The organism is Aeromonas sp. 97A (assembly GCF_051919185.1).
Lineage (GTDB): Bacteria > Pseudomonadota > Gammaproteobacteria > Enterobacterales > Aeromonadaceae > Aeromonas > Aeromonas veronii.
In genome coordinates this window covers 1-461,373 of record NZ_JBQBFF010000001.1, presented here as the reverse complement: position 1 = coordinate 461,373, position 461,373 = coordinate 1, and the positions used below count along the sequence as shown (strand labels likewise).

Annotated in this window: 395 protein-coding genes, 15 tRNA genes, 1 other RNA gene, 26 pseudogenes and 1 riboswitch (1 of these 438 only partly in view); of the genes and pseudogenes, 195 read left to right on the top strand and 242 right to left on the bottom strand. The window is 56.8% G+C overall.

Annotated features, from left to right (window positions below):
• Together ACTG27_RS02185 and folE are read right to left on the bottom strand one after the other, a co-directional pair.
• Nucleotides 1–1,399: the 5' portion of a methyl-accepting chemotaxis protein gene (locus ACTG27_RS02185; RefSeq protein WP_111901674.1), read on the bottom strand. It extends 257 nt beyond the left edge of the window; the window shows 1,399 of its 1,656 coding nt (coding positions 1–1,399); the start codon lies at nucleotides 1,397–1,399; its stop codon lies beyond the left edge, outside the window.
• A 411-nt stretch (nucleotides 1,400–1,810) separates the two neighbouring features.
• Nucleotides 1,811–2,467, bottom strand: a complete 657-nt coding sequence (gene folE, locus ACTG27_RS02180; protein WP_439979003.1) for a GTP cyclohydrolase I FolE — start codon at nucleotides 2,465–2,467, stop codon at nucleotides 1,811–1,813.
• Between the two features lie 308 nt (nucleotides 2,468–2,775).
• Here folE and moeA point away from each other — a divergent pair, with 308 nt between their 5' ends.
• Both moeA and moeB read left to right on the top strand, forming a co-directional pair.
• A complete protein-coding gene (gene moeA / locus ACTG27_RS02175; protein ID WP_439980480.1) occupies nucleotides 2,776–4,002 on the top strand; it encodes a molybdopterin molybdotransferase MoeA in 1,227 nt (408 codons plus the stop codon).
• Nucleotides 3,999–4,754, top strand: coding sequence for a molybdopterin-synthase adenylyltransferase MoeB (gene moeB, locus ACTG27_RS02170; RefSeq protein WP_439979002.1), 756 nt, complete (start codon nucleotides 3,999–4,001; stop codon nucleotides 4,752–4,754). The genes moeA and moeB overlap by 4 nt, the downstream gene beginning before the upstream one ends.
• Before the next feature lie 72 nt (nucleotides 4,755–4,826).
• Here the strand turns inward: moeB and ACTG27_RS02165 are convergent, their stop codons facing one another.
• From ACTG27_RS02165 to moaA, 18 genes are all read right to left on the bottom strand, one after another.
• On the bottom strand, nucleotides 4,827–5,585 hold the full coding sequence (locus ACTG27_RS02165; protein WP_233267145.1) for a hypothetical protein: 759 nt from the start codon (nucleotides 5,583–5,585) through the stop codon (nucleotides 4,827–4,829).
• Nucleotides 5,578–6,621 carry a plasmid segregation protein ParM domain-containing protein gene (gene parM, locus ACTG27_RS02160; RefSeq protein ID WP_103252105.1) on the bottom strand — a complete coding sequence of 348 codons (1,044 nt, stop codon included), beginning with the start codon at nucleotides 6,619–6,621 and terminating at the stop codon, nucleotides 5,578–5,580. The genes ACTG27_RS02165 and parM overlap by 8 nt, the downstream gene beginning before the upstream one ends.
• 105 nt (nucleotides 6,622–6,726) lie before the next feature.
• Entirely contained in the window at nucleotides 6,727–7,503 is a 777-nt protein-coding gene (locus ACTG27_RS02155; RefSeq protein WP_439979001.1) for an alpha/beta fold hydrolase, read from the bottom strand.
• Between the two features lie 91 nt (nucleotides 7,504–7,594).
• Nucleotides 7,595–8,695 (bottom strand): molybdenum ABC transporter ATP-binding protein, encoded by a 1,101-nt coding sequence (modC, locus tag ACTG27_RS02150; RefSeq protein ID WP_439979000.1) that lies wholly within the window; start codon nucleotides 8,693–8,695, stop codon nucleotides 7,595–7,597.
• Nucleotides 8,692–9,372 carry a molybdate ABC transporter permease subunit gene (modB, locus tag ACTG27_RS02145; protein ID WP_439978998.1) on the bottom strand — a complete coding sequence of 227 codons (681 nt, stop codon included), beginning with the start codon at nucleotides 9,370–9,372 and terminating at the stop codon, nucleotides 8,692–8,694. Before modB ends, modC begins: the two co-directional genes overlap by 4 nt.
• A gap of 111 nt (nucleotides 9,373–9,483) precedes the next feature.
• The gene (modA, locus tag ACTG27_RS02140) at nucleotides 9,484–10,212 is read right to left on the bottom strand and encodes a molybdate ABC transporter substrate-binding protein (RefSeq protein ID WP_421255011.1); all 729 of its coding nucleotides are present in this window, start codon (nucleotides 10,210–10,212) and stop codon (nucleotides 9,484–9,486) included.
• An 87-nt stretch (nucleotides 10,213–10,299) separates the two neighbouring features.
• Nucleotides 10,300–10,773, bottom strand: a complete 474-nt coding sequence (moaE, locus tag ACTG27_RS02135) for a molybdopterin synthase catalytic subunit MoaE (protein ID WP_064340972.1) — start codon at nucleotides 10,771–10,773, stop codon at nucleotides 10,300–10,302.
• 2 nt (nucleotides 10,774–10,775) lie between these two features.
• Entirely contained in the window at nucleotides 10,776–11,021 is a 246-nt protein-coding gene (moaD, locus tag ACTG27_RS02130) for a molybdopterin synthase sulfur carrier subunit (protein ID WP_040065190.1), read from the bottom strand.
• Between the two features lie 2 nt (nucleotides 11,022–11,023).
• Nucleotides 11,024–11,542: a cyclic pyranopterin monophosphate synthase MoaC gene (moaC, locus tag ACTG27_RS02125; protein ID WP_439978997.1), complete on the bottom strand. Its 519-nt coding sequence runs from the start codon at nucleotides 11,540–11,542 to the stop codon at nucleotides 11,024–11,026.
• 9 nt (nucleotides 11,543–11,551) lie between these two features.
• Complete coding sequence (gene moaB / locus ACTG27_RS02120; protein ID WP_429061404.1) at nucleotides 11,552–12,058, bottom strand: molybdenum cofactor biosynthesis protein B; 507 nt, start codon at nucleotides 12,056–12,058, stop codon at nucleotides 11,552–11,554.
• Nucleotides 12,059–12,300: 242 nt separating this feature from the next.
• Nucleotides 12,301–12,891, bottom strand: coding sequence for a cytochrome c3 family protein (locus ACTG27_RS02115; protein WP_005353459.1), 591 nt, complete (start codon nucleotides 12,889–12,891; stop codon nucleotides 12,301–12,303).
• 11 nt (nucleotides 12,892–12,902) lie between these two features.
• Entirely contained in the window at nucleotides 12,903–13,358 is a 456-nt protein-coding gene (locus tag ACTG27_RS02110) for a nitrate reductase cytochrome c-type subunit (protein WP_005334452.1), read from the bottom strand.
• Nucleotides 13,358–14,233 carry a quinol dehydrogenase ferredoxin subunit NapH gene (gene napH / locus ACTG27_RS02105; protein ID WP_439978996.1) on the bottom strand — a complete coding sequence of 292 codons (876 nt, stop codon included), beginning with the start codon at nucleotides 14,231–14,233 and terminating at the stop codon, nucleotides 13,358–13,360. The genes ACTG27_RS02110 and napH overlap by 1 nt, the downstream gene beginning before the upstream one ends.
• The gene (gene napG / locus ACTG27_RS02100; protein ID WP_439978995.1) at nucleotides 14,230–14,967 is read right to left on the bottom strand and encodes a ferredoxin-type protein NapG; all 738 of its coding nucleotides are present in this window, start codon (nucleotides 14,965–14,967) and stop codon (nucleotides 14,230–14,232) included. The genes napH and napG overlap by 4 nt, the downstream gene beginning before the upstream one ends.
• Nucleotides 14,968–14,983: 16 nt before the next feature.
• Entirely contained in the window at nucleotides 14,984–17,473 is a 2,490-nt protein-coding gene (gene napA, locus ACTG27_RS02095) for a nitrate reductase catalytic subunit NapA (protein ID WP_439978994.1), read from the bottom strand.
• A gap of 101 nt (nucleotides 17,474–17,574) precedes the next feature.
• Nucleotides 17,575–17,829 carry a chaperone NapD gene (locus tag ACTG27_RS02090; protein WP_031227438.1) on the bottom strand — a complete coding sequence of 85 codons (255 nt, stop codon included), beginning with the start codon at nucleotides 17,827–17,829 and terminating at the stop codon, nucleotides 17,575–17,577.
• A 29-nt stretch (nucleotides 17,830–17,858) separates the two neighbouring features.
• Nucleotides 17,859–18,401, bottom strand: coding sequence for a ferredoxin-type protein NapF (gene napF / locus ACTG27_RS02085; protein ID WP_439978993.1), 543 nt, complete (start codon nucleotides 18,399–18,401; stop codon nucleotides 17,859–17,861).
• A 240-nt stretch (nucleotides 18,402–18,641) separates the two neighbouring features.
• On the bottom strand, nucleotides 18,642–19,637 hold the full coding sequence (gene moaA, locus ACTG27_RS02080) for a GTP 3',8-cyclase MoaA (RefSeq protein ID WP_158109458.1): 996 nt from the start codon (nucleotides 19,635–19,637) through the stop codon (nucleotides 18,642–18,644).
• A riboswitch (molybdenum cofactor riboswitch) is annotated at nucleotides 19,625–19,765 on the bottom strand. Its footprint overlaps the gene before it by 13 nt.
• Nucleotides 19,766–19,843: 78 nt before the next feature.
• Here moaA and narQ point away from each other — a divergent pair.
• The 3 genes from narQ to ACTG27_RS02065 all read left to right on the top strand — a co-directional run bounded on the left by narQ (nucleotide 19,844) and on the right by ACTG27_RS02065 (nucleotide 22,873).
• Nucleotides 19,844–21,556, top strand: coding sequence for a nitrate/nitrite two-component system sensor histidine kinase NarQ (narQ, locus tag ACTG27_RS02075; protein WP_439978991.1), 1,713 nt, complete (start codon nucleotides 19,844–19,846; stop codon nucleotides 21,554–21,556).
• A complete protein-coding gene (gene narL / locus ACTG27_RS02070; protein WP_005334471.1) occupies nucleotides 21,556–22,194 on the top strand; it encodes a two-component system response regulator NarL in 639 nt (212 codons plus the stop codon). Before narQ ends, narL begins: the two co-directional genes overlap by 1 nt.
• 103 nt (nucleotides 22,195–22,297) lie before the next feature.
• Entirely contained in the window at nucleotides 22,298–22,873 is a 576-nt protein-coding gene (locus ACTG27_RS02065; protein WP_005334473.1) for an LON peptidase substrate-binding domain-containing protein, read from the top strand.
• A 248-nt stretch (nucleotides 22,874–23,121) separates the two neighbouring features.
• Here ACTG27_RS02065 and ACTG27_RS02060 read toward each other — a convergent pair whose 3' ends face one another.
• Both ACTG27_RS02060 and ACTG27_RS02055 read right to left on the bottom strand, forming a co-directional pair.
• Nucleotides 23,122–25,218 carry a hybrid sensor histidine kinase/response regulator gene (locus ACTG27_RS02060; protein WP_245131249.1) on the bottom strand — a complete coding sequence of 699 codons (2,097 nt, stop codon included), beginning with the start codon at nucleotides 25,216–25,218 and terminating at the stop codon, nucleotides 23,122–23,124.
• Nucleotides 25,219–25,249: 31 nt separating this feature from the next.
• On the bottom strand, nucleotides 25,250–26,434 hold the full coding sequence (locus ACTG27_RS02055; RefSeq protein ID WP_323894847.1) for an FIST signal transduction protein: 1,185 nt from the start codon (nucleotides 26,432–26,434) through the stop codon (nucleotides 25,250–25,252).
• A gap of 113 nt (nucleotides 26,435–26,547) precedes the next feature.
• Between ACTG27_RS02055 and ACTG27_RS02050 the strand changes: the two genes are divergently transcribed.
• Nucleotides 26,548–27,462 carry a gluconeogenesis factor YvcK family protein gene (locus ACTG27_RS02050; RefSeq protein WP_005334480.1) on the top strand — a complete coding sequence of 305 codons (915 nt, stop codon included), beginning with the start codon at nucleotides 26,548–26,550 and terminating at the stop codon, nucleotides 27,460–27,462.
• A gap of 39 nt (nucleotides 27,463–27,501) precedes the next feature.
• Here ACTG27_RS02050 and ACTG27_RS02045 read toward each other — a convergent pair whose 3' ends face one another.
• The 3 genes from ACTG27_RS02045 to lpcA all read right to left on the bottom strand — a co-directional run bounded on the left by ACTG27_RS02045 (nucleotide 27,502) and on the right by lpcA (nucleotide 29,681).
• Nucleotides 27,502–27,837 carry an Hpt domain-containing protein gene (locus tag ACTG27_RS02045; protein WP_005353511.1) on the bottom strand — a complete coding sequence of 112 codons (336 nt, stop codon included), beginning with the start codon at nucleotides 27,835–27,837 and terminating at the stop codon, nucleotides 27,502–27,504.
• Nucleotides 27,838–28,128: 291 nt separating this feature from the next.
• Nucleotides 28,129–28,938 (bottom strand): class II glutamine amidotransferase, encoded by an 810-nt coding sequence (locus ACTG27_RS02040; protein WP_019446544.1) that lies wholly within the window; start codon nucleotides 28,936–28,938, stop codon nucleotides 28,129–28,131.
• 164 nt (nucleotides 28,939–29,102) lie between these two features.
• Nucleotides 29,103–29,681, bottom strand: a complete 579-nt coding sequence (gene lpcA / locus ACTG27_RS02035) for a D-sedoheptulose 7-phosphate isomerase (protein WP_005334485.1) — start codon at nucleotides 29,679–29,681, stop codon at nucleotides 29,103–29,105.
• Nucleotides 29,682–29,936: 255 nt separating this feature from the next.
• On the opposite strand from lpcA, the gene fadE reads away from it, so the two are divergent.
• Together fadE and ACTG27_RS02025 are read left to right on the top strand one after the other, a co-directional pair.
• On the top strand, nucleotides 29,937–32,393 hold the full coding sequence (gene fadE / locus ACTG27_RS02030; protein WP_439978990.1) for an acyl-CoA dehydrogenase FadE: 2,457 nt from the start codon (nucleotides 29,937–29,939) through the stop codon (nucleotides 32,391–32,393).
• Between the two features lie 181 nt (nucleotides 32,394–32,574).
• On the top strand, nucleotides 32,575–33,849 hold the full coding sequence (locus ACTG27_RS02025; RefSeq protein ID WP_439978989.1) for an amidohydrolase: 1,275 nt from the start codon (nucleotides 32,575–32,577) through the stop codon (nucleotides 33,847–33,849).
• A gap of 81 nt (nucleotides 33,850–33,930) precedes the next feature.
• Here the strand turns inward: ACTG27_RS02025 and ACTG27_RS02020 are convergent, their stop codons facing one another.
• Together ACTG27_RS02020 and ACTG27_RS02015 are read right to left on the bottom strand one after the other, a co-directional pair.
• Nucleotides 33,931–34,278: an RnfH family protein gene (locus tag ACTG27_RS02020; RefSeq protein WP_019446547.1), complete on the bottom strand. Its 348-nt coding sequence runs from the start codon at nucleotides 34,276–34,278 to the stop codon at nucleotides 33,931–33,933.
• A complete protein-coding gene (locus tag ACTG27_RS02015) occupies nucleotides 34,271–34,705 on the bottom strand; it encodes an SRPBCC family protein (protein WP_005334496.1) in 435 nt (144 codons plus the stop codon). Before ACTG27_RS02015 ends, ACTG27_RS02020 begins: the two co-directional genes overlap by 8 nt.
• Before the next feature lie 169 nt (nucleotides 34,706–34,874).
• On the opposite strand from ACTG27_RS02015, the gene smpB reads away from it, so the two are divergent.
• The 3 genes from smpB to ACTG27_RS02000 all read left to right on the top strand — a co-directional run bounded on the left by smpB (nucleotide 34,875) and on the right by ACTG27_RS02000 (nucleotide 37,292).
• Nucleotides 34,875–35,363: an SsrA-binding protein SmpB gene (gene smpB, locus ACTG27_RS02010; protein WP_005334498.1), complete on the top strand. Its 489-nt coding sequence runs from the start codon at nucleotides 34,875–34,877 to the stop codon at nucleotides 35,361–35,363.
• 166 nt (nucleotides 35,364–35,529) lie between these two features.
• Nucleotides 35,530–35,889: a transfer-messenger RNA gene (gene ssrA / locus ACTG27_RS02005) on the top strand.
• Nucleotides 35,890–36,053: 164 nt separating this feature from the next.
• Entirely contained in the window at nucleotides 36,054–37,292 is a 1,239-nt protein-coding gene (locus tag ACTG27_RS02000; RefSeq protein ID WP_010673972.1) for an integrase domain-containing protein, read from the top strand.
• A 62-nt stretch (nucleotides 37,293–37,354) separates the two neighbouring features.
• On the opposite strand, the gene ACTG27_RS01995 is transcribed toward ACTG27_RS02000, so the two are convergent.
• From ACTG27_RS01995 to ACTG27_RS01975, 5 genes are all read right to left on the bottom strand, one after another.
• Entirely contained in the window at nucleotides 37,355–37,759 is a 405-nt protein-coding gene (locus ACTG27_RS01995) for an H-NS family histone-like protein (RefSeq protein ID WP_010673971.1), read from the bottom strand.
• A 345-nt stretch (nucleotides 37,760–38,104) separates the two neighbouring features.
• Entirely contained in the window at nucleotides 38,105–38,452 is a 348-nt protein-coding gene (locus tag ACTG27_RS01990; RefSeq protein WP_439978988.1) for an H-NS family histone-like protein, read from the bottom strand.
• Nucleotides 38,403–39,089 (bottom strand): inovirus Gp2 family protein, encoded by a 687-nt coding sequence (locus ACTG27_RS01985; protein WP_111896691.1) that lies wholly within the window; start codon nucleotides 39,087–39,089, stop codon nucleotides 38,403–38,405. Before ACTG27_RS01985 ends, ACTG27_RS01990 begins: the two co-directional genes overlap by 50 nt.
• 446 nt (nucleotides 39,090–39,535) lie before the next feature.
• Nucleotides 39,536–41,119, bottom strand: coding sequence for a YfjI family protein (locus tag ACTG27_RS01980; RefSeq protein WP_439978987.1), 1,584 nt, complete (start codon nucleotides 41,117–41,119; stop codon nucleotides 39,536–39,538).
• Nucleotides 41,097–41,315: a helix-turn-helix transcriptional regulator gene (locus ACTG27_RS01975; protein WP_231557000.1), complete on the bottom strand. Its 219-nt coding sequence runs from the start codon at nucleotides 41,313–41,315 to the stop codon at nucleotides 41,097–41,099. Before ACTG27_RS01975 ends, ACTG27_RS01980 begins: the two co-directional genes overlap by 23 nt.
• A gap of 130 nt (nucleotides 41,316–41,445) precedes the next feature.
• Between ACTG27_RS01975 and ACTG27_RS01970 the strand changes: the two genes are divergently transcribed.
• The 4 genes from ACTG27_RS01970 to ACTG27_RS01955 all read left to right on the top strand — a co-directional run bounded on the left by ACTG27_RS01970 (nucleotide 41,446) and on the right by ACTG27_RS01955 (nucleotide 47,006).
• Complete coding sequence (locus ACTG27_RS01970) at nucleotides 41,446–43,476, top strand: hypothetical protein (protein ID WP_439978986.1); 2,031 nt, start codon at nucleotides 41,446–41,448, stop codon at nucleotides 43,474–43,476.
• A 543-nt stretch (nucleotides 43,477–44,019) separates the two neighbouring features.
• Complete coding sequence (locus tag ACTG27_RS01965) at nucleotides 44,020–44,973, top strand: DUF932 domain-containing protein (protein ID WP_029303612.1); 954 nt, start codon at nucleotides 44,020–44,022, stop codon at nucleotides 44,971–44,973.
• A gap of 96 nt (nucleotides 44,974–45,069) precedes the next feature.
• Nucleotides 45,070–46,071 (top strand): YqaJ viral recombinase family nuclease, encoded by a 1,002-nt coding sequence (locus ACTG27_RS01960; protein WP_042048593.1) that lies wholly within the window; start codon nucleotides 45,070–45,072, stop codon nucleotides 46,069–46,071.
• Nucleotides 46,068–47,006, top strand: coding sequence for a recombination directionality factor (locus ACTG27_RS01955; protein ID WP_268453324.1), 939 nt, complete (start codon nucleotides 46,068–46,070; stop codon nucleotides 47,004–47,006). The genes ACTG27_RS01960 and ACTG27_RS01955 overlap by 4 nt, the downstream gene beginning before the upstream one ends.
• A 1-nt stretch (nucleotide 47,007) precedes the next feature.
• Here ACTG27_RS01955 and ACTG27_RS01950 read toward each other — a convergent pair whose 3' ends face one another.
• Entirely contained in the window at nucleotides 47,008–47,355 is a 348-nt protein-coding gene (locus ACTG27_RS01950; protein WP_029303609.1) for a helix-turn-helix domain-containing protein, read from the bottom strand.
• 482 nt (nucleotides 47,356–47,837) lie between these two features.
• On the opposite strand from ACTG27_RS01950, the gene ACTG27_RS01945 reads away from it, so the two are divergent.
• The 17 genes from ACTG27_RS01945 to ACTG27_RS01865 all read left to right on the top strand — a co-directional run bounded on the left by ACTG27_RS01945 (nucleotide 47,838) and on the right by ACTG27_RS01865 (nucleotide 57,525).
• A complete protein-coding gene (locus ACTG27_RS01945; protein ID WP_200164040.1) occupies nucleotides 47,838–48,029 on the top strand; it encodes a hypothetical protein in 192 nt (63 codons plus the stop codon).
• Nucleotides 48,030–48,125: 96 nt separating this feature from the next.
• Entirely contained in the window at nucleotides 48,126–48,758 is a 633-nt protein-coding gene (locus ACTG27_RS01940; protein WP_439978985.1) for a hypothetical protein, read from the top strand.
• A gap of 84 nt (nucleotides 48,759–48,842) precedes the next feature.
• On the top strand, nucleotides 48,843–49,403 hold the full coding sequence (locus ACTG27_RS01935) for a lecithin retinol acyltransferase family protein (protein ID WP_439978984.1): 561 nt from the start codon (nucleotides 48,843–48,845) through the stop codon (nucleotides 49,401–49,403).
• A gap of 37 nt (nucleotides 49,404–49,440) precedes the next feature.
• Nucleotides 49,441–49,866 (top strand): DUF2787 domain-containing protein, encoded by a 426-nt coding sequence (locus ACTG27_RS01930; protein WP_270672182.1) that lies wholly within the window; start codon nucleotides 49,441–49,443, stop codon nucleotides 49,864–49,866.
• A gap of 9 nt (nucleotides 49,867–49,875) precedes the next feature.
• Nucleotides 49,876–50,304: a hypothetical protein gene (locus ACTG27_RS01925; RefSeq protein WP_421265568.1), complete on the top strand. Its 429-nt coding sequence runs from the start codon at nucleotides 49,876–49,878 to the stop codon at nucleotides 50,302–50,304.
• Entirely contained in the window at nucleotides 50,279–50,587 is a 309-nt protein-coding gene (locus tag ACTG27_RS01920; RefSeq protein WP_021137990.1) for a hypothetical protein, read from the top strand. Before ACTG27_RS01925 ends, ACTG27_RS01920 begins: the two co-directional genes overlap by 26 nt.
• A 90-nt stretch (nucleotides 50,588–50,677) precedes the next feature.
• Nucleotides 50,678–51,175, top strand: a complete 498-nt coding sequence (gene radC / locus ACTG27_RS01915) for a RadC family protein (RefSeq protein WP_021137991.1) — start codon at nucleotides 50,678–50,680, stop codon at nucleotides 51,173–51,175.
• On the top strand, nucleotides 51,172–51,363 hold the full coding sequence (locus ACTG27_RS01910) for a hypothetical protein (protein ID WP_439978983.1): 192 nt from the start codon (nucleotides 51,172–51,174) through the stop codon (nucleotides 51,361–51,363). Before radC ends, ACTG27_RS01910 begins: the two co-directional genes overlap by 4 nt.
• A gap of 24 nt (nucleotides 51,364–51,387) precedes the next feature.
• Complete coding sequence (locus tag ACTG27_RS01905) at nucleotides 51,388–51,726, top strand: hypothetical protein (protein ID WP_238138594.1); 339 nt, start codon at nucleotides 51,388–51,390, stop codon at nucleotides 51,724–51,726.
• 167 nt (nucleotides 51,727–51,893) lie between these two features.
• A complete protein-coding gene (locus ACTG27_RS01900; RefSeq protein ID WP_021137994.1) occupies nucleotides 51,894–52,403 on the top strand; it encodes a hypothetical protein in 510 nt (169 codons plus the stop codon).
• Nucleotides 52,400–52,615: a hypothetical protein gene (locus ACTG27_RS01895; protein WP_439978982.1), complete on the top strand. Its 216-nt coding sequence runs from the start codon at nucleotides 52,400–52,402 to the stop codon at nucleotides 52,613–52,615. The genes ACTG27_RS01900 and ACTG27_RS01895 overlap by 4 nt, the downstream gene beginning before the upstream one ends.
• Nucleotides 52,612–52,974, top strand: a complete 363-nt coding sequence (locus ACTG27_RS01890) for a hypothetical protein (RefSeq protein ID WP_021137996.1) — start codon at nucleotides 52,612–52,614, stop codon at nucleotides 52,972–52,974. Before ACTG27_RS01895 ends, ACTG27_RS01890 begins: the two co-directional genes overlap by 4 nt.
• A gap of 78 nt (nucleotides 52,975–53,052) precedes the next feature.
• Complete coding sequence (locus tag ACTG27_RS01885) at nucleotides 53,053–53,595, top strand: hypothetical protein (protein WP_439978981.1); 543 nt, start codon at nucleotides 53,053–53,055, stop codon at nucleotides 53,593–53,595.
• A gap of 1 nt (nucleotide 53,596) precedes the next feature.
• On the top strand, nucleotides 53,597–53,953 hold the full coding sequence (locus ACTG27_RS01880; protein WP_043850493.1) for a hypothetical protein: 357 nt from the start codon (nucleotides 53,597–53,599) through the stop codon (nucleotides 53,951–53,953).
• 83 nt (nucleotides 53,954–54,036) lie between these two features.
• Nucleotides 54,037–54,351 (top strand): hypothetical protein, encoded by a 315-nt coding sequence (locus tag ACTG27_RS01875; RefSeq protein ID WP_043850492.1) that lies wholly within the window; start codon nucleotides 54,037–54,039, stop codon nucleotides 54,349–54,351.
• Between the two features lie 2 nt (nucleotides 54,352–54,353).
• On the top strand, nucleotides 54,354–54,758 hold the full coding sequence (locus ACTG27_RS01870; protein WP_254231640.1) for a type IV toxin-antitoxin system YeeU family antitoxin: 405 nt from the start codon (nucleotides 54,354–54,356) through the stop codon (nucleotides 54,756–54,758).
• Nucleotides 54,759–55,941: 1,183 nt separating this feature from the next.
• Nucleotides 55,942–57,525 (top strand): DNA cytosine methyltransferase, encoded by a 1,584-nt coding sequence (locus ACTG27_RS01865; protein WP_074042606.1) that lies wholly within the window; start codon nucleotides 55,942–55,944, stop codon nucleotides 57,523–57,525.
• 123 nt (nucleotides 57,526–57,648) lie between these two features.
• Here ACTG27_RS01865 and mzaE read toward each other — a convergent pair whose 3' ends face one another.
• Genes mzaE through ACTG27_RS01840 form a run of 5 tightly spaced genes read right to left on the bottom strand, consistent with a single transcriptional unit; the run spans nucleotide 57,649 to nucleotide 67,346 of the window.
• A complete protein-coding gene (mzaE, locus tag ACTG27_RS01860) occupies nucleotides 57,649–59,448 on the bottom strand; it encodes an MZA anti-phage system associated AIPR family protein MzaE (RefSeq protein WP_042054101.1) in 1,800 nt (599 codons plus the stop codon).
• Entirely contained in the window at nucleotides 59,449–60,450 is a 1,002-nt protein-coding gene (mzaD, locus tag ACTG27_RS01855; protein ID WP_254231641.1) for an MZA anti-phage system associated PD-(D/E)XK motif protein MzaD, read from the bottom strand.
• Nucleotides 60,434–63,280 (bottom strand): MZA anti-phage system associated Z1 domain-containing protein MzaC, encoded by a 2,847-nt coding sequence (gene mzaC / locus ACTG27_RS01850; RefSeq protein ID WP_254231642.1) that lies wholly within the window; start codon nucleotides 63,278–63,280, stop codon nucleotides 60,434–60,436. The genes mzaD and mzaC overlap by 17 nt, the downstream gene beginning before the upstream one ends.
• A gap of 14 nt (nucleotides 63,281–63,294) precedes the next feature.
• Nucleotides 63,295–64,740 carry an MZA anti-phage system associated ATPase MzaB gene (gene mzaB, locus ACTG27_RS01845; RefSeq protein ID WP_439978980.1) on the bottom strand — a complete coding sequence of 482 codons (1,446 nt, stop codon included), beginning with the start codon at nucleotides 64,738–64,740 and terminating at the stop codon, nucleotides 63,295–63,297.
• Between the two features lie 47 nt (nucleotides 64,741–64,787).
• Nucleotides 64,788–67,346 (bottom strand): sigma-70 family RNA polymerase sigma factor, encoded by a 2,559-nt coding sequence (locus ACTG27_RS01840; protein ID WP_268426832.1) that lies wholly within the window; start codon nucleotides 67,344–67,346, stop codon nucleotides 64,788–64,790.
• Nucleotides 67,347–67,963: 617 nt separating this feature from the next.
• Between ACTG27_RS01840 and umuD the strand changes: the two genes are divergently transcribed.
• The 8 genes from umuD (at nucleotide 67,964) to ACTG27_RS01800 (ending at nucleotide 84,111) form a co-directional block, all read left to right on the top strand.
• A complete protein-coding gene (umuD, locus tag ACTG27_RS01835; protein WP_025201139.1) occupies nucleotides 67,964–68,407 on the top strand; it encodes a translesion error-prone DNA polymerase V autoproteolytic subunit in 444 nt (147 codons plus the stop codon).
• A complete protein-coding gene (gene umuC, locus ACTG27_RS01830; protein ID WP_319883292.1) occupies nucleotides 68,388–69,647 on the top strand; it encodes a translesion error-prone DNA polymerase V subunit UmuC in 1,260 nt (419 codons plus the stop codon). The genes umuD and umuC overlap by 20 nt, the downstream gene beginning before the upstream one ends.
• 616 nt (nucleotides 69,648–70,263) lie before the next feature.
• Nucleotides 70,264–74,508, top strand: a complete 4,245-nt coding sequence (locus tag ACTG27_RS01825; protein ID WP_439978979.1) for an ATP-binding protein — start codon at nucleotides 70,264–70,266, stop codon at nucleotides 74,506–74,508.
• Nucleotides 74,501–75,712, top strand: a complete 1,212-nt coding sequence (locus ACTG27_RS01820) for an EAL domain-containing response regulator (RefSeq protein ID WP_005353540.1) — start codon at nucleotides 74,501–74,503, stop codon at nucleotides 75,710–75,712. Before ACTG27_RS01825 ends, ACTG27_RS01820 begins: the two co-directional genes overlap by 8 nt.
• A gap of 530 nt (nucleotides 75,713–76,242) precedes the next feature.
• The gene (fdhF, locus tag ACTG27_RS01815; protein WP_439978978.1) at nucleotides 76,243–80,427 is read left to right on the top strand and encodes a formate dehydrogenase subunit alpha; all 4,185 of its coding nucleotides are present in this window, start codon (nucleotides 76,243–76,245) and stop codon (nucleotides 80,425–80,427) included.
• A gap of 55 nt (nucleotides 80,428–80,482) precedes the next feature.
• Nucleotides 80,483–81,645 (top strand): IS3 family transposase gene (locus tag ACTG27_RS01810; protein ID WP_439978977.1). Its coding sequence is split into 2 segments (ribosomal slippage): nucleotides 80,483–80,738 and nucleotides 80,738–81,645, totalling 1,164 coding nucleotides; the frame shifts between segments, so codons are not numbered across the junction.
• A gap of 589 nt (nucleotides 81,646–82,234) precedes the next feature.
• Nucleotides 82,235–83,590, top strand: coding sequence for a tyrosine-type recombinase/integrase (locus ACTG27_RS01805; protein WP_080768666.1), 1,356 nt, complete (start codon nucleotides 82,235–82,237; stop codon nucleotides 83,588–83,590).
• Nucleotides 83,591–83,658: 68 nt separating this feature from the next.
• Nucleotides 83,659–84,111, top strand: coding sequence for an antitoxin Xre/MbcA/ParS toxin-binding domain-containing protein (locus tag ACTG27_RS01800; RefSeq protein WP_082034781.1), 453 nt, complete (start codon nucleotides 83,659–83,661; stop codon nucleotides 84,109–84,111).
• Between the two features lie 130 nt (nucleotides 84,112–84,241).
• Here ACTG27_RS01800 and ACTG27_RS01795 read toward each other — a convergent pair whose 3' ends face one another.
• Entirely contained in the window at nucleotides 84,242–85,372 is a 1,131-nt protein-coding gene (locus ACTG27_RS01795; RefSeq protein ID WP_421207940.1) for a hypothetical protein, read from the bottom strand.
• Between the two features lie 186 nt (nucleotides 85,373–85,558).
• Here ACTG27_RS01795 and ACTG27_RS01790 point away from each other — a divergent pair.
• The 4 genes and pseudogenes from ACTG27_RS01790 to ACTG27_RS01775 all read left to right on the top strand — a co-directional run.
• A pseudogene (locus tag ACTG27_RS01790) lies at nucleotides 85,559–86,104 on the top strand (transposase); the annotation flags it as partial.
• Nucleotides 86,105–86,462: 358 nt separating this feature from the next.
• The gene (locus tag ACTG27_RS01785) at nucleotides 86,463–88,319 is read left to right on the top strand and encodes a metallophosphoesterase family protein (RefSeq protein WP_100654370.1); all 1,857 of its coding nucleotides are present in this window, start codon (nucleotides 86,463–86,465) and stop codon (nucleotides 88,317–88,319) included.
• Between the two features lie 737 nt (nucleotides 88,320–89,056).
• Nucleotides 89,057–90,097: an IS481 family transposase gene (locus ACTG27_RS01780; protein WP_439978976.1), complete on the top strand. Its 1,041-nt coding sequence runs from the start codon at nucleotides 89,057–89,059 to the stop codon at nucleotides 90,095–90,097.
• Between the two features lie 245 nt (nucleotides 90,098–90,342).
• A complete protein-coding gene (locus ACTG27_RS01775; protein ID WP_100654373.1) occupies nucleotides 90,343–92,220 on the top strand; it encodes a methyl-accepting chemotaxis protein in 1,878 nt (625 codons plus the stop codon).
• 637 nt (nucleotides 92,221–92,857) lie between these two features.
• Here the strand turns inward: ACTG27_RS01775 and ACTG27_RS01770 are convergent.
• Nucleotides 92,858–93,250: pseudogene (locus tag ACTG27_RS01770) on the bottom strand (transposase); the annotation flags it as partial.
• 218 nt (nucleotides 93,251–93,468) lie between these two features.
• A pseudogene (locus tag ACTG27_RS01765) lies at nucleotides 93,469–94,056 on the bottom strand (IS5-like element IS5B family transposase); the annotation flags it as partial.
• 220 nt (nucleotides 94,057–94,276) lie between these two features.
• Here ACTG27_RS01765 and ACTG27_RS01760 point away from each other — a divergent pair.
• Nucleotides 94,277–94,939, top strand: a complete 663-nt coding sequence (locus tag ACTG27_RS01760) for a response regulator (protein ID WP_144716203.1) — start codon at nucleotides 94,277–94,279, stop codon at nucleotides 94,937–94,939.
• Nucleotides 94,940–95,054: 115 nt separating this feature from the next.
• Here ACTG27_RS01760 and ACTG27_RS01755 read toward each other — a convergent pair whose 3' ends face one another.
• From ACTG27_RS01755 to ACTG27_RS01745, 3 genes are all read right to left on the bottom strand, one after another.
• Nucleotides 95,055–96,014, bottom strand: coding sequence for a sensor domain-containing diguanylate cyclase (locus ACTG27_RS01755; protein ID WP_080602637.1), 960 nt, complete (start codon nucleotides 96,012–96,014; stop codon nucleotides 95,055–95,057).
• 336 nt (nucleotides 96,015–96,350) lie between these two features.
• Complete coding sequence (locus ACTG27_RS01750) at nucleotides 96,351–97,016, bottom strand: hypothetical protein (protein WP_439978975.1); 666 nt, start codon at nucleotides 97,014–97,016, stop codon at nucleotides 96,351–96,353.
• A 360-nt stretch (nucleotides 97,017–97,376) separates the two neighbouring features.
• Nucleotides 97,377–98,333 carry a sensor domain-containing diguanylate cyclase gene (locus ACTG27_RS01745; RefSeq protein ID WP_151286328.1) on the bottom strand — a complete coding sequence of 319 codons (957 nt, stop codon included), beginning with the start codon at nucleotides 98,331–98,333 and terminating at the stop codon, nucleotides 97,377–97,379.
• Nucleotides 98,334–98,598: 265 nt separating this feature from the next.
• Between ACTG27_RS01745 and ACTG27_RS01740 the strand changes: the two are divergent.
• Nucleotides 98,599–99,451 (top strand): annotated as a pseudogene (locus tag ACTG27_RS01740) (IS5 family transposase).
• Nucleotides 99,452–100,306: 855 nt separating this feature from the next.
• Here the strand turns inward: ACTG27_RS01740 and ACTG27_RS01735 are convergent.
• The 4 genes and pseudogenes from ACTG27_RS01735 to ACTG27_RS01720 all read right to left on the bottom strand — a co-directional run.
• Complete coding sequence (locus tag ACTG27_RS01735; protein WP_247824038.1) at nucleotides 100,307–101,287, bottom strand: IS5-like element IS5 family transposase; 981 nt, start codon at nucleotides 101,285–101,287, stop codon at nucleotides 100,307–100,309.
• A gap of 45 nt (nucleotides 101,288–101,332) precedes the next feature.
• Nucleotides 101,333–101,551: a dihydrodipicolinate synthase family protein gene (locus ACTG27_RS01730; RefSeq protein ID WP_235634715.1), complete on the bottom strand. Its 219-nt coding sequence runs from the start codon at nucleotides 101,549–101,551 to the stop codon at nucleotides 101,333–101,335.
• Nucleotides 101,552–101,646: 95 nt separating this feature from the next.
• Entirely contained in the window at nucleotides 101,647–102,336 is a 690-nt protein-coding gene (locus ACTG27_RS01725; protein ID WP_100652441.1) for a B3/B4 domain-containing protein, read from the bottom strand.
• A 435-nt stretch (nucleotides 102,337–102,771) separates the two neighbouring features.
• Nucleotides 102,772–103,489 (bottom strand): annotated as a pseudogene (locus ACTG27_RS01720) (transposase); the annotation flags it as partial.
• A 561-nt stretch (nucleotides 103,490–104,050) separates the two neighbouring features.
• On the opposite strand from ACTG27_RS01720, the gene ACTG27_RS01715 reads away from it, so the two are divergent.
• On the top strand, nucleotides 104,051–106,057 hold the full coding sequence (locus ACTG27_RS01715) for an EAL domain-containing protein (protein WP_247824045.1): 2,007 nt from the start codon (nucleotides 104,051–104,053) through the stop codon (nucleotides 106,055–106,057).
• 272 nt (nucleotides 106,058–106,329) lie between these two features.
• Entirely contained in the window at nucleotides 106,330–107,745 is a 1,416-nt protein-coding gene (locus ACTG27_RS01710) for a GGDEF domain-containing protein (protein WP_186301952.1), read from the top strand.
• Nucleotides 107,746–108,344: 599 nt separating this feature from the next.
• Here the strand turns inward: ACTG27_RS01710 and ACTG27_RS01705 are convergent.
• The 4 genes from ACTG27_RS01705 to ACTG27_RS01690 all read right to left on the bottom strand — a co-directional run bounded on the left by ACTG27_RS01705 (nucleotide 108,345) and on the right by ACTG27_RS01690 (nucleotide 114,332).
• Nucleotides 108,345–109,775 carry a glycoside hydrolase family 32 protein gene (locus ACTG27_RS01705; protein ID WP_201952314.1) on the bottom strand — a complete coding sequence of 477 codons (1,431 nt, stop codon included), beginning with the start codon at nucleotides 109,773–109,775 and terminating at the stop codon, nucleotides 108,345–108,347.
• Nucleotides 109,772–111,049 carry an MFS transporter gene (locus ACTG27_RS01700; RefSeq protein WP_201952317.1) on the bottom strand — a complete coding sequence of 426 codons (1,278 nt, stop codon included), beginning with the start codon at nucleotides 111,047–111,049 and terminating at the stop codon, nucleotides 109,772–109,774. The genes ACTG27_RS01705 and ACTG27_RS01700 overlap by 4 nt, the downstream gene beginning before the upstream one ends.
• A gap of 54 nt (nucleotides 111,050–111,103) precedes the next feature.
• Nucleotides 111,104–113,230, bottom strand: coding sequence for an alpha-galactosidase (locus ACTG27_RS01695; protein WP_201952320.1), 2,127 nt, complete (start codon nucleotides 113,228–113,230; stop codon nucleotides 111,104–111,106).
• Between the two features lie 91 nt (nucleotides 113,231–113,321).
• Nucleotides 113,322–114,332 carry a substrate-binding domain-containing protein gene (locus tag ACTG27_RS01690; protein ID WP_201952323.1) on the bottom strand — a complete coding sequence of 337 codons (1,011 nt, stop codon included), beginning with the start codon at nucleotides 114,330–114,332 and terminating at the stop codon, nucleotides 113,322–113,324.
• A 717-nt stretch (nucleotides 114,333–115,049) separates the two neighbouring features.
• Here ACTG27_RS01690 and ACTG27_RS01685 point away from each other — a divergent pair.
• The 4 genes from ACTG27_RS01685 to ACTG27_RS01670 all read left to right on the top strand — a co-directional run bounded on the left by ACTG27_RS01685 (nucleotide 115,050) and on the right by ACTG27_RS01670 (nucleotide 122,858).
• The gene (locus ACTG27_RS01685) at nucleotides 115,050–116,186 is read left to right on the top strand and encodes a Fic family protein (RefSeq protein WP_421210195.1); all 1,137 of its coding nucleotides are present in this window, start codon (nucleotides 115,050–115,052) and stop codon (nucleotides 116,184–116,186) included.
• Nucleotides 116,187–116,625: 439 nt separating this feature from the next.
• Nucleotides 116,626–119,382: a TerB N-terminal domain-containing protein gene (locus tag ACTG27_RS01680; RefSeq protein ID WP_421210193.1), complete on the top strand. Its 2,757-nt coding sequence runs from the start codon at nucleotides 116,626–116,628 to the stop codon at nucleotides 119,380–119,382.
• Nucleotides 119,375–120,670, top strand: a complete 1,296-nt coding sequence (locus ACTG27_RS01675) for an ATP-binding protein (protein ID WP_439978974.1) — start codon at nucleotides 119,375–119,377, stop codon at nucleotides 120,668–120,670. The genes ACTG27_RS01680 and ACTG27_RS01675 overlap by 8 nt, the downstream gene beginning before the upstream one ends.
• Nucleotides 120,642–122,858 carry a DEAD/DEAH box helicase gene (locus tag ACTG27_RS01670; RefSeq protein ID WP_247824043.1) on the top strand — a complete coding sequence of 739 codons (2,217 nt, stop codon included), beginning with the start codon at nucleotides 120,642–120,644 and terminating at the stop codon, nucleotides 122,856–122,858. Before ACTG27_RS01675 ends, ACTG27_RS01670 begins: the two co-directional genes overlap by 29 nt.
• Before the next feature lie 547 nt (nucleotides 122,859–123,405).
• On the opposite strand, the gene ACTG27_RS01665 is transcribed toward ACTG27_RS01670, so the two are convergent.
• Together ACTG27_RS01665 and vapB are read right to left on the bottom strand one after the other, a co-directional pair.
• Nucleotides 123,406–124,764 carry a VapE domain-containing protein gene (locus tag ACTG27_RS01665; RefSeq protein ID WP_439978973.1) on the bottom strand — a complete coding sequence of 453 codons (1,359 nt, stop codon included), beginning with the start codon at nucleotides 124,762–124,764 and terminating at the stop codon, nucleotides 123,406–123,408.
• 811 nt (nucleotides 124,765–125,575) lie between these two features.
• On the bottom strand, nucleotides 125,576–125,803 hold the full coding sequence (vapB, locus tag ACTG27_RS01660; RefSeq protein ID WP_098968699.1) for a type II toxin-antitoxin system VapB family antitoxin: 228 nt from the start codon (nucleotides 125,801–125,803) through the stop codon (nucleotides 125,576–125,578).
• Between the two features lie 298 nt (nucleotides 125,804–126,101).
• Between vapB and ACTG27_RS01655 the strand changes: the two are divergent.
• From ACTG27_RS01655 to ACTG27_RS01645, 3 genes and pseudogenes are all read left to right on the top strand, one after another.
• Nucleotides 126,102–127,251: pseudogene (locus ACTG27_RS01655) on the top strand (IS3 family transposase).
• Complete coding sequence (locus tag ACTG27_RS01650) at nucleotides 127,244–127,459, top strand: winged helix-turn-helix transcriptional regulator (protein ID WP_345774167.1); 216 nt, start codon at nucleotides 127,244–127,246, stop codon at nucleotides 127,457–127,459. Before ACTG27_RS01655 ends, ACTG27_RS01650 begins: the two are co-directional and overlap by 8 nt.
• Nucleotides 127,460–127,688: 229 nt before the next feature.
• Nucleotides 127,689–128,579, top strand: coding sequence for an MBL fold metallo-hydrolase (locus ACTG27_RS01645; protein WP_139730147.1), 891 nt, complete (start codon nucleotides 127,689–127,691; stop codon nucleotides 128,577–128,579).
• A 208-nt stretch (nucleotides 128,580–128,787) separates the two neighbouring features.
• Here ACTG27_RS01645 and ACTG27_RS01640 read toward each other — a convergent pair.
• The 5 genes and pseudogenes from ACTG27_RS01640 to ACTG27_RS01620 all read right to left on the bottom strand — a co-directional run.
• Nucleotides 128,788–128,963 (bottom strand): annotated as a pseudogene (locus ACTG27_RS01640) (IS5/IS1182 family transposase); the annotation flags it as partial.
• A 151-nt stretch (nucleotides 128,964–129,114) separates the two neighbouring features.
• The gene (locus ACTG27_RS01635) at nucleotides 129,115–129,825 is read right to left on the bottom strand and encodes a hypothetical protein (protein WP_421210189.1); all 711 of its coding nucleotides are present in this window, start codon (nucleotides 129,823–129,825) and stop codon (nucleotides 129,115–129,117) included.
• A 22-nt stretch (nucleotides 129,826–129,847) separates the two neighbouring features.
• Entirely contained in the window at nucleotides 129,848–131,113 is a 1,266-nt protein-coding gene (locus ACTG27_RS01630; protein WP_421210187.1) for a relaxase/mobilization nuclease domain-containing protein, read from the bottom strand.
• Between the two features lie 939 nt (nucleotides 131,114–132,052).
• Entirely contained in the window at nucleotides 132,053–132,352 is a 300-nt protein-coding gene (locus ACTG27_RS01625) for a hypothetical protein (RefSeq protein WP_266134029.1), read from the bottom strand.
• Between the two features lie 141 nt (nucleotides 132,353–132,493).
• Nucleotides 132,494–132,901, bottom strand: a complete 408-nt coding sequence (locus tag ACTG27_RS01620) for an H-NS family histone-like protein (protein ID WP_042655815.1) — start codon at nucleotides 132,899–132,901, stop codon at nucleotides 132,494–132,496.
• Between the two features lie 892 nt (nucleotides 132,902–133,793).
• Here ACTG27_RS01620 and ACTG27_RS01615 point away from each other — a divergent pair.
• The gene (locus ACTG27_RS01615; RefSeq protein ID WP_201902237.1) at nucleotides 133,794–134,069 is read left to right on the top strand and encodes a transcriptional regulator; all 276 of its coding nucleotides are present in this window, start codon (nucleotides 133,794–133,796) and stop codon (nucleotides 134,067–134,069) included.
• Between the two features lie 2,612 nt (nucleotides 134,070–136,681).
• Here ACTG27_RS01615 and ACTG27_RS01610 read toward each other — a convergent pair.
• On the bottom strand, nucleotides 136,682–136,906 hold the full coding sequence (locus ACTG27_RS01610; protein ID WP_042082421.1) for an AlpA family transcriptional regulator: 225 nt from the start codon (nucleotides 136,904–136,906) through the stop codon (nucleotides 136,682–136,684).
• Between the two features lie 455 nt (nucleotides 136,907–137,361).
• Here ACTG27_RS01610 and ACTG27_RS01605 point away from each other — a divergent pair.
• Nucleotides 137,362–137,833: pseudogene (locus ACTG27_RS01605) on the top strand (IS5 family transposase); the annotation flags it as partial.
• A gap of 513 nt (nucleotides 137,834–138,346) precedes the next feature.
• Here the strand turns inward: ACTG27_RS01605 and ACTG27_RS01600 are convergent.
• Nucleotides 138,347–138,422 (bottom strand) — tRNA-Thr (locus tag ACTG27_RS01600).
• Between the two features lie 89 nt (nucleotides 138,423–138,511).
• Nucleotides 138,512–139,252 carry a phosphatase gene (locus ACTG27_RS01595; protein ID WP_439978972.1) on the bottom strand — a complete coding sequence of 247 codons (741 nt, stop codon included), beginning with the start codon at nucleotides 139,250–139,252 and terminating at the stop codon, nucleotides 138,512–138,514.
• Between the two features lie 468 nt (nucleotides 139,253–139,720).
• Between ACTG27_RS01595 and ACTG27_RS01590 the strand changes: the two genes are divergently transcribed.
• From ACTG27_RS01590 to ruvC, 5 genes are all read left to right on the top strand, one after another.
• Nucleotides 139,721–140,374, top strand: coding sequence for a TetR/AcrR family transcriptional regulator (locus tag ACTG27_RS01590; RefSeq protein WP_005334507.1), 654 nt, complete (start codon nucleotides 139,721–139,723; stop codon nucleotides 140,372–140,374).
• A gap of 48 nt (nucleotides 140,375–140,422) precedes the next feature.
• Complete coding sequence (locus tag ACTG27_RS01585; protein ID WP_439978971.1) at nucleotides 140,423–142,762, top strand: acyl-CoA dehydrogenase; 2,340 nt, start codon at nucleotides 140,423–140,425, stop codon at nucleotides 142,760–142,762.
• Nucleotides 142,763–142,929: 167 nt separating this feature from the next.
• Entirely contained in the window at nucleotides 142,930–145,992 is a 3,063-nt protein-coding gene (locus ACTG27_RS01580) for an efflux RND transporter permease subunit (protein ID WP_439978970.1), read from the top strand.
• Between the two features lie 15 nt (nucleotides 145,993–146,007).
• The gene (locus ACTG27_RS01575; protein ID WP_150998739.1) at nucleotides 146,008–147,057 is read left to right on the top strand and encodes an efflux RND transporter periplasmic adaptor subunit; all 1,050 of its coding nucleotides are present in this window, start codon (nucleotides 146,008–146,010) and stop codon (nucleotides 147,055–147,057) included.
• Between the two features lie 115 nt (nucleotides 147,058–147,172).
• Nucleotides 147,173–147,694: a crossover junction endodeoxyribonuclease RuvC gene (gene ruvC, locus ACTG27_RS01570; protein WP_005334512.1), complete on the top strand. Its 522-nt coding sequence runs from the start codon at nucleotides 147,173–147,175 to the stop codon at nucleotides 147,692–147,694.
• Nucleotides 147,695–147,843: 149 nt separating this feature from the next.
• Here ruvC and ascL read toward each other — a convergent pair whose 3' ends face one another.
• From ascL to aopN, 28 genes and pseudogenes are all read right to left on the bottom strand, one after another.
• Nucleotides 147,844–148,509, bottom strand: coding sequence for a SctL family type III secretion system stator protein AscL (gene ascL / locus ACTG27_RS01565; RefSeq protein WP_005334514.1), 666 nt, complete (start codon nucleotides 148,507–148,509; stop codon nucleotides 147,844–147,846).
• On the bottom strand, nucleotides 148,488–149,114 hold the full coding sequence (locus tag ACTG27_RS01560; protein ID WP_021229959.1) for a SctK family type III secretion system sorting platform protein: 627 nt from the start codon (nucleotides 149,112–149,114) through the stop codon (nucleotides 148,488–148,490). The genes ascL and ACTG27_RS01560 overlap by 22 nt, the downstream gene beginning before the upstream one ends.
• A pseudogene (ascJ, locus tag ACTG27_RS01555) lies at nucleotides 149,111–149,850 on the bottom strand (SctJ family type III secretion inner membrane ring lipoprotein AscJ). Before ascJ ends, ACTG27_RS01560 begins: the two are co-directional and overlap by 4 nt.
• 6 nt (nucleotides 149,851–149,856) lie before the next feature.
• Entirely contained in the window at nucleotides 149,857–150,195 is a 339-nt protein-coding gene (gene ascI / locus ACTG27_RS01550) for a SctI family type III secretion system inner rod subunit AscI (RefSeq protein WP_005320806.1), read from the bottom strand.
• The gene (locus tag ACTG27_RS01545; RefSeq protein ID WP_042054084.1) at nucleotides 150,195–150,749 is read right to left on the bottom strand and encodes a YopR family T3SS polymerization control protein; all 555 of its coding nucleotides are present in this window, start codon (nucleotides 150,747–150,749) and stop codon (nucleotides 150,195–150,197) included. The genes ascI and ACTG27_RS01545 overlap by 1 nt, the downstream gene beginning before the upstream one ends.
• Entirely contained in the window at nucleotides 150,746–151,099 is a 354-nt protein-coding gene (locus ACTG27_RS01540; RefSeq protein WP_368150370.1) for a YscG family type III secretion system chaperone, read from the bottom strand. Before ACTG27_RS01540 ends, ACTG27_RS01545 begins: the two co-directional genes overlap by 4 nt.
• Nucleotides 151,099–151,356, bottom strand: coding sequence for a type III secretion system needle filament subunit SctF (gene sctF, locus ACTG27_RS01535; RefSeq protein ID WP_075114906.1), 258 nt, complete (start codon nucleotides 151,354–151,356; stop codon nucleotides 151,099–151,101). Before sctF ends, ACTG27_RS01540 begins: the two co-directional genes overlap by 1 nt.
• Nucleotides 151,349–151,561 (bottom strand): EscE/YscE/SsaE family type III secretion system needle protein co-chaperone, encoded by a 213-nt coding sequence (locus ACTG27_RS01530; RefSeq protein WP_005334536.1) that lies wholly within the window; start codon nucleotides 151,559–151,561, stop codon nucleotides 151,349–151,351. Before ACTG27_RS01530 ends, sctF begins: the two co-directional genes overlap by 8 nt.
• Nucleotides 151,524–152,828, bottom strand: coding sequence for a SctD family type III secretion system inner membrane ring subunit AscD (gene ascD, locus ACTG27_RS01525; RefSeq protein WP_439978969.1), 1,305 nt, complete (start codon nucleotides 152,826–152,828; stop codon nucleotides 151,524–151,526). The genes ACTG27_RS01530 and ascD overlap by 38 nt, the downstream gene beginning before the upstream one ends.
• Nucleotides 152,825–154,678 carry a SctC family type III secretion system outer membrane ring subunit AscC gene (ascC, locus tag ACTG27_RS01520; protein WP_368150367.1) on the bottom strand — a complete coding sequence of 618 codons (1,854 nt, stop codon included), beginning with the start codon at nucleotides 154,676–154,678 and terminating at the stop codon, nucleotides 152,825–152,827. The genes ascD and ascC overlap by 4 nt, the downstream gene beginning before the upstream one ends.
• Nucleotides 154,651–155,076, bottom strand: coding sequence for a YscB family type III secretion system chaperone AscB (gene ascB, locus ACTG27_RS01515; RefSeq protein ID WP_017411838.1), 426 nt, complete (start codon nucleotides 155,074–155,076; stop codon nucleotides 154,651–154,653). The genes ascC and ascB overlap by 28 nt, the downstream gene beginning before the upstream one ends.
• A gap of 15 nt (nucleotides 155,077–155,091) precedes the next feature.
• Nucleotides 155,092–155,907: a type III secretion system negative regulator ExsD gene (gene exsD / locus ACTG27_RS01510; RefSeq protein WP_005334544.1), complete on the bottom strand. Its 816-nt coding sequence runs from the start codon at nucleotides 155,905–155,907 to the stop codon at nucleotides 155,092–155,094.
• Between the two features lie 119 nt (nucleotides 155,908–156,026).
• Nucleotides 156,027–156,842 (bottom strand): helix-turn-helix transcriptional regulator, encoded by an 816-nt coding sequence (locus ACTG27_RS01505; protein ID WP_019446814.1) that lies wholly within the window; start codon nucleotides 156,840–156,842, stop codon nucleotides 156,027–156,029.
• A 344-nt stretch (nucleotides 156,843–157,186) separates the two neighbouring features.
• A pseudogene (locus ACTG27_RS01500) lies at nucleotides 157,187–157,587 on the bottom strand (YscW family type III secretion system pilotin).
• A complete protein-coding gene (locus tag ACTG27_RS01495) occupies nucleotides 157,584–157,817 on the bottom strand; it encodes a T3SS regulon translocated regulator ExsE family protein (RefSeq protein WP_439978968.1) in 234 nt (77 codons plus the stop codon). Before ACTG27_RS01495 ends, ACTG27_RS01500 begins: the two are co-directional and overlap by 4 nt.
• A gap of 2 nt (nucleotides 157,818–157,819) precedes the next feature.
• Nucleotides 157,820–158,263 (bottom strand): type III secretion system chaperone, encoded by a 444-nt coding sequence (locus ACTG27_RS01490; protein ID WP_323914856.1) that lies wholly within the window; start codon nucleotides 158,261–158,263, stop codon nucleotides 157,820–157,822.
• Between the two features lie 134 nt (nucleotides 158,264–158,397).
• Nucleotides 158,398–159,294: a type III secretion system translocon subunit AopD gene (gene aopD, locus ACTG27_RS01485; RefSeq protein ID WP_106842693.1), complete on the bottom strand. Its 897-nt coding sequence runs from the start codon at nucleotides 159,292–159,294 to the stop codon at nucleotides 158,398–158,400.
• Between the two features lie 12 nt (nucleotides 159,295–159,306).
• A complete protein-coding gene (gene aopB / locus ACTG27_RS01480) occupies nucleotides 159,307–160,479 on the bottom strand; it encodes a type III secretion system translocon subunit AopB (protein WP_439978967.1) in 1,173 nt (390 codons plus the stop codon).
• Nucleotides 160,460–160,963 carry a SycD/LcrH family type III secretion system chaperone AcrH gene (gene acrH, locus ACTG27_RS01475; protein ID WP_017411833.1) on the bottom strand — a complete coding sequence of 168 codons (504 nt, stop codon included), beginning with the start codon at nucleotides 160,961–160,963 and terminating at the stop codon, nucleotides 160,460–160,462. Before acrH ends, aopB begins: the two co-directional genes overlap by 20 nt.
• A gap of 9 nt (nucleotides 160,964–160,972) precedes the next feature.
• A pseudogene (locus ACTG27_RS01470) lies at nucleotides 160,973–162,057 on the bottom strand (virulence-associated V antigen).
• A gap of 9 nt (nucleotides 162,058–162,066) precedes the next feature.
• A complete protein-coding gene (gene acrG / locus ACTG27_RS01465) occupies nucleotides 162,067–162,351 on the bottom strand; it encodes an LcrG family type III secretion system chaperone AcrG (protein WP_005334559.1) in 285 nt (94 codons plus the stop codon).
• A gap of 39 nt (nucleotides 162,352–162,390) precedes the next feature.
• A complete protein-coding gene (locus ACTG27_RS01460) occupies nucleotides 162,391–162,846 on the bottom strand; it encodes an LcrR family type III secretion system chaperone (protein ID WP_439978966.1) in 456 nt (151 codons plus the stop codon).
• Nucleotides 162,843–165,008, bottom strand: coding sequence for a SctV family type III secretion system export apparatus subunit AscV (gene ascV / locus ACTG27_RS01455; RefSeq protein WP_439978965.1), 2,166 nt, complete (start codon nucleotides 165,006–165,008; stop codon nucleotides 162,843–162,845). The genes ACTG27_RS01460 and ascV overlap by 4 nt, the downstream gene beginning before the upstream one ends.
• Nucleotides 164,941–165,291 carry a type III secretion system chaperone AscY gene (gene ascY, locus ACTG27_RS01450; RefSeq protein ID WP_153227498.1) on the bottom strand — a complete coding sequence of 117 codons (351 nt, stop codon included), beginning with the start codon at nucleotides 165,289–165,291 and terminating at the stop codon, nucleotides 164,941–164,943. The genes ascV and ascY overlap by 68 nt, the downstream gene beginning before the upstream one ends.
• Nucleotides 165,288–165,653, bottom strand: coding sequence for a type III secretion system protein AscX (gene ascX / locus ACTG27_RS01445; protein WP_005320766.1), 366 nt, complete (start codon nucleotides 165,651–165,653; stop codon nucleotides 165,288–165,290). The genes ascY and ascX overlap by 4 nt, the downstream gene beginning before the upstream one ends.
• On the bottom strand, nucleotides 165,650–166,021 hold the full coding sequence (gene acr2 / locus ACTG27_RS01440; protein WP_041216725.1) for a SycN family type III secretion system chaperone Acr2: 372 nt from the start codon (nucleotides 166,019–166,021) through the stop codon (nucleotides 165,650–165,652). The genes ascX and acr2 overlap by 4 nt, the downstream gene beginning before the upstream one ends.
• On the bottom strand, nucleotides 166,018–166,299 hold the full coding sequence (gene acr1 / locus ACTG27_RS01435) for a type III secretion system gatekeeper subunit Acr1 (protein WP_043821015.1): 282 nt from the start codon (nucleotides 166,297–166,299) through the stop codon (nucleotides 166,018–166,020). The genes acr2 and acr1 overlap by 4 nt, the downstream gene beginning before the upstream one ends.
• Complete coding sequence (gene aopN, locus ACTG27_RS01430; RefSeq protein WP_439978964.1) at nucleotides 166,280–167,158, bottom strand: SctW family type III secretion system gatekeeper subunit AopN; 879 nt, start codon at nucleotides 167,156–167,158, stop codon at nucleotides 166,280–166,282. Before aopN ends, acr1 begins: the two co-directional genes overlap by 20 nt.
• A 189-nt stretch (nucleotides 167,159–167,347) precedes the next feature.
• Between aopN and ascN the strand changes: the two genes are divergently transcribed.
• The 27 genes and pseudogenes from ascN to ACTG27_RS01295 all read left to right on the top strand — a co-directional run bounded on the left by ascN (nucleotide 167,348) and on the right by ACTG27_RS01295 (nucleotide 192,295).
• The gene (ascN, locus tag ACTG27_RS01425; RefSeq protein WP_005320755.1) at nucleotides 167,348–168,670 is read left to right on the top strand and encodes a SctN family type III secretion system ATPase AscN; all 1,323 of its coding nucleotides are present in this window, start codon (nucleotides 167,348–167,350) and stop codon (nucleotides 168,668–168,670) included.
• Complete coding sequence (gene ascO, locus ACTG27_RS01420; RefSeq protein WP_193860062.1) at nucleotides 168,667–169,128, top strand: type III secretion system central stalk protein AscO; 462 nt, start codon at nucleotides 168,667–168,669, stop codon at nucleotides 169,126–169,128. The genes ascN and ascO overlap by 4 nt, the downstream gene beginning before the upstream one ends.
• Nucleotides 169,129–169,533: 405 nt before the next feature.
• A complete protein-coding gene (locus ACTG27_RS01415; protein WP_439980479.1) occupies nucleotides 169,534–170,688 on the top strand; it encodes a type III secretion system needle length determinant in 1,155 nt (384 codons plus the stop codon).
• Nucleotides 170,685–171,610 (top strand): annotated as a pseudogene (sctQ, locus tag ACTG27_RS01410) (type III secretion system cytoplasmic ring protein SctQ). The gene ACTG27_RS01415 and the pseudogene sctQ overlap by 4 nt, the downstream one beginning before the upstream one ends.
• A pseudogene (ascR, locus tag ACTG27_RS01405) lies at nucleotides 171,607–172,259 on the top strand (SctR family type III secretion system export apparatus subunit AscR). The pseudogenes sctQ and ascR overlap by 4 nt, the downstream one beginning before the upstream one ends.
• A 1-nt stretch (nucleotide 172,260) precedes the next feature.
• Nucleotides 172,261–172,527 carry a SctS family type III secretion system export apparatus subunit AscS gene (ascS, locus tag ACTG27_RS01400; RefSeq protein ID WP_005334586.1) on the top strand — a complete coding sequence of 89 codons (267 nt, stop codon included), beginning with the start codon at nucleotides 172,261–172,263 and terminating at the stop codon, nucleotides 172,525–172,527.
• Complete coding sequence (gene ascT / locus ACTG27_RS01395; RefSeq protein WP_150997512.1) at nucleotides 172,524–173,312, top strand: SctT family type III secretion system export apparatus subunit AscT; 789 nt, start codon at nucleotides 172,524–172,526, stop codon at nucleotides 173,310–173,312. The genes ascS and ascT overlap by 4 nt, the downstream gene beginning before the upstream one ends.
• Nucleotides 173,309–174,367, top strand: a complete 1,059-nt coding sequence (gene ascU, locus ACTG27_RS01390; protein WP_439978963.1) for a SctU family type III secretion system export apparatus subunit AscU — start codon at nucleotides 173,309–173,311, stop codon at nucleotides 174,365–174,367. Before ascT ends, ascU begins: the two co-directional genes overlap by 4 nt.
• 137 nt (nucleotides 174,368–174,504) lie before the next feature.
• Nucleotides 174,505–175,455: a hypothetical protein gene (locus ACTG27_RS01385; RefSeq protein WP_058055773.1), complete on the top strand. Its 951-nt coding sequence runs from the start codon at nucleotides 174,505–174,507 to the stop codon at nucleotides 175,453–175,455.
• Nucleotides 175,455–175,889: a hypothetical protein gene (locus ACTG27_RS01380; protein ID WP_439978962.1), complete on the top strand. Its 435-nt coding sequence runs from the start codon at nucleotides 175,455–175,457 to the stop codon at nucleotides 175,887–175,889. The genes ACTG27_RS01385 and ACTG27_RS01380 overlap by 1 nt, the downstream gene beginning before the upstream one ends.
• A 92-nt stretch (nucleotides 175,890–175,981) precedes the next feature.
• Nucleotides 175,982–176,131 (top strand): annotated as a pseudogene (locus tag ACTG27_RS01375) (substrate-binding domain-containing protein); the annotation flags it as partial.
• Nucleotides 176,132–176,253: 122 nt separating this feature from the next.
• A pseudogene (locus ACTG27_RS01370) lies at nucleotides 176,254–176,516 on the top strand (hypothetical protein).
• Between the two features lie 430 nt (nucleotides 176,517–176,946).
• Complete coding sequence (locus ACTG27_RS01365; RefSeq protein ID WP_439978961.1) at nucleotides 176,947–177,549, top strand: sugar isomerase domain-containing protein; 603 nt, start codon at nucleotides 176,947–176,949, stop codon at nucleotides 177,547–177,549.
• Between the two features lie 55 nt (nucleotides 177,550–177,604).
• On the top strand, nucleotides 177,605–178,300 hold the full coding sequence (locus ACTG27_RS01360) for a hypothetical protein (RefSeq protein WP_227274080.1): 696 nt from the start codon (nucleotides 177,605–177,607) through the stop codon (nucleotides 178,298–178,300).
• Nucleotides 178,301–178,457: 157 nt separating this feature from the next.
• Nucleotides 178,458–178,973, top strand: a complete 516-nt coding sequence (locus ACTG27_RS01355; protein WP_439978960.1) for an AAA family ATPase — start codon at nucleotides 178,458–178,460, stop codon at nucleotides 178,971–178,973.
• Nucleotides 178,974–178,984: 11 nt separating this feature from the next.
• Nucleotides 178,985–179,761, top strand: coding sequence for a phosphotransferase (locus ACTG27_RS01350; protein WP_439978959.1), 777 nt, complete (start codon nucleotides 178,985–178,987; stop codon nucleotides 179,759–179,761).
• A 535-nt stretch (nucleotides 179,762–180,296) separates the two neighbouring features.
• The gene (locus ACTG27_RS01345) at nucleotides 180,297–182,204 is read left to right on the top strand and encodes a PTS fructose transporter subunit IIABC (protein ID WP_439978958.1); all 1,908 of its coding nucleotides are present in this window, start codon (nucleotides 180,297–180,299) and stop codon (nucleotides 182,202–182,204) included.
• 579 nt (nucleotides 182,205–182,783) lie between these two features.
• Nucleotides 182,784–184,190: a hexose-6-phosphate:phosphate antiporter gene (gene uhpT / locus ACTG27_RS01340; protein ID WP_005334609.1), complete on the top strand. Its 1,407-nt coding sequence runs from the start codon at nucleotides 182,784–182,786 to the stop codon at nucleotides 184,188–184,190.
• A gap of 218 nt (nucleotides 184,191–184,408) precedes the next feature.
• Entirely contained in the window at nucleotides 184,409–184,714 is a 306-nt protein-coding gene (locus tag ACTG27_RS01335; protein WP_040095930.1) for a PTS fructose transporter subunit IIB, read from the top strand.
• Complete coding sequence (locus ACTG27_RS01330) at nucleotides 184,714–185,481, top strand: PTS sugar transporter subunit IIA (protein ID WP_439978957.1); 768 nt, start codon at nucleotides 184,714–184,716, stop codon at nucleotides 185,479–185,481. Before ACTG27_RS01335 ends, ACTG27_RS01330 begins: the two co-directional genes overlap by 1 nt.
• Nucleotides 185,482–185,585: 104 nt before the next feature.
• Nucleotides 185,586–186,509: a 23S rRNA pseudouridine(2457) synthase RluE gene (gene rluE / locus ACTG27_RS01325; protein ID WP_439978956.1), complete on the top strand. Its 924-nt coding sequence runs from the start codon at nucleotides 185,586–185,588 to the stop codon at nucleotides 186,507–186,509.
• On the top strand, nucleotides 186,509–187,000 hold the full coding sequence (locus ACTG27_RS01320) for an NUDIX hydrolase (RefSeq protein WP_439978955.1): 492 nt from the start codon (nucleotides 186,509–186,511) through the stop codon (nucleotides 186,998–187,000). Before rluE ends, ACTG27_RS01320 begins: the two co-directional genes overlap by 1 nt.
• 157 nt (nucleotides 187,001–187,157) lie before the next feature.
• Entirely contained in the window at nucleotides 187,158–188,264 is a 1,107-nt protein-coding gene (mnmA, locus tag ACTG27_RS01315) for a tRNA 2-thiouridine(34) synthase MnmA (protein ID WP_258721816.1), read from the top strand.
• A gap of 23 nt (nucleotides 188,265–188,287) precedes the next feature.
• Nucleotides 188,288–188,902, top strand: coding sequence for a high frequency lysogenization protein HflD (gene hflD / locus ACTG27_RS01310; protein WP_005334622.1), 615 nt, complete (start codon nucleotides 188,288–188,290; stop codon nucleotides 188,900–188,902).
• Nucleotides 188,903–189,031: 129 nt separating this feature from the next.
• On the top strand, nucleotides 189,032–190,402 hold the full coding sequence (gene purB / locus ACTG27_RS01305) for an adenylosuccinate lyase (RefSeq protein ID WP_439978954.1): 1,371 nt from the start codon (nucleotides 189,032–189,034) through the stop codon (nucleotides 190,400–190,402).
• A 165-nt stretch (nucleotides 190,403–190,567) separates the two neighbouring features.
• Nucleotides 190,568–191,698, top strand: a complete 1,131-nt coding sequence (locus tag ACTG27_RS01300; RefSeq protein ID WP_439978953.1) for a ribosomal protein uL16 3-hydroxylase — start codon at nucleotides 190,568–190,570, stop codon at nucleotides 191,696–191,698.
• 183 nt (nucleotides 191,699–191,881) lie between these two features.
• The gene (locus tag ACTG27_RS01295; RefSeq protein ID WP_439978952.1) at nucleotides 191,882–192,295 is read left to right on the top strand and encodes a hypothetical protein; all 414 of its coding nucleotides are present in this window, start codon (nucleotides 191,882–191,884) and stop codon (nucleotides 192,293–192,295) included.
• 109 nt (nucleotides 192,296–192,404) lie between these two features.
• Here the strand turns inward: ACTG27_RS01295 and ACTG27_RS01290 are convergent, their stop codons facing one another.
• From ACTG27_RS01290 to ACTG27_RS01250, 9 genes and pseudogenes are all read right to left on the bottom strand, one after another.
• A complete protein-coding gene (locus ACTG27_RS01290; RefSeq protein WP_005344037.1) occupies nucleotides 192,405–192,944 on the bottom strand; it encodes a GNAT family N-acetyltransferase in 540 nt (179 codons plus the stop codon).
• 6 nt (nucleotides 192,945–192,950) lie between these two features.
• Nucleotides 192,951–194,590: pseudogene (locus ACTG27_RS01285) on the bottom strand (GNAT family N-acetyltransferase).
• Complete coding sequence (locus ACTG27_RS01280; RefSeq protein ID WP_439978951.1) at nucleotides 194,590–195,204, bottom strand: glutathione S-transferase family protein; 615 nt, start codon at nucleotides 195,202–195,204, stop codon at nucleotides 194,590–194,592. Before ACTG27_RS01280 ends, ACTG27_RS01285 begins: the two are co-directional and overlap by 1 nt.
• Nucleotides 195,205–195,240: 36 nt before the next feature.
• On the bottom strand, nucleotides 195,241–195,879 hold the full coding sequence (pdxH, locus tag ACTG27_RS01275) for a pyridoxamine 5'-phosphate oxidase (RefSeq protein WP_139734964.1): 639 nt from the start codon (nucleotides 195,877–195,879) through the stop codon (nucleotides 195,241–195,243).
• A 176-nt stretch (nucleotides 195,880–196,055) separates the two neighbouring features.
• Complete coding sequence (locus ACTG27_RS01270; RefSeq protein WP_439978950.1) at nucleotides 196,056–198,245, bottom strand: reprolysin-like metallopeptidase; 2,190 nt, start codon at nucleotides 198,243–198,245, stop codon at nucleotides 196,056–196,058.
• 305 nt (nucleotides 198,246–198,550) lie between these two features.
• The gene (locus ACTG27_RS01265; RefSeq protein WP_159144118.1) at nucleotides 198,551–198,889 is read right to left on the bottom strand and encodes a hypothetical protein; all 339 of its coding nucleotides are present in this window, start codon (nucleotides 198,887–198,889) and stop codon (nucleotides 198,551–198,553) included.
• Entirely contained in the window at nucleotides 198,868–200,832 is a 1,965-nt protein-coding gene (locus tag ACTG27_RS01260) for a reprolysin-like metallopeptidase (RefSeq protein ID WP_439978949.1), read from the bottom strand. Before ACTG27_RS01260 ends, ACTG27_RS01265 begins: the two co-directional genes overlap by 22 nt.
• Nucleotides 200,833–201,084: 252 nt before the next feature.
• Complete coding sequence (locus ACTG27_RS01255; RefSeq protein WP_110302507.1) at nucleotides 201,085–201,414, bottom strand: hypothetical protein; 330 nt, start codon at nucleotides 201,412–201,414, stop codon at nucleotides 201,085–201,087.
• Nucleotides 201,411–203,386, bottom strand: a pseudogene (locus ACTG27_RS01250) (reprolysin-like metallopeptidase). Before ACTG27_RS01250 ends, ACTG27_RS01255 begins: the two are co-directional and overlap by 4 nt.
• A gap of 215 nt (nucleotides 203,387–203,601) precedes the next feature.
• Between ACTG27_RS01250 and ACTG27_RS01245 the strand changes: the two are divergent.
• Complete coding sequence (locus tag ACTG27_RS01245; RefSeq protein WP_047434271.1) at nucleotides 203,602–204,813, top strand: RsmB/NOP family class I SAM-dependent RNA methyltransferase; 1,212 nt, start codon at nucleotides 203,602–203,604, stop codon at nucleotides 204,811–204,813.
• A gap of 82 nt (nucleotides 204,814–204,895) precedes the next feature.
• Here ACTG27_RS01245 and ACTG27_RS01240 read toward each other — a convergent pair whose 3' ends face one another.
• The 6 genes from ACTG27_RS01240 to ACTG27_RS01215 all read right to left on the bottom strand — a co-directional run bounded on the left by ACTG27_RS01240 (nucleotide 204,896) and on the right by ACTG27_RS01215 (nucleotide 212,149).
• Nucleotides 204,896–205,279: a RidA family protein gene (locus tag ACTG27_RS01240; RefSeq protein WP_005353645.1), complete on the bottom strand. Its 384-nt coding sequence runs from the start codon at nucleotides 205,277–205,279 to the stop codon at nucleotides 204,896–204,898.
• A 69-nt stretch (nucleotides 205,280–205,348) separates the two neighbouring features.
• Nucleotides 205,349–207,643: a formate C-acetyltransferase gene (gene pflB / locus ACTG27_RS01235; protein ID WP_439978947.1), complete on the bottom strand. Its 2,295-nt coding sequence runs from the start codon at nucleotides 207,641–207,643 to the stop codon at nucleotides 205,349–205,351.
• A gap of 44 nt (nucleotides 207,644–207,687) precedes the next feature.
• The gene (tdcD, locus tag ACTG27_RS01230; protein ID WP_439978946.1) at nucleotides 207,688–208,968 is read right to left on the bottom strand and encodes a propionate kinase; all 1,281 of its coding nucleotides are present in this window, start codon (nucleotides 208,966–208,968) and stop codon (nucleotides 207,688–207,690) included.
• 130 nt (nucleotides 208,969–209,098) lie between these two features.
• Nucleotides 209,099–210,430, bottom strand: coding sequence for a threonine/serine transporter TdcC (gene tdcC / locus ACTG27_RS01225; RefSeq protein WP_019444738.1), 1,332 nt, complete (start codon nucleotides 210,428–210,430; stop codon nucleotides 209,099–209,101).
• 11 nt (nucleotides 210,431–210,441) lie between these two features.
• Nucleotides 210,442–211,341, bottom strand: coding sequence for a bifunctional threonine ammonia-lyase/L-serine ammonia-lyase TdcB (gene tdcB / locus ACTG27_RS01220; RefSeq protein ID WP_439980478.1), 900 nt, complete (start codon nucleotides 211,339–211,341; stop codon nucleotides 210,442–210,444).
• Nucleotides 211,342–211,804: 463 nt separating this feature from the next.
• Nucleotides 211,805–212,149, bottom strand: a complete 345-nt coding sequence (locus tag ACTG27_RS01215) for a Grx4 family monothiol glutaredoxin (protein WP_005353650.1) — start codon at nucleotides 212,147–212,149, stop codon at nucleotides 211,805–211,807.
• A 288-nt stretch (nucleotides 212,150–212,437) separates the two neighbouring features.
• On the opposite strand from ACTG27_RS01215, the gene sodB reads away from it, so the two are divergent.
• A complete protein-coding gene (sodB, locus tag ACTG27_RS01210) occupies nucleotides 212,438–213,022 on the top strand; it encodes a superoxide dismutase [Fe] (protein ID WP_069555634.1) in 585 nt (194 codons plus the stop codon).
• Between the two features lie 112 nt (nucleotides 213,023–213,134).
• Here the strand turns inward: sodB and ACTG27_RS01205 are convergent, their stop codons facing one another.
• The 39 genes and pseudogenes from ACTG27_RS01205 to fliE form a co-directional block, all read right to left on the bottom strand.
• Complete coding sequence (locus tag ACTG27_RS01205; RefSeq protein ID WP_439978945.1) at nucleotides 213,135–213,947, bottom strand: MlaA family lipoprotein; 813 nt, start codon at nucleotides 213,945–213,947, stop codon at nucleotides 213,135–213,137.
• 85 nt (nucleotides 213,948–214,032) lie between these two features.
• Complete coding sequence (gene ccmI / locus ACTG27_RS01200; RefSeq protein ID WP_019444735.1) at nucleotides 214,033–215,301, bottom strand: c-type cytochrome biogenesis protein CcmI; 1,269 nt, start codon at nucleotides 215,299–215,301, stop codon at nucleotides 214,033–214,035.
• Nucleotides 215,298–215,777, bottom strand: a complete 480-nt coding sequence (locus ACTG27_RS01195) for a cytochrome c-type biogenesis protein (protein WP_017788562.1) — start codon at nucleotides 215,775–215,777, stop codon at nucleotides 215,298–215,300. The genes ccmI and ACTG27_RS01195 overlap by 4 nt, the downstream gene beginning before the upstream one ends.
• Before the next feature lie 11 nt (nucleotides 215,778–215,788).
• Nucleotides 215,789–216,319, bottom strand: a complete 531-nt coding sequence (locus tag ACTG27_RS01190) for a DsbE family thiol:disulfide interchange protein (RefSeq protein WP_005334683.1) — start codon at nucleotides 216,317–216,319, stop codon at nucleotides 215,789–215,791.
• On the bottom strand, nucleotides 216,316–218,271 hold the full coding sequence (locus tag ACTG27_RS01185) for a heme lyase CcmF/NrfE family subunit (protein ID WP_439978944.1): 1,956 nt from the start codon (nucleotides 218,269–218,271) through the stop codon (nucleotides 216,316–216,318). Before ACTG27_RS01185 ends, ACTG27_RS01190 begins: the two co-directional genes overlap by 4 nt.
• Nucleotides 218,272–218,353: 82 nt before the next feature.
• Nucleotides 218,354–218,845, bottom strand: coding sequence for a cytochrome c maturation protein CcmE (gene ccmE, locus ACTG27_RS01180; protein WP_005334685.1), 492 nt, complete (start codon nucleotides 218,843–218,845; stop codon nucleotides 218,354–218,356).
• The gene (ccmD, locus tag ACTG27_RS01175; protein WP_120415658.1) at nucleotides 218,842–219,048 is read right to left on the bottom strand and encodes a heme exporter protein CcmD; all 207 of its coding nucleotides are present in this window, start codon (nucleotides 219,046–219,048) and stop codon (nucleotides 218,842–218,844) included. The genes ccmE and ccmD overlap by 4 nt, the downstream gene beginning before the upstream one ends.
• Nucleotides 219,049–219,050: 2 nt before the next feature.
• Complete coding sequence (locus tag ACTG27_RS01170; protein ID WP_005334687.1) at nucleotides 219,051–219,791, bottom strand: heme ABC transporter permease; 741 nt, start codon at nucleotides 219,789–219,791, stop codon at nucleotides 219,051–219,053.
• 170 nt (nucleotides 219,792–219,961) lie between these two features.
• A complete protein-coding gene (ccmB, locus tag ACTG27_RS01165; protein ID WP_005334688.1) occupies nucleotides 219,962–220,630 on the bottom strand; it encodes a heme exporter protein CcmB in 669 nt (222 codons plus the stop codon).
• A gap of 4 nt (nucleotides 220,631–220,634) precedes the next feature.
• Nucleotides 220,635–221,279, bottom strand: coding sequence for a cytochrome c biogenesis heme-transporting ATPase CcmA (ccmA, locus tag ACTG27_RS01160; protein ID WP_120415657.1), 645 nt, complete (start codon nucleotides 221,277–221,279; stop codon nucleotides 220,635–220,637).
• Nucleotides 221,280–221,477: 198 nt separating this feature from the next.
• Complete coding sequence (locus tag ACTG27_RS01155; RefSeq protein WP_005334692.1) at nucleotides 221,478–221,855, bottom strand: DUF2802 domain-containing protein; 378 nt, start codon at nucleotides 221,853–221,855, stop codon at nucleotides 221,478–221,480.
• Nucleotides 221,856–221,883: 28 nt separating this feature from the next.
• Nucleotides 221,884–222,372 carry a chemotaxis protein CheW gene (locus ACTG27_RS01150; protein ID WP_005298836.1) on the bottom strand — a complete coding sequence of 163 codons (489 nt, stop codon included), beginning with the start codon at nucleotides 222,370–222,372 and terminating at the stop codon, nucleotides 221,884–221,886.
• A gap of 69 nt (nucleotides 222,373–222,441) precedes the next feature.
• Nucleotides 222,442–223,314 carry a chemotaxis protein CheW gene (locus tag ACTG27_RS01145; protein WP_429117825.1) on the bottom strand — a complete coding sequence of 291 codons (873 nt, stop codon included), beginning with the start codon at nucleotides 223,312–223,314 and terminating at the stop codon, nucleotides 222,442–222,444.
• On the bottom strand, nucleotides 223,311–224,105 hold the full coding sequence (locus tag ACTG27_RS01140) for a ParA family protein (protein WP_005353663.1): 795 nt from the start codon (nucleotides 224,103–224,105) through the stop codon (nucleotides 223,311–223,313). Before ACTG27_RS01140 ends, ACTG27_RS01145 begins: the two co-directional genes overlap by 4 nt.
• A 4-nt stretch (nucleotides 224,106–224,109) precedes the next feature.
• On the bottom strand, nucleotides 224,110–225,030 hold the full coding sequence (locus ACTG27_RS01135) for a flagellar motor protein MotB (RefSeq protein WP_439978943.1): 921 nt from the start codon (nucleotides 225,028–225,030) through the stop codon (nucleotides 224,110–224,112).
• Nucleotides 225,031–225,032: 2 nt separating this feature from the next.
• A complete protein-coding gene (locus tag ACTG27_RS01130) occupies nucleotides 225,033–225,770 on the bottom strand; it encodes a flagellar motor protein (RefSeq protein ID WP_005343988.1) in 738 nt (245 codons plus the stop codon).
• 2 nt (nucleotides 225,771–225,772) lie between these two features.
• Nucleotides 225,773–226,888 (bottom strand): protein-glutamate methylesterase/protein-glutamine glutaminase, encoded by a 1,116-nt coding sequence (locus tag ACTG27_RS01125; RefSeq protein WP_120415655.1) that lies wholly within the window; start codon nucleotides 226,886–226,888, stop codon nucleotides 225,773–225,775.
• 32 nt (nucleotides 226,889–226,920) lie between these two features.
• Nucleotides 226,921–229,167 (bottom strand): chemotaxis protein CheA, encoded by a 2,247-nt coding sequence (locus tag ACTG27_RS01120; RefSeq protein ID WP_439978942.1) that lies wholly within the window; start codon nucleotides 229,165–229,167, stop codon nucleotides 226,921–226,923.
• Nucleotides 229,168–229,178: 11 nt separating this feature from the next.
• Nucleotides 229,179–229,918 (bottom strand): annotated as a pseudogene (locus ACTG27_RS01115) (protein phosphatase CheZ).
• 12 nt (nucleotides 229,919–229,930) lie between these two features.
• Nucleotides 229,931–230,302 (bottom strand): chemotaxis response regulator CheY, encoded by a 372-nt coding sequence (gene cheY / locus ACTG27_RS01110; protein ID WP_005334709.1) that lies wholly within the window; start codon nucleotides 230,300–230,302, stop codon nucleotides 229,931–229,933.
• 123 nt (nucleotides 230,303–230,425) lie between these two features.
• Entirely contained in the window at nucleotides 230,426–231,145 is a 720-nt protein-coding gene (locus ACTG27_RS01105) for an RNA polymerase sigma factor FliA (protein WP_279488196.1), read from the bottom strand.
• Nucleotides 231,138–232,013, bottom strand: coding sequence for a MinD/ParA family protein (locus ACTG27_RS01100; RefSeq protein WP_013723550.1), 876 nt, complete (start codon nucleotides 232,011–232,013; stop codon nucleotides 231,138–231,140). Before ACTG27_RS01100 ends, ACTG27_RS01105 begins: the two co-directional genes overlap by 8 nt.
• A gap of 1 nt (nucleotide 232,014) precedes the next feature.
• The gene (gene flhF, locus ACTG27_RS01095) at nucleotides 232,015–233,439 is read right to left on the bottom strand and encodes a flagellar biosynthesis protein FlhF (protein ID WP_120415652.1); all 1,425 of its coding nucleotides are present in this window, start codon (nucleotides 233,437–233,439) and stop codon (nucleotides 232,015–232,017) included.
• Nucleotides 233,440–233,455: 16 nt separating this feature from the next.
• The gene (gene flhA / locus ACTG27_RS01090; protein WP_005353675.1) at nucleotides 233,456–235,558 is read right to left on the bottom strand and encodes a flagellar biosynthesis protein FlhA; all 2,103 of its coding nucleotides are present in this window, start codon (nucleotides 235,556–235,558) and stop codon (nucleotides 233,456–233,458) included.
• A gap of 107 nt (nucleotides 235,559–235,665) precedes the next feature.
• Nucleotides 235,666–236,796, bottom strand: a complete 1,131-nt coding sequence (flhB, locus tag ACTG27_RS01085; protein WP_100653280.1) for a flagellar biosynthesis protein FlhB — start codon at nucleotides 236,794–236,796, stop codon at nucleotides 235,666–235,668.
• On the bottom strand, nucleotides 236,789–237,586 hold the full coding sequence (fliR, locus tag ACTG27_RS01080; RefSeq protein WP_005353677.1) for a flagellar biosynthetic protein FliR: 798 nt from the start codon (nucleotides 237,584–237,586) through the stop codon (nucleotides 236,789–236,791). The genes flhB and fliR overlap by 8 nt, the downstream gene beginning before the upstream one ends.
• The gene (gene fliQ / locus ACTG27_RS01075; protein WP_040065332.1) at nucleotides 237,583–237,852 is read right to left on the bottom strand and encodes a flagellar biosynthesis protein FliQ; all 270 of its coding nucleotides are present in this window, start codon (nucleotides 237,850–237,852) and stop codon (nucleotides 237,583–237,585) included. Before fliQ ends, fliR begins: the two co-directional genes overlap by 4 nt.
• 25 nt (nucleotides 237,853–237,877) lie before the next feature.
• Nucleotides 237,878–238,651, bottom strand: a complete 774-nt coding sequence (fliP, locus tag ACTG27_RS01070) for a flagellar type III secretion system pore protein FliP (RefSeq protein WP_005334729.1) — start codon at nucleotides 238,649–238,651, stop codon at nucleotides 237,878–237,880.
• On the bottom strand, nucleotides 238,638–239,018 hold the full coding sequence (fliO, locus tag ACTG27_RS01065; RefSeq protein ID WP_005353678.1) for a flagellar biosynthetic protein FliO: 381 nt from the start codon (nucleotides 239,016–239,018) through the stop codon (nucleotides 238,638–238,640). The genes fliP and fliO overlap by 14 nt, the downstream gene beginning before the upstream one ends.
• A pseudogene (gene fliN / locus ACTG27_RS01060) lies at nucleotides 239,015–239,406 on the bottom strand (flagellar motor switch protein FliN). Before fliN ends, fliO begins: the two are co-directional and overlap by 4 nt.
• Nucleotides 239,407–239,455: 49 nt before the next feature.
• Entirely contained in the window at nucleotides 239,456–240,526 is a 1,071-nt protein-coding gene (fliM, locus tag ACTG27_RS01055) for a flagellar motor switch protein FliM (protein WP_005334736.1), read from the bottom strand.
• Between the two features lie 7 nt (nucleotides 240,527–240,533).
• Complete coding sequence (gene fliL / locus ACTG27_RS01050; RefSeq protein WP_043822474.1) at nucleotides 240,534–241,049, bottom strand: flagellar basal body-associated protein FliL; 516 nt, start codon at nucleotides 241,047–241,049, stop codon at nucleotides 240,534–240,536.
• 57 nt (nucleotides 241,050–241,106) lie between these two features.
• Nucleotides 241,107–243,029 (bottom strand): flagellar hook-length control protein FliK, encoded by a 1,923-nt coding sequence (locus tag ACTG27_RS01045; RefSeq protein WP_439978940.1) that lies wholly within the window; start codon nucleotides 243,027–243,029, stop codon nucleotides 241,107–241,109.
• Between the two features lie 67 nt (nucleotides 243,030–243,096).
• Nucleotides 243,097–243,537: a flagellar export protein FliJ gene (gene fliJ / locus ACTG27_RS01040; RefSeq protein ID WP_005334746.1), complete on the bottom strand. Its 441-nt coding sequence runs from the start codon at nucleotides 243,535–243,537 to the stop codon at nucleotides 243,097–243,099.
• A 27-nt stretch (nucleotides 243,538–243,564) separates the two neighbouring features.
• Nucleotides 243,565–244,896: a flagellar protein export ATPase FliI gene (gene fliI, locus ACTG27_RS01035; protein WP_421268679.1), complete on the bottom strand. Its 1,332-nt coding sequence runs from the start codon at nucleotides 244,894–244,896 to the stop codon at nucleotides 243,565–243,567.
• Between the two features lie 52 nt (nucleotides 244,897–244,948).
• Nucleotides 244,949–245,773 (bottom strand): flagellar assembly protein FliH, encoded by an 825-nt coding sequence (gene fliH, locus ACTG27_RS01030; RefSeq protein WP_439978939.1) that lies wholly within the window; start codon nucleotides 245,771–245,773, stop codon nucleotides 244,949–244,951.
• 68 nt (nucleotides 245,774–245,841) lie between these two features.
• On the bottom strand, nucleotides 245,842–246,903 hold the full coding sequence (gene fliG, locus ACTG27_RS01025; RefSeq protein ID WP_005334749.1) for a flagellar motor switch protein FliG: 1,062 nt from the start codon (nucleotides 246,901–246,903) through the stop codon (nucleotides 245,842–245,844).
• The gene (gene fliF, locus ACTG27_RS01020) at nucleotides 246,896–248,605 is read right to left on the bottom strand and encodes a flagellar basal-body MS-ring/collar protein FliF (RefSeq protein WP_439978937.1); all 1,710 of its coding nucleotides are present in this window, start codon (nucleotides 248,603–248,605) and stop codon (nucleotides 246,896–246,898) included. The genes fliG and fliF overlap by 8 nt, the downstream gene beginning before the upstream one ends.
• Nucleotides 248,606–248,667: 62 nt before the next feature.
• Complete coding sequence (gene fliE, locus ACTG27_RS01015) at nucleotides 248,668–248,985, bottom strand: flagellar hook-basal body complex protein FliE (RefSeq protein ID WP_005353687.1); 318 nt, start codon at nucleotides 248,983–248,985, stop codon at nucleotides 248,668–248,670.
• Between the two features lie 154 nt (nucleotides 248,986–249,139).
• Between fliE and ACTG27_RS01010 the strand changes: the two genes are divergently transcribed.
• Nucleotides 249,140–250,051, top strand: coding sequence for an AraC family transcriptional regulator (locus tag ACTG27_RS01010; RefSeq protein ID WP_439978935.1), 912 nt, complete (start codon nucleotides 249,140–249,142; stop codon nucleotides 250,049–250,051).
• Between the two features lie 66 nt (nucleotides 250,052–250,117).
• The gene (locus ACTG27_RS01005; RefSeq protein ID WP_439978934.1) at nucleotides 250,118–251,869 is read left to right on the top strand and encodes an amidohydrolase; all 1,752 of its coding nucleotides are present in this window, start codon (nucleotides 250,118–250,120) and stop codon (nucleotides 251,867–251,869) included.
• A gap of 91 nt (nucleotides 251,870–251,960) precedes the next feature.
• Here ACTG27_RS01005 and befA read toward each other — a convergent pair whose 3' ends face one another.
• From befA to ACTG27_RS00990, 3 genes are all read right to left on the bottom strand, one after another.
• Complete coding sequence (gene befA, locus ACTG27_RS01000) at nucleotides 251,961–252,746, bottom strand: beta cell expansion factor BefA (RefSeq protein WP_439978933.1); 786 nt, start codon at nucleotides 252,744–252,746, stop codon at nucleotides 251,961–251,963.
• 213 nt (nucleotides 252,747–252,959) lie between these two features.
• Complete coding sequence (gene pyk / locus ACTG27_RS00995; protein ID WP_005362071.1) at nucleotides 252,960–254,399, bottom strand: pyruvate kinase; 1,440 nt, start codon at nucleotides 254,397–254,399, stop codon at nucleotides 252,960–252,962.
• Between the two features lie 163 nt (nucleotides 254,400–254,562).
• A complete protein-coding gene (locus tag ACTG27_RS00990) occupies nucleotides 254,563–255,417 on the bottom strand; it encodes a MurR/RpiR family transcriptional regulator (RefSeq protein WP_005334759.1) in 855 nt (284 codons plus the stop codon).
• A 346-nt stretch (nucleotides 255,418–255,763) separates the two neighbouring features.
• On the opposite strand from ACTG27_RS00990, the pseudogene glk reads away from it, so the two are divergent.
• Nucleotides 255,764–256,735 (top strand): annotated as a pseudogene (gene glk, locus ACTG27_RS00985) (glucokinase); the annotation flags it as partial.
• Between the two features lie 205 nt (nucleotides 256,736–256,940).
• Here the strand turns inward: glk and ACTG27_RS00980 are convergent.
• Nucleotides 256,941–257,441, bottom strand: coding sequence for an SRPBCC family protein (locus ACTG27_RS00980; protein WP_005334766.1), 501 nt, complete (start codon nucleotides 257,439–257,441; stop codon nucleotides 256,941–256,943).
• Between the two features lie 160 nt (nucleotides 257,442–257,601).
• Between ACTG27_RS00980 and ACTG27_RS00975 the strand changes: the two genes are divergently transcribed.
• The gene (locus ACTG27_RS00975; RefSeq protein ID WP_040065353.1) at nucleotides 257,602–258,021 is read left to right on the top strand and encodes a GNAT family N-acetyltransferase; all 420 of its coding nucleotides are present in this window, start codon (nucleotides 257,602–257,604) and stop codon (nucleotides 258,019–258,021) included.
• Here the strand turns inward: ACTG27_RS00975 and ACTG27_RS00970 are convergent.
• The 5 genes from ACTG27_RS00970 to ACTG27_RS00950 form a co-directional block, all read right to left on the bottom strand.
• Nucleotides 258,011–258,529, bottom strand: a complete 519-nt coding sequence (locus ACTG27_RS00970; RefSeq protein WP_005353702.1) for a hypothetical protein — start codon at nucleotides 258,527–258,529, stop codon at nucleotides 258,011–258,013. The genes ACTG27_RS00975 and ACTG27_RS00970 overlap by 11 nt on opposite strands.
• A gap of 10 nt (nucleotides 258,530–258,539) precedes the next feature.
• Nucleotides 258,540–259,331 (bottom strand): winged helix-turn-helix domain-containing protein, encoded by a 792-nt coding sequence (locus ACTG27_RS00965; RefSeq protein ID WP_227095032.1) that lies wholly within the window; start codon nucleotides 259,329–259,331, stop codon nucleotides 258,540–258,542.
• 376 nt (nucleotides 259,332–259,707) lie between these two features.
• The gene (locus ACTG27_RS00960; RefSeq protein WP_076491401.1) at nucleotides 259,708–261,234 is read right to left on the bottom strand and encodes a methyl-accepting chemotaxis protein; all 1,527 of its coding nucleotides are present in this window, start codon (nucleotides 261,232–261,234) and stop codon (nucleotides 259,708–259,710) included.
• Nucleotides 261,235–261,298: 64 nt separating this feature from the next.
• Entirely contained in the window at nucleotides 261,299–262,030 is a 732-nt protein-coding gene (locus ACTG27_RS00955; RefSeq protein WP_005334783.1) for a substrate-binding periplasmic protein, read from the bottom strand.
• 551 nt (nucleotides 262,031–262,581) lie between these two features.
• Nucleotides 262,582–263,820: a uracil-xanthine permease family protein gene (locus ACTG27_RS00950; RefSeq protein ID WP_005334784.1), complete on the bottom strand. Its 1,239-nt coding sequence runs from the start codon at nucleotides 263,818–263,820 to the stop codon at nucleotides 262,582–262,584.
• A 306-nt stretch (nucleotides 263,821–264,126) separates the two neighbouring features.
• On the opposite strand from ACTG27_RS00950, the gene ACTG27_RS00945 reads away from it, so the two are divergent.
• Together ACTG27_RS00945 and ACTG27_RS00940 are read left to right on the top strand one after the other, a co-directional pair.
• Nucleotides 264,127–265,464 carry a hypothetical protein gene (locus ACTG27_RS00945; protein WP_439978932.1) on the top strand — a complete coding sequence of 446 codons (1,338 nt, stop codon included), beginning with the start codon at nucleotides 264,127–264,129 and terminating at the stop codon, nucleotides 265,462–265,464.
• Nucleotides 265,461–265,802, top strand: a complete 342-nt coding sequence (locus ACTG27_RS00940) for an RT0821/Lpp0805 family surface protein (protein ID WP_040065365.1) — start codon at nucleotides 265,461–265,463, stop codon at nucleotides 265,800–265,802. The genes ACTG27_RS00945 and ACTG27_RS00940 overlap by 4 nt, the downstream gene beginning before the upstream one ends.
• Nucleotides 265,803–265,889: 87 nt before the next feature.
• On the opposite strand, the gene ACTG27_RS00935 is transcribed toward ACTG27_RS00940, so the two are convergent.
• A complete protein-coding gene (locus ACTG27_RS00935) occupies nucleotides 265,890–267,605 on the bottom strand; it encodes an NAD-dependent malic enzyme (protein ID WP_439978930.1) in 1,716 nt (571 codons plus the stop codon).
• Between the two features lie 274 nt (nucleotides 267,606–267,879).
• Between ACTG27_RS00935 and ACTG27_RS00930 the strand changes: the two genes are divergently transcribed.
• Entirely contained in the window at nucleotides 267,880–268,644 is a 765-nt protein-coding gene (locus ACTG27_RS00930) for a substrate-binding periplasmic protein (protein WP_439978929.1), read from the top strand.
• An 87-nt stretch (nucleotides 268,645–268,731) separates the two neighbouring features.
• Here the strand turns inward: ACTG27_RS00930 and ACTG27_RS00925 are convergent, their stop codons facing one another.
• The 10 genes from ACTG27_RS00925 to ACTG27_RS00880 all read right to left on the bottom strand — a co-directional run bounded on the left by ACTG27_RS00925 (nucleotide 268,732) and on the right by ACTG27_RS00880 (nucleotide 279,905).
• On the bottom strand, nucleotides 268,732–269,142 hold the full coding sequence (locus ACTG27_RS00925; RefSeq protein ID WP_013723543.1) for a hypothetical protein: 411 nt from the start codon (nucleotides 269,140–269,142) through the stop codon (nucleotides 268,732–268,734).
• A gap of 159 nt (nucleotides 269,143–269,301) precedes the next feature.
• On the bottom strand, nucleotides 269,302–270,273 hold the full coding sequence (locus ACTG27_RS00920; RefSeq protein WP_005334792.1) for a formate dehydrogenase subunit gamma: 972 nt from the start codon (nucleotides 270,271–270,273) through the stop codon (nucleotides 269,302–269,304).
• Nucleotides 270,270–270,896, bottom strand: a complete 627-nt coding sequence (gene fdh3B / locus ACTG27_RS00915; RefSeq protein WP_005334799.1) for a formate dehydrogenase FDH3 subunit beta — start codon at nucleotides 270,894–270,896, stop codon at nucleotides 270,270–270,272. The genes ACTG27_RS00920 and fdh3B overlap by 4 nt, the downstream gene beginning before the upstream one ends.
• Before the next feature lie 4 nt (nucleotides 270,897–270,900).
• Nucleotides 270,901–273,777 carry a formate dehydrogenase subunit alpha gene (locus ACTG27_RS00910; protein WP_439978928.1) on the bottom strand — a complete coding sequence of 959 codons (2,877 nt, stop codon included), beginning with the start codon at nucleotides 273,775–273,777 and terminating at the stop codon, nucleotides 270,901–270,903.
• A 35-nt stretch (nucleotides 273,778–273,812) separates the two neighbouring features.
• Nucleotides 273,813–274,016, bottom strand: a complete 204-nt coding sequence (locus ACTG27_RS00905) for a transcriptional initiation protein Tat (RefSeq protein ID WP_005303194.1) — start codon at nucleotides 274,014–274,016, stop codon at nucleotides 273,813–273,815.
• A gap of 117 nt (nucleotides 274,017–274,133) precedes the next feature.
• On the bottom strand, nucleotides 274,134–274,751 hold the full coding sequence (locus tag ACTG27_RS00900) for a TorD/DmsD family molecular chaperone (protein WP_346212376.1): 618 nt from the start codon (nucleotides 274,749–274,751) through the stop codon (nucleotides 274,134–274,136).
• A 9-nt stretch (nucleotides 274,752–274,760) separates the two neighbouring features.
• Nucleotides 274,761–276,527: a 4Fe-4S dicluster domain-containing protein gene (locus ACTG27_RS00895; protein WP_439978926.1), complete on the bottom strand. Its 1,767-nt coding sequence runs from the start codon at nucleotides 276,525–276,527 to the stop codon at nucleotides 274,761–274,763.
• A gap of 103 nt (nucleotides 276,528–276,630) precedes the next feature.
• Nucleotides 276,631–277,230 carry a DUF3306 domain-containing protein gene (locus ACTG27_RS00890; protein WP_439978925.1) on the bottom strand — a complete coding sequence of 200 codons (600 nt, stop codon included), beginning with the start codon at nucleotides 277,228–277,230 and terminating at the stop codon, nucleotides 276,631–276,633.
• Nucleotides 277,223–277,801 carry a DUF3305 domain-containing protein gene (locus ACTG27_RS00885; protein WP_439978923.1) on the bottom strand — a complete coding sequence of 193 codons (579 nt, stop codon included), beginning with the start codon at nucleotides 277,799–277,801 and terminating at the stop codon, nucleotides 277,223–277,225. Before ACTG27_RS00885 ends, ACTG27_RS00890 begins: the two co-directional genes overlap by 8 nt.
• Nucleotides 277,802–278,180: 379 nt before the next feature.
• Complete coding sequence (locus ACTG27_RS00880) at nucleotides 278,181–279,905, bottom strand: hypothetical protein (RefSeq protein WP_439978922.1); 1,725 nt, start codon at nucleotides 279,903–279,905, stop codon at nucleotides 278,181–278,183.
• A gap of 184 nt (nucleotides 279,906–280,089) precedes the next feature.
• On the opposite strand from ACTG27_RS00880, the gene ACTG27_RS00875 reads away from it, so the two are divergent.
• Both ACTG27_RS00875 and ACTG27_RS00870 read left to right on the top strand, forming a co-directional pair.
• Entirely contained in the window at nucleotides 280,090–280,947 is an 858-nt protein-coding gene (locus ACTG27_RS00875) for a formate dehydrogenase accessory sulfurtransferase FdhD (protein WP_439978921.1), read from the top strand.
• 89 nt (nucleotides 280,948–281,036) lie between these two features.
• Nucleotides 281,037–281,903, top strand: coding sequence for a helix-turn-helix transcriptional regulator (locus tag ACTG27_RS00870; RefSeq protein ID WP_199415422.1), 867 nt, complete (start codon nucleotides 281,037–281,039; stop codon nucleotides 281,901–281,903).
• A 395-nt stretch (nucleotides 281,904–282,298) separates the two neighbouring features.
• On the opposite strand, the gene ACTG27_RS00865 is transcribed toward ACTG27_RS00870, so the two are convergent.
• Both ACTG27_RS00865 and ACTG27_RS00860 read right to left on the bottom strand, forming a co-directional pair.
• Nucleotides 282,299–284,413, bottom strand: a complete 2,115-nt coding sequence (locus tag ACTG27_RS00865; RefSeq protein ID WP_439978920.1) for a sensor histidine kinase — start codon at nucleotides 284,411–284,413, stop codon at nucleotides 282,299–282,301.
• Nucleotides 284,414–284,438: 25 nt separating this feature from the next.
• Nucleotides 284,439–285,794 carry a sigma-54-dependent transcriptional regulator gene (locus ACTG27_RS00860; RefSeq protein ID WP_019446240.1) on the bottom strand — a complete coding sequence of 452 codons (1,356 nt, stop codon included), beginning with the start codon at nucleotides 285,792–285,794 and terminating at the stop codon, nucleotides 284,439–284,441.
• Nucleotides 285,795–286,048: 254 nt separating this feature from the next.
• Here ACTG27_RS00860 and ACTG27_RS00855 point away from each other — a divergent pair, with 254 nt between their 5' ends.
• From ACTG27_RS00855 to ACTG27_RS00830, 6 genes are all read left to right on the top strand, one after another.
• The gene (locus ACTG27_RS00855; protein ID WP_164536320.1) at nucleotides 286,049–286,891 is read left to right on the top strand and encodes a substrate-binding domain-containing protein; all 843 of its coding nucleotides are present in this window, start codon (nucleotides 286,049–286,051) and stop codon (nucleotides 286,889–286,891) included.
• Nucleotides 286,892–286,955: 64 nt separating this feature from the next.
• Nucleotides 286,956–287,657 (top strand): ABC transporter permease, encoded by a 702-nt coding sequence (locus ACTG27_RS00850; protein ID WP_139708743.1) that lies wholly within the window; start codon nucleotides 286,956–286,958, stop codon nucleotides 287,655–287,657.
• A gap of 34 nt (nucleotides 287,658–287,691) precedes the next feature.
• Nucleotides 287,692–288,387: an energy-coupling factor ABC transporter ATP-binding protein gene (locus tag ACTG27_RS00845; RefSeq protein ID WP_439978919.1), complete on the top strand. Its 696-nt coding sequence runs from the start codon at nucleotides 287,692–287,694 to the stop codon at nucleotides 288,385–288,387.
• Nucleotides 288,359–289,003 (top strand): molybdenum cofactor guanylyltransferase MobA, encoded by a 645-nt coding sequence (mobA, locus tag ACTG27_RS00840; RefSeq protein ID WP_330125034.1) that lies wholly within the window; start codon nucleotides 288,359–288,361, stop codon nucleotides 289,001–289,003. Before ACTG27_RS00845 ends, mobA begins: the two co-directional genes overlap by 29 nt.
• A complete protein-coding gene (locus ACTG27_RS00835; RefSeq protein WP_421266635.1) occupies nucleotides 289,000–290,778 on the top strand; it encodes a bifunctional molybdopterin-guanine dinucleotide biosynthesis adaptor protein MobB/molybdopterin molybdotransferase MoeA in 1,779 nt (592 codons plus the stop codon). Before mobA ends, ACTG27_RS00835 begins: the two co-directional genes overlap by 4 nt.
• Before the next feature lie 62 nt (nucleotides 290,779–290,840).
• Nucleotides 290,841–291,899 (top strand): FUSC family protein, encoded by a 1,059-nt coding sequence (locus tag ACTG27_RS00830; protein WP_043822423.1) that lies wholly within the window; start codon nucleotides 290,841–290,843, stop codon nucleotides 291,897–291,899.
• A 77-nt stretch (nucleotides 291,900–291,976) separates the two neighbouring features.
• On the opposite strand, the gene ACTG27_RS00825 is transcribed toward ACTG27_RS00830, so the two are convergent.
• From ACTG27_RS00825 to ACTG27_RS00785, 9 genes are all read right to left on the bottom strand, one after another.
• Complete coding sequence (locus tag ACTG27_RS00825) at nucleotides 291,977–293,350, bottom strand: HD-GYP domain-containing protein (RefSeq protein ID WP_058055706.1); 1,374 nt, start codon at nucleotides 293,348–293,350, stop codon at nucleotides 291,977–291,979.
• An 87-nt stretch (nucleotides 293,351–293,437) separates the two neighbouring features.
• Nucleotides 293,438–293,992 (bottom strand): DUF3332 domain-containing protein, encoded by a 555-nt coding sequence (locus ACTG27_RS00820; RefSeq protein WP_005334841.1) that lies wholly within the window; start codon nucleotides 293,990–293,992, stop codon nucleotides 293,438–293,440.
• A gap of 161 nt (nucleotides 293,993–294,153) precedes the next feature.
• Nucleotides 294,154–295,449 carry a methyl-accepting chemotaxis protein gene (locus ACTG27_RS00815; protein WP_159157370.1) on the bottom strand — a complete coding sequence of 432 codons (1,296 nt, stop codon included), beginning with the start codon at nucleotides 295,447–295,449 and terminating at the stop codon, nucleotides 294,154–294,156.
• A gap of 179 nt (nucleotides 295,450–295,628) precedes the next feature.
• Nucleotides 295,629–296,111 carry a GNAT family N-acetyltransferase gene (locus ACTG27_RS00810; RefSeq protein WP_335874762.1) on the bottom strand — a complete coding sequence of 161 codons (483 nt, stop codon included), beginning with the start codon at nucleotides 296,109–296,111 and terminating at the stop codon, nucleotides 295,629–295,631.
• Between the two features lie 98 nt (nucleotides 296,112–296,209).
• A complete protein-coding gene (locus ACTG27_RS00805; RefSeq protein WP_335874763.1) occupies nucleotides 296,210–296,653 on the bottom strand; it encodes a DoxX family protein in 444 nt (147 codons plus the stop codon).
• The gene (locus ACTG27_RS00800; RefSeq protein WP_368150245.1) at nucleotides 296,650–297,402 is read right to left on the bottom strand and encodes an HvfC/BufC family peptide modification chaperone; all 753 of its coding nucleotides are present in this window, start codon (nucleotides 297,400–297,402) and stop codon (nucleotides 296,650–296,652) included. The genes ACTG27_RS00805 and ACTG27_RS00800 overlap by 4 nt, the downstream gene beginning before the upstream one ends.
• Entirely contained in the window at nucleotides 297,395–298,243 is an 849-nt protein-coding gene (gene bufB, locus ACTG27_RS00795) for an MNIO family bufferin maturase (RefSeq protein ID WP_368150243.1), read from the bottom strand. Before bufB ends, ACTG27_RS00800 begins: the two co-directional genes overlap by 8 nt.
• Before the next feature lie 72 nt (nucleotides 298,244–298,315).
• The gene (locus ACTG27_RS00790) at nucleotides 298,316–298,579 is read right to left on the bottom strand and encodes a BufA1 family periplasmic bufferin-type metallophore (protein ID WP_005334862.1); all 264 of its coding nucleotides are present in this window, start codon (nucleotides 298,577–298,579) and stop codon (nucleotides 298,316–298,318) included.
• Between the two features lie 437 nt (nucleotides 298,580–299,016).
• Complete coding sequence (locus ACTG27_RS00785) at nucleotides 299,017–299,217, bottom strand: YbfA family protein (protein WP_005334863.1); 201 nt, start codon at nucleotides 299,215–299,217, stop codon at nucleotides 299,017–299,019.
• Nucleotides 299,218–299,430: 213 nt separating this feature from the next.
• Here ACTG27_RS00785 and ACTG27_RS00780 point away from each other — a divergent pair, with 213 nt between their 5' ends.
• Entirely contained in the window at nucleotides 299,431–299,724 is a 294-nt protein-coding gene (locus tag ACTG27_RS00780) for a hypothetical protein (RefSeq protein ID WP_005347702.1), read from the top strand.
• 59 nt (nucleotides 299,725–299,783) lie between these two features.
• Here ACTG27_RS00780 and ACTG27_RS00775 read toward each other — a convergent pair.
• Together ACTG27_RS00775 and ACTG27_RS00770 are read right to left on the bottom strand one after the other, a co-directional pair.
• Nucleotides 299,784–299,857: transfer RNA gene (locus tag ACTG27_RS00775), tRNA-Cys, on the bottom strand.
• Nucleotides 299,858–299,914: 57 nt separating this feature from the next.
• Nucleotides 299,915–299,990, bottom strand: a tRNA-Gly gene (locus tag ACTG27_RS00770).
• A 249-nt stretch (nucleotides 299,991–300,239) separates the two neighbouring features.
• Here ACTG27_RS00770 and ACTG27_RS00765 point away from each other — a divergent pair.
• The 11 genes from ACTG27_RS00765 to ACTG27_RS00715 all read left to right on the top strand — a co-directional run bounded on the left by ACTG27_RS00765 (nucleotide 300,240) and on the right by ACTG27_RS00715 (nucleotide 316,574).
• Nucleotides 300,240–303,677 (top strand): ATP-binding protein, encoded by a 3,438-nt coding sequence (locus ACTG27_RS00765; RefSeq protein ID WP_439978918.1) that lies wholly within the window; start codon nucleotides 300,240–300,242, stop codon nucleotides 303,675–303,677.
• A 415-nt stretch (nucleotides 303,678–304,092) separates the two neighbouring features.
• The gene (locus tag ACTG27_RS00760; protein ID WP_005353816.1) at nucleotides 304,093–305,778 is read left to right on the top strand and encodes an ABC transporter substrate-binding protein; all 1,686 of its coding nucleotides are present in this window, start codon (nucleotides 304,093–304,095) and stop codon (nucleotides 305,776–305,778) included.
• Nucleotides 305,779–305,896: 118 nt separating this feature from the next.
• Nucleotides 305,897–306,880, top strand: a complete 984-nt coding sequence (locus tag ACTG27_RS00755) for an ABC transporter permease (RefSeq protein WP_005353818.1) — start codon at nucleotides 305,897–305,899, stop codon at nucleotides 306,878–306,880.
• Nucleotide 306,881: 1 nt separating this feature from the next.
• A complete protein-coding gene (locus ACTG27_RS00750; protein ID WP_005347708.1) occupies nucleotides 306,882–307,802 on the top strand; it encodes an ABC transporter permease in 921 nt (306 codons plus the stop codon).
• Complete coding sequence (locus ACTG27_RS00745; RefSeq protein ID WP_005334876.1) at nucleotides 307,799–308,818, top strand: ABC transporter ATP-binding protein; 1,020 nt, start codon at nucleotides 307,799–307,801, stop codon at nucleotides 308,816–308,818. The genes ACTG27_RS00750 and ACTG27_RS00745 overlap by 4 nt, the downstream gene beginning before the upstream one ends.
• An 11-nt stretch (nucleotides 308,819–308,829) precedes the next feature.
• A complete protein-coding gene (locus ACTG27_RS00740; RefSeq protein WP_005353824.1) occupies nucleotides 308,830–309,822 on the top strand; it encodes an ABC transporter ATP-binding protein in 993 nt (330 codons plus the stop codon).
• A 114-nt stretch (nucleotides 309,823–309,936) separates the two neighbouring features.
• Nucleotides 309,937–311,670, top strand: a complete 1,734-nt coding sequence (locus ACTG27_RS00735) for a glycoside hydrolase family 9 protein (RefSeq protein ID WP_439978917.1) — start codon at nucleotides 309,937–309,939, stop codon at nucleotides 311,668–311,670.
• Entirely contained in the window at nucleotides 311,663–312,535 is an 873-nt protein-coding gene (locus ACTG27_RS00730; RefSeq protein WP_439978916.1) for a BadF/BadG/BcrA/BcrD ATPase family protein, read from the top strand. Before ACTG27_RS00735 ends, ACTG27_RS00730 begins: the two co-directional genes overlap by 8 nt.
• On the top strand, nucleotides 312,520–314,385 hold the full coding sequence (locus tag ACTG27_RS00725) for a beta-N-acetylhexosaminidase (protein ID WP_439978915.1): 1,866 nt from the start codon (nucleotides 312,520–312,522) through the stop codon (nucleotides 314,383–314,385). The genes ACTG27_RS00730 and ACTG27_RS00725 overlap by 16 nt, the downstream gene beginning before the upstream one ends.
• 212 nt (nucleotides 314,386–314,597) lie before the next feature.
• Nucleotides 314,598–316,151, top strand: a complete 1,554-nt coding sequence (locus ACTG27_RS00720; RefSeq protein WP_439978914.1) for a methyl-accepting chemotaxis protein — start codon at nucleotides 314,598–314,600, stop codon at nucleotides 316,149–316,151.
• Nucleotides 316,152–316,217: 66 nt separating this feature from the next.
• Entirely contained in the window at nucleotides 316,218–316,574 is a 357-nt protein-coding gene (locus ACTG27_RS00715) for an MGMT family protein (RefSeq protein WP_335848996.1), read from the top strand.
• A 16-nt stretch (nucleotides 316,575–316,590) separates the two neighbouring features.
• Here ACTG27_RS00715 and ACTG27_RS00710 read toward each other — a convergent pair whose 3' ends face one another.
• Nucleotides 316,591–316,755: a hypothetical protein gene (locus tag ACTG27_RS00710; RefSeq protein ID WP_005334891.1), complete on the bottom strand. Its 165-nt coding sequence runs from the start codon at nucleotides 316,753–316,755 to the stop codon at nucleotides 316,591–316,593.
• A 14-nt stretch (nucleotides 316,756–316,769) separates the two neighbouring features.
• Nucleotides 316,770–319,484, bottom strand: a complete 2,715-nt coding sequence (gene topA / locus ACTG27_RS00705; RefSeq protein WP_439978912.1) for a type I DNA topoisomerase — start codon at nucleotides 319,482–319,484, stop codon at nucleotides 316,770–316,772.
• Nucleotides 319,485–319,839: 355 nt separating this feature from the next.
• On the opposite strand from topA, the gene astB reads away from it, so the two are divergent.
• The 5 genes from astB (at nucleotide 319,840) to ACTG27_RS00680 (ending at nucleotide 322,189) form a co-directional block, all read left to right on the top strand.
• On the top strand, nucleotides 319,840–321,177 hold the full coding sequence (gene astB, locus ACTG27_RS00700; RefSeq protein WP_439978910.1) for an N-succinylarginine dihydrolase: 1,338 nt from the start codon (nucleotides 319,840–319,842) through the stop codon (nucleotides 321,175–321,177).
• A gap of 241 nt (nucleotides 321,178–321,418) precedes the next feature.
• Nucleotides 321,419–321,503: transfer RNA gene (locus ACTG27_RS00695), tRNA-Tyr, on the top strand.
• Between the two features lie 39 nt (nucleotides 321,504–321,542).
• A tRNA-Tyr gene (locus tag ACTG27_RS00690) sits at nucleotides 321,543–321,627 on the top strand.
• Between the two features lie 44 nt (nucleotides 321,628–321,671).
• A tRNA-Tyr gene (locus ACTG27_RS00685) sits at nucleotides 321,672–321,756 on the top strand.
• A 142-nt stretch (nucleotides 321,757–321,898) separates the two neighbouring features.
• On the top strand, nucleotides 321,899–322,189 hold the full coding sequence (locus tag ACTG27_RS00680; protein WP_005353834.1) for a hypothetical protein: 291 nt from the start codon (nucleotides 321,899–321,901) through the stop codon (nucleotides 322,187–322,189).
• Here ACTG27_RS00680 and ACTG27_RS00675 read toward each other — a convergent pair.
• Nucleotides 322,163–325,407: pseudogene (locus ACTG27_RS00675) on the bottom strand (ATP-binding protein). The gene ACTG27_RS00680 and the pseudogene ACTG27_RS00675 overlap by 27 nt on opposite strands.
• A gap of 317 nt (nucleotides 325,408–325,724) precedes the next feature.
• On the opposite strand from ACTG27_RS00675, the gene ACTG27_RS00670 reads away from it, so the two are divergent.
• Nucleotides 325,725–326,363 (top strand): response regulator, encoded by a 639-nt coding sequence (locus ACTG27_RS00670; protein WP_439978909.1) that lies wholly within the window; start codon nucleotides 325,725–325,727, stop codon nucleotides 326,361–326,363.
• Here the strand turns inward: ACTG27_RS00670 and ACTG27_RS00665 are convergent.
• From ACTG27_RS00665 to ACTG27_RS00650, 4 genes are all read right to left on the bottom strand, one after another.
• On the bottom strand, nucleotides 326,360–327,577 hold the full coding sequence (locus ACTG27_RS00665; RefSeq protein ID WP_439978908.1) for a hypothetical protein: 1,218 nt from the start codon (nucleotides 327,575–327,577) through the stop codon (nucleotides 326,360–326,362). The genes ACTG27_RS00670 and ACTG27_RS00665 overlap by 4 nt on opposite strands.
• A complete protein-coding gene (locus tag ACTG27_RS00660; RefSeq protein WP_439978907.1) occupies nucleotides 327,547–329,955 on the bottom strand; it encodes a TcfC E-set like domain-containing protein in 2,409 nt (802 codons plus the stop codon). Before ACTG27_RS00660 ends, ACTG27_RS00665 begins: the two co-directional genes overlap by 31 nt.
• 64 nt (nucleotides 329,956–330,019) lie before the next feature.
• A complete protein-coding gene (locus tag ACTG27_RS00655) occupies nucleotides 330,020–330,517 on the bottom strand; it encodes a CS1 type fimbrial major subunit (RefSeq protein ID WP_439978906.1) in 498 nt (165 codons plus the stop codon).
• 46 nt (nucleotides 330,518–330,563) lie between these two features.
• Nucleotides 330,564–331,268, bottom strand: a complete 705-nt coding sequence (locus ACTG27_RS00650) for a hypothetical protein (protein ID WP_439978905.1) — start codon at nucleotides 331,266–331,268, stop codon at nucleotides 330,564–330,566.
• Between the two features lie 275 nt (nucleotides 331,269–331,543).
• Between ACTG27_RS00650 and ACTG27_RS00645 the strand changes: the two genes are divergently transcribed.
• From ACTG27_RS00645 to ACTG27_RS00635, 3 genes are all read left to right on the top strand, one after another.
• Nucleotides 331,544–332,281, top strand: coding sequence for an EAL domain-containing protein (locus ACTG27_RS00645; protein ID WP_439978904.1), 738 nt, complete (start codon nucleotides 331,544–331,546; stop codon nucleotides 332,279–332,281).
• Nucleotides 332,282–332,537: 256 nt separating this feature from the next.
• On the top strand, nucleotides 332,538–333,899 hold the full coding sequence (gene trhP, locus ACTG27_RS00640; protein ID WP_005353849.1) for a prephenate-dependent tRNA uridine(34) hydroxylase TrhP: 1,362 nt from the start codon (nucleotides 332,538–332,540) through the stop codon (nucleotides 333,897–333,899).
• Nucleotide 333,900: 1 nt separating this feature from the next.
• The gene (locus ACTG27_RS00635) at nucleotides 333,901–334,149 is read left to right on the top strand and encodes a YfhL family 4Fe-4S dicluster ferredoxin (RefSeq protein ID WP_005334896.1); all 249 of its coding nucleotides are present in this window, start codon (nucleotides 333,901–333,903) and stop codon (nucleotides 334,147–334,149) included.
• Between the two features lie 75 nt (nucleotides 334,150–334,224).
• Here the strand turns inward: ACTG27_RS00635 and ACTG27_RS00630 are convergent, their stop codons facing one another.
• Nucleotides 334,225–334,617 (bottom strand): DUF1090 domain-containing protein, encoded by a 393-nt coding sequence (locus ACTG27_RS00630; protein WP_005334898.1) that lies wholly within the window; start codon nucleotides 334,615–334,617, stop codon nucleotides 334,225–334,227.
• A 158-nt stretch (nucleotides 334,618–334,775) separates the two neighbouring features.
• On the opposite strand from ACTG27_RS00630, the gene ACTG27_RS00625 reads away from it, so the two are divergent.
• Both ACTG27_RS00625 and ACTG27_RS00620 read left to right on the top strand, forming a co-directional pair.
• Nucleotides 334,776–335,129, top strand: coding sequence for a DsrE/DsrF/TusD sulfur relay family protein (locus ACTG27_RS00625; RefSeq protein WP_005334901.1), 354 nt, complete (start codon nucleotides 334,776–334,778; stop codon nucleotides 335,127–335,129).
• 174 nt (nucleotides 335,130–335,303) lie between these two features.
• A complete protein-coding gene (locus ACTG27_RS00620) occupies nucleotides 335,304–336,386 on the top strand; it encodes a diguanylate cyclase domain-containing protein (RefSeq protein WP_159144170.1) in 1,083 nt (360 codons plus the stop codon).
• Between the two features lie 34 nt (nucleotides 336,387–336,420).
• Here ACTG27_RS00620 and ACTG27_RS00615 read toward each other — a convergent pair whose 3' ends face one another.
• Entirely contained in the window at nucleotides 336,421–337,644 is a 1,224-nt protein-coding gene (locus ACTG27_RS00615; RefSeq protein ID WP_439978903.1) for an MFS transporter, read from the bottom strand.
• A 180-nt stretch (nucleotides 337,645–337,824) separates the two neighbouring features.
• Nucleotides 337,825–338,832: a protease SohB gene (gene sohB, locus ACTG27_RS00610; RefSeq protein ID WP_439978901.1), complete on the bottom strand. Its 1,008-nt coding sequence runs from the start codon at nucleotides 338,830–338,832 to the stop codon at nucleotides 337,825–337,827.
• A gap of 222 nt (nucleotides 338,833–339,054) precedes the next feature.
• Here sohB and ACTG27_RS00605 point away from each other — a divergent pair, with 222 nt between their 5' ends.
• Nucleotides 339,055–339,810, top strand: a complete 756-nt coding sequence (locus ACTG27_RS00605) for a YciK family oxidoreductase (protein ID WP_005334909.1) — start codon at nucleotides 339,055–339,057, stop codon at nucleotides 339,808–339,810.
• A gap of 127 nt (nucleotides 339,811–339,937) precedes the next feature.
• Nucleotides 339,938–340,852, top strand: coding sequence for a LysR family transcriptional regulator (locus tag ACTG27_RS00600; RefSeq protein WP_439978900.1), 915 nt, complete (start codon nucleotides 339,938–339,940; stop codon nucleotides 340,850–340,852).
• Nucleotides 340,853–340,866: 14 nt separating this feature from the next.
• Here the strand turns inward: ACTG27_RS00600 and ACTG27_RS00595 are convergent, their stop codons facing one another.
• Complete coding sequence (locus tag ACTG27_RS00595; RefSeq protein WP_439978899.1) at nucleotides 340,867–342,039, bottom strand: MFS transporter; 1,173 nt, start codon at nucleotides 342,037–342,039, stop codon at nucleotides 340,867–340,869.
• Between the two features lie 182 nt (nucleotides 342,040–342,221).
• Here ACTG27_RS00595 and ACTG27_RS00590 point away from each other — a divergent pair, with 182 nt between their 5' ends.
• Both ACTG27_RS00590 and ACTG27_RS00585 read left to right on the top strand, forming a co-directional pair.
• The gene (locus ACTG27_RS00590; protein ID WP_439978898.1) at nucleotides 342,222–343,364 is read left to right on the top strand and encodes a MalY/PatB family protein; all 1,143 of its coding nucleotides are present in this window, start codon (nucleotides 342,222–342,224) and stop codon (nucleotides 343,362–343,364) included.
• A gap of 81 nt (nucleotides 343,365–343,445) precedes the next feature.
• Nucleotides 343,446–344,858 carry a TAXI family TRAP transporter solute-binding subunit gene (locus ACTG27_RS00585; RefSeq protein WP_439978897.1) on the top strand — a complete coding sequence of 471 codons (1,413 nt, stop codon included), beginning with the start codon at nucleotides 343,446–343,448 and terminating at the stop codon, nucleotides 344,856–344,858.
• A 124-nt stretch (nucleotides 344,859–344,982) separates the two neighbouring features.
• On the opposite strand, the gene ACTG27_RS00580 is transcribed toward ACTG27_RS00585, so the two are convergent.
• Complete coding sequence (locus tag ACTG27_RS00580; protein WP_439978896.1) at nucleotides 344,983–345,897, bottom strand: LysR family transcriptional regulator; 915 nt, start codon at nucleotides 345,895–345,897, stop codon at nucleotides 344,983–344,985.
• A 170-nt stretch (nucleotides 345,898–346,067) separates the two neighbouring features.
• Between ACTG27_RS00580 and ACTG27_RS00575 the strand changes: the two genes are divergently transcribed.
• The 4 genes from ACTG27_RS00575 (at nucleotide 346,068) to ygjK (ending at nucleotide 351,545) form a co-directional block, all read left to right on the top strand.
• Nucleotides 346,068–347,324, top strand: coding sequence for an adenylosuccinate synthetase (locus ACTG27_RS00575; RefSeq protein WP_005347796.1), 1,257 nt, complete (start codon nucleotides 346,068–346,070; stop codon nucleotides 347,322–347,324).
• A gap of 196 nt (nucleotides 347,325–347,520) precedes the next feature.
• Nucleotides 347,521–348,057 carry a YbhB/YbcL family Raf kinase inhibitor-like protein gene (locus ACTG27_RS00570; RefSeq protein ID WP_005347798.1) on the top strand — a complete coding sequence of 179 codons (537 nt, stop codon included), beginning with the start codon at nucleotides 347,521–347,523 and terminating at the stop codon, nucleotides 348,055–348,057.
• A gap of 11 nt (nucleotides 348,058–348,068) precedes the next feature.
• The gene (locus ACTG27_RS00565) at nucleotides 348,069–348,869 is read left to right on the top strand and encodes a helix-turn-helix transcriptional regulator (protein ID WP_439978895.1); all 801 of its coding nucleotides are present in this window, start codon (nucleotides 348,069–348,071) and stop codon (nucleotides 348,867–348,869) included.
• 195 nt (nucleotides 348,870–349,064) lie between these two features.
• On the top strand, nucleotides 349,065–351,545 hold the full coding sequence (ygjK, locus tag ACTG27_RS00560; protein WP_439978894.1) for an alpha-glucosidase: 2,481 nt from the start codon (nucleotides 349,065–349,067) through the stop codon (nucleotides 351,543–351,545).
• 100 nt (nucleotides 351,546–351,645) lie between these two features.
• On the opposite strand, the gene ACTG27_RS00555 is transcribed toward ygjK, so the two are convergent.
• From ACTG27_RS00555 to ACTG27_RS00545, 3 genes are all read right to left on the bottom strand, one after another.
• Complete coding sequence (locus ACTG27_RS00555) at nucleotides 351,646–352,197, bottom strand: hemerythrin domain-containing protein (protein ID WP_005362195.1); 552 nt, start codon at nucleotides 352,195–352,197, stop codon at nucleotides 351,646–351,648.
• A gap of 70 nt (nucleotides 352,198–352,267) precedes the next feature.
• Nucleotides 352,268–352,945, bottom strand: a complete 678-nt coding sequence (ung, locus tag ACTG27_RS00550; RefSeq protein ID WP_005353881.1) for a uracil-DNA glycosylase — start codon at nucleotides 352,943–352,945, stop codon at nucleotides 352,268–352,270.
• A gap of 69 nt (nucleotides 352,946–353,014) precedes the next feature.
• Nucleotides 353,015–353,755, bottom strand: coding sequence for a substrate-binding periplasmic protein (locus tag ACTG27_RS00545; RefSeq protein ID WP_439978893.1), 741 nt, complete (start codon nucleotides 353,753–353,755; stop codon nucleotides 353,015–353,017).
• A gap of 368 nt (nucleotides 353,756–354,123) precedes the next feature.
• On the opposite strand from ACTG27_RS00545, the gene grcA reads away from it, so the two are divergent.
• On the top strand, nucleotides 354,124–354,504 hold the full coding sequence (gene grcA / locus ACTG27_RS00540; RefSeq protein WP_439978892.1) for an autonomous glycyl radical cofactor GrcA: 381 nt from the start codon (nucleotides 354,124–354,126) through the stop codon (nucleotides 354,502–354,504).
• Nucleotides 354,505–354,620: 116 nt separating this feature from the next.
• On the opposite strand, the gene ACTG27_RS00535 is transcribed toward grcA, so the two are convergent.
• The 7 genes from ACTG27_RS00535 to hemA form a co-directional block, all read right to left on the bottom strand.
• Nucleotides 354,621–355,901: a dicarboxylate/amino acid:cation symporter gene (locus ACTG27_RS00535; protein ID WP_236293442.1), complete on the bottom strand. Its 1,281-nt coding sequence runs from the start codon at nucleotides 355,899–355,901 to the stop codon at nucleotides 354,621–354,623.
• 301 nt (nucleotides 355,902–356,202) lie between these two features.
• Nucleotides 356,203–357,057: a 3-deoxy-8-phosphooctulonate synthase gene (kdsA, locus tag ACTG27_RS00530; RefSeq protein WP_005334937.1), complete on the bottom strand. Its 855-nt coding sequence runs from the start codon at nucleotides 357,055–357,057 to the stop codon at nucleotides 356,203–356,205.
• Between the two features lie 96 nt (nucleotides 357,058–357,153).
• A complete protein-coding gene (locus ACTG27_RS00525) occupies nucleotides 357,154–357,954 on the bottom strand; it encodes a SirB1 family protein (protein WP_005362204.1) in 801 nt (266 codons plus the stop codon).
• 12 nt (nucleotides 357,955–357,966) lie between these two features.
• Nucleotides 357,967–358,350, bottom strand: coding sequence for a SirB2 family protein (locus tag ACTG27_RS00520; protein WP_439978891.1), 384 nt, complete (start codon nucleotides 358,348–358,350; stop codon nucleotides 357,967–357,969).
• Nucleotides 358,351–358,406: 56 nt separating this feature from the next.
• Nucleotides 358,407–359,258 (bottom strand): peptide chain release factor N(5)-glutamine methyltransferase, encoded by an 852-nt coding sequence (gene prmC / locus ACTG27_RS00515; protein WP_439978889.1) that lies wholly within the window; start codon nucleotides 359,256–359,258, stop codon nucleotides 358,407–358,409.
• Between the two features lie 61 nt (nucleotides 359,259–359,319).
• The gene (prfA, locus tag ACTG27_RS00510) at nucleotides 359,320–360,408 is read right to left on the bottom strand and encodes a peptide chain release factor 1 (RefSeq protein WP_005353897.1); all 1,089 of its coding nucleotides are present in this window, start codon (nucleotides 360,406–360,408) and stop codon (nucleotides 359,320–359,322) included.
• A gap of 51 nt (nucleotides 360,409–360,459) precedes the next feature.
• On the bottom strand, nucleotides 360,460–361,719 hold the full coding sequence (hemA, locus tag ACTG27_RS00505) for a glutamyl-tRNA reductase (RefSeq protein WP_439978888.1): 1,260 nt from the start codon (nucleotides 361,717–361,719) through the stop codon (nucleotides 360,460–360,462).
• A gap of 126 nt (nucleotides 361,720–361,845) precedes the next feature.
• Here hemA and lolB point away from each other — a divergent pair, with 126 nt between their 5' ends.
• From lolB to ACTG27_RS00430, 15 genes and pseudogenes are all read left to right on the top strand, one after another.
• Nucleotides 361,846–362,424, top strand: a complete 579-nt coding sequence (gene lolB, locus ACTG27_RS00500) for a lipoprotein insertase outer membrane protein LolB (RefSeq protein ID WP_439978887.1) — start codon at nucleotides 361,846–361,848, stop codon at nucleotides 362,422–362,424.
• Nucleotides 362,424–363,294, top strand: a pseudogene (gene ispE, locus ACTG27_RS00495) (4-(cytidine 5'-diphospho)-2-C-methyl-D-erythritol kinase). Before lolB ends, ispE begins: the two are co-directional and overlap by 1 nt.
• Nucleotides 363,274–363,345: transfer RNA gene (locus ACTG27_RS00490), tRNA-Gln, on the top strand. Before ispE ends, ACTG27_RS00490 begins: the two are co-directional and overlap by 21 nt.
• 199 nt (nucleotides 363,346–363,544) lie before the next feature.
• Nucleotides 363,545–364,492, top strand: coding sequence for a ribose-phosphate pyrophosphokinase (locus ACTG27_RS00485; protein WP_005343846.1), 948 nt, complete (start codon nucleotides 363,545–363,547; stop codon nucleotides 364,490–364,492).
• Between the two features lie 116 nt (nucleotides 364,493–364,608).
• Entirely contained in the window at nucleotides 364,609–366,603 is a 1,995-nt protein-coding gene (locus ACTG27_RS00480; RefSeq protein WP_439978886.1) for a bifunctional metallophosphatase/5'-nucleotidase, read from the top strand.
• A gap of 218 nt (nucleotides 366,604–366,821) precedes the next feature.
• Nucleotides 366,822–367,418 (top strand): aminoacyl-tRNA hydrolase, encoded by a 597-nt coding sequence (pth, locus tag ACTG27_RS00475; protein WP_058059203.1) that lies wholly within the window; start codon nucleotides 366,822–366,824, stop codon nucleotides 367,416–367,418.
• A gap of 116 nt (nucleotides 367,419–367,534) precedes the next feature.
• Complete coding sequence (gene ychF / locus ACTG27_RS00470) at nucleotides 367,535–368,626, top strand: redox-regulated ATPase YchF (RefSeq protein ID WP_005334961.1); 1,092 nt, start codon at nucleotides 367,535–367,537, stop codon at nucleotides 368,624–368,626.
• A gap of 234 nt (nucleotides 368,627–368,860) precedes the next feature.
• A tRNA-Met gene (locus ACTG27_RS00465) sits at nucleotides 368,861–368,937 on the top strand.
• 8 nt (nucleotides 368,938–368,945) lie between these two features.
• Nucleotides 368,946–369,020 (top strand) — tRNA-Gln (locus ACTG27_RS00460).
• Nucleotides 369,021–369,066: 46 nt separating this feature from the next.
• A tRNA-Gln gene (locus ACTG27_RS00455) sits at nucleotides 369,067–369,141 on the top strand.
• 41 nt (nucleotides 369,142–369,182) lie between these two features.
• A tRNA-Gln gene (locus ACTG27_RS00450) sits at nucleotides 369,183–369,257 on the top strand.
• 39 nt (nucleotides 369,258–369,296) lie between these two features.
• Nucleotides 369,297–369,373, top strand: a tRNA-Met gene (locus ACTG27_RS00445).
• Nucleotides 369,374–369,383: 10 nt separating this feature from the next.
• Nucleotides 369,384–369,458: transfer RNA gene (locus ACTG27_RS00440), tRNA-Gln, on the top strand.
• Nucleotides 369,459–369,497: 39 nt separating this feature from the next.
• A tRNA-Met gene (locus ACTG27_RS00435) sits at nucleotides 369,498–369,574 on the top strand.
• Between the two features lie 8 nt (nucleotides 369,575–369,582).
• Nucleotides 369,583–369,666, top strand: a tRNA-Leu gene (locus ACTG27_RS00430).
• Between the two features lie 218 nt (nucleotides 369,667–369,884).
• Here ACTG27_RS00430 and ACTG27_RS00425 read toward each other — a convergent pair.
• Entirely contained in the window at nucleotides 369,885–371,717 is a 1,833-nt protein-coding gene (locus tag ACTG27_RS00425; protein ID WP_439978885.1) for an SLC13 family permease, read from the bottom strand.
• Nucleotides 371,718–371,980: 263 nt separating this feature from the next.
• Here ACTG27_RS00425 and pnuC point away from each other — a divergent pair, with 263 nt between their 5' ends.
• From pnuC to nifJ, 7 genes are all read left to right on the top strand, one after another.
• The gene (gene pnuC / locus ACTG27_RS00420) at nucleotides 371,981–372,697 is read left to right on the top strand and encodes a nicotinamide riboside transporter PnuC (protein ID WP_123172548.1); all 717 of its coding nucleotides are present in this window, start codon (nucleotides 371,981–371,983) and stop codon (nucleotides 372,695–372,697) included.
• Nucleotides 372,698–372,702: 5 nt separating this feature from the next.
• Nucleotides 372,703–373,428: a nucleoside phosphorylase gene (locus ACTG27_RS00415; RefSeq protein WP_439978884.1), complete on the top strand. Its 726-nt coding sequence runs from the start codon at nucleotides 372,703–372,705 to the stop codon at nucleotides 373,426–373,428.
• A gap of 105 nt (nucleotides 373,429–373,533) precedes the next feature.
• The gene (locus ACTG27_RS00410; RefSeq protein ID WP_439978883.1) at nucleotides 373,534–374,205 is read left to right on the top strand and encodes a Crp/Fnr family transcriptional regulator; all 672 of its coding nucleotides are present in this window, start codon (nucleotides 373,534–373,536) and stop codon (nucleotides 374,203–374,205) included.
• A 42-nt stretch (nucleotides 374,206–374,247) separates the two neighbouring features.
• Nucleotides 374,248–374,571, top strand: coding sequence for a N(4)-acetylcytidine aminohydrolase (yqfB, locus tag ACTG27_RS00405; protein ID WP_439978882.1), 324 nt, complete (start codon nucleotides 374,248–374,250; stop codon nucleotides 374,569–374,571).
• A 67-nt stretch (nucleotides 374,572–374,638) separates the two neighbouring features.
• On the top strand, nucleotides 374,639–375,040 hold the full coding sequence (locus ACTG27_RS00400) for a DUF1622 domain-containing protein (protein WP_204482795.1): 402 nt from the start codon (nucleotides 374,639–374,641) through the stop codon (nucleotides 375,038–375,040).
• Between the two features lie 200 nt (nucleotides 375,041–375,240).
• Nucleotides 375,241–376,881: an alpha-glucosidase gene (locus ACTG27_RS00395; RefSeq protein WP_439978880.1), complete on the top strand. Its 1,641-nt coding sequence runs from the start codon at nucleotides 375,241–375,243 to the stop codon at nucleotides 376,879–376,881.
• Between the two features lie 228 nt (nucleotides 376,882–377,109).
• Nucleotides 377,110–380,655 carry a pyruvate:ferredoxin (flavodoxin) oxidoreductase gene (gene nifJ / locus ACTG27_RS00390; RefSeq protein WP_439978878.1) on the top strand — a complete coding sequence of 1,182 codons (3,546 nt, stop codon included), beginning with the start codon at nucleotides 377,110–377,112 and terminating at the stop codon, nucleotides 380,653–380,655.
• Nucleotides 380,656–380,767: 112 nt separating this feature from the next.
• On the opposite strand, the gene ACTG27_RS00385 is transcribed toward nifJ, so the two are convergent.
• Complete coding sequence (locus ACTG27_RS00385; protein ID WP_439978876.1) at nucleotides 380,768–382,144, bottom strand: MDR family MFS transporter; 1,377 nt, start codon at nucleotides 382,142–382,144, stop codon at nucleotides 380,768–380,770.
• 173 nt (nucleotides 382,145–382,317) lie between these two features.
• On the opposite strand from ACTG27_RS00385, the gene ACTG27_RS00380 reads away from it, so the two are divergent.
• Entirely contained in the window at nucleotides 382,318–382,920 is a 603-nt protein-coding gene (locus tag ACTG27_RS00380) for an HAD family hydrolase (protein WP_421286746.1), read from the top strand.
• An 85-nt stretch (nucleotides 382,921–383,005) separates the two neighbouring features.
• Here the strand turns inward: ACTG27_RS00380 and ACTG27_RS00375 are convergent, their stop codons facing one another.
• The 19 genes and pseudogenes from ACTG27_RS00375 to tapM form a co-directional block, all read right to left on the bottom strand.
• The gene (locus ACTG27_RS00375) at nucleotides 383,006–383,266 is read right to left on the bottom strand and encodes a hypothetical protein (protein ID WP_106842795.1); all 261 of its coding nucleotides are present in this window, start codon (nucleotides 383,264–383,266) and stop codon (nucleotides 383,006–383,008) included.
• Nucleotides 383,267–383,500: 234 nt separating this feature from the next.
• Complete coding sequence (locus tag ACTG27_RS00370) at nucleotides 383,501–384,298, bottom strand: DUF1338 domain-containing protein (protein ID WP_021229798.1); 798 nt, start codon at nucleotides 384,296–384,298, stop codon at nucleotides 383,501–383,503.
• A gap of 56 nt (nucleotides 384,299–384,354) precedes the next feature.
• Nucleotides 384,355–385,827 (bottom strand): succinylglutamate-semialdehyde dehydrogenase, encoded by a 1,473-nt coding sequence (astD, locus tag ACTG27_RS00365; protein ID WP_439978874.1) that lies wholly within the window; start codon nucleotides 385,825–385,827, stop codon nucleotides 384,355–384,357.
• 72 nt (nucleotides 385,828–385,899) lie between these two features.
• Nucleotides 385,900–386,917, bottom strand: a pseudogene (astA, locus tag ACTG27_RS00360) (arginine N-succinyltransferase).
• Nucleotides 386,918–386,993: 76 nt separating this feature from the next.
• Nucleotides 386,994–388,211, bottom strand: coding sequence for an aspartate aminotransferase family protein (locus ACTG27_RS00355; RefSeq protein WP_439978873.1), 1,218 nt, complete (start codon nucleotides 388,209–388,211; stop codon nucleotides 386,994–386,996).
• A gap of 276 nt (nucleotides 388,212–388,487) precedes the next feature.
• Nucleotides 388,488–389,069 (bottom strand): aminodeoxychorismate synthase component II, encoded by a 582-nt coding sequence (locus tag ACTG27_RS00350; RefSeq protein WP_236396661.1) that lies wholly within the window; start codon nucleotides 389,067–389,069, stop codon nucleotides 388,488–388,490.
• Nucleotides 389,070–389,090: 21 nt separating this feature from the next.
• Nucleotides 389,091–389,306 carry a hypothetical protein gene (locus tag ACTG27_RS00345; RefSeq protein ID WP_005334997.1) on the bottom strand — a complete coding sequence of 72 codons (216 nt, stop codon included), beginning with the start codon at nucleotides 389,304–389,306 and terminating at the stop codon, nucleotides 389,091–389,093.
• 118 nt (nucleotides 389,307–389,424) lie between these two features.
• Nucleotides 389,425–390,429, bottom strand: coding sequence for a tryptophan--tRNA ligase (gene trpS / locus ACTG27_RS00340; protein WP_005362251.1), 1,005 nt, complete (start codon nucleotides 390,427–390,429; stop codon nucleotides 389,425–389,427).
• A gap of 42 nt (nucleotides 390,430–390,471) precedes the next feature.
• Nucleotides 390,472–391,140 carry a phosphoglycolate phosphatase gene (locus ACTG27_RS00335; RefSeq protein WP_421336296.1) on the bottom strand — a complete coding sequence of 223 codons (669 nt, stop codon included), beginning with the start codon at nucleotides 391,138–391,140 and terminating at the stop codon, nucleotides 390,472–390,474.
• Entirely contained in the window at nucleotides 391,127–391,801 is a 675-nt protein-coding gene (gene rpe / locus ACTG27_RS00330; protein WP_005335006.1) for a ribulose-phosphate 3-epimerase, read from the bottom strand. Before rpe ends, ACTG27_RS00335 begins: the two co-directional genes overlap by 14 nt.
• Nucleotides 391,802–391,991: 190 nt before the next feature.
• Nucleotides 391,992–392,864 (bottom strand): Dam family site-specific DNA-(adenine-N6)-methyltransferase, encoded by an 873-nt coding sequence (locus tag ACTG27_RS00325; RefSeq protein WP_439978872.1) that lies wholly within the window; start codon nucleotides 392,862–392,864, stop codon nucleotides 391,992–391,994.
• Nucleotides 392,865–392,934: 70 nt separating this feature from the next.
• Nucleotides 392,935–394,515: an SPOR domain-containing protein gene (locus ACTG27_RS00320; RefSeq protein WP_439978871.1), complete on the bottom strand. Its 1,581-nt coding sequence runs from the start codon at nucleotides 394,513–394,515 to the stop codon at nucleotides 392,935–392,937.
• The gene (gene aroB / locus ACTG27_RS00315) at nucleotides 394,505–395,587 is read right to left on the bottom strand and encodes a 3-dehydroquinate synthase (protein WP_439978870.1); all 1,083 of its coding nucleotides are present in this window, start codon (nucleotides 395,585–395,587) and stop codon (nucleotides 394,505–394,507) included. The genes ACTG27_RS00320 and aroB overlap by 11 nt, the downstream gene beginning before the upstream one ends.
• 14 nt (nucleotides 395,588–395,601) lie before the next feature.
• Nucleotides 395,602–396,120 (bottom strand): shikimate kinase AroK, encoded by a 519-nt coding sequence (gene aroK / locus ACTG27_RS00310; RefSeq protein WP_005335014.1) that lies wholly within the window; start codon nucleotides 396,118–396,120, stop codon nucleotides 395,602–395,604.
• A gap of 191 nt (nucleotides 396,121–396,311) precedes the next feature.
• On the bottom strand, nucleotides 396,312–398,537 hold the full coding sequence (gene pilQ / locus ACTG27_RS00305) for a type IV pilus secretin PilQ (protein ID WP_368152243.1): 2,226 nt from the start codon (nucleotides 398,535–398,537) through the stop codon (nucleotides 396,312–396,314).
• 16 nt (nucleotides 398,538–398,553) lie between these two features.
• On the bottom strand, nucleotides 398,554–399,087 hold the full coding sequence (locus ACTG27_RS00300; RefSeq protein ID WP_005335020.1) for a pilus assembly protein PilP: 534 nt from the start codon (nucleotides 399,085–399,087) through the stop codon (nucleotides 398,554–398,556).
• Entirely contained in the window at nucleotides 399,084–399,683 is a 600-nt protein-coding gene (gene tapO / locus ACTG27_RS00295) for a PilO family type IV pilus biogenesis protein TapO (RefSeq protein ID WP_019446350.1), read from the bottom strand. Before tapO ends, ACTG27_RS00300 begins: the two co-directional genes overlap by 4 nt.
• Nucleotides 399,680–400,257 (bottom strand): annotated as a pseudogene (gene tapN, locus ACTG27_RS00290) (PilN family type IV pilus biogenesis protein TapN). The gene tapO and the pseudogene tapN overlap by 4 nt, the downstream one beginning before the upstream one ends.
• Entirely contained in the window at nucleotides 400,245–401,306 is a 1,062-nt protein-coding gene (gene tapM, locus ACTG27_RS00285) for a PilM family type IVa pilus assembly protein TapM (RefSeq protein WP_005335023.1), read from the bottom strand. The pseudogene tapN and the gene tapM overlap by 13 nt, the downstream one beginning before the upstream one ends.
• A gap of 300 nt (nucleotides 401,307–401,606) precedes the next feature.
• Here tapM and ACTG27_RS00280 point away from each other — a divergent pair, with 300 nt between their 5' ends.
• Nucleotides 401,607–404,078, top strand: coding sequence for a penicillin-binding protein 1A (locus ACTG27_RS00280; RefSeq protein WP_042054572.1), 2,472 nt, complete (start codon nucleotides 401,607–401,609; stop codon nucleotides 404,076–404,078).
• Between the two features lie 49 nt (nucleotides 404,079–404,127).
• Here ACTG27_RS00280 and oxyR read toward each other — a convergent pair whose 3' ends face one another.
• From oxyR to ACTG27_RS00260, 4 genes are all read right to left on the bottom strand, one after another.
• On the bottom strand, nucleotides 404,128–405,027 hold the full coding sequence (oxyR, locus tag ACTG27_RS00275; RefSeq protein WP_021229787.1) for a DNA-binding transcriptional regulator OxyR: 900 nt from the start codon (nucleotides 405,025–405,027) through the stop codon (nucleotides 404,128–404,130).
• Between the two features lie 156 nt (nucleotides 405,028–405,183).
• Nucleotides 405,184–406,824 (bottom strand): methyl-accepting chemotaxis protein, encoded by a 1,641-nt coding sequence (locus tag ACTG27_RS00270; protein ID WP_158109828.1) that lies wholly within the window; start codon nucleotides 406,822–406,824, stop codon nucleotides 405,184–405,186.
• Between the two features lie 172 nt (nucleotides 406,825–406,996).
• On the bottom strand, nucleotides 406,997–407,641 hold the full coding sequence (locus ACTG27_RS00265) for a DsbA family protein (protein ID WP_439978868.1): 645 nt from the start codon (nucleotides 407,639–407,641) through the stop codon (nucleotides 406,997–406,999).
• 75 nt (nucleotides 407,642–407,716) lie between these two features.
• A complete protein-coding gene (locus ACTG27_RS00260; protein ID WP_026035063.1) occupies nucleotides 407,717–408,577 on the bottom strand; it encodes a Vmh family MBL fold metallo-hydrolase in 861 nt (286 codons plus the stop codon).
• A gap of 126 nt (nucleotides 408,578–408,703) precedes the next feature.
• On the opposite strand from ACTG27_RS00260, the gene ACTG27_RS00255 reads away from it, so the two are divergent.
• Entirely contained in the window at nucleotides 408,704–409,603 is a 900-nt protein-coding gene (locus ACTG27_RS00255; RefSeq protein WP_439978866.1) for a LysR family transcriptional regulator, read from the top strand.
• A gap of 65 nt (nucleotides 409,604–409,668) precedes the next feature.
• Here ACTG27_RS00255 and ACTG27_RS00250 read toward each other — a convergent pair whose 3' ends face one another.
• Nucleotides 409,669–410,448: a BPSS1780 family membrane protein gene (locus ACTG27_RS00250; RefSeq protein ID WP_439978865.1), complete on the bottom strand. Its 780-nt coding sequence runs from the start codon at nucleotides 410,446–410,448 to the stop codon at nucleotides 409,669–409,671.
• 303 nt (nucleotides 410,449–410,751) lie between these two features.
• Here ACTG27_RS00250 and ACTG27_RS00245 point away from each other — a divergent pair, with 303 nt between their 5' ends.
• Nucleotides 410,752–411,573 (top strand): peptidoglycan DD-metalloendopeptidase family protein, encoded by an 822-nt coding sequence (locus ACTG27_RS00245; RefSeq protein ID WP_439978864.1) that lies wholly within the window; start codon nucleotides 410,752–410,754, stop codon nucleotides 411,571–411,573.
• Between the two features lie 88 nt (nucleotides 411,574–411,661).
• On the opposite strand, the gene ACTG27_RS00240 is transcribed toward ACTG27_RS00245, so the two are convergent.
• Nucleotides 411,662–412,999, bottom strand: coding sequence for an MATE family efflux transporter (locus tag ACTG27_RS00240; protein ID WP_439978863.1), 1,338 nt, complete (start codon nucleotides 412,997–412,999; stop codon nucleotides 411,662–411,664).
• Nucleotides 413,000–413,154: 155 nt separating this feature from the next.
• On the opposite strand from ACTG27_RS00240, the gene mscM reads away from it, so the two are divergent.
• From mscM to ACTG27_RS00190, 10 genes are all read left to right on the top strand, one after another.
• A complete protein-coding gene (gene mscM / locus ACTG27_RS00235; protein WP_439978862.1) occupies nucleotides 413,155–416,436 on the top strand; it encodes a miniconductance mechanosensitive channel MscM in 3,282 nt (1,093 codons plus the stop codon).
• A 23-nt stretch (nucleotides 416,437–416,459) separates the two neighbouring features.
• Nucleotides 416,460–417,143 carry a glycerophosphodiester phosphodiesterase gene (locus ACTG27_RS00230; protein WP_439978861.1) on the top strand — a complete coding sequence of 228 codons (684 nt, stop codon included), beginning with the start codon at nucleotides 416,460–416,462 and terminating at the stop codon, nucleotides 417,141–417,143.
• Nucleotides 417,144–417,298: 155 nt separating this feature from the next.
• A complete protein-coding gene (locus ACTG27_RS00225; RefSeq protein WP_021229777.1) occupies nucleotides 417,299–419,176 on the top strand; it encodes a methyl-accepting chemotaxis protein in 1,878 nt (625 codons plus the stop codon).
• Between the two features lie 509 nt (nucleotides 419,177–419,685).
• On the top strand, nucleotides 419,686–421,470 hold the full coding sequence (gene frdA / locus ACTG27_RS00220) for a fumarate reductase (quinol) flavoprotein subunit (protein ID WP_005335056.1): 1,785 nt from the start codon (nucleotides 419,686–419,688) through the stop codon (nucleotides 421,468–421,470).
• Nucleotides 421,463–422,197, top strand: coding sequence for a succinate dehydrogenase/fumarate reductase iron-sulfur subunit (locus tag ACTG27_RS00215; RefSeq protein WP_005335057.1), 735 nt, complete (start codon nucleotides 421,463–421,465; stop codon nucleotides 422,195–422,197). Before frdA ends, ACTG27_RS00215 begins: the two co-directional genes overlap by 8 nt.
• Before the next feature lie 16 nt (nucleotides 422,198–422,213).
• Nucleotides 422,214–422,612, top strand: coding sequence for a hypothetical protein (locus ACTG27_RS00210; RefSeq protein WP_005335058.1), 399 nt, complete (start codon nucleotides 422,214–422,216; stop codon nucleotides 422,610–422,612).
• A 10-nt stretch (nucleotides 422,613–422,622) separates the two neighbouring features.
• Nucleotides 422,623–422,979: a fumarate reductase subunit FrdD gene (gene frdD / locus ACTG27_RS00205; protein WP_005335059.1), complete on the top strand. Its 357-nt coding sequence runs from the start codon at nucleotides 422,623–422,625 to the stop codon at nucleotides 422,977–422,979.
• A gap of 251 nt (nucleotides 422,980–423,230) precedes the next feature.
• Complete coding sequence (locus ACTG27_RS00200) at nucleotides 423,231–423,959, top strand: nucleoside recognition domain-containing protein (protein ID WP_439978860.1); 729 nt, start codon at nucleotides 423,231–423,233, stop codon at nucleotides 423,957–423,959.
• Nucleotides 423,956–424,423 (top strand): YjiG family protein, encoded by a 468-nt coding sequence (locus tag ACTG27_RS00195; protein WP_005335063.1) that lies wholly within the window; start codon nucleotides 423,956–423,958, stop codon nucleotides 424,421–424,423. The genes ACTG27_RS00200 and ACTG27_RS00195 overlap by 4 nt, the downstream gene beginning before the upstream one ends.
• Nucleotides 424,424–424,448: 25 nt before the next feature.
• Nucleotides 424,449–425,573: a M20 family metallopeptidase gene (locus ACTG27_RS00190; protein WP_439978859.1), complete on the top strand. Its 1,125-nt coding sequence runs from the start codon at nucleotides 424,449–424,451 to the stop codon at nucleotides 425,571–425,573.
• A gap of 88 nt (nucleotides 425,574–425,661) precedes the next feature.
• Here ACTG27_RS00190 and ACTG27_RS00185 read toward each other — a convergent pair whose 3' ends face one another.
• From ACTG27_RS00185 to ACTG27_RS00175, 3 genes are all read right to left on the bottom strand, one after another.
• The gene (locus ACTG27_RS00185) at nucleotides 425,662–426,429 is read right to left on the bottom strand and encodes a substrate-binding periplasmic protein (RefSeq protein ID WP_439978858.1); all 768 of its coding nucleotides are present in this window, start codon (nucleotides 426,427–426,429) and stop codon (nucleotides 425,662–425,664) included.
• 72 nt (nucleotides 426,430–426,501) lie between these two features.
• A complete protein-coding gene (locus tag ACTG27_RS00180; protein ID WP_149152360.1) occupies nucleotides 426,502–427,728 on the bottom strand; it encodes a winged helix-turn-helix domain-containing protein in 1,227 nt (408 codons plus the stop codon).
• Between the two features lie 106 nt (nucleotides 427,729–427,834).
• Nucleotides 427,835–428,428, bottom strand: coding sequence for a TetR/AcrR family transcriptional regulator (locus tag ACTG27_RS00175; RefSeq protein ID WP_439978857.1), 594 nt, complete (start codon nucleotides 428,426–428,428; stop codon nucleotides 427,835–427,837).
• Nucleotides 428,429–428,535: 107 nt separating this feature from the next.
• On the opposite strand from ACTG27_RS00175, the pseudogene ACTG27_RS00170 reads away from it, so the two are divergent.
• A pseudogene (locus tag ACTG27_RS00170) lies at nucleotides 428,536–429,459 on the top strand (ABC transporter six-transmembrane domain-containing protein).
• Nucleotides 429,460–429,487: 28 nt separating this feature from the next.
• The gene (locus tag ACTG27_RS00165) at nucleotides 429,488–430,876 is read left to right on the top strand and encodes an NAD(P)/FAD-dependent oxidoreductase (protein WP_439978856.1); all 1,389 of its coding nucleotides are present in this window, start codon (nucleotides 429,488–429,490) and stop codon (nucleotides 430,874–430,876) included.
• Between the two features lie 39 nt (nucleotides 430,877–430,915).
• On the opposite strand, the gene ACTG27_RS00160 is transcribed toward ACTG27_RS00165, so the two are convergent.
• Entirely contained in the window at nucleotides 430,916–431,563 is a 648-nt protein-coding gene (locus ACTG27_RS00160; RefSeq protein ID WP_236302778.1) for a class I SAM-dependent methyltransferase, read from the bottom strand.
• A gap of 144 nt (nucleotides 431,564–431,707) precedes the next feature.
• On the opposite strand from ACTG27_RS00160, the gene ACTG27_RS00155 reads away from it, so the two are divergent.
• From ACTG27_RS00155 to ACTG27_RS00125, 7 genes are all read left to right on the top strand, one after another.
• Complete coding sequence (locus tag ACTG27_RS00155; RefSeq protein WP_236289695.1) at nucleotides 431,708–432,382, top strand: thermostable hemolysin; 675 nt, start codon at nucleotides 431,708–431,710, stop codon at nucleotides 432,380–432,382.
• Nucleotides 432,379–433,845 carry an AMP-dependent synthetase/ligase gene (locus ACTG27_RS00150; RefSeq protein ID WP_279488259.1) on the top strand — a complete coding sequence of 489 codons (1,467 nt, stop codon included), beginning with the start codon at nucleotides 432,379–432,381 and terminating at the stop codon, nucleotides 433,843–433,845. Before ACTG27_RS00155 ends, ACTG27_RS00150 begins: the two co-directional genes overlap by 4 nt.
• Entirely contained in the window at nucleotides 433,842–434,495 is a 654-nt protein-coding gene (locus tag ACTG27_RS00145; RefSeq protein ID WP_021229767.1) for a TenA family transcriptional regulator, read from the top strand. The genes ACTG27_RS00150 and ACTG27_RS00145 overlap by 4 nt, the downstream gene beginning before the upstream one ends.
• A 34-nt stretch (nucleotides 434,496–434,529) precedes the next feature.
• Entirely contained in the window at nucleotides 434,530–435,399 is an 870-nt protein-coding gene (locus ACTG27_RS00140) for an SDR family oxidoreductase (RefSeq protein WP_213386604.1), read from the top strand.
• Between the two features lies 1 nt (nucleotide 435,400).
• The gene (locus tag ACTG27_RS00135; RefSeq protein ID WP_005362314.1) at nucleotides 435,401–436,033 is read left to right on the top strand and encodes a tetratricopeptide repeat protein; all 633 of its coding nucleotides are present in this window, start codon (nucleotides 435,401–435,403) and stop codon (nucleotides 436,031–436,033) included.
• 130 nt (nucleotides 436,034–436,163) lie between these two features.
• Nucleotides 436,164–436,850, top strand: coding sequence for a response regulator (locus ACTG27_RS00130; RefSeq protein ID WP_005335091.1), 687 nt, complete (start codon nucleotides 436,164–436,166; stop codon nucleotides 436,848–436,850).
• Nucleotides 436,847–438,289 carry an ATP-binding protein gene (locus tag ACTG27_RS00125; RefSeq protein WP_439978855.1) on the top strand — a complete coding sequence of 481 codons (1,443 nt, stop codon included), beginning with the start codon at nucleotides 436,847–436,849 and terminating at the stop codon, nucleotides 438,287–438,289. Before ACTG27_RS00130 ends, ACTG27_RS00125 begins: the two co-directional genes overlap by 4 nt.
• Nucleotides 438,290–438,383: 94 nt before the next feature.
• Here ACTG27_RS00125 and ACTG27_RS00120 read toward each other — a convergent pair whose 3' ends face one another.
• The 3 genes from ACTG27_RS00120 to rloA3 all read right to left on the bottom strand — a co-directional run bounded on the left by ACTG27_RS00120 (nucleotide 438,384) and on the right by rloA3 (nucleotide 440,819).
• Nucleotides 438,384–439,676, bottom strand: a complete 1,293-nt coding sequence (locus tag ACTG27_RS00120; protein WP_439978854.1) for a phospholipase — start codon at nucleotides 439,674–439,676, stop codon at nucleotides 438,384–438,386.
• A 33-nt stretch (nucleotides 439,677–439,709) separates the two neighbouring features.
• On the bottom strand, nucleotides 439,710–440,186 hold the full coding sequence (locus ACTG27_RS00115) for a CesT family type III secretion system chaperone (protein ID WP_439978853.1): 477 nt from the start codon (nucleotides 440,184–440,186) through the stop codon (nucleotides 439,710–439,712).
• Nucleotides 440,187–440,324: 138 nt separating this feature from the next.
• The gene (gene rloA3, locus ACTG27_RS00110; protein WP_193860164.1) at nucleotides 440,325–440,819 is read right to left on the bottom strand and encodes a retropepsin-like aspartic peptidase RloA3; all 495 of its coding nucleotides are present in this window, start codon (nucleotides 440,817–440,819) and stop codon (nucleotides 440,325–440,327) included.
• Between the two features lie 381 nt (nucleotides 440,820–441,200).
• Between rloA3 and ACTG27_RS00105 the strand changes: the two genes are divergently transcribed.
• From ACTG27_RS00105 to ACTG27_RS00085, 5 genes are all read left to right on the top strand, one after another.
• Nucleotides 441,201–442,244 carry a GMP reductase gene (locus ACTG27_RS00105; protein ID WP_042078931.1) on the top strand — a complete coding sequence of 348 codons (1,044 nt, stop codon included), beginning with the start codon at nucleotides 441,201–441,203 and terminating at the stop codon, nucleotides 442,242–442,244.
• Nucleotides 442,245–442,340: 96 nt separating this feature from the next.
• Nucleotides 442,341–443,549, top strand: a complete 1,209-nt coding sequence (gene earP / locus ACTG27_RS00100; RefSeq protein WP_439978852.1) for an elongation factor P maturation arginine rhamnosyltransferase EarP — start codon at nucleotides 442,341–442,343, stop codon at nucleotides 443,547–443,549.
• 45 nt (nucleotides 443,550–443,594) lie between these two features.
• A complete protein-coding gene (efp, locus tag ACTG27_RS00095) occupies nucleotides 443,595–444,161 on the top strand; it encodes an elongation factor P (protein WP_005335100.1) in 567 nt (188 codons plus the stop codon).
• A gap of 134 nt (nucleotides 444,162–444,295) precedes the next feature.
• Entirely contained in the window at nucleotides 444,296–445,060 is a 765-nt protein-coding gene (locus ACTG27_RS00090) for a DUF3530 family protein (protein ID WP_005335102.1), read from the top strand.
• 143 nt (nucleotides 445,061–445,203) lie between these two features.
• Nucleotides 445,204–446,160, top strand: a complete 957-nt coding sequence (locus tag ACTG27_RS00085; RefSeq protein ID WP_204477615.1) for a D-2-hydroxyacid dehydrogenase — start codon at nucleotides 445,204–445,206, stop codon at nucleotides 446,158–446,160.
• Between the two features lie 96 nt (nucleotides 446,161–446,256).
• On the opposite strand, the gene ACTG27_RS00080 is transcribed toward ACTG27_RS00085, so the two are convergent.
• Together ACTG27_RS00080 and ACTG27_RS00075 are read right to left on the bottom strand one after the other, a co-directional pair.
• Nucleotides 446,257–446,739, bottom strand: a complete 483-nt coding sequence (locus ACTG27_RS00080; RefSeq protein ID WP_021229759.1) for a YMGG-like glycine zipper-containing protein — start codon at nucleotides 446,737–446,739, stop codon at nucleotides 446,257–446,259.
• A 247-nt stretch (nucleotides 446,740–446,986) separates the two neighbouring features.
• On the bottom strand, nucleotides 446,987–448,537 hold the full coding sequence (locus tag ACTG27_RS00075) for a diguanylate cyclase domain-containing protein (RefSeq protein WP_439978850.1): 1,551 nt from the start codon (nucleotides 448,535–448,537) through the stop codon (nucleotides 446,987–446,989).
• A 248-nt stretch (nucleotides 448,538–448,785) separates the two neighbouring features.
• On the opposite strand from ACTG27_RS00075, the gene ACTG27_RS00070 reads away from it, so the two are divergent.
• Nucleotides 448,786–449,388, top strand: coding sequence for a nitroreductase family protein (locus ACTG27_RS00070; protein ID WP_439978849.1), 603 nt, complete (start codon nucleotides 448,786–448,788; stop codon nucleotides 449,386–449,388).
• 112 nt (nucleotides 449,389–449,500) lie between these two features.
• Here ACTG27_RS00070 and ACTG27_RS00065 read toward each other — a convergent pair whose 3' ends face one another.
• The gene (locus ACTG27_RS00065; RefSeq protein WP_439980476.1) at nucleotides 449,501–450,151 is read right to left on the bottom strand and encodes an HAD-IA family hydrolase; all 651 of its coding nucleotides are present in this window, start codon (nucleotides 450,149–450,151) and stop codon (nucleotides 449,501–449,503) included.
• Between the two features lie 20 nt (nucleotides 450,152–450,171).
• A complete protein-coding gene (locus tag ACTG27_RS00060) occupies nucleotides 450,172–450,417 on the bottom strand; it encodes a hypothetical protein (protein ID WP_439978848.1) in 246 nt (81 codons plus the stop codon).
• 116 nt (nucleotides 450,418–450,533) lie between these two features.
• Here ACTG27_RS00060 and ACTG27_RS00055 point away from each other — a divergent pair, with 116 nt between their 5' ends.
• Nucleotides 450,534–451,442: a LysR family transcriptional regulator gene (locus ACTG27_RS00055; protein ID WP_231720133.1), complete on the top strand. Its 909-nt coding sequence runs from the start codon at nucleotides 450,534–450,536 to the stop codon at nucleotides 451,440–451,442.
• Between the two features lie 95 nt (nucleotides 451,443–451,537).
• On the opposite strand, the gene ACTG27_RS00050 is transcribed toward ACTG27_RS00055, so the two are convergent.
• The 4 genes from ACTG27_RS00050 to ACTG27_RS00035 all read right to left on the bottom strand — a co-directional run bounded on the left by ACTG27_RS00050 (nucleotide 451,538) and on the right by ACTG27_RS00035 (nucleotide 455,244).
• Nucleotides 451,538–452,476: a diguanylate cyclase gene (locus tag ACTG27_RS00050; RefSeq protein ID WP_439978847.1), complete on the bottom strand. Its 939-nt coding sequence runs from the start codon at nucleotides 452,474–452,476 to the stop codon at nucleotides 451,538–451,540.
• Nucleotides 452,477–452,675: 199 nt separating this feature from the next.
• The gene (locus tag ACTG27_RS00045; RefSeq protein ID WP_439980475.1) at nucleotides 452,676–453,332 is read right to left on the bottom strand and encodes an excalibur calcium-binding domain-containing protein; all 657 of its coding nucleotides are present in this window, start codon (nucleotides 453,330–453,332) and stop codon (nucleotides 452,676–452,678) included.
• Nucleotides 453,333–453,464: 132 nt separating this feature from the next.
• Nucleotides 453,465–454,031 (bottom strand): cysteine hydrolase family protein, encoded by a 567-nt coding sequence (locus ACTG27_RS00040; RefSeq protein WP_342291437.1) that lies wholly within the window; start codon nucleotides 454,029–454,031, stop codon nucleotides 453,465–453,467.
• A 49-nt stretch (nucleotides 454,032–454,080) separates the two neighbouring features.
• A complete protein-coding gene (locus tag ACTG27_RS00035) occupies nucleotides 454,081–455,244 on the bottom strand; it encodes an FAD-dependent oxidoreductase (RefSeq protein ID WP_159157473.1) in 1,164 nt (387 codons plus the stop codon).
• Nucleotides 455,245–455,509: 265 nt separating this feature from the next.
• Here ACTG27_RS00035 and miaB point away from each other — a divergent pair, with 265 nt between their 5' ends.
• The 5 genes from miaB to lnt all read left to right on the top strand — a co-directional run bounded on the left by miaB (nucleotide 455,510) and on the right by lnt (nucleotide 461,181).
• Nucleotides 455,510–456,943, top strand: coding sequence for a tRNA (N6-isopentenyl adenosine(37)-C2)-methylthiotransferase MiaB (gene miaB / locus ACTG27_RS00030; RefSeq protein ID WP_005335132.1), 1,434 nt, complete (start codon nucleotides 455,510–455,512; stop codon nucleotides 456,941–456,943).
• A gap of 54 nt (nucleotides 456,944–456,997) precedes the next feature.
• Nucleotides 456,998–458,047, top strand: coding sequence for a PhoH family protein (locus tag ACTG27_RS00025; protein ID WP_005362369.1), 1,050 nt, complete (start codon nucleotides 456,998–457,000; stop codon nucleotides 458,045–458,047).
• The gene (ybeY, locus tag ACTG27_RS00020) at nucleotides 458,044–458,508 is read left to right on the top strand and encodes an rRNA maturation RNase YbeY (protein WP_123172506.1); all 465 of its coding nucleotides are present in this window, start codon (nucleotides 458,044–458,046) and stop codon (nucleotides 458,506–458,508) included. Before ACTG27_RS00025 ends, ybeY begins: the two co-directional genes overlap by 4 nt.
• Nucleotides 458,509–458,603: 95 nt before the next feature.
• Nucleotides 458,604–459,488 (top strand): CNNM family magnesium/cobalt transport protein CorC, encoded by an 885-nt coding sequence (gene corC / locus ACTG27_RS00015; RefSeq protein WP_005354092.1) that lies wholly within the window; start codon nucleotides 458,604–458,606, stop codon nucleotides 459,486–459,488.
• Between the two features lie 148 nt (nucleotides 459,489–459,636).
• On the top strand, nucleotides 459,637–461,181 hold the full coding sequence (lnt, locus tag ACTG27_RS00010; RefSeq protein WP_439978846.1) for an apolipoprotein N-acyltransferase: 1,545 nt from the start codon (nucleotides 459,637–459,639) through the stop codon (nucleotides 461,179–461,181).
• A 65-nt stretch (nucleotides 461,182–461,246) separates the two neighbouring features.
• Here lnt and ACTG27_RS00005 read toward each other — a convergent pair.
• A pseudogene (locus ACTG27_RS00005) lies at nucleotides 461,247–461,373 on the bottom strand (NADH:ubiquinone reductase (Na(+)-transporting) subunit E); the annotation flags it as partial.

The following is a 461,373-nucleotide window of genomic DNA, read 5'->3' as shown; positions in this document are numbered from 1 at the left end:
CGACGCTCTCCTGCATCTGGTGACGACTCAGCTGCATGGCGTTGCCCGCCTCGGCGGCGCGGCTCTGCAAGAGCTCTATCATCTTGCTGATCTCGGCGGTGGAGTCCTGGGTACGCTGGGCCAATGAACGCACTTCATCCGCAACGACCGCAAAACCACGACCCTGCTCACCGGCACGGGCCGCTTCGATGGCTGCGTTAAGGGCCAGCAGGTTGGTCTGACCGGCGATATCGCGGATCACATCCAGCACCACGCTGATGTTGGCGCTGTCGGCCTCCAGCTGCTGCACCACTGTGCCTGCCTGTTCAATCTTGACCGACACCTCTTCGATGCTGGCAATGGAGCTGCGTACCACTTCGCTGCCGGCAGCGGAGGTGCGGGAGGCATCCTTGGCGGCGCTCATGGCATCCGTGGTGTTGCGGGCCACTTCGTTGACGGTGGACTGCATCTCGTTCATGGCTGTCGCCACCTGGGAGACTTCGTTCTGCTGGATGGCCATGCCGCTGGCAGACTGGCTGGAGATGGCGCTCACCTCCTCCACTGCGCTGCTGAGTTGGCTCACGGAGCCGGCGATCTCGCTCACCAGATCGGAGAGGGAGCCCTGCATCCGGTTGATGGCGGAGCCCAGCTGACCCAGTTCATCACGGTTGAAGCGGCTGTCACGGATCCACTGCTGCAGTTCGCCCTGACCCAGATCGCCATTGGCAATACGCTGGGCCTGACGGGCCAGCATGATCAGCGGGTCGCGGATCTGGCGGGTCAGTACCACGGAGAGCACCACCACAAGAAGCAGACCGAGCACCAGTGCGATGGTGACGCTCAGGTTGGCGGATTGATAAGAGTCGACAATGTCGCTGCGGGATTCAGACGCATAACCATGGTTAATCTGGATAAGGGAGGCCACTGACTTGCTCAGCGCGGTGTAAAGGGGAACTCCCTCCTCAAGGAAGATGCGTTGGGCTTCGGCAAGCTGATCGCTGTCTTGCAGCTGTTTGACTCGCTGGTGCAGGGCGACGTAACGATCCCAGTCAGATTTCACCGTATCGAAGGTACGGCGCTCCGCCACATCCTCAGGCCAGATCGTCTTGTCATGGGCAATCAGCTGCTGCGCGATCGAGTTAAGCTGTTGACTGGCAATATTCCGATATTCAGCCCTTTTCAGCGGCTCGGCAGCCACCACGAAATAACCCAGCTCATAACGACGCAACTCACCGAGAGAATCCCCGATCGCGCTGGTGCGATTGACCGCTGGCAAGATGCTGTCGGTAAACCGGATGGCAACATCATTCATGTTGCCAAACTGGACAAGGGAAAAACCGCCGATAAAGGCGACCATCAAACCGAGCACGGCAAAGCCGGCGGTGAGTTTTTTGCCTATGGTCATGGAACTGGTATTCATGGGATATCCTGGTGGTCGTTAAATTCGTAGCACTCGTCCGGTTCACGCCCTCCTGGCATGAACTATCTGGCCACCTGTTCAGTGGCGCACCATCCAACCTTGATGAATATCTCTGAATTCCATGAGCGGCAGCGAGAGCCGTGAGGGGGCGCTAGAGTAACCGGATTGTGACGGTTCGGAAAGAGTCTGCCCGGTTACTTTTTGTAAGGTGAAAACGAGGGGTTTTTCGTGTTCGATTAAATATACCGCTCAGATGAATAAATCGGAAAAATGCATAACGTTTGCATAAGGCAAGCCGCGCGGGTCAAACCGTTGCAGGCCGCCACTCTCATCCGGGACCAATGAAAAACGCCAGCAATGGCTGCTGGCGTCTCGTTTATTCAGCGTGGCGGTTACAAAACAACCGCCATCTTATCCGCGCAGGCCACCGAGAAACTCGACCCGGGTATCGGGCTGGGTCTTGAACACCCCGCCGAGGGAGGTGGTGGTGGTATAGGAAGTGGAGTCCATCACGCCGCGTGCCTTGACGCAGTAGTGGGTCGCCTTGATGCTGATAGCCACATCCTTGGTACCGAGCAGGGTCTGCAGCGCCAGCAGGATCTGCTGGGTCAGCCGCTCCTGCACCTGGGGACGGCGGGCAAAGAACTGCACGATTCGGTTGATCTTCGACAGGCCAATTACCTTGCCACGAGGGATATAGGCCACATGGGCCATGCCGTCGATGGTGACGAAGTGGTGTTCGCAGGTGCTGGTGAGGCTGATGTCCCGCACCATGATCATCTCGTCCACCTGCATCTTGTTCTCGATCACCGTCACCTTGGGGAAGGTGGAATAGTCGAGGCCGGAGAAGATCTCGTTGACGTACATCTTGGCGATGCGATGCGGCGTCTCGGCCAGACTATCATCGGCCAGATCCAGCCCCAGCGTCTCCATGATGGAGCGCATATGGCCTTCGATCTTCTCCCGCTTCTCCTGGCTGTTCAGCTCGTTGGTGACCAGGGGGGTTTCCAGTCCCTGGGCTTCGAGGGCAGCCCTGACCAGCAAGGCTTCCGGACTTAAGGTTGTCATTATCTTCTCTCCCACGCTCAGGGACTGTGAGGGCCGCTCAAGGAGCAACCCCTTATGTTATGGCGGCGTACAGGGCCGACGGTATCGCTGTAATGGTCGCCACTCGGGATGTAACGGCCATCTGTTATGGCGGCATAGTAAACGGCCATTGCCGCCAAGATTCAAGTCAACTTGTGCGTCACCTCATACTTTATGGCCATCTACCCCCGTTTCTGCGCCGATTACCCCGAGAATCCTTGAGATAACCTGCCCATCCCCGGGGATTTTTGTGATAATCCCGCCTTCAATCATAGAAAGAGGTCATGACGATGGGATTTGATACCAGCGGACTACTCCCCTTAAGCGATGCCCTGCAAGGGATGCTGGAACAACTCGCCTGCTGCTGCGACAGCGAGCAGCAGCCCCTGCCAGAGGCCCTTGGCCGGGTTCTTGCCAGCGACATCGCCTCTCCCCTCGCCGTGCCCCCCTTCGACAACTCCGCCATGGACGGTTACGCCGTGCGCCTTTCGGATCTCACTGCTGGCACCCCGCTCATCATGGCGGGCAAAGCGTTTGCCGGTCAGCCCTATCAGGGCGAGTGGCCCGCCGGCCACTGCGTGCGGATCATGACCGGCGCCCCGGTTCCCGCAGGCACCGATGCGGTGGTGATGCAGGAAGAAACGCAGGCCGACGGCGATCGGATCACTTTTCTTACGCAACCCGAACCGGGCCAGAATATCCGCCGCGCCGGCAGCGATATCGGCAAGGGCGCCTGCGTGCTACCAGCCGGTACTCGCCTCACCCCAAGAGAGATGCCACTGCTGGCCTCCCTCGGCGTGGCAACCGTCGCGGTGCGCCGCCCGCTGAAAGTGGCCATCTTCAGCACTGGCGATGAGCTCAAGCCGGTCGGCACCCCGCTGGCCCACGGCGATATCTATGACTCCAACCGCTACGGCGTGCGGGCCATGCTGGCGCGCATGGGCTGCGACTGCCTCGACCTTGGCATCATCCCCGACGATCCGGCCCAGCTACGCGCTGCCTTTATCCGCGCCGACGAAGAGGCCGATGTACTCATCACCACCGGCGGCGTCTCGGTGGGGGAAGCGGATTTCACCAAACAGCTGCTGGACGAGCTCGGCGAGATTGGCTTCTGGAAGCTGGCCATCAAGCCGGGCAAGCCGTTTGCCTTCGGTCGTCTGCCCCGCGCCTGGTTCTTCGGCCTGCCGGGCAACCCCGTCTCCGCCATGGTCACCTTCGACCAGCTGGTGCAACCGGCGCTGGCCAAGCTGGCGGGCCAGCACTTCGAGCGCCCGCTCCAGCTGCAAGCCATTGCGGCCGAGCCACTCAAAAAGAGCCCCGGCCGACTCGACTTCCAGCGCGGCATCCTGAGTCAAGGGCCAAACGGCCTCGAGGTGCGCAGCACTGGCTCGCAGGACTCCGCCGTGTTCAGCTCACTGTCGCGAGCCAACTGCTACATCGTTCTTGAACGGGAACGGGGCCGCGTCGCCGCGGGCGAGACGGTGACCGTGGAGCCATTCGGGGGATTGCTGCTGTGAGCGAGATCCTGAGCGACGCCGAACTGCTGCGCTACAACCGCCAGATCATCCTCAAATCCTTCGACTTCGAGGGACAGGAGGCGCTCAAGCAGGCCCGTGTGCTGGTGATCGGCGCCGGTGGCCTTGGTTGCGCCGCCAGCCAGTATCTGGCGGTGGCCGGGGTTGGCCAGCTCACCCTGGTCGATTTCGACAAGGTGGAGCTCTCCAATCTGCAGCGTCAGGTGCTACACAACGATGAGCGCATCGGTCACTACAAAGTAGACTCTGCCGCCCAGTCGCTGCGCGCGCTCAATCCCTGGCTTGAGGTACAGACCCACGCTGCCGTGGCCGATGAAGCGCTGCTCGATACCCTGCTGCCCCGACATCAGCTGGTCTTGGATTGCACCGACAATCTGGCCATTCGCAACCTGCTGAATCAAAAAGCTCGCCAGCACAGGGTACCGCTGGTCAGTGGCGCCGCCATCCGGCTGGAGGGACAGCTATGCAGCTTCACCTGGCAGGAAGATGAACCCTGCTACGCCTGCCTCAGCGCCCTGTTTGGCGAGCAGGCCCTCACCTGCGTCGAGGCGGGCGTGCTCGCCCCCGTGGTGGGGCTGGTGGGCAGCCTGCAAGCACTGGAAGCTATCAAACTCTTGGCAGGCATGGGCAAAAGCTACAGCGGCCGCCTGCTGATGATCGACGGCCTGAGCGGCACTTTCCGCGAGATGAAGCTGCCCAAGCGCCCCGACTGCCCCGTCTGCTCCCATCCTTGACGCAAACGGGATCAAAAAAGCCGAACCCTGTGGTTCGGCTTTTGTATTCCGATTTAGTAACGGTATCGGGGATCAGAAGATCCCCTTGGCTTTGACCTTTTTCATACTGGCCACCTGACTCGAGAGATCCTCGATCAAAGGCTCTGCCTCCGTGCCAACCGCACTCTGTCGAGCGGGGGCACTGGCCAGTCGCTGGATCAATCTGTGCTGCTCGCGGATCAGCCGGGATTGCTCTTCCAGTTGGCGAGAGAGCAGCTGGATACTGCTGGCAAGGGGAGCCAGATCCTGCTCGGCCCCTGCTGATGGCAGCTTGCCAGCGATGGCTTCGGCCAGTTGGTCATGATCCAGCGCGGCAGGCAGTCCCTGTTTGAGTTCATCCCACATCTCGGCGGGTTGCTGCTCGCCAAGCCGGCTGACAATCTCGTCCACCAGGGATGTGGTATCACTCTGCCCCAACTGAGGTGCGAGCCTGGCCACAATCTCGTCAATCATCACATCTGCGGCAGGCTGCGCCTCGCCAGCGACCTCACCCAGATTGAAACCACAGCTGGCAAAGGCATGACGCAGGGTCGTCATGCTCACCTGCTCCGGCCCCAGCGCATTGGCAATCGCTTTGCAGAGGTTGGGCGCCAGCACGTACATGAACATGCCCGAGAGGTAGATATCCTTGTGGAAACGGCTCTTGGAGAAATCAAACTCCTCGGTGCCCTCCTGGATCTTTCGCGCCCGTTGATACCAGTTCTGCAATACCCCGACCGCATAGCGATCAGACTCCAGCGCACCCGGATCCATGTAAATGGAGAAGGTCATGCGCTTGAGTTGACTACTCATCGTCAACCTCGGCCATCACAGGCGCTTCGCGATAAACTTCATCCTCTTCCGTGGTGTAGAGGCAGATTTCACGAGCCAGCGCGGACTGAGCATCGTCCAGCAGCTCGACACGGTCACCCAGGGTAGGATAGGCCGCCTTGATCGCGTCATAAATCAGAGATGCGCCGCCACCGACCAGATAGACACGATTCGGGTTCTTGGCAAACTTCTTCGCTTCATGTGCAACCTGAGTGCCCAGCTCGTCGATCTTGTTTTGCATCTTCTCGAGGATCTTGGGGATCTGGCTCTCATCGTTGACCACATCGCGTACAAAGCTCATGTCGTGACGACGCTTGATAAATTCGTTGGCCACCAGATAGCTGGAATCGCTGTCTGCTGCGGCTAGCGCCTTGCGGGTAGCATCGGTCACCATGGAGACACCGATCTCGTTGTTACCGTAGACATCGGAGACATCATCAAACTCACCGACGATGATCCCCATATCCAGAGTGGTGCCGCCACAGTCGATCACCAGAGTCTTGGTGAACTCGTTGCAGCCTGAACCAATCAGACGGGAGAGCGCAGCAGGCAGACTCTCCGGCATCACTTCGACACTGACGATATTGAACAGCTCGCCCTTGTTAAGGGTGATCGGGCGCATCAGGTTGCGGCGTTTCTTCTCGATCTTCTCTTCGTTACGCTGGCAATCGTCCGGGTTGTAAAACTCGGTGATGGGCAGGGTTACGGTGATGGCGACATCGCACGGCGTTACACCTGTCTGCAAAAGGGCATGATGCACGGAGAGCAGGTTGAGATCGTCATACTGGTACTCCACATGGGTGGTGGCCAGAGACTTGTCGGAGGTCGCGTCGTAGGTGTATTTGGTGTTGCCTATCTCGTAGTTGTAGATCTTTTTGTCTTTACGCAATGCGGCGCTCTTCCAATCCTTGCGAAAGGAGTTGGGAGAGATGATGGTCTTGAGCACCTTGTTCTCAATCCAGCTCACCTTGACGTTGGTCGAGCCATCATCGATGGCCATTTTCATTACTTCAGACATGAGGAAACACCTGTTAATAGATCAGAAATGGGTCCGATTGCCTTGCCTTATGCCTTTGGCAAGGCGATCGAACCAATACATACACGGGGTAAAAGGGCGACAAGTTTAATGGGTTTCTAAAATCCGGTGAAGCAAATGATTAAATCCGGAAGGATCTTCCGCGGGCCAGGCGTGGTGGCCATTGGGGGTGTGGATGGTGGCGTTGGGAAGGGCGGCAAACTGCTCTACCCGTTTCGCCAGCGGCAGGTAGTCGTGACTGGAGGAAATGATGGCCACCGGCTGCCAGATAGCGCCGAGCCGGGCCCGTACCGACCAGCCGGGTAACGCCTCCAGCAGCGCCTTGTAGGTTTTCTTTTTATTGCGCACGAAACGCAGCCGGAAGGTGTGGCGCACCTGTGCCAGATCCGGGCCCGGGAAGAGCTCGCGTCCCAGCCACCAGGCGAGCGGACGCATGCCAAACCAGCGCAGCCACTTGAGGCGCTGGGCGTAACGCTCCTGCTCTTTGGGTGTTTCCAGCAGAAACTCGCTAAAACCGTTGACCAGCACCAGCCCCTGCACCTTGTGGGGCAGTTGCAGCGCCAGCTCCAGCGCGACCATGGCCCCCAGCGACAATCCCACGACCCAGGCGGGTTCTGGCTGTGCATCGAGCCAGTTCACCACATCGGCTGCCAGGGTCGCCACATCGAACGGCCCCTCCTGCATGCTCTGGCCGTGGCCGCGCAAGTCCAGCGCCACCACCCGGTAGTGTTCGGAAAACCGTTCGATCTGCGCCTGCCAGTCGAGGCTGGAGGAGCCCAGCCCGTGCAGCAGCAACAGCAAGGGGCCCTCCCCCGCGCTGCGCAGGGCAAGACCGTTGAATTTCATCACCTGATTGCTGCGCATCAGTGTATTGCCTCTCGACTCATCACCTGAACCATCTCTCGTTGTTATATTGCCCGTGGCCATCCTGCCACGTTATCAGCACGGCGCCCAATCAGCCTTCGCTGACCAGACTCACCGCCTTGATGTAAGCGTAGATCTGCTGCTCCGGCGCCAGCGCCAGCCGCCTGGCGGAGCGGCTGGTGATCCGGGCCAGCAGTATCTGCTCACCCAGCGCCAACTGCAACAGGGTCTGGCCGGGACGTACCTCGCGCACCGCCAGCAGACGGGTGACGAGACAGTTGGAGAGACTGGAGTGCTCGATGGGGGCGGTAGCGATCACCACATCGCGCCCCGCCACCTTGATCTGCAAGGGGCCGCTCTCGTCCGGAACATGGGTCATGGTGACCCGCAGCTGCTGCTCACCGAGTTGCAGGGTCGCCATCTGCTCGCCGTCATCATAGTGGGCCAAGGTGGCATTCAGCATCACCCCGGCATCGTCACGGCTGGCGAGCGAGAGATCGGTGCGGGCGAAAATCTCGCTCGGCCTACCTTGCGCCTCCACCCTGCCACCTTCCAGCAACACCAGCTGATCGCAGAGCAGGCTCACCTCCTCCATGGCGTGGCTGACGAAGATCATCGGGATACCGCTCTCCTGCTGCAAGCCCTTGAGCACATGGGCCTGATGGATGCGGCTGCGCCGATCAAGTGCCGAAAAAGGCTCATCGAGCAACAGCAGATCAGGCTCGGCCAGCAGCGCCCGCCCCAGCGCTACCCGCTGGCGTTGACCGCCAGAGAGGGCATGGGCAGGCTGCCCCAGCAGATCGGCAAAACCGAGTCGCGCCGCCAGCGCCTCGGGCTGCCAGCGCCCTCGCCCCTTGCGGGCCGCCAGTTGCAGATTGCCGAGCACCGTCAGATGGGGGAAGAGGCGCGAGTCCTGAAACACCAGCCCGATCCGGCGCGCTTCGGGCAGCAGAGCTGCGCACTCCCGCTCGCGCCACCATAAGCGATCCCCGTTTTGGCGATCGAGCCCGGCGATGATGCGCAGCAGTGTGCTCTTGCCGCAGCCGGAGGGGCCGAACAGGCCGAGGATCCCACCCAGTTCGAGGGCCAGTGCGCAATCGAGGGTAAAGGGGCCAAACTCACGCCGGGCATGGAGGTTCAGGGCATGGCGGGGCGGCACGTTCACTGGCGGAATAGTAGCTGGCTGGTTCATCCGAACACTCTCCGCTGTCTGCGCTGCAACACGCCATAGACCAGCACCAGCATCACCAGCGAGAAGGCCATCAGGCCGCCCGCCAGATAGTGGGCTTGTCGGTAATCCATCGCCTCCACATGATCAAACAGGGCGATGGAGAGCACCTGGGTTTCACCGGGGATATTGCCGCCAATCATCAGCACCACACCGAACTCCCCCAGGGTGTGGGCAAAGCCGAGGGCCGCCGCCATCACGAAGCTGGGCAGGGTCATCGGCAAGATGATGTGGAAGAAGCGCTCCAGCGGGCCAAGCCCCAGGGTCGCAGCAGCTTCCAGCTCCTTGTTGCCCATGTTGACGAAGGCGGAGGTGAGCGGCTGCACCACGAAGGGAAGCGAGTAGAGGATGGAGGCGAGCAGCAGGCCAGTAAAGCTGAACGCCAGCGGCGCCCCGAAGGTGTCGCGCCACCAGGCACCCAATCCGTAGGAGGGGGAAAAGGCCAGCAGCAGATAGAAACCGAGCACAGTTGGCGGCAGCACCAGCGGCAACGCCACCAGGGCTTCTACCAAGGGTCTGAGCCGGTGCTGGCTGCGCGACAGCCACCAGGCCAGCGGCGGTGCCAGCAACAGCAAAATCGCTGTGGTGCAGGCCGCAAGCTTCAGGGTGAGCCAGACCGCCAGCAGGTCCCCTTCACTCATTGCCGACCTCCCGGTTGATAAATGCCCCCAACAGCATGGTATCCATCCTTATTGCAAAGAGTGGCCGACCCGAAGGCCGACCACTCAGGGTATCGCATCAGGCCCATCCACTTATTGGGGCAGGGCATAACCTGCAGCCTTGATCTGCGCCTGACCCGGCCCCTTGAGCCAGGCCACCAGCGCCTCGACCGCGGCGCCTTTCTTCAATACCAGCCCCTGCTGCTCGATGGGGGGATAGAAGCTCGCAGGCACTGCCCAGGCTTCACCAGTCTTGCCCGCCTCAACCAGATTGGCCCAGGCGACAAAGCCCAGCTCGGCATTGCCGGTGTCGACAAATTGCCAGGTCTGGCCGATGTTGGCGCCGGTAAGCAACCGGTACTGCTTGGGATCGATTTTGAGATGGGTGAGGGTCGCCATGGCGGCAGCACCATAGGGGGCGGTACGGGCATTGGCGATGGCGAGGTTGCCTTTCCATCTGCGCAGGGTCGCCTCGTCAGGGGCCGGCCCCCCTTTCTTCCACAGCCCCAGCTGGCCGATGGCGTAGGTGAAGCGATCGCTCCCCTTGCCCTCTTTTTCCAGCTTCTCGGGGGTCGCCGCATCGGCGGAGAGGAAGAGATCGAACGGCGCGCCGTGACTGATCTGGGTGTAGAGCACTCCGGTGGCGGCAGACGAGATGGCCAGGGTGTGGCCGGTCTTGGCGGTAAACTCCTTGCCAATACGCTCTATGGTGCCCTTGAAGTTGGCAGCCACAGCCACCTTCACTTCATCAGCCTGCACGGCACCGGTATGCAAGGTGGCGGCGCAGACGCCGGCGATGACAACAGATAACAGCGGTTTCATTCCCTTTCTCCTGATGGGGCCCGCACATCCGCGCCCCTTGGCGGGGCCGTGGTTCCAGTTGAACCTGCGCCCCTCGTGATGAACAGGTCAGGCTTGCCAGCGGGCAGCGGCGGCGTTGTCGCTCTCCTTGGCCTCGACCCAGCGTTGCACACCCTCGGCGGTCAGCTCTTTTTTCCAGAACGGCGCCCGGGTTTTCAAGAAATCCATGATGAAGTGGCAGGCATCAAAGGCTGCGTCGCGGTGGGCACTGCTCACCGCCACCAGCACGATTTGATCGCCAAGCCACAGCTCGCCGATACGATGAATGAGGGTACACTCCTGCAGCGGCCAGCGGCGGCGGGCCTCCTGCACGATATCGGCCAGCGCCTTCTCGGTCATACCGGGGTAGTGCTCGAGGGCCAGCCCCTTCACCTCCTCCCCCTGATTGAAGTCGCGCACCTTGCCAACAAAAGTGACGATGGCGCCACTGTCGGGGCGGGTGGCGAGGCGGGCATATTCGTCCGCCAGCGAGAAATCCTCCCGCTGGACCAGAATGCGATCGGTCATGGTTGCCTCGCTCATCCTTAACCTCCGGTCACCGGTGGGAAGAAGGCCACCTCATCGCCATCGTTGATGGGGGTATCGAGGGGCACCAGGGTCTGGTTGACCGCCACCAGCAGCTTGCCAGCTTCCAGCGCCAGCGCCCACTTGTCGCCGCGTTCACAGAGCGCCGAGCGCAGTTGTTCGGCAGTGGCGTAGTCGCACGGCAGGCTCAGCTCATCGCAGGCCACCAGCTCTCTTACTTGCGCAAAAAACAGTACCTTGATCATGCTTACTCCCCGCTATTTGACCCCAGCTGAAAATGGCCGGACTTGCCGCCCTTTTTCTCTACCAGCCGCACCTGTTCGATCACCATGTCCTTTTGTACCGCCTTGCACATGTCGTAGATGGTCAGCGCCGCTACCGACGCGGCGGTCAGTGCCTCCATCTCCACCCCGGTCTTGCCGGAGAGTTTGCAGAGGGTGCGGATATGCACCTTTTGCTGCTCGGGCAGCGGCACTATCTCGACCTCAACCTTGGTCAATGCCAGCGGATGACAGAGCGGGATAAGATCGGAGGTCTTCTTGGCGGCCATGATACCGGCGATGCGGGCGGTGGCGAACACGTCCCCCTTGTGGTGCTGGCCGCTCAGGATCAGCGCCAGGGTCTCGGGGGCCATGGCAACAAACGCTTCGGCACGGGCTTCGCGCTCGGTCACCTGCTTGTCGGTCACATCCACCATATGGGCTTCGCCGCTCTGGTTCAGATGCGTCAGGTTGGGCTGGGTCTGCTTGGGATCGGTCTGGTTCATCACTTGCTCTCAGAGGTGGGAGACAAAGTTGCACGGCTTGGTGCGGGCATCGAGCTGATCGCGGATCAGTTGCTCCCAACCCAGCTGACAGGCGCCGGTGGAGCCGGGCAGACAGCAGATCAGGGTGCGATTGGCGAGTCCCGCCAGTGCACGGCTCTGCATGGCGGAGCCTTTAATCTCGGCAAAAGAGAGCTGACGGAACATCTCGCCAAAACCCTGTACGGTGCGCTCGAACAGCACACCGACCGCTTCCGGTACCCGGTTCTGTTCATTGAAGCCGGTACCGCCGTTGATCAGCACCACCTGCACCCCTTCATCGGCGATCCACTCGCTCACCTGGGCTCGAATGCGAAACAGGTTGTCCGGGCAGAGCGCCCGATCGGCCAGCTGATGGCCCGCGTCAGCAAGGGCCGAGACCAGATAGTCACCCGAGCTGTCATCGGCGGCAGTGCGACTGTCGGAGACCGTCAGCACGGCGATCTTGAGGGGAATAAATGCGTTGTGTTTCTGTCCCATCGGGCAGCTCCTTGTGGCTATGGGCCGTCAACGAGGCAGGAAGAGAAGGGGTATGAGAGGCCAGCTGTCAGAGCACAAAAACGGACGCAGACAGGGGTGACCAACTTGCTCAAGCGTGTGACGGCGGGCTGATTCTATCAAAGGTTTCACGAGATATGGGATTTAAAAGACACACAAATCTGATGCTTGTCCCATATATGAACAAAACGCAGGCCGGGTAAACCCGGCCTGTCGTCGCAGGATCAGAATCCTTTCACCCCGGTCATGTCGGGCAGCTGGTGAGCTATCCCCTTGTGACAGTCGATGCAGGTACTTTCACCACTGGCCAGATTGGTAGAGTGCATCTTGGCGGCACGCTGCCCCTGCAGGGAGAAGTCCATGTACTCGAAGTTGTGGCAGTTGCGGCACTCGCGCGAATCGGTCTCTTTCATCCGCTGCCACTCCCGCTCCGCCATCTCGCGTCGGTGCGACTCGAACTTCTCGCGGGTATCCACCTTGCCGGTGATCATGCCCCACAGCTCCTTGGAAGCCTGCACCTTGCGGATGATCTTGTAGGTCCACTCGTGCGGTACGTGGCAATCCGGGCAGCTGGCCCGCACGCCGGAGCGGTTGGCGTAGTGGATGGTATCGCGATACTCCTCGAACACGTTGTCCTTCATCTCGTGACAGCTGGTGCAGAAGGCCTCGGTGTTGGATGCTTCCATGGCGGTGTTGAAGCCCCCCCAGAAAATCACGCCACCGAAGAAGCCCATCAGCAGGATGACCCAGAGAGCCGCCTTCGATGGTGACTTGAAGGTGGTCCACAGACGCTGGATAAAGCCGGGTAATTTCATCTATGGATTCCTCAGTTCAGCGCTTCAACCGGTTTAAAGGTATTTTCCACCAGCGGCTTGGCATCCGCTTGCGGTACATGGCACTGCAGGCAGAAGTAGCGACGCGGCGACACTTCACCCAGGGTCAGGCCGTCGCGGGTCTCGAAGTGAGTCGGACTGATCTTGGGGGCCTTCATGGCACTGGCATTCTTGAAGCTGTGGCAAGCCAGGCACTTGTTGACCTTGGTATCCACCTCGTAGTTACGAATGTCGTGGGGGATCAGCGGCGGCTGATGCATGTACTGGCGATCGTAGGGCGCGCCATCCTTGCGGAAGTTTTTCAGGGGTGCGGCGGTGGCATCAGTCACCAGATCGGTGGCGCCACGCTCGGACTTGAGGCCACCGGTACTGTTGGTGATCTCGGGGGCCGCTGCCATCAAGGATCCCGCCATCAGGCAGGCCAGCATTGCTCCAATCAGCTTTTTCATTATTTGTTCTCCGACGTTTTTTCTGCCTTGACGGCAAAACCTACAGTGATTTCAAAAACTTGTTCCGCGCAGACATCGATGCAGCGGCCACAGTTGGTACACTCCTGAGCCGCAATCAAGGGCCCGTGACCGCGCTTGGCACCGTGAACAGGCCCGCGCAGGATGGGACGCTCCGGGCAGACCGCATAACAATCCATGCAGTTGTTGCACCGCTCGCGCCCCTTGGCAGAAATCTTGATAAACCCGACCCGGTTGACCAGGGCATAGAAGGTCCCCACCGGACAGAGATGACCGCACCAGCCCCGCTCAACCACGAAAAGATCGAACAGGAACAGCGCCACCAGCAGGGCCCAACCCGCGCCCATGCCAAACAGCAGACCGCGCATGGCGAGCGACACCGGATTGACCAGCTCCCACGCCATCACCCCGACCACCGCAGGCACCACCAGCGCCATGGCCAGCAGCCAGTAGCGGGTCGTACGGCTGAACTGGCCGTTGCCCTTGAGGCCAAGGCGCCCCCTGAGCCAGGCTGCGGCATCCGTGATGAGGTTGACCGGACAGACCCAGGAGCAGAACACCCGCCCCCCGACCAGCCAGTAACCGGCCAGCACAATGGCAGCACCCAGCCAGAGGGTGGTGATGGGCCAGTGGCCCGCCGCCAGCGACTGCAACAGCGTGAGGGGATCGGTCAGCGGCACCGTCTCCAGCAACAGCGAGCTGGAGAGGTTGCCCTTGAGGATCCAGATGCCCGCCAGCGGCCCCAGCAAAAACAGCCCGAGCACGCTGAACTGACTCAGCCGACGCAGCAGCAGGAAACGGTGGGAACGCCACCACCCCAGCTTGATGCGAGCCTCTTCCCCCGGATAACGACTCATAACCCCTCCGGTTTGCGGGTGGGCAGGGTGAGCCTGTCGCCGATGAGCGACTTGTTCCCCGCCTTGGCCTTCTCTTCCCAGCCGAGCCTGTAGTGATGACCCAGCTCACCTTTGGCAAGCTGGCGTGGCACCACCTTGATGGCCGCTTCCTCCAGCACGCAGGCATGCTCACACTTGCCACAGCCGGTACAGATATCGCTGTGTACCGTGGGCAGGAACATGGCGTGCTTGCCGGTACGCTGGTTATGCTGCAGCTCAAGAGTGATCGCCTTGTCAATCAACGGGCAGACCCGATAACAGACATCGCAGCGCAGCCCCAGATAGTTGAGACAGTTCTCGTGATCGATGAGCACTGCCACCCCCATCCGGGCCTGATCGATGTCGGTCATCTGCTGATCCAGCGCCCCGCTCGGACAGGCCACCACGCAAGGGATGTCATCACACATCTCGCAGGGCACGGCACGCGCCTTGAAATAAGGGGTACCAGTGGTCACAGGGTCAAACAACCGGGCGAGCTTGAGGGTGTCGTAGGGGCAGGCCTCAACGCAGAGCCCGCAACGCACGCAGGCGCTGAGGAACTCTGTTTCATCGAGGGCGGCGGGCGGACGCAGCGCTTGGGCAGGCACAGCTTGCGCCTGCTGGCGGGCCACGCCACCGAGCCCCACGCCAAGCAGGCCCACACCGCAGGCCCCCTTGGCCATGTCGGCCAGAAACTGGCGACGACTACGACTCATCTCGTACTCCCCCGCCTTAAGCCTTCATCACCTTGACGGCGCACTTCTTGTAATCGGTCTCTTTCGAGAGCGGATCTGTGGCGTCCAGGGTCAGCTTGTTGACCAGCTGGCTCGCATCAAAGAAGGGCATGAAGACCAGTCCTTTCGGCGGACGGTTGCGACCACGGGTCTCGACACGGGTCTTCACCTCGCCACGGCGGGAGGAGACGATCACCTCTTCACCACGGCGCACGCCGCGAGCCTTGGCATCGTCCGGGTGCATGAAGAGCACCGCATCCGGGAAGGCGCGATAAAGCTCGGGCACCCGACGGGTCATGGTGCCGGTGTGCCAGTGTTCCAGCACGCGACCGGTAGAGAGCCACAGGTCGTACTCTTTATCGGGCGACTCAGCGGCGGGCTCAAACGGCAGGGCGAATATGACCGCCTTGCCATCTGGCTTGCCATAAAAACGCACCCCCTCACCCGCTTTCACATAGGGGTCGAACCCTTCACGGTAGCGCCACAGGGTCTCTTTGCCATCTACCACCGGCCAGCGCAGACCGCGCGCTTCGTGGTACTGATCGAACGGCGCCAGATCGTGGCCGTGACCGCGACCGAAGGTGGCGTACTCTTCGAACAACCCTTTCTGGACGTAGAACCCGAAGTGCTCGGCCTCGTCGTTCAGCAGACCTTTGCTCTGCTCTTTCGGGAACTGGTTGACCTGACCGTTGGCATAGAGCACGTCGAACAGGGTTTTGCCCTTCACTTCCGGCATCTTGGCAATCAGCTCTGCCGGCCACACTTCCTCAACCTTGAAGCGCTTGGAGAACTCCATCAGCTGCCACAGGTCGGACTTGGCCCCTTCCGGCGCTTTCACCTGCTGGTGCCAGAACTGGGTACGGCGCTCGGCGTTGCCGTAGGCTCCCTCTTTCTCCACCCACATGGCGGTGGGCAGGATGAGGTCAGCGGCCTGGGCGGTAACAGTCGGGTACGGGTCAGAGACCACAATGAAGTTGCGCGGGTCGCGATAGCCAGGCAGACGATCGGTATTCATGTTGGGACCGGCCTGCATGTTGTTGTTGCACATCACCCAGTAGGCATTGAGCTTGCCATCTTTGAGCATGCGATCCTGCAGCACGGCGTGGTAACCCACCTGCTCCGGAATGGTGCCTTCCGGCAGCTTCCAGATCTGCTCGGCGATGGCGCGATGCTTGGGATCGGTCACCACCATGTCGGCTGGCAGACGGTGGGCAAAGGTGCCCACTTCCCGCGCGGTACCGCACGCAGAAGGCTGGCCAGTCAGGGAGAAGGGGCCAGAGCCCGGCTCGGAGATCTTGCCGGTGAGCAGGTGGATGTTGTAGCAGAGGTTGTTGGCCCAGACACCGCGAGTATGCTGGTTGAAACCCATGGTCCAGTAAGAGACCACCTTCTTGCTCGGATCGGCATAGAGCTTGGCCAGTTTTTCCAGCTTCTCTTTGGAGACGCCGGAGAGCTTGGAGACAGACTCCACATCGTAGTCGGCCACAAACTTGGCAAACTCTTCGAAGGTCATCGGAGTGGCATCGCCGCTGTCCGGGTTCTTCGCTTTCTGCTGCAGCGGATCGGTCGGGCGCAGGCCGTAACCGATATCGGTGACCCCCTTCTTGAACACTGTGTGCTTGTTGACGAAGTCCCAGTTCACCTTGTCGTTCTGGATGATGTAGTTGGCGACATAGTTGAGGATCGCCAGATCGGTCTGCGGGGTAAACACCATGCCGTTGTCCGCCAGCTCGAAGCTGCGGTGCTCGAAAGTGGAGAGCACGTGCACCTGCACATCCGGGTTGGAGAGACGACGATCGGACATCCGCGACCAGAGGATGGGGTGCATCTCGGCCATGTTGGATCCCCACAGCACGAACGCATCGGCCTGTTCGATATCGTCGTAACAGCCCATCGGTTCGTCCATGCCGAAGGTACGCATAAAGCCGACGACCGCGGAGGCCATGCAGTGACGGGCATTGGGGTCGATGTTGTTGGAGCGGAAACCGGCCTTCATCAGCTTGGCGGCGGCGTAACCTTCCCAGACGGTCCACTGGCCGGAGCCGAACATGCCGACAGCGGTCGGCCCCTTCTCTTTCAGGGTCGCCTTGAACTTCTCGGCCATGATGTCGAACGCCTGATCCCAGCTGATGGGGGCGAAGTCGCCATCCTTGTCGAACTGGCCGTTCTTCATCCGCAGCATCGGCTGGGTCAGGCGATCCTGGCCGTACATGATCTTGGAGAGGAAGTAACCCTTGATGCAGTTGAGGCCACGGTTGACCGGTGCATCGGGGTCGCCCTGAGTCGCTACAACCCGACCATCCTGAGAGCCCACCAGCACGGAGCAGCCGGTACCGCAGAAGCGGCAGGGAGCCTTATCCCAATGGATGGCAGTCTTGTCGGTACTGGTGATGAGATTGGCTGCCAGCGTGGGGGCACTGACACCGGCCACGGCAGCGGCAGCTGCCACCGCGTTGGCCTTCATAAAGTCGCGTCGACTCAGCTTCATGGCATATCCTCACATTGCTTATCGCGTAATAGTTGTCGAATCTGTCGAACGGGAGCCAGCCATCAGCGGCGGAGGGCACGCCCGGCATCCCATCACTCTTTTCAGTGACCGCCCAGTTCATCGAACTGGTGGTAAATCAGGGCGGCAGAGAGCACGCCCGGCATCGCCTGTATCGCATCAATGGCCGCCATGATCGGCCGCTGGCTCGGACCTTCCAGGGTCACGACCAGCTTGCCCTCGTCACTGACGGCGTGGATCTCGGCCCCTTCAAGGGCGCCAATCTGCTCGGCGAGCTGATGGCGCAATGGGGGCTGGGTCAGCACCACCAGACTCGATACATGGAACTCCTGATCCATTGTGGATTCTGTGTCACACGGCTTCTGACTCATTCTGACTCCTGCTTGAGGGTGGGCTGGCTCGCACCACCGGATGGGGCGGCTCGCCCGTCGACTTTGATGCTGCCAACCGGACAATCCTGCACACAGGCGCCGCAGCCATTACAGCGATCCGGCTCGACCGTCGGGGTAGGCACACGCCCCAGCACCGGAATAAAACGAATGGCATTGGGCTCACAGCTGTCCTGACAGCGCTGGCAGAACACCTGACCATTGGCCAGACAGTTGGCTTCGATATGGGCCTTGTAGTGCCAGGGAGACTCGCTGGTCGGGCGAAACAGCGGCACCTTGCAGACCGTGACGCACCCGGTGCAGAAGGTGCACTCGCCACGCTGGAAATCGACCACCGGAAAACCGCCCTCGCCATTCACCAGGATCTGCTCCGGACAGGCGGCCAGACAGTCCCCGCAGCGGGTACAGTCGGCGACAAATGCCGACCAGTTGACTGACCAGGGCAACTGCACCGGCGGTTCGGCGGTTCTCAGCCGCCCCCGGAACAGGCCGCGGCGGGCAAGATCGATCTCATCCGGCATGTTGACTCCTGTTCTGGTGAAGAAGGGGACAGTGCGAGTCCATGATTGGCATTCTTGATACCAATTATAAGAGTGGGTGTATATTGCGGCCCTGACAAGGTAAGGGATATACCACCAGGGAGATAAACAGGGGGGATTCTTGCGCCAGATCAAAGCCTTGCAGCGCAATAAAAATGGAGGTATCGGTTAAAATACCTCCATGTGAGGATTGCTATTTAATCGTTGGCGATTTTTTTGCGGTTATCCGCCGATCGAGGCGAGATGAGGGGTGATGCCGGCATTGCCCTCATGGAGACGATGGGTGGCACTCTTGCCCGCCAGTGCCGCGCGAATGCGCTGTTGCAGCTCATCAGATTGCCCATCTGCGCCGAGCAGATCCCGCAGGTCGATGCCGTTGTCGCCAAACAGGCACAGATGCAGCTTCCCCAGCGAGGAGACCCGCAGCCGGTTGCAACCGGCACAGAAATCCTTGCTGTAGGGCATGATGAGCCCCACTCCACCCTGCGATTCCGGATGCATGAATACCTGCGCCGGACCGTCATCCGTGCCCCGCAACTGCTGCACCCAGCCACTCTCCAGCAAGCGCTGTTTGATCTGCTCCCCGCTGACATGGTGGTCACGAAACAGGGTATCCATCTCGCCGGTCTGCATCAGCTCGATAAAGCGCAGCTCGATGGGCTTGTGCCTGATCCAGCCCAGAAAGGCATCGAGCTGGTAGTCGTTGAGCCCCTTGAGCAGCACAGCATTGATCTTCACCGATTTGAAACCGGCGGCCAGTGCAGCTTCGATCCCCTCCATCACCTCGGCCAGCTTGTTCTCACCGGTGATCTGATGAAACTGGCGCGGGTCGAGACTGTCGACACTGACATTCAGCGCATTGAGTCCGGCATCAAACCACTCCTGAGCCCGCTCCTTGAGGCGATAGCCGTTGGTGGTCATGGCGACTTTCTCGATGCCCGGGGTGGTGGCAATCACCTTGACGATCTCGGTGAAATCGCGGCGCAGGGAGGGCTCGCCCCCCGTGATGCGCACCTTGCGGGTACCCATGGCGGCAAAACCGCTGACCACGCGGCGGATCTCGTCAATGGAGAGAAAGGGTTGACGCCCCGCTTTGTGACCTTCGGGGGGGCGATAACCGTCAGGCAGGCAATAGGTGCAACGGAAATTGCACACATCGGTCACTGACAGACGCAAATAGTAAAAACGACGGGAAAAACCATCTTCAAGTGGCAACATAAACACCTTTCCAAATACGGGAGGCCAGGGCATTTCTTTCCTGACCCTTACAGCTCGAACGTCGGCTGACGGCTGGTTTCCCCCTATCGCTAGGACTTAGGCAAAACCGCTCGGAGTTCATCTAGTTTTTCGATGCTAACACAAGTTGGAGTACACTCCCACGCATCTTGCGGGGTCCTTATCACTATTCAGAGGTGCGCATCAGTATGGGAAAACGGTTCAGGGTCCATTCGGTCAGCAGTGCCATCGGGCGCGCCATGGTGTTGATCCTCTTCATGGCCAGCCTGATCGCGTTGGTCGCCATGGTCACCCTCTTCTACTCGGTACCCGATGCCAAGGCGATCAACCTCTCCGGTTCGCTGCGGATGCAGGCCTACCGGATGGCCTACGAAATCGAGCGGGGCGACAGCGTGCTGGGGCGCCTCTCCCAGTTTGAAGAGACCCTGCACGCCGAAGAGCTGCAGGAGACCCAGCGCTGGATCACTCCTGCCTCCCTGCGTCGCACCTATGGCGAGGTGCTCGGCCAGTGGCAGATGATGCGCCAGCACATCGAGGATCGCACCCCCAGACGGTACACCGATAACACCGAGCAGTTTGTGGCGGCCATCGACAATTTCGTCAATCAGATGCAGTACCACGTGGAATTCAAGGTGCGGATGCTGGCACTGGCGGAGGGGCTCGGCCTGCTGGCCATCATCACCATCGCCTGGTTCACGGTGCGCTTCACCCGTCAGCAGGTGGTCGCCCCCCTCAACCAGCTGGTCTACTGCGCCCGCCAGATCCAGCGGCAGGATTTCGATCTTAAGCTGCCCGCCCACGGCGAAAACGAGCTGGGGGAACTGTCACGCGCCTTCGTCACCATGGCCGACGAGCTGGGCAAGCTCTATCGGGAGCTGGAAAACAAGGTGGAAGAGAAAACTGCCAAGCTGCAACAGGCCAACGACACCCTCTCGTTTCTCTACTCGACCGCCCAGAAGCTGCACGCCGCCCCGCTCAGTACCCGTACCCTCATCAAACTGCTGGACCGCGCCGCCGCCCACCAGCATATCGACCATATCCGGCTGACCCGCTTCGAGCACAATGCCATGCCGGTCTACATCTCGGGGCGCACCGGCTGGCCCGGCGATCTCGATGCGGTCGCCAGCTTTTATCTGCAGATGGATGAGCAGGAGTTCGGCCGCCTCGACATCATCAGCCAACACCCCATCGATGAGCGGTTGATTAAAAACTTCACCATGCTGCTGGCTCAGGTGCTGCACAAAGACCAGACCCTGCTGCAACAGCAGCGACTGCTGTTGATGGAGGAGCGGGCGGTGATCGCCCGCGAGCTGCACGACTCGCTGGCGCAGGCCCTCTCTTATCTCAAGATCCAGTCCACCCTGCTCAAGCGCTCTTACGCCAAGGGGCTGCATGACAAGGCGCAGGAGGCGATGCAGCAGATCGACGAGGGGCTTAGCAATGCCTATACCCAGTTGCGCGAACTGCTCGGTACCTTCCGTCTCACCATTGGCGATGCCAATCTGGGGGAAGCGATCCGCGTCATGCTTGATCAACTGCAACCTCAGACCCAGGCCGAAATCCGGTTCCATTACGGACTGGCCGACAACGACCTGGAGGCGGGCCAGCATATCCACATTTTGCAGTTGATCCGTGAGGCAGTGCTCAATGCCATCAAACATGCCAACGCGCAAGTGATTGATGTTAGCTGTGAGACCCTCGCCAGTGGTAACATTGAGGTTCAGATTTCAGATGACGGTGTCGGGATCGGACTCGCCAGCTCGGCGATCAACCATTACGGGTTGAGCATCATGAACGAGCGCGCCAGCAAACTGCACGGTCTGCTGACCATCAACGAGCAGCAACCACAAGGCACCTGCGTGCATCTGACCTTTCCCACCAGTCTAGCGAGAGACGCCTGATGGACGAGATGAAATACACAGTTCTGGTCGTAGATGACCATCCCCTCATGCGCAAAGGGATTGTGCAGTTGCTGGCTCTGGAAGAGAACATGGAGGTGACCGGTGAAGCCTCCAACGGCACAGATGCCGTGGCATTGGCCAAAGAGTCCGAGCCGGATCTGATCCTGCTCGACCTCAACATGAAGGGGCTCTCCGGCCTCGATACCCTCAAGGCGCTGCGGGCCGAAGAGATCACCTCCCGGGTGGTGATCCTCACCGTCTCCGATGCCCGTCAGGATGTGGTGGCTTTGCTCAAGGCCGGTGCCGACGGCTACCTGCTCAAGGATACCGAGCCTGATCTGCTGCTGGCCCAGCTGGCCGACGTGATGACCGGCAAGCAGATCCTGAGCGAGCCGCTGCGCCCCTATCTCGAAAACATCTACGAGCTGGATCACCTGCAGCAGAAGCTGGAAAGCTTAACGCGTCGCGAAATGCAAATCCTGCGCGAAATTGCAAAAGGCCTCTCCAACAAACAGGTCGCCTCGGTGCTCCATATCTCCGAGGGAACGGTCAAGGTTCACGTGAAGAGCCTGCTGAAGAAACTCGAGGCGCAAAGCCGCGTGGAAGCGGCTGTCATGTATCTGGAGCAGCGCAACTAAGCGCCCTCAACCGCCCGAAAAGCCACCCTCCGGTGGCTTTTTTCATTCTCTGGCACAGTCGCTGCATTGTCATATTCAGCAACTACTCAATGGAGGATGGAACATGAAACTACAACCTTTGGCACTGTTCCCCTTGCCTTCACACATACTGCCGGGCGGCAAGCTTCCTCTGCGTCTGTTCGAGCCACGCCACCTGCAGATGCTCAAGGAGTCATTCATCAACGATCAAGGCTTTGGCATCGTGATGGAAGAGTCGACCACCTCGGGACAATCCGGCCGCATTCTGCCGGTGGGCACCCGGGTCAAGGTGACCGACTTCTACACCCTCAATGATGGCCTGCTGGGGGTGACGGTGCTGGGACTGGAGCGCTTCTGTATCCACGAGATGGAAACAGACGAGATGGGCCTGCGCCGGGCCAAGGTGGAGATGCTGCCCAACTGGCCGAGCACCCACTCAGATTTCAACGACAAGCTGCTGGTCAATCGCCTGCGGGAAGTATTCGAGCAGTATCCGGAGCTTGATGAGCTCTATCCGGACAAGCGCTTTGAAGATGCCGCCTGGCTCTGCCAACGCTGGCTCGAGATATTGCCGATGCCGATTTATGAAAAGCAGATGCTGATTGCCAAACAAAACAGCGAAGCAGCCCGTAAATTCCTGCATCGCCTGATTTCACAATGACAAAAACAGCGTTGCAAAATGCAATTATTCCAACAATGAAAATGTGAAATTCGCATTTTGCGAGTGAGTAGGAACGCAGAACGCCATAACAAGAGAGAGCCGCTGCGCTAAACGGCCAAAATTGAACACAAAAGAGTCTGAAAAAGTTGGCACAGATTTTTCATATAGATTGATACAACCCGATTTATCCCGTGCTCTCTTCAGTATTTGCTGAAGAACTGGTCAACCCACAAAGTTGACCATTTTTTTTATCCGCGCGTCGGCAACCGCTGACCAAAGTGACGCTGCAAACACTCTCTCAGCCGTGACAAGGTGATGGGCTTGGCGAGAAAGTCATCCATCCCCTGCGCCAGACAGCACGCCTTGTCCTCCGCCATCGCATTGGCCGTCAGGGCGACGATTGGCATGGTGCATCCCAACTCCCGCAACCGGCGAGTAGCTTCCAGTCCGTCCATCAGGGGCATCCGCATATCCATCAGGATCAGATCCGGGAGCTGCTCATCCACCTGCGCCAGCGCCTCCAGACCATTGGCAGCCAACCGTACCTTGCCCACCAGTTTTTGCAGCATCAGCGACACCACCAACTGGTTCACCGGGCTGTCCTCCACCACCAGCACATCCAGTGGCAACAGTGCCGAAGCCCCCTCCTCCCGCTGCGGCTGGCTATGGCAAGGCAACGCCATGCCAGGCAGTTCGAACCAGAAACAGCTTCCCTTGCCCGGCTCGCTCTTCAGGTGGATCTCTCCCCCCATAAGCGTCACCAGACGCTTGCTGATGGCAAGACCGAGGCCGGTACCGGAAAAACGCCGGGTGGCCGAGTTGTCGACCTGGGAGAAGGGTTCAAACAGCAGCGCCTGATCCGCATCAGCGATACCGATCCCGGTGTCGGAGACCGAGATCAGCAGCTTCTCATCCTGCCAACCCAGGTGCAGTGTTACCTGCCCCTGCTCGGTAAATTTGAGGGCGTTGTCCAGCAGATTGCCCATCACCTGTGACAAACGCATCGGATCCCCCTGCAACTCCCGGGGGACCGACTCATCGACCCGATAAACCAGCGCGATCCCCTTGGCTGTCGCGCGAGCTTGCAGCGGCTCGACCAGAGATTGGCAAAGCTGGACGGGTTGCAGGGTCTCGCAGTGAAACACCAAGGTTTGCGACTCGATTTTCGAAAAATCGAGCACGTCGTCGATGATGGTTTGCAGCAATCTGGCCGAGTGGGTGGCATGGCGCAGCAGGCTCTGTTGCTCCGGCGCCAGCTCGGCATGCTGCACCAGATCGAGCATCCCCAACACCGCATTCATGGGCGAACGGATCTCGTGGGTCATCATGGCCAGAAACTGGGACTTGGCACGGTTGGCCGCTTCGGCCTCATCCCGTGCCCGCGCCAGCTCCTCTTCCCTACGGATCTGGTTGCTGATATCCCGGGCAGTGCCGCGATAACCAATAAACAGGCCATCATGGTCAAAGCAGGGCTCGGCGCTCACCTCCATCCAGCAGGGGCCGTGTTGCAGCGCAACCTGCATCCGCACCCCTCGCACCGGCTGGCGCAGCTCCAAAAGCTGCAGGTATTTCTGGGCATCGCAGCTCTGCTTGTTGCAGACGTAGTCATAGAGGGTCGGCCGGGTCGCCTGCGGGGTCATCTCATCCAGATAACCCGGCTCTGAGGCATAACTGAGGCGATGCTCGGCATCTGTCTCCCAAAACCAGTCCGAAGCCATGGCGGCGAAGCTGCGAAAACGGCGTTCGCTGGCCTGCAGCGCCTCGGTTTTTACCGCGACCTGCTCCTGCAAGCGGGCCCGATAGGTGATGTTGACCAGCGCCTGGGCGATAAGCGGACGGCAACGCTCCATGGCGGCCTTGCTGGTGAGATCGAAGGTGCCCGCCCGAGCGTGGCGGCAGATGAGGGTGGCGGTAAAACCGGGGGCCTGCAGCCCGGTCAGCATCACGCTGGCCCAGCCCGGCTCACTCGCCAGCGGCGCAAGCTCAGGGAGCTGGGCTGGATCGTAAATCACCAGGGTTTCACCCGAGATGGCGCGGGCAAATGCCGGGGTCATGCGCCAACTGCGGGCTGATAGCATCGGCTCGGTACTGAGGTGGGTACTCCCCTGCTCCCCTTCCCAGGCCACTACATCCGCGTGATCAAAGCCGATAAAGGGTTTGAGCACCTGGATAAGGCTCTCCAGCACCTGCTCCAGCGTCTTGGCATCGGCGAGGGTGGCAACGCCCCCCAGCAGAGTCTGAGACTCGTGACGATACTTGGCCTCGCGCTCGCGGCAACGCATAAGGTCGACCAGCGTGGTCTGCAATTTGTCGCCGAGGGCTTCCAGTTCACTGTTGCCAATCATCTTGTTGCCTGCTCTGTTATGTTCTGCCGACTCAACGGGTCAGGAAAATCACGCTCGATACCATCAGGTTGCCGTGGGCCAGCTCGCCGTTGGGCAGCCGCCCCTGCTCGCCGAATGTAAAGGGGGTGATAAAGGGGATCTTGCCGAGGCGAGCCTGGCTCTGCTCGACAAATTGGCACAACATATCACCTAGCGCCAAACGACAACCAGCACAAAAGATGATGAGCGCGCCGATAGGCTGCAATTCCACGTCGACCCCATACCCTGGCTCGACGCGCATGGCATTGAGGCTGCGCTGCAACAACCCTTCCTGACTGCTGTACATCAACAGCAGACGCTCCCCTTGCACCACATCGGTAAAGAGCCGCAGCCCGCCCTGTTCGGTCACAGCTTCAGGATGAGAAAGTTTGTAGTAAGGAATACCATCCAGCGCTCCCACCTGACGGGCCAGCGGGGTGAGCGTGGTCTCCCGCAAAATCGCCCCCACCGGCCAGGGCTGCACGCGCCCGCACCAGCGGGCATAGACCTCGGCGGCAGGCTGGTGATCGATGGTGAGTACCTCCCGCCCGTTGCAGGCGGTGATCTCGCCGCTGAATTCGGCAGGCACATAACCGGAGTGAAACTGAAAGGCCAGCTGACAATCGGGATAGAGCACCGCCAGACCGATGCCATCCTGAGCCACCGCCTCATCCCAGCAGAGCTGCCAGTCACCGCTGACGCTGCTATCAGCCGCGGATCCACCGACCACCGGCACCGAGGCACCGAGTTCGGCCTCGATACCGGCCAGCAGCCCCTCTTCCTTGCCGGGACTGGCATGAAACAGGATCAGCTGGGGCAGCTCGCCCGGCCGACCACAGTCGCTCATGGCTCGGCGCAGCAACTGCCGCACATCCACCCCATCACCGCTGGCACCGGCTACCCCGAATGCCCCTTTCTCATCGTACAGAGCAGCAACGGCCAGCCCATATCCGTCTCGGGCGTGGTGTCCCATCTCGGTCATGACACCACCGCAAGAGCTGCACCCAAGCAGGCGGGTCGTCGGGAACTGGCGTTTGAGCGCGTCGCGCAGTATCGCCCCCTCATGGGCTTGGGTAAAATAGAGTAACAGCAGGGAGGGGGCCTGATCGGCATGGTGGCGCAGCTGCGCGCAGATATCTTGGGCCGCCAGCGATGAATTCTGGGCGAGGGAGTGAACGGTCAGAAATTTCAACACCATCTCCTTGTTTTATCGAATGGCAGCCTCAAGCAAAAATCATACCTTTATCAAACAATTATCTCGCTTCGCTTGCTAACATAGCGGTCAACTGAGACCAATGACAGGACGCCCATATGTGGCAAAAAAACATCAATGACTTCGATCGGGTCGTTGCCATCGGTGGTGGCCACGGCATGGGACGAGTGCTTTCGTCCCTCTCGTTTCTCGGTCAACGGCTCACCGGCATCGTCACCACCACAGATGATGGCGGCTCGACCGGACGCCTGCGCAAGAGTCAGGAGTGCATCGCCTGGGGCGATCTGCGCAACTGCCTGAACCAGCTGGTGACTGATCCCAGTATCGGCAGCCTGTTGTTCGAATACCGCTTCGCCGGCAAAGGCGAGCTGGCGGGTCACAACCTTGGCAACCTGATGCTGCTGGCGCTCGATAATCTCTGTGTCCGTCCTCTTGATGCTATCAAGCTGATCAGTGACATGCTCAAAATCGAGTCACAATTGCTACCCATGTCTGAATTTCCCACCGATCTCTGCGCCCATATGGAGTGTGGCACCCAGATCCTGGGAGAGGTATCCATCGATCAACTGGCAACACCGCCCCTCTCCCTCGGCCTGATGCCGGAGGTGCAAGCGACCCGGGAAGCGGTGCTGGCACTGCAGCAGGCGGACATGATCATTCTGGGGCCGGGCAGTTTCCTCACCTCCATCATGCCGCCATTGCTGCTGGCCGAGATCGCCCAGGCCATCAACGAGAGCAGCGCCATGCTGGTTTTCGTCTGCAATCTGGTGGCGGAAAACGGCCCTGCCAGTCAGCTGGATCTGATGAGTCAATGTCGCTGGCTGGAATCCCGGGTCGGTCAGGGTCGGCTGGATGCCATCCTGGCCCCACAAGGCGCGGGTGATGCGGGGGACTGGCAAGGGCGAGTGATCGAAGCCGAGCTGGGCGAGCTTGAGCTGCCCCATCGGCACGATCGGTTGAAGCTGAAACTGGCGCTGGACCGGATCATCCAGCAACTGCTCAACCAGCGTTAGGCTACGGTCACGGCGCCCCGGCATCCCTGCATGGCGCCGTTACTGATAATCGGCAAGAAACGCGAGCACCTGGGGCAAGGAGGCCTCCAGCAGTTGCAATTGGCGCTCTGCCTCGGCCACATCGGCCTGCTTGCTGGCCATCTCCAGCGCCATCACCTGCTGATAGCTCGGCATGGCGCCATAGCTGCCACAGGATGATTTCATGCTGTGCGCCACCCGAGCCAGCGCCTCCCACTCCCCCTGCTCATAGAGGGGTCTGAGCTGACTCAGCTGCTCGCCCACCTCTTCAATAAAGACTGCGATGACAACGGGCAGCATATCCGGACCGATATCCTCTGCCAGCTGCTGCAACACCTTGCGATCCACCCACTCCATGCGAGGCTCCTCCAGAACGGTATTCAAACAGACCATACTATAGATAGTTTTCGATGTCGTGGCTCACGACCAGGCAGTGATGAAGCACCCGATTGGATGGCTCAGGGAATAAAGTGGCAAAAAATGTGATCAGTATCGAAATAGCGATGCTCAAACGCCCCTAAAGACAACAACTTGATTGCCACAAATTAACAATTGATCAACACTCAATGCCGTCAGAGTGATGATGCTCAGCAACACCTCTCATCCCTTTTGCCTTTTATGGCTGCTGCGAAGAACCAGGGTAGGTATCTACCCTGGTATTTTTTTATCTTGCTCAAGCGCGACCTGGTTGGTCGCCACCCGCTCCCCCATGCGAAACAGATTGAATTCACCGGGCGCCATTTTGACCCAATTCTCATTGCCGGTCAGCGGACGGGTGGTGATCAGGGTCACCACATCGTTGGGGGTGGTCTCGCTTTGAAAGTCGATCACCACCTCCTCATCCAGCAGGCTCGCCTCGCCAAAGGGCGCACAGCGGGTCAGCCAGTGCAGGTTGTTGCTGCAGTAGCTCATCACATACTCCCCGTCCGAGAGCAGCATGTTGAACACTCCGAACGCTCTGAGCTCGTCACACAGGGTAGCGAGATAGCGAAACATGGCGGGAAAGTTGGCCGGACGCTTGGGATATTTTTGCTCCAGCCGATCGAGCAGCCAGCAGAAGGCGTGTTCGCTGTCGGTATCCCCCACCGGCCGGTGGCGGCCGGTGGGCAGCTTCTTGTAGCCGGTCAGCTGACCGTTGTGGGCGAAGGTCCAGTAACGACCCCACAGCTCACGGGTAAAGGGGTGAGTATTTTCCAGTGACACGCAGCCACGGTTGGCCTGCCGAATGTGGCTGACCACGGCGCAGCTCTTGATGGGCAGCGCCTGTACCAGTCTGGCGATGGGAGATTGGGCGCTGGGCTCGGGATCCTTGAAGGTGCGAAAGCCCTTCCCCTCGTAGAAGGTGATCCCCCAGCCATCCTTGTGGGGCCCGGTCTTGCCGCCGCGCAGCATCAACCCGGTAAAGCTGAAGCAGATATCGGTCGGCACATTGGCACTCATGCCGAGCAGTTCGCACATATCCGGCAGACTCCTTTCATGATTTGGCTTGTGTCATGTTCGACCAGCACGCTGGTTCGACAGACAACAGGGGAAGGCGCTATCCCTTCCCCTGTGACTGGCAACAACCGGCAGATGGCGAACCATGCTACCGGCGCAGCCCTTATCTGGTAGTTATGGCCTGATTACTTGGCCATCTCTTTTTCGACCAGCTGGATCAGGATGTGGATCACCTTGATGTGCACTTCCTGAATACGGTCGGCATAGCCAAAGTGCGGAACCCGGATCTCGACATCCGCCAGACCCGCCATCTTGCCGCCATCCTTGCCGGTCAGGGCGATCACTTTCATCCCTTTGGCGCGGGCTGCCTCGATGGCTTTCAGGATATTGCCGGAGTTGCCGCTGGTGGAGATACCAAGCAGCACGTCGCCACGGCGGCCGACCGCTTCTACGTAGCGGGAGAAGACATAGTCATAGCCAAAGTCGTTGGAGACGCAGGAGAGGTGGCTCGGATCGGAGATGGCGATACCGGCATAACCCGGGCGGTTCTCGCGGTAACGACCGGTCAGCTCTTCGGCGAAGTGCATGGCGTCACAGTGGGAGCCACCGTTGCCACAAGAGAGCACCTTGCCCTCTTCTTTGAAAGAGTCAGCCAGCAGTTTGGCGGCCGCTTCGATGTTTTTCAGGTTCTGCTCATCAGCCAGGAAGGCCTGCAGCACGCTGGCAGCTTCGGTCAGTTCATTGCGGATCAATTCTTGGTACATGATGTCTCTTCCACTGTTTTTAGTGTGCGTGTAGATCGCGGCTATTCTCGCACAAGCGAATCGCACAGTCGCCCCCTGCGAGCCACAGCGCTGGCGGCGCGTGAGCGTTATGGGGATCACAGAGAGAAGGTAATGAAGATGTAAACAGCTTGATAACTTTGTGCGTATGAATTACAACAGGGGCCATATCCAACAGGTCAGACCTCTGGATGAGTTACACCACGTTGGCACATTTATACACGCAAGGAGCAAGCAATGACGACGACCCTCACTCTGCTCGGGGTGATCCTGGTTATCGGAGCCCTGGCCTATCGCCGGGCATCCCTGTTCATCTCCACCCTGGTCACCGGCGCAGCCCTGGTGCTTGGCGCCCTCTATGGTCATGTGCCCTTGCTGGTATGGGCGCTGTTCGCTGTGATCGCCATCCCGCTCAATCTGGTGGAATTTCGCCGCAATCAAATAACCAAGCCGCTGTTCAAGATCTACAAATCGATCATGCCGGAGATGTCCCGCACCGAGAAAGAGGCGATTGAAGCGGGCACCACCTGGTGGGAAGCAGATCTGTTCGCGGGCAACCCGGACTGGAAAAAGCTGCACGCCATCCCGGTCAGCACCCTCTCTGCCGAAGAGCAGGCCTTTATGGATGGCCCGGTCGAGGAAGTGTGCCGCATGGTGAGCGACTGGGAAGTGACCCACGAGCGCGCGGACCTCTCCCCCGAGGTGTGGCAATACCTGAAGGACAACAAGTTCTTCGCCATGATCATCAAGAAGAAATATGGCGGTCTGGAGTTCTCGGCCTACGCCCAGTCCTGTGTCCTGCAAAAGCTGTGCGGTGCCAGCGCCGTGCTCGCCTCCACCGTCGGCGTGCCCAACTCACTGGGCCCGGGCGAACTGCTGCAGCACTATGGCACTGACGAGCAGAAGGATTACTACCTGCCCCGCCTGGCGGTGGGTAAAGAGATCCCCTGCTTCGCCCTGACCAGCCCGGAGGCGGGCTCTGACGCCGGTTCCATCCCCGACTTCGGTATCGTCTGCAAGGGCGAATGGGAAGGAAAAGAGGTGCTCGGTATGCGCCTCACCTGGAACAAGCGCTACATCACCCTCGCCCCTATCGCCACCGTCTTGGGTCTCGCCTTCAAACTGCGTGATCCGGAACACCTGCTGGGTGAAGAGGAAGAGCTCGGCATCACCTGCGCGCTGATCCCGACTCACATCAAGGGTGTCGGCATCGGCCGTCGCCACTTCCCGCTCAACGTGCCGTTCCAGAACGGCCCGACCCAGGGCAAGGATGTGTTCGTCCCGCTCGATTTCATCATCGGTGGCCCGGCCATGGCCGGTCAGGGCTGGCGCATGCTGGTCGAGTGTCTGTCGGTCGGTCGCGGCATAACCTTGCCCTCCAACAGCACTGGCGGCGTCAAGATGCTGGCCCTGGCGAGCGGTGCCTACAGCCGCATCCGTCGCCAGTTCAAGCTGCCCATCGGCAAGATGGAAGGGATTGAAGAGCCGCTGGCCCGCATCGGCGGCAACGCCTACATCATGGGCGCCGCAGCCAACCTGACCGTGACCGGTATCGACCTTGGCGAGAAGCCCTCGGTCATCTCCGCCATCGTCAAATACCACCTCACCGACCGGGCCCAGAAGTGCATCATCGATGCCATGGATATCCACGGCGGCAAAGCCATCTGCATGGGCCCCAACAACTATCTGGCCCGTGGCTATCAGGGTGCCCCCATCGCCGTTACGGTAGAAGGGGCCAACATCCTGACCCGCAGCATGATCATCTACGGTCAGGGCGCCATCCGTTGCCACCCGTATGTACTGCCGGAGATGCTGGCCGCCAGCCACCCCGACAAGGAGCAGGCGCTGAAGGATTTCGACAAGGCGGTATTCAGCCACGTCGGCTTTGCCATCAGCAACCTGGTACGCAGCTTCTGGCTCGGTATCACCGGCGCCCGCTTTGCCGCGGCCCCTTACAAGGATCAGACCAAGGGCTACTACCAGCAGCTCTCCCGCCTCTCGGCCAACCTGGCGTTCCTGTCAGACATGGCGATGGGCACCCTGGGTGGCGAGCTCAAGCGCAAGGAGCGGGTCTCCGCCCGTCTTGGCGACGTGCTGAGCCAGCTCTATCTGGCCTCAAGCGCCCTCAAGCGCTATCAGGATGAGGGACGCCAGCAGGCCGACCTGCCACTGCTGCACTGGGCACTGCAAGATGCCATGTTCAAGGCACAAGAGGCGATCGACGAGCTACTGCGCAACTTCCCGAACCGCTGGATTGGTCTTGCCCTGCGCGCCGTGGTGCTGCCGCTGGGTCGTGACCTGAACCGTCCGTGCGACAAGCTGGACCAACAGGTTGCCCATCTGCTGCAAACCCCGAGCGAGACCCGCAGCCGCCTGGCCAAGGGGCAATACCTGACTCGCGAAGAGGGCAACCCCTTCGGTCTGCTGGAGCAGGCCCTCGACGACGTACTGGCCGCCGAGCCACTGTTCGAGAAAGTCTGCAAGAGCGATGGCATCAAGCGCCCCTTCATGGCACTGGACAAGGTGGCCGACATGGGTCTGGCCGCTGGCGTACTGACCCAGAGCGAAGCCGAGCTGCTGCGCCGCGCCGAAGTAAGTCGCCTGCGCACCATCAACGTCGATGATTTTGACCCCATCGATCTGGTGGCCAACAAGAAACTGTTTGAAGCCTCCGCTTACCATCACGCGGCCTGATAACCAGCTATCGACAACGCCTCCCTTGTGGAGGCGTTTTATTATCGGCAATCATCCCCATTCACGACCCCCTATTGCCCCAACTTGCACGCATAGCTCCCCCGACCAGCTGCTACCCCCGTGTGGTCAGCCGGGAAAAAAGGCACAATAGCCGACAAATCGAATCACCAAGGAAGCCAAGATGACCCTTGAGCACCTGATCCTGTGGCGCCGCGACCTGCACCGCCTGCCGGAAGCCGCCTGGAAAGAGTTTCGCACCACCAGCCTGATTGCCCACCACCTGAGCGAGCTCGGTTATCGCATTGTGCTTGGCGACAAACTGCTGGCCAGCAATCTGATGATGGGCCGTGATGTGGATGTGGCGGCCGAGAAGGCCCGTGCCCGCCGTCAGGGAGCCCATCCCGACTGGCTGGAGCGGATCGGTGATGTCACTGGCCTGATGGGAGAGCTGGATACCAGCCGTCCCGGTCCGACCCTGGCCTTTCGCTTCGATATCGACGCGGTGGAGGTGGAAGAGTCCGATGCTGAACAACACCAACCGCAGCAGGAGGGTTTTGCCTCCCACAACAAGGGGTGGATGCACGCCTGCGCCCACGATGGCCACACCGCCATCGGCATGGGGCTGGCCAGCAGCCTGATGGCGATGAAGGAGCAGCTGTGCGGTCGTATCAAGCTCTTCTTCCAGCCCGCCGAAGAGGGGTGCCGCGGTGGCAAGGCGCTGGCGGCCGGTGGCGCACTCGATGACGTGGATGCCCTGCTTTCGCTCCATATCGGTATTCACGCTGGCAGCGGCGAGCTGGTGATCAACCCCACCGAGTTTCTCTGCTCCACCAAGTTCGACGTCCACTTTATGGGCACCGCCGCCCACGCGGGACTCGAACCCAATGCCGGCAGCAATGCGCTGGCAGCCGCCTGCATGGCCACCACCGCCATGCTCGGCATTCCCCGCCACCGCGACGGCATGACCCGCATCAACGTCGGCCAGCTTCACGCCGGCAGCGGCCGCAACGTCATCCCCGATCATGCCGAGCTGCGCGGTGAGACCCGCGGCGCCGACAGCGCGCTCAACGACTACATGTTCAGTCAGGTACAGCGCATCGTCGAAGGGACTGCCCTCGCCCACGGTGTCACCTATCGCATCATCAAGCAGGGTGAGGCCATTGCCCTCGACAACAGCCCGGCCCTGCAAGCCGAACTGGCGGCGCTGGCCCGCAAGCAGGGGCTCGCCACTATCCAGACTCGCCGCTTTGGCGCCAGCGAAGATGCCGGTTTTCTGATGGAGCGGGTGCAAAAGCAGGGGGGCGAAGCGGCTTACCTCATCCTGGGGGCCGATCTGGCGGCGCCGCACCATCACAACGAATTCGATTTCGATGAGCGGGTTATGCAAAGCGGGGTCGAGCTGCTGGCCGCCTGGGCACGCGCACGGCTGGGTGTGGTAGAAGCAACCCTCTCTTGATATCCCCTCGGCCAGCTCACCGGCTAACGGGATCAAAAAAAGGCGCCTCGGCGCCTTTTTTCTGCAAGAAAAATCTGAGCGCTACTCGCGGTGCTTGCGATGCACATCGGGGCGACCACCGGTCACGCTATCGGCTCTCCCCTCCTCTTTGGCCTTCTCGGCCCGCTTTTTGCGCATCTCGCGGGGATCGGCGATGAGCGGGCGGTAGATCTCGATACGATCGCCGTCGTGCAGCGGCTCGCTCCCTTTCACCGGGCGGCTGTAGATACCGAACTTGTTGACCGCCAGATCGATCTCGGGGTGTTTTTGTACGATGCCGGACTGCTCGATGGCCGCCTGCACGCAGGTCTCGGGCGCCACCCGCAGGGCAATCACCGTCTGCTGCTGCGGCAAGGCATAGACAACCTCGATATTGAGCTGGTCAGACACCGTAGACCTCCTTCGCCCGGTTGGAGAAGGCGGAGACCATGGAGCTCACCAGATCGCGGAATACCTGACCAAAGGCCACCTCGATGAGCTTGGAGGTAAACTCGAAATCGAGATCAAACTCCACCTTGCAGGCGTCGACATCGAGCGGGGTAAAGGTCCACCAGCCCGCCAGCTTGCGGAACGGGCCATCCACCAGCTCCATCCTGATCTGACGGTTCACATCCAGCTGATTGCGGGTAGTAAAGGTCTTGGCAATCCCCGCCTTGGCCACATCGACCGACGCCATCATGTAGTCATCGCCAGCCTCGTGGACACGGCTGCCGACACAGCCGGGCAAAAACTGCGGATAGGCATCCACATCGTTAACCAACTTGAACATCTGTTCTGCACTGAACATCACCAGGGCACTGCGCGTAATTCGGGGCATGGTTTTTCCTCATCCAATCGGCGCGATTTTATCACCATGTTGGGGGTTGTGGAGGTAAAACCTCAGCCAAACCGCTCAGAAAGCCACCACTTGACCTGCTGCGCGTTTTACAGCCGCCCCTGCCTACGTATAATACGAGCCTCCTAGTCATTGCCGGAAATCGCCCGTCATGAGCAAAAAAAACAGTAAAAACAAAGCCGGGTCCAGCACCATTGCACTCAACAGAACCGCGCGCCACGAATACTTCATCGAAGAGAAGATCGAAGCGGGTCTGTCCCTGCAAGGGTGGGAAGTCAAATCCCTGCGGGCGGGCAAGGCCAACATCAGCGAAGCCTATGTCATCTTTCGCGATGGCGAGGCCTATCTGTTCGGCTCCAGCTTCCTGCCACTGCAAGCGGCCTCCAGCCATGTGGTATGTGACCCGACCCGCACCCGCAAACTGCTGCTGAGCCGTCGTGAACTCGACAAGCTCGAAAGCCTGATCGCCCGTCAGGGCTACACCATAGTTCCCCTCGCCCTCTACTGGAAACAGTGCTGGGTCAAGGTCGAGATCGGCCTGGTGAAGGGCAAGAAAGAGCACGACAAGCGCGAAGATACCAAAGCCCGCGAATGGGATCGGGAAAAAGCCCGCATCATGAAGAACAAGCATCGCGGCTAACCTGCGACTGGCAGGATCAGGACGCCAGTTCACCTTCCCCCGGCGCAGCTGGCTCTTCAGGCTCAGCTGCGTACAATAAATCGGCAAACAGACTGGCTGACAGAAGGAATGGGTATCAACGCCTTGCTATGACAGCATTTTTGCGTACAATCGCAATTAACAACTTGGGGCTGATTCTGGATTCGACAAGATTCACGAAACCCAAGGTGCATGCCGAGGTGCGGTAGGCCTCGTTAATAAACCGCAAAAAAATAGTCGCAAACGACGAAAACTACGCACTAGCAGCTTAATAACCTGCATAGAGCCCTTCTACCCTAGCTTGCCTGTGTCCTAGGGAATCGGAAGGTCATCCTTCACAGGATCGTGTGGAAGTCCTGCTCGGGGCGGAAGCATTAAAACCAATCGAGCTAGTCAATTCGTGGCGTGTCTCTCCGCAGCGGGTTGGCGAATGTAAAGAGTGACTAAGCATGTAGTGCCAAGGATGTAGTAATTTTGGACGGGGGTTCAAATCCCCCCAGCTCCACCAAATACCGGTCCAACAGTGACCAACGAAGTCCAAGAAACCCGCATAGCATAAGGCTTTGCGGGTTTTTTGTTGTCTTATGCTGTCCAATGGGGTGCGTTGCCATCCAGCCCTTTTAGGCATATCGTTAGGCATATCGTTTTGTATGCCTTCCGGAGCGTATGCCTATGCCTCGTATCACCCGTCCCTTATCCCCAACCGAGATCAAAGCAGCCAAGCCCAAAGAGAAGGAATACACCCTCTGCGACGGGGCTGGTCTGGAGCTCGTCATCAAGCCCAATGGCTCCAAGTTGTGGCGCCTGCGTTACTACCGCCCCCTAACTAAACAGAGAAACATGATCAGCTTTGGCTCCTGGCCGGAGATGTCGTTGGCTGAAGCGAGAGAGAAACGCTCCGAAGCCAAAACGTTGCTGCAACAAAACATCGATCCCCAACACCATCGTGATGAGCAGGCATCCGCTGCGTTATCACAGAGCGAGCACACCTTTGAAGCCGTCGCCAAGCGCTGGTTTGATGTTAAGCGCCCTTCCGTCACCCCGGCATATGCCGAGGATCTCTGGCGTTCTCTCGAAATGTACCTGTTCCCCGAGATAGGCACAGTGCCCGTTATGGAAATAAAGGCACAGCGAGCCATCAAGATCATCGAGCCCATCGCTGCTGCTGGAAAACTCGAAACCGTGCGTCGCCTCACGCAACGGGTGAACGAGATCATGACCTTTGCTGTTAACTCTGGTCTGATCGACGCCAACCCTTGCTCGGGGATCAGCAAGGTGTTTCAGCGGCCAGCCAAACAGCACATGCCCAGCATTAACCCCAACCAGTTACCAGAACTGATGAACAGGCTATCGAAGGCCAGCATCAATTTGCAGACCCGCTGCCTCATCGAATGGAGCCTGCATACCTTGGCTCGCCCCAGCGAGGCGGCCGGAGCAAGGTGGGCAGAGATCGATATGGAAAAGAAACTCTGGCGGATCCCACCAGAGAGAATGAAGAAGCGCAGAGGTCATGACGTGCCCTTGACGCCGCAGACACTTGCCTACCTGGACCTCATGCGACCGATCAGCGGCCATCGTGAATTTATCTTCCCTGGTATCCGTAATCCTAAAACGCACACCAACGAGCAAACAGCCAATGCGGCCTTGAAAAGAATGGGATATGAAGGGACCTTGGTCGCTCACGGCCTGCGAGCCTTGGGCAGCACCACCCTGAACGAGAGAGGATTTGATCGAGACGTTATAGAAGCTGCCTTGGCGCACTCTGACAAAGATGAAGTCCGTAGCGCATACAACCGCACGGATTATCTGGAACGTCGCCGAGAAATGATGGTCTGGTGGTCAGAATATATCGATGCAGCATCCAGAGTCGGTTCAGCACTGACGTGGTTGCCATCGTCAAATGTCAGCTGAGCTAAGTTTCAATAACTCAACAACGCAATAGAAAAAGGACTGGTTAGCCAGTCCTTTTGACATCAAATCAGGAATTCTTCCAACTGCCTGCCTTGCTCCAGCATGGCGGCCAACGCTTTAGGAGTGCGTCCCTGGCCGGTCCAGGTGCGCTCTTCACCATTTGCCATATAACGATACTTCGGCGGACGCGGAGCACGTTTCGTGCCATCACGTTGAGCTTTCCCGGCTGGAACGCCCTGTACGAGCTCAGTAGGGTCAATGCCAGCATCAGCCAGCATTGCTTGGAATTCGGCCAGCTTGGCCAAACGCTCGGCATCGGCTGCGCGGGTCTTTTCTATCTCAGCAACCCGCTCGTTATAAATCGAGGAGAACTTCTCATTCGCTTCTTGCAACTGTTCAAAGGAGAGCTCACGCAATGCAGCCCGCAAGCTACGAATATTCAGCAACACTTTCAGAAATTCAGTCATGATTAAGATCTCTCAATAAGGGGCACACCGTCAGCCACATGGATAGCTACTGACTCTGGTGATATAGGTCTTTCAATCTGGATCGTTCTGGTGACTGGTCTGAATAGTGAACAGCACGATTCAGGTAGTAATAACAGTGTTGAATTTTACGCTATTACACCTCATCGATGCAAATGCCATTAATTATCGTTTTAGCATTCTGTCGTCATCAGTGTCCATTTGAATTTGTTGTATTTATACGCAACACATAAAAACGAGGGGATTGGTCCCCTCGCTGTGCTTAACAGACTAGTCATCTCCGTAAATGCTACTAGAACGTTCATACAGAAGCAGCTGTTGTTTATACTACCCAAGTTTCCGGTTTCGCTTAGACGAGCTTACAGGGCATCTGGTGAACGCTAACAGCTCTTCAGGATTAATACGCTCTAAAGCGAGCAATTCTTTAATGTCAGCGATCACCTGCTGCCGCTCATGTGCTCTTACCCTCGCAGCCTCCTCTTCCTCAATGCGCTCCAGCGCTATCGCCTCGATTTCAGCATTCAGTGCTAACAAATCCTCCGATGACAATCCCTTTAATGCCGACCGTAACGATCGGGTATCTGTAAACACACTTGATGCAAGCTTCATTTGCCACCCTAATAAATCAATGCTCAGCCCGAAGTAGTTGGCTAGTACCAAAGTTGCGGTAGCCATCACCGCCGCTCTTCGTATTCTTTTTACTCAGGTACGCCATACGAAACAAAAATGCTTCGAAGTTGTCATCTAGCTCTCGGGCTGACTGGCGATCAAACCGGTACTGCGGATTATCAGGAAAATTCACTAACGTCGCGTTATCAGGATAAGGGAGGCTCAGGGCGCTGCACCACGCCTTCTGGATCCTGGTTCCCATATTGTTAGCGTCATAGTCCCGATAGTCTCCCAGAAAGGCATAGACGTCTTTGTTAAAGAGCAGCATCAGGTGGTAATGGGGTGATGCCGAGGTATCCTGCTCACGGCACCAGATAAAGGCCGGTAGAGACGGAGTACCACGTCGTTTCTGACGATAGTGGTCCGCACGTAGTTGGCTTTTCAGGGACTCCATAAAGCGAGTAATCACTGACGGGTCAGCCCGCTGTAGGCAGGTCAGCGTGTCAGCATCATCTTCAGGTGACTCAACAGCAAAGCGCAGGTCTACCCGCAGCGCATAAACACGGGGATACCTGGCAAGGGTATCGGAAACAACATCCAGACTACGTCTCAAATAGGTGCAATTCATGGGGCCGTAACTATCTGTGTATAATCTAGTAAGTGCTTTCATCTTCAATACTGAATTTTTTAAGTGATTCAACATAGGAGTCCCTACCTTGGTGAATAGACACGGAGGTATAGTTATTGAATTAAATAAATAGATATATTTTTTGCTTAAGTAAATACACCATGCTCTGGATGCTATCCATAGTGGTACATGCTTAGAGGCATGTAGTCTTCACGCTACCCCATCGTTAGATTGCATAGCGTATATGCATCGTTAGTAGTGTGCATGGCTATAGATGTATATAAGAGTGTATGTATTACTATATGTATTGCTATATATAATACATATACCGCATCATGGCCTATCTAAATAAGCCCATACACTACTCAATCAAATGAACATATATACTAAAATATAGACATAGGGTTCCTAATTCAGATGCAGTTATGATACCGCCCTATATAACAACACTCTTAAGTTACTTAAGCGGAGTACTGCAATCAGTTAATACTGAACCTTAATGTATGGGTATGGTGCAACCATTAGTGTCGGAGCTTATTTCTCATGTCAATCAACGGTCTCTCAAAAAGTTCAACTGATGGTATTCCTGAATGGCGTCTTCCTTGATATTCGACTAGCTCGCTAACATAAATTCTATCACGGGTGCGGACTAAAGAGCGCCTAACAAGCCTAGGGTATTTCTTCCAAGATAAAGAAATATAGATTGACTGTTTCTTTTTAAAGCAAATGATATCTCCTCGAGCAATAAGAACTTCTATTGCATCTTCTAGCTTATTCGAATTACGAATACAATGTGGGCCACTTCGTCTAATGTCACCTTTCAAAAACAGCTCATTATTCCAGTTATGAATAATCCACTCCAGTAGCTTATTAACATGTGTCTCGTCCACGAACTCCCTAGCCTCGGGCAATCTAAATATTATCAATGCTTGATGTAAGTATATTTCAGCTAGTTCAATAGCAGTCTGCATAGTTTCATGAGTCACAAGCGTGGCTCTGTAGTTTATGTTTTTAAACACATGAAGTGCCGCCGCAATTCTTGACGCCTGCTCCATAAACTTTGAACCAAAATCTTTATAGTGCTCCAAATATTCCCCACGCCTCATTGCGTATTCAATGTCATTAAACTTGTCATTCCAAATTTTCTTAGCACTTTCTGTTAAATTCAGGCAATGACGCTCCTGGCCTTGTGCTCTCATCTCGAGCCCTTCTTGCAGTAATGCATCAATCCTTGAGCTAAATCTACCTAATTTAATTTTATCATCTAGTGATGCGCTATCATCCCTATCTTCTTGACGATAGCCAATCTCTGACTCAGGCTCACACAGTAGAATTCGAGCGTCTAATCCAGAGCTTCTCATCGCATCACCATTACTATCTCTGAATGTTCTATATATATCAGGCTGGATTTGCATGCTCAAAGTCAAACGAGCACCTTCAATATGAACTTCAGGGGCATTGGCTCTGTCAACACGTATAGTTTGACCTGACCATAGTGAGTTAAACAATGCATTATCTTTCATCAAGTCACTCGACAGTAGTGTCCCAGCTTCATCGGACACCAGAGCTAATGACGTATTCTTCTCAGCTAACATCGACTTCAGTTTTGCGACTGTTATATCCTCAGCTAAAATCCTCTTAACTACCGGAGCTATAGGCATATTTGAATGGTGAGTGTGCCATGCCTCTATTATAATGGGCTGCTCATCACCTTTTTTATGCATCTCATCTAATTCCTTCCTTAACACTTTTTTCTTTATATTCCACAATTCCAGTTCGATCTGATATTTCTGCTGTGCAGCATCTACCTGCTCAGCTAAGCATTTTTCAAATTCACGAACTGGTTTCATCAGTAGCTTATCGACCGTGCTTTTTCTCTCGCCAGAAGCAGCTAGAATTAGAGTGTAAAGTGATGCCGGTATTTTCATCTCACTTTTTGGGCTAATATCTACCAACTGCTGCGATGCGATAGCCATTACAGACAACATTTGAGTCAAGATCATAAATCTCGGGGCCTTTGTTTTATAGGCGACGACATCCAGTGTATCCCAAAGGGACTGATCTAACCGCTCAATGACAGCTTCAATGGCTCTGTGTTGATTCATTTTTGACCTCCATTGTTTGACTACTTTGTGACCTGGTTGCGATCCATTGATTGACCTCGCTCTGACGCCAGCCGATCGCTGACTTGCCAAGTTTTATCGCCTTGGGAAAGCTGGGATCATGCCGGGAAGACCTGGCGTTCAGCTTGTCGTAAATAGTTGATCTAGATAGACTAATTAGCTTGGAAAGCTCAGCCATCCTGATGATGGGGTCTATTGTCTCTAGTGTCATGTGAAATCCCTCTAACGTCTAATTGAATGAGCTCGCATTATGGCGGGCCTCTGGGGTAAGGTCAGGGGGGAAAAACTACGATCCCAACGGGTAAATCATGACAACACACTTCTTTATGATTTTTTTCGACGCTATAGCAAAGGCCCTTGGGTTTAGTAGCCCGGTCCGCCCAACCAAGAAGACCGGCGAAAGTTTGCGCCGTGAACGTCCATCAAATTCTGAAAAATATGATTTACAAAAAACACTGAAAAAAATAACAAAACGCCTACACGATGGTAGCAATTTGCCACCTACCATTCTATTAAACCATATGGATATATTAGAACGTTTATGCAATAAAATGATCCGGAAAAACATTATTGTTAAAGGGTCAATTGATGACATAGACGAAATTTATATTAAAAATGCACTAATTCCATTGATATGTGCTGATTTCTATATTTTTAAGGATAAAGCTACTGAAGAGTCTATCTACTATCATCTTGACAAAATTCTGAGACTGGAACACTTGGTAATAACAGATGGGATAAAAGGGAGTTTCAATAAGCTAACAGCAAAAAAATACTTGCGTAAATATATTAATAGCTCCTTTACTTCAAAACTTTGTGAACATAAACAAATTGACCGTGAAATGGCAGAGTTTTTTATTCAAAAATTATTGGATTTTTTAAATGAACTAAACAATGAGGACAATCAAACCTCTAAAACATTAAATAAAAAGATAAAAGATTGTAATTTACAACTCTCTGAGAATAACTTTGATAGTTCTATCTTTAACATGAATTCAATAGCTGCTGCTTACACTGCCGTTATAATTCTGCAAGATATAGATAATAAAACTGGCATGTTCGGTCATTTTTACAACACCTACAGCAAACTCACTCTCAGTACCTGCTCCATACTGAACCACTTAACATACACCTTAAAATCCGCTCTTGAATATGATTACAATACAATTTATGAAGTAGAGGGGATATCACTCGGATTGCCGCCACCGTTGCGAGTGGATGAGAAGAGGATAAAGTTACTGGAGAATGTCATTGATTGTATTACGTTACTTTTTGGAACGCCTACAATAAACCTCCATAATGAAGAAGTTGATTTAAACCAATTAAATTCGCAGTTGGATTTACTATCACAAATGGTATTTCCTCCACATGTATCTTATTTTTGCCACCTGAAAAATGATAATGGATACATTAAGGTTGAGTACAACCAAAGCGCAACTCCGGACAAAACAAACTATATTGTGTTTGATGTCAATCACTTCTCTACAATTGTAGAACTGGCAAATGACATTGACAATGAATATTATAGTTATTTTTATCAGCATGCACCTTTACTGCTGATACTCAATTACATCAAAGAAGATTCACCAGAAGAAGCTCTAGACATAATAGACAGCTTAAGTGAAGTGGAATTATTTAAGTATGGGTCAAATAAATACGCATTGGGTGTACTTGCAATAGGATTAAATCACAACCAAAGAAGAGCAACTGTAAAAAACATATCATTACTACCACAACTTAATGACACCTTAAATTATCAGGGGGATATGCTCATTCCTGTATTCACACCTAATCATTTAAACTCCTGGCTTTCTAAAAACACGTATTATAAATATTCTATGTTTTTTAGTGTGAATGAATACAGCAAGTACAATCTGTACATAGCACGAGCTATCTATAGTTATAATTTTACCATCGCGCGACATACTACCCCGCCTCACAATCAACGTACATGTGCTTTAGAGCAGAGTGTTCGGACCGTGAATATTCATAAGGTCAATTATGATTCCAAGTTAATTTGTCACGATTCACTTGAACGTCTTAATTTTATATGCGGTAAAATTTTGATTGGGCTAGATAAGATCAATTTCGATGATAGCGACCCTGTAAGCTTTGCAAATGATTTAGTTAGAAACAAAATAGTAACTAGAGCGGAATTAAATGATAACCTAATCCACTGTCTTAAAGGAACGACTCTCGCGATCTGCCTCCTAGACTATAGAAGTATCGTAGCGTATTTATCTGTTCCTGGTGACAATGTTAAAAACATTATCAGGTTGGGTGAAAAATCCAACATCGTTGGATTATTGTTTATGGCATATGAGGCCACTTTTGCCTAAGGAAGGTGCGAATAAGTCACCAAACATAAAAATGCGCCCTTGTAAGCATTTGAATTTAATAAACTAAATTTTTCAGTTTCGTTGTGGAGGGTGCTTATTCGCACCCTCCCTAACAAAACTAGACTGCGAAGAATGCTTTGAATATGTGGTTACTTTATTGTTTTGGTCGGTGCAAGTTACCCTAGCGTAGGTTAGTACACGGGCGATATAATAGCGCACTACCTACTTCTACTCTGGTGAATGGTTACTTCTTAGCCCCTTGTCATCAAGATTCCTGCACCCCATCAAGCATGCCCCTCCAGATACTTTCAGATACGAATATCAAAAATATCTGGAATATCAAAAATATCAGCTGCAAATGAACCCCAAAACATTACTGGCGGCCGTCTGGCATTTTCATATAGCACCGTCTGATTTTATGGTGCTGTGCTGTCACCTTGCATTCCGATTACCTTCAATCAAATAAATTTCAGATATATATTCTCTCTATGAACCTACCTCTGGAGCTGCTTTGCCAGCCCCTTTTTCATTGGAGATTGATATATGGCTCATCTCATCGATACCATGGCCTACACTGGCCAAACACCCTGGCACGGCCTCGGAAATATCTTACCCCCACGACAATCCTTGGAGATCTGGCTTAAAGCTGCCGGAATGGACTGGACCATCGAGCAGAGCAATGTGATGTTTAACGTTGCTACCGATGCCTTGCATATTCGCCCCTATAAAGACAGCAAGGTGCTTTACCGATCCGACACGCTCGAACCCCTGTCGGTCGTCTCCCAACGCTATAACGTGGTACAGCCCCATGAGGTGCTGCACTTCTATCAGGATTTAGTGGAAATCGGCGGCTTTGAATTAGAAACCGCTGGCTCACTTAAGGGCGGCCGTAAATTGTGGGCGCTGGCCCGTACCGGCCAAGACTTGAAACTCAAAGGCAATGACTTGGTGAAGTCCTATCTGCTGCTGGCAACCAGCTGCGACGGCACGCTCTGCACCACGGCGCAATTTACCTCATTGCGAGTGGTCTGTAATAACACCCTGCAGATGGCGTTGCGTAATAGCACTGGGGCAGTCAAAGTCTCTCACTCGACGACATTTGACCCGGCTATTGTCAAAGAGGAATTAGGGTTGGGACTTGCTCATTGGGATGAATTCAAAACCCAGACCAAAGCATTGGCTGCCCGTCCTGTTGCCCCAGAAGAGGCGCTACGTTTCTTTAGCGTCCTGCTGGACCAGCCATTGGATGCCGACAATCAAATTATCCTCACCCGACCAGTCCAACAGCTCCACGAGCTATATCAAGGCGCCGGTATGGGCTCGGAGTTGGCCAGCTCCCAGAATACCGCCTGGGGGCTGGTCAATGCGGTGACGGAATATGTGGACCATCATCGCCGTGCCCGAAGTCAGGACTATCGCCTGGACTCTGCCTGGTTTGGTCAGGGTGCTCAGCTAAAGTCTCAGGCCCTCAATCAGGCCCTTACTCTGCTGCAGTAATCCCCGCTCTACCGATTTATTTCATTTACCCGTCATAGACCCCTACCCAGCCATCAGGCCGGGCGGGGACGTTTATGCCGCTGACAAGGAGTAATGATGAAAGCAAAAGCCAAATACGGTCAGGCTATTCGCTTAGCCTCCACCACCGACCTCTCTCGCAAGCAGTGGTTGGCGATCCGCAAGCTTGGGCTAGGTTCATCCGATGCCGCCGTTGCGGTGGGCCTCTCACCCTATAAATGCCCGCTGTCACTGTGGCTGGAAAAGACCGGGCGTAAGGAGCCGGAAGATATCTCCCACAAAGAAGCTGTGCTGTGGGGTATCGAGCTCGAACCGGTGTTGGCGCAGGTCTACGCCAAGCGCACCGGTTATCGGGTGCGCCGGGTCAATGCGGTACTACAGCACCCCGAGCACCTGTTTATGCTCGCCAATCTCGACCGGGAGGTGGTGGGCCACCCCGACGGCCCCGGCATCCTCGAAATCAAGACTGCCAGCTATCACAGTGCCCCCCAATGGGAGGAGGGCGTACCGGTCGCCTACCAGTGTCAGGTACTCCATCAGCTCGCCGTCACCGGTCATGCCTGGGCGGAAGTGGCGGTACTGATCGGGGGTCAAGATTTTCGGATTTACCGCATCGAGCGCGACGAGGAGAAGATCCGGGATCTCACCGAGCGTGAGGCGCAGTTCTGGCAGCAAGTCACTAGCAACCAGCAGCCCGAGCCCGATGGCTCGGAGGATGCAGGATCGGCGCTAGCCTGGCTATTTCCCCGTGATGATGGCGAGACGGTGGACTTGTCAGATTCGCCCGAGTTCAACCAGCTGTTCGGGGAGTTGCTGCATCTGCGCGAGCACAAGGAGGAAGTGGAGCTACGTGAATCGCAGATCAAGCAGCGGCTACAGGCCACGCTGGGTGAGGCCACGGCGGGACTCTTCGCCGACGGCAAGATCACCTGGAAACGCAGCAAGGATCGGCTGACCCCCGATCTGGACCGGCTCGGTCAGGATCATCCCGATTTGCTCAGCCACTACGTCAAACCGGTGCCCGGCTCACGCCGTTTCACCATTCAAGCAGTTCACGCTGTCAGGAGACACACACCATGATCAAAGGACTGGCGATTACCCCGCCCGTGATTGGGCGGATCTGTATTGGCAAGCTGGTACAGAAAGAGGGGAAATGGGTACCGGAGAAGGACGACAGTTTCACCCTCACCACCCAGGTACAGCAGAAAGGGGGATGGTTGCTCCATCCCTTGCATCAACAGTTCGCTCAAGGGCATGAGCAGGCCAAGATCCGCGCCATTCCGGTACGGGTGCTGTTCAATGACAGCGATCTGAACCTGCGGGCAGAGTACAGCGCCTTTGACCGCCAAACCGGACGGCCGCTCTGTGTCGGCAATGGAGAGGTGGCAAAACGGGTGGGGGCGCAAGGGATGGAGGAAGTCAGTTGCCCCGGTCCGGAGCGCTGCCCTTATGGCCAGCAGCAGGGCTGCAAGCTGTACGGACGACTGAACCTGTTTGTGGAGGGACAGGGGGATGAACTCGGCAGCTTTATCTTTCGCACCACCGGCTATAACTCGGTACGGACCCTGGCGGCACGGCTCAAGTACTTTGAGGCGGTGAGTGGTGGCCTGACTCGCTACCTGCCGCTGACCTTACGGCTGCGGGCCAAGAGCACCACCCAGTCCTACCGTACCCCGGTCTACTACGTGGATTTGACCCTGCGCGATGAACTGACCCTGACTGAGGCAGTCTGTCAGGCACGGCAGGAAGCGTTGCTGGATGATGAGGCTGGGCTGACGATTAGCGAGATGGAAGCCGTGGCGCGGGCGCTACTGCGCAATGGTCAGTTCGAGGAAGTGGATGAAGAGGTGCCAATGCTGCTGGAAGAGTTTTACCCCCAGGTGGAGGAAGGGGAGCATTCGACTGCCGAACCAGCACCGCAAACAGTGGCCCAGCCACGGGGAACGCGAGCACGGGCATCCCCGTTAACCAACAAGCTAGGCAAGGACGCCACACCGGCACCCGGTACACCCTAACTCAGGATTTGGCCAGGCGCTCGACCAACCGCTCAAATGTCTCCAGCAGCAATGCCCGGTCGTCGCTGTCCAGCCGGGCGAGTTTCTGCCCCAAGACGATACCCTGCTCAGTTGGGCGCGGGCTGGTTTCGCGCAAGAAATCGGCCAGCTCGCACCCAAACAGCTGAGCCAGTTCAGCCAGCCGGGCAATGGTCGGCACCACGATACCGCGCTCCATCCGAGAGACGGCTTCCATCCCGATCTTTAGGTGCTCTGCCACCTGTTCCTGGGTCAGTCCCGCCTGCTGGCGCTGCCGCCCAATCGCCTTACCCACGCTTTTAGCCAGCAACTCAACTTTGATGTTCGTCATAAGTCCTCCAATCAACCCATATGGTTGAATGGAGACCCATTGACATGAAGGACCTGTAGGGTTGAATATCAACCTATTAGATCTTTTTCATTGAAATACATGGACCTGAATTGAATGGAGCTCTCCCTACGATCTAACACCTGACTCTCCCACGATGGCTTTGGTCATCTGCCAGCACGCCTGCTGACAACACGTTTATCACGCTCAACCAACCGACCATCTCGTCGGATAGGTTCCTATTGCCAAAAATCATGAAATGGAGAACAAACATGTTAATCCCACTGCTATGGATCGGACTTGCTCTACTGCTAGGTATTGTTGCCTCTGGCAACGGGCGCTCATTCTGGGGTTGGTTCATGCTCGGACTGCTTATCGACCCAATTTTGGCTGGATTATTTTACTGGTTGATTTGCAAAGACTGACATAGCGTTCACCTGATGCACATGCTTATGCGTCAAGGATTAATAATTAAGGTTGACAATATGGGTCTTTTTAAAACACTCACAACAATAAATGGCAATAGCTTAGGTGGTCTTATTATCAAGCTCATTTATAAAGTACCTAAGATGAGCGACGAGGCGATTATTGATATTGTTACAGGTAGAAAATGGGCTCCTGAATTCATCAAGATTTTAGCTGCCAAAGAAGGCGCGAAGCGTTCTCTGAAGATATAACATCACAGGGTATCGTCATGATGCCCTTTCTTTTTATGGCCCCGACCAATGGGATTCAAAAATATGCAAATAATACGAATGCTACGAGTGGCAACGATGGTAGCTCTGCTAAGTTGCTCGGGCACAACCTTTGCTGCCGATGATGCACTACAGATTGAATCGAAAATCCCCACCACCCTCAGCGGAACACTCGGCTATGCCAGTCTGCAATATTGGATAGAAGTGCCAGGCAAAGGGAATGTGGAATTACTCACCGATGCCGACGATGAGGGAGGGCTTATCGAGCTCGTAGGGAAACAGGTATCGCTCAACGGCGCCATGGTGACCTACTCAAACGGGAGTGTCTATTTCGAACCCAAATTCTCGGCCCCAACCTCACCTGGACTATCCATCAGCCAGCAAGACGACGGCACCATCGAGGTAGCCAATGGCGAGCAGGTACTGTTGAGCACTGACATGTACCATTCCATTACCATCAAACATGAGCAACCACTGGCTCAGGGAAAAGCCGTGTTACTCGAACTCAACACCGGGGGAGTCGCCTGCCCAGTACTCTATCAGCTGGCCGTCATCCGTTCGAATGCACTTCCCCTGCTCACTCCCACCTTCGGCACCTGTAGCGACCTTGGCAAGCTGAAGCATGACACCAACGGCTTCACGTTGGCCCTGCCAGGCAACCCTGCCGAAACCTGGGCCTGGGATTCCCGTACCCTGACGTTGCACAAATAGCGTCGTCACTTTTCCACACTGATAACAGGGCACCCACAAGGTGCCCTGTTTCGTTTTTATGCCTGACCACAAGGAGTTAACTTCATGTCTCGATTCACCCCAGGCGATCATCTGGTGACCGCTCGCCTCGGTTATACCCACCACGGCCTCTATGTCGGGGACGACCTCGTTATCCACTACCAGGGGCCTAATCTCGGCCTACCCGGTGAAATCGTGATGACCTCTCTGGATGCGTTTTCCGATGGTAAGCCGGTCTGGTGCAAATTTTGCCCTGTCAGGCGGTATGACCGAACAGCGAGCCTCAAACGTGCCCGCACACGGCTGGGCGAGCATCGATACGATGTGTTGTTCAGTAACTGTGAACACTTCGTGATGTGGTGCATCCACGGTATCCACCACTCGACACAGGTTAGTCAGGTAGCAACGGCGGTGGCGAAAGCGGCCCTTCGTACTCCACAGACTACTATCATTCCCCCAGCTATGACTGTGTTGAGCCGCGAGCGCACCACGTCTGATTACATAACGCTCGCCACCTCTGCTATCACCCTGACCACCCTCGCGACATCGCCAAGCTGGGTCCCCCTGGCAACCGGCGCATTAGCCCTTCACGCAGTCAGCCGCCTCTGGTCCTGGCTCACCGACTGAGCCACTGCCTACCCTCGCACAACAAGGAGCACAACCTATGACTATTCCCTTCTACCGGGACGGCTTTGCCCTGCCCGTCACCCCCGCCCTGCTGGCTCTGCTCAGTCAGGAAGCCGAACGAACCGATCTCGATCTGGGGCGCTGCACCCAGCTGACCTTCAACTTCCGTAACCCCGGTTACAGCGCCGAGCAAGGCGGCATACATCCGGTCGAGATACGCTTGGTGCGCGGTCTTGACGACTGGCTGTTCGATTACGTCACCGACTTCAGCTACCAGGGGCTCGGCCATGATGCCGAGCTCTGCAAGGAGATCGACTTCAACTTCCTCGATGGGGAACACACCATGTTGGGCTGGGGACCGCTGCGGCTGGCCGAAGCGCGGGAATTGTTCGATATCTGGCAAAGCAACTTCATTGCCTACTGCCGGTTGGAATGCTTCAGCGTCACGGTCGCAGGAGATTAGGAGGTCACGATGACCCAAGAATTAGCTCTCTCCCACTACTCACGCCAGTGGCTGGGACGAGTCGCCACCAGCGCCAAGCTAACCCCCACTCGCAGTGGTCAGCGTTGGCTGCTGCACCTGACACCGAATAGCCCACCAGCCCGCACAGTCACCTTGCAAGTGCGTTGGTCTGGCGTGCAGTGGCAACTGCTCTCCCTCACCAATGCCGAGGACTGGCACACCATGAGCCAGCCCGTGGATGAAATCTGTGTGGACCCTAAGCGTCGCTGTTTCTGGCGCAGCCAGGCAGGACCCGTCCCACTCTCTGAGCAGCCCCGCGTGCTGGGAAGCTTTATGAGTGACCTGCAGCGTGCCTGCATCCATCACGGCTATCGTGTGGAGAGTGGCCCCTTACCCCAAGAGGAGGCACAAGATGCCAAAACAACCGGTAGCCGTTGAACTTGAAGCCATCAATCGTAATGGCGAGACGCAAGTGGTTCGGGGCAGCGCCCTGCCCGTGCACGGCTACGGCGTTTACTTGCGAGCGGTAGAAGCCAGTGGATTGGCGCTGGCTACCTGGATAGCTGACTACGACACTATCGGCCAAGCCTATGAGCTGGCGGAACGGCTGAGCGTTGCGCTCGCTATCCCGCTCACCCTGCAGGTCCCCGGATTGCTGATGCCGGTGAAGCGTGCCCCTACAGCCGGAGCAGGAGCAGAAGCCGCCACCAAGACCAACTGAACTACCCTCAAAGTGAACCAACAACCGCTCTACCTTTAACCCCGACATGCTTCATGCGTGCCGGGGTTTTGTTTATTTGGAGAACCCTACATGCGTTACCACAAACTGAAAGCTGGGGAATGCCCCGGCACCTATGTCGTCACCGAACCAGTGACCGAGCAAGACCTGCTGCGCATCGCCAACCAGATTGCCCGCAAACGCCTGGCCAAAGGCACCGCTATCACCAGTACCACTGAGGCCGCCGAACGGTTACAAACCTTGCTGCAGGACCGGGAGCACGAAGTGTTTGGTGCACTGTTCCTCGACTCCCAACATCGTGTACTGGCCTTTGAGGAGCTATTTCGCGGCACTCTCGACAGTGCCAGCATCTACCCACGGGAAGTGGTCAAGCGGGCCTTGCTACTCAACTGCGGGGCCATCATCGCCGTCCACAATCACCCCAGCGGTGACCCGGAACCCAGTCAATCTGACCGGGTCTTTACCCAAGCCCTCAAAGAGGCCTTGGCGCTGGTGGATGTGCGACTGCTCGACCATCTGGTAGTTGGCGCTGAGGGCATGGTATCCCTGGCCGAAAGAGGTCAGCTATGAGCCTTACTCCAGACAAAACCCACCTCACCGCCCTCGATATCATCCTCGAATTGCGTTGCTGGCTTGCTGACAACGTCGAGATGCAGGCCGAGTCCGCCATCGTGGCTCACCTGCCGAGCGGCTACCAACTCACCCAGAGCGATTGTGTCGAGGCCATCGATGCGCTGCTGCATCATCTGCGCCGTTAGCCAATCCAAGAAGGGGCACGCACCATGCGATTACCCAATCCCTATGCCCTTGAGGAAACCCTGGGCAAGCTACGCCATGGCCTGACAACCGCCTGCAACGAGGATGCGCTGACGTTGCTGGAAAAGGCCGTCACCAAGGCCCGTGACGACGAGGGTTATGCCAAGCAGTTTGAAGAGACCTTGCTGCGGGGATCCACCATCGAGATCCGCGAGTGCCTCAGTTGTTTTGGCGACTACTTCGAATGCTCCAGCGACACACCGCCCTATTACCCGCACCACGACGCCGTCAACGGCATTGATTGTGCGCTCTACGCCATCCTGTTCGATGCGGCTTACCAAGACGCAGCGCGGGCACAGCAATAACATGCATGACGATCGCCGAATAACATGCATACCGATCACATTTCCACCAGATAACCTGGGTCATCAAACCAGGATCATCAGGTCCAACACCATGATCCGGATATCCCGACACAACCCCCAAGGCCACCTCACCAAGGTGGCCTTGTTCATTTCAAGGATTCATCCACATGTCTGCTTTTATGATCGACCGCAAGGATTACCTGGCCTTTGCCGTGCAGTTGCACCGCTTTTGCAACGCACCCATGCCACCTCATTACACCCTTGAGTTGCTGCGCACCCTCTGGTGGAACCCGCCAGTAGATACGACCAGTACCTGGACGTGGCGAATAGACAGGCTGGTACGGTTGATGATGCTCGCCAACCACCGTGCAGTCTGGCGTCGCTATCAGCTGGGGCGTCAGCAGGAGCGTAAGGAGTCACGCCAACATGCCTCTACCAAGCTAAGTCCATTTAAACCTGCCCACCATTACCACCAGACACCACTCACCGATACCGAGCTGGTGGCTCTGTACAAATTCACCTGCTGCGCCCTGTACCAATCGAGCGAATGGACCGGGAGCCCAGAGCAGGCACCTCGGTTGGTAAAGGTAATACAGCAGTTGCAGCAGGCCATGGCGCAAGACGTGCTGACCCGCCTGTCACTGTGGGAGCAAGCCCCCTGGGGGGAGATGCGATGAATCTCTCCACCACCCTGACCATGACGAGTTCACAGTCGGACAGCACAGCCGTGCTAGCCCAACGTATCGCCGAGGACATGGCACACCTGCATCACCGTCTGCGTGATGGGGCCAGTGATGAACTGGGCATCAGCATCAGTTACCTGGTCGAAAAATTTGCGGTGTTGGCAGCGGCTTACCGTGCACCTGCAGAAATGGAGAAACATCCATGATTGAGTTCAATGACAGCTTTAGCCAGGCCGCCGTGGCAGAGGCCATGTGTGCCCATCCGGGACTCGCCAAGCTCATCAGTCAGCAGTTGATGCTGCCTAGCTTTGCCTATGCCCACGATGTGGAGGGACGGCGTATTGGCGGCCCGCTGGTTGCACCCAACCCGGTACTGCACAAGACCACGCTCTTTGTCAGCCCACGAGATATGCGTGAACACCTGCCACGAGAGATTCACTTCGCCCGCTTTCGCTGCGCCTGTAATGCAGCGGGTCAGCCGGTCGGTGAGTGGCAACGGGTGATTGTTGGAGCCTACGTCAACCACGGCAGTAACGACACGCCGGATTGGAGTAGTCATACCTGAGTCACGGCCACCAGTACAAACAAGACCTCATGCAGCCCCTCACACCGAGGGGCTGTTTGGATTTTAAGGACCCCACCCATGCACGACCTGAGTGATTACAAAACCCTGACCGCTCGGCAGATAACCACAGCCATCGGTCAGCTCAACCACAGCACCGCGCCGAAGATAATGACCCACCTGGGATTGCGGGCCAGGCAGCCGCAACCGCTCGGTAATGGCCGCAGCAGAACCAAAGCCCTCAAGCTGCTGCGCAGAGTCAAGAAGGCTCACCAAGCAGGGAGTATCCCGTTCGAGCTCACTGTGACGGGTTGCCGCATCGACCGGGGTAGCTATCAGGCTGACCGCTACTACTACGACCTGACGCTACTGGCTCAAGGTTGGCAGCAATACGATACCGAGGAAGACGCCTGGTACTTCGGTATCTGGATTAATACCGAGAAGCTGGAGACTTTTACCTATGCCGAGGGAGATACCAGCCATGTGATTGCGCCGAACGTTGAGGCGTTTCGCGCTGAATTGGCGCGGCTCTACCAGTACCACCCGCAAGCCCCGGCGTTTATCAGCATCGACACAGAGGCTGGCATTGTGACCCACCATTTTGAAGCCAAACCGGAGGTGTGAAATGGCTAAGAACATCACCATCAAGGTGCCCGGCAAACATCCGCGAACCGGTGAGATCACCACCTTTGAGCTAAAGGGCCAACGCATCGATATCGGCATCGGCGGGCAGGCCGTGCCTTTCCTTATTCACGGGAGGGGCATCGGCACCTCGCTTACCCACATTCCGAGTGGCTACCGCATTGCACTGCTCGGTGGCTGGCTCACCGCTCGTTACGCAATACCTGAAAATAAGCCCAGCAGAACGGCATGCGCCCAGATGGCCATAGACCGGCTGGTGGCTCAATACGGCTCGCTGCACCTGCTGGACCGGCTGAATGGCAAACTGGTTATCAATGAGATGGCTGACTGCGCTCGTTGACGCCAACCGTCTCGCTCATCCACACACAGCATAAAGGGCCAGCCTTCACAGGCTGGCCCTTTGCAACACTGGAATCATCGAACATGACCCGTCTAATCATCGGGCTCGAAGTGCATCGCTATGCCCCCGAGCTCAATAAACTGCATCTGCGTAACCGGCAGACGTTATCCGCTCCCGGCATCACCACCATCAAAGAGGCCAAAGCCCGTCTATTTGGCCGCTGGCAGCCTGGGCATCAGGTAACCATCACCGTGAGCCATCCCGATTACGTCAATCTCTCCCGGCTCTACCGGGGGCGACTGGCCAGTCTGACAGAACTCCCGGAGCATCTGAACAGACTGCGCCAGCGCCACAATGTGCCCGGCACAATCATCCACACCCAATTGAGGTATCGCTAATCATGACCACGACAACCATCCACACCCAGGACCAACAACCCGCAGCGCCAGACCACCCCACCCGGATTTTTGCGCAGTGGGGTTTGCCCCATAACGTGACGCCGCGCTTTGGTGCTCGTCTGATACAGAGTCGCTACCGGCTCGATATTCTATCCGATCGGGCCAGTCTGATAGGTGAATGGAGTGAGGCGCAGATAGCCAAGCTCGACCTGGCTTTCCCGGAGATCATCAAAGCTCTGGAAGCCAAGCTGCTGACCGGCGAACTGGATGCCCAACGTCAGCACTGCATCACTATCCAGCACAGCTGCTTTACCTGCGAAGCCGATACCCTTGGCAGTCACGGCTATGTCTACATCGCGATTTATCACGCAATAAGTGCGGACATCACGCACTGCGCCAAGGCGTGATCGCATTCCCACTGGTGGCCACATTAACACCGTGGTTATGATTCACTTCTGACTCACCCAACTAAGAGAACTGCTGATCACCTATTACCACATGCCTCTGACTAACTACGCCAAGAAAACTCTGACAGCTTGAACACAACCAACTAACCCAGCGTTTTCCCCTTCACTAAATACCTCTCCAACCCTGCCGCACCCCACGCGGTGGGGCGATGGCGTATGGAGCACCATCATGTTGCATCACAAACTGATCGCCGGGGAGCACCCCGGCACCTATCTCCTCACCGCTCTGGTTAACGAAGATGAGCTGTTGACGATCGCCAGCCAGACTGATCTCCAGACATAGGCAAAGAGTACGGTTATTATCGATGAATATTTGTTACAGTAGGAATTGTAAGTGCGATAGAGGTCATAACCCTTCTTCGCCTTCATTACGGATTAAACATATTAAAGTATAAGTCAACATCAAAGGGATATAAAATGGGCAACACTAATAAAATTGACATGCTAAACCAAAAATTTCCTATGGTCGGTTTATCTGCTGATTGGATATTCCAGACATGGTTAATAAATGGAAGTATAAACAATGGGACCGTTATCTTTGAAAATGAGGACAGAGAATGCTATGAAGTTATTGATTTCTATTATAAAAACGAAGACCGCCATGAAAGCATATTATATTCAGGGGGGTTAACAGATGTTATAAATTATTCCATCCACATCCTAAAAATTTCTTTCTAAAAACAACATGTTTTTTCATACAGATGGAATTTTCAAAGATATTATAAATGTGTAACCATTACAATAAACTCACAATAAATTCCAAGTTGCTATCAATCTTCCAAATTAATCGTGCGAAAACATGGCGAAAGCAACGATGTAAAGCCCCCAATATACATCAAGCTGGGCGAATACCTACCAGCTTAGCTCAGATAGATAATTTAACACTCGGTAGTAAGCAAGTCATAGCGATGTTGTACCAAGAAAGCCTTCATAAGGTCATGGCACCGACGCCATGTATCATAAGGAACCGATTGAACAGCCTTCTCCGGCATACATCCGATGCTACCAGCCCCCGCCATGAGCCTTACACAAGGCTTTTTATCGACAAGAGCCACGCTTTGGCTTCCCGTTCACGCATCTTCCTGGTATCTTTGTTAGCTGATCAAAAACACAGTATTAGACCATGAACACCGTTTTATCACCGATCCCAATTATCGATTTATTTGCTGGTCCAGGAGGACTAGGCGAAGGATTCTCTTCACTTAACGAAGGTTCTTCCTTCCAGATTATGGTCTCTGCAGAGAAGGATCCTGTTGCTCACCAGACTCTAAGACTCAGGGCTTACTATCGATTACTCAAAAGCAATTTTCCTGATGGACTATCAGATTACTATCAGTTTTGCAATGGGAAATCACCTAATCCTTTCACTGAGAGAACCTATGAGTATTGGGAGCGAGCAAATCATGAAGCGATGTGTATTGCTATCGGTAGTGATAAGGGGAATGCAGCCCTTGACTCTGCAATTACAACTGCATTAGGCAATAAGGATTTACCATGGGTTCTTATTGGCGGACCTCCATGTCAAGCATATTCTCTTGCTGGGCGCTCGAGAAATAAAGGTAACTCTAACTATATACCCGAAGATGATTCTAGGCACTTCCTATACTTGGAGTATTTAAGAATCATAAAAAATAATAAACCAGATATTTTTGTCATGGAGAACGTGAAGGGTATTCTTTCATCAAAAATAAATGGCGGTTTAATTTTTCATCAAATTCTAAGAGATCTTGCAAATCCTAGCATGGCATTGGATAAAAAAGATAATGGCTTACGATATAATATCGTATCTCTTGTCAATGATGAAATATTCATGGATGGTGATGATCCACAAAAAATAGATGCAACTAATTTCATTATTCGCTCCGAAGACTATGGAATACCTCAGGCTCGTCATAGAGTAATTCTACTCGGTATCAGAGACGATCGTTTCAGCCATAATTTACCTAAGCTAAACAAAGAGAGTCGGATTACAGTTAATAATGCTATTGGTAATCTGCCTCCATTACGCAGTAAATTAAGTCGAGAAGAGGACTCTGCTGCTGCATGGGAACAAAAAATCCGAGAAGGATTAAAACTGCTTGCAAACAATGCAATTAAAGAGTCCAAACTCACTTCAGAGCTGATAGATAATATTCGTAAAACAGCTGATTTTCTTCAGAACGTTGATACAGGCTCTCTCCAATATCCAAGAGAGAAAAATGAAGGTACCACTGGTATTAGTGAACTTGACAAATGGTTCAATGATGACCGACTTAAAGTTTGGCTGAACCACGAAACCAGAGGTCATAGAATTGATGATTTGATTCGATACGGATTTGCTGCATGTTTTGCTAAAATAGAAGGAAGATCGCCAAAGGGGCACAAAGAATTTTGTCTTGACTCCTTAGCTCCAGCGCACAAGAATTGGGAAAGTGGGCATTTTTCGGATCGGTTCCGAGTTCAACTTTCTAATGCACCTTCTACAACAATTACAAGTCATATATCTAAAGATGGGCATTACTTCATTCATCCTGATCCGACACAGTGTCGCAGCCTCACAGTAAGAGAAGCTGCTCGTTTGCAAACCTTTCCTGATAATTATTTTTTCCAGGGTGGACGAACTCAGCAATATCATCAAGTGGGTAATGCAGTGCCGCCCCTATTAGCAAACAAAATAGCTCGTTTGGTGTTAGACATTTTGCAAAAATCTTCTACTTATAGAAGCTGATATCTTAGATGTCTTATCTGTGTCAGAAGTATATAAGAAACCATAACACTATGGCTTGGTAAGCCCAAGCCATAGTGTAAGGATTAATACGATAAATTTAATTAACCTATGCGATGTTAAATATTAGGAGCAATTTAATTCTGGAATATCTACTCTTGGCTGAGAAAATGGACGAGAGAACATAATCTCCCTACATTCAGGCCGCTTCGCCCACTCTGAAATCATTCGCCCGTTTGCAGTCGCATGAAGCTGTGCATTCACCTCGTCTGACCATATTTCAATCTGCTCGAGAAGTTGCGGCGATACAGTCTGGGTGGACCAAATACGCTCCAGACTCAGACGCTCACCAAGCTTCAGGGACACAAGAGAGACTGTATATGCAATCACGTTCGCTTGGAATGCTGCAAAGCGTGGGCGTATTCTACGCTGCGCTTCCTTGAATAAAATGACTTGAGCAATGATGCTCTTATACTCAGCAACATCAGTCAGCCCCCTAGCCTCGCCAGCTGCATTAATAATATCCATGAACGCTTTGAAGTTCTTTTGGCCTCCTAGACTCACCAAGTCTGGTCGCTGCATCCAAGCACTTTGATATTTTGCAAGATCCGTTTTAGTAATCTTGCGAGTTGATGGTATACCTTCCTGTATACGCTTGATACCAGCTGGTGTTTTACCTTCACGTTCAAGCATCACTTTGTAGCTGCCTGTGGCCCGCTCGTAGAACCACCGACTAACGCCATCAGGGCAATATGTAGCCATAGCAAGTTTTTCGAGCTCTACGTGATAAGGCATATTTGCAGACAAATCAGACAGTTGAACTTTATTCTGACTATTGGCATAGCGTGATATATCTGAAATCAGACGTTCTTCCTGCTCTGAACCTACATTTTTCAACACGATGATTTTAGCGGGAACTCTGACCTGAGAGAGATTAATATCTGGAAATTTTTTCTTCGTGAAGAACATCGATGCTGTCGTCTGACCACCATTCACGATCTGCATGCCTTTAAGCCCGAAAATACCGAGGCTGCCATCCTCGGTACGTCCCAAGCTGGCCTCATCAGCAATAATGACAACCCCATTGTTGTAGGCCATAAACCGTTCAGGCTGCTTGCGTAAAGTCTCTGCAATCCCTTTATTGACCCCGCCAACTTGGCTCAGAAACGAACGGACATTGGCTTCAAGAATACGTGCACCATATTTTTCATACAAAAATCGTAGGGCTTCACCGGGAATAGCTGTCATTGCATAATCATATTCCCCCATCTGGTCCGGAACCCAGATACAGGGCAGAGGGCCGCCAGATATATCTTGGAAATTGACAATGAGTTCATCTCGTGGACGCCCCTCCTGCCAGTGATTAAACAAACGCTGGATATCCATAACTTCAAGCTTTACAACCTTACCGGATATTGTACGCGGTTGATATGTACGAACTTTTGCACGCCTGTCGGTCAAAACAAAGACTCGGATCTGCTCAAGGTCAGGATAAACCTGCTTAATTGTGAGCACTAGAGCATATGCCGGATGGGACTCGTCCATTTCCTTGGCTAGTTTGCCCTCCACACACATCGAAAGAAAGCGCAGGCATTGTTCGGCTGCTTTCTGTGCTTCGGCATTAGGAATGTCGACAATTTCATCTAGGCCTTCGTAGTCGCTCACATACAGATCTAGCTGTTCATTGTCTTCAGAAACAGCGAAACCACTCAACCTCACATTTCCTGAACCTAATCCACTTCCAACTCTGGCATCGTATGCACACACTTCAGGATCAAAAGTCATCCCGATATCGGCCATATGTCTTGTAACGATCTCAGTAAAAAGTAGCTCCGGGAATGCTGCTTCTCCGCCCTCAATCCCTCTTTCGACAGTTTCATCACGAACCTGTTGTTGCGTTTGACGCAAAAAATCAACCAATTCCATTCAATTCATCCCAATCATTTCAATTGCTGCGTCAGCTAGGCACTCTTTAGCATCAATCGCATCCAGCTCTATCTCATACTTTGCACGGACCACACCAACCGGAACATTCCCGCCAGTAAGCCTCGGAAAAGTTTCATCGATAAGCATGTAACGTGTACTCACTTCGACAAACTGTCTTGTATACAAATCGGCGTGCGCATCGAGGTACCCCGCATGCAGTAAGGCAAAACCGAAAACAACTGCTGTGGCCTCATCCATCTGCTCTTTTAACGATGCAATACGAACAGGTAGAGAAACCCCTGACGGATCAACTGAAAATCGGCAAGCACAAAGAAACAGAGGTTTGCGAACACTGTCATCTAACTGCTCAAGCGACAGAATAGAGGCGGAAAATCCGTCTTTTGCCAATGTGCTTTTGACTTCAATAGCCCCATGTCCAAGCTGAAAATCTTGCAAGCCATCCATCGGGCCAGTCCAGCCTTCCACAACACTTTCAGCCGAGCAGCCTGCAGCTAGCAATGTGGACATGCACTGTAATTCACCAACTAGACCCAACTCCGCTTCGGGGCCGAGCATGGTAGCTCCTTTCTTCATGAAGCTCATCCACGCACGCAAACGCTTCATGAATATATTCAATAGTTGGCGCCCATCTAGAATTGAGCTACCCAACAAAACTGCAACAAGATCTGTCACGACCGTAGCAAACAGATCAAGGTTTCCTCCTGGCTGGCGTACCAATGCCAACCACTCTTCATTATTATTCCCTAGCTTAATTTTTTTGAACGTGAATCCAGTGGCCGCAGGTAGTCCATGTAATGAACCAATATATCCATTGCCAAACCGGACTAACAAACCTTCCTCATTCCCAGGAAAACAACGACCAGCTCGCAAAGTACACACACCTTCCGGCACAAGCAAAATCGTTCTCCATACGTCCTCGTTCGACACACCTGATAACGCGCGCCATGTCCCGAGGATGTCTTCCTTACTCAGCAGATCCAAATTCTTGCTCCCAGAAAATATGTCCGACCTTGTAGTCGACCTTTATCCCACTGTTGTTGCTGGGAAAACTGATCCCGAATGCCACGACAGGCTCATGACCCTCAGGTAAACCTGCATCCACTGGATTCAGCAAATAAATCAGCAATAATCCCGTTTCTGGGGAGGCAGGAATTCTCTCTGCACCGAATCCACGTATCTTTCTCAGGGCTGGCCCATTTGGAGTCACAGGTTCCTTCTTGCCATCCGGTCTGGCGGGGTCGGCATGCCAGAGTCTTTTCGTTTCATCGAGCGCAGCAAGCCAAGCAACTTCGTCAAGATCCAGCGCCTCATCTCGCGGAGACAGCAGTCGACCAATTGAGTAGCGACCGGCGGCCTGCTGTCGATTAGCCCGTTGGGTTAGCGGTACAACAAGGTCTTCGATCTGCCAAGCGCCCTTGTCAATGCTTCCGCCAACTACAGCCACGTTCCAGTTCAGCAGATAACCATCAAGCGCCATTGAGTCGATGAACTCACACAGCATCTGGCTGTTCACCTTGTACGCGCTAGGGTGAGTTGTATAACCGGCAAGAAACGACGTCACCTCAGCATGGGATACATTTGACCAATACGCTCCGGTCCAGCGATCGCGTCCATCCCCACGTTTCCTCTCCGGTATGGTTGAAGGCTTTCCGATCACAGAAACAAAACTATGGAACGAATCGAAGTTTGCACGAACAATCGCAGACTCTTTGTGCATTGACACTGTTTCGACCACATGCCCACTAAAGGAAAGTCGCAATGTCTTGGCGGATCGCATTTTCAAGGGAGAAGTCACCATCAGTACAGGATGCGATACGACCTTGAGACCGTAATCACGTGGTGTCCCACCACTGGCAACCATCATGTCGAATTCTTCACGCAGCTCTTCTGAGGCATCGGCAATATGCTCAAACCACTCGACCAGATCCGCTGTCGTATAGAGACGGCAAAGATCAAGGTAACCAGGCCGATAACCAAACCACCTTCCCATTTGCATCAAAGTGTCATACATTTTTGATGCACGCAGGAAATAGCTTACACATAGCCCCTCCAAGGTGAGCCCCCGCGCGAGCTTATCACCACCAATAGCAATAACCTTGAGCCCCTTGCCAGAATCAGCGTAATCCAGTGCATCCTTGGCCGTACCATTGATCATCCGCACAGAAAGTTCCGAAACAATATCCGGTATTTGCTCAACAACTTGTTCCCACGAAAAATCGTACCGGCTGACCATATCAGGTATTTGTGCATGCAATTCGGTGGAAACAGGCAAGAAGTCCTTATGCCAGAGTTCGGCAAGGCGCCCCAAAAATCCTTCATGTCCTATTTGTCGCTCTACTCGTTGCAACTGCTGTCGAATATACTGATCTACTACAGCATGTACCGCCGCCTGAGTCTGATTAAATCTTGTTACGTGAATAAGCATTGAGCTATGGGAATCTCCCTGTCCCCGCAGTTTTCTCAATGCACACGTAAGTACAAATGAATCTATCGCCTTTACCAATGACTCGGGCATACCAAATTCATTGTCGATCTTGGGATTGTGTCCATTCTTGTGAGATATCGGCATCCAGCCGGCCTTGCCATCGTCAGAACAGTGGTCATCAACCTTGCGTACAAGAGGCAATGCATCCGCACGAGTTCCACCGTTGTTGATACCAAACAGGCGAGTTGGCCCGACGTAACTGGATGGTGCGCCGAGATTGACAATGAATGCGGCCGGAAAGAGATCTGGCCCTTCTTTCGGGGTGGCATTTCGCTCATGAATGAAAATGTTCGCAAACGGCGTAGCTGTATAGCCAACATAGGCCTTACGCTGAAAAGCGTGCAATATCTTACGAATAAGTCCATTAATGGCTTTAGGCTGATGCTCCTCGTCAGGCAGTCCATTCTCGCCAAAAATTTGTTCACCCGTATCAACAGAAGCATTGTCTGCCTCATCATCGATGACCAGCAAGGGAAGATGTGTCACGATCTTGCGACCGGACTCTGCCTCGACGGTGTTGGCTACATGATTGACGATCCACTTGTGCAGACGTTCAAGGACTTTCTTATTCTTCTTGACAACAAACAACCACGGTCGCTCTTCCGGAGAAATCCCGAGATTCTTCGCGGCGGCCATGCTGAAGTCGCCTTTTTCGGAACGTGTTGTTGCGTAGTGCGGGCGAATCGCAGGATCCCGGTCAATCAGACCGACACCGATCGGCCGGGGTTCGTTACTGGAAGAGTGTGTCTCATATCCCAGAAACCCCTCATCAAGACGCATCTGAGTTTGAGAGCGCAAATTGTTGTGCATTCCAGCCAGAACAATGATGACCTTGTAACCAGCATCGGCCGCCTTGCAGATTAACCCGGTATAGTTGCCCGTTTTTCCTGATTGCACATGACCGACTACGAGACCTCGGCGATCCCAAGCACCTTCGCGGCAAGGGTCCTCCAGCATTGACAACACCTGATCGGATGTTTCATCCAGATTGGCAACCGCATTTGCTGATAGTCGTGTCTCCTGCATTTCACGATAACGCTGCCAGTAACGCCATTCCTTCTTACGTTGTGCGGTCAGCCAAGCAACGTGATCCGACTCATCACCGAGCATGCCCCCCGTCCCAACCCATTCGCTATGGCGGCGGATCAGCTCGTTAATAACGGACTCACGATCCAGATCTTCAGTCCAACGAGGATTCAGCGCGAGCACGAGGTTTATTTTTTCAGAGATCAAACTGTGAGGAATAGACTGAGCATCCTCTGCCAGCAGCAATTCCTGAACGATTTTGACCACACTGATCTTGTTTGCTTCACCTATTAAAGACACACGGCATTCCTTGTTTATAGCTGTTCAGGCAAGCTGGCAACTAGCTCTGGATATTGATTGAACGGCTCGCTTTTCGATAGCCGTTCGCGCGCCATGCTCGAGGACATACCTTTCACGCCTACCATATTTCGATAAAGCACCTCGAGCACCGATTTCACTTCTGCGGGTGGCTCCCCGGCAAAGCCGGTGCACGGAGCCTCTTTATTCTCGGCGGTGTCCAGCCAGATTCGCTGGACTGGAACTGTTTCTTCCAAGACGCGCAGCATGGCCTTTATCTGAGGCAGCAAAACACCGGCATCATCCAATACCGAACGGACCACCGGATGGTCCGTATCAATCCGGTAACGCATACCGCCAGCAAAGTGCTCTGCTTTCCAAGATTGTGCAACCTCACCCCCCCCAGGCATTTTCGGTGCGACTCCGCGATGCACGAATGCTTTGCGGGCTCTGGAACGTGTATCTTCGGCATATCCAATCAACCAGCTTCGCAATGCAACGGGGGGCCTAGCCGTAGACTTGCGAATATCGATTTTCCAGTCGGCATCAGCTGTGTTAGGAATATCAAGGCGAATACGCGCCAGACGGTGGGCCTCGTCTTTTGTCCACGATCGCCCTTGGCCAAGCCCCAGCCAGCTGCCTGCAACCAGAAGACGCTCATTGCGATAGACATAGAACCCTTGCTGCGCCGTCCAGCCGTCAGGTCCTTCTGCAGTCTCGAACTCGGACGGTGATAACTTATCCTTATGCGGTAACACATTGCATTGCAGCTTGACTGCTGCATTTCCTGGCGGTGATACGGAAGGTGATTGCCATGGTTTGCCAGGATGCCCCACAAGGAACGGGTCCCATGGTTTCACCGGCTGACCATTGATACGCAACAACAAACGTCGGGGATGCTCCAGATAACGATGAAAAACCATGCCAAGGTGCCGGTCTACCGCATCGATCAGATCCAGAAACTCTTGCTCTCCAACTCCTTTAGTCACAATGCGATCCATCGCCTCCCACAGAACGAGAGTCCCCCGCCCAGCGTCCTTGAGAGGAGCCAAATATCCTTCTGAACCTTCAGCTGGACCTTCAAGCAAGTACCAACCATCATTCTTTCCAGCGGCAAGCACATCTAGATCCCAGCGCAGGCATTGCAAACCATCCGGCCCACAAGCAGCCACGGTCAGGCAACGGCACTGTGAAAACGAAGCAGTCTTCAAGCCGAGGCCGAAACGCCCTAGGTCATCTGCACTGCGCTCATCGAGAGGGCTCCTCTCCCCAAGCCGCATTGCTTTGTCGATTTCAGCTGCGCTCATACCGCGGCCATCGTCCTGAATTTCAATCCGGCTCTGCTCATTGTTCCAAACAAAGCGCAAGTCAACTGTTGCGGCACCAGCTGCAATGCTGTTATCGATGATGTCTGCCAGCGCGGTCGCAGTGTTGTAACCTAACCCGCGCAAGGCTTCGATCATTGCGGCTGCACGAGGTGGGGCATGTCGCATATTCTGTACTTTCATATTCATCGGCCTTCATCAATATCATCATGCAGATCGTTTTCATCCCAAAACATAGCCAGCACCATACGTCGATTCGGATGGCGCAGTTTGCGCAGGGCCTTGGCTTCGATCTGGCGAATCCGTTCCCGTGTGACATCGAACATTATGCCGACCTGTTCCAGGGTGAAGTCATCCCCTAACCCTATGCCAAAGCGATATTTGATAATCTGATGTTCACGCTCTGACAACTCGGATAGAGCAGCTCTGATTGCATTCGCTAGTTCGTCATTTTCTACACAATGGAAACCATCAGACTCGTTCCCAGCGAGTAATTCCGGACTGTCAATTTCATCAAAGCCACTAAGGAAAATTACTTCACGATCGGCAACTTGTTTTACCTTGCAAACTTCATTGACGCTCATATCGAGCGACACAGCTAACTCGCTATCGCTTACACCACCAAGGGATTTTCCCTCCAGCTCACGAATACCGCGTTGCACTTTGTTGATTTTTTCCACTAAATGAACCGGCACCCGCACCAAACGAAGCTGATCAGCAATGCAGCGGGTAATGGCCTGACGAATCCACCAAGTAGCATAAGTAGAAAATTTAAAGCCAAGTTGAACTTCAAATTTCTCGGCAGCTTTCATCAGGCCGATATTGCCCTCTTGGATCAGGTCTTCTAGGTATATGCCGCTATTGCTATATTTGCTGGCAATGCTCATGACCAGTCGCAGATTGGCATTAACTAGGTCATGGCGGGCTTTCTCGAAAATCCGAATATGCTCTAACGCCAGCTCAGGCTGGAGCTCCGGATCAAACAGATGCAATTTCTTGATCAAACCGGCCAGTAACGATGCGGAAGGGCGAGGGATCATTTCATCGGTCTTACCAGAAATGTCTCCAGCACGTAAAATATTCACATAATCTTCAAAGCTTCCGGAAAAACGACCTTCTTCATCAGTTATCTCGATCTGCTCCAGATCTACGGCTTCATCCTCATCTAGCTCATCAACACTAACCTCTTGTTGCGGCTGCACATCCTCAAAACAGTCCACCCAAGCGCTATCGGGCAAGGCAGCCAGATACCGTGCAAGAGCCTTGATGGCGGAGTCCATACGGGTCCCAAGCAATATTTCCCCATCTTTGGAAATCAAGCCGACTGCACGTGCATCCTGCGAATACGTTCTCAGAGTGCTTGAATTGAATGTATGCACCTCTGACAATGATTCACTTAGGTACGCCTCCAACCTCTCGAATGCCTCATCCAGCAGAACCGCAAGCTCCTCATTCACCACACCTTCCGCTGTGAAACTCTCCTGATTGGCTTCTTCAACCTTGATACCATAATCTTCAAGTATCTGAAGAGTAGCGGGAAGTAATGCATCAGCAGCAGGGCCCGCATCAAGCTGGCAAGCCTCAGCGACCTTGTCAAAAGTGACCCACCCACGTTGAAAACCCTCGACAAAGAGTGCTCTCAGAAACTCCTGCTCCTCGGAGCCCCGGATGACTGCAGGTTTCACCTCTGGCAGCTCAAGCTCCACATCCTCCCAAGATTCGTCAGTATTCAAAGCACGGTGTCTGGATATACGACGATGGGTTTGCGTCACGGAAATCAGAAGGGACACATCTGATTTTGGCGTTACCACTTCCTCCTCTGCCTTCCAGCCAGAATCATCATCTTCATGTAAATGAGCTGAGTCATTTTCCTCCTCCAGCTCAGTAACAGGAACATCTGAAAAAGGAAGGTGCAAAAGAACAAAATCATGTGGCCCGGCTTGTGCAATATCATCAAACTGCGCACTTGTATCTGCATCAACCCATGCAGAATCTTCCGAAGGGGGGAAATCAATTAGACCATCAGATGCTTCATTCCAACTGGAATTAACTCTCTGTTGTTCTATACCAATCACATCTGGCTGGCTCAGTAATACATCCGGAACGATCGGCGTAACCCCCTTACCAGGATTATCTGATAAGGCAATCCACTGACAGGAATCACCTTCTATATCTTCATCCCCTGAATCTCCATAATCAGATGGACCTGTATCCGCTGAAGAAACACCAGAACTTCCGGCAGAAAATACATCTTGGTGAGTCTGAGATACGGCTTGGACGGCCATGAAATAACCCAAAGATGTGGACTCTGCAGCTCTTTCATCCCCTAGAACTACAGCTTTATCATCCCCTAGAACTACAGCTTTATCATCACCAACTATTTCATGCAGATGAATGTCTTCAGGCGTCACTACAACTTCAAATAACGAAGAACCAGCTGGTTCATCTTGAGCGCGATGCAGCATGCATCCGAGCACGTCATAACCCATCTCCGCAGCTATGCTAGATGCTGTTTTACCTTCATTGCTAACCAGTGCTGGATTGGCCCCCGCATCAAGCAACAGCTCGCACAACTCTTGGCTTCCTTTTTCCGCAGCGAGCATCAACGGTGTCCTCCCCCGATCATCTCTAGCATCAAGCATGGAGCGGTTACGTATCTGTAGTTCCACTGCAGCCTTGGCACCGGATTTGATTGCAAAACGCAACATCGCACTGATTCTGGGGGGTGATTGATTTTCAAGCATGATAAAGCTACTCGGCGGGAGTGAATCTAGTAGCCAGCACCGAACTAACTACTTCATGTTGGGCATCTGATTGCCTATGACCGACTGTCACTCTGAACTATGTGCTGGTCTGATATACAGTCTGTGGGATCGTGCATCGGTAAAAGCTAAGTCCAATTGCAACATGGTTACAGCCTATTTTATTTATCAAAGCCCATGATAACAGACTCAATGTGAACACGTTCTGTTTACCTAGCCTTTTTCTCACGATTTGGTCTGTGATGAATGTGCCTAAAAGGCCTTTTGTGATCTGAAATGTCGGTCACAAATGCAATAATTTAATCAAAAATTCGATTAGAGGTCATTGATTTAGAACATTATTTCTAACACTACTGACAGAAAAGTTAATTTGTAGGTCAGTGCGATGCTTAGTGCCATGAACCACTAACAAACGAATGTCGACGTTGCTTCTCAAATCGATGTAGCTTGAATGGAACTAACTAACAACGTGGCATCTGCATTACTGATTCTTTTGTTATCTATTGGCACTATGGTACGCCATCACTGGCATGCGGGACTTGCGCTGGTTCAAAGGTGGTGCGCTATAATGACTGTATATAAATACAGGTGCTGTTGCCATGAAGCTGTTAACCCCAGACCCATCACCCGCCGAGGTGACCATCCCGTTGTTCTTGCACCGCGCCTCTTGTGGCTTTCCCAGCCCTGCCAGCGACTATCTGGAAGGGAAGTTGGACCTCAACACCCACTGCGTGTCGCACCCTGCTGCAACCTTCTATCTGCGTGCCGAGGGGGAGAGCATGACCGGGGTCGGCATCTTTCCCGGTGACTTGCTGGTAGTCGATAAGAGCCTGACCCCGCGCCATGGTGATGTGGTAATTGCACTGCTTGACGGCGGCTTCACGGTAAAGACCTTGCAGCTCAAGCCGAGGTTGCGGCTGCTGCCAGCCAATCCGGCGTTCGCGCCTATCGACCCTTGCATGAGCCTCTCCCTGGAGCTGTTCGGAGTGGTCACCCATGTGATCGGCAATCTGAGGCAGCGTGATGGCCATAGCGCTCGTTGATGTAAACAACTTCTACGCCAGCTGTGAGCGGCTGTTTCGCCCTGAGCTACGTGGCCGCCCGATCGTGGTGCTCTCCAACAACGATGGATGCGTGGTGTCGCGTAGCCCCGAAGCCAAGGCGATGGGCATCAAGATGGCCGGGCCCTACTTCAAGATCCGCGAGCAGTTCGAGGCGCATGGCGGTGTGGCGTTCAGCTCCAACTACGCGCTCTATGGAGATATGTCTGGCAGGGTGATGAGCACGTTGGAGACAATGGCCCCCGAGCTGGAGGTCTACTCCATCGATGAAGCATTCCTGTCACTGTCGGAGTCGTTTGCCGGGGACCTGACGGCCTATGGGCAACAGATCGGGCAGCGAGTGTGGCAGTGGACCGGCCTCACGGTAGGGGTTGGGATCGGCCCCACCAAGACCCTCGCCAAGCTGGCCAACTATGCAGCCAAGAAGTGGCCTGCCACGGGCGGCGTCGTGGACTTGCGTGACGAGCTGCGCCGTGCCCGGCTGATGGCTATCACCCCGGTGGACGAGGTGTGGGGCATAGGACGGCGCTTGGGGGCCAAGTTGGTGGCACAAGGCATCAACACCGTTGCTGACCTGGTGGCTAGCGACGCCAAAGGGTTACGCGCTCAATACGGCGTGGTGGTCGAGCGGATCGTACAGGAGCTGCGTGGCCTGCCTTGCGCAGAGCTGACCGTTGAACCGGCGGCGAAGCAGCAGATCCTCTCGAGCCGTTCCTTTGGTGAGCGCGTGACCGACCGTGGAGAAATGGCCCAAGCGTTGTCGGGCTTTATGGCTCGCGCAGCCGAGAAGCTGCGGGCCGAGGGAATGTGTTGCCAGCGGGTGCACCTGTTCGTGCGAACCAGCCCCTTTGATGAACGAGCCCCTTACTACAGTGAGCAGGCTGGCGTCCGGCTGGTCTGCCCTAGCGATGATACCCGGTTGCTGCTGCAGCAAGTGAACGTGCTGCTACCGCAGATTTGGCGCGACGGTTACCGTTATCAGAAGGGGGGCGTCATGCTGAGTGAGTTCACCCCCAAGGGGCAACAACAGGCAGATCTCTTTGCCCCGTCCTCCGCTCAATCAGATGCGCTGATGGCAGTGATGGACCAGATCAAAGCCAAGGGATTGGGGCGCGTAGGCTTTGCCAGCCAGGGCACTGGGTCGCCTGAGTGGATGATGCGACAAGAGCACCTGAGCCCCTGTTACACCACCCGCTGGGAGGACCTGCCGGTGGCGAGGTAAAAGCCACAGAAGGTTGAAACAGTCTATTCAAAGCTCGCTGGACAGGTAAATTTTGGACGGGAAATTTTTTTCCAAACGAGGAACTGATACAACAGAGAGCGCCAACTTTCGCAAGAGTCAGTTACCTTTTGAGAAAGGTGAGAGTTAAAATTTCCTCCACGGCCAATTAACCACATATGACCATTCCAGCCCAGATAACACTATGTTATTGCAGAAGTTCTGATGTTAGGCATACGGTTAGGCATACATTAATTTTCTGAATTGGCGATTTTAATTTAAGATCAATTAGTTAGTCATTAGGTTCAACATCCCCCAGCCCACCAAACGTTTGGAAAGGGCCACCTCGCAAGAGGTGGCCCTTTTTATTTGTCCATGTCCATGTTGTTTACCGATATCAAACTGGTTGGATTTTTTCCAATATCCCCCTTGAACTGGCCTTTGGCAAAAAAATCAGGCGCATCACCGCGCAGGCTTTATCATCAGGTTGCCATCCCGGTACTAGCCGGACTCACAACCGCACATCGGCATGTCATGACCCAATATTGAGTAAATTGATGTTGGCCGCTGCATTTTAATGCACTTACAATATGCGCCCAATTCTGTTGGATTCCTTCTGATGCTCCGCCAATGTGATCGTCTATTCCTGTTTCTCCTGCTACTGCTCTGGGGCGTGGCGGCGCACGCCATTACCAGTCTGAATGAAGACGAGTTTGATCTGTCTGAGCGCGCCTGGCTGTCATCACACCAGGAGCTGGTCATCGGCATGCCGATGATGGGTGACCCTCCATACAGCTATAAGGATGCAGATCAACGCTTTACCGGCCCAGTCCCCGACATTGCGCAGCAGATTGCCAGAACGCTCGGGTTGACCCTGCGCTACAAGGTTTACCCCTCCTACGTGGATGCGCTAACCGGGCTTGACTACGGCGAAATCGACATGCTGGTGAACGACCAGCCAAGCGAACAGTGGCGATCCAATATTCTCTCCCTCCCGTTTTTGCTCTCCATACCGCGCGGCGTGCTGCTCAACAATGGCAAAACGAAGTTGTCACGACAGGATGCTCATGGCTTGCACTGGATCTGTGTCACGGGAGTCAATGCTTGCAGTGAATTGAAAAAACTGGGATTTCCCCGTGTGACCGAGGTAGAGAGTCGCAGCGAAGCAGCGTTTATGCTCAAAAAGCGCATGGCTGACGCCTATCTTGCTGACATGCCGTCACTGGTGATGGTGAAAGATCAGCACTCCAAGGCTGGCTTCACCATTGCCACCCCGGAATGGGTAAGCGGCACGTCTCTCTCCATCAATATGCACAAGAGCGACCCGGCACTGGTCAGCCTGGTGAGCAAGGCATTCAACGAGATACCGGTTGAAGATCGTCGTCATATGCTGGCAGCTACCACGACTAGCCAACATGCGGACTCAGGAGCGGTGAAGTCTGTGCAGTTTACCCCTGAGGAGCAGGAGTGGCTCAACCAGCATCCTGAGCTGACTTACGGCGTCTCTCCGGACTGGACCTCCATGAGCGAATTCAATTACCGGGGCAGGCTGGTCGGTTATGTGGCAGACCTGATGGCGCTGATGCAGCAAGTCTCCGGGCTGAAGTTCTCTCTGGTTCGCACCAATAGCTGGGGTGAAACCCAGAATATGCTGAAGCTGCGGCAGATCGATTTTATTCCGGCCATCTCCCCCAACCACGACCGCGGCCAGTTTGCGCTGTTCACCCCCGGCTATCTGTTTGTCGATCGGGTCGTTATTGCCCCCAAACGCAGTGCCGATATCACCGATCTCTCACTGCTGCGAGGGAAACGGGTCGGCATGGTGCATGGCTCGCTGGATAAAGATCTACTGACCCACATCGGCGCCCATCCGGTAGAGGTCAACAATGACAACCGCTTGCTGGAGCTGCTGGACACGGGCGATGCCGACTACGTGATGGTCACCCTGCCATCCATCAACAAGCGGGTGAGCGAACGCTATCAGGTGGTCTATGCCGGCAAAGACTTGCGCCTGCCGGTCGCCATGGCCACGCGCAAAGATCCCATGCTGCAGCGGATCCTTACCAAGGTGCTCTATTCGATACCGCCGGAGGAGCTCAATAAAGTGGAGAGACGCTGGCTCTCCATGAGCGTGCAGACCGGCATCAATAACGAAACAGTGCTGTTCTGGTTCGTAATGAGCGGCGCAACTGCCACCCTGCTGTTTACCCTGTTCTGGGCCTGGAACCGTACCCTGAAACGGGAGATCGTGCAGCGACAACGGGCCGAGAAGACGCTCAATGAACAGTTGGTGTTCATCCAGACCCTGCTCGACTCCCTGCCCAATATGGTGGCGCTGCGGGATCGCGATCATCGCCTGACCCTCAGCAACCGGGCATACCGCGAGCTGTTTGTCGGTGATGGGGAAGAAGGTGATCGCTGGGGCTATATGACCGAGGACGAGCGGCAACAGATGTTGCGCGAGGAGCGTGCGGTCTGGGAAACCGGCGAGATCTTCCAAGGATCGGGTTATACCCAGCGCGAGGGGGATGTTCCCCTTCACGTGGTCTACGTCAAGTTGCCCTATCGCGCAGCAGACGGCGCGATTCAGGGGGTGCTGACGGTATTGACCGATGTCAGTGCCCTCAAGGCCGCCGAAAACAAGGTGCGAGAAGTGGAGGGCAGGCTGCGGGACATCACCGACAGCATGCCGGGTCTGGTTTATCAATATCTCTGGCAAGGGGCCGGCAAGGGGAAATTCCTCTATCTGTCCCAAGGGGCCAGCGACATTCTCGGGATGACCCACCAAGAGTTGATGGCAGCCGAGTCTGGCGGCATGATCCTCGGCTTGAACGATGAGGCTCTGGCAACCTTTATCGATAAGGTGGCCAAACATGCGCAAACCCTTGAGCCGCTCGATATGGAGGTGCTGGTGCCCTCTGTTCAGGGGAAGCGCTATATCCAGATCCGCGGCAACTTTGTGGCGCAACAGGGCCATGATCGCCTGCTCAACGGCGTGGTGCAGGACATCACCGCCATCAAGCAACAGGAGCATGAGCTGCGCGAGGCGCGTGCCGCGGCCGAGCAGGCGATGCAGGCTCGCAGCCGTTTTCTGGCCACCATGAGCCATGAGCTGAGAACCCCCATCTCGGGCATGCACGGCATGCTGGAGCTGCTGCGCATGAGCGAGCTCAATGATGACCAGCGCTATCTGCTGCGCAATGTGGAGAGCTCGGCCAACCACCTGCTCTATCTGGTCAACGATATCCTCGACTTTTCCAAAATCGAGGCGGGTCAGCTGCACCTAAATCCCCAATCCTGCCGTCTGCAACCTGTGGTGTGCGATGTGATCCGCGGCCATGCCGCACTGGCCTACAGCAAGGGGCTGAAGGTCACGCTCCAGTGGGAGGATCAACTCCCCGACCTGGCCGATATCGATCCGGTCAGAGTGGGCCAGGTGGTCTCCAATCTGCTCAACAATGCGGTGAAGTTCACCGAGCAGGGCGCCATTTCGATCCAGGCCAGCTGTCACGACCAGCAGCTGGTTATCGCGGTGACGGATACCGGCATCGGCATCGCCGAAGAGAAGCAAACGCTGCTCTTTACCCCGTTCGAGCAGGTGGAATCCGATATCAATCGCCGCTTTGGTGGCACAGGTCTGGGGCTGGCCATCTGTGATCAGCTGGTGAAGAAGATGGGCGGCACCCTGACGGTCAAGAGCCAGCTCGGTGAAGGGGCCTGTTTCCGCTTCAGCATCCCGCTGCTCAATGGCCTGTGGGAGCCACCCGCACTGGCGGGCAGCGAATGGTGGTGGCTGGGTAGCGATGCCGCCTTGCAGGCCACCATGGTGCGGCTCGGCGCCCGGTTGAGCCCCCTCGATATCCACCAGCTCACCGCCGATCTCGACGGCCTGCTGTTGGCAGAAGAGGCCGCGCTGGAGTCCAGCATGGGGAGCGATTGGCACACCTTGCTGCAGTCCGGCACTCTCAAGGGGGTCATCCTCTCCCCCCGCGAAGCGTTGCGGGGGCGCATGGGCTCGGAGAACTGGTGGCGCCTCGGCCAATCCCCCCTCTATCCGGATCTGTTGCTCGAAAGCTGCCGCGAACTGATCACCGGGCGAGCCGTGACCCCCCATGCCGCCAGCATCGAAAAACTGGGCGGGCGGGTGCTGGTCGCCGATGATCATCTGGTCAATCGCGCCCTGCTGACCCGTCAACTGGCGATTCTGGGAGTGGAGTGCGAGGTAGTGGAAGATGGCAAGAAGGCGTTGCGCGCCTGGCAAACCCGGAATTTCGCCCTGCTGATCACCGACTGCCACATGCCACACATGGATGGCTACACCCTGACCCGCCGCCTGCGGGAACAAGGGGAGCAGGCCCCCATCATCGGCGTCACCGCCGATACCTCGGAGGAGGCGGCAGCCAATATGACGGCAGCCGGCATGAACGGCATGCTGTGCAAACCCTATTCGCTGGAGTCACTGCGCCAGATGCTGCTGCGGTGGTTGCCCGCGACTACGATCACAGAGAGAGTGCCCGCACGACAGGCCATCAATCTCGACATGATCGGTCGCTGGCAAGATCTGTTTGGCGATGAAGGGATTGCCAAAAGCATGGCAAGGGAGTATCTGGCCTCCAACCGGAAAGATTGCCACGCTATGATGAGCGCGCTCTCCTCCGATGATAGCCAGGAGCTGGTGGAGATCGCCCACCGCATCAAAGGGGCAGCCAGAATGGTCGGGGAGCTCTCCCTGGCCGAGCAGGCGGCGCAACTGGAATCGGCGGCCCGCCTCAAACAGTTGAGCGAGCTCGCGCTGCTGACACAGAGAGTGGAAGAACAGATGAACAATATTGAACGTGAAATGGGATTGTGGCTCGATGAGTAGAACGGCAGACGAGTTGGTCATCATGGTGGTCGAGGATCACGGGTTTCAACGCAAGACCCTGATGCACCAGATCCGGGCGCTCGGTTATCAGCAACTGCTGGAGGCCGCAGACGGCATCGAAGCCCTGGCGCTGTGCCAGAGCCACACTGTCGACATCCTGTTCTGCGATCTGCGGATGCCCGGCATGGATGGCATGGCGCTGCTACGCCGCCTCTCGCTGGGTGGCTTTCGGGGCGGCATCATCCTCTCCAGCGCGCTGGAAGATGACGTGGTGGAGGCCGTGCTGCGCATGAGCGCGGCCTATGGCCTCCATGTGCTGGGTCGCATCGAAAAACCCTCCAGCCCGCAGCGGCTGCGCCAGCTGATTGACTCCTGGGCACCCAAGTCGGCCCCCTCGGGCAAGGACGATGGCCTCGTCCTGTCGGTGGACGAGCTCAAACGCGCCCTCGACAACGACCAGCTGTTGCCCTGGTATCAACCCAAGGTCGGCTTTGCATCCGGCCAGTGGGTGGGGATGGAGGCGCTGGCCCGCTGGCAGCATCCGGAATATGGGCTGATCTCCCCCGGCATGTTTATCCCGCTGGCGGAAAACAACGGCCTTATCGACCAGCTGACCGATGTCATCATCAACAAGTCGCTGCAGGATTGCCATCTGTGGGGCCAGACCGGTCTCTCCCTCAATCTGTCGATGAACCTCTCCACCACCTCGCTGATTGAGGGAGACCTCTGCCACTTCCTGATCAACCAGTGCCAGCGCTGGGGCGTCAATCCCGAGCTGATCACCCTGGAGGTGACCGAAAGCTCGTTTGTCGAGGATATCGGCAAGGCACTGGAGGTGCTGACCCGGCTGCGGATGCACGGCTTTGGCCTCTCCATCGATGACTTCGGTACCGGCTACTCCTCGATGCAGCAGCTGGCGCTGCTGCCGTTTACCGAGCTCAAACTTGATCGATCTTTTGTCGATCGCTGCTATGCCGACCCCTCCCGTCTGGCCATCATCGAATCGAGCATCGAGCTGGCACGCAAGCTGGGGCTGAAATCAGTCGCCGAAGGGGTGGAAGATGTGCAGACCTGGCAACTGCTGGCCAAGCTGGGGTGCGATATCTGTCAGGGCTTCTTCACCGCCCGCCCTATGCCCCGCAGCGAACTGCAGCACTGGCACCAGATCTGGCAAGCCCGACTGCCGACCCTGATATCCGGCTGATCTCCTGCGACCAACCCTTCGGGCCAACAACGCGCCGATCGGCAACGTGAATGGCCGCCTTGGAAAAGGTGGCCATTTTCTTTGTGTCGGGCTCGCCACTCACGCATGCCCGCCCCCTATCCACCAACCTTTTATCCAACCGAGTGCCCCCCTTTGCTCTGCATGCGCCGCATGCCTTCATCAGAGCCACCATTTATGCAAAATAAGTTGCATCACAAATGATGCTACTGGCGGATCACGCCTACCGTGAGCGAGAGCGGCCTCTCTTCTGCTAGATGCATAAACTGACAATAAGACAATGAATCTCCTGCTGTAACAGGAATGGTTCTCAACGATGCGCCGTGCCGATGAGGTAGACAAGACAACCTGAAATCGTTTTCCCTTTTGAACAATAAGCTGTCTAAAATCAAATAAAGTTGTAAATAATCTTTGTTATGGTGAGCGTATAGCAAGCGACCTCCCTGTCGCTTCCCCTGCTGGCTCCGCCAGATGCAGCATTTTCTGCGCCTTGAAAGCGAGTTTATGACGCCATGATCACCATCACCCTCGATGGGGCTCAGTTGACGGTTGACCCGACCAGAACCCTGCTCCAGATAGCAAAACAGCACCAGATCGATATCCCCTCCCTGTGCAGTGACAACACCAGCGCTCCCAAAACGCCGTGCGATCTCTGCGTGGTCGAGATTGCCGGGCTCGGCATCCGGCGCGCCTGCGAGACGCGCCCCGAGGCAGTGATGATGGTCACGACGCAAAGCGATGCCCTGCGCGCGCACCGCCAGCAGGCGCTCGGCCGCATCCTCGCAGATCACTACGCCGATTGCGAAGCACCCTGCCAGCGCGCCTGTCCGGCCGGGGTGGACATTCAATCCTATCTGCACCACATCGCCATGGGGGAGCACGAGGCGGCGATGGCCGTCATCAAGCAGACCCTGCCGATGCCCCTCTCCATTGGCCGGGTCTGCCCCGCTTTTTGTGAAGCGGAGTGCCGCCGTGCGCTGGTGGATGAGCCGCTGGCAATTCGTCAGCTCAAGCGCCATGCCGCCGATCTCGATCTGGCCGTGGTTGCCCCCTATCAACCGGCAAAGAAGCCTGCCAAGGGCAAGCGGGTGGCCATTATCGGCAGCGGCCCGGGCGGTCTCACCTGCGGTTATTATCTGGGTTACGAGGGGTTTGAGGTCGATCTGTTCGAGGCGATGCCCGAAGCGGGTGGCTGGCTGCGCTACGGCATCCCTGAATACCGGCTACCCAAGGCGATCCTCGATCAGGAGATCGACCTGATGTGCCAAAGCGGCATGCGGATCCACCCCCAGCAGCGACTGGGCCACCAGATCACCCTCTCGGCGCTGTGCCGCGACTATGATGCCGTCTGTCTGGCGGTTGGCGCTTCCAAGGCGGTGCCGATGGATTACCCGGGCAGCACCCTGGCCGGCTGTTATCTCGGGGTCGATTACCTCAAGGATCGGATGCTGGCCAAGCGGCTCACCACCGGCAAGAGGGTGGCGGTGATCGGGGGTGGTAATACCGCTATCGATTGCGCCCGCACGGCGGTCAGGCTGGGGGGTGACACCACCCTTATCTATCGCCGCACCCGCGCCGAGATGCCCGCCGAAGCGTACGAGATCGACGAGGCGGAGCACGAAGGGGTGCGCTTCATGATGCTCACCAATCCGGTGGAGAATCTGGCCGATGAGGGTGGTCGCGTCTGTCAGGTGCGTCTCGAGAAGATGGCCCTCGGCGAGCCGGACGCCTCCGGTCGCCGCCGCCCGGAGCCCACCGGTGAGTTCTTCCTTGAAGAGTTTGATACCGTGATTGCGGCAGTGTCGCAGCAGCCGGACCTCAGCTTTATGGAAGGGGAGCCCCTCCCCCTCCCCTTCACCCGCTGGCAGACGCTGGAGTCCCACCCCGAGACCATGCACAGCGGCCACGGCAACCTGTTCGCCATCGGCGATCTGCGCCGCGGGCCCGCCACCGCCATCGAGGCGGTCGCCGATGGCCGCAAGGCGGCGCTGGCCATCGATCAGTTCCTCCACGGTGACATGATCGACCCGGTGCGGCCCTTCAACGCCTGCAAGGCTCCCACACTCAAGCAGGTCGATCCCGCCCAGTTTGCTCACCTGAAAAAAGTCGCCCGCACCATCATGCCCCATCTGGCAGAGCAGGATCGCGAGGGCAGCTTTGCCGAGGTGGAACGCGGTTTGAGTGATGCCGATGCCCGCAGCGAAGCCAGCCGCTGCCTCGAGTGCGGCTGTCAGGCCAACACTGATTGCGCGCTACGCGACTACGCCACCGAATACAAAGTCGAGCAGAGCGCTCTCGATACCAGTCAATGCCAGAAGTTTGCAGTAGATAGCAGCAGCGAATTTATCGTCTTTGATGCCAACCGCTGCATCGGCTGCGGCCAGTGCGTGCAGACCTGTGGTGAGCAAGCGGTGCAGGGGGTGCTGCGCTTTGCCAAAAACAACGATGGTACCCTCTCGAACCGACCGCAGTTCGACACGGGACTCTCGATGGGCGACTCCCACTGCGTGCAGTGCGGCGCCTGCGTACAGGTCTGCCCCACCGGCGCCCTGGTGGATGCCCGCGACAAGTCACAGGGGCGCACCGAACTGCTCACGCCGGTCAATACCATCTGCACCTACTGCGGGGTCGGCTGCGGTGTCACCCTCTACGTCGATGAGGCGCGCAACCGCATCCGCTATGTGGAGGGGAATCGCAACTCGCCGGTCAATCTGGGGCTGCTCTGCGTCAAGGGGCGCTTCGGCTTTGACTTTATTCAGAGCGAGGAGCGCCTCACCACGCCGCTTGTCCGCAAGGATGGCGAGCTGGTGCCCGCCAGCTGGCAGGAGGCCATCGCCCTGGTCGCCGAGCGTTTCACCGCCCTGCGCCAGCGCTATGGCAGCGATGCACTGGCGGGTTTCTCGTCGGCCAAAACCACCAACGAAGAGAACTACCTGTTTCAGAAGTTCATGCGCCGGGAGCTGGGCACCAACAACGTGGATCACTGCGCGCGGCTCTGCCACGCCTCCACCGTCACCGGGCTGGAGGCGTCGCTCGGCAGCGGCGCCATGACCAACGACATCCCGAGCATTGATCACTCGGATCTCATCTTCATCATCGGCTCCGACACCTCGGCGGCCCACCCCATCATCGGCTCCCATATCAAGCGAGCCGTCACCATGAGCAAGGCGCGGCTGGTAGTGGCCGATCCCAAGCGGATCGAGATGGCGGACCATGCCAGCCTCTATCTGGCTCACCGACCCGGCACCGACGTGATGCTGCTCAACGGCCTGATGCAGCAGATCATCCAGAACAACTGGCACGACAAGGCCTATATCGCCGCACGAGTAGAAGGGTTCGAAGCGCTGCAAGCGGAGGTGCTCTCCCCCGCTTATGCACCGGACAAGGTGGCCCTTGTCACCGGCGTACCGGCCGAGCAGGTGATCGAGCTCGCGCGCCTCATCGGCACCGCCGAACGCACCGCCATCTACTACTCGATGGGGATCACCCAGCACACCACCGGCCACGACAACGTGCGCGCCATCGCCAACCTGCAACTGCTGTGCGGCAACATCGGCATTGAGGGGGGTGGCATCAACCCGCTGCGGGGCCAATCCAACGTGCAGGGCGCCTGTGACATGGGGGCGCTGCCCAACTGCCTGCCCGGCTATCAGAAGGTGGCCAACCCCGAGGTGCATGCCCGCTTCGTGGCAGCCTGGCAGCAGCCAGACTTGCCGCGCACGCCCGGGCTTACCCTCACCGAGACCATCGATGCCGCCTGCGCGGGCAGCATCAAGGGGCTCTATGTAATGGGGGAAAACCCGGTGCTGAGCGATCCGGATCAGCATCACGTCATCGAGGGGCTCAAGCAGCTGGAGTTTCTGGTGGTGCAGGATATCTTCCTCTCGGAAACCGCCCAGCTGGCCGATGTGGTGCTCCCCTCCTGCTCCTTTGCCGAGAAGAGCGGCCACTTCACCAACACCGAGCGGCGGGTGCAGCGCATCACCCCCGCCCTCAAGGCACCGGGCGACGCGCGGGAGGACTGGTGGATCATCCAGCAGATCGCCAACGCCATGGGGGGCGACTGGCACTATCAAAACCCGCAGGAGATCACCGCCGAGATCTGCCAAGTCACCCCGCAATACGCCGGCATCCAGTGGGACAAGGTTGGAGCACAAGGGCTGCAGTGGCCCTGCAACGATGCGGCGCCCGAAGGCACTCGCCTGCTCCACGCCAAGCAGTTCACCCGTGGCAAGGGGGAGATGGTCGCGACCCCGTTCCGCTATGCCGCCGAACTGCCCGACGAGACCTATCCCATCGTGCTCACTACCGGCCGCCTGCTGGAGCAGTTCCACACCGGCACCATGACCCGCAAGACCAAGGGGCTCGACAAGCTGGCTGGCCCGCGGGTGATGATGAGCGTGGTGGATGCGCAGCGGTTGGGGATCAGCAACAGCGAGCAGGTAAAAGTCACCAGTCGCCGCGGCCATATAGAACTGCCCGCCTTCGTGACCAAACGGATGCAACCTGGCGTGGTCTTTATCCCGTTCCACTTTGCCGAAGCCCCGGCCAACCGGCTCACCATCAATGCCACCGACCCCCACGCCAAAATCCCCGAGTTCAAGGTAGCTGCGGTGCGCATCGACAAGCTGGAATCCTCATCGCAAGCTGGAGAGCTATCCATGCAGAAGGAGCCAGCCAAGCCTGTAGTGGTCTAATCATCCCGGACACCATTTTAGGTGGTACAGTCGCCACCATGACCTGAGGTGTTCAATGACAAGATTACGTCGCTCATTTACTGCCGAATTCAAACTCGAAGCCGCATCCCTGGTGCTCGACCAGGGATATTCTGTCCCCGAAGCCAGTCGTTCACTGGATATCGGTGAAACCATACTTCGCCGCTGGGTTCGGCAACTGCAATCCGAACGCAGTGGCACTACCCCAATCAGCAAAGCACTGACTCTGGAGCAGCAAAAAATTCAGGAACTGGAAGCCCGCATCAACCGGCTCGAACGTGAGAAGGACATTCTAAAAAAGGCTACTGCTCTCTTGATGACGGACGAGTTCACACGTACGCGCTGATAGACCGATTAAGGGAGCAAGCCCCCATCACTTTGGTCTGCTGCGCCTTCGATGTTCCCACCTCCTGTTTTTACGATTATCTGGCTCGCAGGCGGACGATTAACCGTGAACGTATGCAACAGCGCTCTGAGTTGCGCCGTTTGTTCAAAGCGAGCCGGAACTCAACGGGCAGCCGCGCCTTGATGTCGATGATGCGGGAGTTGGGGTATCAGATTGGTCGATTCAAAGTACGTAACCTGATGAAGGAAGCCGGTCTGGTATCCAAGCAACCGGGCGCTCATCGCTATCAGGTGGCACAGTCTGAACGACCGGACATACCCAATCTGCTGGCCCGCGAATTTGATGTCCAGCAACCCAATCAGGTGTGGTGTGGCGATATCACCTACGTCTGGGCCGGTGGTCGCTGGCATTACCTGGCAGCGGTGCTTGACCTGCACACTCGGCGGGTCGTGGGCTGGGCGATGTCTGATAAACCTGATGCAGAATTGGCAATCAAAGCCCTGGAGATGGCCTATCAGCAGCGGGGTTGCCCATCTGGTGTGCTATTTCACTCTGACCAGGGCAGCCAATATGGCAGTAGGGCATTTCGGCAACGAGTGTGGCGCTATCGCATGACCCAGAGCATGAGTCGGCGTGGCAACTGCTGGGATAACGCCCCGATGGAACGGTTGTTCAGAAGCCTGAAGTCAGAGTGGCTCCCTGCTATGGGATATATGAGCTTGCGGGAAGCAAAGCGGGATATCAGTTATTACCTGATGGATTACTACAACTGGCGGCGTCCACATCAACACAATGACGGGATACCGCCAGCAAAAGCCGAAGAACGGCCTAACCAAGTGTCCGGATTTAGTTGACCACTACAAAGAGAGGGAAACATCATTAATACGTGGACACCTGACTGGATCGATGTCCAATGTAATCCATCCGGGTAGTATGTCAGCTAACACCTAATGGCCTACCAGAACAAAGAAATAAACGAAAAAACCCAACCTAATCAACAGGTTGGAATTAGCATATGGCGGAGAGATAGCCCCATCCATGACTAGTAGCCGCTCAGGCGGTCACCAAGTTTACTCAAAAACACCTATCCCTTTTCTCCTCCCATCGAGAAGCCAAAAAAGAGTTGGATGGACAGTGGTACAAGTCTATCACATGCTAAATGTGGTACCCCACGTGGTACCCCAATCCAAAATGCACAAATAGCCAGCTTCACTGAGAAGCTAACCATTTGTTTTATATGGTGCCGATAAGGGGAATCGAACTCCTGACCTTCGCATTACGAATTATAACACCCATCGTCTAAACACATCCAAGAAAGTCTTAACAATAAACCATATCACACTGATTTATAACACAATTTAAATAATGATCGTCCGTGTTTGTCCAAAGAGATACTCACATATACAATGACAATAAAGTACGCCGACAAGTACGCGAGACGCCATGATAAAAACTGACCGAGAATGTAGAGCCTTAGTACCTGAAGAAGGAAAACAACGGATTGTCAAGGCAGTCTATAGTGGAGGAAACAAGGGCTTATGTCTTGAAGCTAGAGCTGGAGCACAAACCAAAAGCTGGCTCTATAGATATTACATAGCTCAAAAGCAAACGAAGATGACTCTTGGGAACTATCCTGCAATGAGTCTGGCACTGGCCCGAGAAACCCATGCTCGAATGGTTGTATTCGTTAAACAAGGCATTGATCCCCGAGAGGCAGTGTTAAGTTCCAAGCAAAAAAATGAACAAATGCCTACATTGAACGAATTTTTCGAGCAATGGATTCAACATAAAGCCAATGCCAAACGTAGTAATCGGAAGTATATGGAAATCGGTGCAAGAACTGTCTCTGACTATCGAAGCATCTACAAAACGCATCTAGCGAATGCTCTAGGTAAACTCCGAGTATGTGACATATCAATGGCTGTATTGCATCAACATTATCAAAAGCTCCAAAAAGGGAGCTTGGAGGGCTTACGTAAATCAATGGGGTTGATGAATCAAATGATGGATGAATCAGTCAGAAAACAACTTATTGATTCAAATCCGACATTAGCTCTAAAACCAAAAATTTATAATGCTACCCCTAACGACCCAAGGCAACGATCTTTATCTACTATTGAATTGGCTAGATTGTGGAAAACAATAGATGAAAACTCGGTAAAATGGAGAGAACACAGTACCAATGGTAAAAATAAAACCACTTCAATGACCATGTCTACGAGTGTAGCCAATGCTATTAAAATAATTATTCTCACTGCTGTTCGCAGAGGAGAGGTTGCTTCTATGGAGTGGTCACACCTAAATGATGAGGAATGGCTCATTCCGGATACTAAAAATAAAATTCCACACGTAGTAACTCTATGTCCGCTAGCAAAACAAATCATTTCTGAGCAAAGAAAAATCACATCAAAGACATGTAAATTTGTTTTCGAATCATGTGTCAGACCTGAATTCCCGATAACTGGTGATGCAATAACTCGCGCACTTAGCAGACTACAAGAAGCAAAGATGATAGATATTGAACACTTCACATTACATGACCTCAGACGTAGCGTTTCAAATGGTTGTGGGCGTGAACTTAATGCAACGCCTTTTGAAGTAGAACACCTACTTAATCACACAATCAGTGATAGATTATCTAGAATTTATCAAGGTGAGTCTATGCGTGACAAAGACAAGCTTAAAAAGTTATTCTTGGGTTGGGGGAATTTCGTTAGCCAGTACATTGCAAATAATCCTGAACATATGGACCAAGATATCAGACATGATAACGTCATTAAAATTAACTTCCGTAAATGATGAGGTTCAGACACTACACTAACATGTAGACCTACCATCAGTTATCATCAAACAAATCGGAGAGCACCATGAGAGTCGATTTAGCTCATGACTTGAAGCCTAGATTAGCTATAACTGACTCACTAATTGAGAACCTTAATATTCCACATCATCCATTGATGGTTCATTTATGGATAGTTTCTGGCGTAAAACCAGAAACTATCCCTCAGCTCGCTAAAATGGTTATGACAGATGTTGGCACGATATGCCACCTCACCGGCATTAGCAAGAATACTATTTCACGTAAACTCAGAACAAATACACCTCTGACTATTCAACAAGGTTCTAGGGTTTATGGTGTTATATTGGCTCTGGATGCGGCTCGCTCCCTAAATGAAAATGATAATACCAAATCCATAGCATGGCTACATCAACCAGCTAAGGGACTTGGCGGGAAAATGCCAGCTGAACTGTTGAGTACATCAGTAGGAGTTCAAGCAGTGGTAGACTTAGTAGGACGAATTGAACATGGTGTCTACTAATATAAGACAACACATCTGGCTGCCATAATTTTAGTTTTTCCTCGCGTAGCGAGAAAAGATCCAGATTTATTATAATTAAAGGGGGGGTGTCCCCCCTTGCATTCCGTAAAAACATCTATAAAAATCATTGTTACTCATTATGAGTATACTCTTCAAAAAAAATGTCATCTTCTAAATATTGAGCATACAACTTATATGCTAACTGTTGAGCCATATTGGATATACTTGTATCCACGTCGGGGGGAGTCAATGCAGGAAGAATTTTACCTGGTAATGAGAAAGTATAACTTTCATCGCCACTGTGCATATCATAACTTGTAGTTGTATCTGTCGACGTCATTAAATCAAACCCTAACTCTTTAGCAAGAAATATCCATACCCAACACCGGAATGAGTCTTCCTTATCATAATCACTAACCAGCTTATATATTGCGTCAACAGAACCATTGATTGCACTAACAATCCACCAATAATAAGCATTCACCACCATGCCACGAGTTTCACATTCTATTGCAATAGATTCACTACGTTTACTGCCGCCCATATAGCCAATGTATAAAGAGGAATCAAGTCCATGTGATGCCAACTCGAACACAGCATCCATATCAAATGACATTGCAGCTTTTTTCAAGTGATGATACCAATAAATGTATCGTTCTTTATCTGTGTCAACTAATGCATTAATATCAGCACTATTAAAGCCACTGGCTATTCTGTACAATTTTTGATGAAGTTCAAAATCGGTAAATGACGAGGCATTTCGGTCTGCAAATGCACTTAGCTGGACCAACCCCTGGTGTACTAATGGCGAGTTAAATTCATTCTGTTTAAACATATTCATTAATTCCCCAGCATAATGGTCTGAGGAGCTAAAGCGGCTCGCAGTAGTCGAATTAGGAGGAAGTTGATTACTCTTAATATAAAGCTGAGTAATGTAATCGTCGTTTAGGCGATTCCTAAAAATCTCTTTTACGCGTAGGCTTATAATACCCGCCTGCACTAACGAAGTGGCCAACTTCTGAGCAACAAGCTCAGGAATACTAATACCCAGAATAATAGCTCTAGCCTCAATTGCACTTACATCCAACGCAACCTGCCATTTCGTATTACTGAGCAGAATCGCATCAGCTTGCAATGACGCGTAAGTACTGTAGCCATAGGCCGCAGCAATCATCTCGTAGATATGACTACGTTTGAGGGAGATGCCTAGTACATCTTTGAGCTCAAGCTGGGTTGTGTGGACGAACGCTTTGATGGTCATGATCCAATCTCCTAGTCCTACCCCGGGGTATACATCGCACGTTTAATCCATCCAAGGTGAGGATTTGAGGTTGAGATCATGTGGCTTGAGAGTAGTAACCATTTTGACTCGTGCGAAAGTCTGGCTGGTCAGCCGAGACAAATCATATCCGAATTGACAGAACAGTCCAAGAGAATCATGGACTACGGGCGTAGCCAGTTCTACACCGATCAGATCATCGTCACTTTCCTGATTGTTAAGGGGATTTTCAACCTCACTATGCGGGCTACTCAGGGACTATACGACTCCATGTTAGAGCTGATGAATGTGCCACTGCTCACAACGGGTATAGCTATGTCAGCAGGTTAGCACGCACGGTGACGGTGACTTATCGACAACCCGCATTACCGTCTTGGTTATCGACTCAACCGGGTTGAAGGTGTTTGCTGAAGGCGAGTAGAAGATCAGAAAACATGGTGGCGAGTCTGGCGCAAGTTGCATCTGGCAGTAGAGCCGGTGACCCACGATATCGTGACGGCGGAAGTCTCGTTGGAAAATGTCCATGATGCCGAGGTGTTGCCCACCTTGCTCAACCCTCTGCGGCGGCGCAAGCTGGGGCGTATCAAACACCTAATGCACTCCGCTAAAGCTTACCATGAGACAACTCCTTGCAACCCCAGCAGGGGCAATCAACAGGCGGATAGTAAGAAACCACGAACAGGCGGAGCAGTTTCAGTCCTGACACTGGAGGGGGCTCGGAAGAATTGCCGCTGTGCTGGTTGAAGCGATCCTCCAACTCAGTAATACGGCCTGGCAGCTTATTTATGAACTCGTCGGTCTGCTCGAGGGCCAGAGAGTTAACTGCCTGTGTCGGATGCTTTATGGTCATGCCAGAAAGCAATACGGGAGGGACCATCTGCAAGCAGAATACGCCGCCTTCCCAATATTGTTACTTTTTCCATCGTCGCTAATTACAAAGCTGACTGTGAGCTGAATGTAACTCATATTTATCGGCAGTTATAAACACGCTACTCCACTGTGTAATAAAAACTTAAGATTGCAGTCTTATTCTCGCACTCACCAAACCAAAATTAATCATCAATGAGTAATTATGTTGCATTTTAAAAAACTAGCATTGAGTGTTGTAGTTAGCTCCATTTTATTAGCAGGCTGTAATGACAATCACAGTCAAACTGACCAATATATTGACAGCGAAAATGTTCAAACATTAAAGATTTCGATTGTTACCGATACACATCTATATGATGGTAGTATGGGGGATGATATTAATGGCGAGATGTTTCAAGCCGCTATTAGTAGCGACCGCAAGGCGTTTTTGCAAAGTCAAGAATTACTTGATCATGCAATTCAAGAAATGATTAAAAACGGTACCAACGTTATTTTAGTACCAGGTGATTTGACCAAGGATGGGGAACGAATTAACCATAAAAAAGTACGTACAAGCTTGCAGCGTGCTAGAGAACAAGGAATCAAAGTCTATGTGGTGCCGGGTAACCACGATATGAATAACCCCTATGGTTATAAAGAATCCCTGACCCAAACCCTGACCGCCAAAGGAGCTGTCTATCTGGAAGGAAATGAGCAGAATGTTGTCCCTGGCAGCATGGCGCCGCATATGACTAACACCACTGGCGAACCTATGTTTATGGAGAACTGGGATAATTTCTACCAAGATTTTGGTTTTAATGAAGCCATTGCCCGAGACCCTAACTCTTTCTCCTTTGTTGCCGAACCAACAGAGGGCGTGCGAATCCTCGCAATAGACTCCATTACCTCCTCCATCAAAGATGTGCAACAGCACTGGCAAGCTAATAGTCCGGATTATAGTAAAACTGGCGGATCTCTGCTGACGCCTGAGCGTTTGAGCACTCTGGAGTGGATTAAACAGCAGGCACAGGAAGCCAAAGATCAAGGAAAGATATTGCTGGCAATGAACCATGCTGGTGTTATTGAACATTTCCCTAGCAAGAGTGCTTTAATCCCTGGTTATGTCATCGATGGTGAAAAAACCTCATTTCATGATAGTATCGATGTACCCACCTATATAGAAGAATTTACCAACACATACACTGGTAAGAAGAGCAAAACCCTCTATACCAGCACCAGTGAGTATATATCAAAAATCTTGGCGCAAGCAGGTGTGAACATTGTGTTTACTGGTCACTTCCACGCTAATGATATTACCAAACGTCAATATGAGGATGGTAGTTGGATCTATGATATTCAAACAGGTGCCTCAGTGAGCTATCCCGCACCTTATCGCTCGGTATTGGTCGATATTAAAAACAAATTGATAACCACAGATGTTGACAACACAACGGTTATGGAATCAGTTCCTGATGCAAATTTAGTTGGTTTGGTCGATGGTTTGAGCCAAAATATTTTCGCGGCACTCGGTGTTGATATTGATGGACCATTGCTGGAGATCCTTGACAATTCACTAACAAAAAAACCTGTGGCCAAAACCATGCTGGATGTCTATAAGCGTGAGAATTGCCAAAAATTTATCTGTCAAGATTCGGAATGGCAACCCCTGTTTGAAGCAGATGTGTTAGCTGATTCAGGGCTTACCTGGAATGAGCTGTATAAGACAACCCTCAGCCAGTTGATCGGTGCGGTGCTCAAAGCCCATTACCATGGTGATGAAGAGAACTCAGAACAAATCGATGATAAAATGCGCTTTGTTTTAAACTGGGCTCGTGAATATGGCCAAAAACATAATGTTAGCAAACAGGAATTGGCAGACGAAGTCACCAAACTTAAGACTTTGACGCTTTCCCAAGAGTGGGACCCTAGCAAGGATCTCAGCAACCTCCTTGGCGATAAAATGCTGGCGCCAATTTATGGCCTACTAGGTACCGTCGGTGAAGGGATTATCTATGATCCGGTACCAGACCTGAATATCCAGATTGACATGACAAACGGCCAATTTGAAAACCTAAAATAATTAGGCCTATCGTACCAGCCGAACCGCTCCCCCTTATGGTGAGCGGTTTTTTTATTAACTGTGGCCATCAAACACAATGCATAAGTGTAATACTCATTATTAATCTGCTATTTGGACACAACACTGATGTCCATACTACCTATTTATGCCGAACTACTCTTCCTACTATTTGTCTTGGGAAGGTGCGAATAAGTACCCTATGTGCCAAAACTAAAAAGTTTAGCCATTTAATATCAATAATTTAGAATGGTGTGTTTTTGTTGTGCCAAGTGACTTGTTAGCACCTTCCCTAGATGTACCACATAGTTAGCTCAGTGAGAACTACAGACTTGAACAAAAATCCGCATGTATCAAATAAATTCGCTAAAGCTATAACCATATATCATACAGCATTATATATTTTTGCAATGATTATTATTGGGTCGACCTCTGGTTGAACTGATTATTACATTTAGATAATGTTACTCCATTGAAACATTGGTGATTACTTTACAAATTCCAACAACCTAAAAACAGGTTACACAATAACTTACTATATATAATTTCAGTCAATGAATGGTTGGTTGGTTGGTTGGTTGGTATAGGCAACCTATTGAACTTTGATAATTCAAAATTTTTTAAATACAGTCTGTATGGAGATGGTATTCACCTGACAGTTGCCCACAAAAGGGAGTGGTCATACGGCTTCAAACCGGATAACAAAACGGTACCCCTACCGTGTTATCTGGAGTCACCATATGACCACCAACGAGAAAGTAGCACGTCATAAACTCAGCCTGCTAGAGCTCGCCAAAGAGCTCAATAACGTCAGAAAAGCCTGCAAGCTCATCGGCTACAGCCGCCAGCAGTTCTACGAGATTCGCCGTAACTACCAGACCTATGGCGCCGAGGGCTTGCTCGACAAACTCCCCGGCTGTAAAGGCGCTCATCCCAACCGGGTCGCTCCCGAGATTGAGCAAGCCATCCTCGATTACTCTCTCACCAGACCAACCCATGGCCCGCTGCGGGCCGCGCAAGAACTGGCTCTGCAAGGCATCAACGTCAGTGCGGGCGGTGTGCGTGGCGTGTGGCAACGTCACGACTTGCTCTCCAAGCATGACCGCTTGTTGCGCCTCGAGAAAACCCATAGGGAACAGACGATTGAGCTCAATGACGAGCAGATCCGCCTGCTCGAGCGCTTCAGCCCCGAGTTTCGCGAACGCCAAATTGAGGTTCACTACACCGGGGAACTGGTGGCGGTCGACACCTTCTTCGTCGGCGCACTCAAAGGGGTTGGCAAGGTGTATCTGCAAACCGTGCTGGACTGCTACAGCCGCCACGCCTGGGGACGGCTCTACACCAGCAAGCTGCCGGTGACCTCGGTTCATGTGCTCAACGAAACGGTCCTGCCGTTCTTCGAAGCCCATGAGGCTCGGGTCTATACCATCTTGTCGAACAACGGGCGCGAGTTCTGTGGGCGCCCTGACCATCATCCCTACGAGCTGTTCCTGCAACTGGAGGGGATTGAGCACCGGACCACCAAGGTACGCAGACCGCAGAGCAACGGCTTTATCGAGCGGCTACATCGTACCCTGCTGGATGAACACTTCCGTATCAAGGGGAGGACAACCTGGTATGAGTCGGTAGAGCAGATGCAGACAGACCTGGATAGCTACCTGGAGCACTACAACATCCAGCGGCCACATCAGGGCAGGATGATGGAAGGACAGACTCCCTACAGCATGTTCAAAAAGGGTCTGAAATTGATACCGAAGGAAGTGCGCACTAAAGTAGCGTAAACAAGACACCGGTTTGAGGCCGGTGTCAGGTGATAACTAGATCTGTACAGCTCCGCTCAGTTCACTTGTCGCCTGACAGGGGATCTCCTGTTGGGACTTGCCCATCTGACTCTCTAGGTTGGTTGAGTCAGAGGATCAGCTCCCCGGATTCGCTGAAAATTTCGGATTTAGTCAATAACCCACTAAAATTCCACAATAATTAAATTTTTTCCTACACTCAGACTAACGCTCACAGGGATGTCACTATGAACTTATCCATTAAAAACAAGCTGGTCTTGGCTATCGGGATCATCATCCTGGTGATCACCGGCCTGCAAGTCTGGTACAACACCTCACAACTGCGCACTGAAACCCAGAGACTGGTCTGGAGCATCATTGACGAAAGCTCCATGGCCAACGTCAAGGGTATCTCCAACTGGGTCGATGCCCGCATCAGCATGGTCAGTACCACCAAGGAAGCATTCACCAAAGAAGATGAACCCATCAGCCATCTGGCCCAAGCCATGAATGCCGGTGGCTTTGAGGGGGTCTATGCCGGTACTGCTGACGGCAAGATGCTCGAGAGTACCCCCTCCGGCCTGCCAGCCGATTATGACCCCCGTCAACGCACCTGGTACAAGGATGCAGTTGCCGCCGGTAAACTGGTCATCACTGCGCCCTACGCCGATGTCTCTAACGGCAGTTTGATCGTCACCATCGCCGAGCCATTCCAGCGTGGCAACACCCAGGGGGTTATCGCCGGAGATGTCTCTATCAGCGCCCTTATCTCGGATATTCTGACGGTCACTACCGAGGGGACTTACGCCATTCTGGTCGACAGCAACGGCACCATCATCGCCCACCCCGATGCCTCCCTGAGTCTGAAACCCGCCACAACGCTAGCCCCCGAGTTGACCGCGTCTTACATCAATCAGATCGCTCATGACGGTACGATCAACGAGCTGGTGATCAGCGGTAAGAAAGAGGTCTTTGACTTTAACGCGATCCCCAACACCAATTGGTATTACGGCATGATGGTGGATGACGAAACCGCTTACCAGTCGGTACGCCGCATGGTCACCTCCTCACTTATTCAGGGACTTATCACCATATTGATCGTGGCTGGCTTCTCCTATGTCGCCATCAACAGCTCGCTAGCGCCTCTGAAAACCCTGGGCGAGGCAATTGCCGATCTCTCCCGTGGCAACGGCGATTTGACCCGCCGCCTCAAGATCGAGCGTGAAGATGAGGTGAGCGCGGTTGCCAAACACGTCAATACCTTCATTGAGCGGCTCCATGCTATGGTGCAGGACATTTCCAACTCCTCCGGCCAACTCAACCAGCAGGCCAAGTCCTCCCACAGCATGGCGGAGAAGGCCAATGAGGGGCTGGCTCGCCAGCAAAACGAGATCACTCAGATCGCCACTGCGGTCCATGAGATGTCGGCAACTGCGGTCGATGTTGCCAGCAACGCCGAGCAAACTGCCGAAGCGGCCCGCAGCTCCTCCAGCAGTTGCGAGCATGGCAAACAGGTGATCGCCCGCAACCAGCGCTCCATCACCGATCTGGCCACCCAGGTGGAACAGGCCTCCAACATCATTCAGGAACTGGAGAAAAACGCTCAGGAGATCAACACCATCCTCTCCACCATTCAGGGCATCGCCGAGCAGACCAACCTGCTGGCGCTCAACGCTGCCATTGAAGCGGCGCGTGCCGGTGAACAGGGCCGTGGCTTTGCGGTAGTGGCCGACGAGGTGCGCGTTTTGTCACAGCGTACCCACAGCTCGACTGTCGAGATCCGCAGCATGATCGAAACCCTGCAACGCAATACCCAGGGAGCGGTCAGCACCATGCACGAAGGCCAGCAGCTGGCCCAGAACAGCGTGGATGACGCCAACAACGCCACCCATGCGCTGGAGCAGATCACCACCTCGATCAACCAGATCTCCGACATGGCGACCCAGATCTCCAGCGCAGCCGAAGAGCAACGAGCCGTCACCGACGAGGTAAGCCGCAACATTCAGGCGGTCAAAGATGTCTCGGACGAACTGGCGTTGGATGCAGACAGTTCACGTCATCTCTCTGAACAACTTAAAAATATTTCGGATGAACTGAGTAATCAGGTCGGTATGTTCCGCATTTGAGTATGAGTAAAGGGGGCGTATATGCCAAATGCCACTCAGTTAAGGCTCCAGAGGCCGCTCCCCTGATGTGTAAAAATCCGAAACCTTTTGATTTGGTTTCGGATTTTTTATGCTTATCGACTAAGGAAGAGGCGAACAAGTTGATTGCTCCTTCATCATAATCAGCCTACTCACGTTTATAATTTCATTACTCCATTCGCACCGTCCTAAAAACATCCGATTACATCTCTATCTTGTTGATATGAAACTGATATATCCATAGCTTACATTAAGTAACGTTAAAAACGTTTGCCATAGTTCTTACATGTGATTGAATATTCGCCGCTCAATTTTTGAGCATGCAAAGGTTATGGATATTAGAATGGATAGTGCAATGTTGTTGCCTGCGGAAAATGCGGGTCATACGAGCCCACCTCGTATGACCCTTTTATTATCTCGTCTGCAATTTGGGGCGAAGATGAATGTTTTGATGGGACTTATGTTGTTGTTAAGGAAGGTGCGAATAAGCGGGGAAATTCTTCTCGGCTGACGCAGTCATTTCATTTCTTCATGTTTGAGCCGATTTTTTCTCCCGTAAATGCCTTGAATCAGCCTATTTAGACCGTTTCTTCGCCATTTAAGGCGTTATTCCCAGTTTTTAGTGAGATCTCTCCCACTGACGTATCATTTGGTCCGCCCGAAACAGGTTGGCCAGCGTGAATAACATCGCCAGTTGGTTATCGTTTTTCAGCAACCCCTTGTATCTGGCTTTCACGAAGCCGAACTGTCGCTTGATGATGCGAAATGGGTGCTCCACCTTGGCCCGGATGCTGGCTTTCATGTATTCGATGTTGATGGCCGTTTTGTTCTTGCGTGGATGCTGTTTCAAGGTTCTTACCTTGCCGGGGCGCTCGGCGATCAGCCAGTCCACATCCACCTCGGCCAGCTCCTTGCGCTGTGGCGCCCCTTGGTAGCCGGCATCGGCTGAGACAAATTGCTCCTCTCCATGCAGCAGATTACCCAGCTGATTGAGGTCATGCTCGTTGGCCGCTTAGAGATCCCCTCATTTTTTAGAATGATAGCGGCACGTTGATCGAAGATATAAACATCTGCTCATTGCTGAAAAAGCCAAACCACGCTACAGACCGCATAAAACCTGATTTCCTTTCTTTTTACGCTTCACTGTATTTGCCGGTCAAAAAGAAGAGGGCATTCTTGGAGTCCGCGCCACGCCTAGCTCATATGAGGGGATGATTAAGCGTTGGCCGCGGTGGTGACTAGGCTGTGGGTCAGGCCACTCTTGGCATCGACACCAATGTGGGCCTTCATGCCAAAGTGTCACTGATTGCCTTTCTTGGTCTGATGCATCTCCGGATCGCGTTGCTGCTCTTTGTTCTTGGTCGAGCTGGGTGCCTCAATGATGGTGGCATCGACCAAGGTGCCTTGAGTCATCATGACGCCTGCTTCGGCCAGACAGCGATTGATGGTCTTGAACAATTGGCGGGCCAGTTGATGCTGCTCCAGCAGGTGGCGGAAATTCATGATGGTGGTGCGGTCCGGCAAGGCGCTATCCAGGGATAACCGGGCAAACAGACGCATGGAGGCGATTTCGTACAGAGCATCTTCCATCGCGCCATCGCTCAGGTTGTACCAATGCTGCATGCAGTGAATGCGTAGCATGGTTTCCAGCGGATAAGGTCGCCGGCCATTACCAGCCTTGGGGTAAAACGGCTCGATGACTTCCACCATGTTTTGCCATGGCAGAATCTGCTCCATGCGGGACAAGAAAATCTCTTTTCTGGTCTGACGGCGCTTACTGCTGAATTCACTGTCGGCGAAGGTGAGCTGATGACTCATGATGAACCCTTTTTCATGGCTCCAGATGACAAACATGATCTCATATCAGGGACTTGTTCGCACCTTCCCTAGCCAAACGACTGGGGTTAAAATGATAAAGATACATAGCTATGGGCCATTATAGAGTTGCATCCTGCATATTGGTTAACGTGTTGATTTATAGTGTTTTTTATGCACGTATGGTGTAATGTGACGCTAGCATGGTATTGAGAATGTAGTTATGGATAACAAAGTTTCAATCGAAGAAATGCAAGCATTAAAAGTATTGCTTGTAGATGACCACGCTATATTGCGGGCAGGAGTCAAAGCTACACTCTCAACAGATCACCTTATGAAGGTGATTGCAGAGGCTGGCAATGGTAAAGAAGGATTAGATCTGGCAGTAGAATATGAACCAGATTTAATATTGCTTGACCTTCAAATGCCAGTGCTTAATGGATTAGAAACGCTGAAGAGAATCAGAGCAAAGAAAATAAAAAGCAAGGTCGTTATCTTCACCGAGTCAGATTTGGAAATTGATGTTGTAGAAGCGTTTAGGTTCGGAGCCAATGGATATCTTTCAAAAAATATTGAACCGCTTGATTTAATTGGCTTCATTAAGAGCATATGTGCTGATACATCAATTGAAAGTCCTCAGTCAAACAATAAAGTAATGTCAATCTCATTATCAGATAGTAATGTTGGCATTATTGAATCATTAAGCCATAGAGAAATTGATGTAGTAAAACTTCTTGCTGAAGGTCACTCAAACAAAGTCATTTCAAAATTATTATATATATCTCATGGGACGGTAAAAATACATGTGAGAAACATTCTAAGAAAACTAAAATTAAAGTCTAGAGTTGCTGTTACTGTATGGGCACATAACCGAACTATTAAGTAACTATAATTTAAAAATGTACATAAATAAAAATTAACTTGATATTTTTATTGTTGCAGATTATTGCCATACTAGTTAACGACTCTCTTAAATCATATGCCCATAGGGTGCATATGATTTATAAATTCTGCTTGCAACGATACATGGCCTCATCCGCCAAACGGAGTAACAAGTTTAGATCTGGTGGTGTAGTTGCATCATATTCCACATAGCCTATAGAACAAGAAAGGTTATATACCTTACCGCTATGCTTATTGAACTCATCAAAGATCTGATTTATTCGATTATTGATTGATTCAATATAGTTAATGTTTGTTTCTGGGAGTAAAACCACGTATTCATCACCACCTAATCGAGCACAGATATCAGCATTTCTAAAAATCAAGTTGATCAAGCTGGCGGCTTGGCACAATGCATCATCTCCAACATCATGACCAAATCGATCGTTTATAGATTTGAAATGATTCAAATCTATAAACAATAATGAAAGGCCCCTTTTCGTTCTGTATGCATGTTGCAAGTACCTCTCAGCCAGAAGAATAAAACCTCGCCTGTTGGTTATCCCCGTCAACTCATCTATTGTCGCCATTTGAACTGCACGTAACTCGCTTTCAACTGTTAATGCCAAGTCGGTAAATAAAGCTCTATCCTTTTCTCCAAAAGCCCTAGCCTTACGGTCTATAAGGCACAACGAACCGATATGCAATCCATCAGTTATTACTAATGAATGACCAGCATAGAATCGGATGTATGGCTCCCCTTGAACCATTGGATTATTATAATAAAGAGGATCTTTGGTTGCATCCTCAATAACAAGCATGCGTTCTTTGAGAAATCCATTTTTACAAAAAGAGATATTAGGAAGAGGTTCATGGATGTTTAGGCCATAACAAGGCTTGGCCCACTCGTGTTCATTGTCTTCGAATGAGATCAGGGCAATAGGCACATCAAACATGTTGCGAGCCATTCTTGTTATACGAATGAAACGTTCCTCTGTTGGGGAGTCAAGCACTTGGAGACGGCGCAATGCATCTAAGCGAAGAAAGTGGGGATCACTGGTTTCAGAGAACGGTTGCATCCTTGCGGCCTTTTACGTTGTGTCCGAAGCGATGCTATTATGACACTCATTTGGATATAACTAAATAGAATGCTGGATTACGGATGACAGATTTTTAGCGCGGGTATGCGAAAATACACACATTTGGTTTTCTAATGAGACCATCACTAAGGGGGCAATCGAAACTCATTCGTGTTGTTCTATGAAGGCGAGGATATCATCGAGCACCCCAGACGCTTGTAAAGCACCATGGCACGAACTGGATTTTAAATTAATCATAATAGCAAAACTGCTCTTGCAGTTGTTCTACTCTACCCTCGGTTTTCATTTTTTTTAGCATTAAGGCCAAATCTTTCGCTAGCCTTGAGTGTTTTTTATTAAGATACGCATAGCCTGCCAAGGTATCACAATTCCTGCGGAATATATTTTATTATACTCGGTCGATTCCGCAAGCAATGCTTGCTTGCTCCTATCAAATACCAGAGTCTGCTCCACAAATACATCAACGCGTCCTTTTATCAGTTTTTTCAATCCCTGCTCAGTTGTGTTTACCTCTGTCGGCAGGGGGGAGGTAATAAGCTTGGAAAGTGCGTCTTCGGCGCGTTTTGAGCCTCGCCTGAATTCAACTCTTAATCCTTCCTTATCTAGGCTATGCCAAGAATTATATTTTGATTTATTGTCATACACATAAGCTTCAATAGTCACGTTGAAATGTGATTCATTCACTCTGATCAAGTTGGTTGTTTGCTGTTGGTATTCAAATGCCCGATGAATTTCACCATCAACACTGCCATTCTCCGCGAGGATCGGTGCTCTTCCACCAGGAACGCCCTGATATAGAAATTTATATCCCAATCTAGAAAATGCCTCGCTATAAATATTATATAACCAGCACCCATACTTTGAATGATAAGTGTCCGCTGAACTAACTAGAACAATTTTGGTATCAACAGCAATAGCGCATGAAGAAAGTGTCGCAAGGAAAATTAACAATATGTTTCTTATGTTGTATTGTGAAAACATACATACCCCACATTGACACATCCCACTTTTAATATAGCTCACGTTAAAAAATTCGCCATGCTAAATGAAATTAAAATACTGTTGGTGACATTTCTCACGAGATATGGGCTCGCGCCACTTAAATAGTGTTTCTTCCAAAATGGTTTGCTCTGCTGAAAGCTAATGTATAGGAATTCGAGTAGCAAGCCATCAATGCATATTCATAGACAAGTAATTAAAATTATACACAGACACTGAATAAAATAAACAAGATCCCCATGATTAGGGTATCTTGTTTCATACGGTCAATTACTTCTTTACCAGTATAAAAATGATTTCTCTAAGAAATGCTCAGATAGTTGTATTTTTGGCGACAGCTATTTATCGTTTCACTTTGCATGAATACATCTCTTCATCTGCGTGCCGCAGTAGTTGATCTAAATTAGGCGGCATACTAGCATCGTAAATCACAATTCCTAAGGAGCATGACAACTGGTATGGCTTACCACTATGACTATTGAAGTCATCTATTGCATGATTCAGCCGCTCTTTAATTCTCTGACAATGTTCACTACCAGTGCCAGGTAAAAGGACAACGAATTCATCCCCACCAAGGCGAGCGAATATATCAGCATCGCGGAATACTCGGCATAACAACTCGGCCATATGTCGCAACGCGTCATCGCCAATGTCATGACCAAACTTATCGTTAATTAGTTTGAAGTGATTTAGATCTAAAAAAAGTAAGGCCGCTGTGTGTTTTACACGAAATGCATATTTCAAACTTTTTTCGGCGAGCAGCATGAATCCTCTACGGTTAGTTATCCCCGTCAATTCATCTATGGTTGCTCTCTGAACGGCTTGTAACTCACTCTCAACCATGGATGCCAAATCAGCTAACAGCGCTTGGTCTCGTGGGCTAAAACCCCTGGGTTTAGAGTCTATGATGCACAATGTACCCAGCTTCAAACCGTTCCCAACTTCTAGTGGATGGCCTGCATAGAAGCGAATGTGTGGTTCCCCCGTGACTAAGGGGTTGTCAGAAAATCGTGGATCTTGGGCCGCATCTTCAACTACAAACAGTTCTTCACCGAGAATTGCATGACCACAAAAAGAAATGTCTCGCGGTGTCTCCAATACCGGCAACCCACAACATGACTTGAACCACTGTCTGTTTTCATCCACCAATGAAACCAATGCGATGGGCACATCAAACATGTTGCGAGCCATCCTGGTAATCCGGTCAAAACGCTCCTCTGCGGGGCTATCAAGTATCGCTAAACGGCGCAATGCGTCTAAGCGAAGCCGTTCGTTATCCGGTACTACAGGGCTTTGCATCAACATCTCCTTGTTGTGTGGGCACTGTACGCTGCCAACATATACTGTGCATCTGTAGATCTGATGTACTGACAGTATATTACAGTAGGTAGACCTATGATTTCGAGCCATCTCATCTTTGATGACAGGAGCAGTGTTTGCACTCTTGGTAGCGTGGTTGTCGCTCGCTCGACAAACAAGAGCTCGCCTAGAATCCCCCTAGGCTGTGTTCTTAAAGTGATGAAGATATAATCTCACATCTTCTCAACAGCTTAAGATCCATTCCGTGTCCCGCCGTTATCAGCTGACTGATGCACAATGGGGGCTTATCGAGCCCTGTTTCCTTCTCGAAGCCTGATCGGGCGCCCTACCCGTGAAACGCGCCAAGTGCTCGATGGCATTCTCTGGATACTCCACACCGGAGCTCCTTGGCGAGACCTTCCAGAACGTTTCGGACCATGGAATTCGGTCTACAACACCTTCCGGCGTTGGCAGGATGCAGGCCGGATTGATGCCATTCTGGAAGCGCTGCAACTCAAGCTCAATGAAGAAGGGCTCATCGATTTCGACCTGTGGTGCCTGGACGGCTCCAATGTCAGAGCATCCAAAGATGCTGCCGGTGCACGTAAAAAAACACCTCAATGAATCAAGCCCTTGGCCGTTCGCGGGGAGGTTTCGGCAGCAAAATTCACTTGGTCACGGACGGTCATGGCTTACCACTGAGCTTCTGCCTGTCACCGGGGCAATCAGCAGAAATCAGCTATGCAACAAGCGCGTTGGCCATGGCGAGGATACCAACGTCATCAGGTCGCTACCGAACACGGCCAGCGCATCTTGCCGCAGACAAGGCCTATAGCAGCAAAGCCTTTCGAGCCGAGCTACGGCGGAGAAGGATAAAAGCGGTCATTCCGCAACGCAGCGACCAGCAACGGCGCCATAAGGGGCGTCCATTGGTACTGGACAAGGTGCATTACCGCAGGCGCAATGTCGTGGAGCGGTGCTTCGGTTGGTTGAAGAAGTTTCGCCGGTTTTCAACGAGATATGAAAAGCTAGCCAAGAGTTTTGCAGCCTTTATCAAACTGGCATTCTGCCTTCGCTACTTGCGCGAGTTATGTGTGGACAGAAAACCAGCATTTTGAGAACACAGCCTAGTTTTATTCGACCATCCTAGCAAAAAGCCATTCCGCAGTTAACTTGTTTGTCATTAATGAACTAACCTCATATCATCAAGTCTCCCAGTTTTTGCATCTGGATGTTTCACGATGGTCAGAGTCATTTTTCAAGCCAAGGTACATACCTCCGTTGATTCAGGCGGGTGGGTCGAAGTCCCACATTTATGCTTGCAACACTGCGTTATAGAGGACTTTAAGGCTCACCCTCGCTGGAGAAGATCCATCTCATCTTTAGAGCTGGATGAGATTCTCGAACAGCACACCACTAGGTTGTTTGGGGAGGCCAGGCGATTAGATCTGAACACTGTGCCTGAAGGTGTCTCTGTAGATGTGTTCGGGGCTTTGGCTATTGTTACTATAAATTTGATGCAGTGTGACACATACCATTGAAAATATAATATATTCAGACACTTATGGCTTTAAAGCTCAGGCCATCGTCTTCATCGTAGACAAACCTTAACGTTCAGATTGTATGAACGGTAGTAAGTAGTTATCGAGCAAGTCGTCCTGAGGGGGCTCGTTCAGGTTCGAGGAGGGTGATCACAATGATGGGCTCATTTAAAGCTTTCTGGTATGGTTAGCCCATCAGATTTTTTCAGACAGGATGTCGGTGTAATGAGTGATAAAACCCAGTGGAAAACATAGTCATTGATTTCCCGCATGCGTCTTGGGTTAGGGAAGGTGCGAATAAGCGGGGAAATTCTTCTCGGCTGACGCAGTCATTTCATTTCTTCATGTTTGAGCCGATTTTTTCTCCCGTAAATGCCTTGAATCAGCCTATTTAGACCGTTTCTTCGCCATTTAAGGCGTTATTCCCAGTTTTTAGTGAGATCTCTCCCACTGACGTATCATTTGGTCCGCCCGAAACAGGTTGGCCAGCGTGAATGACATCGCCAGTTGGTTATCGTTTTTCAGCAACCCCTTGTATCTGGCTTTCACGAAGCCGAACTGTCGCTTGATGATGCGAAATGGGTGCTCCACCTTGGCCCGGATGCTGGCTTTCATGTATTCGATGTTGATGGCCGTTTTGTTCTTGCGTGGATGCTGTTTCAAGGTTCTTACCTTGCCGGGGCGCTCGGCGATCAGCCAGTCCACATCCACCTCGGCCAGCTCCTTGCGCTGTGGCGCCCCTTGGTAGCCGGCATCGGCTGAGACAAATTGCTCCTCTCCATGCAGCAGATTACCCAGCTGATTGAGGTCATGCTCGTTGGCCGCGGTGGTGACTAGGCTGTGGGTCATGCCACTCTTGGCATCGACACCAATGTGGGCCTTCATGCCAAAGTGCCACTGATTGCCTTTCTTGGTCTGATGCATCTCCGGATCGCGTTGCTGCTCTTTGTTCTTGGTCGAGCTGGGTGCCTCAATGATGGTGGCATCGACCAAGGTGCCTTGGGTCATCATGACGCCTGCTTCGGCCAGCCAGCGATTGATGGTCTTGAACAATTGGCGGGCCAGTTGATGCTGCTCCAGCAGGTGGCGGAAATTCATGATGGTGGTGCGGTCCGGCAAGGCGCTATCTAGGGATAACCGGGCAAACAGACGCATGGAGGCGATTTCGTACAGAGCATCTTCCATCGCGCCATCGCTCAGGTTGTACCAATGCTGCATGCAGTGAATGCGTAGCATGGTTTCCAGCGGATAAGGTCGCCGGCCATTACCAGCCTTGGGGTAAAACGGCTCGATGACTTCCACCATGTTTTGCCATGGTAGAATCTGCTCCATGCGGGACAAGAAAATCTCTTTTCTGGTCTGACGGCGCTTACTGCTGAATTCACTGTCGGCGAAGGTGAGCTGATGACTCATGATGAACCCTGTTCCATGGCTCCAGATGACAAACATGATCTCATATCAGGGACTTGTTCGCACCTTCCCATGATTGACAGCAAGTGACGCCGCTTTGGCCCTTTCCTCACGGCTTAGGTAGATATAGCTTCCTGTAGAACCCAGTGCGCCAATCGAGTCAACATTGGCTAGAGCTAATCGCTCTATCAGGTGGATATAGGCCCTTTCATCGATGCCGTGATGGTTGACGGGCGTCAGGGGAAAAGCACTTAGTCCTGAAAACATCTCTTGTGTTCCCTAGCCATGAAATTAATCAAAATTCAACCTTCTCTTTGGCAGAAGAAGGTTGAGATATAGAGAAACGCGATAAATAAACTTATTTATTCTTTATCTTCAACGTATGTAAATACAATTTGCGCTTCTGGCATCATTTTCTTGAGACCAGAAATAAGGTCATCACTAGCAGCCTGTAGGGCCTCACGCGGCATTTCTGGCAGACTTTCTAAAATGAACCACATCTTTTTTGCATGCTCATCCAGTCGAGTTCTTACACCTTGACGCCAATTCCATCTACGGCAGGTTACTCCTGCTTCATCTCTCCAAATGACTTCCCCTTTCTCTGGTGGTTCATTTGCTGGCTGGCCTGATTTGACTGTATCAAATGCTTCTGTACCTTCAGCAATTGTTAGGTGTGGTATCCCAACATATGCTTCGTAGTTTTCACCACCGACAGGAATTGCATATTTAATGCTGATGGCATTATAGAGATCAACGATAGGATCTGCACTTGTGATCCCACCATCCTTTAGGACTCTATTACGTAAAGCCTCGGCAGAGCATGGCGTTCTCTTCGGTTTTGCACCAAACGTCTTAAATACCTCTCCCCATGCAGCAAGGTGTGCTTCGGCCCAAGTAGGATTATCCTCATGCACACACTTATATGAGTCTAAAAGTGCCTGAGTCGCTACATCAGAATCAATTATTTCTGACGCCAAGACCGTAATACTTATAGCGCGAAATCCAGGGGCAATCTCAAATATCTTTGGACTAATCAAAGGTGCAACTGGCATGCAATGCCTCCATCTATCATATCTTCATCAATCCTCTCATATTATTCTCATCCTAGCATTACTAAAATCAATAAGATTTGAGTAAATCACTTCCAATTCATTGATTTTTTCTGTAATGAAATTTTGAATGCTCAATCTATTATCTACAGGATTGCAGAGAGGTTTACGTTTTTGAATAGTCAGTATATTGCATAAACTTATCCATAAGCTCAAATTATTAAAACTAAGCCATCATTAGCTAAACTGATTGCGCTTGGTGGTCAATTGGATAGCATGGACTGAAACGTGTATGGATACGGTATTCACCTGACAGTTGCCCACCAAAGGGAGTCGTCATACGACTTCACACCGGATAATAAAACCATACCCTTACCGTGTTATCTGGAATCAGCGCATGACCACCAATAAGAAAGTTGTGCGTCAGCTACAGCTCGCTGAGCACCAACGTCGATTGCTCTCCTTGGCGGCAACACGTCCCTTATGTGCCCGCAGGGTCAATGGTGCAGCCGGTATTCTTTCCAGCAGCAGTCCATGATCGCGTATGACGCGATATACCCGTTTGGCGTTTACCAGAGGCTGTCGTGTTGCCTCTGACTGACGCCGTAACAGCGCCCAGACTCGACGATAGCCATAGGAGTGAAGCTCAGCCATCGCCTCCATGATCCGGCCAAGTAAGGCAGCATCATCATGCAGGCGATGATGACGACCATCTTGCCAACCTGGTTTTCGATGAACACGAACGGATAGCTGAGCACGCGATACATTAAGGGCTTGGCTCACACCACTTAATCGTCGTCCCCCGGCAACAAGGGCGCATGCGCAATCCATTTTTTGCTCGGCCATACTCCACGGCTTCTTTGAGGATCTCGTTCTCCATGGTCTTCTTCCCGAGCAGACGCTGGAGCACTCGGACCTGCTTGATGGCAGCAGCCAACTCGGAGGCAGGAACAACATCCTCACCGGCGGTGATCGCCGTGAGCGACCATTCTTGGAATTGTTTGCGCCATTTGAAAAGCTGGTTGGCGTTGACGTCGTGCAAGCGAGCGACATGAGAGACGGTCATCCCAGGCTCAAAGGTCTGCTGCACGATAGCGATTTTCTCTTGCGGAGTCCGGCGTCGACGGCGCTCTGCCCCTGTTAATACTTCGACCATCTTCTCGTTGTGACTAGTACTGCACATAGTTTCAAGACTACCTCTTAAGTTAAGAGGGGCGAAGTGTCTGGATCTTTAAGGGGCCAATCTAGTAACCAAGACCTCAGTTTGAGGCTGGTCTCAGGTGATAAGTAGATCTGTACAGTCTGTAAACCCCCATTCATACAGTCGGTGTTCAGCATTTCCTATGTATACTTTCCGACCACTCATACTCAATTAAACACAAAAAACAAGAGAGATGTACAGAATTGAACAATAAAATGCATACAACTAATAACTCATCTTATATTAAGACAGTACTTCATACAGTCCTATTTATTATTATAATGTCCATGATTGGCATGACTTCAGGTTGAACTTATTATTATATTTCAACCAGACACAACAATGAATCAATAGTAGTTACCGTAAATATAGCCATGTCTATTAATGTCAGGGGTAAATGACTTATACACTGCATAATGGAAAGTCAAAAGTTATAACAACCCAATCTTGTTAAAAAGCCACATCGACTCTCACCTGATTAAATACATTATAAAACAATTCAATGCAGAGGTTAAATTGTTTATTAAGAACAGTTTAAAAGAAAATAGAGATAAGCTTCAGCATGCTTTTAGCTCATATATATATGACATTTCAGCAATTGCACTACTTCTATTACCATTAACACTTACAAACTCATTGTGTGTTTTGCTTGGGCAGGGCTTTGCTCACGCAAATTATGCTACTATATCAGATCTACTAATTCAACTTTCACACACTTTAATTAATTTTTATCCTCTTGCACTGTGTGTGTTAACTAGTTACTATTTATCTCACAAAACATCTATAAATAGTGGTACTTTTATTGTATACGCAATAATACTATTCTATAGTTTATCTCATGCAAACAACTTATACTCCCCTGTTTTTCACCTCCCAAATAACACTATATTGGCTTTAGTAAGCCCGATTTTAACCTTAATCTACTGCAAGAAGGTTACATTACGAGATCTTGTTCCACATTCACTCGATTTCCCCTTAGCCATCTCTTTGCATGTTGCTCGGTTTTCTTGTTTTGCAATTCTAGTACTTGGTCTATCTACACTTAGTAAGTATATATTTAATTTATCTGTTGAGAACTTCGGCGAATATAGACTTAATCCATTAACTTGGTCAGGCGGACTTCTATATCAGACCATATTAGGCTTGTTAGGTTCAATTGGTATTAATGGGCATAACTTCCTACTTCCAATAAAACAAATGCTTTATCAAGCTACAGAACATAACCTTGCTGATGCACATGCTGGAATAGTGCCTGTAAATATTGTTAGCCAAGGGTTCTACGATGCATTCCTCTCCATGGGGGGGTCTGGCAACAGCATTTGTTTACTATTCTGCATTCTATTATTTTCACAGAACCGTAATCATACAATGCTAGCTCTGGCAGCTTTGCCAATGGTTGTATTTAATATAAATGAAGTCTTATTGTTTGGGCTACCTATAATTTTCAACCCACTACTCATAATACCATTTATTTTTGTACCATTAATTAGTTTTGGCATTGCTTATTTTGCTATATCTATTGGCCTTGTAAACCCAATAATTACAACTATAGATTGGATGACACCACCATTGTTGAGTGGGTATATAGCGATGGGTAATAGTATCGATGGTTCGCTATTGCAATTATTTATAATAACAATTGGCATATATATATATAAACCATTTTATATTTCGTTTGCAGGCACGGGTATAAATGAACGGAATGATGGCTGTGATATCAAACGGATCACTCTTGGTCATCTGCTAGCAGAGATTAGGTCCTCCGCACGTAACAATCAAGAGCGAGCAAAAGCACAAATACGAGTTGAAGGTATGGTAAAAAAAGGAAAATTCTTAATGTACTACCAATGCCAAGAGTCCAGCTCAAACTCACCGTTAAGTGTAGAGGCTCTCATTCGTTATCTTGATGAGTCAGGAGAACTCTGTGGTCCGAGTTTTATATCTGATTTTCAACAATTAGATGCTATGCCAATGCTCGATTATATTGTTATTGACCTAGTATTAGCTGACATGCAGAAAATGCCATTAAATAGATTAGAACGTGTCGCGCTTAACATTTCCGCTTCCACATTTAGCCAACGTAATTTTGTTTGCTACTTAACATCTCGTATAGAATTTTTTGAGGTTGACCCGAATAAAATTGAGATTGAGATTACTGAAGAAACTTTACTTGATAACACGGTAGAATTATCTAATACCATTAAGAAGTTACAGTCGCTTGGGATTAATGTTGCCATGGATGATTTTGGGGCTGGATTCGCGTCTTTCCCACACTTAATGAAATACCCATTTGATAAAGTAAAGCTTGACCGTTCATTATTGAAAGATTGCTCTACATATAAAGGTCAGCAGTTATATAAACTACTAGTTCAGATAGGGAATCTGGCCAAATGCCAAGTGCTCGCAGAAGGAGTAGAAACCGAATGGGAGAAAGACTTTGTTATTTCTTGCGGAGTTAAAAGAATTCAGGGATATCAAATTTCCCGCCCAGAACCACTAGCAAAATTTTTGGATAGAATATAATGCCGCTATTTTTTTAAAAAATAACTTTTGTCTTTTTAAGATAAAAACATATCAAACACGTAGAAATAGTGGCGCACCTTATTCCAAGAATAATGGTATACAAAGCGCAGGAAATTTTATCGCTATCGTTAGCGGAATATCATTTATCTTTGTTCATCTAATTGAACGTAGGAGGGGTAAACAAAGTGAGAGCATCTCAATCTAGATTAAATTATTTATTCTTCAAAGCGTTGTCACTTATAATACTGCTAACTTTAATGCTGACTACTTACATGGCTATAGTTAATTACAAGCATGTTGTTAGATTGCACTTGGTTAATTACAATCACCTGTTAACCGTTCTTGAAAAATCGTATTTAAAAAAGATTTTCAATACCAACAAGATTCAACTGGAAGTTCTGTCTGCACATTTAGATCTAGATGCTTTAAGAAGTGGAGAATCTGCTATTAATCAATACTGGCCAATTGTACATCGTATTAAAATGCCAAATCAGCACGCTATCCATTATTACGATCTAAATTCAAATACAATTGAAAGTTATCCACTACAAACAACTATAGGTTACTTTAAGCCTCAGCATCGACCATGGGCTGACCTCCTTAATAAGAGTACTGATGAACCATCTTGGGTTGGTATATATGAAAAAGTAGATAACAGCTCAGTATTGATTTTTGGAAAGAAAGTTATTGATTCCACTGGTACAACAGTTGGTTTATTATTAGTTGATGCCCCTTTAGAATCACTACATCAAACTCTTAGTTATTCCCTCGGAGAGCTTAATGCATCTTTATATTTAGAACATAAACCATCACAAAACTTAATTTCAATTGTAAACCCTAACTTGCTAGATGCAAATACAAATTTATCACCAAAAAATTATTTTTCTTTGGCAAAGACTTGGAATGGCTATTTAATTTTACATGAATTACCCGGGTCAGAATGGCAATTGGGGCTATATTTACCACCTAGTCATTTTACAGACATACTAAAATCAGAAATGAGTAAAGTACTTTTCCCAACAACTGCTATTGCGCTGTTGGCTGGGTTTGGAATCATGCTATTAATTCGTATATTCAAACATGAACAAACATTGATATCAGATAGAATTCAGCAGATTGACAACAATGAAATTGAAAGAGTATCGAATGATAAAAAACTTTACTCTTGGTTTGTTGGAAAAAATCTAGATGAGATAGAGGCTCTTGAGAAAAAGTATCATATTCATCAAAAAGAACTTCGATTAGATCCTCTTACAGGTGTGTTCAATCGTAGAGCATTCAACCAAGACCTAGAAGCGATTGATATGTCTTCATCAGATTATACACTCATACTTATAGATCTTGATGACTTTAAAAAAATAAACGACAACTATGGCCATCAACTTGGTGATCTAGTTTTATGCAGAGTAGTTGATACTTTAGTATCAGTTCTTGGTCTAGAAAATGTGTACAGAATTGGAGGTGATGAGTTTGCAGCAATCCTAATGGTTGATTCAGAGATAGTTCCTAAACTTTTAGATCGGCTTCAGAAGCAGGTATGTAAACTAAAATGGCGAGAAAAAAACTGTACCGTTACGCTTAGTATTGGTGTAACGAAAGGCCAACGTAATTACATAGAGGCAATATCACTTGCTGATGCAGCCCTATATCGTAGCAAGGAAAAAGGCCGTAATTGTTGGAGTTACTAATATAATCCCCCGGAAAACTGGGGGACATATAATAAAATATATCTCGTATCTTGAGATGCTGGAGGTTGTACACTAGAAAATCACGCTTTAGCGATTCTCGAGCCATAACCATCGTCAAAGGTGAGTCAGCTCACCAACCTAGGCTAGGGAGGGTGAGAACAAGTACCCTCCACAACAAAACTGAAAATTTTAGTCGATTTAATTCAAATGCTTACAATGGCGTATTTTTGTACTTGGTGACTTATTCGCACCTTCCCTAATAAAAAATGCTTGATAGATAAATGGAAAACATGCACCACAGTCAGTGGTGCAACCTATAAGACATAGTTGACCTGTACAGAACTATCATTCTGTCCTTGCTCCACGAGAATGAGATGATGGGCCATTGTTTACATTTTAGGTTTAAGGAATGAGCCATATCTATATGTTTAAAAACAGTCACTCTCTACGGCACAAATCAGTAACCCACTGCTGCACCTGAATATTTCTCTCGATTTTGATATAAATCTGCTCACGACATTTATATTTGGCTCATCAAACTAACTATTTCAGCATTATTGAACCAAATATACTGCCGCTTTTAGCAGCAGTACCATTTTTCAAGCCAACGTCCACAGAGAGCCGCCCATCAATACAGTTTCTCCATGCGCTGAATACAGCGACAACTGGCGCTTTCCTGGCTGCGGGTAAATACGACTGGACAAGGTCGCATCCCCATCGTTAACAAATACCTCCACAGACGAGAGATCCAGGAAAACACGAAGTGTCAGATGAACCCCATCAGGCAGAGCAATGCTGCGATAACCATCCAGTCCCTCATCCGGGTAATAACGCCAGAGTACCAACCGTCCAGCTTGGTTATCTACATAGAGCCGGAGCCCTTCCCCCAAACGGATTCCATAGTGTTCTGCTTGACTGTCGCCGGTATGCCAAGTCAGTTCAAGCTCTACAGCATTCGCATCTTCAGTGAGCAAATGTGTACCGCTAAGCTTCTCAAATAGTAGCGGCTGGCGGGCTTTACGAAGAGACTGAACTTCTTTGACAGGACGCTGGCACAAACGCCCATTGCGTTCATAAAGCTCTCTCGGTAGTGTCAAACAGCCCGCCCACGCTTCGCGCTTGGTAGGCATTGGGGACTCCCACATGTTCATCCAAGCCATTATGATTCGTCTGCCGTCATCAGCGACAAAAGATTGCGGAGCATAAAAATCATGCCCGTGGTCAAGTTCTTCGAATTCACCGGTTACGGCAAATGCAGTTCCAGGTTGCCAGTGACCAGGCAACACACCACTCTGAAAACGGTTGCGAAATCGGAATTTTTCCTCTTTCATCCCCTGTGGAGAGAACATTAGCCAGTGGTGGTCGCCACAGTGGAAGAAGTCCGGGCATTCCCACATATAGCTTGACCCAGAGGCCGAGTGCGCTAGTACCCGTTCCAGATGCCAGTCCCGCAGTGACGTACCGCGATATAGAAGTACCTGACCGGTATCAGAAGCATCTCGTGCGCCAATAACCATCCACCAAAATCCATTCTCCCGCCAGACCTTCGGATCACGAAAATGCATGATTCCTTCCGGTGGGGTCAGCACACATCCCTGTTTTTCAAAATTAATTCCGTCACGACTAGTAGCTAAACACTGCACCTCACGGATAAGACTGTCATCCCCTCGCTCTTCCAGACAGACATGGCCAGTGTAGACCAGCGACAACTCTCCATTATCGTCCACAGCACAACCAGAGAAACACCCATCTCTGTCATATTCTTCACTTGGAGCCAGTGCAATCTGTTCGTGTTGCCAGTGCAGCATATCTTTACTGGTGGCATGTCCCCAGTGCATAGATCCTTGATGCTCGCTTGCAGGGTGGTGCTGATAAAACGCATGATAGCGTCCACCAAAATATATAAGCCCGTTCGGGTCATTCATCCACCCGGCTGGAGGAGCCAAATGAAATGATGGATACCAAGTAACACCGCGATGACTAAGGAGTGAATCAAGTGCAGAGTGTGCAGTCGCAATACGTTGTTTCATACGCGGACCTCCTTAAGTTCTATTGTAGGTTCTGTTGAAGAAGTTACCGATTTGCGGGAATTACTCAGGGTGAATATAGATATGACGGTAACAGCCAAGACGATTCCACCCAGTACCAGATAGGTGCTCTGGAATCCAATACTGTCATACAGGTGACCTGCAAAGATTGAGAGGAATATCGCTGCCAATTGTTTTGAGAATTGAAAGCCGATCAGATAAATAGATGCTGATAGCCGGATATCAAAAACACCTGAGATATACTTGAACGCGCCGACCAATAGGAATGGCACTTCTAGAGCATGTAGCATTTTCAGGATAACTACTTCAGTTGCTGTAGTAGCAAAGGCCGACCCAGTGATGCGGATAGCCATAATCAGTCCAGCAACAATCAACGTGTTTTTAGCACCGATGCGGTTAATCACCCAAGGAGAACAGAACATAATGATGGCATTGCAAATCTCGCCAGCCGTAGTGGCAAAACCAAATGCTCTAATCCCCTCCTCTGGTGTATCAAAAAAGGATCGGAAGAATGTAGCAAACTGCTGGTCAAAAACGTCATAAACGCAGGCAACTCCAATCATGTAGAGCATAAACATCCACATCTGACGCATACGAAATAAACTAAATACCATTTTTCCGGAAATCACGGGGGAGTTCGCGCCCAACGCATTCATGACCATCGCCGTCTGACTGGTTCCTGGACGCGCCAACGCCAATAAAAGAACCAGCAATAACGCGCAGCCTGAACCCATCCAGAACACCAGGGATGGATCAATGTTGAAGAGTAGTCCTGCCGTGGTGGCACAGAGAGCCCATCCTAGACAACCGAACATCCTAGCCTTACCGTATTCAAACCCGCTGCTGCGGCTGACACGTTCAATATACGCCTCAATGGCACCGGCCCCAGCTGAAAAAACAAAGCCGATATATAATCCACCACTCAGAGCTCCAGCCCAGATGCTAAACCGCAAGAGCGGAGCAAACACGTACAGAAAGAAAGGGGCGAACAGTACCAGAAGCAGGCTAATGAGCCACATCAGATGTTTTTTTAGGCCAAGACGATCTGAGATAATCCCCAGCAGAGGCTGGAAACTAATTGCAAACAATGACAAGCATGAAAAAACAATTCCGGTATCTGTTTTACTTAATCCAACAACGTCAGACAACCAAACAGGTAGAAATGGAAAACAGGTTGCCATAATGAAAAAGTAGAGAAAAAAGAACAGGCCGAAAATCCAGAAATCCTTTTTCTTATGAGTACTAGGCGCATTCATTATTTTTATCCTCTCGGGATAGAATAGAAAGGGCCGAGACCGGCCCAGGTCTTATTATGCCAAACGCTCAAGAGCTATTAGCATGGCGCTTTCCGGATCCAGTATGGGAAGCTGAATACCAGCCAGTGCTAGCCATTCTCCGCAGACCTCGGTGTTCTGGCACATCCATTCTGGCAACCTACGCATGGTATGCCCCCCCTCACCAACCAGTTGAAGATCGGGATGATCAACAACGTGGAGGCGATAACGGGCCTGCGCTTCCAACCCCGGGATACGCAGGGTTCCCGGTAAGGTGTTATCAGGCATCGCGAGCTGACTCACGAGAAAAAGCGCCTGCGTTTGATCTGAGCTCACGACGCCTTGAACCTGAGTTGCAACGTCTGGCATATCAACCCGCCACAACGTGCCGGTGTGAATAAGCTGACGCCATTTTTTGTAGAGCGCAGCATATCGACAGTAACCAGCAGATTCGTCTTCACTTGCTGTCACCGGGTCCAGCTCTAGGCCCATATGCCCAAAAAGAGCCGTCAAGCCGCGAAAAGCAATGCTGTGTTGCCGGAAGGTGGCATGGCAACGATGGCTACCAATGTGTGCTCCCATAACCTCCGGAGGGAAGAAGTAACTCATCCCACGCTGTATGGTGCATCTCTCTAAGGCATCATTGTTATCAGAAGCCCAAAAACGATGTGTGCGAGCAAGCACCTCAAAGTCGATACGCCCGCCACCAGAAGCACAGGATTCAAACTCAACTCGAGGGAAACGTTTTCTCAAAAGCTCCAATAGCCGGTAAAACTGTCTGGTCTGTGAGTCCACCGCTGCACGACCTTCATGCCCCGCTTGGACAAGTTCACGGTTCATGTCCCACTTCACATAGTCAACAGGGTGTTCGCCCAGTAGCCATAAAAAACGTTCATAAATGTATGTAAAAGCTTCGGGAATATTCAGGTTGAGAACGTACTGGTGTCTTCCGGTTGGTTGTGTATAGCCCGGCATTGATAGCACCCAATCGGGATGCAGGCGAAAGAGGTCAGAGTCTGGATTGATCATTTCGGGTTCTAGCCAAATTCCAAACTCCATGCCAAGAGATTTCACATGATTAATCACTGGCATTAGCCCATCTGGATATTTCTGTTCATCTAGATACCAGTCACCTAGGGCTGCATGATCATCATTGCGCCCTTTGAACCAGCCATCGTCGATAATGAATCGCTCGACACCAAGTGCTGCTGCGCGCTCAGCCATCTGCGCGATGTAGTCAGGGTTGTGGTCAAAATAAATACCTTCCCAAGTGTTGAGGTGCACCAGACGAGGTTTCTGATCAGGGAAGTGAATGATTTCATCACGCAAAAAACGGTGATATTGCTGGCTCATGCCGTTGAGACCATCAGGGGAATGGCAGGCGTACAACCAAGGGGTATACAGGGTTTCATCCTGCTTAAGTGCTTTCTCTCCAGGCATCCATAAGGCTTCCGCCTGAAGGTAACGTCGCCCGTCAGTTTTGACCTCACATTTCATGCGATGGTTTCCGCTCCAGCCCAGATGTGCAGCCCACACCTCACCTTGCTGTTCAGAAAAGCCAGGAGTACCTGCAATCAGCGCTGGAAAATGCTCATGGGACGTTCTGCCCCGGCGGTTTTCTAAGACAAAACCATCATGTGTTAGTCGGACCCGGTGCGGTTGAAACTCGCGTGTCCAGCGTCCATGAAAGGCCATCACTTCTCCCGCTCGCTCAGCCACAGGTAAAGTGATCGCGAAACGATTAACCTGCCAATCCCCTTCACGGAGGTTCGTTAGGGCATGCCGCATTTTCAGTACGCCTGAAGATGTCAGTATCAACTCACTCACCATCCGTAGGCCCGCCACCGAATCCTCACTCGTCAGAGTGAGTACTTCTCCGATCTGCTCGACTCTGACGGTTCTGAACACTGGCGATGCATCGAGACCATTTCGGTGTCCCTCCAGCCCTGGAGAGCCAAAAAGTCCTAGTCCGTTCTCAGCCATTAAGGTCAACGGCGTGTCTATATCTAGACGACCATTCGCAACCGGTCTTTCGAGGCTAATACAGTCATCTGGATTAAAGTGTTGCAGAGCGGATCCCCACCAAACTATCTCGGCATAAGGGTGAGTTTTAATAATCAGGTTTGAGTGGGGGCTGCTCAGCCTGCGGTACGTCGGTTCCATAAGACATCTCCGTTTTCGAGTATGTCCTACTGTTGATCCGAAACGTTTCGGCCATCAACCAAAACGTTTCGGATGTGTGATCTGGTTAAAACTAAGACGAAGGGGGAAGGGCTGTTTTACCCGGATTAAAATCCGGCTGCCAGAGCACTTGCAGCGTTTCCGGAGAAACATCTGTGATGAGTTTACGTATCATGTCAGCAACCTGACGGCCGACACGCTCTCTTGTTGACTGAAGAACGGCTGCCACATCCAATTCTATGATACTGTCCTGTGGCAAACCGTCGTAGACAACTAGAGAGACTGCATGCTCTCCATATAGATGGTCAGAAAGCAACAGCGATATGGCTGCACCGTCACCACTCAAGTCGCTATCGGTAATAATGGCGGTAGGGGGAAGTGGAAGTGACATTAGCTCGTTCACAGCTTGGTAACCAGCGCGTCGTGTAGGGGTAATTAAACGTAGCCAAGTCTCAGGCAAGCTATGTAGACTTAGGGCATCTCGCCAACCTTGGCGTCGAGCCATGACATAGGCCCGGGAACTATCCTCACTAAGTAATGCAATTCGCTGATGCCCAAGTGCAATGAGATGCTGCGTGGCATGCCACGTGCCCGCATGGTTATCAAAGTCAAACCAAGCACAGGGAAGACCGGACAACACTTTTCCGAGAGCCAGAAACGGTATGCCAGCCTCAAGAAGGTGTATCAGGCGCGGATCGTTGTCCAACGTGTGAGCCACAATCAGAGCATCAACCCGGCGGCTTTTGACCAAACGCATATAGCTGTGACTGTCAGCCCCCTCATCATCAGCTATCAGCAGTAAGTCGATATCATGCTTGGCCAGTTCACGGCTTATACAACTGACCATATCCATGAACACACTGCTGTTAAATGGTACGGCATGTTCAGGAAACACAAAGCCAACCGCATCAATTTTCCCAGTTTTAAGTCGTCTTGCTTGGGTGTTTGGACGGTAACCCCGACGTTGTGCCTCCATCTCCACACGCATACGGGTCTCTGCCGAGACATCAGAAAACCCACCAAGCGCTCGGCTGACAGTGGTGACAGAAATTCCGAGTTCGGCAGCAATAGCCTTAAGTGACATATCTTCTCCTGCTGTTAACTAATCGCTCTTGGCTGTGTTCTCAGATGTTCGTTCTTGTCACGCCAGTTTCCGTGGGTAGTGAAGACAGAAAGCTAGCTTGGTAAAGGCTGGAAAAACTCTCACCTATAATTCATATCTAATTGAAAATCCGAGAAACTTCATTAGCAATTCGAGATACCACTCTACCATATTGCACCGATGTTAGCGGAGTTTACCGGTATCAGTGGAGGTATCCCTGAATCGCCCCCAGTACTTTAAAAACCTCACAGCCTTGAATGAGGCAACTATTGGTGATGTATGATCTGCCAGCCTTATCCGGAAACAATCAGAATCGAAGCGATTAAACAAGTCATAGAGTACGTGTGGTCGGTGACTACCGTTGCACGATAAACCGGGGTATCCAACCACAGCCTGCATGCATGCATGGATCAAGCAGTAGGCTGTCCCTGCTGAATAACTGCACGAAGAGTAAGTCTTTACAAGCCGAGATCCGATGCCATAAACCAGTCACCGCAGAGGTAACTGTTTTACGGAATTGGTCAAGCAATCCTGGCCTATCAATAGGTTCCCAGCCAGTTGTCAATCAGCGCTGTGAGTTGTGGAATGAGCCGAATGAGGGCTATTATCGGTTCATACCGTGAGCCGAATAAGGTGTCAATTCGGCTCATTTTTGGCATTGCACTGCTTGCCCGCGACACATAATCAACGAGGTTATCGATGACAGTAGACTGGATCTGGCAACACGAGGACTGGCCACATTTTTGCTGGCAAGATAAGCAGTTACTGCCAAGGCTACGTCTGGCACACCGCAATCTGGGACTACTCCAGGGCCTTCATTTATCAGCTCACAGCACAACACTGGCGCATCAGACACATGCCCTAGATACGCTGCTGGCCAATATCGTCGCGTCCTCAGCTATCGAGAATCAGCAACTGAACGCGCAGTCGTTACGTGCATCTCTGGCATGTCGCCTCGGGATAGTGGAGCAGTCACACTACCCTACCTCAGTTAGATCCGAGGGGCTGGCCGCCATGATTGTGGATGCAATTAGCAGCGATGAGCAGTTGACGCTTGAACGCCTGCTGCAATGGCATCGCTGGCTTTTTCCCGCAGATGACCGGAGATCGCATCAGATACGCGTTGGCCAGCTGCGTGGTGATGAGCCGATGCAGGTGATATCCGGAGCACGTGATCGACTCATCGTGCATTTCGAAGCCCCACCACGTGAGGGACTAGGGCAGGCATTGGCCACTTTCATCGACTGGTTCAATACCAGTTTCGATGATCCCTGCCTAGATCCATTACTGCGAGCCGCCATCTGTCAGCTCTGGTTTGTCACGTTACATCCGTTTGATGACGGTAACGGACGGATTAGCCGAGCCCTCACCGATCTTGCACTCTCTCAGGCCGACAACCAGAGCATCAGTCTGTATGCAATTTCGACAGTGATTTTTGAGCGTCGAGCTGATTACTATCGCGCTCTGGAGCAGACCCAGAGAGGTGGTCTGGATATCACCCCTTGGCTGGTTTGGTTTTTGGACACACTCAACGTCACGCTGGAACAGGCACAACAATCATGCACCCAAACTCTGGCCCGGCAACGTTTCTGGCAGCAACACGCTAATGACCAATTGTGCCCTGAACAGGTAATGATCCTGAACTATTTGATAGGCAGTGATGATGATCGCTGTTTGCAGAGCATTAGTGCCAGTCAGTATCAAATTATTGCTCAGGTGAGCAAATCTACAGCCACGCGCCATCTTACTGATCTACTGGAAAAAAACTGCCTAGAAAAAGAGCCTGGTGGAGGCAGAAACACACGATATCGGCTCAAATTGACACCTGAAAAGTAAGCCAATTTATAATATGAGGTGGGTGATTACTGGATTTGCCCCATAGAGCCAGACACTTGCACCTTGTCCATGAATGCTAACTTGTAGGGGGGGAGTGCCGATCGGATTCTCGCCTTCTCAGTTAGTTCCATCCCGAAGCATCGATTTGGGCAAGAACGCCCCGCATCTTTATTCATCACACCGAAAGAGCAAGCAGAGTTCGCTCTATTTTGCAAGATCACTCGAGCACATGATGAAAATACTTCTCATTTTGCTGTTCAAGCTATCCTAAGGGTCCCGTAAGAAATCACTAATCTATCCTCACAGAGTGAACATCTTCAGGTGATAGAACCTTTACTCGTGTATACGTGAACTTTATCATTAGGCACATCACACTTTAAGGTAGCTATTTAATTTAGTGATTTTACTTAGCTGAAGCATTACTGTTTGGAGAGAATAAATGGCAAGGAAAAGGCGGACATCAAAGAAACTTGGAGATTTTTATCTAATTATACTTGCCATCGTCATCTTTATTACTATCAAGATAATTGAAGCTATTAAAGCGGTTCCTTGGCAATTTTGGGTGGGTGCATTCTGCGTTTTATTTCTTTTTTTCACATACCGTTACAAAAAAACCACCGACAAACCAGAAAAACCAACAGTTACAGCCACACCTCATCCAACTAAGCACACTTCACCAGTGCATCGAGAGCCGCCGAGGGCAGCTTTCACGCCATCACATGCCCCCAGTCATTCGAAAGCTATAGCCAACGCGGATACAAAGATGCAACCAGAGGCGTTACCACACCAACAACCGAATCCAAACACTGAAGATCTGATCAAGGTATCGGCCTCTGACCTCATGATTTCTGGAGTATCAACCCCTTTTGAGCCCACGACCTTGGATGCAAACTCTTTTGCCAAGACAAAGCCAGATCCAGCTATTGATGCGCCACCAGCCTCCCTTGATTTTGATGACGATGTTTTTACTGTTTTGTCCCTGACAGATAACGATACGGAACTACCCGCGCCCGAGTTCAGCATATCTTTTTCATTCGGAGAACGCAGCCCATCCGTTGTGCCTTCTGAGCAAAACGTACTCTTCACCTCTTCTGAGCTAATGCCTGCGGGGCCCTGCATGGTTGGCCGCTGGATGTCCCCAGGTGAAGAGATCACTCTTGCTGGTCTCAAAATTAGCGGCGGTATGTTTTATGTCGGCAACACCAGGCTGGATGGAGGCCTCTTTGAAGAGCCATCACTTATCGATCCACAAGCCCTTGTTACCATCAAAGATGCGCCCTCAGATCTTCCTCTGCATGGATATTATCCGAGCTATAAAAATCTCACTGCCGACGCCAAGAAAAGATATTTGCAATGGATTGCGAATGGGCGCAAAGACCCCGACGTCGCAATTGGGTTTGTTTTCATCTTTTTCTATGGCCTTGAGCGCCGGTATTTTATTGATGCCAAAAGAGACGAGCTAGCCAAAAGAGAGATGCCATTTATTCTTGCCGAAATAGCCAGATTGGTGACCATCTATTCGGCGCACCCCTCTTTCACAAGATATGCCACCAATTTTCTCGAATATGGGATGGCGAAGAACATCAGCAAGGAATATTACCTTTTCCCCGCACAAGAGGCCGATCCGCTCAGCTACCACGTCCCTATTTCGCTGAAAATCTGCCTCGGGCAACTGGTTAGAGACGGCAAGCCGGTTCCTGCCGATTGGGCTTTGCTCTGGGCGACCTGTACCCCGACAATTTCCTTACGGACCCCCGCGCAGCGCTGCTTTGATATCTTCAAGGCTATGTTCATCGACACCTATAAACGGGAGTATGGCGATGGCATCAAACTGAAAGAGCTCAAATCCCGTGTCGAGGTTTCCTATGCGCCGTCTTCTTATGCCGTCAGCCAATTCATTGAGCGCTGCGTCACCAATCTATCTGATGTCTCCTTCTCGCAGCCATACATCAGAAAGCTGAGTAAGGTTGTTGACCTTTGCACCTCCTTGCTTGAGCCATATAGCCGGTATCTAGGGAGAAATGTTGGGGCAGAAAACACCTTGGAAGCTTTGCTTCATCTGCCATATCAGTATTGGCCAACAGCCATGAAACAAACGTTCGTGACGCTGGCAGAGGTTGTTGGTGTTGATGCCATGCTCCTGCCTTGGTCTGACCTTGCAGCGCGTATCAACATCAACAGCACGGGAGGCCTCAATAAAGCGCAGTATGAAGGTTTGGCTAACATCTTGGCTCACCACCATATGAGCATCGAGCCTCACCCAGAGGGAAGCAATAAGCGCCCGAAGGGAGACGAGCCTGTTGTCATCTATCCGATAAATCCGCAAGAGACGCTGAACAAAAATCAGAGCAGTGTGGATACTGTGTCCGCATTTGTAGATCTGGCCTGTGTTGTCCTGAATACCGACGAAGATAAATCGGAAGTCACGATCGCTTTCCTCAAGGAGCAGATCGGTTCAATGAACTTCCTGACCCACTCTCAATCAGTTCGACTGATCGCAAAAGCGCTACTGGGCACTCAGGCACCTCCTACCCTGTCGATCGTAAAGAAAGCCATCGATGCCTTGGATGGTGAACAAAAGGCATTAGTCGGCAAGCTGCTCGTCGCCTTTGTGAAAGCTGACAACTCGATCACCCCAGCCAAAGTGAAGGTACTGGAGCAGCTGTATAAGCTGATCTCTTTGGATGTGAAACAGGTCTACTCAGACCTCCATTCAAATGAGGCCAGGATCGTATCAACGAGCAAATCTGGCAGCGTGACCAAGGCTACTGGCAGTGCCTCCAGTTTGGATATGGCTCGGGTGGCACAGCTCAAACAGGAGACCTCTCAAGTCACTGCAATGCTTGCATCCGTGTTTACAGAGAATGATGGTGAACATGATGATATCTACCAGCCACAACAGGCCAAGACAGAAGCGTCATCAGATCAAGCGGACGAGCCGACAACCCTTGGGGACACTCGTTCTCTATTTGGCCTTGATGATGACCTAAGCCAATTCCTCAGGGCTCTGCTTGCCCGTCCGGAATGGGCTCGTGATGATTTGTCTGCACTTGCCAACACCATGGGCCTGATGCTCGATGGTGCACTTGAACAAATTAATGAAGCCATGCTCGATCACTTTGATGAAATGCTGATCGAGGGTGATGACACCATTGAATTGAACACTGACCTTCTGGAGCAAATTCCTCATGAGTAAAATCAGGCCAAAAGAGCGTGACGCCGTCATCCAATCCTTAAGAGCGGGTGTCGTGCCCAAGGTGGGTCAGCATCTCATCCAAGTTGGCCGCAAAAACGAAATTGACGCCTTCATGACAGACATCAATCGCGTTGCCGATACAGGTTCATCATTCAGGATCGTTGTCGGGGAGTATGGTGCCGGTAAAACCTTCCTTCTCAACCTTGTGCGAGCAATCGCGCTTGAGAAGCAGCTTGTTACCGTTCACGCCGATCTCAATCCCGATCGCCGACTGCATGCCAGCGGCGGCCAAGCGCGTTCCCTCTATTCTGAGCTCGCCAAGAATATGTCCACCCGCACGAAACCTGATGGCGGTGCACTTGCGGGTGTAGTGGAGAAGTTCATCGCTCAGGCGAAAAATGAAGCCAAGGCGAATGGCTCACAACCTGAAGCGGTCATCCGGAAGAAGCTGGAAGATCTAGCCGAGATGGTCAATGGCTATGACTTTGCCGAGGTGATCGCCGCCTACTGCAAAGGGTTCCAAGATGGAAATGACCAGCTGAAGCATGACGCCATCAGATGGCTTCGGGGCGAATTCTCAACCAAGACCGATGCCCGCATAGCGCTGGGTGTCCGGACCATCGTTGATGATGCCACCATGTATGATCAGCTCAAGCTGATGGCCCGTTTCGTTCAGCTGGCAGGCTATTCAGGCTTGCTGGTATGCCTTGATGAGATGGTGAACCTCTATAAGCTTGCCAACTCCCAGGCTCGCAACTCCAACTACGAACAAATCCTGCGGATCCTCAATGACTCCTTGCAAGGGACGTCGGTCGGGCTCGGGTTCATCCTTGGCGGCACTCCCGAGTTTTTGATGGACACCCGACGCGGCCTCTTCAGCTATTCAGCCCTGCAATCCCGTTTGGCCGAGAACAGCTTTGCTCAGGATGGGCTGGTGGATTACTCAGGGCCAGTACTGCGCCTCTCAAGCCTGACCCCTGAGGATTTCTACGTTCTCCTTGAGAAGTTGCGGCATGTCTATGCCTGTGGTGATGAAACCCGTTACACATTGCCAGACGAAGCGTTACCGGCATTTATGGCCCATTGTGAGAGCCGGTTGGGGGAAAGCTATTTCAGAACCCCCAGAACGACGATCACCGCCTTTGTGAACCTGCTGGCCGTCCTAGAGCAGAACCCTGATGCAAACTGGAAAGAGCTCATTGGCTTTACTGACATCAAATCTGATCAGGGAGCGGAGTTAGAATTGGCAGTGGAGCCCGATGATGAATTCACCTCGTTCCAGCTCTGACTCCCGACATTTTGAACGGCTGGATGAGCGGATCCGGCGCTGGGTGTGGCAAAAGGGGTGGACCTCTCTTCGTGATGCGCAAGAGCGGGCGATACCGGCATTATTGGGGGCAGATACAGACGTGATCATCGCTGCTGCCACTGCTGCGGGTAAAACTGAAGCTGCCTTCTTGCCGATATTCACGGTGCTACTGAACAGCCCCGAGCCCGCTACGGTTCTATACATCAGTCCTCTCAAAGCGCTGATCAATGATCAATGGGGACGGCTCAACGAGCTCTGTGACTCGTTGGAGATCCCTGTTACTGGCTGGCATGGTGATATCGCCTACAGCAAGAAGCAGAAGTTCTTGAAGAGTCCCAATGGGGTGTTGTTGATCACCCCTGAATCCCTGGAGGCCCTCTTTGTGAATCGGGGGTCATCCATCCCTGGGATGATGGCCAACATCAAGTACATCGTGATTGATGAGCTGCATGCCTTCATCGGCTTTGAGCGAGGAAAACAGATCCAATCCCTGATGCATCGTGTTGAGCTGGCCATCGGTCGTCAGGTCCCCCGCGTTGGGCTCTCTGCTACTCTCGGGGATATGTCGCTCGCGGCAAAATTCTTGCGCCCTTCCCTACCTGATAGCGTCCAGCTCATCGAGTCAAAGGATGGTGGCCAGGAGCTAAAGGTCCTCATCAAAGGCTATCTCGAAGGTAAAACGGAACCAGACGAAGAACGAGATGAAGACGACCCAACATCTCCCTATGTAGCCATCAGTAACGACTTGTATCGTGTACTCCGCGGGTCAAACAACCTGGTATTTCCCAACTCCAGATCGAACGTTGAAAAGTACACAGACCGTTTACGTCGCCTTTGCGAACAAGATAAGGTCCCAAACCAGTTCTGGGCACACCACGGCAGTTTGTCGAAAACATATCGTGAAGAAACGGAACAGGCTTTGAAGTCGGGTGATGTGCCAGCGACAGCGATTTGCACCAGTACGTTGGAGCTCGGGATCGACATTGGCTCCGTTAAAAGTATTTGCCAAATCGGTCGACCACCTGCGGTGTCTTCATTGCGGCAACGTCTTGGTAGGTCCGGACGCCGTAAGGGAGAGTCCGCAATCCTTCGCGGCTACATCATCGAGCGCGAACTCTCCCCCAATACAAGTATCTCAGATTCACTACGTGAGGACCTGATCCAAACTATCGCCATGGTCAGGCTACTGATCGGTGGTTGGTTTGAGCCTCCCCTTGCTGGTGGCTTGCACGCCTCAACTCTAGTTCAACAGATCCTTTCTGTTATCAGTGAGCGCGGCGGCATCATGGCCAGAGACCTTTGGCATAGTCTGCTCTCCCCTGGTGCGCCTTTTGAAGGATTCACACCTGATGACTTTATTGGGCTTCTCAAGCAGATGGGCCGCTTGAAATTGATACAACAGGACTCATCAGGTTTGCTGCTGCACGGTGAAGTAGGCGAAAAACTCGTTAACAATCACGAATTCTACGCATCATTTGTCAGTGATGAGGAATACCGGCTGATCTGCGCCTCTACTCAGGTTGGGTTGATCCCGATAAGCAGGCCTCTGATTACAGGCCAGAAGATCATTTTTGCCGGTCGCCGCTGGCAAGTTCTCGAAGTGAATGAAGAAAAGAAATTTATACTTGTGGCCCCCTCAAAAGGAGGGACTCCTCCTGTCTTCGATAACTGCTTGGCCACTGTTCACGAAATAGTCAGGGTTGAAATGCGCAATGTGCTTGCTGGTGGCTTTGATGTTCCATTTCTTGATACCAGAGCAAAAGAGCTACTGTCCGAAGCAAGAGAAAACTTTAAACGCTTTGACCTTGACTCGACTACATTGATTGAATTGGGCGATAATTCCGTACAGCTGTTCCCGTGGTCCAGTGATATTGCACATGATGCGTTTGTTCTGTTGATGCAAAAAAATGATATTGATGCTGTTAATGAAGGCATTTACATCTTAATTAATTGCAGCAAAGAAAAAATGCTGAATGTTATAGTCAGCATTAAAGACTCACATGTACTATCGACAGACCTACTGGACGGAGTCCGAAACTTAAATCGAGAAAAGTGGGATTGGGCACTTCCTGATAGAATTTTGCGTAAGTCATTCTCCTCACTTAGGTTGGATCTGGAAGGTGCATTAGGAATATGTAAGAAGGTCATACTCATGCATGGAAAATAATTTTTCTACTAAACTGGCTAAATAGCTATTCCGAATAGTAGATCACTGTACTCGTACCGCTTCTACAGGTGACATGGAGCACACATCGTCGATGAGCCTTGTCACTTCAGGTGTTGCATGTTAACCAGAATATGCCAGCGGTGTGACTGTGGATCGTTTGCCGTTGAATAACGGCAATTAAAAATAATTGGTTAATCATTGTTTAAGCCACCTAATCAACCTAAACCCCACATTCGTAGGTTTATTTTCGCTAATGGTTAGATGGTTAATTAGGTTCGCTATAAAGCGATAAGTATATTGACAGCGTTGAATTATACTCATCCATACCTCACAATATTATTTTCATTGAAATTACTTAACCACCTAACCATAACTATCACTCAATCAGTAATAATGTGGCTTACGGATGGTTAGCAACATCATAATGCTCACTTAACCAGAATATAATACATTAACCATTAGTCGCATCTTTTGATAAAAACACCCGACTCAGTGGCGGGTGTTTTTTTACTTTATTACTTTATTACTTTATTACTTTATTACTTTATTACTTTATTACTTTATCTATCCTATTTGTTCCAATCACTGGCAAACAGTATAGAGTTTGATTAGATCGGCCTTTTTTGCTCTTTATTTTCCCCTCGCTCGCAAGCATCCTGAGTGCCTTACCACAAGATGTTGCCATATTGACCTTCTCTCCATGTAGCTTGCACAATTCACTCGCAACAACCCATTTAGTATCATTATATTCCCCTGACAGATAATTATGGCAAATAATATCGTACCAAGCCCCCTTATCAGTGTGAGCATCGTTTATAGACGCAGCTTGAATGACTGTCGTTTCATCCAGATACCAAGAGCCCCCATCATCATATTTTGCCTTTACCTCCAACCAAAACTGACGTAATTTCTCGGGTTCGGTGTGACGCACTCGCCCCTCATCCCAACTCCAACCAAGAATTTCATTAAGAACATCCATATTTGCTGGTGACGCCAACTCGATCACCGCAAACCGCGAACTCCCAGTAGCATCTTTCAGGAAACCAGTGCCGTTAACCGTGCCAATAAAACTAGTTTGACGCCGCTTAACAGTGAAATTACGCCCATACGGCACTCGAAAACGGTCATGATCTCTCGTTAAAAACGCTTTCAGGCTGCCAGCCTCATGCCTGGTGGTACTCTCAAGTTCGGCCAATTCTACCACCCACGCGGAAACTGCGCGTCTCACATCATCAGGCACATCGGGATTGATGGAGCAATCCAGTGTTGACCCAGGTACCACAGTGGCAATATGGCGTATCCATGCAGATTTTTTGAATGATTGGCCACCCGCGAGGACCGGAACCAATTTTGATATCCAATTGGGTTCATATAATGCAGCAACACATCCAATCAACCATGGATTTATTACCTGAGCGGCATAACCTGGGTTGACCGCACCTAGGGTGGCTATCACCTTATCCACTCGTAATTGACCATCCCACGGCATCCCGTCCTCCAGCCAACTACGTACAGGATGATAACTATGCTGTTCACAAATCGCTGTCAAATGATCATCAATTGCCCTGTCTGACAGATGTGCATGCTGGCAGGCATCAACCAGCGCAGATCGCTGACCTGCATCAGAGAGACCTAGGCGCTGATTATCAGAATTAGCGACCTCTGGTTCAGCCGTCATCTGGTTGAAACGCGGGATCCAGTTTTTGTGTAAAATAATAGCATGCAGATTACGGCTAGTCCTCATCGGTCGGCTATTTGGCAAAAGGTCCGGCAACGTCAATTGCTTGCTGTTGTCCATGACTTTCGCGAAAACTACATTTTTTTCCTGCTGCTCATTATTTTTCTGATCTTGCTGGTCGTACGTCAAGAGTTCACACCCAAATATTTTTTCATTGCTTTGCTTCATTGTTATTATCCTCGGCCTTATAGGCCTGATTTTTATATATACTATGCATTACCACTTGGATTTCATTTTAATTATAACCAAAATTAGCCTGTTATAAATCACGCGTGAAATATCAAAAGATGCTTTACCTTTAGTTTATTCCAATGAGACCAGACATGCTTAAACTGTGCTTCGTGTACAATGTCACTTGTAACGACCATATGAGTATAGTGCACAGGAATTCAGAGATAACATTTCAACAAAACCAGTAGATTACGTTATATCTACATAGGCCAACCAGTCTATGTGCCGATGAAGATATGACTATTTCCATCAAAGATCAATAGGACGAAAAAAAATAAATTGACATTTTGTGCAATTTATTTATTAAGCCTAATGATTGCACCTAGAATTACAACAAATATATATAAACACTAATTCCTAGTGACGAAGCATGGCTATTTAAACTACCAGGTTATCGATAAATTTCCGAACGTCGCAGTAGTTATGGCCGCACAGCTAGAGCAGTTCTCGGCATGTCGCATACTGTCCAAAATTGCAGCGGCTGAAACCACTACAGAGGAGAGACCAATCGCCAGCATTGTAGATACAGAACTGGATCACATGCACCACGACCAGTGGTGCAACCTAGAAAAAATGGCTACTGAGCTATCCTGCCTGGGGGGCGAGTACCGACAGATCTATGAACAATCCTCGCTACGCGAGAATGATAGCCATAGCTATTCACCTTTTCAGGTGAGAGGGATACGCTTTATCTATATATATAAAAACAATCCCTCTCAGCTATGCAACTCAGTTACACTGCTGGACCTCAGAGTTTCTCTCGCTCCTGGGCAGTTGGCTGCTCACGTTCGGCCATGACGTCGGCGCTCATACCAGGCTCATCAAACCACCTATCCCAGGACTCACCTACAGGTGTGATTATGCGAGTACGACCAACCACTACGATCTCAACATGCGTGACCTCATCTGGCAGGGCCACGGCCTCGGGCAGGTAAACCCCCTGGCCACGACCACACTTAAAAACTGTTGATTCCATCACGCGTCCTATGAAGCCAGATACCATGTGAACCGAACATAGCTAATGGGCCCGGTATGTCAACTGACACCGGATGCACACGTTATGCAATACGGCTACACTGTATATAAAAACAGTAACCAGTGAGCCACCATGTTCGCCATCCCACATCCAACCCCGGACGCTCTAGAGCTGCCGCTTTTTCTGTCCCCTGTGATTTGCGGCTTTCCTAAATTACTGATCCCAATAGTGCTACTGAATCGCCCCCAGTTCCCTAGACACCTCACAGCCTTAAAATGAGGCAACTATTGGAGGTGTTATGACCCGTCAGCGTTATCCAGAAACATTCAAAATCGAAGCCGTTAAACAAATCACCGAGCGCGGACGGCCGGTGGTTGACGTTGCACGAGCCCTCGGGGTATCCGGCCACAGTCTGTATGCCTGGCTCAAGCAGTACGGTAAGCCTGCTGACCAGCAGCTCGAAGAGTCTGCTTTGCAAGCCGAGATACGCCGCCTGAAAGCCGAACTGCGCCAGGTCACCGAGGAGCTCAATATCCTAAAGGAGGCCGCGTACTTTGCCAGCGAGTCAAGGAAAGGTACGCATTCATAACCTCCCGACTCGACCGCTACAGCGTCGTTACCCTGTGCCAGACCCTGGGGGTTCACCGAAGTGGCTTTTACGCGTGGCTGAAACAGCCCACATCGCCACGCCATCAGGAGGACGAACGACTGACCGGATTGGTCAAGCAATCCTGGCTGGAAAGTGGTGCTGTCTACGGTTATCGCAAAATCCATCGCGACCTTCGTGACGCAGGGGAAGCCTGCGGCAAGCACCGTATGGCCAAATTAATGAGGCGGGAAGGGCTGCGTTCGCAAACGGGCTATCAACGCCGCAAGGGGCATTATGGAGGAGGCAAAAGCCCACAGGTTGCCCCAAACACGCTGGCACGTCAGTTTAAGATGCCAGCTCCCAACATATCCTGGGTGACTGACATTACCTACATCCGCACTCAAGAAGGGTGGTTGTACCTGGCGGTGGTGCTCGACCTGTTCTCTCGCCAGACGTCGGTTGGGCGATGAAGTCACGCATGACGGCAGACTTGGCGGTTGATGCGTTATTGATGGCCGTCTGGCGACGCAAGCCCAAGCAGCCGGTAATGGTGCATTCGGATCAGAGCAGCCAGTTTACCGGTGGTGAATGGCAGGACTTTCTGAAGACCCACAACCTGAGTTGCAGCATGAGCCGACGTGGCAACTGTCACGACAACGCGGTCGCCGAGAGCTTCTTCCAGTTGCTCAAACGGGAGCGGATCAAGCGCAGGATTTACGCGACAAGAGACGAAGCCCGCAGCGATGTGTTTGATTATATCGAGATATTTTACAACCCAATCAGGCGCCATGGTTCCAATGATGGGCTGTCGCCGGTAGAGTTTGAAAGGCAGTTTATTTTTCAGCAACAAAGTGTCTAGAAAACCAGGGGCGATTCAAACGCACCGACTCAAAAGGTTCGAGCTGCATGGCATCGTCACACGCACAGCGTATGCTGAGACACCTCCAAGGGTCGTGTATGAACTAACACCGCTTGGTGAGGGCCTGCGAGTTCTTGAGGCAATGGGTAAGTGGGGGTACTCTTTGCCGGATGATGCCACGTCAAATGAGTCACCATTACAATGGTGACGGACATGGAATTCGTTGCAAGTCCTGAATGCTCTTTTTGAGCCCTCCACCGAAATCTCTCACGACGACACAAGCGATGAGCATTAAGAGCCGCTAAGTAAAGTGCTAATTAAGCCAGTGGTTGAACATCGATGGCCCAATCCTATCGAAAGTTGTCATTTAGGCCACTTTTTAGCGCATGGAGATTGAGCAAAAATCACCTCCTCGAAACATCAACAGGACCAATCACATGAAATTCAACGCACTTCCTTTGGTACTCTCTATCGCTTTTGGTGCAGTCACCGCCCCGGCGTTTGCAGGAGAAAGCAACACTCAGGCTTCCACTTCAACTCATAAAGTTGAAATGCAACAGGTTCGTAATGCGACAGTGAAAATCACTTACGCAGGCACTACCTTCTTGATCGATCCTATGCTGGCTAAAAAGGGCGCTTACCCTGGGTTTGAAGGTACCTATCGCAGCAACCTCCGCAATCCGCTTGTGGAGTTACCTGAGTCGGCAGAGAACATCATCTCAGGAGTGGATGCGGTCATCGTTACTCATACCCACCTTGACCACTGGGACGATGCAGCACAAAGAGCATTGCCTAAAAACATTCCGCTGTTTGCGCAGCATGAGGCTGATGCACAGCTGATCCGCGCTCAGGGTTTCAAGAACGTTCGCGTACTGACTGACGAAGCTGAATTTGGTGGCGTTCAAATTTCCAAGACTGGTGGTCAACATGGCACAGACAAAATGTATGCCGATCCCGTTCCCGCAAAACTGCTTGGTGAAGCCATGGGCGTCATTTTTCAAGCGAAAGGCTATAAGACCCTCTATTTGGCCGGTGACACCATCTGGCGTAAAGAGGTAGACCAGGCCATTGAGACATATGACCCTGAAGTCATCGTGCTCAATGCCGGAAAAGCAAAAATGACTGGGTACGAAGGCGCAATCATCATGGGTGAGGAAGACGTGCTTCGCGCATCACTGGCTGCGAAGAATGCAAAAATTGTTGCGGTGCACATGGACGCAGTTAATCACATGTCCTTGACCCGTGATGAACTACGGGCCTACGTCAAGAAGCATGGTATCGAGAGCCGCGTTGATATCCCGGAAGACGGAGTGTCACTGGCGTTCTGATGTCAATTACATAAAGCGGCATGAAACGGCTTTTGATGTTCAGCAAAGGCATCGTTGCTCGGTTAAGGGGTGGGTTATTGAATAACCCACCCTGCAAGTCTCTGTCAGTTAGGGCTAATCTGTGTCCGCAATACATGTTGCTGTGCTCGCCTTCAAGGAGGTGAGGCCGTTGCTTCCCAAATCTGCCGTCCCCAGCCCCAAATGGTCGCTACATTTGGGGCTTTCCGACAGGCAGACCAAGGCTGTTCAGTTTGTTTATCGCGCTCTCATACGCCATCATTTCCCCTACCTGATCGCTGTATTTCCGCAGACTGATTGCCCCGCCATCAACTGCTTGAACCGACACATTGCTGTCTCTGCCAGCGAGCGATGTTGATAACCCGATCATCTATAATATAATGAGAACGGGCCATACATTTTACCAGTGAAATGAAAACACGACAAACCAATGCCAATAAATACCTAGCAAGATTAGATATAACCCCATATCTATCGTGATTTCATTACCGCAGGTAAAAGCCAGGATCAGCCTCTATCAACACGTTTTGCTGGTAACTCGATTTTTCAGAGCCTTATTTATCTGCGACAATATTGTTGCTCTATGATTAAGTGGAAGCATTTTTTCAAAAATGCTTTGTTTATAACCAGAAGCCGCTGTAATCAAGTAAAAACAATCTTTTTCCCCCAAGAAAAGAGAAAACCATTCATTCTTTGTGAAAGGATTTATTTTATGAATTTTAATTAGCGCATTAAAAATATCCTTAAACACGTCAGACAAACGACCTTTCTTTCTCAACTCAATAATATTTTCATATAACGAGTTGTTAGACTCAACAGATTGTATGGGTGACGACAGTGGGATTTGATTGATGATTACACCAATAAATTCACCAACCCTGCAATCTGGAATATACCCATAATGATCTCGATACTTATCATCGTCGCTCTTATTACGTTTGATAACAGGACACCCGCCAATTAGTCCTTTTTTCTGATTTTCCATGTAAGCATACTGGACCAGTCGTTGCTGCTCCTGGACCCAAAGCTTTGCATTTTTTGCGTCAGCCTCGGTTAACTCTTTTATAAGGGAAAAATCAGAATTCATATCAACTGTACCTAGGTGAACATTTACAGCCCTATACCTACGAACACATTTACCTGAACTGAGCTCCAGCTCTTCCAGTACACTCACGGTTTTGCTAAATGATACTGTTCTAAGATTTGCATTCAACCTCATGTTAGCCATGTCACACCTCTCATTATTATTGTTATTTTATGTTTTTTTCTTTGGTTTGTTCGTGTGATATGGGATCCCCATACCAATCAGCAATCCATTCATTGTTAGTAAAAATTTCATTTTTTAGTTTGTCTCTGTCTAAGAAAAACATGTTTGGCTTATCAATAGTATCTTTTTCTGAGTTGATATCCTGGACATATCCATCAGGAATCAATGCGTTTGATCCTACATGAACGCTCTCCAGCCCTTTCCTAAAAATTGTAGCCAAAACGCCTTCCAACAGTGCTCGTGCATTTGATATAAAACTATCCGATGGTTCTTCGATTGATAGCAAAACAAAATCCAATCTTAGAAGCCGGAAAAAGAATGACGATGTACCATATGTTTTTTTATCCACAAATGACTGCACTGTTCTTTTAATCTTGGCATATTGTTTTTTAGTACAACGAATCAATGCAGTAAACGGTATCACTCTAAGAACGCTTAATTCATTTAATTCATTTGAAACACCCAAGTTCAGACTGTAATCATCTCGTCTAGGTGAATATTCAATACCTTGCTCGATCAGCTTAAACCAAGTAGCCCGTGACTTTTTAACTTTCGTCCCTGATATCCATCGCTGACCATCTATACTGTAACAGATCCCCTGTGGCTCACGATTATCAACTCTCCACGGCTTGACCATTACATTATGCTCACGCAACCCAGTGACAAATTCAGTCATGTTGTTCGGCTGTTTTTTAAAAACCACGTCCATTGCATCCCTGATAATACAAGCGGGATCATGCATAGCATGAAAGCTCCCTCTACCACGGCCATTTTTAATATTTACTATGCTATACTCATGACCGAAATTTTTTTCAGGGCTTTTACAGATCGACAATCCCAATTCCATTTCAATTTTTCGAGCAGCGTCAACTCCACGAGCGTAGTCATTACTATCATCAACTAAGGTTCTGTCTAGTTTTACTCTACATGCCACAACATGTACATGTAGAGACCTTGTATCGCGGTGTATAACAGATGTCCATCGAGTATCGCTACCATATCCCAATTCACTCATTAGCAGCCTAGCTGCAACTAGACATTGATATGGCGTTAATGATTCATCGGGGCTCAATGATAGTGAATAATGTGCACATAGTTGGTTTCCTGTGCCTGCATACAATGATGCCTGCATATTCAACTCCATGAGTAGTGGCCCGATGTCATAATCAGAGACCTCACCTCTTTCATTCAATGTAATATTTGGTCTATTAATTACACCACCACCGAGATGATAAACCTGTGATGGCATGGATTTTCGTTTCCTACCAATATGTATAGCTCGGTAAATATAAGACAGTCTGTACTGGAAGTTTTGGCCGAACCTGTGTTTTTCAAAATTCATTTCAACTTTACTCCAATCAGAGCTTTTTCAATTCCTATAAACAGAGAATTTATAGATGAGAAAGCCTGCATCACTGGAGAGTTATCACTACTGTCAGTAATAAATTTATAAACGTCACTACCGACCTCAGCTTGTCTAATCAACAAAATGATTTGATTTAAATTCGATGATATATTGTATACCCCCTCAGCAATCTCACACGATCATCATATGAAAAATCTGGTGAGATATTACTGTCTGGTTCCCGGAGAGCCAAAAACCGAATCAGGCTAGACTTTTTGGGAATACCATAGGTTTTACTATGCTTAGTTAAAACACGTTGCTCAGCTGCATTAAATGAGATTCGGAGCATTAAACTGCGTTTTTCATCAGCTGATTTTTTGGGTCTACCAGACCGTGGTTTTCTGTTCAATTGCGTGCACCTTTATAATAATTATTAGTAGTGTTATGCGTTTTATTTTTCAAACCAACCTATTTAATAGACATTAAAACATAGCTGGTTTAGCGTTTTTTCAAAAAATATACAATAAATTTATACGAAGTCACATTCAGAAGTGAGCTAAATTATTCGGTGATATTTAATGCTCACTCTAATTATAGTATTGCAAACACTAAATATAATATCAACAATTTTTTGAGCTAAATTATTAATTTAACGACTAACGTTATCTATGGCATTGGCGAAAGTTAATATTTAAAATATGAAATTAACTAGACTTACATGGTGAATTTAATTTTCTTCCGTGAAATTAAAACTATGACATTGGCTGATTAAAGTCATATAAAAAGGCATGCTCTCATCCTATGACAGACATACCTTTTCTAGATCTGGTCGAATCAATGATGTCATATAAGCTCAAGGCTATGAGATAAAATCTTCCCAAATGCTTGATCGTCAACATAATCCGCATGATCATTTATACGCATATTTTTTATCTGACTCAGCACAGTAAAAAAGCACTCCTCACATAGATGTACCTCATATGCCGTACCATCATGTTTCGAACCATAACCCCATTTTGCAGTCAGGGCTCCAAACTGAGGATTATACAAATTTGGGTTCATATTTGGAGTTGTGCTTTTATGGCATACGTCACACTGAATATCAGCTATAACCTCAACCTCTTTTGTGGTCATTATTTTCATAGAACACTCGCTATACATGTAGAGTAATGGACAGATAGCATGAACAAAAATGTCTCATGCCACCCTAAACAAAATTTATTATAGTCGAATGAATAAAAAAAGCAGCCTTACGGCTGCTTTCAATACCACTATAATTGTGGATTAGATCAGATAATCCTCTAAGGACTTTCCGCTAGCAACGCCCTCAGCGATGGCTTTCGGCATACGGCCCTGACCAGTCCAGGTTTTTTCCTGGCCATCTTCGTGATACTTGTACTTTGCGGGACGCGGCGCACGCTTGGCCTTTTCCTTTCCTTCAGCTTTCGACGGAGCTGCACTGCCAACCAGTTCGCTGGGGTCAATCCCTGCGTTTTTCAGCATCTCGCTGAATTCCTCGAGCTTACGCAGACGCTCGGCATTTTCCTCCTGATATCGGAGCTCAGCAGCCTCACGCTCTGTAAACACCTCATCAAATTTGGCCTGAATCTCGACCAACTGTTCGAATGGTAGTTCACGCAGAGCAGCCCGGAGACTACGAATATTCAACAGTGTTTTGATAAAATCGTTCATGGATATCACGCCTAAAAAGTTATTTGTTTATTGCCTAGCATTATCACCTAGCTGTAGTTTGGTGCCAATATTTATCATCAAAATAATTGATCTTTATATAGCCACTTAGGGAAGCTATGAGTAACCGCGCAACGTCGATCTGACTTGAGCTAAGACCCCACAGGTTCCATTAGTTACTGCTAGACTGGTTTATTCATACTGACAGCAGAGATCTTGTGATGACTCAACTCATTCTACTAATCGTTGCCCTCAGTACTCATGGGAGATCCCATGAGATTGCATATGAGGTTTGTGATACATTTATTGAGGATGCTGTTCGGTATTCAGAAATGGACACTATGCATCTGACAGCACTGCGCTCACAGGTTATGGCTGCAAAAGATCTAGCTTTTTTTGAAAGGTTGTTTTCGACGACATCAGACAAATTGCTCCGAGCCTATTCTGCCCATAGCATCGAACAGGCTCGTGAAATGGCTTTTCGCGATACACGGCAGTGGGAGCTGTTGTTGCTAGATATCGGCATCAAGATGCATGGACGACCCGCTAGCGAGTTGTGGAGCACGTATTATCTGGCTTGCCGAGAGACACTGTTGTAATACCATCACTATCTAAGATGCCCCCTCGCTCGGGGCGGTTGTAGCTCTACAATCGCAGACCCACACCATCAAGCAGCGAATTATCGGTTTTATGCATAGCCCACAACTACTGGTACAGCTGCTGGCGGCATAGCCGCAGCAAACACAAAAAAGCTCCATTGGAGCCCGTGCATAGACACCTCAGCCCACACAGGTGATACTGATCATATTCATATTGCTCGGAACTTAGCCACTTACGTTCAGCGCAAAATGACTTTGTCAGGACCCAGTCCATCGAGTGCTCTTTTGAGGTAGCCATGGCACGCACGCTTGACGAAATATTGACCACAGAAATGCCCGACGTTGTCACTCAGGCCAGGGAAAAAGCAGAGCAAATGCGACTGGAGATTCATCTCACCCAACTGCGTGAAATGCTGACCCAGGCTGGCACCGAACCCATGATTTGCGATCAAACACCATCAGTACAGGACGTTACACTGATGGATCTTAAACGCTGGGTCGAGGCTGCTGGGGGAAAACTACAGCTCAATGTTGAAATGCCAAACGGATCTCAGATCTCGTTTACCGTTTAACTAGAAATCCATCTCTGCACACCGTAGCAATTGTCAGCTGACAACAGAGAGATCTGTACCTCGGTGATCGCAGGGGCACACATCATCGGTATCGTGAAATGAAACCCTGGCTGCTGACGGCGGGATGAGCTGCACCTCAGCGCCTGTTGGTTATCCGATTATCGGTATCGTGGAATGGATCTCTGACTGCTGACTGACCGCAATTGTCAGCTGACAACGGGATGATCTGCTCATTAGTGCCCGCAGGCATTCGCGTTATCAGTATCGTGAAATGGAACCCTGACTGCTGACCGACAGCGATTGTCAGCTGACAACGGGATGATCTGCTCATTAGTGCCCGCAGGCATTCGCGTTATCAGTATCGTGAAATGGAACCCTGGCTGCTGACCGACAGCGATTGTCAGCTGACAACGGACTGTTCTGCGCATCAAAACTCACTGGCAACCGGATTATCGGTATCGTGAAATGGAACCCTGACTGCTGACCGACAGCGATTGTCAGCTGACAACGGGATGATCTGCACCTCATTGCTCAATGGTGAATGGATTATCGGTATCGTGAAATGGAACCCTTGCGGCTGGCTGGCTGGCTGGCTGGCTGGCAGCGATTGTCAGCTGACAACGGACTGTTCTGCACATCAAAACTCACTGGCGAGCAAATTATAGGTATCGTGAAATGAAACCCTGGCTGCTGACTGACAGTGATTGTCAGCTGACAACGGGATGATCTGCTCATTAGTGCCCGCAGGCATTCGCGTTATCAGTATCGTGAAATGGAACCCTGACTGCTGACCGACAGCGATTGTCAGCTGACAACGGGATGATCTACACCTCGGAGCCCGCTGGCATCCGCATTATCGGTATCGTGAAATGGAACTCTGCCTGTCCAATGATGGCGATTGTCAGCTGACAACGGATTAACTGTGCCTCAGTGGCCGCAGGCCCTCACATTATCGGTATCGTGAAATGGAACTCCGCCTATCCAGCGATGGCGATTGTCAGCTGACAACGGGGTGATCTGCGCCTCAGGGCCCGCTGGCAACCACATTATCAGTATCGTGAAATGGAACTCCGCCCATCTAGTGATGGCGATTGTCAGCTGACAACGGGGTGATCTGCGTCTCAGAACCCGCTGGCAACCACATTATCGGTATCGTGAAATGGAACTCCGCTCATCCAGTGGCAGCGATTGTCAGCTGACAACGGGGTGATCTGCGTCTCAGAGCCCGCTGGCAACCACATTATCGGTATCGTGAAATGGAACTCCGCTCATCCAGTGGCAGCGATTGTCAGCTGACAACGGACCAATCTTCGCCTGAGTACCCGAGGGCAGAACAGCTACAGGTATCGTGAAATGGAACTCAGCCACTGGCAAACAACGATTGTCGGCTGACAACGGAGTGATCTGCACCTGAGTACCCGCTGACCTGAACAGCTACAGGTATCGTGAAATGGAACTCAGCCATTGGCAAACATCGATTGTCAGCTGACAACGGAGTGATCTGCACCTGAGTACCCGCTGACCTGAACAACTACAGGTATCGTAAAATGGAACTCAGCCCCTGGCAAACATCGATTGTCAGCTGACAACGGAGTGATCTGCACCTGAGTACCCGCTGGCCTGAACAACTACAGGTATCGTGAAATGGAACTCAGCCCTTGGCAAACATCGATTGTCAGCTGACAACGGAGTGATCTGCACCTGAGTACCCGCTGACCTGAACAACTACAGGTATCGTGAAATGAAACTCAGCCCCTGGCAAACATCGATTGTCAGCTGACAACGGAGTGATCTGCACCTGAGTACCCGCTGGCCTGAACAACTACAGGTATCGTGAAATGGAACTCAGCCCTTGGCAAACATCGATTGTCAGCTGACAACGGAGTGATCTGCACCTGAGTACCCGCTGACCTGAACAACTACAGGTATCGTGAAATGAAACTCAGCCCCTGGCAAACATCGATTGTCGGCTGACAACGGAGTGATCTGCACCTGAGTACCCGCTGACCTGAACAACTACAGGTATCGTGAAATGAAACTCAGCCCCTGGCAAACATCGATTGTCGGCTGACAACGGAGTGATCTGCACCTGAGTACCCGCTGACCTGAACAACTACAGGTATCGTGAAATGGAATTTTGACACTGGCAAACATCGATTGTCGGCTGACAACGGAGTGATCTGCACCTGAGTACCCGCTGACCTGAACAACTACAGGTATCGTGAAATGGAATTTTGACACTGGTAAACAGCGATTGTCGGCTGACAACGGGGTGATCTGCGCCTGAGTACCCGCTGACCTGAACAACTACAGGTATCGTGAAATGGAACTCAGCCCCTGCCAAACATCGATTGTCGGCTGACAACGGAGTGATCTGCACCTGAGTACCCGCTGACCTGAACAACTACAGGTATCGTGAAATGGAATTTTGACACTGGTAAACAGCGATTGTCGGCTGACAACGGGGTGATCTGCGCCTAAGTACCCACAGTGAATGGACTATCAGTATCGTGATAAAGGTAAACGGTTGCATCTCAAAGAAAACCACAAGCCATTTGACGTGTGGTTTATTTTTCACTCTATCAAGGTATAGATAAACATTATTGCTGGAGTTAATCTGTATACCTATTAGCATTACAACGATTTCTAATTGCAATTTTATTTCTAATCCAAGAGTCAATTTCTGCCTCTACAAATGCAACGGAGCGAGGCCCCAAACTTACCTGTTGTGGAAACAATCCGTGACTTATTAAGCTATAAACTGTAGACCTGGACATGCCTGTTTTTTTTACTACTTCAGTCATCTTGATCAAACGAATATCTTGCTCGTATACCATATACCCCTCACATTCTAGTTTGAGAAGGATTAAATCACATATATAAAAATACACAAGAAAAACTTAGAGAGAAAACGAAATAAGCCATTGACTCTATTAGACTTTATAAATAACCACATAGAAATGACAGACAATTATTATGTCTTATAAATAATTAGAGCTATTTTATAAGCGATTATAAATAACCATCCTTATGTTGGTGTACTGAACATAGCTGAACTTGCAATAGAGTAGCCTTGTTTTCAACAGCTCTGTATAAAACTTCGCCAACAAAAACCCAATCAAAACTCGTTATCATGCCTTTCTTACTTACAGAGGCGTTGTTGCCCAAATCTATACAGCTTGAATGTAACTACCTGAGGATTTGGCGTTCTGATCACCACCATCCTCTTCAAGTCTGCATTATGGGTACGTCGCCTCACTCCATCGCCAACTGACCTAAATACAACAAATCTTTGATTAATAGTGGCTAACTCACCTTCTGGATTGATGCCGAAGCCATGAGCAATTGGTTTCGCTACGACCTTCATGTACGGCGGGACCGCAGCCCGCTTTACACTGACCAGACCATCAGTACCTCCCTGATGCTCAAGGGAATTTTCAACCTCACTCTGCGGGCTACTCAGGAACTACTCGACTCCCTGTTCGAGTTGATAAATGTGCCGTCGTGCTCACCGGACTATAGCTGTGTCAGCAAGCGTGCACGCACAGTAACAGTGGCCTATCGACAGCCCCCAAAGGGACGCATTACCGACCTAGTGTTCGACTCGACTGGCCTCAAGATATTTGGAGATGGTGAGTGGAAGGTCAAAAACACGGCGGCAAGTGCGGTGCAAGTTGCATCTGGCAGTAGACCCGGCCACTCACGATATCGTGGCGGTGGAAGTGTCATTGGAAAATGTCCATGATGCCGAAGCTCAACCCACTGGCAGAGACGGCGATGAATCGGTTCAAGCAGTTGATGAAGGGCAAAATCAATCTGCGACATACAACGCTCAGGTAGAGGACATGACGGTGTTGTGAGCGCTATAAACAAACTGAATAGTCTTGGCTAGCCGGTCACAAACCAAAGTGTAACTGCTACTTGGGGAAGGGAAATCTGCGTTTTCTGATTGATCTGCCCCCCCCTGAGCAACTGTATCAATCAGCAAATACCACTATTGATGAGTGGTAGCGAGCCATCATCGTTGCTATGACCATGAAGCCAGCAACACTAAATGGTGCAACTAACTATTCACGGCTCCAGCATCTACACAGAAGGTAACCGGGTTGATGTATTGAAATTGGGAGAACAGGTGGATGACCTTACACATAAGGCGCGTATGACAAGAGTAAGAAACGACCCATTCTATACTCTTCACAACAAGTACGCCAACAAGTACGCCGACGATAAACTCACACTAAAATCGTTAACGAAAAAACCTAACACTTTGTTTTATATGGTGCCGATAAGGGGAATCGAACTCCTGACCTTCGCATTACGAATGCGCTACTCTACCAACTGAGCTATACCGGCTTGTTGCTCTCCACATTCATAAAAAATGACCGGCAAGTCAATTGAGCCAGCTCGATTTTATGAGTTGGCTCATGGTGTTAGAGCCCGATTTACAGATCGACAAACTCGGGGATATGGGCACGGCCGCGGCTCTCGAGGAAATCGAGCAGGGCGCGGGGGGAGCGCACCAGGATCCGCTCTTGCGGGAAGCCCGCTTCGGTCACCAGACGGTGGCAATGGTCAAAATCGCCAAGAGTAAATGCCACGTGGGAATCGGAGCCGAAGGTAAGATAGGCCCCCAGATCTCGCGCGGCTTCCACGATGGCACGGCAGTTGCCTTCGCTCCCCGGACGGGAATGAATGAAGGAGGAGTTGTTGATCTCCAGCGCTACCCGATAGTCAGCGGCCGCCTTGACCACCGCCTGAATATCGATTGGAAATGCGGGGTTGCCAGGGTGGCTGATCATGTCGACCCGGCCGCTCTTGATGGCGTTGATCATCGCCTGGGTGTGAGTGGCCTGATCGCAGGGAGGGAATACCTGCTCATGAAAGCCCGCCATGACCATGTCGAGGCGCGACTCATAGCGCTCGGGAAAATCGATCTCCCCCTCCAGGTTTTTGATGTTGGCCTCGATACCCCGCAGGATCCCTACCCCATCCACCACTCTTGGCAATATCGGCAAGTTGGCAAAGTGCCAGACATGAGGAGCATCGGCCATCTCGGGGCCATGATCCGTGGTGGCGAACAGCTTGATCCCCTTGGCCCTGGCTATCGGCAAATAGTCGTGGATGGTGCTGTAGGCATGGGTGCTGGCAATGGTGTGAGTGTGGGTATCGACCGGGTACTTCATCTTCTCTCCCCTCATATTTTGAAAGGGCAGCATAGCAAAGAGCGGCAGCTTGGGCCACGCTGGCACTTGCCACACTTTGTCACAAAATACCGCGAAGCTGACATAGTCTGAGGGGCTCTGGCTGGCATACTGCCCCCGTCGATACATGCCTGAACTCGCATCGACAGTTTGCTGTCAGGATGACGCGAACTCACTTTCCCCACCGTCGCGCCCTGCGGCGGTTTTTTTTGCCTGCAAACCGCAAACCGGTAACAGACGCGCAAAAAAAGGCCCAACTAGCATGGTGCAGGTTGGGCGAGACTTAATGTTTAATTGCAGTGGCATAGATATAGAGTCCTGCTTTTTGACTAAGTTCCGCCCACTTTGCTTTTTTCATCGAAAAACATTCCGCTAACACTCATTCACATTCTCTTGACACTTCACGTTATGAAACGTACTTTTTAAACATTCGTTTAAGTGAGGTGTCCAGTGAGTAAAATCGATACCAAAAACCGTATTCTCGACGCCGCTGAAGTGCTGTTTGCCGAGCGGGGATTCGCCGATACCTCTTTGCGTCTGATCACCAGTGAAGCCGACGTCAATCTGGCGTCGGTGAACTATCACTTTGGCTCCAAGAAGGAGCTGATCCAGGCGGTGCTCGACCGCTATCTGAGCCTGTTTATGCCCGATCTGGATGCCCGCCTGCGGGTACTGATGGAGCAGGAGCAGCTGACCCTGCTGCAACTGTTTGAAAGTTTTGTCGAGCCGCTGATGAAGCTCTCGGCAGTACGGGCCAATGGCCCGGCCATCTTCATGCAGCTGCTGGGGCGCGGCTATATCGACAGCCAGGGCCACCTGCGCCGCTTTATCACCGCCCACTACGGCCCCATTTTGCAGCGGATCACCCAGGCCATCTCCAAGGCCAATCCGGCCCTGTCGCCAGCGGATCTCTTCTGGCGCCTGCACTTCACTCTGGGCACCGTCGTATTCACCATGGCCTCTGCCGATGCGCTGCGCGACATCGCCCTGGCCGACTTTGGCCAGCAGCTCGATGTGGAAGGGCTGGTGCGCAACGTTATTCCTTATCTGGCGTCCGGAGTCGGGGCGCCCGTGGAGTCGACCAGGCTCTCCCTGGCCGTGTAACAACCAACAATAAATCAACGGAAACAGTGAAATAGAAGGAACTTCGGTATGATCACATTGCTTGTCCTGCTGGTGCTGGCGATAGCCGTTGTGCTCGGCGTACCCTCCATCCGTAAAAAGGTGGTAACCCGTCCGGTGTTCGGCATCTTCAAAAAGATACTGCCGCCCTTGTCAGCTACCGAGCGGGAGGCCATGGAAGCCGGCTCCGTCTGGTGGGATGGCGAGTTGTTTCGCGGCAACCCGGACTGGAAAAAACTGCACGGCTACGGCAAGGCCGAGCTGACTGCAGAGGAGCAGGCCTTCATCGACAACCAGGTCGAAACCCTGCTCGCCATGGTCGACGACTTCAAGATCGTCAACGAAACCAAAGATCTGCCGGAGCCGGTGTGGGACTATCTGAAGAAGGAAGGCTTCTTCTCCCTGATCATCCCGAAATCCTACGGCGGCCGCGAATTTTCGGCGATCGCCAACTCCACCATCGTCACCCGCATTGCCACCAAGAGCCTGAGCGTGGCGGTCACCGTCATGGTGCCGAACTCCCTTGGCCCGGGCGAGCTGCTGATGCACTACGGCACCCAGGCCCAGAAAGATTTCTGGCTGCCGGGTCTGGCCAATGGCAAAGAGGTGCCCTGCTTCGCCCTGACCGGGCCGGAAGCGGGCTCCGATGCAGGCGCCATTCCTGACAAGGGGATCGTCTGCAAAGGGATGCACAAGGGTGAAGAGGTGCTGGGTATTCGCCTCAACTGGAACAAGCGCTACATCACCCTGGCCCCCCGTGCCACAGTGCTGGGCTTGGCGTTCAAACTCTATGACCCGGAACAACTGCTGGGTGACAAGGAAGAGCTCGGCATCACCTGCGCGCTCATCCCGACCAGCCACCCGGGCGTGCGCGTAGGCGATCGCCACTACCCCATGGGTCTGGCGTTCCTGAACGGCCCGACTTTCGGCAAGGATGTGTTCATTCCGCTCGACTGGATCATCGGCGGCCCGGATTACGCCGGTCGCGGCTGGCGCATGCTGGTGGAGTGCCTCTCCGCCGGTCGCGGCATCTCGCTGCCTGCTCTGGGCACCGCTTGCGGTCACATGGCGAGCCGCACCGTGGGCGCCTACTCCTACGTGCGCAAGCAGTTCGGCATGTCCATCGGCAAGTTTGAAGGGGTGCAGGAAGCGCTGGCCCGTATCGGCGGCCTCACCTATCAGCTGGAAGGGGCTCGTCGCATGACCGCAGGTTCCCTGGACTTGGGTCAGGCTCCAGCCATCGTCACTGCGATTTCCAAGTACCACATGACCGAGATGGCGCGCCAGATCATGGATGACTCCATGGACATCCACGCCGGTCGCGCCATCCAGCTGGGCCCGAAAAACTACACCGGCTACGCCTACATGGGTATTCCGGTCGCCATCACGGTGGAAGGGGCCAACATCCTGACCCGCAACCTGATGATCTTCGGGCAGGGTGCCACCCGCTGCCACCCGTACGTCTTTGCCGAGCTGGAAGCGGCGGCCGATACCGACGTGGAACGCGGTCTCGAGAAGTTTGACGCCCTGCTGATGAAGCACATCGCCTTCGGCGCCGGCAACTTCTTCGGTTCCCTGTTCCAGGGGCTGACTCTGGGTCAGTTCAACAGCGCACCGGTAGCTGGCGAAACCGCTCGCTACTACAAGCAGCTCTCCCGCATGAGTAAAGGGCTGGCCCTGTGCGCCGACGTCTCCATGCTGATGCTGGGTGGCGATCTCAAGCGCAAGGAGATGATCTCCGCCCGCCTGGGTGACGTGCTGAGCCACCTCTACCTGGCCTCCGCCACCCTCAAACACTACGAGGATCAGGGCCGTATGGTCTCCGATCTGCCGTTCGTGCAGTACGCGGTGGAGCGCAACCTCTACCTGATTGGCAAGGCGTTCGAGGGCTTTTTCCAGAACTTCCCGAACAAGGTGGTGGGTGCCGTACTCAAGCGTGTGGTATTCCCGTTCGGCGTCGGTTACAAGATGCCGGCAGACGATCGCTGCCACGCCATCTGTCTGGCCATGATGAAGCCGGGCGAATTCCGCGACCGTCTGACCGCCCTCTGCTACGTGGGCAAAGACGAGTCGGATCCGGTCGGCCTGATGGAGCGTGCCTTCCAGGCCATGGTCGCTGTGCAGCCCTACGAGAAGAAGCTGGTGCAGGCCCAGAAAGAGGGCAAACTGCCCCGCAAACTGGCGCTGCCGGAGCTGGTTGCCGCCGCGCTGGCCGGTTCCATCCTGAGCAAGGACGAAGCGGACAAGCTGCTGGCCGCCGATGCCCTGCGCTACGAAGCGATTCAGGTAGACAACTTCGCCCCGGGCGAGCTGGAAGGCTTCTCCCAGCAAGCAAACAAGCAGCCAAACAAGGTCGAGCACGCCGCCTGATCCCTTGGCAAACCAGTACCAAACCGGCCCTCGTGGCCGGTTTTTTTGTTTGTTAACCATGCATTTACAAGCCGGGAGAATTCCAGTTAAATGCTTGAGTCCCTGTTGCAGGGGCTTTGGAAGCAAGGCCAGCGGAATGGCCGATAACAACAACTCAGGAAGAGTGAATGAACCTCGCCAAAACGGCGATCGAGCGCCCCATCTGGGTGGCGGTCTCGATCGTGCTGATTTTCCTGCTGGGCCTGCTCAGCATCCGGGGACTGCCGATCCAGCTGTTCCCCGACATCGACCGTCCACACCTCAACATCTCGGTGAGCTGGCGTTCAGCCTCGCCCCAGGAGATGGAGTCGGAGATCACCGACCCCATCGAGCAGGAGATGCAGGGGGTGCAGGGGCTCAAGAGCCTTGTCAGCAACAGCTATCCCGGCTTTACCGAAATCGACATGGAGTTTGCCCTCGGCACCGACATGCAACGGGCCCAACTCGATGTGATTTCGCGATTGAACCGGGTCTCGGGATTGCCGGACAAGATCGGCGGCCCCTACGTCAACAACTACAGCAGCAACGATACCCTCACCTTCTTCTTCATCCAGCAGCTGCCCGGTGCCAAAGGGGTGATCGATGATCATCAGGCGTTGATCGAGGCGCGGGTCAAACCCGAGTTGGAGCGCATCGAAGGGGTCTCGACAGTCGCAGTCGAGGGGATCAACGAGCGCCAGATCCAGATCCGCTTCGACCCCTATCGCGCCGCCGAGCTGGGGGTGGAGATCCCGATACTGGCCAGCCGCGCCACCACCGGCTGGGACGTGTCGGCCGGTACCCTCGACATCGGTCGCTGGGAGTACAAGCTGCGCTTCGCCGGTCGTTACGACGTCGAGACGCTGGGGGACAAGGTGGTGGACTGGCGCAATGGCCTGCCCATCTATCTGCGGGATGTGGCGGAAGTAAGGGTGGCCAGGGAAGAGAACCCGGTGCTGCGGATCCAGAACGGCAATACCGCCATCGCCGCCCAGATCTTCAAGGAGAGCGGTGCCAATGCCCTGGCCTCCCTTGAGGCGATCAAGGCCCGGGTGAACGAGCTCAACCGCGAGGTGCTGGAGCCGGTCGGGCTGCACATGGAGCAGTCGTTCGATGCCTCCCTCTACATCAATCGTGCCGTCAGCATGGTCACCGCCAACCTGGGGCTCGGGGTGCTGCTCTCCTGCGCCATCCTCTGGCTCTTCCTGCGCCAGCTCAAGGCGACCCTGATGATTGCCCTCGCCATCCCCATCAGCATCATGCTCACCTTCTGCCTGCTCAAGGTGATGGATCGCACCCTCAACATCATCTCGCTGGCGGGCATCGCCTTTGCCGTCGGCATGGTGCTCGACGCCGCCATCGTGGTGCTGGAGAGCATCTACCGGCGCCACGAGCGGGGAGATTTGAGCAAGGCGGAGGCGGCGCTCGAAGGCACCCGTCAGGTGTGGACGGCGCTGGTCGCCTCCACCCTCACCACGGTTGCCATCTTCCTGCCGGTGTTGCTGCTCAACGATGTGGAGGGTCAGCTGTTTGCCGATCTGGCGCTGACCATCGCCTGCGCCGTGACAGTCTCCATGCTGGTCGCCGTCACCGTGCTGCCTGCGGTGGCTGCGCGCTGGATGGGACATGAAACGCTGACCGATCCCTATGAGTCGCTGTGGCAGCGCACCACTCGTCATGTGATCCGCTGGACCTCGACCTCACGCCAGCGCTGGACGGTCATCACCCTGATGATGAGCCTGCCGGCCCTGGCCACCTGGGCGCTGCTGCCCAAGATGGACTATCTGCCGGACGTGAAACGGGACGCAGTGGATGTCTGGATGAACTTCACCCCCGGGGTCAACCTCAAGGCTCAGCGCGAAGAGGTGATCGATACTCTGATCGCCCGCCTCGCCCCCTACATGGAGGGGGAGAAAGAGCCTGCCCTCAAGAACTACTACATCTTGCGCTACCCGGGGGGCGCCCAGATTGGCGTGCGCCCCAAGGACGAGACCCGCATCAAGGAGCTGGAGAGCCTGTTGATGAAACAGCTGCTGGTGGGTATTCCCGACACCCGGGTGTTCGGCGGTCAGGGGTCGCTGTTTGGCGGCTTTGACAGCGAGAACGGCGTCTCCCTGCTGCTGCAGGGAGGCAACCTGCCCGAGCTCTATCAGGCGGCCCGAGCCAGCATGGGGATCCTCAGCAAGGACCTGCCGGGAGCACAAATCCGGCCCGAGCCGAGTCTCGACTTCACCGCCCCCGAGCTCAAACTGGTGCCGCAAGATCGGCGTCTCGCCGAAGTGGGTTGGGATCGCACGCCCCTGCCCACCATCATCCAGACCTTTGGCGACGGCTTGCGGGTCGGCGAGTATTTCGATGGCGAGGATCGGCTCGACATCATGCTGATGGGGCAGAGCTCCGCCAATCCGGACGAACTGAAGGCAGTGCCGCTGGCCACCCCCTCCGGGCGCATCGTCCCCCTTGGCGAGCTGCTGCGGGTGGAGCACGACATGGGCCCGGCCAGTATCTTCCGGGCCGATGGGCGGCGCAGCATCATCCTGCAGATAGCGCCCCCGGCGGGCATGACCATGGAGCAGGTGATCGACACCCTGAAAAACCGCAGTTTTGCCGCCATCCGCCCCCTGCTGCCCGCCGGTGGCGAGCTGCGCATTGCCGGCAACGCCGACAGCCTGCAACAGGCGCTCGACAATCTGGGGACCATCTTCCTGTTTGCCGTGGTGATCCTGCTGGTGCTGCTGTGGGGAGTGTTTGCCTCCATCAAGGATGCCCTGCTGGTGCTGCTCACCCTGCCCCTTGCCTCGGTTGGCGGCGTGCTGGCGCTGCAACTGAGCGGGCTGCTGGTGCCGCTGCCGATGGATCTGCTCACCATCATCGGCTTTGTCATCCTGCTGGGACTGGTGGTCAACAACGCCATCCTGCTGGTGCATCAGACCCGCACCGCCGAGCGGGACGGCATGAGCCGCCAGCTGGCGGTGGCCGATGCCCTGCAAAGCCGGATGCGTCCCATCGCCATGACCAGCCTTACCAGCATCTTCGGCATGCTGCCGTTGATGCTGAGCCCGAGCGAAGGGAGCGAAATTTACCGCGGGCTCGCCACCGTCATTGTCGGCGGCATGAGCTGCAGCACCCTGTTTACCCTGATCCTGTTGCCTGCCTTCCTGCGTCTCGGGGAGCAGGTGGCGATCCCACAACCCCTGCGCCAGCGGGCCTGAGCAAGGAGCTCATCGATGACACATATGATTACCCGAATGTTGGCTGGCGCGGTGCTGATTGCAGGCAGTGCGCTACCGGTATTGGCCGATCAGGGCAAGATGGTGACCCTGGCGGATGTGACCCAAGGGGATGCGGCCGCCAATATCTGGGTCAGCGGCACGGTGGCGAGTCGCCAGCAGGCGGCACTCAGCGCCGAAGTGAGCGGCCGAGTGGAGTGGATCGCCGAATTTGGCAGCCGGGTCAAAAAAGGGGATGAGCTGCTGCGCCTCGACAGCGCGGCACTGCGCCTCTCGCTGGAGCAAGCTCGCGCCGAGCAGGCGAAATGGCAGAGCAACTTGCGCTTCGCCCGCGCCGAATCCCAACGGATCACCCGACTGCACCAGCAAAAGAGCGCCTCCCAGAGCCAGTACGACAAGGCCAGCTACGATGTGGAGCAGGCCGCGCTGGCCGAGCGACTGGCCGCCATACAGGTAAACCAGATTGAAGAGCAGCTGCGCCGCAGCCACATCTATGCCCCGTTCGACGGGGTGGTGAACAACCACTTCATCCAGCCCGGCGAGCATGTGGACGCGGGCGAGCAGGCGCTGGAGCTGGTCAACCCGGATCAGCCGGATATCCGCCTGCAGGCCCCCATCCTCTGGGCCCAACAGCTGGCGCCGCAAACCCGGCTGCGGGTGGAGGGGGAGCAGCTGAGCGGTCACGGCGTCTATTACCAGCGAGCCGCCAGCGCCGATCCCAAGTCGCGCCTCATCGAGCTGCGCCTCAAACCGGAAGCGGGCACCTTCATCATCGGCTCGCCGGTACGGGTTGCCCTGCCACTGGGGGATCAGCAGAGCATGCTGCTGCCCCGGGATGCTCTGGTGCTCGGCACCGATGGCAGCGTGGTCTATCAAGTGGCGCAGAGCGGCAAGGCGCTCAAGGTGAATCGGGTGCCGGTCACCGTGCTGTTTGGCGACAGCCAGCAGGTGGCGGTGAGCGGCGCCCTCAAGCAGGGGGATAGGGTGGTGGTGCGCGGCGCGGGCAGCCTGCAGGATGGCGACACCATAGCGCTGTTCAAGGGCTAACCACGCCCGACGCAGGCTGTCCAATCTTTGCCCGCTTAACCCGGGACATACAGCCAAACGTGCCACAGTTTGCTATCTTGGCGGCCATCACTCGCGTTTAGAGCAATCAACACCCATGAGCATTATTTTGGGCATCGATCCGGGTTCGCGGATCACCGGATACGGGGTTATCCGGGTCGTGGGCGGCAAGGCCGAATACTTGGGCTCTGGCTGCATCCGCACCGATTGCGGCGAGCTGCCGGAGCGCCTCAAGCAGGTCTATGACGGGGTATGCGAGATCATCACCCAGTTCAAACCCACCGAGTTTGCCATCGAGCGGGTCTTTATGGCCCGCAACGCCGACTCGGCCCTGAAACTGGGACAGGCCCGGGGCAGCGCCATCGTCGCCGCAGTCAACGCCTATCTGCCGGTGAGCGAATACTCCGCCACCCAGATCAAGCAGGCGGTGGTCGGCACCGGCGGCGCCGCCAAGGAGCAGGTGCAGCATATGGTGACCCATCTGCTGAAACTCTCCGCCACCCCGCAAGCGGATGCAGCAGATGCCCTTGGCGTCGCGCTCTGCCATCTGCACACCCGCCAGAGCCTGATCAAGATGGCCGGCCGTGCCAGCAGCTCGGTACGTGGCCGCTATCGCTGAGCCCTTGTGTCGTCCACGACTCATCTCAGTATCGCTAAATAAAAAAACCGCCCCGAATCTCCGGGGCGGTTTTGTTTTGGGCAGGTAACAACCGGCGGGACTTGTCAGATGAATGTTCTCTCACGTAGCCGGCCATATATTCAGCCACCTTATTCAACCGCGGTATTCGCCCCGGCGAGTCGGGCCTGCTGTTCACCACGCTTTTCCAACTCCGAGCTCATGGCGAAGGAGAGCGCCTCCAGCTGGCCATCGAGGCTGGCATCGATGATCCCCACCTCGGTCTCGAGGATGCAGCCCCCCTGATCGAGGCGGGCATCGGCGGAGATCTCGAGATAGCCGATTTCGGGGAAATCCTTGTGTACCCGGGCGATCTGGTCGCGCACCGCCTGCACCTGCTCGGGGTGAACCCGTATCGTCACCTGCTTCTGGTTGCTCACCAGCGAGAGCGCCTCCCGCACCACCTTGAGGGTGAGCGCCACCTGATCGTAATCGTGCAGGATCTTGCGCACCGCCTGCAGCACCACCTCGCTCATCTGCTGCTCCACGGTGCGATAGTACCCCTGACACTGCAACTGGGTCTGGTGGATCAGCACCGCCTGTTCGCGCCGGGCCTCGTCAATCCCGGCTTGCCAGCCAAGGCTTTTCTGCTCTTCATAGACGGCGCGGGCCTCGGCCACAATATCGGCTGCCTGGGCGCGGGCGGCCTCTACCAGCTCCTGCGCGCTCAGGTAGGAGAGGTAATCCTGGCTACGCAGGATGCGTTGGCTTGGCGCCAGTTGCAGATGGTTACTCTTTATTTCAACAAATGGCAGCATTGGGGGGTTACCTGTTTGGCAATCTTGAGACAAAGCGCCCGAGCCAGTGGCCGCTGATCAGCCGCCAAAGGCCATGATGGCCCGGGTGGCGTAGGGGGAAGTCGCAGGGTGAGACGGCGAGCCCAGTCGGGGTAGCCTTCCCCGGCCGCCGCCAACCAGAACTGCAAACCAGCCTCTTCCAGCAACCCCTCATCGAGCTTAGCGGGCAGAGGCTGCTGCCAGCCAGCGGGCCAGGGGCCGATCAACAAGTCGAGCTGGGAGAGTACGGCTCTGTGCCCCTCCTCCCCCAGCAGGGCGATGATCTGGCGCAGCGTTGGTGCCAGCAAGCAGTGGCGGATCGCCTCACCGTGCAGCACGGCCCCCAGACGGCGCAACAACAACACCAGCTCGCTTTGGGGAAAGAGTGCCAATCCCCCCAGAGGCGCGGGCATCTCGTAGCCAATCCCCAGCGTCAGCGCTTCGAGCAGAGCGCCGTTACTGGCTGGCAGCGTCCGCCACTCTGGCAAGAGTTCCGGCACCTGCGCCCAGGATGAGGGCAGGTGCGCCTCATGGAGGTAACTGGCCGGGCAAAAGCGCAGCTGATAGGGGGTCAAACCGACCGTCATCCGCGACTCCGGCTCCGGTGCCACATGTATTGCGCCAGGTTGCTGGTCACCACCAGCGCCAGCAACAGGGCAATCAAGCCGCCCAGCCGCCACTTTGAACCTTCGCTCACTTCAATGGAGAAGAGCGAGGTATTACGCGGCATCAGCGGGCTCTGGCGCACATCCGCCGAGGGTACCAGCACCACGCTGATCCGGTCGTAGGCGAGCCCCTCGATACTGTTGTTGACCAACTGCTTGATCTGCGGGATGTAAGTATCGAGCTGGATATCCGCCGCATGCTTGATAAAGACCGAGGCCGAGGCGGGAGAGGGTTTCTTGCTGATCCCCTCATTGCCTTCCGGCAGCACAACATGGACGCGAGCCACCAGCACGCCGTCTATTTCCGACAGGGTATTGGAGATCTCCTGCGCCTTGGCATAGGTGAGGCGAGCCCGCTCCTCGGTGGGCGAGGAGATGAGGCCATCCTTGGGAAACACATCCTGCAGAGTGGAGAAGCTCTCTTTGGATAGCCCTTGCGTTTGAGGGTCTCGATGGCCTGCGCCACGTCAGACTCCTCCACCAGCAGCTTGATGCGGCCATCCTTGTCCGGCTGCTTGTCCGAGGCGATCCCCTCGGTTTGCAGCAACGCCAGCATTTCGTTGCCCTCTTTCTGAGTGACCCCGGTATAGAGCTCCACTTTGCAGCCGCTGAGCAGCAGCGAGGCGCCAAGCACCCCCATCAGCATCGATCTCTTCACACTACCTCACTGGGTCTTCAACAGGGTTTCTACGTTCTGGCTCATCTTGCCCACTGTCTTGGCAATCAGCTCCTCCTGCATGGTGATCCGCATCAGCGACCACTGCATCTGCATCAGGCTGTTGGGATCATCCCCCGGGGTCGCCAGCTCGGCTTGCAGGCTCTGTTTGGCCTCGACAAACTGCTGTTTCAACTCCCCCAGCTCCCCCAGAAGAGAGCTCCCCATCCCCTGGGATGTGCTCCCCATCGCCTGTTCAAAACTGGCGACATGGGGCGAGGAGAGATCCACCGCTTTCAACTCATCCAGGCTGGTGACCACCGCCTGGGCAGACTGTGCAATTTCCATCACGCCTCCAGATCAAGTTTGTGCGAATTGCGCATCAGATTGTCGACCATGCCGTTGAGCGGGATCAGGGTCATCAGCTCGCGCCGGGCCAGTGCATCGAGAAACACATGTTCCGCGGGCACTGCGCCCTGCCCGTCCCTGAGCTCGCTCAACAAGTTCAGCAACACCTTCTCCCGCCGCGACGCCAGAGGATCAAACTCCCGCATGGTTGCTCGCAACTCCGGCAGATCGATGGCATCCACCACCGGCGACTGGCGCTCGCCAAAACGCGCGATCAGCTTGTCGGTAACAGGGCCAAACAGCTGCTTGCCAATCTCCGGCGCCGGTTTGTCGCCCTGTTGGTAGATCTGCCAGAGCAGTTCACGTTTGGCGGCTGGTGTTACACCGGCCAGCAACCCCTCAAGGGGAGCCCCCTGTTGCCAGCGTTCGAACAGATCCGGCTCGGGAGTCTTGGCCAGCAGTCGCTCGAACTGGCGTTGGGCCATGGATTCGGGCGGGGGGGGCTGACGCAGCGGCTGCTCTCCCTCCGGCTGATCGCTGCCTTCAATTTTCATGAGGTCATCTGCTCGCGCAGGCCGGCGGCAAACTGTTGCAAGGTTGGTTGGCCACTCTGCTCCAGTCGGAGCAACCGTGCAGCCAGCGCCTCCTGCTGGCCAAGCCGCCACTCGCACAGGGCCAGCCAGGGCTCGATATCCGGAGTGCAGTGCTCGCCACCAAGCTGCAAAGCGGCCTGGTAATCCCCCCGGTTCATCAGGGAGGAGAGGCGAATGAGCGTTACACACTCGGTCATCTCCGGCGCACCATCCAGCCAGTCGGCGATGGTGGCCGCCTCCTGGTGACAATGGTGGCCGGTACCAGCCAGCGCAAGTTCGGCCAGTTGTCGCTTGAGTTCAAGGTTCATCATCAAATCTTCTGCAAAATACCCTGCATCAGGTCTTTCATGGCCCGAGTCACGGTGGAGTTGATGTTGTAGATCACCGACCATTTGTTGATCTTGTGCTGCAGCTCGGCCAACAGCGCCGGGTTGTCAGGGTTTTTTTCCATCGCCGCAATGGCCTTGTTGACCTCGGTATTGGCATCATTGGCCTGCCCGGAGAGGTTCGATGCCACCTGATCGAGGGTGTTAGTAGTACCGTCCGCATACTTAAAGTAATCAGCCATGGTTGTGCTCCTTTATCTTGCCAATGATCGTGAGCCCCGCCTCGATGGCGTCGGCCTGTTGTTGCCACTCCCGATACTGTTGCGGGGTTCCCCCGCGCAGCAGTTGCCGTTTCACTTCTCCCTGCGCCTGAACAAGCTGCTCATGCAGCTCACGAGCAAAGGCGGGATCAGCGCCGGACAGTCGCGCTTCCAAACTGGTCATCATGCCGCTCGGCTCCTTTTAATTTGACGATGTATTGCTGCTTGCCCTTGCTCACCACCACCGCATCGGGGCGAATGGCCAGCACCCGCACCCCGCTGGAGGTTGCGCCCCCAACCGGATAGCGCTGGTTGTCTGCCAGTACCACATAAGGCACCCGGCCAAACGAGACGCTGCGCACGTCGAACTCCAGCTCATCCTGACGCGGCGTTCTGGTCTGATTGATCAGCTCCAGCGTCGGGTGTGTACCGAACTCCCGGCGAAACTGCTGGTTGACCTGCTGAAACTGGCCAAGTTGGCGCTCATCCAGCTGGCCGGAGAGTTCGAGTCGCCCACCCGCCTCACGCACCCGCAATGCACCATCCAGCCCCTGCTCCTGCAGCAAGGCATCGAGGTGCTTGCGATAAGCCCCGGCAATCTGTACCTGATTTTCAACCCCCAGCAGGCCGGGCACCTCCTGCTTGAGCAGAGACTCAATAGTGCTCCACTTGCCATCCTGCCCCTGAATTTCACCGCTGAGCTTGAGCCAGCCGGGCTCCTTGCCATTGCGGATCTGCAGCTGTTCATAACCCAGCTTCTGCAAGATAAAGCCGGCCCCCTGCCGCAGATCTTCCATGGTGCGCAGCTCCAGCCGGTAGTTGAAACCCCTGCTATCGAGATACTGCTGCAAGGCAAGACGCGCGCTGTTCTCATCGACGTAACCCGAGAGTTGCCACAGCTCGGGGTCACTGCTGTTCAGCACCACCTGACGGTAGTTTGGTGCGGCCAGAAAGCGCTTCAATGCCTGCTCACTGCGGGCGGATTCGTTCTCGTCGGCGCCATGCCACCAACCCGTGCCGAGCAGCAAGACCACCGCGACCACCAGACTCAGGCAGAGGACCCCCATCCAGACATCGGCGCCCGCTGCCCGCCGCCGCGGCGCACGAGAAGGAGCAACCACCGCCGCCAGTGCCTCCAGCTGTTCGGGTAGCGAACGACTGTTGTCACAGAAGCTCCAGAGCAGCGGACCGGCCTCCAGTCGCGTCCCTGCCCTGAGCGCCTCTCCCACGGTCAGGGCGACACCGTCCTGAGTCGGGGTAATACCGTCCGCCCAGGCTTGCAGAGTGATCCCTTCCCCATTCACCAGCAGTACCAGATGCTCGGGGGCCATCCCCTCATCCACCAGCACCAGATCAGCCTTGAGGGGATCGGAACCGATGACCAGACGCCCCTCCGGCAGAGGAACTTCTACCCCGCGGTTGAGCCCGCGATATACGCGGCACTTCCAGCTCATCGGGTAGCGCCCTCATTACCCGCCTGCACGCACCAGCTGGCGGCCGGTGTACATTTTTGATCCTTGTTCATTTCGACCAGACGCCAACCCAGCTCATTGCCCATCCGGCACTGAGTGAGGGACGAGCTCTTGCCCCCCTGACGCAGCAGTTGCTGCACATCACGGGCTGCAGCCAGCGGCTGGCATTGCGCACCCCCCAGCACCTTGCCAAGGGAGAGACTCTGATTGGAGATCTCATCAGCCCCGAGCACCCCGGCTCGCAGATCCTGACCATTGCCCAGCGCCAGATAGTGGGCAATACCGTCATCAATCAGACGAGGCTCGATGATAAAGAGCCGCACCGAACGACGAGTCTGGGTATCCTTGCTACGGAACAGCGCCCCCAGATAAGGGATGTCACCAAGGAAGGGCACCTTGCTCAGGTTCTCGCTCATCTCGTCGCGGTAGATACCGCCTATCAGCAGACTCTGGCCATGGCCGACCCGGGCGATGGTATCGACCACGGTGCGACTGATGGTGGGAATGCCATCAGCCCCCGCACTGTTGGGTTTCTGGTTGCCATCCTCGATGTGGAGGCTCAGGCTGATCTCGGGTCTGTCACCCATCTGGATCACCCGGGGCGTCATCCGCAACATGGTGCCGTAAGTGATCCCCTGCAGCTCGGCCACCCGCTCGCCGCTGATCTTCACGTAATAGGTTTCGCTGTGGTCGATCACCGCCTGGGTGTTTTCCTGGGTCAGCAAGGTCGGGCGGGAGACCACCTGGGCATTGCCTTCGTTTTCCAGCAAGTTGACCCGGGCCAGCAGATAGTCGAGTCCCTTGGAGTCCACTAGACTTCCGAGCGCAGCGCCCCCTTCAATTCCTTTGCGATCGCCGGTGGTCTTGATAATCACCTGCTGGTTGGAACCGGTGCGGATCCCCACTCGCCAATCCACCCCCAACTGGGAGAGATCCTCGGCATTGATGTCGATGATGGATAGCGCCACCTCAATGCGGGCCGCCGGTTTGTCGAGCGCGGCGATCAACTTGCCGTACATTGCCATCCGCTCCGGAGCATCGCGCACGATCACCGCATTGAGGGAAGGATCGGCTTGCACGATGGCCTGACCGGAGGTGGCCGTCGCTGCCGTGCTACCCTCGCCGTTGACCATCTGCACGCCAGCATCGCTCAGCAGCTTGGCCAGAATGGTCGCCACACCGGGCGCCGCCACATCGGTATCGCGGTACTGGATGGATCGGTCAGTCGCCGAGGCGTACTTGAGGGGGAAGATCTCGATGGCCAGCGGCCCGGTCTTCTCGCTGCGCAGCTGGGATTGTTGCTCCAGTGCCAGCGCGGTCTGCTCAATCAGCTCAAGGTAACGGGGCGGGCCGGAGACATAGACCAGCCGGTTATCCGCATCGGGGCGCCAGCCAAAACGGGGCTCCCAGATCCCGGCTCGTTGCAGTGCCTGCTTGAGTTCTGCTGCGCCAGTCTGCTCCAGATTGATGAGACGGGACTGCACTTCGCTGTTCTTGAAGACGTAGAGCACATTGCCGTCGTAGTACCAGACCAGGTTGTAGAGGGAGGAGAGCTGCTGCAAAAAGGCGAGCGGCTCGTCATGCTCAAACTGACCGTTGACCTGATCGTTGACCTTGTCGCTGACCACCACCGAGACCTCGTAGTTGGCACCGAAGTTCACCAACACGTCGCGCAGACTCTCCCCTTCTGCCACATAGCTGTAAGGCATGGGCACCCAGTCCAGCTCCTGTGCCATGGCGGGACGCTGCCACGCCATCACGGCGAGGCAGATCCACAACAGGGGACGCAGCAGGGGTTGCACGCTCAAGGGTGCCATATCATCTGTCTCCATTGGGGGGCCAAAGCGGCCTCGGTCAATTGGGGTTCCAACCGCTCCAGCAGGGCGATGTGCTGGCTCAGGCGCTCCGCCAGCAGCGCCTCGTCGAGCCACTCCAGCGCGAGCCGCGCCTCCAGCTGCAAATTGCCAAGATCGTCCAGCACCAGGGCATGGGGGGCATGACGGCCCCAGGCCACCACCTGTTGCAACAGACGCTTTAGCAGCGCCGGATCATGGGCCTCAGCGTCATTCCTCTGGCTGCTTGCAAGCGGGGTACTCAGCAGCAATTCACCGTTTCTGGGGGTCAGAAAGAGGGGATAACCATCGATCCGCAGATGGTACTTTCCCTGTGCGTCGGCAATAAAAGGCCCTTGGCCAAGGTTTGCGGCCAATCGATTCAGTAGCGTTTGCATAGTTCCTCGGGCTATCTAGGGCGCAGGAGGCTGCCAGTAGAAGTGATCCTGACCCAGGGCAATGCCCCGGCCGGCCAGCCACTCATGCAGGGTTAGGGCAGCCTCATCCTGATGGGGCAGAGCCTGCAGGGCATGCCAGAATGTGCCGAGCTCGAGCGGTACCGGCATCAGGTGAACCGGGTCCCCCTCCTTGCTCGTTTGCGCATACCAGGCAGGCCAGGCCAGCTGGAGACGTGTCTCACAATCAGTCTGCAGCCGGGTTAGCTCCTGCTCGCGCTGGTTCAACTGCTCAAGCTGATCGGCGATCCGGCTCTCCAGATCCGCCGGTACATCGACCACGGTCTGCCAGAACACAGCCTGGGCATTGAGCTGGCGGCGCATCACCTGCAACTGCTCCAGTTCGTTAAGCCAGGCGCCGTAAAGTGGTTCAAGACGCTGAACCCACCAGCGGTGCAAGGGATAGAGCACCCAGTGCCACAGCAGGGGACGATCCGCCAGATTGATGCGATCCCCCAGCTGCTGCATCCAGTCACAACGCTCGCTGCCTGCCAGACGCAAGATCTGTTGCAGCTCCTCACGCGAGACGGCCAGCGCGGCATCGAGACGGCGCTGAAACCAGATGGAGCCCAACAGGCTCTCCAGTCGGGTTCTGGGCAACAGTCGTTGCAACAGGGCCATCTGCTGCGAGGTGATCACGCCGGCATCCTGATAACGGAGCACGGACAGCTGGCCGACCAGACGATCCCGACTCAGGGTATCTGGCTGGACAACGGTAACCCGACGACCTGCAAACAGGCCCTGGTTAGGTGAATGGTGATCTTGCTGACTCATGCTATGCCTTGCTCATCTTGCTGCGGGCAATAATGGAATGATGTTTCGATATGCTGGCTATTCTATCCATTGCCTCGCTCCGCGGCTTATAAAAAACGTCAGATTATTTTAGTCCGGCGTTAATCTGTGCCGTGTCGGGCACGGCTTGGCGTACAGCCAAAACGACGACGATAACTCTGGGTAAAATAGGATTGGCTGGAGAAACCGGCCTCCATCGCAATATCGACAATGCTCATTTCACTATTGAGTAATAACTGATGAGCGAAAAGGATCCGCCTTTCACTGATCCAGGCGCGTGGAGAAACACCATATATCGAGCCAAACAGCTCCTTGAAAGTGGTCAATCCCATACCGAACTCTTTGGCGAATTCGCTGAGCTTCCACTCCATCAGATAGTGCTTTTCCATAAACTGTTGCAACCGCTCGACCTGGCGATTGCTCAGCTGGCGCAAAATAGACATTAGTTGAGGCCCCTGTTCGCCAAAAGCGAGCAGAAACAGCAACTCTTCGGTGCGTAATTGGGCCAGTGCGGGGGGATGTTCATGTTCGGTCAACCCGCGCAGTCCCTGAATACATTGGGTCAGCAAGGGGGATGAGTGAAACGGCAACAGCGTGGGGGCCATCCCCTCCAGCCGGGGGACTTCACTCAACAGTGAACCGAAACGTTGCAAGAAGCCTTGCAAAAAGGAGTTTGACAGAGGTAGCCAAAGCAGGCGGCAGGGGCCGTCACCGGTACAGACCGCGTAGTTGCCACGGCGTACGAACAGAAGTTCGTTGGGGGATAATTCATAGGTATCGGTACAGTCCTGCCACTTCATCGATCCTTCCAGGAGAATATAAATTCCCTCTTGCGGATGTTCGATAACGTTAAAAGCAGACATGCACCACTGGAGCAGGGCCATATCGCCCTTCTCTGTGGTAGTAATGCCCTTCATGTTTTATTTTCCTGAATCTGCGTGTAGTACCAGTAACACCTCCGGAAGCGGGTCGCTCTCGGGTGCTTTATTATTGCTGTTATTTTTATTTATTATTTTGTAATCAAGTCATTCGCTGGTGAATTCAAAAATTAATCACCATTGAAATGAGGGGGGATCCTACAACAGTCACAAGCAGAAAAACCAGCCTAAAATTAGAGCTAACACACTATTTATCCAGTGCAACGACTCATACTTAATGGTGTGCTTACAGCAAAAGATACTTCGTTACAAAAAGAAACCTTCAATCTTAACTGACAAATTAATAAATGATTGATTTGAGGCTTTTTATTTAAACGCAATCATTACTGACATTGTGGATAGCAAGCTTTTGGCTGCAATTGAATAATCATTTTTTTGTCATTAAAAATCTTAAAAACTTTCTGCTGACTCATAGCCTGTACCGCGGTGCCATCCATAAATCGCAAGCGGGCACGCAGATAGATCTCCCCTTCCGCCAGTTGCAGAGGGGTCAAACGCAGATCAAACAGCAATGGCAGCATGGTCACCTCATAACGGTGGCTGCCACTTGCAACGGACGCCCCCCGATCACGCTGAGCACAGCCACCTCCACTGTCGCCGGACGTGGCAAGGCTTGCGGGAAATGCACCTCGCCCTTGAGTTGCTGTTGCGATGGCTTCAGCTCCGGGGTGGTGACACAACCGGCCAGCATGGCCGACAACATCAGTGCCAGCAGACCTCTCATAACACCCGGATCCGCCGTTCACTCAGCGGTGTGTGCTCACCCTGTTGCAGTCGCTGCAGCGCCAGCTCCTGGACCTGATTGAGGGTAATGGAGCGTCGCAGCAGTGCCGACAGGGGAACCTGGCTCGCACTGGCTGACCGGGCACTCACGGTTCTGCCTGCAAATGCCCCCACCTTGCCCGCCTCTGCCCCATGCAGGGCCAGCGCGTCTTGTGATTCTTGAATCTTCATGGTTATACCCGCACTCCCATCACCTGATCACTGCTGCCTGCCTCCCGAGTACCGGGTTGCAGCAACTCCTGCCAGAACTCGGTATGCTCCAGCATGCTGGCGAGACTCTCTTCAAGGTACGCCAGGGTCAACCGGCTTGCCGCCATCTGGCGATAGAGTTGCACCGTCAGACTCTCTTCATCGAAACCGAAGTGAAGATTGAACTGATACCAGTGACGATTGAAGCTGGCCAACTGACGAAAAATCCCCTCGCCCACCTGATGCAGCTCGGCCACGTCGGCCTGCAACACCAGCTGATCACGCTCCGGCACCAGGATCAGGCTGAGTTGGAACTGCTCGTCAAAGCAGAGCGCCGCAACCCCCTCCTGATTCAGAGCCAGGGATGGCAAACCATATTTGGTGGCAAATTCAGCGAGCAGTCGATTGATGATGACAGTTACATCCATGATTTCCTCCAGCAGAGAGGAAGGCATGTTAGCCTGCCACCGCCATGCAGGCTGTCACTCAAGGGCGGCACTTTTAAGAAAAATGGCCGGAAAACAAAAAGGCGCCCCAGTGGGCGCCTTGATTGCCATGACGTTTATGCAACGCCGAATGCCGCTTTCCAGGCCTGATTCTGGCTCTGGGAATACTGCTGCATCAGTTGCAGCAGATCTTTCATAAAGTTGGCATTGAAGGACATATTGTCCTCGGCCTTCTGCTTCTCGGTCTGACTGATGGTCGCCTCGACCTCGTCTTCTTTCGCATTGGCCTGGCTGTCACCCTGCGCCACCTGCACCGCAGAGTTGCTCATTTGCCCCACAGACTGGGTTACGCTGTTGAACACCTGACCACGCTGGGTATTGCGGTCAAATTTCTTGTCCAACAACTGCTTCGCGTTACTGTCTGCAACTTGATCCTGTTTCCAGACTTTGCCCACATCAGCACGGTCAACCTGTTGGCCCTGCTTGCTCAAGCTATCAACCTTGGCGTCAATCAAGGCCTCGCGACCGGCAATCTTGCCATCAAGGGATTGTTGCTGCTTGATAGCCTTGGCGCCCTTGCCCAGGCTGATCCCGCCCATAATGGCAGAGAACCCCGCCATCACGCCGGAGACCACCGCCATAGCGATCATCAGCTTGGCGCCGTGGCGCATCTCGTCAACCTGTGCCTGCTGGTTGCTGATGACCAGCTTGTTCTCGATATCCCGAACCTGTAACCCCTCCTCACGGGCCTGACGGGCCAGTTTGAACAGCAAGGACATCATATCCATCGCACTGTCCAGCTGCGCAACCATCTGGGTCACCCCTTTGGTATCGAAGGGAATGGAGGGACGTGGCAGAGTAGGAACGCTCTTGTTCTCTGCCCCTTGCGAACGGGTCGAAGCGGCGGCCTCATGGGCAGTGGTCGCACTGCGAACCTGCTGCGGCTCACCGGCCTGCACCTCAGTCAGCGGGGCGGTACGGGTCACGCCATTTGCATAATCACTGTTAATCATGGTCGGTACTCCTTAGATAGCGGCAGGTCTGCGGGCCAGGTTGTTCATCATGTCGCCCTTGGCATTGATCATCTGGAAGATCATCTCCATGGTCTGCTGGAACGCCTCGATCATCTGGGCTATCGCCTCCTTGAGCTTGTCGATGACCCCTTGCAGTTCGGTCATCTCGCTCTTGCTCAAGGCAAGATCAGCCTGGGCATCGAGCGACTCGGACTCTTTCGCTGACTGGACCGTTTTGGCCACGCCACTGCTCACATCAATGAGGATATCGGCACCCTGGGTGGCCAGTTTGGCCACTTTCGCCACCTTGTCACTCACCTTCACCGCCTCAACGGTTGCTTTGGCACCAAATTTGGCGGCCACTTCACCCGCCTTGGCAGCGATTTTGGCGGTAACATCCGCGACCTTGCCACCAATCTTGGCGCCCAGTTTGGCAATCGCACCACCAATGGTCGCGCCGAAACTGACTGCGGCTGAAATCACTGCCAACGCAATCTCTATCCCCATCAGGGCTGGCCCCAGCTTCTCCATCACCTCCTTGGAGATAAGGCCATCAGCGGCCGCCTGCTGCACAGCCATGTTGACCACGCCAACGACGCCAGCTGCGATCATCAGGGCACCGGCGGCAGCACCAATCCCGGTTGCCACCATGATGGCACCGATCACCAGCGAGGCGATGGCACTGATCCAGCCAAAAATCTTGCCAAAGATACCGGCCTTCTTGGCCTCCTGGGCACTATCTTCTGCCTCTTTGATCTTCGCCTGGTTCTCGCCGATCTTCTTCTCGTTCAGCGTGCGAGCTTGCCGGATATCATCAAGCTTCAACTTGGTCTGGGTCTTCTCCAGATCGCTGGTGAGCTTGCCCAGCTCAATCTCGAACGCTTCGGGCGAGGTAAAGGCTGCGGTCACCAACCCGGTGGTGTGCGGCAGAATCAAGCGGGTGTTCTCTTTCACCGAAGCCACCAACTTGCCGATTTCACCAAGTTGCTGCGCACTGACCTGGCTATTGCTTACCGCCAGTGGTGCGTTTAGCGAGACCCCTGACTTGCGGGCCTGACCGGTGACTTGCACCGTGGCGGCATCGAGCCGTGTTTCACTGCGAGGTTGGGTTACGGGCGACAGGCCCGCAACATCACCTGTGTTTCCCAGCGGGGAAACCTGTCTTTCATTGCTGATCGGGTTCATCTTGCAGATCCCTTCTGATTGCGATGGCTTCCAACATGACCTTGGCGCTTGCCGCCAGGTCTGCCTGCTGGGGATCTGTGTCCGCCAGCAGTCGGGCCGAGTGGAAGCCACTCTCGGCCCCGTTCAAATCACCTTGTTGCAGCCGGCACTCGGCAGCATGAAACGGGAAACGGGGATCTTTCAGGTCGAGCATGGCGCCAAAGCTGTAGCTTTGAACCGCCGTTTCAAACTCTCCCATCGCCTGACGGCAGGCACCCAGCCCAAGGAAATAGCGCGGCTCGTAGTGATCCAGCATGCAGAGGGCCTGGAAGATCTTGTGAGCATCCTCCCACTTGCCGGCCTGATACTGGCCAAAGGCCAGGGCATAGAGCTGCTCCAGGGTGTCGCCCGAGATATCCTGCAGCATGGCCAGGGTGCCACCGTCAGCCATAAAGGCTTCCAGCTCTGCTTCATATTCCGGGGTCAGGGTGGTATCGGTCTGCATGATCTCTCCTCAAATTGCGCCAAGAATGTCGCGCATGATGCTGTCGTATTTCTGGATAAAGCGGTTGAGTGCCTCGATGGCAGCGTTGTAGCGCGAGCTGACATCGTTGAGGCGGGTGGTCTTTTCACTGACCTGATCGTTGAGCGGGCGAGAACGGTCGCTCACACTGGTGGAGAAGTTGCCAAGCTTATTGTTGTCCTTGTCATAGCTGTAGCTGGCTTCGATATTTTTCATCGCACCGCTCTTCTTCTGCTCACTTTCGAGGAACGTTTTAACTGTGATGACCTGCGTGGCTACGATCTTCTCAAAATTGGCTTTTTTACGCTCATAATCGGCCTTGGCCTCCCCCAGCGTTTTGGGATCGAGACTGGCAGACGTTGCTTTTTCCAGCTCATTTTTAGCGTTGGTGAAATCTTGCTGTGCTTTTTGCACCGACCCATCGGTAAACATTTTTGACAACAGTTTGAACTCTGACCCATCCATAAATTCGGCCAGAGACTGATAGCCATAGAGCTTGTAATCCAGCAGATTGAAATTGGTGTTGAAGGTCTGGCTGGATGCCGCAGAGAGCACCTTGTTGATCTCGGACTGGATCACCCCGTAGATCTTCAGCTCACCGGTCATCTCTGCAAGCTCGTCCCGCAGCCCTTTACGCTGGTTGTCCTGAAACGCCATCACCCCGGTAAAGGTCGTGATGAGATCGTCATCGATGCGATCCATGGTCAGCGCACTGAGGGAGAGCAGCATAAATTCAGGGACGGTCCAGTGGGTGACTGGCGGGGTTTGTTTTGCTCCCCGCTCGATCATTCCCTTGATGGCGGCAATGGCCGCATCTTGCCCCCCTGGAACTGGCCCATCGCCCAATCCCCGTTGATCGAGGCGGGATCCGTCAGATAGGCAGCCAGCAACTTCTCCAGCTGCTCCTTGCTCAGCGCAGTCGATGAGTCAGCACTGATAGTGATCTTGCCCTTGAGCAGCTCGACCAGTTCGGTCAACTTGGGGTTTTTATGGCCCGGCAATGCGTCCAGCGCTTGCCCATCAAGCCAGCCGACGAACGCACCAGGGTTGGTGTTGTAGTCAGGGATAGTGCTCATCACGACTCCTTAAATCATCAGTCCGCGCATCATGGTGGGACGGCGACTCTTGCGGCCCTCTCCCGGCTGTGCCGGCAGTAACGCCTGTCTGCGCTGGATCTCAGCCAGCAACTCCTGCTCGGCCACGGCCACTTGCTCGGTCGGCGCATCGAATAGCAGCTGACAGGTCTGATCCGAGAGAGCGAGGCCAGCCAGCATCTCTTGCAACAGAGCGTTGCGATGATCGCTGTCGGCAATGGCCTGCTCTGCCTGCGAAATGGTCTCGCTATGGTCGGCAAAACGTGGTTGTTTCATCTTGGCTCCTATTCTATGAGGCCCTTTTGGACATGCCTGTCACGCAAGGCCGTGCTTTTGTCGTTTTCGCATATCCCGCAGAGAACAGACTCGCTCGGCGGCCAGCATGAACCAGCCGGGCTCGGGTTCGCAGGCTCCCGTCCAGCGCAGGTAAAAGCGCCCGAGCCGGTCACTACTCAGGCTACTGCCACGAAAGACATCGACGTTGCCGTAGAGGTAATGGCCCGGCCCGAGTACAGCCAGAGTGGCTTCGGCCAGCAGATAAAGGGCGGCAAAGGGGTTGGCCAGTCCGGCCCGCTCCCCCTCTCGGCGCACCAGCAGGATCCAGACCCGTCGGGTCGCAGGATCAAAGCGCCAGGCGAGATAAATTTGGCGATAGCAAAAACCGTGGCCGATCTGGATGGGAGTCGCCCCCAGATGGTGAGGGGCCACCGCCACTCCCCTGGCTTGCAGCCAGGGGATCAGGGGGTCAGTAGTTAACGGGTCCCCCCTCACAGGCAGACCCTCCCGAGGGGCTGGATATTGATCTGCTGGGTCAGCTCCTGATAGGAGAGCACCGGCAGGGCGTGATAATCCCCTTCAATGAGCTTGCGCACATAGCGGCGGATATCCATGGAGACGATGAGCACCGGCTTGTTCTGCATCTGGGCCAGATCACCGACGGTATGGCGCACCTGATCGAGGAAGCTCTGGGTAATGGAGGGATCGAGCGCCAAGTAACTGCCCGCACTGGTCTGGCGAATGCCGCCGCGGATCTGCTCCTCCACCTGCTGATCGAGCAGATAGGCAGGCAAGATGTTGTTGCCGTTGGCGTACTTGTAGCAGATGTAGCGCTTGAGGCTGCTGCGGATGTACTCGGTGAGCTGCACCACATCCTTCTCTTTCTGGCCCCACTCCACCATCGCCTCGAGGATGGCGCGCATGTTGCGGATGGAGATATCCTCCCCCACCAGCCGCTGCAAAATTTCGGTCATCCGCTGCAGCGGGATGATGCGCTGCGCCTCCTTGACCAGCTCGCCATAACTCCCCTCCATCTGCTCCAGCAGGTAGCGGGTCTCCTGAATGCCGATAAAGTCCTCGGCATATTCCCGCAGCACATGGGATAGATGCCAGGTCACCACCTGATCGGTGGTGAGGCTGGCCAGCCGTGACTTCTCCAGCCGCTCCTGATGTTCATTAGCGACCCACAAAGTCGGCTGTCCCGGCAGTAACGGCGCCCCCTCTTCGTAGGGGATCCCCAGCAGATCGAGCTGGGAGGCGCTCTCCTGCACCAGCTGATGGCCCGGTCGCAGCAGACCGCGGGCGACCGGTACTTCCTGCAGTTGGATCAGGTATTCGCCGGGCCCCATCCCCTCGTTGAAACGCAGGTGAATACCCGGGAAGGGCACCCCGAGATCGAGATAGAGGGCGCGGCGCACCCGCACCAGTTCGTCGTTGAGGGCAATCGCCTCCAGCTCGGCCTGCAAAGCGGCATCCACATCGATCAGGAGCGGCACCGTCATGGCAAACTCCTCCTTCTCCCCCAGCTTGCCCCGAGGCTTGCTGCCCGGTTTTGGCTTGCTGCGGGCGGCGGGGGCTCCCGCCCCCTGCGCCAGCACGGCAGGAAGATCCTGACTGTTGCTGCTCTGCGCCTTGCGCTGACGCAAGCCGATAAAATAACCGCCTGCCGTGACGATGGCCGCCAGCGCAAAGAAGGTGATCATCGGGAAGCCCGGGATCAACCCAAACAACACCAGCAACAGACCGCCGATCAGCAGCGCCTTGGGCTGGGCCACCACCTGGGCGCCAATATCGGTACCCAGATCGGAAGACTCTTCAGAAGAGACCCGGGTAACGATGATCCCCGCGGTGATGGCGATCAGCAGCGCCGGCACCTGGGAGACCATGCCATCACCCACCGTCAGGATGGAGTAGAGCTGCAGCGCATCGGCGGCGGATAACCCCTTCTGGGTTACCCCTATGGTGACGCCACCTAGGATGTTGACGAAGATGATGATGAGGCCCGCGATGGCGTCCCCCTTCACAAACTTCATGGCGCCATCCATGGAGCCGAACATCTGGCTCTCCTTCTCGATGACCCCGCGGCGATCCCGCGCCTCGTGCACGTCGATCACCCCGGCGCGCATGTCACCATCGATACTCATCTGCTTGCCGGGCATGGCATCGAGGGAGAAGCGGGCACTCACCTCGGCGACCCGCTCCGAACCCTTGGTGATCACCAGAAACTGGACGATGGTGATGATGAGAAAGATGACGATCCCCACCACCAGATTGCCCCCCACCACGAAGTTGCCGAAGGTGTAGACGATTTGTCCCGCATCGGCCTGCAGCAGGATCATCCGAGTGGTACTCACCGACAAGGCAAGCCGGAACAGGGTGGTGATCAGCAGCACTGCCGGAAAGGCGGAGAACTGCAGCGGCGAATTGATATAAACCGCCATCATCAGCAGTACCACCGAGATGGTCATGTTGATGGCAATCAGGATATCGAGGGCCACCGGCGGCAGCGGCAAGACCATCATAAAGACGATGGCCAGCAGCAGGATCGCCAGCATGATGTCCTTGCGCTCGCCTATCCGGCGCAGCAGCTCAAGGGAGCGTTGATTCATTCTGCTCTTCCAGTTCGAGGTATTGTTGATAGGCAAAACGGGCTTCATCCAGCCGCCCTGCCAACTGGCAGGCCCGGCTGCGACAGAGCCAGAGCGGGCCGTCGGCCTCCCCTTGCTGCATCAGCTGATCGACATGAGCCAGCGCAGCCTCCCCCTCCCCCTGTTTGAGCAGGGCCACCAGCAGGGTCCGTCGCCCTCCCTGATGGTCGGGGTGGATCTGCAACAGGGCGGCCAGCAGCACGCGCGCCTTGTCAGGGTGGCCATATTGCAGTTGCAACCAGCCGGTGAGCAGCAGCGCATCCTGCTGCTGTGACGTAAGCACCATGGTCATACCTTGTGCAGCAGATGAAGGGTCATCTGCATCAGTTGTTCATCGGCGTGCATCTGTTCGAGCAGCGCAGCGGCCGCTCGCAACTCTGGGCTCTGCCCTTCTGCCAGCACGCTGCGCAGACCCTGCATCGCCTGATTGAAATCGACCGGTCGCAGCAAGTCGTGAAAGCCGCGATCCGGGGTGGCGAAATCGAGCAGCACCCGATCCGCCAGCCGCTCGGGGTAGAGGCGGCTGATATGGGGTTCGATGGACTGGCCATCGGGCAACAGGGCATAACGCCCCGGCAGGCTGCGCTCCTGATCGTCGAGGGAGATGGCGCTAAGCTGCTCGATCCCGATATGCGCGGCAGTGATCCGGCTCATGACACCAGCACCTCTCGCTGCAGCCGTGTCAGGGTGGTCACGGCCTGATGGAGCTGGGGCAGAGTCACGGCCCGCTCATCGAGAGTGACGAAAAGGATAAGCTGATCCTCCCCCAACCAGCCGCTGCGCACCGGCAGTGCCGGGCCTTGCGCCGCGGCGGTCAAGGTCATGGCGCGGCGGATCGCCTCGCCACTCTGATGCCAGGGCACGGCGCGGGCCAACCAGAGGGTCAGTTGCCCCTGATGGCGCTCCAGTTGCAGAGTGCCGCTCTGCTCCAGTTCAAGCTGGATCAGCGAATGGGGGTTATCCCCTATGGTGATGCCCAGATCCTGGCAAAACTGCACCAGCAGGGGTTCAATCCAGTTCATGACGACTCTCCAGACAACTCATCCTCTTCCCGCTCGATGGCGTTATCGAGCGCACCCTGACAGCACTGCAACAGGTTCTGGCGCTGCTCCTCCTCACTGAACAGCTCCATCGGCAGCAGGCGGATCAGCCGCTTGAGCTCTTGATAGAGCAGCACCTGCTGGCGACAATCTGACAGCTCAAGAGCCACACCGACCTGCTCCACATCCCGCACGCTGGCCCAGCGTTTCTCCACCAGGGCGATCAGATCGCCCATCAGATCAGAAGGCCCGTATGCCATGGGCCGAGCCCTCCTTCACCCGTTGCCACAGCTCGTCCACTTGCGCCGAGAGAGTGTTGAGCAGCCGCAGCTTGTGCATGTCGCTCATCACCCGTTCCAGCTTGACCGGATCGAGCCAACGCTGCTGGCTGTCGAGATCGGCGCTCAGGGCCTTCATCATGAAACCGGTCACCTTCTCCAGCGCACCGTTGCCAAAGCGGCTGTGAATATCGCGCCAGGCGGCAGAAAGGGCACGGTAGTCCTGCACCGCATCGCGATAGAGATCCCGCAGATCCTGCTCGGCTCCCACGCCCGCTTTGGCCGCTTCGGCCGCGGGGCCGGTAATGCGCGCCCCCAGCACGATGGCACTGCCCTGCTCGTCCGCCAGCTTGGCCAGCGCCTGCTCCACCAGCGCCAGGGTGCCCTGCATCTCCGGTCGTCCGGCGAGGGCCTTGCGCGCCTGACAGAGCGCCTCGAACTGCTCGCTCACCTCCCCCGAATAGCTCTCGAGGTAGGCCAGCAACTGGGAGAGGTTGGCCAGCCGACCGCTGCCGAGGTGGCTCACCATCTCCTTGATCTTCTGCTGGCGTTCGAGCTCCGGCACCTTGTCGAGGTAGTCCCCCACCAGCGCCTCGATCTCGCTGATGCGGGCATGGCTGTCACTCAGCTTGCGCTTGACGAGCGAAAGCTCAGCGCGCTCGGAAAAGACAAAGGTAAGCTCTTCGGCGGCATCGGCCAGCGACTGGGCGGCACTGGCCAGCACGACCCGCTCCCCCTGAAACTGTCCTCCCTGCAGGGGAGCCTGACGGGATGCGACCTCTGCTCCGCGCAGCTCGGGCTGGGCGGCAGGGGCATAGGGGTTGCTCTGGATAATGGCCATGGAAACTCCCGTGACGAATGGATTGACGAGGATGGCATTATAAAAATCGCCCTCGTCCCCCTATGCCAAAATCGGCCGTGAATTTTTAGCCCGCCCCCAACGGTTTTCTAAAAAGTCCCGACTCGTGCTGAAATCTCCGTAGCCCCCCATCCCCTATAGTGGCCACCAGTTTCAATGGCGCAGATTGTTATGACCCTCTCCCTCGACCACATCCCCGACCAGCTTCGTCACGCCATCGACGAGTGCCGCCTGATCCAGATCCGTGGCCGGGTCACCCAGGTGACCGGCACCCTGCTCAAGGCGGTCGTCCCCGGGGTGCGGATCGGTGAGCTCTGCCATCTGCGCAACCCGGACAACACCCTCTCCCTGCAGGCAGAGGTGATCGGCTTTGCCCAGCATCAGGCGCTGCTCACCCCCCTTGGCGAAATGTTTGGCATCTCCTCCAATACCGAGGTGAGCCCGACCGGCGCCATGCATCAGGTCGGGGTCGGCGAGCATCTGCTCGGCCAAGTGCTCGATGGCCTCGGCAACCCCTTTGGCGGTGGCCATCTGCCAGAGCCCGAGGCCTGGTATCCGGTCTATCGGGATGCGCCCGCTCCCATGAGCCGCAAGCGCATCGCCGAGCCCATTTCGCTCGGTATTCGCGCCATCGACGGCCTGCTCACCTGCGGTGAGGGGCAACGGATGGGGATCTTCGCCGCCGCAGGTGGCGGCAAGAGCACCCTGCTGGCGTCGCTTATTCGCAGCGCCGAGGTAGATGTCACCGTGCTGGCGCTGATCGGTGAGCGGGGCCGTGAGGTGCGCGAATTTATCGAAGCGGATCTGGGGGAAGAGGGGCTCAAGAAGGCTGTGCTGGTGGTGGCCACTTCGGATCGCCCCGCCATGGAGCGGGCCAAGGCGGGCTTTGTCGCCACCTCCATCGCCGAGTATTTCCGCGATCAGGGCAAGCGGGTACTGCTGCTGATGGACTCCGTCACCCGCTTTGCCCGTGCCCAGCGGGAGATTGGTCTGGCCGCTGGCGAACCGCCAACCCGACGGGGCTATCCGCCGTCGGTGTTTGCCGCCCTGCCCCGCCTGATGGAGCGGGCCGGTCAGTCAGACAAGGGATCCATCACTGCCCTCTATACCGTGCTGGTAGAGGGGGATGACATGACAGAGCCGGTCGCTGACGAGACCCGCTCCATCCTCGATGGCCACATCATCCTGTCGCGCAAACTGGCGGCGGCCAACCACTACCCGGCCATCGACGTGCTGCGTTCCGCCAGCCGGGTGATGAACCAGATCATCGAGCCCGAGCATCAGGCTCAGGCCGGTCGACTGCGCAGCTGGCTGGCGAAATATGAAGAGGTGGAGCTGTTGCTACAGATCGGCGAATACCAGAAAGGGCAGGACAAGGTAGCCGATGAGGCGATCGCCCGCATCGAGACTATTCGCCAGTGGCTCAGGCAAGGCACTCATGAACCCAGCTCACTGCCGGAAGCCCTCTCGACCCTGGAGGCGCTGACCCGATGATTGGCCGCCTGCAACGAATAAAAGACCTGCGGCTGGATCGGGCCGAGCAGCAGCTCGCCGCCCAGCAGGCTCGGGTGCAACTCGCCCGCGTTCGCCAACGCGAAGCGGAGCAGGAGAGTCTCGACTATCGCCAGTGGCGCCTTGCCGAAGAAGAGCGGCTATTTGCCATCTGTCAGACGGAGCAACTCGATCGCAAGGGGCTCAAGGCGTGGCAACAGCAAGTGGCGCTGCTGCGGGAGAAAGAGGCCCAGCTTGAACAAACTGCCGCCGAGCAGGCCGAGCGGGTCGCCGAAGAGCGCATCCGCTTGCAGGAGCGCCAGCAGGCGGTACACCGCGCTCGCCAGCAGCAACAGAAATTTGCCGAACTACACCGTCAGGAGCAGGCCTCACAGCAAGCCCTGCGTGACTACAACGAAGAGCAGGAACAGGAAGAGTTCCGCCAGCAGATCAGGATGTAACGAGTCATGAACCGAATCCTCCCGATACAGGGCACAGTGACAGCCCGGGGCGATACCTCGATAGCTGAAGCCAATCGATCGCAACAGCAGCATTTCGAGCAGGCGATGCGGCTGGATCAGAACCTCAAAGAACGCGACCACAACCCGCAGCCTGATGGTAAAGGGCAGATCCGTCATTCACAGAGAGTGACGGACGGCCACCCCTTGCCGCAACAGAATATCTACCGCGCGCCCTCAGAAGCTGGCAAGCAAGTTCCCCTACGCCACACGACCAAAGACACGCAGCCTGACAACAAAGAGATCACATCAAAACAACAGCGGCAGGGGAGCGAGCAAACCAACCCGCAACAGCTAACATTCACGCCCTCTAACGGAGATCAGAGCCAGCGCCTTACTGATGAGCGAGTGGCAGCAACAGATATCTCAGCTAAAGAAAGGCACGACAAACCCACTTTTGCTGCACATTCTGGCGCTGAAGTGCTCGACACAAACCCGATAGCGGTAACGGACAACACACCACTCGTGCCACCAACCATTGCACCAATGAATGCAATAACACTGACGCTTGATAAGGCTCGCGCATCTCGTCAACAAACCAAGCACACACAACTCACTGCACAGGACAACGAACAGCGCCCCCCCATACTGACGATAACAGCTAATCCGGCCGCACTGAGGCCAACAAATACCAGCAGCGATGTAATTTCGACGCACCTCAACGAGTCTCTGCCGCTCACCGAGGGGGTTGGGAGCAAGCTCACCGCGCAACCGGAGAGCATGCAAAAAGATCCAGAGACAAGCTTGCTTGAAAGCTCTGCCGATTTGGGGCTAACCGCCATTATTACCCAGCCCTATGGTCATGTTGCCCAAGCCACGCTGACTGAAAACGAGTGGCTTGAAGAACAGCATCCAGTCATTGAGGCTTATGAGGCAAGCAGCGCCAACCCGATACATACCCTCGCCAATACCACGCCACATCTACTGCCATTGGCAACGGACAGCGAGGCGATAACTCCTAAACTGGCCACCACCCAGCCAACTGAGGTCTGTGAACAGGTAGCTCAACTTGACGCAGAAATACCACCGCTGGTGGCGCTCAAGCCAGTCGCTACAGGTGAAACAGCCCCCCAAAATGAGCTCTTTGCCAACCCGACTATCTGGGTCGCACCCCTTGCCGTTACCCCCGGGGATCTGCAGCTCGCCCGGCTGGCACCAGCTGAGAGTAATCGGGAACTGGGTCAGCTGCTGGAGCGACTGGCGGTGGATATCTATCAGGAGCTGGGCCGCCCGGAGCGCCCGCCGCTGCTGCGCCTGACGTTGCCACAGCTGGGCGATCTCTCCATTCGCATCGCTCACCACCATGGCGAGTTGCAGATCGAGATTCTGGCAACCAGCGAAGGGCAACTGCTGCTCAATCAGGGGCGCAGCGATCTGGTCGACCGCCTGCAACGGCTCTATCCCGGCGAGCGGGTCGCCCTCGATCTCTTCGGCCAGCCCGACAGTGAGCAGGGCTCACGCCATAAACGATCCATCTACGAAGAGTGGGATGTCGACGCATGACACCGATTACCCTCACCTCCGCCTCGCTGGCGGAGTTGACTTTACAGCAGACCCTGAGCCAATACCGCCAGCACTTTAACTGGAGTTGCGGCGAGCTGGCCCTCGCCATCGGTTTGCCGCCTGCGACACTCGATACCCGGCTGCAACTGCAGTGGCAGGGGCTCTCTTTGCCCCTGCTGTGCCACGGCGCAGAGCTGGCGCACTGGCTGGCGCCGGATCTACAACAGGCGGCGCTGTTCAGCCTGCCCGAGCCACTGCAACTGGCGTTGATCGAACGGCTGGGACAACCCCTCGGTGGCCTCACCTGCTCGGCGCTGACCCGACCGGAGAGGAACGTTCAGACCGATGAGCCGGCCTTGCAACTGCTGTTGCAACGGGAGGGGGCAAGTCTTGCTCTCTGGCTGCCGCAGCCCGAGCCCTTGCTGAGCAAGTTGCCACCACGACCACAGCAGCAGCGGCTGCCGTTGCCCCTCACCCTCTCCCTGCTGTGGAGCGAGATGGGGCTGACCATGGATGAGCTCGCTACCCTCGCTATCGGCGATGTGCTGCTGCCGCCACCCCATCCGCAGCTCGGTCAGCAACTGCTGGTCTGCGTGGAGGGTCGCCCCTTTGCCTACTGCCAACCCCATCAACAACATCTGGAACTGACTGCCATGCATAATGCTGCCTCCGCTGAACCCTTCGGCCCGACCGAACTGGATCAACTGCGATCCAGGTGAGCTTCGAAGTGGGCCGCCAGACCCTGGACTGGCATACCCTCACCAGCCTGCAACCGGGCGCCCTGATCGATCTTGGCACGCCCCTCGATGGCGAAGTGCGCATCATCAGCAACGGCCATTCGCTGGGGGTGGGCCGACTGGTGGAGATCCAGGGTCGCCTGGGTGTACGGGTCGAACGCCTCGACAACGAGTCACAGTCATGATCCAGTTGCCGGACGAGCTAAACCTTATAGTCGGGCTGGCGCTGCTGGCCCTACTCCCCTTTATCGCCGTGATGGCCACCTCCTTCGTCAAGCTGGCGGTGGTCTTCTCGCTGCTGCGCAACGCCCTCGGGGTGCAGCAGATCCCCCCAACATGGCGATGTACGGGCTGGCGATCATTCTCAGTATTTATGTGATGGCGCCGGTCGGCTTTGCCACCCAAGATTACCTGCGCCAGAACGAAGTGTCGCTGGCCAAATCCGAATCTGTGGAAAAGTTCCTCGATGAGGGGATTGCCCCCTACCGCGACTTTTTGAAAAAGCAGATCAAACCGCGGGAACACGCCTTCTTTATCGACAGCACCAAGCAGCTCTGGCCCAGCAAGTATGCCGACCGGCTGGAGCCCGATAGCCTGCTGATCCTGCTGCCCGCCTTTACCGTGAGCGAGCTGAGCCGCGCCTTCGAGATAGGCTTTCTGATCTACCTGCCCTTTATCGCCATCGACCTCATCATCTCCAACATCTTGCTGGCGATGGGGATGATGATGGTCTCCCCCATGACCATCTCGCTGCCCTTCAAGCTGCTGCTGTTTGTGCTGCTCGATGGCTGGGCCCGCCTGACCCACGGGCTGGTCATCAGTTACGGAGGCTAGCATGAGTCACGCCGATATCCTTCACTTCACCAGCCAGGCGCTCTGGCTGGTGCTGATCCTCTCGATGCCACCTGTGCTGGTGGCGGCGCTGGTGGGCACCCTTGTCTCTTTGCTGCAGGCACTGACCCAGATCCAGGAGCAGACCCTGGGCTTTGTCGCCAAGCTGATCGCCGTGGTGATCACCCTGTTTGCCACCACCGCCTGGCTGGGTAACGAGCTCTACAGCTTTGCCGATATGGTGCTGTTCAAGGTACCGCAGATCCAATGACGCTGGAGAGCCTGCAGGCCCAGATGCTGGCCTATACCCTGCTGCTGCCGCGCTTTATCAGCTGCTTCGTGATGCTGCCGGTGCTGAGCAAACAGATGCTGGGAGGGGCGATGATCCGCAACGGGGTGGTCTGCTCGCTGGCGCTCTACGCCTACCCCACAGTCGCCGACACCTTGCCGGATCAGATCGACGGCATGGCGCTGGCCATGCTGATCGCCAAGGAGGTGCTGCTCGGCCTGCTGATCGGCTTTGTCGCCGCCATCCCCTTCTGGGCCATCGAGGCGAGCGGTTTTCTGATCGACAACCAGCGCGGTGCCGCCATGGGTTCCCTGTTCAACCCGAGTCTCGGCAGCCAGACCAGTCCCACCGGCCTGCTGCTGACCCAGACCCTGATCACCCTCTTCTTTGCCAGCGGCGCCTTTCTCGCCCTGCTGGCCGCCCTGTTCCAGAGCTACATCAGCTGGCCGGTGGCGCATTTTTTCCCCACCATCGACGAGCAGTGGGTCAACTTTTTCTACGGCCAGTTCAGCCATATGTTGCTGCTCTGCGCTTTGCTGGCGGCGCCGCTCTTAATCGCCATGTTTCTGGCCGAATTCGGGCTGGCACTGATCAGTCGCTTCGCCCCCTCCCTCAACGTCTTCGTGCTGGCGATGCCGATAAAAAGCGCCGTCGCCAGCCTGCTGCTGGTCATCTACATCAAGCTGATGATGGACCACGCCTATCAACAGGTGCTGGCGGTGATGGATCCGCTGCAACTACTGATCCCCATTCTGGAGGCGCGATGAGCGGCGAGAAGACCGAACAACCCACCCCCAAAAAGTTGCGGGATGCCCGCCAGAAGGGGCAGGTGGTCAAGAGCAAGGAGGTGGTCTCCACCGCCATCATCCTCAGTCTGGTGGGCATGCTGATGGCGATGTCCGACTACTACCTCGAACATCTGGGCAAGCTGATGATGATCCCGGAATCCCACATCAACCTCCCCTTTACCCAGGCGCTCAACCATGTGGTGGAGAACCTGATGCAGGAGATGGCCTATCTCTGCATCCCGATCCTAGCGGTGTCGGTGCTGGTGGTGCTCGTCTCCCACTTCGCCCAGTACGGTTTTCTGCTGAGTGGTGAGTCCATCAAGCCAGACATCAAAAAGATCAATCCGGTGGAGGGGGCCAAGAAGATCTTCTCCATCAAAAGCCTGATGGAGTTCGTCAAATCACTGCTCAAGGTGAGCCTCCTGAGCCTCTTGGTGTGGGTCACCATAAAGGGCAATCTGCAGGCGATGCTCCAGTTGCCCGGCTGCGGCATGAGCTGCATCACTCCGGTGCTGGGGGGCATGTTGGGCCAGCTGATGGCGGTTTGCGCCATGGGCTTTGTGGTGATCGCCATCGCAGACTACGCCTTCGAACACTACCAGCACATCAAGCAGCTCAAGATGAGCAAGGACGAGGTGAAGCGGGAGTACAAGGAGATGGAAGGGAGCCCGGAGATCAAGAGCAAGCGCCGCCAGTTCCATCAGGAGTTGCAATCGAGCAACATGCGCGCTGATGTCAAGCGCTCCTCGGTCATCGTCGCCAACCCGACCCATATCGCCATCGGTATCCGCTACGAGCGGGGAGAAACGCCGCTGCCGGTGGTGACCCTCAAATTCACCGATGCCCAGGCGCTACAGGTGCGCAAGATTGCCGAAGAGGAGGGGATCCCTGTGCTGCAACGCATTCCACTGGCCCGTGCCCTCTATCGGGATGCCCAACTCAACAACTACATTCCCGCCGACCAGATTGAGGCGACCGCCGAGGTTCTGCGCTGGCTGGAGCAGTGGCGCCAGAGCGAAGGGCCACAGTGGTAGGGCAGCACGCTGCCCGCCTGGCCAAACAAACTGCGCAACACGCGAAAAACTGACAAATCCCCGACCGCTCCCTGATATAGCGCGCCATCACGGCTCGGTATCATCCCCTTATCGTCAACCCTGTCGGGAATCACATCATGGCCTTACCAGCAATCGGTGGACACATTCACCTCAACCGCCCAGCATCGCCCCAGCAGACAGAGGCCAGCCCGCTGCTGGCCAAGGGTAACAAGCTGTTCGAACAATCCGTCAAGCGCGGCATCGGCCACTTCCAGAGCAGCGATCTCAAGCAGGTCATCAGCGCCCTGCGCCAGTTGCAAAGCGCCCCCGATAGCGGCAAAGCGCAGCGGGTGCAGGATGCAATCCAGCACTGGGAGCAGCACCACCCCAAAGAGGTGGCAGCACGCGGCGCTCGTCTGACTGAACTGAAGCAGGCGCTGGCAGAACAGGGTGCCATCACCAGAGCAGCCCCGCGACATGAACCGAAAGTGATGGCGGGTGGCACCCAGGCCCTGCTGCAAAAGAGCATGGCTGGACTGGAAAAACTGGGCAGCTACGCCTGCACCGACGCCCAGACCTTTGTCCAGCCCAACAACCCGAGCTATCAGAAGATCATCGGCAAACTCAACGCCTTCGGGCAGGATCCCCAGCGCCTGGCAGCCAACCAGCGCGCCAACAACAGCGCCAATATGGCCGCCATCCAGATCACCAGAAACAAGCAGCCACTATCCTTGCGCACCATGGAAAACATCGCCAAAGCGGTGGATGACGCCAAGGCCGGTTGCTGCTCGACCCTGGCCTATTCGGCGGCGGCCGAACTGCTGCGCCACAACAGTGACCAGCGGATCGAAGTGCTGGCCCATCGTGGTGCACAAGGTCACGCCCAGACCCACTGCTTTGTGGTAATTGGCCGCGCCGAGGGGAGCGAACTTACCAAGCCGGAAAGCTGGGGGCCACACGCCAAGGTAGTCGACCCCTGGGCCGCGACCATAGGGGCGCCACTGGTCGGTACCCCAGCCCGCCCCCCTATCGCCAACCTGTGGCCGCCCACAGAGTCGGTCTTTGATAACACCCATCGGGAGGATTAATGATGTTCCATGCCATGCTATCAACCCTCGTTCGCCAGCTATCCCTGCCGCATGAGTGCCTGCACGAAGAGGGGCTGGATCTGCAGGCGGGCCCCTTCAGCCTCCATATTCGCGAGCGGGATCAACTGGTGACCCTGTTTATCCCGCTGGGAGATATCCAGACCCCCTCCCTCGCCGCCATGGACGACTGGCCTGTGCTGCAACTCAGTCGCGACAGCGAGCAGAGCACCCTGCTCTGGTGTCGCGAGTGGCTGGACAAGCTGGATGTGGATCTCCTGACCGATATGGTCAGCCGCATGCTGCATCAGGCTGAAGCCCTGACCCAAGGCACGTCTCCGGCAGCCATCGTGGTCAACGAGTCCGCGATCGAACAGACCGTATCACGCCCGAATTACGGTATCCCGAATCCCATCCCGACGACCATTCGAGCCTGATATCAGCGTCAACTCATAAGGGAAAACAGCGCAACCATAACGTGGCCATCACTGATGGCCCCGTTATGTTTTCAAATCCGCATCAAGTTGACCTTACACCCGCCCTTACCTTTGTCAGCTCACCGGCCCGCGAAATCGGCCGTCAGGCGGCAAAACGACTGCTGACCCGGATGCAGCAACCCGAGCTCGCCCCCAACCGCCATATCATCACCCCCAATCTACAAAAGCGGGAGTCGGCCTGAGCTGGCTGGACAAGCCCGCAGCAGCGCAAAACGTGAGCCAGCTCACTGCGCCGGCAAGGAGAAATTGAGAGCCAAGTGGAGAGGAATATGATGGGCACCTCCCTCTCATCACGAGCCCATTTATGAGCAACCCGCACGACCAGAATCCGCCGAGTGAAATCCATCGCTGTGACAAATGCAGAGAACGTACCCGCCATATCGTGGTGCTGGTCGCCCGCGATCACAGCCAGGATGTGATGCCCAAGGATCCGCGCAAAGCCTTCGGCAAGCCTTTACTTCCAGCAGCATCACCAACTGGGCGTTTGGTGAAACACTGGCCTACCAGACCACCCATGTAAAACATCTAATTTGCGAGCGGTGCGGGGAGAAGTTTCTGGAGTATTGATGGCTCCAGTCTGTCATCCGTCACACAACCAACCGAATAAACTCCCGCTATCAAGCAAGTAGTTTGTTGATCCTTGGCAGGTTTTTACCTGCTGCCGGTTTTGCATTGCCCCCACCTTGATTACCATGGCTCACTTGGCAACCGGGATTGGGAGGGACGTTGCCGAGATAGCTCTGGCCACCATAGCGCCATCCCCTCCCGCCACATCGCCGGTTAACAGCAGCAGAGTGGAGGCTGTCGTCCAGGGGCGGTAGCGTGCCGCTTGGCCACACCTGGGCTACACCCCCCTCTCCAGCAATCCACAAGGATCCCGCCGTTATGTTTGAGTACGTCGAAAAACTGCAAGCGCGCATCGCTACCATGGTCAGCCAGAACGGCCGGGATCCGGCAGGCGGCCCACTGGTTTAGCGAGGCCATCGTTCACAACAAGATGATCCATATGCTGGGCACCGGCCACTCCCATATGGTCGGGCTGGAGGGGTTTATCCGTGCCGGTGGCCTTGGCAATATCAACGCCGTGCTCGACTCCACCGTCACCACCGCCGATGGTGCTCTGCGCAGCTCGGCGCTGGAGAAGCTGCCGGGGCTTGCCGCCATCCTGTGGGAGGAGCAGCCGATTGCGCCGGGGGACCTGATGGTGGTCATCTCCAATTCGGGTCGCAACGCCCTGCCCATCGAGTGGGCCCAGCTTGCCAGAGCGCGCGGCCACAAGGTGATCGCTATTACCTCAGTGGCACAATCGGCGCAAAATCCGAGTCGTCACCCTTCTGGCCAGAAACTGATGGAGCTGGCCGATCTGGTACTGGACAACTGCGTGCCACCGGGCGATGGCCTGTGCGAAGTCAATGATCGGGTCACCGGCGCCTTCTCCTCCATCTCCGGCATGGTGCTGATCAATACGCTGGTTGTCGAAGCGCAGAAACTGGCACTGGCACAAGGAGTCACCCCGCTTATTTTCTCCAGCCAGAATGTGGATGGCTTTAATAACGATGATGTTTACCGCCATTTCCAAGGGCGATTGAAGTCGATGTAAAAATCTACATATAGATTTTTTAAATTAAACCATCAACAAAAATTGAGATCACATAGTGGCAGATTATATAAACAAAAACATCCTTAGTCAGGCTTATATTCATGTTGAGCCGAGAGGAATGGAAACCGATGAACAGTTAGAGTCATTCAAGGAAAATTTAAGAATGTTTTCCTTGACTCGTACTGAGTTCTTTTTATCTGAAGGTCTTGAGATCAATGTTGAGTTTGAAGATGGTTCAATAAAAGCTCGTGTGACTGTAATTGGCACACTAATGCTTCTACTTCAAGGTATTAGTTCTTATAAAGACTTCAGAGAGGGCCTTCAACTTCTGTACTCTGATGCAAAATGGCTATCGGATGCCATCATATCGGAATCTTTATATCAAACTAAGGCAAAACATCATGATGTAATCAGAGTGGAGGCTAGAACTGGAATCATTGGCTCCATTCATAAAGTTTTTAATAAGTTGGAAAGCATTAAACGTGGAGCAAAAGGAGCTATGCTCGCCACTGATATTGTAGATAAAATTGATGATGCGCAAAATGAAATATTAAAGTTAATGGATAATATCTGTGATTTAGCTGATAAGGATTTAGTCGCAAAAGAATGTATTGCTTTGGTTAAGGAGCTACCAGAGACACCTGTACCCCCCAAAGATAAAGAAAATAAAATTTATGCTATAGACGAGTACAGACGCAAAAAATCAACTCTAATCGGTGCAATAGAAATCCATCTAATGGCTGATGAGTAAAATCAAATTATCTATAACGCAGATGTGCGGTGATACCCAATTTGACCATAAATTCTGATAGCCCGTAGGTTCGAATAGCGAAGCGTATTCGGACATTCGCGTCATCACCTCTACTTTCCAGTCTCCAGATATCTGTTCCAGAAAAGAGCACTCATAGATGAAACGAATTCTGATTATTGGCAACTCGGGATCGGGCAAAAGCTGGTTGGCGGCTCGATTGGCTGAGGGGTTAACTATCCGCGAGGTCAATCTTGACACCATCGTCTGGCAACCGGGCGGCTTTAACCAAAAACGGCCCCAGCATGAGATTGACCATGCCATTCAAACACTTGCTCAAGCGCCCTCATGGGTGGTCGAAGGGGTATTTGGTGCCCTGGCCGAGCAACTGCTTGATGCCGCTGATACCCTGCTCTTTCTGGATCTCGACTGGTCTGTATGCCGTGATTCGCTGCTATCGCGCGGATCACAGAGTGCCAGGCAACGGGATGCAGTGGCAGCCGAAGAGAGCTTTCAACAACTGCTGGTGTGGGCATCGGAATATGGGCAGCGAGCCGGCAAAAGCTCCCGCCAATTCCATCGCGAGCTGTTTGATCGATTCCCAAACGACAAGCACCGTTTCACGACTCGGGCAGAGGTAAATAGCTATCTCACGCAACTGACCACTCATAGCTAACGGGGTAGAGGATGACGCAACAGGAGCTGGCGAAAATGGGGGGCGCTTCGGTAAATATCCAGCTGCTGGATGGCAAACCCTGTATCAGAAAAAGCGGCGCATCGCCTGTCGAGCGCCATTTCTACCAACGTGCAGCCCCGCATTTGAGCGGGCTCAACACACCTGCCCTGCTCAGGGCCGAAGGAGAGATCCTGTTCCTTGAGCAGATCCCTCATCCGGTCACGCTCACGCAGCTGCACCACAACGAACAGACCTTTGCTCAGCTGGCCAGCCTGCATAACGCCAACTATCAACCCGACTTTTCGGTGAAAACTCACGGCTGGTCGCAGGCCGACACCGACGAGGCGCTCTCTGTACTCTGCCTGCCGGAAGCGGTAAACGAGAAGATCCGCCATATCCAGCAACTTAGTCACGAACTATTCGAGGAGTCATGTCTGATTTCGGGAGATAGCAATGAGGGCAACTGGGGCACCCGCGACAATGGTGAGCTGGTGTTGTTTGACTGGGAGCGATTTGGTTATGGCAGCCCGGCCATCGATCTGGCCCCGCTGGTGCCGCGGATGGGTTCACAGGCTGAGTATGAAACTATCATTGAACGTTATCAGCGCCACAGTTCGCTGCTCTCTGGCGACCGGTTGCTCCGCCATCTCGTCATGGCCAAGTGCTGGCTGATTATTGAGGTCACCAATCTGCTGACCAGAAGGGAGAAGCCGCAGGCACAGCAATATCTGGAGTGGTATCGACAACAAGTTCCCAACTGGCTGGGGTCGGTGGCGCATATTGTGTAATCCGTAGGTTCGAATAGCGCAGCGTATTCGAACGTTCGTGTTATCACCTCTCTCTTTTCGGCCATCCCTCTCTTGCCACCACACTTTCTTCCCAAACAACCCCCTCTGCGCTCGCCCAGCCAATTCGATTGGCCTCCGCCATCAGGCGCATAAAAATCCTAATCCGCCCGACGAAATTGCGACTTTTTGTGAGAATGGTCACATCTGATGGCGCCGTTTAACCACATATAAATCCAGACCATGCTGATGATTAATTTATTGATATGGCGTATTGCAAATCTGATGGCGAGCCTAACATCAATGCATTTGTCTGTTTTTAAAGAAAAAATGGATGAGCTGCTGAAAATGGCGAGTCCTGCCTGAAAACGGGATCTTCATCACATCGCGTTTTACTGCGCACAAAAATCCAGTGATTAGCACATTTGTCCGATAGGGAGGGGGGCGGGCAAGACGCGATAATGATCATGTCATTTTTATCCAGTACGTCGATACGTACTCACGCATAGCTTCCGTCACCGGAAGCGGGGAGAGCGCCATGATAACCACCTTGATCAATGAACATCTGATCAATCTCGATTTGAAAGCGACGCGTAAGGAAGAGGTCTTCACCGAGATGGCCCGCCTGCTGGTCGCGCAAGGCAAGGTCAGCGACGAGCAGCAGTTCGTCAAGGATCTGTGGGCCCGCGAAGAGCTGGGCAACACCGGCTTTGAAGAGGGCGTGGCCCTGCCCCACGCCAAGAGTGCAGCGGTATGCAACCCGGCGGTCGCCATCGGCATCAGCCGCAACGGCATCGAGTACGGCGCCGAAGATGGCAAGCCATCCCATATTTTCTTTATGATCGCCTCCCCCGATGGCGGCGCCAACCACCATATCGAGGTGCTGGCCGAGCTCTCCGGCAAGCTGATCGAAGAGGGCTTTATCGTCAAGCTGCTGGCGGCCAACACCCCGGCCGATGCGCTGGCGCTGCTGCTGGCCAAGAAAGAGGAGCAGAGCGCGGCCCCGACCACCAGCAAAGGCTTTATCATCGGTGTCACCGGCTGCCCGGCCGGTATCGCCCACACCTATCTGGCGGCCGAGTCGCTGGAGCGCGCCGCTCGCGAGCTGGGTTATGAGGTGAAGGTGGAGACCAACGGCTCCATCGGCGTCAAGAACAGCCCGACCGCGGACGAGATCGCCCGCGCCACCGCCATCGTGGTCGCCTGTGACAAGCAGGTGGATATGGCCCGCTTCAACGGCAAGCCCCTCATCAAGACCGGCGTGAAGGCACCCATCAAGGATGGCAAGGGTCTGATTGAGCAGGCCCTGAAAGCCCCCGCCTACGTGGCTGGCAAAGAGGATAAAAAAGGTGAAGAGAAGAGCGCGGGCGGCAGTTCCGATCTCTATCGCTACCTGATGAACGGTGTCTCCCACATGATCCCGTTCGTGGTGACCGGTGGTCTGCTGATCGCCCTGTCACTGGCCATCGGCGGCAACCCGACCCCGAGCGGCATGCAGATCCCGGAAGGGAGCATGTGGAACCAGATCCTCAACGTCGGCGTGGCCGCCTTCACCCTGATGATCCCCATTCTGGCGGGCTATATCGCCTACGCCATCGGTGACCGTCCGGCACTGGCACCGGGCTTTATCGGCGGCTGGATCGCCAACAACGGCAGCTTCTACGGCGCTGACGCCGGTACCGGCTTTATCGGTGCCATCATCGCGGGCCTGTTGGTCGGTTATCTGGTGCGCTGGATTGCCACTCGTCAGTACCACAAGATGGTGCAACCGCTGGTGCCGATCCTGATCGCCCCCATCGTCGGGTCGCTCTTTATCGCTGCGATATTCATCTTCATCATCGGCGCCCCGATTGCCGACATGATGACTGGCCTCAACGCCATGCTGCTCTCCATGAGCGGTGGCAGTCTGGTGCTGCTGGGTATCGTGCTGGGTGGTATGGCTGGTTTTGATATGGGTGGCCCGGTCAACAAGGTGGCCTTCCTCTTCTCCGTCGGCATGATCGCCTCCGGTCAGACCCAGTTTATGGGTGCCATGGCCTGCGCCATCCCGGCTGCCCCCCTTGGCATGTCGCTGGCTACCGTACTCGGTCGCAAGCTAGGCATCTTCGACGAGTCCGAGATCGAAGCGGGCAAAGCCGCTGGCGCCATGGGTCTGGTGGGTATCTCCGAAGGGGCGATTCCGTTCGCCGCCCGTGACCCGCTGGCCGTGATTCCGGCCAACGTGCTGGGCAGCATGACCGCCGCTGTGATGGCCTTCCTGTTCGGAATCACCAACAGCGTTGCCCACGGTGGCCCCATCGTGGCCCTGCTGGGTGCCGTCAACAAGCCGCTGCTGGCCCTGCTCTGCATGATCTGCGGTGCCATCGTCACCGGCGTGGTCGCGGTTGCCCTGAAAAAGCTGCGGGTAAAAAAGAGTGACGAGGTGACCCTGGCCAAGGCGGCCTGAGTCCCTCTCGCCATCGCGGCTCATAGAGCATAAAAGAGGCCACCCCACGGGGTGGCCTCTTGTTTTTTGTGGATAGCTGGCGGGCCGTATTTCCCAATATCGCCCCCCGAGAAATAGTGGTCGATAAGCACTCTTCCCTCATCTCTCCCTTCACCTCTCTCCTTGCCTTTCCCTTGCTCCCTTCTGGCCTATCCATCCCACCAGCCCAGCACTCACACAGAGCGCCAAACTGGCTGAAATGGCAGCAATCCGGCGTCAGCGGTGTGATGTTTCTCACGCTTTGTCCCCGAAAGCGCAAAAACTAGGAAAATTTCCTAGCCCCACTAGGGATGGCTCTCAAGCCATTTTTTGCCCCTCTTATTAGAGTCACCCCACCTGATGTCGTGACCCGCACCGCGACGGGCAATGCGCCCCGTCATCCCGTGCCGGGCCCGGGTTTATATGGATGGAGCGTCGAGCGCAGCAACGGCTGACAGCCCCGACGTTCCGTTCCCCCTTCCGTGGCGTGACCTCGAACAACCTATCTACAAATGAGGGGCGCGGCGGAAATACCGTCTATCTCGCAGAGGATGAACGAAGATGTTGAAATTGCTCCAACAGGTCCGGGTCCCCACCCTCGACCTGCCGGTCGAAGCCCGGCGCAAGCTCTGGTTCAAGCCGTTTATGCAATCTTATCTGGTTGTATTTATTGGCTATTTGACCATGTACCTGATCCGCAAGAACTTCAACATTGCGCAAAATGACATGATCCAGGAGTACGGTCTCTCCATGACCGAGCTTGGCATGATTGGCCTTGGCTTCTCCATCACCTACGGGGTGGGCAAGACCATCGTCTCCTACTACGCCGATGGCAAGAACACCAAGCAGTTCCTGCCGCTGATGCTGATCCTCTCCGCGCTCTGCATGCTGGGCTTCAGTGCCAGCATGGGCGGCACCGGTTTCAGCCTCTACTTCATGATCTTCTTCTACGCCCTGAGCGGTTTCTTCCAGAGCTGTGGCGGTTCGTGCAGCTACTCCACCATCACCAAGTGGACCCCTCGCAACAAGCGCGGCACCTATCTGGGCATGTGGAACCTCTCCCATAACGTGGGCGGTGCCGGTGCGGCCGGTGTGGCGCTGTTCGGTGCCAACTACCTGTTCGATGGCAACGTGCTCGGCATGTTTATCTTCCCCTCCATCATCGCGCTGATCGTCGGCTTTATCGGCCTGCGCTTTGGTAGCGATTCGCCGGAAGCCTATGGCCTTGGCAAGGTGGAAGAGCTGTTTGACGAAGTGGCGAGCGAAGAGGATATCGCTACCGAAGAGCAGAAGCTGACCAAGTGGCAGATCTTCGTGAAGTACGTGTTGCTCAACAAGGTGATCTGGCTGCTCTGCTTTGCCAACATCTTCCTCTACGTGGTGCGTATCGGTATCGACCAGTGGTCTACCGTCTATGCCCACCAGGAGCTGGGCTTCTCCAAAGACGTGGCCATTCAGGGCTTTACCTTCTTCGAAGTGGGCGCACTGGTCGGCACCCTGATGTGGGGTTACCTCTCCGATCTGGCCAACGGTCGTCGTGGTCTGGTGGCTTGCGTGGCGCTGGCGCTGATCATCGCGACCCTGGGTCTCTACCAGCATGCGACCACCCAGTTTATGTTCCTGGGTTCCTTGTTCACCCTGGGCTTCCTGGTGTTTGGTCCGCAACTGCTGATCGGCGTCGCCGCCGTGGGCTTCGTACCCAAGCAGGGCATCAGCGTGGCCGATGGCGTCAAGGGCACCTTCGCCTACCTGATTGGTGACAGCTTCGCCAAACTGGGTCTGGGCATGATCGCCGATGGCACCCCCATTTTCGGTCTGACCGGCTGGACCGGCACCTTCGCGGCGCTGGATATCGCAGCCGCCGCCTGTCTGGTGCTGATGGGTTGTGTCGCGGTCGCCGAGGAGCGCAAGATCCGCCGCATCAAGCGCGAACTGAAAGCCGCCGAGCTGGCTGCCCAGACCGCCTGATAGCCATAACAACAGACGCAGATTGTTCAGGGCCACCCACAGGGGTGGCCCTTGTTGTTTGGGAAAATCCCAATCCCTGCAGGCCCATATCAACCTGCACTGCCGTTCAAGGGACGGGCATATCCCCATCAAGATCCCACTTTTCATATGGACTTTTGGTAAAAGCCCCCCGCTGGCGCTATCTTGTTGCTCCCCCTTGTCAGCATCACAGAGAGCAGATGAAGATCGTCGCCGTCACCGCTTGCCCGACCGGTATCGCCCATACCTATATGGCTGCCGATGCCCTGCAAAAAGCCGCCACTGTGCTGGGACTCAAGATCAAGGTCGAGACACAGGGCGCCATGGGCATGGAAAACATGCTGACCGCCCGCGATATTGCCAGCGCCGACCTGGTGCTGATTGCCTCCGATATCGAGATTGAGCAGAAAGAGCGCTTCCTCGGCTGCACCATCCATCAGGTGAGACTGGAAACCGTGCTGCTGGATGCCAACGCCGTACTCAAGGCCCTGCCGATCCCGGCCTGATGCTGACCCGCGAAATCACCTTCTACTGCCAGCAGGGGTTGAGCATCACCCAGGCCAAGCAGTTGAACCGGCTGGCGGGGATGTTCAAATCCACCATCCGCTGCGCCAACCTCACCCGACGTCAGACCGTTGCCGCCAACAACCAGCTCTCCCTGTTGACCCTCGCCACCCAGCCCGGCGATCTCTGCCAGTTGCAAATTGAAGGGTGCGATGCCGAGCTCGCCCACATGGCCTTCACCTGCTGGTGCGGCGAACTGGGTCAACCGCTGTTGCGCCCGCGCACCGCCGCGCTGGCGGAGTTGCGACTGACCAACGCTCTGCCCGACTACCATTTTGCCCTGCGCCAGCTGGCCTACAGCCCCGAACCGCTGACCAAAGCCGAAGCGCTCGAGCATCTGATTGATCTGCTGCCCGCCGAGCTGGTCAGCAACAGAGCCGCGCTGGAGGAGGCGATCAGTCGGCGCGAGCAGGTCTCGGCCACCATCATCCGCCCCGGCCTTGCCATGCCTCATGTATTGAGCGAAGGGATCAGCCAGCCAGCGCTGACCCTGCTCAATTGCAAGGAGCCCATCGAGTGGGGCTCTCAAATCGGGCCGGTGCAGACCATTATTCTGCTGGCGGTGCCGATTGGTAGCGGACGGGAGACCCTGCGCCCCCTTACCCGACTGGCACAGGCGATGATCGACGATGTGGTCAGCCATGCCCTGCTGTTGGCGGGCTCGGCCCCCGCCCGTCAGGCTATCGTGATCGAGAGCCTGCTGAGCTAGGCGAATTGGCTCTGGGCGCTGCTTGCTGTAACGCCAGCCATTCATCCTGCCCTCAGCACCCTGTGGTACACTCGCTGCCATCGTCTGTCTGAAGTGTGTATCCGATGAAATCTCCCCGCTCCCGTCTCTCTGTCAGCCGCGCGCCGCGCGATAACGCCCCGCGCACGGCGGCCAAACCAGCCGCACCCCGCCATGCATCCCCCCGCAAACCGGAGTTGGCCCCAGAGGATCGCAAATTGCTCCTGCTGAACAAGCCCTACATGGTGCTCTGCCAGTTCACCGACGAGGCGGGCCGCGAGACCCTCAAGGATTACATCAAAGAGCCCGGCATCTATGCCGCAGGGCGGCTCGATCGCGACAGCGAGGGGCTGCTGCTGCTCACCAACGATGGCAAGCTGCAGGCGCGCCTCACCCAGCCGGGGGAGAAGACCCCCAAGACCTACTGGGTGCAGGTAGAAGGCATCCCGAGCGAGGAGAAACTGGCCGCCCTGCGCGCCGGGGTGGAGCTCAACGACGGCATGACCCTGCCTGCCGGGGCGCGCATCATGGATGAACCTGCGGTGTGGCCGCGCAATCCGCCGATCCGCGAGCGCAAGGAGATCCCCACCAGCTGGCTGGAGATCAAGATCATCGAGGGGCGCAACCGGCAGGTACGGCGGATGACAGCCCATATCGGCCACCCCACCCTGCGCCTTATTCGCTACGCCATCGGTGACTGGACGCTAGATGGTCTGGCTCCCGGCGAGAGCCGCTGCCTGCCCGCTCCCGAGTTGGCACCGCTCTCCACCGGCCGCCCGCGTCCCTCCTCATCCCGTTCAGGCGCTCATACCGCCAAACCGGCCAAACCGGCAGGGGAGGCGCCACGGCGGGCCAGCCAGCCGAGACGGGACGAGCGTCCCCGCAGCACTCACCCAACCGAGCGCGCAGCCACGAACCCGACCGGCGGCAAACCCCGCAGCAGCGGGCGAGGAACGGCACGCAGACCCGCCCGTGCGGGCAATCCAAATAGCAGCGACAAGGAGTCATGATGAGCAATCAGGCAGATCACTCGACCACCAGCCACGCCCGTATGGAGGCGCGCCTGACGGTCGCCGCCCTGGTGCAGTGGCAGGGGCGCTTTCTGGTGGTGGAAGAGGAGATAAAAGGCCAGCGCCGCTTCAACCAGCCCGCCGGCCATGTAGAGGCCGGTGAAGATCTGCTCACCGCCGCCTGCCGCGAGCTGAAAGAGGAGACGGGGCTGACCGCCACGCCTACCTCCTGGCTGGGCACCTATCTCTATAAACCGGCCGACAGCGAGGCCACCTATGTACGCACCGCCATCATCTTCGACCTTGAAAAAGCGCCGGGTCAGCACCATCCAGAGGATCCTGACGGCGATGTGCTGGCTTGCCACTGGCTCACTCTGGAAGAAATAGCGGAATGTAAACCGGCCCTGAGAAGCCCCTTGGTATGGCAGTGCATTCAGGATTATCTGGCGGGGACACGGCTGCCGCTCTCGGCCCTCAAGGCCTTTATCTGAGGCCATTTGACACTCTTTTTCGGTGACAAAGGCCAACAACAGAAAAACGATTTCCTGCTATCAGGCTCCTGATGGGAACTGCGGCATGGAGATGTGACCGGGGGCGCAAAACTCTGGTAGAATACGCCCCGTTTAAACGAACTGGTAACTTCGACTAATGACAGACAACAGCCAAATCAAGGTGATCGTCGGCATGTCCGGCGGCGTGGATTCTTCCGTCTCGGCCTACCTGCTCCAGCAGCAGGGCTATCAGGTCGAAGGCTTGTTCATGAAGAACTGGGAAGAAGACGACACGGACGAGTACTGCTCTGCCGCCCAGGATTTGGCTGATGCCAAGGCCGTCTGCGACAAGCTGGGGATGAAACTCCACACCATCAACTTCGCGGCCGAGTACTGGGACAACGTGTTCGAGCACTTCCTCGAAGAGTACAAGGCTGGCCGCACGCCGAACCCCGATATCCTGTGCAACAAGGAGATCAAGTTCAAGGCGTTCCTCGAATTTGCCGCCGAAGAGCTGGGTGCCACCTACATCGCCACCGGCCACTATGTGCGCCGTGACGACAGCACCGGCCGCCCGCGCCTGCTGCGCGGTCTCGATACCAACAAGGATCAGAGCTACTTCCTCTACACCCTGAGTGAGAAGCAAGTGGGTCAGAGCCTGTTCCCGGTTGGCGCTCTGGAGAAGCCCGAGGTACGCCGCATCGCCGAGCAGCTGGATCTCATCACCGCCAAGAAGAAAGACTCCACCGGCATCTGCTTTATCGGTGAGCGCAAGTTCAAGGACTTCCTGGCCAAGTTCCTGCCCGCCCAGCCCGGTAAAATCGAGACCGTGGATGGCAAGGTGATCGGCGAGCATCAGGGTCTGATGTATCACACCCTGGGCCAGCGCAAGGGGCTCGGTATCGGTGGTCGCAAAGATGCCACCGAAGAGGCCTGGTATGTGGTCGACAAAGAGGTCGAGCGCAACGTGCTGGTGGTGGCGCAGGGCGAACATCCCCGCCTCTACTCCGATGGTTTGATTGCCAGCCAGCTGCACTGGGTGGATCGCACCCCGATCCGCGAGCCGCGTCGCTGCACCGTCAAGACCCGCTACCGCCAGCAGGATATCCCCTGCCTGATCCAACCCATCGACGACGAGACCATCCGGGTCATCTTCGACGAGAAACAGGCTGCGGTGACCCCGGGCCAGTCCGCCGTCTTCTACGACGGGGAAGTGTGTCTGGGCGGCGGCATCATCGAACAACGTTTCAGCCATCCGGTTTGAATCCTTAACAGAAGGCAGCAGACGTGAGCGATAAATTCCAAGACAGAACAATGGCCTTTGCCGGCATCTGCCAGGCCGCGTATCTGGTGCAGAAGGTGGCCCGAGACGGCAGCTGTGACGAGGCCGCCCTGCGCGAGAGCCTCTCCAGCATTCTGGTGACCAACCCGAGCCAGCCGCTCGAGGTGTTCAACAACACCCATCTGGCCATTCGCGACGGCTACCGTGCGCTGGTCGAACAGCTGGGTGCCGACGGCAGCCAGAAGAATGCCGAGCTGACCCGCTACGTGGTAAGCCTGATTGCGCTAGAGCGCAAGCTGGCCAAGCGCAAGGACATTCTCAATATGCTGGGTGAGCGGATCAGCCAGATTGGCCGCCAGCAACAGCACTTCGATCTGCTCGACGAGCAGATTTTGGCCAACATGGCGAGCATCTACAGCGATCTAATCAGCCCCATCGGGCCGCGCATCCAGGTGGCGGGTACCCCGCTGTTCCTGCAGCAACCGCTGGTGCAGCACAAGGTGCGCGCCCTGCTGCTGGCAGGCATTCGTGCCTGTGTGCTGTGGCGTCAGCTCGGTGGCAGCCGCACCCAGATCATCTTCGCTCGCAAGAAGATGGTGGAGCTGGCCAAACGTTACTAATCATCGGCTCGCGCGCGGGCAAGCGAGGTCAGCATCAGGGTAAACAGCCGCACATCCGCCTTGATGACGACTCAGCCCCACGCGCGAGTGGATACGGATCCCCCACACCAATCATCAGGAGTTCACCCCATGGAGCTGTCCGCGCTGACTGCTGTTTCCCCGATTGACGGTCGTTATGGCGACAAGGCCGATGCCCTGCGCCCTATCTTCTCCGAATTCGGCCTGCTGCGTTTTCGCGTTGAAGTCGAGGTTCGCTGGTTGCAAAAACTGGCCAGCCACGCCGGGATCCCGGAAGTCCCTGCCCTGAGCGCGGCCGCCAACGCCATGCTCGACGGCATCGTCAGCAACTTCAACGAGAGCGACGCCGCCCGCATCAAACAGATCGAGCGCACCACCAACCATGATGTGAAAGCGGTGGAGTACTTCCTCAAAGAGAAAGTCGAAGTGAACCCGGAGCTGGCGGCTGTCAGCGAGTTCATCCACTTCGCCTGCACCTCGGAAGACATCAACAACAACTCCCACGGTCTGATGCTGAAAACTGCCCGCGAAGAGGTCATCAAGCCTTATTGCGAAAAGCTGATCAGCGAGCTCAAGCGTCTGGCTCACGAGTACCGTGACATGCCGCTGCTCTCCCGCACCCACGGCCAGCCGGCGACCCCGAGCACCATGGGCAAGGAGATGGCCAACGTCGCCTACCGTCTGGAGCGCCAGTTCAAGCAGATCATGGCGGTGGAGATCCTCGGCAAGATCAACGGTGCGGTCGGCAACTACAACGCCCACCTCAGCGCCTACCCGGATGTGGACTGGCACCAGTTCTCCGAGGAGTTTGTTACCTCCCTGGGCCTGACCTGGAACCCCTACACCACCCAGATCGAGCCGCACGACTATATCGCCGAGCTGTTCGACGCCATGGCCCGCTTCAACACCATCCTGATCGACTTCGACCGCGATGTGTGGGGTTACATCTCCCTGGGTCACTTCAAGCAGCGCACCATCGCGGGGGAAATCGGCTCCTCCACCATGCCGCACAAGGTCAACCCCATCGACTTCGAGAACTCCGAAGGCAATCTGGGTCTGGCCAACGCTGTGTTCCAGCATCTGGCGAGCAAGCTGCCTATCTCCCGCTGGCAGCGTGACCTGACCGACTCTACCGTACTGCGCAACCTGGGTGTGGCGGTGGGTTACTCCCTGATTGCCTATCAGGCGACCCTGAAGGGTATCTCCAAGCTGGAAGCCAACGACGCCGCCATGGCCGCCGATCTGGATGCCAACTGGGAAGTGCTGGCCGAGCCGATCCAGACCGTGATGCGCCGCTACGGTATCGAGAAGCCCTACGAGAAGCTCAAGGAGCTGACCCGTGGTCGCCGCGTCGATGCCGAAGGGATGCGCACCTTTATCGACACCCTGGAGTTGCCGGAAGCGGTCAAGGTCGAGCTGAAGAAGCTGACCCCGGCCAACTACATCGGTGACGCCCAGCGTCTGGTTGATCTGCTGAAATAAGCGGATAAATGACACTACCGGGGCCCTGTGCATGATCTGCAACAGGGCCCCGGTTATTTTATTTGGCACCCTATACACGGTTTGCAAGAGGGCTTGCCCGAGGCCGGCAGCCTCCTCTGGCAAGACCTCTCCTGACCTTTGTCGAACCCTTTGACGAGAAGATCTATGTACGAACTCAATCTGGATATCGCTCACTTCCTCGAGCACTACTGGCAGAAGCGCCCGCTCCTTATCAAGGGCGGCTTCAAGGACTTTCAGGACCCCATCAGCCCGGACGAGCTGGCGGGTCTGGCCATGGAAGAGGTGGTCGAGTCCCGCCTCGTCACCCGTTTCGACGGCAAGTGGGATGCCGCCCACGGCCCCTTCGAATCCTACGACCATCTGGGCGAAGAGAACTGGACCATTCTGGTACAGGCTTGCAACCACTGGGCTCCCGAGGTGAACGAGCTGGCCGTGCCGTTCCAGTTCATCCCGGGCTGGCGCTTTGACGATGTGATGGTGAGCTTCTCCACCCCCCATGCGGGTGTCGGCCCCCACATCGACAATTACGATGTGTTTATCACCCAGGGTCTGGGCAAGCGTAACTGGCGGGTTGGCGATGCCAAGCCCCTCAACGAGTTTGCCGCCCACGCCGCCCTGCTCCACTGCGAGCCGTTCGAGGCGATCATCGACGTCATCATGGAGCCGGGCGACATCCTCTACATTCCGCCCGGATTCCCCCACGAAGGCTACGCCATCGAGCCCTCCATGAACTTCTCGGTGGGTTTCCGCGCACCGGATGTCAAGGCGCTTATCTCCTCCTTTGCCGATCACCTGATCGACAACGAGGTGCGTACCGAGCGTTACGGCGATGCCGATCTCAAGCCCCGCACCCATCACGGCGAGATCCAGCCCCACGAGCTGCACCGTCTGCGCGAGCTGATGCAGCAGGCCCTCGATGACGAGACCCTGTTCAAGGAGTGGTTCGGCACCATGATCTCCGAGGCCAAGCACGATCTCGACGTCAATCCGGTCGAGCCGGACTACAGTGCTGAGGAAGTGGCCGACCTGCTGACCCAGGGCGAGCCCGCCATCAAGGTACCGGGTCTGCGCACCGTCTGGTTTAGCGGCGAGAGCCAGCAATGCTTCATCGACGGCGAAGCCTGGACTCTGCAGAGCGAAGACGCAGCAGCCATTTCGCTCTTGTGTGACAAAGACATCATCACTCAAGCCGATATGGTGGAGCTGGCCGATCAGGCCGGTTTCCTGCAACTACTGACCCGTCTGGTCAACCGCGGTTACTGGTTCTTCAACTGATCCGGCAGTAACCGAAGGATAAAAAGGCGCCTTATGGCGCCTTTTTTGTCACTCAGATGCGGTTCAATTAACAATCGATACGCGAAACTGAACCCACTCTTGATGAACCGACAAGTGGTGATTTATTGAACTAAGATCGATGGGTATCATGCGTCCGTCCCTGTTCAAAAGAGAAGCGCCACCATGCAAATCACCTCCCGGCCCATGCCGCTGCCCGATTACGGCAAATACCCCTCCTCTCCCGCTGTCACACCCGAGCAGGTCAGTCAGGCCCGTAACGAAGCACTGACCAAGAAGGATGAATTGCAGGCACAGAGCGAAGATAAAGCAACGGCTCGCAGAACCCTGGCGGTCTCTTATACGGCTAACCAACAAGATAAAGCCGTGGTAGAGCGCTACCTGGAGGCCAGCGGTCAGGAGAGCGACAGCAAGTCGGGCCCGAGCACGGCTGATATGTATCAGGCTGCGAATCGCTACCAGCGCCAGCAGAATCTGAGCGACTACTTGCAATTCCAGCAGAGCCCGCTCGCCCGGCAGATGGGTGACATGGTGGGCGAAGATAATCGCAAGGGCACCCAGCTCGATATCATTGCCTGAGCCTATATGCTCGAATAAGCCCGGCAGGGACTGATATAAACTGAAAAAGCCCTCGATGAGGGCTTTTTCGTTATGGCATGTCGCTGCGACTTCTCGTTATAACGTCTCGCTATAAATGGGACACTTCTGCCTGCGCGTCCGGCAGCTCGTCGGGAAGTTCATCAAACAGCGGGTGATAGAGCACCTCCCCCTGCACACCCGCAAAACCGCGCTCCTGTAGCTCCATTGCCATAAAGCAGTCGGCAGGCACCTCATAGATGCAGTGCAGGCCAAACTCGCTGGCCGGGCGGAAACCGAAACGGCTGTAATAGGCCGGATCCCCGAGTACCACCACCCCTTTCCAGTCCATCTCGAGCGCCGTATCAAGCCCTTCACGGATGAGATCAGAGCCAATCCCCTGACCTTGCCAGTCGGGATGAACCGCGACCGGCGCCAGACCGAGCCAGGGCCCTTCCATGCCGTTAATGGTGATCGGGCTTAGCATCAGGTGCCCCATGAACTCGTACTCTTCCTCTTCGACCATGGTCACTACGGCAGCACCACATTCGCGCAGGCGGTTGACCAGTTCGGCCTCATCGGAACGACCGAAGGCGGCACTCAGCAGCTCATAGACCGGCAGCATGTCACCGGGGCGCTCGGTTCTCAACATCAGGTATTACTCCTCGTACAGCAGAGCGGGCATTATTCCACACAACGGCTGGTCATTCTGAGTACCTTTGTCCAAAAATGGGAGGGTGCACTCAGGAAAACGAGCGGCAAACTGCTGCTGCAAGACGGTTAGCGTAGCCGGGGTGACCCTGTTCATCGCCTCGCGGTAGGCCAGCCAGAGGGCGGGAGCCTCCCGCGCCAACCGCTCAAAGGTCAGTTCTGGCGTTTGATACCAACAGCCATCCAGCTCATCGACCAGCTCCGGCAGCTCCACCAGCAGCCGTAACTGCTGATAGCGTATCTGCGGCGAGTCACCGTTGCCGCCCAGCGCCTGCGCCATCAATTGGTTGAACCAGTGGAGCCGTGATGCGCGCTCCTCGCGGCTGAGCAGCTCGGGCCCTTGACGCCGCAGCGCGGCCAGTTGCAGCAACCACGCCAGCCCCTGTTCATCCCAGTCTTTCAGCAAGACGCAGCCAAGGTGGGACAACTGCTCCGGTTCGGCCTGCTCCAGCAGATCGACGGGGTAACAGTGCAGCTCCAGAGACCTCTCAAGATGCGGCGGGCAGCGAATAGAGCAGGACTCCTCCCCCGCGCCCCTCTCATCCACAAAGAGCGAGATGGCCAGCTTGCCGTTGGCACTCTGCCGCTCCAACGTTACAGGATCCCACAGGATCACCACGGCGACCCGCTCATCAGAAAACCAGCAGGCAATCTCCTCTGCCAAGGGATTGGGTAAGGAGGGTGCGCGATCCAGTCGCCAGTAGCTCACCTCGCACGGCTGGCGACCACTGATATGGCGCCGCCCGCGATAGTGCATCCCCACTTTTGCCATCACCCGGCCGGAGGCTAAATTGTCTGGCATATGGCGAGCCGTCAGCGCAGGCAGTTGCAGTTGGTCAAAGGCGAACCCCTTGACCAAGCCAGCGGCCCGGGTCGCCAGACCGCGATTTTGCCAAGGCACGCCCACCCACCAGGCGAGCTCGCCATTCCAGTGCAGGGAGATCACCCCAAGCAACGCCGCACCTTGCTCCTCTGGCAAGGTGATGGCCCAGCTCCAGCCAAGGCCAAGCGCCGCCTTGCGCCAGCTGAGCGCCAGCCAGTCGCGGGCCCCCTCCGGCGGATAGGGGTGAGGAATATTGAGGGTGTAGCGCGCCAGCGCCTCGTCGCTGCAGTAGCGCACTATCTCGCGTTCATCGTCGGCCTGCAGTGGTCGCAATACGACACCTGATAGCGAATGCCCCTCAGCCAGGGTCGGCACCGTCACGCGGCGCGCCAGCAGGCGATTGAGCACGGCGCCCAAATCGGCCTCGGGGGTGAGCGGCAGATCGGCCCCCACAGGGCCAAGGGTGAGCAGTCCCTGCTCCCTGGCGAGGGTCAGCAGCGAGGTGGAGGCACTGATCAGGATCTGGCGGCTGGGATCAACATGAAATCCGCCAGCAGATCCCCATCGAGCCAGGCAGCCAGCAGGGCCCCCGGGCAGAGCACCCCATCAGGAGGACTGCTCGCCCAGGGAGCATCGGTTTGATCGAGGGCAGCGGCCGCCTCTTTGCCCAGTAGCAGCTGCCAGCGATGACCCTGCAGCTGCCAGACCTGCAACAGCGCAGTCCACTGCGGTTGCCACAGACTGGCCTCGATCAGCAGTTCCATCAGCTGGCCTGACAGGCCGCTGGCAGCGTCAGATGGCGGGGATGGGCTTCGATACGGGCGATCCAGCTACGGATAGCGGGCCACCCCTGCAGGGAGAAGATCCCCTCCTCTGCCACGTGGGTGTAGGCATAAAGGGCGATATCGGCGATGGTAGGCGCATCACCGCACAGATAGGGGCTCTGTTTCAGCTGCTGCTCCATTACCGCCAGCGCCTTCTCGCCACCGGCTTTCAGCCCGTCGAGACGCGCCTCCTGGGACTCGGGGCGGCCGAGATAGTGAACGATAAAGCGGGCCACCGCGATGTAGGGCTCATGGCTGTACTGCTCGAAGAACATCCATTTGAGCACCTCGGCCTGCTGGCGCGGATCGGTTGGCCACAAGGCGCTGCCTTGCCCCAGATAGAAGAGGATGGCGTTGGATTCCGCCAGCGTATCGCCCTGGCCAATCTCCAGCACCGGGATCTTGCCGTTGGGGTTCATGGCCAGAAATGCGGGGGTACGGGTATCCCCCGCCTGAATATCCACCTCTACCCACTCAAGGGGCAGATCCAGCCAGCGGGCCAGCAGCCACACCTTGTAGCAGTTGCCGGAACGCAGATCACCATACAGACGCATACACACTCCTTGTGAAAACAGATTTGAACAGCGCGATCAGGGAGCCAGACGCTCGATATGCCAGCCATCCCCGTCGCGGGTGTAGTAGAAGCGGTCGTGCAGCCGGTGCTCGCCCCCCTGCCAGAACTCCACCGTCTCGATCACCACCCGGAATCCGCCCCAGAAGCTCGGCAGCGGCACTTCGCCATTAGCAAACTTCTGCTTGAGCTCGAGGAACTTGGCCTCCAGCACGCCGCGGGCCGAGATGCGGGTCGACTGTTTGGAGACCCAGGCAGCGATCTGGCTATCCTTGGGACGGCTGTGGAAATACTTCATCACCTCGAAGGTGCTCATCTTCTCCACCCGACCGGTCACATGCACCTGACGGTCGAGCGTATGCCAGGGGAAGAGCAGGCTGATACGAGGATTGCCTTCCAGCTGCTGCGCCTTGCGGCTACCCATATTGGTGTAAAAGACCATCCCTAGGGCATCGTAGTGCTTGAGCAGCACAGTGCGCTGCCAGGGCTGACCATCGGCATCCACCGTCGCTACCACCATGGCGGTGGGATCGGTCAGTTTGGCCTCACAAGCCTGCGCCAACCACTTCTCGAACAGCGCCAGCGGCTCGGCCGGCAGATCGGCCCGGTGCAGCCCGCCACGGGAGTATTCACGGCGCAGATCAGCAACATCCATCATCTTGATTTTCCTTCAAATAAATAATGGTTCCACGACCATCAAGAGAGTGACGCAGGCATTGTGCGCTCGATAAAGCGACCTTGTAAACCATACAAAAAAAGCGAAGAGGCTAACGCCTCTTCGCTTGGTTTATCAATTTACCAAAGATGGGTAATGTCACCCTTGGGTTATCTGGTTTAGTAGCTCATGATCTCACGACGACGCAGCAGCGCAGCGATACCAAGGCCCAACAGCGCGAACAGACCGGTCGAACCGCCGCCACCACCGCCGCCATTGCTTTCAGGCTGGGGAGCAGGTGTATCACTGCTCTTGGTCGCCAGTTTTGGCGTAATGGCATAGAAGATATTGTCGCTACAGGCCAGCTTGAGGCGAACAGCGCTGCCAGCATTGGCCGGAATGGTCACCTCATGGGCGCCATTGTTGTTCACGCCATTGACCAGCGGCTGCCAACTCTTGCCTTCATCGTTGCTATAACTGATATCGACCCGCTGACAGTTGATGCGGCCACCGTCGGTTCCAGCTACTTGCCAGTTCACTGTGGTCGGGCTGCCAACCAGAATACGCTGGTCAGGGGCTGGCAATATCTTGAAGGTTTGTGAACCTGTATCGACCACTTCGACCGAGGTCTCATCATAGGCACCACCGCCTTTTCCATCACGGGCCACCAAACGGAAATTCAGAGTACGCGGTACATTGACCCACGGATCGCCCTTCTCTTCATCTTTTATTAGCCCAGGCTGTTGCAACATAAATCGTTCATATCCCCTTAGCTGAGTAGCCAAAGAAGGAAAGTGACGTTCAGGAGACGTTGCAGGCTCTACAAAACGATATAAGGGTCCATCGTTCAATTTCCCATAGTAAATATCAGATGCACTCTCTGTCGCTCGACCAAGATCAACCTGTTCCCAGGTAAAGGTCATTCCATCTTCACCAGAACCAATCCCTGTGAGTGAAAATGCAGTTCTAACAGGAATAACTTTTGATTGCGATGCTGGCGAGATATTCACATCAATATCTTGCTTGGTCATAGGCTCAACAGCGCCACAATTATCTGGACGACTGGCTAGCACAGCAAGCATCTGCTCAATGGACTTGCTATGAAAATAACCTGTCGTTTTAGATTGCAGATTTTGTGACCCCATGCCAACTCTGCCCGGATAACCCATGATGGTCGCACCGCTACCAACCTCCCAAGCGGAATTAGCTACACGTCCGAGGATGTCGACATTAAAGATATGCTCTGCACCGAGCTGATGACCCACTTCATGCGCAAAGGTATCGACAAACACCGCATCAATCTCTGCGATTCCCGCTCCCGAGCTGCCATTACCGGCTCCACTCATTGCATTAGAACGCAAATTTCGACCAGGGGCGTTTTCCCCGCTATAACCCCGATTTGGAGCTGCGCATAGCGTTCCCATTGCCAGACCAGAATAATTGGTAGTCGTAAGCACGTGACCAATATCAAAATCGCCTAGTTTTTTAGTGAGATCTGTCTCTCTGTGAGCCATCAGCTGGACGAGCTCATTTCGATAAGCATCGTTTCTATCCATGATTGGCGTGGTGAGAGTTGCATCTGCATTGTCTCCATTAAAAAACAGGTCTGTAGATGCATCTTCAAAAATGACATTGTCATTGCCATCAGCCAAGATAAATTTTATACCGAGATCACGCTCATATATTTCATTGACTCGAGCCAGCAATGTTACAATAGATGACAAAGCGCCTACTTTACCATGAAATGAGGAGGTATACTCTCCAGTGGTAGATATCGCAATCCGATATATTTTTATTCCAGGAAAGTTATAATTTTGTGCTGCTTGCTTAGTTGCACTATCTAACAATGAGCGCTTTTTTTCACTTTCATGCTCACTTGTATTATTCTGCATCAGCTCTTCATGATGCCCATTTTTTCGCGGTTTTACATTTTTCTTGTAATAAACAGAATAAAGACCACTACGTTGAACATCAATAAACACCTGCTCCCCTTGGTGCATAAACATGCCATTAAAACCACGTGGGGAAATATCAAAACTACCAGTGTTATTTTCATTACCCACCTCATGGCCTTTAAAGGTCATGATATCCGGATACTTGGCGGCCAATGCAGGTGGCAATACCGACGAGGGCTGCACTTCAAATTGCACCATTCCACTATTGGGTAATGGCAAGGTAATCAGCGTATCGCCAGCACGCAGATTTTGAATAAACTCTTCATCGACCTCAAAGCTGGTATAGGCACTAGTTGTGACTGTATCAGCCGCCTGCCTATTGTGTGCTTCGACCATATGCCATGGGGATGCCAGCGCGATATTAGCTGACATTGCGATGACAACTGAGATTGCATTTATTGTGAACTTCATCATTATTAATCACCTGACTGAACAGCCGGCGAGAATAACGTGACACAAATCACAATTCAACTTTTTCAATAAAAATTAAATGAATTTTATTTCATTTAAAATCATAAAGTTATTGAGTTATAGTTTATAAACAGCTCATTTTGTTAGCATTTTCAGTAGTTCTTTTTAATAGAGTTAAAACTCCAAAAAAAGTATATGGGGGCTCATATGTGAGTCATCGAATCACCCCCATGAGACTATCACTATGTTTGGAATATTAGAGTTATAACTCCAATCCTGCCGATTTACGCGACGTTGTTGAACAGCCACTACGGCCTTGAAATCGCCTCCGGCATGCACCTTTCCAGCATCTGTCGGTTATATCGGGTGGCATAGTCAATCCGCTGCTCAAACTCCGACTCCTTACCCATCTCAATCACATCACCGAACCCTTTCAGATAACGGACTCCGCACCGGGTTCTCGCTTCTGTTTGCAATGACTCCACAACCCCCGGAGCCATACCGCCGCGCCCGCCACGCACGATGAGCCGATAATCCTGAGCAGCAAGACTTTCATCTATTGCCTCGGTCAGTGATGCGGCCACAACAGGCGCTGCGCAGATATATAGAAACAGCAAACTGACGGCTAACCGTAATACCTGCGCCATCCGGCTGCCCCTCCCATCAGGAGGATCACGATAAGATTCACTGCACCACCACCACCGCCGCCACCCGCATTGTTGTCGGTAATGACAGTTGCACTTTCCGTAGTGGCAGACGCATTACCTCTTATCCCATTGATAGAGAAAAAAATATTATTGCTGCATGCCAGCTTCAGCCTGGCCGTGCTGGTCAACGGTGCAGGCAACACCACACTGGCCGACCCGTTATTGGCAAGCCCGCTTGCCAGCGTAGTCCAAGTAGAACCACCATTCTGTGTCAGTGCCAAATCCACGCTGGGACAATTGATAGGAGGCTGATCGGTCCCGGCAACATTCCATGTCACTAGCTGAGTGCTACCCGCCACCATGGCGCCGATCTGCGGAGCTGTGATGGCAAATGCCGCGCCGGTATTGATCACCTGAACCACCATTTCATCACTGCTCACGGCCCCCTGACCATCACGTACGGTAAGGCGGAACTGGAGATTGCGATTGGTCGCAGGCCACGCCTCTCCTTTGGCCAAGACATCCGATATCAGAGAGCTCATGGCGGGCAATGTTCTACGGGGATCCGATGTTGGTGAAACAAAGCGAAACAGCGGGCGGGTTCCATCATCCACCATGGTTGCCACGCTGTAGGATGCATTGCCAAGATCAACCTGCTCCCAGGTGTAACTGAGGGGATGACCATCCAGATCCAGCGCACTACCGACAAGAGTGAAAGGCGTATTGGCGGGGAGCACCCTATCGCCCCCCGCATCCACAACCGGCGCGTTATTGGCAAGCGCCAGGTCGGTGCCGCAGGAGGGCAGAGAGGCCATCAGAGCCCGCATCTGCTCGATCGACTTGCTGTGAAAGAAAGGTGTGCTGTTAACCTGCAGATTCTCCTCACCACAGATCCCGGCATAAGCCATGATGGTCGAGCCACTGCCCGGTTCCCAAGCTGAGCTAGCCTTGCGACCTGTTGCACAACTGTCGGCCATGCCATTGAAGGAGTGCTCTGCCCCCAGCTGGTGCCCCAATTCGTGGGCCACATAATCAATAAAGAATGCATCACCGATAGGCTGTGAGCCTCCGGTCATGCCCCGTGAACGGCTGAAAGGGTTGCATAAAGATCTCAGGGTCGCCACCCCGCCGCCTGATGTCGCCAGCAGATGGCCCAGATCAAAAGAAGGATTGAGCAACACCCCCTGTTGGGTCTGGTTGATTGCGATATCCTGGGTCGAGTTGGTGAAAGGATCCGTCGCAGGATCGGTGAAAATCACATTATCCGTATCAGCTGCAAGCTGAAACTCGGCCCCCACATCACGGCGATAGACTTCATTGACCCGATTAAGCAGTGTTGCAATGGCCGAGAGTGCTGCAACCTTGGTACCACCGTGATACTGGGTATATTCCCCGGTTGCCGAGATGGCGATAGTGTAGCGCTTGCGCAAATTGCCATCGACCAGCACAGCTCGCTCACGCTCGATACCATGAGGATCAATCACCTGATCCACATCCTGTCGCCGCCAGGTATCTTGCTGTTCATAAACGGCATAAGAGAAACCGTCCTGAAGCGGATCGACATAAAAAGTACGCCCCTGATGGGTAAACATACCGTGAAAACCATGTATGGTGACATCAAATCGGCCTTTATCCGCCGCCCGATCGATAGCCTTCCCACTGTAAGTATTGATAGAAGGGTAGCGCTGGGCCAACGGCTCCGGGAGCAAGGCATTGGGATGAACATCAAACTGCACCGTAGTGCCATCCGGCAATGGCAAGGTCAATACACTGGCGAGATGCCCGGGTTCAAAAGGCTTGTCAGGAACCACCACTCTGACCTTTTCAGCTCGCACATCATAGCTCCCTCCCCTTTCCAAGTTTTCATCCATGAAGGTCCACTGTGGTTCTGCTGCAACCTGAACAGACAAACTGGTGATAATCACCGCAATGCCATGCTTCATAGAGCCTCCATGCCCTACCTTGGTGACAACAAGTATGGTGCAGCCTCAATTGACAATCTGCGTGACAGACAGAAAAGAAAATTCGCACAAAATTTCTGTCACGCTGAAAAATCGTGCTACACCCGCACACCCCATCTCAGGCAAAACAGACTGATCCCATTCAACAACGGAAAAAGTGAAGGCGCCATTGGCGCCTTCACGGATAGATAGGGGGCTGAATATCCCCCCCATTTGGATTGGTTCGTTGGTGTATTACTGCTTGCCAGCGCCCGATGCTATTGGGCAATGAATCACCATACGCTGGTTATACTCGCTGGCGTAAGCGCTCAACTTGGCATGTATCTCTTGCTGACCGGGCCTTATAACATCGCCCAATCCATCCAGATAACGCTTGCCACAGCGCGCCTTGGCCTCTGCCTGCTGCTCGGCTGCAATACCGGGGGCGAACTCTCCCCGCCCGGCTATCACTATCAGGCGATAATCCTGCCTGGCGAGGTTTGCACTCAGATCCTGTTCCAGCGTACTGGCATCGGCCTGACAACCGCCGAGCATGACAAGCAGCAACAGAGGGACTCCCTTCATGTGCGCCTCCGTTGCCAGCCGAGCAGCGCCAGAGCCAGCGCCCACAATCCGATCGCCCCACCACCACCGCCGCCACCTGAAGTCGAGCCACCTTGCACCAGAGGCAATTTGAGGGGACTGATGGCAAAGAAGATATTGTCGCTGCATGCCACTTTCAGCCTGACGCTGCTGGTGAGATCGGCAGGCAACGTTACCGTTGCTGCGCCGTTATTGGGTTGTCCGGCTGCGAGCATTGTCCAGCTTGCGCCCTCATCCTGGGTCACCGAGATGTCCACCTTGCTGCAACTAATCGGCGCCACAGTTGTGCCCGCCACATCCCATGCTATGGCCTGACTGGCCCCCGGAGTGAGAGTCACCCCGTAAAACGGGTTGGTGATGCGAAATGCCGCACCGGTATTGATCACTTGCACTTTCATGTCATCACTGGCAACTCCACCCTGACCATCACGCACCGTTAGTCTGAAATTGAGATCCCGGTTGGTAGTCGGCCAGGCCTCTCCTTTGGCAAGCGTGCCGGAGAGCAGGGATGGCAAACTCGGCAGGATCCGCTCCGGCGATGCCGTGGGAGAGACAAAACGAAACAGCGGCCGGGAGCCATCGTCAATCATGGTGGCGGCACTACTCGATTCAGTACCCAGATCAATCTGCTCCCAGTTGTAGAGCAGAGAATCATTATCCAGATCTCCACCAGCCCCTTTTAACATAAAGGCCGTATTGGCAGGGATCACATAGTCCCCCCTGCAGCTGCCTGCGGGGCATTATTGCTCAACGCGAGTGTGGTTCCGCAAGTCGATACGGTCGCCATGTGCGCACGCATCTGCTCGATGGACTTGCTATGAAAATAGGGGTCGCTGTGAGTCTGGATATTCTCATCACCACAAATACCGGCATAGGCCATGATGGAGCTGCCACTACCAGGCTCATAGGCTTGACTCGCAACCCGGGTACCAGCACCGCAACTCCCGGTAGTGCCGTTGAAGGTATGATCGGCACCAAACTGGTGACCAATTTCATGAGCCACATAGTCAACGAAGAAGGCATCTCCCACCGGTGTGGGTGAACCCGACATCCCGCCAGACTTCTGATTGGTGCAGAGCACTGCCAAACCGGCCAGACCACCGCTACCGGTATTGAGTACATGGCCGATATCAAAATTACCGAGCTGCATATTGGTAAAGTAATAAGCCTGTACCCCGATATTGGTCTGCGCATCCGAATTATCATTGGCAAACAAGTCGCTGGCCGGATCGGTAAAGATCAGGTTGTCATTGCCACTGGCCAGCACGAATTCGGCGCCCACATCCCGTTGATAGACCTGATTGACGCGGTTGAGCAAGGTCGCAATCGCCGCCATGGTAAGCGCTTTGGAGCCACCGTGGTATTGGGTAAATTCTCCTGTCGCCGAAATGGCAATGACATAGCGCTTGCGAACATTGCCATCCACTTGCACCTTGCGCACCAGTTTGCTGAGCTTGGGCCCTATCACCTCATCTGCCGTCTCTTCCAATCGACTATGGGCATCCTGCTGGTAATAGACGGCGTAGCCTTCGGCATTGCGCAGCGGATCGACAAACACCATCCTGCCCTGATGGCTGAACATGGCGTGGAAACCCTGTGGCCCCAGATCGAAGCGTCCTGTCTCTATCGGATGCGCCGGGTTGTGACCCTTGAAGGTGCGGATCTGCGGATACTTGGCGGCAAGATCTGCAGGCAGCACGTCGTAGGCTTCCAGCGCAAAGGTGACCTCCCCCCCATGGGGCAGCGGCAGGGTCAGCTCACTCGCCCCGGCTTGCAGCCCGGCAAAATAGTCGAGCGGCACCTTGGCCACCCGAAACTGATTAGCCCGCACCTCATAACCTTGCTCCGCAGTCGCTCTGGCGGCTACCGTGCTCCACTCGCTGGCCATCAGGCTGGTTGACCCCAACAAACTGGCCACCAACAAGGCCAACGAACACTTACTGGTCACAGGCATCTTTGTCATCCTTGTAGTCATGCACTTTTTTGAACCATTACCGGCATCATTATCCCGCCGAATCAAAAAGCCCGGCGCCACTGTTTCAGCCACTCACCCATGGGGAGTGTTGCGCCAACCCCATCTAACCCCTATCATTGCGCGGATTTGTCAATTTTAGAACTGTCCCTCTTCACAAAGGTGCGGTTCATCTTTATCTGGCCAAGGTTAATCTCATGCTCAAATCCCCACTGTTGCCCCGTTTCGGGGATCTGGTCGTTGCCATTGTTGACGATGTGCTCGGTCAGGGTCTTACCCTCGACCGCGCTTATGCCCGTCACTTCTCCGGCATCGAACTCAAACCGCAAGAACAGGCAAGGATTGCCCTGGTCACCGGCGACCTGCTGCGCCGTCTCAGCCTTTATTGTTTCCTCACCGGCATTCAGGTCCGTCAGGCCGAAAAGAATGTCTGGCCGCTGCTGCACAGCTGGCATGCCTTCCACAAAATTGCCCAGCCCAACCACCCGACCCTGGATCGCTTCAATGAAGAGGCATTCCGCCGCCGTCTGACCGAGGCGAAGAAGAACCCGGTATTGATGGATGGTTGCCCGAGCTGGCTGGAGAAACTGGGTAGCGAGCAGCTGGGTGAAGCCTGGCCTGCCGAGCGTGCCGCCCTGGCCTGGATGCCCAAGCGATACCTGCGGGTCAACACCCTCAAGTGCACCCGTGATGAACTGCAAGCCATGCTGGCCAAAGAGCAGGTCACCACCATTCCGGTTGAAGGTGTGGAGACTGCCCTGCAGGTCACCTCTGACGCCGCCCTGTTCCGTACCAAGGCCTTTGCCGATGGTTGCTTCGAACAGCAGGACGCAGGCTCCCAGCTGGTTGCTGCCGCTTTGGAAGTTGCCCCAGGCATGCGCGTTATCGACGCCTGCGCCGGTGCCGGTGGCAAGACCCTGCATATCGCCGCCATGATGCAAGGCAAAGGCCGTTTGCTGGCAATGGATGTGGAAGAGTGGAAGCTGGAGAACCTCAAGCAGCGAGCTCGTCGCGCCGGTGCCCACAACGTGGAGACCCGGGTCATCACCAGCAGCAAGACCGTCAAGCGCCTCAAAGAAAGCGCCGACCGCGTACTGCTGGACGTGCCCTGCTCCGGTCTGGGCGTCCTCAAGCGCAATCCGGATGCCAAGTGGCGTGATACCGCCGAGCGTCTGCCGGTGCTGGTCGCGCTGCAAGAAGAGATCCTGCAGCGTTACAGCCAGATGGTGAAAGTCGGCGGCCTGCTGGTCTATGCAACCTGCTCCATCCTGCCCGAGGAGAACCGCCAGCAGGTGGACAAGTTCCTCGCCGCCAACGAAAACTTCCGTCTACGTGACGATCACACCGTGAGCCCGTCCGAGACCGGCTTCGACGGTTTCTACATGGCACGTATCGAACGGATCGCCTGATCTGCCCGATGACCATATAGACAAAAGCGGCTGCCATTGGCAGCCGCTCTTTTTTGGCTTGCTGACACACTCCCGATGGGGGTTACAGCGCAGCAATCGCCTCTATCTCGATCTTCACATCCTTCGGCAAGCGGGCCACCTCCACGCAGGAGCGCGCCGGATACATGGCATCGTGCTCGGTGAAGAAGTCGTTGTAGACCCGGTTGACCGCAGCAAAGTCGTTCAGATCCGAGACAAACACCGTGGTCTTGAAGATATTGCGCACTTCACCGCCCGCCGCCTCGACAATCGCCTTGACGTTTTGCAGGGAGCGCAGGGTTTGCGCTTCGATACCCTCTGCAATGTCACCGCTCACCGGGTCCAGTGGGATCTGACCGGAGGTGTAGAGGATGTTGCCAATCCGGGTGGCCTGCACATAGGGGCCGATGGCGCCCGGCGCCGCTTTGGTAGTGATAACCTGTCGCATCTGTTACTTCCTCGTGCTGACAAACAAAAAGTAGGCCCGGAGCAAGCTTGCTCACCCCGGGCATGAGAGTTACATCATGTTGGTGAAGGTTCTGGAGATGACGTCCTGCTGCTGCTCGCGGGTCAGGGCGTTGAAGCGCACCGCATAACCGGAGACCCGGATGGTCAGGCTGGGGTACTTGTCCGGATTGTCGATGGCATCCAGCAGCATCTCGCGGTTCATCACGTTGACGTTGAGGTGCTGACCCCCTTCCACATCCCGCTCATGATGGAAGTAGCCATCCATCAGCCCCACCAGATTGCTCTCGCGATTGGCTGGCTCCTTGCCGAGCGCCCCCGGCACGATGGAGAAGGTGTAGGAGATCCCGTCCTTGGCGTATTTGAACGGCAGCTTGGCCACCGAGGCGAGCGAAGCGACCGCCCCATTGCGATCCCGACCGTGCATCGGGTTGGCTCCCGGTGCAAACGGGGCACCGGCACGGCGGCCATCCGGGGTGTTGCCAGTCTTCTGGCCATAGACCACGTTGGAGGTGATGGTCAGGATCGACTGAGTTGGCACCGCATTGCGGTAGGTCGGCAGCGCCTGGATTTTCTTCATGAAGCGCTCGACCAGATCGCAGGCGATGGAGTCGGCCCGCTCGTCGTTGTTGCCGTACTGGGGATACTCCCCCTCAATCACGAAATCGACCGCCAGCCCGTCAGCATCGCGCACCGGCTTGACCCTGGCGTACTTGATGGCCGCCAGCGAATCGACCGCCACCGACAGACCGGCAATGCCGCAGGCCATGGTGCGATAGACGTCGCGATCGTGCAGCGCCATCAGCGAGGCCTCATAGCTGTACTTGTCGTGCATGTAGTGAATAAGGTTGAGCGCGCTGATGTACTGCACCGCCAACCAATCCATAAAGCTGTCGAGGCTGGCCATGACGGTGTCGTATTCCAGCACCTCGTCCATGATGGGGGCCACTTTCGGGCCAACCTGGATCTTCAGCTTCTCGTCAACGCCACCGTTGATGCAATAGAGCAGGGTTTTGGCGAGGTTGGCGCGGGCACCAAAGAACTGCATCTGCTTGCCGATCACCATCGGGCTCACGCAGCAGGCGATGGCGTAGTCATCGCTCTCGAAATCGGTGCGCATCAGGTCATCATTCTCATACTGCAGGGATGAGGTATCGATGGAGACGCGGGCCGCATAGGTCTTGAAGGCACGTGGCAACCCTTCCGCCCAGAGGATGGTGAGGTTAGGCTCGGGCGCCGGCCCCATGGTCTTGAGGGTATGGAGATAACGGAAGGAGTTCCTGGTCACCAGGGTGCGACCATCCAGCCCCATGCCGCCGATCACCTCGGTGGCCCAGATGGGATCGCCGGAGAAGAGGGAGTCAAACTCGGGAGTACGCAGGAAGCGCACCATGCGGATCTTCATGATGAAGTGATCGACCAGCTCCTGGGCATCCTGCTCGTTGATAAGCCCCGCCTTCAGATCCCGCTCGATATAGATGTCGAGGAAGGTAGCGGTACGACCGAGGGACATGGCCCCACCATTTTGCGACTTCACCGCCGCCAGATAAGCAAAGTAGAGCCACTGCACCGCCTGCTGGGCAGTGCGTGCCGGCCCGGAGATGTCAAAGCCATAGCTGGCCGCCATCTGCTTGATCTGCACCAGTGCCCGCTTGTGCTCGGCCAGCTCCTCGCGCTGGCGGATCACCTGCTCCAGCTGCTCTCCCCGCTCGAGAGCCGGTTGCAGATCGGCAAACTGCAGCTCCCGTTCACGGATTAGATAATCTATGCCATAGAGCGCCACCCGACGATAATCTCCGATAATGCGACCACGGCCGTAACCATCCGGCAAACCGGTCAATACCCCTGATTTTCGGCAGCGCAACATCTCGGGAGAGTAGACGTCGAACACCCCCTGATTGTGGGTTTTACGCAATTCGCTGAAGGTGTATTCAAATTCGGGATCCATCTCCCGGCCATATGCTTCAAAAGAGCTTCTGATCATATTTACGCCGCCAAACGGGTGCAGCGCTCTTTTAAGGGGCTTGTCGGTTTGCAGGCCAACGATTTTTTCCAGCCCCTGCTCGATATAACCCGGCCCGTGGGCGGTGATTGTGGTGGCAATATTGGTATCAAAATCAACAGGCGCGTGGGTGGCATTCTCGATGCGGATCCCCTCCATCACCTTGTTCCACAGGGTGGTGGTCGCTTCGGTCGCATCAGCTAAAAACTGTTCGTCACCTTCATAGGGGGTGTAGTTCTGCTGGATAAAATCACGGACGTTGATCTCGTGCTTCCAGTTTTCACCGGCAAACCCTTGCCATGCCTGACGGAATTTATCCTGATCCAATTGCATATCAACTTTCATCAAATAAACCTCATTCACTACTCATGACACTACAGTGGAAGATGTCAGACGCACTCGGCCTGACGAACCTGCTGCCCCAGACGAATGGCATCCAGCGCGATCATTTTCTCTTCATTGGTGGGAATAACCGCCGCCAGCACCATGGACTCTGCCGCCGAAATTACCCGGCAGCCCTCGCTATTGGGACGCTGGTTAAACGGCTCGCTGATCGCTACGCCAAATACCTGAAGTCGTTCGCATACCAGCTTTCTGATAAAGGCCGAGTTCTCGCCAATACCGCCGGTGAAAATAACGGCATCCAGCCGGCGCAATGAGGTGGCATGGCCACCGATATGGCGGGCAATACGATGGACAAAAGCGTGAATGGCCAATTTCGCCCCGGGATGTCCTTCGTGATAGGCAGCTTCCAATACCCGCATATCGGAGGAGAGCCCCGAAATACCCAGCAGACCGGACTGCTTATTCAATATCCGCTCGATATCCTCGATGGATTGCCCGGTCTTGCTGGCGATATAGGCCAGCGCGCCAAAATCGATATCGCCGCTTCGGCTGCCCATGATCAACCCCTCCAGCGGCGTCATCCCCATCGAGGTATCGACGCTCTTGCCATCCTGCACCGCGCAAATAGAGGCGCCATTGCCCAGATGGGCGATGACCAGACCGGCATGCAGCTCATCCAGCCCCATAAATACGCAGGCCTGCTCGGCCACATAGCGATGGGAGGTGCCATGGAAGCCATAGCGGCGCACGCCGTAATCCTGCAAATATTGGTAAGGCAGCCCATAGATATAAGCTTCCGGCTTCAGGGTCTGGTGAAAACCGGTATCAAATACCGCAATTTGTGGCCGGTTGGGAAATAGCTGGCGGGCGGCCATCACGCCACTTAAATTGGCGTGATTGTGCAGGGGGGCCAAGGGTGACACCTGCTTTATTTTGGCCAATACATGTTCATCAATGATCACGGCTTCGCTAAATTCACTACCACCATGAGCAATTCGATGACCCACCAGTGCAATGGCATCCAGCAGATCCCTTTTTTTCAATTCCTCCGCGATGGCAGCCAATGCACAGGTGTGGTTATTTTCAGCTAATGACATTGCAGGCTCTTTACCCACTTGCAATTGGGGATGGGCCGTCTCAATACCATCCGCTATACCGTAGATCACCACCTCACAGGATTGACTATCCAGTACCGAGAATTTGACCGACGAAGAGCCGCAATTGATAACCAGAACCAACGAATCAAACTTCATTACATCGCCTCGATATTTATGATGTCGAGTCACTGCAGTCAGAACATATTTACCACTGAGTGTGGTGGCCAAATCACGGATAGCCTTGCCCTGGGCCCACATAATTGTGGCCAACCAAGAACAGGTTATTGCGCACTTCTGACTGCGCCATGCAGACCCCGCCAGGGGGGCCTGAATGGCTGATGACTTGCAGAAAAGGTTTTCAGAACAGCTTGGAAACTATATTCAGGATGGTCAGCACACCGATGATGGTGACAAACAGGTTGCTGGCCTGACCTTTATATTTTGCCAGTGCCGGTGTCTTGCTCACCGCATACATCGGCAGCAGACAGAGCAGGGAAGCGATGATTGGCGCCCCCATTGCCTCAATCAGGTCGAGGATGTTGGGGTTCACATAAGCGACCAGCCAGGTCGAACCCATGATGAACAACATACTGACCATATTGAGTTTTTTACTGGAAACCTTGCTTTTGTCGCCCTGATAGCCAAAGCGGAGGATAAGACCATTCAACCCTTCCAGCGTCCCCAGATAGTGGCCGAAGAAGGATTTGAAGATGGCAACCAGCGCAATGATGGACGCCGCATACTCCAGAGTGGTGGCAAACGCAGACTTGCTGCCCGTCATTGAGGAGAAGTGGTTGGCCAGATAGGAGAGCACCGGAATATTCTGGGCTTTGGCTTCCGCCATATTTTGCGGTGACAGGGTAAAGAGGCAGCTGAAGGCAAAGAACATCACCACGGCCACCATCAGCATGCTGGCACCGGAGATAATCTTCGAGCAGCGCTTTTCGGTAAAATCACGACCGAACTCCTGCTCATACTCTTCCCGTTTGGAGACAATGAAAGAGGAGACAATCGGCGAGAAGTTGAAGGAGAAGACCATGATGGAGATCCCCAGCCAGACGGTAACCAGAATACCATCGTGACCAAACATCGATATCTCGCTCAGATTGACCTGATCAAAGACGGCACTGTTCCAGTACGGGACGAGGGAGAGAGAGATAACGATCAGACTGGCAATAAAGGGAAAGACCAGATAGCTCATCACCTTGACCATCAGATCTTTACCGAAGTAGATCACGAATGCCATCAACATCAACAATGCCAGTGCAACCACACCTCGATTAAGCGGAACCAACTGTAGTTGATGCTCCCAAAATGCCATAAAGGTATTGGTGATCGTCACACCATATATCCACAGCAGTGGGCAGATGGCAAAGAAATAGAGGAAGGTAATTACCACTCCACCCATCTTGCCAAAATGTTCTTCAACGGTCTCGGTAATATTTGCCGATGGATTACTGCCAGAAAGACATAATCTGGCCAACGCCCTGTGGCAATAAAATGCAATGGGGTAAGCCAGCACCAGCATGATTAATATTGGGATCAGGCCACCATATCCGGCCCGGATTGGAAAGAACAAGACCCCCGCCCCGATAGCAGTACCGAACAGACCTAATCCCCATGTGGTATCCGATTTACGCCATGCACGCGTATTCTCTTTACTGCCGGTTACAACACTGTCTAATATCATGACTGCATTCCTTACAGGCTAAATTGACGAATATTGTTCTGTTCGATAATTTCGGCGATCCGGGTCAGATCAATATTGCCACCCGAAATAATGCTGACGGTCTTTTTACCTTCGACATAATGTTTCAGCTTGCCACTGAGCAGCGCTGCCGAGGCCAGAGCTCCCGCCCCTTCGGTAATCACCTTGTTGCGCTGAATAAGGTCAACCATGCTATGACGAATATCATCCTCGGTGACCAGTACAATATCATCCACCAATTGTTTGACGATTTCGAAGGTCAGTGAACCGGGTCTTGCCACATCACAGCCATCGGCCAGCGTGCTGCTGGTTCTGTGATTGGTCATGGTACCGGCATAGAAAGAGGCCGCCATACCGTGCACATTCTCGGATTGCACACCAATCACCTTGATGGTCGGATTAATAGATTTGATAGCCATGGCAACACCGGCAATCAAACCACCGCCACCGATCGGTACTATGATGTTATCGACATCATACAAATCTTCGATAATTTCCAGGCCAATGGTGCCCTGGCCGGCAATCACTTTTGCATCGTCGAAGGGGGGGATAAATACGCGGCCTTCCATCTCCACGATTTCGCTGACTTTGGCAATGGTGTCATTGAAGCTATTTCCATGAAGGATCACTTTGGCTGAATAGTCACTGGTTGCAGCAATTTTTGATTTGGGGGCACAGCAAGGCATGACCACCTTGGCATCAATTCCCAACATAGCACTGGAGAGTGATACACCTTGGGCATGATTGCCCGCCGAGCAGGCGACAACACCTTTTTGTCGGTCTTCCAGACTTAATGAACTGAGTTTGTTGAAGGCACCACGAATTTTAAAAGAGCCTGTACGTTGCATGTTTTCAAGCTTGAGGTAAACCTCGCCATGGCAACGTTCGCTGATGTAGTTAGAGGGTAGTTGCGCGGTCTGTATATATGATTGGTCAGTCTTTTTTTGGCTTCAGTAATATCATGAAGACCAATGGGCAGATTGCTATACATCTTCATCGCAAATCTCTTTTTATTTATTAATTTGTAGGGTTTTATTTCACAGGGCGAAGCGATACTAGGTTCTATCACTTGCAATTAATGTGAGCATAAACACAAAAAAATCTACAAAGAGACTGCGTTACAGTGAAATTATCAAAAAATGTGATGGCAGCAACACTTGAATCCAAATGGATTAAAAAAAGTAATCATATATTGGCAAACAATATAATTAACAACTCCAAAACAAAGCCGTAAGGATTAGATTTTTCAGGGCAATTGCGTTGCTTTTTGCAACCGGCAATCAGTTGCTTGCCTGCCAGAACCGGGACAATAAAAAAGGGAGCCTATAAGGCTCCCTCTCGACAACACAGAACCGATTACTCGGCTGCAGCATCATCTTTCTTGTACTTGGCAGCAGTCTCTTTGATCAGAGCCTGCAACTCGCCAGCCTGGAACATCTCGATCATGATGTCACAGCCACCGATCAGCTCACCTTCAACCCACAGTTGGGGGAAGGTCGGCCAGTTGGCGAATTTTGGCAATTCGGCGCGGATATCCGGATTTTGCAGGATATCAACGTATGCAAACGGCTCGCCGCAGGACATCAGAGCCTGGGAGGCCTGGGCAGAGAAGCCACAGCTGGGTAGCTTGGGGGAGCCCTTCATGTAGATGATGATGGGGTTGTCAGCCAGCTGCTGCTTAATCTTTTCAATAGTTTCCATAGGTGCCTCACTAGAGCGATTTCGGCGGCCATTCTACTGCAATCTTGCCCGAGCACAAACTGACAAAGGGGTGACCCGGCTCGAATTGTGCAAAGAACCCACACAGGATTGATCGCGATCATGGCGCCAATCAAGAGTTGTTAGGCCATCTTTGATACTGCTACAATCCCTTGGCTTTGGGCTACCCAGCCCCATCATTTTAAAAACAACTCTTTTCACATATAGAAAAGAGTACGCAATGTCTTGCAACCGTCGCCTTCGCACGGTCCAGCCAATGGAGAGTAGAAAATGGCATTCGAACTTCCCGCTCTGCCCTATGCAATCAACGCTCTGGAACCGCACATCTCCCAGGAAACTCTGGAATATCACCACGGCAAGCACCACAACACCTACGTGGTCAACCTGAACAATCTGGTGCCGGGTACCGAGTTTGAAGGCAAGTCTCTGGAAGAGATCATCAAGACCTCCAACGGCGGCATCTTCAACAACGCCGCCCAGATCTGGAACCACACCTTCTACTGGCACTGCCTCTCCCCGAATGGCGGTGGCGAGCCGACTGGCGCCCTGGCTGATGCCATCAACAAGGCATTCGGCTCCTTCGCCGAGTTCAAAGATGCCTTCACCAAATCAGCCATCGGCAACTTCGGTTCCAGCTGGACTTGGCTGGTGAAGAAAGCTGACGGCACTCTGGCTATCGTTAACACCTCCAACGCCGGCTGCCCGCTGACTGAAGCCGGTACCACCCCGCTGCTGACCGTTGACCTGTGGGAGCACGCCTACTACATCGACTTCCGCAACCTGCGTCCGAAGTACATGGAAACCTTCTGGGCTCTGGTTAACTGGGAATTCGTGGCCAAGAATCTGGCTGCCTAATCAGCCTCGCTTGCCAAAACGCCCCGCACTGCGGGGCGTTTTTTTATCTCGAGATGGCTGCGTAAATGAATAAGGCGCCCGCAGGCGCCTTTTACATATCGAGATGACCCGCTTACTGGTCCAGCTCGTCCATGTATTCATCCAGATTGGCATCGTCGGCCTGCTCTTGCTGAGACGCTTTCAGCTCGGTCTGCTTGCCCGTCACCTTGCCCTGGTTATATTGCAGGTAGAAGTCCTTGGTCAGCGCATAAGGATCGAGGGAGTTGTCGATGATCCGCTCCTGATCGATCAGCTTGGCGCGTGTGCCCAAGCCATCCAGTGCCCAGTGTGCAACCTTCATCGGGAAGGTTAACAGGGCATAGGGGAAGTAGAAGCTGTCAATCGCATCGCCAACCAGCTCCCGGGTGGTAGTCGGGCCGTAGACAGGCACCATGATGTAGGCACCATTACCGATATCGGCCCTGCCCAGCACTGTGTCCATTTCCAGCTTGTTACGCTCGAGGCCGGCATGTTTGGCCACATCAAAGATACCCAGCAGACCGACCGTGGTGTTGAGGGTAAAGCGCCCCAGGTTGGAGCCCGCCCCCTTCAAATCACCGGTGATCAGATGGTTCACCATGCTGCTTGGCTCATCAAAGTTGGCAACAAAGTTGGCAATGCCATCCTTTACCCCTACCGGAATGTAGCGGGCATAGGCATGTACCACAGGACGTGCCACATAGGGTTCCAGCACATCATAGTTGACCGCCCACATGGCCCGGTTGGCCCCTTGGAAGGGATCGCGCGGATCGGCCGCCGTACTGGTGGCACCCGGATTATTCATGCCGGGATTGAGATCCAGACTCTCTGGGCCAGGCTTGGGTGGGCCACCGGCACAGCCAGCCAGCAAGAGGGCTGCCAGTATGGCCCCTGAACGAAGATACATATGATTGTCCTGACGTTTTATTTTGATTTATCAGAAGTATAGATAACCCGGCCCCTACCCAGGGGCCGGGTTATCCAAAGGCATATTAGAGGGCGTGATCGATGCGGATGTCAATCGGAGCGGCAGGGATCTCGGCCGTCTTGACCGGCACGGATACCCCTTCGAAGGCTCCTTCCTTGTTCATCACATTGCCACCGCGCGAGAGACGTGCCTTGAACTGCAGCTCCGGATAGGCCGCCAGTTTGCTGCCTTCCATCATGGCATCGCCATCCCCGAGTGACAGGGTAACAGGCAAGGTTGGCCCTGCGATACGCTTCACGGCGATGGGCATAGGCGGCCCGTTGGGCACCACGGCAAAGACGAAGAGATGGGCATCTTCCGGCATCTGAATGCCCGCCGCCAACGTGACGTGGATGGGGAATTCCCCCTCCTTCACCGCCAGCGGTTGTCCCTCAACTGCGCCCGCTTTGGCTGCGCCTGAATTCGTCACCTCGATGCCGCGCTGCTTGAGCTGCGCGCGGGCATACTCCATGGAGCGCTCGACCATCACGTAACGGGGGGTACCTTTCTCCATCAGTGGCAACATCGCCTGCCAGCGAGCCAGCGCGGTCTGGAAGTCCTCTTTTTGCAGCGCCATAAAGGCATAGACAGAGCGCGCCTCGATATTGTCCGGATCCTGCGCGATAGCAGCCTGCAACAGGGCATCCGCTTGCGCCTCATCCCCCGTCATCATCAGCGCCTGCGCATAAGGCACCGCCACCAGCGACTTCTGGGGAGCCAGCGTGTAGGCCCGCTCCAGCGCCTCGCTGGCCATTTCAGGATCATTGCCATCCAGCGCCAAACGTCCCAGCAGCAGCCAGCCGCGGTAGTCGTTCGGTTCATCCTTGAGGCGTGTACGCAGTGCCAGCGTGAAATCCAGCAGATCCTGCTCGGTCACCTGGGCATCGCGTTCCACCAGAATGCGGTTGCTCAGCTCGCCAAGACGGCTGCTGGCATCTTGCCAGCGACTCACCTCTTGCCAGGAGCCCAACTTGTAGTAGAGCCCCAGACTCACCACCAACAGCACCAGTACACCCGGGATCCAGATCAGACTCTTGCCACTGCGGGCAGTCTGCTCCACATCGGGAATATCATCCAAGAGACTTCGTTGCAGCTCGACCAGCGAGTCAGACTCCTCAGCCAGGACACCCTGCTCGCGCTCTTCGCCAATCTCCAGCAGCCGCTGGCGATAGAGCTGTTTGTTGAGCGCCGAGCGACTGATGCTCTGTTTGCCTTCACCACGCCACAGCGGCACGACGAGCGCCAGACTCACCAGCACCAGCAAGCCCGCAATCACTATCCAAAAAGCGGTCATTGTTTCTCTTCCTCTTTGAGCAGCTCGGCCAGTCGGCGCTGCTCCTCCTCGCTCAAGGCGTTATCCAGTTGTTTTTTCACCGCAGGGGGCCGGCGACTGCGCATCACGACCACGGCGCCACCGATCAGGATCACCAGCAGCGGGCCGAGCCAGAGGATCAGGGTGGAGGCCATCAGGGGCGGGTTATAGAGGATAAAGTTGCCGTAGCGGGCCACCATGTAATCCACTATCTCCTCTTTATCCTTGCCCTCGCGCACCATCTGGTAGGTCTTGTCGCGCAAGTCCTTGGCCAGCCCCGCATTGGAGTCGGCGATATCCTGGTTCTGGCACTTGGGGCAACGCAGCTCCTTGGTCAGTTCGCGAAAGACCTGCTCCTGATTGTCGTTGTCGAAGGTGTAGACATCGATAGCGGCCATGGCCGGCGCTTGCACCACCCATCCCAGCAACAGCAGCAGGGAAGCAATAAATACTCTCATCAAGACTCCCCTCACTTCATGGCATCAAAGATGGGTTTGAGGGTCGACACCCAGTTCTCGGGGTTGATATCCCCCACGTGGCGATACCGGATGATCCCCTTGCTGTCGATAAAGAAGGTCTCCGGCGCGCCGTATACCCCGAGATCCAGCCCCAGCATGCCGTCCGGATCATAGAGGTTGACCTGATAGGGGTTGCCCAGCTCAGCCAGCCATTTGATCGCCTTGTCGCGCTCATCCTTGTAGTTCATGCCGATGATGGGAATACCCTGCCCTGCCAGCTGTTTGAGGTAGGTGTGCTCGCCGTAGCAGGTGGGGCACCAGGTGGCCCAGACGTTGAGCAACATGGGGCGACCGGTCAGGATACTGCGATCGTGCTGTTTGTTCAGATCGTAAATGTCCTGCAAAGTAAACACCGGCACCTCTTTGCCCACCATCACGGACTCAAGCTTGGTGGGATCGGAGTAGAGCCCTTTGAACAGGAACACCGCCCCCAGCAAAAAGACGATAAAGGGGATTAAAAACAACCAGGTCTTTTTGTTCATGCCTTGGCCTCCTCCTCACGACGGCCGAAACGGTAACGCTTGTCGAGCATCGCCAGCACGCCACCGATGGCCATAAAGACGCCGCCAAACCAGATCCAGCGCACGAACGGCTTGTAGTAGATCCGCACCGCCCAGGCTCCGTTGTCGAGCTGTTCCCCCAGCGCCGCATAGAGATCGCGGGTGATACCGGCATCGATGGCCGCTTCGGTCATCGGCATCCGGCTCACCTTGTACATCCGCTTCTCGGGCTTGAGCAGGGCGACCTGCTTGCCATTGTGGTGCACTTCCAGCACGCCCTTGAAGCCATCGTAGTTGGGGCCGTTCTTCTCCTTGATCCCGGCAAAGACGAACTCGTAATCGGCAAAGTGCACCCGATCACCCGCCTGCATCCGCAGATCCTTCTCGATGCTGTAATTCTGGGTGCAGGCGATACCTATTATGCTGACTGCCAGCCCCACATGGCCGAGGATCATGGCCCAGTGGCTGTTGCCAAGCTTGCGCACACCGACTTCAAAGCTGTGCTTGTGGGTAGCCCGCGCCCAGGTCTCCTGCACGCTGGTGACGATGATCCAGGCGCCCAGACCAATCCCTACCGCCGCCCACGGCTTGAAGGTTTCGGCAAAGAGCAGCGGCAACAGCAAGGCTGCGGCCAGACTCAGCACCAGTGCCACGACCACCTTGCTTTTGAGTTCCCCCAGCTCCTGACGACGCCAGCGAAACAGCGGGCCAATCCCCAGCAGCAGGGCAAACGGGATGATCAGCCAGCTGTAGATGTGGTTGAAGAAGGGAGTACCGATAGAGATGCTCCCCAGCCCCAGCTCCTTGTGCACCAGCGGCAGCAAGGTACCGAGCAGCACGGTCAGCAGACCCGCCACCAGCATGATGTTGTTGCAAAGCAGCAGGGTCTCGCGGCTCCACAGCTCGTGTTTGCCGTGGCTCTTCACCTGCGAGCCTTTGAAGGCAAACAGCAGCAAGGATGAGCCGATCACCGCCAGCAGGAAGCCGAGAATAAACAGACCGCGGGTCGGATCGGAGGCAAACGCATGCACCGACACCAACACGCCGGAGCGTACCAGGAAGGTACCCAGCAGGCTCAGCGAGAAGGCAGAGAGGGCCAGCAGCACGGTCCACGCCTTGAAGGTGGCGCGCTTCTCGCTCACCGCCAGCGAGTGCAGCAGAGCGGTACCCGCCAGCCAGGGCATAAACGAGGCGTTTTCTACCGGATCCCAGAACCACCAGCCGCCCCAACCGAGCTCGTAGTAGGCCCACCAAGAGCCGAGCACTATGCCCAGGGTCAGGAATACCCAGGCAGCCATGGTCCAGGGGCGCGACCAGCGAGCCCAGGTCGCATCGAGACGGCAGGTCATCAGCGAAGCAATGGCAAAGGCAAACGCCACCGAGAAACCCACATAACCCATGTAGAGCATCGGCGGATGGAAGATAAGACCCGGATCCTGCAGCAGCGGATTGAGGTCACGACCATCTACCGGGAAATAGGGCAAAGTGCGGGTGAAGGGATCAGAGGTGAACAGCACGAACGCGGTGAAACCGACCGAGATCAGCCCCAACACGCCGAGCACCCGGGCCACCGCATCGAGCGGCAGACGGCGGCTGAACATGGCTACCGCCGCAGTCCAGCCACCCAGGGTCAGTACCCACAGCAGCAGGGAACCTTCGTGGGCCCCCCACACCGCCGAGATACGATAGGCGAGCGGCAGCAGGCTGTTGGAGTTAGTGGCCACATACTGCACGGTAAAGTCGTTATCGATAAAGGCCCAGGTCAGGCAGAGAAACGACAGCAGCAGCAACAAAAACTGGGCATAGGCGAGCGGACGGGCCGCCGACATCATGCCAAGACGCCCCCAACTGGCGCCCAGTAGTGGGTAGCTCCCCAGCAGCAGGGCGGTGGCAAAGGCCAGGATCAGCGCAAACTGACCTAATTCCGGGATCATGAAGGCATTCCTTTCAATTGAACGGTGACAACAGCCGCACCACGCACGGCAGGCAAAGCGAAAAAGGCAAACACCAGAGGGATCACTGCTTGGCTCCCTTCAACTGCGCCTCGGTATACTCCGGCTTGAAGTGCATGCCGTTGGTGGCATCGGCCACTTCCGGCGGCATGTAGTTCTCATCGTGCTTGGCCAACACCTCGAACGCCTCTACGGTCGTGGCATCCTTGAGGGTGCCCTGGGCAACAATCCCCTGCCCTTCACGGAACAGATCCGGCAGGATGCCGTCAAACTCGACCTTCACCAGATGACCGCCGTTATCCACCAGCTTGAAGGCAACCTTGAGGCTCTGGGGATCCCGCTGCACCGACCCCGGCACGACCAACCCACCGATGCGCAGGCGCTGCCCCTCTTCCGGCTTGATCTTGTCCGGCCCCTTCCCCTCCACCAGCTCGCTCGGGGTATAGAAGAGGTCGATATTCTGACTGAGGGCGTAGAGCACCAGCCCGCTGACGGTCGCCAGACCCAGGGTGATGGCGAGAATGATGGTGAGGCGTTTTTTGCGTCTCGGATTCATAGGGTGTTCTCCATCTGCTGGGCCGCCTTGCGACGGGCCTCACGCGCCTGCTTGCTGCGCAACTCACCGAGCAGGCTGCGGGTTTTCATGCGGGTAGAAATGATGATGCCGACCAGACACACCAACGTCAGGCCAAAAGAGAGCCAGACATAGAAGGCGTAACCGCCCATCGCCATAAAATCACTGAAAGAGGCAAAGTACATGCTTACTTCTCCTGCTCTGCAATCTCTTTGACCCAGGGGCGATGCCACTCCCGCATCAGGAGTTCATTACGAAAACGCATCAGGGTCAGGGCCCCGAGAAACGCGGCAAACGCCAGGATCATGATCAGCAGCGGCCAGAGCATCTCGGGTGAAATGGAGGGTTTGTCAAATTTGGTGATGGTGGCCCCCTGATGCAAGGTGTTCCACCACTCCACCGAGTAGTGAATGATGGGCAGGTTGATCACCCCAACCAGTGCCAGAATGCCGGCCGCACGGCCAGCGACCACCTTGTCGCTGAAGGCGTTGTAGAGGGCAATGACCCCCAGATAGAGGAACAGCAGAATAAGCTCGGAGGTCAACCGTGCGTCCCAGACCCACCAGGTGCCCCACATGGGCTTGCCCCAGGCGGCACCGGTAAAGAGGGCGATAAAGGTGAACACGGCGCCGACCGGCGCAATGGCCGCCACCGTCATATCCGCCATCCGCAGTTGCCACACCAGACCGATAAAGGCAGCCACCGCCATGGTGGAGTAGGCCCCCATGGAGAGAATGGCGGATGGCACATGGATATAGATGATCCGGAAGGAATCCCCCTGCTGGTAATCCGCAGGCGCAAACGCCAATCCCCAGACGGTCCCTATCACAAACGAGAGCAGACTAATCACCGCAAACCAGGGCAACAGCGTGCCTGCCAGCTGATAGGCACGCTCCGGTTTGGCATAAGGGTGCAACCATTTCCACATAGCTCACAAAACCTTTTTGTTATTAATCGTTTGGCGAGGCCTACCATACCGACCGCAGGGCAGCATCAAATACCCCGAAAGCAATAAGCGGCACTCTCCTTGATCCATCGCAACATTATTTTTTGCAAAAAGACTCCGTTCGGAGCCAAATCCGGTTCAGCTCACGGCCATCAGTTGAGGCTGACCCGCAACGCCGCCGACACTGCCAGCGGTGTCAGTGTCAGAGCCCCCACCAGCATGGCGGCCAGAATGGCAAGCTGCCCGCCATAGGGCAAGCTCATCCCCGCGGCATCGATGGCTGAGGTGGCAAAAATCAGTACCGGAATATAGAGCGGCAGGATCAGCAGACTGAGCAATACCCCGCCTTTGCGCAATCCCACCGTCAACGCGACCCCGACCGCGCCGAGCAGGCTCAATACCGGAGTGCCCAGTGCCAGCGTCGCGACGACGGCCAGATAGGTGTTCATATCCAGCGACAGCAAAATCGCCAGCAAGGGAGAGATCAGCAGCAGCGGCAAGCCGGTCAGCAGCCAGTGAGCGACCACTTTCGCCAGCGCCAGCAAGCCCAGCGGGTACGGCATCAGCATCATCTGCTCCAGCGCGCCATCGGCAAAGTCGTCGCGAAACAGTCGCTCCAGCGACAGCATGGCCGCCAATAGCGCCGCCACCCAAATGATCCCCGGGGCAATACGGGCCAGCAGTTTGGGCTCCGGGCCAATCCCTAACGGAAACAGGGTGATGACGATGAGGAAAAACCAGAGCGGGTTGAGAATATCGGAACGCTGGCGCAGAGCCATCAGCAGTTCACGGTGAATAAGGTGCATAACAGCGCGCAACATGGCGTTACTCCTCCAATGTCGAGGCGAAGGGGATCAACGAGATAGTCTTCAGCCGTCCCTGCATCAGGGTCAGATCCTGATGGGTGGTGAGGATCACCATGCCGCCCCGCTCAGCGTGGGCCAGAAAAAGCTGCTCGAGCACCTTGACCCCTTGCTTGTCGATGGCGGTAAAGGGCTCATCGAGGATCCAGAGTGCCGCTTTTTGTGACAGCCAGAGTCTGGCCAGAGCCACCCGGCGTTGCTGACCGGCAGAGAGTTGCCCGGTCGGGTTCTCTTCAAATCCGGCCAGCCCTACCCGGGCCAATATCTGCCACAAGTCCGTCTCTGTCTGCTGCGGGTGATGCAACTGCTGGTAGAACTTCAGATTTTCAAAAGGGGTCAGCGCCGCTTTGACGCCCGGCTGATGGCCGAGATAGAGCAGATTGGCATGATACTCATCGCGACAGTGACGAATATTCTCCCCATTCCAGCACACTTCACCGGCAAACGGCTGCGACAGCCCGGTCAACAATCGCAACAGGCTGGTCTTGCCAACCCCGTTGGGCCCTTCAATTTGCACCAGATCGCCGGGCGCAACAGAGAAAGAGAGGTGTTCAAACAGAGTGCGATCTTCGCGCACGCAGCTCAGATTGTTAACTTGAAGCAGCATGGGGATTTTTTCAGAGAAAATGAAGCGGTCTGCATCTTAACACAGTATTGGAATACGTCTTTTCAAAGATGCAACAATTGAACTGACTGGCGACCAGGATCACAAAGAAAATACGGTAGAAACTACTCGCTCAACGCTGCTGGGGGAAAAGCGGCTGCACGCCATAAAATTCAGGAAGGCAATTGCCTTCCTGAATCATCAAGAGCGACCTTTTCGCAACGATATCAAGAGCTCGGCCTCTGCCTTTGGCAACTCGCACTCACTCATGACTTCATCAAGATCGGCGCCCAGTTCGACCATCTTTGCCGCTCGGCTGTAGAGCCTGCGTTCGGGATCCTGCATGGTCAGCTCTTGCTGGCGCTCATTGACCTGCTGCATCGCCCCTTCCACCGACTGCAGACGCTGCCCCATGCCAATAGCACCGGTATGGAGTTCCATCATCTGCTTGCGCAAGCTTTCCAACTGACCTTGCAGGGTTGCCACACTGGCCTCGGACTCCTGCTTGCTGCGCTTGCTCTTGAACCAGATATAAGAGGCAAACGCCAAGGCAATCAGGGACATCCCCAAGGCAACCATCTCGATTATCAAAACATCACCTTACTTATCAGAGGGAACCGATATCTTCCCACTCTTCATCGGAGAGCAGCTTGTTCAAGTCAACCAGGATCAGCAGTTGCCCATCGCGGTTGCTCACCCCCTGAATAAACTTGGCGCTCTCTTCAGTGCCGACCGCAGGTGCCGCATCGATTTCGGAAGAGCGCAGATAAACCACCTCAGCCACGCTGTCTACCATGATGCCGATCACCTGCTTCTCGGCCTCGATGATCACAATCCGGGAGTTTTCACTAACATCACCGGAAGGCAGACCGAAGCGGGAACGGGTATCGATGACAGTCACCACATTGCCACGCAGGTTGATGATCCCCAGTACGTACTCAGGCGCACCTGGCACCGGTGCAATTTCGGTGTAGCGCAACACCTCCTGAACCTGCATCACATTGATGCCATAGGTTTCGTTCTCCAGTTGGAAGGTTACCCATTGCAGCACTTCATCTTCGGCCAGATTCTGTGCAATATTGCGCTTTTCTGTCATGTTTTTATTCCTTTTATGAAAACGTCTACTGCTAAAACTAGCAATAAAACAGCTCGATTGCAGAAGTTATCAGCGACCTTCTATGTTAACCCCACGCTCCAGCAACAGGAGCAGTTCGCGGACGTGTAACAGGGCACACATTTTTTCTTTGACCATGCCCGCCAACCAGGGGCGCTTGCCCTCCTGATGGCGCCATTTCACTTGGTCACGGTGTAACAATTCAGTCCCTTTGAGATGGTGGCAGGCTAATCCCCACGGCGATTCACCAAGCATAATCAGATACTTGTAATCATCCATCTCAAGATGCTGACCCGGCATGACCCACTGGGCAGTATCGACCACATTCATCTTCTGCTCGCGAGAGGTCATGATCCCCTTGTACCAGCCCGGTTGGCCAAACAGGGAGGTGATCTCGCCCAGCTGATGAATACCACCCAGCTCGGTCAACGGCACCGCAAACGTCACGCCTGCGACTTCAAAGAAAAGGGCCTGAAACTCTTTACCGGTATCGATATTTTCCCAGGCGACCGGTTCACTGGCCTCTACCGGAGCAACCTCCAGCGCCGTCTCGGTCAGGATAGTAGTATGGGGTTCCGCAACCTCGGGGAGCAGCACCTCCGCAGGCCACTCAGGCTCCACCGGCAGCAGTGATTCCTCTGCCACAATCTCCAGCGGAGTGGTGAGTGTTATCTCCTGGGTGAAGGCATCATTTTCGAACTGGACTTGTCCCACCTGAGCCAATAGCTCACCAAGTTGGGCAAGCCGTGGATCGCTTTCGAGGTAAGGTGCGGCGACTACCTCAGGGACGCTTTGGGGCTGACGTTGCAACTGTAAAACAGGGGCGGATTGAGCCTCTTCCACCTCATCCGGCACCAGTGGCTCATCGAGCAGCAGGGAGTGGAAATAGTCATCCATCGCCCGAACTTGAATGGTATCTCTCATGCCGTCACCTCATGAACCCGTTGCCGCTCAAGGGCATCAAGATGATTGAGCAGCGTTTCATATGCATAGGTTCCACGACTCCCGGGAGAATAGATAGACGGGGGAATATGCAGCAAGCTGGCATCCCGAAACTTGGTATCAATAGGGATCACCGCATTCCACACTGAATCCCCATATTGATCCTTGATCGATTTCAAGGTCATCAAAGAAGCACGGGTACGCTTGTCGAACATGGTCGGGATCACGGTATAGCGAAACTTGTCACGCTTGGAACGCTGCATGATCTCGAATGTTTTCATCATCCGCTCCAACCCCTTGAGGGCCAGAAATTCGGTCTGGACAGGCACCAGAATGCGATCGCAGGCAGCCAGCGCGTTGACCATCATCACCCCCAGTACTGGCGGGCAATCGATCAGCACGTAATCATATTGCTCCTGAATGCGCAGCAGTGCCCGCTTCAGTACCAGTCCCATCCCCTCACGATTGCCCATCACCCGATCAAGGGTCGCCAAGGTAATAGATGCTGGCAGCAAGTTGATATTTTCGAACTTGGTCTTGAGCGTCAGTTTATTGACAAGCTCGGCTGTCGGTTTGACAGCTTGAAACAACTCATAGAGGGTTCCATCCAGGCGATCTGAATCAAAATCAAGATATGCAGTCAGCGAAGCATGAGGGTCGGTATCAATCAACAGCACCCGCTGGCCACGCTGGGCCAGGATCCCCGCAAGCGAGACCACTGTGGTGGTTTTACCCACACCACCTTTCTGGTTGGCAACCGTCCAAACAATCACTGTATCAATCCTGCCTTGTTGTTATGCGTATGCCACCACCGGGCAAGGTGATCACCTTTATCTCTCCTGCATCCACCGCCTGCTGTACAGCAGGAACCGGTTCAGCAACTACCGTAGGCGTTGCAACCACAGGTGCTGGCGGCACCCAGGCAAACTTGGAGATAGCGACCACAACTTTGCGATTCTGCAGTCTGCCCTGCTCGCTGCCGTTGTCAGCAAAGGGGGAAAACTCGCCATATGCCTCGAACGCCAGACGCTGGGGGGCGATCCCATCGGCAATCAAGCCATTGAGTACCGCCTCGGCCCGAGCAGCAGAAAGCGCCCAGTTAGAACGATAAATTTCATTATTTATCTGTTGGTTATCGGTATATCCCCGAACCCTTACATAGTTATCGACCGGTTTGAGAATACTTGAAAGAGTATTAATGACCGGTGCAGCGTTTGGTCCCAAAAAGGCACTGCCGCTGCCAAACAACAAGCCTGAACTGAGTTCAACCGTCAGCCAGTTCTCATCTTGCGTCAGTTTGACGATACCGGCATCCACCAGCGAGCCCATGCTCTGTTGCAACTGCATATCGAGTTTTGCAAGTGTCGCGCCATCTTGTAGCACTGGCACACCAGAAATAGGAGCAAGTGAAGGAGAGGAGGATGCAGGGCTTTCCAGCAACGATGGAGAGGCAGATACCGCGTTATCCAGCAGGGAATTACCCTGCCCTTCAAGCAAGCCATTGCCGCCAGACTGCATGACACTGAACGCCTGGCTCATACCATCAATCACCGCGCGATACTTGTCCTTGTTCACCAGCGCAACAGAGTAGAGCACCACGAACAAGGCAAAGATCAGCGTCATATAATCGGCATAGGAAACCAGCCAACGGTCAAGATGCTCGCGACCCTGCAAGTGCAACCGATAGCGCTTGCGCATGGCTACTCTCCTTTCAAATAGGCCCTGAGCCGGCGTTCAACCTGCAAGCCGTTTTCACCATGGGCGATAGCCAGCAGCCCTTCCAGGGTCATCTCCTGAAAGAGTGCATAGTGATAGTGAAATGCGCGTAGCCGGTTGGCGATAGGCAGGTAGATGAGGTTGGCAAACCCCACTCCATAGATGGTTGCCACAAATGCCACTGCGATACCCGCCCCCAGCGCTGACGGGTCTTCGAGATGAAACATGGCCTGGATCAGGCCCAGCACGGCACCGATGATCCCGATGGTCGGACTGTACCCCCCCATAGCTTCAAATACCCTGGCGGCATGTTCATTACGCTCCTGCTCGATATCGATATCGGCTTCGAGCAACATGCGAATATCCTCCGTGGATACCCCATCGACAATCATGCCAAGCCCTTGACGGGTAAAGTTGTCTTCCTCCTGCTCAGCCTGATTTTCAAGAGCCAGCAGCCCTTGCTGGCGCGCAAAGACGGCCCATGACTGCAACCGTTCGGCCTGCGTCGCGAGATCCTGGCGGGGAGGGGTAAAAATCCATAACAGCTGGCGCAACGCCAGCAGGATGTACTTGGCTGGAGTCTGCAACGTGACGGCACCAACGGTACCACCCAGCACGATCAAAAAAGCGGGGCCGTCCACCAACGTCAACAGGGAGCCGCCATGCCACAGTTGGGCAATGGCAATAGCCCCCAATGCCAGGAGCAGACCGAGCAAGCCCATGATTAGCGCCCCAACTCAACCAGAATACGCTGGGCCACCTTGTCCAGAGGGAGTGATTCGCTGGCAATCCCCGCTTTGGCTACCGCTTGCGGCATACCATATACCACGCAGGAAGCCTCATCCTGAGCCCAGATGGTTGATCCCTGCTCTTTCAGCAGTCTGGCGCCATCACGGCCATCTGCGCCCATACCGGTCAGCACAATCGCCAGTACCTTGTCGGCATAGGTTTTGGCCGCAGAGGCAAAGGTGATGTCCACACAAGGCTTGTAATTTACCTTGTCGTTGCCATCCACGATGCGAATGCGGGCCCCTGCACCACGACCTTCCAGCAGCATCTGTTTGCCACCTGGAGCAAGATAGGCATGCCCTGGTTTAAGCACATCGCCATCTTCCGCTTCCTTGACGCCAATCTGGCATAACCCGTTGAGACGAGCAGCAAACGCGGCAGTAAAAGTGGCTGGCATATGCTGGATAAGCAGGATGGGATGGGGAAAATCCCCCGGCAACTTGGTCAGCACATTTTGCAAAGCAACAGGTCCGCCGGTAGAAGTACCGATCGCCACCAACTGATAACTCTTGCCACTGCGCTTGAATGAAGCACTTGGCACAGTGCGTTGCAGGTCAGGCTGACGATCAGGAGTTCTGGGCGCTGTGCTGCCCAGAGGAACACGAGCAACCGGTTCAGGTGCTTTGGGACGAGCAGCGGATGTCATCAGGAAGCGCTTGCGGGAGATCTCCTTCACCCGCTGTTGCAACAGTCTGACCGCTTCATCTTTGTCTCTGGCAATGTCCTCAAACTTCTTGGGCAAGAAGTCCAGGGCACCGGCGTCCAGCGCATCCAGCGTAGCCTTGGCCCCTTCATGGGTCAGGGAGGAGAACATCAGAATGGGGGTTGGGCACTTGGCCATGATCTCCCGCACCGCACTTATGCCATCCATCACGGGCATTTCGATGTCCATGGTGATCACATCAGGGCGCAGCGACATCGCCTTGTCCACCGCTTCACGTCCATTCTGGGCCGTATCAATCACCGTCAGCATGGGATCCTGATTGATGATCTCGCTCACCCGACGGCGAAAGAAGCTCGAATCGTCGACAACTAATACCTTGACTGCCATTGTTGTTTTTCTAACTCCTTGGGCCTGAGCTATTAATGTCTACGCGCATATGCTTTGAGCAGACTCGGCACATCCAAAATAAGAGCGATTCCGCCATCACTGGTAATCGTCGCACCGGCCATGCCAGGGGTGCCTTGCAGCAGGTTATCAAGTGGCTTGATCACCACCTCTTCCTGACCAATCAAGCTGTCTACCACAAACCCGATTTGCTGAGTGCCAATCTGCACGATCACCACATGTCCGGTATCCTGACGTGAACGCTTGTTGGCGCCACGAATCAACCACTTGTGCAGATAGAAGAGCGGTATCGCCTTCTCGCGCACAATGATGGTGAGCTGGCCATCAACCATGTTGGCCTTTTTCAGGTCCAGATGGAAAATCTCGTTCACACAACCAAGGGGAAGTGCGAAGGTCTGCTCACCCACTTCCACCATCAGAGTTGGCAGAATGGCCAGCGTCAACGGAACCTTGATTTCGAGACGGGTACCTTTCCCCCAGGTGGAATCGATGTGCACCGATCCATTGAGGCTGACAATACTGGTTTTAACCACATCCATTCCGACACCACGGCCAGAGATATCAGAGATCTCGGCCTTGGTTGAAAAGCCCGGAGCAAAGATCAGGTTATAGGCATCGTTGTCGCTCATGCGAGCGGCAGTATCTGCATCCAGAACACCGCGACTGATTGCGATGGACTTGAGTTTCTCAGGATCCATCCCTGCCCCATCATCCTCGATGCAAAGCAGAATATGGTCACCTTGCTGGGAGGCGCTAAGAGTAATTGTCCCTTGCCGCGGCTTGCCCGCTTTCTCCCGCACATCCGGCATTTCGACCCCGTGATCGCAGGAGTTGCGAACGAGGTGAACCAGAGGATCGGCGAGCGCCTCTACCAGGTTTTTATCAAGATCGGTCTCTTCCCCCACCATCACCAGCTCAATCTCTTTCTTGAGGGTTCTGGCCAGATCACGCACCACGCGCGGGAAACGACCAAATACCTTCTTGATTGGCTGCATGCGGGTTTTCATCACCGCACCTTGCAGGTCAGCCGTTACCACATCCAGATTGGCAACCGCCTTTGACATCTCTTCATCATTACTGGCAATACCCAAGCTCACCAGCCGGTTACGAACCAGTACCAACTCACCTACCATGTTCATGATGACATCGAGGGTCTTGGTATCCACCCGCACCGTCGTATCGCTTTGCACGGCACTGTTTTCTACTGGCGCAGGCGCAGACTTGGCGGCTGGTGCTGGAGCCTTGGCTACTTCAGCGGGTTTTGCGGGGGCAGCCGGTGCTGGTTTGGCTACAGGAGTGGCCGGTTTGGGCGGAGTCACCGCAGCAGGTGCGGCAGGTGCGGCAGGTGCGGCAGGTGCGGCAGGTGCGGCAGGTGCGGCAGGTGCGGCAGGTGCGGCAGGTGCGGCAGGTGCGGCAGGTGCCATAGTACTCTGAGGCCCTTGACCACGACCATGCAATTCATCGAGCAGACGCTCAAACTCATCATCATCGATAAGCTCGTCCACCTCTTTTTGCACCGACTTCAGAGGATTTACCTCTGGCGCCCCCATGTGCTGTCCCTGACCATGGAGCTGATCCAGCAAGGCCTCAAACTCATCATCGGTGATATCGCCAGAGCCACCCGCTATCGGGGCTGCAGCAGCCGTCTTGGTCGGAGCACCGCCCACGCCGTGGAGCTCGTCCAGCAGACGCTCGAATTCATCTGCAGAAATTTCATCGATCGACCCGCCGCCATTGACAGGAGCAGGCTCGCCGCTGATGGCTGCGGGTTCAACAACTTCTGGAGCAACTTCTTGAATAACTACCGGTGCTGCAGGTTCAGATTCTACAGCCGCAGCCGCACTGGTAGCAGTGCGCAGTTGCTCTTCCCCTTCTGGCTTGCACAACTCATGGAGGTCATGAAGCAAATCATCTGACGCAGGGCTGGGTGCTTCGCGATTTTGAACCTGGGCGAACATGACATTGATGGCATCCAGCGCTTGCAGGATCACATCCATCAGCTCCGCAGTAACGGTTCGCTTGCCATTACGCAAGATATCGAACACGTTTTCCGCACCGTGGCATACATCAACCAGTTCACCGAGCGACAGAAAACCTGCCCCCCCTTTCACGGTATGGAAACCGCGAAAGATGGCATTCAACAGGTTCTTGTCATCGGGCCGCTTTTCCAAGTCGACCAGTTGTTCAGACAACTGTTCCAATATTTCGGATGCTTCGACCAGAAAGTCTTGCAGTATGTCTTCATCAACTTCGAAGGCCATGCGTCACTCCATTAGAATCCCAAGCTAGACAGCAGATCGTCCACATCATCCTGACCATTGACCACATCGGCACGAGCCTCGGGGTTCATGATAGGGCCCTCTGCTTCAATCCCGTTGACAGGAATACTACGAGTTGAATGCTCAGCAGAAGCCTCACCAAACATGGTCAGCATTTCTATTAATTTTGTTTCAACTTCCTGACAAGCTTGATGACCTTGCGGATCATCTGACCTGTCAAATCCTGAAAATCTTGTGCCATCAGGATTTCTGTCAGCAGTTGCCGTAATTTATCGGCATCAGACTCTGAAGCCTTAATAAAATCATCAAGTTGGTGACATAAGGATTTGAACTGCCCCACGCTCATGTCACGAGACATCAGGGCATTCCAGTTCGGCATCACCAGCTGGATATTGTCATTCAGGCGATCCGCTATCGGCAAACTGGCTTCCACCGCATCCATTGTGCGATTGGCCGCTTTGTCGGTCATATCGATAACGTAGCTCAAGCGCTCCCGAGCATCGGGAATATCATGAGTAGCCAAATCGGGAATACGGGGATCAAGGCGAAATTCTTGAAGTGAATCATGCAGTTGTCGGGTCAGCTGACCTACTTTTTCAAACAGATCGGCTGCGTTGGGGGCACATACTTCGGCAAGCAGTTCATCGGCCAGCTCAAATTCGCCTTGCTCCAGATGAGCAACAAGCATCCTTGCCTGGTCGAGCGAAATCATTGCTCTCGTTTTGGCCATCATCCCTGCAGCTCCTTAGCCAATTCGTTCGAAAATTTTGTCGAGTTTTTCTTTGAGCGTTGCTGCGGTGAAGGGCTTGACGATGTAACCGTTGACGCCAGCTTGGGCGGCTTCAATGATCTGCTCACGTTTGGCTTCAGCAGTTACCATCAGTACCGGCAGATGCTTGAGCTTCTCATCGACACGGATGGCTTTAAGCAGGTCAATACCTTGCATGCCAGGCATGTTCCAGTCGGTAACTACAAACTGAAAATCACCATTTTTCAGCATCGGCAGCGCTGTATTGCCGTCATCCGCCTCATGGGTATTGTTGAATCCCAAGTCGCGCAGCAAGTTCTTGATAATCCGGCGCATCGTTGAAAAATCGTCAACAATGAGGATTTTCATGTTCTTGTCCAAAATTCCCTCCTAAATAGCCACCAGAGTGGCTCACTTACATGATGCTAAAAACGGGTTGTGTCGTGCGGATTATGCCTTAGAGTTTCATCTCAGTGTAGCCAGTACAAACACTTATAGATGCCAATCTCTCAAACGAGCACGCAATCTGTGCATTGCCTGACTGTGGATCTGGCTCACACGCGACTCGCTGACATTCAAAACCTCGCCAATTTCACGCAAATTCAGCTCTTCATCGTAGTAAAGAGAGAGAACCAAAGCTTCTCTCTCTGGTAGACGACCAATTTGCTCGGATAATTGAATCTGAAATCGCTCGGCAGCTAATTCATCGAATCCCGAGCCTGAAGGGGCATCATCGGGGTTGCCGATCACATCCTCGCTGACCCCCAAATCTTCGATGCCGATAATTTTGCCGCAGGAGACGTCTTGCAGCATCACATGGTAATCAGCGATGGAGACCCCCATCTCGGCAGCAACCTCGGTATCTCGCGCGTCACGCCCGTGGGTCTGCTCGACATTCTCGATCGCTTCTGCAATAGCCCGGCTGTTGCGATGCACAGAGCGGGGTACCCAGTCACCACGCCGGATCTCATCCAGCATGGCGCCTCGGATGCGGATCCCGGCATACGTCTCGAAGCTGGCCCCCTTGCTACCGTCAAAATTGCGGGAGGCTTCAAGCAGCCCAATCATACCTGCCTGGATCAGGTCATCCAGCAAGACACTGCTGGGCAGGCGAGCCAACAAATGCTGGGCAATTCGCTTGACCAGGGGAGCATGACGCTCCACCAGCACGTAGGAATCCTGATGACGCAAGTACGCTTGGGCTTTATTCACGGGAACCTTCCTGTGTTGTGGCCGGTTTCTGCAACAAATTTTCCAGGAAAAACTCCAGATGGCCGCCCGGCTGGTTGGGAACCGGCCAGCTCGCAGCCTTGTTGGCAAGGGCCCGGAACGCCAGTGCGGCCGGCGACTTGGGAAACGCCTCGACAATCAGCTTCTGCTTGCGCACGGCGGCACGCAGATTGGTGTCATAAGGTACACAGGCGACCAGCTCCAGCGAGGTGTCGAGGAAACGATCCGTAACCCGGGTCAGTTTGGCAAAGAGCTCCTGCCCTTCGCGCAGACTGCGCACCATATTGGCCACCACCTTGAAACGAAACACGCCGTGATCCTTGGAGAGGATCTTGATGAGGGCGTAGGCATCGGTGATGGAGGTCGGCTCATCACAGACCACCACCATGATGTCCTGAGCGGCACGGGTGAAGCTCAGCACCATGTCGGAGATCCCCGCAGCCGTATCCACCAGCAGGATGTCGACCTGGGTCTTCATTTCGCTGAAGGCACGGATAAGTTCGGCATGCTGCACCGGAGAAAGCTCGACCATGGACTGGGTGCCTGAGGTCGCAGGCACGATCATCATGCCGTAGGGGCCTTCGACGATGATATCGTCGATGGTGCACTCACCCGCCAACACGTGAGAGAGGTTGCGATGAACCCGCAGCCCCAGCATGACGTCGACGTTGGCCAGACCCAGGTCGGCATCCAGCACCATCACCCGCTTGCCTTGGGCGGCCATGGCTCCGGCCACGTTCAGGGTCACGTTGGTCTTGCCCACGCCACCTTTACCACCGGAAACGGCGATTACTTTTACTCGATTGTTTTGACGCATTTTGCGCAGACCACTCGCCTGATCCATATACATGTTACTCATAAAACTCCGAATCTTCGGCCTCGCCAAAGCCTGCGCCCCAGAAATAGGGCTCCTCTGTTTCTCGCTCCAGCGAGCCCATGGCAGCCCCGACGAGCTGCGCCGCATTGGCAACCTGAATATCTTCCGGAACCCTTTGTCCGTCAGTGATATAGCTGATGGGCAATGAATTCTGGATACACACGTTAATCACTTCGCCCAGATTCAGACTTTCATCCAATTTGGTAAGTATGCAGCCGCTTAATGGAATACGCCGGAAATGGTCAACCGCTTCCTGCATCACCCGACGCTGGGAAGTTGCCGACATCACCAGATAACTGCGGATCCGTACCTTGGCATTCTTGACCAGGGTATCGAGCTGCTCGGTCAACCGGATATCCCGTTGGCCTACCCCGGCCGTATCGATAAGTACCAGCCGACGGTGGCGGAACTGATAAAGGGCATTAGCCAGCTCTTCGGCATCACGCACCTGCCGTACCGGGCAACCCATGATGCGGCCATAGGTCTGCAGCTGTTCATGGGCACCAATCCGGTAGTTGTCGGTGGTGATCAGCGCCACCTGCTCGGCGCCATACTTCATGGCGAAACGGGCCGCAAGTTTGGCGATAGTGGTGGTTTTGCCCACCCCGGTCGGACCAAGCAGCGCCACCGCACCGCCCTGACGCATGATCTCGTCCTCACTGATCTTGAGCTGGGCCGTCAGCACCTCGGCCAACTGGGCCATCGCCTGATGGATGGACATATCTTCGGGGATCAGTCCCGCCAGTTGATCGGCAAACGCATCATCAAAGCCCAGTTTCTTGAGCTCCTTGATCAACAGGGCCCGCATCGGTTCGCGGCGCTCCACCTCTTGCCACATCAGTCCGGAGATCTGGTGCTCCAGCAATTTGCGGATGCTGGCCATCTCCTTGCGCATCCCTTCCATCTCCTGATCCCGCTGGGCAGGTTGAGGAGCACGCTGACCTGAGGCAACCCGGGCCTTGGGTTTGGCAGGTTCCGGAGCTGCGCCCCACTGCCCCTGCTCGGCCAATGTTCTGGGCGCTGCATTGGCAGCGGCCAGACCGGCCGATTGGGTATTGCCCATTGGCGCCCCATTGCCCGGCTTGAGCTTCTGCTGGCGCGCCAGCAAGGCGGCCAGGGTATCGGCATAATGTTCGTTCTGCTCCTTCACCGGCGACGGCTCGGGGCGGATCATCTGCCGTGCAGCAGACGAAATATTGACGCTCTCATCGTTCAGCTGACGGCGAACCGGCGCATCTTTGGGCCCCGGGACCTGGGATTGATAATCGACTGCGGCGACTATCTCTACCCCTCCGGTGACCTTCTTGTTGGACATGATGACGGCGTCAGGCCCGAGAGTCTCCTTGACCTCGGCCAGAGCCGTTCGCATATCCTTGGCAAAAAACCGCTTAATCTTCACCCGTCGTCTCCGCTAACTAGTTCTGCCCTACCGCACTGACGATGCGGATCTGCTTGTCGTCGGGCACTTCCTGATAAGACAGAACGCGCAATCCAGGAATGGCATTCTTGACAAATTTCGCCAGGGTATTGCGCAAGATCCCCGATGTCAGAAGCACGGCCGGTTGGCCTTCCAATTCTTGTCGTTGAGTGGCTTCCACCAGCGAGCGCTGCATCCGCTCTGCCAGACCCGGTTCAATACCGGCACCATCACCACCACCTGCCTGCAGGGATTGATGCAATATACGTTCCAATTCCGGCGCCAAGGTAATCACCGGCAGCTCGGGATCGGGGCCTGCAATCTCTTGCACAATCAGGCGACGCAGGGCAATCCGGCAAGCGGCCGTGAGCACTTCCGGATCCGGACTGCGCGGCGCGTATTCAACCAGGGTCTGCAGGATAGTGCGCATATCGCGGATTGGCACGCCTTCATTGAGCAAATTCTGCAATACCTTCACCAGGTTACCCATGCTGATCACTTCCGGCACCAACCCTTCGACCAGCTTGCTCTGATGTTTGCCAATCATGTCGAGCAGTTGTTGTACTTCGTCATGGCCCAGCAGCAGAGCCGCATGGTTGGTCAGGATCTGGCTCAGATGGGTAGCCACCACGGTCGCGGTATCTACCACCGTATACCCCAGCGTCTGTGCCTGAGAGACCATCTCCTTGGCAACCCAGACCGCTTCCAGCCCGAAGGCGGGATCCCGGGTCGCTATCCCCTGGATCTGGCCGAACACCTGCCCCGGATTGATGGCCATCTCCTTATCATGGTAGACATTGGCCTCGCCGGTACTGACCCCCATCAAGGTGATGCGGTATTGATTTGGCGCCAGATCCAGGTTGTCGCGAATGTGGACGGCCGGGACCAGAAAGCCCAGCTCTTGCGAGAGTTTCTTGCGCACCCCTTTGATCCGGTTGAGCAGCTCGCCACCCTGATTGCGATCCACCAGCGGGATCAGCTGATAACCCACTTCAAGCCCGATGATGTCCACCGGCATCACATCGTCCCAGCTCAGCTCTTTCTGCTCATGAGGCTGCTCGGCTGTGGCAGGCAACAGCTCACCCTTGGCCGCTTTGGCGGCCGCCAGTTTCTCGCGGCGCAGCAACCACCAGGCGCCGGCGGCGGCGAGAGCCCCCAGACTCAGGAAGGCGAAATGCGGCATCCCCGGCACCAGTCCCATCATCAGCAGAATACCGGCAGAGATGATCAGGGCTTTGGGATTGTCAAACAGCTGGCCCAGTACGGCGGTACCCATGTCCTGATCGGTATTCTGACGGGTCACTATGATAGCGGCGGCAATGGAGAGCAGCAGGGAGGGGATCTGTGCCACCAGACCGTCACCGATGGCCAACAGGGTATAGATCTCGGCCGATTCGCTGAAGGTCAGCTGGTGCTGCATCATCCCGATGATGAAGCCGCCGATGATGTTGATAAAGAGGATCATGATGCCCGCAATGGCATCCCCTTTGACGAATTTGGAGGCACCATCCATGGAGCCGTAGAAGTCGGCTTCCTGGGTCACATCCTGGCGACGCTTCTTCGCCTCTTCCTGATTGATGAGACCGGCGTTCAAATCGGCATCGATAGCCATCTGTTTGCCCGGCATCGCATCAAGGGTAAAACGGGCACTCACTTCCGCGATCCGCCCGGCACCCTTGGTAATGACCACAAAGTTGATGATCATCAGGATGGTGAAAACGATGATGCCGACCGCATAGTTGCCGCCGATCACCACGTTACCAAACGCCTCGATCACATGGCCGGCCGCCGCACTACCATTATGACCTTCCAGCAACACCACCCGGGTCGAGGCGACGTTCAACGCCAACCGCAGCAGGGTAGCGAGCAGCAGTACGGTCGGGAAAGCAGCAAATTCGAGGGGGCGGCGGGTATAGACGGATACCAGCAACACCACGATGGAGAGGGCAATGTTGAAGGAGAAGAGCACATCCAGCATCAACGGCGGGATGGGCAACACCACCATGCCGAGCGCGGCCAATACCAGCAGAGGGGTGCCAAGGCCTTTGCCCAAAACTCCCCGGTACTCTTTGAACTGGCCCAATACTGCCTTGAATTCCATCGCGCTTCTCAATTTCAACCTGCTGGTGCCAGATTAAAGCAAACATCAAGCCAACAATACAAGACATTGAAATGCAATGGATTTATTTTGACTACGTCAGAACTTTGTCATTTTCGATATTCGGTCGGAATGGGCAGATCTTTAGCCAGCGGCTGGGGACGGCGCCCCTGACCACGGCGGAATTTCTTGAGCTGGAAGACATAAGCGAGCACCTGGGCAACCGCCGCAAACAGCCCTTCCGGGATCTCGTGGCCCAGCTCGGTTGAGTGGTAAATAGCCCGGGTCAAAGCCGGTGACGGCATGATGGGGATCTCGTACTCTCTGGCGATCTCCCTGATCTTCATTGCAATTTCATCAGTGCCCTTGGCCACGACCTTGGGCGCGGCACCGGGTTTGCCTGCATCATACTTGAGCGCTACCGAGTAGTGGGTCGGGTTGGTGATCACCACATCGGCCTTGGGTACATCCCCCATCATCCGGCGCATCGCCATCTGCATCTGCAACTGACGGATCTTGCCCTTTACCTCGGGCTTGCCTTCGCTGTCCTTGAACTCGTCCTTGACCTCCTGTTTGGTCATCTTGAGCTGACGCATGTGATTCCACTGCTGGAACGGCACGTCGATGGCAACGATGGGAAGCAGGGCGCAGCAGAGGATGATCAACATCCAGAGAAACAACTCCAGCGCATCGATAATACCGCCGGGGAAACCCTCCATTGATAGGTTGAGCAGGTGATTGAACTGGCTGGATAACATCCACCAGGCAAACAGGGTGATGAACACCACCTTGGCGATGGATTTGACCAGCTCGATCAGTGACTGCACCCCGAACATGCGCTTGATGCCGCTGAGTGGACTCAACTTGCTCATCTTGGGCATCATGGCTTCGGTGGAGAAGTTCATCCCACCCATCAGGGTGTTGCCGATAAAAGCGGCAATCGCCACCAGTGCAAACAAGAGTCCCAGCGGAAGCACCAGTTCCCCCAGCAGCGCCGGCACCATGGCGATCATGGCATTGGGATCGAACGCCTGCTCCCTGTCCAGGGTAAAGCCCATGGTGACTACCTTGATCATGGCAGTCGCCAGCGAGCCCTTGAGCATCAGCAGGCCAAAGACCGCCGAGAGCAGAACACTGGCGGTCCCCAGCTCTTTTGAACGTGCAATCTGCCCCTTTTCACGGGCCTGTTGCAGTCGTTTGCCCGTGGGTTGTTCGGTACGTTCCTGGTCGGTATCAGCCATGAGCGCCCCCGAAGCACTGGGTGTTGATCAGCTCGCAGCTGACCTCCTGCACCCGCTCCCACATGATGTCGAAGTGGCCGAGGAACCCACCGATAGTGAGCCAGAGGATGAGCAGACCCGACATCATGCTGACCGCAAAACCGATACTGAAAATGTTGAGTTGCGGCGCCGCCCGGGTCATGACACCAAAGGCGAAGTTGATTAGGAGCAAGGCGACGATGGCTGAGAGCGACATCACCAAAGCAGCCTGATACATCACACCCAGAAACGCACTCAGGGTTTTCATGGATGAAACCGAGAGGCCGTGCTCGGAGACAGGCAGTGTCTCGAAACTAAGAATGACCAGCCGCAGCATCACCAGATGACCATCCAGCGCCAGAAACACCAGGGTCGCCAGCATCAGATAAAACTGACCGACCACGGGGGCCGACTGGCCATTCATCGGGTCCACCAGGGTGGCAAAACCCAGACTGGTCTGCATGGCGATGACCTGACCGGCCATCACGAAGCTCTCCATCAGAAACTGGGTCATCAGGCCGAGGGCAATTCCGATCAGCAGTTGCTGGCCCAATACCAGAAAACTGCCGGCAGAGAAGAGTTCAATGGGGGGCATTTTCGGGAGCAGCGGGGCTATCAGAAAGGTGATGGCCAAAGCCAGCCCCATCCGTACCCGCGCAGGAGCAAGGCGGCTGCCAAACACCGCCATCACCATCAGCAGACTGCTCACCCGCGCCAGCGGCCAGAGGATGGAAGACAACCACTCCATGATCAGAGCGGTTGTGTAGGTCATCCCACCACCTCGGGGATTTGGTTCACCATCAGCACGAAGAAGTCCATCAGACTCTGCAAGCCCCAGTGAGCGCCAGCCCCCAGCGCAAACAGTGTCACGATGAGACGAGGCAGAAAGCTCAGGGTCTGTTCGTTGATGGAGGTGGCCGCCTGAAAAATGGCTACCACCAGTCCGATAGCGAGGCTGGGCAGGATCACGGCGCTGACCATGATATTGACCAGCCAGAGCGCCTCGCGAAAGACGTCGACAAAGGTTTCAGGACTCATATTCGGGCTCCTTGCGCTCGACCGGCTAACCGGCACCCAGTCCGAAACTGTTGGCCAACGACCCCAGGATGAGGTTCCAGCCATCCACCATCACGAACAGCATCAGCTTGAAGGGCAGCGAGACGATCATCGGCGAGAGCATCATCATCCCCATCGCCATCAGAATACTGGCGACCACCAGATCGATGACCAAGAACGGCAGGAACAGCATAAAACCAATCTGGAAGGCGGTTTTCAGCTCGCTGGTGACAAACGCAGGGATCAACACCCGCAACGGCACATCGGCAGGTTTCTCCACCTGCACGTTGGCGATCTCCATAAAGGTGTTGAGATCCTTGATCCGGGTCTGGGCCAGCATGAACTGGTGGATGGGCAACTCGGCCCGCTCCAGCGCCTCCTTTGCCTGAATGGTCTCGGCCAGATAGGGCTGCAACGCCTCATCATTGATGCGATCCAGCACCGGCGACATGATGAAGAACGACATAAACAGGGCGATGCCGATCAACACCTGGTTGGAGGGACTCTGTTGCAGACCGATCGCCTGGCGCAAGATACCCAACACCACAATGATGCGGGTAAACGAGGTCATCATGATCACCATGGCCGGCAAGAAGGAGAGCGCGGTCATCAGCGCCAGTACTTGCAGGGTCAGGCTGTACTCCTGAGAGCCATCCCCCATGGTCTTGACGGTCACCGCCGACATGGCGTCCTGTGCCAACGCAGGCCAAGAGCAAAACAGTGGTATCAGCAGGCTGACCAGCAGCCCCGTTTTCAGCCATAAGCCGTTAGCTTTTTTCATGCTTGCCCATCAATTTGCCAAGCTGCTGGGAAAACGCCTGAGGCTGGTTTTCGTCCAGCGGCTCCTCCAGCCGGTAGAGAAAATTGACCTGCTGCGGTGTTACGCCGACCAGCAGTTGCTGTTCGCCCACCTTGACTACCAGCAGCTTCTCTTTGTAACCCACCGGCAACGAGGCGATGACCCGCATCTGGCCGCCACCCATGGCGGTCGCCAGCTTGCTCTTCTTGAGCAGAAAGCCCAGCACCAGAATGAGGCCAATCACCATCAGACTGGAGAGCAACCAGGAGCTCAGACTAGGCACGTTGGCAGATGCCGCTGTCTCGGCAAAGACCGGAACAGGCAGCAATAACAACAGGAGGCGCATCATTTGAGCTTCTTGATCCGTTCAATCTGGCTGATGACGTCAGTCAGGCGGATACCGAACTTGTCGTTCACCACCACCACCTCGCCGTGAGCGATCAGGGTACCGTTGACCAATACATCCAGCGGCTCGCCTGCAACACGATCCAGCTCCACCACCGAGCCCTGGTTCAGCTGCAACAGGTTGCGAATGCTGATCTGGCTGCGGCCCACCTCCATGGCGATAGTGACCGGAATATCGAGAATAGTGTCGAGCTTGCGACGCTCCTCGGCACTGATGGGGGCATCATCTTTCAACTCTTCCAGCGGGGCTGGCTTGGCTTCCGCCGTCACCTGCTCCTCCAGAGCCGCAGCCAGGCATCAGCCATCAGATCCTCTTCCTCAGTTCCGCTCATCTTGTTTCCTTATGCTACTTCGTGACCGTTTACCGTAATAAACCGTCAATTATCGCTGTTGATCTTCGATACTGCGTTCGAGCTCTTCCAGCTCGGCCTCGCCATCAATTCGTACCCCGCCCCGGGTCACCAGATGCATCTCCGTCTTGACCCCTTCCGGACGTTTGAGCTTGTCGGTGATCTTGAGCGCCACATTATCCTTGGTGCGGCCCATCTTGGCGTGGAAAGTGGGCAAGTCCTCGACAAAAACCAGCAGATTTTCCGGCATATCGACCGGAATGATATCGCCAGGTCGCAGCTCCATCAGTTCACGCAGGGTGAGTTCGGTCTCCAGCAGCTTGGCGCGCAGCTCCACCTTGACGTCCATGATCTCGTCACGCAGTGCCTTGCTCCAACGTACGTCGGTATCCCCCTTGTCACTCTGCACACCGGCGTCCAGCAGCTCGCGGATCGGCTCCAGCATGGAATAAGGCATCGCCACGTGGAAGTCGCCGCCGCCGCCATCGAGCTCGATGTGGAACGAGCTCACCACGATCACTTCGGTAGGGCTGACGATGTTGGCCATTGCCGGGTTCACTTCCGAGTCGAGATACTCGAACCCCACATCCATCACTGGCGCCCAGGCATCCTTGTAATCCTCAAACACCAGTTTGAGCAGCATCTGGATAATGCGCCGTTCGGTCGGGGTAAATTCGCGCCCTTCAATCTTGGCGTGATAACGGCCATCGCCACCGAAGAAGTTCTCCACCAGAATGAAGACCAGTCTGGCCTCCATGGTGATGAGCGCCGTCCCCTTGAGCGGGCGGAAGCGCACCATGTTGAGACTGGTCGGCACAAACAGGGTATGAACATACTCGCCAAACTTGAGCATCTGCACGCCGTTGATCGAGACCTCGGCGGTACGACGCATCATGTTGAACAGGCTGATCCGCATATGGCGAGCGAAACGTTCATTCACCAGCTCCAGCGTTGGCATGCGACCACGGACGATGCGGTCTTGGGAGGAGAAGTCAAACTGGGCTACGCCGGGGTCTCCAGCGCCGCCTATCTCTTCCTCTTCGACATCATCGACACCGTGCAAGAGGGCATCAATTTCGTCCTGACTTAACAGATCGCTCACGCTTCACCTACTGCATTACAAAGCCGGTAAACAGCACTTGTTCGATAACGGGGGAAGAGACCAGGTCCTTGAGCACCCGACGGCACTCTTCCAGTGAATCCTTGCGCAGCTTCTCCTTGCCTTCAAAGGTCATCAGCTGTTCGGCACTGGCTGCGCTGAATACCCGCAACAAAGTGCCTTCAATCAGGGGGATATTCTGTTTGGCCAGCGTCTCGTCGGCGGTACCGCGCACCATCAGCTGGATCTTGATCTGCACCAGTCGATCTCGCTGGGCACCTGCGACGTTGAAGACAAAGGGGCGCGGCATACCGACATAGAGGGAAGGTTTAGGCGCTTCCTCCTTGGGTGTGGCCTCGGCACCTTCCGCCGCTTCAGCAGGCGGTTTATCGGAGCCGGAGAGCATCAGGAAGGCGCCAGCACCACCACCGCCCAGCAAAATAACCGCCAGGGCAATGATAATGATCAGCTTCTTTTTCTTGCCCGCAGCCGGGTCTTTTAGCGTCAACTCGTTATCGTCAGCCATCCCTTGTCCACCCTAGTCTCAAACTTGTTCGATATCATAAACTTACTCGGGATTGCATCAAGCATAGAAATCAATTCCGGAACCGTTTGTCGATTCCACCAGCAAACTGGGGTTGGAAGTGGTGAGTTCCCCTTCAACCAGCCCGTTACCGGACCGCGGCTGACCACTACTCTGACCCTGCTGACCCTGCCCGTTAAAGGTGGGCTGGCCCTGTTGCTGCTGTTGCTGCGACTGCTGCTGCACCTGCGTCTGGCCAAGCTGGATCCCCTGCCCTGCCAGCATGTCACGCAGCCGGGGCATCGCCTGCTCCAGCATCTCGCGGGTCTGTCCGTGTTGTACCACAAAATGGACGTTGGCCTGGCTGTCAGCTCCCATCTGGATCTGGATCTTCATCTTGCCAAGGCCGAGGGGGTCGAGCTGAATTTCCGCCTGTTGCAGTTTCTCGGCCAGCATCACATTGACCTTCTGGTGCAATTCGGCAGGCGCTTCCTGACTGGCCAGTTTCAAATGGGGTAAATTCTGCGGCTCACGGCGCAGCGTAGTCTCAGCGGCGGGCGCCCGGCTATCGGCTACCTGTGGCTGAGTCTGGCTGTTCTGGCCATGCTGAACGGTCTGGCTCGGGCTGCTCTCACCGCTCGATGTCGTCGCAACCAGGCTCTTCTCCGCCTCACCGGCCTTCGGTTTTACCTCAAGCGAAACCGCTTTTCGCACCTCGTCGGTACCCGTCACTTCCATCTGTTTGATGCCGGCTGAAATGGTCGACAGCGGTGCTTGCGGCCCCTGAGATTCAGCCTGTGCCAACACCTGCTGCGGCGCCACCATCACGGGGGCGGCAGCGTTATCGGTCGGAGTCGTCGCATTTGTCGTTACGCTGCTCTGGGCTGCGGCACTTTCTGCGACACTTTGCGCCGTCGCCACCTGCGCCGAACCTTGATTAGCGGCGGTGGCTGGCTGCTGGCTACCCTCGGCGGCACCCTTTTCTGCCCCCTTGCCAGTTGCACCACTGCCCTCAGCTGTAGCTGTAGCTGTGCCAGCCTCAGGCTGCTTGAGCGCCTCATTGAAGGCCTTGAGGGCGGCCCCCTGAGTCGCGGCTTGCGTTGCCTGCCCCTTGTTAGTCAAAGCATTGCTGGCGGCGAGATCGGATTTGCTGTCGCCAGCCTCTTTTGTTGCGAGTGACTCAGCGGATTTGGTGGTGCTTGCCGACTCATCGACCGGCAGCACCTTGGCCAGCTGGGTCATCCGCTCTGCCCCCGTGAGGGGCTTGGTGTGCTTGCCATCTGCCCCGAGGGTTTCGCCCTTGGCAGAGGCTTTCTCCCCGGTCTGCCCATCCGCAGTGGTGGCGGCATCTTCACCTTCAGAGGAGAGAACGGCAGCAGAGGCATCGCCCTTCGCCACCACTCGCGCCGCTGAGGAGGATACGGTGGTTTCTGAAGTCGAGTTTGCGGTCGTCGCCAGCGGCGACTGCGCCCCGGTCTGACCGGCAAGCTGGCTGGCAATTCTGGCAGCGGCAGGGGGCTGCTCGCCTTCATCAAGCGCAATCCCCTCCTGCTCACCCTCTTGCGGCAACGGATTGCCGTCTACCGCAGTGGCGCTCTGTTGGGCCGCCACCGCCAGCTGGGTTGTCACTAGCGAGGTATCGAGCTTGAGGGAGTCTTGCAGGCGCAGCAGAAAGTCGGTGGCAGGGACCTCCTCCACCTTGTTGTCGGCGTCAGGATCCTGCTCCTTGCCGGTCTCCTCTTTGGGAGAGGCGCTCTCGGTCGCCAAAGATTTGGCTGATCGGACATGGTTACCGTCCTGAGTAGCCTCGGCGGCGCCCTGTTCGCTGTTCCGGGCCTTGGCAATCAGGGTGGCGAAATCCCCCTTGCTGTCGCTGCCGGTTCCCCCATCGATACTTTTGCTCTCGACGGAACCGCTCAGAGGCGCTTTGTCCAACCCGTTGGCCGGAGCCGAAGGCGTTTGTGTCAACAGTGTCTGCATCATGATGGGATCCCTGAATTCTGGTGGCCCCCAAAGAGATGGCCGCCGACAATGTCCATATCAAAGCAAGTTACAGGCCAGATTGATGAAAACGTCGCAACATGGCGTACTCATCCAGCATCTTCTGCTCCTGACGCTGGGCTTTCTGCTGCTCGCGGCTCGCCTGCTTCTCCAGCAACAGCTCCACCGCCTTGCGCCGCTGCTGGGCCGCCAGCCACTCTTCACGGCGCTGTTCCAGCGCCTGACGCACCTGCAACACCCCTTCGTACTGCTGGGTCGCCGCCTGTTCGAGCTTGTTGATAAAGGCGTGATACTGGGTATTTTGCTGGGGCGAAATCCCCTGCAGGCCGCGATCGGTCCACTGCTGGTGATAGATCTGGCGGTACTGGTTGAGAGCATTTTGCTGATCCATGAACAGCTTGAGATCCTGCTGCGCCTTCACCAGCGCCAGCGCACACTGCTGCTCCGCCTCCACCAGCCGATCGGCCAACAATACCAACCCTTTACTCATCGTCGACCTCTCTGTTACCGACCATCATCAGCGCATCAATGGCATCGCCACCATCTGCAAGGCTTGCAGGCCATCATCGTAGTGAATGACCTCGCGCATCCCCTGCTGCAAGAACTGATCCAGATAGGGTTTTTGAATGATGGCGCGGTCAATGCGCGGATCGGACCCCTGACTGTAGGCGCCGATGGTGATGAGATCCCGGTTCTGCTGATAGAGGGAGTAGAACTGCTTGAGGGTGCGCGCCAGATCCATATGTTCCGGCGAGGTCACCATGGGCATAACCCGGCTGATGGACTTCTCGATGTCGATAGCCGGATAGTGGCCCGCATCGGCCAGCTCGCGCGACAGAACTATGTGACCATCGAGGATCGCCCGCGCCGCATCGGCAATGGGATCTTGCAGGTCATCCCCCTCGGTCAGGACGGTGAAGAAGGCGGTGATGGAGCCCTGGCCGTCACTGCCGTTACCCGCCCGCTCCACCAGCGCCGGTAATTTGGCAAATACCGACGGTGGATAGCCCTTGGTTGCAGGCGGCTCGCCCACCGCCAGCGCGATTTCACGCTGGGCTTGGGCATAACGGGTCAGCGAATCCATCAAGAGCAGCACATTAAGCCCCTGATCGCGGAAATATTCGGCAATGGCCAGCGCCGTTTCACACCCCTTGAGCCGCATCAGCGGCGAGGCATCAGCGGGAGCCGCTACCACCACGGAGCGGGCTCGCCCCTCCTCTCCCAGAATGTCTTCAATAAACTCTTTCACTTCCCGGCCCCGTTCACCGATGAGGCCGACCACCACCACATCTGCCACCGAGCCGCGAGTCATCATGCCAAGCAGCACCGATTTACCGACACCGGAACCGGCAAACAGCCCCATCCGCTGGCCCTGCCCCACCGTCAACACGGCATTGATGGCGCGTACCCCCACGTCCATCGGCTGATGGATCGGGCGGCGAGAGAGCGGGTTGATGCGCTGCTGGGCAAACTGCACGGTCTGGGAGGAGAGAATGGGGCCGAGGCCATCGAGTGGCTGACCAATGCCGTCGATGACCCGACCAAGCAGGTTCATCCCAACCGGAATGCCGTGCTCTTCGGTGATGGGCACCACCCGGGCACCGGGGATCACCCCCTTGAGCTGCTCGCTCGGCATCAGATAGAGGCGATCGCCAGAAAAACCGACCACTTCAGCCTCCAGCGTCCCATCAAGGGTATCGATGCGGCAGAGAGCACCGATGGCGGCGCGGCAGCCAATGGCTTCGAGGGTCAGCCCCACCACCCGGGTCAATTTGCCGGCGACCGGCGGTTTGGGGGCGCTGTCGCGTACCTTGTACCCTTGCAACCGGTTCAGTAGCGAGCCGCTCATCTGGCCTCCTGAGAGCTAAAAAGTGCAGCCGGACAGCAACGTCCGGCATCGGTTATGGGCGTGAGTCCTGCGAAGCCGGTCTCTGCGACGCATTGTCCCGCAAGAAGTTGCGCAGCAACTGATCGATGCGCCCGGAGAGGGTCAAATCGATGCTGGAGAGCTCGGTAGCCAGTTGCAGATCGCCGGGGGAAAGGGTGGGATCGCTTTGCAATCGCCAGTGGCGCTTGGCGCACTCTTCGGCGCCAAATGCCTGTTCGATTCGCGCTATATCGTCGGGATGCAACATCAGAGTCACCCCCTGTTCGGCGGCAGGCAGCAACGCCAGCCCCTCTTTGAGCGCCTCCAGCAAAATGCGGGGGGAGGTCTCCGCTTCGTGACGAATAAGCGCGCGGGCCAGTTGCATCACCAGCGAGACCAACTGCTGCTCCACCGCCTGATCCAGCTCGTTAAGCGGATTGGCAAGGCGGGCGGCGAGCCCCTGCCAGTGGGCAATCTCCTGCTCCACCAGCTCGCGGCCCATGGCCAGCCCCTCCTCGCGCCCCTGTTCGAGACCGGCAGAGTGGCCCTGTTGCAATCCTTCCAGCTTGCCCTCTTCCATACCCTTGGCATAACCGGACTCACGCCCCTCAGCCATCCCCTCTTCCCAGGCGGCCTGACGGATCGCTTCAAGCTCCTCGGCGGTGATGCTGGGGGTCGGCTCCTGTTCGGGCTCCGGCTCCACCACCTCCTCTTCCTGCTGATACCAGTCAGGGGCAAGGCCAAGAGCATTGGTGGGGGCCCCCGCCTCTATCTCGACCTCCATCTCGGGCCAGCCCCAGGTATCAACTCGGGCATCATCGCCCTCGGGGCGCACATACCCACGCAGTTTGTTGTTCATGCTTTGCGCGGCTCCTCACCACTGCCTGATGCGGGGTTGGCATCGCAATTCTGTTTATGGGCCATGGCTTAGAGGAACTCCTCGCCGCCACCAGCGCCCAGCATGATCTCGCCGGCATCCGCCAGACGACGGGCGATGGAGAGGATCTCTTTCTGGGCCGCTTCCACTTCGGAGACCCGGATCGGCCCCATGGCCTCCAGATCGTCCGCCAGCATTTCGGCCGCCCGTTTGGACATGTTCTTGAAGATCTTCTCGCGCATCTGATCGTCGGAGCCCTTGAGGGCGCGTTGCAGCAGATCCCCAGGCACTTCCCGCAGCATGGTCTGGATGCCGCGATCGTCCACATCGATGAGGTTTTCGAACACGAACATCAAATCCTGGATCTGCTGGCTCATCTCTTCGTCCGACTCGCGGATGGAGTCCATCAGCTGGCCTTCGATATTGGTATCCAGATAGTTCATGATGTTGGCGGCAGCCTTCAGGCCGCCCATCTTGGCTGCCTGGGCACCGGCCGCACCGGCGAACTGTTTCTCCATGATGTCGTTCAACTCTTGCAGTGCCGCCGGTTGTACCTCTTCGAGGTTGGCGATACGCATCACCAGATCGAGGCGCACCTGCTCCGGGAACTGGCTCAGGATCTCGGCGGATTGCTCCGGCTCCAGATAGGAGAGCACGATGGTCTGGATCTGCGGGTGTTCGTTCTGGATGATGCTGGCCACCTGACGGGCATCCATCCACTTGAGCGAATCGAGACCGCGGGCGCCGGAACCGAGAATGATCTGGTCCACCAGATTGCTCGCCTTGTCCTCGCCAAGGGCCGCCACCAACGCCTTGCGCACGAAGTCTTCACTGCCGATACCGATGTTGGTGTACTTCTGGATATCGTCGATGAATTGACGGTGCACCGCCGCCACCCGATCGTGACTGAAGTCGGACATGGAGGCCATCGACATACCGAGCCGCTGCACCTGCTTGGGCTCGAGATGACGGAAGATCTGGGCGGCATCCTCTTCATTGAGGCTGAGCATCAGCACCGCAGCCATCTCCATCCCCGACATCTGGTCGAGGATCTGGCGCTGACTGTCGGTGATGTCATTGCCGGTGACTTGACTCTTCTTTTCTTCAGGCATCTTTGTTCGTTACCCATTCTTTAATGACCTGAGCGGCCAGATCCGGCTCGTTCGCCACCAGCGCACGTACCGCCTTGAGCAAGTCTTCGTCACGATGCAGATCCGGCAGTTTCAGCTGGCCATCGCGGACACCAAATACCTGATCGTTCTCGACTTGTGCTGACAGCAGACTCAACTCGTCGTCGCCACCCAGTACGGTGTGGTTGTCGAAATCCACTTCCCCTTCCGGTTTGGCATCCGGATAGAGCAGTCGCTTGAGCATGGGGCGAACCACGGTGACGATCAAGACGATGATCACCAATACCGAGGCGGCAATCCGCACCGCACGCCAGAACCAGGGCTGATCGTAGAGCGGCACTTCAGCCACGGTATCCAGCTCTGGGCGATTGAACGGAATCGCGACCACCTCAAGGGTATCACCACGGGTCACATCAAAGCCAAGGCCACCGCTCAGCAAACGGCGCAATGTATCGAGTTCCGCCTGGGTGCGCGCCTCACGAGTCACGGCCCCGTCGGCACCGGGTACCGCTTTGTAATCCACGGCAACCGAAACAGTCATGCGGCGAATGCCTCCCATCTGACGACGGGTATGGCTGACGGTGGTATCCAGTTCGAAGTTGCGAGTCGCCTCTCTGCGGGAGCGGCCCGAAGCAGCAGCGCTGGCACCATCACCACCGGTCGCCTCCTCGGGAATATTGGAGGCGGCAGGGGGCTGGTTGGAGAGTGCACCAGGCACACCACCGTTGCTGCCGCTGGCGCTGTTCTCTTCCATGGTCATCTCGGAGCGCACTGCAGGCAAGTCAGGGTTGTAAGTCTTGCGGGTCTGCTCCTGCTGGGAGAAGTCGAGGGAGAGATCCACTTCCGCCGTATAGTTGTCAGCCCCCAGCACCGGGATCAGGATGGCGTCAATTTTTTGTTTGTACTCCAGCTCCTGCTTCTGCTGCATGGCAAACTCTTTGCGAGTCTGGGCCGAGATCGGGTCTTGCGAGCCGGAGTTGAGCAGGCGGCCATTCTGGTCGGTGACGGTCACCCGGGTCGGCTCAAGGCCATGTACGGCGGAAGCGACCATATCGACGATGGAGTCCACCTCCCCCTGCCCCAGCGCCGCCCCTTTCAGGTTGAGCACCACGGTGGCACTGGGTTTGCGTTCGTTGCGGGCAAACACGTTGTCTTTCGGAATGGCCAGCAGCACCTGGGCCTTGGCCACATTCTGGAACTGCTCGATGGCGCTCGCCAGCTGGCGCTCGCGGCTCAGCTTCAGACGTTCACTCTCCATCCGCTGGCTGACGCCGAAACTGGAATCTTTCAGCAGGATATCTTCACCACCGATGTTGCTATCGGTGGCATTGGCAAGACCGGCACGGGTCAGGGCCAGTTGGATAGTGGGGTAGCTTTCGGCGTTGACCAGCACGCTCTTGCCATCCACCTCATAGGGGATCTTCTGCTGATCGAGGAAGTCGAGAGTCTTCACCAGCTCCTGGGTGGTGTAGGTGCCGAGCGGACGCATGTCCGGCTCCTTGCCCCACAGCAGGATAAACACCGCAATGGCCAGACAGATGGCAAGCCCCAGGATCAGGGTGATTTGCCGCAGCACATCGGTGTTGGACAGGAAGCCCAGCGCCGAACTCTTCTGCTCATTTTCATCGAGGGCGGCGGTGCCCTCATCGTTTATCAGCAGATCGCCGTTTTGGTCAGTAGCCACGATTTATGTCCTTATTGCTGACATGTTCATGATGTTCAGTCGTCATGGTTTATTGGCGTCGCTTATACCGGCATGTTCATGATGGTCTTGTAGGCATCGACCATCTTGTTGCGCACCTGTACCGTGGCTTCAAAGGCGATGGAGGATTTTTGGCCCGCGATCATCACCTCGGCCAGATCCACCGACTTGTCACCCATATCGAAACGGGTACGCAGGTCATTGGCGGCCCCTTGCAGCTCGTTGACGTTGCCAAGCGCCTGTTGCAGCAGCAGACCAAAGTCGGAGGTTACCTGACGACCGGGTTGTGCCAGCGGCGTTGCGCCTGCTTCGATCTTGAGCGCCTGCATCTCTTGCATCAGGCTGCTTGCACTAATTTCCATTTTCCATCCCCAGACAAATCATTGACGCTGGCATGCAACAAGCAATTAGAGTGCCAATGCGTTAAAAGCGCGATGCGAATGAGTGGCCAGACCAGGCCGGACGGGTTCGACAACGGCAGGCAGCTCTGATTGAATCCGACTCTGACGCCCACTTTTGCTGGCTGGCAAGGAGTCCGCTCTGGATTATCGCAAACCCGTGTTCAAGGCGATGGACTACATCAGCCACCATCTGGATGACAATCCGGGCCTGGATGAGGTCGCAGCGGCGGCGGCCATCTCCACCTTCCACTTCCACCGTATTTTCAAGACGATGGTCGGCGAGACCATTGCCGGATTTACCCGGCGCCTGCGTATGGAGCGCGCAGCCCGTCGCTTGCTCGCCTCCCCCCAGAGCGACATCACCACCCTCGCACTGGCCGCCGGGTTCTCCAGCTCGCAGAATTTCGCCAAGGCCTTTCGCCTGCACTTCGCGATGAGCCCCTCGGAATACCGCCAGCAGCAGGGGGGAAACTGGAAAAGCAAGATTGGAAACGATCCCCTTCCCTTTGACACCTATGATGGCCTGGTCATGCACCCGGTCACCGAACACCCGGGTCTGTTGCAGGGGGCAAGCGTCAGGCAGATGCCCGCCCGGCGCGTGGCGTACATGCGCCGCCTGGGCCCCTATGGCAAAGAGACCTGCGAGCAAGCTCATCGGGATTTGCTCGCGCTGTTCGCCTCAGACGAGGCGATGACACCGGCGGGTACACTGAGTCTCTATTGGGATATCCCCGATATCACCGATGAGACCCGTTGCCGTACTGACGTCTGCATCGAGCTGGGGCCAGAGATCCCCGCTGGGCGCCAGTTAACCACCCAGACCATCGCAGCGGGCCTCTATGCGGTTTGTCAGTTTATCGCTCGCGGCGATCAACTGGTTGCCTGCTGGGAGACGGCGTTTCGCTGGGTAGTGGGTCAAGGGCTGAACTGCGACGATCGTCCGTGTTACGAGCAATACCACGCAGGCACGGACTCCGACCGGGATCATTACGTGTTTGATATCTGTATCCCGCTGATCAACCGATAAGCCGATACCTCATTTCCATTTACCCACTTCGGTGCCTTCGGGCACCGAAGCGACGGAGTCATGCCCATGAATATCAAAACGCTGTTTCTCGCCAGCCTGCTGGTAACGCTTCCCGCTGCCGCCAATGCCCAGTCACAGAGCCAGACGCTGATCTTTGGCGGCACCATCTACAGTGGTGATCCGGCGAACCCTCACCCGGAAGCGGTCGGCATTGAAGGTAAAAAGATCGTGGCAGTCGGCAGCTATCAGGAGGTCAGCGCCCGCCTAGGCAGCCATGCCAAGCATCTTGATCTGAAAGGAAAGTACCTGATGCCGGGGCTCATCGACAGCCATGTTCATGCGGCATTTGCCGGTTTTCAGGGGATGACGGTTAACTTTCCTGACGCCATGAGTGAGGTTGAGCAGGTGCAGCAATTTCTGACCCGCAGCAAGGATGATCCCCGCCTGACACTGGGCGATGTAGAGCTATACAGCAATGTCTCCCTCGACTACTGGCATCAGCTTCCCCTGCTCGATCAGGTGTTCAATGGCCCGCAATACCGGCAGATCCCGGTAGTGCTTGCCGGTTCGGATGCCCACACCGGTTGGGCCAATCAGGCCATGCTGCGCAAGGCTGGCATTGATACCGACACCCTTGACGGTCGTTATGCTCCGCTGAAAGGCAATTTTGGCCTCACCCCATCCGGCAAGCTCAATGGCTTTGCCTCGGAAGGCGGCTGGGATGCCATCCTCAAGGCGCTGCCTCCTGTCAGCGACGAGACGATTGCCAGTGCCATCATGACTGCCGCCAAACAACTCAATCAGGTGGGCATTACCGCCTGGATGGACCCTATCAGCAACATTCGCCCCCTCGCCCCCATCTTCAACGCCGAGCCGGATCGCCGCGATACCGGCCTGCTGCCGGCGTACAGCATGCTCTCCCGGGAAGGCAAGCTGACCGGACATGTGTCCGCACTGGCACTGGTGGGGATACATGCATCACCCGCCATCATTGATGACGTATTGGCGCTGCAACAGCAGTTTCAAGATGCCCCGGACGTTAAACTGGTGGGGATCAAGATCCTGCAAGATGGTGTCATCGAGTATCCATCCCAGACCGCCAAGTTGAGCGAGCCCTACCTCAACCGTCCCGGTTACAGCGGCAAGGATGATCTGGACAAACAGCGTTTCAACGAGCTGATCCGCACCGCGGATGCCCATCAACTTATCGCTCACTTTCATGCCATCGGCGATCGGGCCGTCCGTGAATCCCTCGATGCCATCGCCTATGCCCGGGCCCACAATCAGGATCACCGCTTGCTGCACAGCATCACCCATCTGGAGGTGGTGAGCCCGGCCAGCATTGCCCGTTTCAAACCGCTCAATGTGGCCGCATCGATGCAACTGTTGTGGGCCGGTAAAAACGTGGCGACCACACTGCTGCTTGAAGGAAAAGTGCCCCCGGCACTGCTAGCCCGCCTCTATCCGGCAGGCAGCTTGCTGCAAAGCGGCGCCATTATCGCCGGTGCCAGTGACTGGCCGGTCTCCAGCCCTAACCCTTTCCTCGCCATGTATACCGCGATCACCCGCCAAGGTGAGCTTGGCTTGCTGCCCCCCGCCAGCGAGCAGATCAGCCGTCAGGCCATCTTGCAGGCCTATACCCTCAACGCCGCCAAGGTAATTGGACGGGAGAAAGAGATTGGCTCCATCAGCGCGGGCAAGAGTGCTGACCTGATCTTGCTGGATCGCAATCTGGAACAGGTAGCAAGCGAAGAGCTCAAGGAGACCAAGGTGCTCTGGACCATGTTCAAGGGCAAGCAGGTCTATTCAGCCCACTGACACCGAGAGAACAAACAGGCCCGCACTGCGGGCCTGTTGGCGAGATCACGACAAGCGCATGGCGTGCAGCGAGCAACCGATAACGGCGGGATTAGCGGCTCGTTTCAGTCAAGTCCTTGTCAATCCAGTATTTGGAGCCGGAGATATTGGCATCGAGCAGCAAGCCCTTCTCGCCAATCTGGTAGATGGCCATGCCGCCATTGTATTTGGCGGTCAGCTCGGCGCTCTCCTTGCCTGCCACCACGCCCACTTCGGAGGTAGCCTCCCATCCCTGGGTCACGAAGGCATCGAATCTGGCCTTGTCTTCAAACAGGATCACCTGCTGATAGAACTTGCCGCCAATCCCGGCCGCCAGACCCGCACCAAACATCTTCATATAGGTGTGCTTGCCGGTTTTGCGATTGACTGCCACCCCGGCCCCCTGATTGGTATGCAGCATCAGGGAGAACTTGCGCGAATCGAACACTGCATAGCCATAAGCCTTGTCAAACAACAACTTGGCTGATGGCTGCTCGTTGAACAACCGGATCAGCGCAGTGTCGGCCATGGTATTGAGCGCGATCCTCGCCTCTTTCGCCGTCTTGGGGTTGAGCATCTCGTTGAGCTCCTTGTCGGCCGCCTTCAGCCACTCCTTGCCGGTCGCGATGCTCTTGTCGGTCCAGACCCCAGCGGTATTGAAGGCATCCTCTCCCCAGGCCGAGATGGAAGCCCAGCTCTTTTTGGAAAAATCGCTGACATCCTGCCACACCTCCTTGCTGGTCTCGCTCACTGCCGTTCCGAGATCGGACGCTGCGGCCTTGAGCTTGGCCCAGTCGGCATAACAGGGTGAGAAGGCCAGACTCAGTGACAAGGCCAGCAACCAGTTACGCTTGTTCATTTTTTCACTCCCGTATTGTCGAGTGTCTGGGTTACCTAGGGCGATCACCTACAACAGGCTACCCGGTCAAAATCACTCCCGCATTATCGGAAGGGGAATCCGGTTAAGCAATCATTGAGTCCTGTTTATCCCGCCACAGCCCGACAGCAGTTAACAAAAAGGCTGCTCATCAAAGAGGAGCAGCCTTGTTAAGCACAGTAAAACCGGACGGGCTTATTCGACCATCATCACCTTGCAGGTGTTGGTACTGCCCACGGTTTCCATCTTGTCACCGTGAGTCAGCAGCACCATGTCGCCGCTTTGCAGCAGCCCCTTCTCCTTGAGCACGGCCAGCGCGTCGCGGCACACTTCGTAGACCGGTTTGGTCTCGTCACCGTCAAACATCACCGGGGTGACGCCGCGGTAGAGATTGGTCCAGGCCAGGGTCTTGTTGTGGGGAGACATGGCGAAGATCGGCAGACCGGAGCTGATACGGGACATCAGCAGCGGAGTGGTGCCGGACTCGGTCAACGCCACGATCGCCTTGACCCCTTCCAGGTGGTTGGCCGCATACATGGTGGACATGGCTACAGCTTCTTCAACGGAAGTGAAGGTGTAGCTCATGCGGTGGTTGGAGACGTTCAGGCTCGGGTGCTTCTCGGCACCGACACAGACGCTCGCCATGGAGGTCACGGTCTCGATGGGGAACTGACCGGCAGCAGTCTCGGCGGAGAGCATCACCGCATCGGTACCATCCAGCACGGCGTTGGCCACGTCCATGACCTCTGCACGAGTCGGCAGCGGCGCATTGATCATCGACTCCATCATCTGGGTAGCGGTGATCACCACGCGATTCAAACGACGGGAGTGGCGGATCAACTTCTTCTGTACGCCAACCAGCTCGGGGTCACCGATCTCGACACCCAGATCGCCACGGGCAACCATCACAGCATCGGAACCGAGGATGATGTCTTCCATCGCCTCATCGGTGGCGACGGTTTCGGCGCGCTCAACCTTGGCCACGATCTTGGCATTGGAACCGGCTTCGCGGGCCAGCTCGCGGGCGTAACGCAGGTCATCACCACAGCGCGGGAAGGAGACAGCCAGATAGTCCACATTCATGCGGGCAGCGGTCTTGATGTCTTCCTTGTCTTTCTCGGTCAAGGCCGGAGCGGAGAGACCACCCCCTTTCTTGTTGATGCCCTTGTTGTTGGAGAGCGGCCCGGCCACGGTCACCGTGGTGTGAATGCGGGTGCCTTCAACCTGCTCGACCTTCAGCTGTACACGGCCATCGTCCAGCAGCAGGATATCGCCCTGCACCACATCGTCTGGCAGGCTCTTGTAGTCGATACCGACCTGCTCCTGACAACCTTCACCCTTGCCGAGGGCCGCATCGAGAATGAACTTGTCACCGATGGCCAGATAGATTTTGCCATCCTTGAAAGTGGAAACACGGATTTTCGGGCCTTGCAGATCACCCATGATGGCGACGTGACGACCGAGCTTGGCAGCAATGTCACGCACCTGATTGGCGCGCAGGATATGGTCTTCAGCAGTGCCGTGAGAGAAGTTCATCCGCACCATGTCGGCCCCGGCGCGGATGATCCCTTCGAGGATCCCTTCGCGGTCGGTAGCCGGACCGAGTGTGGTTACAATCTTTGTACGTCTAGGCATGAAAGACTCCAATATGAAGTTGATATGACTTGAGATTCTGCCCCATCAAGCCCATGGCTCGATGCACCCGTTTACAAACCATCTGGGTGGTTTTTGTTATTAAATTACAATACTACACCAAGGCGGGTGGCATAGACAGTCGGGGGCCGGAGCCCCCGACGGTTCAGGAAGAGTGCGGGGTTTCGAAGCGGGATTCGCGCAATCCCTCTTTCACTTTCTTCAGATTTTCGCGAAATTTCATCCCCCGGCGCAGGGTAAAACCGGTCGCCAGCACATCCACCAGCGCCAGCTGGGCGATGCGGGATGCCATCGGCATATAGACATCGGTATCTTCCGGCACATCCATGGAGAGCACCAGATTGCACTCGCGGGCCAGCGGGGAGTCCTTGGCGGTCATACCGATCACGGTGGCGTCGTTCTCGCGAGCCAGCGCGGCGATTTCGACCAGAGCCTTGGTGCGACCGGTGTGGGAGATCAGCACCACTACATCCCCTTCGCTGCTGTTGATGCAGCTCATGCGCATCATGACGATATCGTCAAAGCTCACTACCGGAATGTTGAAGCGAAAGAATTTGTTCTGGGCATCGCGGGCAACGGCGGAGGAGGCGCCAAGGCCAAAGAAGCTGATCTTCTTGGACTGGGTCAGGATATCGACGCAGCGGTTGATGGCAGAGATATCCAGGCTGTTTTTGGCGGCATCCAGACAAGCCATGGTGGATTCGAAGATCTTGGCGGTGTAGGTATCAGGCCCATCTTCCGCTTCCACATGACGATTTACGTAAGGGGTGCCATTGGCCAGGCTCTGGGCCAGATGGAGTTTGAAATCAGGAAAGCCCTTGGTATCGAGACGGCGGCAAAAGCGGTTGACGGTCGGTTCACTGACATCGGCCATCTTGGCCAGAGCAGCGATGCTGGAATGGATGGCGGTCTGGGGAGACGCCAGGATCACCTCGGCAACCTTGCGTTCTGATTTACTGAAACTTTCCAAGTTGTTCGTAATTTTATCAAGGGTATTCATCATCACCACCAGGCGTTTTTGTAATTTAGCTTCAGTGTCTTTGCACTCAATCTACGGCTAAGCAAGTTTCCATTCAAGCTAAGGACTATACAAGACAAGCGGTTATCGCAACTAACGCCTGCCATACAAAGTATGACTCATCTCTAATTATTTCGTACTTTTCGTTACAAAACGTCACCTAGCCATGAAAGCGCTTACAAATGTTGCAAAGCAACAACACTGTGAGCAGGCGCACGTTTGTATCGATCCGGCAGGTGAGCAAGCCTGAGCTCGGATAGAATGGGCCGCATAATCCAACAATAATCTCGGGACACCAGAGTCGTCCCCATCCTGTAACGAAGGAGTTGTTATGCAGCATACCCATGCGCTGGTCGGCGATGTCGGCGGCACCAATGCGCGTCTGGCCCTGTGTGAGCTGGCCACCGGTACTATCTCTCAGGCAAAGACCTACTCAGGTCTGGCCCATCCCAGCCTTGAAGCCGTGGTACGCCTCTATCTGGAAGAACACAAGGTACAGGTGGCTGAAGCCTGCATCGCCATCGCCTGCCCCATCAACGGTGACTGGGTTGCCATGACCAACCACAGCTGGGAGTTCTCCATCAGCGAGATGCAGAGCAATCTCGGGCTGGCACGCCTGCAAGTGATCAACGACTTTACTGCGGTCTCGATGGCGGTGCCGGTATTGGCTGAATCGGATCGCATCCAGCTTGGCGGCGCCGCGCCGGTAGCGGGCAAGCCCATCGCTATCTATGGTGCGGGCACCGGCCTTGGGGTCGCCCATCTGGTCAAGGCGGGTGAGCAGTGGCTGAGCCTGCCGGGTGAAGGTGGTCATGTGGATTTTGCTGCCAACAGCGAAGAGGAAGATGCGGTGCTGCAGGTGATGCGAGGCGAATTGGGCCATGTCTCGGCAGAGCGTTTCCTCTCCGGCCCGGGTCTGGTCAATCTCTATCGCGGGCTGGTGAAATCCGATGGCCGTGAGCCAGAGCCGTTTGCCCCCAAAGACATTACCGAGCGCGCACTGGCCGGAGAGTGCCTCGATTGCCGCCGCACCCTGAGCCTGTTCTGCGTGCTGATGGGCCGCTTTGCCGGCAATCTGGCCCTCAATATGGGCACCTTTGGCGGCGTCTATATCGCAGGTGGTATAGTGCCGCGCTTCCAGGAGTTCTTTACCGGTTCCGGTTTCCGGGTTGCCTTTGAAGACAAGGGACGCTTCAAGTCCTACCTCAAGGAGATCCCCGTGTTCCTGATCACCCATGAAGGGCCGGGGCTGCTCGGTGCAGGCGCGTACTTGCGCCAGTCGATGGGGATCACTATCTGATTGAAGAGGGGTGCGATGCGGGATCATCCATGGTTCAGCCTTGATTCAGTGTGAATGGCATAAAGTGGCCGCACGTAACCAAGAGGGTTGTGCTTCACAAGGAGTGGAAAGCGACTCTCATCCGCTGGATACGTTTGTCACCTGACAAGCCTGAACTGTTTCAACCGGCCTTTTGGCCGGTTTTTTTTACGTCTGATATCCGGGATTACTGGGCCAGCGCCTTCAACTGCGCCTTGTCTGGCGGATTGTTCCAGTCGATGGGACCGTGGGTAAAACGGTACTGCAACCGTGGCAGGCTGGTCTCCAGCCACTCTTCCCGAAAATAGGCATAACCCTGATCCCAATCCGGATCATTGGCCCAACCGCTCTGGAGGAAGTAGAGGCGAGTGCCCTGCCCTTCCGGCACAAATCGCAGGCAAACCTGGGTCTTTTGCTGGCGGATATGGGGTAGGCTGGGCGGGAAATTCCAGCTGAAACTGAGCAGGTCATAGGGCATGACGGCCATGACCCGGCACCCTTCGCTGCCACGTTCACCCAGCGGGGCATCAGGCCTGAAGTAGATCTCGAAAGGACCATTCGGTTCGGCCACCATCAAACATTCGGGAGCCAGAAAACTGCGCAGACCGCTTTCGGTAGTCCAGGCGTGCCAGACATCGTCTATGTGCGCCGGAACAAAAATGTTGCCTTCAATCAGTTTATTGTCCATAAATCAGCGATCCTCAAGCCATCCATACAAGGGACTCCGGCAGTATAGCCCCATGGCAAATACAATGGACAGTGCTTAATCACACCCTTGTCATTTGCATCGATTAACCTGCCGCTGTGCAGCTGCCTCAATGAACATTGGCTTGATCCGGGAGGGCATCATGATCCGGCTCATGGAAGAACACGACATTCCACAACTGGCTCGGCTGTTTTTGAAAAGCCGCCGCCACACCTTTCACTGGGTCGATCCCGCCCGTTTCCAACTCGAGGATTTCGAGGAACAGACCAAAGGTGAACAGGTGTGGGTAGCCGAGCAGGGGGGCAATATCTGCGGCTTTATCGCCATCTGGCAGCCCGATCACTTCGTCCATCACCTCTATGTGTCAAGCGACTGGCACGGCCAGGGGATCGGGCGCGCCCTGCTGGAGCGGGGCCTCGCTGATTCGCCGCACGGCTCGCTCAAGGTTGCGACCCGCAACACGGCGGCAGTAGCCTTCTACCATCGGCTGGGCTGGCAAAACAGTGATGAGACAGGCCACTGCGAGGTCACCGGCCCCTGGTGCAAATTGCTTAGAAACTAGCGGGACGCCCGGCACCTGCGCTTTGTGGTTGAACAGGCACCAGCGGTGCCGGGGGGAAGAACCAGCGGTAGAGATCGAACCAGCCATCTCGCTGGGCAATCACGACCTCATGCACCGGATCGCGCTGGAAGATCGCCACCTTGTTTTCAGTCAGCGGCACCCAGGCATAGTTGACCAGCGCATATTGCGACTGGATCAGGTTGTACTCATTGAGATAGGAGTCATCGTTACCCGATTCGTGCAGTTGGGTACGACTGTCGATGAGGTAAACAAGCTGGTTGAAGAAGGTCAGTTGAAAACCGGTCACTCGCCACTTCTCCCTGGTCGCCTCCTCCTCTTCGATCACGGTGATTTTGCCCCAGCGGCACACCCCGTGATAGTTGACTCCATTGGCCGACATTTTCAGGTCGTAATGGCAGCCCAGACTGTTGATAAACATCCCGACCACAAACAGCAGCACGACAAGCAGTGGCAACAGCAGCAAGGTATTTTTCAGCGTTCGTTTCATCAGAGATCCCTTACAGCGTTTTTTCGAGCTCTTTATAGGAAAGCACGCGAACCTGGTGGCCGGAGACCAGCACCAGCGATGCCGGTTTGACTGGTGGCACATCGCTCCGTGCCTCCATCTGGCAAACAACGCCGGTCGGCGAGTCGGTGCAGTGCACATGGAGCCACTCGAAATGGAGATAGCTGGCGACAAACGCCACCAGCACAGCCAGTAGCAGATTGACGTATATCAGGCCCCTTGCCAGCATTGGCCGCCCGATACCGCTGAGAAAGGCAAGTTTGGCGCGCTCACCAAAAGAACGGGGAGCAGCAGGCTCTTTGATGACCTCGTGGTCGGAGCTTGGTGATGTCGACGGTGGCTGCGCAGCCGCTGCAGGCGTGGGCTCGCTCATCGGCTCGGGCAAGGGCTCACTCTCTGTTGGCAGTGCCTTGCCGTAATAGCTCTTCATCTTGCAGTTAAGATGCAGGGAGTACCCTTTTTTCGGGGTACTTCTGATATCCAGCGTCTGGGGGGATGAGGTGAAGTGGCGACGAATATTGGCGATGGCCACGTTCAGGGAATTGGGGCTGATGGGGCGACCCAACCAGCCGATATCGAGCAACAGATCCTTGTCGCACACCTCGTCATGGTGATCGAGCAGATAGCTGAAAATGAGGCTCTCTGCGGATGACAAACGCACCACCCGGGCGCTTTGCAAGTTGTCCTTGTCGGCACAGAAGATCAGCTCTCGCCTTTTGACATCAAAGACATAATCACCGAAGTGATAGGCTGATATGTTATTGCCTGGCGCAACCCCCGTCATACCAACCACCTGTTATTTGCATTCATCATGAAGAAGATGGGATTCCACACCTGATAAAGCCAGATGGCGGCTCAGGACTCGCTGTAATTAAACGAAATTCTAAAGGGTCGGGATCAGCGGCACAATAGATGCAGGCAGGCATGAGCGGGGAAAATGAAAATATGCGTCCAGCGCTGTCGGACAGTATATCGGGCAGAGCATGATGTTGCGAGTTTCGCCTATCACGGTCACGCCAATCTCAGCTGAACAGTGACATGGGTATGACGAAAAGCGCTGCTGGACAAGGCCCCTTGCCCCTCACGACATCTCGCCACGCCTCAAATTAATGGGAACCGGCCTGCCCCGCAGGATGATCCAACGGGGCGAAGTGAACTGACTAGACCCGAAACTGCTTGAGCAGGGTGTCGAGTTGGGCCGACAACTGCCGCAGATCGCTGCTGGCTTCCGCAACCTGTGCCACTCTGGCCGCACTCTCGCTGTTGAGCGTCGCAATCCGGTTGACGCTATGGCTGACCGCCTCTGCCACCGAGTGTTGTTCTTCCGATGCCTGGGCGATATACATGTTCATCTCGCGGATCAGGCTGACCTGATTTTTAATTTTCTCCACCGATATCTGCACATCTGCCGCCTCGATGCCGGCGCGGGATGCCTTCTCCTGACTCTGTTGCATGCCGGCACCGACATTTTGGGTCGCTTGCTGCAACCGCTTGATACTGGCGCTGATCTCCTCCGTCGACTGGCGAGTACGGCCCGACAAGGTGCGCACCTCATCCGCCACCACCGCAAAACCGCGCCCCTGATCACCCGCCCGCGCCGCCTCAATGGCCGCGTTGAGGGCAAGCAAATTGGTCTGCTCGGCAATGCCGTTGATCACCTCGATGATGGTGCCAATGCTGCTGCTCTCGGTCGAAAGGGTGCGCATCAGGGTGGCGACTCGCTCCACCTCCCCCACCAGTTGATGGATGGCCTCATTGGCATGGCCCGCCAGATTGTAACCCTGCTCCACATAGAGGTTGGCCTCATCGGTAGCGCCAGAGGTTTTCACCGCGTTACCAGCCACTTCCTGCACTGCCTGACTCATTTCGGTAATGGCAGTAGCGACCTGATCCAGCTCGGATTGCTGGGCGTCACTGCCTACCCGGGTATCTGCCGAGAGGGAGTCACAGAGCTCGGCGGTTTGCAACACACCGGCAGAGAGCTCGTTGATCTCCGCCACCATCTCCTGCAACTTGGCAATAAAGTGGTTGATGTTGGTGGCCAGCGCGCCCATCTCATCCTGACGGCTGATCTTCAGACGCCGGGTCAGATCCCCCTCTCCTTTGGCCAGATCAAACACCGCCTGATTCATCTGATGGAGCGGCCTGAGCACATTGCGATGAATCAGCACCATCAGCAGTGCGATGATGCAGAGATCGAGCACCAGGATCTGCCAGACGGTGGTGATCAACTGCTGGCGCAGTTGGGCCTGAATGGCGGCATCACTGGTTTGCACCAGCAATCGGGCCACGGTGTTTTTCTGGCCACTGTCGTCATAGACCAGATCATATCCCCCATAGGCAGCGGTATCGGCAGGCATGGCTGTCACGGGGGCAATGCTCCCCGCCGTGTCACGGGCAAACCCGGCCACCAGCTTGTCCTTGTTGACCACCAGCAAAGCACTCAGGATATCGGCCGCCAGCTCGGACTTGAGTGATGCCTCGATGAAGGCAGATTCATAATTCCACAGCGGGCCGGGCAGGGAGAGCTGCAGCCGGCCGATGGCCTGCTCGACCAGCGCACTCTGTTTGCTGTAGCTCTCCGCCCTGACGGCGTTGTAGTTGTAAGCGCCAAACAACACCAGCAGCAGACTCACCGACAGGGAGGTCAACACGGCAATCCTGAACGTCAGACTTTTCCAATCCATGGTTTCCTCCCGGTTTTACGGCAGCCGGCGCAGTGCCATTGAGCGGCACTTGCTATTGGTACTGTTACTGGTACTTGGCATTGATCTTGTCGATGGTGCCATCCGCCTTCATGGCAGCGAGGATCTCGTTAAGCTTGGTGATGAGCTCATCGGGCGTGTCCTTGTTAAACGCCAAGCTCATCTGGGTTTCCTTGAACACGAAGACCGGCTTGGGTGAGGCCACCTTCTCCTTGCTGGCCAGATAGGGCGCCAGATACTGGCCGGTTGCCCAAAGATCGATGCGGCCCGCCTCCAGTTTCTTCACGTTGGCGGTGTCGTTGGCCGCCAGCTGCAACTTGGCAAATCCCTGGGCCTTGAGATACTCGGCGGCCGCATCGCCGTTATAGCCACCCACCGAATACTGCTTGGCATCTTCCAGCGACTTGACCGTGATATTGGCGGTCGAGCTGGAGAAAAACACCCAGTTGTTATTGACCAGCGGCCCGACCCACTTGAACAGTGCTTCCCGCTCCGGAGTGCGGGTCGTGGAGTAGAGGGCGGTATTGGGAGTACCGAGGGTATCTTCGTACGCCCGTTTCCAGGGCATCAGGGTCAGCTTGTATTCGACTCCAGCACGCTTGAACAGCTCTTCGACCACCTCGGTCGACAGCCCGACAATCTTGCCCCCCTCTCCCTGCATGTTGAATGGCGGGTAATCCTCGGTCATCACATTCAGTGGCGCAGCCTGAACAGCGCTTATTGCCATCATGGAAGAGACTGAAAAAATTGCACTTTTCCACAGCAGTTGATAGTTCATTGCAACCTCGCTTTGCTTGCCATTCATCCCTGAACATCCGCCGTTACCGATGGCGGTGCACGTCTGACCCGCTGGGGTCATGCCGGCTTTCACGGCTCGCCGCCCACCCATGTGCAGCAGCAAACAGATCCGGATTTTGCCTGTGCGCAACGAAACGCAACCGGCGAGGGAGGCTCACAACAAATCGAGGAGGAAACATGCCAGGGCAGCATAAGGGGAGTGCGGAGTGGGGCGGATAAGCCTCTGCCATACAACAGCGCCGTGGCCAAGAAGAAGCGCATCGTTTTATGACAGGGGTCTGGGAGAGAAATGATATAAAACGCCAACATCCATTTTCCCATACTGCTCGAGGAGACCTCAGAGCCAAACCTGTCCTTTAGCTAAGGTCACGAAAAGAGATACGTCAAATGAGAATGCTAACCCCCTCATCTGCTTCCAAATTAGATTCCAGATGAGCTCCGTCGAGCCAAAAAGTGGCGCTAGATACCCGAAAATGAGAAGGCCACCGCGAGGTGGCCTTCTCCAAATCAACAATCAACGTCTGGTGAAACTCAGTCCTTGGCCGCGTCCATCACACCTTCTTCGGAGTGCGCAGGCAGGATCAGGTTGAGCAGGATGGCGGCAACAGAGGCCAGGCCAACGCCGGCCAGCGCGAAGTCGCCAATCTTCATCTCCAGCGCACCGACACCAACCGTCAGAGTCACAGCGACGATGGCGATATTGCGTGACAGTCCCAGATCCACCTTGGATTCCACCAGCGTCTTGAGACCGATGGCAGCGATGGATCCGAACAGCAGCAGCATGATACCGCCCATCACCGGCATCGGGATGGAGGTAAGCAGCGCATTGAACTTGCCGAAGAAGGCCAGAATGATGGCAAACACCGCAGCCCAGGTCATGGTGACCGGATTGAAGTTGCGAGTGATCATCACGGCACCGGTCACTTCGGCGTAGGTGGTCACAGGGGGGCCACCGATGAAACCGGCGAAACAGACGCCGATGCCGTCACCGGCCAGCGTACGGTGCAAACCCGGATCCTTGGTGTAATCCTTGCCAGTCACGCCACCGATCGCCAACACGCCACCGATATGCTCGATACAGGGGGCGATGGCTACCGGCAACATGAACAACGCAGCAGCCCAGTTGATCTCCGGGGTTTCGAAGTGGGGCAGCGCCAGCCAGGGGGCGTTCACCATGCCATCGAAACTCACCTGGCCCATGAATACCGCCGAGACATAACCGGCAATCACGCCGCACAGGATGGGGATCAGCTTGATCCACCCCTTGCAGAACACAGCTGCAATCAGGGTGACCGCCAGCGAGATACCGGCCAGCGTCAGCGCAGTCCCCGCAGGTACCACCTGCTCACTACCGGCACGGCCCATCGCCATGTTGCAGGCAACCTGCGCCACAGAAAGACCGATGACCATGATCACCGGGCCAATCACCACCGGGGGTAGCAATTTGTGCACAAACCCCATCCCTTTTGCCCGGATCAGCGCAGCCAGAATGAAATACATGAAACCGGCGGCAAACAGGCCAAACATGGTGGATGGCAATCCCCAGGTCTGGGTGGCGTAGATGATGGGAGCGATGAAGGCAAAGCTGGAACCGAGGAAAATCGGGACCTGGCGGCGGGTGCAGAGCTGGAACAACAGGGTGCCCACACCAGCGCCAAGCAGGGCCATGGAGGGGTTCAATCCGGTGAGCAGGGGCACCAGAACCATGGCACCGAAGGCGACAAACAGGATTTGCAGCCCGGCGACACTTTGCTTGACTAAGGAAAACATGGATGTCCTTAATTTTTTGATAACTGATGTGGATATTTATCACTTTTCAGTTATCACAAGACTTTTTCAAGGCACAAAATGAACGCAAATGCGTCACTTGTTACCTTTTACTGCTTGGGAAGGGCATGAAACTGGCTTTTTAGGCGGGATTCGTTGCTACAAGCATCGAGTATGCGATTTTACGCATTATTGTGACGAACGCCAATCGTTTTTCCATCATGTTTATTGTGCTCATGGTCAAAAAATGCCGCCACCAAGGGGCGCTCTATAATGGATCCTGTGAATCAAGATGGACAAGGAGTCCCCATGTCACAGCCCCCATTCAAGGCCAGCCAGCGCAGATTGCTAATCGGCTCGGCCATCGCTCTCGCCCTGTTTGCGAACCCGTTCAGTTATGATTTCGCCCACAATGAGTGGCAAATGAATCAGGCCTATGCCAAGTCCTGCTTTATCGCCGGCACTCGCATCACGATGGCCGATGGCTCCACCCGACCCATAGAGACGCTCCGGGTCGGTGAACGAGTGCTGGATCAACACGGCGGCAGTAACCGGATCCTGGCGATCGAACGGGTCATACTGGGCAAGCGCAGACTCTACGGGATCAATGATCTGCCCCCGTTCTTTACCGCAGAACACCCTCTGCTGACCACGCGGGGCTGGGCAGCCATCTCACCGGCCATGACCCGAACCGAAAACCCGCAACTGGCGGTGCTGCCGCTATTTACCGGCATGCAGATAATGTGTCGCCCGGCACCTGCCATGGCGACGGGCAATCTGGCCCTGCAACCCCAGCCGGAATTACTGCTGGTTGAGTCACTCTGCTGGATCGAGGCATCTCCCACTACCGCACTCTTCAATCTGCTGCTCGATGGCAGCCACAGCTACATCGCCAATGAGCTGATCGTTCACAACAAAGATGGCGATGGTGGCAGTGGGGGCAGCAGTGGTGGAGGCAGCAACAGCGGCGGTGGCAGCGACAGCGGCGGTGGCAGCGACAGCGGCGGAGGCAGCAACAGCGGAGGAGGCAGCGACAGCGGCGGTGGCAGCGACAGCGGCGGAGGCAGCAACAGCGGAGGAGGCAGCGACAGCGGCGGTGGCAGCGACAGCGATGGGGGCAGCGATGACAGTGGCGGCCAAGGCGAGCATGCCGGCGGAGAGCAGCATGGTGGAGGTGAACGGCATGCTGGTGGAGAAAAACATGCAGGGGGAGAACGCCATGGGGGTGGCCGCGGATTTGGCAATGGCGTTGATGACAACGGTGTAGATACCGTCTATGCCAATGGCAACAAGCTCAGAGGTGACGGCACCATCGATGACAACGGCGTGGATGCCGTCGATGCCAACAGCAACAAGCTCAGAGGCGATGGAACCATCGATGACAACGGCGTGGATGCCGTCGATGCCAACGGCAACAAGCTCAGAGGTGACGGTACGGTCGATGACAACGGCGTGGATGCTGTCGATGCCAACGGCAACAAGCTCAGGGGTGATGGCACCGTCGATGACAACGGCGTGGATGCTGTCGATGCCAACGGCAACAAACTAAGAGGTGATGGCACGGTCGATGATCGCCAGCAAGTACTTACCGATGAGCAGGAGCGGGCGCTGCTCAACAACGGCTTTCGCCAACAGGGGCAACCATGATGCGTTATCTGCTAACACTCCTCCTGCTCGGCCTCGCTGGCTGCGCCACGGTCGACACTCCGCCGCTTTACCATCAAATGGATAAGGCAGATGTTCAACTGGCCAATCAGGCTCTCGCCAAGGCGCTGGAAACCCGTACCAAAGGCCAAAGCCTCACCTGGTTCAATCCAGCTAACCGTCACTCGGGTAGCGTCACCCCGCTGCGCACCTTCCGCCATACCAGCGGGGAGTGGTGTCGCGACTATCGCGAGCAACTCTATATCGGCAAGGCGAGCCAGCAGTGGCAGGATACCGCCTGTCGCAATCAGCAAGGGCGCTGGCGGCCATTGCGAACTTAGTGAATGCCACGGGATAAACGAAAGGGGGTAGCAGCGCTACCCCCTTGTCATCTTTTCCGACCCGTTATCCGGGTGGTGAATATGCGGTTATACCCGACGATAGGGCAGGTAAACCGGCTCCCACATATGGTTGAGGATATGCTGCTGCAGATCCTGACCGATCAGCGGGTGGGAGGGATCCCGGCGCACGATATCCTTGAGCACGGCGGTGGCCACATGCACCGAGATGCTGCGCAGCTCGCGAATGCGGGGATAAACGGCCCCTTTCGCCAGGTCAACCTCACTCACGCACTCGGCCAGCGCAAAGGCGGTGGTAGTGAATACATCGGGCGTGATCTCGCGGAGCTGGCTGACGATGGCCGCCAGACCTACACCGGGGAAGATAAAGACGTTGTTGCCCTGCCCGACCCGAAACTCCTGCCCCTCGTAGCTCACATCCTTGAACGGGCTGCCAGTCGCGACAATGGCTTTGCCCTTGCTCCAGCGGTAGATATCTTCCGGCAGCGCTTCACAGTTGGCGGTCGGGTTGGAGAGCGGGAACACCATGGGGCGCTCGCAATGCTGCAGCATCAGCTGGATATGCTCTTCCTGGAAGGCCCCGCCCGAGCCGCTGGTACCCAGCAACACGGTAATGGGCACATGACGCAGCACATCGGCCAGATTGGCCTTGCCGGGCACCTCGGTCTCCCAACCCGCCAGCAGCAAACCCGGTTTGGCGTAGCGACGCTTGTACTCGTCGAGTCCGTCCCGGTTGTCGCACACCAGCCCCTGGGTATCCAGAATGTAGATGCGATCGCGGGCCGCCTGCGGATCCATCCCCTCGCGGATCATCCCCGCGCAGATCTGATCCGCGACGCCAACCCCGCCAGCGCCGGCACCATAGACCAGATAGTTCTGCTGGCCCAGGGTCTCCCCCTTGACCTTGACCGCGCCGATGATACCGGCCAGCACCACGGCACCGGTGCCCTGAATATCATCGTTGAATGACGGCAGTGCCTGCTGGTAGCGGGCCAGATTGTTGAAAGCATTGGATTTGCTGAAGTCTTCCCACTGCAGCACGGCGTTGGGGAAGTGGCGCTTGACCCCCTGCACGAACTTGTCGATGAACTCTTCATACTCCTTGCCGCGAATACGCTTGTGGGGGCGGCCCAGATACATGGGGTCATCGAGCAGTTTCTGGTTGTCGGTGCCCACATCCAGCGCGATGGGCATGCAGCAGGCGGGGTGAATACCGGCACCCAGGGTATAGAGCGCCAGCTTGCCGATGGGGATGCCCATGCCGCCAACACCCTGGTCGCCGATCCCCAGAATGCCCTGGCTGTCGGTGACGACTATGATGCGGATCGATTTGGCATCGAAGTGACGGGCCTGACTGCCCATGTCATCCACGTTGTCCGGGGTAATGTAGAGGCCGCGCGGCTTCTGGAAGCGGTGGCTGAACTCCTGGCACGCCTTGCCCACGGTCGGGGTATAGATATAGGGAGTCATCTCCTCCACATGGCGTGACAACAGGGCATAGAAGAGAGTCTCATTGCGATCCTGCAGGGCACGCAGGTTCTGGTACTTCTCGATATCGCTGCAAGCGCTCTTGAACCCCTCATACACTCGCTCGAGCTGGGCTTCAAAAGTTTGCACCTGAGGCGGCAACAAACCATCGAGATCAAAATCGGCCCGCTCCTGTTCGGTGAAGGCCGTGCCCTTGTTGAGGTATCGATTGTTAAGCAGATCAGTGCCGGTCAGTGCAACGGGGCGAAAATCCTGTCCCTGTGCATCTTTCCACAGCAGATATTGTCCGGTAGCCATAGTCATTCTCTTTGATTTACGTGAAATTGCCGTTCGGCAGGAGAGCAAGACTCATAATGAAATCAATCATATGACGTTTACTCGATCGGTTTTGTGAGCTTGGGCATACCCTGCGGCCAAAATAGGCGCCCGGCGACCCCGGCGAGACAAATATCCACGGCAAGGAATGAGACTCATGTTAGCATTGCGGGCAACCCAGCCCCTTTCACCGCATCACAGCCGGGAGTGATCTGATGCCCTCGCCTCTGCCAGCCTGCGTCCCCTTCTTTCAGCCATGCGCCTGATCCCGCTGCTTGCTCTGTGGTTGTTTCTGACCTGCCAGTCGGCTCTCGCCGCACCGGGCCGGGTACTCAACATCATCGTGGGTGAATGGCCCCCTTTCGTCTCCGAGCAGTCAAAACAGCACGGGCCAGTGGCCCACCTCATCAGCGATCTGTTCAAGGAGGCGGGCTATGAGGTGAAGTTCCACTTCGCTCCCTGGGGTCGGGTCTATTCGCTGGCGGCCAACAGCCAGCTCTACGACGCCACCGCCGTCTGGATGCACAAACCGGAGCGGGAGCAGGATTTTCTGTTCAGTGAAGCGGTGCTGCAGGAGCAGTTTGTCTTCTTCTCCCTCAAATCACGGCAGCTGCAAGCCGAGCGCCTTGAGCAGATCATCGGCATGCGGTTGGGGGGCGATATCGCCTACAGCTACGGGCCCGAGCTGGACAAGATGGTGGCCGATGGCAGGGTAACCCAACAGAAAGTCACCGACGTGAAACAGAATTTCGGCAAGCTGCTGCGCGGACGGATCGACCTCTATCCACAAGAGCTGCGAGTCGGTCTGGCCGAGTTGCAGAGCCAGCTCGACCCCGCCAGCGCGGCACTCATCACCCACAGTCAGACCCCTTTTCTGCGCAACGACAGCTTCGTGATGTTCCCGCGCAAAATGCCGGGTTCAGCCAAACTGCGGGATCAGTTCAATCAGCAGTTGCAGCAGGCCATCGCCAGCGGACGTTATCAGCGCTACTTCGAACGGCTGGCCCGGGGGGACTATTAACCTTGGCGAGGCAAAAACAGAGGGGATAAAACAGAGGTGGCGGCCCTTTGTGGCCGCCACCTCTGTGATGCTTGTCAGCTGCTGGCATTAGCCGCTGATGCCCACCTCCAGCTTGAACGGCGTCTTGGCCTTGCTGCTCTCGGCCGCCCCCATCTGGTAGACCCGAATGGTATAAGTGCCCTTGGCGGGCAGGGTCGCCTCAAAGTTGTTCCCTTCCGTAGAGCCGATAAACATCGCCTCCCCCTTGCTGCCCGGCGGCAAAATATTGAAGTAGGGCTTGCCGGTCAGGATCACCACCATGCTCTGGCCCTTGTTGGCCGTCAGCTTGTAATCGAGGGTCTGGCTACCTTGAATGGTGCCGTTGATAGTCGCCCCTGACTCCCCCTTCTTGAACTGCACCTGCTGGGTCTTGATCCCGTCAGCCGCCTGCGCCACGCCCGCAATACCACCGAAGAGCGCAGATGCACATACCGCTGCCAGCCATGCTTTTCTCATCATTTATCATCCCTTGTGTGAATGGAACCCCTGTTACTGTTGCTCAAGGTGGCCCAAAAAACCATCGCCGTTTACGGCATCGTTCAATCAATTTGCCATCACGATCGACCCGCCATCAAAAGGGGCGCCGCAGCGCCCCTTCTCTTTACTCTTTGTCGACCATCAGCTTGATTTGCCCGCCTTGGGCTCATCAAGGGTGTGCTTCACCTCTTCATACCAGAGGTCGTGGTGCTCCTTGGCCCAGGTCTCGTCCACCTCGCCGGTCACCATCCCCTCCAGCGCCCCTTCCAGCTGGAACAGACCCATGTAGATATGGAAGATAAAGCCGCAGATAAGGATCAAGGCGCCTACGATATGGATGAAGCTGGCCCACTCCATCTGACGGCGCAGCTGGCCGAAGATGGGGAAGTCGAGGAACAACCCGGTCGCCACCACAATGCCGCCAAACCAGATGAGCAGCCAGAAGATCGCCTTCTCGCCGCCGTTGGAGAAGCCCGCCGAGGGGTGACTCCCCTTGTGCTTGCCGAGCATGCCACCAAACTTCATGAACCACTGCACATCCACCATGTTGACGATGTTGTGGCGGAACCACTTGATGAGCACCCCCATCAGGCAGAGGAAGAAGAGCGGCCCCACATAGTTGTGGAACACCTTGGCAAACCAGATCCAGTTCTCCCACACCCCGAGGCTCACCACCGGCTTGATGAAGTACTTGCCGTAGATGATGGCCAGCCCCGACCCGGACAGGGTCAGGAACATGGCTGCCGTGGTCCAGTGCAGCGCCCGATCCAGCCTGCTCCAGCGCTTGAGCTTGCGCCCGGTGCGCGGCTTGGAGAGCTTGGTCTGCCCCACCACCAGATACATCAGGCCACACATGGCGAGCGACCCGAAAATGGCGATGGCACCGAGCGGCGACACCCACTTGGTCTTCACCTCGAACCAGAGCTGGCCCGGCACCGAGATCAGCACCCCGTGCTCCGGCGAGCGGGAGGTGGTCACCCCCTCCTGCCCATCCTTCACCGCCCGCCAATAATCGGCGCCGGCAAAGCCGACCGCCTCTTTCTCGGCATCGGCGAAACTTGCGGTACTCACCAGCAGCAGGGCAGCAAACAGGGCCATTAGCCAGGTTTTCATGCCGCCCCTCCCTGCTTGTTCAGCTTGCTGGCATCGTGGAACAGCTCATCGCCATTACCCCAAGCCGCATCCTTGGCACCGCGATAGGCAACCCGCTCGCGGAAGATATCGGAGATCACCTGCGCATCCCCAGCCAGCAGCGCCTTGGTGGAGCAGAGCTCGGCACACATGGGCAGCTTGCCCTCGGCGATGCGGTTGGCACCGTACTTCTGGCGCTCCGCTTCGCTGTGATCCTCTTCCGGGCCACCGGCGCAGAAGGTGCACTTGTCCATCTTGCCCCGATCGCCAAAGGCGGCGGTCTTCGGGAACTGGGGCGCCCCGAACGGGCAGGCAAACAGGCAGTAGCCGCAACCGATGCAGAGATCCTTGTTGTGCAGCACTATGCCGTCGTCGGTGTGATAGAAGCAGTCGGCGGGGCAGACCGCCATGCAGGGGGCGTCGGTGCAGTGCATGCAGGCGACCGAGATGGAGGTCTCCCCCGGCAGGCCGTCGTTAAGGGTCACCACCCGACGGCGCTGGATGCCCCACTCGAGGGCATCGTCGTTCTCGTTCTTGCACGCCGTCACACAGCCGTTGCACTCGATGCAGCGCTTGGTGTCACACATGAATTTCATTCTGGCCATGGGATCAGGCTCCTACTTTGCGAAAACGGCACAGGGTGACCTTGGTCTCCTGCATCTGGGTGACCGGGTCATAACCATAGGTGGTGACTATGTTGACCGACTCCCCCAGCACATAGGGGTCTGACCCTTCCGGATATTTGGATCGCAGATCCTTGCCCTCGAAGTGGCCGCCGAAGTGGAACGGCATAAAGGCGAGCCCCGGTTTGACCCGCGGGGTCACCAGCGCCTTCACCTTGACCCTGCCCCCTTCCGGCCCCTCGACCCACACATCCTGACCATCGCGCACACCGACGTCGTTGGCATCCGCCGGGTTCATCTCGACGAACATCTCCTGCTGCAATTCAGCCAGCCAGGGGTTGGAGCGGGTCTCATCGCCGCCCCCCTCGTATTCGACCAGACGGCCGGAGGTGAGGATGATCGGGAACTCCTTGCTGACATCCTTCTCCTGCACAGAGGCGTACTGGGTCGGCAGGCGCCACAGGTTCTTCGAATCAGGCCAGGTGGCGTAGTCAGCCAGCAAGTCGCGGCGCGGGGTGTAGAGCGGCTCGCGGTGCTTGGGCACCTGATCCGGGAAAGTCCACACCACGCAGCGCGCCTTGGCGTTACCGTAGGGCACGAAGCCGTGCTTGATGGCGACCCGCTGGATACCGCCGGAGAGGTCAGTCTTCCAGTTCTTGCCCTCGGCCTCTTTCTTCTCGGCCTCGGTCAGCTCATCCCACCAGCCGAGCTGCTTCATCAAGTCGGCAGTGATCTCGGGATAGCCATCTTCCACCTCGCTCCCCTTCGGCCAGGAGTCTTCGGCGAGCAGCGAGACGCCCTGATACTCGATGCCGAAGCGGGCGCGGAAACCGCCTCCCCCTTCCGAGACCGGAATGCTGGTGTCGTAGAGGATGTGGCTGCCGGGATGTTTCATCTCCGGGGTGCCCCAGCAGGGCCAGGGCAGACCGTACACTTCGCCACTGACCGGGCCGCCTTCGGCCTTGAGGTTGGTCTTGTGGAAGGTGTGCCAGTTCTGCTGGTGCGCCTTGAGCCGCTCCGGGCTCTGGCCGGTGTAGCCCACGCTCCACATGCCGCGGTTGTATTCGCGGGTGATGTCTTCCAGCAGTGGCTGATTGCTCTCTACCTTGATGTGCTTGAACAGCTGGTCGGCAAAACCGAGCTTCTTGCTTAGCAGATACATGATCTCGTGATCGACCTTGGATTCGAACAGAGGTTCAATCACCTTATCGCGCCACTGCATGGAGCGGTTGGTGGCGGTGACGGAACCATAGGTCTCGAACTGGGTGGTGGCCGGCAGCAGGTAGACGCCGTCGGTGCGATCGTTCATGACGGCAGCGACTGTGGGATACGGGTCGACAATCACCATCATGTCGAGCTTTTGCATCGCCTTCTTCATTTCCGGGCCGCGGGTCTGGGAGTTGACCGCATGGCCCCAGTAGAACATGGCGCGGATGTTGGAACCCTGCTCGATGAGATCAGCATTCTCCAGCACCCCATCCACCCAGCGGGAGACCGGAATGCCGTTGTTGTTCATCGGCAGCTTGCCGTTGTAGGCCTTGTTGTCGAAACGGGCCTTGATCCACTCGTAATCGACATCCCACACCCGGGCCCAGTGCTTCCAGGAGCCCTCTTCCAGCCCGTAGTAACCGGGCAGGGAGTCGGAGGTGACGCCAAAGTCAGTGGCGCCCTGCACGTTGTCGTGACCACGGAAGATGTTGGTACCCGCCCCGCTCTTGCCCACGTTGCCGAGGGCCAGTTCGAGGATGCAGTAGGCGCGGGTATTGTTGTTGCCTGTGGTGTGCTGGGTACCGCCCATGCACCAGACCACGCAGCCGGGGCGGTTGTCGGCCAGCAGCTTGGCGGCGCCATAGACCTGCTGCTCGTTGAGGCCGGTCACCCGCTCCACTTCGGCCGGAGTCCAGCGCGCCACCTCTTTTTGCACCTCGTCCATGCCGTAGACGCGGGTGCGGATGAACTCCTTGTCTTCCCAGCCGTTCTTGAAGATGTGCCAGAGCATGCCCCAGATAAAGGCGACGTCGGTACCCGGGCGCAGGGAGAGGTACATGTCCGCCTTGGCGGCGGTGCGGGTGCGGCGCGGGTCGACCACCAGGATTTTGCAGCCGTTGCGCTCTTTGGCCAGCAGGATGTGCTGCATGGCGACCGGGTGGGCCTCCGCCGGGTTGGAGCCGATAAACATGATCGACTTGCTGTTGTGCATGTCGTTCAGGCTGTTGGTCATGGCGCCGTAGCCCCAGGTATTGGCTACGCCAGCAACCGTGGTGGAGTGGCAGATCCGCGCCTGGTGATCCACGTTGTTGGTGCCCCAAAGCGACGCCATCTTGCGAAACAGGTAGGCCTGCTCGTTGGAGTGCTTGGCGGAGCCAAGCCAGTAGACGCTGTCGGGGCCGGACTCCTTGCGAAGGCGCAGCACTTCGTTGCCCACCTCTTCGATGGCCTGATCCCAGCTGATGCGCTGCCACTTGCCGCCCACCAGCTTCATCGGGTACTTGAGGCGACGCTCACCGTGGCCGTGCTCGCGCAGGGCAGCCCCCTTGGCGCAGTGGCCGCCAAGGTTGAAGGGGTGATCAAAGGCCGGCTCCTGACCGGTCCAGACGCCGTTCTGCACCTCGGCATAGACGCCGCAGCCCACCGAGCAGTGGGAGCAGATGGTGCGCTTCACCTCGACCGGCACCTCGGCCGCAACGGTTTTGGCCTCGGCCCGTTGCATCATGGCTGGCGCCAGCCAACCGGCGGCCACGGCGCCACCGGCCACCAGACCCGAGTTGACCATAAAGGCACGGCGGGTCAGTCCCTGGCCGCGAATGGCCTCATTGCCCTGCTCACCCGCCTGGGGCTGCTCGGCACGTTTTGTCAGTTTCATGAGTTCTCCTTCGCTATGTTCGGCACTGATCCGGCTCAGTCGGTGCCGCGCAGGGTGCGATAAAAGTCGTGAACATGGGGGGTCTCCCGATAGCCCTTGTCAGGCTCGGTGTCGTGGGTCAGCACCTCTTTGCCCACCACCCGACCGGTGGCACCGGCTAGCACGCCTATGGTAGCGACCACGCCAACTCCCTTGATCAGATTGCGGCGAGACGGGTCTTTCAGCTGTTCATCGCTCATTCTTGTGACCTCTGTTGTTGTTCTTGCTGGCGCCTGCGCGCCAGCTTCGCGTCCAATGGGATATCTCGTCTGCTCGTTTTGTTATGCGCAGCTCTTGTTATGCGCAGATAAGGGCGTTCAGCCCCTCACCACGCAGGCGCCAAACGGCAGGCGCAATTCGTTTTCCAGCTTGAAGAAATCTTCGGCAAGGGCGCCGACCGCCCGGTAGAAGCTGCCCCCTTTCGCCTGTTGCTGATCGCGGCAGCAGGCGAGTACCCAAGGGGCAAGGTGGCGCTCATAGAAGCGGTTGCGCTCCGGATGCTGCTCGCCAATCAGTACCGCCATCACCTCACAGAGGGCGGCCAGATGATCTTCCGGCTCGCACACTCCGCTCTGGCGCTCAAAACCGAGGGACTGCAGATCAGCGCGCAGTACCGCCAGCGGCAGCTCCATCAGGGAGCCAGTGAGATACCAGGAGGCAAACGGCACGATCTCCCCGCGCCCCAGCCCGATAAAGAGATCCTGATACTCCTCGGCAAGCTCGTTTTCGTGGTGGCTGCTAGCCGCCAGCTGCACCAGCCCGAGCCCTCTGGCAAAGGGGCCCGGCATAGCCTGCAACCCTTGCAGCCAGGCGAGCTGTTCGCCACGGGGAGCGGCGCGCCAGAGGCTCGCCAGCAGGGCGTAGAGATCGGCGCTGCTCTGTTCCAGTTCTGTCATGGTCAGTTCGCCAGCCTTTTCGTTATGTTGTTCACTCATCACTGGCCCTCACACCTTGAGCTGGGAGACGGGATCCGCCGCCAGCGCCGCAAACACATCCTTGACCCGACACTCCTCGCACATCAGCAGCCGCTGGGCGGCCTCGTTCTGGAAGTGGGAGTGACCGGCCAGTTTTTGCTGGATGCGGCGGATCATAGAGGCGGGTGCGAACGGCTTGCCGCAGCGAATGCAGCAGGCCGCCTCTTCGGCTTTCAGGCTCTGCACGGCGCGGCGCGCCTCGGGCACAGGTTGCAGGCGAGGCACCAGTACAATGGCCTGCTCGGGGCACGCCTTTTCGCACATGCCGCACTGGATGCAATCCTGCTCGATAAAGTTAAGGCCTGGCGTGTGCCCAACCGCATGCAGGGCGCGGCTCGGGCAGACCGCCACGCAGCCCATGCAGAGGGTGCAGTCAGCTTCTTTCAATTCCACTCTGCCGTATGGGGCGCCGTGAGGCACCGCCAGCGGCTCGCGGTTCCCTTCGCTGGCCTGCCAGAGGGCATCGAAGGCGGCAAACAGGTTCTCCCGTTTGTCTCCCTTGAGCGGCTTCTCCAGCAGGGCAACGGTGGGCTGGCCGGAAACAGGCTCACCAGCATCTGCGTCAAACAGAGCAATGCGATCGGTAGCAAGGCCAGCGCCCGCCAGTAGCACGGCGGCGCTCGCCAGTTCCCGCTCAACCAGTGCACGGACGCTTTCGGGGGCATCGTCGCCCAGCGCGATGCGCACCGCACTGGCGCCATAGGCGAGGGCGGCGAACCAGCTCTCGATGCCTAAACTGGCGCTCTCCTCCACCCAGACCGGCAGCCAGTTGGCAGGCAGAGCAGCAAGTTCGGTTTCCACCCATTCGCGCTCGTTTTCACCAGCGATCAGCAACTGCGGCGCTTCGCCGCCCGCCTCCCGGTAGTGCTTGAGCAAGCGCAGCAGGTAGTCGCCGCTGGTGTTGGCATCGGGCTGGTGATAGGCAATCGCCCCGGTCGGACAGGCAGAGGCGCAGCTACCAAAGCCCTGACAGAGATGGGGATCGATCTGGATTCGACCATTGATGGGCTTGAGGGCATCGGTCGGGCAGACATCGAGGCAGCGGCTGCAACCGGGCACGCCGCGGGCGGTAAAGGCGCAGGCCTCGGGGTCGAGGCGAAAATAGCGCGGCTTGTCGAAAATACCGGTCAGCGCACAGAGCTCGGCGAGCCGTTCAGCCAAGTCTGTGTCATCAGCCAGATGCAGATAACCCACCGGCGGACGCTCCAGCGCAAAGAGCGGGGCACGGCCCAGGTCGGCCACCAGATCAAAGTGCGGTTCGCGTGGCTGTTCACTAACAGCAGCCGCTTGTTGTGGAAAGCCTTGTTGTGGGAAGCAAAGCGCCGCCAGATTAACCCTCTCCCCCTGCCCATTAAGGCCGGTAAGCTGGAACTGCCCCAGATACCCTGTCAGGTTCGGCTCGCGCAGGGCCAGGGCCGCGAGGGATGCGGTGGCATCGAAAATGGCTTCGAGATCTGCCGCCTCGGCATCGTGGACCGCTTCGGTCACCAGCAGGGTGGGCTTCACCCCGGCGGGCAGCAGGCTGGCAGCGCGGCGAATGCGATCTTCCGGGCCGACCAGCAGCAGGCGCCCCTGACTCTGGTAAGAGACAGTGGCCGGGATCAGGTTGTCGGTCTTGACCGTATGCTGCAGCGCATAGGCGCGAGCGCGCGCGTTATGCTCGGCCGCCCCCGCCTCGCGGGCTAGATTTGGGGCCAGATTTGGGCTCAGATTTGGCAATGTTTGTTCAGTGCTCACATACGCTCCTGTGCGCGCCACCTCATGGGATGGGCGCTTGTTGGTAAGCCGAGAGAGCAAGAGGCGAGCCAACTCCCCCGGAAAAAAAGTGACTGACAGGGAGTCAGGATCCTGAGGGTTCCATTCCCTCACCTTTGGTTGGGACATTTTGTCCACCACAGGAAACCAAAATGTCCCGATCGTCGGTGTGGGTTTGAGAATGGTTATCAGCCAGCTCGGGCGGCTCGGCGGCAGGTTCGCTGACAAGCGCAACCGGTTCAGCGGATCCACTGGCCGGATTGACCGATTCGCTCTCCGGCGCGGTTACCTGATCCACCAACCAGTTGCGCAACCCGGCGGTCAGGGCCGCGGGCAGCAATTCGGGCTGGCTGAAATCCTGGGTGTAGTCGTCGAGCCCATCCGGCTTGTGGCTGCGAAACATGGCCCGAAGCGCCTCCCTGTCGGGGAGTTTGGCCTTGCCCGGCTGCGCCGTTGTTAGCGGCGGTTCGCCACTCTCGGCCCCCTCAACGGCAAGAGGTTCACAGCTCCCCTTGTCAGTGCTGACTACGGGGCTATCCAGCGGGGTATCTGAGATTTCACCTTCGCTACTGCCTTCGTTTGGCGCGGCCACAACCTCGGGAATGGCCTCTTCCCGTGGCTGCAATACCTGATGCTTGCGCGCCTCGCTCTTGCGAAACGACCAGCGTTTGAGGAACTCACTCATGGGCGCTGTTTCCGGCCTTGTTTCCGGTACTGATTCCGGCGTCACTGCCACGCTCGCGGCCATCGGGGCCGGTGGCTTTAACGGCGCCGCAGCTGGCTTGATCTACCGTATCGACACCGAGCTGATCCTGCGCCCGCCCCTTGCCCTTCTTGCCCTTGCGGCGGGCCTCCAGCAGCTCGCCGTGGCGGCCGATAAAAGCCTCCACCCAGGCTTGCAGCGCCTCGGGCAGCGGGCAGGAGAGCACCTGCCGCTCGCCATCCATATAGGCGGCAGCCACGGTCTGGCTCAGGGTCAGGCCATCGGCCACAAAGCCATTGTCCACGCGGCTTCCGGTGACAAAGAGGCGGGGCGAGCCGGAGCTCAAATTGAAGCGATAATCCCCCCGCTCATCGCGAAACAGGGTAAGGGGCAGCGCACCGGCCGCCTCGGGCTCGGCGGGATGGAGCGCCGCAATCTCGAAACGGCGGCTCTGCCAGCGGCCAACCTGGCTGTCGATGGCCTCTAACTCCAGTTGCAGCCAGCGCTGCGGGGAGAGGGGTTTGGTTGTCTCTTGCACTGTCACGGCTCCCATCAGAAGGTCTCAGCCGGGCCGCCCTCCCCCGTGATCCACCCAGTTCGAGGCATATCAGAGCAGGAGATTCAGGGCGGCCACGGCCATCAATGGGATAAGACATAGCAAGAGTGGGGCCAAGGCCGGTTTGGTGGTGGATGGAGGCTTTAATGCGGGTTGGCCTGTCATGCGGAATATGGGTTGGCGCGGGCGTAGGTTGGTGCAGAGCGCAGCGAAGCCCAACATGCGGCGTAAAACCAATCCGCCAGAGCTGCTCAAGAGGGATGGCAATAATCGAATAACTCCAGATTATCCGATTATTGCCTTGATAATTTTCTAGCAGTACAAGCAACACTTTGCTGTGCTCAACGTTACCATTTTCACGATAAGCAAAACTAAGTCATATTGAATAATCAACATCTTGAGAAAGCTGATTGATTGAAAGTAATTTATTAATATCAACTTGAATGAAATCAGAAAGTGAGCTTTCAATAATATCATAAGTCTCTTTCTCACTACTAATTTCTGATAACGCGAAATTCAAATAAGTATTAAATCTTTCAATATCCTGTAAACCAAGGGCTATATTAGCTGCGGCAGAAAGAAGAACCGCTTCAGTAAATGCTGGCAAAGACAACCCTCCTTTATGAAATCTCTGTTTCAAGTAACTTTCATATACAGAGTCAAACTCATCTAGATCTATTGTTTTTATCTCAATAGGATCATTGCCTATAGAATACGACAAACTGTGATTCAAATACAATATAACTATATAAAAATGTATGCACTCGCCTAGAAATGGTCGCTTTGTATTTATAAAGCTTTGCCATATGTCGGCATTATTATTATGCAAAGAATTATACAACCAGTAGTAATGAATCATTGCTTTTTTATTGGATATACTTCTCTCACCATCAAAAATACTTGTTATTTTTTGCATGACAGCAGATTGATCAACCACCGCTTTTTTATTTAGCATGGTTATATATGCTGAAAAATATTTATTGACAGATATACCACTAAAACCATCATGTATAAAAATCCAATGCTCTGGTGCCACCTCCGCATATATAACACTACTGGTTTCATTCAGCCAAATTATTTCTTCTTTCTCATGATCAACCCTTCTCTTTACAAATGAGCATATAACCCCTCGAATGAGGCGATTCAAGCCAGAATAAGTAAAATATGGTTCACCAAATCGAATTATATAATCACTTTCGGGAGAATGTGGAGAACTAAGCATTACATCTAAAGGCTTTAGCTCATGCACAAATGAAGAACGAAGTTGATAAAGATTATTCATGCATCGCTGAATGTAAGATGCGCGCATGGTATTTATATTTTCGCCAAGATATACTCGATAATATGATATTGGCAAGTTATCTAAAATGAATTTTTCAAATCTTTTTCTTAGCTTAAACTGCTTACCTTCAATCAATGCCATTTTAATAGAATGGATTGTTTTTTCAGCAAGGCCTTCACAAGCGACTTCAATTTTACTTTTTACATCCTCATGGTAGTCATCCCAGACAGGAATGTAGCCATCATGCTTCTGCGATAAAGACTCTATTGAATAAACCAACGTGGAATATGCAAGATCAAAATTAGTAGATAACGTTTCTTTTGCATCATCTATTATTTTAAGTGAGGCAATGATTGATTTATACGTATTCCGTTTAGTTGACACAAGCTCATTAACAAAGGAAATGAAACTTTCAATCTCATGCTCTTCAAGTGAGCGCCCTAGCTGAACTGTTTTTGGAGATATTTCTCTAGCAGCCGGCTGGTCATAACTCGATACTTTCTTCTCTCTACATATTTTATGCACAAGAGACTTATCTGTTTTTGCTATACAGTCAAAGAAAAACGCCCAAATCAAAATAAACTGTTGAATAAAATCCTGCTCCCCACACTTTATTACTACAGGATGCTCTTCCGTTATTAACTGATAACTGACTACATAACAACTTACAGATCCAGATTCGATTTGTTCAACCTTTAGCTTTGGTAAATCAATAGATATATCAAAGAAAGATTTCACATTAGAGTAAAAAACAAACTTCTCATCATGGAACATTTTCTTTTCATCTGAAAAAAACTTACCTGTTGAAATCTGAAACATTTCATCTCCGATGGCAATGTTGTTGACAACTTAAAAATAACATTATTTCCCTCTAATTATCTAGATATCATGCAGACACACCTCACTACCCAACCTTTTCACCCATGATTACATCCCTATATATCTGGAACAAAACTTGCTGTATCCCTCCCCTTAGATCCCGGCAACCGGTCGCGAGGGGCCCATGACACCGACCTTTATCAAAAGCAATGCAGCAGCCCAGCTCACCATGGCCGTCGAGGTGATGGATGAGCAGGGCACGCTGCAAACCCGCCAAATCGCCTGTGAGCGGCCACTGACGGTCTACCTCAACTGGAAGGAGATCGTCACCCTGATGACGCTGGGGGCCCGCCCCGAGGCGCTGGTGCTGGGTTATCTGAAAAATCAGGGCTTTATCGAGGATATCTCGGCCATCGAGTCGGTGATCGTCGACTGGGAGAGCGAGGCCGCCGCCGTGGTGAGCAGTCAGCAGGCCGCCGATCTCGACAAGTCGCTGGAGAAGAAGACGGTCACCTCCGGCTGCGGTCAGGGCACCATGTATGGCAGCGTGATGAAGAAGCTCGAAGGGGTAGTCTTGGCGGCGCCCGAGCTGAAACAGAGCACCCTCTACGCCCTGCTCAAGGCGTTGTCGGCCCATAACGAAACCTACAAGATGGCCGGTGCCGTCCATGGCTGCGCCATCTGTCGCGGCAGCGAAATCCTCTCCTTTGTCGAGGATGTGGGGCGCCACAATGCGGTGGATACCCTGGCGGGCGAGCTCTGGATGCGCGGCGAGAGTGGCCACGACAAGATCTTCTACACCACCGGGCGACTCACCTCGGAGATGGTGATCAAGGTGGCGCAGATGGGCATTCCGGTGCTGCTGTCGCGCTCCGGCGTCACCCAGATGGGGCTGGATCTCGCCCGCCAGCTCGGCATCACCATGATTGCCCGCGCCAAGGGGCGCCACTTCGAGGTCTTCAGCGGCCACGACCATATGGTGCTGGACGAGAAGCCGCCGGTGCTGGCGCCAGGTTCAGCCGGTCGCGGGATGCGGGACTAAGCCATGAACGAGTTTATGAGTGCCGAACAGATCGCTCTGTATCTCGACCACGCCAGCCAGAGGGTCAAACGTAAGCCATGAACGAGTTTATGAACGTGAAGCAGGTTGCGGAATACCTCGATCTCAACGAGAAGAAGGTCTACCAGCTCGCCAACGAGGCGCGCATCCCCGCCACCAAGGCGACCGGCAAGTGGCTGTTTCCGCGATCCCTGCTCGACCGCTGGCTGCTCGGCAGTTGCCACGAGGGGGTGATGAACGACCGGCTGCTGCTGGCGGGATCCGACGACGTGCTGCTCCACTACGCCAGCAGCCGCTTGGCCCAGCAGCTCGGCACCCAGGCACTGGTGGGCTACACCCCGTGCGGCACCCGTCAGGGGCTGGCGATGCTGGCGCGCGGCCATGTGGATCTGTGCGCCATCCACTGGGGGCAGGCCGAGGAGGCGCACCTGCGCCATCCGGCGCTGGTGCAGCAGTATCAGGGCCACCGGCAATGGGTGATCGTTCATGGCTTTCGCCGGGTGCAGGGACTGGTGCTGCGCCAGGGGCTGCAACCCAAGGAGGCGAAAGAGGCGCTCGACTGGCGCTGGGCCATGCGTCAGGAAGGCGCTGGCAGCCAGCGCGCCCTGCAGGAGTGGCTGCAAACCCAGGGGGAGTCGCTGACCCGGTTGGAGCGCACCCTCGAGGTCAACAGCGAGCGGGAGCTGGCCGCCGCCATCAGCCGCGGCGATGCGGATGTCGGGCCCGGCGCCCAGAGCACCGCCACCGAGTTTGGCCTCGGCTTTATGCCCTTGTCGCAGGAGTGCTTCGATCTGGTGATGCCGCAGGGGGTCTTCTTTCGCACCCTGCTGCAACAGCTGATCGGTTGGCTGCAATCCCCCGAGGGGCGCGAGCTGGCGGCCCGCCTCGGCGGTTATGACCTGAGCCAGAGCGGCAAGCTGGTGTGGAGCCCGCAATAAGTGGCCCGGCACGACCTAACCCTTCCCCCTCTCCCGTAATTCCCGCCTCGCTGGCTGCCCGGCCAGCGAGACAGTTTGCCTGCCTTACCTGACGCTTGTGCCACTACGCCTCTTCATCACCTTCCCCCCAGATCGGAGGGAGTGCGCTGGCGGCCTCCATCCACCTGTAACAGGCGCTCAGAACGGGTCAGCGATCGGCATAAGTTAAAATCGGGTCATTTTGGCAAAACCCATAAATTTTATTTATACCGACTGTTTTGCCCCATACAGGGTGGCGAGGTCGGCCCAGACAGCCCTGCAACAATCCCCTCCGATCCGGCAAAACAGCCCAAGCCGCCATAAAAAAATCCCCAAAGCTTGCTCGGGGATCTTTGCAGTTGCACGAAGGTGAAGAGTTACTGACTGCGCTCGCCGCCGCTTTCACGCCCTTCGGCATTGAGGGCAATGCGCCACCCTTCCAGCTGGGCGGGCTCGCCGCCACTTGGCAGCAGGGCGTGGCTGCGCAGCCGCACGGTAAAGCAGCTCCCCTGCCCCGGGGTAGAGTCCACCAAGAGCTCCCCCCCCCAGCGGCTGATGATGCGGTGGCTCAGGGCCAGCCCCAGCCCGGTGCCGGTGGCGCGGGTGGTGAAGAAGGGGTCGAAGATCTTGTCGATAATGGCCGCCTCGATACCGCTGCCGTTGTCGATGACCCGCACCTCGGCACCGCGCAGCTGACCCAGTTCATCGACCCAGTCGCGGCTCTCGACCCGGATCTCCCCCTGCTCCCCCAGCGCGTGGCTGGCGTTGACCAAGAGGTTGATCAACACCTGCAACAGCTGCTGGCGATCTGCCTCAATGGGCTGCTGGGCCCTGAGATCGGCCACCAGCTCCACCTGCTGCTGGCGCAGAGCGGAGCGCACCAGGGTCAGGCTCTCCTCGATGATGGGGTTAAGGTGCTGCCACACCGGCGCCGTCTCGTAGTCGCCGGGGCGCGAATATTGCAGCAGGCTGCGGGTGATGGCACGAATGCGCTCGATCTGGGCCAGCACCAGCGCCAGCTCCTCGCTGACCGGCTCGGCCGCCTCCCCCAGCTCCAGCTTCATCAGCTCCACATTGCCGAGGATCACCGCCAGCGGGTTGTTGATCTCGTGGGCCACACCGGCCGAAAGCTCGCCAAGGGCCGCCAGCTTCTCGCTGATCAGCAGCTGCTGGCGCGCCTCGGTCAGCATATGGATATGATCTTCCAGCTCGGCAGTCTTGAGCTCGAGGCTTTGGGTGCGCTCGGCCACCTTCTGCTCCAGCTCATCGGCGCTGCGGGCCATCTGCTGCTGATGCGCTTCTTGCCTGTCCAACATGGCGTCGAACTGGCGACCGAGCTGGGCCAGCTCGTGGTCGGGGTCGAGGGCCAGCGGGCCGATGCGAGCCGACTCCCCGGCCTGCACCTGCCGCACCACCTTGTGCATCCGCTCGATGGGGGAGAAGAGATCCCGCGCGCCGCGATAGACCAGCAGGCCGGAGAGCAGCAACAGCAGCACCACACCGGAGCCCAGCTCCACCAGATTGGTGAGGTAGGTGCGGATAATGGGCCACTCGAGAAAGCCGACATAGAGCATGCCGAGCCGCTCGCCCCTGGCTCCCAGCAGCGGCTCGTAACCCGAGACATACCAGGCGTCGTGGACAAAGGCGCGGTCAACCCACATCTCCCCCCGCCCCAGTACCTGATCGCGCACCGGCGGCGAGACCCGGGTGCCCACCGCCCGGCCCACCTGACGGCTGCTGCTGACCGGCACATTGGTGCTCACCCGCAGATCGTCGAGAAACAGGGTAACGGTGCCGACGCTGCCATCCGGCAGGGTATTTTTGGCAAACACCTGCCCCTTGAGCTCATCCACCAGCCGGGTGCTGCCATTGACAAGCTCGCCCCCCTCCAGCACGGCCCAAAGGGAACCGTCGCGGCCCATCACAGGGGTCAGCGAGAGGCTGATCAGCCCCCGGTCCTCCACCACCCTGGTGCCATCCCGTTGCCACAACACAGCCCGCTTGGCCAGTTGCGGGGAGAGGGCGAGCATCTCCTGCTGCGACCAGACCACAAAGTGACTGACGCTGCGCCCGGCCGTAAGGGCGGCGCGCTCCTGCGCCGTCAGTTGATCCAGCTCGGGGCCACGGCGCAAGCGCAGAAAATCGAGACCATAGTTGGCCGCCAGCGGCATCACCCAGTCATGCAGCTGATCCGGCGATTCCCGCAGCCGCAGCTGAAAGGCCCAGGCATCGCGCAGATGCTCCAGATGCTCGGTCTGGCGCTGCTGCTGCACCGTGATGGCGTGGTGGGCCACCCCGAGATCGCTGCGCACCGTGGTGAGCAGGTTCTGCCAGCTGTAGGTGAGGGTCCAGTAGAGGGTGAGCGCGATCATGCCCACCAGGGTGAGCATGATGGGTACCGAGGTGAGCAGCAGCAGGCGCCAGCGCACTTTGGTGCGCAAGCAACGGGGCAACAGGGCGCGCATGCAGCGGGAGAGCAGGGTCAGTTTCATCGCCACCCCATCCAGTCAGCCTTCCTCATTCGATGGCCCACTCCTTGAATTTGCGATCCAGCGTCTTGCGCGCCACCCCGAGCACCCGGGAGGCGGCCGACTTGTTGCCATCATGGCTCGCCACCACCTGTAGGATGTGAGCCTTCTCCACCTCCGCCAGCGGCCACGCCAGCGGATAACCCTCCTCGCTCGCCCCCGGTTCGGCCGGCTTGCTGCTCTGCCAGTAATCCGCCGGGGGCTTGCCCAGCAGCAGGCAGCGCTCGATGAGGTTGCGCAGCTCCCGCACGTTGCCGGGCCAGGGGTAAGCCTGCATCGCCACCACATCCTCGTGGGTCCAGCTCAAGGAGCCCATCCCCATCTCGGCGGTGAGCTGGCGGGTAAAGTGGTGCACCAGCGCGGGGATATCGTCGATGCGTTCGCGCAACGGGGCCACCGGCAGCGCCACCACGTTGAGGCGATAGAAGAGATCCTCGCGAAAGCGGCCCGCCTCCACCTCGGCCTTGAGGTTGCGGTTGGTGGCGGCGACGATGCGCACATCCACCGCCAATTCACGCTCAGCCCCCACCGGGCGGATGGCCTTCTGCTCCAGCGCCCGCAACAGGGAAGCCTGCATGGCTAGCGGCATTTCGCCGATCTCGTCGAGAAACAGGGTGCCCTGATGGGCGACCCGGAACAGGCCGTCACGCCCCTTGCGGGCGCCGGTAAAGGCCCCCTGCACATGGCCGAACAGCTCGCTTTCCAGCAGCTCCGGCGCGATGGAGGCACAGTTGAGGGGCACAAAGGCCCCCATACGGCCGGAGAGTTGATGCAGGGCGCGAGCCACCAACTCCTTGCCGGTGCCGGACTCCCCCTCCACCAATACGGCGGCATTGGAGGGGGCTACTCTGGCGATGAGCGTCTTGAGCTCGCGGGTCTTGGCACTGTCGCCAATCAGGGTGGGCGGGAACAGCTTGCTCACCTCCCGGCGCAGCAGCAGGTTCTCCCGCTCCATCTGGCGGCGCTCGATGACTCTGTCCACCGCCTGCACCATCTGATCGAGGTTGAAGGGCTTGAGGATAAAGTCGCTGGCGCCGAGGCGCAGCGCCTTGAGGGCGGTCTCCATATCGCCAAAACCGGTCATGAAGATGATGTCGCTGCGGCGGGTGGCCGGGTCGATGGCTTCGTGCCACTCGATACCGGAGCGCCCCGGCAGCCGGATGTCGGCGATGATAAGGTCAAAGTGAAGGCGGCAGCGCAGGGCTTCCGCCTCCTCCACACTGGCGGCAGTCTCAATCTGGGCAAAACGCTTGGCCAGCGCCTTGGCCAGAAAGCTGCGCATGCCGGGCTCATCGTCAACGATAAGCAGGGAGAGGGCAGACCAGCGGCTGGGAGGGAGTGTCATGGAAAAAAGTACCTCGGATGCACGTACGGTCGGTGAATGTCCCGATAACCGGAACCTTAGTGGGACATTTTGTCCTTACCGTATCAAAAGCACCAACACCAATTATTAAAAGCGATAACAAGCTCACCTAATTGATTCTAATAAGCTTCTGTTTTTAAACGGCAAACCGTGAATGCAGCGGCAAAGGAACGGTTTGGCACCCTGCTTGCTTACTCTTGCCCTCTCCTCAGCCACCCTGAAAAAGTTGCATCACGATGACGATAAAAACCAGCCTCAAACGTTTTGCCCTCTCCCTCGCCACCAGCCTGCTGATCGCCGGTGCGGCCCACGCCGAAGCGGATACTAATGCCACAAAAGCGCCGATCCGCCTCGCCACCACCACCAGCACCGAGCAGTCCGGTCTGCTGGGCTGGCTGCTGCCCCAGTTCACCAAGGAGACTGGTTATCCGGTGCAGGTAATGGCGGCTGGTACCGGCCAGAGCCTGAAGATGGGCGAGAACGGCGACGCGGATCTGGTGATGACCCACGCCCCCTCTGCCGAGAAGAAGTTCGTCGATGCGGGCTTTGGCATCGAGCCGGTACACCTGATGTACAACGACTTCGTCATCGTCGGCCCGGCCAAAGATCCGGCGGGTCTCGGCAAACTGCACGACGCGGCCAAGGGGCTGCAAGCCATCAAGGAGCAGGGCCAGACCTTTATCTCCCGCGGTGACGAGTCCGGTACCCACATCAAGGAGAAGACCCTGTGGCAAGCCGCTGACGTTAAACCCGAGTTTGCCGGTTACAAATCCATCGGCCAGGGGATGGGCCCGACCTTGACCATGGCCTCGGAGCTGGGTGCCTACACCCTGACGGACCGCGGCACCTGGCTCGCCTACCAGAGCAAGCTGGATCTCGCCGTACTGCTGGAGGGTGACAAGCGCCTGTTCAACCCCTATCAGGTGATCCTGGTCAACCCCAAGCGCTACCCGGATCTCAACACCGAAGGGGCCCGCACCCTGAAAAACTGGCTGGTCTCCGAGCATGGCCAGAAGCTGATCGGTGACTTCAAGGTGGCGGGTCAGGCGCTGTTTGTAGCGGATGCCAACGGGAAATAATGGCAACCCTGACCCCTGCGATGACCTTGCTGACCCTCCCCCGGTTCGCTGAGGGAGGCGCCTGATGCCGACATTGATCGACACGACATTGGCTGCCCTCGCCCTGCTGTTCAGTGGTGACACTGAACTGTGGCAGGTGGTGGGGGTCTCCTTCTCCGTCTCCTGCATCGCCCTGCTGCTGGTGCTGCTGCCCGCCTTGCTGCTGGGCTTTGCCCTGGCCTATCTGCCGCTGCCCGGCCGCTGGTTCTGGCTCTCCTGCATCAATACCCTGCAATCGGTGCCGACCGTGGTGATTGGCCTCTTGCTCTATATGCTGCTGTCGCGGGCCGGCCCCTTTGGCGACTGGAAGCTGCTCTTTACCCAGCAGGCGATGGTGGTGGGGCAGATGCTGATCGCCTTTCCGGTGATCGCCACCATGGCCCACGCGGCGTTTGTCCAGAGCGACCGGCGTGCCTGGGAGACCGCCCTGACCCTGGGGGTCTCCTGGCCCAAGGCGCTGATCGGCCTGATGCACGAGTGCCGCTTTGGCCTGCTGGCCGCCATCATCGGCGCCTTCAGCCGCATCGTCACCGAGGTGGGCTGCTCCATGATGGTGGGGGGCAACATCCTGCACTTCACCCGCAATATCCCCACCGCCATCGCGCTGGAGACCCAGAAAGGGGCCTTCACCCAAGGGGTGGCGCTCGGCATAGTGCTGCTCACCCTCGCCCTCTTGCTCAACCTGTTGCTGACGGCCTGTCGCGGCCACAGCTATCTGAAGAACTGACCATGCCCCCACTGTGTATCAACAGGAGTACCCCATGGCCCTGACCGCCCACCAGCTAACGATGCGCTTTGGCGAGCGCCAGCTGTTCGAGATTGACCGGCTCGCCATCGCACCGGGGGATGCCATCTGGCTGCACGGAGCCAACGGGGTGGGCAAGACCACCTTGCTCAAGATCCTGGCGGGGCTGCTGACCCCCACCCGCGGCCACACCAATCTGCCGGGGCGCTGGCAACAGCGGCTCAACCGGTTGCTCAAGCGGGATCTGGGGCCGGGCCGGGTTACCTATCTGCACCAGACCCCCTATCTGTTCGATCGCACGGTGCACGACAACGTGGCCTGGGCGCTCGATAAACAGCTCGGCAGCGAGATCCGGGTGTTCGAGGCGCTGCGCCGGGTCGAGCTGGAGGGGTTGGCGCGGGAGCACATCAGCATCCTCTCGGGTGGCGAACGGCAACGGCTGGCGATGGCCCGTGCCTGGGCACTGCAACCGGCCTTTCTGCTGATGGATGAGCCCACCGCCAATCTGGATACACATTCGGTTGCCCTGATGGCCTCATTGGCGCAAGATCTGCGGGAACATGGCAGCGGCCTGGTGGTGATCAGTCACCAGCACAACGCCCTGACCGACCTGTGCGAGCGGCAATGGACCCTCGCCCGTGGCCAGCTGCAAGAGACGACCCCTTTAAAAATCATCGAGCGACATGACTTCAAAAAGCGACAGCCACTCTGATCCCGTTGCCGTATCAGCAGTGATCCTGGCAGGAGGCCGCGCCACCCGGATGGGGGGCGAAGACAAGGGATGGGTAGCACTGGCGGGACGCCCTCTTATCGACCATGTTTTGGCGCGCCTGCGCCCCCAGGTAGATGAGGTATTGATCAACGCCAACCGCAGTCAGGCCCGCTATCAGGCGCTGGCCCCGGTCATCTGCGATGACAACAACGACTATCTCGGTCCGCTGGCGGGCATGCAGGCAGGTCTTGCTGCCGCCCGTCACGACTGGGTGCTGTTTGTCCCCTGCGATGGCCCCGCCCTGCCGCTGGATCTGATGAGCCGCTTTCGCGCCGCCCTGACCCCGGATACCCAGCTGGTAGTGGCCCACGACGGCGACTGGCTGCAACCCGTGGTGGCCCTGCTGCACAAATCCCTGCTCCCCTCCCTCACCGCCGCACTGGCAGAGGGTGAGCGCAAAATCGATATCTGGTTTGCCCGCCATAATATGGTGGTGGTGAGCTTTGCCGATCAGCCGGATGCCTTTATCAATCTCAATAGCCCTGCCGAGCTGGCCGCCTACGAGGCCCGTCTGCTCGCCACGGCTATCGACCCCCAACAAGGAGTCACCTCATGACCCCGGCCCCCACCCTTCCCCTGCTCGGCTTCGCCGCCTGGAGCGGCACCGGCAAGACCACCTTGCTGGAGCAGTTGATCCCCCTGCTGGTGGATCGCGGTCTGCGCATCGGGGTGCTCAAGCACGCCCACCACGACTTTGATATCGACCAACCGGGCAAGGACAGCTACCGCCTGCGCAAGGCGGGTGCCCAGCAGATGATAGTTGCCTCCCGCCGTCGTCATGCTCGCATTACTGAAACAACGCACGGCGAAACGGAACTGGCCGAAGCCGATTTTCGCCAGCTGCTGGCCAGCTTCGATCAGACAGAGCTCGATCTGCTCTTGGTCGAGGGGTTCAAGCACGAGCACTTCCCGAAAATCGAGCTGCACCGCGCCGAGATTGGCAAGCCGCTGCTCTTCCCCGAAGACAGCGACATCATCGCGCTGGCCAGCGATCAGCACCAACAGAGTGGCGAACAACAGCAGACAAGCCTGCCCCGCCTCGATATCAACGATCTGGCGGCCATTGCCGACTTCGTCTGCCGCTGGCTTGACGGCTGCCAGAGCAAGGAGCCTGAGGCGGGCAAGGGCTTTCTCTCGGTCGAGGCGGCCCGCAATGCCATTCTGGCGGCCCTCACCCCGAGCAACGCCTGCATCGATAAACCGCTGGCCCAGTGCCACGGCGCCGTGCTGGCCGCCGATCTGATAAGCCCCATCAATGTGCCCCCCCATGCCAACTCGGCGATGGATGGCATCGGCCTTCGCAGCGACGATCTCGCCGCCGGTCGCTGGCAACTGGTGGGGGAAGTGCTGGCGGGCCAGCAGCGCCACGAGCCTGTGCTGGCCGGTCAGGCGGTGCAGATCATGACCGGTGCCCCGCTGCCCCCCGGGGTAGATACTGTGGTGATGCGTGAAGAGACGCTGATTGAAGGTGAGTGGGTCACGGTCACCGCCCCAATCCGCGCTGGGCAGAATGTGCGCCTCGCCGGCGAAGACCTCGCCAAGGGCGCGGTCGCCATCCCGGCCGGTACCTGGCTGGGTGCCCCCCAGCTGGGGCTGGCGGCATCACTCGGTCAGGCATCGCTCTGCGTGCGCACCCCGCTGAAAGTGGCGCTGTTCAGTACCGGTGACGAAGTGCAAGCGCCGGGCGAGCAGCTCGCCCCCGGCCACATCTTCGACAGCAACCGCTTCACCCTGATGGCCCTTATCCGCGCCGCCGGTTGCGAGGTGATGGACCTTGGCATCATTCCCGATGACAAGACCATTCTGCGCCAGCAGCTGGAGCAGGCCGCCGCCAGTGCCGACCTGGTGCTGAGTTCGGGTGGGGTCTCGGTGGGCAATGCCGACTTTATCAAGCTGGTGCTGGCGGAGCTGGGCCAGATCGATTTCTGGCGCATCCAGATGCGGCCGGGCCGCCCGCTCGCCTTTGGCAAGCTGGGGCAGACCCCCTTCTTCGGGCTGCCGGGCAATCCGGTGGCAGCGATGATCTGCGTGTTGCAATTTGTCGAGCCCGCCATCGCCCGCTTGCAAGGCAAGCGGTGGCAGCCGCTGCGCCTCTCGGCACTGGCGGACGAGAAGATGAAGAGCCGTCCGGGGCGCACCGAATTTCTTCGCGGCATCTTCCATCAGGACCGTAACGGCCAGCTGAGGGTGCGCACCACAGGGCCACAGGGCTCCGGCATTCTCAGCTCCATGGCCGATGCCAACTGCCTGATCGAAATCGTACCGGACCAACCCGGGATCGCCGTTGGCGAGCGGGTCTGGATCCACCCCCTGCAGGGACGACTGGCCTGAATCCCGACGGGGCGTCGGCCGGATGCACGGCGCCCCGTCCCCCACCTGACAGGAGGCAGACCGTGCGTCTTGATGCCCCCCTCTCCCGACTCGATCTGCTGGTCTATGGCCGCTACCGGATCGTCCATGGCCTGCGCATTGCGCTCGCCTTTATGCTCACCTTTCTGCTGACCCGCGAGCTGAAACTGCCGGAGAGCACCTGGCCGCTGATAACCTTGGTGGTGGTGATGGGCCCCATCTCGTTCTGGGGCAATGTGCTCTCCCGCGCCCTGCAGCGGGTGGTGGGTACCATCTTCGGTGCCAGTTGCGGGGTGGTAGCGCTCTATCTCGAGATCTACTCGCTACCGCTTACCCTGATCTGGTGTGGGTGTATCATGTTCCTCTGCGGCTATCTGGCCCTCGGCAAGCGCCCCTATGTGGGGCTGCTGATCGGTATCACGCTGGGGGTCACCATGGGGGCCATGCCGGGGGACATAGAGACGGCGCTGTGGCGCAGTGCCGACGTGATACTGGGCTCCCTGCTTGCGCTGCTCTTTTGCAGCATCTATCCCCAGCGGGCCTACAGCCACTGGCGGCTGCAACTGCACCAGATCCTGCAGCAGTCGGGGCGGCTCTATCACACCCACCTCTCCCCCAATGTGCTGGAGCGCCCGCGCCTCAAGCACAATCTCTCCCAGTTGCTGGCACAGACCGGCAAACTGCGGGCCCTGCTGGCCCCTGCGGCCAAGGAGACACGCCACAGCATCGCCCTGTTTGATGCGGTGCAGGTCACCATGCGCAACACCCTCTGCACTCTTGAGATGCTGGCCAACACCTACTGGAACGATCGGGAGAGCCACTTCCTGATGCAGAGCACGGCTGCGCTGCAAGCCTGCCATCTGGCCACCGAGGAGGCGATCAACCAGCTTGCTCTGATGATGCAAACCGGCGACGGGCGTGGCGCGGATGCCGCCATCGCCCGCCTGCACGAGGTGGCGACCCAGGTATCGCTCCCGCCCAACGCAGAGGCCGCCATCAATGGCTACCTCTGGCTCAACGTGCAGCTGACCGAGCAGCTCACCCACCTGCGCCGCCTGCTGGGGCTGATCCTCACCCCGCCCCATCGCAAGCAGCCGGACTAGACCCAATGCAAAACGCCCCGCAGTGGCGGGGCGTTTTGCTGTCTGACTGGCCGTTTGGGCCATGAAGGCTGCAAATCTTAACTGGCATTGGCCAGCGGCTGCTCGGTGGTGAGGTAGAGGGAGAAATCCTGAATACCCGCCTGCAGGGCGGCAAAACAGTCGGGGTCGATGGCTGTGCCCAGATTCTCCGCCATCATCTCCAGCGCCTGCGGCACTGGGATGGCGCCGCGATAGGGGCGCTTGGCGGTGATGGCATCGAAGATGTCGGCTGTGGTGATGATGCGCGTCTCAAGGGTAATCTCGTCCCCTTTCAGCCCCTTGGGGTAGCCCTTGCCATCGAGCCGCTCATGGTGGGCGCCCGCCACTTGCGCCAGCTCCTCGAAGGCGCCGATGCGGCTCAGGATCTCCTCGGTGTAGGCGGCATGCATCTGCACCGCCGCCCACTCCTGCGCATCGAGCTTGCCCGGCTTGTCGAGAATGGCGTTGCTCACCCCGAGCTTGCCCACATCATGGAGCAGGGCGCCCCGCTTGAGCCAGCGTCGACGCGACTCGGACAACCCCATCTGGGTGGCAAGAATATCGGTATAGAGCGCCACCCTGCCGCTGTGACCGGCGGTGTAGGGACTTTTGGAGTCCACCACCTGCCCGAAGGCCGCCGCGATTTCGTCCAGATAATCTTCATCCAGCGCCACCTCCCCTTGCCCGGCCGGGTGGACCAGCACCCACTCGGTCAGTCGGGGATCGGCCAGTCCTTGCCAGAACGCCTCGTCGGCCAGCGCTTCAAATTCGCGAACCAGCGCCGGATCAAACCAGCTGCCGCTGCGCTCGCGCAGCTCCTTGAACGCCGCATCCGGACCTGCGGCCGCGTGAAAAACATCCACCACCTGACAGAGCAGGGCAATGCGGGAGAAGAGCGGGATCGCCTCGCCAGCCAGTTGCAGGGGCCGACCTTTGCCATTCCAGTGCTCATCGAGAGAGAGGATGCCATCGGCCACCTCGTCACTGAAACGGAGCTGGCGAGCGATATCCGCCCCCCGATGACAGCGGGTCTGGATCAGTTCGTTGGCAATCTGGTCGCCGTTGCGAAAGATATGAAACAGGCTGCGAAAACGTCCCAGCAGATCCGCCTGCAAGCCGGTGTGGCCCAGCACAAAGTTGACTACCTCGGAGAGGGAGCCATCCACCAGTTTGAAATCGCGTTTGAAGTGAAGATCGTCGGTGAGATAAAGCTCGCAGATGCGGGCGGCATTGCTGCTGCACCCAAGATCTTTAAGCAGGAGCGTGTAGTAGAGATCATGGCGCAGCCGGGCGTCCAGTCCCAGCCGCTCCCCCAGACGGGAACCTATCCAGCAGCAGCGAATGCAGTGTCCTCTTGGTTGCCCCTCAGTCATATCGAGCGCATGACTGAGGGAACCAATCAACTCCGCCAATCGCAATCCATTCACCGTCATAGTCTACTCCCTTAGACATCATGGCGATTTTGCCAGCAGATTAGGTATACCCCATCTGAAGCTGGATCGATCTGGATTCAGTTGAATTTAGGCAGCAGCCTTGCCCTGATTAGCCCGCTCTTCCAGCTCTGCGCGGCTCAGGGTAGATACAAAGCGGCCATCGAAGTAGATATCCATCAACTCGCCACGCTTCTCGCCACGCATCATGCTGCGGCGGCCATCCAGATAGTGCACCTCCATCTGGGCGGTATGCTCGTCCGGGTAGCTGATCTCCACCTCGCGCACCCCTTGTGGCAGCATGGCCAGCGGCACCTTCTTGAGGGCCGGATCCAGATGCTGGTTCACCTTGATCACCGGATTGGCCTTCATGTCCACCACAGCCGGAGATTTGCCGGTGATGGGGTTCTTGCCAGACCAGAACTCGATGGTATTGAAGACGAACAGGTCAGCGGTCGCGGCCAAACCGTAGACAGGGGAGAGCAGCATAAAGACCCCGGCACGAGCGTAGCGGTTATCCACCACGCTCAGGTTGCCCTTGGTGACCATGCCGGAAAGCCCCATCTGCCCCATACAGCCGCCCAGCCCCATGCTCGCGACCATAACCAGCAGGGCCATTGCCCGCCCCTTCTGTTGTAATGCCATCGTGTTCTGTTCCTGCTCTGAAATAAATGAGGCGGCAAGCCTAATCAAGGGGCCAGAAGAGGACAATTCACAATGGCGGGACGATACAGGAGGGGTTCAGATTGGGGCACTGACTGCTCAAATATGAGTCAATGCCCCGGCATGACAGGAAGTCAGGGGGTTCAGATTGCCAGATCAGAGACGGTGCTGGAGACGTTGTTCGCCTCCCGGCGGATCTCGCTCATCACCTCGTTGACCTCGCCTACCTGCTGCTTGCCCAGCTCGGCACTGCCCGCCACATCAGACATCTCGGCGGTTACCTTGGCGGTCAGTTCACGGTTGTTCTGCACCACCTTGGCAATCTCGTCGGTAGAGAGCGAGGTGCGTGCCGCCAGCTGGCGAACCTCGTCAGCCACCACCGCAAAGCCACGCCCCTGATCCCCGGCCCGGGCTGCTTCGATGGCCGCGTTGAGGGCCAGCAGGTTGGTCTGATCGGCAATGCTGCTGATGGTGGAGACGATCGCCTCGATACTGCGCGACTGCTCGTTGAGCTGATTGATAAGACCGATGCTGTGAGTCAACTGGCTGGCAATTAGGCTGGAGGTATCGACCACCGAGGAGAGCAGACCCGCGCCACGCTCGGCGCAGTTCAGGGTCTCCCGCGCCGCATCGTGGGCCAACATGGCCGCTTCCCGCACCGCATCGCTCTTGTTGATCCGCTCGGTGATGTCGCTAGCGAACTTGATCACCTTCACCACCTTGCGATGCTCATCAAGGATCGGGTTGTAGGTCGCCTCCAGCCACACCTTGCTACCGTGACTGTTCTGACGACAGAAGAGACCGGACTTGAACTGACCACGGCCCAGCTCATCCCAGAAGTGAGGCTGGTCTCGATAGAACTGATCGTCGCAGAAGATACGGTGATGCTTGCCCTGCACCTGAGCCAGGGTATAGCCCATGGTATGGAGGAAATTGCCATTGGCAGCAATCACCTCCCCGCCGGGGGTGAACTCGATGACCGCCAGCGACCGATCCAGCGCCGTCACCACCGCCTGCTGGCTGAGCAGTTGCAGGTGGTGCTCGGTAATATCGGCCGCGATCTTGATCACCTTGGTCACCACGCCCCGCAACTTGACCGGAAAATAGGTCGCTTCCAGCCAGATCGCCTCGCCCCGTTTGTTGAAGCGCTGGAACACCCCGGTACGGGAGCGCCCCTGCTTCAGGTCCGCCCAAAACTGCTGATAGTCGCTGCTCTGGGCATAGAGCTTGTCGCAAAAGATACGGTGATGCTGGCCGATAACCTCGGGCGCACTGAAGCCCACCACGTTGAGAAAGAGATCATTGGCGGCCAGCACAGTGCCATCCGGCGTAAAGGTGATGGTCGCCACGCTGCCGTGCACTGCGTCAAAAAATCCCTGCTGTTCCAGAAGTTGATCCTGGCACTGCTGCAACTCGGCTTTCAGTTTGCTATTGAACATCGAAACGTATCCTCCAGACTGGCACCCACCATGGCCAAACCACGCAGTGGATCAATAAGATAATGGTGGCGTGCTCCATCAGCATAGTTGGCGGCGTTGCCGCGATCCCATCTGACGCCATATTTATTGCTGTAAATCAAATTCACCGACCAAACGTCACTCATGCAGAGCTGCAACCCTTATTCCACCACCGGTTGCCACTCCAGATAGGCCGGATTGGCGACAAAGCCGATCCGCTCATAGAGAGGACGCCCCTGCTCGCTGGCATGGAGCCACACCTTGCCCAGCTGACGCGATCTGGCGAAGGCTGTAATGGCATCGAGCAGCGCCGTGGCGATCCCCTGCTGGCGCCATTGTGGCCGCGTATACATATTGAGCAGATACCCCTCCATCCCCGCCAGATTGCCGGGATAGGGTGGCCGTTCAAACAATGCCAGCGTCCCTGCTGCCACGATCTGTTTGCAGCCCTCCTGCGTATCGGCCTCAGCCAGCCAGGATAAAGCACTCTCTTCACTCATCGCCCGGGTGAAATAGTCAAGGGTGGCCTGCCACAAGGCCGGGTCTGCCTGCGGCGTCACCAGCTCACCGACCTCACAAAACAGCTCCATGCGCAGCGCCACCAGTGCGAGAATATCTGCGGCCCTTGCCTGACGAATGATCATTGGCTGCTCCTTTTTCTCTCATGGGAATTTTCGCCGGCCGTCATTATGACAAAGAGCGCCTTGTGGCGCTCTTTGTCATTGGGGAAATCACTGATAAATCAATGGCTGCGACGAGTCAGCCAATAATCCAGGCTCAGCACACCGCCGCCCCAGATGGTCAGGGTCAGCAGCATCCAGCCCCACAGCTGGTGATCGTAAAAGCCGCCCGCCCAGAGGGTCGGGTAGGAGATCACCGCCATGATATTGAAGCCAAACAGCAGCAAGGCGGCCGGGCGAGTAAAAAGCCCCGCCAGCAGGAAGAGCGGCAACAGCAGCTCGGTCATCGTACCCAGATAGGCAGCCCACAACCAGGGCAGCAGGGGCACCTGATACTCAGATTCAAACAGATAGAGGGTGGAATCCCACGCCGTCAGCTTGAGCCAGCCTGAAGTGAAAAAAACCGAGGCGACCCAAAGCCGCGCCAGCAACAGCACACAAGCGCGGCTCCAGCGCGGCAAATCACCACTCGATCTGGCCAGCGCCAGCCATTTGTTTGCCATCATGGCATTACCTCCATATCCACCAGCAGACCAAGGGTTATCAGGCGAGTGAGATGTTCACTGGCCGCAGGGTCGGCCGCCAGCAGATCGACCAGCGCCGTACCAGCGAGACAACCCTGTAGCAGCGCCCACTCACCCGCCGTCAGGGGCAAGGGGGCAACCCGGCAATCCGGCTGTTTCTTCAATGCCAACCAGACGGGGTCATCAAGCACCTCCACCGCTTCACCACAGTGCAGCGCCATCTGCCACAGGGCCAGCACCGGATAATCGCTGGCAACCAGCAGCAGATCCGTGGCTGGCAAGAGTCGCAGCCGCTCCCATTGTTGCGGCGATAATGCGGCCAGACGCTCGGCTGGCCAGCAGCGTGATTCCAGCGGCAGCAAACTGGCACGCTCAAGCTGCCATTCGAACTGAGCCAGCGCCTCCAGCCAGGGCAGTCCGGTTGTAGTTGGCAAGCGGGCCAACCATTGGCCAAATCCGGCGCCATAGTGCATGACGCTCCCTTCCCTGAGCGGCTCGGCCAATACGAAGCCACGGGCAGCCGCTGCAAAAAAGTCATCCCCGACCATGGCCTTGACGGCGGGATAACTGCTCGCCAGCACCTCGCCAAGGCTCAGGATGAAGTGGTTGCGATAGACCTGCAGCACAGATTCGGCAGAAAAGAGCCGGGAGCTGATGTGAGGGGCAATGGCGTCAGGCGCCCCCAGCAGACCATCGGCAAAGTGCTGTTGCAGCTGTGCCAGCTCAGCCATAGGCCACCTCCCGTGGCGCACTCATGGCGCGCGCCTCATCCAGAATGGCACTGGCCTGCGCCGCCTCTGCCAGCAAGACCGGCAGCGGCGGGATCTCGAGGTCCCACTCAATCAGGGTGGGAATGGCCTGCTTGCGGCAGATCTGGCGATAGAGTTCCCAGACCGGTGCCACCACAGGGGCGCTGTGGGTGTCGATATAGAGGGAGCCTTCCGGCAGCTGCTTCTCGGTATAACCGGCCAGATGGATCTCCCCGACGGTGGCGAGATCGATCGCCGCCAGATACTCATCGCAAGAGAAACCGTGATTGAAGGCACTGACATAGAGATTGTTGAGGTCGAGCAGGATGCCGCACTCGCTGCGCTGCTGCAGCTCGGCCAGAAATTCCCACTCGCTCATCTCCCCGGGCAGTTGCAGATAGGAGGAGGGATTTTCAATCAACATGCGGCAACCCAGGGTCTGTTGTACCTGCTGGATCTTGTCGCTCATGTTGCGCAGGGAGGCGCGGGTATAGGGCACCGGCAGCAGATCGTTGAAGTAACGCCCACCAATGCTGCCCCAGCTGAGATGTTCGGAGATCCGTACCGGTTTGATCGCCGCGGCCAGTGTCGACAACTGCTGCAGATGGTGCGGATCGAGCGGGTCGGCAGAACCGAGGGACATGCCAACGCCGTGAAGACTGACGGGGTAGTGCTGCGCCAGTTCGGCGAGCACCTGAAAACCGTGACTGTGCCGTTCGAAGTAATTTTCACTATGCACCTCCAGCCAACCGACTGCCGGCAGGGTTTGCCGGATCTCGTCGTAATGGGGAGTGCGTAATCCGATACCAATCAAAGGGTTCATCGCAAGACTCGCTTTCGCCAACCAGAGAAGATGCAGGGGGCGACCCATTGGCCATCCCCTGCCCGATGTCTCTTACTTGGGTTGCAGCGAACCGCCGACCAGCTTCTCGCACAGCCCTTTGGGCATCACCACAAAGGCATCACCCTGAGCATCTTCCTTGGCAGTACCGGCGCAGGAGCTGCTCTTGGTCGCACAGTCATTCTTGCTGGCCTTGACCACGCCGTAGCACTTCTCCTTTTCATCGGCAGCCATGGCTGGCGCCGCGATAAATTGGGCGCCCAGCGCCAGCAGACCGGTCATGGCGGAGGCGATAGCAGTGCTTTTTTTAACATTCATGTTCATGTTCCTTTTGATGTCGTTGGATGTTGCTGATATCCCCGATTTGTCGCAACCGGGTACCTGCAATAGAACCGGCAAATGTGATATTCCCTTTCAAAAAAACACAAAAAAGAGTTAAACAACCCAAAGCGAAACAAACAAGACATTGATTTAAAACAGCAATTTCTTCATTAAAAATTTATTGCCGACCACCCATTAATGAGCGAGAAAAGTGCCATATGGTGCTTTCACCCCGTTAATCTTCTTCACTGCTTCCATCAAAAGAGATGCGTCAGACATAAAAAAGCCCCGCCAACAGGCAGGGCTGGATGCAACTTGCAAGAAACAAGAAATCAACAAGCGGGGGGGGGGGGTTGGGAGCCAGGAGTTGCGGCAAGCAGATAAAAAAAGAGACAGCTTTGGCTGTCTCTTTTTGCACATGGTGCGAATGGGGTTTAGTAGAAGATCCGCTCGCCACGCTCGCTCATTTTGAGCCACACCGGTTTGGTGCTGGTTTTATTCCAGATCCGGTGCAGATAGCTGTAGAAGCGGGCACGATCGCTGCGAAACAGCATCACGGGGAAAGCCAGAATGCCCACCAGCAATACATAAATGCGACGAAGAATAATCTGAGTCAGGGAAAAGGGATGAAACATGATGTAACTCCTTACTGGTAAGACCACTGAGCAAAGATTACCCCACTCCATGTAGGATTACTACATCACCAACGCATTTTTTTTATAAAAAAATGGTGAAAAACGGGAAATACTGAAAACGGGTTACGTCATTAACCAACAGTTAACAAACTTGCGAAAATCGTGCGCTTTGCCACAGTTATCAGGGGAAAAACATGCAGTAGGGAGACACGCATGAAACTGCCGGAAGTGGCACTGCTGGTGCTGATGGTTGCCCTGACACGGGCACAACTGGAGGAGTGGCAACTGAATCGGGAAGATGCCATCGTGCTGGCCGAACGGGGCGTGCCCACCGTCAGCCTGTGGCAATGCGGCACACTGAAGCAACGGATTGCGGATCTCAACCAGCACAGTGCCGAGGTGCAGTTTCAATATCGGGGGCAAAACATGGCGGATGTGAGCCACTATCTCGAGCGCGAGTGGAAACAGGCTGGCTGCGAACAGTTACTGGTGCAGCAAGGATACTGACCAAGCTTCACGGCTCGAAGAGTGATAAATCAGGGAAAAGAGAGAGAAGAGAGAGAAGATGGAGGCACGTTCCGGAGTCGAACCGGACTAAACGGATTTGCAATCCGCTGCATAACCGCTTTGCTAACGCGCCATGCTGACAAGACTGATTGTCTTGAAAGTGAGTTCCATCGTTGGTGTGATGGAAAATTGGAGCGGGAAACGAGACTCGAACTCGCGACCCCGACCTTGGCAAGGTCGTGCTCTACCAACTGAGCTATTCCCGCGTTACTGCTTTCGTGCCAGTTGCCTGACAACGAGGCGCATTATACGTACCACGAGCGCTAGCACAACCCCTTTTTCGCAATTTAAGCCCTGATGCAGACTGTTTGCTCAGGGTTTAAACGCCTTGCTGCATTTTTCTCCAGCCAGCTGTGACCCACCAAGCGAATTTGGGATAAAGTCGTTGAAATGATTACGCTTTCGTTCGAGACTTGAGCGGCTTAATAACCGGATTCTCAATTGAAAATCACAAGATGAAATGGATCTTCACGCTTCGTGGGCTCAGGCCGCAGTTAATGCTGGCTTTTTTCATGTTGGGCATGGTGCCCTTTTTGGTCATCACCCTCTTCTTCCTATACAGCCACGGCAAGGATCTCACCACCCAGACCTCCAACCATCTGGTCTCCGTCCGTAATATCAAGAAGAGTCAGCTCGAGGATTACTTCAACAACCTCAAAGAGCAGATCATCAACTTCTCCCAGCAGGATTTCGCCGGCAACAGTATCGGCCGTTTCTATGGCTTTACCGGCGCCTTCGAGAAGCTGGGCACCACACCGCAGGAGGCCCGCAGCCGTGCTCAGGCCCGCTATCTGCCCGGCTCCTGGGATCAACTGCGCAAACCGGACAGTCAGGTGGAGATCGAACCCTCCATCACGGCGCTTATCCTCGCCGACGAGATGTATGGCCGGGTACACCAGCGTTTTCATCGCGGCTATGCCGACATGGTGCGCAAGTCCAACTACAGCGACATCTTTCTGGTGGACCTTAACGGTGATGTGGTCTATTCGGTCACCAAGCACCCTAACTTTGCCACCAATCTGCTCTCCGGACCTTATCAGGGCAGTGGCTTGGGCCAGACCTTTGCCAAGATCAAACGCCGCCTTGATGGCGGCCAGAAGCCGCAGCAGATCTTCGAATTCACCGATTTTGGCCGCAACGAGCTGACCGGGCAGGTGGTTGCCTACATGGCGGCCCCCGTGATGCAGTACGACTATGTGCGCGGGGTGGTGATTTTCGAGCTGCTGCCGGACAAGCTCAACCAGATCATGGCGGAGCGGGAGGGGCTGGGCGAGACCGGCGAGACCATCCTGATCGGCCCTGACAAGCGGATGCGCGCCGATGCCTGGCTGGCTCCGGAGTTCAGCGTCGAGAACAGCTTCAGCCCCAACTTCCGTCCACTGCAAACGCCCCTCATCACCAAGACGCTCTCCGGCGAGCAGGGGGTCGGGCTGTTCCACTCCTATCAGGATGACGAGGTGCTGGCCGCCTACACCCAGGTGAAGGTGTTCGATACCGAGTGGGCCTTTATCGCCGAGATCTCCACTCGGGAAGCCTATGCCCCCATCCGCCAGCTGGAAACTCTGGTGATTGTGCTGGGTGCAGGCTCGGTGCTGCTGCTGATCCTCTTCTCCCGCTGGCTCTCCCACTCCATCACGGCGCCGCTGCGCTCTCTCACCGAAGCAGCCGAGCAGGTGGCCGACGGCGCGCTGGATCACCCCATCGCCATCGAGCGCACCGGCGATGATATCGACCGGCTGGCCGAGGCGTTTCGCCATATGCAGCGCTCGGTGAAGGACAAGATCGAGCTCATCGAGCAGCAGACCCAGGAGCTGCAACAGCAGGTCAAGCTGACCCACAAGCAGAACCTCAGTCTGCAGCAGGCGGACAAGCTCAAGGATGAACTGCTGGCCAACACCTCCCACGAGCTGCGTACCCCCATTCACGGCATCAAGGGGATGGCCGAGTCGATGCTCGCCAGCCAGCAGGATTTGACCGAAGGGCAGCAAAAACAGCTCGGCCTCATCATCAAGAGCGCCGACGGCCTGGCCCGTCTGGTGGATGATCTGCTGGACTACCATCAGATGCGCTACGGCCAGCTGGAGATCCACTCACAACCCGTCTCATCAAAAGGGGTTATCCGGCTGGTGCTGGATCTCTGCCAGCATCTGGTGCAGGCCAAACCCCTCACTCTGGTGGATATCAGCCCGACCGAACTGCCGCCGGTGCTGGCCGACGAGCAGCGGCTCGAACAGGTGCTCTACAACCTGGTGGGTAACGCCATCAAGTACACGCCGCAGGGCAAGGTGGTGCTCAGTGCCATCGTTGAGAACAACTTCCTGCGCATCAAGGTCACGGATACCGGCATCGGCATCGCCCCCGACCATCTGGAACATATCTTCGAGCCGCTGGTGCAGATGAGCCCGGAGGTAAGCAAGCAGGGAGCCGGCCTTGGCCTCTCCATCACCCGCCAGCTGGTGCACCTGATGGGGGGCGAGCTGTTTGTCGAGAGCGAACCGAGCGTTGGCTCTACCTTCGCCTTTACCCTGCCCCTTGCCACCGGCAAAGCGGCCAATCTGACTCTCGACAGCCGCCAGATCGAGCATCAGCTGGTGCGCCAGCAACCGCTGATCCTGCCGGACTGGGAGAGCGGCGATCTGCCCCCTCCCCCCGAGGATGCGCCGCTCATTCTGGTGGTGGATGACGAGCCCATCAACCTGCACATCCTGCGCCATCTGCTGCAGCCCTGCGGCTACCGCATCCTGCCCAGCAGTGACGGCCACGATGCGCTGGCCAAGCTGGCCGAGGAGCAGGTGGACCTCATCCTGCTCGATGTGATGATGCCGACCCTTTCCGGTTTTGACGTCTGCCGTCGCCTGCGCCAGCAGCACCCGAAAGATATGCTGCCGGTGCTGCTGCTCACCGCCCTCAACCAGCCCAAGGATATCGAGGAGGGCTTCGGGGCCGGTGCCAACGACTATCTGGTCAAACCCTTCTGCAAGGAAGAGCTGTTTGCCCGGGTCAAGGCACTGCTCGAGGCCAAGGCCGGACGCGCCTCACTGGTGGAAAACCGGCTCTTGAAGCAGGAGATCGAACATCGCCTCACCCTGCAGGATCGGCTGCATCAGGATCAGCAGCGCCTGCTGGCCCTGCTCGGCGAAGGGGCCGACCCCATGCTCTTTATCGACGAGCAGGGCACTGTGCTGTTTGCTTCCCGGGTGATGGCACGCCTGCTGGGTCAGGAGCCGGAAGCCATGGAGGGGCAGCCCCTCAATGAGTGGCTCGCCACCCCGCTGCAACAGCAGTGGCCCGACCTTGCCAGCGAGCGGGAACATAATCTGGAGTTTCTGGTGGCCGGTCAAAAAGATGTGCTCAACGCCCGTGCCCTGCCCATCACGCTAGGGGGACAGGCCGCTTTCGCCCTCACCCTGAGTACCGAGCTGCGTCAGGATGAGAACCGGGTAATGGCGCTGGAGAACGCCCTCAAGAACCTCTCGCGGCAAGCCATCATCGAAGATGAACAGCTACTGGGCGAGCTGAGCCGCCTGGGTGGCGAGTTCCGTTCGCTGGCCGACGACCTCATTCGCCAGCAGGATGACGAGCCGCTGCGCCGTGCGCTGGTAGAGACCATGCAGCTCACCCTGGATGCCTGGCAACAGGGGACCGGCAAGGGCAAAATCGTGCTGGCAGAGAAGAGCAAGCTGTGGCGGGTCTATATGGACAGATCCAGCCCGCAGACCCGTACCCTCGACAAATACCTGAGTCTGGACACCCTGCCCAAGTCGCCACGCTGGAAGACGGTGGTGGCCACCACCGAGTATGTGCTGGGCCACTGCCCGCTCAATGACCACCAGCGCCAGCAGTTGCAGCACAGCGCCCAGACCCTGCGTCAACTCGCCAACCGCAAACCGTGACACGGCGCCTTAAACGGGCGCCGGATCACAATTGGCAATCTGGTTTCTTTTTATGCAAAACAAAGCCCCGCACAACCCCGAAACCGAGAGCAGATCCAATTCACAAATTTGTCATATACGCCATTTTCACAGCCACTTTTTACGCGAAAGCAAATAACGCAAACCAATGATTCTAAACAGATAAAAAATCATTTTGACGAAATTGACGTAACACCGTCAATTTTTACGAAAACAACGAAATCAATAGTTGTTGTTTTCCTGTTAATTCTGGTTTGCTTAGGGCGTTGGAAAACAGAACGACAAAGGTTAGACACCTGACCAACACAGAGGGCCGATTTCATCAGCATGCGAAACCGGTGCTCACACAAAACAAGGCGAACCCTCGGGAATGCCAAAAAATAAGAAAGGAAAAAATATGCTTGCCAAAGTATCCAAAATCTCTACCGCTGTAATGCTGGGAACCATGATGCTTGCCGGTGCCGCCGGTAACGCCATGGCCGCAGAAAACAAAACCGTGCTGACCATGGTCGCACAGCAGGAAACCGCTTGGGTCAAGAACTTCAACCCCTTCCTGCAAGCGGGCTTGCTGCACACCACCCGTCACTTCATCTATGAACCGCTGGTGATCTTCAACGATATGCAGGGTGGCAAACCCGTCTATCGTCTGGCCACCAACTATGCGTTCAGCGATGACCTGAAATCCGTCACCTTCGATCTGCGTGACGGCGTGAAGTGGTCTGACGGCGAAGCCTTTGATGCCGATGACATCATCTTCTCCTTCAATCTGGTCAAGGCCAACAAGGCGCTGGATGAGCGCTCAATCTGGACCCAGATCAAGAGCGTCGAGAAGCTGGCCCCCAACAAGGTCAAATTCGACCTGACCGAGGTCAACACCAACGTGGTGAACGATCTGGTGCTGGTACCTATCGTGCCGGAGCATCAGTGGAAATCGGTGAAAGATCCGGTTGCCTTCACCAACGACAAGCCGGTTGGTACTGGCCCCTTCACCGAAGTGGACAACTTCTCCGCCCAGCTCTATACCCAGTGCCGCAACCCGCACTACTGGGATAACGCCAACCTCGCCATCGACTGTATCCGCATGCCGCAGATGGCCACCAACGACCAGGTGCTGGCGGCTGTCATGAAGGGTGACATCGACTGGTTCGGCTCCTTCGTACCGGATATCGAGCGCCTCTACGTCGGCAACGATCCGAAGAACAACAAATACTGGTTCCCGGCCTCCGGTACCGTGGCGTTCAACGTCAACTTCCAGACCAAGAACCCGGGCAATAACGAAGCCTTCAACGACATCAACTTCCGCCGCGCCTTCTCCATGGCGATGGACCGCCAGTCCATGGTGGATATCGCGGGCTACGGCTACCCCACCGTCAACGAGTACCCGTCAGGTCTGGGCAAAGCCTTTGACTCCTGGAACAACCCGGAAGTGGACAAGAAGTACGGCAAATACAACAAGTTCGATCTGGAAGGGGCCAAGGCCCTGCTGAAAGAGGCAGGCTACAAGGATTGTGACGGCGACAAGTTCCTCGACACCCCGAGCTGCAAAAAGATCGAGTTCAAGGTACTGGTACCGAACGGCTGGACCGACTGGGTCAACACAGTTCAGATCGGTGTAGAAGGGCTGCAGGCGCTGGGCCTGAACGCCAAGACCGCCACCCCGGAAGCGACCGTCTGGACCGAGAACCTGATCACCGGTGACTTCGATGTCGCCCTGCAGGGTTACTTTGCCGGTGCCAACCCGCACAAGTACTTCGAGACCGCGTTCCACTCCCGCAACATGGGTGACCGTGGCAACCGCTTCGCCGCGCCCCGTTACAAGGACCCCGAGCTCGACAAGCTGATCGATGACTTCACCCAGACCGCCGATGCGGCCAAGCAGAAGGAGATCATGTTCGCCATCCAGGATCGTGTTGGCGCCAACCAGACCATCATTCCGGTCTTCAACAACCCGACCTGGTACGAGTACAGCACCAAGCGCTTCAACGGCTGGTTCAGTGCTGATAACCCGGTAGCCAAACCTCAGCTCCACCCGGACACCCCTGAGCGTCTGCTGCACGTGTTGTCCCTCAAGCCAAACAGCTAAACAATCCCGGCCCCCTGCGGGGGGCCATCTTCCCCGTTAATCCCCTTCTTGCCCGGCACCGCCGGGGTTGGGGTAGCTATACCCGACGCGGGGCAGACTTGCAGTAAAAGGTACTATCATGGGATTCATACTGAGACGCTTTTCCTTCTATCTGGTTGCCTTTCTGGTAGCCGCCACCATCAACTTCCTGTTACCCCGTGCCATGCCAGGGGATCCTGTCTCCGTGATGTTTGCCCGCGCTGGCGCCATGATGGAACCCGCCGCCCTGGAAGCCCTCAAAGCCACCTTCGGCTTTGTCGACGGCCCCATCGGCACCCAGTTTCTCACCTATGTGAAGAGTGTCTTCACCTGGGATCTCGGCACCTCGGTGCGCTTCTACCCGCAGCAGGTCTCTGACGTGCTGGGCCGTGCCATCGGCTGGACCCTGTTTCTGGTCGGCACCTCCACCATCCTTAGCTTCTCCATCGGTTCCATCGTCGGCATCTTCGCCGCCTGGTATCGCGGCGGCCGGATGGACAGCATTCTCTCCCCGCTCACCCTGGTGATGCAGGCTATTCCGCCTGTGGTGGTCTCCCTGCTCGCCCTGTTCCTGTTCGGGGTCAGCCTCGAGTGGCTGCCCATCGGCTACGCCTACAGCCCGGAGATCAAGGCTGACTGGGGCTGGGAGCACATCAAGAGCATCATGACCCACGCCATCATGCCGGTGCTGACCCTGGCCGTGGTGCAGGTGGGGGGCTTTCTCATCACCATGCGCAACAACATGATCAACCTGCTGGGCGAGGATTACATCACCATGGCCAAGGCCAAGGGGCTCTCCAGCAACCGGGTGATCTTCAACTACGGCGCCCGCAACGCCATTCTGCCCAGCGTCACCGCCCTATCCATGGCACTCGGCTTCGTCATCGGTGGCTCCCTCATCACCGAAGTGATCTTCAACTATCCCGGCCTGGGCCTGACCCTCTATCAGGGCATTCTGGCCCGCGACTACCCGCTCATTCAGGGGCAGCTGCTCATCATGACCATCACCATGCTCAGCTTCAACTTCCTGGCCGACGTGCTCTACGTCTTCCTGGATCCCCGTCTGCGTACAGGAGGCAAATAAGATGCGTATGCCGACCATTCTCAAAATCTTGCTGGGCAACAAGAAGGCTGCCTGTGGCCTCGCCATCGTGGTTGCCTTCGTACTGATGGCCCTCTTTGCCCCCATTCTGGCCAGCAACGAGCCGACCAAACGGGTGGCTCGTCCCCACCAGCCGCCCAGTGCCGAGTTCGTGATGGGATCCACCCGCATGGGCCACGATATCTGGGCCCAGTTCACCAACGGTGCCCGTATCTCGCTGCTGGTGGGCTTCAGCGCCGGTCTGCTGGTCTGCACCCTGGCCGTCGCCATCGGCATCACTGCCGGTTACTTCGGGGGTCTGGTGGATGAGTGCCTCACCTTCCTGATGAACGTGGTGCTGGTGATCCCCAACCTCCCCTTGCTACTGGTGCTGGCGAGCTTTATCGGGGAGGCGTCACCGGCGGTGATTGCCGTGATAATAGGGTTGACCTCATGGGCCTATGGCGCGCGGGTCATCCGTGCCCAGACCCTGGCCCTGCGCGAGAAGGAGTTCGTCATCGCCGCCGAAGTGCTGGGCGAGCCGGCCTGGCGCATCATTCTGGTGGAGATCCTGCCCAACCTCATCTCCATCATCGGGGTGAGCTTCATCGGTTCCATCATCTACGCCATCGTCACCGAAGCGACCCTGGAGTTTCTGGGGCTTGGCGACCCGACCGTGGTGAGCTGGGGCATCATGCTCTACAACGCCCAGACTTCCAGCGCCATTCTGGTCGGCGCCTGGTGGGAGATCCTGGCCCCCTGCTTCGCCATCGCCACCCTGGGTGCCGGTCTGGCTCTGCTCAACTTCGCCATCGACGAGATTGCCAACCCGCAGCTGCGCTCCCACAAAGGGTTGAGCCGCTGGAAGAAACTCGCGGCGCCGGTCACCACTCCGGTTGCCACAGCACAGGAGAAGACAGCATGAACAAGCATCCCCTGCTGTCAGTACGCAATCTTTGCGTCGACTACATCACCGAAAATGGCGACGTGCGCGCCGTCAACTCGGTGAGCTTCGATATCAGACAGGGCGAGATCTTCGGTCTCGCCGGAGAGTCGGGCTGCGGCAAGTCCACCGTCGCCTTCTCGGTGGCCCGGCTGCACAAGCCGCCCGCCTACATCAGCGGTGGCGAGATCCTGTTCAAGGGAGAGAACATCCTCCATTACAACGACGAGCGGCTGCGCTCCTATCGCTGGCAACAGGTGTCGGTGGTGTTCCAGTCCGCCATGAACGCCCTGAACCCAGTGCTGCGGATGGAGGAGCAGTTCTGCGACGTGCTGCTGGCCCACAACCCCGGCATGACCCGTTACGAGGCGATCAAGCGCGCCCAGGAGCTGCTCACTATCGTCGATATCCACCCGAGCCGGCTCAAGGACTACCCGCACCAGTTTTCCGGCGGCATGCGCCAGCGGCTGGTGATCGCCATCGCCATGGCGCTCAACCCCGAGCTCCTGATCATGGATGAACCGACCACGGCGCTCGATGTGGTGGTGCAGCGGGAGATCCTGCAGAAGGTCTATGCCCTGAAAGAGAAGTTCAACTTCTCCATTCTGTTCATCACCCACGACCTCTCCCTGATGGTGGAGTTCTGCGATCGCATCGGCATCATGTATGCCGGTGAGCTGGTGGAGGTGGCTCCTTCCAAGGCGATCCTGACCGCGCCGCTACACCCCTATACCAGAGGGCTCGGCAACTCCTTCCCGCCCCTGCACGGGCCGAAGAAGGTGCTGGAGGGGATCCCGGGCACCCCGCTCAACCTGCTGGAGGTGCCGGTCGGCTGCCGCTTTCAGGCCCGCTGCGGCAAGGTGCACGATCGCTGCCGTCAGGAGTACACCAGATTGGCCGAGATCCGCCCCGGGCAACAGACCGCCTGCCACCTCTATGAGGAGCAGGGACTGCAACAAGATTCCGTGATCTATCTGGACAAGGCCGCTGGCTGTTAAGGATGTCTGTCATGCAAATCGCCAAAACCGATGCACCCATCATCGAAGTCCAGCACCTCTACAAGGACTTCCCCATCAACTCCAATGCCATCAAGAGTGGCAAGATGCGGGCGCTCTCCGACATCACCTTCAACCTGCACCGGGGCCGCGCCCTGGCGGTGGTCGGGGAGTCGGGCTCCGGCAAGAGCACCATCGCCAAGATCATCGCCAAGATGTACAAGCTCAGTGCCGGGCGCATTCTCTATCGCGGCCACGATCTGGAGGAGTTCAACAAGGGCACCGCCCTGCTGGACTATCGCCAGAGCGTGCAGATGGTGTGGCAAGATCCGTTCGGTTCGCTCAACCCGACCCACACCATCTATCACCACATCGCCCGCCCCCTGCTGCTGCACAGCAAGGTGATCGACAAGAAAGAGCTGCCAGACATGGTCTACGCCCTGCTGGAGAAGGTCGGCCTGACCCCCGCCAAGGCAACGGCGGCCAAGTATCCGCACCAGCTCTCCGGCGGCCAGCGCCAGCGGGTCAACATCGCCCGCAATCTGGCGGTGGAGGCGGAAGTGGTGCTGGCGGACGAGCCCACCTCCATGCTCGACGTCTCCATTCGCATCGGCATCCTCAACCTGATGGAGCAGATGAAGAATGAGCTCGGCGTCTCCATGCTCTACATCACCCACGACATCGCCACCGCCCGCTATGTGGCGGAAGATCTGGCGGTCATGTATGTGGGTCACATGGTGGAGTGGGGCGAGGTGGACGAGATCCTGCACCACCCGCAGCACCCCTACACCCAGCTGCTTATCTCGGCGGTGCCCGACCCAGAGAAGAGCATCCATGCCGAACTGGAGGGTGGCCGCAAGGGGGAGATCCCGCTCTGGACGCCGGAGTCCTGCGGTTGCCCCTTTGCCGGGCGCTGCAATCAGGCGATGCCCCGCTGCAAGGAGGCACTGCCCCCCATCACCAAGCTTGCCGACAACCACTTCGTGCGCTGCTACCTCTACGAGTGAAGGTGAACCCGATACCGGCCGGACAACCCTGTCCGGCCATGCCTCGATACGGGGCGGCCACAGCCCCGTGATGTGCCTCACCGCCCGGCGGTGAACCACAGGAGTAATACCTTGATGGAACTCTTGATCAATCAGGTGGGCTACGAGTGCGACGGACACAAGGTCGCCCTGTTGCAAACCTCCCCCGCCCCTGATCTCGGCGGCTATGTCAGGCTGCAACGCCTCGATGATGGCCAGATCCTGTTTGAAGCCCCGCTGCAACCGGCTGGCAGCGTCCCAGGCTGGCAAGGGCGCGCTTACTGGCGTGCCGACTTCTCCGCCTTCAAGGAGCCCGGCCACTATCGGCTGGAGGCGATCACTGCCCAAGGCATAGTCCGCTCGACCCGCTTTGCCATCGGCCAGGATCTGCTGGCCAGCCACTGCCTCTCCGATATCATTCACTACTTCAAGGGGCAGCGCGCCAGCGGCACCTTCGATCGGGCCGACCGCAACGCCCGCCTGTTTGGCACCGACCAGCACAAAGATGTCCACGGCGGCTGGTTCGATGCCAGCGGCGACATGAGCAAGTACCTGAGCCACCTCTCCTACGCCAACTACCTCAACCCCCAGCAGACCCCCATGGTGGTGTGGGCCCTGCTCAAGTGCCGGGAACTGCTGGCCCCGCGCCGCGATATCGACGGGGTGAACCTCTGCAAACGGCTCAATGACGAGGCGCTGCACGGCGCCGATTTCCTCTGCCGGATGCAGGATGAGTCGGGCTTCTTCTACATGACACTGTTCGACAAGTGGAGCAAAGACCCTGCCCAGCGCGAGCTGTGCGCCTATGCCACCCAGCAGGGGATCAAATCCGCCAACTGGCAGGCGGGTTTTCGCCAGGGGGGCGGCATGGCCATCGCCGCGCTGGCCCGCGCCGCCCGCGAGAGCGTCAGCGGCGACTTCGATGCCAGCCGCTACGCCGAGGTGGCCAAACGCGGCTACCTGCATCTGCGTGAGCACAACCTTGCCTACCTTGATGACGGGGTCGAGAACATCATCGACGACTACTGCGCCCTGCTGGCGGCGGTGGAGCTGACCCGCACCTTCGGCAACGAGTGGCTGAATGAGGCGAGAGCCCGCGCCAGCAAGCTCTGCGCCCGCCAGCGCCCCCATTCGGAGCTGGGTCACTACTGGTCGGCTAACGAGGATGGCTCGCGCCCCTACTACCACGCCGCCGAGGCGGGTCTGCCGGTGCTGGCGCTGCTGGAATATCTGGGCGTAGAGCCGGATCAGGGGCACAAAGCCCGGGTACAAACCGTAGTGGAGCAGGCGCTGGCCGCCGAGCTGGCGCTCTGCGCCCGCGCGGGCAACCCCTTCTCCCTCGCCCGCCAATATGTCAAAGGGGTGGATGAAGCGCCGCGCGTCAGCTTCTTTATGCCCCACAACAACGAATCCGGTTACTGGTGGCAGGGGGAGAATGCCCGCCTGGCCTCGCTGGCTGCCATGGCCTTTGCTGGCGCCCGCCACTTCCCCCGCCAGAGCCAGCCGCTGCTCACTTATGGCCAACGCCAACTCGACTGGATCCTCGGGCAAAACCCCTTCAATGCCTGCATGCTGGCCGGCCACGGCATCAATAACCCCGCCTATACCGCCGGTTATCCCAATGCGCAGGGGGGGATCTGCAACGGCATCACCTCAGGGTTTGATGACGAAAACGACGTGGCCTTTATTCCGGAGGAGTACAAGGATCGGCTGGATCAGAACTGGCGCTGGGGCGAGCAGTGGATCCCCCACGCAGCCTGGTTTGCCCTGGCTATCAGCTGGCAGAGCGCCCTGAGTGATAGACATGAGCAGGGAGGTCTCCATGATTGAGTTCTGGGTAGGCGTCGATGGCGGGGGCACCCACACCCGCGCCCGCATTAGGGATCGGGCTGGCAAGCTGCTCGGAGAGGGGCGCGCGGCTGGCTCCAATCTGGAGCTGGGCATCCCCCATGCCCACGCCAATGTGCTGGCCGCCATCGCCAGCGCCCGCCTTGCCGCCGGGCTCGACATCGAGAGTGAACAGCAGATGGGGGTCGGACTGGCGCTCGCCTCTGCCGAGCTGGCCGACTGCTATCACGCCCTGCTCGAGATGCCCTTCCCCTTTGCCAGCGTCAGGCTCACCTCTGATGCCTTCGGTGCCTGCCTCGGCGCCTTTGGCGGCCGTGAGGGGGCCATTCTGATCGCCGGTACCGGCTCGGTGGGGCTGGTCTATCAGGAGGGGCAGATCCGCACCTGTTCCGGCCGCGGCTTCCCCATTTCAGACATAGGCAGCGGCGCCTGGCTGGGGCTGCGCGCCATCCAGCAATCCCTGCTCTGCCACGACGGCATTCTGCCCCCCAGCACCCTCGCCATCCGCTTGATGGATCGCTTCAAGCGGGATCAGGCCGAGGTGGTACGCTGGGCCGCCCGCGCCATTCCGGCGGACTATGGCCACTTTGCCCCCTGGGTATTTGATGCAGCCAGCGATGGCGACGAGCTCGCCAATCAGCTGCTGGACGAAACCTGCGAGCAGCTGCAGATCCTGCTGGAGGGGATGACCCAGCTCGGTGCCAGACAGATCGCCCTGCTGGGGGGGATTGGCACCCGCCTCGCTCCCCGTCTCGGCCAGCTCAACCTGATCCCCCCCCAGGCAGATGCGCTCGATGGCGCCATCCTGTTTGCCCAATCAGAGGATTTTCCATGTCTACACCCCTGATCCACACCCAGGTCGCCCGACGTGACGGCGAGGATGTCTGGTTCACTTTCACCCTCTCCCGCATGCCTGATACCAAGTGGAAGCTGCACTTCTGTCTGGCTCGCCATATCGACCCCGACTCCTTGCAAGGGGGCGAGCTGGAGCGCCAGAGCGGCAGCTACAAGGTGATTGTCCCGAAAGCTGGCAGCTGCGAGCTGCGCTTTTGCTGCCGCCAGACCCCCATCAAGAAGCTCTCCGACATGCCGCAGGGCTTTTTCCTCAGCTTGCCGGAGGCGACCACAGGTGCCCAGCTGCTGCCGGTGACACTGGCCGCTCAGGATCTTGGACTGGAAAACCCGCCGGTAACCCGCCCCGACCTGCCGGATGTCGAGTCCCTGCCCGGCATAGTGCCGCAACCGGCCCATCTGGTGCTGCTGGAGGGGAACTTCCGGCTGGCCGAGCGGGCTCATGTCAGCGCCCCCCGCGATGTGCCGAAATTGCTGGCCCACTTCAACGAGCTGACGTCGCTGGCGCTGGAGCAGGATCACGACGCCGAAATCCGGCTGACCGAGGACAAACTGGCCCCCGAAGCCTATCAACTTACCATCACGCCGCAGGAGGTGGTGATTGCCGCCGCCGACGAAGCGGGCTGGCGTCATGGGCTGGTCACGCTGGCTCAGTGGTATCTGCAACATGGGGAGAGCCTGCCCTGCATCACGCTGGAGGATGCCCCGCGCTTTGGCTTTCGCGGCATTTTTCTCGACTGCGCCCGCCACTTCCACACTCCGGCCACCATCAAGCGCCTGCTCAAGCTGATGAGCCTCTACAAGTTCAACCGCTTCCACTGGCACCTGACCGATGACGAGGGGTGGCGACTCGAGATAAAAGCCTTTCCGGAGCTGACCGACGTGGGTGCCTGGCGCGGCCACGATCTGGCGATCGGTCCCCAGCTCAGTGGCGGCGCCGAGCCCTATGGCGGCTACTACACCCAGAGCGAGGTGAAGGAGCTGGTGAGCTATGCCGGTGAGCTCGGCATCACCGTCATTCCCGAGATCGACATCCCAGGCCACTGTCACGCCGCCATCAAGGCGCTGCCCGAGCTGCTGATCGAAACGGCGGATCACTCTCGCTACCGCTCGGTCCAGCATTTCGATGACAACGTGCTCAATCCTGCCCTGCCCGGCACCTACCGCTTCCTGGAGACGGTGCTGGACGAGGTATACGAGCTCTTCCCCGGCCCGCAGATCCACATGGGGGGTGACGAGGTGCCGACCGGGGTCTGGACCGACAGCCCCGCCTGCCAGCAGCTGATGACCGAGCAGGGCTACTCCGACTGCCGCGAGCTGCAGGGCCATCTACTGCGGCACTGTCAGCGCTATCTGGCCGCCAGAGGCAAACAGATGATCGGCTGGGAGGAGATCCTGCATGGCGACAAGGTGAGCCGCAAAGCGGCCATCTGTGCCTGGACCAGCTTTCAGGCGGGGCTGGACGCTGCCGCAGCCGGTTATCCGGTGGTGATGGCGCCCGCCCAGTTCCTCTATCTGGATCTGGCCTGGAGCGCCGATATTCATGAACCCGGCCTCTACTGGGCGGGGACCCTCAATCTGGAGCAGGTTTATGCTTGCGATCCTGCCCCAGCCGATTTCCATGCCAACGATAACATCCTCGGGGTGCTGAGCCCCTTGTGGTCAGAATTGATCACCAGCCGTGATCGTCTCGACTACATGTTGTTCCCGCGTATGCTGGCCACGGCCGAGGTGGCCTGGAGCGATCCCGCCCACAAGGGCTGGGAGCACTTCGCCGCCCGCCTGCCGGGTCAGCTGCAGATCCTCGATCAGTTGCAGGTGCGCTACCGGATGCCACAGAGGTAATGTTGTCTCTACTTTGGCGGCCAATTGGCCGCCTTTTTTACGATTAACCAACAAAACATCAACTTCCCCCTACCATTCATCCGCCATTATTGGCAAAATCCAGCCCCCAATGAAGCTGGTCTGCCTCCTGCTGGCGCGAGCCTGCGGCCACCTCCAGATCTGCCACAATAACAACGACAACATTATCAACAAGAACATCGGAGCGTATTCCTATGGCCCGCAGAGATGTCCATACCCTGGATAGCGAAGTGGAGTTTCCTGCCGACGTACAACTGGTCTCCACCACTGATCTGCGCGGGGTGATCACCTACGCCAACCCGGCCTTCTGCGACATCGCAGGCTACCCGGTCGATGAACTGGTGGGACACAACCACAATCTGGTACGCCACCCTGACATGCCCAAGGCCGCCTTCGCAGATCTCTGGGCCCGCCTCAAGGAGGGCAAACCCTGGCGCGGCATCGTCAAAAATCGCTGCAAGGATGGTCGTTACTACTGGGTAGATGCCTACGTCACCCCCATCTACGAAGGCAACAGGATCAGCGGCTACCAGTCGGTACGCTGCAAGCCCGAGCCCCAATTCAAGCGCATCGCCGCTCAGACCTACCAAGCCCTGCTCAAGGCCGAGCGCGGCAACAGCAGCAACCTTCCCTCTCTTGCCAAAGTACGCACCCCGGCCATTACCCTGCTGCTGCTCGGCCTGATGGGCTGGACCTTCGCCAGCCAAGGGGCCATGACCGTCCTGATGATGCTGCTGCCCCTGTTGCTTATTGGCGGAGCCTACTGGCGCGAGCTCTTTGCCCTGCCCCACTATCTGCAGCAACTGGGCCGTGAATATGACAGTCTGACCCGGCTGGTCTACTCCGGTGACAACCCCGGCGCCATTGCCGATTTTCATATCAAGATGCTGCAGGCCCGCATCCGAACCGTTTTGGGGCGGATCAACGATGCCACGGCACCTCTGCAAACCCTGGCCATCAATCTGAAGCAGGCCTCTCATCAGGCCTGTCTCGATATCAACGAGCAAGATGCCCAGACCCAGCAGATGGCTACAGCTATGACTCAGATGGCCAACACAGCTCACGAGATCGCCCGCAACATTCAGGACTCCAACGGTCAGGTCAACGAAGCTCGCAATCGTTGTGAACAAACCAACCAGCAGTTGAACCAGACCGAGCAACAGATCGAACAGCTCGCCAAACAGGCTGAGCTGGCGTTCAACTCGGCAGTGGAGCTCGCCAGCGAATCCGAACGGATTGGCAGTGTCATGGGCGAGATCCAGGGCATCGCCGAGCAGACTAACCTGCTGGCCCTCAACGCCGCCATCGAAGCGGCTCGCGCCGGAGAGCAGGGCCGTGGTTTTGCGGTGGTCGCAGACGAGGTGCGAACTCTATCGACCCGCACCCACAAGGCGACCGAGCAGATCCAGGTCAGCATCAAGCAGATCCAGCACACGCTGGGACGTTGGAAGGGGATGATGCAGGAGAACCTGCAGCAGACCCGCGCATGTGCCGAGATGACCCGCCAGGGCGCCAGCAGCCTCCATACCGTGCTGGCAGAGATAGAGCTGGTCACCGAACACTCCACCCAGATCGCCACCGCTGCAGAGCAGCAACAAGCGGTCGTGGAGGAGATCAGCCGCAGCATCCACCAGATCTCCGAGTACTCCCACGCCAACAGTCAGAAGATGCTGGATGTCGATCACTCAAGTCAGGCTCTGCTGGAACGGGCCAAGCAACTGAAGGGGCTTAGCCAGACCTTCGGCTGAATCATTGCCAGCCTCATGACAGAAGCGCCACAATGGCGCTTCTGTTGTTTTTGACGAATCGGGTTTATGAGCATTGAATCAAGTCCTGTCCCATTGAACAAAACTGCCCGTATCGAAGCGATCATCGCCCTGATCCCGGCAGGCCGGGTGGTCAGTTACGGTCAGGTGGCCGATCTGGCGGGGCTGCCCGGACGGGCAAGACTGGTAGGCAAGGTGCTGCGGGAAACCGACAAGGTACTGCCGTGGCATCGGGTGCTGGGCGCAGCGGGCACCATCTCGTTACCGAAAGGGTCGCAAGGCTTTGCCGAACAGACGGGACGCCTGCAGCAGGAGGGGGTCGTGGTGATCGGTGGGCGGGTCAGAATGAAGGAGTGGCAATGGCAGCCCGATCTGGCCGAGCTGCTTTTTCTACTGCCGTTTTGAGGGGATCACCGCCGGATCACTCCAGCGGCGCCAGGATCTCGTCGCTGCGCACCTGCACCGGTATGGTCTCGTCCGCGCGCTGCAGCAGCACCAGCAGACTCTGCCGGTCAACCTCCAGCACATAGGCCGCCCCTTCCCGGGTCATGCAGCTCATGCCTGGCCGGATCTCGTTAATCTCCATCTCAACCTCCTTGTCTACTTCGCGATTGACGACAGCTGCACTCCTTGCAGCTGTCTCAGTATACCGCTATCCATAAGCAAAGAGGCCCCTTGTCGGGGCCTCTTTTCATCGGCTTTTTTAGCCTTTGGCAAACTCTCTTGCCAGGTACCGTTGTCGTAGTGAGCGGTCCAACCGGTCGCCTTGCCGTTGACCTCGCTCATCACGTACTGCTCCTTGGTCTTGCGACTGAAACGTACGATGGCGGGGTTGCCGTCCGGATCGGTGAGCGGGGCACCGGCCAGATACTTGTGCTTGGCGGAGATGCGATCCTTGAAGCGCTTGAGCTCTTCCACCAGCGGCGCGCGGGTCTCGCGGGATTTGGGGAAGTTGCTGGCCGCCAGGAACAGACCGGCAGCCCCGTCGCGCAGCACGAAGTGGGCATCGGACTGGGTACACTTGAGCTCCGGCAGCGGCACCGGATCCTCCTTCGGCGGCGCGATGTCGCCGTTTTTCAGGATCTTGCGGGTGTTCTTGCAGGTCTCGTTGGTGCAGCCCATGTACTTGCCGAAACGGCCGTTCTTGAGCTGCATCTCGGCTCCGCAACGGTCGCACTCGATGCTCGGCCCTTCGTAGCCCTTGAGCTTGAACTGGCCCTTCTCGATTTCGTAGCCATCACAGTCCGGGTTGCGGCCACAGACGTGCAGCTTGCGGCTGTCATCGATGATGTAGGCATCCATCGCTGTACCACAGACACCGCAGCGGTGCTTGGCGCGCAGCGCTTCGGTTTCCGCCTCTTCGCCGTCAGTGGCGGAGACAAACTCGTCGGCAGAGACCAGGTTGATGGTCTTCTTGCAGCGCTCTTTCGGCGGCAAGGCATAGCCGGAACAGCCGAGGAACACGCCGGTGGTGGCGGTACGAATACCCATCTTGCGGCCGCAATCCGGGCAGTCGATGTCGGTCATCACCATCTGGTTGGCACGCATGCCGCCCTCTTCGGGCGCCTTGTCAGCCTTCTCCAGCTCCTGGGTAAACTCGGCGTAGAAGGCGTCCAGCACCTTCTTCCACTCAAGGCTCCCTTCGGCGATGCCATCGAGCTTGTCTTCCATCTTGGCGGTGAACTCGTAGTTCATCAGCTCAACGAAGTTCTCCACCAGACGATCGGTGACAATCTCGCCCATCTTCTCGGCAAAGAAACGGCGGCTCTCGACCCGCACATAACCGCGATCGACGATGGTGGAGATGATGGAGGCGTAGGTTGACGGACGGCCGATGCCGCGTTTTTCCAGCTCGCGCACCAGCGCCGCTTCAGTGAAACGGGCCGGCGGCTTGGTGAAGTGCTGGCGCGGATCCAGCTTGACCAGTTTCAGCACCTCGCCCACGGTCACCGCCGGCAGCTGGCTATCTTCGCCCTTGCGACCCATCGGCGGCAGCGCCTTGGTCCAACCGGCGAAGCGCAGCGTACGGCCACGGGCCTTGAGCTCGAACTCACCCGCCTTGACGGTCAGGGTAGAAGAGTCGTACTGAGCCGGGGTCATCTGGCAAGCAACGAACTGACGCCAGATGAGATCGTACAGACGCATGGCATCCGGCTCCATCCCTTCCAGCATCTCGGCAGTCACCTGTACGTTGGAGGGACGGATCGCCTCGTGCGCTTCCTGGGCATTGGCCTTGGCGCCATACAAATTCGGCTCGGCTGGCAGATAGGCAGCGCCATACTGCTCGCCGATATATTCACGCACCGCCTCAACCGCCTCTTTGCTGAGGTTGGTGGAGTCGGTACGCATATAGGTGATGTAACCCGCTTCATAGAGACGCTGGGCCATCATCATGGTCTTCTTGACCCCGAAGCTCAGACGGGTAGAGGCCGCCTGCTGCAGGGTGGAGGTGATAAACGGCGCGGACGGTTTGGAGCCGGTCGGCTTGTCTTCCCGGTTCACCACCTTGTAGTCGACCCCTTCCAGGGCTGCGACAGCGGCAAAGGTCTCGGCCTGGGTCACCGGCTTGAAGTCGGCACCATTGCGGCTGACCACTTCCATCCGCAGATCGCTCTTGTCGGCGGTCAGCAGGTCGGCATTGAGATCCCAGAACTCGACCGGAACGAACGCCTTGATTTCGCGCTCTTTATCGACGATAAGACGCACCGCAACGGACTGTACCCGACCGGCGGAGAGACCGCGGGCCAGCTTTTTCCACAGCAGCGGGGAGACCATGTAACCCACCACGCGGTCGAGGAAACGACGGGCCTGCTGGGCATTGACGCGGTCAATATTGAGTTCGGACGGCTGGGCGAACGCCTCCTTGATGGCGCTCTTGGTGATCTCGTTGAACACCACGCGCTTGTAGCGGCTGTCGTCGCCACCGATGATCTCGCGCAGGTGCCAGGCGATCGCCTCTCCTTCTCTATCCAAGTCGGTTGCGAGATAGATGGTGTCGGCTTTCTCGGCCAGACTTTGCAACTCGCTGACCACCTTCTCCTTGCCGGGCAAAATCTGGTAGTTAGCCTGCCAGCCAGCGGTCGGATTGATACCCATCCGGGCAAACAGGGCCTTGCGATCCTTGGCAGCCTTCTCGGATTCGCTCAACTTGATGCCGCGAATGACAGGTTTCTTGGGCTCGGTGCTGGCGCTGCCGCTGGTGGGCAGATCGCGAACATGACCAACGCTGGATTTCACCACGTAGTCCTTGCCCAGATATTTGTTGATCGTCTTGGCCTTGGCCGGAGACTCCACTATGACCAGTGATTTGCCCATGCTGTAACTATTATCCTCATTGCACCCGACGGGGTTGGTGTGCGGTTTTGTGGGGCTGTATAAGAGATTTGGCGCGAAAAAGCAATCTTGTGAGCAAATTTGCCTGACCAGCCCGAACCACACGGCTTCTTTTATTGCTTCTTTATTTATTAATGCGAAGGCAACAGGCCGGACGCAACCGCTTTTTCAATTTTCTGCCATACCGCCCCTCTTTTTATATCTGAAACGACATAAAAACGTCTGCTGGTTACCGGCTTGTTACAAAAACATAAAATCTCTTTATAATGGCCCAACCCCGACGCATTGTGCGCGGAAGGAACCGCTACCCATCATAAAAATCGAAAGGATGTACTCAATGAAGCACTTCGAGGTCAATTTCGACGGTCTGGTCGGCCCGACTCATAACTATGCCGGCCTCTCCTACGGCAACGTTGCCTCCCAGAGCAATGCCCAGGAGGCTTCCAATCCGAAAGAGGCCGCCAAGCAGGGGCTGCGCAAGATGAAGGCGCTGACCGAGCTTGGCATGACCCAGGGGGTGCTGGCGCCACAAGAGCGCCCCGATCTCGCCACCCTGCGCCGCCTCGGCTTCACCGGCAACGATGCCCGGGTGCTGGAGCAGGCCGCCAAACAGGCTCCCGCCGTACTGGCTGCCTGCTATTCGGCCTCCAGCATGTGGACAGCCAATGCCGCCACCGTCTCCCCCAGTGCCGATACCCAGGATGGCCGCATTCACTTCACCCCCGCCAACCTGACCAACAAGTTTCACCGCTCCCTGGAGCCTGACGTCACAGGTCACATCCTGCGCGCCGTGTTCAACAACGATCGCCACTTCAGCCACCACCTCCATCTACCGGAAAATGACCACTTCGGCGACGAGGGGGCGGCCAACCACACCCGCCTCTGCCGCGCCTATGGCGAGGCGGGGGTCGAGCTGTTTGTCTATGGCCGCAGCGCCTTTGACTACTCCCGCCCGGCGCCGAAGCGCTATCCGGCCCGCCAGACCCTGGAGGCAAGCCAGGCCATCGCCCGCCTGCATGGCCTTGGCGAGGAGAGCGTGGTGTTTATTCAGCAAAACCCGGAGGTGATCGATCAGGGGGTATTCCATAACGATGTGATCGCGGTGGGCAACCAGAACGTGCTCTTCTTCCACCAGCAAGCGTTCCTCAACACCGAAGCGGTACTGACCGAGATCCGCGGCAAGTTTGGCGAGGGAAATTTGCACTTTATCGAAGTGCCAACCGCCGAGGTATCCGTGCTGGATGCGGTGAAATCCTACCTGTTCAACACCCAGATCCTCACCCTGCCGAGCGGCGAGATGGCCATTATCGCCCCCACCGAGTGCCGCGATAATCCGGCGGTGTCGGCCTATCTTGGCAAGCTGCTGACGCAGGAGACTCCGATCAAGGCGGTCCACTATATGGATGTGAAACAGAGCATGCGCAATGGCGGCGGCCCGGCCTGCCTGCGACTGCGGGTTGCCATGAACGATCAGGAACTCGCTGCGGTCAATCCGGCTTGCCTCATTAACGACACCCAGTTTGCCCGCCTTGATGGCTGGGTAGATCGCCACTATCGCGACCGCCTGACCCTCGATGACCTGCGGGATCCGGCACTGGTGCAGGAGTCCCGCAGCGCACTGGACGAGCTGACCCAGATCCTGAAACTGGGTTCGGTCTACCCGTTCCAGCGCTAAATGTGATGCCCAGGAAGACCGCCAACGCTGGCGGTCTTCTGCTATCTGCCTTCTCTTCAGCGCGATCGCCAAATTGCACGGATGCTGTTTTGTGCAGAAAAGCAGCGCACAACTTGCTGATAAGCTTGAATTTCGAGCTGGATGTATCAAAAAATCGACGAACAGTCATTTTTTACTGCCAGATGCCTCATCAAGGGGTTCACAAAGCCTCTGGATCTGATAGTATGCGCCTCGCACTTGGGGAGGGGTTCCCGAGCGGCCAAAGGGATCAGACTGTAAATCTGACGGCTCTGCCTTCGAAGGTTCGAATCCTTCTCCCTCCACCATTCAAGTGCAAAAGTAGTGACAATCAGGAAATACCCCGTGGAGGGGTTCCCGAGCGGCCAAAGGGATCAGACTGTAAATCTGACGGCTCTGCCTTCGAAGGTTCGAATCCTTCTCCCTCCACCATTTCCCTGATTGCAATGGCTGAATACAATTTGCTTTGCCCCTGTGGAGGGGTTCCCGAGCGGCCAAAGGGATCAGACTGTAAATCTGACGGCTCTGCCTTCGAAGGTTCGAATCCTTCTCCCTCCACCATCATTCAAGAAAACCCGGCCTCGCGCCGGGTTTTCGCTTTCTGCTATCCCCCTCACACTTTTTCGGCATTGTCAGATCTGACAGTTGCAATTGCATCCCATCTTGCTCATCGTGGCATCATCGACATCAGAGTGTTCACATCATGTTTGAAGTCTGGGACGAGCATGGTCACGCCACCGGTCTGACATTGCAGGCGCTCAAAGTCAGAATCAGCAACGACTATCAGGGTGATCTGATGGTGCGCTACAGCAACAAGCTGGGACTCCCCACGACCCTCTTTCTGACCATTCATCAGGGCGTTGCCTATCAACGCTTCAAAGCGGGCTCGCCAAAACTGGATTGGGAATGGCTGGCCAGCGCAGGCAATGGCCACAGCCCCCGCAATTTTATGAGTGAACAGTTCCCCTTACTCCAGCTCTCCCTCGATAACTGAGTGCCCTTTCTCGCTCAATAACGTCAGTTCATCGATGATTTGCTGTAATTGGGCACGAAAGCGTGTCAGCTCATCGGTACAAGCTGGCGATCCAAACTGACGGATTTTTTCTTCCAATCGCCATGCCTGTTCCGCCAATTCCGGCACCATCATCATGCTGATGGTCCCCGCCTGACGATGCACCCAATTGGCCAATGCATTGTCATCAAGTGGCTCCTGCACCATCGACTGTTCAAGCTCCTGGCGAAAAAGCGGAAACATCTGCTGCAACTTGTCACCATGACCAAAAAATGCCTCCATGGCTGCAATATCAATCAAGGTTGGCGCGGGTAAGATTTGCCACTTCTGCAACATCTGGCGCAGAGTATCCAGCAGCACCGGTTTGCCCAACAGATCGTCCATGCCCGCGGCAAAACAGCGTTCAGCCTGTTCTGGTAACACATTGGCCGTCATGGCGATGATCAGCTGCCGCTCGCCTTTCTCTGCAGCCCGTATCCTGCGCGTGAACTCATAACCATCCATCACCGGCATCTGACAGTCACAGAGCACCAGCTCATAGGGATGCTGCGCGACCATCTCGAGAGCCTGCTGGCCATGCTCTGCCACATCGCAGTTCATCCCAAGTTGCCTGAGCTGGCGTATTACCAGCGACTGGTTGAGGGGATTATCCTCCACCAACAATACCCGACAGGGCTGCATGGGTACGCTCTTTCGCATCGCTTTCGTTGCCGTCCCATAGCTCAAGCCAAGCTGGCGATAGCAAACTTCCCGCACCGCATGCCAAGTCATGGGATTGCTGTTGAGGATGTAACCCTCCTCATCACAACGATAGCCGAGGGGGGTTGCCAGCGGCAGCACCCGGATGACCCCGTTGCCCGCCAGCTCATGGTCTGTGAAACGCAGCTGAGCATCACCAGACTCAGACGTTCGTGTTACCCCCAAGGCGTCAAGATGCAACAGCAGGGTGTGGCACAGCTTATCGTCATGGAGATCGATATGGGCTTGCACGCCATTGAGACGGAGATCCGGCTCTCGCTGTGCCAGCACTGGCAACGTAACCGTCAGGCTGATGAAAGTGCCAAGTCCTGGGGCACTCTCCAGCCGGATCTCGCCCCCCATCAAGGGGGCCAGGGTCTGGCAGATACTCAGCCCCAGGCCAGTACCACCATAACTGCGGGTAGTAGAGCTCTCCGCCTGCTCAAAGGCATTGAAGATCCGGCCAAGCGCCTCGGGGCTCATGCCAATACCGCTGTCGCGCACGCCAAACCGCAGTTGTTGCTGCCCCTCCCCTTGCGCCAGCAGTTGCACCGAGATCTCGATAAAGCCCCGCTCGGTGAACTTGATGGCATTGCTGACAAAGTTGAAGAGGATCTGGCGCAGACGCAGAGCATCACCGCTCACCCGGGCCGCCACACCGGCATCCGCCCACAGATAGACGCGCAACCCCTTGCGGTGCACCTCGCTTACCGTCATGGTCAGCACACTGTCGAGCAGCTCCTGAATAAGAAACGGAGCTTGTTCGAGCTGCATCTTGCCCGCCTCCAGCTTGGCGAAGTCGAGCACGTTGTCGATCAGCGCATGCAGCCCTTGGGCACCACGGTTGATGACCTCCACCATCTGGCGCTGATCCTGGGTCAGCTCGGTAAAGGTGAGCTGCTCCGCCATACCGACGATGCCATTCATGGGAGTGCGAATTTCGTGGCTCATGGTGGCCAGAAACTCCCCTTTCTGGGTGGCGGCTGACTCCGCCCTGGCCTTGGCACTGGCCAGTGCGGCCTCAACCTGATGACGACGGACTATCTCCTGACGCAGCCGCCAGTAAGCCACCGACAGCACCAGAATAAAGAGCGTGATCGCCACCCCGGCGGGCAGCAAAGTGCGCAACAGTTTTGCTCGGGGGATCCCCTCGCTATAGTTCAGCGCCAGCCAGCTGTTGCGTATCTGGCGCTTCTCCTTGTCGCTCATGCTGGCAAGCACCCGGTTGACCAAGGGTAGCAAGGGGACGTAAGGCTCACGTACCGCAACGGCCAACTCATCCTTGAAGGGGGTGGGCGCGGCAATATGAAGTCGGTCATCAAACTGCTCGGTGACAAGACGGGAAACCACCACCAGATTGCCGATATAGGCATCCCCCTCCCCTGCGGCGACACGGGTGAGCCCCTCGCTGGCGCTCTTGTCGTGATCAGTTTAAGATCAGGCACCATTGTCCTCAGCTGGGGGATCAGCATACTGTCGGTCAGCAACAGCTTTTTACCGGCCAGATCAGAGAGATCCCCGATCGGAATACTACCGCGCGCCGTCACCAGCACCATCGGGAATGATGCAAAGGGCTCGCTGGCATGCCAACCCACCAACCGCTCAATGATGCGGGTGGGTAATACCGCCAGATCCACATCGTGATGCAGCAGCAACTGCTGCAGATCGGGCCAGCTCTGCACTGGCACACGGCTGTATGCCAGCCCCAACTTCTCTTGCAGCACGTCCAGATAATCCGCCATCAAGCCGACCGGATTGCCACCCTCATCGTGATAAGAGAAGGGCACCCAGCCGGGGATCAATCCCAACTTTAACGGCGGCAGCATCGAGAGCCAGGCTCGCTCATCAGGACGCAGCAAGAAATTGCTGTGCCCCATGAAATTGGGCTCCAGGCTCTCCCCCAGCCAGCGTTTCTCCAGTTCACTGCGCGCCTCGACCGTCAGCGACTGAATCGCCGTATCAAGCCGGATAGCAAGAGAGTGTTTCTGGCTGGCGACGCCAAGATGCAGGGTTTCCATCAACAAGGGAGACTGGGCAACCACCGCCAACGCCGGGTGACGCTCGATAAACAGATTGGCTACGTGTAGGTTGCCGATATAGGCATCTGCCCGCCCTTGTTCAACCGCCTGTAGTGCGCTGCTCGTATCGACAAAGAGCCGGGGTGTGACATTGGGATAATGCAGCTTGACCAGCTTCTCGGTCAGAAAGCCTTTTTCGATGGCAATGCTGGCGGACTGCAACTGGCTCACATCCCGAAACAGGGCGCTGTCCTGGCGCACCACCACCACGGTCGGCGAGGTGTAGTAAGGCAGGCTATAGGTGACACACTGGCGCACCTCAGAATTAAATGCATCGAGCAGGATATCCAGCTTGCCATGGCAGGCGTCGGCATACATGGCTTCCCAGTCGGGGTAGACCTGCCAGGCAATCCGGTAGTCCAGCTTTTTGGCCAATTGTTCCATCAATTCAACACTGAAGCCGGCGGCGACCTTGCCGTCCCACTGCTGAAAAGGGCCCCACCCTCCAGCCAAAATGCCCACTTCAATCGTTGGGACAGAAGGCACCTCTGCTAGAGATATGGCTGGCGTCAAGAAAAAAACAGAGACAATAATTATGAATCGTTTGATTAATGACATAAGCAAATAATATATAGGCATAACGATTCAAATATATTTATCAAAAGATATATGCACCTGAAAAAATGGGGTGCGCACGGTAGTATAGAAATGTTAGCTTTGATAGTCTGAATATTATTCACTGTTTTATAAGAGGCTCATCCATGTCCTTCAAGATTATTCTTGCCGATGACCACCCCTTGATTTTGACCGGGATCCGTAGCCTGATTGAACAGATAACACCCCATTGTGAAGTGGTCGCCGAGGCATATCAGGTATCTGACTTGCTGAAATTATTGCAACAACATCGTTGTGATCTGTTGATCACCGATTTCAGCATGCCGGGCGATACCCGTAGCGATGGCATAGTAATGATCCAGCAGTTACGCCGGGATTATCCAAACCTGCCCATTATTGTACTAACCCAGATCCACAATGCCGGTATCTTGCAGTCACTCATCCAATTGGGGGTGAGCGGTATCCTGCTCAAAAAAGCGGTGATCAGCGAATTATCCGATGCCATTCGCCAGATATTATCCGGGCACAGCTATATCGGCAGTTCGGCGAAAAACCTGCTGGCCGAAGCCGGGCTTGGTCACCACACAAGCCTGATTCAGCTCACCCCCAAGGAGAGCGAAGTTGTGCGACTCTTGGCCAGCGGCATGTCCGTCACCCATGTGGCCGAGTACCTGCACCGCAGCATCAAGACCATCAGCACCCAGAAAAAAAGCGCCATGCTGCGGCTCGGCCTGCAAAGCGATAGTGCGCTCTTTGACTATGCCAAAAGCAGCGGCCTCTGCTAGTCAATAGCAGCATCAAATATCAGGGTGATATCTCCTTTATAGGTGGAGCCCGGGTACTTCATCATTTCCGTGACCACGTCTCCAGCGACCCAGAATTTAATCTTTCTTGCCCCATTGATAGTAGGCCCTCGCAGGGATGAAAATTTGTATGGTGTAGTACTAAGATGGAACATTTCATTTTCCACGTTAATATAATATGTATTTAATTTTGCTTGATGCCCTTTGGCATTTTTTAACGCACATTCTGTACCAGATATATACTGGCAACGCAGTGTTACTGTAAATGGTGCACTACTCCAAAGCCGAAATGGTAACTCTTGTTGTAATTTATTTGGTATCCCCTTCCCATTATGTATCCTATCGTTCCATCCCCCTGGCGGCAACAGAGTTACTTTGCTTCTCCCTTCCCCCTCTCCTTTTGGAAAGTCCACTCTAAGTTGGTGACGGACAGCCAGCTTAATATTAACTTCATGTGCTAATTGCCCGTTATAAGCTCCATCACCAAGATCAATATCCTGATTCCTACCTATAGAAAAACTAAATTTACCGGAATAATTTCCATTTGACATTTTAAGAGGGTCTGGCGACTCAAGACGGAAACCATAAATAATCCTATCAATCCAATAATAACCATTGTCATCTGCCGGGCTATTAAAATAACACTCAGCAGCACGTCCTTGTGCACTAGATTTAATAGAATGTAGAAGTAATTCAGAAAATGCTGGTGTTCCCCATGCTCTTTCTGTCAAAAAGATACAGTCGCCATTTATTCTACTCATTGGTCTAGGATGATCACCTGAAAGATCCATTTTTTCTGTTTCAACACCAATATGAGTAGGAATCATTTTCAATTCATAAACCGTTCCATCTTTATCATTAGTAACGATTATTTTTTTGGGGCCAGAGGTTTGATAATAACTAAGATAGTTTGACTTGCTTTTTTTAGAGCTAACAGAACGAAACACGTCTACTGAAAACTGAATAATAGTGGCACTTTCTAGTGGTTTCTCTGGATCACAAAAGTCAAATCCATATGGCTGTTCCATACGACATGGAGTTTTATTTATGAAATAACTACCTTGAGGACCATAGCTGCTTGGAATGTACTCAGCTGTAATATTAAATGTTTCTGCATATACTGAGTCACTAATCATGACTACAATAATAAAAAAAAGTATAGATATTATTTTTTTACGGTAATACTGGATGAACATCTTAACTCTCCCAACATAATAATATCCGACTCATCCATGCGACTTTGTTCTATAGCCGAACTGTTGCAATGAAGGGAACCATTATGTTCCACGCTAAATCCCGGCTGTCGTCTGCTCGCCTCCAGCGCAAAAAAACCATCATTTTCGGTAAATGCCCGCCCAATAGGGTTGCTGACCATAGCACCACGCAGTGGCTGATTTTGCTCGTCCAGCAAACGACCTATCACTGTGACTGTGCTCACCGCATTCACTTGCCCATAGCCAACCCCACCACGATTAAGGTGATAGGGAAGCACACTGGGTTTGATGGTGAGTGGTGTCCCTTCGTGATCGGCCATCTCCAGTTGCAAGGCGCCACTCTGCAAGGCAGGCACAGAGACCAGATGGCGTCCGGGACCCAGGGTTTGCAAGCCCCCTTGGTCGTCGCTGACCCGGATCTGCGCTGCCTCGTCATCGGCGTCGATATCGAGGATCATCGCCGCCTCATTGCCCATGCCGCCCATATCGCGGGAGCCGATCGCCAGCTCCCCTTCCCGCCCCAGTGCCACTACGCTCTCCAGGTTGACGCCACCAGTCACCTCTGCGTTATAGGAGGAGTGCTGGGCAAACAAATCCCCCCCCAGCCAGGGCGATGCAAAACGGCCATAGCCTGACAGACCGGTACCATAACTGTCATGAGTGCTGCCCACGCTGACCTGACGCAGTGGCCCCCAATCCACCTCCTGCTGGTAGTTGAGATAGGCGCTACGCTGGGCACCGCCCGAGCGGGAAGTATTGCTGCCCAGCCCCAGTGACAACTGGCGATCCTGTCCGCCCAGGTTGACGGTCAGACTGAGGGTGCTGCCGCGATCCCGCTGCTGCGCCGTGCTCTCGCTACCGGGACGATCGAACAGGGTCACGCCCCAGGTCACCCAACGCCCCCACAGCCGATCGCTATAGTGCCACCCCACATCAGCGCCGTTACCACGACCAGACTGGTGAGAAACATAGAGACCGAGGGAGCCCCACTTTTCCAGCGACTGCTGCAGTGACAGGCTGGATACCGAGCTTGCGTCCCCTTGCTTGCGCAGATTTCGCGAATGACTGGCCACTAGACTGCTGTTGCCATGCCAGTAGATCCCCTGCAGATCGTAACCCCACCCCATGCCGACGCTCTGGTTGAGGGAGGCAAAGCCGTGAAGCTGACTGGTCGCCTCCCAATCAAGCGAGAGAGAGTGCTGGGCTCGTTTGTCCACATACTGGCTACCCGCCCCCGCTACCAGCGAGGGGAGCAGCAGATGGTTAACCGCAATACCACCACTGGCCCCTTCCAGATCACTATCTCCTTGCCGCACCAGCCAGCGGGTCTGGCGTCCGACAAACAGGTTGAAGCGCCACGGCTCCTCCGGCGTCTGCCAGTTGGAGGGTTTGTAGATCATCTCGCGCCAACGGCGGGTCTCCTGACCATCCTCCAGCAACCGCAGTTCCACCTCGTAAATGCCGCCGGGCAGCGAGCGGGTATCAAGTGCCTGCAGACCCGATACGACCGGCTGGGACTGGATCAGGTTGCCGTCACGATAGATCTCCACCATGCCCGGCCGGGCTGGAGCCACCTGGATCGGCGCCAGACTGGGTACCCCGCGCTCCCGGCGCAGCAGATCCGAACTGCCCCACATCATCCCGAGCACGGTGGGGGTCGCGCCACTGTAATAGTTCGGCTGACGTACCAACCCCTGCGCCGAGGGAAAGAAGAAACCAAGGCGATAAAAATTGGCCTCATGGAGCCGCTCGCCATAAAGCTGAGCCAGGCCCACTTCACTAGATTGCCCCTCCTGCCAGGTGGCATCCCCCTCCATAAAGGGGGTCCACTGCCCCCAGTTGCCCTCCAGTTGCAGGTTGTAGTGTCCATTGCGCTGGCTGCCCTGTACCAGGTTCAGCTGGTTCTGGACCAGCAACCCCTTGCTCTCTTGAGGCAATGTCATAAAGCGCTGATCCCGCGCCTCCTGCTCCACCTGACCGGTCAGCACCGAGAGCTGGGACTCCTCCAGGCTGTATTGCAACCCCACGATGCCTTCAGGGCAGGCACGACCACACTCGCCAAGCGGCAGATGGCTTCCCAGCTTGCTCAACCAGCGTTCACGCGCCCCCTCGTCAAACTCGCTATCCTGCACGTCCACAAGTGAGAGCAGTTGCACCGAGTTATCCCGCCCGAGCAGCACTTCCCCATCACCCAGCAGGCGATCGTCGACGGTCACCCGCACCATCAGGGGAACGCCAAAAAAGTGCGCTTCAAACCCTTCTGGCAACTGCCGCGCCTGTTGCAGCAACAGTGCCGGGTCTGCCGCCGCCAGTGAGGCAGAGAGCAACGACCCGAGCAAGAGAAGAAGAGAACGAACCATGAAGAACAACCTGAATGCTTGGAATATCAATTAAAGGGGGCCTGATGACCCCCACATACTCATGTCAGCTGCCTTGAGCAGGCGGTGCCGACGGCGCCTCCGATTCAAACATCATGCTGACAATTCCCTGATAGTTGCCGGGCTTATAGCCACCGGCTGGCGCCGCTGCCGGAATGATCTCAAACCCGACCTTTTTACCGGTATTGGAATCCGCCTGATTCAGCAGGTCTTTCGATGAGGTGGTCAGCTCAACCCCCGCCACCTTGACCGTCACGCCGATACTCTCCTTACCGCTGATAATGGTGGAGGGATAGAGCAGATAGCCCTTGATGGGACCAATGGTGCTCTTCATATCCAGCTGTTTGGCTAATGGCTCCAGCTTGTTGTTAAAAGAGTTAAAGGCCAGTTTTTGCGGGGTATTCATCCAGTCCCCCACGGGTTGCACGTAAAAGTTCTCGGTCGGGATCTGCGCCGTCACCGTCACCGTATGCTCGATGCGCTCGGCCGCTATCAGCGATCCGCTCGCCAGCAGCAGGGCGGGAAAAAGCGATAACATCTTCATAGCCACTCCTTCAGGTGTGATTGTCGTTCTTGTGATATATCGGGATTCAGAGCTTGAACTCCTTGAATACCGATTTTTTCCCTTCGATCAGTTCAAAACGAACCGTCCGGGTTGCCTCTTTACTGACCCGCTTCTTAACGCCAGGCAGCAGGTGCATCTTCTCCGGTTGACTGCATGACCTCTCTTTTGTGTCACACAGTTCCAGATAATCGAGAATAACGGTGGCATTACCCCGGTTCTCCACATAGAGAACACCGGTTTCACGGTCAATCCGGGTGTCATAACGGGTCTCTTTGGGTGCCACAAAGAGGATGGTGCCAAAACCGGTCATGATGCTGACACCGGCGCTTATTTGCTGTTGTGGTGGCAATTCGGTTATTTCATCATCCTGTGGTTTGACCGGTACAAAACGCACCCGAAAATAACGTTCCTGCTCCCGCTCTCCCATATAGATAAAACGGGTGGCCTGTATGCTGCTTGCGGGAATAATCAACCTTGATGGGCTGGTCACCAGCTGGCGAACGCCCTCCTCCGGTAACTCCCGCTCCTTCGGCACGCCGTCGGCACCATATATAATTTCGGCCAAGGTTATTTTGACAAATGCCGTCTCATCACCAAGATTTCTAACCCGCTTGAGCAGCGTAGTTTTATCTGCCGACATATAATCATATAAGGTACCAACGCTAATATCAGGCGACGCCAAGGCATTGCTACTGAATATAAGCAGCAACACAGTAAAAATCTTATTCATGAATAATAATCACACTGTAAAAACGATAGAGAGTAGTGCCTTCATTGCAGGCTCCGCAAAAAATATATGACATCCATATATAAGTCGCCAGATGATAATATTTGGCTCGGCGATTCGTCATTGAGGCCAGTCTAGATAATCCACACAGCGGACTTAATCGGAATAATCTGATACTGCCAAAGTATTTTTTCTGCAAACAATCAGACAATTCCTACAGCCAGCTTTCAACATCCTCCCCTATTATCCGAAATCATCTCAGTCAGCAGGGAAGTGACATGTTTGCGTTTAAAGAAGAGTTTCCGGTCGGTGACGTGGCATCCCTGACGACAGCGGACATTGCCGTGCCCTTTTATCAGCCAATCGTTGACCGGGATCGCCAGATCATCGGCTTTGAGGCGCTGGCCAGACGCTGGGAACCCCGCCAGCAGCGTTATCAGGGAATAGACTTTCCCTCTCTCAGCAGTGAAGAGTCCCTGCATGTGGATATCGTTATGCTCAGAGCCATTTGGCGTGATCTGCCCGTGCTGGCACGCCATGCTCCTTGCTCCCTCTCGATAAACCTCAACCCCGCTTTTGAGAGCCCTACATATAAGAACCTGCTGTTACTCACCCTCTTGCAGGCCCGCAAGCTGGATATCGCAATCTGGTTCGAGGTGGTGGAGTACGCCCCGCTAGAGCGCAAGGAGTTGGCCCTGATCGAAGTGCTGCGTAGCCACGGCGCTCATATTGCCTGCGATGACTTTGGCACCATGGAGTGCAACTTCCAGCGCATGCTGGCGCTGCCCTATGAGATCATCAAACTGGATCGATCCCTGCTGCTGCAAGCCAGCAAGACGCCCCACGCCCTACGCATGCTGACCGGTCTGGTGGAATACCTGCAGCGGCTCGGCATGAAGGTGGTGTGCGAAGGGGTGGAAAACCAGACCCATATCGAGATTGCCGACCAGCTCGGCTGTGACTATCAACAGGGTTACGTCTACGCCATGCCCTCCCCCCTCTCCCGTTGGGCCTGAGCGGCTGTTTCATTTCGGCATCCTGTCGGCTCGCGCAGCCAACAATTTCCTGCCAAATTGCATGATGACGTGGGGGCGAGTACAATCTCGCACCCCGAATATCCGGCGCTTCTTCTTTAGATAACTCCGGATATGCCGTCATCGGGTCGCGCTGCATTGAGCCTCCTCTCGGAGGGCATCTTGCACCGCAGCTCAACCACTACGATGCCATCAGGTGGCATCGTCCTGATTTGCAATCAGATATAAAGAGTCCACCATGTTTAAACCAGAATTGCTCTCCCCCGCAGGTTCCCTCAAGAACATGCGTTACGCCTACGCCTATGGCGCCGATGCCGTCTATGCCGGTCAGCCCCGCTACAGCCTGCGGGTGCGCAACAACGAATTCGATCACGAAAACCTGCAGCTGGGCATCAACGAAGCCCATGCGCTGGGCAAGCAGTTCTATGTGGTGGCCAACATCCAGCCCCACAACTCCAAGCTCAAGACCTTTATCCGCGATATGCGCCCAGTGGTGGAGATGAAGCCGGATGCGCTGATCATGTCCGACCCCGGTCTTATCATGATGATGCGTGAAGCCTTCCCGGATATGCCCATTCACCTCTCGGTGCAGGCCAACGCGGTCAACTGGGCCACGGTGAAGTTCTGGCATCAAATGGGCCTGACCCGCGCCATCCTCTCCCGCGAGCTGTCGCTGGACGAGATTGAGGAGATCCGCATGCAGGTGCCGGAGATGGAGCTGGAAGTGTTCGTTCACGGCGCGCTGTGCATGGCCTACTCCGGCCGCTGCCTGCTCTCCGGCTATATCAACAAGCGTGACCCCAACCAAGGCACCTGCACCAACTCCTGCCGCTGGGAGTACAAGGTGCACGAGGGTAAAGAAGATGACGTGGGCCAGATCGTCCACCGTCAGGAGCCGATCAAAGTGCGTCCGGACAACACGCTAGGCCTTGGCAAGCCGACTGATGCCCTGGTGCTGCTGGAAGAGTCCAATCGCCCGGGCGAGTACATGAGCGCGTTCGAGGACGAACACGGCACCTACATCATGAACTCCAAGGACTTGCGCGCCGTCGAGCACGTCGAGCGACTGACCAAGATGGGCGTTCACTCCCTGAAAATCGAAGGGCGCACCAAATCCTTCTACTACTGCGCCCGTACCGCGCAGGTTTACCGCAAGGCCATCGACGATGCGGTAGCGGGTCGTCCGTTCGACCGCAGCCTGATGGGCACCCTCGAAAATCTAGCCCACCGCGGCTATACCGAGGGCTTCCTGCGCCGTCACAACCACAGCGAATACCAGAACTACGACTACGGCTACTCCGTCTCCGACACCCAGCAGTTTGTCGGCGAGATCACCGGTCGCAAAGGTGACATGGTCGAGGTCGAGGTGAAGAACAAGTTCCTGGTAGGCAACAATCTGGAGCTGATGACCCCGCAGGGCAACGTCCGTTTCAATCTGGAGCAGATGGAGAACCGCAAAGGGGAGCTTATCGACACCGCGCCGGGCAACGGTCACGTGGTCTATGTGCCGGTCCCGAAAGATCTGGATGTGAACTACGGCATTTTGCTGCGCAATCTGGGCGACAGCCAGGATACCCGCAACCCTCACACGGCGGCCTGAGATGGCACTGCTCATCACCGACAAGTGCATCAACTGTGACATGTGCGATCCCGAGTGCCCCAACCAGGCCATCAGCCTGGGTGAGGAGATCTACGAGATCGACCCCAGTCGCTGCACCGAGTGCGTCGGTCACTATGAGAAGCCGACCTGCATCAGTGTCTGCCCTATCGACTGCATCATCTGGGATCCCGCCCATGTGGAAACCGAAGATCAGCTGATGGAGAAGTTTGTGCGGATGCACAGGCAGTAGCTGATGCACAGACCGTAAAACGAAAAAAAGGCCGAGCAATCGGCCTTTTTTGATCCTGCGTGCAGCGGCTGGCCATCACTTGCCGACCAGCCGGATCAGTTTGTCCAGCTCCCGCTGGGCCTCCAGCATCCGGGTCTGGGACTCCTCCAGCCTGGCTTGCCGCTTGGCAATCTTCTCCGGTTTGCCACTGACTCTCGCCTCCTGCAACTCAAGCAGACGCTCATCCACCTCGCCACGCAGTTTGTTAACCCGCTCTTTCTGCTCCTTGAGCAGACCTTCATCGGTACAGTTGGCCTTGATATTGCGCGCGGCCTGTTCCAGCCCGGCAATCTGCCCGGCGTTATTGTGTGCTTTGGCAAACACCAGCTGGTCGTTGACGGCCTGCAGACGAGCCTTGCAACCGACCGCCTCACTGCCAAAGGCCTGACCCGCCAACAGCAGCAAGCCGGCTCCCAATACTTTCCACATCTCGATTCATCCGGTCTTGTTTGCGAGCTGACCATAAAAACCTCGATCGGCAGCAGGGTCAAGCAAGCGGGAAAAAGGTGCGACAGAAGTTGTGCAACATCACGCAATTGCCACCCCGTTGGTTCTACAATGGCGCTCTTTCCAATCGGGAGTCTGTTATGAATCAACAAATTGTGGTTATTGCCAACGGTGCCCCCTATGGCAGCGAATCCCTGTTCAACGCCCTGCGCCTCGCTATCGCCCTCAACGAACAGGGTGGTGCCAGCCTGAAGCTGTTCCTGATGTCAGATGCGGTGAGTGCAGCGCTGGCCGGTCAGGCACCGGCCGAGGGATACAACCTGCGCCAGATGCTGGAGATCCTGCTGGCGCAAGGCGTCACCATTCGCCTGTGCAAGACCTGCACCGATGCCCGTGGCATTACCGCCCTGCCGCTGATCGAGGGCATTGAGGTCGGCACCCTGCCGATGCTGGCCCAATGGACCCTGGCTGCCGACAAGGTGCTGACCTTCTGATCACCCCCTCCGGATCTCTTGCCCCTTTAGCCCTCACCTGACCCTCCATGGCCCCCGCCACGCGGGGGCATTGCGCGCGCCCCAGCCTCACTGACTACACTATCAATTGCCACGCCTGCTTGTTTGTCCCACCTCACGGACAGCGTAACGCCCAGTAATAAACCGAGGACGACGATGAATCCGACCGAACAGACCCTGCTTGAGCAGATGAGGATCACCGACTTTGAAATTGCCCATCGCAAGGAGTTATTGCTGCTCAATGAACAGGATGTGGCGCGGTTGGCAAGTTATTGCAGCAAGATAGAACCACGGATCGACGCCCTGGTGGATCGCTTCTACCAGCAGCAGACGGCCATCACCGAAATCGCCCTGTTGATCGGGGATGCCGATACCCTCATACGGTTGCGCACCGCGCAACGGCGCTATGTGCTCGATCTCTTCAGCGGCCATTACGATCTGGAGTACGTCAACAACCGGCTGCGGATCGGGCTGGTTCACAAGCGGATCGGGGTCGAACCCAAGCTCTATCTGGCCGCCATCAACACCCTCAAAGCCCTGCTGATCGAGGATATGTTCGAGCAGATCCACGATGAGCCGGAGCGCCTCGTCATGCTGGCCGCCCTGGACAAACTCTTTCTGTTCGACATCACTCTGGTCTTCGAAACCTACATTCGCAGTCTGGTGTCGGAAATAGAGTCCTCCAGAGAGAAGTCGGAGAACTATGCCAAGAGTCTGGAGCAGAAAGTACGCGAGCGTACCAAACAACTGGAGGAGCTGAACCGCACCGATGCTCTGACCGGATTGCTCAACGTTCGCCACCTCAACGAGCTGTTGTTGCTGAGCCTGCGCACCTGTCAGCGCCGTGCCGAACCCATGGCCATCGCCTATCTCGATATCGACAACTTCAAGCAAATCAACGATACCGAAGGTCACCAGCGCGGAGACGAGATCCTGCGCATCGTCGGCAACTGCATCCGTCAGGTCTTTCGCGCCGAAGACAGCTGCTTTCGTTATGGCGGAGATGAATTCTGCCTGATCCTGCCCAACTGCAACGAGAGTCAGGCGCGGGATATCTATCTCAAACGATTGATCAACACCGTCAAGGAACAGCTGGGCGATCTCACCCTCAGTATCGGCATAGTGCAGACCGGGCCGGAGCACTACGACGACGGGCTAAACCTGATCCGGCTCGCCGACGAGAGAATGTACGCAGCCAAGAAGGCGCTCAAAGAGAAGACTCCGGGTAGCACGCACTGAACATTCAGCATCACAGATCCCCGCATTAACTGGGTCAGCTCCGCTCAACCACAGACGTGGCCACAGCGGGACGCTGTACTCTGGCACCCCACTCATAAAGCGCAAAAATCGCCACACAAAGCAGCGCCATCAGCACATAGAGCAGCTGCCCGCTCCACTGCTCGAGGATCCAGCCTCCCAGCAGGGCGCCTGCGGCCCCTCCCAACCCAGCCAGTGCGCTGGCACCAAAGTAGCTCCCCTTGAGGTGGGTAGGAGCCATCTGGTCGATCAGCACGTTGAGCAGGGGGAAGAGGATGGTCTCGCCGATGCTGAGCAACAGCACGGCGCCAAACCAGTGGCTGCGCACCATCGGGTCCCCCAGCGCGAAGAGCAGCTGGGCCGCCAGAAAGAGCGCCATGCCGATATGAAGCCGCACCCGCACCGGCCAGCGTGACAACAACCGCAGCAGCGGAAACTGCAGCAGCACCACGGTCAGGGCATTGGTCGCCACCAGCAGGGCAACCAGCTCGGCCACCTGCGGCATCCCGGCCCGGGTCAGGTATTGCACCAGCGGCGAGTGAAACTGGGAGTAGACCAGCACCATCAGGAGATTGGCCATCACCAGCAGCAGGAAGGCGCGATCCGCCAGCAACACCTTGATGGCATCCCGCAGTCCGGGGCCTGCCGCCCCCGGCTTGCCTGTGCTGCCAGCCCGGCGAAATCCCCAGCCAAAGGCCAGCGCCAGCAGCAGATAGCTCACCACCAGAAACAGGAAGGCCTCCTGCTGGGCGTTGATCCCGAGGGTCACCCCGAGCAGCGGCCCCAGCGCGGCCCCCAGGTTGAGCAGAAAATAGCGCAGGTGCAGTGCCAGCTCCCGCGTCTTGGCCGAGGCCAGACTGTCGGCCATCAACGCCTTGCCGGGGGCATCGATGAGCCCCGACGAGAGGCCGCTGCCCATCACCCCGACCCCGAGCCAGAACACCTCGTGCGAAAAACCTAGCAGGCCGAAACAGAGCATCGCCACCAGACAACCGGCCAGCAGTATGCTGCGCCGCCCGAAGCGATCAGAGAGCCAGCCACCGTAAAAACTGACCAAGGTAGAGAGGGCCATCGAGCCACCCAGTAACAGGCCAATGAAGGTGGCCGAAAGGTCATACTCCCGATAGAGCAGAATGGAGAGGAAGGGCCACACCATGTAGTAGCTGGTACGCACCATGAAGGTACCCAGAATGACGATCCAGACCAGCGGGGTAAATTGCCTGAAGGTGCTCCATGACATCGCTATGCTCCATGCCCCGCAGCTCTTACCACAAGATCCTGTCATAAACGGGGAAAGCATTCAGTTGTAACAGAGGGCCTCAATGGAAACAACCTTCGCTCACCAACAAGGTGCAACCGGATGCAAAAAGGCCAGCCGATGGGCATCGGCTGGCCTTTTTATCACGGGATTTCCCTCGGGCTAGCGCCAGGGGCTCTGCTGCCACAGCCGCCCTAATCCCGCCTCGAGCGCCTGCGCGCCCTGCTGCCCCAGCTTCTGGATCAGGCTTTTTGGCTTGCGATAGCTGATGCCGATCACCTTGTGGTGGCTGGCCTGCGCCAGCAGATAGTCATCGCTGGTGCAGAGGGTATCCACCAACCCCAGCCCCTTGGCCTGACTTGCCAGCCAGTGTTCACCGGTCGTGACCTGATCGATATTGAGTTGCGGGCGGTGTTCGGCAACAAAGGCCTTGAAGCGCTCGTGGATCGCCGCCAGCTCCTCGCGAAACTTCTCGCGCCCCAGATCGTCGTTCTCGCCGAACATGGTGATAGTGCGCTTGTACTGACCGGCGGTGTGCATCTCGAATTCGATATCGTGCTTTTTCAACAACTTGTTGAAGTTCGGCATCTGGGCGATCACCCCGATGGAGCCGACGATGGCAAAGGGGGCCGCCAGGATTTTGTCCGCCACGCAAGCCATCATGTAGCCGCCGCTTGCCGCCACCTTGTCGATAGCCACGGTGAGCTTGATGTCACGATCGCGCAGCCGCTGCAGCTGGGAAGCGGCCAAGCCGTAACCATGCACTACGCCGCCACCGGATTCGAGTCGCAGCAGCACCTCGTCGCCGGGCTGGGCGACGCCAATCACCGCGCTCACCTCCTCGCGCAGGGAGGCCACCTCTTTGGCATCCATGCTGCCGTTGAAATCGAGCACGAACAGGCGACTGTGCTCATCACCGGCCTTGGTGCGTTTTTTCTGCTCCTCTTTCTGCTGCTTTTCCATCACCTTGCGCTCGGCCTTGCTGGCGAGCGCGCTCTTGAGCGCAAATTGCCCCTGCTCCAGCTCGCTCGAGAGATCGGTCACCACCAGCTCACCCTTGCGCGCTTTCGGCTGGCGAGTGCTGACGATCATCAGGATGATGGCGCCGATGGCCAGCAGGAAGGTCACTGTCTTGGCCAAAAACAGGCCATATTCGGTCAGAAATGTCACGATGGACTCCACAATGGATCGGTTTTCGTCACATTCTAGGGAGTTTGATGGAGGCGCGCAAAAAATCGCAGCCAGTGCCCGGAAAAACCAACCAGAGCATCACAACCTCTCTATTTTCTTCACATTTTTCTTGCCGCTGGCTGGTCAAACAGGCGCGCGGATCAGTACACTTGGCGCCGATTGCCATGCACTTATGGCCGGAATTTGTTAACAGGAGTTGTCATGCTCGATTATCAGGCGCCCCGCGATCTGCTCAAGGATAAAGTCATTCTGGTCACAGGTGCCGGCGACGGGATCGGCCGCGAAGCCGCCCTCACCTACGCCGCTCACGGTGCCACCGTGATCCTGCTCGGCCGCACCAGCGCCAAACTCGAAGCCGTGTATGACCAGATTGAAGCGGCCGGTTATCCGCTGCCAGCCATCGTGCCGGTGGATCTGAAAGGGGCCACCGCTGCCCACTACCGCGGCATGGCCGAAACCTTCGCCCAGCAGTTTGGCCGCCTCGATGGCGTGCTGTTCAACGCCGGTCTGCTTGGCACCCTCTCTCCGTTTGAACACATTCAGGAGAAGGAGTGGGACGAGGTGATGCAGGTCAACGTCAAATCGGAATTCCTGCTGACCCAGGCGCTGCTGCCGCTGCTGCGCCAGACCGCCAAGGCGCAGGGCGATGCCTCCATCGTCTACACCTCCTCCAGCGTGGGACGCAAGGGGCGCGCCTACTGGGGCACCTATGCCATCTCCAAATTTGCCATCGAGGGGATGATGGAAGTGCTGGCCGACGAGCTTGAGAACACCGGTGTGCGGGTCAATACCCTCAATCCGGGCGGTACCCGTACCAAGATGCGCGCCAGCGCCTTCCCGGCAGAAGATCCCATGAACCTCAAGACTCCGGCCGACCTGATGCCGCTCTACCTCTACCTGATGGGGTCGGACAGCCGCGGCAAAACCGGCCAGACCTTTGTGGCTCAGCCAAAATAAACAGGCGGCTCAGCCCAAATAAATCAATAAAATACCCAGAGTGTTGTGCGGCAGGGGTTAAATTGAATAGGGGGCAAAGGCTCCCTGTTCGAACCACTGACCATCCTATCTCCAATCAGGTTGAACTATGTTTCGTCCCAAGAGCACGTTTGAGCAATGGCGGATCTTTCAGGCGGTGGTCGACTGCGGCGGCTACGCCCAGGCGGCCGAGGCGCTGAACAAGAGCCAGTCCTCCCTCAATCATGCGGTTGCAAAGTTGCAGCAGAGTCTGGGGGTGCCCTTGCTGGAGGTGCGCGGCCGCAAGGCGGTGCTTACCCCGGCGGGCGAGATCTTCCTCAAGCGGGCCCGTCAGCTGAGCCAGCAGGTGGAGGAGCTGGAGAATCTGGCCAACAACCTGGAGCGGCAGTGGGAGCCGCAGATTAACCTCTATGTCTCGGCGCTGCAGCCAAGGGATCGCCTCTATCGGGCCTTGGCCAGCTTCTATCCTCGCAGTCGGGGTTGCCGGGTCAACCTGCACGAACGCATTCACTGCCACTTCAACGCCCTGCAACCGGGGGATCTGATGCTCTCCGAGCACCTGCCCGGCGATCGCACCGGTCTGCTGCTGGACGAGGTATGCCTGCTGCCCCTCTGCGCCGCCAGCCATCCGCTGGCGCAAGAGGAGGGGGCGATCCGCAGCGATGTATTGACCAGTCACAACCAGATCAGCCTTCATCCCCCCATTCACCGCTCGGTGGACTGGAACGATGCGGATGACACCGGCTGGAAGGCAACCCACTACCACGAAGTGCTCGCCATGCTGCGCCTTGGCCTCGGCTATGCCTGGATGCCGCGCCATCTGGTAGAGCGGGAGCTGGCGGAAGGTTCACTCATACAGCTGGATCTGGAGAGCGGCAACGAGCGCCACCTCTACACCTATCTGCTGACCCTCTCCCCCGAATCCCTCGGCCCTGCGACCGAGCTGCTGCTGCGCTGCCTGCGCAACGAATATCAGGGCGAGTCATCGCAGCTCCCGCACGCCCAGCCCCAACACGACAAATAACAGCCAGCCCCCTGTCAGACGTTGGGCACCCGCCAGCTGGCGGCCAGTGCCACCAGTGCCAATCCCAGCGCCACCATAAAGACCCCGTGGAAACTCCACACCTCCGCCACCACACCGGCGATGGCCCCTGCCATGATGGAGCCGGTGCGGATGCTGTTGGCAAACAGGGTGGTCGCCACCCCGGCTCGCCCCGGCATCAGATCCTGAAAGTAGGACATGCCGATCCCCGCCACGATACCGATGAAGATGGCGTTGAACAGCTGCAAGGCGATCAGGGCGTATTGGTCGGTGAGGGTCACCAGACCTGTGTAAAAGGCCGCGCCAGCCAGCACCGCCAGCAACATCATGGGGCGCTTGCCAAAGCGCGCCGTGTAGTAACCCGCCAGCAGCATGAAGGGGATCTCCAGCGCCGCTGCCGTGCCCATCAGGATACCGGCAAGCTTCTCATCCATCCCGAGCTCCCGGGTGATGTAGAGCGGCATATTGATCAGGTACATGCTGTTGCAGGTCCACATCAGGGTGGAGGCGATAAAAAGCGCCCGCACCGCCGGATCCCGCCAGCTGCTGACCCGCTCTGTCTCTTCAGCCATCTTGGGCAAAGGCGGAGAGGGCAGCCAGCGCCACACCACCAGGGCGCAGAGCAGGTAGGCCAGTGCCGAGGCCAGGTACATCAGCTCGAAACCGTAGCCGATGGCCAGCGCGAAGGCGATGGGCGGACCTATGACCCAGGCCAGCGAAAACTGGGCTCGCATCACCGAGCTGAACATGTCCGCCCGTCGGTTGCGGCTGTCGGAGTATTCCCGCGCCAGCGCAAACAACTGGGGGCTGGCTGTGGCCGCCAGCGCCGCCAGCATCACCCCCAGACTCGCCAGCAACCAGTAGTTGCGGTTCCAGGCAAACAGCAAGGAGAGCGCCACCCCGGCAAAGCAGCAGCGCAGGATCAGTCGCTTGCGATCCCCCTTGTTATCGGAGCGGTGGCCCAGCCATTGGCTGACCAGAATGCCCACCACCGCATTGATGGTATAGAAGAGCCCGACCAGAAAGGGGCGCACCTGCACCTCCTCGGCCAGAAACAGACTTAAGGTAGGCACCTGCAATGCCACCGCGACGCCGGTCATAAAGGTCACGGCAAGAAATGAAAGAGAGACGGGGTCCGGGCGTTTGACCGCCGCTATCGACAAGCTCATAGGGTTACCACTGATTGGAGGGACGATACGGGCTAACGGGCGGCAGCCGTATGAAAATTCGGCGCCTATCTTATGTCACTATCAAGAGCGGGCTCAAGGATGGCATAAGCGGGTATGCGCCTTGCGAGGGAGGCCGCGACCCCGTAGAGTGAAAGCCCATCCTGCCAGCACAAGGAGTTCGCATGTTTGATTTTGATCAGGAAGTAGACCGCAGTGGCACCATGAGCCTGAAATGGGACAAGTACAAGGGTCAGGATGTGCTGCCCATGTGGGTTGCCGATACCGACTTTGTCTCCCCCCCGTCCGTGATTGAGGCGTTGACCAAACGGGTCGCCCACGGCATTTTCGGCTATTCACGCCCCTCGCCGCGCCTGATCGAGCTCATTATCGAACGGATGGCGACCCGCTATGGCTGGGCCATCGAGCCCGAATGGCTGGTGTTCCTGCCCGGCGTGGTGCCGGGGCTCAACCTCGCCTGCAAGGCGTGGAGCCAGCATGGCCGCGGCATCATCACCCCCAAGCCGGTCTACTACCCCTTCCTGCAGGCGCCGGGCTTCAATGATCGCCCCCTGCTCACCGTGCCGATGATTGAAGAGGAGGGTCGTTGGGTGCTGGATCTGGCAGAGCTTGAGCGTCAGGCTCCCGCCGCAGATCTGCTGCTGCTCTGCAACCCCCACAACCCGGGCGGCACCATCTTCACCCGTGACGAGCTGCTGGCCATCGATGCCATCGCCGCGCGCCACAATCTGGTGATCTGCTCCGATGAAATCCACTGCGATCTGCTGCTGGATAAAAACGCCCGCCACATTCCCTACGGCGCCATCAGTGCGCAAGCGGCCGAGCGCTGCGCGGTGATGATGGCCCCGAGCAAGACCTTCAATATCGCCGGTCTCTGCTGCTCCTTCGCCATTATCCCCAACGCCCGTCTGCGCTTCAGGCTGCAACAGGCGATGCGCGGCATCAGCGCCGACGTCAACCTGCTGGGCTTTGTCGCCGCCGAAGCGGCCTATGAGGGTGGCGAACAGTGGCTGACCGAGCAACTCGACTATCTGGCAGCCAATCTGGCCCTGATCCAGCAGGCGGTTGCCCGCTGGCCCGGCGTCAAGCTGGCCAACCATCAGGCGACGTATCTGGCCTGGATTGATGTGAGCGCCCTTGGCCTTGCTGATCCCATCGCCTTCTTCGAGCAGGCCGGCGTTGGTCTCTCCCCCGGCGCCCAGTTTGGCGACGGTCAGTTCGTGCGGCTCAACTTCGGCTGCACCAGGGCACGGCTGACCGACGCGCTGGCGCGGATGGAGCGGGCAATCCTCAACAACAAGCCCTGATCAGCCAGCAACGGGATGGGCAAGCCCCATCCCTTTTTCCCTGTGTCATCAGCCAGCGCTCAACTCAGTCAACGGTCAATTATGTCTCTACGGATCTTGCATCACCTTCTGCTTCCCCTCTGTGCACTCTCTGCGCTGCTCCCCTTTGGCAGCCAGGCGCTGACCATCGGAACGGGCCCGCTCAATGGGGTCTACTACCCGACCGGTGGCGCCATCTGCCGGGTGCTCAATGCCGGCCATGCCCTGCATGGGGACAGCTGCACCGTGCAGAGCACCCGTGGCTCGATGGCCAACCTCAAGGCACTCGACAAGGGGGACGTACAGCTGGCGCTGGTGCAGTCCGATGTGCTGCACCACGCCCTGCACGGCACCGGCCCCTTCAGCGGGCAGGGGGCCAACAATGAGCTGCGCAGCCTGTTTCGCCTCTATCAGGAGTCGCTGACCCTGCTGGCCACCCCCAATAGCGGCATCACCACCTTGGCAGATATCGAAGGGAAACGGGTCTATCCGGGTAACAACGGCGCCGGTGAGCAGATCACCAGCCAGGCCCTGATGGCAGCCATGGGATGGCAACCTGGGCAGTTTGCTACCTATCAGCTCAAATCGGACAGCGAACCGCTGGAAGGACTCTGCGATGGCTCGCTGGATGCCGCGTTTGTGGTTGCCGGTCACCCCAGTCTGGCGGTCGGCGATCTGATCAGCCGCTGCAAGGTGCGCCTCATTCCCATCGAAGGGGAGCAGATAGACAGGCTGCTCAAGCAACACCCCTACTACCAGCGCAGCCGTATCGCCGCCAACCTCTATCCGGGACAGACCACCGCCATCAACAACATCGGGATGAGTGCCGAACTGGTGGCGCTGGCCAGCCTGCCGGACCCCATCGTCCGTACCGTGCGCGATACCCTGCTGGCCCGGGTCAAACAGTTCAGTCGGCTGCATCCTGCCCTGAGCAAGGTGACGCCCGAGCAGTTGCAGGCGCAAACCGAGCTGCCCCTCCATGCGGGGATGTCGGATCAACCGCCAGCCCCCTTGCCACTGACCCCCGAGCAGTTAACAGCGGAACAGTTGGCACCGGAGCAGTTAGCACCTGAACCATCAACCTCGGAGGCGGCACCAACAGCAGAGCAGGTGAGTGCCGCTGACAGGGCGACTGCGCCCTCTGACGCGACCGCCACCAGCAGTGCCGCAGTGGCAACAGAAGCCACAGAGGTTAATCCCTTGCCCGAAGAGGCACTTGAGGTCACCTCCGAGCTCACTGCTACGCCAACCACCGAGGGTGAGAGCATGGCTCCTTCTGCCGCAGCGTCAACGGTTCCATCACCATCGGCTGCCGTGTCGACTCAGTGGCCGCAAAGCGCCTCTGCGGCAACTGCGCCGCAAGAGCAGGAAACCCAGCCTGCCAGCAGCGCGGTGACTGGCGAAACCCCGCAGCAGGATAAAACCGACACGCCTCCCGCCCCTGCCACCAGCGCAGCCACACAGCAGCAACCCTGAATGGTCAGCTCCCACAAATGCATCAGGGCAGCCTCGGCTGCCCTGATTGTTTACGCACGTTCGATAGTGACGCAATTGATGGCGGCACAGTCACCCCGATAGACCTAGTCACCTTGCCGCCCCGCTACGGCTCCATCACCCGGGTCAGATAGGGGTTGGGCTTCTGGATCTCCTCCTCTACCCAGTGCAGCAACTGCTTGATGGCCCGCGACAACACCTGATTCTGGCGCACCACGTAGCCCAGACTGGTACCGGGAAAGTCGCCGAGGCTGGTGACCGGCGCGGTGAGGTTGAGGCGCGGATGCAGGGAGAAGTCCGGCACGATGGCGACACCAAAGCCCGCCTCGGCCCAATCGAGCTGGGCATCGACACTGCCCACCTCCATGATGCGGCAAGGGGGCAAGGCCAGCAGCGGCAGTGACGGATCGATCAGCGCCCGGGTGCGGGTGTCGTGACCGAGCAGGATCAGGGTCGGCTCGTCGAGGGGATCGCTCTCCCCCGCCACCGCCCGTGCTTGCCAGCGGGCAAGGCCGTGACCCAGCGCGCACCAGGTCACCTGTTGCAGCTCGGTATAGAAGAGTGGCTCGCTGCGCTTTTGAGCCATCACGAAGCCCAGATCCGCCTTGCCCGCCTTGACCAGCTCGGCAGCCTGATCCGAAGTGGTGTTGAACAGAGTGAGGTCGATGCCGGGAAACTCCCGCTTGAAGCGCTGGAACGGCTGGATAAGCAGCAGGCGGGAGATGATGTCGCTGGCGGCGATGGCCAGCGTCCCCTGACTCAGCTGGTTGAGGGCATTGAGATCGGACTGGCAGAGCTGCAACTCGGCAATGGTGCGCTCGGCGCTTTGCAGCAGCCGCTCCCCCGCCTGCGTCAGGCGAAACGGACTGCGCTCGATCAGCCGCACCCGGGTCGCCTGCTCCAGCCGCTTGATATGCAGGCTGACATTGGGCTGGGTCATGTGCAGCTCGGTGGCGGTCTGGCCAAAATGTTGCAATCGGGCCAGGGGACAAAAGGTTTGCAGCCAGTGAATATCCAGCATAAGAGTCCCTCAACCCGCGAGGTGCGGGGCTTGCCAGGCAAAATCGGACGGTTTGCCGTTTAATTGGCCATAATTATATGATTCTCTTATCGGAATTATAAAGATAATTAATTTTTCTAATCCGCATCAGGCTCCTAGGATGGACGCCTAACGTCTTAGGAGAAAGAGTCATGTCGTCTATCGTAGTCGTAGGTGCTAACTGGGGTGATGAAGGCAAAGGCCGCATCGTGGATTATCTGGCAGGTCAAGCTGGCGCCAGCATTCGCTTCCAGGGCGGCAACAACGCTGGCCACACCGTGGTCAACGACCTTGGCACCTTCAAACTGCACCAGGTTCCGAGTGGCGTATTCAACCCGGATTGCCTGGTTGTCCTCGGCCCGGGCATGGTGATCAGCCCCGAGAAACTGACCGTCGAGCTCGAGGAAGTCAAAGCCTCCGGCGTGACTCCGAAGCTGGCCATCTCTGACCGCGCAACCCTGTGCCTGCCGCTGCACGCACTGGAAGATACCCTGGAAGAGCAACGTCTGGGTGACGGCGCCTATGGCTCCACCCGTCAGGGCATCGCTCCTGCCTACGGCGATCGCGTCATGAAGAAAGCGATCCTGGTCGGCTGGCTGAAACAGCCGGACGTGCTGGTCGAGCGCATCCAGTTCATGCTGGACTGGAAACTGCCGCAGATGAAGGCTATCTACCCCTCCTTCGAATTCACCCAGACTGCCCAGGAGATGGCCGACTGGCTGCTGGAAGTCTCTGCCCCGTGGATCGACGCCGTGTGCAACGTCAGCATGCCGCTCAAAGCGCTGCAGGCGGAAGGCAAGACCCTGCTGTTCGAAGCGCAGTTGGGCGCTGGCCGTGACCTGATCTACGGCGAATACCCCTGGGTGACCTCCTCCCACGTATCTGGCGCCTACGCCGGTATCGGTGGCGGTCTGCCGGGTCTGCGCCCGGAGCGCGTCATCGCTGTGGCCAAGGCATTCAGCTCCTCTGTCGGTACCGGCACCCTGCTGACCGCCATGGAGAACCAGGACGAGTTCCGCAAGATCACCAACGAGTTCGGTGCCACCACCGGCCGTCCCCGTGATGTCGGTTACTTCGACGCCGTCGCCACCAAGAACGGTGTCGAGCTGCAAGCCGCCACCGAAGTGGCTCTGACCAAGCTGGACTGCCTGACCGGTCTGCCGGATCTGAAGATCTGCGTGGCCTACGAAGGTGCCCACACCGAGAACCCAATTTGGCCGCAAACCGCGGCCCTGAAGCCGGTTTACGAGCAGATGGAAAGCTGGAGCGAAGACATCACCGGTTGCCGCACTTTCGAAGAGCTGCCCCGCGCAGCCCAGCAGTACGTGCTGCGTATCGAAGAGCTGCTCGGCGTACCGGTTCCGATGGTTTCCGTCGGCCCGGGCCGTGACGAGATGATCCTGCGCTAAGCCGCACTTCTCATCGTCAAACAAAAAACCGGCATCCCTGATGCCGGTTTTTTTATGGCTGCTATTTACCTTATCGCCATAAAACCACCCAAATGCTCAATTAACTCACCAATCGACCTCACATTGAGCCGTTCTGCAATAAAATTCTACCCTGCCCTCGTTAAAGTGAACCCGTTACCACACGAGGAGTCACCCGATGAAATTGCTCAAACAGAGTGCCCTGTTGCCACTGCTCTGCCTGACGGCCATGCCAGCCTTTGCCATGACCCTGAAGAGCACGGACATTCACGAAGGCCAGTTGATGGACAAACAGTTCAGCTTCAACGGCTTTGGCTGCAGCGGCGACAACCACTCGCCCCAACTTAGCTGGCAGGATCTGCCGGCAGGCACCAAGAGTGTTGCCATCACCGCCTATGACCCCGATGCCCCTACCGGCAGCGGTTGGTGGCACTGGCTGGTGGTTAACCTGCCTGCCACCCAGAGCGAACTGGCCAGCAATGCCTCCGGCAAGCTCAAGCAGGGATTGGAGATCCGCACCGACTTTGGCAACCAGGGTTACGGCGGCCCCTGCCCGCCCGCTGGTCACGGCATGCACCGCTATCAGTTCACCGCCTGGGCCCTGCCCCATGATCTCGAGGTGAAGGCTGATACCCCGCCCGCTATGGTAGGCTACATGCTCAACAGCATGGCGCTCGGCAAAGCCACTCTGACCGCCACCTTCGTCACCCCCTAGGAGCCAACCGGATGAGCACTCCCCTGCTGCAACAGAGCCACTATCTCGGGATCCGCCAGCAGCCCCTGCACCGGGTGCTCATCTATGCCCCGACCCTCATCTGGGTCACCCAGGGGAGCAAGCAACTGTGGTGGCGCGAGCGACGTCTGTCGTTTGACAGGGAGCGGTGGCTGCTGATCCCGGCAGGCCACCAGCTCACCTTCGTCAATCAGCCGGAACAGGGCAAGTTTCGCTCCCACGCCATCACGCTGCTCACTCCGCCGCCACCAGAATGGCTGGCCGAGTCAGCCCCTTCCCACGCCGATCTGGAGGAACCTGCCGTCAAGGTCACCCCCGGGCTCGTCTTCTGCTTTGAGCTCATCAGCACCATGGCCGAACGGGGACTGAGCGAGGCGACCCAGGCCGAACTGCTGCGCGGCTTCTATGCCGAGCTGCGGGCCGCCAACGCCCTCGGGTTGCTCTTTCCCGCCAGCACCATGACCCTCGCAGAGCGGTTGGCACGCTACCTGGCGGTGGAACCCGGCATCGACCACACCCTGGAGGCGGTGGCCCCCCACTTCTCCATGAGCCGCGCCTCCATGGTGCGCAAGCTGGCCGCCGAAGGTCGCAGCTTTCGCCAGTTGCTGGCTCAGGTGCGCATGAGTCACGCCCTCAACCTGTTGCAACAGGGCCTGACCCCGCTGGAGGTCGCCCTCGCCTGCGGTTATGACTCCCCCAGTCGCTTTGCTGCCCGCTTCAAACAGGAGTTCGGCCTGACGCCCCACCAATACCTGCACACCTGCCCTGCCAGATTGGCGAGCAACGACAAGTAAAATATTACTTAAATCCAATCTTATGTAACCTGATGTAACCCGGTGATCCCGCTCACATTGTCGCCTCTTCAGAGTGTGATCTCGCGCCAACGCTCCCTTTTCCCTTGCCATACAATGGCTACCGAACACCTTTTCACTAAAAATAAGCGTAAAAAATCTTCCTTTTAACCTACATAAACGGAATTGGAGCGAGCAATGTTTCATAAAACTTTACTCTCGGTAGCCCTCGGCACCGCCCTGTTCGGACTGACTGCCTGCAACGATAACCAGACAGAGAGCAGCACAGTCGCCAAACCGGAGCAGGCCATCCAGTACAAGGACGTGATCGACCGTCGGGGAACACCGACCCAATTCCGCGACTTTGACAGCTACTCCAACCTCAAATACAACCCGCTGCTCGATCTGGGGGCATGGCACGGTTTCCTGCTGCCTGCCAGCGACAAGGAGTGGGGGGGCTTTACCGGCCCCATGGTCATCTCGGAGGAGTACAGCCTCTTCTTTGCCAGCGAGCTGGACAAGCTCACCCTGAGCGATGCGAGCGACCGCCCGTTCCCGCTCACCAGCGCCCGCAAGCAGGAGGTGTACGCCATTCCCGGTGCACTGGTGCAACGCTTCGAGTTCGAGCCCTTTACGCTGGAGCTGGAGCTGCGTTATGGCGATGCCCGCACCGCTCTTATCCGCACCCGACTCATCAACCAGACCGATGCACCGCTCACCCTCAACCTCAACTGGCAGGGCGAGTTGCTCAATCAATGGGATGCCAAGGATACGATTGCCAGCAAATATCCAGGCTGGACACGCACCATCAGCGAGAGCGACAAAGGAATCGAATTCCAGTTCGGTAAACTGCGCAGCACCTGGAACATCATGCAGAGCGGCAGCGCCCGCTATCGAATCGACCGCACCCTGCCAAGTCGCACCACCCTTGACCAGAAGACCCTGGGCTACCAAAGCGACGCCAGCATTACCCTTACCGCCAAGGGGAGCGAGGATATCTACACCCTGCAGAGCTATCTCCACTCCGCAGATGACGCCAGCCGCCATCAGCAGAGCCGTCAGGCCCTGCTGGCCAACCCGGCCAGCTATTTTGCCGACTCCATCCGCCGCTGGGAGGGCTACCTTGCCAAGGGTCTCTCCAATCAGGGGATCCCCGAGTCGGAACGTCGCATCGCCGTCAAGGCGATGGAGACCCTCAATGGCAACTGGCGATCCCCGGCTGGCGCCATCCTCCATGACGGAGTGACCCCCTCCAATACCGCCCGCTGGTTCGACGGGGTCTGGGCCTGGGACAGCTGGAAGCACTCCTATGCCATGGCCCACTTCAACCCTGAGGTGGCCAAGAACAACGTGCGCGCCATGTATGACTATCAGGTGCAGCCGGATGACCCGGTGCGACCGCAAGATGCGGGCATGGTGATCGACGCCGTCTTCTACAACAAGCTGGCGGATCGCGGTGGCGATGGCGGCAACTGGAACGAGCGCGACACCAAGCCGCCCCTCTCCGCCTGGGCTATCTGGGAAATCTACAGCGCCACCAAGGACAAGGCCTTTATCGCCGAGATGTATCCCAAGCTGCAGGCCTACCACGACTGGTGGTACCGCGCGCGGGACAACAACCGCAACGGTATCATCGAATATGGCGCCACCAAGCATGTGGAGCACAACGACGAGTACGGCAATATCACCTTCAAGGTGCAGTACTCCAACGGTATTCCCGCCGGGCTGGATCTCTCCAGCTGTACCAGTGAGGGGGATGGCTGGTATGCCTGCGCCGGAATGCCGCTCTATCAACAGGTGTTGAACGTGGGCGGTTACAGCGACATTGATATCGGTGCCCAGCACGGCGCCGGTTGGGAGTCCGGCATGGACAACGCCGCCCGCTTCGGCTTTATCGAACCGGGCCAGCTGCAACGTTATGCCGACAAGACCTATGGCGGAGATTTGGCCAAGGCGCGTCAGGACTGGAACGTCGCCTTCTTTGAAAACCATCAGGACAATGGCGATTTGATCGGTTTCTCCATCGATCAGGAGTCAGTGGAGCTCAACGCCTTCCTCGCCAAAGAGAAACGCATTCTGGCAGATATGGCCGACCTGCTTGGCAAGCCGGACGACGCGAGCCGCTACCGCGATGGCGCGACCCAGCTGGCTGGTTACATCAACAGCTGCATGTTCGATGAGGCATCAGGCTTCTATTACGATCGTCAGATTGCTCAGGGGGATGTTGCTGACGGCAACGGCTGCGTCGGAAAATTGCTGACCGCCCGCGGCCGTGGCCCGGAAGGGTGGAGCCCGCTCTGGGCAGAAGTCGCCGACAAGGAGAAAGCGGCACGGGTGCGCGAGGTGATGCTCAACGCCCAGGAGTTCAACACAAAGATCCCGCTGGGCACAGCCGCGCTGACCAACCCGGCCTACGACCCCAATATCTACTGGCGCGGCCGGGTATGGCTCGATCAGTTCTACTTCGGGGTGAAGGGGCTGGAGAACTACGGCTATCGCAGCGATGCCGAGGCTCTGGTCAACAAGCTGTTCAACAACGCAGAGGGCTTGGCGGGCAGCGGCCCCATCCGCGAAAACTACAATCCGGAGACCGGCGCCATGCAGGGGGCCAGCAACTTCAGCTGGAGCTCGGCCCACCTCTACATGCTCTATCGCAACTTCCTGAAACCACAGGCATAAGCTTGCTCCAACATGCAAAAGGCCTCCGGATGGAGGCCTTTCTGTTTTCACTCAAGTTGCACTCACACAATACCCGCCACGCGGCGGGTACGGTCTCGTCTTAGCCGTTAGTGAGCGGCAAAGAGAGGCGTTTGGCCAGTGCCTGAAAGTGCTGGCTCACCTCAGCCCCGAACAGGGGGTCGCCAATGGCGCGGTTCTGCCAGTTTTGCTCCAGATGACGCCAGTCATCCTCGGTCAGGGAGTCACGCAGATGGGGGAAGATCACCCCCTCTTCGTAGTTCATGTGCGCCTCTTGCAGTTCCACGAAGCGCTCCAGCTTGGTGGTGAACTGATCGAGGGGGATCACCGCATCCATCAGGATCATCTCCACCATCTCCTTGAGATCGGCCCCGGCCTCCAGCAGCTTGACGTGCTCCTCCTGCAGGCGGTTGGCGACCTCACCCTCCACCACCCGATATTTCAGGTAGTAGTCATAGATGAGGTCCTCCTTGGGATGGTGGTACTTGTCAGAGACCTCCCGCAGGTAGTCGATGACATCGCGCACCAGAAAATAGCTGATGGGCTCTTCGGCACGGATGGCTGCCAGCTTGTGCTTGAGCAGCTCCAAAAGTCGGGCGATGTTGAGATGGTCCTTGTGCAGACTGGATAACATGGGCACTCCTTGGCTCTGAATTAATCTTATGTCCCTGAGTATACGGTCATTTGTCGCCCGAACTTTGCACTCAATCAAGTGGGATGCAGACAGATTTCCACTCTATCGGACTCTTGCCCTGTTGTTCCAGCAAGCGATTGGTCTCGCTAAAGTGACCGCAACCGATGAAACCGCGGTGGGCAGAGAGAGGGCTCGGGTGCGGCGCGGTCAGCACATAGTGGCGCTGGCGGTCGATGAAACGTCCTTTCTTCTGGGCGTGGGCACCCCACAGCAGGAAGACCACACCCTGACAGCTGGCATTGATCTGCTCGATGACCCGATCGGTAAAGGTCTCCCATCCCAGATGGGCGTGGGAATGGGCCTGACCGGCCTGCACCGTCAGCACAGTGTTGAGCAGCAAGACACCTTGTTTGGCCCAAGATTCGAGAAAGCCGTGATTGGGTGTGACGAAACCTGGCAGGTCACGCTGCATCTCTTTATAGATGTTGACCAGTGAGGGAGGCGTACGCACGCCGGGCAGAACGGAGAAGCAGAGCCCGTGCGCCTGATTGGGGCCGTGGTAGGGATCCTGCCCCAGGATCACCACCTTGACCTGATCCAGCTCGGTCAGCTTGAAAGCATTGAACACATCGGTAGCTGGCGGGTAGATCACCTTGCCCGCTTCCCGCTCGGCTCTGACAGTTGCCAGCGTACTCTTGAAATAGTCCTGCTCTTTCTCAGAGCCAATCACATCACTCCAGGTCAGCACCCCGGCCTCCTCACTTGATACGGCGAAGGGCTCAGGATAGGGGGCCAGCCCGCAAGACGCAACCGTGGCTCACGCTTTCCAGAGCCTGGCGAGCCGCCCCGAGCGCTCCAACTTGCGCAGGCCGGTATTGAACAGCAGCATCAGACGGCGCGCCTCTGGATCGGCCTTGCGCATCAGCAGGTATCCCGGTTGCGACCAGATGGGGTCGGCGGCACCGGTCAGTGACAGCGATTGGGGATGACGAACGAGCGCCTGCTGGAACAGAGTCTGTGCCACCTGCTCATCCATCACCAGATAGTGGATCCGCCCGTCAAGCAGCTTGCTCATGCTCTCCTCATCGGAATCTGACCACTCGAGGGTGAGCCCGGCTTGGCGAGCGGCAAAACCATCGCCATAGAAATAGCCACGGGTCACCCCGACTGGCTCGTGTTTCAGCTCACCCAGATTGACCGCGGGCGTACCGGTCAGCGTCATCAGGCGAGTGGTGAAATGGCCGAGCGAGGCGGAGAGATAGAAAAGCTGCTCCCGCTCGCGGGAGCGAAACCAGGGCATGGTGACCACATAGCGTCCCTCCAGAGTCAGTCGGTAAGCCTCGGCCCAGGAATAGAAGTGAAAGCTGACATCGAGCCCCTCTTCGGCAAAGGCCTGGCGCACCACCTCACAGAGAAAGCCCTGATTGGGCAACGACTCACTGATATAGGGCGGCCACTCGCCCACGGCAATACGCACCGTCTCGGCCCGCACCGCAACACTGCTTGCCCAGCAACAGCACAGGGCGAGCCATACCCACTTTCGCCACCCATTATTCACCCGGCACTCTCCTCGCTTTTTTTGCTGAGTGTAGCCAACCCCTCAATTAACCTCAGAAAAAGCCGAAAAGATGTAGTTAAATTACTAGATTAACGAGATAAAAGATGCATAATTTGGATATCTTACAAAATCAGAAAAATGACCTCTTTTTGATTCAACTCAAGAATTTAAACTCATTGAAATGGCACTTTGTCAGATTTTCTTGATCTAGATCAATTTTGGTAATATTACCACCATGGTATATATGACCCCATCAAAGAAAAGGTGTAAGGCAAGGGCCCTTTAAGTCATCGCCATCGACGGTAGCTTAAATACATCAGGGTAATTTCCTTACAGTTGGATTCGCGTTCCCATTGAGGAGTCATACCATGATCAAAGGCATTCAAATCACCCAGGCCGCCAACACCGCTCTGCTGAACTCTTTCTGGCTGCTGGACGAAGAGAAGCAACAAGCTCGCTGCATCTGCGTCAAAGGCGATGCTTTCGCTGCCGATCAAGAAGTGCAACTGGCTGACCTGGGTCAGTTCGAATACCGCGAACTGCCGGTTCAGGCTGAGCCTGCTGTTGAAGGTGGCCAGCACCTGAACGTCAACGTGCTGCGTCGCGAATCTCTGGAAGATGCTATCGAAAACCCGGAGAAGTACCCGCAGCTGACCATCCGTGTATCTGGCTACGCAGTGCGTTTCAACGCCCTGACCCCGGAACAGCAGCGTGACGTGGTTACCCGTACTTTCACCCAGAGCCTGTAATCAGCGCCCTGCAGTGAAGAGCTGATACTCGCAGTATCAGCACAAAAAAACGGCCAATCGGCCGTTTTTTTATTGCCCCCGCACCAGCCAACGCGGTCGTGCGGGGGAAACAGCGCTTACGCCCTGTCCGCTTCTAGTTGCCCGACCTTGCCGCCGAGCACTACATCCATTTTCTTCTCGTCCAGCTGCTTGCAGTATTTGGCGACCACCACGGTGGCAACCCCGTTACCGATCAGGTTGGTCAACGCCCGCGCTTCGGACATAAAGCGGTCGATCCCCAGGATCAGCGCCAAACCAGCCAGTGGCAGATGGCCCACCGCCGAAATGGTCGCTGCCAGCACGATAAAGCCACTACCAGTCACCCCCGCCGCCCCTTTCGAGGAGATCAGCAGTACCACCAGCAGGGTGATCTGTTGGAACAGATCCAGCGGCGTATTGGTAGCCTGGGCGATAAAAATCGCCGCCATGGTCAGATAGATGGAGGTGCCATCCAGGTTAAAGGAGTACCCGGTCGGAATGACCAGCCCCACCACCGATTTCTGGCAACCCAGCTTCTCCATCTTGTCCAGCATCCGCGGCAGTACCGACTCGGAAGAGGAGGTCCCCAGCACGATCAGCAGCTCCTCGCGAATGTAGGAGATGAAACGCAGGATGCTGAAGCCTGAGGCTTTAGCGATGCTGCCCAGCACAATGAAGATAAAGAAGAGGCAGGTGAGATAGAAGCAGGCAATAAGCTGGCCCAGCTGTACCAGTGAACCTACTCCATATTTGCCGATGGTAAATGCCATTGCCCCGAATGCACCGACCGGCGCCAGTCTCATTATCATATTGATAATGCCAAATATGACTTTGGAGAAACTGTCGATGACGCCGAAAATAACCTGTCCCTTTTCACCGATATGATGCAGGGAGAAGCCGAATAGCACAGCAAACAGTAACACCTGCAAGATATTACCGCTGGCAAAGGCACCGATCACACTGCCCGGAATAATATCCAGTAAAAAGGCGATAATGCCCTGGGATTTGGCCTGCTCCGCATAGGCGGAGATGGCGCTGGCATCCAGCGCAGCCGGATCGACGTTCATACCGGCACCCGGTTGCAGCAGGTTGACCACACACAGCCCGATGATCAAGGCGATAGTGCTGACCACCTCGAAGTAGAGCAGAGCAATGGCGCCGGTCTTGCCGACCGCCTTCATACTCTCCATCCCGGCAATACCGGTAACCACGGTACAGAAAATAACGGGGGCGATGATCATCTTGATCAATTTGACGAAGCCATCACCGAGGGGCTTCATATCGGCGCCCAGTTCCGGATAGACATGCCCCAGAAATACCCCGAGGGTAATCGCGAGCAATACCTGAAAATAGAGGCTGCTAAATAGTTTCTTTCGCATTATTAACGTCCTGTTAATTTAATTGCACATTGTTATGGCAGCAATAAACATGCAGATAGCCGGACGAGATATCTGCGTACCTCACCCGATCCATGCTGTTTCTGCATTACTACGGGGACCACTTTACATGTAATAAAAAACAATTAAGAGACATCAATCACACAACAAAATTAACACCATTAACACCACAGCAACCAACAATTGTTTGCTCGTAGATTAATTTGAGTCTTCAACTAAATATGGCAGATATAAAAATACCCCGCATTGCGGGGCATTTTCATCAGGCATGACAGCGTCGGGATCAGGCCGAAGTATCGAGGGGTTCGAAGCCCTTGATCAGGTCATCGATGGCCTTCATCTGTTTGAGGAAGCCTTCCAGCTTCTCCAGCGGCAGGGCACTCGGGCCATCGCAGCGGGCAATTTTCGGATCCGGGTGGGATTCGATAAAGAGACCGGCCAGACCGACCGCCATGCCGGCACGCGCCAGCTCGGTCACCTGTTCGCGACGACCACCGGAAGCGGCACCCAGCGGATCACGGCACTGCAGGGAGTGGGTCACGTCAAAGATCACCGGATAGCCACCGGTGCTCTTCTTCATCACGCCCAGGCCCAGCATGTCCACCACCAGGTTGTCGTAGCCGAAGTTGGCACCGCGCTCACACAGGATCAGCTGATCGTTGCCGCACTCCTCGAACTTGTCGGTGATGTTCTTCATCTGGCTTGGGCTCAGGAACTGCGGCTTCTTGATGTTGATGACGTTGCCGGTGCGGGCCATGGCTTCCACCAGATCGGTCTGGCGTGCCAGGAAAGCGGGCAGCTGGATAACGTCAACCACCTCGGCGACCGGCTTGGCCTGATGGGGTTCGTGCAGATCGGAGATGACCGGCATGCCGAAGGTCGCTTTCAGCTCCTGGAAAATCTTCATCCCCTCTTCCAGACCCGGACCGCGGTAGGAGTGGATGGAGGAGCGGTTGGCCTTGTCCCAGCTCGCCTTGAAGACAAACGGGATGCCCAGCTTGCTGGTCACTTCCACGTACTTCTCGCACACCGCCATCGCCATGTCGCGGGATTCCAGCACGTTCATGCCGCCAAACAGCACGAACGGTTTGTCGTTGGCAACGTCGATCTGGTTGATCTTGATATTCTTCTGTTCCATCTAAGACATCCTTAATAAAAGGGCCTGAAGCCAAGTTACTCCGTTGCGACCGGACGCAGCGGCCTTGATATTCTTCTGTTTAGTTTCAAGCCGCCCTTAATGGAGGGGCTTGGGGCTCAGATCCAGCGCGGCCAGCTGCACTTTCAGCACATCGGCCACCGGATCGTCCGGGCATTGTTCAATAAAATATTCAAAATCGTCGGCGGCCTGGCGCGGGCAGTCGAGCTGCTCGTAGATAAAGCCGCGATCCCGCGTCTCCAGCGGATCGCCGGGCTTCATCCGCAGCAACAGCTCGCTGCAACGCAGCGCCTCGGGCATGCGGTCTTCCCGCAGCAGGGCACCCTTGCTGACGTTGAGCAGCCGTTCGATGATCTCCCACTGGCCGGAGGGTTGCAGGTAGTCGGGGGTCAGGGTCGCCAAGTCCCCCAACGCGCCGCGCAGCAGCAGCTCGATGCGGGCCAGGCTCAGCTCATCGCCGGTAAAGGGATCGACATAGACCTCCCCCTCGCCACCGGCAAAGCTCACCAGGAAGTGGCCGGGGAAGCAGATCCCCTCTACATCGAGCCCGAGCTTGCGCCCCAGCTGGATGATGAGAATACCGAGGCTGACCGGGATCCCTTTGCGCTGAACCAGCACCTGATTGAGATCGCAATTGTTGGCAGAGAAATAATCCTGCCAATCGCCATGAAAACCGAGGCTGTGGTAGAAGCCTTGCAGCAACTGCTGGCGCACCTCGTCGCAGGTGCCCTCTTCAATCTGCTCGTCCAGCCACTCGTCCAGCAGGTTCAACTCGCGGATCCCCTCCTCGACCGAGCCATAAATCTCGTCGCTGACTGACAACGCCAGCTCGGTGATGTCGTGGGCTTCGAAATCGGTCCATTCGTCTATGTGTAACATTCTCTTCATGCCTTAGCCGAACACACTCGTCTGTTTGAGCACTGCCAACTTGGCAATAAAGTAGATCCAGCCGAGCGCCCCCAGAAAGGAGCACCAGCGCACCAGATTGCTTTTGGCCAGCCGCAGCGCCATCGCCGCCAGAAATACCAGCGCCAGAATGGCCATCAGCTTCTCGCTGAGCCAGGGCGTTCCGTTATTGAGCGGGTTGAGATCCAGCACCATGCAGAGCAATACGCCGGAGAGCACCACCAGACCGTTGAGCCAGCCGCTGACCTTCATCACCGGCGCGCTATAGGCTCGGCCAGTGGCGGTCTGTACCCAGTAGAAGCGGAGCATAAACATCAGCACGGCCCCGGCAATCAGGGTGAGGTGCAGGTGTTTGAGCACAAAAACCATATTCAATCCTTGCAAGGGGGCGCACAGGCAACCCGCCGTGTAACAGTGAGGAACCGTCAGCGCAGCGGGCAGAGGCCCAGCGTCACCCTGTCGTTATCCCCGTAATCGCGCACCGTGGCTACCTCGCGGTAACCGCCATCACGCAGCAACTGACGCACCGACTCCCCCTGATCCCAGCCATGCTCCAGCAGCAACCAGCCATCGGTCAGCAGATAAGCGGGAGCATGGGCCACGATGTGGCGGATATCGGCCAGCCCGGCGTCATCGGCAACCAGCGCCGAGCGAGGCTCAAAGCGCACATCCCCCTGCTCGAGATGGGGATCGGCGCCATCAATATAGGGGGGATTGGAGACAATCACCGCAAATCGTGGCGTTTCGTCGCGATCCGGCTCGCCAAGGGGCTCAAACCAGCTGCCGTCACGCACCTCGATGGGTAACCCCAGCGCGGCGCTGTTCTCGCGAGCCAGCGCCGCAGCATCGGCCATCCGATCAACCGCCCACACATCGACCTCGGGCCGCTCGGACTTGAGCGCCAGCGCGATGGCACCGGTGCCGGTGCCGAGATCCAGCACGGCGCAAGGCCCTTGCGGGATTCTGGTCAGCGCCTGCTCGACCAGCACCTCGGTATCGGGGCGCGGGATCAGGGTCGCCGGGCTCACCTTGAGGGGCAGCGACCAGAACTCCCGCTCGCCCACCAGATGGGCAATGGGTTCGCCATTGAGACGACGGGCCAGCCACCCCTGCAGGGTGGCCTGCTGGGCGGCATCCAGCTCACGCTCGGGCCAGGTCATCAGATAGCTGCGACGGCAATCGAGCAGATGACAGAGCAGTACATCGGCGTCGGCGCGGGGGGACTCCCCCCCAGCCAACACAGTCATGATATGGGCGCGGGCCTGCTGGATCTGCATCAGTGCCACTCCACCTTATGGGCACAACACTTAATGCGAGCTTGCCGGATCACCATTTGCATCAGTTGTTCTCGGCCAGCGAGGCAAGCTGATCGGCCTGATACTCCTGCACCAGCGGTGTGATGACGCAGTCCAGATCCCCTTCCAAAATTTCGGAGAGGCGGTACAGGGTCAGGTTGATACGGTGCTCGGAGAGGCGACCCTGCGGGTAGTTGTAGGTGCGAATTCGCTCGGAACGATCACCGGAGCCCACCAGATTGCGGCGGGTGCTCTGCTCGGCGGCGCGGTGGCGCTCATCCTCGGCCGCTTGCAGGCGGGCGGAGAGCACCGACATCGCCTTGGCGCGGTTCTTGTGCTGGGAGCGCTCGTCCTGACACTCCACCACCAGCCCGGTCGGCAGGTGGGTGATACGAATGGCCGAGTCGGTCTTGTTGACGTGCTGACCACCGGCACCGGAGGCGCGGAAGGTGTCGATCTTCAGATCGGAAGGGTTGATCTCGATCTGCTCGGCTTCCGGCACTTCCGGCAACACGGCGACGGTACAGGCGGAGGTGTGCACGCGGCCCTGAGATTCGGTCTCCGGCACCCGTTGTACCCGGTGACCACCGGATTCAAACTTGAGGCGGCCATAGACGCGCTCGCCGTCGATCTTGGCGATCACCTCCTTGTAGCCACCATATTCACCGTCATTGCAGCTGACGATGGAGACGCGCCAGCCCTGACGCTCGGCAAACCGTGAATACATGCGGAACAGGTCACCGGCAAAGATGGCCGCTTCGTCGCCACCGGCACCAGCGCGGATCTCCAGATAGCAGTTGTTGTCATCCTTGGGATCCTTGGGCAGCAACATCAGTTGCAGCTCCTGCTCCAGCGCCTCCAGATTGGCCTTGGCGAGCGGCAGCTCCTCCTGCGCCATCTCGCGCAGGTCGGCATCGTCCTCCTCCAGCATCATCTGAGTGGTCTCCAGATCATCCTGAGCCTGACGGTAACGCTGGAAGGCGTGAACGATATCTTCCAGCTGGGCATATTCGCGGGTCAGGGCGCGGTAGCGATCCTGATCCGAGACCACATCCGGCTCGCCGAGCATGGCCTGTACTTCTTCGTGGCGCTCGATGAGGCCTTCCAGCTTTCTGATCAGTGACGGATTCATAACTCTTGCATTCTCAATGGAGGACGGGACAACCGGCAGGTTGCCCGAAAATTATGGCTCTTGTGACAACCCCAGCGCCTGCCGCAAGCGGGAGAGCTCACTCTGATCCCCCTGGGAGGCAGCCTGGCGCAACGCCTGGGTCGGCGCGTGGATCAATTTGTTGGTGAGGCGATGGGCCATCGCCTTGAGCGCCTGTTCGGCACTCTCGCCCTGCGCCAATGCCAGCAGGGCCCGTTGCAACTCTTCATCAGCCACTTGCTGGGACTGATGGCGGTAATCGCGAATGAGGTCGACCGAGCTCTGGCCGCGATACCAGCCCATAAACTCGTCGCGCTCTTCCTGCACGATCACTTCCGCCTGTGCGGCAGCCCGTTTACGGGTTTCGAGGTTCTGCTCGATGATCCCCTGCAAATCATCCACCGTGTAGAGATAGGCATCGGAGAGCTCATCAACTTCGGCTTCGATGTCGCGCGGCACGGCAATATCCACCAGAAACATGGGTTTGAAGCGGCGGGCCTTCAGCGCGCGCTCCACCATCCCCTTACCGATGATGGGCAGGGGACTGGCGGTCGAGCTGATGACAATATCCGCCTCGTGCAGATAGTCGGGGATCTCTTCGAGCGTCATCACCTGGGCACCAAATTCGGCCGCCAGGGTCTGGGCACGCTGCAGGGTGCGGTTGGCCACCATCATATTGGTGACGTTCTGCTCGCGCAGATGACGGGCCACCAGCTCGATGGTTTCACCAGCCCCGACCAGCAATACCTTGGTCTGGGAGAGATCGGAGAAGATCCGCCGACCCAGACTGACGGCGGCAAACGCCACCGACACGGCACTGGCGCCAATCTCGGTATCGGTACGCACTCTTTTCGCCACCGAGAAGGATTTCTGGAACAACCGCTCCAGCGCCCCCTTCAACGACTCCGCCTGCTGGGCGTGGGCATAGGATTGCTTGATCTGCCCCAGGATCTGCGGCTCCCCCAACACCAGCGAGTCGAGCCCGCACGCCACCCGCATCAGGTGGCGCACCGCCTCTTCATCGTGATGCTGATAGATGGCAGTGACCAGTTCGGCCGCGTCCAGCCCGTGGAACTGTTGAAGCCAGCGCAGCACTTGCTCCTGCCGCTCCTCCTCCAGATTGCAATAGAGTTCGGTCCGGTTGCAGGTGGAGACGATCACCGCCTCGCTGACACCGGGTTGGCTCACCAGCTCACGCAAGGCGCGATCGATGCAGTCCGGGCCAAAGGCGACCCGTTCCCGCAAGGCGACACTGGCGGTGTTGTGGTTGATTCCGAGGGCAAGCAAACTCATGAGTGGGCGACGATCATTTCATACGCTGGGTGCAAAGGCTGCCAATTGTACGAGAAAGGGTAAGTCTTTAAAAGCAATACGGCCGCCCCGTATACTGTGGCAAATTCCTCTCTCTGGAGCCGTCTCTTGCTGCTACGTATTTTTACCCTCACCTGCCTGCTGTTGCTGGCCGGTTGTGCCACCACCCAGCCCCAGCGTGACCAGGTGAACTGGAACCAGGAGCGGACCCGTCTCGAGCAACTGACCCACTGGCAGCTATCCGGCAAGATGGCCATCATCACCCCCCAGCAAAAGGGCAGCGCCCGTCTCAACTGGCAGCAGGATGGGGAGGATTATCGCCTCAACCTCACCAGCCTGATCGGCACCAGCATTCTGGAGCTCTCCCGCAGCAAGGGGGAGATCACCCTGCTCGACAGCGACGGCAATCGCCACCAGAGCCAGGATGCCGAAGCGCTCATCTATCAACTGACCGGCTGGAATATTCCGGTTGCGGGATTGCCAGAGTGGATCAAGGGGCTGCCAGGTCAGGCGGAGTTTGAACTCAACCCCGACAGCAGTCTGGCCAGCGTGCGCGACGGCCAGTGGCAGATCGTCTATGGCGATTATCGGGATCAGGATGGCTACCGCCTGCCGCACCAGCTGACCATGACCGGCCATAACAGCCGCCTCAAGCTTCAGATCAACCAATGGACTCTTGTACGTTAATGGCTTCCACACGCTGGCCGGCACCGGCCAAACTCAACCTGTTTTTACACGTCAATGGCCGTCGTCCCGATGGCTATCACGAGCTGCAGACCCTGTTTATCTTCCTCAACCACAGCGACTGGCTCGAGTTTGAGGTGATACCGAATAGCGACACACTCACCCTGACGCCGGCCATTCCCGGGGTGCCGGATGAGCAGAATCTGATTATCCGGGCGGCGCGCCTGCTGCAGGCAACCCTGTCGAGCCCGCAAGGTGCCCATATCCGGCTGGAGAAAGTGCTACCCATGGGCGGCGGCATTGGCGGCGGTTCATCCGATGCAGCGACCACGCTGGTAGCTCTTAACCACCTCTGGCAAGCGGGTTTGAGTGAAGATGAACTGGCAGCGCTTGGCGTCCAGTTGGGGGCCGATGTGCCGGTGTTTGTCCGTGGCAAGGCGGCCTTTGCCGAAGGAGTAGGCGAGCGGCTGCAACCGGTCGAACTGCCCGATGCCTGGTATCTGGTACTCAAGCCCGATTGCCATGTAGCGACCGCGGCCGTATTCCAGGATCCGGACCTGCCGAGAGCTACGCCGAAAATGGCGCTGGACAACCTGCTGGAAGGCGAGTGGAAAAACGATTGCGAATCACTGGTGAAAAAGCGCCACCCCGAGGTTGCCAATGCGCTCGGCTGGTTGCTAGAATACGCGCCGTCAAGAATGACGGGCACAGGAGCCTGCGTCTTTGCTCAATTTGAAGACGAAGTGACTGCTCGGGAAGTGTTGGCCTGCGTGCCGAAGGGACTTGATGGGTTTGTCGCCAAGGGCGAGAACATATCACCTCTCTTCTCCACATTGCAACAGTTCAAATGATTGGGGTATCGCCAAGCGGTAAGGCAGCGGGTTTTGATCTCGCCATTCCTAGGTTCGAATCCTAGTACCCCAATTTTACAATTTTACCGAACGGTATTGATGATTAATGTGGCCGGTTTTGCACTCGGCCACGGATTCGGGTTACCGGTATCATCACAATCATTGGGCAGCAGACACCTTGTACGTTATCTTGATAAATCGTTTGCCCCAAAACGATAGGGTCTGATTTCAGACTCCCCCACATACTGGATGCAACCCCGAGGTTTCAAACCGTGCCTGACATGAAGCTGTTTGCTGGTAACGCAACGCCGGAACTAGCCCAGAAGATCGCAGATCGCCTGTTTATCAAACTCGGCAATGCTGCCGTAGGTCGCTTTAGCGACGGCGAGATCAGCGTACAGATCAATGAGAATGTACGTGGTGGCGATATCTTCATCATTCAATCCACCTGTGCCCCGACCAACGACAATTTGATGGAATTGATCGTCATGGTGGATGCTCTGCGTCGTGCTTCAGCTGGCCGTATCACTGCCGTTATCCCCTACTTTGGTTATGCCCGTCAGGACCGCCGCGTCCGCTCCGCCCGTGTACCCATCACCGCCAAGGTTGTCGCTGACTTCCTCTCCAGCGTCGGTGTGGATCGCGTGCTGACCGTTGACCTGCATGCCGAGCAAATTCAAGGTTTCTTCGACGTTCCGGTAGACAACGTGTTCGGTAGCCCGGTGCTGCTGGAAGACATGAAGTCCAAGAACCTCGAGTCTCCTGTCGTTGTCTCCCCGGACATCGGTGGCGTCGTGCGTGCCCGCGCTATCGCCAAGCTGCTGGATGACACCGACATCGCTATCATCGACAAGCGCCGTCCACGCCCGAACGTCTCCCAGGTCATGCACCTGATCGGTGACGTTGCCGGCCGCGACTGCATCATCGTTGATGACATGATCGACACCGGCGGCACCCTGTGCAAAGCCGCAGAGGCCCTGAAAGAGCGCGGTGCCAAGCGTGTATTCGCCTACGCTACCCACCCGGTCTTCTCCGGTTCCGCCGTCGAGAACATCAAGAACTCCGTGATCGATGAACTGATCATCACCGACTCCATCCCGCTCACTGCGGAGATGAAAGCGGTCGGCAAGGTCAAGCAGCTGACGCTGTCAACTGTACTGGCCGAAGCCATTCGTCGCATCAGCAACGAAGAGTCCATCTCTGCCATGTTTGAGCATTGATAGATTCAGCAATAACGAAAACCGCCATCAGGCGGTTTTCGTCTTTCTGGACCTTCTCTTTCCAACTTTCTGCTATCTGGTACGACCCTGCCCCCGGCAGGCTTAAGGATTTACCCATGAATTGCTTGCGTCCCCTCCTGCTCGCGACCCTCACCTGCGCCCTGTTCGCCTGTCAGCCCGTCAAAGAGAACCCGCCCTTCGTGCTGACCCTAGCTCACATGAACGACACCCACTCCCAGTTTGATCCGGTCAATGCCGAGATCAAAGGGCAGATCTTTGCCCAGCACCAGCAGGGGGAGACGGACACCCTCTATACCCGCTTTGGCGGTTATCCGCGCCTGCTGACCATGGCGAAAGCCTATCAGGCCGAGGCGCTGGCCAAGAACCAGCCCTTGCTGCTGCTGCACGGCGGCGATGCCTGGCAGGGCAGCGGCTACTTCAAGCTCAACGAGGGGATGGCCAACGCCGAGTTGCTGAGCCAGTTCGGCCTCGATGCCATGGCGCTGGGCAACCACGAGTTCGATCTGGATAACCAGAAGCTGGCCCGCTTCATCGAGGGGGTCAACTTCCCGGTGCTGGCCGCCAACCTCGACACCAAGGCCGATCCGGCCCTCAGCAAGGCTGACAACCTCAAGCCCTTCGTGGTCTACGCCTTTGACGGCAACCAGAAGAGCCCGGTCACCGATCTCGACAACCTGCCGCAAGGCAAGCAGCTGGTCGCCGTCATCGGTCTGGTGCTGGAAGACATGGGCAATATCGCCCCCAACGTCGGCAAGCTGCGCTTTGGCAAGGAGGTCGCCTCGGCTCAGGCCACGGTCGACATGCTGCAAGCCAAGGGGATCCACCAGATCGTGGCGCTGACCCACATCGGCAACGAGCGGGATCTGGCACTGGCGGCCAAGGTAAACGGCCTCGATGCCATCGTCGGCGGCCACTCCCACAGCCTGCTCGGCGATTTTCGCAACATTGGCTGGGGCAAGACCGGCGATTACGCCAAGCTGGTGACCAATCCGGATGGCATCGGCAAAACCTGCGTGGTGCAGGCGGGCTCCTACGCCCAGGCCATCGGTCTGGCACAAGTGACCTTTGACAGCCAGGGTCAGGTGACCGACTGCCAGGGCCACAACAGCCTGCTGGCCAGCCGCGATTTCTTCGCCGATGCGGCGCGCAAGCAAGCGCTCGACGACGCCCGCAGCAAAGAGGCAAGCCAGTTTGTCGACAACCAGCCCAATCTGGTGACCGTGGATGAAGATCCGCGCCTGCGCGGCATCATCGACAGCCACTACAAACCGGCGCTGGAGAAAGCCTACGGCCCGGTGATCGGCACCATCCCCGCTCAGCTGCAAAATGCCCGTCGTCCCGGTGACAACGGCAGCGACAGCCACGGCTCAGATGTAGCGCCGCTGGTTGCCGAAGGGGAGTTCTACTGGGCCAATACCCCAGCAGTGCAAGCCCTGACCGGCGGCCCGGTCGATTTTTCTCTGGTTGCGGTGGGGGGCGTGCGCGCCGACCTGCCTGCTGGCGAATGGCGTGAGGGGGATAGTGCCCTCACCCTGCTGCCGTTCAAGAACCAGCTCGCGGTGCTGACCCTGACCGGCGCCGAGGTGCGTGCCCTCTTGACCGAGACCATCACCGCCACCCTGCCCGCCAGCGCCCATGCCGGCAAGTTCCCCTATGGCGGCCACCTGCGTTACACCTTCCAGGAGACCGACGCAGGCAAAGCGGGCACCCTGACCCAATTGCAGCACAAGACCGCAAGCGGCGAGTGGCAGGATCTGGTGGATAGCCAGCACTATCGGGTGGTGATGAACGCCTACAGCGCCAACGGCAACGATGGCTGGCAGGCGCTGGCCAATGCCCAGCGTCAGAAGAGCGAGCGGGTCGATATCGCCAGCGTCAATGGCAAGCTGACCGCCTTCCCGGTGCTGAAGGTGGCACAAAACAGCGAACTGCTGAGTGCCGTCTATGCCCCGGGCCAGGCCCTCGATTGCAAAGCCAGCGGCGTGGATTGCGGCACCGATGCAGCCTCTTTCGTGGAGTATGTGCGCGATGCCCGCCCCTCCCTGACCGCGCTGGATGAGGAAACTGTCACCCTGCTGCGTGCCAAATAACGACGGTAGTCAACCGGGCACAATCCATCGGTAAACTGAAACGGGCCTCTTGCAAGAGGCCCGTTTGCCCACAGTTAGCCACCCATTGGCCGCAATAATGCTGCAAATCCCGCCATAACATGCGCATTGGTTGAGTGATCGCCACTCGGCGGCTAGAATATTGCGTCCTATTGCCCTGGGTAGTGTGCCCACGGCAGCTGCGAGTGAAGACATCAAGCGTGACAAGCGAAATCAAACTGATCGTCGGACTGGGCAACCCCGGCCCGGAATATGCCAAGACCCGCCACAATGCGGGCGCCTGGTATGTGGAGCAACTGGCCCGCTGGCACAATGTCAGCCTGCGTGAAGAACCCAAGTTCTTCGGCCATACTGCCCGCATCCTGGTCGAGGGGCAGGATGTGCGGCTGCTCATCCCGAACACCTATATGAACCTCTCTGGCAAGGCGGTGGCCGCACTGGCGCGTTTTTATCAGATTGAGCCGGAAGCGATTCTGGTGGCCCATGACGAACTGGATCTGCCGCCTGGCATCGCCAAGTTCAAGCAGGGTGGTGGTCACGGTGGCCATAACGGCCTCAAGGACATCATCGCCAAGATGGGCAACAACAATAACTTCTTCCGGCTGCGTCTCGGGATCGGCCATCCCGGCAGCAAAGAGCAGGTGGCTGGCTTCGTCCTGACCAAGGCCCCCAGCAGTGAACAGAACCTGATCGACGCCGCGCTGGACGAATCCCTGCGCGCCACCGACATCCTGTTCAAACAAGATATGACCAAGGCCATGAATCGCTTGCACAGCTTCAAGGCGGAAAAGGGTTAGGTCGGTTTGACCCTGTACGGGCATTGTGCCGGTACATGAGCAACGACCAGAACAAGCATGACATGGGCCGCCTGCGGGCGACCCCCAACAGCATCCATCAAGTAAGGTAACAATCCATGGGTTTTAAATGCGGTATCGTGGGCCTGCCCAATGTAGGCAAATCCACCCTGTTCAACGCGCTGACCAAGGCCGGTATCGAAGCCGCCAACTTCCCGTTCTGCACCATCGAGCCGAACACAGGTGTGGTGCCGATGCCGGATCCCCGCCTCGATCAGCTGGCGGCCATCATCAATCCGCAGCGCGTTGTGCCGACCACCATGGAATTCGTCGACATCGCCGGTCTGGTTGCCGGTGCCTCCAAGGGTGAAGGTCTGGGTAACCAGTTCCTGGCCAACATCCGTGAAACCGAAGCGATCGGCCATGTAGTGCGCTGCTTCGACGACGAGAACATCATTCATGTTGCCGGCAAGGTCTCCCCTGCTGACGACATCGAAGTGATCAACACCGAGCTGGCCCTGTCGGACCTGGACGCCTGCGAGCGTGCCATTCACCGTCAGTCCAAACGCGCCAAAGGCGGCGACAAGGATGCCAAGCTGGAAGTCGAAACCCTGGAGAAGATCAAGGTCGCGCTGGAAAACGGTCAGATGATCCGCGGCATGAAGCTGGATAAAGAAGAGCTGGCCGCGGTGAGCCACCTCAACTTCCTGACCCTGAAACCCACCATGTATATCGCCAACGTGGCGGAAGATGGCTTCGAGAACAACCCCTATCTGGACAAGGTGCGTGAAATCGCCGCCGCCGAAAACGCAGTTGTCGTGGTCGTCTGCTGTGCTATTGAAGCCGACATTGCCGAACTGGACGACGAAGATCGCGCCGAGTTCATGGCTGACCTTGGCATCGAAGAACCGGGCCTGAACCGCGTTATCCGCTCCGGCTACCAGCTGCTCAACCTGCAGACCTACTTCACCGCCGGTGTGAAAGAGGTACGCGCCTGGACTATTCCGGTCGGTGCCACTGCCCCGCAAGCGGCAGGCAAGATCCACACTGACTTTGAAAAAGGCTTTATTCGCGCCCAAACCATCGCCTTTGAAGACTTTATCAACTACAAGGGTGAACAAGGCGCCAAGGAAGCGGGCAAGATGCGCGCTGAAGGGAAAGATTACATCGTCAAAGATGGCGATATCATGAATTTCCTGTTCAACGTCTAATCCCATGACAGGCCAGCATTTGCTGGCCTGTTTTTTATCTGCCATTGCCCGGGCAATAATGGCAATGTCTTAAAAAAAACCAGATTGTTGGGCTTTTGCGCAACAGAGACCAATAACTGGTCAAACGCACTCAAATTGCGTTTTTCTGGCAAAAAAAGGGTTGACGCCCCAGAGCCAGATACGCATAATTCGGCCCGCACGGTGACGAGGTAACGACTCACCGGAAGCAAGGTTGGCTATGTAGCTCAGTTGGTTAGAGCATCGCACTCATAATGCGGGGGTCACAGGTTCGAATCCCGTCATAGCCACCATTTCTAGTTGGGGTATCGCCAAGCGGTAAGGCAGCGGGTTTTGATCTCGCCATCCCTAGGTTCGAATCCTAGTACCCCAGCCATTTTTAAAAGTTCTTTGCCAGTCTCGCGACTGTTGAGGAACGCTGTTGGGGTATCGCCAAGCGGTAAGGCAGCGGGTTTTGATCTCGCCATCCCTAGGTTCGAATCCTAGTACCCCAGCCATTTTTGAAAGGTGTTTGATAGTTTCTGTCAGGCATCACTGTTGGGGTATCGCCAAGCGGTAAGGCAGCGGGTTTTGATCTCGCCATCCCTAGGTTCGAATCCTAGTACCCCAGCCATTTTTCTGTTCTCTTCCACATCAGTGGTTGATAACAAACGGCTATGTAGCTCAGTTGGTTAGAGCATCGCACTCATAATGCGGGGGTCACAGGTTCGAATCCCGTCATAGCCACCATTATTTCTGTTGGGGTATCGCCAAGCGGTAAGGCAGCGGGTTTTGATCTCGCCATCCCTAGGTTCGAATCCTAGTACCCCAGCCATTTTTCTGTTCTCTTCCACATCAGTGGTCGATAACAAACGGCTATGTAGCTCAGTTGGTTAGAGCATCGCACTCATAATGCGGGGGTCACAGGTTCGAATCCCGTCATAGCCACCATTAATATTGCGGAAGTGGCGAAATTGGTAGACGCACCAGATTTAGGTTCTGGCGCCCTAGGCGTGAGAGTTCGAGTCTCTCCTTCCGCACCATTAATAGCAGTACCAAACAGACCAGCTCACGCTGGTTTTTTTGTATCTGGAATTTGCCTCTCCCCAGTTTTTCTCTCGCACCTCTATTAACCCGGCTCCACGTTAATTCACGTTCACGTCCCTCTTCATTTATTCCGAGCACGCCTTGCTATTCTTGTCTCCCGGCCACAAAAAAGCGGCCCGCAGGCCGCTGGTGCACACATTCATCATCCCGGTTATCAGAACGGGAAGAACCAAGGGATCGCCACCACGCTCACCGCCATCACCAACAGGGTGAATGGCACTCCGATACGGATAAAATCGGCAAACTTGTAGTTGCCCGGCCCCAGCACCAGAGTATTGACCGGTGACGAGACCGGCGTCATAAAAGCGGCCGAGGCGGCGATGGCAATAGTCATGGCAAACGGATAGGGTGATACCCCCATCTGCTGGGCCGTGCCCAGCGCAATGGGCGCCATCAGCACTGCGGTGGCGGTGTTGGAGATAAAGAGCCCGATCACCGCGCAGAGGGCAAACAGGCTGGCCAGCATGACCCGCGGCCCCATCTCCCCTACCGCGTTGATCAGACCACCGACGATCAGATCCACCCCGCCGGTTTTTTGCAGCGCCAGCGCGAAGGGGAGCATGCCGACGATGAGGATCAGGGTCGGCCAGTGGATCGACTTGTAGGCACTATCCATATCGATGCAGCGAAACTTGCCCATCAGCAGACAGGCGATCAGCGCGGCAATCACGTTGGGCACCGGATCGGTCACCATCAGCAGGATCATCACTCCAAGACAGAAGAGGGCATGGATCGCCTGACTGCGGGCGGCGGCCATCTCGTCCACTTCAGCGGGCAACCCCATCAGCAGAAAGTCGCGGCTATGGGTCTGCAACTGTCTGATGTGGCTCCAGTTTCCTACCACCAGCAGTGTATCCCCCATCTGCAGCGGCTCGTCCACCAGCTTGCCTGCCAGCGCTTCACCGTCGCGGCGCAGCCCCACCACGCTTAGACCATAGCTGGAGCGGAAGGTCACCTCACGCACGCTTTTACCCAGCAGCTTGGACTCAGGGATCAGCGACACCTCGGCCATCCCCACCTCCCGCGCCTGATCGGAGAAATACTCCCCGCGCAGGATCATCGGCTCGAGCCGCGCCTCGCTGCAAAACGCCCGCACATCCACCTCGGGGTCTGACATGTCGATCAGCAGCACATCCTTGGCCTGGAACTCACTGATCCCCGACACCGGCACCATCACCCGGCGGAACTTGCGCCAGCGCTCCACCCCGATGACGTGGGCACCATAACGGGCGCGCAGTTGCAGCTCGTCCAGGGTGTGACCAATCAGCGGGGAGTCCGGCCGCAGCGCCAGACGACGGGCCCTACCGGCCAGTCGGTAGTCTCGGATCAGATCGCGCAGGGTGCGGCGCCCAGTCGGCTTGCCCTTGCCCTCTTCCCCCTCGCCCACCAGGGAGCCGCGCACCAGCAGCATGTAGAGGATGCCCAGCCCCAGGATCAGCACGCCCATGGGGGTGAAATCGAAGAAGCCGAAGCCGTGAATGCCGTGGCGCATCAGCTCGCTGTTGACCACCATGTTGGGGGGCGTGGCCACCAGCGTCATCATGCCGCTGATCAGCCCGGCAAAACCGAGGGGCATCATCAGGCGACCGGCCGGGATCCCCATCCGGTTCGCCACGCTCAGCACCACCGGGATAAAGATGGCCACCACTCCGGTGCTGCTCATCACAGCCCCCAGACTCGCCACCGCGACCATCAGCAACACCAGCAGCTTGGTCTCGCTGCTGCCCGCCACCTTCACCAACGCATCCCCCACCTGATAAGCGATACCGGTGCGCACCAACCCCTCCCCGACAACAAACAGGGCGGCTATCAGAATGACGTTGGGATCGCTAAAGCCCGCCAGTGCCTCCGGCAGGGTGAGGGTGCCGCTCAGCACAAACAAGATGACCACGCCCAGGGCGACCACGTCCATGCGCACCTTGTTGGTCATGAAGAGATAGATGGCGCCAGCCAGCAGACAGAGCACCCAGACAAGCTCGGAATTCAATGCAACCTCCTTTTATCACGTGATTCTCCTCCCGGAGAGTGGACTCTATCAGACCACAGCCACGGCGCTATCATCTTGCTACATATCAATAAAGTCCGGCCCGCCGGGGCCCCATAACCCATCACTGCTGGAATAACCGGGCAGCAGCGGCGATTTCTTTGATATGGGCCAAGCCCGGGGCGGACAAAAGTCCTGCCCCTCCTCCCCCTCACCCCTTAGAATGGCGCCCTCGCATACTAACCCTCATGCCCAAGGATCAGAAAATGAGCATATTCGAGCTGTTCAGCATCAATAACACGCTAGTGACCATACCGCTGGGTGGCGGCTATGCCATGTCATGGATTGAAGCCATCGGCACCCTGTTTGGTCTGGCCTGTATCTGGTTCGCCAGTCAGGAGAAAACCATCAACTACCTGTTTGGCCTGATCAACGTCAGCCTGTTTGCCATCATCTTCTTCCAGATCCAGCTCTACGGACTGTTGATGCTGCAGCTGTTCTTCTTCTGCGCCAACGTCTACGGCTGGTACGCCTGGACCCGCCCGGCCAACGATCAGGGGGATACCCTGCAGATCCGCTGGCTCAGCAAATCCAAACTGATGGTGACCGCCGCCGTGAGCGTGCTGGCCATCGCCCTGCTGACCCGCTACATCGACCCGGTCTTCGCCACTCTGGCGCGCACCTCGGTCTCCCTGCTCAACCTGTTGGGTGCCAACCTTGCCATCCCCGAGCCCTCCCCCGATGCCTTCCCCTTCTGGGATGCCAGCATGACGGTGCTCTCGGTGGTCGCCCAGATCCTGATGACCCGCAAATACGTGGAGAACTGGATCCTCTGGGTCGTCATCAACATCATCAGCATCGGTGTCTATGCCGCGCAGGGCGTCTACGCCATGTCGCTCGAATACCTGATCCTGCTGTTTATCGCCGCCAACGGCACTCGCCTCTGGGTGATTGCCGCCAAGCGCCAGCCACAAGGTCTGTAAAAACCATGACTCTGTTACCCCATCTTCAGTGCCGCCCCGAGCAGATTGCCGAGCGGGTGGTACTGTGCGGCGACCCGGCCCGGGTCGATCGCATCGCCAGCCAGCTTGAAGAGTGTGAGGTGCTGGGGCAAAACCGGGAGTTTCGCCTCATCAACGGATCCTATCAGGGGCAGCCCATCACGGTTTGCAGCACCGGCATTGGCGGCGCCTCGGCCATCATAGCGCTGGAGGAGCTGGTGCAAGCCGGCGCCCGCTCGCTGATCCGGGTCGGCTCCGCCGGTGCCCTGCAGCACGACATCGGCCTTGGCGACCTTATCGTGGTGGAAGGGGCGGTTCGCAATGAGGGGGCCTCACAGGCCTATCTGCCCGCCGAGTATCCCGCCTGCGCCGATATCTGGCTGCAGGCCGCCTTGCTCAACCATGTAGCGACCGGCAGCCAGCCTCATTGGCACGGGCTGGTACGCTCCCACGACAGCTTCTATCGAGATGATGAGCAGGAGGTGTGCCGCTACTGGCATGCCCGTGGCGTGCTCGGCGCTGACATGGAGACCGCAGCCCTGCTGACCGTGGGTCGCCTGCGCAAGGTGCGGGTTGCAGCCGTGCTCTGCAACGTAGTGCTGTTCGAGCAGGATGTGCAACAAGGGGTGGCGGATTACGCCAGCGCCGAACAGGCGATGATGGCCAGTGAGCAGCAAGCCATCGCGGCCGCCCTCCACGCTCTGGTGCAATAAAGCGCAAACCGTTAACTGCGGCACATCCGCTACCGTGCGGGCTGGTATCCGGCCCGCACTCTTGCTAGCCTCATGGCCCTCGTCATCCGGTGCGACAGGCAAGTCATGCAGCAACAGCCCTACCCCATCGGCCGCTTTCACGCCGAACTTGAGCAACTTGAACCCCGCTTTGCCGCGGCGATCGAGGCCTGCACCCTGTTTCTGCGCCGCTACCTGCCGGGCGAATTGATCATGCGGCAAGGGGAGCAGAGCGAGCTGCTCTATCTGGTCGAAAGTGGCCGGGTCTCCCTCAACAGCACAGTGCACTCGGGCCGCAGCTTCCAGCTCGGCGAAATAGCCTGCCACAGCCAGATCTTTGGCGAGATGGAGTTCTTCAGCGCCACCCCGGTGCAGTGGAACGTGGTGGCAGAGACCGAGCTGGATGCCCGGGTCATCTGTGCCGACAAGCTGGCCCAGCGGCTGCTGGCCGAACCCGAGCTGACCCTGTTCTTTGCCGCCGCGCTCGCCAGCGACTATCTCGATACCCTGGAGATCACCACCAGCCGGCTGCTCCATCCCATCGCCTACAACATCGCCTATGAGCTATGGCGAGAACGGCAGCGCACCCCGATGCTGGGATCGCGCAAGCGGGCCCACGAAGCGGCGCGCTTTGGCACCACAGAGCGGGTCTACCGCCGCGCCCTTAAGGAGCTGATCGAACAGGGGATTGTCTGCGAAGGGGCCGAGGGCCCCGCCATCGCCGATCTGGCCAGGCTACGCGCCTATCTCGACCTTTGAGTTCTATTCACCTAATTTCGATTCACCCTGTCAGGAGTTAACATGTCTGCCCATCCCTATCCCGAGTTCACCTTCTTCAGCCGCTTCGTCGCCGACATTCAGGCGGGCCGCAAGACCATCACCATCCGCGACGAGAGCGAGGCCAACTGGCAACCCGGCCAGCAGCTGGCGCTGTTTACCAACCCGGAGCACCAGCCCTTTGGCACCATTGAAGTGATCTCGGTTAAAGCCGTCGCCTTCGATGAGCTCAGCGACGAGCACGCCCGTCAGGAGAACATGACCCTTGCCGAGCTGAAAGATGTGATCCGCGATATCTACCCCGCCCTGCCGCCGCTCTATGTGATTGAATTCAAAATGATTGCCTGAGCCGGATTTGGCCTTTGCCGAGCGATGTGTTAATAGTGTCCTCTTTTGAATCATGGAGGTGACCCGAGTGTTTGAGATTGCGAGCCTGAGAGAAGGGATGATGCACGGGGTCGAGCTGTTCCAGCTGCTGCTGGAGATCATCTCCATCGCCTGTGTGGTGATAGGGCTTGGCAAGACCCTCTGGCTGGCGGCAAGAGTGCGGGATCACCAACCCGGCTTTCCCCGTATTCGCCTCTGTTTTGGCAGCTGGCTCATTCTGGCGCTGGAGTTCCAGCTCGCCGCCGATATCCTGGCCACCACGGTCGCGCCGAGCAAGGAGGAGCTGATCCGCCTCGCCATCATCGCGGTGATCCGCACCTTCCTGAACTACTTCCTCGGCAAGGAGCTGGAAGCACAAGCGGAGCGCCAACAAGAGAAGGCAGAACGCCAGCAGGAGCAGCGCAGCGAGCAGGCCAAGGCTGCTCAATAACCAGTATTCCTGCAGAGTATCAGCGCTAAGTACCGTGCCATCCCGACCATAGCCGTGGCCCGGGATGGCACCTTTGTGACCCTTCCCTCACTTTTGGCAATCAGCTAACTATGGAACCCTTTTCAAGGTTTCCCCTGCCCTGTTGACTGCCCGCCCATCTGGGTAAGATAGAAAATCTCTTCCCCCAACCGGCCAAGCTGATGAACCCGCAACCCCGCCATACGCCCGATATCGACCTCGATAGCTGTGTCATCTACCAGATCTACCCCATGAGTTTTCAGGACAGCGATGGCGACGGCATGGGCGATATCAACGGCATCCGTCAGCGCCTCGATTATCTGGCCACCCTCGGGGTCGATATGCTCTGGCTCACCCCCATCTATCGCTCCCCCAAGCGGGACAACGGCTATGACGTGGCGGACTACCGTGCCATCGACCCCGCCTTCGGCACCCTGACCGAGATGGAGCAGCTGATAGCCGAAGCGGCCGCCCACGGCATCGGCATCATGATGGATATCGTCGCCAACCACACCTCCACCGAGCACGAGTGGTTTATGAAGGCACTGGCCGGGGATCCCCGTTATCAGGGTTATTACGTATTCCGGGATCAAGCCTTTGTCGATGCTCACCCCATTACCTCGATTTTTGGCGGCAGCGGCTGGCAATATGTGCCATCGTTTGATCGCTACTATCTGCACAACTTCGATCCCAGTCAGGCCGATCTGGACTGGGACAACCCGGCGGTGCGCGCCGAGATGGCAGAGGTGATCAACTTCTGGCTGGGCAAAGGGATCAAGGGATTTCGCTTCGATGTGATCGATATGGTGAGCAAGGAGTGGGACCGGCTTGCCATGAGCAACGGCCCGCGCCTGCACGACTATATCCGCGAGCTCAATGCCGCGAGCTTCGGCGGCAAGGGGATCATCACTGTGGGGGAGACCTGGGGGGCCGATCTCGCCCATATGCAGAACTATTCGAACCACGATGGCAGCGAGTTCAGCATGGTGTTCAACTTCGAGCATCTGGGGCTCGGCAGTGACAAGTGGTCATCCCGCTTTGATCCCCTCGCCTTCAAGCGAGCCATGGCCCGCCACCAGCAAGGTCTGCACGGGCGTGGCTGGAACAGCCTGTTTCTCGGCAATCACGACCTGCCCCGCGCCGTCTCCCGCTTTGGCGATGACAGGCCAGAGTGGCGGGAAACCAGCGCCAGGCTGTGGGCCATGGTGCTGCACCTGATGCAGGGCACTCCCTTCATCTATCAGGGGGAGGAGCTGGCCATGACCAACCGTCACTGGCAGCCGAGCGAGCTGCGCGATGTGGAGGCCATCAACTATCGCGCCAGCCAGTCAGGGCTGGCTCCTGCCGAGCTGAGTCGGCGGCTCGATGCCATCGGCCGCGACAATGCCCGTACCCCGATGCAGTGGGACGCCGGCCCCCACGCCGGATTCAGCGCCACCACACCCTGGATTGCCCTCAATGCCAATCACATCGAGATTAATGCCGCCGAGCAGTTGGCCCGCCCCGACTCGCCGTTTCACTGCTATCGCCAGCTTATCGCCCTGCGCAAGGCCCACCCGGTCGTTCGCCACGGCAATTTCGAGCTGCTGGATGGGGATGATCCCGAGCGCATCAGCTATCGCCGCCACTGGCAGGATCCGGCAAGCGGAGATCGGCACACCCTGCTGCTGCTCGCCAATCTCACGGCGAACCCCTTGCCGATGCCCCACTTCGACAAGGTGACAGACAAGATGCGGTTGCTGCTGGCCAATTACCCAAGCGAACCGCTGCCACTCTTCGCCCCTTATCAGTGCGCCATCTGGCTGCGAGTGGATCAGGATTAACCCAGTGCTGACGGGTCATAGCAATGGCCCGTCAATCGCCATCCGTCGGGTACCAGCAGAAAATCATGCCCCCACGCGGCGGGATTAAATTAACCACTATTACTGACTTATTAATTGATTATTTATCCCGTTTGATACGCTCTCATTGCCCCTCTTACTATGCCAGCGACCTATCCATTGCCGATGCAACTATCGGCCTTCAAACTGGCATAGCAAAGTGGAAAACAGATGATCACCACAGACGGGAATAACGCAGTCGCCTCGGTGGCGTACCGCACCAGCGAAGTCATCGCCATCTACCCCATCACCCCCAGCTCGGCCATGGCTGAACAGTCGTCGGCCTGGTCGAGCGAGCGGGGCAAGAACCTCTGGGGGGATGTCCCCCGGGTTGTCGAGATGCAGTCGGAAGGTGGCGCCATTGCCGCCGTCCACGGCGCCCTGCAGACCGGCGCGCTGGCGACCTCGTTTACCTCGTCGCAGGGGTTGCTGCTGATGATCCCCAACCTCTACAAGCTGGCGGGTCAGCTCATTCCCTTCGTACTGCATGTGGCGGCGCGTACCGTGGCGACCCACGCGCTATCGATCTTTGGCGATCACTCGGACGTGATGGCGGTGCGCCAGACCGGCTGCGCCATGCTCTGTGCCAGCAATGTGCAGGAGGCGCAGGACTTTGCCCTGATTTCTCAAGTGGCCAGCCTCAACAGCCGTCTCCCCTTTATCCACTTCTTCGACGGCTTTCGGACCTCTCACGAGATCGCCAAGATAGCACCGCTCGCTGACGACACCCTGCGTGCCCTGCTGCCCGCAGATGCCATCCGAGCCCATCGTGACCGGGCGCTCACCCCCGACAAACCGGTCATTCGCGGCACTGCCGCCAACCCGGACACCTACTTCCAGTGCCGGGAGGCGAGCAACCCCTGGTATGACGCTGCCTATGGTCATGTGAGCGAGGCGATGCAGGCTTTTGGCAAGCAGACCGGCCGCCACTACCGGCCGTTTGAATATGTCGGCCACCCGCAGGCGGAGCGGATTGTGGTGCTGATGGGCTCGGCCATCGGCACCTGTGAAGAGGTGATCGAGCGCCTGCTGGCCCAAGGGGAGAAGGTAGGTCTGGTGAAGGTGAGGCTGTTCCGTCCCTTCTCGGCCGGGCACCTGTTAGCCGCGATTCCCGAGAGTGCCCGCTCCATCGCCGTGCTGGATCGCACCAAGGAGCCGGGCGCACAGGCCGAGCCCCTCTATCTCGACGTGATGACGGCGCTGGCCGAAGCGGTCAGCCGGGGCGAGCGGGCAAGCCTGCCGCGAGTGATTGGGGGTCGCTACGGCCTCTCCTCCAAAGAGTTCGGCCCCGCCTGCGCGCTGGCGGTGTTTGCCGAACTGGCGCAAGAGAACCCGCGCCCGCGCTTTACCGTCGGCATCTTCGATGACATCACAGGTCTCTCACTACCGCTGCCAGCGCTCAATTCGCAAAGCCCCATCCACAGCCAGCAACACAAGCTGGAAGCGCTCTTCTACGGCCTTGGCAGCGACGGCACCGTCTCGGCGGCCAAGAACAGCATCAAGATCCTCGGCAACCACACCAACCTCTATCCGCAGGGCTATTTCGTCTACGACTCCAAGAAGGCGGGCGGCCTCACCGTCTCTCACCTGCGGGTGGGCGAGCGGCCGCTCCAATCGGCCTATCTGGTGGAAGAGGCGGACTTTATCGGCTGCCATCAGTGGCAGTTTGTCGACAAGTACCGGATGGCGGAGCGTTTGAAGGCGGGCGGCATCTTCCTGCTTAACACCCCCTACAGCGAAGCGGATATCTGGCAGCGCCTCCCCAGCGAGGTGCAGCATGCCCTGCGCGAGAAAGAGGCGCGCTTCTACATCATCAACGCCGCCAAAATTGCCCGCGACTGCCAGCTCGGCAACCGCATCAATACCGTGATGCAGATGGCCTTCTTCCAGCTCAGCGCCATCATTCCCCCCGCAGAGGCGACCAGCCTGCTGAAGCAGGCCATCGCCACCAGCTATGGCAGCAAGGGGCAGACACTGGTCGAGCGCAACTGGATGGCACTGGAGGCAACCTGCGCCGCCCTGACCCGGGTGCAACTTGGCGAGCTGGATCCCGCCAGCCGCCCCCGCCCACCGGTGGTTTCGGCCAAGGCCCCCGACTTTGTCCAGACCGTCACCGCCGCCATGCTGGCGGGGCTGGGGGATAACCTACCGGTCTCCGCCTTCCCGCCGGATGGCACCTGGCCGGTCGGCACCACCCGCTGGGAAAAGCGCAATATCGCCAAGGAGATCCCCATCTGGGAGGCGGAGCTCTGCACCCAGTGCAACTACTGTGTCGCCGCCTGTCCCCACTCGGCCATTCGCGCCAAGGTGGTAGAACCCGATGCGCTGGCCGCTGCCCCCGCAACTCTCGATGCGCTGGATGTGAAATCTCGTGACATGCGCGGCCAGCAGTACGTGCTGCAGGTGGCGCCGGAGGATTGCACCGGCTGCAATCTCTGCGTCGAGGTATGCCCGGCCAAGGATCGCAGCAACCCGGATCGCAAGGCGATCAATATGGCTTCACGCCTCGAACACCTCGACGAGCAGAAGGCCAACTACGACTTCTTCCTCGACCTGCCAGAGCGCAGCGCCGAGCAGCTGGAGCGCATCGACATCCGCACCTCCCAGCTCATCTCGCCGCTGTTTGAATACTCGGGCGCCTGCTCCGGCTGTGGCGAGACCCCCTATATCAAGCTGCTGACCCAGCTCTATGGCGATCGGCTGCTGATTGCCAACGCCACCGGCTGCTCGTCCATTTATGGCGGTAACCTGCCTACCACCCCCTACACCACCAACGCCGACGGGCGCGGGCCGGCATGGGCCAACTCGCTGTTTGAAGACAACGCCGAGTTCGGACTGGGCTTCCGTCTTACCGTCGATCAGCACAGGGAGCGGGTGCGCCGTCTGCTGGCGAGCCTGGGCGACACCATACCGGCAGCGCTGCGCGAGGCGCTCGGCGATGCCAACCAGCCAGTTTCCGAACAGCGGGCCCATATCCAGCAGTTGCGAGCGCTGCTGCAGGAGAGCCAGATCCCGGCAGCCCAAGAGCTGGCCCGCGATGCGGACTATCTGGTGGAAAAGTCGGTCTGGCTCATCGGTGGCGATGGCTGGGCCTACGACATCGGCTTTGGCGGACTCGACCATGTGTTGAGTCTGGGGGAGAACATCAATGTGCTGGTGCTCGACACCCAGTGCTACTCCAACACCGGTGGCCAGCAGTCGAAGGCAACCCCACTCGGTGCCATCACCAAGTTTGGCGAGCAGGGCAAACGCAAGGCGCGCAAGGATCTCGGGGCCAGCGTGATGATGTATGGCCACGTCTATGTGGCGCAGATCTCCCTCGGCGCCCAGATGAACCAGACGGTAAAAGCGATTCAGGAGGCGGAAGCCTATCCGGGCCCCTCGCTCATCATCGCCTACAGCCCATGCGAGGAGCATGGCTACGACATGGCCGAGAGCCACGAGCAGATGAAGCAGCTTACCGCCACCGGCTTCTGGCCGCTCTACCGCTTCGATCCGCGCCGCGCTGACGAGGGCAAACTGCCGCTGGCGCTCGACTCGCGGGCACCCAATGCCTCGCTGGCCGAGACCTTGCGCCATGAGCCCCGCTTCCAGCGGCTGGAACGCCAGCTGCCGGAGGTAGCCAGCCAGCTCTATGAAGAGGCGGAGCAGGAGGCCAATCGCCGCTTCGCCTGGCTGAGCCAGCTGGCAGGCAAGGAGAGTCCGGCGCAGGAGTAACTCGCGCATGGCTTGATGGCAACAGCCACTCTATTCGCCAAATAACAATCAGGGCTCCCCGCGGGGGAGCCCTTATGCTAGCTATGGTGAGCCAATGTCGGCGCAGGCCAAATCAGGCGCTGATGGAGGCCAGCTCATGGCGCTTCAACGCCAGCAGGGTGATGAGCAGCGCCAGCGTGGCGATCAGTGCCATACCGATATAGGTCGCGCTGAAACCCGCGGCCAGCAGATCGGGGGCGAGCCGGCTCAGATCGCCATCGCTGCCGGCTGGCAGGCGCAAGTGAAACAGCATGGAGCAGATAGCCACGCCGACGGCACCGCCAAGCTCCCGCCCGAAGTTGAACAGCGACATGCCGATGCCGCGATCCTGCCGCGGCAGGGCATTCTGCACCACCACGGAGAGGGCGGGCAGCACCAGACCGAGACCGATACCGGCAAACCCGAGCGCCAGCCTGACCCTGGCATCGAAGTGGATCTGCCACAGAGCCACTGCCGCGAGGCCAAAGCCCACCGCGACAAAGCTCTTGTAGTGACCGGTACGGCCAATCAGCTTGCCGCCGACAAAGGCGCCGGCAGTGATGCAAATCATGAAGATAACCATGATGGCGCCGCTCTCGCTGGCGCTCATCCCCTTCTGCCACTGCATCTGCAACGGCAGATAGACCAGCACGGCAAACATCAGCAGCTGGGAGAGCATCACCAGCAGCACGCTCACCAGATAGCCGGGCAACCGGGCCAGATGGGCAGGCAGAATTGGGTCGTGGGCGCGCCGCTCAATCAGAATCAGCAGCAGCAACGCGACGCCCAGCGCTGCCGAGAGCCAGAGTGCGGGCAGCGCCGCCTCCGGCGAGAGCAGCAACAGGGTGAGCGTAGTGACAGTAATCAGCAGACCCGCCCCCTTCCAGTCGAAGCGACTGTGGCGACGGACGTTGAGCTGCTTGAGGTTGCGGTTGATGAGAAAGACCGCCAGCGCCCCGAGCGGCAGGTTGATCCAGAAGATCCAGCGCCAGCTGAGCTGCTCGGTGAAATAGCCGCCGAGCAAGGGGCCAGCGATGCTGGAGACCGCATAGACCGCCGAGATGTAGCCCTGATACTTGCCCACCTCACGCGGCGGTATGGTGTCGGCAATCACGGTAAACGCGAGGGCAATCAGGCCGCCGCCCCCCAGCCCTTGCAGCACCCGCGCTGCCAGCAAAGTCGGCAGATCCTGGGAGAGCGCGCAGGCCACCGAGCCCGCCAGAAACAGGCCGATGCCGATATTGAGCATCCGCACCCGACCAAAGAGATCGCTCAGCTTGCCATAGAGGGGCAGCACGGCGGTGGCGGCCAGCAGGTAGGCGGTGACCACCCAGGTGAGGGCGGCCCCAGCGTGCAGCTCGGCGCCAATCATGGGCAGCGGGGTGGTAACTATGCTCTTTTCCAGTGAACCGAGCGCGATCACCAGCGCCACACTGGAGAAGATGGTTTTGGGGGATATTTTCGAGGTCATAAGCGGACTCGCAGATCTGATATGCCAAAGTATCCGGCAATGAACGGATTATTGTCTCACAAATCAGCAAGAGATAGAAAAAACGGCGGTCGCAATCTGCCCAACCATGAGGCCGATCCCACAAACTACCGACCGTTTCTGCTAGCCTGCTCTATTTGATTCGAGGAGCCCCCATGAGCGAGCGTGAGCAGTACGGGTTTGATCACTACGATGCCCTGATTTTCGATATGGATGGCACTTTGGTAGATTCCATGCCCCTTCATCTGGATGCCTGGGAGCTCACCTGCGCCGAATTCGGCATCCCCTTCGAGCGGGAACAGCTCTATCAGTACGGCGGCATTCCCACCCGCAAGATCATCGCCATGCTGGCCGAGCAGCAGGGGCTGACGGTGGATGTCGAGGCTTTTACCCGTCGCAAGATTGCCCTCTATATGGAACATATCGACAAGGTCAGCGTCTTTCCCAAGATGTGGGAGCTGGTCAGGCACTATCACGGCAAGGTCAAGATGGGGATTGGCACCGGCTCACCGCGCAATCAGGCGGACTCCATCCTCAAAAGCACCGGGCTCAATGCCTATATCTCGGTGGTGGTGAGCGCCGATGATGTCACCAACCACAAGCCGCATCCCGACACCTTCTTGCAGGTGGCCGAACTGCTCGGCGCCAATCCGGCCAACTGTCTGGTGTTTGAAGATACCCGGATCGGGCTTGAGGCAGGCAAGGCGGCAGGAATGGATACCGTGCTGGTTATCGAAGGTGACCTGCACCAGCGCTAAACGGCTCATGGGCAAGCAGGCAAACCGATAGGATGGTGCCATGACAGTGGCACCATTTTTTATTCATTTGAGCATGGCGGCAGCGTCAGTGCCCGGACAGAGTTGCAATCACCCCCGGAATGCTGGTAACCGTCAGACAAAGGGCGTTGGCCTGCGCCTCATCCTGTAGTGCCTGATGAGTGCGAAGCAGCTCAAGGGCTTCGGCCGGAGTATCTGCAAAGGTGGGGGCGGCGATGGCGGCAAATCCCTGTTCGACCAGTTGACGACGCTCATCGCTATAGCTGGGTGCATTGGCATCTAGATAGGTAAGCGCCTGACCCTGCTTGAAAAAGTGATAGTTAGGCATCGATTGGCCCCGCAAAAATAAAGCGCCATTCTACTCCTTTTTGCTCCACCGCCAGCGTCAATCCGTGTCGTCTCAAGTGATCTAGTTCACATTTTTATCAACAAATCTTCACCTATTAGGCGCCGTCCAAATCCCCTCTTCACGCGGCGTCAGACAACACCCGATACCGTCACTCGGCGCCAAACAAAACGCCTCCACAAAGGAGGCGTTGTGACTGAAACAGGGTAGCTCCCGTTACATGGCATTCGTCGATTCGAAGATCTTGTCGGCCGAGGCCTCGACAAAGCCCGGATAGAGCACGCCATCGGCCTGCGGATAGCGCAGGGCAAACTCGTAGAAGCAGCTCGGGATGGTACGTACCCCATCGCTGAACGGCACCTCGGCTTTGTCAGCCATGGTGGAGGATTGCTCCAGCATGACCTGCGGATCCCCCTTCACCTCGCCACCCACACTGTTGAGGACAAAACCCGCCGCCTTGAGCGCCGCATTGACCTGATGGATGGTGTCGAAGTCCTTCAACTTGTTGATATTGACCGTGAAGTGGTTGGCACGATAACCCCATGCTGCCATCCATGCCGCGTACTCGCTCTCCGCCAGCAGGGTCTGGTAATCGGCATAGGAGACCTGCCAGGGGGCGCCGGTGTAGAGAAATGCTGGGGTATCGGTCAGATGATCGGGCACCTGATCGGCAAGCTTGTGGATGATGGCCTGCGCCGCCGGGGAGAGCTCTTCCACCTTCAGCTCGCTGATAAACACCTTGGGAGCATCCGGATCCTGATGCTCGAAGTGCTTGGCGTAGAGCTTCTTGGCCTTGAAAACGTACTCGCCCTTCTGCTCGTAACCGAGCGCCAGGAAGTGGGCGGCCAGCTTCTCCAGCCCCAGCTTGGGCAGGTTGTAGGTACGAAACGCCACGTGATCGTTGACGATGGGCTCGCCGCCACCCAGCAGGGTGTGCACCTTGAGGGCGCTCGGGGTCACCTTGATGTAGTTGTCCCACAGATGGCTGAACAGGGTGTCGATATCCTTTTGCATCTCTCTTTCCTTTGATTGCGGGTACAGATGGGGGCATCGCTGGATGCCCCGTGTCGTTATTGGAAGCGCAGGCCGGGCGACAGTTGATCCGGCATAGCGGCTTTGCTGTCTTCGACAGAGGCAACCGGATACGCACAATAGTCAGCAGCGTAGTAGGCGCTCGCTCTGTGGTTGCCGGAAGCACCGATACCACCAAACGGCGCGGCACTGGATGCACCGGTAATGGGCTTGTTCCAGTTGACGATGCCGGCGCGGATCCGCTTGAAGAAGTGATTCCAGTCCGCCTCCTTGTCACCCAGCAGACCGGCCGAGAGACCGTAGCGGGTGGCGTTGCCCTGATCGATGGCAGCATCGAAATCATCGTAACGAATGAGTTGCAGCAGCGGGCCGAAGTACTCTTCGTCCGGCAGCGCGCTCACTGAGGTCACGTCGATAATGCCCGGGGAGACAAAGCCTGTGCCCGCTTCCAGGTGCTTGAGGGTAAGCAGGCTCTCGCCACCGAGGCGCTGCAGGTTGGCTTGCGCCTCGACCATGCCAATCACAGCCTTCTCGCTTATCATCGAGCCCATGAACGGCTGCTCGACTGCGTCATAGAGGCCGACCTTGATCTGGCTAACCACCTCGACCAGTCGATTGACCAGGGCATCGCCCCGCTCGCCGCGCTCGACAAACAGGCGGCGGGAGCAGGTGCAGCGCTGACCGGAAGTGATGAACGCCGACTGGACGATGGCATGCACAGCGCCGTCGATGTCGCTCACGTCTTTCACGATCAGCGGGTTGTTGCCGCCCATCTCGAGCGCCAGAATTTTGCCCGGCTGACCGGCAAACTGCTGATGAAGGAAATGGCCGGTGCGGGAGGAGCCGGTAAAGAATAGGCCGTCGATATCGGGGTTGCCCGCCAGCGCCTTGCCAGTCTCGACCTCACCTTGCACCAGATTGAGCACTCCCTTGGGCAATCCGGCCTCCTGCCACACCTTGACCATGGCTTCGGCCACCATGGGGGTCAGCTCGGAGGGTTTGAATACCACGGCGTTACCCGCAATCAGCGCCGGGACTATATGGCCGTTGGGCAGATGACCCGGGAAGTTGTAAGGGCCGAACACCGCCACCACACCGTGAGGCTTGTGACGGACAAACGCCTTGGCGCCCGGCATAGCATTTTCAACGGTGCCGGTGCGCTCATCGTGGGCACGAATGGAGATGGCAATCTTGCCCTGCATGGCAGCCACTTCGGTGCGGGTCTCCCACAGCGGTTTGCCTGTTTCGCGGGCGATAGTCAGGGCCAGTGCCTCTTTCTGCTCGCCAAGCAGGTCGGCATAACGACGCACTATGGCCAGACGATCCTCAAGGCTCATGTCCGCCCAGTGGTAGAAGGCGGCACGGGCGGCCTTAACGGCGGCATCCACTTGCGCCGCGCTGGCGGCAGCCCCCTGCCAGATCACCTCGTTTTTGGCCGGATCGGTTGACTCGAACGGCTTGCCTTCACCGGCAAGCCACTGACCGTCGATAAATTGCACTAACTGGCTCATCCATTCACTCCCTGTCGCTGGCAGGCAGCCTCGGCTGCCTGTCTGATAATCGGTTTGCTTGTCCTGTTTGCCTCAGTCGAGGTCAACCACCCGCACCATGTCGCCATCCTGCACCTTGAGTGCCGCCGCCATCTTGGGCGGGATGATGGCTTCGTGCTTGTCGAGATCGACCCGGATATTGCCGTAGCAGGCGCGGTAATGTTCGAAACGGCTGTTGCAGATAAGGTGGGTCTTGCCACCAATGGGCTCGCCCACCAGCACCCGCAGCTTCTTGCTGCGGCGCACGCTGCGAATATTCTTCACGTCGCACTCGACGGTGGGGCCCGCATCGAAAATATCGACGTAACCACGGTTCACGAAGCCCTCGTCCTGCAGCATCTTGATGGCCGGGCGGGTCTTCTCGTGGGTCTGGCCGATAACGGCCCGCGCCTCTTTGCTCAGCAAATTGACGTAGATGGGGTACTTGGGCATCAATTCGGCGATAAAGCGCTTCTTGCCGATGCCGGTCAGATAGTCGACGGTGGGAAAATCCATCGAGAAGAAATGGGTTTGCAGCCACTCGTAGAAGGGGCTGTGACCGTTGGCATCGGAGACGCCGCGCATCTCGGCGAAGACGGTCTCGTCAAACAGCTCGGGGTGCTCGGCCATAAACAGAAAGCGGTGCTTGGAGAGCAGGCGGCCGTTGAGCCCCTCGCGGGCACATTCGCGCAAGAACAGGGTGCAGAGCTCGGAGTTGCCGGTGTAGTCGTTGGAGAGGGTCAGGGTTTCAACGACGTTGTAGATGCCAAGCTTGGGAGAAGAGTGCACCACCTTGCCGATGTGGTAGTTGTAAAACGGCTGGGAGAGGCCAACCGCAGCATCGATGGCACAGGTGCCGACCATCTCGCCGGTCTCCAGATCCTCGGCCACGAAGAAGTAGAGGCAGTCCCCCTTACCGGCGGGCTTGTCGGAAAAAGTCTGGGTAGAGGCGTCAATCTTGCGCTGCAGCAGCTCATCGTTGACGGGCAACGAGGTCATGCCGGTGCCGGACTCGATGGCGCAGGTTGAGCCCGGCAAAATCTTTTTGCTCGATGGGACGGATAACCAACATAAATGACAACTCCCTTTCATTGACGACAGGTGGGGTCCCGGCTCCTGCCGGGAGAGCTCCCCACCTCAATTTGGAATCAGGCGTTAACCACCTGGGCAACCGCCTTCTCGAAGCGGGCCAACCCTTCCTTGATGTCCGCTTCCGGGATCACCAGTGAAGGGGCAAAACGAACCACGTTGGTACCAGCCACCAGTGCCATCAGCCCCTGATCGATGGAGGCCAGCAGGAAGTCGCGGGAGCGCCCCTTGTAGGCATCGCTCAGGGCCGCGCCCAGCAGCAGACCCTTGCCGCGGATCTCGCTAAAGCAGTGGTATTTGGCGTTGATTGCTTCAAGGCCATCGCGGAACAGCTGTTCGCGCTGCTCGATGCCAGCCAGCACCTCCGGGGTATTGATCACGTCGATCACCGCCTCAGCGACCGCACAGGCAAGCGGGTTGCCGCCGTAGGTAGAGCCGTGAGTGCCCACTTTCAGGTAAGAGGCGATTTCGTCGGTGGTCAGCATGGCGCCGATGGGGAAACCGCCACCCAGCGCCTTGGCGCTGGTGAGGATGTCCGGCGTGACGCCCAGACCCATATAGGCATAGAGATCACCGGTCCGGCCGACGCCGGACTGCACTTCGTCATACACCAGCAGGGCATTGTGTTTGTCACACAGCTCGCGTACCCCTTTGGCAAACTCGTCGGTAGGACGAATGATGCCCCCCTCCCCTTGCAGCGGCTCCATCACCACGGCGCAGGTGTTGTCGGAGATCACCTCGGCCAGCGCCGCCAGATCGTTGTAGGGAACATGGGTAATGTCACCGGGCTTGGGACCGAAGCCATCGGAGTAGGCTGCCTGGCCACCGACGCTCACGGTAAAGAAGGTACGACCGTGGAAGCCCTGATTGAAGGCGATGATCTGGGTCTTCTGCTCGCCAAACTTCTCGATGGCATAGCGGCGTGCCAGCTTGAGGGCAGCCTCGTTTGCTTCGGCGCCGGAGTTGCAGAAGTAGACCTTGTCGGCGAAGGTGGCGGCGACCAGCTTCCTGGCCAGACGCAGGGCTGGCTCGTTGGTCATGACGTTGGAGAGGTGCCACAGCTTCTCGCTCTGGGTTTTCAGGGCCTCGACCAGCTTGGGATGACAGTGACCCAAACCGTTGACGGCGATGCCACCGGCGAAGTCGACATACTCGCGCCCTTCCTGATCCCAGACACGTGACCCTTCACCACGCACCGGGATGATCTTGGCGGGCGCATAGTTGGGAACCATCACTTCATCAAACACTTCACGTGTCACTGCCAACAACTCTGACATATAGCTCTCCTTCGATTCGGCGACAGAATAATCCACCGCCCAAAAGTTAAATCCGTGTAAACGTGACGGGATTATCACAGAAATAAAGTAAAAAGTCTGTAACAAGACGGCCTATAAGGAACAATGTTCGATTGCTCTTGAGATTTTAGGCAACCGCATTGCATAACGACTCAGGGGGGCTTGGCAAGAGATAATTTGGGCAGGAGAGGGGGTGAATAAAGTGTCAGGGAAATTTTTTTTGCCTTCTCTCGAACTTGAGAAGGCGATCACAACTTTTTATGAACGCGCCAGAAAGTTGGCCAGCAACTGATGGCCCTGCTCGCTCAAAATGCTCTCCGGATGGAACTGAACACCCTCGACAGGGAGCCTCTTGTGGCGCAGCCCCATGATCTCGTCAAACGAGCCATCGGCATGCTCGCTCCAGGCGGTGATGTCGAAGCAGTCGGGCAGCGTGTCACGCTCCACCACCAGCGAGTGGTAACGGGTCACCCGCAGCGGGTTATTGAGCCCCTTGAACACCCCCTCATTGCGATGGCGGATAAGCGAGGTTTTGCCGTGCATTACCTGACGGGCACGCACTACGCGGGCGCCGAAGGCCTGCGCCAGCGACTGATGACCGAGACAGACGCCGAGAATGGGCAGCTTGCCAGCGAAGTGGCTGATGGCATCGAGAGAGATCCCCGCCTCATTGGGCGTACAGGGACCGGGAGAGATCACCAGAAAACGGGGGGAGAGCTGCGCTATGGCATCAAGCGTCAGTTCATCATTGCGCTTGACCACAACCTCTTGTCCCAGGGCGCCGAAATATTGCACCAGGTTCCAGGTAAAAGAGTCGTAGTTATCGATCAACAACAGCATGAGATAACCAACAGCAGAGAATTAACGATCGAGATAACGACCCTGTTCCATTTCCCGTTCACGCTGACACTCGGCCAGATAGATGGCGGCAGCAACGGCAGGGGTTTTATGGTGCTTGTCGATGGCATTGGAGACCATCAACTGCAGGGTATTGAGGTTTTTCGCCTTGCGAAATTTACGTAGCCAGTGACCTTTGTCACTCAGCTCTTCAGCAGAAATAGTTGGTTGAACAGGCATGCTTTCTCTTGGGGATATTACCCAGGTTGAAATAAAGAAATTAAACAAAATAGCCGGGCAGAAAATAAAGAAAGCCAGGCAAATACCCAGCTCTCTTCTACTACACCTTCCCAGTATGTCAGGCTCGAGGAACGAAGCCGACTACATCATATACGCTGGTCAGGGTTTTTTCAGCTCTTTCGCGCGCCTTTTGTGCGCCTTCTGCCAGAATCGCGATCAGATGGGCCTCATCCTGACGCAACTCGTGGAAACGGGCCTGGATCGGTTCCAGCAGCGCAACCACGGCTTCGGCGGTTTCGGTCTTGAGGTGACCGTACATCTTGCCTTCGAAGTGCTGTTCCAGCTCGGGGATAGAGCGGCCGGTCACACCGGACATCAGGGTCAGCAGGTTGGAGACACCCGGTTTGTTTTCCGGATCGAAACGCACCACCGCCGGCTCGTCGGAGTCGGTCACCGCACGCTTGATCTTCTTGACGATCTGCTTGGGATCTTCCAGCAGGCCGATGAAGTTGGCCTCGTTGTCATCCGACTTGGACATCTTCTTGGTCGGATCCTGCAGGCTCATCACCCGCGCCCCTTCGGTTGGAATGAAGGGCTCCGGCATGGTGAACACTTCACCATACAGGTTGTTGAAGCGGGTGCAGATATCGCGGGTCAGCTCGAGATGCTGCTTCTGGTCGTTGCCGACCGGCACCTGATTGGCCTGATAGAGCAGGATATCGGCTGCCATCAGCACCGGATAACCGAACAGGCCGACGTTGACATTGTTCTCGAAACGGGCGGACTTGTCCTTGAACTGGGTCATGCGCGACAGCTCACCCATCTGGGTGTAGCAGTTGAGGATCCAGCCCAGCTCAGCGTGCTGCGGCACGTGAGACTGGATGAAGACGGTGCTCTTCTTGGGATCGATACCGACCGCCAGATAGAGGGCGGCCGCGTCCAGACAAGCCTTGCGCAGGGCAGCCGGGTCCTGACGAGTGGTAATGGCGTGTAGATCGACGATGCAGTAGAGGCAGTCGAACTCATCCTGCATGTTGACCCACTGACGCAGGGCCCCCATGTAGTTGCCGATGGTCAGTTGACCGGAGGGTTGCGCCCCGCTCAATACGATTGGTTTAGTCATGAGAGTGTTAATCCTTGTTATTCAGCCAGCCCAGTTGCGCTATTAGACCAAAAGTGCATCGAGCTGGGCAAACTGCTCGAATACCCAGTCTGGATGGGAGTCGGCGATGGGACGGCCATAGTTGTAGCCGTATGTAAGGCCCACCACCTTCATGCCAGCCGCCTTGGCCGCCAGCACGTCATTTTCTGAGTCGCCCACCATTAGAGTGCGAGCCGGACTCACCCCTAACTCCTGGCAAGCGTGCAGCAAGGGCCCCGGGCTCGGCTTCTTGACCGGCACGCAGTTGCCGCCAAGCCAGAGTTCGAAACAATCGCTGATGCCAAGGGCATCGAGGATAGGGGCCACGAAGTCGCTCGGCTTGTTGGTGACGATTGCCTGCTTGTAGCCCAGGCTTTGCAAGCGACGCAGACTCTGGGCCACCCCGTCATACATCGCCAGCCCTTGCAGCAGGCAGGCGTTGTAGTGCTGGAAAAAAATCGGTCTGGCCTTGGCAAACAGCTCGGGATCGGCCTCGCGATAGGCGAGCGCCCGCTGGATCAGCTTGTCGGCACCATTGCCGACCCAGGTACGGATAACCGCTTCATCAGCTTGCTCCAGACCCAGATCGGTCAGCGTCAGATTGACCGCCAGCGCCAACTGGGCGGCGCTGTCAATCAGGGTGCCGTCCAGATCGAACAGCACCAAATCAAATGCGCGCTCAGCGTGTGACATGAGCCAGCTCCGCACGCATCTTGTCGATCACCGCTTTATAGTCAGGCTGGCTGAAAATGGCAGAGCCGGCGACAAACATGTCGGCGCCCGCTTCGGCGATCTCGCGAATGTTGTCGACCTTCACCCCTCCATCGATCTCGAGACGGATATCGCGACCGCTCTCGTCGATCAGACGACGCACCTGACGCAGCTTGTCGAGAGTGCCCGGGATAAAGCTCTGGCCACCGAAGCCCGGGTTGACCGACATCAGCAGGATCACGTCCAGCTTGTCCATCACATACTCGAGGCAGGAGAGCGAGGTAGCAGGATTCAGAACCAGACCCGCCTGGCAGCCCATCTCCTTGATGAGGCCCAAAGAGCGATCAACGTGATCGGACGCTTCCGGATGGAAGGTGATGAGGGAAGCACCGGCCTTGGCAAAATCGGGAATGATGCGATCCACCGGCTTGACCATCAGGTGCACGTCGATGGGGGCCTCGATACCGTAGTCACGCAGCGCCTGACAGACCATGGGGCCAATGGTCAGGTTGGGGACATAGTGGTTGTCCATCACGTCGAAGTGAACCACGTCGGCACCGGCAGCCAGTACCTTGGCTACATCGTCACCCAGACGGGCAAAATCGGCAGAGAGGATCGAGGGGGCAATCAGAAAGTCTTTCATCAGCATCATCCATTGGCAGCCAGGGAGAAAAAGCGGCGCAATTTTAACGTAAAAGGCGGGCGAAAACGACTCGAATGCGGGGTAAATGGGGCAATCGCCTCCCCTCCCCCAACCACCCGGGTTTTGCGGCATCGGCACGGGCCCAGGCGCGCCCATAAAAAAACGGCGCCCTTGGGCGCCGCATGGTCTGTTACGCCAGTGGCAACAGTTCACTGTCGCTGGGATAGTAGCCCTGCTCCGGTTCGATTCCGGGCGGATAGAGCGCCAACAACTCGGCCACCTTGTTGCGGGTGCCGCCGTTGCGGCTGATGGTGCGCTTGACCAGGATCTCGTCGAGGCGGGCACCGCGATAAAGCTCACGAGTCAGCTCGATATCGTGGTTGCTGATCAGCACCGGCACCCCTTTGTGAGCGGCTGTGTGGCGGGCCAGTCGCGCCAGGACCGCCTGATCATCCAGGGTAAACCCACCGGAGGCATAGGTGGTGAAGCTCGCCGTAGTGGAGAGCGGCGCGTAGGGTGGATCACAATAGATAACCCAATCCTCTTCGGCACGCTTGATGGCATCGGCGTAGCTCTCGCAGATAAAGGTCGCCTTCTGCGCCTTTTCGGCAAAGGCCCACAGCTCTTTTTCCGGGAAATAGGGCTTCTTGTAGGAACCGAACGGCACGTTGAAGCCGCCCTTCTTGTTGTAGCGGCACAGTCCGTTGAAACCGTGACGGTTGAGAAACAGAAACAAGAGAGCCCGCTCGAAGGTGGTCTCGGTCTGATTGAACTGGGTACGCAGCCGGTAATAGGCCGCCTTGTTGTTATGCTCTGCCACAAACAGCTTGCGCGCCTCGGCAATGAAACTGTCCGGCGTCAGCTTGAGATGGTTGTACAGGCAGATCAGATCCGGATTGATGTCGTTGAGCACATACGCGTCGTAGTCGGTGTTGAGAAACACAGACCCGGCCCCGACGAAGGGCTCCAGCAACACACGCCCGGCCGGCAGGCGCTCGGCGATCTCTTCAACCAGGGAGTATTTTCCCCCGGCCCATTTTAAAAAAGCGCGTGTTTTTTTCATGGAAATCCGGTGTGTAAGAAGGCAAGACCCAAAAAGGGGGACGATTCTACCCCCTTATCCGGTATCAAGGCTATTGCTTCAGCTCTTTTTGTACCTGTGCAAACGACTTGGGCCAGGGCTGGCCTTTCAGCAAGGCTGGCGGAAGCTTGCGAATGGCACTCTTGGCCTGGGTCAGACCGGCATAATCCCCTTGCAGCACCACGTACCAGGGGCTGCCACGGAATTTGGTCTGATAGACCCATACCTTGCCCGCCAGACCATGCTCGGCGACAAACTGATCCACCGCCTTGGTGTTGCTCGCCCCCATCAGCTGAACGCTGTAGTGGTTGCGCGGCTTCTTGTTCAAGGTGGCGACCGGTGTCAGGGCCACCTTGGGTGCTGGCGCGGCAACCGGCTCGTTGCTGGCGGTTTTGGTGGTGGCCGCAGGCGTTGCGGTTGTCACCGGATTCTGTGCCTTGGCGGTACTGGCTGGCGCCGTGGTTGCGATTGCACCACTGGGGGCTGTGCCACTCGGGTTCTTGCCGGTCAGCTCGTCCACCACGTCAGTAGGCAGAGCGCCGCTCACCTTGGGTTCGGTCATCAGCTTTTGCACGACCTCGTCAGAGATCACCACCCGACGCCCTTCGTAATTGGTTGATTCGGTGGTCACGGTTTCGCTCTCCACCGACTTGGGCAACACTTTCGCCTCCGGCTGCCAATCTTTCACAACCCCATTAGGATTGCTTGCTGCATCGCTGTTTTGCGCGCCTTGTGCAGCGGTATCGGTATTCGAACCGCCTGCGGTGAGGGGATCGCCTCCCGTTACCGGGATCGGCAATGCCGTGTTCTGCGCAGGATCCTGCAGTGCCGGTTTGCTTTCATTGTCAAACAGCGCAGGCAGCAGGTAACTCAATGCCAGCAGGCCGCCAGCGACCAGCGCGATAGCGGTGGCAATCTTCTTGACAGGCAACTCCGCCTGACGCTTCTTGGGCCTTCTGTCGGTCATGATATCCTCCAGTAACTGCATGATGGTGGACGGATGTCCGTTCGCCGTTTTCAGGATCTCCTCCACTTGCGGCTTGGGCAAGAGGGTCGCCGGGATCTTGAGCTCTTTGGCTTTCTCATACAAGAAGATGCGCTGCTCGGGCGGGCTCAGTGGCGGCACTTCCAGCTCAAGGGCTGGCATGGCACGCCCTTTGAGCTGCGGTCGTTGGGTACGACACCAGACGTCACTGCCCGAGACGATAATGGCCAGCTGATGGGGCGCCGCCAGGGTATCGTTATGACGGATGATCGCCCACAACTCTCCCAGCAATTCGGCTGGCAACTGATCAGCCCGCTCTATCAGCAGCAGCAGGGTGGCAGGCTTGCTCCCCTCCAGCATGCGAAAGAAGCTCTCTGCCAGGGCATCCTGTGGATTGAACAGCGGGCGCGCCACTACCTGTGGCAATAACAGCTGACGCACATCCACCATCTTCATGGCAGGTGTACCAATCAGGCTTACCACCCACACTTTTTCAGGCAACACGCCGAGCAGGGATTCGCACAGGGTACCGCGACCACAACCGGGTTTACCGGAGAGAAAAATGAAAGGGTGATTGAATTCAATCAGATGCAGCAGCCGGTCAACCAGCTGCCGCTGGGAAGGAAGTTTTAGCAGTTTATTCGTCACGACCAGACTCGATCACCGCCAGCAACTCGGCATCGGACACATCCCCCACCACCTGCGCATGGCCGATACCAACCGGCAACACCAGACGCAGCTTGCCTTCCAGCACCTTCTTGTCACGGCGCATATGGCGAATAAAGGCGGCGAAATCCATCTCGGCAGGCGCATGAATGGGCAGATTGGCGGCCAGCAGCAGGGCGTGCACTCGCGCAACGTCCGCTTCGCTCATATCGCCACGGGCCTGCGCAGTCCGGGCAGCCAGCATGGTGCCGGCGGATACTGCCTCACCGTGCAGCCAGTTGCCATACCCCTGCTCGGCCTCGATGGCATGACCAAAGGTGTGGCCCAGATTGAGCAGCGCACGGACGCCGTGCTCGGTCTCATCCTGACCGACCACATCGGCTTTGATCTCGCAGCAGCGTTTGATGGCGTAGGCCAGCGCGGCAGGTTCCAGCTGTTGCAGACGCACCATGTTCTGCTCCAGCCATCTGAAGAAATCAGCATCCCAAATGATGCCGTACTTGATCACCTCGGCCATCCCTGCGGCAAATTCGCGGGCTGGCAAGGTACTCAGACATTCGGTATCGATAACAACTTGTTTGGGCTGATAAAAAGCCCCAATCATGTTCTTGCCGAGGGGGTGGTTGACAGCGGTTTTACCGCCGACAGAGGAGTCAACCTGGGAGAGCAGAGTGGTCGGGATCTGGATAAAAGGAATGCCACGTTGATAGCTTGCTGCCGCAAAGCCCACCACATCCCCGATCACGCCGCCCCCCAGAGCGATCAGTGTCGTATCGCGCCCATGGTTGGTTTCAAGCAGAGCAGACATGATCTGCTCAAAGGTCGCCAGGTTCTTGTATGCCTCGCCGTCAGGCAGGATCAGGTGTTCAACCTGAAAACCCGACAGCAGAGCGGTTACCCGTTCAAGATAAATCGGAGCAACGACCGTGTTGGTCACTATCATCACCCGCTTGCCCTTGATGGTCGAGACCAGCGCCTCGGGGCGCTGCAACAACCCTGCAGCTATCTCGATGGGATAGCTGCGCTCACCCAGTTCGACCTTCAACCGTTCCATGGACGTCCTCTAGATTACATACCGATCAGCTTTACAATTTGATTGGCAACGATTTTTGCGCTCTGGTCATCGGTGTGCACAACAAAGTCGGCAACCTCTTCATACAGGGCATTGCGCTCTTGTGCCAGACGTTCCAGCACTTCGCGTGCCGGTTCTTCGGTCTGTAGCAGAGGGCGGCGTTTGTCTCGCTGTGTGCGCGCCAGCTGCTTTTCAATAGTGGTTTCGAGGTAGACCACGATGCCACGAGCAGACAACTTGTTGCGGGTTTCGCGACTCTTGATGGCACCGCCACCCGTCGCCAGCACGATACCCTGCTGCTCTGACAATTCGCCGATCACCTTCTCTTCGCGAATCCGGAAACCTTCTTCGCCTTCAACATCGAACACCCAGCCGATATCAGCACCACTGCGGCGCTCAATCTCATGATCTGAGTCGAAAAACTCCATATGCAGTTGTTCTGCCAGATGTCTACCTATGGTGCTCTTGCCCGCACCCATGGGACCTATCAGGAAAATATTGCGTTTCTCAGCCATGTCTTTTCGTTAGTAATTACAAACTGTACGACCCCGATGAATACTGGATCGGGGTACCTATGAACCTTATCTTGCGATGGATCAGGAGGGGGATTATCTCAATAGATATCGGGACTGGCAACCGCAGCCCTTACGCCCCAGCCTCATTGGGGCGTAAGGTTATATGTGTTTTACCCTCACATGTAAAGCATTCAGAAGGCGTCGGTGACTATCTTGGGCGTCACGAAAATCAGCAACTCTCGCTTTTTGTTCTCGCTGGTGGTCTTGCGGAACAGGGCCCCCAATCCGGGGATATCGCCAAGCAGCGGCACCTTGGTCACATCGCTCTTGATGGTCTGCTGATAGATGCCGCCCAACACCAGGGTCTCGCCATTGTTCACCAACACCTGAGTGGTGATGGACTGGGCGTTGATGGAAACCGCATCACCGGTGCCGGTCGGTACCGTTTCACCCTTGGTATCCTGGGTTACGGTCAGGTCGAGAATCACCCGATTGTCAGGGGTGATCTGCGGGGTAACCTTCAGGCTCAATACCGCCTTCTTGAAGGTTACCGAGGTAGCGCCACTGGAAGAGGACTCCACATAGGGGATCTCGGTACCCTGCTCGATCAATGCCGGTTTCTGGTTCGCCGTGGTCACGCGCGGACTAGCGATAATCTCGGCCTTGCTCTCTTTTTCCAGCGCCGACAACTCGAGATCCAGCAAGGTACCATCAGCCAAACGGGCAACCTGGAAGGCCAAAGTACCGGCCGCATTGGTCACCGGCAGGTTGACGTTCAACCGATCGTCTGCTGTCGGTCTGGTAATTGTCGAGCCACCATTGTTGTTACCAGAGCCATCATTCCCCGCTATGGAACCGGACGTACTGTTGCCATGACCATCATTCTTGGTCACCCCCCACCGCACCCCGAGCGCTTCATCAAAACCGTCATCAATGGTCACCATCCGCGCCTCGATAACCACCTGCTTGACCGGAATATCGAGAATATCGAGCATCCGTTTGATGCTGCTGATGACATCGGCGGTATCCTTGACCACCAGCACGTTGGTTCGCTCGTCAACGCTCACCGCACCACGGGGTGACAGTAACTTGGTACTTTCGGAAGAGAGCAGGGCTGCCACTTCCGAGGCCTTGGCATAGTTTATCTGCAGATATTCGGTATAGAGCTGCGCCAAATCTGCGACCTGATTGCGGCTCTCAAGTTGCTGCTTCTCGCGTGTTGCGATCTCTTCCGCAGGAGCCACCAGCAGAATGTTGTTGTCCAGTCGTTTATCCAGACCCCGCACTTTCAAAATAATGTCGAGCGCCTGCTCCCACGGCACCCCATCCAGACGCAGGGTAATATTGCCTGATACCGAATCTGTGGTTACCAAGTTAAGGTTGTTGAAATCGGCAATAAGCTGCAATACGGTACGGACTGGAATATCCTGAAAGTTCAATGAGATGGGCTTTCCCTGATACTGCTTGGATGCCGTGGCCGTCGTCCGCTTTTTCACCTCGATAATGAAGAGCTTGTCAGCCTGATCGTAACGGTAATCAAACTGACCATTGATCGACAGTTCAAACAGGGTATCGCTCCCCTGCCGGGAGACTTCAACCTGAGAGACCGGCGTTGCAAAATCCTGCACGTTGATCAGATTAAGCAAACCATCCGGTACCCGAGTACCATGAAACTTGGCCAGTACGGTCTGACCGCGGCTGCTCACATCAACAGCGGCTGAGCTGTTATCCAGCGTAACCAGAAACTCCCCCTGGCCATCTTTACCACGACGAAAATCCACACCGGTAACCGAGTTGAAATAGGCGCCGTCCCCACTGCTCTGATAGTTGTTAAGCACCGGCTTGCTGGCAGGCTGTGTGGCTACCGGCGTTGTCACGGGTGCAACAGGCATAGACCGGGCAACGACTTGAGGATTGAGCAGCGCCGAGGGAGAGGGTGTGGCCGCCATCGCAGAGGGCGCTGGCACAGGAGTAGCCGAGGTTGCGGGTGCAATCAGGGCGCTCTCACCATTGATGAGCCCGGAAGAGGCCCCCTCGCCCAATGACACCAGTAATTTGTTCCCCTGTTGCTGCACCTGATAGGGAGCAAGCTGATCGAGTGCTATCTTGATATCCAGACCTGCGCCCTTACCCTCAACCTTGATATTATCTACCCCCAGGCGCTGGATCGGCAGCGGGTTCACTTTCAGCGCCCCTACCGCACCGGGAACATGCAACAACAGCTGATTGGGTTGGTAAGAGAGACGATCGGTAAAGCCCGTGACAGGCTCACTAAAACTGAGCTCCACCAGCAATTGATCGGCCAGCAGCGGATTGACCTTGATCTCCTGCAGGGTTGCCACTGCCCACGCCTGACTGAGGGCGCTGGCGCAAAACAGCAAAGCCACTTTGGATACACTCTCTATTGTTGTTCTCATTGCTGTTCGTCCCTGATTATTGTTTTTCTTGCACATTGGCCATTGCCAACTGGGTTTCTCTTGTTACCCAGCACCCCTTCCCGTCCGGAATGGTTTCCAGCAAATCCACGGCAGTGTCAGTGATCTTGATGACTCGGCCCTGATCAAGCCCCATATACTGGTTGAGTCCGACCCGCATCGATTTGCCATCTGGGGTGCTGATCAAGGCCCACAACTGACCTGCCTTACCCAAAGAACCATGCATCGACAGACTGGCCAGCGAATAATTTTCCAGCACCTCTTTCTCACGATCCATCAGGGTCTGAGCACAATCCGGCTGGGCCTTGGCAGTGCTTGTACTTCCGACCGTCGCCTCAGGCTGAGGAACCATGAAGGGGCTGCGCAACTCGCGTTGCTGGTAGTGCATGGGGGCAAAAGGCTTCAGCTCGGGCAAGGGCTCGATAGGTATGGGCGGCCTTGCTTTGGTCTGGGCGACATAGCTATCCATGTCCTCCTGGCCACCACACGCCGCCAGCAAGAGGGCAGGTAACAACCAGCAGATGCGTCTCATTGTTTCGGCTCCACTGTTTTACCGTTGTACTTGTAGGTCTTTGCCAGCATCGACATCGAAATCAGCTCCCCTTCATCCTTGCTCTGACCCAGAGTGAAAGAGTCAAGAATGACGATACGGGGCAAAGCGGCCATGTCAGCGGTAAACTTGCCAATTTCATGGTAAGTGCCCACGACTTCGATACGCATTGGTAGCTCGGTTGAAAACTCGTGCTTTACCTCTGGCTCCCAGTTGATCCGGTTCAATTTCAAGCCGTTGTCGGTAGCAATAAAGCTGATATCGTCCAGCAGACCGGCGACCTCATGGGTATTGGGCAACTGCTTGAGCTGGGTATCAACCAGTTGCTCAAGCTGAACCATTTGCGCCTTGTATGCCCCCAGGTTGGCAGCCAGCATCGCCTTGCTTTCAAACTGGGCTTTCAGTTCGGTCTCCTTCCCCGCTTCCTGAGTCAAACTGGTCAGTGAGTTGGCAATCACGTAGTAGTAGATGGCGCCACCGGTCAACACGCAGCAGAAAAAGATGAAGACCCCTTTTGCCCATTTTGGCCAGCTTGCTATGTCATTGATATCCAGCTCGTTGAGTTGCTGAAGATTCATTGTTGCTCCTTGGCCACATTCCCTGCAGCCGCAGCATTGTTGGCGATCAGGAACATCATGGAAAACTGGCTCAATGACACTGGCGCAATATCAGCCGCAAAAATAGTGCTTATCTTTGCCTGGCCCAACCAGCCGGAACCATCAATCCGCCGCATCATGCTGGCTACCCGGCCATAGGCTTCGGTCTGCCATTAACATCAATAATATTGTTTTGCATCGAAAGGGTGTTGAGGTAAACCCCGTTGGGCACCAGTGAAGGCAGCTGATTGAAGAGGCGGACGGGCACATTGCGTCGCATCTGCAACTGCTCGATGAGCTGCATCCGATCGATCAGTTCCTTGCGACGCTCTTTGAGCAGACGGATCTCCCCCAGTTGGGCATCCAGAATAGTCATCTCCTGAACCAGCCGCTGGTTGCGCTGCTGCTGGGCGACGATCTGGCGATCAACCAGCCAGTTGGCAAAAAATCCCAGCGCGACCGTGGCCAGCACAAAAATCCCAAGCAAAGCCCCGAACTGTTTCTTTTGGCGCTGGGCACGGGCTTCACGCCAGGGCAGAAGGTTTATATTTGACATGGTGTGAAACTCCTCAGAGCCAACCCGAATGCCGTCATATATTTAGCGCCATGTACCAGTTCTGCCTCCCCTTTCGGTTTGCCAAACAGAGCGAACAGATCCGGGTGCAACACCTCGCAATTGACCTCTTCTTTTACCTGTACCAACAAACCGGGTAGCAGACTGCCTCCCCCCGTCAGCACCAGTTTTGCGATGTCGCGATAACCGGATGAACTGCAAAAGAGCTGGATATTGCGCCGCACTTGCTGCAGCAGCGAGTTGATGTGGGGCATCAGCACATCCAGCTCATGGTCAACAGGCAAGGTACCTTTGGTTTTAGCCTGCTCAGCCTCATCCAGCGTCATGCCATAAAAGGAGGAGAGCGCCTGGCTGTACTGATCGCCGCCGAAGTTTTGCAAGCGGGAGTAGATCACCTCTCCCTTGACCAGCGCCGCAAAGGTCATGGCACTGGCACCGATATCTATCACCCCGATCGGCCGTTCACTCTCCTGCAATTCGGGCAGACAGGCCACCACGGCACGGCCCAACGCATGGGCCCCCACATCCACCACCTTGACGGCAATACCGGCTTCGGCAAGGGCGCTGACCCGGCCGTTGACACTCTCGGTGCGGGCTGCGCTCAGCAGCACATCTTGACGATCTTCACTGTTGTTGGTGCTCAGCACCTCAAAATCGAGACTCACTTCATCGAGGGGGAAGGGAATGATCTGCTCGGCCTCCAGCTGCACCTGATTCTCCAGCTCCTTGTCGCTGAGGCGGGCATCAATCTGGATCACCTTGGTTATCACGTTGGACCCGGTCACCGCAGTGGCGGCATAGTCGCTGTGAGTTGGGATCAGGCGCTTGAGAGTCTTGAGAGATTGGCTGACACGCTCGATATCCTGCAATTGATAGTCAACCAGCGTCCCTTTCGGGGTGGCAATATCGGCGACCGATTCGAGATGAAGCTTGCCGGGTCGGCCACTGAGGGTAACGGCCTTGATGGTCTGGCTGCCGAAATCAATGCCCACCAGAGGGAGGAGGGATCCCTTGTTAAAAAGCCCAAACATATACACATCCATGCGTTATTTGGTTTTATTCCTGAACAGAGTGTAGGACACCCGATCAGAGGAGTGCTTCACTCATCCTAAATGCTCTAACTATCAATGTCATAAAGTTTATGCCGAAAAGTGACCCATCTCGCTTTCTTCATGGCAAGTGGCCCTCCTTGGTAATTGCTCCCTGTAGTGCTAACCTCTCGCATCCTTTTGAGGTGGGTGGCTCGCCACAGGAAAACCTCGAATTCCCGATGGCAAAAGGGCTATACTCTGCGCCCGTTGGCTAATTTTAAGACGATTGGTAGTTCTTCCATGCTGAAATGGCTCGTTCGCCTGTTTATTGTCATGATGCTGGGTGCAGTGCTGGGTGTTGCCAGCCTCATCGGTATCTACTTCTATATCAAACCCCAACTGCCCGATGTCACCGCACTGCGTGACGTCAAGCTGGCAACCCCGATGCGAGTTTACAGCCGGGATGGGGAGTTGATCGCCCAATATGGCGAAATTCGTCGCATTCCGCTGCGTCTGGACGAAATTCCGCAACCCATGATCGATGCCGTACTGGCGACCGAAGATGCACGTTTCTATGAGCACCCGGGCATTGACCCGATAGGTATCATTCGAGCTGCATCCGTCTGGGCTGTTTCCGGCCATGCCCGTCAGGGGGCCAGTACCATCACCCAGCAGGTTGCCCGCAACTTCTTCCTGAGCAATGAGAAGACCATCATCCGCAAGATCAAGGAGGTCTTCCTTGCCTGGCGGATCGAGCAGAATCTCTCAAAAGACGAGATCCTCGAACTCTACCTCAACAAAATCCCCCTCGGTTATCGCTCCTTCGGGATCGGTGCTGCGGCACAGGTTTACTTTGGTAAAGAGGTCAAGGATCTGGGACTGGACGAGATCGCCATCATTGCCGGTCTGCCGAAAGCCCCCTCCATGCTCAACCCCATCCGCTCCCCCGAACGCGCCTTTGCTCGCCGCAACGTGGTGCTGGGCCGGATGCTGGAAACCGGCAAGATCACTCAGGCCCAGTTTGACGAAGCGTCCAAGATGCCGATCAAGGCCCGTTTTCACGGCGCCGAAGTGACCCTGCACGCCCCCTATCTTGGTGAAATGGTGCGCCAGAAGATGGTCGAGCAGTTCGGTGAAGATGCTTACACCATGGGCCTGCACGTCTACACTACCGTCTCTGCCGAACGTCAGCGGGCAGCCAGACAGGCGCTGCTGGATGGCGTTTTTGCCTATGATATGCGCCACGGCTATCGCGGCCCGACGGCTCAGTTGTGGAAGGCTGGCGAGACAGCCTGGGATTACGAGCAGATCGTCGCTCACCTTGGCAAGCAGCCCACTTATGATCCGCTGATGGCGGCAGTCGTGACCAAGCTCGGTGATCGCAGCGCCACGCTGGTACTGAAGAATGGCAAGGAAGCAGAGCTCGGCTGGAATGGCATCAAATGGGCTCGCTCCTTTATTACCGACGACCGTCAGAGCTATGCCCCGAAATCGGCGCGCGATGTGCTGAAAGTCGGCGCCCAGATCTGGGTGCGGGAAGAGGGCGAAGAGTTGCTGCTGGCCCAAATCCCGGACGTCAACGCCGCGCTGGTTGCCATGAACCCGAAAAATGGGGCACTGGAAGCACTAGTCGGTGGTTTCAGCTTCGAACTATCCAAATTCAACCGGGTCGATCAGGCACGCCGCCAGATCGGTTCCAATATCAAGCCCTTCCTCTATGCGACCGCGCTGGAGCATGGCTATACCCTGGCGTCGCTCATCAACGATGCGCCGATCAACCAGTGGGATCCGTCAAAAGGGCCCATGTGGCAGCCCAAGAACTCCCCGGCCGTTTATGATGGCCCCACCCCGCTGCGTCTGGGTCTGGCCAAGTCCAAGAACGTGATGTCGGTTCGACTGATGCGCGCCATCGGTCTGGATACCTATATCGACGGTCTGACCCGCTTTGGCTTCCCCCGCGACTTCATCTCTCCCCATGAGTCGCTGGCGCTGGGTGCTGCCGAATTCACCCCCCTCGAGGTAGTGCGTGGTTACTCGGTACTGGCCAACGGTGGCTTCCTGGTGACCCCATACTTCATCGACAAAGTGACCGACAGTCTGGAGAACACCCTCTATCAGGCCAATCCTGCTATTGCTTGCACCACCTGCGAACAGCAGGCCGCCCCCGAGCAGAGCACACTGCCGGAACCAACTGTTGATGGAGCCGCACAAGATGGCACGCAGACCCCTCTCGCGCCAACCATCGCCCCGCATACCATCAGTGCCCAGAGTGCATTCCTGATCACCGACACCCTGAGCACAGCCATCTGGGGTGGCAACGGCTGGCGTGGTACCGGCTGGCGTGCAGCCCGCGACCTGAAACGTCACGACATCTCCGGTAAAACCGGTACCACCAACGAATCGCGGGATGCCTGGTTCTCCGGCTACACCCCGGACATCGTTGCTACCTCATGGATCGGTTTTGACAACCACCAGCGTGGCCTTGGCCGTGCCGAGTTTGGTGGTGGCGCCGCGCAGCCTATCTGGATCGACTTCATGAAAGTCGCCCTCAAAAAACTGCCGGAGCACAAAATGCCGGTTCCCGAAGGGATCATGACGGTGAAGATTGATAGCGAAACCGGCCTGCTGGCGACCAGTGGCGGCACCGACGAATACTTCAAGGAAGGGACCGAACCGACCCGCTACGCAGCACCGAGCTCGGATGGCAATCAGGTCTACGGCGGTGACAACCCCGATGTGGAAGGGCCTGTCTCAACCGACGATATCTTCTAAGCTGCTCTCGCGGCAGAAGCAAAACCGGCAGCCTTGGCTGCCGGTTTTTTTATTGGGCCAACTGCTTGGTCATCAGCGTGGCGATCGAGGCGGCCAGCTCGTTGAAACAGGGGCGACGCACCGAGTAGTGGCGATAGAGCAGCGAGATGGTACGCCCCGGCACAGGGTCAACCACAGGTCGATAGCTCACCCCTCCCTCATCATGATCAGCAGGTACAGCCAGCTTTGGCACCAGGGTCATGCCGCTACCGGCGGCCACCATGTTGCGCAGCGTCTCCAGACTGGTCCCCTTGAAGCGTTGATCCTCACCTATCCCGCCGGCGAAACAGAATCCCATCGCCTGATCCCGCAAACAGTGGCCATCAGCCAGCATCAGCAATTTCTTGCCCTTGAGATTACCGAGTGGCACCTGTCTGGCCTGTGCTTCGGGGTGATGGCAAGGCACCGCCAGCCACATCGGCTCGTGGTAGAGCTGGATTGAGCCAAATCCCTCCATCCCCGGCATCTCGGCCAGAATGACGCAATCCAGCTCCCCCTCTTCCAACCGCTTGAGCAGGGTTTGGGTCTGCTCCTCATAGAGGTAGAACTCCAGCTGGGGGAAACGCTCACGCAGGGTCTGGATAATGCGGGGCAACAGGTAGGGGCCCACGGTCGGAATGAAACCGATATGGATCTCCCCGGACATCGGCTCGGAGAAGTGCTGACCGATGCTCTTGAGCTCGCGCACCTCCTTGAGCACCCGACGCGCCTGATGGGCCATGGCATCGCCAGCCGGAGTAAACAGCACCTTGCGCGAGGTACGTTCGATCAGAATGACCCCGAGTTCATCTTCCAGCTTGCGCAGCTGGCCGCTCAGGGTGGGTTGACTGACAAAGCAGCGTTCAGCGGCTTTGCGAAAATGTTTTTCCTCATCCAGCGCCACCAGATATTCGAGATCGCGAAGATTCATACAGCAAGAGTCCTGCCTGGAAAATGGGCCATCAGCATGCACAATATCGTCCGGCGGGACAAGTCATCCACTTGCAGTGAGCCTCTCTGGCTGCCCCTCCAAAACAGAAAAGCCCGATCACCTTGCGGTAATCGGGCTGTTTGACTCGCCGATGGATTACACCCTGAAACGGCGCACCATATCCTGCAGCTGGGTAGCCAGATGGTTCAGCTCGTTGCACGCCTGAGCCATCTGGGTGGCACCGGCAGCCACCTCTTCGGAAGCATGACTGATATTGACCACGTTGCGGTTGAGCTCCTCGCTCACCGCGCCCTGCTCTTCCGTGGCCGTTGCAATCTGGATGTTCATGTGGGAGATGCTGCTGACCGAGCCACTGATCTGGGAGATGGACTCGCCAGCTTCCCGCGCGGTAGCAACCGTGGTGTTCATCAGCTCCTGACTCTGTTGCATTGTACTGCCGGCCTGTTCGGCACGCTGCTGCAACTCGGCAATGATGGTGTTGATCTGGGAGGTGGAGTCCTGAGTGCGCTTGGCCAGAGTACGCACCTCATCGGCCACCACCGCAAACCCCCGCCCCTGCTCACCGGCACGGGCCGCTTCAATGGCGGCGTTCAATGCCAGCAGGTTGGTCTGTTCGGCAATACCGCGGATCACCTCCAGCACCATACCGATATTGCGGCTGTCATCGCCCAGTTGGCGGATCACCACCGCAGTGCTCTCGATAGCACCGGCGACCCGCTCGATGCGCAGAATGGAGTCATTCACCGTTTGCGCACCAATCTCTGCCGTTTCGCTGGCCGAGGTGGCGGCACTGGCCGCATCGCTGGTGTTGCGAGAGACCTCCTGCACCGTAGCCTGCATCTCGTTCATCGCCGTCGCCAGCTGGTTCAGCTCATGTTGCTGAGCATTCATATTGTTGGCTGACTGGCTGGCAACAGAGCTGATCTCCTCCGCAGCGGAACTCAGTTGAACCACAGATCCCGACACTTCACTCACCAGGGTGCGCAGATTGGTCTGCATCTCACCAAACCCTTTGGCAAGGGTTCCCAGTTCATCATTGTTGAACTGCTGCATATCGATACGGGAGGTGAGATCACCAGAGGAGACACGACGGGTCTGTTCCAGTAACGCCATCACGGGGTTGCGGATCTGACCAGTCAGCAGCCAGGCAATTGCCACCACAAAACCCAGCGTCACCAGACTGACGATGACGCTCATGGTTCTGGCACTGCTGTAGAGCGCCTCCACATCTTTTGTCATCTGGGCCGCAATCTCGTTATTGATTTCCCGCAAGCGGAAGGATTTTGCTCCCACCTCCTCCAGAGCGACCCGGGTTTCGTTTTTGCGCAGACTTCTGACTCGCTCCAGATCGCCAGCAGCGAAGGCGCTCAACAGTTGGTCATGCACCGCAAAATACTTGGCCCCCGCCGCAACCACCTGCTCATAAACCTGTTTCTCTTCACCAGTAGTGAAAGGTAAAGCACCGTATTTTTGGGCGGCTTGTTCAAACTCCTGCTTGGCCTTATTAAAGGTCAGAGTGCGATCGCTTACCTCTTGATCATCCTTGTTCAGACCACCAATGACCTGGGCCAGCTCTGAGCGGCGCGCATCCAGAATCGCAACATGCATCTGGCTGGCATAGCGGGTTGACGGGAGCAGGTTGTCAGTGATGGTTTCGGTATCACCATAGAGCTTTGCCAACTGGCTGATGGAGAACCAGGCCAAGCCCAGTACCAGCAGTGCCAGGATGGCGAATCCGGCACTCAGTTTCTGGCCGATAGACATGTTTTTGAACATATGGGGGCTTCCTTGAAATGAGTCTGCACTCCCGCAACATCCGCCGGGAATGGTCACATAGAGCATAGTCTGCAAGCAGAAAGTCGAAGGCTTTCATATCGCTTCTGCATACAGGAATATCGGCCCGTTCATTCCAATTCTAAAGAGACCTTGTCCGTTCACATTCTAATAACTATTCCATCAACTCAAGAAGATGCTGACGCAACCCGGCAGGATCGCCCAAAAAGTCAGCCACTCGAACAGCACTCACCTTACCGTTGTGCATCAACCCAAGGGTGGGATAACCCTGACCACCCAGCCGTTTCATCCAGCCCTGGCTATCTGCCAGATGTTGCAGCAAGGGGGCCTGCAGATAAGCTTGCTGGAATGCCTCGGCTGCAATCCCCTGCTCTGCCGCCAGCGTGGCTAAAAACGCTGGCTCACCAATCCAGATCCCGTCCCGATAGTGGGATTGCTGGATCCGGTGCAACATGACCAGCCCATCGCCCCCCAACGCCGTGACGGCCAAAACCGCACGGATCGGCGACTCGGAGTCCAGCAGACAGCCTTCCCGCAGCAGCAGTTCGTTAAAGTAGCGTTCGCCAAAATGCTGGCCGGTCAGCGCTTCGATCCGCTGATCATGGGGGCGCACATAATCACGCAATGCCTCGCCCATAGGCTGACGGCGACTACCCATCCAGAGACCGCCCGCATGCAGCTCGATCTTGAGTCCGGCCATGGTGGCTGCCGCCTGCAACAGGGGGGCGGCACCGTAGCACCAGCCACAGAGCGGGTCATAGACATAATGGAGGGTGGTTTGTTGTTCGCTCATCTTCATTCTCGCTTCAATCTCGGATAAAAAACCGGGCCCTTAGGCCCGGTAAAAAAACACAGGGAAAGCAGGCTCAGTGGCTTACCACTTCATCTCGCCGGTATTGACCTTGGCACCGATGGCCAGACCATCGTCAACCGGCAGTGCCGGATAGGCCTTCTTCAGAGCCTCAATCAGCTCACCGGAGTTTTTCGCCTTGGCCAGCTCCTGTTCGAAACGCTCTACATAGTCACGGGTAAAGGTCACAGCAGCAGTGCCTTTGGGAGCAGTGCCCAGGAAGTGGCCCGGTACCACACGCTCGGGTTTCAGGGCCAGCAGGTTATCCAGCGCCTTGACCCAGTTACTGCGGGCCGCCTTGGTCTGGCTGTCCGCCATCCAGACATGCACCCCGTGGTAGACCGGCACACCACCAAAAGCAGTCTTGATGGAAGGGGCCCAGAGGTAGGCATTCGGGGTATTCATCTCTTTGATTTCAATCTTCTCGCCATCCAGCGTCAGGTGGCTGGCGGTCATCACTTGCGGCACGGTCAGGCTCTTCGGTGCCCCCTTGCCGAGGATCGGGCTCCAGTAGCTCAGCTTGGCATCCTTGGTCTTGTTGATATGGTCAACCACATGCTGGTCGGCCAGCACTTTGACATCCGGGAACGCCGCCATGACCGGCTCCAGACCGAAGTAGAAGTCGGGGTCACCGGCACTGATATAGACAGTGGTCAGCTTCTTGCCGCTCTTCTTGATCATGTCGACCAGCGCTTGACCATTTTGCACGTCGAACTGGGCATCGATCAGGATGGCTTCTTTGTCACCGGTCACCAGTGAGGAGGAGACCGGGAAGATCGCCTTCTCGCCAGGGTTGTAGACGGTCACACTCAGGGGGGCGGCCAGTGCGGCGCCACTCAACAGGGTGGTCGCCAGAGTCAGGTTGCGGATCAGGGTGTTGTTCATCATCTATTCCTCATTAAGTATTCGGGGGTTGATTTGATGGACACAGTGTATTGGATCACTTAAGGTGCAAATACAGCATAAAAAGCGCATCACTGTTGCACATATCGAACATATAGAGAGCCATACATGGATCGACTGACCGCATTGCGGGTCTTTGTCAGCGTAGTCGAACAAGAGAGCCTGAGCGGTGCCGGAGAGAAACTGGATATGTCGCGCGCCATGGTGTCGCGCTATCTCGCCGAGCTGGAGAGCTGGATGGGCGCCCGCCTGCTGCACCGCACCACCCGTCGTCTGAGCCTGACAGGGCCAGGAGAGGAGGCGCTGAACCGGGCCCGCGCCATGCTGGCGCTCGGCGAAGAGATGGAGCAGATCGCCGTGAAGGGGGATGACGCCCCCAAGGGGCAACTGCGGATCACCAGCAGCTACTCCCTGTCAGAAGCACTGCTGGTCGGGGCTGCCAACGACTATCTGGCGCAATACCCGGGGACGGCCATCGACATTCTGCTGCTCGACAGAACCGTCAATCTGGTAGAGGAGCGGATCGATCTGGCGGTCCGCATCACCAACGACCTCGACCCCAATCTGGTGGCGCGTCGTCTCGGCACCTGCCACTCGGTAGTCTGCGCCAGCCCGGCCTATCTGGCCCGTCATCCGATGCCACACAAGGTGCAGGATTTGGCGCTGCACAACTGCCTCACCTACACCTACTTTGGCAAGAGCCTGTGGGAGTTCAATGGACCGGATGGCCCCGAGTCAGTGCCGGTCAGCGGTAACCTGAGCGCCAATATCTCCAACCTGCTGCTGGAAGCAACGCTGGAAGGCGCAGGGATCAGCCTGCAACCCCGCTACTCGGCACAACCCTATCTGGAGCGCGGGGAACTGGTGCCCCTACTGACCGACTGGCAACCCAAGCGCCTCGGCGTCTACGGGGTGTATGCCACCCGCAAACAGATGTCGCCACTGCTGCGCAGCTTCCTCGATTTTCTGCTGGCCCGCATGGTGGCGGATCCCATCTGGCAGGAGTGAACACACCTCAAACCCGATCATGAAGAAGGGGCCGCTGCGGGCCCCTTCTCACTCTGATCCCTTGATCAGGCTTCAAATCCGAATGGTTCTGAGTGCGGCGCTTCCGGCTGCACACTCTCGTCCAGGAAAATATCCCGATAAGCCACATAGATGGAATAGTTGAGCGCCGGGATCACCACCAGCAGACCTACCAGCAACAACACAGCGCCAAACAGCAACAACATGGCTGAGAGCAGCCCCCACCAGAAGAAGGGAAAAAAATTGCGCCAGCAGCCGAAGAAGCTCAGCCGTACCGCCTGGATGATGCCGATATCGTGGTGGTAGATCAGCGCCGGAGCAAAGGTAACCCCCATCAGCACGGGAATGATGAGCAGCATCCCCACCAGCAATACCAGCAGCAGTTGTTGCAACTGGCTGGCTGAGACCACCATGCTCTCGGGATCCTGCGTCAGCAGCGGGAGCAGCCCCCACATGGAGAGCAGACCGAGACAGACGAGGCCCACCAGGCTGAACAGCAGCAACACCAGCAGACCGCCTAGCATCAGCGGAGTCAACTTGTGGCGAAAACCGGCGAAGAGATCGGCAAACTGCAGCGGCTCCCCCCGATAACCCCGAGCGGCGACCGCCACCCAACCCGCGCCCCACACCATGTAGAGCAGTTGGGAGATAAGGCCACCCGCCGGCAGTTGCTCCAGCAGCATGCCCACCATAAACCAGACCAGCACCATGGCCACGCTGATCCCCATCCCCTTGTTGAAGATATCGAACCCGCTGCGAACCCAGAGCCAGCCACGACCTGTCGTGTACCGGGCCGGAGTGGTGCGCAAAGGGGGTAATCCGTTCATATCGTCTCCTCGGAGTGTCGGTGGCATCAGTGCCGGAAGCCGATTCTAGAGCCAGGGCGGGGGCGACTCAATGGCGAAGCGGCCCGACCACGACATAAAACCTGACGCAGCTATGCACAAAAGGGGCGTCAGCCATGCCTCGCCTCTGGCTGCCCCGACTATAACGAGGCACAATCTGCTCCCTCCCCCAGCCGCGCCTGTCGTGGCCAGCGTGCCGTGATCACCATTTAGTGATCGACGAATGCCGGACAGGGGGGTTGTCATCCCGCCATCCCGGGCGCTTTAACATCGAGTGGTATCGTCATGAGAGTTGTTTGTTGTCTGTTGTTGTTACTGACCAGCCAGTCAGCCCTGGCCGAGGGTTTTATCAGTCGCCTGCTCAACCATCCGGTGCCGGGTGGCGTGGCCGTCGTGCCCCTTGGCAAGGCATCCACGGCGCCACAAGCCCATTATCAGGGCAAGCCCGTACTGGTCGTGCTGGAAGATGGCCAGTGGATCGCCATCGTCGGCATCTCCCTCAAGAGCCCGCTTGGGGCCCAGCAACTGACCACAGATGATGGCCGTACTCTCGGCTTCACCGTGACCCCCAAGCACTACCGCGAGCAGCACATCAAGCTCAAGAACAGCCGTCAGGTCAATCCGCTCGCCGAGGATATGACCCGCATCAACCGCGAGCTGGCGGAGCAGACCCGGGCTTACCAGACCTTCAGCCCCAACCAGCCAAGCAACCTGCTGTTCGACAAGCCGGTCAACGGCCCCCTCTCCAGCCCGTTTGGCCTGCGTCGCTTCTTCAATGGCGAGGAGCGCAACCCCCACTCCGGCCTCGACTTCGCAGTGGGCGCCGGCACCCCGATCAAGTCCCCCGCCGCAGGCAAGGTGATCCTGATCGGCAACTACTTCTTCAATGGCAATACCGTCTTTGTCGACCACGGTCAGGGGCTCATCAGCATGTTCTGCCACATGTCGAAGGTAGATGTGAAGCTCGGTCAGAGCCTGCCGCGTGGCGGCATCGTCGGGCGAGTCGGTTCGACCGGCCGCGCTACCGGCCCCCATATGCACTGGAACGTAAGCCTCAACGACACTCGGGTCGATCCCGCCATCTTTATCGGCGCCTTCAAGCCCTGAATCGGCAGAGCCCGTTAACAAAACATCCTCTAACAAAACAGGCAGCCCATGGCTGCCTGTCTGCTATCTGCACGTCGAACCTGATTACCTATCCGGCCAGCGCGTGGGCGCCGGACTCCCGACGCATCGCCCGCCACATCACCAACACCAGCAAGGAGCTGCACGTTGGCAATGCAAGCCAGACCCCGGGCACGCCCCACAGGGTCGAGAAGCCCCACAAGAAACCGCCAATCAGCACCAGCTTTCCGCCGGTGAGCAGGGAGGCGATGCGGGCCCGGTTGATGGCCTGGAAGTAGGTGGCCCCCACCAGCAACAAACCCTCCATCGGCAGCCCCCAGAAGTAGAGCCAGATCCCGAGGCTCGCCACCGGCAGCAGGGTAGCGTTGTCGCCGGCAAACAGATAGACCGCCGCCTCCGGCCACAGATAAAGCGGGAACATCGCGGATAGGGCGATCCCCAACGTCACTCCGAGTGCCAGATTGCGGATCCGCAGCACACGCCGCCAGTGACCGGCGCCCGCGTTAAAGCTGGCGATGGGCTGGATCCCCATGGCGATCCCCTCAAACACCAGATAGAAGAAGGCCTCGGTGTAACTGATCACCCCGTAGGCCGCCACATGCAGCGAAGTGCCGACCGCCAGCAACGCCTTGTTGTGCAGCGCCAGCACCACAGAGAGATAGAGGTACATCAGAAAACTGGAGATCCCGAGGCGCACCGTCTCGCCCATCAGCCGCAGATCGGGGCGCAAGGTGTCCCAACTTATCCGCAGCTGGCTACGCGGCGTGAAGAAGTGCCACAGGCAGGCAAGGCCCGTCACCGCCTGGGAGAGCATGGTGGCCGTCGCCACCCCGGCCAATCCGAACGGAAACACCACCATCAGCAGATAGTCGAGCAGCACGTTGAGCAGCCCCCCGACTACCATGATGAGGGTGACAAATCCGGGGCGGCCATCGTTGCGCAGCAGCGAGCTGAACGCCATCGACAGCACCGCAAAGACGCCCAGCCAGGCGTAGGCCTGCAGGTAGGAGAGCCCGGCGGTGAAGATCTCCCCCTCCGCTCCCATCCAGGCCAGCATGGGCTCGCCATAACGGATCCCGATAAAACTGAGCAGTGCCGAGGCCAGCAACACCATCACCAGCGCATTGCCGACGATATGGCGGGCTTTGGCCGGGTTGCCCTGCCCCAGATAGAAGGAGACCAGCGACGAGGCCCCCATGCCGATCAGCGCCCCCACCGCATAGAGCACGGCGCAGATGGGATAAGCCAGCATCAGACCGGCCATGCCATCCTGACCCAGCACATGGCCAACGAAGATGCCATCGATGGTGACATAGATGCCGGTGATCAGCATGGCCGCCACGGTCGGGGTTACGTAACGCCAGAAAAGGCGAGATAGCGGGGCTGTGCCCAGATCAACAGCTGACATATTCGACTCGGTGGAGAGAAAGCGGCTAGGATCATAGCGAAACGGCAGCACGACTTCCTGTTATTTGTGTTATGAATCATTAATATAGACTGCTTTACCCGCCTCCCTGCCCTGTTTTAGGCTAGGGCCACCTCTTCTGAACGGAAACGAGCCTCATGTTGCAACGCCTGCTCACCTTCTTGCTGCTCTCCCTTCTCTTGTTGCCGCCAAGCGTGCGCGCCGACGATGCCATTGCCCAGGCCGAATCCCTGTTGCAGAGCGTGCCCAAGAGCGATACCCCGGAAAACCAGAAGCTGCGGGAGAGCTACCAGCAGGCGCTGCAATTTGCCAGAGAGGCCGAGCGTTACCGAGAGCAGAGCAAAGCCTATCAGCAGATCCTTATCGATTACCCCAAGGAGTCGGCGCGCCTCAAGGAGAGCCTGCACAACTATCAGCCTGCTGCTCGCCCGCCGCTGGCGAGTCTCAAGGAGGAGGCGCTGCGCCAGGCCATAGGCTTGAGCAGCAACCGCCAGCTCAACCTGCGCAAGGAGAGGCAGGGGGTGATGGACAGCCTCAACCAGCTGGAGAGCACCGGTCAGGAGTATCACCTGCGGGTGGATGATCTGCGCAAACAGCTGCAACTGACCCGCAGCCAGCTGGAGCGACTGAGCTTCAGCAGCGAATCGGATCGCCAGCAGGAGGCACAGCTGCTGCTGACCAGAATGAAGGAGCAGAGCCTCTCCGACCGGATCCAGATGCTGGAGCTGGAGCAGCTCTCGGCCCAGCAGCGCAACGATCTCGGCAAGCTGAAGCTGCAGGAGCTCAATCTGGCCATCGCCGACGAGGATGAGTGGCAAGCCAGCCTGCTGACCCAGCAGAACCAACTGCGGCGGGAGAAGACCGAGCAAGCGCTGGAGGAGAGCGAGCGGCTGCGCAAACAACTCACCACCGACATGCCGCTGCTGCTGGAGCAGCAACAGCAGAATCAGGCGCTCTCCATCCAGCTCGGCACACTGGAAGATCAGATTGAGCGGGTGCAGGACGAACAGCGCACTGTCGACAAGAATCTGTTTGAACTGAATGAGCTGGTCAACTCGGTACGCGAACAGCTGGAGTGGCTGCAGATCAGTAATGCCTACGGCGAGAACCTGCGCAGCAAACTCTCCGATCTGCCCCCCCAGTTCCCCCTCGACAAGCTGGAGTCCGCCATCGTCAGCGCCCGCATGGCCAAGTACCAGTACGAGAGCGAGCAGGATGGGCTCAAGGATACCCGCCAGCTGCGCGACAAGCTGATGGCCGAAGAGGAAGTGACGCTCGATCGGCCACAGCAAGCGGTGCTCGACAACCTGCTCAAGGCCCGGCGCCAGCTGCTGACCCGGCTCAACGACGCCTCCGATACCCTCATTCAGGAGCAGACCCGCCTCAAACTGCTCTACAGCCGCCAGAACAGCAAGATCGACGAGATCCGCGAAATAAGCGCCAGCCACCTGTTCTGGATGCCCGATGTGCGCCCCTTTACCCCGCAGGTGATGCTCGGCATTCCCGCCGCGCTGACCCTGGCCTTCAACCCGGACAACTGGCTGCAACTGCCCTACGCCATCGCCGAGAACAGCCCGCTGAGCCTCACGCTGGCCGGTATTGGGCTGCTGGTGCTGGCCTGGGGCTGGTTCAAGTTGGCCCGTCACCTGAGCCTCTATTGCGACCATATTGCGCCGCGGATCGGCAAGGTAACTCAGGACAAATTCAGCCTCACCAGCCGCTTGCTGCTGCGCTCCCTGCTTGCCGCCCTCCCCTTGCCCGCCATGGTGTTGATGGTACGCGGCCTGCTCGAAGGGGCCTGGCAATACCCGTTTGCAGTGGCGGTGGCGCGCGGCCTTGGCGAGATCTGGTTTCTGCTGCTGGCACTGGTGATGGCCCGCCACCTGACGCTGGAGCGGGGGATTTTGATCCACCACTTCCGCTGGCCCCGGGAACAGGTGCAAAAGGTGTGGGGGCAGTTTCGCACCCTGCTGCTGGTGCTGATCCCGAGTTTCTTCGTGCAGGGGATGGCCCACAGCTATCAGGAGCACGCCTTCTACGACTCCCTCGGCCGGATGGCCTTCATGATCGGTGCACTCTGGCTACTGCTCTTCTTTGCCCGCCTCAACCGGGAGCGGCTACCACTCACCTGGGGCCAGACCGATATGACCAAGCCCCATCTGCTGCACCACTTCATCTGGAACAGCCTGATGCTGGCGCCGCTGCTGGCGGTGATCGGCGCCCTGTTTGGCTACTTCTATACCTCGCGCACCCTGCTGCGCCAGCTGGAGCTGAGCCTGCTGATGGGGCTGGGTTGCCTGCTGGTCTACTATCTGGCCAGACGCTGGATGCTGATCCAGCGCCGCCGCCTCGCCTTCGAGCGCGCCAAGAGCAAGCGCGCCGAGATCCTGGCTCAGCGCGGCCGGGAAGAGGGGCATGACGAGCTCAGCTCCGAGACCCCGGACGTGGTGGAAGAGACTGAACTGGATCTCGATACCATCAGCGCACAGTCGCTGGGGCTGGTGCGCACCCTGCTGATGCTGGGTTTCACCATGCTGGTGGTGGTGCAATGGTCGGATCTCAACTCCGCCTTCAGCTTCCTCAGCAATATCGAGGTGTGGCAGGTGAGCAGCAAGATTGGCGGCATCGAGCAGCTCTCGGCCATCACCTTGCAGGATCTGATGCTGACCGCCTTCGTCTTCATTCTGACCGTGGTGACAGCCCGCAACCTGCCGGGGCTGATGGAGCTGACCCTGCTGCAACACCTCAGCCTCTCCCCGGGTACCGGCTTTGCCCTCACCACCACCAGCAAGTATCTGGTGATCCTGATCGGTGCCCTCATCGGCTTCTCCATGCTCGGCATCGACTGGTCGAAGACCCAGTGGCTGGTCGCCGCCCTCTCGGTGGGACTGGGTTTCGGCCTGCAGGAGATCTTCGCCAACTTTGTCTCCGGCCTCATCATCCTGTTTGAGAAGCCGATCCGACTCGGTGACACCGTCACCATCCGCGATCTCACCGGCACCGTCACCAAGATCAAAACCCGGGCCACCACCATAGTGGATTGGGATCGCAAGGAGATCATCGTGCCCAACAAGGCCTTCATCACCGAACAGTTCATCAACTGGTCGCTCTCCGATGCCATCACTCGGGTCAAACTGCGGATCCGGATCGGCCTGACCCGGGATCCGAAACTGGTGCAGCGCATTCTGGAAGAGTCCATCCAGGCATCGACCCTGGTATTGGAGACGCCGACGCCAGAGGTCTTCCTGATCGAATTCACCGACTCGGCACTGATCTACGAGATCCGCCTCTACGTCAACAACATGGATCACCGGATGCCCATCACTCACGAGGTTCACTCGCTGGTGCTGGAGAAGATGCAGCAGCAGGGACTTACCCTGCCCCATCAACAGATCGACATTCACCTGAGCCGCGGCTGATCCGCGAGGTAAAGGAGCAGAACATGCAGATTATTGCCCACCGTGGCGCCAGCGGTCTGGCACCGGAAAACACCCTCAAGGCGATGGCCAAAGCGCTGGAGCTGGGAGCATCAGCCATCGAGATCGACGTGCAGGCGGCCGATGGCGAGTTGTGGGTCTTCCACGACCGGCGGCTGGAGCGCTGCACCAATGGCAAGGGGGTGCTGACCGAGCAATCCCGCTCCTATCTGGAGCAGCTCGATGCCGGTGAGGGAGAGGTGCTCCCGACCCTGTGGCAGGTGATGGAGATCATCGCCGGACGCTGCGAGCTGCACATCGAGCTCAAAGGCACCCATACCGCCGATGCGGTGGCAGCCCTGACCCGACGGGCAGAGGCCGAGCTGGGCTTTACTCCCGGCCAGTGGGTGGTTTCTTCCTTCCATCACCCGGAGCTGGCCCGATTTGCCGCCTTGCGGCCCGATATCCGCCTCGGCGCCCTGACCGCCAATCTGCCACTCAACCTGGCGCTGTTTGCCGACGAGCTGGGGGCTTGGTCCATCAATTGCGATGTTGATTTCATCGACGCCGCGCTGGTCGATGATGCCCATCGCCGGGGGCTCAAAGTTCTGGTTTATACCGTTGATTATCCAGAAGACTATGAAACGCTCTCTAGCATGGGGGTCGATGGAATCTTCACCAATCGACCAGATCGTTTTCTGACGCAGTGAGGGGGGGATACGCGCATGGATAACCACTGATTTAGGCACTAACTTTAAATAGCTGACCGGGATACAAAGAGTTCAACTTCAGCCGATAAACAGAGGCTCATAACAATAACTAGATTCCACACACACTTCAGACTGACGCTCACAAGGATGTAACTATGAACTTATCCATTAAAAACAAGCTTGTTCTGGCTATCGGGGTCATCATTCTGGTGATCACCTGCCTGCAGGTCTGGTACAACACCTCGCAACTGCGCAGCGAGACCCAGCGACTGGTCTGGAACATCATCGACGAAAGCTCCATGGCCAACGTCAAGGGGATCTCCCGCTGGGTCGACTCCCGGATCAGCATGGTCAGCACCACCAAGGAAGCATTCGCCAAAGAAGACGAGCCCATCAGTCATCTGGCCCAGTCCATGAATGCCGGTGGCTTCGACCTGGTCTATGCCGGTACCGCAGACGGCAAGATGATCCAGAGCAAACCGACCGACCTGCCCGCCGGTTATGACCCCCGTCAACGCCCCTGGTACAAGGACGCGGCCGCCGCAGGCAAGCTGGTCATCACAGCCCCCTATGCCGACATCTCCACCGGCCAGCTGATTGTCACCATTGCCGAGCCGTTCCAGCGTGGCAATACCCAGGGGGTCATCGCCGGTGACGTCTCCATCAGCTCACTGATCTCGGACATTCTGGCGGTCACCACCGAGGGCACCTACGCCATGCTGGTGGACAGCAATGGCACCATCATCGCGCACCCCGATGCCTCCCTGAGCCTGAAATCCGCCACCGCTCTGGCACCGGAGCTGACTGCCGCCTACATCAATCAGGTCGCCCATGACGGCATGATCAACGAGCTGGTGATCAGCGGCAAGAAAGAGGTCTACGACTTCAATGCCATTCCCAATACCAACTGGTATTACGGCATGATGGTGGATGAAGAGATCGCCTACCAGTCGGTACGCCGCATGGTTACCTCCTCCCTCATTCAGGGGCTTATCACCATACTGATCGTGGCAGGCTTCTCCTATGTCGCCATCAACGGCTCGCTGGCCCCTCTGAAAACCTTGGGCGAAGCGATTGCCGATCTCTCCCGTGGCAATGGCGATCTGACCCGCCGGATCAAGATTGAACGTGAGGATGAAGTAGGCGCGGTTGCCAAACACGTCAACACCTTCATCGAGCGGATCCATGTGATGGTGCAGGATATCTCCAACTCCTCCGGCCAACTCAACCAGCAGGCCAAGTCCTCCCACAGCATGGCGGAGAAGGCCAATCAGGGGCTGGCACGCCAGCAAAACGAGATCTCCCAGATCGCCACTGCGGTACACGAGATGTCGGCCACCGCGGTCGAGGTTGCCAGCAACGCCGAGCAGACCGCCGAAGCGGCCCGCAGCTCCTCCAGCAGTTGCGAGCATGGCAAGCAGGTGATCGCCCGCAACCAGCGCTCCATCACCGATCTGGCCACCCAGGTGGAACAGGCCTCCAACATCATTCAGGAACTGGAGAAAAACGCTCAGGAGATCAACACCATCCTCTCCACCATTCAGGGCATCGCCGAGCAGACCAACCTGCTGGCACTCAACGCCGCCATCGAAGCGGCCCGTGCCGGTGAACAGGGTCGCGGCTTTGCGGTGGTAGCCGACGAGGTGCGCGTCTTGTCACAGCGTACCCACAGCTCCACCGTTGAAATCCGCAATATGATCGAAACCCTGCAACGCAATACCCAGGGAGCGGTCAGCACCATGCACGAAGGCCAGCTGCTGGCCCAGAACAGCGTGGATGACGCCAACAACGCCACCCATGCACTGGAGCAGATCACCACCTCGATCAACCAGATCTCCGACATGGCGACCCAGATCTCCAGCGCGGCTGAAGAGCAGCGGGCCGTCACCGACGAGGTAAGTCGCAACATTCAGGCAGTGAAAGATGTCTCGGACGAACTGGCAGTAGATGCAGACAGCTCACGCCATCTCTCTGAACAACTTAAAAATATTTCGGGTGAACTGAGCAATCAGGTCGGCATGTTCCGCATTTGAGCATGAGCAAAAGGGGCCGTACAGGCCCCTTTTATTTTTCTAAATAGCGCTTAATTTTCAGTGAGTAATCTCACATTACCCGCCAAATACCCCGCCTTGAAACCCTTGTAATTCGTCTGGAATTATCAGAACACCGCCGTGGTCACCGCCGCACTTCGGATTACCTATTTCTATCTGAATAAATGAATGCCAATAATTCTCATTAAAAAATTACAATAAAAAACTTAAAATTTTTTTCGCGAGTACCTAAAAAGAGAGGTGATTCGCATTTTATTGAAAGAAAACTACGTACAATCCAGAAGTTAAAGTACTCGTAGCTAGGTGTTCAACTGCTCAGTAACACCAAAAAATGACGATAATAACGACATTTTCATCCAGGGATTTGGGTGTTTTATAGAAAAATAACCAATAAAAAGGGAATAAAACCTAGCAGTTTGACTTGCATCAAGCCTGAATTTTTTTCATAGAGCAAAATCGTGCCCAGCAAATCTATCCCTAAGGAGGCAGATGTGGATATTATCAAGACCGATGTGGCCATCATCGGTGCTGGCGGTACCGGCTTACGCGCCGCTATCGCTATAGCCGAATCACAGCCAGACCTGGACATCGCCCTGATTTCCAAGGTTTACCCGATGCGCAGCCACACGGTTGCTGCCGAAGGCGGCGCCGCCGGTGTCGTCCGTGATGACGACTCCCTCGAAAACCACTTCAACGACACCGTCTCCGGTGGTGACTGGCTGTGCGAGCAGGACGTAGTGGAATACTTCGTCAACAACGCGACCAAAGAGATGATCCAGCTGGAGCACTGGGGTTGCCCCTGGAGCCGCAAGCCGGATGGCAAAGCCAACGTGCGTCCGTTTGGTGGCATGAAGGTTCCCCGTACCTGGTTCGCCGCAGACAAGTCCGGTTTCCATATTCTGCACACCCTGTTCCAGACCTCCGTCAAATACCCGAGCATCAAGCGCTTCGACGAGCATTTCTGTCTTGATCTGATCGTGGACGACGGCCGCGTTCAGGGCGTACTGACCTTCGACATCCAGAACGGTATCACCCGCTTCATCCAGGCCAAATCCGTAATCGTGGCAACCGGCGGCGCTGGCCGTGTCTATCGCTACAACACCAACGGTGGCATCGTCACCGGCGACGGCATGGCACTGGCCTACCGTCACGGCGTACCGCTGCGTGATATGGAATTCGTCCAGTATCACCCGACCGGTCTGCCGGGCACCGGCATCCTGATGACCGAAGGTTGTCGTGGTGAGGGTGGCGTCCTGCTGAACAAGGATGGCTACCGCTACCTGCAAGACTACGGCTTGGGCCCGGAAACCCCGATCGGCCAGCCGAAGAGCAAATACATGGAGCTGGGTCCGCGCGACCGCGTTTCCCAGGCATTCTGGCAAGAGCAGCAGAAAGGCCGCGTCATTCAGGGCCCGATGGGCGATGTGGTTCACCTCGACCTGCGTCACCTTGGCGAGAAGTACCTGAAAGAGCGTCTGCCGTTCATCTGCGAACTGGCCAAAGCCTACGTCAACGTGGATCCGGCCAAAGAGCCTATCCCGGTACGTCCGACTGCCCACTACACCATGGGTGGTATCGAGACTGACAACAAGTGTGCCACCCGTCTGCCCGGCCTCTACGCCGCGGGCGAATGTGCCTCCGTCGGTCTGCACGGTGCCAACCGTCTGGGTTCCAACTCCCTGTCCGAGATCGTGGTATTCGGCAAGCTGGCCGGTGAGCAGGCAGGTGAATTTGCCAAGACTCAGAAGCATGGCAACACCGAAGCCCTGGCCGCCAAGGCCGAGGCGCTCATCAAGCAGCACCTCTCCCTGATGGACGTAGACGGTACCGAAAACCCGGCCGATATCCGCAACGAGCTGGGCATGTCCATGGAAGCCGGTGTCGGTATCTACCGTACCGAAGAGCTGATGCAGGGCACCATCGACAAGATCAACGAGCTGAAAGCCCGTTACAAGAAGGTCAAGATCAACGACAAGTCCTCTGTCTTCAACACCGATCTGCTGTACGCCATCGAACTGGGCTACATGCTGGACGTGGCTGAAGCCATGGCGCACTCCGCCATCAATCGTAAAGAGTCCCGCGGTTCCCACCAGCGTCTGGATGGTTACGAAGAGCGCGATGACGTGAACTTCCTCAAGCACACGCTCTCGTTCTACAAAAATGGCGAAACGCCCTCCATCGATTACTCCGATGTGAAGATCACTAAGTCCCAGCCGGCAAAACGCGTGTACGGCTCCGAGGGTGAGAAACAAGACGAGGCTAAGAAGAATGGCTGAGATGATTGAAATTGAGATCCTGCGCTACCGTCCGGAACAGGATAACGAGCCCTGGATGCAAACCTTCCAGGTGCCATACCAGAGAGAGATGTCTCTGCTGGACGCCCTGCAGTACATCAAGGATCACCTGGACTCTACCCTGAGCTTCCGCTGGTCCTGCCGGATGGCGATCTGCGGCTCTTGCGGCATGATGGTCAACGGTGTGCCCAAGCTGGGTTGCAAGGCGTTCCTGCGCGACTATCTGCCGGGCAAGATGACCGTCGAGCCGCTCAACAACTTCCCGATCGAGCGCGATCTGGTGGTCGACATGTCCGACTTCATCGAGAAGCTGGAGAGCATCAAGCCGTACATCATCCCGAGCGAGCCGCGCAGCCTGTGTGATGGCGAGTACATCCAGACTCCGGCCCAGATGGCGCAGTACAAGCAGTTCTCCCAGTGCATCAACTGTGGTCTCTGCTACGCAGCCTGCCCGCAGTACGGCATCAACAAGAAGTTCACCGGTCCGGCGGCACTGGCTCTGGCCTATCGCTACAACGTCGACAACCGTGATGCCGGCGCCAAAGAGCGTATGCGCATCATCAGCCAGGACGAAGGCGTCTGGGGCTGTACCTTCGTGGGCTACTGCTCCGAAGTGTGCCCGAAGGGCGTCGATCCGGCGGCGGCCATCCAGCTTGGCAAGGTCGAAAGCGCCAAGGACTACATGATCGCCATGTTCAAGCCAGATTGAGAGCAGGATTGAGACCATGAACAACACTGATAGCAAACGTAAACCTTACGTCCGCGAAATGAAGAAAGACTGGTGGCTGAAGAACGCCTTCTACACCGGTTACATGATCCGTGAAGGCACCAGTATCTTCGTCTCCATCTACGCCGTTGTGCTGATGTGGGGCCTGATGCGCCTGGTTCAGGGTCAGGAAGCGTTCAACGGCTGGCTGGAATCCCTGCAAAGCCCGATCGCCATCCTGTTCCATGTCGTCGCTCTGGCGGCGTGCCTGTTCCATGCCAAAACCTGGTTCGCCCTGGCGCCGAAAGCCATGCGTATCTTCCGTGGTGAAGACCTGGTACCGGAGAAGCCGATCGTTCTCGCCCAGTATGTGGCGCTGGCGGTGGTGTCCCTGCTTGTCCTGATCATCGTGGCCTGAGGAGAAAACAATGAGACGTTCTGACGAACCAATTTACTGGGGTCTGTTTGGTGCGGGGGGCATGGTCGTTGCCATGCTGCTGCCGGTCATTGTCCTCATCACCGGTCTGCTGGTGCCCATGGGCATCATGGACGTGGAAACCATGAGCTATGACCGCGTGCACGCGTTCGCCAGCTCCTGGTGGGGTGCCTGCATCCTGCTGGTGATCATCGCCCTGCCAGTCTGGCACGGCATGCACCGTATCTACCACGGTCTGCACGATCTGGGGATCCACACCACCAAGCTGCACCACTATGTGTTCTATGGCTTTGCCTTCCTGGTATCTGCCATTAGTGTCGGCCTGCTGATGGTGCTGGTACTCCAGTAATCACATCTGACTGATTGACCAAACCGGGCCTCGTGCCCGGTTTTTTTTGTCCCGCTATCCCGCCCCTGCTTTTTATTCACTCAAACAATTCGATAAAAACCAGATTATCGTCCAATCATATGGCGATCACAGTCACATAACCCCAATACATTCGTCATTTGTAGCAAACCATTTTGACCACCATCAATTTAGTGACATCCATATCAATTATAATTATTCAGATTAAATAATTATTCATATGGAGCTAGCTAATGACAGACAAAACACGCTCGGTGAGCATAGGCAGTTACCTGGCACTGGCCTTCGCCGTGGTCTTCTTCTCCGGACTGTTGCAATCCGGCGAGTGGTACGGGGTATTCGATTTCACCACGCTGAACGGTTCGTTCGGTACCATGATCCAGAGCGTCAGCGAGAATGGTGACGGCATCAAGACCGCCATGACCGACATGCGCGGCAAGGGGGGCAACGGGGCGAGAGACGGCTTTCTGTTCGCCCTGACCCTGATCCCCACCGTGATGTTCGCCCTCGGCATGATCAATGTGCTGGAACACTACGGCGCGCTGGAAGCGGCCCGCAAGTTACTGACCCCGCTGCTGCGCCCGCTGATGGGGATCCCGGGCAACACAGGTCTGGCGCTGATCGCCTCCCTGCAGAGTACCGATGCCGGTGCCGCCATGACTCGTCAGCTCAAGGATGAAGGGCTCATCACCAAGCGTGAAACCGACGTGTTCACCATGTTCCAGTTCTCCGCTGGCGCCACCATTGTCAACTTCTTCTCCTCCGGCGCCGTGCTGTTCACCCTGACGCTGGCAGATGGCAGCCCGGCGGTCAGCTCCTCCATCGGTCTGGCTGTCATCGTGATGTTCGCCTTCAAATTTGTCGGGGCCAACCTGTTCCGGGTCTACCTCAATATGAGCGAAGGCAAACAGACCGATAACAACACCCAGCAGACTCTCAACACTCAGGAGCAAGCCAAATGAGCCAGGCCAACATCAAGAAACCCATCGTCACCGATATCTTCGTCGAAGGGGCCAAGAAGGGCTGGGTCATCGCCACCACCTCCACCGTACCCAACGTACTGATGGCCTTCGTCATCATCAAGGCGCTGCAGATCACCGGTGCGCTGGATGCCATGGGCGCCATCTTCTCCCCTGTCATGGCCATCTTCGGGTTGCCCGGTGAGGCGGCAGCCGTGCTGATCGGCGCCTGGATGTCGATGGGTGGCGCGGTCGGCGTGGTCATTACCCTGTTCGATCAGGGGATCCTCAACGGCACTCACATCGCCATTCTGGCGCCAGCCATCTACCTGATGGGCTCCCAGGTGCAGTACATGGGCCGCATTCTCGGCTGCATCGGCACCGAAGGGCGTTACATCCCCATCATGGTCGCCATCTCGGTACTCAACGCCTTCGGCGCCATGTTGGTGATGAACATCCTTCTCTGACCCGAACCTGATAGTGGAGCAAGCAATGACTTTTTCTCTGGATCAATACCTGACCGAACTGGCCCCGCTGATCAATCTGGATTGCGGATCCCTGCACCAACCGGGCATTGCGGCAGTGGCCGACCTGATGGCCGCCAAATATGAGGCGATGGGCGGCTGGCAGATCAAACGGGTCGACTGTGGTGCCGCCGGGGTGGGACTGGAGATCCGCAACCAGCCTGATGCGGCGCAGATCGATGTAATGCTGATCGGCCATATGGATACCGTCTTCCCCCTCGGTACCGCCGCCGCCCGCCCGATGAGCATCGATGGTGAGCGCGCTTACGGTCCCGGTGTCTCCGACATGAAATCCGGCCTGCTCAACATCGTCTATGCCCTGCGTGCACTGCCCCGCGAGGTGCGCGATCGCCTGAGCATCTGCGTCTGCATGAACCCGGATGAGGAGATCGGCTCCCTGCACTCCAGCGACTGGCTGGCAACGGTGGCCAAACAGGCAAAACAGGTGCTGGTGGCCGAAGCAGCCCGAGCCGATGGCTCGCTGGTCAAGGCGCGCAAGGGGATGGCCCGTTATCGCATCGACTTCACCGGCAAGGCGGCTCACGCGGGCAACGAACCGCAGAAGGGGCGCAGCGCCATCACCGAGCTGGGCCACTGGATCCTGGCTATCAACGCCCTGACCAACTTCGAGAGCGGCACCACCCTCAACATCGGCATTGTCGAGGGGGGCAATGGCGCCAACATAGTGCCGGCACATGCGAGCGCCGTGGTGGATGTCCGTTTCTGGGACAATCAGGAGTACCACCAGATCGACGATCATCTGCTGACCCTGGCCGAGCGGCCGCATCTGGACGGTGTCACCATCCAGCTGACCCGCGAGGCCCACAAACCGGCCATGGTGCCGTCAGAGGGCACCCAGGGACTGATGCTGCTGGTGGAAGAGTGTGGCGCCGAACTGGGACTGCCGATCAGCTGGCAGGAGGTGGGTGGCGGCTCCGATGCCAACCTGACCGCCGCCCTCGGCATCCCCACTCTGGATGGTCTGGGCCCCATCGGCGCCGGTTTCCACAGTGACGAGGAGTATCTGGATCTGGCCAGCATTGCCCCGCGCATCGAGCTGCTGGTGAAGGTGCTGACCCGTCTGGCAGCTTGAGAGCCTCTCACGTAGAAAAGGGCCGGCCGGTTTGCACCGGCTGGCCCTCTGTTTATCTGCTCCCCAGAATGACAGCACCCCTTCGCTATTACTCCATCGGTGGCAAGAAGCGGCGCATCACCTCATCCGTATGCCCCCCTTCCTGAAATGCCACCAGCGACTGATTGAGGATGTTCACCAGCTGGTGGCCGCGGGGGGAACCCTTGCTCACCAGCAGATAAAATCCCTTGCGGCTGGGCAGGGCGAGATTGAGCAACCCGCTCTCGCTGCGGTAGATGCCAAGGCTGATGCCTGCCACCAGAGGTTCGATTTCGCTCGGCAGAAAGTCGCAGCGATCCCGCTCCAGCATATCGAGCGCCTGCTGCAACTGCTTGACCCGGCGTGGCTCCTGCGCAAGCCCGTAGGGTGTGTAGTTGTAGCCAATCACCCCGCACACCCGGGAACGATTGACCGTCTGCAGATCCGGCGGTTCGGGGTAGCGGCGCTTGAGATAGAAGAAACCGAGGTGGGTGTAGTAGAGGGGAACGCTGTAGAAGGCAAACTCGGCCCGCTCCGGCTTGTAGCTGGCATCCCAGGTCAGCTCGCACAGACCATTCTGGCGATAATCCGCCAGCTCCTGCTGGACCCGCGCCCAGGGCAGATAGCGGATCTGGTGCGAGAGCCCGCTCTGTTGCAGGGCATCGAGCACCAGCGTTGTCGCCGAACCGGTCAGGCGGCTGGTATCGGGCACCCCGTCCTTGCGCTCCCAGTAGGTAAAGGGGGCCCACTCGTTGCCCTCCCCCAGACAGATCTTCACTGCGGCTCTTGCCCCCATAGCGCGGGGGACAAGATGGCCATCGCCAATCCCGCCCACCATGTTGCCGCTCGTCTCATCTCCCGCTCCCGGACTGTGTATCCCTCTTGCAGCTTAGCCCAGAAGGGATAGAGCTCACTTTGCAGGGGGGCTTTCATGCCACAACGTCAGCAAATTGGCCGGAATGGCACCATAACGAAGCTGCGGGGTCTGGTGCCAGTCAGCCAGCTTTTGCAGGGCTTTCGCCAGATCCTGTGCAAGCGTGCGGGTCACTCTCACCCCGGCTTCCAGATAGAGGCTCTTGATCTCGAAGATCCCCTGCTGACGATGGGCCTTGGCATCCATCCTGCCCACCAGCTTGCCGCGATGGAGCAAGGGCAACACGAAGTAACCGTACTGACGCTTCGGCGCCGGGGTATAGCACTCGATGCGATAGTCAAAGTTGAACAGTTCACTGGCCCGTTTGCGATCCCACACCAGCGGGTCGAAAGGCGACAAGGCGGTGGTATGGGTTGCCTTGAGGGTGCCCGCCTGCGCCCTTGCCAGCTCATCGGCCAGCGAGGCGTGCACAAAAGCACCGTGCTGCCATCCCTCCACTCGTACCGGCAGCAGTTCCCCCTCGTCCGCCAGCTGATGGAGCAGGGCGTCATATTTGCCGCGCCGCAGCCGGTAGTAGTCCGCAACCCAGCCAGTTTTGACCAGCCCCAGCGCCCGGCAGCTGGCGCGCACCATATCCCGTTGGGCCTGCTCGACGCTTGGCAGATCCCGCTGGTCGCTCCACTCGGGGAGCACCCGTTCGGCGAGATCATAGACCCGCTGAAAGTTGCGCCGCTCCCGTACCATCAGCTGACCGCTGGTAAACAACACCTCCAGATGGCGCTTCTCCGGCTTCCAGTCCCACCAGCCATTGCCCTTGCCAGTTGTGCGTTCAAAGTCAGCCGCCCGCACCGGGCCGTGCTGGCGAATGCGTTCGATAAGCAGGTCGATCTCCTGCTGATGGGTAGCGAGCCAGTTGGCCGAAAACTTCCAGCCCATGGCGGCGGGGTCGAGCATCCGGTGGCGCAATAGCCGGTAATCCTCGCGGGGCACAAAACAGGCCTCGTGAGCCCAATATTCGAAGATCTCGCCGTCAGCCAGCAGTTGCTCCAGCCAACGCGGTTCATACTGGCCAAGCCGGCTAAAGAGCACCAGATAGGGGCTGCGCGCCACCACCGAGATGGTATCGATCTGCAGCAGCGCCATGCGGCGAATGGTGGCCAGCAGATCGGCCGGGGTCGCCTTGCTGCGACGGGGGGCAAGCAGCCCCTGCGCCGCCAGTTGCAGATGACGGGCATCTTGCAGTGACAAATGGGTAATCGACATCAACAACCGCTCCCTGGTATCTGACCATCGCACGCCCGGCGGATGGCCAACAAAAACGGGGGAGGTACCACGCTGGTATGCCTCCCCTCCCTGTGTGCCAGCGCCGCTATGAATGGACCGGGGGCAAGACCAGCTGATTGACCACCAGCATGATCTCTTGATAAGTGGCCTCTACCGTCTCGGGGGTCGGCTCCAGAATAAGGTCATCGGCATAGCCGTTGATGAGCGAGGTGATCTGGCGCGCCAGTCGCCGGGCATCGCCCGCCACAAACTCGCCGCTGTCGATCCCCTTTTGCAGGATCGGCTCCAGCACCTCGCGCCAGGCCAGAATGATTTTGCGGTAGCTCTCGGCAAATACCGGGTCGCGCAGCGACTCGTTCCAGGCATCCAGATAGATGGCCCAGGAGGCATCCTGACTGGTCGGCAGGTTGTCCCGCACAAAGAGCGGCAACGCTTCGCGGGCCGGCAGCGGCAACAGCCACTCCCGCTGCTCGGCGATCTCCTGATAGGTGAAACGCTCCACGGCGCAGAGGCAGAGCTCCTTCCAATCCTTGAAGTAGTGGTAGACGTGACTGCGCGCCAGACCGGTGCGCTCGGCAATATCACGGGTTGACGATGCCGCCATCCCCTTCTCTCGAAACAGGGCCAGTACGGCCTCGATGATCATCTCTTTGCGCTGTTCTGCTGATGGGCGTGCCATCTGACCTCCTGCGATATCAATCGATCTGCTTGACTTTGAGCAGTCGCTCAAACAAACTTTGAGCATTCGCTCAAACTAAGCGTTTCCGACATCTTAGGAGATAACCCATGACAACACCAACCACTTCGGCAGCCAGTTGCGACGAGCAGGCCACGCCGTTGCCACACTCGGCCGGTCGTTCGCTGGGGGCGATTGCACGGGCCAATCCCCTCAAGCTGGCGGGCACCTTCTCGCTGGTGGCCCTCGAAAACATCCTGCTGGTGGTCTATCCCATGTTCGCCGGCTTTGCCATCGACGCCATCGTCAAGGGTCAGTGGTGGCAGGCTTCAAGCTACGCCCTGATCGTGCTGCTGTTCTGGCTCATCGGCGCCCTGCGCCGGGCGGTAGATACCCGCACCTTTACCCATATCTATGCGGCACTGGCGGTGCCGGTGATCCTGACCCAGCGCCAGCAGCAGGAGGGGTAATCCACCATAGTGGCGCGGGTCACCCTGGCGCGGGAGTTTGTCGACTTTTTCGAGAAACATATCCCGATCCTGGCCACCAGCCTGATCTCCATCGTCGGGGCGGCCGTGATGCTGATGGTGATCGAGTTCTGGGTCGGCATCGCCTGCATGGGGATATTGCTGCTGTTCGGCCTGCTGCTGCCCGACTTTTCGCGCAAGAACCAGCTGCTGCACGAGCGGCTCAACGATCGGCTGGAACACGAGGTCAAACTGGTCACTCATGCCCAGTCAACCAGCCTCGCCCGCCACTACCGCGCGCTGGCCTGGCTCCGCATCCGGATTTCGGATCGGGAGGCACTCGCCTTTCTGGCGGTCGGCATCAGCGCCTCCCTGCTGTTCCTGCTGGCCATCACCATGCTGATGGCCCAACCCCAGGTCTCCGCAGGCCATGTCTATGCTGTGATGACCTACCTCTGGAACTTTGTCACCAGCCTGGATGAGGGGCCCGGTCTTGCCGATCAGCTGGCCCGGCTGAGAGACATAGGCCGCCGAGTCAACACCACCCAACCCGATGAAATGATTTGATATTTTGTATCTGTAACCGGAGTAGAAGATGAATCCGACCACCCTTTGCCAACGAGCGTTGACCATGTGCATCAGCTGTTTTTTCCTTGCCGCCTGCGGCCCCAAGATGAGCGACTTTGAGCCCAACACCAGCTACTGGTTCAAGGAGAAACCCGCAGAGGAGAGCGCTCCGCTGGCACAAGACATGAAGGTGGATATCGCCATCATAGGTGGTGGCTACAGCGGCCTCTCCAGCGCCTGGCATCTGGCCAAGGCCAATCCGTCGCTCAAGATCGCTATCTTCGAGGCCAAACAGGTGGGCAGCGGCGCCTCGGGCCGCAACGGCGGCATGGTGTTGCCGGGCTCCGAGGTGATGGACCTCTACGAAGAGGGGGAAGCGAGCAAGCGCCACTACGATCTCACCGTCGCCAGCATGCACAAGCTGCAGGCGCTGGTCGCCTCAACCGGCGTCGAGGCCAACCTCAAGCTCGATGGCTATGTAGAGGCAATCCTCGATGAGGAGGATATCGCCGAGTACCGCGACTATGTGAAAACCGCCAATCGCCTCGGCATCCCGCTCCAGTACTGGAACGCCGATACCACAGAGGAAAAACTCGGCACCGATCGCTACGTGGGGGCGGTCTACGACCCCAATGGCGGTCAGGTACACGCCATGAAACTGGTCAATGCCCTGCGCAAGGCGGTGGAGCAGGCGGGCGTCACCATCTACGAGCAGAGCCCGGTAATGGGGATCAAGGAGGGCAAGCAGATCGAGCTCAATGTGGCCGACAAGTACAAGGTGGCCGCCGACAGCATAGTGCTGGCGACCAACGGCTATACCTCAAAACTTGGCTACTTCAGCGGGCGAGTCTTTCCGGTGCACGCCCAGAGCGCCGTGACCGAGCCGCTCACCAAAAAACAGCTGGCCGCCATCCAGTGGCAGAGCCGGGTGCCCTACTACGACACCCGCAACATCTTGTTCCATCTGGTGTTGACCCCGGATAACCGCATCGTCATCGGCGGCGGCAATGCCGAGTACGTCTTCAACGACGGCCTCAACTACAAGGGCGATCTTAACCGGGTCAGCGAGATGATGATGACCGAGCTGGTGACCCTCTATCCGGCCCTCAAGGGGATCAAGTTTGAACAGGTGTGGGACGGGGTGCTCGGCATGACCGGCGACAGCACCGAAGCGGTGGGGGTAATGGGGGAGCACAAGAACATCTACTACGCCCTCGGCTACAACGGCCACGGCATCAACCTCTCCTTCCTGTTTGGCGACATCGTGGCCAGCCTCTATCAGGGCAAGGAGCATCCCTGGTTCAACCACGCAGAGCAGACGCTGCCAATGTGGCTGCCGCCAGAGCCGTTCAAGTCAATCGGCGTCAAATCTGCCCTGATGTACTACCAGTGGCAGGACAAGGGCTACAAGGAGTAGCGTCGGGCGAACCCGACGAGTAACAGACGAAGGCACGCCTCAGGGCGTGCCTTTCTGCAATACCGCCACATCTGCGTGGGGGAAGCTGAGTTCGGCCTGCCAGCTTGCGGCCAGCACCTGAAACGATGCCTCGGCAAAGAAGACAATGTGGGTCGGGTCGTGGCGATAGCGCCAGTTTTTAAACCGCTCGTCACCGAGCACCCGCTGGGTTTGCAGCACCAGCAGGCCACCGGGCTTGAGGCAGGCCCACAACCGATCCAACACGGCGCGCGGCTCGGCGATATGCTCGATCACCTCGGTACTGGTGATGAAGTCATACTGACGCGTCAGCAACTCGGGAAAATCGGCGTAGAACTTGTCATACCCCGCCATCTGGTAACCCGCCTCACGCCCCATCGCCACCAGCGCCGGGCCCGGGCCACAGCCAAAATCGAGACCACTGGCAGGTAGCGGCACCCGCGCCAGCACTTCGCCAAAAGCCCGCATCAAAAAAGTGCGATAACGGGGATCATCCACCCGATTGTCGTGACCGTCATAGACCGCCTTCTCCGCCGCCTCATCCAGATGATCCGCCTCATCCAGCCAGACCAGCTCGCACGCGAGGCAGCGATGATAGCGTTTGCCCGCCACCGGCAGGGGATAACTGCGATGGCTGGCACACAGGGGGCAGCTGACGGTGGATGACATGGCGGTTCCTCTTGGGGGCTTCCTGTTGGATAACAGCGGCGCAGATTGCCTGCCCGCTGGCTCGCTGACAACTTTTTTTGCTCCTTAAGGGTTTCTTAAGTTTGCCCTTTTACTCTCAAACCATCGCAAGAGAAGGAGTCACCCATGACCATCGAGATCCAGGCCCCCTACCGATTGCTGCTAGCCAAGTCCCCGCAGCAGGTCATGGCGCTGCAAACCTATATCCAGGCCGCCTACACCCTCGAGTTCAACGCCCGCATCCCCCATTTCCTCCCCTGTCTGCTGGGGCTATATCGGGCGGACGGGACGCTGGTCGGTGCCTGTGGTCTCAATCATGCCAGTGAGGGGCCTCTCTATCTGGAACAGTATCTGGAGCAACCCATCGAGGCCGCCATCAATACCCGCCTCGGGGTCTATCCGGCACGCAATCGCATTATCGAAGTGGGCAATCTGGCCTGCAGCGAGCCGGGCAATGCCCGACTGATGTTCGCAGCCCTGTGTCGTCTGCTGTGTGAAAACGCCCTCGACTACGTGGTCTTTACCGGCACTGCCAAGCTGCGCAACAGCTTTGCCCGCCTGCAACTCAATCCGGTGGAGCTGGCCCCCGCCCAGGCCCATCAGGTGGGAGCCGACGCCGACGCCTGGGGTGAGTACTACCGCTGCCAACCCAAGGTGATGGTGGGTGACATCAATCAGGGGCGCGAGGTGCTGGCCCAGCGCAGCCTGCTGCTCAATCTGCTGGCCCCCATGCCGACCCTGTTTGAGGATGCAGGCAAGTGCAGTGATAACCAGACCCATCAAAAAAGGTGCGCCCAATGAGCCTGTTCGACGCCATCGCCAAACATGCCCGCGAGAATCCGCAATCCCCTGCGCTACTGAGCGGCCAGCAGCGTCTCGATTACCAGACCCTGTGGCAACAGATCCAGCGTCTGGCCAGCCAGCTGCAACAGCTCGACATCAGCCGTCTGGCTCTGCAACTGGACAACGGCCTGCCCTGGGCGCTGCTGGATCTCGCCTGCTCCCGCGCCGGTATCGTTGTCATCCCGGTGCCCCACTTCTTCAGCCTTGAGCAGCAAGATTGGCTTCTGAAGAGCAGCGGCGCCGATGCGCTGGTGGGCCCATATCATCAGGGGTGGCATGCCGCCGAGCCGCTCTCGCTGATCACCGGCGAGCTGCCGCTCTGGCGCTATATCCCGGCCAATCGACCAGCGCTGCCCAAGGGCACTGCCAAGATCACCTACACCTCCGGTACCACGGGCCAGCCCAAGGGTGTCTGCCTGTCACTGACCCAGATGATGGCGGTGAGCCATGCGCTGGCCGAGCGAGTCGCGTCAGCCAAGGTGGAAAAACACCTCACCCTGCTGCCGCTGGCCACCCTGCTTGAAAACATCACCGGCCTCTACGTGCCGCTGCTGACCGGCGCTTGCAGCCGCATTCCGTCCCTCGGGGAGCTCGGTTTCACCGGCTCCAGTTCGCTCAATGCGGCCATGCTGGGGGAAGCCCTGCTGCGCTGGTCGACCCACAGTCTGGTGCTGGTGCCCGAACTGCTGCGCCTGCTGCTGGCGCTCTGCACCAGCACACCGACGCTGGCCCAACAGCTCAAGAGCCTGCGCTTTATTGCCGTCGGTGGCGGCAAGGTGGCCCCCGACCTGATCAAACATGCCCGCCAGCTCGGCCTGCCGGTGTATGAGGGATATGGCCTCTCGGAGTGTGGCTCCGTGGTGGCGCTGAACAGCCCGGATGCTGACAAGCCCGGCAGCGTCGGCCGCCCCCTGCCCCACTGTCAGGTCACCATCGCCAGCGACGGCGAAATTATGGTGAGCGGCAGTGCCATGCTGGGTTATCTCGGCAGCAACGAACCGACTCCCGAACAGATCGCCACCGGCGATCTGGGTCATCTCGATAATGAGGGCTACCTCCATATCACCGGGCGCAAGAAGAATGTCCAGATCACTGCTTTTGGCCGCAACTTCTCACCGGAGTGGGTGGAAGCCGAGGCCCAGCTCTGCCCCGCCATCGCCCGCATCGTGGTGTTTGGCGATGGTCAGCCTGCCAACGTGGCGCTGATCCAGCCCCTGCCGGGGAAAGAGGCGGATCTGCCACGCCAGATCGCAGGTCTGAACCAGCGGCTGCCCGATTATGCCCGGCTGCACCACTGGTTGCCGGTGGCGCTGGATCAACATCCCGGGCTGCTGACCGCCAACGGGCGCCCCCGTCGCAACGAGATTTACCAACACTTTTCCCGGCAAATCAGCCAATGCCTTACAGGAGAATCGTCATGAGCTTCTACCAGACTCTGCAACAAGCCACAGCTCAGGAGCGTGAGCATCTGTTCAACGCCCCCATTATCGAAGCCTGTCGCCGTGGCGATATCAGCCGTGACACCTATCTCGCCTTTCTGGCGCAGGCTTACTACCACGTGCGCCACACAGTTCCGCTGCTGATGGCCACCGGCGGCAAGCTGGGTCAGGAGTACGAGTGGGTGCGTGGCGCCATTGCCGAGTACATCGACGAGGAGTATGGCCATCAGGAGTGGATCTTAAGCGATATCCGCGCCTGTGGCGGTGATGCCGAGGCAGTGCGCCACGGCCAGCCCGGGCTGCCCATCGAGCTGATGGTCGCCTTCCTCTACGACCAGATCCAGCGCGGCAACCCCATGGGCTTCTTCGGCATGGTGCAGGTACTGGAAGGCACCAGCGTCGCCATCGCCCTCACCGTCGCCGACCAGCTGAAAAAGGGCCTCGGCCTGCCACCCCAGGCGATGAGTTACCTGAGCTCCCACGGCGCCCTGGATCAGGAGCACCTCAAGTTCTTTGAATCCCTGATGGATCGGGTCGAGAGTCCGGCGGATCAGGCCGCCATCATCCACGGGGCCAAGGTGGTTTATCGCCTCTATGGCGAGATGCTCTACAACCTCACCGCCACACCGTAAGTCGGCAGCAGACAGCAAAAAGGGAATCCATACCATGAACCTTGAAGGGAAACTCGTGCTGCTCACCGGCGCCAGCGGTGGCATAGGTGAAGAGCTGGCGCAGGAGCTGGCGGCCCAGGGGGCACACCTGCTGTTGCACGGTCGTCGCGGCCCGGCACTGGAGCGGCTGTGCAAGTCACTGCCCCACCCCGAGCGCCATCAGGTGGTGCTCGCCGACCTCGGCTCTGCGCAGGAGCGGGCCAAGCTGTTGCAACACCCTGCGCTGGAGGACGGGATCGACATCCTGATCAACAACGCTGGCTGCAACCAGTTTGCCTGGCTGGAAGATCAGAGCTTTGAGCAGGTGGAGCGCCAACTGCTGCTCAATATCGAGGCGCCCATCCAGCTCACCCGTGCCCTGCTGCCAACCATGCGCAAGCCGGGGATCATCATGAACATGGGGTCGAGCCTGGGCAGCATCGGCTACCCCGGTTACAGCGTCTACTGCGCCAGCAAATTTGCCCTGCGCGGCTTTAGCGAAGCGCTGGGACGGGAGCTGGAGGGCAGCGGCATCAAAGTGCTGCATTTTGCCCCCCGCGCCACCCGCACCAAGCTCAACTCCGAGGCCGCTTACGAGATGAATGCAGCGCTCGGCACTCAGACCGACAGCCCGCAGGAGGTGGCCGAAGAGGCGGTCATCGCCCTGTGCAACGAAACCCGCCGCAGCTGGCTCGGCTGGCCGGAAAAACTGTTCGTGCGGCTCAATGCCCTGCTGCCCGGCATCGTCGACAAGGCGCTGACCAGACAGCTGCCGATCATCAAACGTTATGCCCGTCATCTTCAGCCAGGGATGGCTGATGCCGGCGCAAATAGTGCGCCACAACCAGACTTGTCCCGCCCGATCCCGACCAAGAAGGAGCATTAATATGAACTTTTTCCGTCAATCAGTGACCTCTTGTGCCATCGCCATCCTGCTGGGATCCACCTCAGTCATGGCCGCGAATGATGCCCTCGTCCCCATCCAGCAACAGTGGGCCGTCTGCCAGTATCAACAGAGCGGCAAGGCGAAAGAGAGCTGCCTCGAAACCTTGAGCACCCAGGCCGAAGCGGCCAGCGCCAAGGAACCCTTTCGCGCCGATCTGCTCATCTGGTCGGCCATCGTCAAGAGCACCTGGGCGGGGGCCAAAGGGGGGCTGGGGGCACTGGGTCTGGTGAAAGAGGCCAAAGCCAAGCTGGAGCTGGCGCTCAAGCAGGATCCCAAGGCGCTGGACGGCTCTGCCTACACCAGTCTGGGCTCCCTCTACTATCAGGTGCCCGGCTGGCCGGTCGGCTTTGGCGATGACGAAAAGGCAGAGCAGCTGCTCAAGCAGGCGCTGGCCATCAATCCGGATGGCATCGACCCCAACTTCTTCTATGGCGACTTCCTGCTGGATCAGGGTCGCAAGGCCGAGGCCAAAACCTATCTCGACAAGGCGCTGGCCGCCCCGGCCCGCCCGGGCCGCGAAGTGGCCGACGAAGGGCGCAGAATGGAGATCCGTGATCGGCTGGCCAAGCTATAAAATCCTGATGGATCAAAGAACTATTTAAACTCTGCCCACCAGCTTGCATACTGGTTGGCAGGGTTGTTTATGCCACGGCACGCCCTGGCGCTGAGCCAGATCGCGCCCCCCAACAAACAGGGAGAAATGAATGCGGATCCTGCTGGTAGAAGATGATGTGATGCTGGGGGATGGTATGCAGGATGCACTGCGCCATAGCGGCTATACGGTGGACTGGCTGCAACAGGGGTTGCCCGCTCTGGCAGCCCTCAAGAGCGACGAGTTCGCCGCCCTGATCCTCGATCTCAACCTGCCCGACATCGATGGCCTCAGCCTGCTGCGCAAGTTGCGGCGTGAAGGACACCAGCTGCCGGTGCTGATCCTCACCGCCCGCGATGCGCTGGACGATCGGGTGGTCGGCCTTGATGCCGGCTCCGACGACTACATGGTCAAGCCCTTCGCCCTGCAGGAGCTCAACGCCCGCCTGCGCGCCCTGGTTCGTCGCAGCAAGGGGCAGGCTCAGGCGGTGCTGGAGTATGGCGATATCCTTATCTATCCCGAATCCCAGCAGGTCACCTATCAGGGGGAGGCGGTCAAACTCACCCCCCATGAATACAAGTTGCTGCAGGAGCTGATCAGCCAGAGCGGCCGGGTGTTGAGCAAGGATCAGCTGCAACAGAGCCTCTACGGCTGGGATGAAGGGGCCGAGAGCAACGCGGTAGAGGTGCATATCCACCATCTGCGCAAGAAGTTCTACAGCGACCTCATCCGCAATATTCGCGGGGTCGGCTACATCATTCCCCAGCTCGAACAGCCAAGCCGGACACCCGCACGATGAAACGCCCCCGCTCCATTCGCCGCTTTCTGCTCACCGGTATCCTGACGCTGGTGAGCCTGAGTCTCACCATCAGCGCCTTTATCGGCTACATGGAGGCGAGCCACGAAATGGAGGAGCTGTTTGATGCCCGCCTCGCCCAGTCGGCCCGCATCACCAATCAGCTGCTGGCTCGCTACATGGCCCAGCAGGGGCAACTGCCCGCCAACGGCACCGTCTATCAGGAGTGGGAGGCGCAAAATCCCGATGAGTGGCAAAAAGACCCCAGCCTCAACCTGACCGGCGAGGATCGGGAGATCACCCCCTACGGCCACGAGTTCGAACGCAATCTCTACTTCCAGCTGCTCGATGAAAAGGGCGGCTTGCTGCTGCGCGCCCCCAGCGCCCCGGATCAGCCGCTGGTCACCCTGGCCATCGGCTTCGACACGGTCGAAAAAGATAATCACCAGTGGCGCACCTTCACCCTCTACAACCAGCAGGAGCAGACCTGGCTGGTGGTGGCCGAGCGGGACGACGAGCGCAGCGAACTGGCCAGCAAGATGGCCACCCTCACCATGCTGCCGCTGCTGATCACCCTGCCCTTCCTGCTGGCCCTGCTCTGGTGGCTCATCACCCGCGGGCTGGCCCCCCTTCGTCAGCTGGCCCAGGCCATCAGCGAACGTCACCCAGCCAACCTGAGCCCCCTCAGCCTCAAGATAAGCGCTCAGGAGCTGACCCCCCTCACCAACGAGATCAACCGGCTGATGCAGGCGCTGGCGGAGACCATAGAGCGGGAGAAACAGTTCACCAACGAGGCAGCCCACGAGCTGCGCACCCCGCTGGCGGTGCTGCGCATTCACAGTGAAAATGCCCTTGCGGCCATTGATGACGCCAGCCGCCAGCAATCCCTGCACAAGATGCTGCAGGCCCTCGATCGCAGCGATCGGCTGATCCGCCAACTGCTGACCCAGGCCCGTATCGACAACCAGCAGGGACTGGTACTGACCGAACTGGAGGTGGGCCACCTGCTGCAAGGCACCCTGGCAACGCTGGCTCCCATCGCTCTCAAGAAGGATCAGCAACTGTCGCTGGAGTGTGAATTGCCGCTGTTGGTGATGGGACAGGCCACCCTGCTCGAGCTGCTGTTCAGCAACCTGATCGACAATGCGCTGCGCTACACCCAGCCAGAGGGCGAGATCAGGGTGCGGGTTCAACGAGAGGGCAACCGGGTGAGGGTGGATGTGAGCGACAACGGCCCCGGCATTCCCGCCAGCGCCTTGCCCCGGCTGTATGAACGCTTCTTTCGGGTCAATCCCCAGCAGGGGGATGGCGTGGGTCTCGGCATGGCCATCGTCTCGCGTATCGCCCAGTTGCACGGCGCCGACCTCGATGTCCACAACCGACCGGAAGGGGGGCTGGAGGTGAGCGTCTGGCTACCGACCCACACCCACTCCCAGCCCTGATCCGAAAATGACAACGCCTCCAGAGGGAGGCGTTGTTTATAGATAATTAGCACGCTGACGCTACGCGACTTGTCGCCGCGCCATCCCCGGCAGATCAGGCAAGCAGTGCATCCAGACCTGCCGTCACCGCCTCCATGCGATGCCCGCCAGAGTGTTCAATCACATAACGCTTGCCCACCTGGGAAGAGGCATCCAGCCCGAACACACCGTGCTCCACCTTCTGGCTCAGCGGATCCCCGCTGGTGTTGACGTGGGTGACATTGGCATCGCCCAGCTTGTGAGCGAGGCGATCCCGCAACCCAACATGCAGCCCCATGCTGTTGAACGCCGTGACCTTGAGCCCGTGCTTGATGCCGGCATATTGCGCCAGACCGCCCCCCAATGAGTGGCCCAGCACCTCGACCTTGCCGCCATACTGCTGGGCAAAGGCCTTGACCAGCCGGTCGGCATCTTGAAACGCGCTGTCCTTGATGCCAAGGGCCGCGCCAGCATCGCTCTTCAGGGTGCCGGGGCGTTTGGCAGGCTGAGTGCCCACAAACGAGAGCACCATGGTATCGCCACGCTTGTAAACGGCGACCTTGAGCGCAGACCAGGCATCACCTGTCAGGATAAAGGGGTCATTCTCGTTCTTGCCAGGAGTGACATGAAGTGTCAGGGCACTCCCGGTGCCACCGGAACCATCTTCACGGCGGGCTAATATCGAAGGGGGAATATCTGCCAGCGTGGCGTGACTGTAGCCTGCCGGCATATCCCGATAACTGCTGGAGCAGCTGACCCGCGCCAGCTGGGCCGCATCCATCACCGCTCTCGCCCCCTCGGCAGTCAGTGGTTCCTGCTGCGCCTTCGCCACGAAGGCCGGTTTGATGATCCCCTTGGCGGCACTCAAGGCCTGCTGTGAGCCCTGTTGCAACCGCTCTGACATACCGAGCGGCAGATGGGAGGCCCCCTTCATCACGCTACCCGCCAACCCCAGAGAGGAGGAGGCCACCAGACGCGCCGCTGACTCGCCAAGGTTTTTCACCCCGGCCACCCCGGCCGTCACCGCACCGCTGGCCACGCTGCTGACACCACCGGTGATATTGGCCAGCCCTTTGATGATGGCGCCCGTCCAGTAACGGGCTTTGCCCTTGGCACTCTGGGCATGGGAATCATGGCCGCCCTGGATGGCGATGCCAATCTTGCGAGCCGGGGCACTGAGGGTCAACCACTTGAGCGAGGTATTCAAGACCTTGCCCGGCTGAACCCGGGAGCCGAAGCCGAGACTGGTATAGTGAGAGGCCAGATTGTGATGAACCGAGTGCTGGCGCGATGAGGATTGCACCTCGCCATGCTCATGAGAGGCCACAGCGCTAGCACGCTGGGGTTGTCCAATGCTTTGAATAGACATCTTCTACTCCTGATTAATACCAATGACGATCCATTAACACGGGATCATGACGCCAGATAACGGGGAGGGAATGGCAGCTGTCTCCTGCCGGGCGTTCAACGCCTGCAATTGCGTCTGCAAGGTGACGCCGAGATCAAGAAATTCACCCAAGGTTTGCATGAACAGGGTTTTATCGAGCATCTCGATGAGAGAGGAAAAGGTCAGCACCAGATGATTGCTGCGACTGTCCAGACTGATCTGACTTCCCCCCGTGGCCAAACCAAACATGTTCAGCTCAAGGGCCGAGCGGGTCAGCTGCAACTGACTGGCCGCATCGTCAGGCAGACGCAGCAAGGGGATATAGAGGTAGCATGCCTGCAGATTATCGTTATCGGGCACTTCGACCAGACACTCGCCATCCAGACCGAATGGCACACGGCAGTGGCCATCGCTGTCCAGACTCAAGGCTACGCCCTGCTGTTCGCCCGCGAGCAATAGCCATTCAGATACGATTTGTTGATAGGGTTTCACTATGATGCACTCCACGCTCAAGCCCTTGCTGGCGAACGAGCTCGCACGCTTCAGGGTATGGTGGAGATGCTACCTCTGGCAGAGGCGCGGGGATTTAGCTGTGAAACGGCGTTTTTTAGATTCACGCCGAAATTGCCCCTAACGGCAGGCGGGCTGTACGGTAAAGGTTCGACTGGCATCCACCGGGCCCAGCTCCGCCAGCAGACGGCGGCCCAGCAGCACCGGATAGATCATCTTGCTGCGATCCCGCAGGGTGAACCACTCCTCATACACCTTGTCCCCCAGACAGATGGACATGGTCACCGTTGGCCGCTGCTCCATGCCGCCCGCCCCGCGCACCGTCACGCTGCGCTCGACCCGCCGCTCGAACTGCTGTTTGACCAGCTTGCCGCTGTCGGCATCGGTCACCACCAGCATGAAGCGCACCCAGGGCTTGCCATCCCGTTTGAATCTGGTGATGGCGCGTGCATCGAGGGAAGAGGTGAGCGCACCGGTGTCGAGTTTCATCTTCACCGCCACGCCGGTAGGCAAAATAAGCCCCTTCTCGATCCAGCCATAGCTGGTCGGGGTCTCTGCCAGCGCACTGCCACACAGTGCCAGCATCAGGGTGATCCCCACCATCATCTTGCCCATTTTACTGCCCTGCCTTGTCAATCCTGCGCCCAGATCTACCACAGTCCCATTGTGGGTCAATCCGATTTATTTCAGCTACTTGGATAATATCTGGCGGGTCAGGAGAGAGACGACAAAGAGTGGCCGAACGGCGGCCCAAGCGGGCGGGAATATCGTAGGAGAGCAAGGCACCGAACGGTGCTGGATGAAACTGGTGGTTAACCTCAGGTTGTGACGCCAAAGGCTACCACAAGGATTTACAAATTATCAGTCTTGTTCTGAAGGGATTTTTGCCTACACTGTTGTAAACCGGAGGGCCTGAAAACCACCGGTTTTTTTGCGCCTGCCGAAAATTTGCCACTGCAAAAGTGACTTTCAACAAGGCTCAATAAGGAATTTGTAATGCGTATCGAAGAAGACTTGAAGCTCGGTTTCAAGGATGTCCTGTTCCGCCCCAAGCGCTCTACTCTCAAGAGCCGTTCCCAAGTAAGCCTGACCCGTCAGTTCACCTTCAAACACACTCAGACCCAATGGCAAGGCGTACCCGTTATCGCCGCCAACATGGATACCGTCGGCAGCTTCGCCATGGCGCGCACGCTGGCCGGTTTCGAGATGATGACCGCGGTACACAAGCACTACAACCTTGAGCAGTGGCAAGCTTTCGTCAACGAGACCGACCCGGCGCTGCTGGGCCATGTGATGGTCTCCACCGGCACCTCGGCTGAAGATTTCGCCAAGACCCGCCAAATCCTCGCCATGTCCGAAGCGCTGCGCTTCATCTGTGTCGATGTGGCCAACGGCTACTCCGAACACTTCGTTGAGTTCGTACGCAAGATTCGTGAAGCCTGCCCCAACCACGTCATTCTGGCGGGCAACGTGGTGACCGGCGAGATGGTCGAAGAGCTGATCCTCTCCGGCGCCGACATCGTCAAGGTCGGCATCGGCCCGGGCTCGGTCTGCACCACTCGCGTCAAGACCGGTGTCGGCTATCCGCAGCTATCCGCCATCATCGAGTGTGCCGATGCGGCCCACGGCCTCGGCGGCCAGATCGTCGGTGACGGCGGCTGTACCTGCCCGGGCGACGTCGCCAAAGCCTTCGGCGGCGGTGCCGACTTCGTCATGCTGGGCGGCATGCTGGCAGCCCACGAAGAGTGCGGTGGCGAGATCGTCGATGTAGACGGCGAGCCCTTCATGAAGTTCTACGGCATGAGCTCCTCCAGCGCCATGGACAAGCACGCCGGCGGCGTCGCGGAATACCGTGCCTCTGAGGGTAAAACCGTGCTGCTGCCCTACCGCGGCCCGGTCGAGAACGCCGTGCGCGACATTCTGGGCGGCGTGCGCTCCACCTGTACCTACGTGGGCGCCAGCCAGCTGAAAGAGCTGACCAAACGGACTACCTTCATCCGGGTACGCGAGCAAGAGAACAACGTCTACGGCAAGGAGTAACCTGCCACAGACCGCCGTCACGCGCTGACGGTTAGAAGCCTGTCAACCGGTGTGCTACCCTGCGCACCGGTTTTTTTGCATCTGGGATCCCGAGCCATGACAACTCCCCTGCCCCCGTTTGACTGGGACATCTTCTGTTGCGTCGTCGACAACTTCGGTGACATCGGCGTCACCTGGCGACTTGCCCGCCAGCTAAAACGGGAGGGGAATATTGCGGCACATGGCAATGAGGTTCAGGTGCGGCTCTGGGTAGACGATCTGGCAAGCTTCTCTCGCATCTGCCCCGGGCTCGACCCGGCGCAGGATGGCCAGTGGGTCGATGGGATCTATATCCAGCACTGGCATGAGACCCTGCCGAGCGACATGACACCGGCCAGGGTGGTGATCGAAGCCTTTGCCTGCGAGCTGCCCACCCCCTTCATTGAACGGATAGCCGAGCAGATGGCGAGCCAACCCAAGCCCCCCTGCTGGATCAATCTGGAGTACCTCTCGGCAGAGAGCTGGGTCGAGGATTGCCACGGCCTCGCCTCGCCCCAGCGTGTTGGCAATAAAAGCCTCAACAAATACTTCTTCTTCCCGGGCTTTACCGCTAAAACCGGCGGCCTTTTGTGCGAGCACGACCTCATCACCGAACGGGAGCTGTGGCAGCAAGATGATGCGGGACTTACCGCCTACTGGGCCAGTCTCGGTTTGCCGCCCAGACAAGAGCACGAGCTGCGGGTCAGCCTCTTTACCTACGAGAGCGATGCGCTGAAGAGTCTGGTCGAGAGCTGGTGCCAGAGTGCCACGCCCGTCACCCTGCTGCTGCCGCTGGGGCGCTCGCTGCAAGATGTGCTGCGCGGCGCGAGCCTTGAAGATACCATCACCACCGCCAAAGCGGGGGATCTGCTCCACTCGGGCAACCTCACCATCAAGCTGCTGCCGATGACAGATCAGGCCGGTTACGATCGACTGCTGTGGAGCTGCGATCTCAATCTGGTGCGTGGGGAGGACTCCTTCGTGCGGGCCCAGTGGGCGGCTCGTCCTTTCCTCTGGCACATCTACCAGCAGGAGGAGGAGGCCCATCTGGTCAAGCTGGAGCAGTTCCTTGACCACTATCTTGCCGATCTGCCCGCCGAATGTGCTCAATGGCTGCGCTGCTTTAATCTGGCTCTCAACCGTGGCGAAGATTGCGGCGAACTTTGGGCCCAATGGCCCCGATATAGCGCCATTTGGCAGCAACATGGGCGAAGCTGGTCACAGAAGTTGCTCCGGGATGGGGATCTCGTCACACGGTTGGTGAAATTTTTAGAAAGCCGTATATAATCTGGCAGTTTTTATCCGTCCGTTTCACGAACAGGAATTTTTTACATGAAAACCGCACAGGAAATCCGCGCTGGTAACGTAGTCATGATCGGCACCGAGCCGATGGTGGTTCAGAAGGCTGAATTCAACAAATCCGGCCGTAACTCCGCCGTGGTCAAAATGAAGCTGAAGGGCCTGCTGAACGGCAGCGCTACCGAGACCGTCTTCAAGGCCGACGACAAGCTGGACGTTGTTCAGCTGGAACGTAAAGAGTGCACCTACTCCTACTTCTCTGACCCCCTGTATGTCTTTATGGACACCGAGTACAACCAGTACGACGTAGAGAAAGACAACCTGGGTGACGTGCTGAACTACCTGGTAGACGGCATGGAAGATCTGTGTGAAGTGACTTTCTACAACGAGAAAGCCATCTCCGTAGAACTGCCGACCACCATCGTGCGCGAAGTTGAGTACACCGAGCCGGCTGCCCGTGGCGACACCTCCGGTAAAGTGACCAAGCCTGCCCGTCTGAAAGGCACTACCTACGAGCTGGCTGTTGCCGCTTTCGTAGAGATCGGTGACAAGATCGAAATCGATACCCGCACCGGCGAATTCAAGCGTCGCGTCAACTAATTGACCGCTTTGAATTGATTGCAAAAAAGCGAGCCACCGGCTCGCTTTTTTATTGCCTCCGAGTTGCCATCACACCGCCCGCCTTCAGAAAATTCCACCGCCGCCGCTAACCCAGATAACCGGGGGAGCACACTATGGCCAGATTATCCTTATCACTGCTGTTATTGACCTTGCTGGCTGGCCATGGGGCAGAGGCGAGCGAGGTCGCCCCCCCCGTTGCCGAGCCAATGCCCCTCGACCATTGGCAAGCCAGCGACTGGAAAGGGCTACCCGATGCCACCCAGATCGACAAGCAGACGGTGCTGTTTGCCAAACACGACAGTGAAAACTATCTGGGGCTCGCCATTTTACTGCCCGACTGGCAGCGCAGCGGCCAGCTGTGGCAACTGACTCGCGCCCTCGGCCGACTGGGCTTTGATACCCTGCTGCTGCTCCCCTCCCCCCAGCAGACCGAACTGGACCCAGCCGCCGAGAAAAAAGCGAAAAATAGCGATGCATTTCGCAAGCAGTTTGCCGAGCGGATCAGCAAGCTGGCGGATGCCAAGCTGCAGGAGGGGGGCTTCAAGCTGATCCTGGCGCAAGGTACCGGCGCAGCCTGGACCACCAACCTTATCGCTAGCGAACAGTTGCCCGCCCCCGATGCACTGGTGCTGCTCGATGGTTTCTTCCCCAATCAGCAGAGCAACCAGACCCTGGCCAAACAGGTGGCTCAGGCGGCCATCCCCACCCTGGACCTCTATCAGGAGGATGGCGGTCGCTGGCCCCTGCTGGCCGCCGAGGCCCGCAAAAGCGAGAGCCGGCGCAGCAACAAGCTCAACTATCGCCCCTACGCCCTGATGGAGCTGGAGGAGACCCCCACCCGCATTCAGGGCTGGCTCAACCATCTGGGCTGGCTCTAAACCGGCCGCTAGCGTGGCACAATAAAGCGCGCAAGCTCACATCTGCCGGATAAAGCCCAGCCATGACACGGCGGCGGGCTGGCCCTGACTGCATCCTCTTTGGCATCATGGCCTCTCGAACCTGAACAATGGCAGGAAGGCCCATGCAGCAGATTGTGTTTCTCGACAGCGATACCCTGGATGCGGGCATCACCCTGCATCACCCCGACTTCCCCCACCACTGGCAGAGCTATCCAAGTACTACCCCGGAACAGGTGGTGGAACGGCTCAAAGATGCCAGCATCGCTATCATCAACAAGGTACGGATCGGCGCCGCCGAACTGGCCCAGCTGCCAGAGCTCAAACTCATCGCGCTCGCCGCCACCGGCAGCGACAACGTGGATCTGGAAGCGTGCCGCGCCGCCAACGTCGGGGTGTGCAATATCCGCAATTACTCGGGCCCCTCGGTGCCGGAGCACGCCATGGCGCTGATGCTGGCCCTGTCGCGCAACCTCTTCTGCTGGCGCCAGTCGCTGCTGGAGGGGCGCTGGCAACAGAGCGGCCAGTTCTGCTTTTTCGACCACAACATCATGGATCTGCACGGCAAGCAGCTTGGCATAATCGGCAAAGGGACGCTCGGTCAGGCGCTCGGCGAGCGGGCCAAAGGGATGGGGATGACAGTGCGTTACGCCCAGAGCCAGGTCGGCGCCAGTCACGAGGAGGATCGCTTGCCCCTCGACGAGTTGCTGCAAAGCTCGGACGTCATCAGCCTGCACTGCCCGCTCACCCCCTACACCCGCAACCTCATTGGCGAGCGGGAGCTGGGTCTGATGAAACCGGGCGCCCTGCTGATCAACGTCGGCCGTGGCGGGCTGGTGGATGAGGAGGCGCTGCTGCAAGCGCTGGCCAACGGTCGCCTCGGTGGTGCCGGTTTCGATGTGGCGAGCGTCGAACCCCCGCCCCCCGACCATCCCTTGATGAAGGCGCTGCAATACCCCCACTTCATTCTGACCCCCCATGTGGCCTGGGCCAGCGAGGAGTCGATGCAGCGACTGGCCGACCAGCTTATCGACAACATCAACGCCTTTGCCGCCGGTCGCCGTCAGCACCGGCTGGTGTAACCGCACGAGCGAGTCACCGCAAAATCGAGTGACCACACCATGCAAAACGGGACCAACAGGCCCCGTTTTGCATCTTCCGCACTCACTGCACACACATCAATCGTCGTCATGCCATCTGTGCTTTTTATGCTTTTTGTACTTCTTGTGGTGCTTGTGATGGTGATGATCGTCGTCATCATCGTAATAGCGATCCTGGCTCTTGTGGCCATCGCCGGTCTTGGCACCGATGGCCGAACCGCTCGCCCCGCCGACCCCGGCGCCGATCAGCTGACCGGTATCGCCACCAACACTCTTGCCGATAGCGGCACCGCCCAGCGCCCCCACCGCACCGCCAAGGGCCGCTTCATTCTTGTTGCCCTTGTTGGCCGTCGCCGCACCACCAGCTGCACCGCCCAATGCAGCCCCCACCAGCGCACCGGTATCACCCCCCAGCTCCTTGCCGATCATGGTGCCCGCCACACCACCTGCGCCGCCACCCAAAATGGTATTGAGGGTCTCGGAGGCGTACACGGTCGTGCTGCCAGCCAGCAAGGCGCCCAGCAGTGCCAGTGCGCGAAGAGCACGCGAATTCATCTCCATGGGTACTCCTGTCAAACCTGATTAATATTCAGCGGCACTATACAAAGCGCCACGGGGTTCGCCAGCCAGCAGAAATGAGGGATGCGACAGTCAATGGCCGCACGGCTACTGCCAAAAATGGAAGAGTAAAATCAAGCGATTGAATTTAAAGATTAAAATCACCAAAAAGCCAAACTATTACGGCAGGGTGACCCACAATCTGGTTGTCGTGTCCCGACACAGACCCGCCGCGCTGGGACAAAAGCTGTCAGTCAGCAGCCTCATCCGCCAGATGCCAGCAGTCCCGGCCAGCCTCCTTGCTACGATACAGGGCTGCATCAGCACGCTCAAAGATGGGGTCGGCAAGGGGTGAATGGCAGGCGCCACCGATACTCAAGGTGACCTGCCCCTTGTGCTCACGCCACTGTTGATGTCGCACCACGTCCAGCAGACAATAGAGCTTCTCCGCCAGCTCATCCTGTGGCTGTTGCAGCAGAGCGGCAAACTCATCGCCACCAATCCGGTAAACCGTGCTCACCCCCAGCACATCAGCAAGGCAATTTGCCACCCGGCAAAGCACCTGATCGCCGAAGGCATGACCCCGACTGTCATTGAGTCCTTTGAAGTGATCAATATCAAACAGCAGCAGCCAGAAGCGCTCCCCCCTCAGCTCCAGCGCACTCTTGTGCTGCTCGAAGGCTCGCCGGTTCATGATACCGGTCAGAGGGTCCCGCAACAGCGCATCCTGCCCCTTGAGGAAGCTGGCCCTGACCTGATCGATCTCGTTCAGGCTGCGTCGCACAAACCAGGTATTGGCCTTGGTGATGGGGGGAGAACTCTCCAGATTGCGCACGATACCGGTCAGTGAACCAGACACCAGCGCCTGCTCCTGGCGGAAGATCCTCACCAGCAGACTCAACGTGCAACACCAGATGGCAAACAGGGAGATCAATGGCAAAACCACCATCTGCAGCGCCTCATAGAGGCTGTTGCGAAACAGCACGGGCGGCAGATAGATATTGAGATCCCAGCCAATGTCCGCCAGCTCGCGCTTAAGGAAAGTGCCATGACACAACACATCCAGACCGAGCCACTGCTGGCCCTGATGCTGATCGATGGGGTGATCTGCCAGCAGATCCATATTGCTGCCCACCACCAGCTGGCCGCTGTCGCGCAAGGTAAGATAGAGTGCGGCCTGATTGCCGCCAACCGTCCGCTGTAGCGCCTGCTGCAGCGAGTCGAACGACATGTCGACCATCAGCAGCCCCAGCAGTTGCCCCTGATCGTCCCGCACCCGTTTAATCAGGCTGAGTATCAATTTATTGGTATTGTATTCAGGGTAGGGGCCAAACCAGACGAGCTCGTCGCCCGGCATGGTGGTCACCTGATACCAGGGGCGCAGCGCCGCCTGATAACCGGGGGGCGGTAGCCAGTCCGGGTAGCTGTCGATACGATCCGCGTTCAGGTTGTAAAAGTAGATGTAGTGGTTGCCTGGTTTGATCTTGTGCGCAATGGCCCAGATGGGGGAGTCGGCCAGCCCGCCGCGAGCGATCTTTTCTTTGTCAAGAGAGGCCTCCAGCACCGCCAGTTGCCGCTCATTGACCTTCACCATCTCGTGGATCAGGGACGCTTCAACGGAGGATGCCATGTGGCCGAAACCGGATACCGTCATGTCGATATCCCTCAGATAGCTGGCAATAGCCATGATGATCGTCACTATCAGGATCATCAAACCAATCAATGCCGAGAGGGGGACCAGCACATAGTAGCGTTTATTGAGATACGAACGGCTCACATCACATCCGAACCAAGAAAACATACGGGGATTGTGGGAGAGAAAGGAGAGTGAATCATTGATTAATATCACTTTCGCGCCCCTTAAATGACACTTCCAACACTAACGAAACGTTAAGGTTCGCAAACGAATATCAACTGACAGGAAAAACGCTAGTTACCCCGGGTTAACCCCGCTCTGCATCGTGGGTGTTATAGTCTATACCTGATTCGGCAGGCGCTGGACAAACCGTCCATCACCGGCTGCAACGCCAAGCAGAACAAGGAGATGTTATGAGCAGTCCGTTTATCGAACAGATCAAAGCACGTCGTACCATCTATGCCCTGGGCGACCAGGTGTCCCACACGCCGGAGCAGCTGACGACCCTGATCCAGGATGCCATCAGGCACAGCCCCTCCTCCTTCAACTCCCAGAGCTCCCGTGCCGTCATCCTGTTTGGCGCCCAGCACCACAAGCTGTGGGATATCGTCAAAGCCGAGCTGAAAAAGATTGTGCCGCCGGAGGCCTACGCCCAGAGTGAGGCCAAGGTAGATGGCTGCTTCCGCGCAGGCTTCGGTACCGTGCTTTTCTTCGAAGACACCGACGTCATCAAGGATCTGCAGCAAAAGTTCGCCCTCTATGCCGACAACTTCCCCATCTGGTCGGAACATGCCACCGGCATCGCCCAGTTTGCGGTCTGGACGACGCTGGCGCAGGAAAAAGTCGGAGCATCACTGCAGCACTACAACCCGCTGATCGACGAGGCGGTACGCAAGGAGTGGAACCTGCCCGCCAGCTGGCTGCTGCGCGCCCAAATGCCCTTTGGCAGCATCAAGCAACCGGCCGGCGACAAGACCTTTATCGACGACGCCACCCGTTTCCGCGTTTTCAAATAACGGTCAGATAGCAAAACGCCCCCGCAGTTCGGGGGCGTTTTTATTGCGGCATCGAGTGCGGATGGCGATGGTTCATAGCGCATATGCGGCCACAACCCCTTATCTCCATCGCTCAGGCGGGCAGCGTCACCAGCAGGGAGTCATCTTCCCCCAACTCAACCTTCACCTCGCGCCAGTCGCGGATCACCGCCACCACCGCCGGATTGAGCGGCGCCTCGCCCCCCACCTGTACCACGGCGCAGCCTGCGTTCAGGGCGCTCTCGATACCGGCCGGGGCATCCTCGAACACCAGACAACGAGCGGGTGAGACACCAAGCCGTTCAGCCCCCAGCAGATAGGGCTCGGGATCGGGTTTGCCATTGACCACAGCTTCGGCCCCCACCAGCAGGTTGGGCAGCGGCAAACCGGCACAATGCAGGCGGTGACGGGCAACCCGCTCACTGGCGGAGGTCACGATGGCCCAGCGCTCTGGCGGCAAGCGGCGCAGCAACTCGCCAGCCCCGGCGATGGCATCGCCGCCAGTGTGCAGCATCTCCAGCTCGTCGAGCCGCGCCGCCTCCCGCTCCACATCCAGTTGCAGGGCCAGCGCCCGGATCACCTCCCGCGAGCGCATGCCGTGGCACATCGCCAGCACCGGCTCGGGCTCCAGCTGATGCTCACGACACCAGATCCGCCATACCTGCTCCACATCGCCGGTCGAGCAGACCAGGGTGCCATCCATATCGAGCAGCAGGGCGGATACCGACAGGGTGAGCGTGTTCATGCCAGCACTCATACAGACACTCATACAGGCACCCCGGCCAGCTCAGGCAGAGAGCCAGAGAACGCATCGGCAAAGGCCTGCTGCTGGGCGGCACGCTCATAACAAGCGAGCGCCTGCTCGGTACTGCCAGCCCACACTTGCAAGGGGCCGACCACAAACCCCTGTTGCAACAGGCTGGCGAGCAGCTCCCCCGTCTCCGGGGCCGCCAATGGCTGGGCCAGCACCAGCGTGCCCTTGATCAAAAAGAGGTAGCGTTGGGTAGACATGATATGACTCCTTGTTCCGGTTCAGAGGAGGGCGATTCCCCCCTTGCCGAGCCATTAGAGCAAGGCGATTAGATAATTTATAATCAATAAATCGCCACCTTGGATAACCAATTGGAATGAAATTCGACTTGAGGCAACTACAGGCGTTTGTGACGCTGGCCGACACCGCCAACTACCGGGAAGCGGCCAGCCGCCTCTTTATCACCCAACCGGCCCTCACCAAGCAGATCCAGGGGCTGGAGCAGACGCTGGGCTGCACCCTGTTCAAGCGGGGCCGCCATGGTGCCGAGCTGACGGCGCTCGGCGCCCAGCTGCTCACTCAGGCAAGCGCACTGGTCAAACACGGTCGGGAGTTTGAACGTCACGCGCTGGCAGTGGCGAGTGGCGTGGCCGGTCGGCTCAAGATTGGGTTTGGCCTGTCGAGTTTCGCGCTGGCCCCTGCGCTGGTGGCCAGCTTCAAGCAGCAGGTCACGGACGTGATGATCCATCTGCAGGATATGCCCTCCGCGATCCAGCAGGAGCAGCTGCTCTCCGGCCAGTTGCAGCTTGGCTTTATGCGCAGACCTCAGATGCCGCAGTTGCAGGAGCACAGACTGCTGATCGACCGGCTGGTGCTGGCGGTGCCGACACGGATGACCGAGCCAGACCCGGCCGCATTCGACGTGCAGCAGGCATTGACCAGTCAACCCCTGTTGCAGATGGTGGGCCACCGCTGCCCCGGGCTCAGCCAGCAGATAGCCGGTTTCCTCGGCGCCAATCGGCTGACCGGCATGGTCCAGGAGGCCGAAGATATCCAGACGCTGGTGGCGTTGGTCGCGGCGGGCATCGGCAACGCCATCCTGCCACGCAGCGTCAGCTTTATCGCAGGGCCCGATGTCACCCTCTATCCGCTCTCTGGTCCCAGCTCCGAGTGGGAGGTCAGCATGGTATGGAATCCGGACTTTGCCGACCCCATCCGGGATCACTTCGTCAGGCAGGTGATCGCCAGCCATCCCCTGCCGGTATCAGCCACTCCCGCGCGCTGAAACCAACGCTCGCTGGTGGCTAGCACCGTAACCAGCCAAAAAAACAGTGCGCCCCCATCAAGGGGGCGCATGCAGGACAAAAGCGGCAATGCGACTCAACAGCTGGCGCAGTGACTACGGTTTTTACCCGCCCCCTTGGCGCAATAAAGCGCCGCATCGGCCGCGGCCAGCAACGCCCCTTCTCCCTCCAGCGGTTGCTCTGCCGTGTAGGTTGCAATGCCAATGCTGGCGCTAAGCTGAATATTATTTGCCACCACGATGTCGAGATCGTTGATGGCCTGACGGATCTCCTCTCCAATCCGCTGGGCCGCATCTCGATCGGTATTGCCGAGGATCAGGGCAAATTCGTCACCACCAAAACGGCAGGGCAGATCCGCCGGACGCTGGCAGAAGGATTGCAGAAGATGGCCCACCAGCTGAAGGGAGCCATCCCCCATCTGATGACCAAGATGGTCATTGCACGCCTTGAAGTTATCCAGATCCAGCATGATGAGGGAGAGCGGTGTGTGTTCACGCATGCTGCGCCGCCACTCGTTATGCAAAAAGCTGTTGAACAGCCGCCGATTGGCCAGTCCGGTCAAGGGATCGTGTTGGGAAAGGCTGGCAACTTCCAGCTCCAGCAGCTTGCGCTCGGTGATATTGATATGGGCGATGGAAAAATACTCGGCATCAAGCCCGGGTACCGGCGCTACTCGCATCATAAACCAGCGCTGGGTGTCGGGGCTGTGGCAGAGGTATTCCAGATAGAACTTATCCTGCTGATGACGGATAACCCGGAGGATCCCCTCCACGGCAGCCAATCCAGAGGGCTCGGCTTCATCGTCACAAGCCCCCATGTAATTGACTCCGAGCCAGTTATATCCCTTGGGCATGCCATTTTGTTCACCAAACAGCTCCCAGGCGAGATTGGTGTAATGGATCACGCCATCCCGGTCTATCACCGATATCTGGTCTTCCAGCGAATCCAGCAGCGCAGCCAGATAATGAGCCCGCTCGGAGAAGTGACTTCGCGGCCTCTGTATATCATCCACCATGATGGCCATCCTGTGGCAAAAGTGGCATACCGCCATCTATTAACAATAAAGTCAGCAGATAGAGTAAAGCACCCAATTTCCACTTAGCCAACTGAGACCAAATTTCACCATCGAACACCATCCGGCAAGGTTTCAGGCCAGTTTCCCTGTTCCGGATAACAAGAGCACATCATGAGCATATGTATTTGATAAGTCACATTTAATGACCACACCACTGATTTTCGCAGGGGATGCCATCGCCCTCTCCGTCCATTTTGGTGTTCGGGCAATGTTGCAAAAACCAGGTTGCCTCCTCGCAGGAGGTCATCTGGGAGCAATGCTGCCGACCATCACACTGGCGAATAAAGGTCGTTGCCTGTGGCGTGCTGACCTCCTCCTGATTGAAAGAGGAGACCGGCAATGGCGCCATCGACTCGGCCGAGAAACGGGAATAGATGGAAAAGAGGCCGACGAGCACCAGCAGGGGGATCAATTTGCCACTCCAACTGCTCTTGCGACGTCGATAGGGGTTACTCCGCTCTCTGGTAGAAGTGGGTCGTGGCGGCTGACTTGCCGCCCGAAACGATGGCGCCGCCGATGATGCAGCCGACGGCACGGCATCCGCCAACGTGAGCGGGCGATCGGGGAAAAAGACCTGTAACGCCCTTGGCTTGCCATCCTGGCCACTGCCAATCAGATAGGTGACACGCACCCCCGGCTCTGGCACCCGGCCATCTGATTGCAGCGCCGTAACATGCACAAACAGCCCTGCACTGCGTGACCCATTGGTTGCCTGCTCGGCGCCATTTTGCTCCGGCGTAATAAATCCAAAGCCGCGCGCCTCGTTCCAGCTCGCGATCCGTCCCTGATAACGCATCTGTCCATCCTTGTTGTTATCCATGTGAGCACTATATTGCCCGACAATCATGTTGCCCAAAAGCGCTGCGGCCCGACAGGAGGCCGCAGAGTCAATCTCAACACGGTGCTCGGGTGCTGCCTGCGTTAAGGATCAAGCCAGTTGGGACACCTTGATGATCTCGGCGATGCGACCCAGCATCCGCAGCGAGGTGTGATGCTCGGTGGCATCTGCGGCTGCGCAGGCATCCTCCAGAATGGTGATGGCGTAGTCGCGATCGTGACCATCCCGCGCTGCCGCCTGAATGGCCCAGCTGGTGCTCACCCCGCACAGATAGAGGTGGTCGATGTGATTGGCCCGCAGAGCAGGCTCCAGCGCCGTGCCATAGAAGGGACTGACCCTGGGCTTGGTCAGCACCAGATCGCCGGGCTGCACATCCAGATCAGGATGAAAGTCGGTGCCGCTGTCAGCCAAAGAGAGCGCCCCCAACTGGTGAGCCCGACCAAACATGGGGGAGCCTTTGGGTTGCAGCTGATAGCCGCCGTCAAAGCCCACCTTGATCAGCACCACCAGCCAGCGGTGGGCGCGGGCATGGGCCAGCGCCTGATTGGCATGCGCGATGGCATCCTGCTCCAGCACATGGGCAGCCGAGGCGGCAATGCGCCCGTCGGGATGGGCAATATCGTTGATAAAATCGATCACCAGCAGTGCCTTGTTCATCACCTTTGCTCCTTCGCGAATTCAGCCCGTGTTATCTGGTTCCTACCTGTCAAACCAGCCCCAGTGCATAGCGCAGCGCCATCTCCTTGAGCGGGCCCGCCTTGTCCGCCAGATTGAGAGCAAGATTGCGGGCCAGCTTGAGGGGGCCAATCTCGTTGCTGAATACCCCGTAGAAGAGATCCATTCCCGACTGCATCAGCAGGTTGTCGGGGCGACGGCGCCGCTCGTAGCGCTCGGCCAGCACAAGTTGATGCCAGTCGGCGCCAGCACCTTGCAACAAGTCGACCCAGCAGGCCACATCCTTGAAGCCGAGGTTGACCCCCTGCCCCGCCAGCGGGTTGATGGTGTGGGCGGCATCGCCAAGCAGCACCACCCGACCGGCGTGGTAGTCGTTGGCGTGGCGGCGTACCAGCGGGAAGCTCCCCTTGCCGGTGACGGTAAAGCCGCCGAGCCGACTCGGGAAGTGGCGACGCACTTCGGCGGCAAGCCCTTCGTTGCTCATGGCCGCCAGCGCGCGGATACGGGCCGGGTTGTCATACCACACTAGGGAGCCGTGCTGGCCGGGCAGTGGCAGGAAGGCGCGCGGGCCACTCGGGGTGAACTGCTGCCAGGTGATATCTTCCTGCGCAAAGTCGGTGTCGATATTGATCAGCATGCAGTGCTGGCGGTACTCGAAGCGCGATACGCCGATACCCGCCAGCTTGCGGGTGTGGGATTCGGCACCATCGCAGGCCAGCACCCAGCGTGCGGCCAGCTCGGTGCCATCATCCAGAGTCAGCACAGCTTCATCCGCACTCTGACGCAGGCTGGTCACCGCCGCCGGGGTGTGGGTCTGGATGGTGGGAAAATCCTCCATCCGCTTGAGCAGGGCGAGCTGTACCAAGCGGTTTTCGATGATGTAGCCAAGCTGGGGCAAGCCGAGATCGGCGGCATTGAAGCGGGTGGCAAAACCGTCCAGCTCCCAGGTCTCCAGCCGGCGGTAGGGGCAGAGCCGCATCTGCTGCAGATGGTGCCAGGCACCGGCCTGCTCCAGCAGCGCCACCGAGGCCTGACTGATGGCGGAGACCCGCAGATCCAGCGGCTGCTCCGGCGCGTAATGCTCCGGCAGTTGGGTCTCGATGACCCGCACCGAGAGACCCTGAGCCGCCAGCAGACAGGCGGTGGCGGCGCCCACCATGCCGGCACCGACGATGGCGATATCACACTGTTCCATACATTTATTCCTGAAAGGGTGCGTCCGGCGACAGCGCCCGGACGTGAACCGGATGGCAGCATGATAGCGCAAGGGCGGCTGATAAACAGTGAGACAAACGGGGAATTGCTGCGTCAAATCAAGGAGAAAGCTTATTGAGCTTGATGGCAACAGGTATCGGGTGAGCACCATTGCCAGCTGGATATTAGCTAGGCAGTATCCAGATTGCGGAGTAAAATGCGCGGTCCTTTGACCATGCCGATTTCAAAACAAGTCAAGAGAAGCAATGAGCAAGAAACTTCACATTAAAACCTGGGGTTGCCAGATGAACGAGTATGACTCGTCCAAAATGGCCGACCTGTTGGATGCCAGTAATGGCTACACCCTTACCGAAGAGCCCGAAGAGGCAGATGTCTTGCTGCTGAATACCTGCTCCATCCGCGAAAAGGCGCAGGAGAAGGTGTTCCACCAGCTGGGACGCTGGAAAAAGCTCAAGGCCAACAAGCCCGGTCTGGTGATCGGCGTGGGTGGCTGCGTTGCCTCTCAGGAGGGCGATGCCATCCGCCAGCGCGCTCCCTATGTGGATATCGTGTTCGGCCCGCAGACCCTGCATCGCCTGCCCGCCATGATCAAGGAAGTGCAAGAGGGCCGTGGTGCCCAGGTTGATATCGCCTTCCCCGAGATCGAAAAATTCGACAGCCTGCCCGAACCGCGCGCCGAAGGGGCCACCGCGTTCGTCTCCATCATGGAAGGCTGCTCCAAATATTGTACTTACTGCGTGGTGCCCTACACCCGCGGTGAAGAGGTGAGCCGACCGCTGGACGACGTGCTCTACGAAATCGCCCAGCTCGCCCAGCAGGGCGTGCGCGAAGTGAACCTGCTCGGCCAGAACGTCAACGCCTACCGCGGTCCGACCTTTGATGGCGGCATCTGCACCTTCGCCGAGTTGCTGCGTCTGGTGGCCGCCATCGACGGTATCGATCGCATTCGCTACACCACCAGCCATCCGATCGAGTTCACCGACGACATCATCGAAGTCTACAAAGACACCCCGGAAGTGGTCAGCTTCCTGCACCTGCCGGTGCAGAGCGGCTCCGACCGTATTCTGACCATGATGAAGCGCCCGCACACCATCCTGGAGTACAAATCCAAGATCCGTCGCCTACGTGCCGCCCGTCCCGACATCACTATCAGCTCCGACTTCATCGTTGGCTTCCCGAACGAGACGGACGAAGACTTTGAAGCGACCATGAAGCTGATCGAGGATGTGGGTTTCGACATGAGCTTCAGCTTCATTTTCAGCCCGCGCCCGGGCACCCCGGCCGCCGACATGCCCGACGATGTCGACATGGAAGTGAAGAAAGCCCGTCTGGCCCGCCTGCAGCACGTCATCAACAACCAGGCGATGCAGATTGGCCGCGCCATGCTGGGCACCACCCAGCGCATCCTGGTGGAAGGGCCCTCCAAGCTCGACCCGATGCAGCTGTGTGGTCGCACCGAGAACAACCGGGTGGTCAACTTCGAAGGCCAGCACACCCTGATCGGCGGCTTTGCCGACGTGGAGATCACCGAGGTGCGTCCCAACTCCCTGCGCGGCAAGTTCATCCGCGGCGAGAGCGAGATGAACCTGCGGATCGCCACGGCACCGAGCGAAATCCTGGCCCGTCGCCCGGATAACGTACCGGACGAGCTGGGCGTGGCCGCCTTCACACCCCATTAATCCCCTCCTCCCCATTCGCCCGGCGGATGGGGAGCGCCTTGAGACGAGGATATTTTGAGCCGACACATCTCGACCCTGAATCTGCATCTGGAGCCCGCCGACAACCAGCGCCTTGCCAGCCTGTGCGGCCCCTTCGATGACAATATCAAGCAGCTGGAGCGCCGCCTCGGCGTCGAGATCAGCTACCGTGACAGCCACTTCCAGCTGGTGGGCAAACCGGCCCAGCTGGATGCCGCCGCCGTCATCCTCAAGCACCTTTATGTGGAAACCCAGCCCCTCAAGGGTGGCAAGGTGACCGACATCACCCCCGACATGGTCCATCTGGCCATTCAGGAGTCGCGAGTGCTGGAGCAGGATGACGAACCGGCACCGAGCATCCCCTATGGCAAGGAGGTGACGGTCAAGACCAAGCGCGGTCTCATCAAGCCACGCAGCCCAAATCAGGCCCAGTACATTGCCAATATCGTGCGCCACGATATCTGCTTCGGCATAGGCCCGGCCGGTACCGGCAAGACCTATCTGGCGGTGGCAGCGGCGGTGGATGCGCTGGAGCGTCAGGAGATCCGCCGCATTCTGCTAACCCGTCCGGCGGTGGAAGCGGGCGAGAAGCTCGGCTTCCTGCCTGGCGATCTCTCCCAGAAGGTGGATCCTTACCTGCGCCCGCTCTACGACGCCCTGTTCGAGATGCTGGGCTTTGAGCGGGTCGAGAAGCTGATGGAGCGCAATATCATCGAGGTGGCGCCACTCGCCTATATGCGCGGAAGAACCCTCAATGACGCCTTTATCATTCTCGATGAGGCCCAGAACACCACCACCGAGCAGATGAAGATGTTCCTCACCCGGATCGGCTTCAACTCCAAGGCAGTGGTCACCGGTGACATCACCCAGGTAGATCTGCCGCGCAACGCCAAATCCGGCCTGCGCCACGCGCTGGAAGTGCTGCCAGGGGTCGATGGTCTGTCGTTCAACTTCTTCGAGTCCAAAGACGTGGTTCGCCACCCGGTGGTGGCCCGCATCGTGCAGGCCTATGAGGCGTTCGACGCCAAACAGGCAGCCGAGAAGGTTGCCGGCCAAACAAACGCCAGCAAAGAGAGTGAGCAATGAGCGTAACCCTGGATCTGCAACTGGCCAGTGCCAGCACTGACGGCCTGCCCACCGAAGCCCAGCTGCAAGGCTGGCTCGACGGCACCATTCTCGGCTTCCAGCAGGAGGCAGAAGTGACGGTGCGCATCGTCGACGAGGCGGAGAGCAACGAGCTCAACCTGACCTATCGCGGCAAAGACAAGCCCACCAACGTGCTCTCCTTCCCGTTCGAGGCGCCACCCGGTCTGGAGCTGCCGCTGCTGGGCGATCTGGTGATCTGCCGTCAGGTGGTAGAGCGCGAGGCCAAGGAGCAGGGCAAGCCCCTGATGGCCCACTGGGCCCACATGGTTGTGCACGGCAGTCTGCATCTGCTAGGTTATGACCATATCGAGGATGAGGAAGCCGAAGAGATGGAAGCGCTTGAGCGCGACATCATGCAGGAGCTCGGTTTTGCCGATCCTTATCTGAACGACGAAGAGTAAAACGCCGGACGGTCATCGTCTTGAAACAGCAGATGACCATCCTTATATAACCCGAACTATTTCAAGTGTGTTCATACGAGTAACCAAGAGAGAAAATGACCGACGATCACCCTAGTACCGGCTCGCCGAAGAAAACCTGGCTCGACAAACTCAGCCAACTCTTCCAGGGCGAGCCAAAAGACCGCAATGATTTGGTAGACGTGATAGCCGATGCCGAAGAGCGCGACCTCATCGATCAGGACACCAAGGACATGATCGAGGGGGTGCTGGAGATCGCCGATCTTCGCGTGCGCGATATCATGATCCCCCGCTCCCAGATGGTGACCATCGAGAAGTCCCAACCGGTGGATGCAATCCTGCCGGTGATCATCGAGTCCGGTCACTCCCGCTTCCCGGTGATCAACGAGGACAAGGACCATGTGGAGGGCATTCTGCTCGCCAAGGATCTGCTCCCCTTCGGGTTTGGCGGCCATCACGCCAGCGAGCCGCTGCAGCTCGAGAAAATCTTGCGCCCCACGGTGATCGTGCCTGAAAGCAAACGGGTTGACCGTCTGCTCAAGGAGTTCCGTGAAGAGCGCTACCACATGGCCATCGTGGTCGACGAATTTGGTGGCGTCTCCGGTCTGGTGACAATCGAAGACATACTGGAACTGATCGTTGGCGAGATCGACGACGAGTTTGACGACATCGAGGATGAACCGGACGAAATCCGCCGCCTCAGCAAGCGGGTCTTCTCCATCAGTGCCCTGACCGAGATCGAGGATTTCAACGACTTCTTCGGCACCAAATTCAGCGATGAAGAGGTGGACACGGTGGGTGGTCTGGTAATGCACGCCTTCAGCCACCTGCCAAAGAAGGGCGAGGAGATCGAGCTGGACGGCTACCTGTTCAAGGTGATGCATGCCGACCGGCGTCGTCTGCAGCAGCTGCAGGTGAAGATCCCCGAACACCACGCGGCGGCGCAATCCGAGCCGCAATAAGCAGATCCGCTCGATGTGTGAAACAACGCCCCGACCTCGGGGCGTTGTGCTCTCTGCCACCGGCATCGAGGCTCGCCGTTGCCCCGCTTACAGGTTAAGATACCGGCCATTCGACCCCAGTTGCACACCAAGACGAGCACCATCGCCCGTGAGATTATCCCCTGTTACTTCCAAAATTCTGTTAAGCCTCAGTGCATTGGCCTCTGGTGCCATCGCCGTGCTGGCCTTCTCCCCCTTCGGCTACTGGCCGCTGGTGATCCCCTCCCTGCTTGGCCTCTACGCCCTGATGGACAAAGCCACGCCGAAACAGGCTGCCTGGCGCGGTTTTGGCTACGCCATGGGACTCTTTTTGCCGGGGCTGTGGTGGATCCATGTCAGCATGACCGAGTTTGGCGGCATCCCGCTGCCGGTCGCCTTCGTCCTGCTGGCCGGGCTCTCCGCCTATCTGGCACTCTACCCGACGCTCGCCTGCTGGGTCTTTGCCCGCTTCTTTGGCGGCCGTCACTGGAGCCGCTGGCTGCTCGCCTTCCCGGCCCTCTGGTTGGTCGCTGACTGGCTGCGCGGCTGGGTGATGACCGGCTTCCCCTGGCTCTGGTTTGGTTACAGCCAGATCGACGGCCCCCTCAAGGGCTTTGCCCCCATTCTCGGGGTGCAGGGCATCACCCTCGCCCTGTTGCTGTCCGCCTCCGCTATCTGGCTGGTGTGGAAGTCCCGCTCCCCGCTCTGGCTGGCGGTGCCTGCCCTGCTGGTGGCCGGTGCCCACGGTCTGATGCAGCTCAACTGGGTGACCCGTGGCGAGCCGGTCAAGGTGGCACTGGTGCAGGGCAATATCGCCCAATCCCTCAAATGGGATCCGGAGGCGCTGGCCCCCACGGTGCGCACCTATCAGGACTTGAGCCGCGAGAATCAGGATGCCGACATCATCATCTGGCCGGAGTCGGCGATCCCGGCCATCGAGAAGGCGATGGGCCCCTATCTGGAGAATCTGGACAAGGCGATGAAGGTGAACGATACCGGCCTGCTGGCGGGGATCATTCACTACGACGAGCAGCAACAGCGCTTCTACAATACCGTGCTCGGCATGGGGGTGCAGGATGCGGATGGCAAGGAGTCCTACTTCTACAACCACTCCAACCGCTACAACAAGTACCACCTGCTGCCCATCGGCGAGTTCGTGCCCTTTGAAGATCTGCTGCGCCCCATCGCCCCCTTCTTCAACCTGCCGATGTCCTCCTTCAGCCGGGGTGACGAAGTGCAGCCAAACCTGCTCGCCAAAGGGCTCAAGTTTGCCGCCGCCATCTGCTACGAGATCATCTTCCCGGAGGAGGTGCGCCGCAACGTCAATGCCGATACCGACTTCCTGCTGACCATCTCCAACGACGCCTGGTTCGGCACCAGCATCGGCCCCTGGCAGCATATGGAGATCGCCCGGATGCGCGCGCTGGAGCTGGCTCGTCCGCTGCTGCGGGACACCAACACCGGCATCACCATCGTGACCGAGATCGATGGCAGCATCATCGGCCAGATCCCGCAGTTTGAAGCGGGTGTGCTGCGCAGCGAGGTGCGTCCCGCCCACGGCGAGACCCCCTACATGCGCTTTGGCAGCTGGCCCCTCTACGGTCTGACCGTGCTGCTGCTGGGTCTGGCGCTGGCGCTGCGCCCCAAGGCGCACCCCTGGGCCCGCGAGCTGTAATGGCCATCCGCAATCCCTGATAAACAACGAGGCGCCCGCAGGCGCCTCGTTTTTTTGTCATCCCCTCACAGAGATATGCCGGAGAAGGACATAAAGCCAAGGGACATCAGCCCCGCCACGATAAAGGTGATGCCGATGCCCCGCAGCCCCTCGGGTACATCAGCGTACTTCAGTTTCTGGCGCAGCCCGGCT

Excerpts from the sequence above, each read along its gene's own strand:
- ACTG27_RS00810 (WP_335874762.1), bottom strand. The coding sequence starts at position 296,111 with ATGATCATTCGTCAGGCAAGGGCCGCAGATATTCTCGCACTGGTGGCG.
- ACTG27_RS01170 (WP_005334687.1), bottom strand. The coding sequence starts at position 219,791 with ATGTGGAAATGGTTGCACCCTTATGCCAAACCGGAGCGTGCCTATCAG.
- aopB (WP_439978967.1), bottom strand. The coding sequence starts at position 160,479 with ATGAACCCGATCAGCAATGAAAGACAGGTTTCCCCGCTGGGAAACACA.
- ACTG27_RS00605 (WP_005334909.1), top strand. The coding sequence starts at position 339,055 with ATGCTCGATTATCAGGCGCCCCGCGATCTGCTCAAGGATAAAGTCATT.
- ACTG27_RS01895 (WP_439978982.1), top strand. The coding sequence starts at position 52,400 with ATGAATCTCTCCACCACCCTGACCATGACGAGTTCACAGTCGGACAGC.
- acr2 (WP_041216725.1), bottom strand. The coding sequence starts at position 166,021 with ATGAACTGGATTGAACCCCTGCTGGTGCAGTTTTGCCAGGATCTGGGC.
- ACTG27_RS01335 (WP_040095930.1), top strand. The coding sequence starts at position 184,409 with ATGAAGATCGTCGCCGTCACCGCTTGCCCGACCGGTATCGCCCATACC.
- ACTG27_RS01365 (WP_439978961.1), top strand. The coding sequence starts at position 176,947 with ATGATCCATATGCTGGGCACCGGCCACTCCCATATGGTCGGGCTGGAG.
- flhB (WP_100653280.1), bottom strand. The coding sequence starts at position 236,796 with ATGGCTGATACCGACCAGGAACGTACCGAACAACCCACGGGCAAACGA.
- ACTG27_RS01870 (WP_254231640.1), top strand. The coding sequence starts at position 54,354 with ATGACCACGACAACCATCCACACCCAGGACCAACAACCCGCAGCGCCA.
- ACTG27_RS00760 (WP_005353816.1), top strand. The coding sequence starts at position 304,093 with ATGCTTGCCAAAGTATCCAAAATCTCTACCGCTGTAATGCTGGGAACC.
- ACTG27_RS00720 (WP_439978914.1), top strand. The coding sequence starts at position 314,598 with ATGGCCCGCAGAGATGTCCATACCCTGGATAGCGAAGTGGAGTTTCCT.
- ascD (WP_439978969.1), bottom strand. The coding sequence starts at position 152,828 with ATGAGCTGGAAGTGCCGCGTATATCGCGGGCTCAACCGCGGGGTAGAA.
- ACTG27_RS00585 (WP_439978897.1), top strand. The coding sequence starts at position 343,446 with ATGTCTCTACGGATCTTGCATCACCTTCTGCTTCCCCTCTGTGCACTC.
- ACTG27_RS00260 (WP_026035063.1), bottom strand. The coding sequence starts at position 408,577 with ATGAACAACACCCTGATCCGCAACCTGACTCTGGCGACCACCCTGTTG.
- modB (WP_439978998.1), bottom strand. The coding sequence starts at position 9,372 with ATGAGTGAAGGGGACCTGCTGGCGGTCTGGCTCACCCTGAAGCTTGCG.
- ACTG27_RS00565 (WP_439978895.1), top strand. The coding sequence starts at position 348,069 with ATGAGCACTCCCCTGCTGCAACAGAGCCACTATCTCGGGATCCGCCAG.
- ACTG27_RS01755 (WP_080602637.1), bottom strand. The coding sequence starts at position 96,014 with ATGCAACCGTTCTCTGAAACCAGTGATCCCCACTTTCTTCGCTTAGAT.
- ACTG27_RS00215 (WP_005335057.1), top strand. The coding sequence starts at position 421,463 with ATGGCTGAGATGATTGAAATTGAGATCCTGCGCTACCGTCCGGAACAG.
- ACTG27_RS00255 (WP_439978866.1), top strand. The coding sequence starts at position 408,704 with ATGGATCGACTGACCGCATTGCGGGTCTTTGTCAGCGTAGTCGAACAA.
- modA (WP_421255011.1), bottom strand. The coding sequence starts at position 10,212 with ATGAAACCGCTGTTATCTGTTGTCATCGCCGGCGTCTGCGCCGCCACC.
- smpB (WP_005334498.1), top strand. The coding sequence starts at position 34,875 with ATGAGCAAAAAAAACAGTAAAAACAAAGCCGGGTCCAGCACCATTGCA.
- ACTG27_RS00820 (WP_005334841.1), bottom strand. The coding sequence starts at position 293,992 with ATGGCATTACAACAGAAGGGGCGGGCAATGGCCCTGCTGGTTATGGTC.
- ACTG27_RS01865 (WP_074042606.1), top strand. The coding sequence starts at position 55,942 with ATGAACACCGTTTTATCACCGATCCCAATTATCGATTTATTTGCTGGT.
- ACTG27_RS00180 (WP_149152360.1), bottom strand. The coding sequence starts at position 427,728 with ATGTCGATTACCCATTTGTCACTGCAAGATGCCCGTCATCTGCAACTG.
- ACTG27_RS00225 (WP_021229777.1), top strand. The coding sequence starts at position 417,299 with ATGAACTTATCCATTAAAAACAAGCTTGTTCTGGCTATCGGGGTCATC.
- ACTG27_RS00075 (WP_439978850.1), bottom strand. The coding sequence starts at position 448,537 with ATGTTTTCTTGGTTCGGATGTGATGTGAGCCGTTCGTATCTCAATAAA.
- efp (WP_005335100.1), top strand. The coding sequence starts at position 443,595 with ATGAAAACCGCACAGGAAATCCGCGCTGGTAACGTAGTCATGATCGGC.
- ACTG27_RS00165 (WP_439978856.1), top strand. The coding sequence starts at position 429,488 with ATGAATCCGACCACCCTTTGCCAACGAGCGTTGACCATGTGCATCAGC.
- exsD (WP_005334544.1), bottom strand. The coding sequence starts at position 155,907 with ATGAGTCAGCAAGATCACCATTCACCTAACCAGGGCCTGTTTGCAGGT.
- ACTG27_RS01585 (WP_439978971.1), top strand. The coding sequence starts at position 140,423 with ATGATCACATTGCTTGTCCTGCTGGTGCTGGCGATAGCCGTTGTGCTC.
- ACTG27_RS00595 (WP_439978899.1), bottom strand. The coding sequence starts at position 342,039 with ATGAGCTTGTCGATAGCGGCGGTCAAACGCCCGGACCCCGTCTCTCTT.
- flhA (WP_005353675.1), bottom strand. The coding sequence starts at position 235,558 with ATGGAATTCAAGGCAGTATTGGGCCAGTTCAAAGAGTACCGGGGAGTT.
- pflB (WP_439978947.1), bottom strand. The coding sequence starts at position 207,643 with ATGAAAGTTGATATGCAATTGGATCAGGATAAATTCCGTCAGGCATGG.
- ACTG27_RS00730 (WP_439978916.1), top strand. The coding sequence starts at position 311,663 with ATGATTGAGTTCTGGGTAGGCGTCGATGGCGGGGGCACCCACACCCGC.
- ACTG27_RS01385 (WP_058055773.1), top strand. The coding sequence starts at position 174,505 with ATGGCCTTACCAGCAATCGGTGGACACATTCACCTCAACCGCCCAGCA.
- ACTG27_RS01645 (WP_139730147.1), top strand. The coding sequence starts at position 127,689 with ATGAAATTCAACGCACTTCCTTTGGTACTCTCTATCGCTTTTGGTGCA.
- ACTG27_RS00745 (WP_005334876.1), top strand. The coding sequence starts at position 307,799 with ATGAACAAGCATCCCCTGCTGTCAGTACGCAATCTTTGCGTCGACTAC.
- ACTG27_RS01805 (WP_080768666.1), top strand. The coding sequence starts at position 82,235 with ATGATAAAAACTGACCGAGAATGTAGAGCCTTAGTACCTGAAGAAGGA.
- ACTG27_RS00245 (WP_439978864.1), top strand. The coding sequence starts at position 410,752 with ATGAGAGTTGTTTGTTGTCTGTTGTTGTTACTGACCAGCCAGTCAGCC.
- ACTG27_RS00990 (WP_005334759.1), bottom strand. The coding sequence starts at position 255,417 with ATGAATACCCTTGATAAAATTACGAACAACTTGGAAAGTTTCAGTAAA.
- miaB (WP_005335132.1), top strand. The coding sequence starts at position 455,510 with ATGAGCAAGAAACTTCACATTAAAACCTGGGGTTGCCAGATGAACGAG.
- ACTG27_RS00355 (WP_439978873.1), bottom strand. The coding sequence starts at position 388,211 with ATGTCAGAGTTGTTGGCAGTGACACGTGAAGTGTTTGATGAAGTGATG.
- ACTG27_RS01270 (WP_439978950.1), bottom strand. The coding sequence starts at position 198,245 with ATGATGAAGTTCACAATAAATGCAATCTCAGTTGTCATCGCAATGTCA.
- ACTG27_RS00175 (WP_439978857.1), bottom strand. The coding sequence starts at position 428,428 with ATGGCACGCCCATCAGCAGAACAGCGCAAAGAGATGATCATCGAGGCC.
- trpS (WP_005362251.1), bottom strand. The coding sequence starts at position 390,429 with ATGACTAAACCAATCGTATTGAGCGGGGCGCAACCCTCCGGTCAACTG.
- ACTG27_RS01145 (WP_429117825.1), bottom strand. The coding sequence starts at position 223,314 with ATGAGAGATACCATTCAAGTTCGGGCGATGGATGACTATTTCCACTCC.
- ACTG27_RS01960 (WP_042048593.1), top strand. The coding sequence starts at position 45,070 with ATGAAAGCAAAAGCCAAATACGGTCAGGCTATTCGCTTAGCCTCCACC.
- ACTG27_RS00615 (WP_439978903.1), bottom strand. The coding sequence starts at position 337,644 with ATGTCATGGAGCACCTTCAGGCAATTTACCCCGCTGGTCTGGATCGTC.
- hemA (WP_439978888.1), bottom strand. The coding sequence starts at position 361,719 with ATGAGTTTGCTTGCCCTCGGAATCAACCACAACACCGCCAGTGTCGCC.
- ACTG27_RS02015 (WP_005334496.1), bottom strand. The coding sequence starts at position 34,705 with ATGCCCCGAATTACGCGCAGTGCCCTGGTGATGTTCAGTGCAGAACAG.
- ACTG27_RS00040 (WP_342291437.1), bottom strand. The coding sequence starts at position 454,031 with ATGAACAAGGCACTGCTGGTGATCGATTTTATCAACGATATTGCCCAT.
- ACTG27_RS01710 (WP_186301952.1), top strand. The coding sequence starts at position 106,330 with ATGGCTATAGTTAATTACAAGCATGTTGTTAGATTGCACTTGGTTAAT.
- folE (WP_439979003.1), bottom strand. The coding sequence starts at position 2,467 with ATGACAACCTTAAGTCCGGAAGCCTTGCTGGTCAGGGCTGCCCTCGAA.
- aopN (WP_439978964.1), bottom strand. The coding sequence starts at position 167,158 with ATGGCCATTATCCAGAGCAACCCCTATGCCCCTGCCGCCCAGCCCGAG.
- ACTG27_RS02090 (WP_031227438.1), bottom strand. The coding sequence starts at position 17,829 with ATGGATCAGGAGTTCCATGTATCGAGTCTGGTGGTGCTGACCCAGCCC.
- fliE (WP_005353687.1), bottom strand. The coding sequence starts at position 248,985 with ATGGAAATTAGTGCAAGCAGCCTGATGCAAGAGATGCAGGCGCTCAAG.
- ACTG27_RS00835 (WP_421266635.1), top strand. The coding sequence starts at position 289,000 with ATGACCCCGGCCCCCACCCTTCCCCTGCTCGGCTTCGCCGCCTGGAGC.
- ACTG27_RS02115 (WP_005353459.1), bottom strand. The coding sequence starts at position 12,891 with ATGAAATTACCCGGCTTTATCCAGCGTCTGTGGACCACCTTCAAGTCA.
- ccmB (WP_005334688.1), bottom strand. The coding sequence starts at position 220,630 with ATGTTGCGCGCTGTTATGCACCTTATTCACCGTGAACTGCTGATGGCT.
- ACTG27_RS00755 (WP_005353818.1), top strand. The coding sequence starts at position 305,897 with ATGGGATTCATACTGAGACGCTTTTCCTTCTATCTGGTTGCCTTTCTG.
- ACTG27_RS00050 (WP_439978847.1), bottom strand. The coding sequence starts at position 452,476 with ATGGTGGATGATATACAGAGGCCGCGAAGTCACTTCTCCGAGCGGGCT.
- ACTG27_RS00410 (WP_439978883.1), top strand. The coding sequence starts at position 373,534 with ATGCAGCAACAGCCCTACCCCATCGGCCGCTTTCACGCCGAACTTGAG.
- ACTG27_RS00735 (WP_439978917.1), top strand. The coding sequence starts at position 309,937 with ATGGAACTCTTGATCAATCAGGTGGGCTACGAGTGCGACGGACACAAG.
- ACTG27_RS01320 (WP_439978955.1), top strand. The coding sequence starts at position 186,509 with ATGAGCAATCAGGCAGATCACTCGACCACCAGCCACGCCCGTATGGAG.
- tapO (WP_019446350.1), bottom strand. The coding sequence starts at position 399,683 with ATGAATCTTCAGCAACTCAACGAGCTGGATATCAATGACATAGCAAGC.
- ACTG27_RS01665 (WP_439978973.1), bottom strand. The coding sequence starts at position 124,764 with ATGAAGCAAAGCAATGAAAAAATATTTGGGTGTGAACTCTTGACGTAC.
- ascN (WP_005320755.1), top strand. The coding sequence starts at position 167,348 with ATGACCCTCTCCCTCGACCACATCCCCGACCAGCTTCGTCACGCCATC.
- ACTG27_RS02045 (WP_005353511.1), bottom strand. The coding sequence starts at position 27,837 with ATGGAGTGGGTGGATCGCAAGGTGTTGCAGCAGCTGGCAGAGGATATC.
- nifJ (WP_439978878.1), top strand. The coding sequence starts at position 377,110 with ATGATCACCACAGACGGGAATAACGCAGTCGCCTCGGTGGCGTACCGC.
- ACTG27_RS01195 (WP_017788562.1), bottom strand. The coding sequence starts at position 215,777 with ATGAGAGTATTTATTGCTTCCCTGCTGCTGTTGCTGGGATGGGTGGTG.
- ACTG27_RS00190 (WP_439978859.1), top strand. The coding sequence starts at position 424,449 with ATGACTTTTTCTCTGGATCAATACCTGACCGAACTGGCCCCGCTGATC.
- ACTG27_RS02165 (WP_233267145.1), bottom strand. The coding sequence starts at position 5,585 with ATGAGTAGTCAACTCAAGCGCATGACCTTCTCCATTTACATGGATCCG.
- ACTG27_RS01910 (WP_439978983.1), top strand. The coding sequence starts at position 51,172 with ATGAGCCTTACTCCAGACAAAACCCACCTCACCGCCCTCGATATCATC.
- fliP (WP_005334729.1), bottom strand. The coding sequence starts at position 238,651 with ATGAAAAAAGCTAACGGCTTATGGCTGAAAACGGGGCTGCTGGTCAGC.
- narL (WP_005334471.1), top strand. The coding sequence starts at position 21,556 with ATGGACGAGATGAAATACACAGTTCTGGTCGTAGATGACCATCCCCTC.
- ACTG27_RS00665 (WP_439978908.1), bottom strand. The coding sequence starts at position 327,577 with ATGTTCATCCAGTATTACCGTAAAAAAATAATATCTATACTTTTTTTT.
- ACTG27_RS00300 (WP_005335020.1), bottom strand. The coding sequence starts at position 399,087 with ATGAGACGCATCTGCTGGTTGTTACCTGCCCTCTTGCTGGCGGCGTGT.
- ACTG27_RS00785 (WP_005334863.1), bottom strand. The coding sequence starts at position 299,217 with ATGTTTCATCCCTTTTCCCTGACTCAGATTATTCTTCGTCGCATTTAT.
- ACTG27_RS01575 (WP_150998739.1), top strand. The coding sequence starts at position 146,008 with ATGACACATATGATTACCCGAATGTTGGCTGGCGCGGTGCTGATTGCA.
- ACTG27_RS01290 (WP_005344037.1), bottom strand. The coding sequence starts at position 192,944 with ATGTTGAGAACCGAGCGCCCCGGTGACATGCTGCCGGTCTATGAGCTG.
- pdxH (WP_139734964.1), bottom strand. The coding sequence starts at position 195,879 with ATGATGGATGTTGCTGATCTGCGCCGTGAATACTCCCGTGGCGGGCTG.
- ascB (WP_017411838.1), bottom strand. The coding sequence starts at position 155,076 with ATGCAAACGCTACTGAATCGATTGGCCGCAAACCTTGGCCAAGGGCCT.
- vapB (WP_098968699.1), bottom strand. The coding sequence starts at position 125,803 with ATGGAATCAACAGTTTTTAAGTGTGGTCGTGGCCAGGGGGTTTACCTG.
- ACTG27_RS00125 (WP_439978855.1), top strand. The coding sequence starts at position 436,847 with ATGAAACGCCCCCGCTCCATTCGCCGCTTTCTGCTCACCGGTATCCTG.
- ACTG27_RS01355 (WP_439978960.1), top strand. The coding sequence starts at position 178,458 with ATGAAACGAATTCTGATTATTGGCAACTCGGGATCGGGCAAAAGCTGG.
- ACTG27_RS00765 (WP_439978918.1), top strand. The coding sequence starts at position 300,240 with ATGAAATGGATCTTCACGCTTCGTGGGCTCAGGCCGCAGTTAATGCTG.
- astD (WP_439978874.1), bottom strand. The coding sequence starts at position 385,827 with ATGAGCCAGTTAGTGCAATTTATCGACGGTCAGTGGCTTGCCGGTGAA.
- pnuC (WP_123172548.1), top strand. The coding sequence starts at position 371,981 with ATGAGCATATTCGAGCTGTTCAGCATCAATAACACGCTAGTGACCATA.
- umuD (WP_025201139.1), top strand. The coding sequence starts at position 67,964 with ATGAAGCTGTTAACCCCAGACCCATCACCCGCCGAGGTGACCATCCCG.
- ACTG27_RS01185 (WP_439978944.1), bottom strand. The coding sequence starts at position 218,271 with ATGATCCCGGAATTAGGTCAGTTTGCGCTGATCCTGGCCTTTGCCACC.
- ACTG27_RS01950 (WP_029303609.1), bottom strand. The coding sequence starts at position 47,355 with ATGACGAACATCAAAGTTGAGTTGCTGGCTAAAAGCGTGGGTAAGGCG.
- ychF (WP_005334961.1), top strand. The coding sequence starts at position 367,535 with ATGGGTTTTAAATGCGGTATCGTGGGCCTGCCCAATGTAGGCAAATCC.
- ACTG27_RS01240 (WP_005353645.1), bottom strand. The coding sequence starts at position 205,279 with ATGCGACAGGTTATCACTACCAAAGCGGCGCCGGGCGCCATCGGCCCC.
- aroK (WP_005335014.1), bottom strand. The coding sequence starts at position 396,120 with ATGGCTGAGAAACGCAATATTTTCCTGATAGGTCCCATGGGTGCGGGC.
- ACTG27_RS00520 (WP_439978891.1), bottom strand. The coding sequence starts at position 358,350 with ATGGTTTTTGTGCTCAAACACCTGCACCTCACCCTGATTGCCGGGGCC.
- ACTG27_RS00135 (WP_005362314.1), top strand. The coding sequence starts at position 435,401 with ATGAACTTTTTCCGTCAATCAGTGACCTCTTGTGCCATCGCCATCCTG.
- ACTG27_RS00740 (WP_005353824.1), top strand. The coding sequence starts at position 308,830 with ATGCAAATCGCCAAAACCGATGCACCCATCATCGAAGTCCAGCACCTC.
- ACTG27_RS00880 (WP_439978922.1), bottom strand. The coding sequence starts at position 279,905 with ATGTTTCAGATTTCAACAGGTAAGTTTTTTTCAGATGAAAAGAAAATG.
- ACTG27_RS00975 (WP_040065353.1), top strand. The coding sequence starts at position 257,602 with ATGATCCGGCTCATGGAAGAACACGACATTCCACAACTGGCTCGGCTG.
- ACTG27_RS01735 (WP_247824038.1), bottom strand. The coding sequence starts at position 101,287 with ATGAGTCATCAGCTCACCTTCGCCGACAGTGAATTCAGCAGTAAGCGC.
- aopD (WP_106842693.1), bottom strand. The coding sequence starts at position 159,294 with ATGATTAACAGTGATTATGCAAATGGCGTGACCCGTACCGCCCCGCTG.
- ACTG27_RS00910 (WP_439978928.1), bottom strand. The coding sequence starts at position 273,777 with ATGAAACTGACAAAACGTGCCGAGCAGCCCCAGGCGGGTGAGCAGGGC.
- ACTG27_RS00965 (WP_227095032.1), bottom strand. The coding sequence starts at position 259,331 with ATGACGGGGGTTGCGCCAGGCAATAACATATCAGCCTATCACTTCGGT.
- mnmA (WP_258721816.1), top strand. The coding sequence starts at position 187,158 with ATGACAGACAACAGCCAAATCAAGGTGATCGTCGGCATGTCCGGCGGC.
- ACTG27_RS00045 (WP_439980475.1), bottom strand. The coding sequence starts at position 453,332 with ATGCGTTATCAGGGACGGATCGCGAGCTGGAACGAGGCGCGCGGCTTT.
- fliG (WP_005334749.1), bottom strand. The coding sequence starts at position 246,903 with ATGCCTGAAGAAAAGAAGAGTCAAGTCACCGGCAATGACATCACCGAC.
- ccmE (WP_005334685.1), bottom strand. The coding sequence starts at position 218,845 with ATGAATCCGAGACGCAAAAAACGCCTCACCATCATTCTCGCCATCACC.
- ACTG27_RS01920 (WP_021137990.1), top strand. The coding sequence starts at position 50,279 with ATGCCAAAACAACCGGTAGCCGTTGAACTTGAAGCCATCAATCGTAAT.
- ACTG27_RS01975 (WP_231557000.1), bottom strand. The coding sequence starts at position 41,315 with ATGGCTGAGCTTTCCAAGCTAATTAGTCTATCTAGATCAACTATTTAC.
- befA (WP_439978933.1), bottom strand. The coding sequence starts at position 252,746 with ATGAACAAGCGTAACTGGTTGCTGGCCTTGTCACTGAGTCTGGCCTTC.
- ACTG27_RS00920 (WP_005334792.1), bottom strand. The coding sequence starts at position 270,273 with ATGAAAACCTGGCTAATGGCCCTGTTTGCTGCCCTGCTGCTGGTGAGT.
- pyk (WP_005362071.1), bottom strand. The coding sequence starts at position 254,399 with ATGCCTAGACGTACAAAGATTGTAACCACACTCGGTCCGGCTACCGAC.
- rloA3 (WP_193860164.1), bottom strand. The coding sequence starts at position 440,819 with ATGGGCAAGATGATGGTGGGGATCACCCTGATGCTGGCACTGTGTGGC.
- ACTG27_RS01045 (WP_439978940.1), bottom strand. The coding sequence starts at position 243,029 with ATGATGCAGACACTGTTGACACAAACGCCTTCGGCTCCGGCCAACGGG.
- fliJ (WP_005334746.1), bottom strand. The coding sequence starts at position 243,537 with ATGAGTAAAGGGTTGGTATTGTTGGCCGATCGGCTGGTGGAGGCGGAG.
- ccmA (WP_120415657.1), bottom strand. The coding sequence starts at position 221,279 with ATGCTGCTTCAAGTTAACAATCTGAGCTGCGTGCGCGAAGATCGCACT.
- parM (WP_103252105.1), bottom strand. The coding sequence starts at position 6,621 with ATGTCTGAAGTAATGAAAATGGCCATCGATGATGGCTCGACCAACGTC.
- ACTG27_RS01615 (WP_201902237.1), top strand. The coding sequence starts at position 133,794 with ATGGCACGCACGCTTGACGAAATATTGACCACAGAAATGCCCGACGTT.
- ACTG27_RS00060 (WP_439978848.1), bottom strand. The coding sequence starts at position 450,417 with ATGTCTACCCAACGCTACCTCTTTTTGATCAAGGGCACGCTGGTGCTG.
- ACTG27_RS00280 (WP_042054572.1), top strand. The coding sequence starts at position 401,607 with ATGCTGAAATGGCTCGTTCGCCTGTTTATTGTCATGATGCTGGGTGCA.
- ACTG27_RS00590 (WP_439978898.1), top strand. The coding sequence starts at position 342,222 with ATGTTTGATTTTGATCAGGAAGTAGACCGCAGTGGCACCATGAGCCTG.
- ascU (WP_439978963.1), top strand. The coding sequence starts at position 173,309 with ATGAGCGGCGAGAAGACCGAACAACCCACCCCCAAAAAGTTGCGGGAT.
- ACTG27_RS00850 (WP_139708743.1), top strand. The coding sequence starts at position 286,956 with ATGCCGACATTGATCGACACGACATTGGCTGCCCTCGCCCTGCTGTTC.
- ACTG27_RS01300 (WP_439978953.1), top strand. The coding sequence starts at position 190,568 with ATGTACGAACTCAATCTGGATATCGCTCACTTCCTCGAGCACTACTGG.
- ACTG27_RS01775 (WP_100654373.1), top strand. The coding sequence starts at position 90,343 with ATGAACTTATCCATTAAAAACAAGCTGGTCTTGGCTATCGGGATCATC.
- acrH (WP_017411833.1), bottom strand. The coding sequence starts at position 160,963 with ATGCAGACCGATACCACCCTGACCCCGGAATATGAAGCAGAGCTGGAA.
- ACTG27_RS01900 (WP_021137994.1), top strand. The coding sequence starts at position 51,894 with ATGTCTGCTTTTATGATCGACCGCAAGGATTACCTGGCCTTTGCCGTG.
- ACTG27_RS01260 (WP_439978949.1), bottom strand. The coding sequence starts at position 200,832 with ATGAAGCATGGCATTGCGGTGATTATCACCAGTTTGTCTGTTCAGGTT.
- ACTG27_RS00930 (WP_439978929.1), top strand. The coding sequence starts at position 267,880 with ATGCGCCTGATCCCGCTGCTTGCTCTGTGGTTGTTTCTGACCTGCCAG.
- ACTG27_RS00145 (WP_021229767.1), top strand. The coding sequence starts at position 433,842 with ATGAGCTTCTACCAGACTCTGCAACAAGCCACAGCTCAGGAGCGTGAG.
- ACTG27_RS00650 (WP_439978905.1), bottom strand. The coding sequence starts at position 331,268 with ATGAATAAGATTTTTACTGTGTTGCTGCTTATATTCAGTAGCAATGCC.
- ACTG27_RS01925 (WP_421265568.1), top strand. The coding sequence starts at position 49,876 with ATGACCCAAGAATTAGCTCTCTCCCACTACTCACGCCAGTGGCTGGGA.
- earP (WP_439978852.1), top strand. The coding sequence starts at position 442,341 with ATGACAACTCCCCTGCCCCCGTTTGACTGGGACATCTTCTGTTGCGTC.
- ACTG27_RS01955 (WP_268453324.1), top strand. The coding sequence starts at position 46,068 with ATGATCAAAGGACTGGCGATTACCCCGCCCGTGATTGGGCGGATCTGT.
- fliO (WP_005353678.1), bottom strand. The coding sequence starts at position 239,018 with ATGATGCGCCTCCTGTTGTTATTGCTGCCTGTTCCGGTCTTTGCCGAG.
- ACTG27_RS00105 (WP_042078931.1), top strand. The coding sequence starts at position 441,201 with ATGCGTATCGAAGAAGACTTGAAGCTCGGTTTCAAGGATGTCCTGTTC.
- ACTG27_RS01155 (WP_005334692.1), bottom strand. The coding sequence starts at position 221,855 with ATGGTTGCCTTGGGGATGTCCCTGATTGCCTTGGCGTTTGCCTCTTAT.
- ACTG27_RS00630 (WP_005334898.1), bottom strand. The coding sequence starts at position 334,617 with ATGTGGAAAGTATTGGGAGCCGGCTTGCTGCTGTTGGCGGGTCAGGCC.
- ACTG27_RS01255 (WP_110302507.1), bottom strand. The coding sequence starts at position 201,414 with ATGAAGGGAGTCCCTCTGTTGCTGCTTGTCATGCTCGGCGGTTGTCAG.
- uhpT (WP_005334609.1), top strand. The coding sequence starts at position 182,784 with ATGTTGAAATTGCTCCAACAGGTCCGGGTCCCCACCCTCGACCTGCCG.
- ACTG27_RS00860 (WP_019446240.1), bottom strand. The coding sequence starts at position 285,794 with ATGACACTCCCTCCCAGCCGCTGGTCTGCCCTCTCCCTGCTTATCGTT.
- modC (WP_439979000.1), bottom strand. The coding sequence starts at position 8,695 with ATGAACCAGCCAGCTACTATTCCGCCAGTGAACGTGCCGCCCCGCCAT.
- ACTG27_RS00555 (WP_005362195.1), bottom strand. The coding sequence starts at position 352,197 with ATGTTATCCAGTCTGCACAAGGACCATCTCAACATCGCCCGACTTTTG.
- ACTG27_RS00370 (WP_021229798.1), bottom strand. The coding sequence starts at position 384,298 with ATGCAAAAGGATATCGACACCCTGTTCAGCCATCTGTGGGACAACTAC.
- ACTG27_RS00875 (WP_439978921.1), top strand. The coding sequence starts at position 280,090 with ATGACACCGACCTTTATCAAAAGCAATGCAGCAGCCCAGCTCACCATG.
- ccmI (WP_019444735.1), bottom strand. The coding sequence starts at position 215,301 with ATGACCGCTTTTTGGATAGTGATTGCGGGCTTGCTGGTGCTGGTGAGT.
- ACTG27_RS02050 (WP_005334480.1), top strand. The coding sequence starts at position 26,548 with ATGTGGCAAAAAAACATCAATGACTTCGATCGGGTCGTTGCCATCGGT.
- ascI (WP_005320806.1), bottom strand. The coding sequence starts at position 150,195 with ATGGAAATTGCACAGTCTGCCCAGGCGGTGGTCACCAGCCTGGATGAG.
- ACTG27_RS00080 (WP_021229759.1), bottom strand. The coding sequence starts at position 446,739 with ATGGAGATGAATTCGCGTGCTCTTCGCGCACTGGCACTGCTGGGCGCC.
- ACTG27_RS00625 (WP_005334901.1), top strand. The coding sequence starts at position 334,776 with ATGAATCAACAAATTGTGGTTATTGCCAACGGTGCCCCCTATGGCAGC.
- napF (WP_439978993.1), bottom strand. The coding sequence starts at position 18,401 with ATGCCGGATGAGATCGATCTTGCCCGCCGCGGCCTGTTCCGGGGGCGG.
- ACTG27_RS00375 (WP_106842795.1), bottom strand. The coding sequence starts at position 383,266 with ATGCCTAACTATCACTTTTTCAAGCAGGGTCAGGCGCTTACCTATCTA.
- ACTG27_RS00120 (WP_439978854.1), bottom strand. The coding sequence starts at position 439,676 with ATGTCTATTCAAAGCATTGGACAACCCCAGCGTGCTAGCGCTGTGGCC.
- ACTG27_RS00660 (WP_439978907.1), bottom strand. The coding sequence starts at position 329,955 with ATGGTTCGTTCTCTTCTTCTCTTGCTCGGGTCGTTGCTCTCTGCCTCA.
- ACTG27_RS00805 (WP_335874763.1), bottom strand. The coding sequence starts at position 296,653 with ATGATGGCAAACAAATGGCTGGCGCTGGCCAGATCGAGTGGTGATTTG.
- ACTG27_RS00200 (WP_439978860.1), top strand. The coding sequence starts at position 423,231 with ATGACAGACAAAACACGCTCGGTGAGCATAGGCAGTTACCTGGCACTG.
- ACTG27_RS01760 (WP_144716203.1), top strand. The coding sequence starts at position 94,277 with ATGGATAACAAAGTTTCAATCGAAGAAATGCAAGCATTAAAAGTATTG.
- bufB (WP_368150243.1), bottom strand. The coding sequence starts at position 298,243 with ATGAACCCTTTGATTGGTATCGGATTACGCACTCCCCATTACGACGAG.
- kdsA (WP_005334937.1), bottom strand. The coding sequence starts at position 357,057 with ATGGAACAGAAGAATATCAAGATCAACCAGATCGACGTTGCCAACGAC.
- ACTG27_RS00185 (WP_439978858.1), bottom strand. The coding sequence starts at position 426,429 with ATGGTGGGCGGGATTGGCGATGGCCATCTTGTCCCCCGCGCTATGGGG.
- trhP (WP_005353849.1), top strand. The coding sequence starts at position 332,538 with ATGTTTAAACCAGAATTGCTCTCCCCCGCAGGTTCCCTCAAGAACATG.
- ACTG27_RS02110 (WP_005334452.1), bottom strand. The coding sequence starts at position 13,358 with ATGAAAAAGCTGATTGGAGCAATGCTGGCCTGCCTGATGGCGGGATCC.
- ACTG27_RS01890 (WP_021137996.1), top strand. The coding sequence starts at position 52,612 with ATGATTGAGTTCAATGACAGCTTTAGCCAGGCCGCCGTGGCAGAGGCC.
- ACTG27_RS00140 (WP_213386604.1), top strand. The coding sequence starts at position 434,530 with ATGAACCTTGAAGGGAAACTCGTGCTGCTCACCGGCGCCAGCGGTGGC.
- ACTG27_RS02065 (WP_005334473.1), top strand. The coding sequence starts at position 22,298 with ATGAAACTACAACCTTTGGCACTGTTCCCCTTGCCTTCACACATACTG.
- ACTG27_RS01135 (WP_439978943.1), bottom strand. The coding sequence starts at position 225,030 with ATGCGCAAGCGCTATCGGTTGCACTTGCAGGGTCGCGAGCATCTTGAC.
- yqfB (WP_439978882.1), top strand. The coding sequence starts at position 374,248 with ATGTCTGCCCATCCCTATCCCGAGTTCACCTTCTTCAGCCGCTTCGTC.
- ascT (WP_150997512.1), top strand. The coding sequence starts at position 172,524 with ATGACGCTGGAGAGCCTGCAGGCCCAGATGCTGGCCTATACCCTGCTG.
- radC (WP_021137991.1), top strand. The coding sequence starts at position 50,678 with ATGCGTTACCACAAACTGAAAGCTGGGGAATGCCCCGGCACCTATGTC.
- ACTG27_RS01965 (WP_029303612.1), top strand. The coding sequence starts at position 44,020 with ATGGCTCATCTCATCGATACCATGGCCTACACTGGCCAAACACCCTGG.
- ACTG27_RS00240 (WP_439978863.1), bottom strand. The coding sequence starts at position 412,999 with ATGTCAGCTGTTGATCTGGGCACAGCCCCGCTATCTCGCCTTTTCTGG.
- ACTG27_RS00265 (WP_439978868.1), bottom strand. The coding sequence starts at position 407,641 with ATGAAGATGAGCGAACAACAAACCACCCTCCATTATGTCTATGACCCG.
- ACTG27_RS00890 (WP_439978925.1), bottom strand. The coding sequence starts at position 277,230 with ATGAGTGAGTTCCTCAAACGCTGGTCGTTTCGCAAGAGCGAGGCGCGC.
- ACTG27_RS00980 (WP_005334766.1), bottom strand. The coding sequence starts at position 257,441 with ATGGACAATAAACTGATTGAAGGCAACATTTTTGTTCCGGCGCACATA.
- acr1 (WP_043821015.1), bottom strand. The coding sequence starts at position 166,299 with ATGGCATACGGGCCTTCTGATCTGATGGGCGATCTGATCGCCCTGGTG.
- ACTG27_RS00195 (WP_005335063.1), top strand. The coding sequence starts at position 423,956 with ATGAGCCAGGCCAACATCAAGAAACCCATCGTCACCGATATCTTCGTC.
- fliQ (WP_040065332.1), bottom strand. The coding sequence starts at position 237,852 with ATGAGTCCTGAAACCTTTGTCGACGTCTTTCGCGAGGCGCTCTGGCTG.
- fliR (WP_005353677.1), bottom strand. The coding sequence starts at position 237,586 with ATGACCTACACAACCGCTCTGATCATGGAGTGGTTGTCTTCCATCCTC.
- ACTG27_RS00325 (WP_439978872.1), bottom strand. The coding sequence starts at position 392,864 with ATGAAAAAAACACGCGCTTTTTTAAAATGGGCCGGGGGAAAATACTCC.
- ACTG27_RS00725 (WP_439978915.1), top strand. The coding sequence starts at position 312,520 with ATGTCTACACCCCTGATCCACACCCAGGTCGCCCGACGTGACGGCGAG.
- ACTG27_RS00845 (WP_439978919.1), top strand. The coding sequence starts at position 287,692 with ATGGCCCTGACCGCCCACCAGCTAACGATGCGCTTTGGCGAGCGCCAG.
- ACTG27_RS00865 (WP_439978920.1), bottom strand. The coding sequence starts at position 284,413 with ATGAAACTGACCCTGCTCTCCCGCTGCATGCGCGCCCTGTTGCCCCGT.
- ACTG27_RS01205 (WP_439978945.1), bottom strand. The coding sequence starts at position 213,947 with ATGTATCTTCGTTCAGGGGCCATACTGGCAGCCCTCTTGCTGGCTGGC.
- ACTG27_RS01820 (WP_005353540.1), top strand. The coding sequence starts at position 74,501 with ATGAGTAGAACGGCAGACGAGTTGGTCATCATGGTGGTCGAGGATCAC.
- ACTG27_RS00335 (WP_421336296.1), bottom strand. The coding sequence starts at position 391,140 with ATGTCACACGCTGAGCGCGCATTTGATTTGGTGCTGTTCGATCTGGAC.
- ACTG27_RS01705 (WP_201952314.1), bottom strand. The coding sequence starts at position 109,775 with ATGAAACAACGTATTGCGACTGCACACTCTGCACTTGATTCACTCCTT.
- ACTG27_RS00525 (WP_005362204.1), bottom strand. The coding sequence starts at position 357,954 with ATGTTACACATAGACGAATGGACCGATTTCGAAGCCCACGACATCACC.
- ACTG27_RS01280 (WP_439978951.1), bottom strand. The coding sequence starts at position 195,204 with ATGCGTCTGTATGGTGATCTGCGTTCCGGCAACTGCTACAAGGTGTGG.
- napG (WP_439978995.1), bottom strand. The coding sequence starts at position 14,967 with ATGAGTCGTAGTCGTCGCCAGTTTCTGGCCGACATGGCCAAGGGGGCC.
- fadE (WP_439978990.1), top strand. The coding sequence starts at position 29,937 with ATGACGACGACCCTCACTCTGCTCGGGGTGATCCTGGTTATCGGAGCC.
- ACTG27_RS00715 (WP_335848996.1), top strand. The coding sequence starts at position 316,218 with ATGAGCATTGAATCAAGTCCTGTCCCATTGAACAAAACTGCCCGTATC.
- ACTG27_RS01750 (WP_439978975.1), bottom strand. The coding sequence starts at position 97,016 with ATGTTTTCACAATACAACATAAGAAACATATTGTTAATTTTCCTTGCG.
- mscM (WP_439978862.1), top strand. The coding sequence starts at position 413,155 with ATGTTGCAACGCCTGCTCACCTTCTTGCTGCTCTCCCTTCTCTTGTTG.
- acrG (WP_005334559.1), bottom strand. The coding sequence starts at position 162,351 with ATGAAACAACCACGTTTTGCCGACCATAGCGAGACCATTTCGCAGGCA.
- ACTG27_RS00945 (WP_439978932.1), top strand. The coding sequence starts at position 264,127 with ATGTCACAGCCCCCATTCAAGGCCAGCCAGCGCAGATTGCTAATCGGC.
- ACTG27_RS00055 (WP_231720133.1), top strand. The coding sequence starts at position 450,534 with ATGAAATTCGACTTGAGGCAACTACAGGCGTTTGTGACGCTGGCCGAC.
- rpe (WP_005335006.1), bottom strand. The coding sequence starts at position 391,801 with ATGAAAGACTTTCTGATTGCCCCCTCGATCCTCTCTGCCGATTTTGCC.
- ACTG27_RS01885 (WP_439978981.1), top strand. The coding sequence starts at position 53,053 with ATGCACGACCTGAGTGATTACAAAACCCTGACCGCTCGGCAGATAACC.
- ACTG27_RS00970 (WP_005353702.1), bottom strand. The coding sequence starts at position 258,529 with ATGAAACGAACGCTGAAAAATACCTTGCTGCTGTTGCCACTGCTTGTC.
- corC (WP_005354092.1), top strand. The coding sequence starts at position 458,604 with ATGACCGACGATCACCCTAGTACCGGCTCGCCGAAGAAAACCTGGCTC.
- ccmD (WP_120415658.1), bottom strand. The coding sequence starts at position 219,048 with ATGTACTTTGCCTCTTTCAGTGATTTTATGGCGATGGGCGGTTACGCC.
- ACTG27_RS01905 (WP_238138594.1), top strand. The coding sequence starts at position 51,388 with ATGCGATTACCCAATCCCTATGCCCTTGAGGAAACCCTGGGCAAGCTA.
- ACTG27_RS01265 (WP_159144118.1), bottom strand. The coding sequence starts at position 198,889 with ATGGCGCAGGTATTACGGTTAGCCGTCAGTTTGCTGTTTCTATATATC.
- ascO (WP_193860062.1), top strand. The coding sequence starts at position 168,667 with ATGATTGGCCGCCTGCAACGAATAAAAGACCTGCGGCTGGATCGGGCC.
- ACTG27_RS00935 (WP_439978930.1), bottom strand. The coding sequence starts at position 267,605 with ATGGCTACCGGACAATATCTGCTGTGGAAAGATGCACAGGGACAGGAT.
- ACTG27_RS01995 (WP_010673971.1), bottom strand. The coding sequence starts at position 37,759 with ATGACTGAATTTCTGAAAGTGTTGCTGAATATTCGTAGCTTGCGGGCT.
- ACTG27_RS00750 (WP_005347708.1), top strand. The coding sequence starts at position 306,882 with ATGCGTATGCCGACCATTCTCAAAATCTTGCTGGGCAACAAGAAGGCT.
- ACTG27_RS02025 (WP_439978989.1), top strand. The coding sequence starts at position 32,575 with ATGACCCTTGAGCACCTGATCCTGTGGCGCCGCGACCTGCACCGCCTG.
- ACTG27_RS01345 (WP_439978958.1), top strand. The coding sequence starts at position 180,297 with ATGATAACCACCTTGATCAATGAACATCTGATCAATCTCGATTTGAAA.
- ACTG27_RS00790 (WP_005334862.1), bottom strand. The coding sequence starts at position 298,579 with ATGAATGTTAAAAAAAGCACTGCTATCGCCTCCGCCATGACCGGTCTG.
- ACTG27_RS00270 (WP_158109828.1), bottom strand. The coding sequence starts at position 406,824 with ATGTTCAAAAACATGTCTATCGGCCAGAAACTGAGTGCCGGATTCGCC.
- ACTG27_RS00870 (WP_199415422.1), top strand. The coding sequence starts at position 281,037 with ATGAACGTGAAGCAGGTTGCGGAATACCTCGATCTCAACGAGAAGAAG.
- ACTG27_RS01580 (WP_439978970.1), top strand. The coding sequence starts at position 142,930 with ATGAACCTCGCCAAAACGGCGATCGAGCGCCCCATCTGGGTGGCGGTC.
- moaC (WP_439978997.1), bottom strand. The coding sequence starts at position 11,542 with ATGAACCAGACCGATCCCAAGCAGACCCAGCCCAACCTGACGCATCTG.
- ACTG27_RS01490 (WP_323914856.1), bottom strand. The coding sequence starts at position 158,263 with ATGGATGTAACTGTCATCATCAATCGACTGCTCGCTGAATTTGCCACC.
- ACTG27_RS00380 (WP_421286746.1), top strand. The coding sequence starts at position 382,318 with ATGAGCGAGCGTGAGCAGTACGGGTTTGATCACTACGATGCCCTGATT.
- ACTG27_RS01120 (WP_439978942.1), bottom strand. The coding sequence starts at position 229,167 with ATGGCCTTCGAAGTTGATGAAGACATACTGCAAGACTTTCTGGTCGAA.
- ACTG27_RS00570 (WP_005347798.1), top strand. The coding sequence starts at position 347,521 with ATGAAATTGCTCAAACAGAGTGCCCTGTTGCCACTGCTCTGCCTGACG.
- ACTG27_RS01245 (WP_047434271.1), top strand. The coding sequence starts at position 203,602 with ATGCTCAAATCCCCACTGTTGCCCCGTTTCGGGGATCTGGTCGTTGCC.
- ACTG27_RS00905 (WP_005303194.1), bottom strand. The coding sequence starts at position 274,016 with ATGAGCGATGAACAGCTGAAAGACCCGTCTCGCCGCAATCTGATCAAG.
- ACTG27_RS01620 (WP_042655815.1), bottom strand. The coding sequence starts at position 132,901 with ATGAACGATTTTATCAAAACACTGTTGAATATTCGTAGTCTCCGGGCT.
- ACTG27_RS00950 (WP_005334784.1), bottom strand. The coding sequence starts at position 263,820 with ATGTTTTCCTTAGTCAAGCAAAGTGTCGCCGGGCTGCAAATCCTGTTT.
- ACTG27_RS01670 (WP_247824043.1), top strand. The coding sequence starts at position 120,642 with ATGATGAATTCACCTCGTTCCAGCTCTGACTCCCGACATTTTGAACGG.
- ACTG27_RS01725 (WP_100652441.1), bottom strand. The coding sequence starts at position 102,336 with ATGCCAGTTGCACCTTTGATTAGTCCAAAGATATTTGAGATTGCCCCT.
- ACTG27_RS00085 (WP_204477615.1), top strand. The coding sequence starts at position 445,204 with ATGCAGCAGATTGTGTTTCTCGACAGCGATACCCTGGATGCGGGCATC.
- ascY (WP_153227498.1), bottom strand. The coding sequence starts at position 165,291 with ATGACCATGGTGCTTACGTCACAGCAGCAGGATGCGCTGCTGCTCACC.
- ACTG27_RS00480 (WP_439978886.1), top strand. The coding sequence starts at position 364,609 with ATGAATTGCTTGCGTCCCCTCCTGCTCGCGACCCTCACCTGCGCCCTG.
- ACTG27_RS00580 (WP_439978896.1), bottom strand. The coding sequence starts at position 345,897 with ATGCTGGATATTCACTGGCTGCAAACCTTTTGTCCCCTGGCCCGATTG.
- ACTG27_RS00645 (WP_439978904.1), top strand. The coding sequence starts at position 331,544 with ATGTTTGCGTTTAAAGAAGAGTTTCCGGTCGGTGACGTGGCATCCCTG.
- ACTG27_RS00130 (WP_005335091.1), top strand. The coding sequence starts at position 436,164 with ATGCGGATCCTGCTGGTAGAAGATGATGTGATGCTGGGGGATGGTATG.
- ACTG27_RS00160 (WP_236302778.1), bottom strand. The coding sequence starts at position 431,563 with ATGTCATCCACCGTCAGCTGCCCCCTGTGTGCCAGCCATCGCAGTTAT.
- sodB (WP_069555634.1), top strand. The coding sequence starts at position 212,438 with ATGGCATTCGAACTTCCCGCTCTGCCCTATGCAATCAACGCTCTGGAA.
- ACTG27_RS01630 (WP_421210187.1), bottom strand. The coding sequence starts at position 131,113 with ATGCCATCACAGGTTTATCATCTCGGTGGTGGTGTAATTAATAGACCA.
- mzaE (WP_042054101.1), bottom strand. The coding sequence starts at position 59,448 with ATGGAATTGGTTGATTTTTTGCGTCAAACGCAACAACAGGTTCGTGAT.
- ACTG27_RS01985 (WP_111896691.1), bottom strand. The coding sequence starts at position 39,089 with ATGTTGAATCACTTAAAAAATTCAGTATTGAAGATGAAAGCACTTACT.
- purB (WP_439978954.1), top strand. The coding sequence starts at position 189,032 with ATGGAGCTGTCCGCGCTGACTGCTGTTTCCCCGATTGACGGTCGTTAT.
- ACTG27_RS01295 (WP_439978952.1), top strand. The coding sequence starts at position 191,882 with ATGCAAATCACCTCCCGGCCCATGCCGCTGCCCGATTACGGCAAATAC.
- grcA (WP_439978892.1), top strand. The coding sequence starts at position 354,124 with ATGATCAAAGGCATTCAAATCACCCAGGCCGCCAACACCGCTCTGCTG.
- umuC (WP_319883292.1), top strand. The coding sequence starts at position 68,388 with ATGGCCATAGCGCTCGTTGATGTAAACAACTTCTACGCCAGCTGTGAG.
- topA (WP_439978912.1), bottom strand. The coding sequence starts at position 319,484 with ATGGGCAAATCACTGGTCATAGTGGAGTCTCCGGCCAAGGCCAAGACG.
- ACTG27_RS01945 (WP_200164040.1), top strand. The coding sequence starts at position 47,838 with ATGGGTCTTTTTAAAACACTCACAACAATAAATGGCAATAGCTTAGGT.
- astB (WP_439978910.1), top strand. The coding sequence starts at position 319,840 with ATGAAGCACTTCGAGGTCAATTTCGACGGTCTGGTCGGCCCGACTCAT.
- ACTG27_RS00680 (WP_005353834.1), top strand. The coding sequence starts at position 321,899 with ATGTTTGAAGTCTGGGACGAGCATGGTCACGCCACCGGTCTGACATTG.
- cheY (WP_005334709.1), bottom strand. The coding sequence starts at position 230,302 with ATGAAAATCCTCATTGTTGACGATTTTTCAACGATGCGCCGGATTATC.
- ACTG27_RS01610 (WP_042082421.1), bottom strand. The coding sequence starts at position 136,906 with ATGGTATACGAGCAAGATATTCGTTTGATCAAGATGACTGAAGTAGTA.
- mzaB (WP_439978980.1), bottom strand. The coding sequence starts at position 64,740 with ATGATCGAAGCCTTGCGCGGGTTAGGTTACAACACTGCGACCGCGCTG.
- ascL (WP_005334514.1), bottom strand. The coding sequence starts at position 148,509 with ATGCTGCCATTTGTTGAAATAAAGAGTAACCATCTGCAACTGGCGCCA.
- ascS (WP_005334586.1), top strand. The coding sequence starts at position 172,261 with ATGAGTCACGCCGATATCCTTCACTTCACCAGCCAGGCGCTCTGGCTG.
- ruvC (WP_005334512.1), top strand. The coding sequence starts at position 147,173 with ATGAGCATTATTTTGGGCATCGATCCGGGTTCGCGGATCACCGGATAC.
- ACTG27_RS01940 (WP_439978985.1), top strand. The coding sequence starts at position 48,126 with ATGGTAGCTCTGCTAAGTTGCTCGGGCACAACCTTTGCTGCCGATGAT.
- ACTG27_RS01840 (WP_268426832.1), bottom strand. The coding sequence starts at position 67,346 with ATGCTTGAAAATCAATCACCCCCCAGAATCAGTGCGATGTTGCGTTTT.
- moaE (WP_064340972.1), bottom strand. The coding sequence starts at position 10,773 with ATGAGCGAGGCAACCATGACCGATCGCATTCTGGTCCAGCGGGAGGAT.
- ACTG27_RS01700 (WP_201952317.1), bottom strand. The coding sequence starts at position 111,049 with ATGAATGCGCCTAGTACTCATAAGAAAAAGGATTTCTGGATTTTCGGC.
- rluE (WP_439978956.1), top strand. The coding sequence starts at position 185,586 with ATGAAATCTCCCCGCTCCCGTCTCTCTGTCAGCCGCGCGCCGCGCGAT.
- fdhF (WP_439978978.1), top strand. The coding sequence starts at position 76,243 with ATGATCACCATCACCCTCGATGGGGCTCAGTTGACGGTTGACCCGACC.
- ACTG27_RS01795 (WP_421207940.1), bottom strand. The coding sequence starts at position 85,372 with ATGACCATCAAAGCGTTCGTCCACACAACCCAGCTTGAGCTCAAAGAT.
- ACTG27_RS01560 (WP_021229959.1), bottom strand. The coding sequence starts at position 149,114 with ATGACGGTCGGTTTGACCCCCTATCAGCTGCGCTTTTGCCCGGCCAGT.
- ACTG27_RS00855 (WP_164536320.1), top strand. The coding sequence starts at position 286,049 with ATGACGATAAAAACCAGCCTCAAACGTTTTGCCCTCTCCCTCGCCACC.
- ACTG27_RS00415 (WP_439978884.1), top strand. The coding sequence starts at position 372,703 with ATGACTCTGTTACCCCATCTTCAGTGCCGCCCCGAGCAGATTGCCGAG.
- napH (WP_439978996.1), bottom strand. The coding sequence starts at position 14,233 with ATGAGTCGTTATCCGGGGGAAGAGGCTCGCATCAAGCTGGGGTGGTGG.
- lpcA (WP_005334485.1), bottom strand. The coding sequence starts at position 29,681 with ATGTACCAAGAATTGATCCGCAATGAACTGACCGAAGCTGCCAGCGTG.
- pilQ (WP_368152243.1), bottom strand. The coding sequence starts at position 398,537 with ATGAGAACAACAATAGAGAGTGTATCCAAAGTGGCTTTGCTGTTTTGC.
- ACTG27_RS00065 (WP_439980476.1), bottom strand. The coding sequence starts at position 450,151 with ATGAACACGCTCACCCTGTCGGTATCCGCCCTGCTGCTCGATATGGAT.
- ACTG27_RS00395 (WP_439978880.1), top strand. The coding sequence starts at position 375,241 with ATGAACCCGCAACCCCGCCATACGCCCGATATCGACCTCGATAGCTGT.
- ACTG27_RS01825 (WP_439978979.1), top strand. The coding sequence starts at position 70,264 with ATGCTCCGCCAATGTGATCGTCTATTCCTGTTTCTCCTGCTACTGCTC.
- ACTG27_RS01730 (WP_235634715.1), bottom strand. The coding sequence starts at position 101,551 with ATGTTTTCAGGACTAAGTGCTTTTCCCCTGACGCCCGTCAACCATCAC.
- ACTG27_RS00635 (WP_005334896.1), top strand. The coding sequence starts at position 333,901 with ATGGCACTGCTCATCACCGACAAGTGCATCAACTGTGACATGTGCGAT.
- moaB (WP_429061404.1), bottom strand. The coding sequence starts at position 12,058 with ATGGGACAGAAACACAACGCATTTATTCCCCTCAAGATCGCCGTGCTG.
- ACTG27_RS01780 (WP_439978976.1), top strand. The coding sequence starts at position 89,057 with ATGACCACCAACGAGAAAGTAGCACGTCATAAACTCAGCCTGCTAGAG.
- tdcC (WP_019444738.1), bottom strand. The coding sequence starts at position 210,430 with ATGATATTAGACAGTGTTGTAACCGGCAGTAAAGAGAATACGCGTGCA.
- ACTG27_RS02000 (WP_010673972.1), top strand. The coding sequence starts at position 36,054 with ATGCCTCGTATCACCCGTCCCTTATCCCCAACCGAGATCAAAGCAGCC.
- ACTG27_RS01685 (WP_421210195.1), top strand. The coding sequence starts at position 115,050 with ATGACAGTAGACTGGATCTGGCAACACGAGGACTGGCCACATTTTTGC.
- ACTG27_RS00670 (WP_439978909.1), top strand. The coding sequence starts at position 325,725 with ATGTCCTTCAAGATTATTCTTGCCGATGACCACCCCTTGATTTTGACC.
- tapM (WP_005335023.1), bottom strand. The coding sequence starts at position 401,306 with ATGTTTGGGCTTTTTAACAAGGGATCCCTCCTCCCTCTGGTGGGCATT.
- ACTG27_RS00815 (WP_159157370.1), bottom strand. The coding sequence starts at position 295,449 with ATGTTCAATAGCAAACTGAAAGCCGAGTTGCAGCAGTGCCAGGATCAA.
- ACTG27_RS01745 (WP_151286328.1), bottom strand. The coding sequence starts at position 98,333 with ATGCAAAGCCCTGTAGTACCGGATAACGAACGGCTTCGCTTAGACGCA.
- ACTG27_RS00960 (WP_076491401.1), bottom strand. The coding sequence starts at position 261,234 with ATGGATTGGAAAAGTCTGACGTTCAGGATTGCCGTGTTGACCTCCCTG.
- ACTG27_RS00385 (WP_439978876.1), bottom strand. The coding sequence starts at position 382,144 with ATGACCTCGAAAATATCCCCCAAAACCATCTTCTCCAGTGTGGCGCTG.
- ACTG27_RS01930 (WP_270672182.1), top strand. The coding sequence starts at position 49,441 with ATGACTATTCCCTTCTACCGGGACGGCTTTGCCCTGCCCGTCACCCCC.
- ACTG27_RS02060 (WP_245131249.1), bottom strand. The coding sequence starts at position 25,218 with ATGATTGGCAACAGTGAACTGGAAGCCCTCGGCGACAAATTGCAGACC.
- ACTG27_RS00825 (WP_058055706.1), bottom strand. The coding sequence starts at position 293,350 with ATGACGGTGAATGGATTGCGATTGGCGGAGTTGATTGGTTCCCTCAGT.
- ACTG27_RS01935 (WP_439978984.1), top strand. The coding sequence starts at position 48,843 with ATGTCTCGATTCACCCCAGGCGATCATCTGGTGACCGCTCGCCTCGGT.
- ACTG27_RS01530 (WP_005334536.1), bottom strand. The coding sequence starts at position 151,561 with ATGATGACCAGTTTGGAAGCGCGACTGTCCGGCGCTGATCCCGCCTTT.
- ACTG27_RS01875 (WP_043850492.1), top strand. The coding sequence starts at position 54,037 with ATGACCCGTCTAATCATCGGGCTCGAAGTGCATCGCTATGCCCCCGAG.
- ACTG27_RS00940 (WP_040065365.1), top strand. The coding sequence starts at position 265,461 with ATGATGCGTTATCTGCTAACACTCCTCCTGCTCGGCCTCGCTGGCTGC.
- ACTG27_RS00620 (WP_159144170.1), top strand. The coding sequence starts at position 335,304 with ATGAATCCGACCGAACAGACCCTGCTTGAGCAGATGAGGATCACCGAC.
- ACTG27_RS01150 (WP_005298836.1), bottom strand. The coding sequence starts at position 222,372 with ATGACAGAAAAGCGCAATATTGCACAGAATCTGGCCGAAGATGAAGTG.
- ACTG27_RS00070 (WP_439978849.1), top strand. The coding sequence starts at position 448,786 with ATGAGCAGTCCGTTTATCGAACAGATCAAAGCACGTCGTACCATCTAT.
- frdD (WP_005335059.1), top strand. The coding sequence starts at position 422,623 with ATGAGACGTTCTGACGAACCAATTTACTGGGGTCTGTTTGGTGCGGGG.
- napA (WP_439978994.1), bottom strand. The coding sequence starts at position 17,473 with ATGAAGCTGAGTCGACGCGACTTTATGAAGGCCAACGCGGTGGCAGCT.
- ACTG27_RS01505 (WP_019446814.1), bottom strand. The coding sequence starts at position 156,842 with ATGAAGGGCATTACTACCACAGAGAAGGGCGATATGGCCCTGCTCCAG.
- ACTG27_RS00900 (WP_346212376.1), bottom strand. The coding sequence starts at position 274,751 with ATGAGTGAACAACATAACGAAAAGGCTGGCGAACTGACCATGACAGAA.
- fliL (WP_043822474.1), bottom strand. The coding sequence starts at position 241,049 with ATGGCTGACGATAACGAGTTGACGCTAAAAGACCCGGCTGCGGGCAAG.
- ACTG27_RS01675 (WP_439978974.1), top strand. The coding sequence starts at position 119,375 with ATGAGTAAAATCAGGCCAAAAGAGCGTGACGCCGTCATCCAATCCTTA.
- ACTG27_RS00780 (WP_005347702.1), top strand. The coding sequence starts at position 299,431 with ATGAAACTGCCGGAAGTGGCACTGCTGGTGCTGATGGTTGCCCTGACA.
- ACTG27_RS01625 (WP_266134029.1), bottom strand. The coding sequence starts at position 132,352 with ATGAAAATAATGACCACAAAAGAGGTTGAGGTTATAGCTGATATTCAG.
- ACTG27_RS01215 (WP_005353650.1), bottom strand. The coding sequence starts at position 212,149 with ATGGAAACTATTGAAAAGATTAAGCAGCAGCTGGCTGACAACCCCATC.
- ACTG27_RS01495 (WP_439978968.1), bottom strand. The coding sequence starts at position 157,817 with ATGAAGATTCAAGAATCACAAGACGCGCTGGCCCTGCATGGGGCAGAG.
- ascV (WP_439978965.1), bottom strand. The coding sequence starts at position 165,008 with ATGAAGCCCGTTTTGCCTATCAACAATACCTCGAACTGGAAGAGCAGA.
- ACTG27_RS00210 (WP_005335058.1), top strand. The coding sequence starts at position 422,214 with ATGAACAACACTGATAGCAAACGTAAACCTTACGTCCGCGAAATGAAG.
- ACTG27_RS02155 (WP_439979001.1), bottom strand. The coding sequence starts at position 7,503 with ATGCGCAGCAATCAGGTGATGAAATTCAACGGTCTTGCCCTGCGCAGC.
- ACTG27_RS00230 (WP_439978861.1), top strand. The coding sequence starts at position 416,460 with ATGCAGATTATTGCCCACCGTGGCGCCAGCGGTCTGGCACCGGAAAAC.
- ACTG27_RS01350 (WP_439978959.1), top strand. The coding sequence starts at position 178,985 with ATGACGCAACAGGAGCTGGCGAAAATGGGGGGCGCTTCGGTAAATATC.
- oxyR (WP_021229787.1), bottom strand. The coding sequence starts at position 405,027 with ATGAATCTTCGCGATCTCGAATATCTGGTGGCGCTGGATGAGGAAAAA.
- ACTG27_RS00885 (WP_439978923.1), bottom strand. The coding sequence starts at position 277,801 with ATGGGAGCCGTGACAGTGCAAGAGACAACCAAACCCCTCTCCCCGCAG.
- ACTG27_RS00925 (WP_013723543.1), bottom strand. The coding sequence starts at position 269,142 with ATGATGAGAAAAGCATGGCTGGCAGCGGTATGTGCATCTGCGCTCTTC.
- mobA (WP_330125034.1), top strand. The coding sequence starts at position 288,359 with ATGACTTCAAAAAGCGACAGCCACTCTGATCCCGTTGCCGTATCAGCA.
- ACTG27_RS01005 (WP_439978934.1), top strand. The coding sequence starts at position 250,118 with ATGAATATCAAAACGCTGTTTCTCGCCAGCCTGCTGGTAACGCTTCCC.
- ACTG27_RS01990 (WP_439978988.1), bottom strand. The coding sequence starts at position 38,452 with ATGGCTACCGCAACTTTGGTACTAGCCAACTACTTCGGGCTGAGCATT.
- ACTG27_RS01880 (WP_043850493.1), top strand. The coding sequence starts at position 53,597 with ATGGCTAAGAACATCACCATCAAGGTGCCCGGCAAACATCCGCGAACC.
- aroB (WP_439978870.1), bottom strand. The coding sequence starts at position 395,587 with ATGGAACGGTTGAAGGTCGAACTGGGTGAGCGCAGCTATCCCATCGAG.
- ACTG27_RS01690 (WP_201952323.1), bottom strand. The coding sequence starts at position 114,332 with ATGTCACTTAAGGCTATTGCTGCCGAACTCGGAATTTCTGTCACCACT.
- ACTG27_RS01970 (WP_439978986.1), top strand. The coding sequence starts at position 41,446 with ATGACAACACACTTCTTTATGATTTTTTTCGACGCTATAGCAAAGGCC.
- ACTG27_RS00250 (WP_439978865.1), bottom strand. The coding sequence starts at position 410,448 with ATGAACGGATTACCCCCTTTGCGCACCACTCCGGCCCGGTACACGACA.
- prmC (WP_439978889.1), bottom strand. The coding sequence starts at position 359,258 with ATGCAGATCCAGCAGGCCCGCGCCCATATCATGACTGTGTTGGCTGGG.
- ACTG27_RS02055 (WP_323894847.1), bottom strand. The coding sequence starts at position 26,434 with ATGGTGTTGAAATTTCTGACCGTTCACTCCCTCGCCCAGAATTCATCG.
- ACTG27_RS01785 (WP_100654370.1), top strand. The coding sequence starts at position 86,463 with ATGTTGCATTTTAAAAAACTAGCATTGAGTGTTGTAGTTAGCTCCATT.
- sctF (WP_075114906.1), bottom strand. The coding sequence starts at position 151,356 with ATGGCTGATTACTTTAAGTATGCGGACGGTACTACTAACACCCTCGAT.
- ACTG27_RS00535 (WP_236293442.1), bottom strand. The coding sequence starts at position 355,901 with ATGCGAAAGAAACTATTTAGCAGCCTCTATTTTCAGGTATTGCTCGCG.
- ACTG27_RS02040 (WP_019446544.1), bottom strand. The coding sequence starts at position 28,938 with ATGTGCGAACTGCTCGGCATGAGTGCCAATGTGCCGACCGATATCTGC.
- moaA (WP_158109458.1), bottom strand. The coding sequence starts at position 19,637 with ATGTTGCCACTTGAAGATGGTTTTTCCCGTCGTTTTTACTATTTGCGT.
- ACTG27_RS01545 (WP_042054084.1), bottom strand. The coding sequence starts at position 150,749 with ATGAAAATTGAAGGCAGCGATCAGCCGGAGGGAGAGCAGCCGCTGCGT.
- ACTG27_RS01125 (WP_120415655.1), bottom strand. The coding sequence starts at position 226,888 with ATGGCAGTCAAGGTATTAGTTGTCGACGATTCGAGCTTCTTTCGCCGT.
- ACTG27_RS00150 (WP_279488259.1), top strand. The coding sequence starts at position 432,379 with ATGAGCCTGTTCGACGCCATCGCCAAACATGCCCGCGAGAATCCGCAA.
- ACTG27_RS01635 (WP_421210189.1), bottom strand. The coding sequence starts at position 129,825 with ATGGCTAACATGAGGTTGAATGCAAATCTTAGAACAGTATCATTTAGC.
- ACTG27_RS00710 (WP_005334891.1), bottom strand. The coding sequence starts at position 316,755 with ATGGAGATTAACGAGATCCGGCCAGGCATGAGCTGCATGACCCGGGAA.
- ascX (WP_005320766.1), bottom strand. The coding sequence starts at position 165,653 with ATGAGCCGGATCACTGCCGCGCATATCGGGATCGAGCAGCTTAGCGCC.
- ACTG27_RS00575 (WP_005347796.1), top strand. The coding sequence starts at position 346,068 with ATGTCGTCTATCGTAGTCGTAGGTGCTAACTGGGGTGATGAAGGCAAA.
- ygjK (WP_439978894.1), top strand. The coding sequence starts at position 349,065 with ATGTTTCATAAAACTTTACTCTCGGTAGCCCTCGGCACCGCCCTGTTC.
- moeA (WP_439980480.1), top strand. The coding sequence starts at position 2,776 with ATGGGATTTGATACCAGCGGACTACTCCCCTTAAGCGATGCCCTGCAA.
- ACTG27_RS01800 (WP_082034781.1), top strand. The coding sequence starts at position 83,659 with ATGAGAGTCGATTTAGCTCATGACTTGAAGCCTAGATTAGCTATAACT.
- ACTG27_RS01680 (WP_421210193.1), top strand. The coding sequence starts at position 116,626 with ATGGCAAGGAAAAGGCGGACATCAAAGAAACTTGGAGATTTTTATCTA.
- ACTG27_RS01380 (WP_439978962.1), top strand. The coding sequence starts at position 175,455 with ATGATGTTCCATGCCATGCTATCAACCCTCGTTCGCCAGCTATCCCTG.
- ACTG27_RS00655 (WP_439978906.1), bottom strand. The coding sequence starts at position 330,517 with ATGAAGATGTTATCGCTTTTTCCCGCCCTGCTGCTGGCGAGCGGATCG.
- ACTG27_RS01540 (WP_368150370.1), bottom strand. The coding sequence starts at position 151,099 with ATGATGAACCTTGAACTCAAGCGACAACTGGCCGAACTTGCGCTGGCT.
- ACTG27_RS01330 (WP_439978957.1), top strand. The coding sequence starts at position 184,714 with ATGCTGACCCGCGAAATCACCTTCTACTGCCAGCAGGGGTTGAGCATC.
- ACTG27_RS01190 (WP_005334683.1), bottom strand. The coding sequence starts at position 216,319 with ATGAACAAAAAGACCTGGTTGTTTTTAATCCCCTTTATCGTCTTTTTG.
- ACTG27_RS00350 (WP_236396661.1), bottom strand. The coding sequence starts at position 389,069 with ATGCTGTTGTTGATCGATAACTACGACTCTTTTACCTGGAACCTGGTG.
- fliI (WP_421268679.1), bottom strand. The coding sequence starts at position 244,896 with ATGAGCGGCTCGCTACTGAACCGGTTGCAAGGGTACAAGGTACGCGAC.
- ACTG27_RS00600 (WP_439978900.1), top strand. The coding sequence starts at position 339,938 with ATGTTTCGTCCCAAGAGCACGTTTGAGCAATGGCGGATCTTTCAGGCG.
- narQ (WP_439978991.1), top strand. The coding sequence starts at position 19,844 with ATGGGAAAACGGTTCAGGGTCCATTCGGTCAGCAGTGCCATCGGGCGC.
- ACTG27_RS00155 (WP_236289695.1), top strand. The coding sequence starts at position 431,708 with ATGACCATCGAGATCCAGGCCCCCTACCGATTGCTGCTAGCCAAGTCC.
- fdh3B (WP_005334799.1), bottom strand. The coding sequence starts at position 270,896 with ATGGCCAGAATGAAATTCATGTGTGACACCAAGCGCTGCATCGAGTGC.
- fliH (WP_439978939.1), bottom strand. The coding sequence starts at position 245,773 with ATGAACAACAAACTGCGTGGGTATGTGCGCCCCGAGGGCGATGATGCC.
- ACTG27_RS01100 (WP_013723550.1), bottom strand. The coding sequence starts at position 232,013 with ATGTATATGGATCAGGCGAGTGGTCTGCGCAAAATGCGTCAAAACAAT.
- prfA (WP_005353897.1), bottom strand. The coding sequence starts at position 360,408 with ATGAATCCGTCACTGATCAGAAAGCTGGAAGGCCTCATCGAGCGCCAC.
- ACTG27_RS00035 (WP_159157473.1), bottom strand. The coding sequence starts at position 455,244 with ATGGAACAGTGTGATATCGCCATCGTCGGTGCCGGCATGGTGGGCGCC.
- ACTG27_RS01695 (WP_201952320.1), bottom strand. The coding sequence starts at position 113,230 with ATGGAACCGACGTACCGCAGGCTGAGCAGCCCCCACTCAAACCTGATT.
- ACTG27_RS00090 (WP_005335102.1), top strand. The coding sequence starts at position 444,296 with ATGGCCAGATTATCCTTATCACTGCTGTTATTGACCTTGCTGGCTGGC.
- ACTG27_RS00800 (WP_368150245.1), bottom strand. The coding sequence starts at position 297,402 with ATGGCTGAGCTGGCACAGCTGCAACAGCACTTTGCCGATGGTCTGCTG.
- ACTG27_RS00345 (WP_005334997.1), bottom strand. The coding sequence starts at position 389,306 with ATGCCTGTTCAACCAACTATTTCTGCTGAAGAGCTGAGTGACAAAGGT.
- ascC (WP_368150367.1), bottom strand. The coding sequence starts at position 154,678 with ATGGAGACAGATGATATGGCACCCTTGAGCGTGCAACCCCTGCTGCGT.
- ybeY (WP_123172506.1), top strand. The coding sequence starts at position 458,044 with ATGAGCGTAACCCTGGATCTGCAACTGGCCAGTGCCAGCACTGACGGC.
- ACTG27_RS01130 (WP_005343988.1), bottom strand. The coding sequence starts at position 225,770 with ATGGGCTTGCTCGGTCTGCTCCTGGCATTGGGGGCTATTGCCATTGCC.
- ACTG27_RS01980 (WP_439978987.1), bottom strand. The coding sequence starts at position 41,119 with ATGAATCAACACAGAGCCATTGAAGCTGTCATTGAGCGGTTAGATCAG.
- ACTG27_RS00955 (WP_005334783.1), bottom strand. The coding sequence starts at position 262,030 with ATGAACTATCAACTGCTGTGGAAAAGTGCAATTTTTTCAGTCTCTTCC.
- moaD (WP_040065190.1), bottom strand. The coding sequence starts at position 11,021 with ATGATCAAGGTACTGTTTTTTGCGCAAGTAAGAGAGCTGGTGGCCTGC.
- ACTG27_RS01595 (WP_439978972.1), bottom strand. The coding sequence starts at position 139,252 with ATGAAGTACCCGGTCGATACCCACACTCACACCATTGCCAGCACCCAT.